General features: G+C 53.2%; 424 protein-coding genes, 8 tRNA genes, 2 other RNA genes, 6 pseudogenes, 1 CRISPR repeat array and 1 riboswitch (2 of these 442 only partly in view). Of the genes and pseudogenes, 220 read left to right on the plus strand and 220 right to left on the minus strand.

Annotated elements, in window-relative coordinates:
* Window positions 1–1,414: the 5' portion of a DNA primase gene (dnaG, locus tag RHH27_RS02905; RefSeq protein ID WP_302678804.1), read on the minus strand. 665 nt of this gene lie to the left of the window's left edge; the window shows 1,414 of its 2,079 coding nt (coding positions 1–1,414); it begins with the start codon at window positions 1,412–1,414; its stop codon lies off the left edge, out of view.
* A gap of 192 nt (window positions 1,415–1,606) precedes the next feature.
* Here dnaG and RHH27_RS02910 point away from each other — a divergent pair, with 192 nt between their 5' ends.
* The gene (locus tag RHH27_RS02910) at window positions 1,607–2,716 is read left to right on the plus strand and encodes an ATP-dependent 6-phosphofructokinase (RefSeq protein ID WP_302678805.1); all 1,110 of its coding nucleotides are present in this window, start codon (window positions 1,607–1,609) and stop codon (window positions 2,714–2,716) included.
* A gap of 11 nt (window positions 2,717–2,727) precedes the next feature.
* On the opposite strand, the gene miaB is transcribed toward RHH27_RS02910, so the two are convergent.
* The gene (miaB, locus tag RHH27_RS02915) at window positions 2,728–4,080 is read right to left on the minus strand and encodes a tRNA (N6-isopentenyl adenosine(37)-C2)-methylthiotransferase MiaB (RefSeq protein ID WP_206200996.1); all 1,353 of its coding nucleotides are present in this window, start codon (window positions 4,078–4,080) and stop codon (window positions 2,728–2,730) included.
* 15 nt (window positions 4,081–4,095) lie between these two features.
* Window positions 4,096–4,782: a nucleotide exchange factor GrpE gene (gene grpE / locus RHH27_RS02920; protein WP_302677309.1), complete on the minus strand. Its 687-nt coding sequence runs from the start codon at window positions 4,780–4,782 to the stop codon at window positions 4,096–4,098.
* 326 nt (window positions 4,783–5,108) lie between these two features.
* Between grpE and RHH27_RS02925 the strand changes: the two genes are divergently transcribed.
* The 8 genes from RHH27_RS02925 (at window position 5,109) to cobJ (ending at window position 12,306) form a co-directional block, all read left to right on the plus strand.
* Complete coding sequence (locus RHH27_RS02925; RefSeq protein ID WP_302678806.1) at window positions 5,109–5,555, plus strand: hypothetical protein; 447 nt, start codon at window positions 5,109–5,111, stop codon at window positions 5,553–5,555.
* 147 nt (window positions 5,556–5,702) lie between these two features.
* Window positions 5,703–6,398, plus strand: a complete 696-nt coding sequence (locus RHH27_RS02930; RefSeq protein WP_149820418.1) for an aldehyde oxygenase (deformylating) — start codon at window positions 5,703–5,705, stop codon at window positions 6,396–6,398.
* Window positions 6,399–6,442: 44 nt separating this feature from the next.
* Window positions 6,443–7,471 (plus strand): long-chain acyl-[acyl-carrier-protein] reductase, encoded by a 1,029-nt coding sequence (locus tag RHH27_RS02935; RefSeq protein WP_302677311.1) that lies wholly within the window; start codon window positions 6,443–6,445, stop codon window positions 7,469–7,471.
* Between the two features lie 23 nt (window positions 7,472–7,494).
* Window positions 7,495–8,469 carry an acetyl-CoA carboxylase carboxyltransferase subunit alpha gene (locus RHH27_RS02940; RefSeq protein ID WP_206201000.1) on the plus strand — a complete coding sequence of 325 codons (975 nt, stop codon included), beginning with the start codon at window positions 7,495–7,497 and terminating at the stop codon, window positions 8,467–8,469.
* Window positions 8,466–9,173 (plus strand): SDR family oxidoreductase, encoded by a 708-nt coding sequence (locus RHH27_RS02945; RefSeq protein WP_302678807.1) that lies wholly within the window; start codon window positions 8,466–8,468, stop codon window positions 9,171–9,173. The genes RHH27_RS02940 and RHH27_RS02945 overlap by 4 nt, the downstream gene beginning before the upstream one ends.
* Before the next feature lie 47 nt (window positions 9,174–9,220).
* Window positions 9,221–9,895 (plus strand): GTP cyclohydrolase I FolE, encoded by a 675-nt coding sequence (folE, locus tag RHH27_RS02950; protein ID WP_225901689.1) that lies wholly within the window; start codon window positions 9,221–9,223, stop codon window positions 9,893–9,895.
* Window positions 9,896–9,984: 89 nt separating this feature from the next.
* On the plus strand, window positions 9,985–10,473 hold the full coding sequence (locus tag RHH27_RS02955) for a TM2 domain-containing protein (RefSeq protein ID WP_225901636.1): 489 nt from the start codon (window positions 9,985–9,987) through the stop codon (window positions 10,471–10,473).
* A 3-nt stretch (window positions 10,474–10,476) separates the two neighbouring features.
* Entirely contained in the window at window positions 10,477–12,306 is a 1,830-nt protein-coding gene (cobJ, locus tag RHH27_RS02960; RefSeq protein ID WP_302678808.1) for a precorrin-3B C(17)-methyltransferase, read from the plus strand.
* On the opposite strand, the gene RHH27_RS02965 is transcribed toward cobJ, so the two are convergent.
* Both RHH27_RS02965 and RHH27_RS02970 read right to left on the minus strand, forming a co-directional pair.
* Window positions 12,303–12,662 (minus strand): phage holin family protein, encoded by a 360-nt coding sequence (locus RHH27_RS02965; RefSeq protein ID WP_302678809.1) that lies wholly within the window; start codon window positions 12,660–12,662, stop codon window positions 12,303–12,305. The genes cobJ and RHH27_RS02965 overlap by 4 nt on opposite strands.
* A 17-nt stretch (window positions 12,663–12,679) precedes the next feature.
* Window positions 12,680–12,892 carry a hypothetical protein gene (locus RHH27_RS02970; protein ID WP_206201005.1) on the minus strand — a complete coding sequence of 71 codons (213 nt, stop codon included), beginning with the start codon at window positions 12,890–12,892 and terminating at the stop codon, window positions 12,680–12,682.
* Between the two features lie 140 nt (window positions 12,893–13,032).
* Between RHH27_RS02970 and RHH27_RS02975 the strand changes: the two genes are divergently transcribed.
* Both RHH27_RS02975 and RHH27_RS02980 read left to right on the plus strand, forming a co-directional pair.
* Complete coding sequence (locus tag RHH27_RS02975; protein WP_302678810.1) at window positions 13,033–14,280, plus strand: site-2 protease family protein; 1,248 nt, start codon at window positions 13,033–13,035, stop codon at window positions 14,278–14,280.
* A gap of 11 nt (window positions 14,281–14,291) precedes the next feature.
* Window positions 14,292–14,975: a type I restriction endonuclease subunit R gene (locus RHH27_RS02980; protein WP_302678811.1), complete on the plus strand. Its 684-nt coding sequence runs from the start codon at window positions 14,292–14,294 to the stop codon at window positions 14,973–14,975.
* On the opposite strand, the gene RHH27_RS02985 is transcribed toward RHH27_RS02980, so the two are convergent.
* The 3 genes from RHH27_RS02985 to RHH27_RS02995 form a co-directional block, all read right to left on the minus strand.
* Window positions 14,976–15,048, minus strand: a tRNA-Trp gene (locus RHH27_RS02985).
* An 8-nt stretch (window positions 15,049–15,056) separates the two neighbouring features.
* A complete protein-coding gene (gene rplS, locus RHH27_RS02990) occupies window positions 15,057–15,419 on the minus strand; it encodes a 50S ribosomal protein L19 (protein WP_302677316.1) in 363 nt (120 codons plus the stop codon).
* A 65-nt stretch (window positions 15,420–15,484) separates the two neighbouring features.
* Window positions 15,485–16,081 carry a nucleoside triphosphate pyrophosphatase gene (locus RHH27_RS02995; RefSeq protein ID WP_302677317.1) on the minus strand — a complete coding sequence of 199 codons (597 nt, stop codon included), beginning with the start codon at window positions 16,079–16,081 and terminating at the stop codon, window positions 15,485–15,487.
* Window positions 16,082–16,194: 113 nt separating this feature from the next.
* Here RHH27_RS02995 and RHH27_RS03000 point away from each other — a divergent pair, with 113 nt between their 5' ends.
* From RHH27_RS03000 to RHH27_RS03020, 5 genes are all read left to right on the plus strand, one after another.
* Window positions 16,195–18,057, plus strand: coding sequence for a long-chain fatty acid--CoA ligase (locus tag RHH27_RS03000; RefSeq protein ID WP_310742755.1), 1,863 nt, complete (start codon window positions 16,195–16,197; stop codon window positions 18,055–18,057).
* 5 nt (window positions 18,058–18,062) lie between these two features.
* Window positions 18,063–18,509, plus strand: coding sequence for a YlqD family protein (locus RHH27_RS03005; RefSeq protein ID WP_206201010.1), 447 nt, complete (start codon window positions 18,063–18,065; stop codon window positions 18,507–18,509).
* A gap of 65 nt (window positions 18,510–18,574) precedes the next feature.
* Window positions 18,575–19,849: a dihydrolipoamide acetyltransferase family protein gene (locus tag RHH27_RS03010; RefSeq protein ID WP_206201011.1), complete on the plus strand. Its 1,275-nt coding sequence runs from the start codon at window positions 18,575–18,577 to the stop codon at window positions 19,847–19,849.
* 3 nt (window positions 19,850–19,852) lie between these two features.
* Window positions 19,853–20,500 (plus strand): energy-coupling factor ABC transporter ATP-binding protein, encoded by a 648-nt coding sequence (locus RHH27_RS03015; RefSeq protein ID WP_302677321.1) that lies wholly within the window; start codon window positions 19,853–19,855, stop codon window positions 20,498–20,500.
* Window positions 20,501–20,503: 3 nt separating this feature from the next.
* Window positions 20,504–21,673 carry a glycoside hydrolase family 10 protein gene (locus tag RHH27_RS03020; RefSeq protein WP_302678813.1) on the plus strand — a complete coding sequence of 390 codons (1,170 nt, stop codon included), beginning with the start codon at window positions 20,504–20,506 and terminating at the stop codon, window positions 21,671–21,673.
* On the opposite strand, the gene ilvB is transcribed toward RHH27_RS03020, so the two are convergent.
* The 3 genes from ilvB to efp all read right to left on the minus strand — a co-directional run bounded on the left by ilvB (window position 21,670) and on the right by efp (window position 24,703).
* Complete coding sequence (ilvB, locus tag RHH27_RS03025; protein WP_302677323.1) at window positions 21,670–23,478, minus strand: biosynthetic-type acetolactate synthase large subunit; 1,809 nt, start codon at window positions 23,476–23,478, stop codon at window positions 21,670–21,672. The two genes, RHH27_RS03020 and ilvB, sit on opposite strands and share 4 nt — an antisense overlap.
* A 176-nt stretch (window positions 23,479–23,654) precedes the next feature.
* Window positions 23,655–24,134, minus strand: a complete 480-nt coding sequence (gene accB, locus RHH27_RS03030; RefSeq protein ID WP_206201594.1) for an acetyl-CoA carboxylase biotin carboxyl carrier protein — start codon at window positions 24,132–24,134, stop codon at window positions 23,655–23,657.
* Window positions 24,135–24,145: 11 nt separating this feature from the next.
* Window positions 24,146–24,703 (minus strand): elongation factor P, encoded by a 558-nt coding sequence (gene efp / locus RHH27_RS03035; RefSeq protein ID WP_149820380.1) that lies wholly within the window; start codon window positions 24,701–24,703, stop codon window positions 24,146–24,148.
* A 183-nt stretch (window positions 24,704–24,886) separates the two neighbouring features.
* On the opposite strand from efp, the gene RHH27_RS03040 reads away from it, so the two are divergent.
* From RHH27_RS03040 to RHH27_RS03050, 3 genes are read left to right on the plus strand one after another with little or no spacing between them, the layout of a single operon-like run.
* Complete coding sequence (locus RHH27_RS03040) at window positions 24,887–25,129, plus strand: NifU family protein (protein ID WP_206201015.1); 243 nt, start codon at window positions 24,887–24,889, stop codon at window positions 25,127–25,129.
* A 29-nt stretch (window positions 25,130–25,158) separates the two neighbouring features.
* A complete protein-coding gene (locus RHH27_RS03045) occupies window positions 25,159–25,641 on the plus strand; it encodes a CRR6 family NdhI maturation factor (RefSeq protein WP_206201016.1) in 483 nt (160 codons plus the stop codon).
* Window positions 25,642–25,656: 15 nt separating this feature from the next.
* Window positions 25,657–26,931, plus strand: a complete 1,275-nt coding sequence (locus RHH27_RS03050) for an FGGY-family carbohydrate kinase (protein WP_302678814.1) — start codon at window positions 25,657–25,659, stop codon at window positions 26,929–26,931.
* On the opposite strand, the gene RHH27_RS03055 is transcribed toward RHH27_RS03050, so the two are convergent.
* From RHH27_RS03055 to RHH27_RS03075, 5 genes are all read right to left on the minus strand, one after another.
* The gene (locus RHH27_RS03055) at window positions 26,924–28,312 is read right to left on the minus strand and encodes a GTP-binding protein (RefSeq protein WP_302678815.1); all 1,389 of its coding nucleotides are present in this window, start codon (window positions 28,310–28,312) and stop codon (window positions 26,924–26,926) included. The two genes, RHH27_RS03050 and RHH27_RS03055, sit on opposite strands and share 8 nt — an antisense overlap.
* A gap of 51 nt (window positions 28,313–28,363) precedes the next feature.
* A tRNA-Arg gene (locus tag RHH27_RS03060) sits at window positions 28,364–28,437 on the minus strand.
* A gap of 38 nt (window positions 28,438–28,475) precedes the next feature.
* On the minus strand, window positions 28,476–29,060 hold the full coding sequence (locus RHH27_RS03065; protein ID WP_302678816.1) for a peroxiredoxin family protein: 585 nt from the start codon (window positions 29,058–29,060) through the stop codon (window positions 28,476–28,478).
* A gap of 29 nt (window positions 29,061–29,089) precedes the next feature.
* Window positions 29,090–30,274 carry an NAD(P)H-quinone oxidoreductase subunit H gene (locus RHH27_RS03070; protein WP_149820368.1) on the minus strand — a complete coding sequence of 395 codons (1,185 nt, stop codon included), beginning with the start codon at window positions 30,272–30,274 and terminating at the stop codon, window positions 29,090–29,092.
* Window positions 30,275–30,467: 193 nt separating this feature from the next.
* Window positions 30,468–31,757: a glucose-1-phosphate adenylyltransferase gene (locus RHH27_RS03075; protein ID WP_302676858.1), complete on the minus strand. Its 1,290-nt coding sequence runs from the start codon at window positions 31,755–31,757 to the stop codon at window positions 30,468–30,470.
* A gap of 143 nt (window positions 31,758–31,900) precedes the next feature.
* Between RHH27_RS03075 and RHH27_RS03080 the strand changes: the two genes are divergently transcribed.
* The 5 genes from RHH27_RS03080 (at window position 31,901) to RHH27_RS03100 (ending at window position 37,867) form a co-directional block, all read left to right on the plus strand.
* A complete protein-coding gene (locus RHH27_RS03080) occupies window positions 31,901–32,107 on the plus strand; it encodes a translation initiation factor IF-2 (RefSeq protein ID WP_206201021.1) in 207 nt (68 codons plus the stop codon).
* Window positions 32,108–32,128: 21 nt separating this feature from the next.
* On the plus strand, window positions 32,129–32,620 hold the full coding sequence (psbV, locus tag RHH27_RS03085) for a photosystem II cytochrome c-550 (RefSeq protein WP_302676857.1): 492 nt from the start codon (window positions 32,129–32,131) through the stop codon (window positions 32,618–32,620).
* Between the two features lie 29 nt (window positions 32,621–32,649).
* The gene (psbV2, locus tag RHH27_RS03090; protein WP_206201023.1) at window positions 32,650–33,177 is read left to right on the plus strand and encodes a photosystem II cytochrome PsbV2; all 528 of its coding nucleotides are present in this window, start codon (window positions 32,650–32,652) and stop codon (window positions 33,175–33,177) included.
* A gap of 99 nt (window positions 33,178–33,276) precedes the next feature.
* Window positions 33,277–33,615: a cytochrome c6 PetJ gene (petJ, locus tag RHH27_RS03095; RefSeq protein ID WP_302678817.1), complete on the plus strand. Its 339-nt coding sequence runs from the start codon at window positions 33,277–33,279 to the stop codon at window positions 33,613–33,615.
* 199 nt (window positions 33,616–33,814) lie between these two features.
* The gene (locus RHH27_RS03100) at window positions 33,815–37,867 is read left to right on the plus strand and encodes a GAF domain-containing protein (RefSeq protein ID WP_302678818.1); all 4,053 of its coding nucleotides are present in this window, start codon (window positions 33,815–33,817) and stop codon (window positions 37,865–37,867) included.
* Here the strand turns inward: RHH27_RS03100 and RHH27_RS03105 are convergent.
* From RHH27_RS03105 to rpsF, 3 genes are read right to left on the minus strand one after another with little or no spacing between them, the layout of a single operon-like run.
* Window positions 37,864–38,733: an S-methyl-5'-thioadenosine phosphorylase gene (locus tag RHH27_RS03105; RefSeq protein WP_302678819.1), complete on the minus strand. Its 870-nt coding sequence runs from the start codon at window positions 38,731–38,733 to the stop codon at window positions 37,864–37,866. The genes RHH27_RS03100 and RHH27_RS03105 overlap by 4 nt on opposite strands.
* Before the next feature lie 60 nt (window positions 38,734–38,793).
* Entirely contained in the window at window positions 38,794–40,413 is a 1,620-nt protein-coding gene (locus RHH27_RS03110) for an ABC transporter substrate-binding protein (RefSeq protein ID WP_302678820.1), read from the minus strand.
* A gap of 40 nt (window positions 40,414–40,453) precedes the next feature.
* The gene (gene rpsF / locus RHH27_RS03115) at window positions 40,454–40,798 is read right to left on the minus strand and encodes a 30S ribosomal protein S6 (protein ID WP_206201028.1); all 345 of its coding nucleotides are present in this window, start codon (window positions 40,796–40,798) and stop codon (window positions 40,454–40,456) included.
* Between the two features lie 115 nt (window positions 40,799–40,913).
* Here rpsF and RHH27_RS03120 point away from each other — a divergent pair, with 115 nt between their 5' ends.
* A complete protein-coding gene (locus RHH27_RS03120) occupies window positions 40,914–41,723 on the plus strand; it encodes a fumarylacetoacetate hydrolase family protein (protein WP_206201029.1) in 810 nt (269 codons plus the stop codon).
* A 102-nt stretch (window positions 41,724–41,825) separates the two neighbouring features.
* Here the strand turns inward: RHH27_RS03120 and RHH27_RS03125 are convergent.
* Window positions 41,826–42,631, minus strand: a pseudogene (locus tag RHH27_RS03125) (IS630 family transposase).
* Between the two features lie 148 nt (window positions 42,632–42,779).
* Here RHH27_RS03125 and phoU point away from each other — a divergent pair.
* A complete protein-coding gene (gene phoU, locus RHH27_RS03130) occupies window positions 42,780–43,418 on the plus strand; it encodes a phosphate signaling complex protein PhoU (RefSeq protein WP_206201030.1) in 639 nt (212 codons plus the stop codon).
* Between the two features lie 132 nt (window positions 43,419–43,550).
* On the plus strand, window positions 43,551–45,428 hold the full coding sequence (locus tag RHH27_RS03135) for a caspase family protein (RefSeq protein ID WP_206201031.1): 1,878 nt from the start codon (window positions 43,551–43,553) through the stop codon (window positions 45,426–45,428).
* Here RHH27_RS03135 and RHH27_RS03140 read toward each other — a convergent pair.
* Together RHH27_RS03140 and yqeK are read right to left on the minus strand one after the other, a co-directional pair.
* Window positions 45,425–46,270, minus strand: a complete 846-nt coding sequence (locus RHH27_RS03140) for an ABC transporter permease (RefSeq protein ID WP_302678821.1) — start codon at window positions 46,268–46,270, stop codon at window positions 45,425–45,427. The genes RHH27_RS03135 and RHH27_RS03140 overlap by 4 nt on opposite strands.
* 45 nt (window positions 46,271–46,315) lie before the next feature.
* Window positions 46,316–46,966 (minus strand): bis(5'-nucleosyl)-tetraphosphatase (symmetrical) YqeK, encoded by a 651-nt coding sequence (gene yqeK, locus RHH27_RS03145; RefSeq protein ID WP_149820967.1) that lies wholly within the window; start codon window positions 46,964–46,966, stop codon window positions 46,316–46,318.
* Window positions 46,967–47,334: 368 nt separating this feature from the next.
* Here yqeK and RHH27_RS03150 point away from each other — a divergent pair, with 368 nt between their 5' ends.
* Window positions 47,335–48,906 carry a serine/threonine-protein kinase gene (locus RHH27_RS03150; RefSeq protein ID WP_302678822.1) on the plus strand — a complete coding sequence of 524 codons (1,572 nt, stop codon included), beginning with the start codon at window positions 47,335–47,337 and terminating at the stop codon, window positions 48,904–48,906.
* Between the two features lie 37 nt (window positions 48,907–48,943).
* Here the strand turns inward: RHH27_RS03150 and nrdJ are convergent, their stop codons facing one another.
* Window positions 48,944–53,308 (minus strand): ribonucleoside-triphosphate reductase, adenosylcobalamin-dependent, encoded by a 4,365-nt coding sequence (nrdJ, locus tag RHH27_RS03155; protein WP_302678823.1) that lies wholly within the window; start codon window positions 53,306–53,308, stop codon window positions 48,944–48,946.
* A gap of 156 nt (window positions 53,309–53,464) precedes the next feature.
* Here nrdJ and RHH27_RS03160 point away from each other — a divergent pair, with 156 nt between their 5' ends.
* Window positions 53,465–54,703 (plus strand): aspartate aminotransferase family protein, encoded by a 1,239-nt coding sequence (locus RHH27_RS03160; RefSeq protein ID WP_206201034.1) that lies wholly within the window; start codon window positions 53,465–53,467, stop codon window positions 54,701–54,703.
* On the opposite strand, the gene RHH27_RS03165 is transcribed toward RHH27_RS03160, so the two are convergent.
* Entirely contained in the window at window positions 54,700–57,681 is a 2,982-nt protein-coding gene (locus RHH27_RS03165) for an FHA domain-containing protein (RefSeq protein ID WP_302678824.1), read from the minus strand. The two genes, RHH27_RS03160 and RHH27_RS03165, sit on opposite strands and share 4 nt — an antisense overlap.
* 232 nt (window positions 57,682–57,913) lie before the next feature.
* On the opposite strand from RHH27_RS03165, the gene RHH27_RS03170 reads away from it, so the two are divergent.
* The 4 genes from RHH27_RS03170 (at window position 57,914) to RHH27_RS03185 (ending at window position 60,611) form a co-directional block, all read left to right on the plus strand.
* The gene (locus RHH27_RS03170) at window positions 57,914–58,666 is read left to right on the plus strand and encodes a response regulator transcription factor (protein WP_206201036.1); all 753 of its coding nucleotides are present in this window, start codon (window positions 57,914–57,916) and stop codon (window positions 58,664–58,666) included.
* 35 nt (window positions 58,667–58,701) lie between these two features.
* The gene (gene bioF / locus RHH27_RS03175) at window positions 58,702–59,877 is read left to right on the plus strand and encodes an 8-amino-7-oxononanoate synthase (protein ID WP_206201037.1); all 1,176 of its coding nucleotides are present in this window, start codon (window positions 58,702–58,704) and stop codon (window positions 59,875–59,877) included.
* A gap of 81 nt (window positions 59,878–59,958) precedes the next feature.
* Window positions 59,959–60,165 carry a glycogen debranching protein gene (locus RHH27_RS03180; protein WP_206201038.1) on the plus strand — a complete coding sequence of 69 codons (207 nt, stop codon included), beginning with the start codon at window positions 59,959–59,961 and terminating at the stop codon, window positions 60,163–60,165.
* A 131-nt stretch (window positions 60,166–60,296) separates the two neighbouring features.
* Complete coding sequence (locus RHH27_RS03185) at window positions 60,297–60,611, plus strand: DUF5132 domain-containing protein (protein WP_190278082.1); 315 nt, start codon at window positions 60,297–60,299, stop codon at window positions 60,609–60,611.
* 56 nt (window positions 60,612–60,667) lie between these two features.
* Here the strand turns inward: RHH27_RS03185 and RHH27_RS03190 are convergent, their stop codons facing one another.
* On the minus strand, window positions 60,668–61,558 hold the full coding sequence (locus tag RHH27_RS03190; RefSeq protein WP_302678825.1) for a universal stress protein: 891 nt from the start codon (window positions 61,556–61,558) through the stop codon (window positions 60,668–60,670).
* A 560-nt stretch (window positions 61,559–62,118) separates the two neighbouring features.
* On the opposite strand from RHH27_RS03190, the gene RHH27_RS03195 reads away from it, so the two are divergent.
* Both RHH27_RS03195 and RHH27_RS03200 read left to right on the plus strand, forming a co-directional pair.
* Window positions 62,119–62,406 (plus strand): Mo-dependent nitrogenase C-terminal domain-containing protein, encoded by a 288-nt coding sequence (locus tag RHH27_RS03195; protein WP_149820949.1) that lies wholly within the window; start codon window positions 62,119–62,121, stop codon window positions 62,404–62,406.
* A gap of 18 nt (window positions 62,407–62,424) precedes the next feature.
* On the plus strand, window positions 62,425–63,138 hold the full coding sequence (locus RHH27_RS03200; protein ID WP_302676842.1) for a ComF family protein: 714 nt from the start codon (window positions 62,425–62,427) through the stop codon (window positions 63,136–63,138).
* Here RHH27_RS03200 and cobS read toward each other — a convergent pair.
* The 6 genes from cobS to RHH27_RS03230 all read right to left on the minus strand — a co-directional run bounded on the left by cobS (window position 63,069) and on the right by RHH27_RS03230 (window position 72,324).
* Window positions 63,069–63,800 (minus strand): adenosylcobinamide-GDP ribazoletransferase, encoded by a 732-nt coding sequence (cobS, locus tag RHH27_RS03205; protein WP_302678826.1) that lies wholly within the window; start codon window positions 63,798–63,800, stop codon window positions 63,069–63,071. The genes RHH27_RS03200 and cobS overlap by 70 nt on opposite strands.
* Window positions 63,797–65,428: a pitrilysin family protein gene (locus RHH27_RS03210; protein WP_302678827.1), complete on the minus strand. Its 1,632-nt coding sequence runs from the start codon at window positions 65,426–65,428 to the stop codon at window positions 63,797–63,799. Before RHH27_RS03210 ends, cobS begins: the two co-directional genes overlap by 4 nt.
* Window positions 65,317–68,154 (minus strand): DNA polymerase I, encoded by a 2,838-nt coding sequence (gene polA, locus RHH27_RS03215; protein WP_302678828.1) that lies wholly within the window; start codon window positions 68,152–68,154, stop codon window positions 65,317–65,319. The genes RHH27_RS03210 and polA overlap by 112 nt, the downstream gene beginning before the upstream one ends.
* Before the next feature lie 81 nt (window positions 68,155–68,235).
* Entirely contained in the window at window positions 68,236–71,316 is a 3,081-nt protein-coding gene (locus RHH27_RS03220; protein WP_206201045.1) for an FHA domain-containing protein, read from the minus strand.
* A 100-nt stretch (window positions 71,317–71,416) separates the two neighbouring features.
* Entirely contained in the window at window positions 71,417–71,656 is a 240-nt protein-coding gene (locus RHH27_RS03225; RefSeq protein WP_206201046.1) for a hypothetical protein, read from the minus strand.
* On the minus strand, window positions 71,653–72,324 hold the full coding sequence (locus RHH27_RS03230) for a PHP domain-containing protein (RefSeq protein WP_225901640.1): 672 nt from the start codon (window positions 72,322–72,324) through the stop codon (window positions 71,653–71,655). Before RHH27_RS03230 ends, RHH27_RS03225 begins: the two co-directional genes overlap by 4 nt.
* A gap of 120 nt (window positions 72,325–72,444) precedes the next feature.
* Here RHH27_RS03230 and ffs point away from each other — a divergent pair.
* The 4 genes from ffs (at window position 72,445) to nadA (ending at window position 75,816) form a co-directional block, all read left to right on the plus strand.
* Window positions 72,445–72,541: signal recognition particle sRNA small type (ffs, locus tag RHH27_RS03235), an RNA gene on the plus strand.
* 23 nt (window positions 72,542–72,564) lie between these two features.
* Window positions 72,565–73,209, plus strand: coding sequence for a bifunctional phosphoribosyl-AMP cyclohydrolase/phosphoribosyl-ATP diphosphatase HisIE (hisIE, locus tag RHH27_RS03240; protein ID WP_149820934.1), 645 nt, complete (start codon window positions 72,565–72,567; stop codon window positions 73,207–73,209).
* A 78-nt stretch (window positions 73,210–73,287) separates the two neighbouring features.
* On the plus strand, window positions 73,288–74,784 hold the full coding sequence (gene crtD, locus RHH27_RS03245) for a C-3',4' desaturase CrtD (protein WP_302678829.1): 1,497 nt from the start codon (window positions 73,288–73,290) through the stop codon (window positions 74,782–74,784).
* A gap of 72 nt (window positions 74,785–74,856) precedes the next feature.
* A complete protein-coding gene (gene nadA / locus RHH27_RS03250; RefSeq protein WP_206201049.1) occupies window positions 74,857–75,816 on the plus strand; it encodes a quinolinate synthase NadA in 960 nt (319 codons plus the stop codon).
* Between the two features lie 19 nt (window positions 75,817–75,835).
* Here nadA and RHH27_RS03255 read toward each other — a convergent pair whose 3' ends face one another.
* The 6 genes from RHH27_RS03255 to RHH27_RS03280 all read right to left on the minus strand — a co-directional run bounded on the left by RHH27_RS03255 (window position 75,836) and on the right by RHH27_RS03280 (window position 82,601).
* Window positions 75,836–76,723, minus strand: coding sequence for a hypothetical protein (locus RHH27_RS03255; protein WP_302676834.1), 888 nt, complete (start codon window positions 76,721–76,723; stop codon window positions 75,836–75,838).
* A gap of 10 nt (window positions 76,724–76,733) precedes the next feature.
* A complete protein-coding gene (locus RHH27_RS03260) occupies window positions 76,734–77,234 on the minus strand; it encodes a hypothetical protein (protein WP_302678830.1) in 501 nt (166 codons plus the stop codon).
* Between the two features lie 53 nt (window positions 77,235–77,287).
* Window positions 77,288–77,992, minus strand: coding sequence for a lipoate--protein ligase family protein (locus tag RHH27_RS03265; protein WP_225901641.1), 705 nt, complete (start codon window positions 77,990–77,992; stop codon window positions 77,288–77,290).
* Window positions 77,989–80,646: a bifunctional acetaldehyde-CoA/alcohol dehydrogenase gene (gene adhE, locus RHH27_RS03270; RefSeq protein ID WP_302678831.1), complete on the minus strand. Its 2,658-nt coding sequence runs from the start codon at window positions 80,644–80,646 to the stop codon at window positions 77,989–77,991. The genes RHH27_RS03265 and adhE overlap by 4 nt, the downstream gene beginning before the upstream one ends.
* A 39-nt stretch (window positions 80,647–80,685) precedes the next feature.
* Window positions 80,686–81,450 carry a pyruvate formate-lyase-activating protein gene (pflA, locus tag RHH27_RS03275; RefSeq protein WP_302678832.1) on the minus strand — a complete coding sequence of 255 codons (765 nt, stop codon included), beginning with the start codon at window positions 81,448–81,450 and terminating at the stop codon, window positions 80,686–80,688.
* 485 nt (window positions 81,451–81,935) lie between these two features.
* Window positions 81,936–82,601, minus strand: a complete 666-nt coding sequence (locus RHH27_RS03280; RefSeq protein ID WP_302678833.1) for a 1-acyl-sn-glycerol-3-phosphate acyltransferase — start codon at window positions 82,599–82,601, stop codon at window positions 81,936–81,938.
* A 73-nt stretch (window positions 82,602–82,674) separates the two neighbouring features.
* Between RHH27_RS03280 and RHH27_RS03285 the strand changes: the two genes are divergently transcribed.
* Window positions 82,675–84,618 carry an ABC transporter ATP-binding protein/permease gene (locus RHH27_RS03285; protein ID WP_206201056.1) on the plus strand — a complete coding sequence of 648 codons (1,944 nt, stop codon included), beginning with the start codon at window positions 82,675–82,677 and terminating at the stop codon, window positions 84,616–84,618.
* Here RHH27_RS03285 and RHH27_RS03290 read toward each other — a convergent pair.
* Window positions 84,615–86,000, minus strand: a complete 1,386-nt coding sequence (locus RHH27_RS03290) for an NAD-dependent succinate-semialdehyde dehydrogenase (RefSeq protein WP_302678834.1) — start codon at window positions 85,998–86,000, stop codon at window positions 84,615–84,617. The genes RHH27_RS03285 and RHH27_RS03290 overlap by 4 nt on opposite strands.
* Before the next feature lie 162 nt (window positions 86,001–86,162).
* Here RHH27_RS03290 and RHH27_RS03295 point away from each other — a divergent pair, with 162 nt between their 5' ends.
* Window positions 86,163–86,612, plus strand: coding sequence for a fasciclin domain-containing protein (locus RHH27_RS03295; RefSeq protein ID WP_302678835.1), 450 nt, complete (start codon window positions 86,163–86,165; stop codon window positions 86,610–86,612).
* A 4-nt stretch (window positions 86,613–86,616) separates the two neighbouring features.
* On the opposite strand, the gene RHH27_RS03300 is transcribed toward RHH27_RS03295, so the two are convergent.
* Window positions 86,617–86,856 carry a hypothetical protein gene (locus RHH27_RS03300; protein WP_302678836.1) on the minus strand — a complete coding sequence of 80 codons (240 nt, stop codon included), beginning with the start codon at window positions 86,854–86,856 and terminating at the stop codon, window positions 86,617–86,619.
* Between the two features lie 143 nt (window positions 86,857–86,999).
* Between RHH27_RS03300 and queF the strand changes: the two genes are divergently transcribed.
* The 5 genes from queF to hisG all read left to right on the plus strand — a co-directional run bounded on the left by queF (window position 87,000) and on the right by hisG (window position 90,471).
* Window positions 87,000–87,398 carry a preQ(1) synthase gene (gene queF, locus RHH27_RS03305; protein ID WP_149820908.1) on the plus strand — a complete coding sequence of 133 codons (399 nt, stop codon included), beginning with the start codon at window positions 87,000–87,002 and terminating at the stop codon, window positions 87,396–87,398.
* 19 nt (window positions 87,399–87,417) lie between these two features.
* Window positions 87,418–87,489: transfer RNA gene (locus tag RHH27_RS03310), tRNA-Gly, on the plus strand.
* Between the two features lie 168 nt (window positions 87,490–87,657).
* Window positions 87,658–88,599 (plus strand): DnaJ domain-containing protein, encoded by a 942-nt coding sequence (locus RHH27_RS03315; protein WP_302678837.1) that lies wholly within the window; start codon window positions 87,658–87,660, stop codon window positions 88,597–88,599.
* 6 nt (window positions 88,600–88,605) lie between these two features.
* Window positions 88,606–89,832: an ATP phosphoribosyltransferase regulatory subunit gene (locus RHH27_RS03320; protein ID WP_206201061.1), complete on the plus strand. Its 1,227-nt coding sequence runs from the start codon at window positions 88,606–88,608 to the stop codon at window positions 89,830–89,832.
* 3 nt (window positions 89,833–89,835) lie between these two features.
* Window positions 89,836–90,471 carry an ATP phosphoribosyltransferase gene (gene hisG, locus RHH27_RS03325; RefSeq protein WP_206201062.1) on the plus strand — a complete coding sequence of 212 codons (636 nt, stop codon included), beginning with the start codon at window positions 89,836–89,838 and terminating at the stop codon, window positions 90,469–90,471.
* Window positions 90,472–90,473: 2 nt separating this feature from the next.
* Here the strand turns inward: hisG and btpA are convergent, their stop codons facing one another.
* Entirely contained in the window at window positions 90,474–91,364 is an 891-nt protein-coding gene (gene btpA / locus RHH27_RS03330; RefSeq protein WP_149820900.1) for a photosystem I biogenesis protein BtpA, read from the minus strand.
* A 69-nt stretch (window positions 91,365–91,433) separates the two neighbouring features.
* Here btpA and folK point away from each other — a divergent pair, with 69 nt between their 5' ends.
* Window positions 91,434–92,015 (plus strand): 2-amino-4-hydroxy-6-hydroxymethyldihydropteridine diphosphokinase, encoded by a 582-nt coding sequence (gene folK, locus RHH27_RS03335; protein ID WP_206201063.1) that lies wholly within the window; start codon window positions 91,434–91,436, stop codon window positions 92,013–92,015.
* Here the strand turns inward: folK and tadA are convergent.
* On the minus strand, window positions 91,936–92,430 hold the full coding sequence (gene tadA / locus RHH27_RS03340) for a tRNA adenosine(34) deaminase TadA (RefSeq protein WP_302678838.1): 495 nt from the start codon (window positions 92,428–92,430) through the stop codon (window positions 91,936–91,938). The genes folK and tadA overlap by 80 nt on opposite strands.
* Window positions 92,431–92,509: 79 nt before the next feature.
* Between tadA and RHH27_RS03345 the strand changes: the two genes are divergently transcribed.
* Both RHH27_RS03345 and RHH27_RS03350 read left to right on the plus strand, forming a co-directional pair.
* A complete protein-coding gene (locus tag RHH27_RS03345) occupies window positions 92,510–92,650 on the plus strand; it encodes a photosystem II reaction center protein K (RefSeq protein ID WP_011056031.1) in 141 nt (46 codons plus the stop codon).
* An 85-nt stretch (window positions 92,651–92,735) separates the two neighbouring features.
* Window positions 92,736–93,488: a YebC/PmpR family DNA-binding transcriptional regulator gene (locus RHH27_RS03350; RefSeq protein ID WP_302678839.1), complete on the plus strand. Its 753-nt coding sequence runs from the start codon at window positions 92,736–92,738 to the stop codon at window positions 93,486–93,488.
* Between the two features lie 290 nt (window positions 93,489–93,778).
* Here RHH27_RS03350 and recJ read toward each other — a convergent pair whose 3' ends face one another.
* Window positions 93,779–96,031, minus strand: coding sequence for a single-stranded-DNA-specific exonuclease RecJ (gene recJ / locus RHH27_RS03355; RefSeq protein ID WP_302678840.1), 2,253 nt, complete (start codon window positions 96,029–96,031; stop codon window positions 93,779–93,781).
* A 158-nt stretch (window positions 96,032–96,189) separates the two neighbouring features.
* On the opposite strand from recJ, the gene RHH27_RS03360 reads away from it, so the two are divergent.
* The 6 genes from RHH27_RS03360 to RHH27_RS03385 are packed head-to-tail and all read left to right on the plus strand — an operon-like array spanning window position 96,190 to window position 101,976.
* On the plus strand, window positions 96,190–96,639 hold the full coding sequence (locus tag RHH27_RS03360) for a hypothetical protein (protein ID WP_206201067.1): 450 nt from the start codon (window positions 96,190–96,192) through the stop codon (window positions 96,637–96,639).
* 12 nt (window positions 96,640–96,651) lie between these two features.
* Window positions 96,652–97,641: an o-succinylbenzoate synthase gene (locus RHH27_RS03365; protein WP_302678841.1), complete on the plus strand. Its 990-nt coding sequence runs from the start codon at window positions 96,652–96,654 to the stop codon at window positions 97,639–97,641.
* 23 nt (window positions 97,642–97,664) lie between these two features.
* On the plus strand, window positions 97,665–98,978 hold the full coding sequence (locus tag RHH27_RS03370) for a nicotinate phosphoribosyltransferase (RefSeq protein ID WP_302678842.1): 1,314 nt from the start codon (window positions 97,665–97,667) through the stop codon (window positions 98,976–98,978).
* Complete coding sequence (locus RHH27_RS03375) at window positions 98,975–99,535, plus strand: nicotinate-nucleotide adenylyltransferase (RefSeq protein ID WP_206201070.1); 561 nt, start codon at window positions 98,975–98,977, stop codon at window positions 99,533–99,535. The genes RHH27_RS03370 and RHH27_RS03375 overlap by 4 nt, the downstream gene beginning before the upstream one ends.
* Complete coding sequence (locus RHH27_RS03380) at window positions 99,532–100,242, plus strand: NrtR DNA-binding winged helix domain-containing protein (protein WP_206201071.1); 711 nt, start codon at window positions 99,532–99,534, stop codon at window positions 100,240–100,242. The genes RHH27_RS03375 and RHH27_RS03380 overlap by 4 nt, the downstream gene beginning before the upstream one ends.
* 18 nt (window positions 100,243–100,260) lie before the next feature.
* On the plus strand, window positions 100,261–101,976 hold the full coding sequence (locus RHH27_RS03385) for an NAD+ synthase (protein WP_302678843.1): 1,716 nt from the start codon (window positions 100,261–100,263) through the stop codon (window positions 101,974–101,976).
* A gap of 1 nt (window position 101,977) precedes the next feature.
* On the opposite strand, the gene RHH27_RS03390 is transcribed toward RHH27_RS03385, so the two are convergent.
* From RHH27_RS03390 to murC, 3 genes are read right to left on the minus strand one after another with little or no spacing between them, the layout of a single operon-like run.
* On the minus strand, window positions 101,978–103,054 hold the full coding sequence (locus tag RHH27_RS03390) for a TPR domain-containing glycosyltransferase (RefSeq protein WP_302678844.1): 1,077 nt from the start codon (window positions 103,052–103,054) through the stop codon (window positions 101,978–101,980).
* Between the two features lie 5 nt (window positions 103,055–103,059).
* On the minus strand, window positions 103,060–103,965 hold the full coding sequence (gene murB / locus RHH27_RS03395) for a UDP-N-acetylmuramate dehydrogenase (protein WP_302678845.1): 906 nt from the start codon (window positions 103,963–103,965) through the stop codon (window positions 103,060–103,062).
* On the minus strand, window positions 103,962–105,386 hold the full coding sequence (gene murC / locus RHH27_RS03400) for a UDP-N-acetylmuramate--L-alanine ligase (RefSeq protein WP_206201596.1): 1,425 nt from the start codon (window positions 105,384–105,386) through the stop codon (window positions 103,962–103,964). Before murC ends, murB begins: the two co-directional genes overlap by 4 nt.
* 343 nt (window positions 105,387–105,729) lie before the next feature.
* Between murC and RHH27_RS03405 the strand changes: the two genes are divergently transcribed.
* The 5 genes from RHH27_RS03405 (at window position 105,730) to fba (ending at window position 110,653) form a co-directional block, all read left to right on the plus strand.
* Window positions 105,730–106,980: a Ycf66 family protein gene (locus RHH27_RS03405; protein ID WP_302678846.1), complete on the plus strand. Its 1,251-nt coding sequence runs from the start codon at window positions 105,730–105,732 to the stop codon at window positions 106,978–106,980.
* 554 nt (window positions 106,981–107,534) lie between these two features.
* On the plus strand, window positions 107,535–107,738 hold the full coding sequence (locus tag RHH27_RS03410) for a DUF2811 domain-containing protein (RefSeq protein ID WP_011056228.1): 204 nt from the start codon (window positions 107,535–107,537) through the stop codon (window positions 107,736–107,738).
* A gap of 24 nt (window positions 107,739–107,762) precedes the next feature.
* Window positions 107,763–109,166 (plus strand): protoporphyrinogen oxidase, encoded by a 1,404-nt coding sequence (gene hemG, locus RHH27_RS03415; protein WP_302676816.1) that lies wholly within the window; start codon window positions 107,763–107,765, stop codon window positions 109,164–109,166.
* A 2-nt stretch (window positions 109,167–109,168) separates the two neighbouring features.
* The gene (locus RHH27_RS03420; RefSeq protein WP_206201077.1) at window positions 109,169–109,414 is read left to right on the plus strand and encodes a type II toxin-antitoxin system HicB family antitoxin; all 246 of its coding nucleotides are present in this window, start codon (window positions 109,169–109,171) and stop codon (window positions 109,412–109,414) included.
* A gap of 159 nt (window positions 109,415–109,573) precedes the next feature.
* Window positions 109,574–110,653 (plus strand): class II fructose-bisphosphate aldolase, encoded by a 1,080-nt coding sequence (fba, locus tag RHH27_RS03425; RefSeq protein WP_181495590.1) that lies wholly within the window; start codon window positions 109,574–109,576, stop codon window positions 110,651–110,653.
* A 113-nt stretch (window positions 110,654–110,766) separates the two neighbouring features.
* Here the strand turns inward: fba and RHH27_RS03430 are convergent.
* Window positions 110,767–110,840 (minus strand) — tRNA-Arg (locus tag RHH27_RS03430).
* A 113-nt stretch (window positions 110,841–110,953) separates the two neighbouring features.
* Here RHH27_RS03430 and RHH27_RS03435 point away from each other — a divergent pair.
* The 5 genes from RHH27_RS03435 (at window position 110,954) to RHH27_RS03455 (ending at window position 116,493) form a co-directional block, all read left to right on the plus strand.
* Window positions 110,954–112,621, plus strand: a complete 1,668-nt coding sequence (locus RHH27_RS03435) for a hypothetical protein (RefSeq protein WP_302676815.1) — start codon at window positions 110,954–110,956, stop codon at window positions 112,619–112,621.
* A 24-nt stretch (window positions 112,622–112,645) separates the two neighbouring features.
* Window positions 112,646–112,727, plus strand: a tRNA-Leu gene (locus RHH27_RS03440).
* Between the two features lie 205 nt (window positions 112,728–112,932).
* Window positions 112,933–114,063, plus strand: coding sequence for a site-specific integrase (locus tag RHH27_RS03445; protein WP_310745007.1), 1,131 nt, complete (start codon window positions 112,933–112,935; stop codon window positions 114,061–114,063).
* A gap of 68 nt (window positions 114,064–114,131) precedes the next feature.
* On the plus strand, window positions 114,132–114,542 hold the full coding sequence (locus RHH27_RS03450) for a hypothetical protein (RefSeq protein ID WP_310742756.1): 411 nt from the start codon (window positions 114,132–114,134) through the stop codon (window positions 114,540–114,542).
* Window positions 114,535–116,493: a VapE domain-containing protein gene (locus tag RHH27_RS03455; RefSeq protein WP_310742757.1), complete on the plus strand. Its 1,959-nt coding sequence runs from the start codon at window positions 114,535–114,537 to the stop codon at window positions 116,491–116,493. Before RHH27_RS03450 ends, RHH27_RS03455 begins: the two co-directional genes overlap by 8 nt.
* Window positions 116,494–117,422: 929 nt before the next feature.
* Here RHH27_RS03455 and RHH27_RS03460 read toward each other — a convergent pair.
* Complete coding sequence (locus RHH27_RS03460) at window positions 117,423–118,865, minus strand: TldD/PmbA family protein (protein WP_302678850.1); 1,443 nt, start codon at window positions 118,863–118,865, stop codon at window positions 117,423–117,425.
* A 45-nt stretch (window positions 118,866–118,910) separates the two neighbouring features.
* On the opposite strand from RHH27_RS03460, the gene RHH27_RS03465 reads away from it, so the two are divergent.
* Window positions 118,911–119,546, plus strand: coding sequence for a TMEM165/GDT1 family protein (locus tag RHH27_RS03465; RefSeq protein WP_302678851.1), 636 nt, complete (start codon window positions 118,911–118,913; stop codon window positions 119,544–119,546).
* Between the two features lie 29 nt (window positions 119,547–119,575).
* Here the strand turns inward: RHH27_RS03465 and RHH27_RS03470 are convergent, their stop codons facing one another.
* The 6 genes from RHH27_RS03470 to RHH27_RS03495 form a co-directional block, all read right to left on the minus strand.
* On the minus strand, window positions 119,576–121,174 hold the full coding sequence (locus RHH27_RS03470; protein ID WP_302678852.1) for a hypothetical protein: 1,599 nt from the start codon (window positions 121,172–121,174) through the stop codon (window positions 119,576–119,578).
* Window positions 121,175–121,283: 109 nt separating this feature from the next.
* Window positions 121,284–121,904 (minus strand): hypothetical protein, encoded by a 621-nt coding sequence (locus RHH27_RS03475; protein ID WP_302678853.1) that lies wholly within the window; start codon window positions 121,902–121,904, stop codon window positions 121,284–121,286.
* 19 nt (window positions 121,905–121,923) lie between these two features.
* The gene (locus RHH27_RS03480) at window positions 121,924–122,973 is read right to left on the minus strand and encodes a SpoIID/LytB domain-containing protein (protein WP_302678854.1); all 1,050 of its coding nucleotides are present in this window, start codon (window positions 122,971–122,973) and stop codon (window positions 121,924–121,926) included.
* Window positions 122,974–123,047: 74 nt separating this feature from the next.
* Complete coding sequence (locus tag RHH27_RS03485; RefSeq protein ID WP_225901691.1) at window positions 123,048–124,037, minus strand: glycosyltransferase family 4 protein; 990 nt, start codon at window positions 124,035–124,037, stop codon at window positions 123,048–123,050.
* A gap of 91 nt (window positions 124,038–124,128) precedes the next feature.
* Window positions 124,129–125,076 carry a F0F1 ATP synthase subunit gamma gene (locus RHH27_RS03490; RefSeq protein WP_149820854.1) on the minus strand — a complete coding sequence of 316 codons (948 nt, stop codon included), beginning with the start codon at window positions 125,074–125,076 and terminating at the stop codon, window positions 124,129–124,131.
* Window positions 125,077–125,138: 62 nt separating this feature from the next.
* Window positions 125,139–126,104 (minus strand): hypothetical protein, encoded by a 966-nt coding sequence (locus RHH27_RS03495; RefSeq protein ID WP_302678855.1) that lies wholly within the window; start codon window positions 126,102–126,104, stop codon window positions 125,139–125,141.
* A 157-nt stretch (window positions 126,105–126,261) separates the two neighbouring features.
* On the opposite strand from RHH27_RS03495, the pseudogene RHH27_RS03500 reads away from it, so the two are divergent.
* Window positions 126,262–127,459 (plus strand): annotated as a pseudogene (locus tag RHH27_RS03500) (APC family permease).
* Here the strand turns inward: RHH27_RS03500 and RHH27_RS03505 are convergent.
* Window positions 127,429–128,013 (minus strand): GerMN domain-containing protein, encoded by a 585-nt coding sequence (locus RHH27_RS03505; RefSeq protein WP_206201085.1) that lies wholly within the window; start codon window positions 128,011–128,013, stop codon window positions 127,429–127,431. The pseudogene RHH27_RS03500 and the gene RHH27_RS03505 overlap by 31 nt on opposite strands.
* A 143-nt stretch (window positions 128,014–128,156) precedes the next feature.
* On the opposite strand from RHH27_RS03505, the gene RHH27_RS03510 reads away from it, so the two are divergent.
* Window positions 128,157–128,402, plus strand: coding sequence for a DUF6439 family protein (locus RHH27_RS03510; protein WP_149820848.1), 246 nt, complete (start codon window positions 128,157–128,159; stop codon window positions 128,400–128,402).
* Here RHH27_RS03510 and RHH27_RS03515 read toward each other — a convergent pair.
* Entirely contained in the window at window positions 128,399–128,890 is a 492-nt protein-coding gene (locus RHH27_RS03515; protein WP_206201086.1) for a metal-binding protein, read from the minus strand. The genes RHH27_RS03510 and RHH27_RS03515 overlap by 4 nt on opposite strands.
* Before the next feature lie 274 nt (window positions 128,891–129,164).
* On the opposite strand from RHH27_RS03515, the gene RHH27_RS03520 reads away from it, so the two are divergent.
* On the plus strand, window positions 129,165–130,967 hold the full coding sequence (locus RHH27_RS03520) for an N-acetylmuramoyl-L-alanine amidase (RefSeq protein ID WP_302678856.1): 1,803 nt from the start codon (window positions 129,165–129,167) through the stop codon (window positions 130,965–130,967).
* On the opposite strand, the gene ssrA is transcribed toward RHH27_RS03520, so the two are convergent.
* The 3 genes from ssrA to RHH27_RS03535 all read right to left on the minus strand — a co-directional run bounded on the left by ssrA (window position 130,965) and on the right by RHH27_RS03535 (window position 134,009).
* Window positions 130,965–131,350: a transfer-messenger RNA gene (gene ssrA / locus RHH27_RS03525) on the minus strand. The genes RHH27_RS03520 and ssrA overlap by 3 nt on opposite strands.
* Before the next feature lie 54 nt (window positions 131,351–131,404).
* A complete protein-coding gene (locus tag RHH27_RS03530; RefSeq protein ID WP_302678857.1) occupies window positions 131,405–133,108 on the minus strand; it encodes a helicase HerA domain-containing protein in 1,704 nt (567 codons plus the stop codon).
* Window positions 133,109–133,199: 91 nt separating this feature from the next.
* Window positions 133,200–134,009, minus strand: a complete 810-nt coding sequence (locus RHH27_RS03535) for a TPM domain-containing protein (RefSeq protein WP_302678858.1) — start codon at window positions 134,007–134,009, stop codon at window positions 133,200–133,202.
* A 201-nt stretch (window positions 134,010–134,210) separates the two neighbouring features.
* Between RHH27_RS03535 and RHH27_RS03540 the strand changes: the two genes are divergently transcribed.
* Window positions 134,211–134,423, plus strand: coding sequence for a DUF2949 domain-containing protein (locus RHH27_RS03540; RefSeq protein WP_302678859.1), 213 nt, complete (start codon window positions 134,211–134,213; stop codon window positions 134,421–134,423).
* Between the two features lie 8 nt (window positions 134,424–134,431).
* On the opposite strand, the gene RHH27_RS03545 is transcribed toward RHH27_RS03540, so the two are convergent.
* The 3 genes from RHH27_RS03545 to mrdA all read right to left on the minus strand — a co-directional run bounded on the left by RHH27_RS03545 (window position 134,432) and on the right by mrdA (window position 139,366).
* Entirely contained in the window at window positions 134,432–136,540 is a 2,109-nt protein-coding gene (locus tag RHH27_RS03545; protein WP_302678860.1) for a M3 family metallopeptidase, read from the minus strand.
* A 10-nt stretch (window positions 136,541–136,550) separates the two neighbouring features.
* Complete coding sequence (locus RHH27_RS03550) at window positions 136,551–137,510, minus strand: M23 family metallopeptidase (RefSeq protein WP_302678861.1); 960 nt, start codon at window positions 137,508–137,510, stop codon at window positions 136,551–136,553.
* Window positions 137,511–137,587: 77 nt separating this feature from the next.
* Complete coding sequence (mrdA, locus tag RHH27_RS03555) at window positions 137,588–139,366, minus strand: penicillin-binding protein 2 (RefSeq protein ID WP_302678862.1); 1,779 nt, start codon at window positions 139,364–139,366, stop codon at window positions 137,588–137,590.
* A gap of 123 nt (window positions 139,367–139,489) precedes the next feature.
* On the opposite strand from mrdA, the gene RHH27_RS03560 reads away from it, so the two are divergent.
* Both RHH27_RS03560 and hisF read left to right on the plus strand, forming a co-directional pair.
* Entirely contained in the window at window positions 139,490–140,149 is a 660-nt protein-coding gene (locus RHH27_RS03560) for a hypothetical protein (RefSeq protein WP_302678863.1), read from the plus strand.
* A 15-nt stretch (window positions 140,150–140,164) separates the two neighbouring features.
* Window positions 140,165–140,959, plus strand: coding sequence for an imidazole glycerol phosphate synthase subunit HisF (hisF, locus tag RHH27_RS03565; protein ID WP_149820833.1), 795 nt, complete (start codon window positions 140,165–140,167; stop codon window positions 140,957–140,959).
* A 38-nt stretch (window positions 140,960–140,997) separates the two neighbouring features.
* On the opposite strand, the gene RHH27_RS03570 is transcribed toward hisF, so the two are convergent.
* The 14 genes from RHH27_RS03570 to RHH27_RS03635 form a co-directional block, all read right to left on the minus strand.
* The gene (locus RHH27_RS03570) at window positions 140,998–143,436 is read right to left on the minus strand and encodes a phosphoketolase (protein ID WP_302678864.1); all 2,439 of its coding nucleotides are present in this window, start codon (window positions 143,434–143,436) and stop codon (window positions 140,998–141,000) included.
* Window positions 143,437–143,675: 239 nt separating this feature from the next.
* On the minus strand, window positions 143,676–144,473 hold the full coding sequence (locus tag RHH27_RS03575) for a TatD family hydrolase (RefSeq protein ID WP_302678865.1): 798 nt from the start codon (window positions 144,471–144,473) through the stop codon (window positions 143,676–143,678).
* Window positions 144,474–144,478: 5 nt separating this feature from the next.
* Window positions 144,479–144,775, minus strand: coding sequence for a 30S ribosomal protein S20 (gene rpsT / locus RHH27_RS03580; protein WP_149820827.1), 297 nt, complete (start codon window positions 144,773–144,775; stop codon window positions 144,479–144,481).
* A gap of 42 nt (window positions 144,776–144,817) precedes the next feature.
* Window positions 144,818–145,579, minus strand: a complete 762-nt coding sequence (gene larB / locus RHH27_RS03585) for a nickel pincer cofactor biosynthesis protein LarB (protein WP_302678866.1) — start codon at window positions 145,577–145,579, stop codon at window positions 144,818–144,820.
* Window positions 145,580–147,046, minus strand: a complete 1,467-nt coding sequence (locus RHH27_RS03590) for a site-2 protease family protein (RefSeq protein ID WP_206201098.1) — start codon at window positions 147,044–147,046, stop codon at window positions 145,580–145,582.
* A gap of 25 nt (window positions 147,047–147,071) precedes the next feature.
* Window positions 147,072–149,000, minus strand: coding sequence for a molecular chaperone HtpG (gene htpG / locus RHH27_RS03595; protein ID WP_302678867.1), 1,929 nt, complete (start codon window positions 148,998–149,000; stop codon window positions 147,072–147,074).
* 37 nt (window positions 149,001–149,037) lie between these two features.
* Window positions 149,038–150,237, minus strand: coding sequence for a radical SAM family heme chaperone HemW (hemW, locus tag RHH27_RS03600; RefSeq protein WP_302678868.1), 1,200 nt, complete (start codon window positions 150,235–150,237; stop codon window positions 149,038–149,040).
* A 7-nt stretch (window positions 150,238–150,244) separates the two neighbouring features.
* A complete protein-coding gene (locus tag RHH27_RS03605) occupies window positions 150,245–151,051 on the minus strand; it encodes a hypothetical protein (protein WP_302678869.1) in 807 nt (268 codons plus the stop codon).
* Between the two features lie 101 nt (window positions 151,052–151,152).
* The gene (psbA, locus tag RHH27_RS03610) at window positions 151,153–152,235 is read right to left on the minus strand and encodes a photosystem II q(b) protein (protein ID WP_181495653.1); all 1,083 of its coding nucleotides are present in this window, start codon (window positions 152,233–152,235) and stop codon (window positions 151,153–151,155) included.
* A 225-nt stretch (window positions 152,236–152,460) separates the two neighbouring features.
* On the minus strand, window positions 152,461–154,002 hold the full coding sequence (locus RHH27_RS03615) for a Gldg family protein (protein ID WP_302678870.1): 1,542 nt from the start codon (window positions 154,000–154,002) through the stop codon (window positions 152,461–152,463).
* Between the two features lie 12 nt (window positions 154,003–154,014).
* Complete coding sequence (locus RHH27_RS03620) at window positions 154,015–154,818, minus strand: ABC transporter permease (protein ID WP_190278347.1); 804 nt, start codon at window positions 154,816–154,818, stop codon at window positions 154,015–154,017.
* A gap of 16 nt (window positions 154,819–154,834) precedes the next feature.
* Entirely contained in the window at window positions 154,835–155,806 is a 972-nt protein-coding gene (locus RHH27_RS03625; protein WP_302678871.1) for an ABC transporter ATP-binding protein, read from the minus strand.
* Between the two features lie 59 nt (window positions 155,807–155,865).
* Window positions 155,866–156,615 (minus strand): MBL fold metallo-hydrolase, encoded by a 750-nt coding sequence (locus RHH27_RS03630; protein ID WP_302678872.1) that lies wholly within the window; start codon window positions 156,613–156,615, stop codon window positions 155,866–155,868.
* A 52-nt stretch (window positions 156,616–156,667) separates the two neighbouring features.
* On the minus strand, window positions 156,668–157,270 hold the full coding sequence (locus RHH27_RS03635) for an aminodeoxychorismate/anthranilate synthase component II (RefSeq protein ID WP_302678873.1): 603 nt from the start codon (window positions 157,268–157,270) through the stop codon (window positions 156,668–156,670).
* Window positions 157,271–157,330: 60 nt separating this feature from the next.
* On the opposite strand from RHH27_RS03635, the gene RHH27_RS03640 reads away from it, so the two are divergent.
* Window positions 157,331–158,101 carry an HAD family hydrolase gene (locus RHH27_RS03640; protein WP_302678874.1) on the plus strand — a complete coding sequence of 257 codons (771 nt, stop codon included), beginning with the start codon at window positions 157,331–157,333 and terminating at the stop codon, window positions 158,099–158,101.
* An 81-nt stretch (window positions 158,102–158,182) separates the two neighbouring features.
* On the opposite strand, the gene RHH27_RS03645 is transcribed toward RHH27_RS03640, so the two are convergent.
* The 3 genes from RHH27_RS03645 to RHH27_RS03655 form a co-directional block, all read right to left on the minus strand.
* Window positions 158,183–158,647, minus strand: coding sequence for a hypothetical protein (locus RHH27_RS03645; protein ID WP_302678875.1), 465 nt, complete (start codon window positions 158,645–158,647; stop codon window positions 158,183–158,185).
* A gap of 198 nt (window positions 158,648–158,845) precedes the next feature.
* Window positions 158,846–159,520 carry a RibD family protein gene (locus RHH27_RS03650; RefSeq protein WP_302678876.1) on the minus strand — a complete coding sequence of 225 codons (675 nt, stop codon included), beginning with the start codon at window positions 159,518–159,520 and terminating at the stop codon, window positions 158,846–158,848.
* A complete protein-coding gene (locus RHH27_RS03655) occupies window positions 159,517–159,870 on the minus strand; it encodes a DUF1830 domain-containing protein (RefSeq protein WP_302678877.1) in 354 nt (117 codons plus the stop codon). The genes RHH27_RS03650 and RHH27_RS03655 overlap by 4 nt, the downstream gene beginning before the upstream one ends.
* 214 nt (window positions 159,871–160,084) lie before the next feature.
* Here RHH27_RS03655 and RHH27_RS03660 point away from each other — a divergent pair, with 214 nt between their 5' ends.
* From RHH27_RS03660 to RHH27_RS03685, 6 genes are all read left to right on the plus strand, one after another.
* Window positions 160,085–161,647, plus strand: a complete 1,563-nt coding sequence (locus RHH27_RS03660) for a photosystem II high light acclimation radical SAM protein (protein ID WP_302678878.1) — start codon at window positions 160,085–160,087, stop codon at window positions 161,645–161,647.
* An 87-nt stretch (window positions 161,648–161,734) separates the two neighbouring features.
* Window positions 161,735–162,748, plus strand: a complete 1,014-nt coding sequence (locus RHH27_RS03665; RefSeq protein WP_206201109.1) for a type I glyceraldehyde-3-phosphate dehydrogenase — start codon at window positions 161,735–161,737, stop codon at window positions 162,746–162,748.
* Between the two features lie 34 nt (window positions 162,749–162,782).
* Window positions 162,783–163,937 (plus strand): alanine--glyoxylate aminotransferase family protein, encoded by a 1,155-nt coding sequence (locus tag RHH27_RS03670; protein WP_302678879.1) that lies wholly within the window; start codon window positions 162,783–162,785, stop codon window positions 163,935–163,937.
* A 3-nt stretch (window positions 163,938–163,940) separates the two neighbouring features.
* Window positions 163,941–164,405: an MEKHLA domain-containing protein gene (locus RHH27_RS03675; protein ID WP_206201600.1), complete on the plus strand. Its 465-nt coding sequence runs from the start codon at window positions 163,941–163,943 to the stop codon at window positions 164,403–164,405.
* Between the two features lie 45 nt (window positions 164,406–164,450).
* Window positions 164,451–165,461, plus strand: a complete 1,011-nt coding sequence (locus RHH27_RS03680; RefSeq protein ID WP_206201111.1) for a DUF389 domain-containing protein — start codon at window positions 164,451–164,453, stop codon at window positions 165,459–165,461.
* Window positions 165,462–165,552: 91 nt separating this feature from the next.
* Window positions 165,553–166,464, plus strand: coding sequence for a branched-chain amino acid transaminase (locus RHH27_RS03685; protein ID WP_206201112.1), 912 nt, complete (start codon window positions 165,553–165,555; stop codon window positions 166,462–166,464).
* A gap of 14 nt (window positions 166,465–166,478) precedes the next feature.
* Here the strand turns inward: RHH27_RS03685 and RHH27_RS03690 are convergent, their stop codons facing one another.
* From RHH27_RS03690 to RHH27_RS03700, 3 genes are all read right to left on the minus strand, one after another.
* The gene (locus tag RHH27_RS03690; protein WP_255521495.1) at window positions 166,479–166,883 is read right to left on the minus strand and encodes an ATP-binding protein; all 405 of its coding nucleotides are present in this window, start codon (window positions 166,881–166,883) and stop codon (window positions 166,479–166,481) included.
* A 163-nt stretch (window positions 166,884–167,046) separates the two neighbouring features.
* Window positions 167,047–169,665: an AAA-like domain-containing protein gene (locus tag RHH27_RS03695; RefSeq protein ID WP_302678880.1), complete on the minus strand. Its 2,619-nt coding sequence runs from the start codon at window positions 169,663–169,665 to the stop codon at window positions 167,047–167,049.
* Between the two features lie 188 nt (window positions 169,666–169,853).
* Complete coding sequence (locus tag RHH27_RS03700) at window positions 169,854–170,237, minus strand: DUF4359 domain-containing protein (RefSeq protein ID WP_302676776.1); 384 nt, start codon at window positions 170,235–170,237, stop codon at window positions 169,854–169,856.
* 46 nt (window positions 170,238–170,283) lie between these two features.
* Here RHH27_RS03700 and RHH27_RS03705 point away from each other — a divergent pair.
* The 9 genes from RHH27_RS03705 (at window position 170,284) to bcp (ending at window position 177,821) form a co-directional block, all read left to right on the plus strand.
* Window positions 170,284–170,356 (plus strand) — tRNA-His (locus RHH27_RS03705).
* Window positions 170,357–170,370: 14 nt separating this feature from the next.
* Window positions 170,371–171,993: an ABC transporter substrate-binding protein gene (locus RHH27_RS03710; protein WP_399373209.1), complete on the plus strand. Its 1,623-nt coding sequence runs from the start codon at window positions 170,371–170,373 to the stop codon at window positions 171,991–171,993.
* Window positions 171,990–172,784, plus strand: coding sequence for a TlyA family RNA methyltransferase (locus RHH27_RS03715; protein WP_302678882.1), 795 nt, complete (start codon window positions 171,990–171,992; stop codon window positions 172,782–172,784). The genes RHH27_RS03710 and RHH27_RS03715 overlap by 4 nt, the downstream gene beginning before the upstream one ends.
* A gap of 206 nt (window positions 172,785–172,990) precedes the next feature.
* The gene (locus RHH27_RS03720) at window positions 172,991–173,143 is read left to right on the plus strand and encodes a hypothetical protein (RefSeq protein WP_302678883.1); all 153 of its coding nucleotides are present in this window, start codon (window positions 172,991–172,993) and stop codon (window positions 173,141–173,143) included.
* A 21-nt stretch (window positions 173,144–173,164) separates the two neighbouring features.
* Window positions 173,165–173,566: an ABC transporter permease subunit gene (locus tag RHH27_RS03725; RefSeq protein ID WP_302678884.1), complete on the plus strand. Its 402-nt coding sequence runs from the start codon at window positions 173,165–173,167 to the stop codon at window positions 173,564–173,566.
* Window positions 173,567–173,660: 94 nt separating this feature from the next.
* Complete coding sequence (locus RHH27_RS03730) at window positions 173,661–174,254, plus strand: peroxiredoxin (protein WP_206201119.1); 594 nt, start codon at window positions 173,661–173,663, stop codon at window positions 174,252–174,254.
* 130 nt (window positions 174,255–174,384) lie between these two features.
* Complete coding sequence (locus RHH27_RS03735) at window positions 174,385–175,683, plus strand: hypothetical protein (RefSeq protein ID WP_302678885.1); 1,299 nt, start codon at window positions 174,385–174,387, stop codon at window positions 175,681–175,683.
* A gap of 3 nt (window positions 175,684–175,686) precedes the next feature.
* Window positions 175,687–176,811, plus strand: a complete 1,125-nt coding sequence (locus tag RHH27_RS03740; RefSeq protein WP_302678886.1) for a hypothetical protein — start codon at window positions 175,687–175,689, stop codon at window positions 176,809–176,811.
* 80 nt (window positions 176,812–176,891) lie between these two features.
* Window positions 176,892–177,821 carry a thioredoxin-dependent thiol peroxidase gene (bcp, locus tag RHH27_RS03745; RefSeq protein ID WP_310742758.1) on the plus strand — a complete coding sequence of 310 codons (930 nt, stop codon included), beginning with the start codon at window positions 176,892–176,894 and terminating at the stop codon, window positions 177,819–177,821.
* Between the two features lie 162 nt (window positions 177,822–177,983).
* On the opposite strand, the gene RHH27_RS03750 is transcribed toward bcp, so the two are convergent.
* The 11 genes from RHH27_RS03750 to RHH27_RS03800 all read right to left on the minus strand — a co-directional run bounded on the left by RHH27_RS03750 (window position 177,984) and on the right by RHH27_RS03800 (window position 188,519).
* Window positions 177,984–178,754: a precorrin-2 C(20)-methyltransferase gene (locus RHH27_RS03750; protein WP_206201601.1), complete on the minus strand. Its 771-nt coding sequence runs from the start codon at window positions 178,752–178,754 to the stop codon at window positions 177,984–177,986.
* A complete protein-coding gene (gene feoB, locus RHH27_RS03755) occupies window positions 178,745–180,535 on the minus strand; it encodes a ferrous iron transport protein B (RefSeq protein WP_302678887.1) in 1,791 nt (596 codons plus the stop codon). The genes RHH27_RS03750 and feoB overlap by 10 nt, the downstream gene beginning before the upstream one ends.
* Window positions 180,532–183,411 carry a GAF domain-containing protein gene (locus tag RHH27_RS03760; protein WP_302678888.1) on the minus strand — a complete coding sequence of 960 codons (2,880 nt, stop codon included), beginning with the start codon at window positions 183,409–183,411 and terminating at the stop codon, window positions 180,532–180,534. The genes feoB and RHH27_RS03760 overlap by 4 nt, the downstream gene beginning before the upstream one ends.
* A gap of 30 nt (window positions 183,412–183,441) precedes the next feature.
* A complete protein-coding gene (locus RHH27_RS03765) occupies window positions 183,442–183,822 on the minus strand; it encodes a DUF1818 family protein (RefSeq protein WP_302678889.1) in 381 nt (126 codons plus the stop codon).
* Between the two features lie 11 nt (window positions 183,823–183,833).
* Window positions 183,834–184,637: an MlaE family lipid ABC transporter permease subunit gene (locus tag RHH27_RS03770; RefSeq protein ID WP_206201127.1), complete on the minus strand. Its 804-nt coding sequence runs from the start codon at window positions 184,635–184,637 to the stop codon at window positions 183,834–183,836.
* A 9-nt stretch (window positions 184,638–184,646) separates the two neighbouring features.
* Complete coding sequence (locus RHH27_RS03775; protein WP_206201128.1) at window positions 184,647–185,198, minus strand: DUF3172 domain-containing protein; 552 nt, start codon at window positions 185,196–185,198, stop codon at window positions 184,647–184,649.
* A gap of 39 nt (window positions 185,199–185,237) precedes the next feature.
* Window positions 185,238–185,510 (minus strand): RNA-binding protein, encoded by a 273-nt coding sequence (locus RHH27_RS03780; RefSeq protein ID WP_149820749.1) that lies wholly within the window; start codon window positions 185,508–185,510, stop codon window positions 185,238–185,240.
* A gap of 515 nt (window positions 185,511–186,025) precedes the next feature.
* A complete protein-coding gene (locus RHH27_RS03785; protein ID WP_302678890.1) occupies window positions 186,026–186,223 on the minus strand; it encodes a hypothetical protein in 198 nt (65 codons plus the stop codon).
* Entirely contained in the window at window positions 186,223–186,498 is a 276-nt protein-coding gene (locus RHH27_RS03790) for a helix-turn-helix domain-containing protein (protein WP_302678891.1), read from the minus strand. Before RHH27_RS03790 ends, RHH27_RS03785 begins: the two co-directional genes overlap by 1 nt.
* 226 nt (window positions 186,499–186,724) lie before the next feature.
* Window positions 186,725–188,098, minus strand: coding sequence for a D-alanyl-D-alanine carboxypeptidase/D-alanyl-D-alanine-endopeptidase (gene dacB, locus RHH27_RS03795; RefSeq protein WP_302678892.1), 1,374 nt, complete (start codon window positions 188,096–188,098; stop codon window positions 186,725–186,727).
* A complete protein-coding gene (locus RHH27_RS03800; protein WP_399373362.1) occupies window positions 188,064–188,519 on the minus strand; it encodes a GNAT family N-acetyltransferase in 456 nt (151 codons plus the stop codon). The genes dacB and RHH27_RS03800 overlap by 35 nt, the downstream gene beginning before the upstream one ends.
* 299 nt (window positions 188,520–188,818) lie before the next feature.
* Here RHH27_RS03800 and RHH27_RS03805 point away from each other — a divergent pair, with 299 nt between their 5' ends.
* The 3 genes from RHH27_RS03805 to RHH27_RS03815 are packed head-to-tail and all read left to right on the plus strand — an operon-like array spanning window position 188,819 to window position 192,364.
* Window positions 188,819–190,546 carry a succinate dehydrogenase/fumarate reductase flavoprotein subunit gene (locus RHH27_RS03805; RefSeq protein WP_310453379.1) on the plus strand — a complete coding sequence of 576 codons (1,728 nt, stop codon included), beginning with the start codon at window positions 188,819–188,821 and terminating at the stop codon, window positions 190,544–190,546.
* 4 nt (window positions 190,547–190,550) lie between these two features.
* Window positions 190,551–191,600, plus strand: a complete 1,050-nt coding sequence (locus RHH27_RS03810) for a TrkA family potassium uptake protein (RefSeq protein WP_302676762.1) — start codon at window positions 190,551–190,553, stop codon at window positions 191,598–191,600.
* Window positions 191,597–192,364 carry a TrkA family potassium uptake protein gene (locus RHH27_RS03815; RefSeq protein ID WP_302676761.1) on the plus strand — a complete coding sequence of 256 codons (768 nt, stop codon included), beginning with the start codon at window positions 191,597–191,599 and terminating at the stop codon, window positions 192,362–192,364. The genes RHH27_RS03810 and RHH27_RS03815 overlap by 4 nt, the downstream gene beginning before the upstream one ends.
* On the opposite strand, the gene RHH27_RS03820 is transcribed toward RHH27_RS03815, so the two are convergent.
* The 5 genes from RHH27_RS03820 to psbH form a co-directional block, all read right to left on the minus strand.
* Entirely contained in the window at window positions 192,361–193,179 is an 819-nt protein-coding gene (locus RHH27_RS03820) for a carbohydrate ABC transporter permease (RefSeq protein WP_302678894.1), read from the minus strand. The genes RHH27_RS03815 and RHH27_RS03820 overlap by 4 nt on opposite strands.
* 120 nt (window positions 193,180–193,299) lie before the next feature.
* Complete coding sequence (locus RHH27_RS03825; RefSeq protein WP_206201135.1) at window positions 193,300–194,517, minus strand: ABC transporter permease; 1,218 nt, start codon at window positions 194,515–194,517, stop codon at window positions 193,300–193,302.
* Between the two features lie 73 nt (window positions 194,518–194,590).
* Window positions 194,591–195,208, minus strand: a complete 618-nt coding sequence (gene pth / locus RHH27_RS03830; RefSeq protein ID WP_206201136.1) for an aminoacyl-tRNA hydrolase — start codon at window positions 195,206–195,208, stop codon at window positions 194,591–194,593.
* A gap of 5 nt (window positions 195,209–195,213) precedes the next feature.
* Entirely contained in the window at window positions 195,214–195,447 is a 234-nt protein-coding gene (locus tag RHH27_RS03835) for a TatA/E family twin arginine-targeting protein translocase (protein ID WP_206201137.1), read from the minus strand.
* 3 nt (window positions 195,448–195,450) lie between these two features.
* Window positions 195,451–195,651 carry a photosystem II reaction center phosphoprotein PsbH gene (gene psbH, locus RHH27_RS03840; RefSeq protein ID WP_149820192.1) on the minus strand — a complete coding sequence of 67 codons (201 nt, stop codon included), beginning with the start codon at window positions 195,649–195,651 and terminating at the stop codon, window positions 195,451–195,453.
* Between the two features lie 86 nt (window positions 195,652–195,737).
* Here psbH and psbN point away from each other — a divergent pair, with 86 nt between their 5' ends.
* Window positions 195,738–195,869: a photosystem II reaction center protein PsbN gene (psbN, locus tag RHH27_RS03845; RefSeq protein ID WP_206201138.1), complete on the plus strand. Its 132-nt coding sequence runs from the start codon at window positions 195,738–195,740 to the stop codon at window positions 195,867–195,869.
* Between the two features lie 2 nt (window positions 195,870–195,871).
* Here the strand turns inward: psbN and RHH27_RS03850 are convergent, their stop codons facing one another.
* A complete protein-coding gene (locus tag RHH27_RS03850) occupies window positions 195,872–196,450 on the minus strand; it encodes a photosystem I assembly protein Ycf4 (protein WP_302678895.1) in 579 nt (192 codons plus the stop codon).
* Window positions 196,451–196,691: 241 nt separating this feature from the next.
* Between RHH27_RS03850 and clpB the strand changes: the two genes are divergently transcribed.
* Window positions 196,692–199,307 carry an ATP-dependent chaperone ClpB gene (gene clpB / locus RHH27_RS03855; RefSeq protein WP_302678896.1) on the plus strand — a complete coding sequence of 872 codons (2,616 nt, stop codon included), beginning with the start codon at window positions 196,692–196,694 and terminating at the stop codon, window positions 199,305–199,307.
* A gap of 72 nt (window positions 199,308–199,379) precedes the next feature.
* Here clpB and RHH27_RS03860 read toward each other — a convergent pair whose 3' ends face one another.
* The 4 genes from RHH27_RS03860 to RHH27_RS03875 are packed head-to-tail and all read right to left on the minus strand — an operon-like array spanning window position 199,380 to window position 200,928.
* A complete protein-coding gene (locus RHH27_RS03860; RefSeq protein WP_302678897.1) occupies window positions 199,380–199,850 on the minus strand; it encodes a hypothetical protein in 471 nt (156 codons plus the stop codon).
* A gap of 11 nt (window positions 199,851–199,861) precedes the next feature.
* The gene (locus tag RHH27_RS03865; RefSeq protein ID WP_302678898.1) at window positions 199,862–200,308 is read right to left on the minus strand and encodes a hypothetical protein; all 447 of its coding nucleotides are present in this window, start codon (window positions 200,306–200,308) and stop codon (window positions 199,862–199,864) included.
* A gap of 11 nt (window positions 200,309–200,319) precedes the next feature.
* Complete coding sequence (locus RHH27_RS03870) at window positions 200,320–200,712, minus strand: hypothetical protein (RefSeq protein ID WP_302678899.1); 393 nt, start codon at window positions 200,710–200,712, stop codon at window positions 200,320–200,322.
* Window positions 200,713–200,742: 30 nt separating this feature from the next.
* Window positions 200,743–200,928 (minus strand): hypothetical protein, encoded by a 186-nt coding sequence (locus tag RHH27_RS03875; RefSeq protein WP_302678900.1) that lies wholly within the window; start codon window positions 200,926–200,928, stop codon window positions 200,743–200,745.
* Window positions 200,929–201,243: 315 nt separating this feature from the next.
* On the opposite strand from RHH27_RS03875, the gene RHH27_RS03880 reads away from it, so the two are divergent.
* The 21 genes from RHH27_RS03880 (at window position 201,244) to RHH27_RS03980 (ending at window position 223,568) form a co-directional block, all read left to right on the plus strand.
* The gene (locus RHH27_RS03880) at window positions 201,244–202,494 is read left to right on the plus strand and encodes an MFS transporter (RefSeq protein WP_206201146.1); all 1,251 of its coding nucleotides are present in this window, start codon (window positions 201,244–201,246) and stop codon (window positions 202,492–202,494) included.
* Window positions 202,495–202,503: 9 nt separating this feature from the next.
* The gene (locus tag RHH27_RS03885; RefSeq protein ID WP_302678901.1) at window positions 202,504–203,253 is read left to right on the plus strand and encodes a creatininase family protein; all 750 of its coding nucleotides are present in this window, start codon (window positions 202,504–202,506) and stop codon (window positions 203,251–203,253) included.
* On the plus strand, window positions 203,254–204,138 hold the full coding sequence (locus tag RHH27_RS03890) for an alpha/beta fold hydrolase (protein ID WP_302678902.1): 885 nt from the start codon (window positions 203,254–203,256) through the stop codon (window positions 204,136–204,138). It begins immediately after the preceding gene.
* A gap of 38 nt (window positions 204,139–204,176) precedes the next feature.
* Window positions 204,177–204,250: transfer RNA gene (locus RHH27_RS03895), tRNA-Pro, on the plus strand.
* 88 nt (window positions 204,251–204,338) lie between these two features.
* Window positions 204,339–205,316, plus strand: a complete 978-nt coding sequence (locus tag RHH27_RS03900) for an ATP-grasp domain-containing protein (protein ID WP_302678903.1) — start codon at window positions 204,339–204,341, stop codon at window positions 205,314–205,316.
* Between the two features lie 22 nt (window positions 205,317–205,338).
* Complete coding sequence (locus tag RHH27_RS03905) at window positions 205,339–205,989, plus strand: HAD family hydrolase (protein WP_302678904.1); 651 nt, start codon at window positions 205,339–205,341, stop codon at window positions 205,987–205,989.
* Between the two features lie 16 nt (window positions 205,990–206,005).
* A complete protein-coding gene (locus tag RHH27_RS03910; RefSeq protein WP_302678905.1) occupies window positions 206,006–206,755 on the plus strand; it encodes a bifunctional 2-polyprenyl-6-hydroxyphenol methylase/3-demethylubiquinol 3-O-methyltransferase UbiG in 750 nt (249 codons plus the stop codon).
* Window positions 206,756–206,761: 6 nt separating this feature from the next.
* Window positions 206,762–207,187 (plus strand): FdtA/QdtA family cupin domain-containing protein, encoded by a 426-nt coding sequence (locus RHH27_RS03915; RefSeq protein WP_302678906.1) that lies wholly within the window; start codon window positions 206,762–206,764, stop codon window positions 207,185–207,187.
* A complete protein-coding gene (locus RHH27_RS03920; protein ID WP_149820169.1) occupies window positions 207,184–208,293 on the plus strand; it encodes a DegT/DnrJ/EryC1/StrS aminotransferase family protein in 1,110 nt (369 codons plus the stop codon). Before RHH27_RS03915 ends, RHH27_RS03920 begins: the two co-directional genes overlap by 4 nt.
* On the plus strand, window positions 208,290–209,345 hold the full coding sequence (locus RHH27_RS03925; RefSeq protein WP_302678907.1) for a glycosyltransferase: 1,056 nt from the start codon (window positions 208,290–208,292) through the stop codon (window positions 209,343–209,345). Before RHH27_RS03920 ends, RHH27_RS03925 begins: the two co-directional genes overlap by 4 nt.
* 167 nt (window positions 209,346–209,512) lie before the next feature.
* The gene (locus tag RHH27_RS03930; protein ID WP_302678908.1) at window positions 209,513–210,478 is read left to right on the plus strand and encodes a glycosyltransferase family 2 protein; all 966 of its coding nucleotides are present in this window, start codon (window positions 209,513–209,515) and stop codon (window positions 210,476–210,478) included.
* Window positions 210,479–210,494: 16 nt separating this feature from the next.
* On the plus strand, window positions 210,495–211,598 hold the full coding sequence (locus RHH27_RS03935; RefSeq protein WP_302678909.1) for a glycosyltransferase: 1,104 nt from the start codon (window positions 210,495–210,497) through the stop codon (window positions 211,596–211,598).
* The gene (locus tag RHH27_RS03940; protein WP_302678910.1) at window positions 211,588–212,790 is read left to right on the plus strand and encodes a glycosyltransferase; all 1,203 of its coding nucleotides are present in this window, start codon (window positions 211,588–211,590) and stop codon (window positions 212,788–212,790) included. The genes RHH27_RS03935 and RHH27_RS03940 overlap by 11 nt, the downstream gene beginning before the upstream one ends.
* Window positions 212,790–213,782 (plus strand): glycosyltransferase family 2 protein, encoded by a 993-nt coding sequence (locus tag RHH27_RS03945; protein ID WP_302678911.1) that lies wholly within the window; start codon window positions 212,790–212,792, stop codon window positions 213,780–213,782. Before RHH27_RS03940 ends, RHH27_RS03945 begins: the two co-directional genes overlap by 1 nt.
* Window positions 213,766–214,617 (plus strand): bifunctional 2-polyprenyl-6-hydroxyphenol methylase/3-demethylubiquinol 3-O-methyltransferase UbiG, encoded by an 852-nt coding sequence (locus tag RHH27_RS03950; protein ID WP_302678912.1) that lies wholly within the window; start codon window positions 213,766–213,768, stop codon window positions 214,615–214,617. Before RHH27_RS03945 ends, RHH27_RS03950 begins: the two co-directional genes overlap by 17 nt.
* A 3-nt stretch (window positions 214,618–214,620) precedes the next feature.
* On the plus strand, window positions 214,621–216,579 hold the full coding sequence (gene asnB / locus RHH27_RS03955; protein WP_302678913.1) for an asparagine synthase (glutamine-hydrolyzing): 1,959 nt from the start codon (window positions 214,621–214,623) through the stop codon (window positions 216,577–216,579).
* Between the two features lie 71 nt (window positions 216,580–216,650).
* Window positions 216,651–217,655, plus strand: coding sequence for an EpsG family protein (locus RHH27_RS03960; RefSeq protein WP_302678914.1), 1,005 nt, complete (start codon window positions 216,651–216,653; stop codon window positions 217,653–217,655).
* 1 nt (window position 217,656) lies between these two features.
* On the plus strand, window positions 217,657–218,811 hold the full coding sequence (locus RHH27_RS03965) for a glycosyltransferase family 4 protein (protein ID WP_302678915.1): 1,155 nt from the start codon (window positions 217,657–217,659) through the stop codon (window positions 218,809–218,811).
* Window positions 218,812–218,880: 69 nt separating this feature from the next.
* Window positions 218,881–220,158 carry a Vi polysaccharide biosynthesis UDP-N-acetylglucosamine C-6 dehydrogenase TviB gene (gene tviB / locus RHH27_RS03970; RefSeq protein WP_206201605.1) on the plus strand — a complete coding sequence of 426 codons (1,278 nt, stop codon included), beginning with the start codon at window positions 218,881–218,883 and terminating at the stop codon, window positions 220,156–220,158.
* A gap of 27 nt (window positions 220,159–220,185) precedes the next feature.
* Window positions 220,186–221,202 carry an NAD-dependent epimerase gene (locus RHH27_RS03975; RefSeq protein ID WP_302676740.1) on the plus strand — a complete coding sequence of 339 codons (1,017 nt, stop codon included), beginning with the start codon at window positions 220,186–220,188 and terminating at the stop codon, window positions 221,200–221,202.
* A gap of 17 nt (window positions 221,203–221,219) precedes the next feature.
* Window positions 221,220–223,568, plus strand: a complete 2,349-nt coding sequence (locus RHH27_RS03980; RefSeq protein ID WP_302678916.1) for a tyrosine-protein kinase domain-containing protein — start codon at window positions 221,220–221,222, stop codon at window positions 223,566–223,568.
* A gap of 10 nt (window positions 223,569–223,578) precedes the next feature.
* On the opposite strand, the gene RHH27_RS03985 is transcribed toward RHH27_RS03980, so the two are convergent.
* From RHH27_RS03985 to egtC, 6 genes are all read right to left on the minus strand, one after another.
* A complete protein-coding gene (locus tag RHH27_RS03985) occupies window positions 223,579–224,022 on the minus strand; it encodes a hypothetical protein (protein ID WP_302676738.1) in 444 nt (147 codons plus the stop codon).
* Window positions 224,003–225,637, minus strand: coding sequence for a 2-isopropylmalate synthase (locus tag RHH27_RS03990; RefSeq protein ID WP_206201168.1), 1,635 nt, complete (start codon window positions 225,635–225,637; stop codon window positions 224,003–224,005). Before RHH27_RS03990 ends, RHH27_RS03985 begins: the two co-directional genes overlap by 20 nt.
* Before the next feature lie 74 nt (window positions 225,638–225,711).
* Window positions 225,712–226,743 (minus strand): sirohydrochlorin chelatase, encoded by a 1,032-nt coding sequence (locus RHH27_RS03995; RefSeq protein ID WP_302678917.1) that lies wholly within the window; start codon window positions 226,741–226,743, stop codon window positions 225,712–225,714.
* Between the two features lie 32 nt (window positions 226,744–226,775).
* Window positions 226,776–226,917, minus strand: a riboswitch (cobalamin riboswitch).
* Window positions 226,918–226,952: 35 nt separating this feature from the next.
* Window positions 226,953–228,479 (minus strand): peptide ligase PGM1-related protein, encoded by a 1,527-nt coding sequence (locus tag RHH27_RS04000; RefSeq protein WP_302678918.1) that lies wholly within the window; start codon window positions 228,477–228,479, stop codon window positions 226,953–226,955.
* Window positions 228,480–228,729: 250 nt separating this feature from the next.
* Window positions 228,730–229,863, minus strand: coding sequence for an SUMF1/EgtB/PvdO family nonheme iron enzyme (locus RHH27_RS04005; protein WP_206201171.1), 1,134 nt, complete (start codon window positions 229,861–229,863; stop codon window positions 228,730–228,732).
* The gene (gene egtC / locus RHH27_RS04010; protein WP_302678919.1) at window positions 229,838–230,620 is read right to left on the minus strand and encodes an ergothioneine biosynthesis protein EgtC; all 783 of its coding nucleotides are present in this window, start codon (window positions 230,618–230,620) and stop codon (window positions 229,838–229,840) included. Before egtC ends, RHH27_RS04005 begins: the two co-directional genes overlap by 26 nt.
* A 140-nt stretch (window positions 230,621–230,760) precedes the next feature.
* Here egtC and RHH27_RS04015 point away from each other — a divergent pair, with 140 nt between their 5' ends.
* A complete protein-coding gene (locus RHH27_RS04015; RefSeq protein ID WP_206201173.1) occupies window positions 230,761–231,471 on the plus strand; it encodes a DUF2232 domain-containing protein in 711 nt (236 codons plus the stop codon).
* Here RHH27_RS04015 and fni read toward each other — a convergent pair.
* The 9 genes from fni to RHH27_RS04060 all read right to left on the minus strand — a co-directional run bounded on the left by fni (window position 231,468) and on the right by RHH27_RS04060 (window position 238,964).
* A complete protein-coding gene (gene fni, locus RHH27_RS04020; protein WP_206201174.1) occupies window positions 231,468–232,496 on the minus strand; it encodes a type 2 isopentenyl-diphosphate Delta-isomerase in 1,029 nt (342 codons plus the stop codon). The genes RHH27_RS04015 and fni overlap by 4 nt on opposite strands.
* Before the next feature lie 69 nt (window positions 232,497–232,565).
* A complete protein-coding gene (locus RHH27_RS04025; protein WP_302679147.1) occupies window positions 232,566–233,702 on the minus strand; it encodes a geranylgeranyl reductase family protein in 1,137 nt (378 codons plus the stop codon).
* 56 nt (window positions 233,703–233,758) lie between these two features.
* Entirely contained in the window at window positions 233,759–234,649 is an 891-nt protein-coding gene (locus tag RHH27_RS04030) for a cation diffusion facilitator family transporter (RefSeq protein WP_302678920.1), read from the minus strand.
* A gap of 23 nt (window positions 234,650–234,672) precedes the next feature.
* On the minus strand, window positions 234,673–235,974 hold the full coding sequence (ctpC, locus tag RHH27_RS04035) for a carboxyl-terminal processing protease CtpC (RefSeq protein WP_206201176.1): 1,302 nt from the start codon (window positions 235,972–235,974) through the stop codon (window positions 234,673–234,675).
* A 117-nt stretch (window positions 235,975–236,091) separates the two neighbouring features.
* Complete coding sequence (locus tag RHH27_RS04040) at window positions 236,092–236,382, minus strand: hypothetical protein (protein ID WP_310453305.1); 291 nt, start codon at window positions 236,380–236,382, stop codon at window positions 236,092–236,094.
* Window positions 236,383–236,498: 116 nt separating this feature from the next.
* On the minus strand, window positions 236,499–237,386 hold the full coding sequence (gene argB, locus RHH27_RS04045) for an acetylglutamate kinase (RefSeq protein ID WP_310742760.1): 888 nt from the start codon (window positions 237,384–237,386) through the stop codon (window positions 236,499–236,501).
* 19 nt (window positions 237,387–237,405) lie between these two features.
* Window positions 237,406–237,876 (minus strand): SRPBCC family protein, encoded by a 471-nt coding sequence (locus tag RHH27_RS04050; protein WP_225901696.1) that lies wholly within the window; start codon window positions 237,874–237,876, stop codon window positions 237,406–237,408.
* Window positions 237,877–238,055: 179 nt separating this feature from the next.
* On the minus strand, window positions 238,056–238,301 hold the full coding sequence (locus tag RHH27_RS04055; protein WP_302678923.1) for a chlororespiratory reduction protein 7: 246 nt from the start codon (window positions 238,299–238,301) through the stop codon (window positions 238,056–238,058).
* Between the two features lie 63 nt (window positions 238,302–238,364).
* Window positions 238,365–238,964: a CAP domain-containing protein gene (locus tag RHH27_RS04060; protein WP_206201181.1), complete on the minus strand. Its 600-nt coding sequence runs from the start codon at window positions 238,962–238,964 to the stop codon at window positions 238,365–238,367.
* 184 nt (window positions 238,965–239,148) lie between these two features.
* Between RHH27_RS04060 and groL (RHH27_RS04065) the strand changes: the two genes are divergently transcribed.
* Complete coding sequence (gene groL / locus RHH27_RS04065; protein WP_302678924.1) at window positions 239,149–240,780, plus strand: chaperonin GroEL; 1,632 nt, start codon at window positions 239,149–239,151, stop codon at window positions 240,778–240,780.
* 67 nt (window positions 240,781–240,847) lie between these two features.
* On the opposite strand, the gene bchD is transcribed toward groL (RHH27_RS04065), so the two are convergent.
* On the minus strand, window positions 240,848–242,860 hold the full coding sequence (bchD, locus tag RHH27_RS04070) for a magnesium chelatase ATPase subunit D (RefSeq protein WP_302678925.1): 2,013 nt from the start codon (window positions 242,858–242,860) through the stop codon (window positions 240,848–240,850).
* Between the two features lie 110 nt (window positions 242,861–242,970).
* Between bchD and RHH27_RS04075 the strand changes: the two genes are divergently transcribed.
* Both RHH27_RS04075 and petM read left to right on the plus strand, forming a co-directional pair.
* Complete coding sequence (locus RHH27_RS04075) at window positions 242,971–243,333, plus strand: hypothetical protein (protein WP_302676726.1); 363 nt, start codon at window positions 242,971–242,973, stop codon at window positions 243,331–243,333.
* A gap of 51 nt (window positions 243,334–243,384) precedes the next feature.
* Window positions 243,385–243,486 carry a cytochrome b6-f complex subunit PetM gene (gene petM / locus RHH27_RS04080; protein WP_011057256.1) on the plus strand — a complete coding sequence of 34 codons (102 nt, stop codon included), beginning with the start codon at window positions 243,385–243,387 and terminating at the stop codon, window positions 243,484–243,486.
* Between the two features lie 13 nt (window positions 243,487–243,499).
* On the opposite strand, the gene RHH27_RS04085 is transcribed toward petM, so the two are convergent.
* The 4 genes from RHH27_RS04085 to RHH27_RS04100 are packed head-to-tail and all read right to left on the minus strand — an operon-like array spanning window position 243,500 to window position 246,321.
* Window positions 243,500–244,429, minus strand: coding sequence for an AEC family transporter (locus tag RHH27_RS04085; RefSeq protein WP_302678926.1), 930 nt, complete (start codon window positions 244,427–244,429; stop codon window positions 243,500–243,502).
* Complete coding sequence (gene cbiM / locus RHH27_RS04090; RefSeq protein WP_302678927.1) at window positions 244,392–245,123, minus strand: cobalt transporter CbiM; 732 nt, start codon at window positions 245,121–245,123, stop codon at window positions 244,392–244,394. Before cbiM ends, RHH27_RS04085 begins: the two co-directional genes overlap by 38 nt.
* Window positions 245,081–245,563: a carboxypeptidase regulatory-like domain-containing protein gene (locus tag RHH27_RS04095; protein ID WP_206201186.1), complete on the minus strand. Its 483-nt coding sequence runs from the start codon at window positions 245,561–245,563 to the stop codon at window positions 245,081–245,083. Before RHH27_RS04095 ends, cbiM begins: the two co-directional genes overlap by 43 nt.
* Complete coding sequence (locus RHH27_RS04100) at window positions 245,560–246,321, minus strand: DUF4382 domain-containing protein (protein WP_302678928.1); 762 nt, start codon at window positions 246,319–246,321, stop codon at window positions 245,560–245,562. The genes RHH27_RS04095 and RHH27_RS04100 overlap by 4 nt, the downstream gene beginning before the upstream one ends.
* Window positions 246,322–246,499: 178 nt before the next feature.
* Here RHH27_RS04100 and RHH27_RS04105 point away from each other — a divergent pair, with 178 nt between their 5' ends.
* The 7 genes from RHH27_RS04105 to RHH27_RS04135 all read left to right on the plus strand — a co-directional run bounded on the left by RHH27_RS04105 (window position 246,500) and on the right by RHH27_RS04135 (window position 251,028).
* Window positions 246,500–247,084 carry a thylakoid membrane photosystem I accumulation factor gene (locus RHH27_RS04105; RefSeq protein WP_225901648.1) on the plus strand — a complete coding sequence of 195 codons (585 nt, stop codon included), beginning with the start codon at window positions 246,500–246,502 and terminating at the stop codon, window positions 247,082–247,084.
* Window positions 247,085–247,110: 26 nt separating this feature from the next.
* Window positions 247,111–247,296, plus strand: a complete 186-nt coding sequence (locus RHH27_RS04110; protein ID WP_149820101.1) for a hypothetical protein — start codon at window positions 247,111–247,113, stop codon at window positions 247,294–247,296.
* 10 nt (window positions 247,297–247,306) lie between these two features.
* Complete coding sequence (locus RHH27_RS04115) at window positions 247,307–248,050, plus strand: dienelactone hydrolase family protein (RefSeq protein ID WP_302678929.1); 744 nt, start codon at window positions 247,307–247,309, stop codon at window positions 248,048–248,050.
* Window positions 248,051–248,223: 173 nt separating this feature from the next.
* Complete coding sequence (locus RHH27_RS04120) at window positions 248,224–248,898, plus strand: hypothetical protein (RefSeq protein ID WP_302678930.1); 675 nt, start codon at window positions 248,224–248,226, stop codon at window positions 248,896–248,898.
* Between the two features lie 11 nt (window positions 248,899–248,909).
* The gene (locus RHH27_RS04125) at window positions 248,910–249,278 is read left to right on the plus strand and encodes an Npun_F0494 family protein (protein ID WP_302678931.1); all 369 of its coding nucleotides are present in this window, start codon (window positions 248,910–248,912) and stop codon (window positions 249,276–249,278) included.
* 86 nt (window positions 249,279–249,364) lie between these two features.
* Window positions 249,365–250,507, plus strand: coding sequence for a magnesium-protoporphyrin IX monomethyl ester (oxidative) cyclase (gene acsF / locus RHH27_RS04130; protein ID WP_149820092.1), 1,143 nt, complete (start codon window positions 249,365–249,367; stop codon window positions 250,505–250,507).
* Between the two features lie 272 nt (window positions 250,508–250,779).
* A complete protein-coding gene (locus RHH27_RS04135) occupies window positions 250,780–251,028 on the plus strand; it encodes a hypothetical protein (protein ID WP_190278043.1) in 249 nt (82 codons plus the stop codon).
* Here RHH27_RS04135 and RHH27_RS04140 read toward each other — a convergent pair.
* Window positions 250,970–251,959 carry a carbohydrate kinase gene (locus RHH27_RS04140; RefSeq protein WP_302678932.1) on the minus strand — a complete coding sequence of 330 codons (990 nt, stop codon included), beginning with the start codon at window positions 251,957–251,959 and terminating at the stop codon, window positions 250,970–250,972. The genes RHH27_RS04135 and RHH27_RS04140 overlap by 59 nt on opposite strands.
* Window positions 251,960–252,073: 114 nt before the next feature.
* Between RHH27_RS04140 and ndhC the strand changes: the two genes are divergently transcribed.
* The 4 genes from ndhC to RHH27_RS04160 are packed head-to-tail and all read left to right on the plus strand — an operon-like array spanning window position 252,074 to window position 254,422.
* A complete protein-coding gene (ndhC, locus tag RHH27_RS04145; protein ID WP_149820086.1) occupies window positions 252,074–252,436 on the plus strand; it encodes a photosynthetic/respiratory NAD(P)H-quinone oxidoreductase subunit C in 363 nt (120 codons plus the stop codon).
* A 34-nt stretch (window positions 252,437–252,470) separates the two neighbouring features.
* Window positions 252,471–252,977, plus strand: coding sequence for an NAD(P)H-quinone oxidoreductase subunit J (locus RHH27_RS04150; RefSeq protein WP_302678933.1), 507 nt, complete (start codon window positions 252,471–252,473; stop codon window positions 252,975–252,977).
* 6 nt (window positions 252,978–252,983) lie between these two features.
* Complete coding sequence (dprA, locus tag RHH27_RS04155; protein WP_302678934.1) at window positions 252,984–254,108, plus strand: DNA-processing protein DprA; 1,125 nt, start codon at window positions 252,984–252,986, stop codon at window positions 254,106–254,108.
* A gap of 29 nt (window positions 254,109–254,137) precedes the next feature.
* Window positions 254,138–254,422: a DUF3288 family protein gene (locus RHH27_RS04160; protein ID WP_206201194.1), complete on the plus strand. Its 285-nt coding sequence runs from the start codon at window positions 254,138–254,140 to the stop codon at window positions 254,420–254,422.
* On the opposite strand, the gene RHH27_RS04165 is transcribed toward RHH27_RS04160, so the two are convergent.
* A complete protein-coding gene (locus RHH27_RS04165) occupies window positions 254,419–254,985 on the minus strand; it encodes a J domain-containing protein (RefSeq protein WP_302678935.1) in 567 nt (188 codons plus the stop codon). The two genes, RHH27_RS04160 and RHH27_RS04165, sit on opposite strands and share 4 nt — an antisense overlap.
* A gap of 108 nt (window positions 254,986–255,093) precedes the next feature.
* Here RHH27_RS04165 and RHH27_RS04170 point away from each other — a divergent pair, with 108 nt between their 5' ends.
* Entirely contained in the window at window positions 255,094–255,867 is a 774-nt protein-coding gene (locus tag RHH27_RS04170; protein ID WP_302678936.1) for a WecB/TagA/CpsF family glycosyltransferase, read from the plus strand.
* Here the strand turns inward: RHH27_RS04170 and RHH27_RS04175 are convergent.
* Window positions 255,835–257,082 carry a YcjF family protein gene (locus RHH27_RS04175; RefSeq protein ID WP_302678937.1) on the minus strand — a complete coding sequence of 416 codons (1,248 nt, stop codon included), beginning with the start codon at window positions 257,080–257,082 and terminating at the stop codon, window positions 255,835–255,837. The two genes, RHH27_RS04170 and RHH27_RS04175, sit on opposite strands and share 33 nt — an antisense overlap.
* A gap of 360 nt (window positions 257,083–257,442) precedes the next feature.
* Between RHH27_RS04175 and hisA the strand changes: the two genes are divergently transcribed.
* Together hisA and RHH27_RS04185 are read left to right on the plus strand one after the other, a co-directional pair.
* A complete protein-coding gene (gene hisA / locus RHH27_RS04180) occupies window positions 257,443–258,216 on the plus strand; it encodes a 1-(5-phosphoribosyl)-5-[(5-phosphoribosylamino)methylideneamino]imidazole-4-carboxamide isomerase (protein ID WP_206201198.1) in 774 nt (257 codons plus the stop codon).
* A 38-nt stretch (window positions 258,217–258,254) separates the two neighbouring features.
* Window positions 258,255–260,066, plus strand: coding sequence for an ABC transporter ATP-binding protein (locus RHH27_RS04185; RefSeq protein WP_302678938.1), 1,812 nt, complete (start codon window positions 258,255–258,257; stop codon window positions 260,064–260,066).
* On the opposite strand, the gene ppk1 is transcribed toward RHH27_RS04185, so the two are convergent.
* Entirely contained in the window at window positions 260,063–262,261 is a 2,199-nt protein-coding gene (gene ppk1 / locus RHH27_RS04190; RefSeq protein ID WP_302679148.1) for a polyphosphate kinase 1, read from the minus strand. The genes RHH27_RS04185 and ppk1 overlap by 4 nt on opposite strands.
* A 132-nt stretch (window positions 262,262–262,393) precedes the next feature.
* Between ppk1 and lysS the strand changes: the two genes are divergently transcribed.
* From lysS to RHH27_RS04205, 3 genes are all read left to right on the plus strand, one after another.
* Window positions 262,394–263,914, plus strand: a complete 1,521-nt coding sequence (gene lysS / locus RHH27_RS04195; RefSeq protein ID WP_302678939.1) for a lysine--tRNA ligase — start codon at window positions 262,394–262,396, stop codon at window positions 263,912–263,914.
* A 76-nt stretch (window positions 263,915–263,990) separates the two neighbouring features.
* Complete coding sequence (clpS, locus tag RHH27_RS04200; protein WP_024123996.1) at window positions 263,991–264,272, plus strand: ATP-dependent Clp protease adapter ClpS; 282 nt, start codon at window positions 263,991–263,993, stop codon at window positions 264,270–264,272.
* 28 nt (window positions 264,273–264,300) lie between these two features.
* Window positions 264,301–265,107, plus strand: a complete 807-nt coding sequence (locus RHH27_RS04205; protein WP_302678940.1) for a CPBP family intramembrane glutamic endopeptidase — start codon at window positions 264,301–264,303, stop codon at window positions 265,105–265,107.
* Here RHH27_RS04205 and RHH27_RS04210 read toward each other — a convergent pair.
* The 5 genes from RHH27_RS04210 to RHH27_RS04230 all read right to left on the minus strand — a co-directional run bounded on the left by RHH27_RS04210 (window position 265,079) and on the right by RHH27_RS04230 (window position 268,885).
* Entirely contained in the window at window positions 265,079–266,407 is a 1,329-nt protein-coding gene (locus RHH27_RS04210; RefSeq protein WP_302678941.1) for a 16S rRNA (cytosine(967)-C(5))-methyltransferase, read from the minus strand. The genes RHH27_RS04205 and RHH27_RS04210 overlap by 29 nt on opposite strands.
* Entirely contained in the window at window positions 266,398–266,856 is a 459-nt protein-coding gene (locus RHH27_RS04215) for a DUF3531 family protein (RefSeq protein WP_149820062.1), read from the minus strand. The genes RHH27_RS04210 and RHH27_RS04215 overlap by 10 nt, the downstream gene beginning before the upstream one ends.
* Complete coding sequence (locus tag RHH27_RS04220) at window positions 266,853–267,413, minus strand: glutathione S-transferase family protein (protein WP_302678942.1); 561 nt, start codon at window positions 267,411–267,413, stop codon at window positions 266,853–266,855. Before RHH27_RS04220 ends, RHH27_RS04215 begins: the two co-directional genes overlap by 4 nt.
* Window positions 267,414–267,507: 94 nt before the next feature.
* Entirely contained in the window at window positions 267,508–268,143 is a 636-nt protein-coding gene (gene bioD, locus RHH27_RS04225) for a dethiobiotin synthase (RefSeq protein WP_310801534.1), read from the minus strand.
* 100 nt (window positions 268,144–268,243) lie between these two features.
* Window positions 268,244–268,885: an L-threonylcarbamoyladenylate synthase gene (locus RHH27_RS04230; protein ID WP_302678944.1), complete on the minus strand. Its 642-nt coding sequence runs from the start codon at window positions 268,883–268,885 to the stop codon at window positions 268,244–268,246.
* A gap of 183 nt (window positions 268,886–269,068) precedes the next feature.
* Here RHH27_RS04230 and RHH27_RS04235 point away from each other — a divergent pair, with 183 nt between their 5' ends.
* The 6 genes from RHH27_RS04235 to RHH27_RS04260 are packed head-to-tail and all read left to right on the plus strand — an operon-like array spanning window position 269,069 to window position 274,708.
* Entirely contained in the window at window positions 269,069–270,052 is a 984-nt protein-coding gene (locus tag RHH27_RS04235; protein ID WP_302677819.1) for an alpha-ketoacid dehydrogenase subunit beta, read from the plus strand.
* Between the two features lie 2 nt (window positions 270,053–270,054).
* A complete protein-coding gene (gene secD / locus RHH27_RS04240) occupies window positions 270,055–271,485 on the plus strand; it encodes a protein translocase subunit SecD (RefSeq protein WP_206201206.1) in 1,431 nt (476 codons plus the stop codon).
* A complete protein-coding gene (gene secF / locus RHH27_RS04245) occupies window positions 271,482–272,435 on the plus strand; it encodes a protein translocase subunit SecF (RefSeq protein WP_206201207.1) in 954 nt (317 codons plus the stop codon). Before secD ends, secF begins: the two co-directional genes overlap by 4 nt.
* A gap of 6 nt (window positions 272,436–272,441) precedes the next feature.
* The gene (locus tag RHH27_RS04250) at window positions 272,442–273,128 is read left to right on the plus strand and encodes a phosphate ABC transporter permease (RefSeq protein WP_149820050.1); all 687 of its coding nucleotides are present in this window, start codon (window positions 272,442–272,444) and stop codon (window positions 273,126–273,128) included.
* Window positions 273,129–273,173: 45 nt separating this feature from the next.
* Window positions 273,174–273,896: a DUF3120 domain-containing protein gene (locus RHH27_RS04255; RefSeq protein ID WP_225901652.1), complete on the plus strand. Its 723-nt coding sequence runs from the start codon at window positions 273,174–273,176 to the stop codon at window positions 273,894–273,896.
* Between the two features lie 44 nt (window positions 273,897–273,940).
* Window positions 273,941–274,708, plus strand: coding sequence for an E3 ubiquitin ligase family protein (locus tag RHH27_RS04260; RefSeq protein ID WP_302678945.1), 768 nt, complete (start codon window positions 273,941–273,943; stop codon window positions 274,706–274,708).
* A gap of 7 nt (window positions 274,709–274,715) precedes the next feature.
* Here RHH27_RS04260 and RHH27_RS04265 read toward each other — a convergent pair whose 3' ends face one another.
* The 14 genes from RHH27_RS04265 to RHH27_RS04330 all read right to left on the minus strand — a co-directional run bounded on the left by RHH27_RS04265 (window position 274,716) and on the right by RHH27_RS04330 (window position 286,401).
* On the minus strand, window positions 274,716–275,042 hold the full coding sequence (locus tag RHH27_RS04265) for a hypothetical protein (RefSeq protein ID WP_149820046.1): 327 nt from the start codon (window positions 275,040–275,042) through the stop codon (window positions 274,716–274,718).
* A gap of 144 nt (window positions 275,043–275,186) precedes the next feature.
* Window positions 275,187–275,282: a photosystem I reaction center subunit XII gene (psaM, locus tag RHH27_RS04270; protein ID WP_011056052.1), complete on the minus strand. Its 96-nt coding sequence runs from the start codon at window positions 275,280–275,282 to the stop codon at window positions 275,187–275,189.
* A 105-nt stretch (window positions 275,283–275,387) separates the two neighbouring features.
* On the minus strand, window positions 275,388–275,978 hold the full coding sequence (locus tag RHH27_RS04275) for a PepSY domain-containing protein (RefSeq protein ID WP_206201210.1): 591 nt from the start codon (window positions 275,976–275,978) through the stop codon (window positions 275,388–275,390).
* The gene (locus RHH27_RS04280) at window positions 275,975–277,132 is read right to left on the minus strand and encodes a HAMP domain-containing sensor histidine kinase (RefSeq protein ID WP_206201211.1); all 1,158 of its coding nucleotides are present in this window, start codon (window positions 277,130–277,132) and stop codon (window positions 275,975–275,977) included. The genes RHH27_RS04275 and RHH27_RS04280 overlap by 4 nt, the downstream gene beginning before the upstream one ends.
* Window positions 277,133–277,582, minus strand: coding sequence for a hypothetical protein (locus RHH27_RS04285; protein WP_206201212.1), 450 nt, complete (start codon window positions 277,580–277,582; stop codon window positions 277,133–277,135). It abuts the gene before it with no gap.
* A 209-nt stretch (window positions 277,583–277,791) separates the two neighbouring features.
* Window positions 277,792–278,007 (minus strand): hypothetical protein, encoded by a 216-nt coding sequence (locus tag RHH27_RS04290; protein WP_206201213.1) that lies wholly within the window; start codon window positions 278,005–278,007, stop codon window positions 277,792–277,794.
* A gap of 684 nt (window positions 278,008–278,691) precedes the next feature.
* Window positions 278,692–279,306 (minus strand): glycosyltransferase family 2 protein, encoded by a 615-nt coding sequence (locus RHH27_RS04295; RefSeq protein ID WP_310742772.1) that lies wholly within the window; start codon window positions 279,304–279,306, stop codon window positions 278,692–278,694.
* Window positions 279,307–279,472: 166 nt separating this feature from the next.
* The gene (locus RHH27_RS04300) at window positions 279,473–280,357 is read right to left on the minus strand and encodes a PD-(D/E)XK nuclease family protein (protein ID WP_302676696.1); all 885 of its coding nucleotides are present in this window, start codon (window positions 280,355–280,357) and stop codon (window positions 279,473–279,475) included.
* 187 nt (window positions 280,358–280,544) lie between these two features.
* Window positions 280,545–281,186 carry an L-threonylcarbamoyladenylate synthase gene (locus tag RHH27_RS04305; RefSeq protein ID WP_206201215.1) on the minus strand — a complete coding sequence of 214 codons (642 nt, stop codon included), beginning with the start codon at window positions 281,184–281,186 and terminating at the stop codon, window positions 280,545–280,547.
* A 181-nt stretch (window positions 281,187–281,367) separates the two neighbouring features.
* Window positions 281,368–283,725: a GH116 family glycosyl hydrolase gene (locus RHH27_RS04310; RefSeq protein WP_302678946.1), complete on the minus strand. Its 2,358-nt coding sequence runs from the start codon at window positions 283,723–283,725 to the stop codon at window positions 281,368–281,370.
* 37 nt (window positions 283,726–283,762) lie between these two features.
* A complete protein-coding gene (locus tag RHH27_RS04315; RefSeq protein WP_206201216.1) occupies window positions 283,763–284,155 on the minus strand; it encodes a Fur family transcriptional regulator in 393 nt (130 codons plus the stop codon).
* A 174-nt stretch (window positions 284,156–284,329) separates the two neighbouring features.
* Window positions 284,330–284,512 carry a hypothetical protein gene (locus RHH27_RS04320; RefSeq protein WP_302678947.1) on the minus strand — a complete coding sequence of 61 codons (183 nt, stop codon included), beginning with the start codon at window positions 284,510–284,512 and terminating at the stop codon, window positions 284,330–284,332.
* Between the two features lie 3 nt (window positions 284,513–284,515).
* The gene (locus RHH27_RS04325) at window positions 284,516–285,799 is read right to left on the minus strand and encodes a folylpolyglutamate synthase/dihydrofolate synthase family protein (protein ID WP_315862899.1); all 1,284 of its coding nucleotides are present in this window, start codon (window positions 285,797–285,799) and stop codon (window positions 284,516–284,518) included.
* Window positions 285,769–286,401 (minus strand): MORN repeat-containing protein, encoded by a 633-nt coding sequence (locus RHH27_RS04330; RefSeq protein ID WP_206201218.1) that lies wholly within the window; start codon window positions 286,399–286,401, stop codon window positions 285,769–285,771. Before RHH27_RS04330 ends, RHH27_RS04325 begins: the two co-directional genes overlap by 31 nt.
* 415 nt (window positions 286,402–286,816) lie before the next feature.
* Between RHH27_RS04330 and RHH27_RS04335 the strand changes: the two genes are divergently transcribed.
* From RHH27_RS04335 to purU, 5 genes are all read left to right on the plus strand, one after another.
* On the plus strand, window positions 286,817–287,641 hold the full coding sequence (locus tag RHH27_RS04335) for a carbohydrate ABC transporter permease (protein WP_315862916.1): 825 nt from the start codon (window positions 286,817–286,819) through the stop codon (window positions 287,639–287,641).
* A gap of 187 nt (window positions 287,642–287,828) precedes the next feature.
* A complete protein-coding gene (gene groES, locus RHH27_RS04340) occupies window positions 287,829–288,140 on the plus strand; it encodes a co-chaperone GroES (protein ID WP_149820030.1) in 312 nt (103 codons plus the stop codon).
* A gap of 69 nt (window positions 288,141–288,209) precedes the next feature.
* Complete coding sequence (gene groL, locus RHH27_RS04345) at window positions 288,210–289,847, plus strand: chaperonin GroEL (protein ID WP_206201221.1); 1,638 nt, start codon at window positions 288,210–288,212, stop codon at window positions 289,845–289,847.
* A 174-nt stretch (window positions 289,848–290,021) separates the two neighbouring features.
* Window positions 290,022–292,883 carry an excinuclease ABC subunit UvrA gene (uvrA, locus tag RHH27_RS04350; RefSeq protein WP_302678950.1) on the plus strand — a complete coding sequence of 954 codons (2,862 nt, stop codon included), beginning with the start codon at window positions 290,022–290,024 and terminating at the stop codon, window positions 292,881–292,883.
* Window positions 292,884–292,926: 43 nt separating this feature from the next.
* Entirely contained in the window at window positions 292,927–293,802 is an 876-nt protein-coding gene (purU, locus tag RHH27_RS04355; protein ID WP_206201223.1) for a formyltetrahydrofolate deformylase, read from the plus strand.
* A gap of 7 nt (window positions 293,803–293,809) precedes the next feature.
* Here purU and RHH27_RS04360 read toward each other — a convergent pair whose 3' ends face one another.
* Both RHH27_RS04360 and RHH27_RS04365 read right to left on the minus strand, forming a co-directional pair.
* Window positions 293,810–294,028, minus strand: a complete 219-nt coding sequence (locus RHH27_RS04360; RefSeq protein ID WP_302678951.1) for a type ISP restriction/modification enzyme — start codon at window positions 294,026–294,028, stop codon at window positions 293,810–293,812.
* Window positions 294,029–294,060: 32 nt separating this feature from the next.
* Window positions 294,061–294,607: pseudogene (locus RHH27_RS04365) on the minus strand (transposase).
* 121 nt (window positions 294,608–294,728) lie between these two features.
* On the opposite strand from RHH27_RS04365, the pseudogene RHH27_RS04370 reads away from it, so the two are divergent.
* Window positions 294,729–294,917, plus strand: a pseudogene (locus tag RHH27_RS04370) (hypothetical protein); the annotation flags it as partial.
* Between the two features lie 13 nt (window positions 294,918–294,930).
* Here the strand turns inward: RHH27_RS04370 and yidD are convergent.
* Together yidD and cobM are read right to left on the minus strand one after the other, a co-directional pair.
* On the minus strand, window positions 294,931–295,191 hold the full coding sequence (gene yidD, locus RHH27_RS04375) for a membrane protein insertion efficiency factor YidD (protein WP_206201226.1): 261 nt from the start codon (window positions 295,189–295,191) through the stop codon (window positions 294,931–294,933).
* A gap of 36 nt (window positions 295,192–295,227) precedes the next feature.
* A complete protein-coding gene (gene cobM / locus RHH27_RS04380; protein WP_206201227.1) occupies window positions 295,228–296,013 on the minus strand; it encodes a precorrin-4 C(11)-methyltransferase in 786 nt (261 codons plus the stop codon).
* A 98-nt stretch (window positions 296,014–296,111) separates the two neighbouring features.
* Here cobM and RHH27_RS04385 point away from each other — a divergent pair, with 98 nt between their 5' ends.
* Window positions 296,112–296,711, plus strand: a complete 600-nt coding sequence (locus RHH27_RS04385; protein WP_302678953.1) for a DJ-1/PfpI family protein — start codon at window positions 296,112–296,114, stop codon at window positions 296,709–296,711.
* A gap of 12 nt (window positions 296,712–296,723) precedes the next feature.
* Complete coding sequence (locus RHH27_RS04390; RefSeq protein WP_302678954.1) at window positions 296,724–297,302, plus strand: hypothetical protein; 579 nt, start codon at window positions 296,724–296,726, stop codon at window positions 297,300–297,302.
* A 33-nt stretch (window positions 297,303–297,335) separates the two neighbouring features.
* Here the strand turns inward: RHH27_RS04390 and RHH27_RS04395 are convergent, their stop codons facing one another.
* A complete protein-coding gene (locus RHH27_RS04395) occupies window positions 297,336–298,955 on the minus strand; it encodes a hypothetical protein (RefSeq protein ID WP_302678955.1) in 1,620 nt (539 codons plus the stop codon).
* A 418-nt stretch (window positions 298,956–299,373) separates the two neighbouring features.
* Here RHH27_RS04395 and RHH27_RS04400 point away from each other — a divergent pair, with 418 nt between their 5' ends.
* Window positions 299,374–301,188, plus strand: coding sequence for an ABC transporter ATP-binding protein (locus RHH27_RS04400; RefSeq protein ID WP_302678956.1), 1,815 nt, complete (start codon window positions 299,374–299,376; stop codon window positions 301,186–301,188).
* On the opposite strand, the gene RHH27_RS04405 is transcribed toward RHH27_RS04400, so the two are convergent.
* Window positions 301,172–302,329, minus strand: a complete 1,158-nt coding sequence (locus RHH27_RS04405) for an MFS transporter (protein WP_302678957.1) — start codon at window positions 302,327–302,329, stop codon at window positions 301,172–301,174. The genes RHH27_RS04400 and RHH27_RS04405 overlap by 17 nt on opposite strands.
* A gap of 74 nt (window positions 302,330–302,403) precedes the next feature.
* Between RHH27_RS04405 and RHH27_RS04410 the strand changes: the two genes are divergently transcribed.
* The 4 genes from RHH27_RS04410 to RHH27_RS04425 all read left to right on the plus strand — a co-directional run bounded on the left by RHH27_RS04410 (window position 302,404) and on the right by RHH27_RS04425 (window position 306,400).
* Window positions 302,404–303,387: an AEC family transporter gene (locus tag RHH27_RS04410; protein WP_302678958.1), complete on the plus strand. Its 984-nt coding sequence runs from the start codon at window positions 302,404–302,406 to the stop codon at window positions 303,385–303,387.
* Between the two features lie 83 nt (window positions 303,388–303,470).
* On the plus strand, window positions 303,471–304,835 hold the full coding sequence (locus tag RHH27_RS04415; protein WP_302678959.1) for a type IV pilus twitching motility protein PilT: 1,365 nt from the start codon (window positions 303,471–303,473) through the stop codon (window positions 304,833–304,835).
* 4 nt (window positions 304,836–304,839) lie between these two features.
* Window positions 304,840–305,568: a circadian clock KaiB family protein gene (locus RHH27_RS04420; RefSeq protein ID WP_302678960.1), complete on the plus strand. Its 729-nt coding sequence runs from the start codon at window positions 304,840–304,842 to the stop codon at window positions 305,566–305,568.
* A 4-nt stretch (window positions 305,569–305,572) separates the two neighbouring features.
* Entirely contained in the window at window positions 305,573–306,400 is an 828-nt protein-coding gene (locus RHH27_RS04425) for an FAD-binding domain-containing protein (RefSeq protein WP_206201236.1), read from the plus strand.
* Between the two features lie 2 nt (window positions 306,401–306,402).
* Here the strand turns inward: RHH27_RS04425 and RHH27_RS04430 are convergent, their stop codons facing one another.
* The 5 genes from RHH27_RS04430 to RHH27_RS04450 all read right to left on the minus strand — a co-directional run bounded on the left by RHH27_RS04430 (window position 306,403) and on the right by RHH27_RS04450 (window position 310,233).
* A complete protein-coding gene (locus tag RHH27_RS04430) occupies window positions 306,403–306,840 on the minus strand; it encodes an ATP-binding protein (RefSeq protein WP_149817272.1) in 438 nt (145 codons plus the stop codon).
* Between the two features lie 234 nt (window positions 306,841–307,074).
* Complete coding sequence (locus RHH27_RS04435) at window positions 307,075–308,019, minus strand: branched-chain amino acid ABC transporter permease (RefSeq protein ID WP_206201237.1); 945 nt, start codon at window positions 308,017–308,019, stop codon at window positions 307,075–307,077.
* Between the two features lie 8 nt (window positions 308,020–308,027).
* Window positions 308,028–308,324 carry a hypothetical protein gene (locus RHH27_RS04440; protein WP_302678961.1) on the minus strand — a complete coding sequence of 99 codons (297 nt, stop codon included), beginning with the start codon at window positions 308,322–308,324 and terminating at the stop codon, window positions 308,028–308,030.
* A gap of 14 nt (window positions 308,325–308,338) precedes the next feature.
* Window positions 308,339–309,580 (minus strand): hypothetical protein, encoded by a 1,242-nt coding sequence (locus RHH27_RS04445; protein WP_206201239.1) that lies wholly within the window; start codon window positions 309,578–309,580, stop codon window positions 308,339–308,341.
* A gap of 44 nt (window positions 309,581–309,624) precedes the next feature.
* Window positions 309,625–310,233, minus strand: coding sequence for a hypothetical protein (locus RHH27_RS04450; protein ID WP_206201240.1), 609 nt, complete (start codon window positions 310,231–310,233; stop codon window positions 309,625–309,627).
* Between the two features lie 173 nt (window positions 310,234–310,406).
* Between RHH27_RS04450 and RHH27_RS04455 the strand changes: the two genes are divergently transcribed.
* The 5 genes from RHH27_RS04455 (at window position 310,407) to RHH27_RS04475 (ending at window position 317,736) form a co-directional block, all read left to right on the plus strand.
* Window positions 310,407–311,417 (plus strand): isochorismatase, encoded by a 1,011-nt coding sequence (locus RHH27_RS04455; RefSeq protein WP_302678962.1) that lies wholly within the window; start codon window positions 310,407–310,409, stop codon window positions 311,415–311,417.
* A 77-nt stretch (window positions 311,418–311,494) separates the two neighbouring features.
* The gene (gene fbp / locus RHH27_RS04460) at window positions 311,495–312,541 is read left to right on the plus strand and encodes a class 1 fructose-bisphosphatase (RefSeq protein ID WP_302678963.1); all 1,047 of its coding nucleotides are present in this window, start codon (window positions 311,495–311,497) and stop codon (window positions 312,539–312,541) included.
* A gap of 3 nt (window positions 312,542–312,544) precedes the next feature.
* On the plus strand, window positions 312,545–314,074 hold the full coding sequence (gene zwf / locus RHH27_RS04465) for a glucose-6-phosphate dehydrogenase (RefSeq protein WP_302678964.1): 1,530 nt from the start codon (window positions 312,545–312,547) through the stop codon (window positions 314,072–314,074).
* Between the two features lie 66 nt (window positions 314,075–314,140).
* A complete protein-coding gene (gene opcA, locus RHH27_RS04470; RefSeq protein WP_206201244.1) occupies window positions 314,141–315,475 on the plus strand; it encodes a glucose-6-phosphate dehydrogenase assembly protein OpcA in 1,335 nt (444 codons plus the stop codon).
* Window positions 315,476–315,486: 11 nt separating this feature from the next.
* Entirely contained in the window at window positions 315,487–317,736 is a 2,250-nt protein-coding gene (locus tag RHH27_RS04475; protein WP_302678965.1) for a cation:proton antiporter, read from the plus strand.
* Here RHH27_RS04475 and RHH27_RS04480 read toward each other — a convergent pair.
* The 4 genes from RHH27_RS04480 to RHH27_RS04495 all read right to left on the minus strand — a co-directional run bounded on the left by RHH27_RS04480 (window position 317,700) and on the right by RHH27_RS04495 (window position 321,709).
* Entirely contained in the window at window positions 317,700–318,719 is a 1,020-nt protein-coding gene (locus tag RHH27_RS04480; RefSeq protein ID WP_302678966.1) for an EcsC family protein, read from the minus strand. The two genes, RHH27_RS04475 and RHH27_RS04480, sit on opposite strands and share 37 nt — an antisense overlap.
* A 50-nt stretch (window positions 318,720–318,769) precedes the next feature.
* Window positions 318,770–319,342: a Uma2 family endonuclease gene (locus RHH27_RS04485; RefSeq protein WP_206201247.1), complete on the minus strand. Its 573-nt coding sequence runs from the start codon at window positions 319,340–319,342 to the stop codon at window positions 318,770–318,772.
* 134 nt (window positions 319,343–319,476) lie between these two features.
* Window positions 319,477–321,390 (minus strand): tRNA uridine-5-carboxymethylaminomethyl(34) synthesis enzyme MnmG, encoded by a 1,914-nt coding sequence (mnmG, locus tag RHH27_RS04490; RefSeq protein ID WP_302678967.1) that lies wholly within the window; start codon window positions 321,388–321,390, stop codon window positions 319,477–319,479.
* A 28-nt stretch (window positions 321,391–321,418) separates the two neighbouring features.
* A complete protein-coding gene (locus RHH27_RS04495) occupies window positions 321,419–321,709 on the minus strand; it encodes a YggT family protein (protein WP_149817300.1) in 291 nt (96 codons plus the stop codon).
* Window positions 321,710–322,001: 292 nt separating this feature from the next.
* Here RHH27_RS04495 and RHH27_RS04500 point away from each other — a divergent pair, with 292 nt between their 5' ends.
* Complete coding sequence (locus RHH27_RS04500) at window positions 322,002–322,952, plus strand: hypothetical protein (protein ID WP_206201249.1); 951 nt, start codon at window positions 322,002–322,004, stop codon at window positions 322,950–322,952.
* 69 nt (window positions 322,953–323,021) lie between these two features.
* On the opposite strand, the gene RHH27_RS04505 is transcribed toward RHH27_RS04500, so the two are convergent.
* The 5 genes from RHH27_RS04505 to RHH27_RS04525 form a co-directional block, all read right to left on the minus strand.
* Window positions 323,022–323,438, minus strand: coding sequence for a BsaWI family type II restriction enzyme (locus RHH27_RS04505; protein ID WP_302678968.1), 417 nt, complete (start codon window positions 323,436–323,438; stop codon window positions 323,022–323,024).
* Window positions 323,439–323,465: 27 nt separating this feature from the next.
* Window positions 323,466–323,846 (minus strand): hypothetical protein, encoded by a 381-nt coding sequence (locus RHH27_RS04510; protein WP_302678969.1) that lies wholly within the window; start codon window positions 323,844–323,846, stop codon window positions 323,466–323,468.
* Between the two features lie 7 nt (window positions 323,847–323,853).
* On the minus strand, window positions 323,854–324,831 hold the full coding sequence (gene dcm, locus RHH27_RS04515; protein ID WP_302678970.1) for a DNA (cytosine-5-)-methyltransferase: 978 nt from the start codon (window positions 324,829–324,831) through the stop codon (window positions 323,854–323,856).
* Between the two features lie 41 nt (window positions 324,832–324,872).
* The gene (gene ruvA / locus RHH27_RS04520) at window positions 324,873–325,505 is read right to left on the minus strand and encodes a Holliday junction branch migration protein RuvA (RefSeq protein ID WP_206201252.1); all 633 of its coding nucleotides are present in this window, start codon (window positions 325,503–325,505) and stop codon (window positions 324,873–324,875) included.
* A gap of 41 nt (window positions 325,506–325,546) precedes the next feature.
* Window positions 325,547–325,618, minus strand: a tRNA-Thr gene (locus RHH27_RS04525).
* 142 nt (window positions 325,619–325,760) lie between these two features.
* Here RHH27_RS04525 and RHH27_RS04530 point away from each other — a divergent pair.
* The 3 genes from RHH27_RS04530 to RHH27_RS04540 are packed head-to-tail and all read left to right on the plus strand — an operon-like array spanning window position 325,761 to window position 328,942.
* Entirely contained in the window at window positions 325,761–327,104 is a 1,344-nt protein-coding gene (locus RHH27_RS04530) for an adenylosuccinate synthase (protein WP_149817309.1), read from the plus strand.
* Window positions 327,105–327,118: 14 nt separating this feature from the next.
* Complete coding sequence (rplY, locus tag RHH27_RS04535; protein WP_302678971.1) at window positions 327,119–327,424, plus strand: 50S ribosomal protein L25; 306 nt, start codon at window positions 327,119–327,121, stop codon at window positions 327,422–327,424.
* A 51-nt stretch (window positions 327,425–327,475) separates the two neighbouring features.
* Window positions 327,476–328,942: a TldD/PmbA family protein gene (locus RHH27_RS04540; protein WP_302678972.1), complete on the plus strand. Its 1,467-nt coding sequence runs from the start codon at window positions 327,476–327,478 to the stop codon at window positions 328,940–328,942.
* 234 nt (window positions 328,943–329,176) lie between these two features.
* On the opposite strand, the gene ftsH4 is transcribed toward RHH27_RS04540, so the two are convergent.
* On the minus strand, window positions 329,177–331,036 hold the full coding sequence (gene ftsH4 / locus RHH27_RS04545; protein ID WP_302678973.1) for an ATP-dependent zinc metalloprotease FtsH4: 1,860 nt from the start codon (window positions 331,034–331,036) through the stop codon (window positions 329,177–329,179).
* A 188-nt stretch (window positions 331,037–331,224) separates the two neighbouring features.
* On the opposite strand from ftsH4, the gene prfB reads away from it, so the two are divergent.
* Window positions 331,225–332,338 (plus strand): peptide chain release factor 2 gene (prfB, locus tag RHH27_RS04550; protein ID WP_302678974.1). Its coding sequence is split into 2 segments (ribosomal slippage): window positions 331,225–331,299 and window positions 331,301–332,338, totalling 1,113 coding nucleotides; the frame shifts between segments, so codons are not numbered across the junction.
* 55 nt (window positions 332,339–332,393) lie between these two features.
* Here prfB and atpC read toward each other — a convergent pair.
* From atpC to RHH27_RS04565, 3 genes are all read right to left on the minus strand, one after another.
* Window positions 332,394–332,810, minus strand: a complete 417-nt coding sequence (gene atpC, locus RHH27_RS04555) for an ATP synthase F1 subunit epsilon (protein WP_302676665.1) — start codon at window positions 332,808–332,810, stop codon at window positions 332,394–332,396.
* A gap of 67 nt (window positions 332,811–332,877) precedes the next feature.
* Complete coding sequence (atpD, locus tag RHH27_RS04560) at window positions 332,878–334,326, minus strand: F0F1 ATP synthase subunit beta (protein ID WP_302678975.1); 1,449 nt, start codon at window positions 334,324–334,326, stop codon at window positions 332,878–332,880.
* A 228-nt stretch (window positions 334,327–334,554) separates the two neighbouring features.
* Entirely contained in the window at window positions 334,555–334,749 is a 195-nt protein-coding gene (locus tag RHH27_RS04565; RefSeq protein WP_149817325.1) for a DUF2862 domain-containing protein, read from the minus strand.
* Window positions 334,750–334,821: 72 nt separating this feature from the next.
* Here RHH27_RS04565 and RHH27_RS04570 point away from each other — a divergent pair, with 72 nt between their 5' ends.
* The 6 genes from RHH27_RS04570 to RHH27_RS04595 all read left to right on the plus strand — a co-directional run bounded on the left by RHH27_RS04570 (window position 334,822) and on the right by RHH27_RS04595 (window position 342,056).
* On the plus strand, window positions 334,822–335,853 hold the full coding sequence (locus tag RHH27_RS04570; RefSeq protein WP_302678976.1) for a D-alanine--D-alanine ligase family protein: 1,032 nt from the start codon (window positions 334,822–334,824) through the stop codon (window positions 335,851–335,853).
* A 107-nt stretch (window positions 335,854–335,960) separates the two neighbouring features.
* Window positions 335,961–336,494, plus strand: coding sequence for a 4Fe-4S binding protein (locus tag RHH27_RS04575; protein WP_302678977.1), 534 nt, complete (start codon window positions 335,961–335,963; stop codon window positions 336,492–336,494).
* Between the two features lie 48 nt (window positions 336,495–336,542).
* The gene (locus tag RHH27_RS04580) at window positions 336,543–337,037 is read left to right on the plus strand and encodes an isoprenylcysteine carboxylmethyltransferase family protein (protein WP_206201260.1); all 495 of its coding nucleotides are present in this window, start codon (window positions 336,543–336,545) and stop codon (window positions 337,035–337,037) included.
* Between the two features lie 84 nt (window positions 337,038–337,121).
* Window positions 337,122–339,845 carry a CBS domain-containing protein gene (locus RHH27_RS04585; RefSeq protein WP_302678978.1) on the plus strand — a complete coding sequence of 908 codons (2,724 nt, stop codon included), beginning with the start codon at window positions 337,122–337,124 and terminating at the stop codon, window positions 339,843–339,845.
* On the plus strand, window positions 339,842–340,777 hold the full coding sequence (locus RHH27_RS04590) for a DNA polymerase III subunit delta' (RefSeq protein ID WP_206201262.1): 936 nt from the start codon (window positions 339,842–339,844) through the stop codon (window positions 340,775–340,777). The genes RHH27_RS04585 and RHH27_RS04590 overlap by 4 nt, the downstream gene beginning before the upstream one ends.
* Window positions 340,778–340,814: 37 nt before the next feature.
* Window positions 340,815–342,056 (plus strand): efflux RND transporter periplasmic adaptor subunit, encoded by a 1,242-nt coding sequence (locus RHH27_RS04595; RefSeq protein WP_302678979.1) that lies wholly within the window; start codon window positions 340,815–340,817, stop codon window positions 342,054–342,056.
* Window positions 342,057–342,064: 8 nt separating this feature from the next.
* On the opposite strand, the gene RHH27_RS04600 is transcribed toward RHH27_RS04595, so the two are convergent.
* On the minus strand, window positions 342,065–343,573 hold the full coding sequence (locus RHH27_RS04600; protein ID WP_302678980.1) for a pyruvate kinase: 1,509 nt from the start codon (window positions 343,571–343,573) through the stop codon (window positions 342,065–342,067).
* 376 nt (window positions 343,574–343,949) lie between these two features.
* Between RHH27_RS04600 and RHH27_RS04605 the strand changes: the two genes are divergently transcribed.
* The 6 genes from RHH27_RS04605 to RHH27_RS04630 all read left to right on the plus strand — a co-directional run bounded on the left by RHH27_RS04605 (window position 343,950) and on the right by RHH27_RS04630 (window position 349,243).
* Complete coding sequence (locus tag RHH27_RS04605; protein ID WP_206201264.1) at window positions 343,950–344,282, plus strand: hypothetical protein; 333 nt, start codon at window positions 343,950–343,952, stop codon at window positions 344,280–344,282.
* Between the two features lie 89 nt (window positions 344,283–344,371).
* Entirely contained in the window at window positions 344,372–344,650 is a 279-nt protein-coding gene (locus RHH27_RS04610) for a hypothetical protein (RefSeq protein WP_302678981.1), read from the plus strand.
* Between the two features lie 98 nt (window positions 344,651–344,748).
* Window positions 344,749–345,819, plus strand: coding sequence for a Fe(3+) ABC transporter substrate-binding protein (locus tag RHH27_RS04615; RefSeq protein ID WP_302678982.1), 1,071 nt, complete (start codon window positions 344,749–344,751; stop codon window positions 345,817–345,819).
* 38 nt (window positions 345,820–345,857) lie between these two features.
* Complete coding sequence (cbiB, locus tag RHH27_RS04620) at window positions 345,858–346,865, plus strand: adenosylcobinamide-phosphate synthase CbiB (protein ID WP_206201266.1); 1,008 nt, start codon at window positions 345,858–345,860, stop codon at window positions 346,863–346,865.
* A gap of 66 nt (window positions 346,866–346,931) precedes the next feature.
* Window positions 346,932–347,945 carry a PAS domain-containing protein gene (locus RHH27_RS04625; RefSeq protein WP_302678983.1) on the plus strand — a complete coding sequence of 338 codons (1,014 nt, stop codon included), beginning with the start codon at window positions 346,932–346,934 and terminating at the stop codon, window positions 347,943–347,945.
* Between the two features lie 113 nt (window positions 347,946–348,058).
* Complete coding sequence (locus RHH27_RS04630) at window positions 348,059–349,243, plus strand: hypothetical protein (protein WP_206201267.1); 1,185 nt, start codon at window positions 348,059–348,061, stop codon at window positions 349,241–349,243.
* A gap of 13 nt (window positions 349,244–349,256) precedes the next feature.
* On the opposite strand, the gene RHH27_RS04635 is transcribed toward RHH27_RS04630, so the two are convergent.
* On the minus strand, window positions 349,257–349,994 hold the full coding sequence (locus tag RHH27_RS04635) for a 7-carboxy-7-deazaguanine synthase QueE (protein ID WP_315862918.1): 738 nt from the start codon (window positions 349,992–349,994) through the stop codon (window positions 349,257–349,259).
* A 156-nt stretch (window positions 349,995–350,150) separates the two neighbouring features.
* Here RHH27_RS04635 and RHH27_RS04640 point away from each other — a divergent pair, with 156 nt between their 5' ends.
* The 3 genes from RHH27_RS04640 (at window position 350,151) to coaE (ending at window position 352,341) form a co-directional block, all read left to right on the plus strand.
* Window positions 350,151–351,074 (plus strand): DUF928 domain-containing protein, encoded by a 924-nt coding sequence (locus RHH27_RS04640; protein ID WP_302678985.1) that lies wholly within the window; start codon window positions 350,151–350,153, stop codon window positions 351,072–351,074.
* Between the two features lie 99 nt (window positions 351,075–351,173).
* Window positions 351,174–351,737: an FxLYD domain-containing protein gene (locus RHH27_RS04645; protein ID WP_206201270.1), complete on the plus strand. Its 564-nt coding sequence runs from the start codon at window positions 351,174–351,176 to the stop codon at window positions 351,735–351,737.
* The gene (gene coaE / locus RHH27_RS04650) at window positions 351,730–352,341 is read left to right on the plus strand and encodes a dephospho-CoA kinase (RefSeq protein WP_206201271.1); all 612 of its coding nucleotides are present in this window, start codon (window positions 351,730–351,732) and stop codon (window positions 352,339–352,341) included. Before RHH27_RS04645 ends, coaE begins: the two co-directional genes overlap by 8 nt.
* Here coaE and RHH27_RS04655 read toward each other — a convergent pair.
* Window positions 352,312–354,504, minus strand: a complete 2,193-nt coding sequence (locus RHH27_RS04655; RefSeq protein WP_302678986.1) for an ATP-binding protein — start codon at window positions 354,502–354,504, stop codon at window positions 352,312–352,314. The genes coaE and RHH27_RS04655 overlap by 30 nt on opposite strands.
* 158 nt (window positions 354,505–354,662) lie before the next feature.
* Between RHH27_RS04655 and cobN the strand changes: the two genes are divergently transcribed.
* Window positions 354,663–358,340 carry a cobaltochelatase subunit CobN gene (cobN, locus tag RHH27_RS04660; RefSeq protein ID WP_302678987.1) on the plus strand — a complete coding sequence of 1,226 codons (3,678 nt, stop codon included), beginning with the start codon at window positions 354,663–354,665 and terminating at the stop codon, window positions 358,338–358,340.
* A gap of 10 nt (window positions 358,341–358,350) precedes the next feature.
* Here the strand turns inward: cobN and RHH27_RS04665 are convergent, their stop codons facing one another.
* Window positions 358,351–358,893: a biotin transporter BioY gene (locus tag RHH27_RS04665; RefSeq protein ID WP_302679150.1), complete on the minus strand. Its 543-nt coding sequence runs from the start codon at window positions 358,891–358,893 to the stop codon at window positions 358,351–358,353.
* 74 nt (window positions 358,894–358,967) lie between these two features.
* Window positions 358,968–359,342: an FHA domain-containing protein gene (locus RHH27_RS04670; protein ID WP_206201274.1), complete on the minus strand. Its 375-nt coding sequence runs from the start codon at window positions 359,340–359,342 to the stop codon at window positions 358,968–358,970.
* 297 nt (window positions 359,343–359,639) lie between these two features.
* On the opposite strand from RHH27_RS04670, the gene RHH27_RS04675 reads away from it, so the two are divergent.
* From RHH27_RS04675 to RHH27_RS04720, 10 genes are all read left to right on the plus strand, one after another.
* On the plus strand, window positions 359,640–360,974 hold the full coding sequence (locus RHH27_RS04675; protein WP_302678988.1) for an HlyD family secretion protein: 1,335 nt from the start codon (window positions 359,640–359,642) through the stop codon (window positions 360,972–360,974).
* 163 nt (window positions 360,975–361,137) lie between these two features.
* Window positions 361,138–362,973: an NAD(P)H-quinone oxidoreductase subunit F gene (locus RHH27_RS04680; RefSeq protein WP_302678989.1), complete on the plus strand. Its 1,836-nt coding sequence runs from the start codon at window positions 361,138–361,140 to the stop codon at window positions 362,971–362,973.
* Window positions 362,974–363,000: 27 nt separating this feature from the next.
* Window positions 363,001–364,476 (plus strand): NADH-quinone oxidoreductase subunit M, encoded by a 1,476-nt coding sequence (locus RHH27_RS04685; RefSeq protein WP_206201277.1) that lies wholly within the window; start codon window positions 363,001–363,003, stop codon window positions 364,474–364,476.
* 15 nt (window positions 364,477–364,491) lie between these two features.
* Window positions 364,492–365,805, plus strand: a complete 1,314-nt coding sequence (locus RHH27_RS04690; protein WP_206201278.1) for a CO2 hydration protein — start codon at window positions 364,492–364,494, stop codon at window positions 365,803–365,805.
* Window positions 365,806–365,901: 96 nt separating this feature from the next.
* Complete coding sequence (gene grxC / locus RHH27_RS04695) at window positions 365,902–366,165, plus strand: glutaredoxin 3 (protein ID WP_250682073.1); 264 nt, start codon at window positions 365,902–365,904, stop codon at window positions 366,163–366,165.
* A 5-nt stretch (window positions 366,166–366,170) separates the two neighbouring features.
* On the plus strand, window positions 366,171–367,127 hold the full coding sequence (gshB, locus tag RHH27_RS04700; protein ID WP_206201280.1) for a glutathione synthase: 957 nt from the start codon (window positions 366,171–366,173) through the stop codon (window positions 367,125–367,127).
* A 67-nt stretch (window positions 367,128–367,194) separates the two neighbouring features.
* Window positions 367,195–368,196 carry a DNA methyltransferase gene (locus RHH27_RS04705; protein WP_310454353.1) on the plus strand — a complete coding sequence of 334 codons (1,002 nt, stop codon included), beginning with the start codon at window positions 367,195–367,197 and terminating at the stop codon, window positions 368,194–368,196.
* 17 nt (window positions 368,197–368,213) lie between these two features.
* A complete protein-coding gene (locus RHH27_RS04710) occupies window positions 368,214–368,879 on the plus strand; it encodes a hypothetical protein (protein WP_310453269.1) in 666 nt (221 codons plus the stop codon).
* Between the two features lie 145 nt (window positions 368,880–369,024).
* A complete protein-coding gene (leuC, locus tag RHH27_RS04715) occupies window positions 369,025–370,428 on the plus strand; it encodes a 3-isopropylmalate dehydratase large subunit (RefSeq protein WP_310437865.1) in 1,404 nt (467 codons plus the stop codon).
* A 139-nt stretch (window positions 370,429–370,567) separates the two neighbouring features.
* On the plus strand, window positions 370,568–370,969 hold the full coding sequence (locus tag RHH27_RS04720; RefSeq protein WP_206201284.1) for a hypothetical protein: 402 nt from the start codon (window positions 370,568–370,570) through the stop codon (window positions 370,967–370,969).
* A gap of 5 nt (window positions 370,970–370,974) precedes the next feature.
* Here the strand turns inward: RHH27_RS04720 and RHH27_RS04725 are convergent, their stop codons facing one another.
* From RHH27_RS04725 to RHH27_RS04740, 4 genes are read right to left on the minus strand one after another with little or no spacing between them, the layout of a single operon-like run.
* On the minus strand, window positions 370,975–371,676 hold the full coding sequence (locus RHH27_RS04725) for an MgtC/SapB family protein (RefSeq protein WP_310437864.1): 702 nt from the start codon (window positions 371,674–371,676) through the stop codon (window positions 370,975–370,977).
* 3 nt (window positions 371,677–371,679) lie between these two features.
* On the minus strand, window positions 371,680–373,056 hold the full coding sequence (gene mgtE / locus RHH27_RS04730) for a magnesium transporter (protein ID WP_302676640.1): 1,377 nt from the start codon (window positions 373,054–373,056) through the stop codon (window positions 371,680–371,682).
* A 13-nt stretch (window positions 373,057–373,069) separates the two neighbouring features.
* Window positions 373,070–373,318 (minus strand): hypothetical protein, encoded by a 249-nt coding sequence (locus RHH27_RS04735; protein WP_302676639.1) that lies wholly within the window; start codon window positions 373,316–373,318, stop codon window positions 373,070–373,072.
* Window positions 373,319–373,362: 44 nt separating this feature from the next.
* Window positions 373,363–373,518, minus strand: coding sequence for a hypothetical protein (locus RHH27_RS04740; protein ID WP_206201287.1), 156 nt, complete (start codon window positions 373,516–373,518; stop codon window positions 373,363–373,365).
* A 712-nt stretch (window positions 373,519–374,230) separates the two neighbouring features.
* On the opposite strand from RHH27_RS04740, the gene RHH27_RS04745 reads away from it, so the two are divergent.
* Entirely contained in the window at window positions 374,231–377,953 is a 3,723-nt protein-coding gene (locus RHH27_RS04745; RefSeq protein ID WP_302678991.1) for an EAL domain-containing protein, read from the plus strand.
* On the opposite strand, the gene RHH27_RS04750 is transcribed toward RHH27_RS04745, so the two are convergent.
* The 5 genes from RHH27_RS04750 to RHH27_RS04770 all read right to left on the minus strand — a co-directional run bounded on the left by RHH27_RS04750 (window position 377,950) and on the right by RHH27_RS04770 (window position 381,854).
* Entirely contained in the window at window positions 377,950–378,399 is a 450-nt protein-coding gene (locus tag RHH27_RS04750; protein ID WP_206201289.1) for a hypothetical protein, read from the minus strand. The two genes, RHH27_RS04745 and RHH27_RS04750, sit on opposite strands and share 4 nt — an antisense overlap.
* 9 nt (window positions 378,400–378,408) lie before the next feature.
* The gene (locus RHH27_RS04755) at window positions 378,409–379,578 is read right to left on the minus strand and encodes a cysteine desulfurase family protein (protein ID WP_302678992.1); all 1,170 of its coding nucleotides are present in this window, start codon (window positions 379,576–379,578) and stop codon (window positions 378,409–378,411) included.
* A gap of 54 nt (window positions 379,579–379,632) precedes the next feature.
* Window positions 379,633–379,863 carry a hypothetical protein gene (locus RHH27_RS04760; protein ID WP_149817400.1) on the minus strand — a complete coding sequence of 77 codons (231 nt, stop codon included), beginning with the start codon at window positions 379,861–379,863 and terminating at the stop codon, window positions 379,633–379,635.
* Between the two features lie 135 nt (window positions 379,864–379,998).
* Complete coding sequence (locus RHH27_RS04765; protein WP_310742763.1) at window positions 379,999–381,204, minus strand: ribonuclease Z; 1,206 nt, start codon at window positions 381,202–381,204, stop codon at window positions 379,999–380,001.
* Window positions 381,205–381,206: 2 nt separating this feature from the next.
* The gene (locus RHH27_RS04770) at window positions 381,207–381,854 is read right to left on the minus strand and encodes a DUF3386 domain-containing protein (RefSeq protein WP_302678993.1); all 648 of its coding nucleotides are present in this window, start codon (window positions 381,852–381,854) and stop codon (window positions 381,207–381,209) included.
* A 163-nt stretch (window positions 381,855–382,017) separates the two neighbouring features.
* Here RHH27_RS04770 and RHH27_RS04775 point away from each other — a divergent pair, with 163 nt between their 5' ends.
* Complete coding sequence (locus RHH27_RS04775; protein WP_206201293.1) at window positions 382,018–382,551, plus strand: P-loop NTPase family protein; 534 nt, start codon at window positions 382,018–382,020, stop codon at window positions 382,549–382,551.
* Window positions 382,552–382,563: 12 nt separating this feature from the next.
* On the opposite strand, the gene RHH27_RS04780 is transcribed toward RHH27_RS04775, so the two are convergent.
* The 6 genes from RHH27_RS04780 to RHH27_RS04805 form a co-directional block, all read right to left on the minus strand.
* The gene (locus RHH27_RS04780) at window positions 382,564–383,430 is read right to left on the minus strand and encodes an alpha/beta fold hydrolase (protein WP_206201294.1); all 867 of its coding nucleotides are present in this window, start codon (window positions 383,428–383,430) and stop codon (window positions 382,564–382,566) included.
* Between the two features lie 173 nt (window positions 383,431–383,603).
* Window positions 383,604–383,801, minus strand: coding sequence for a hypothetical protein (locus RHH27_RS04785; protein ID WP_206201295.1), 198 nt, complete (start codon window positions 383,799–383,801; stop codon window positions 383,604–383,606).
* Between the two features lie 120 nt (window positions 383,802–383,921).
* Window positions 383,922–384,734 (minus strand): carbon-nitrogen hydrolase family protein, encoded by an 813-nt coding sequence (locus tag RHH27_RS04790; RefSeq protein WP_302676632.1) that lies wholly within the window; start codon window positions 384,732–384,734, stop codon window positions 383,922–383,924.
* A 60-nt stretch (window positions 384,735–384,794) separates the two neighbouring features.
* Complete coding sequence (locus RHH27_RS04795; protein WP_206201297.1) at window positions 384,795–384,992, minus strand: hypothetical protein; 198 nt, start codon at window positions 384,990–384,992, stop codon at window positions 384,795–384,797.
* 444 nt (window positions 384,993–385,436) lie between these two features.
* A complete protein-coding gene (queA, locus tag RHH27_RS04800) occupies window positions 385,437–386,501 on the minus strand; it encodes a tRNA preQ1(34) S-adenosylmethionine ribosyltransferase-isomerase QueA (protein ID WP_206201298.1) in 1,065 nt (354 codons plus the stop codon).
* Window positions 386,501–388,372, minus strand: coding sequence for a PP2C family serine/threonine-protein phosphatase (locus RHH27_RS04805; protein ID WP_302678994.1), 1,872 nt, complete (start codon window positions 388,370–388,372; stop codon window positions 386,501–386,503). The genes queA and RHH27_RS04805 overlap by 1 nt, the downstream gene beginning before the upstream one ends.
* A gap of 443 nt (window positions 388,373–388,815) precedes the next feature.
* Here RHH27_RS04805 and RHH27_RS04810 point away from each other — a divergent pair, with 443 nt between their 5' ends.
* The gene (locus RHH27_RS04810) at window positions 388,816–391,134 is read left to right on the plus strand and encodes a diguanylate cyclase domain-containing protein (protein ID WP_302678995.1); all 2,319 of its coding nucleotides are present in this window, start codon (window positions 388,816–388,818) and stop codon (window positions 391,132–391,134) included.
* Here RHH27_RS04810 and RHH27_RS04815 read toward each other — a convergent pair.
* Window positions 391,129–392,391 (minus strand): PAS domain-containing sensor histidine kinase, encoded by a 1,263-nt coding sequence (locus RHH27_RS04815; RefSeq protein ID WP_206201301.1) that lies wholly within the window; start codon window positions 392,389–392,391, stop codon window positions 391,129–391,131. The two genes, RHH27_RS04810 and RHH27_RS04815, sit on opposite strands and share 6 nt — an antisense overlap.
* A 57-nt stretch (window positions 392,392–392,448) precedes the next feature.
* On the opposite strand from RHH27_RS04815, the gene RHH27_RS04820 reads away from it, so the two are divergent.
* The 4 genes from RHH27_RS04820 to RHH27_RS04835 are packed head-to-tail and all read left to right on the plus strand — an operon-like array spanning window position 392,449 to window position 397,650.
* Entirely contained in the window at window positions 392,449–394,179 is a 1,731-nt protein-coding gene (locus tag RHH27_RS04820; protein ID WP_302678996.1) for an ABC transporter ATP-binding protein, read from the plus strand.
* On the plus strand, window positions 394,180–395,040 hold the full coding sequence (locus tag RHH27_RS04825) for a 3'(2'),5'-bisphosphate nucleotidase CysQ (RefSeq protein ID WP_302678997.1): 861 nt from the start codon (window positions 394,180–394,182) through the stop codon (window positions 395,038–395,040). It abuts the gene before it with no gap.
* 28 nt (window positions 395,041–395,068) lie between these two features.
* Window positions 395,069–396,454 (plus strand): signal recognition particle-docking protein FtsY, encoded by a 1,386-nt coding sequence (ftsY, locus tag RHH27_RS04830; RefSeq protein ID WP_206201304.1) that lies wholly within the window; start codon window positions 395,069–395,071, stop codon window positions 396,452–396,454.
* Window positions 396,451–397,650, plus strand: a complete 1,200-nt coding sequence (locus RHH27_RS04835; RefSeq protein ID WP_206201305.1) for an LL-diaminopimelate aminotransferase — start codon at window positions 396,451–396,453, stop codon at window positions 397,648–397,650. Before ftsY ends, RHH27_RS04835 begins: the two co-directional genes overlap by 4 nt.
* Here the strand turns inward: RHH27_RS04835 and RHH27_RS04840 are convergent.
* Genes RHH27_RS04840 through RHH27_RS04855 form a run of 4 tightly spaced genes read right to left on the minus strand, consistent with a single transcriptional unit; the run spans window position 397,637 to window position 401,383 of the window.
* Complete coding sequence (locus RHH27_RS04840) at window positions 397,637–397,798, minus strand: hypothetical protein (RefSeq protein ID WP_190278145.1); 162 nt, start codon at window positions 397,796–397,798, stop codon at window positions 397,637–397,639. The genes RHH27_RS04835 and RHH27_RS04840 overlap by 14 nt on opposite strands.
* 11 nt (window positions 397,799–397,809) lie before the next feature.
* The gene (gene fabG / locus RHH27_RS04845) at window positions 397,810–398,514 is read right to left on the minus strand and encodes a 3-oxoacyl-ACP reductase FabG (RefSeq protein ID WP_302676625.1); all 705 of its coding nucleotides are present in this window, start codon (window positions 398,512–398,514) and stop codon (window positions 397,810–397,812) included.
* On the minus strand, window positions 398,511–399,233 hold the full coding sequence (locus tag RHH27_RS04850) for a M15 family metallopeptidase (RefSeq protein WP_302678998.1): 723 nt from the start codon (window positions 399,231–399,233) through the stop codon (window positions 398,511–398,513). Before RHH27_RS04850 ends, fabG begins: the two co-directional genes overlap by 4 nt.
* 41 nt (window positions 399,234–399,274) lie before the next feature.
* Window positions 399,275–401,383: a transglycosylase SLT domain-containing protein gene (locus tag RHH27_RS04855; protein WP_302678999.1), complete on the minus strand. Its 2,109-nt coding sequence runs from the start codon at window positions 401,381–401,383 to the stop codon at window positions 399,275–399,277.
* A gap of 232 nt (window positions 401,384–401,615) precedes the next feature.
* On the opposite strand from RHH27_RS04855, the gene RHH27_RS04860 reads away from it, so the two are divergent.
* From RHH27_RS04860 to mreD, 5 genes are all read left to right on the plus strand, one after another.
* On the plus strand, window positions 401,616–401,930 hold the full coding sequence (locus tag RHH27_RS04860) for a hypothetical protein (protein ID WP_302676622.1): 315 nt from the start codon (window positions 401,616–401,618) through the stop codon (window positions 401,928–401,930).
* On the plus strand, window positions 401,927–402,286 hold the full coding sequence (locus tag RHH27_RS04865) for a YtxH domain-containing protein (RefSeq protein ID WP_206201310.1): 360 nt from the start codon (window positions 401,927–401,929) through the stop codon (window positions 402,284–402,286). The genes RHH27_RS04860 and RHH27_RS04865 overlap by 4 nt, the downstream gene beginning before the upstream one ends.
* 188 nt (window positions 402,287–402,474) lie before the next feature.
* Window positions 402,475–403,515, plus strand: a complete 1,041-nt coding sequence (locus RHH27_RS04870; protein WP_302679000.1) for a rod shape-determining protein — start codon at window positions 402,475–402,477, stop codon at window positions 403,513–403,515.
* A 12-nt stretch (window positions 403,516–403,527) separates the two neighbouring features.
* Window positions 403,528–404,292, plus strand: a complete 765-nt coding sequence (mreC, locus tag RHH27_RS04875) for a rod shape-determining protein MreC (RefSeq protein ID WP_302676619.1) — start codon at window positions 403,528–403,530, stop codon at window positions 404,290–404,292.
* A complete protein-coding gene (gene mreD / locus RHH27_RS04880) occupies window positions 404,258–404,785 on the plus strand; it encodes a rod shape-determining protein MreD (RefSeq protein WP_302676618.1) in 528 nt (175 codons plus the stop codon). The genes mreC and mreD overlap by 35 nt, the downstream gene beginning before the upstream one ends.
* A 45-nt stretch (window positions 404,786–404,830) precedes the next feature.
* Here the strand turns inward: mreD and RHH27_RS13370 are convergent.
* Both RHH27_RS13370 and RHH27_RS04885 read right to left on the minus strand, forming a co-directional pair.
* A pseudogene (locus RHH27_RS13370) lies at window positions 404,831–405,001 on the minus strand (hypothetical protein); the annotation flags it as partial.
* Window positions 405,002–405,248: 247 nt separating this feature from the next.
* Window positions 405,249–405,927, minus strand: a pseudogene (locus RHH27_RS04885) (IS630 transposase-related protein).
* Window positions 405,928–406,476: 549 nt separating this feature from the next.
* On the opposite strand from RHH27_RS04885, the gene RHH27_RS04890 reads away from it, so the two are divergent.
* Window positions 406,477–406,830 (plus strand): hypothetical protein, encoded by a 354-nt coding sequence (locus RHH27_RS04890; protein ID WP_206201314.1) that lies wholly within the window; start codon window positions 406,477–406,479, stop codon window positions 406,828–406,830.
* On the opposite strand, the gene RHH27_RS04895 is transcribed toward RHH27_RS04890, so the two are convergent.
* From RHH27_RS04895 to RHH27_RS04915, 5 genes are all read right to left on the minus strand, one after another.
* A complete protein-coding gene (locus tag RHH27_RS04895; RefSeq protein ID WP_149817855.1) occupies window positions 406,827–407,099 on the minus strand; it encodes a DUF3143 domain-containing protein in 273 nt (90 codons plus the stop codon). The two genes, RHH27_RS04890 and RHH27_RS04895, sit on opposite strands and share 4 nt — an antisense overlap.
* Window positions 407,096–407,569, minus strand: a complete 474-nt coding sequence (locus RHH27_RS04900) for a J domain-containing protein (RefSeq protein ID WP_206201315.1) — start codon at window positions 407,567–407,569, stop codon at window positions 407,096–407,098. The genes RHH27_RS04895 and RHH27_RS04900 overlap by 4 nt, the downstream gene beginning before the upstream one ends.
* Before the next feature lie 8 nt (window positions 407,570–407,577).
* Window positions 407,578–408,798 carry a type II secretion system F family protein gene (locus RHH27_RS04905; protein ID WP_206201316.1) on the minus strand — a complete coding sequence of 407 codons (1,221 nt, stop codon included), beginning with the start codon at window positions 408,796–408,798 and terminating at the stop codon, window positions 407,578–407,580.
* A gap of 36 nt (window positions 408,799–408,834) precedes the next feature.
* Complete coding sequence (locus RHH27_RS04910) at window positions 408,835–409,932, minus strand: type IV pilus twitching motility protein PilT (protein WP_206201317.1); 1,098 nt, start codon at window positions 409,930–409,932, stop codon at window positions 408,835–408,837.
* A 67-nt stretch (window positions 409,933–409,999) separates the two neighbouring features.
* The gene (locus RHH27_RS04915; RefSeq protein ID WP_302679001.1) at window positions 410,000–412,024 is read right to left on the minus strand and encodes a GspE/PulE family protein; all 2,025 of its coding nucleotides are present in this window, start codon (window positions 412,022–412,024) and stop codon (window positions 410,000–410,002) included.
* 261 nt (window positions 412,025–412,285) lie between these two features.
* Here RHH27_RS04915 and RHH27_RS04920 point away from each other — a divergent pair, with 261 nt between their 5' ends.
* From RHH27_RS04920 to RHH27_RS04930, 3 genes are read left to right on the plus strand one after another with little or no spacing between them, the layout of a single operon-like run.
* Entirely contained in the window at window positions 412,286–412,498 is a 213-nt protein-coding gene (locus tag RHH27_RS04920; protein WP_206201319.1) for a hypothetical protein, read from the plus strand.
* Window positions 412,499–412,696 (plus strand): lipopolysaccharide assembly protein LapA domain-containing protein, encoded by a 198-nt coding sequence (locus RHH27_RS04925; protein ID WP_206201320.1) that lies wholly within the window; start codon window positions 412,499–412,501, stop codon window positions 412,694–412,696.
* Window positions 412,693–414,219 (plus strand): right-handed parallel beta-helix repeat-containing protein, encoded by a 1,527-nt coding sequence (locus RHH27_RS04930; RefSeq protein ID WP_310745010.1) that lies wholly within the window; start codon window positions 412,693–412,695, stop codon window positions 414,217–414,219. Before RHH27_RS04925 ends, RHH27_RS04930 begins: the two co-directional genes overlap by 4 nt.
* Here RHH27_RS04930 and RHH27_RS04935 read toward each other — a convergent pair.
* Window positions 414,216–415,178: an SPOR domain-containing protein gene (locus tag RHH27_RS04935; RefSeq protein ID WP_302679003.1), complete on the minus strand. Its 963-nt coding sequence runs from the start codon at window positions 415,176–415,178 to the stop codon at window positions 414,216–414,218. The genes RHH27_RS04930 and RHH27_RS04935 overlap by 4 nt on opposite strands.
* Before the next feature lie 90 nt (window positions 415,179–415,268).
* Here RHH27_RS04935 and RHH27_RS04940 point away from each other — a divergent pair, with 90 nt between their 5' ends.
* Complete coding sequence (locus RHH27_RS04940; protein WP_302679004.1) at window positions 415,269–416,225, plus strand: glycosyltransferase family 2 protein; 957 nt, start codon at window positions 415,269–415,271, stop codon at window positions 416,223–416,225.
* On the opposite strand, the gene leuD is transcribed toward RHH27_RS04940, so the two are convergent.
* Both leuD and RHH27_RS04950 read right to left on the minus strand, forming a co-directional pair.
* Complete coding sequence (leuD, locus tag RHH27_RS04945; RefSeq protein WP_302679005.1) at window positions 416,218–416,808, minus strand: 3-isopropylmalate dehydratase small subunit; 591 nt, start codon at window positions 416,806–416,808, stop codon at window positions 416,218–416,220. The two genes, RHH27_RS04940 and leuD, sit on opposite strands and share 8 nt — an antisense overlap.
* A gap of 9 nt (window positions 416,809–416,817) precedes the next feature.
* Window positions 416,818–417,870 carry an adenosine deaminase gene (locus RHH27_RS04950; RefSeq protein WP_149817839.1) on the minus strand — a complete coding sequence of 351 codons (1,053 nt, stop codon included), beginning with the start codon at window positions 417,868–417,870 and terminating at the stop codon, window positions 416,818–416,820.
* Window positions 417,871–418,081: 211 nt separating this feature from the next.
* On the opposite strand from RHH27_RS04950, the gene RHH27_RS04955 reads away from it, so the two are divergent.
* The 10 genes from RHH27_RS04955 (at window position 418,082) to cas5 (ending at window position 432,879) form a co-directional block, all read left to right on the plus strand.
* A complete protein-coding gene (locus RHH27_RS04955; protein ID WP_302679006.1) occupies window positions 418,082–419,836 on the plus strand; it encodes an RDD family protein in 1,755 nt (584 codons plus the stop codon).
* Between the two features lie 12 nt (window positions 419,837–419,848).
* Complete coding sequence (locus RHH27_RS04960) at window positions 419,849–420,460, plus strand: hypothetical protein (protein WP_302679007.1); 612 nt, start codon at window positions 419,849–419,851, stop codon at window positions 420,458–420,460.
* 20 nt (window positions 420,461–420,480) lie between these two features.
* Entirely contained in the window at window positions 420,481–421,053 is a 573-nt protein-coding gene (locus RHH27_RS04965; protein WP_149817833.1) for a Uma2 family endonuclease, read from the plus strand.
* A 46-nt stretch (window positions 421,054–421,099) separates the two neighbouring features.
* Entirely contained in the window at window positions 421,100–422,758 is a 1,659-nt protein-coding gene (locus tag RHH27_RS04970; RefSeq protein ID WP_302676608.1) for a type I-MYXAN CRISPR-associated endonuclease Cas4/Cas1, read from the plus strand.
* Window positions 422,759–422,761: 3 nt separating this feature from the next.
* Entirely contained in the window at window positions 422,762–423,055 is a 294-nt protein-coding gene (gene cas2 / locus RHH27_RS04975; RefSeq protein WP_149817829.1) for a CRISPR-associated endonuclease Cas2, read from the plus strand.
* A gap of 252 nt (window positions 423,056–423,307) precedes the next feature.
* Window positions 423,308–426,552: a CRISPR direct-repeat array (repeat unit 36 nt; unit sequence GTGCCTCTACCTTTGATGCCGTAAGGCGTTGAGCAC).
* Between the two features lie 290 nt (window positions 426,553–426,842).
* Window positions 426,843–427,511 (plus strand): type I-MYXAN CRISPR-associated protein Cas6/Cmx6, encoded by a 669-nt coding sequence (gene cas6 / locus RHH27_RS04980; RefSeq protein ID WP_302679008.1) that lies wholly within the window; start codon window positions 426,843–426,845, stop codon window positions 427,509–427,511.
* A gap of 88 nt (window positions 427,512–427,599) precedes the next feature.
* Entirely contained in the window at window positions 427,600–429,780 is a 2,181-nt protein-coding gene (gene cas3 / locus RHH27_RS04985) for a CRISPR-associated helicase Cas3' (RefSeq protein WP_302679009.1), read from the plus strand.
* Window positions 429,781–429,794: 14 nt separating this feature from the next.
* Window positions 429,795–431,312, plus strand: coding sequence for a type I-MYXAN CRISPR-associated Cas8a1/Cmx1 (gene cas8a1, locus RHH27_RS04990; protein WP_206201330.1), 1,518 nt, complete (start codon window positions 429,795–429,797; stop codon window positions 431,310–431,312).
* Window positions 431,313–431,341: 29 nt separating this feature from the next.
* Complete coding sequence (cas7i, locus tag RHH27_RS04995; RefSeq protein ID WP_206201331.1) at window positions 431,342–432,214, plus strand: type I-B CRISPR-associated protein Cas7/Cst2/DevR; 873 nt, start codon at window positions 431,342–431,344, stop codon at window positions 432,212–432,214.
* Entirely contained in the window at window positions 432,214–432,879 is a 666-nt protein-coding gene (cas5, locus tag RHH27_RS05000) for a CRISPR-associated protein Cas5 (RefSeq protein ID WP_302676603.1), read from the plus strand. Before cas7i ends, cas5 begins: the two co-directional genes overlap by 1 nt.
* A 52-nt stretch (window positions 432,880–432,931) precedes the next feature.
* Here cas5 and RHH27_RS05005 read toward each other — a convergent pair whose 3' ends face one another.
* Complete coding sequence (locus RHH27_RS05005) at window positions 432,932–433,546, minus strand: histidine phosphatase family protein (protein WP_206201333.1); 615 nt, start codon at window positions 433,544–433,546, stop codon at window positions 432,932–432,934.
* A gap of 123 nt (window positions 433,547–433,669) precedes the next feature.
* Here RHH27_RS05005 and thrC point away from each other — a divergent pair, with 123 nt between their 5' ends.
* A complete protein-coding gene (gene thrC, locus RHH27_RS05010) occupies window positions 433,670–434,758 on the plus strand; it encodes a threonine synthase (RefSeq protein WP_302679010.1) in 1,089 nt (362 codons plus the stop codon).
* Here the strand turns inward: thrC and RHH27_RS05015 are convergent.
* The 6 genes from RHH27_RS05015 to rsfS form a co-directional block, all read right to left on the minus strand.
* Window positions 434,755–435,369: a hypothetical protein gene (locus RHH27_RS05015; RefSeq protein ID WP_302679011.1), complete on the minus strand. Its 615-nt coding sequence runs from the start codon at window positions 435,367–435,369 to the stop codon at window positions 434,755–434,757. The genes thrC and RHH27_RS05015 overlap by 4 nt on opposite strands.
* Window positions 435,370–435,480: 111 nt before the next feature.
* The gene (locus RHH27_RS05020) at window positions 435,481–436,875 is read right to left on the minus strand and encodes an ATP-binding protein (protein WP_206201336.1); all 1,395 of its coding nucleotides are present in this window, start codon (window positions 436,873–436,875) and stop codon (window positions 435,481–435,483) included.
* 4 nt (window positions 436,876–436,879) lie between these two features.
* Window positions 436,880–437,554 carry a two-component system response regulator RppA gene (gene rppA / locus RHH27_RS05025; protein WP_302679012.1) on the minus strand — a complete coding sequence of 225 codons (675 nt, stop codon included), beginning with the start codon at window positions 437,552–437,554 and terminating at the stop codon, window positions 436,880–436,882.
* Window positions 437,555–437,584: 30 nt separating this feature from the next.
* A complete protein-coding gene (locus RHH27_RS05030) occupies window positions 437,585–440,410 on the minus strand; it encodes a cation-translocating P-type ATPase (RefSeq protein ID WP_302679013.1) in 2,826 nt (941 codons plus the stop codon).
* Window positions 440,411–440,455: 45 nt separating this feature from the next.
* A complete protein-coding gene (locus tag RHH27_RS05035; protein WP_302679014.1) occupies window positions 440,456–442,336 on the minus strand; it encodes a GTPase family protein in 1,881 nt (626 codons plus the stop codon).
* Between the two features lie 3 nt (window positions 442,337–442,339).
* Window positions 442,340–442,723: a ribosome silencing factor gene (gene rsfS, locus RHH27_RS05040; RefSeq protein ID WP_225901661.1), complete on the minus strand. Its 384-nt coding sequence runs from the start codon at window positions 442,721–442,723 to the stop codon at window positions 442,340–442,342.
* 86 nt (window positions 442,724–442,809) lie between these two features.
* On the opposite strand from rsfS, the gene RHH27_RS05045 reads away from it, so the two are divergent.
* Complete coding sequence (locus tag RHH27_RS05045) at window positions 442,810–444,096, plus strand: AMP-binding protein (protein WP_302679015.1); 1,287 nt, start codon at window positions 442,810–442,812, stop codon at window positions 444,094–444,096.
* On the opposite strand, the gene RHH27_RS05050 is transcribed toward RHH27_RS05045, so the two are convergent.
* From RHH27_RS05050 to msrB, 9 genes are all read right to left on the minus strand, one after another.
* The gene (locus RHH27_RS05050) at window positions 444,076–444,462 is read right to left on the minus strand and encodes a HEAT repeat domain-containing protein (RefSeq protein ID WP_302679016.1); all 387 of its coding nucleotides are present in this window, start codon (window positions 444,460–444,462) and stop codon (window positions 444,076–444,078) included. The genes RHH27_RS05045 and RHH27_RS05050 overlap by 21 nt on opposite strands.
* Window positions 444,399–453,485 carry a hypothetical protein gene (locus RHH27_RS05055; RefSeq protein ID WP_310745011.1) on the minus strand — a complete coding sequence of 3,029 codons (9,087 nt, stop codon included), beginning with the start codon at window positions 453,483–453,485 and terminating at the stop codon, window positions 444,399–444,401. Before RHH27_RS05055 ends, RHH27_RS05050 begins: the two co-directional genes overlap by 64 nt.
* Before the next feature lie 272 nt (window positions 453,486–453,757).
* Complete coding sequence (locus tag RHH27_RS05060) at window positions 453,758–455,503, minus strand: ribonuclease J (RefSeq protein WP_206201342.1); 1,746 nt, start codon at window positions 455,501–455,503, stop codon at window positions 453,758–453,760.
* A 59-nt stretch (window positions 455,504–455,562) separates the two neighbouring features.
* Entirely contained in the window at window positions 455,563–456,453 is an 891-nt protein-coding gene (gene dapA, locus RHH27_RS05065; RefSeq protein WP_302679018.1) for a 4-hydroxy-tetrahydrodipicolinate synthase, read from the minus strand.
* Window positions 456,450–456,890 carry a hypothetical protein gene (locus RHH27_RS05070; RefSeq protein WP_302679019.1) on the minus strand — a complete coding sequence of 147 codons (441 nt, stop codon included), beginning with the start codon at window positions 456,888–456,890 and terminating at the stop codon, window positions 456,450–456,452. The genes dapA and RHH27_RS05070 overlap by 4 nt, the downstream gene beginning before the upstream one ends.
* A gap of 6 nt (window positions 456,891–456,896) precedes the next feature.
* Complete coding sequence (proC, locus tag RHH27_RS05075; RefSeq protein ID WP_206201345.1) at window positions 456,897–457,718, minus strand: pyrroline-5-carboxylate reductase; 822 nt, start codon at window positions 457,716–457,718, stop codon at window positions 456,897–456,899.
* Window positions 457,693–458,262 (minus strand): cell division protein SepF, encoded by a 570-nt coding sequence (locus RHH27_RS05080; RefSeq protein WP_206201346.1) that lies wholly within the window; start codon window positions 458,260–458,262, stop codon window positions 457,693–457,695. The genes proC and RHH27_RS05080 overlap by 26 nt, the downstream gene beginning before the upstream one ends.
* A 288-nt stretch (window positions 458,263–458,550) precedes the next feature.
* Window positions 458,551–460,731 (minus strand): GAF domain-containing protein, encoded by a 2,181-nt coding sequence (locus tag RHH27_RS05085; RefSeq protein ID WP_302679021.1) that lies wholly within the window; start codon window positions 460,729–460,731, stop codon window positions 458,551–458,553.
* On the minus strand, window positions 460,731–461,135 hold the full coding sequence (gene msrB, locus RHH27_RS05090; RefSeq protein ID WP_206201348.1) for a peptide-methionine (R)-S-oxide reductase MsrB: 405 nt from the start codon (window positions 461,133–461,135) through the stop codon (window positions 460,731–460,733). The genes RHH27_RS05085 and msrB overlap by 1 nt, the downstream gene beginning before the upstream one ends.
* A 128-nt stretch (window positions 461,136–461,263) precedes the next feature.
* Between msrB and RHH27_RS05095 the strand changes: the two genes are divergently transcribed.
* On the plus strand, window positions 461,264–461,373 hold the 5' end (the start) of the coding sequence (locus RHH27_RS05095) for an isochorismate synthase MenF (RefSeq protein WP_302679022.1). 1,267 nt of this gene lie beyond the right edge of the window; only the first 110 of its 1,377 coding nucleotides appear in the window; its start codon is at window positions 461,264–461,266; its stop codon lies off the right edge, out of view.

A 461,373-nucleotide genomic window follows, 5' to 3' on the forward strand; every position in this document is an offset into this window, starting at 1 on the left:
CTTGACGGAGGTTATAGTCCGCCGGACGTTGCCATTTTTGCGATCGCCCCTGCCAACGTTGACCCCGCACCTGTTGCCGCAGGGATTCTTCTAAACGGAGAACGAAGCGACTATCATGGCCTCCCAATAGCTCAGCACAGTGGTGAATGTAGTGGCTGCGCAGTGTGGCATTGGGCAGTTTTCCCAACAGTTGGCTCAGGGCTTGGCTCGCCTGCTGAAATTGATCACTTTGCTTGAGATCGTACTGCTGCACAATGGTTTGAATTTGCCAATCCAGCCACAGGGGCGCTTGATCCAAGAGAGCTTGGTAGTGCTCCCGCTGTGCTTCACCCGCACTGAAAAAGTCAGCCGCATCTTTGCCCGCTGGTAATGTGAGAATTCGCAGTTGCAGATCACCCCGATAGGCCAAATCGGCAGCCTCACCAATGGCGCGATCGGCCGCCCGTTCTCCCGCTGGGTCGGCATCAAAGTTGAGAATAATTTGCTTCGACTCGGTGTAGCGCAGCAGTAATTTAATTTGAGCTTGGCTGAGGGCCGTTCCTAGACTGGCCACCGCTTGGGAAAACCCCGCTTGGTGCAGCGCCATCACGTCAAAGTAACCCTCGACAACAATTGCTTGATCTTGGCGGGCGATCGCCTGCCGCGCCTTATCCAGCCCAAAGAGCAACTGCCCCTTGTTAAAAATCGGGGTTTCTGGAGAGTTGAGATACTTTGGCTCTTCGTTGCTGAGGGTGCGACCGCCAAACCCCACCACCCGTCCTTGGGCATCCATAATCGGGATCATCAGGCGATCGCGAAAGCGGTCATAGTAGCCGTCCCCTGTCCGCCGAGGGATAATCAAACCGGCCTGTTCTACCAGCTGAGGGGGATACCCTTTTTGCTCCACAAGGTAGGTGTAGAGCACTTGCCAACCCGCAGGGGCATAGCCCAAGCGAAATTGCTGAATCGTCTCCTCTCGCAGATGGCGTTGCCGCTGCAAATAGTCTTGGGCGGCTTGGCCAATGGGTTGCCGCAGGGCATGTTCATAGAAACTAGTGGCGATCGCCAGAATCTCGTAGAGTTGCTCTTGAAGGGAGAGCCGCGCTTGTAGGGCCTGTTTTTGCTCACTATCGAGGGTGCGCACTGGAATCTGATGGCGTTGGGCAAGGTCGAGTACCACCTCGGCAAAGGAGCGTTTTTGCAGTTCCATCAGGAACTTAATGGCATTGCCGCCCGCCCCACAGCCAAAACAGTAATAAAAGCCCTTCAGGGGACTCACCGTAAAACTGGGGGTTTTTTCCTCATGAAAAGGACAACAACCCACGTATTCTTGCCCACGCTTGCGTAGGACAACGTGCTCGGCCACCACATCGACAATGTTAACCGCTTGGCGCACCGCCTCAATCGTATCGGGGTGTAGGCGAGGAATTTCCATAGATCACTAGTCTAAGCGATCCCCCTAATCAGAGATTCCCCGCTGCAAAATTCAACGATTCCTAAGGATGTTGCAAGCTCTTAACTCAAGCAGTCAAGGGCGATTGACCTTCGCTAGGATGTTGACGGTGTCGTTGTTAGGCGCAGAGGCAGGCTTTGAGGCCATAACCGTTCACATAGGGAGCAAGGATTCATGAGTACCAGCCGCAAACGACTTGGTGTGTTTACGAGTGGCGGAGATTGCCCGGGTCTAAATACGGCCATCCGTGCTATTGTTGCCCATGCTACCTTAAGTTACGGTTGGGAGGTGCTTGGCATTCTCCACGCCACTCAGGGGTTAATTGAGCGGAAGGCGATCCCCCTCAATGCCGAGGGTCTCGGGGGAATGGATGTACTGCTCAACATGGGGGGAACCATTCTCGGAGCAATTAATAAGGGCGATACCCTTGGCCATGCCGATGAAGTCATTGCTGGGTACTATGAATTGGGCTTGGATGCTCTTATTGCCATTTGTGGCGATGGCAGCTTGAAGATTTTGCATCAACTGGCGCAAAAGGGAAACTGGAATTTCCTTGCCATTCCGAAAACCATTGATAATGACGTTGCTCTTACGGATCGCGCCATTGGCTTTGATACCGCCGTCAACATTGTGGTGGAAGCCCTGAGTCGGATTACCTCCACCGCCGCTAGCCATGATCGCGTCTTTGTGGTGGAAGTGATGGGGCGCACTGCCGGTCACTTGGCTCTGTATTCGGGGATTGCTGGGGGTGCCGATATGATCCTCATCCCAGAAATTCCTTACTCCATTGAAGGCATTTGCCAGCATCTGCAAAAGTTGCGCGATCGCTGGGGACGTAAGTTTGCCCTCATCGTCGTTGCCGAGGGTGTCAAAGAACTGGAGCAGGACGCCCACCAGCGCCGCCATTGCAGTATTGGTCAGTACATTGCCGATAAAATTGCCCAGCACAGTCCCATCCCCATTGAGCTGCGGGTTTCAGTCCTAGGTCACATTCAACGGGGCGGTGCCCCCATGGCCATAGATCGGCTGTTGGCAGCGGGCATGGGCCATACCGCTGTGGATTTAGCCGCTCAAGGGACATTTGATCGCATGGTAGCTTGGCAGGCAGGACAGGTGGTCACTGTTCCCATTGCCAATGTGGTGGCTCAATGCCCACGCCATGTAGATCCCAATAGCTTTTTAATTCGCACGGCTCAAGGGCTGGGCATTTATGTCGGGGATCAGCCGATGCTGCCCTATGTTGATCCCACTCTTTGCCGCGATGAAGTGATTTGTGCGATCTAGACCCCACGGAATCAGCCAACCAAGGAATGAGCTGTAAGAGGCACGCCACTGAGGCTAAAGGCTCGCGCCTCGGTAATGCGAACCCGCACCAGTTGTCCCCGTAGGGTCTCAATCTCACCGGGTAAGTAGGTCAGGCGGTTGCCATCCGTGCGGCCATAGACTTGTTGCGGATCCTTGGGATTGACCCCCTCCACCAGCACTACCTCTTCCCGTCCAAGATAGCGTTGGGAGCGATCGCTGGCGATCGTGGCCACTAAATGATTCAGCCGTTGCAGACGATCTTCTTTAATCTCTTCCGGTACTTGATTGTCCCAGGTGGCCGCTGGCGTATTCGGGCGCGGTGAATAGGCTGCCGTATTCAGTTGGTCAAAGCCCACCTCCGCCACCAGATCTAGGGTGCGTTGGAATTGGGCTTCTGTTTCGCCGGGAAAGCCGACAATGGCATCGGCACTAATGGCGGCATCTGGCATATAGCGGCGAATCGTTTCAATGATTTGTAGATAACGCTCGCGAGTATAGCCCCGTGCCATTGCCCTAAGAATCTCATTATCTCCCGACTGAAAGGGAATGTGGAAATGCTTACACACCTTGGGCAGTTCGGCACAGGCTCGAATCAAGCGTTCTGTAAAATAACGGGGATGGCTGGTGGCAAAGCGAATCCGCTCAATACCGGCCACATCGTGGATGTAATAGAGCAGATCCGTAAACGTGTGCTGTCGTCGCCCCTCTGGGGTAATTCCCGGCAAATCGCGACCGTAGGCATCAATGTTTTGCCCAAGGAGCGTCACTTCCTTGTAGCCTTGAGCCGCCAGTTCCTCAATTTCGGCGCGGATTGCCTCGGGGCGGCGGGATTGCTCTTGCCCCCGTACCCCCGGCACCACACAGTAGGTGCAGCGTTCATTACAGCCATAGATCACATTGACCCAAGCAGTGACCGTACTATCGCGGCGGGGTTTGGTAATGTCCTCAACAATGTGCAGTGGCTCCGTTGCCACCACTTGGCTGCCATTCCACACCTGCTCCAGCAGCTCGCCAAGGCGATTGGCATACTGCGGCCCCATCACCAGATCCACTTCAGGCACTCGCCGCAGCAATTGTTCCCCCTCCTGTTGAGCCACACAACCGGCCACAATCAGCGTTAGGTTGGGGTCTTGATGCTTGCGCTTGGCTTGCCGCCCTAGGTAAGAATAGAGTTTCTGCTCGGCGTTGTCGCGAATCGTGCAGGTGTTGTAGAGCAAGACATCGGCCTCATCCGGCTCGGCCACCGGTTCTAAGCCCATTGCTTCTAAGACCCCGGCCATGCGCTCGGAGTCGGCCTTGTTCATTTGGCAGCCAAAGGTGGTGATGTAGTAGCGGCGTGGCATTCCCTTGAAGTGCCCCTATACGTCCGTCACATCATTGGTGGGATTCGTGTCACTGGCACTACCCTCTTCAGGAGGAGCGGCCACTTTGACCATGGCATGGCGCAACACGCGATCGCCCAGCATATACCCCCGCTTGAGTTCTTCAATCACCGTGCCTTCAGGGTGCTCATTCGTTGCTTCCCGCAGCACAGCCTCATGGAGATTGGGATCAAAGGGCTTGCCTCTGGCCTGCATCGCCGAAACACCAATGCGCTTGAGGCACTCCACCAGTTGCTTGTAAACCCCCTGATAGCTGCGGTGAATTTTTTCTTCCGCCTCTGTTTCGGTTTGAATGTGGGTGCGGGCTAGCTCAAAGCTATCCACCACCGGCAGTAAATCAGCAATGACGCTGCACTTAATCTGTAGCTCTAGTTCCTCTTTTTCTCGCTGGGTGCGTTTGCGGAAGTTTTCAAAGTCAGCGGCAAGGCGCATATATTGGCTATTGCGCTCCTCCACCACCTGCGAAAGACTAGCCTTGGCAGCTTCAAGGGCAGCAATTTTCTCTAGCAAGTCCGCTGCATCCGCAGGAGTATCCGTAGAGGTCGCCTCAGATGCTTGACCCTCTTCGCTCGTGGTGGCCTCTGCATGATTCTCAACGACATCGGGGGTAATTTCGCCTTCTTGGGCTTCAGCAGCGGGGTTGGTTAGGGTTTCATCACTCATAGGTTGACTCAGGTTATGCCCTCTAGACTGTGGATTGCGCACCGCAGTGCGTTTAACTCGTGCAATCGTTTTAGCCTATCACTTTACCCATTGTATCAATAGGGGCGAGGCATCCGTCTATTACGGACTTCTCTACTACGGCTCTTTTCCCAAGGCTGGCACGCAGCCAAAAACCAGAGGGGCACTATGGAAGAGGATTGCCTCCCCTTTATGGATCCCCTATTTTAGGACAAGGTTCATATTGGGTTTGGAACTGAAAGATTCAGTTGCTCGTCACTTAAGGGCATGACTGCCAAAGCAAAGTTTAGGAGTGGGAGTTTGCGTTGATGTCCTTTCACCCCATGACATTCAGCCTGATTCTAGCGTGCGCGTTGACAGGTATCAGTCCAGTGCTGGCACAGACAGAGCCACCACCACGGGAAAACTTTAATCCCTTTGGGGTAGATAATCCAGTCCTCCAGCGGGCACGGAATTGGGCACGACAGGCAGCAGAGCGGGCGAATGGCGGGTTGAGTCGCTACCGCGCTGAAGCATCCATGTTTGGGCCTGCGAGTCAATCCCCCTACGTGGACAATGGTGATGGTACGTTTACCTTTCGCTTTCTAGGGGGGGCACCTGCGGAACCACCAACTATTGAAAGTATTGTCACGGTCAACCCCGACCCCAGCAATCCGATGATTCGCATTGACTACAATGGCCCTATTCAGTCGGTCGCTCCTCCCCCTCAGCCGTTGCCAGAAGTGCCACCCCCAAGCAATATGGGCAGTTTCTAGTGCTATCGGTGCATAGAGATTCGCCTATTCAGGAACTCGAAAATCTCTGGCACGCTGCCCCTCGTCAGGGGATCGCTGCTGCGCTATGATAACGGAAGCCCTGCTACCTCATAACTTCTAATAAATTTGTGTTTAGGAGAGTTTGCAATGACAACGGCTACCGCTACCCCTGAGTTGGACTACCATAGCGATCGCTACAAGGATGCCTACAGCCGCATCAACGCCATTGTCATTGAAGGTGAACAGGAAGCTCACGACAATTACATTGACCTAGCCAAGCTGCTGCCCGAGCACCAAGAAGAACTCACCCGCCTTGCCAAGATGGAAGCCCGCCACAGAAAGGGGTTTGAGGCCTGTGGTCGCAACCTGAGCGTGACCCCAGATATGGAATTTGCCAAGGCCTTCTTTGAAAAACTGCACGGTAACTTTCAAGCGGCACTCGCAGAGGGGAAAATTGCGACTTGCTTACTGATTCAAGCTTTAATCATCGAGTGCTTCGCGATCGCCGCCTACAACATCTACATCCCGATGGCAGATCCCTTTGCCCGCAAAATTACTGAGGGTGTGGTCAAAGATGAGTACAGCCACCTCAACTTTGGCGAAATCTGGTTAAAGGAAAACTTTGAGAGCGTCAAAGCCGAAGTTGAAGAAGCCAATCGCGCCAACCTGCCCTTGGTCTGGAAAATGCTCAACCAAGTGGAAGCAGATGCCAAAGTGCTTGGCATGGAAAAAGACGCCCTTGTGGAAGACTTCATGATTCAGTACAGTGGTGCCCTAGAAAATATCGGCTTTACCACCCGCGAAATTATGAAGATGTCGGTTTATGGCCTAACTGCGGCATAAGGGTGGCTTAACATATCGTTACATTTTAGTCACCGCACGCTTGTATGTTTGGATTAATTGGTCATCTGACGAATCTGGAGCACGCCCAAGCCGTTGCCCACCAGTTAGGCTATCCCGAATACGCCGATCAAGGCTTGGAATTTTGGTGTATGGCACCGCCGCAGATCGTCGATGAGATTACGGTGACAAGCGTCACGGGCAAAACTATCTATGGCAAATACGTCGAGTCCTGCTTCTTACCGGAAATGCTGGCCAACCAGCGGGTGAAGGCGGCGACTCGCAAAATCATTAACGCCATGGCCCATGCCCAAAAGCATGATATTGACATTACGGCGCTGGGGGGCTTCTCCTCGATCATCTTTGAGAACTTTGATCTGGAGAAAATGTCCCACGTTCGCAATATCGAGCTAGACTTTCGCCGCTTTACCACGGGGAATACCCACACCGCCTATATCATCTGCCAACAAATTGAGCAGGCGGCGCCCCAAGTGGGGATTGATTTGCGTCAGGCAACTGTGGCTGTCTGTGGGGCTACTGGGGATATTGGCAGTGCTGTCTGCCGTTGGTTGAATACCTGCTTGGATGTGCAGGATCTCTTACTGGTGGCACGAAATCGCGATCGCCTGCTAGATCTACAGGCGGAATTGGGACGGGGGAAAATTCTAGACTTAATGGATGCCCTGCCCCTTGCCGATATTGTGGTTTGGGTGGCCAGTATGCCCAAGGGCGTCGAGCTGAGCGTTGAGCAGTTAAAACGCCCCTCGCTGATGATTGATGGCGGCTACCCGAAAAATATGGGCACTAAAATTCAGCACCCGCAGATCCATGTTCTCAATGGTGGCATTGTCGAGCACGCCCTCGATATTGACTGGAAAATTATGGAAATTGTGAATATGGATGTGCCCTCACGGCAGATGTTTGCCTGTTTTGCGGAAGCCATGCTTTTGGAGTTTGAGGGCTGGCACACCAATTTCTCTTGGGGGCGCAATCAAATCACGGTGGAAAAGATGCAGCAAATTGGTGAGGTCTCCCGTAAACACGGATTTCAGCCCCTACTGTTGAACCCTCAGTAAAACCAAAAGGAACCCAATCGCCTATGGCAAACGAACGTCGCACGCTTCTGTTGGAGTTTGAAAAGCCCCTTGTGGAGCTAGAAGCCCAAATTCAGCAGGTGCGGGATAAGTCCTCGGAGTTTGGCGTTGATGTCTCGGAGCAAATCCGTGAATTGGAAGAGCGCGCCAAGCAACTGCGCTATGAAATTTTCAGTAAGCTGACGCCGGGGCAAACCCTGCAGGTGGCTCGTCATCCGCGCCGTCCCAGCACGCTGGATTACATCCAAGCCATTAGCGAAGAGTGGATTGAACTCCATGGCGATCGCCGAGGCAGCGATGATCCGGCCATTGTCGGTGGTATTGGTCGCCTCAATGGTCAACCCGTCGTGATGCTGGGGCAGCAAAAGGGTCGCGACACCAAGGATAATGTGGCTCGCAATTTTGGTATGGCCTCACCGGGGGGCTATCGCAAAGCCCTGCGTCTGATGGAGCACGCGAACCGTTTTCAGATGCCCATCCTCACCTTTATTGATACACCAGCGGCTTGGGCTGGGGTAGAGGCGGAGAAGTTTGGCCAAGGGGAAGCGATTGCCTACAATCTGCGGGAGATGTTTCGCTTTGAGGTGCCGATCATCTGTACCGTGATTGGTGAAGGTGGCTCAGGGGGAGCCTTGGCCATTGGTGTCGGCGATCGCCTGCTGATGTTTGAGCACGCCGTCTATAGTGTGGCGCCCCCAGAAGCCTGTGCCGCAATTCTCTGGCGCGATGCCCAAAAAGCGCCCCAAGCGGCGGAAGCCCTGAAAATTACGGCTCGCGACCTGCTGAAGCTGGGGATTATTGATGAAATTGTGCCCGAGCCTGTCGGCGCTGCCCATAGCAACCCCGTAGAAGCGGCGGAAAATCTCAAGGCGGCTCTCCTGCGAAATTTGGCGGCAGTGCAAGCCCTCAGCAGTAGTGAACGGCGGGAGTTGCGCTATCAGAAGTTTCGGCGCATGGGCGTCTTTAGTGAAGCGATATGACCCAACAAGTCTTAATCACGGGCGCCAGTAGTGGCATTGGGGCCGCCACGGCCATTGCCTTTGCCCAAGCGGGGTTTAATGTCGTGCTGTTGGGGCGATCGCCCGCCAAACTTGCTGCCGTTCATGCCCAAGTGGTGGCCTGTGGGGTTGAAGCCCATACCTTTAGCGTGGACTTTAGCGATCCTGAACCCCTGCGATCGCGCCTTGATGAGATTCTCGCTCGTGTTGGCGATGTCCATGTACTGGTGAATAATGCGGGGATGGCTAGGACTGCGCCCCTGATTGATCAACTCTTGGCGGACTGGCAGCAAATTCTTAACGTCAACCTCACCAGTGCCCTCATTTGCTCGCAAGCGGTACTGCCGCAACTGCGATCCCGCCAGTGCGGTACGATAGTAAATGTTGTTTCAATTGCTGGACGCCAAGTTTTTCCCGACTGGGGCGCCTACTGTGTCTCGAAGTTTGCCCTCATGGCCTTGACCAAAACGATGGCGGCTGAAGAACGCGCCCACGGTATCCGCGTGATTGCCATCTGTCCCGGCGCCGTTGATACCCCCATTTGGGAAGACGTAGCAGGAAACTTTGACCGCACGGGGATGTTAACCCCTGAACACGTTGCTAACACGATTTTGTACACGACTCAATTGCCGCAAACGGCTTTTGTGGAAGAGCTAGTGGTGATGCCCCTTGGCGGAACCCTCTAGGCTCCCTTTGTCCTTCACTTGTCACTCTTTCTATGACAACGTTCAATATGCCCGATTCGATCATCAACGGTAAAGCGACCACTCCGGCAATTCTGCCCGATCGCAACACCCACCAAGGCAAAGAAGCGATTCCCCACCCACCCCCCCCTGAGGTTGCCAAAGAAGAAATGATGGCCGCAGTGCGCACAATTCTACTCAATGTGGGTGAGGATCCCGATCGCGAGGGGTTACTGAAAACCCCCAAGCGGGTTGCTGAAGCGATGCAATTTCTCACCAGTGGCTATAGTCAATCCCTTGAAACCCTTGTCAACGGCGCGATTTTTGATGAAGGCCACGATGAAATGGTCTTAGTGCGCGACATTAACTTCTTTAGCCTCTGTGAGCATCACATGTTGCCTTTCATTGGCAAAGCCCATGTGGCCTATATCCCCAATCAGCGGGTGATCGGCCTCAGCAAATTGGCACGAATTGTCGAAATGTATGCGCGGCGGCTGCAAGTGCAGGAGCGCCTGACCCGTCAAGTGGCCGAAGCCATTGAAACCGTTCTCGATCCGAAGGGGGTGGCTGTGGTCATGGAAGCCAGCCATATGTGCATGGTGATGCGCGGTGTCCAAAAACCCGGCTCTTGGACGGTGACCAGTTCGATGCTGGGGGTTTTCCGTGAAGATCAAAAGACCCGTGAGGAGTTTCTGAATCTGATTCGTCATCAGCCGAATTTCTAGGACGTATCCTTGGGGGGCGATCGCTAGCCCCCGCAGTGGTTTTCAGAAACTTAGGTTAGGATGAGAAATAGCAGAATCCTCCTGAGATCATGGGGCAAACACTCTCCTTTTCCAGTCATCGCCAACGCTGGCAAACGCAGCCAAAATTCCTCAAGGTGGGGGTTGCCTATCTGCTGTGGTGCTTGAGCTTTGGGGGTTTCTGTGGCCTGCAACGCTTCTATGTCGGCCAGCCGATGATTGGCTTTTTGTACCTGATCACCTTTGGCTTTTGTGGCATTGGCCAATTCATTGATCTCTTTTTAATTCCGGGGATGGTAGATCACCGCAATACCTACCTGCGGGGGCGCTATCTGACCGCATGGGAACAAGCCGACCTCAACCCCACGACGCCCATGCACCGCTTACTGCAAGTGGCTAAGGAACACGGTGGCGTCCTTTCTGCCGCCCAAGCCGCACTTTATACCCATTTTGATGCCCAAACCGTTGAGGAACTGCTCTTTGAAGCCCAACGCCTCGGCTACGCCACAGTATTTAACGATCCAGAAACGGGCGCAGTGCGCTATCGCTTTGATGTCTAGTTCATGCCACGGTTAGACCAGTTTCAACCCATTGGGGCGATCGCCACCACTGCCCAAGGGCTGGCTCAACTGCAACGCCTTGTTGACACGGGGATTCCCCTGAACATCTGGGTACCCAGCCATTTAGCATCCACTCACCCTAGGGTACAAACCTACGATCGCCCCCTTGCAGCCCATTTGCAGGAACACTGGTGCCACTATCGCGCTTGGGTCTTTGCCCTAGCCTGCGGTGCGGTGGTGCGGTTAATCGCGCCCCTGTTGACCCACAAAAGACAGGATCCGGCGGTCTGCGTTCTGTCTGAGGATGGTCAATGGATCGTGAGTTTGCTAGGTAGTCATGGGGCTGGGGGCGATCGCCTGTGTCAAATGCTCAGCGCCGCCATTGGTGCAACACCCATTCTCACGGGAGCAAGTCATGCCCAAGGCTACTTTGCTGTGGATACCTGGGGAACGGCCTTGGGGTGGCAACGAGGCAGCGGCGACTGGAACGCGATCGCCCGCCAACAAGCTCAAGGAAAACCGCTGCAAGTGTATCAAACCTGCGGTAGCTCTTTGTGGCGCACGGCTCTTAGTTCAGATCACCCCCTTGAGTTTGTCAGCACCCCACCCCTAGAAAATGCGGTTTGGATTACCGAAAAAGCGTTGCCCTCCTCTTTGACCTCAGGTGTGGCTTGGCATCCACGGGTACTGTGGCTCGGCATTGGCTGTGAACGGGGAACATCCGCAGCCCTGATCCAGCAGGCCATTGATCATACCCTTGCCCAAGCCGGGTTAAGCCCGCTGGCGATCGCCGGCCTTGCCAGTATTGATCGCAAAGCCGATGAAGTGGGGTTATGTCAGGTGGCTGCGGCGCACCATTGGCCAAGCCGCTGGTTTTCCGCTCAAGAATTGGCGCCTGTTAGCGTACCCACCCCCTCAACCATTGTCGCCGCAGAAATGGGAACGCCCAGTGTGGCTGAAGCCGCAGCAGTATTAGCCAGTGAGGGGGGGCGTTTAATTGTTCCTAAGCAGATTTACCGTCAAGGGGGTGAACCCGGTGCGGTGACGATCGCCATTGCCCAGTCTGAACGGGAATTCATTCCCCGCCAAGGTGCCTTGAGCCTGATTGGCACTGGTCCGGGAGCCTTGGATCAACTCACCCTCGCAGCCCGTTCTGCCCTTTTGGCCGCCGATATTCTCGTGGGCTATGGGCTTTACCTAGAATTGCTGGCCCCCCTGCGGCGACCAGGACAGATGGTTGCTGCCTATGCCATTACCCAAGAGCGACAACGCGCCAAAGATGCCATCGATCTAGCCCAGTGGGGACTCAATGTCGCCGTGGTCTCTTCTGGGGACTGTGGCATCTATGGCATGGCGGGTCTGGTGCTAGAGCTATTGGCAGAAGCGGGTATCAGCGATTTACCCGTAGAGGTGTTGCCGGGGGTGAGTGCCGTGAATGCTGCCGCTGCCCGCCTAGGGGCACCCCTGATGCATGACTTTTGTACCATTAGCCTCAGCGATCGCCTGACCCCTTGGCCAGTGATTGAGAAGCGCTTACGGGCGGCGGCTGAAGCCGATTTTGTGACCGCCCTTTATAATCCGCGTTCGCGCGATCGCCAGCAGCAATTGGTGGACGCCAAAGCCATTTTCTTAAAATATCGTTCACCGCAAACACCCGTGGCGATCGTCCGTGCCGCCTATCGCCCTGAGGAGCAGATCACCCTCACCACCCTTGGCGCCTTGAAACCGGAAACGGTGGATATGTTCAGCTTGGTGCTGATCGGCAATGCCAGTACCCGCCGCTTCCATGATTGGCTGATTACCCCTCGTGGCTATCTAGGAAAGGCATCCTAGAGCAAGCCGGCCTGACCCAGCAGACTAAGGCAAGCCCAGTTGACAATACTGAGGGCGATCGAGCCAAAAAAGGCGCTCCAAAAGCCATTGCGTAGTCTAAAGCCATCGACAAGGGCTGCTGCAAGGGCAAAAATGGCGGCATTGATAATCAGCGCAACCAAACCAAACGTCAGAAAAATAAAGGGGAATGCAAAGAATTTCAGGATAGCCCCCAACGTGGCATTCAAAAAGCCGAAGACAATCGCCGACCACAGCGCGGTTGTGAATTTATCAATTTCCACACCCAAAAATGAGAGGCGCGACACAATAAACAAACTAATACTGGTCACAATCCAAGTAATGAGTAAACCCCACATACGCAGCTCCTCACCAGTTAAACAACAATCAAAAAGAAGGGCAGTACGGGTATCCCAAAAGTCACGCTAAGCCAGTAGCTGATCAGACTGAGGAGAAGGCTCAGGAGCAGTGAGAGACACAATGACCACAGCAAATGGGAGCCAAACTCCTGCAACCCTTGCCAAAAGGAATCAAAGGACACGTCTAGGACATGGCCATTGGCAGACACCAGTACAGGGGCTTGAGACATCGCACCATCCTCCAGCAGCGTTGCCTTTATTTTAGGCCAGAGATGGGAAGGTCACGTTTTGAGACGCAAATTTTTGTAAATCATGTGTATTCAGAATCTGGGGCGATAATGGAGATAGAGCGCGATGCACTGAGGTGGGCATGGGACAAGGTTGGCAAGTGGGGCGTGTCTTTGGCATTCCCCTCTACATTGATCGGTCGTGGTTTCTGGTGATTCTGCTGTTTACCTTTCTCAATGGCAGTGACTGGCAAGCCACCTACCCGCAGTGGGGAGCACTGGCATGGGGAATGGGATTTGTCGTTTCCCTGCTGTTGTTTGCCTCAGTCTTGCTCCATGAATTGGGACACAGCTTGGTGGCACGTTCCCAAGGGATTACGGTGCGCTCGATTACCCTCTTTCTCTTTGGCGGCATGGCGGCCATTGAACGGGAATCCAATACCCCCGGTCAAGCTTTTCAGGTGGCGATCGCGGGGCCTTTGGTGAGTTTTGCCCTTTTTGCCCTGTTGCAAGGGGCAGCCGTGGTACTGCCGGGGGATCATCCCCTCCATGAACTGTTGCTCTATCTGGCCAATATCAACTTTGTCTTGGGGGTTTTTAACCTTCTGCCGGGACTTCCCCTCGATGGGGGTCAAGTGCTCAAGGCAGCCGTTTGGAAATTGACAGGCAATCGCTTTCAGGGGATGCGTTGGGCGGCGCGATCGGGACAACTGTTGGGCTGGTTGGCCATTAGTTTTGGGCTGTTTGTGACCCTCCTTGGCAGTGGTAATGGCCTGTGGTTGGGACTGTTGGGTTGGTTTGCCCTGCAAAATGCGATACTCTACCACCGTCTCAGCCAGCTCCAAGAAACGCTGCTCACTCTAACGGCTGCCGAGGCCATGACACGGGATTTTCGCGTCATTGAGGGCACGCTCTCTCTGCGGGAGTTTGCCGATTGCTATCTCCTCCTAGCTGATCGCCAGCCCACAGCCTACTTTGTCGCCACCGATGGTCGCTACCGCGGTTATTTGGATCCCCAAGCCTTGAACCATGTGGAGCGCAGCCGCTGGGAAGTGACGCCAGTCGAAGAGTTAGCCGTCCCCCTGCGGGCGATCGCCACCGTCAAAGAATCAGACTCTCTCGCCAAGACGGTTTGCACCCTAGAGGAGCAGCAACAGCGCTTTGTTACGGTTTTAACCCCTGCCGATGCCGTGGCGGGCGTCATTGATCGCGGCGATGTCCTACTGGCTCTAGCCAAACGGTTGCACTGGCAACTGGGGAAACAGGACATTCAACGCCTCAAGCAAGAAAGGCACTATCCCCCTGAACTGCAATTATTGGAACTGGCAAAAACAGCGCTGCAATTTCAGGGGAGCGATCGCGGCACACCACTCGTTTCTCAAGTTCGCTAAGAATTTTAACAATGGCTACTGCAACGGCGATCGCTCGAGCAATCATCAACTTTCGGGATTTAGAGACCAAATTAGGTCTCGTTAAATCCACCAACCCTAACTTTTTTCCTGAGTGGCAATCGGAAACAGCACAGCTCAGCGATAGGGAAATAGAGGCATTAAGCCGCTTATCCCAACGGTATTTACTCTACTTAGAAGAAAGTGAAGTGAGCGAGGGAACGCTAAACATTATCTTGCTATCCCCCTTACTAGACGCATTAGGCCTGTGTGACCCCCCCTATCGCATTCGCGGTGAAACATGGGTAGAAATCCAAACGGAAGTTGATAGTGAGGAGGGCAAAGTCAGCCTAGAGGGACGGATAGATGCGCTGACGATTCGGGACAACTTCTGGCTAGTCGTGATTGAAGGTAAACGAAGTGGCTTTAGTGTCTTACGGGCTGTGCCCCAAGCCCTTGCCTATATGTCTGCCTGTCCCGACCGCAATCTCCCTATTTTTGGCTTGGTGACGAATGGCTATGACTATCTTTTTGTGAAACTCATTGGCAATGAATTTGCGCTATCTCATAACTTTACTTTGCTTTCCGATAGCGATCGCAATCTCATCCGCGTCGCCCAGATACTCAAGCATTTAGTCCAGTACATCCCTGTTGCAAAGGACTTTAAGACACCAAAACCTTCAGATCAGATTAACTAACGCGCCCTGGAGGACTCGAACCCCCGACATCCGGTTTTGGAGACCGACGTTCTACCAACTGAACTAAGGACGCAAGGCTGTTTACAGAGGGCGATCGAACCGTGCTTTGATACGCGAGGCCTTACCCACGAGGTTGCGCAGGTAGTAGAGTTTGGCACGGCGGACTTTACCCCGCTGGATTACTTTTATACTATCAATTCGTGGCGAATGTAGCAAAAAGACGCGCTCAACGCCCACTCCTTGGAAGACACGGCGCACGGTAATGGTGCGGTTAATGCCCGTGTTGCGCATAGCAATCACATCCCCTTCGTAGGGTTGGACGCGCTCTTTACCGCCTTCTTGAATTTTGACACCAACCCGAACGCGATCGCCCACATGAATCACGGGCAAGTCAGTCTTCATTTGCTCCGCTTCAATCGAGCGAATAATGTCTTGGGCGTTCATGACAGTTCCTTAACTCGCAATCTCTTAGCATACCCTAAGCATTTAGACTTGTCTAGGCCAGTTTTTCATTTCTTGCTTTGCACATCGCCAAGGGTGTATCCCAAGCTCAGCAGCATCTGCCGCAGTAGGGGCAAGCTCAAGCCAATGACATTACTAGGAGTCCCGACAATTTTCTCGACAAAGGCACCACCTTGGCCATCGAGGGCAAAACAACCAGCACAGGCAAGGGGTTCACCAGAAGCGACGTAGGCAGCGATTTCGGCATCGCTAATATCGGCAAAAACAACTTGGGTGGACTCGACCTCAACACAGGTGCGCCCCTGTGCCAAGTCAATCAAGGCATGGCCTGTCAGCAATTCTCCCGTTTGACTGCGCATTTGTTGCCAGCGGGCGATCGCCACCTCTGGCGAGGCTGGTTTACCATAAATTTCTCCCCCTAGAACCAGCACAGAATCACAGCCCAAAATGAGGGCGGGGGGTGGGTAGGTTTGAGCCACTGTTTCTGCCTTACACCGTGCCAGTAATCGCACCAGTTCCGTGGGAGTAGTTGCCTGAATCACGGATTCATCAAAGTGACTGGGTTGAATAATGGGATCAATGCCAACCTGTCGCAGCAGTTGGCGGCGCGCCGGCGAGGCAGAGGCAAGAACAAAGGGCACCATAGGACTGCTTGCTCAGTAACCGATTCTTATGATCTCACATTGAAATTGTTAAACCTGCATGAGGTGTCCCATTGAGGGTTTATTATCTAGGTGTTGCGTCTGGAGCCAAACCAATGACCAGTGCGGCCTACACCTACACTCCCCCCGGCGGCCTCCCCCAAGATGCCTCGTTACCCGATCACTTTTTGGCCTACAAAACCCTCCAGTCGCTGCCGGAAATTTGGCCTCTCCTAGCGCAACGCCATGGGGAGGTGGTTGCTGTTGATGCGCCCTACGAAGAGCCGGCCACTCGCATTACCTACAGTGAACTCTATCAACGCATTCAACGCTTTGCTGCTGGCCTACAAGCGCTGGGTGTCGCTGCCGGCGATCGCGTGGCCTTATTTGCTGACAATAGTCCCCGCTGGCTGATTGCCGATCAAGGCAGTATGATGGCCGGTGCCATTAATGTGGTGCGCAGTGGTACCGCAGAGGCCCAAGAACTTCTCTACATTCTCCGTGATAGTGGGGCAACCCTGCTGCTGATTGAAAACTTGGCCACCTTGCGCAAACTTCAAGAGGGTTTAGCAGAGACAGGGGTGGAAACTGTTGTGCTCTTAAGTGCAGAATCCCCAGAACTTGAGCATTTTCCCCTGCGGCTCTTGAATTTTGGTCAAGTCTTTACGGAAGGACAATATGGCACAGTGCGGGCAGTCGCCATTACCCCCGATGACTTGGCAACGCTGATGTACACCTCCGGTACCACAGGTCAACCCAAGGGCGTGATGGTCACCCATGGGGGGCTACTGAGTCAAATTGTCAATCTCTGGGCAATTGTGCAACCGCAGGTGGGCGATCGCATTCTCAGTATCTTGCCCATTTGGCATGCCTACGAACGGGTGGCCGAATACTTTCTCTTTGCCTGTGGTTGTAGCCAAACCTATACTAACCTCCGTCACTTCAAGAATGACTTAAAACGGTGTAAGCCCCACTACCTGATTGCCGTACCTCGTATCTGGGAAGGCTTTTATGAAGGGGTGCAAAAGCAACTGCGCGATGCCCCGGCCACAAAGCGGCGTCTTGCCCAGTTTTTCCTCAAGCCTCTCTACGAACTGGGGGAGAAGCGTGTCTATCGCAAAATTCGTGAAGCCACGGGCGGTGAAATTAAACAGGTGATTAGTGGTGGCGGTGCCCTTGCCCCCCATTTGGACACATTCTATGAAGTCATCAACCTAGAAGTGCTAGTGGGCTATGGCCTCACAGAAACGGCTGTGGTACTGACCGCTCGCCGCTCTTGGGCAAATCTACGCGGCTCCGCCGGCCGTCCCATTCCCGATACCGCGATTAAGATTGTGGATCCCGAAACTAAAGCCCCCGTTGAGTTTGGCCAAAAAGGACTGGTGATGGCCAAAGGGCCACAAGTGATGCGCGGCTACTACAACAAACCGGAGGCCACTGCCAAGGTGCTGGATGCTGAGGGCTGGCTTGACACGGGTGACTTGGGCTACCTCACCCCCAATGGCGATTTGGTGCTGACGGGGCGGCAGAAGGACACGATTGTTCTCAGCAACGGCGAAAATATTGAACCGCAGCCCATTGAGGATGCCTGTGTCCGCAGCGCCTACATTGACCAGATTATGCTGGTGGGTCAAGATCAAAAAGCCTTGGGTGCCTTGATTGTGCCTAATTTGGAAGCGCTGGAGCAGTGGGTGGCTGCCAAGGGGTACCGGCTAGAGTTGCCGAACCGACCGGCACCAGCGGGCACGGGTGAACTGGTGACGCTGGAGAGCAAAGTGATTATTGATCTCTACCGCCAAGAACTGCTGCGGGAAGTGCAAAATCGCCCCGGCTATCGCCCAGATGATCGCATTGCCACATTTCGCTTTGTCCTCGAACCCTTTACGATAGAGAATGGTCTTTTGACCCAAACCCTAAAAATTCGCCGTCATGTCGTGAGCGATCGCTACCGCGATATGATTAACGCCATGTTTGAGTAATCTCCATGACAGACCCTATGGATACTAAACTGCTCCTGCGGCGCCAGATTATGGTGAAAGCAATCGTCACTCCCGAGTGGAAAGACGATGCCCAAAGGCAGCTTCAGACACAACTAAATCAAGTGGATAGCCAAATTCAGCAGTTAGATTTTCAATTGCAGCAGGTGATTGAGGAACTGCGCAAAAGCACTGAAGCGTCAGACGTAATCAATGCCCGCATTCAAGAGGTTCAAGGGCAAGCCAACAATCAAAAGGCGCAACTGTTGCAGCAAAAAAATCTGATTCTGCAGCAACTCGATCAGGTACAGCGCCTCCAAATGGGTCAGGAAGTCGATCAAGGGCAGGTGGATAACTTCTTCTATGTCACTAAAGGAGACAACTTGATCCAAAAAATGCAGGTGGAGATTCTCCTGCGCAATGGCGTCATCGAAGAAATTCGCGGCACGCTCTAACTTTTACCTTTCATTTTTAGTGAATTTGACTCCCTCTCGATTGCCAACCAAGGATAGCAGCCTCTATGATTCGTGAACTGTTCATGCCCGCCCTCAGCTCCACCATGACCGAAGGCAAAATTGTCTCTTGGGTGAAATCTCCCGGCGATAAGGTGGCCAAAGGGGAAACCGTGCTGATTGTAGAATCCGACAAGGCCGATATGGATGTGGAGTCCTTCTACGACGGCTATTTGGCAGTGATTACCGTGCCTGCGGGGGAAGTGGCACCCGTCGGTTCCACCATTGGCCTTGTGGCAGAAACAGAAGCAGAAATTGCGGAAGCAGAGGCAAAGGCCAAGTCCCTTGGTAGCGGCACGAGTGCTGCGACTCCGACGACGACAACCGCGGCGGCCACCACGAATGGCTCCGCAACGGCTCCTGTGGCAGTGGCTTCTCCCCCCAGTGCTGTCGCTGCAACTACTGGGCGAGTGATTGCTTCCCCCCGTGCCCGCAAATTGGCCAAGGAACACAAAATTGATTTGCAGACGCTCAAGGGAACGGGCCCCAATGGTCGGATTACCGCCGCTGATGTGGAAGCCTTGATTGGTGCGCCTGCAACTCCCGTTACACCAGTAGCGACACCCCCTGTCCCCACAGCCCCCCCTGCGACTGCCCCGGTCGTCGCCAAAGAGGATCTGGTGCCCCTGACAACGCTACAAAATGCCGTTGTGCGGAATATGGTGGCCAGCCTTGGCATTCCCGACTTCCATGTGGCCTACACGATTACAACGGATGCGTTGGATCGGCTGTACCAGCAAATCAAGTCAAAAGGGGTGACAATGACGGCGCTCCTTGCCAAGGCGATCGCCCTGACGCTGCAAAAACACCCGATCATGAATGCCTATTACACAGAGCAAGGGATTCAATACCGCCGCGACATTAACATTGCTGTGGCTGTGGCGATGCCGGGGGGTGGGCTGATTACACCGGTGTTGAAGAACGCTGATCAAATTGACATCTACAGCCTCTCGCGCACTTGGAAAGACTTGGTGGAGCGGGCGCGCGCCAAGCAACTGCAACCTGAGGAGTACAGCACAGGTACCTTTAGTCTCTCCAATTTAGGCATGTTCGGGGTTGACTTCTTCGACGCCATTCTCACCCCCGGTCAAGGAGCCATTATGGCGGTGGGGGCGTCGCGTCCAACGGTGGTTGCCACCGAGGATGGCCTGCTGGGGGTGAAACGGCAGATGAAGGTGAATATCACCTGTGATCACCGTGTGATCTATGGTGCCGATGCTGCCGCTTTCCTGCAGGATTTGGCGAAACTGATTGAAACCAATCCCCAAGCCCTGACGCTCTAAACTGTGACTGCCCTGCTGGAAATCAGGGATCTCCATTTTGGCTATGGGGCAACCCCCTCACTACTCCAAGGGATTGATCTCACGGTGCAGGGGAGCGATCGCCTAGGCATCATGGGGGACAATGGTTCTGGCAAAACCACACTTCTGCTGCTCTGTGCGGCTGTTCTTGCGCCACAGCGGGGAACGATCACCTGCTTGGGACAGTCAGTGGTGGCTGGACAGTTTCAACCGGCGGTGGGGGTCGTGCTGCAACATCCAGCGGATCAGTTAATTGGGGCTACCGTGGCCGAGGATGTCGCCTTTGGCCCTGAAAACTTGGGCTGTCCGACCGCAGAAGTGCAGCAGCGAGTTGACCAAGCCTTGGTCAAGACAGGAACCAGTCACTTGGCCAATCGCATGCCCCATCAACTGTCGGGCGGCGAACAACGCATGGTGGCGATCGCGGGCATTTTAGCCATGCAGCCCCAGTTGATTCTCTATGATGAACCCACGGCCTTTTTGGATCAGCGAAGTTGTGGCACGTTGATCGAGTTTTTGCAGGCGGATACCACCCCCGGTCTCATCGTCAGTCATGACCCTGCATTTTTACGCAGAGTCTGTACTCAGATTTTTCTCCTAGAGTCAGGACATCTCCGTCCACTGGCGTTGTAACCTATGCTGCATCGTCGCGTTTGGCTGTTATTTTTTCTCTTCTGTTGGAGTTTGTGTTGGACGATTTGGCCAGTACAGGCAAAAAACTCAACGCTGATTCGCGGCGTCTGGCTGACAACCAATGATTTACCGATCCTGCGCGATCGCCCGCGGTTGGAGGCAACCCTCAATGATTTACAGCGGTTGAACTTCAACACTCTCTATCCCGTTGTTTGGAACTCTGGCTATGTCAGTTTCCCCAGTGCCACGGCCAAGAATCTGGGCATCCAACCCTTTGTCCTGCGGGGAATCCAAGACTACGACATTCTCGGAGAACTCACCCAGCAGGCGCACTGCCGTAATCTCTTGGTCATTCCTTGGTTTGAATTTGGCTTCATGGTGCCAGAAACCTCAGAACTCGCCCTTGGCCATCCAGACTGGCTTACCCAAGGGGTCAATGGTCAAACCACTCGCTTAACGGCGGCCGGGGAAGTGGCGTGGCTCAATCCCTTTCATCCGCAGGTACAAGCCTTTCTCACTAGTATTGTCCTTGAGGTGCTGCGGCAGTATCCAGTGGATGGTGTACAGTTTGATGACCACCTCAGCCTGCCCGTGGAGTTTGGCTATGATGACTACACCCGTGCCCTCTATCAGCAGGAAACCCAAAACCCCGTTCCCGAGAATCCCCGTGATCCCGACTGGATGCGCTGGCGTGCCGACAAACTCACCGCCTTTGTGCAAACGTTGCGGCAGCAGGTCAAACAAGAATTTCCCAATGCCATTTTTTCCGTCTCACCGACCACATTGCCCACCGCCTACCAGACATTTCTCCAAGATTGGCCGCAGTGGGTCGCCCTCGGACTCCTCGATGAAGTGATTGTACAAGTCTATCGCTACAATCTTGCCAGCTTTGTACAGCAGTTGACTCAGCCGGAGATGCTCCACGCCCAAGCCAAAATTCCCACCGCCGTTGGTGTCCTTACAGGGCTACGTACCAACCCTGTGCCCATCGAACTGGTGGATGCTAAGGTAGAAGCCGCGCTGCGATCAGGGTTAGGGGTGTCCTTTTTCTCCTTTGAGACGTTATGGGGGCGTGGTCCTGAACCGCGCGATCGCCGCCAAAATACACTTCGCTTCCATTTTCGCCAGCCCCTGCCAAGGCGATTGTTTGCTCAAGCCTGTCCAACTCCCTAGAGCTTACTGCCGCACTCTGGACAAAAGCGATGGGTCGAAATTGTCTTTGCCCCACAGTTGGCGCAGTAGATCAATTCGGCAGCCTTTTCCAGCACCTTCCGTTCCGGCAGCCCCAGCATTTGGGAGTTGGCCTTGCCGGGGGCCACCATCGGGTAGCAATTTTCATCGCGGGTGACATGGGCATCCAGTAGCACGGGGCCATCGTAGGCCAAAACCTCTTGGACAATTGCATCCAAATCGTGGCGATCGCTCACCCGCAACCCCTTAACCCCGTAGGCCTCCGCCAATTTCACAAAATCGGGCATCCCCTTGGCCATATTGGAATGGGAATAACGCTCCTCGTAAAAGGCTTGCTGCCACTGGCGCACCATTCCCTGCCAAAAATTGTTAATAATCACCGTCTTGACAGCAATACCGTACTGAGCCAATGTGGCCAACTCTTGGGAATTCATTTGAAAACTGGCATCGCCACTAATACAGATCACCTGTTGATCGGGTAGTGCCACCTTCACCCCCATTGCTGCGGGCATGCCAAAGCCCATCGTGCCCAAGCCAGCACTGGAGATCCAACGCCGAGGGCCATTTTTCAGGAATTGCGCTGCCCACATCTGGTGCTGACCCACATCAGTCGTGTAGTAGGCATCAGGCGCATGGCGGCCAAAGGCAACAATCACCTCTTGGGGTGAGAGTTCACCACTGGGCTGCGGCACGACAAGGGGATAGTCCTCTTTCCAGACCTTGATGCGCTCGAGCCACGCTTGGGTGACGGGTTCAATGGCTTCACCACTGTCTTCAATGTGCTTGAGGAGTTGCTGCAGCACCGGTTTAACGCTGCCAACAATCGGCACATCCGGCACGCGGTTTTTGCCCACCTCGGCAGGATCAATGTCAATGTGAATCACCTTAGCGCGGGAGGCAAATTCATCCAGCTTACCGGTGACGCGATCGTCAAACCGCGCCCCCACGGCAATTAATAGATCACACTCACTGACGGCAAAGTTGGCATAGGCGGTGCCATGCATCCCCAACATACCCACGGAGAGGGGATGGGACTCAGGAAACGCCCCCTTGCCCATCAGGGTTGTTGTCACCGGAATCTGGAATAGCTCGGCTAACCTGAGCACCTCCTCGTGAGCACCCGCTGTAATTGCACCGCCGCCCACATAGAGCAAGGGTCGCTTGGCCTCACGAATCAGTTGAACCGCTTGGGCAATTTGGCGGACATTGCCGCGAATCGTGGGACGATAGCCCCTTAGCTTGACTTGCCCCGGCTCGATCGGTTCATACTCACAGACTTCTAGGCCGACATCCTTGGGAATATCCACAAGCACAGGCCCTGGCCGACCGGTGGTGGCAATGTAAATGGCTTCAGCAACAATCCGTGCCATGTCCTTGGCTTCGCGCACGACGTAGGAGTGCTTGACAATCGGCAGCGTAATGCCAAAGATATCCGTTTCCTGAAAGGCATCGGTACCAATGGCGGAGCGAGGCACCTGACCGGTAATTACCAGCAGCGGAATGGAATCCATGTGGGCTGTGGCAATGCCTGTCACTAAGTTCGTCGCCCCCGGCCCTGAAGTACCAAAACACACCCCCACTTGACCTGTGGCACGAGCGTAGCCGTCAGCGGCATGGGCTGCCCCCTGTTCGTGGCGTACCAGAATGTGCTGAATGATTCCCTTTGACTCAGCACGGTACAGTTCATCATAAATCGGTAAGATTGCGCCACCAGGATAGCCAAAAATATGCTTAACGCCGTGACGGCATAGGGTATCAATAAGAATGTATGCTCCAGTTGCTTGCACAGGCCAACCTCGTCAGGCAGTGGTGGTAGATGTTTCTAAATTCTAATTTTTCAATTAGGGTCTCGGCAAGAGCGCAAAGGCTTGAAAGCATTGAATTCTTGGCCTTAAACTCCTCAATGCTTAACATATCTTTGCAATTAGTAGCTGCCTCTCCTTGCTGAAAGAACGCTGTTGATTTAGTTAGGTAAAATGCGCATTAAGGTTTGGCCATACTCAATTGGTTCAGCATTTTGCACCAAAATTTCCACCACTTGGCCATTAACTTCGGCTTCAATTTCATTCATCAGCTTCATGGCTTCAATGATGCAAACCACTTGGCCTTTTTTGACTGTATCGCCCACTTCGACAAAAGGGGGTTCATCGGGAGCAGGGGCACGATAAAAGGTACCTACCATTGGCGCCACAATATCCACGGTTTTACGGTTGGCGGGAGGTGGCGTTGGTTCCGGATCGGGGGTAACAGCTGGAGGGGGCACAGGGGTGGGCGTGACGGTTGATGCAGGAGCTGGAGCCACAACCACGGGGGCGCTGCCACTGATCTGCTCACGCTTGCGGAGTTGAAGTTCCAGTTCGCCACTCTTAAGGTTGAGTTCGGTGACGCTGGTTTGGTCAAACATTAGTAGCAGTTCGCGTACTTGGTTGAGGTCAAGCTCCACACCCATTACTCCTATTCGCGGCCAAGATACGTATCTGAGCGAGTATCAATGCGAATCCGCTCGCCGACAGAGATAAATAACGGTACCATGACTTGGGCACCGGTTTCGACAATGGCGGGTTTCGATCCACCAGTGGCAGTATCCCCTTTAACCCCCGGATCGGTTTGCACCACTTCTAAAACAACGGAGTTGGGTAGCTCCACCTCAAGGACTTGCTCACCCCATTTGACAATATTGACTTCCATGCCTTCTTTGAGATACTTGGCGCGATCGCCCATTTGTGCGGGCGTGAGGCGAGCCTCTTCATAGCTTTCCATGTCCATAAAGACATAGTCTTCGCCATCTTTGTAGGTATGCTGCATGGTGCGTTTTTCAAGGGTGGCTTGGGGAACGGTCTCGCCGGCGCGGAAGGTGCGCTCAATCACGTTGCCCGTTTGCACATTCTTCAATTTTGTGCGCACAAAGGCTGAGCCTTTACCGGGTTTGACGTGCAAAAATTCGACGACTCGCCAGACGGCACCATCCAGCTCAATACTTACACCGGGGCGAAAATCATTACTGGAAATCATGTCCTACCGTGCAGTTCACCAAGCTATTATTGTATCCTTGAGCGTTGCCCTTCCTAAACATTGTTCAGCAGATTTCCCTAGAGTCAGATCCATTGCCATCCCTTGCAATTCCCAAAGGGCGATCGCCCATGGGGATGATAAACTGAAGCTGTTAATCTCATTCATGATCCAAGGACACTAACAATGGCTGCAACCCTTGAACTCAGTCAAGAAAACGTCGAAAAAGTCCTTGATGAGCTCCGTCCTTACCTGATGGCCGATGGCGGTAATGTGGAATTGGTGGAAATCGAAGGGCCGGTGGTACGGCTGCGCTTACAGGGTGCCTGTGGTGCTTGTCCCAGTTCGACGATGACACTGCGCATGGGTATTGAGCGCAAGTTAAAAGAAGCGATTCCAGAGATTGCTGAAGTCCAACAGGTTCTTTAATCTCGCTGGCTGCTGGGGAGAGATAGAACGTGGCGATCGCGATCCAGTTAACGCCAGATCAGATTGATCGTCTCGATTTATCTCCCCTGCAACAAGTCCTTGCTCCTCTGATTGCAGAGCGGCGGCTTTTAGAGCATCACCAAGCGCTGCGTTTTCTTATTGATTATCCTCGGCCAGCGGATGAACCTGATCTAGAGCTTTCGGAATTGCCAGCTGTGCGCCTTTGGTTCATTCGTGCTGATGTCTGCTACCCATGGTTGCCCTATTTACTCGATTGGTCAGCAGGTGAGTTGGTGCGCTATGGGGCAATGCTGGTGCCCCACGAATTTCATCCGCAGCAGGGCATTATCTTTAACCCCCAAGCCCTTGATATCTTTGTGATGGCCAAGGTCTTTACCCTTTGGCAATGGCTTCAGGGACAGGGCTATCCTGCTGCTGAAAAAATTAAAGGCATGGCAGCGATGTTTGGCTATGAGCTAGATACGGCTCTTTTTGACCTCCTTGAGTTTTGAAGGCTCCCTAGCGCTATGGCGGTCATCGCACTGGGGATTGATTTTGGTACCTCGGGAGCGCGGGCGATCGCCATCGATCCTGAAGGCAAGATTCTCGCCACTGCCCGTCGTCCGTTGCACCAGCCCGATCGCCCCCAAGAATGGGCGGCAACTCTGCGGGCGTTGATTTTAGATATTCCAAGCGCTATCCGTCAGCAAATTCAGCGGATTGCTATTGATGCCACCTCTAGCACCGTTTTCCTCTGTGATGCTCAGGGGCAGCCCTGCTCACCCGTTCTCCTCTACAACGACGATCGCGCCCAAGATCAGGTTCAAACGCTGCGGCAGATTTTAACCACGGATCACCTAGTCCTGAGTGCCACCAGTAGTCTCGTTAAGCTGTTGTGGCTCCAGACCCATTACCCCACGGTCAACGCTGTTTTGGTACACCAAGCGGATTGGCTGGCCTTTTTGCTCCATGGTCAACTGGGCATTTCCGACTGGCACAATGCCCTGAAGTTGGGCTATGACCCGGCAAAGGAAGCTTACCCCGACTGGTTCAGCCACCCCACGCTTGCGTCCTTGCAGCCCCTGCTCCCTAAGGTCATTCCCCCCGGTACAGTTCTGGGAAAGGTCACAGCCACCGATTTAGGCTTGTCTTTAGAGTGTGAGGTGTGTGCCGGTACCACCGATAGCATTGCCGCCTTTTTAGCGAGTGGTGCCTCGGAGGTGGGTGAGGCGGTGACATCTTTGGGGTCAACCCTTGTGCTCAAGCTCTTGAGTGCCTCTAGGGTAGAGGATTTGGCAGCAGGTATCTACAGTCATCGCTTGGGCGATCGCAGCTCGCGCGCCGTAGGCGATCGCTGGCTAGTCGGGGGTGCCTCCAACTGTGGCGCCGCAATTTTAGCCCAGTTTTTTACCCCAGCGGAACTAGAGCGCCTCAGCGCCCAAATAGATGTCAATCAACCCACGGGGTTGGACTACTATCCTCTGCTCAAGCGGGGTGAGCGCTTTCCCATCAACGATCCGCATCTTGAACCGCGCCTAGAACCCCGACCCGACGACCCTCGCCTCTTTTTGCAGGGACTTCTCGAAAGTCTCAGCCGCATTGAAGCCCAAGGCTATCAACAATTACAACGTCTGGGTGCCTCGCCCTTGAAACGGGTCTGGACGGCGGGGGGCGGTGCCCGTAATCCCGCATGGTTAGCCCTCCGCCAGCAATACCTAGGGGTTCCCGTGGCCGTTTCACCTCAAACAGAGGCCGCCTATGGCGCCGCCCGTCTGGCTCAAGCAGGCCTGAATTTTAACTAGGGTAGAGTTGGGCCTGAATTTCTGACTTCAGCCGATTGAGGATATGGCGCTGATCCAACTGGCTGAGGATTTGTTGCACTACGGTTTTCGGCCCAGCAGTTCCCCAGCCTGCGCCGTTGGCAAAGTAGGTTTTGGCTACTTGTCCCATCGTATAGGAGGCAAAGCCAGCAATCCCCGCTTGGGTCATGGCGACTGAGAGGTAAGGGCCAAAGGCAATGCCGCCACTCATGGGCGTAGCTAATCCCAACAGTCCCTTGAGGGAACTGAGTCCTAAGTTGACAGCAAATTCCCCTAAACTGATGCTGCCCATGGCGAGGGCGATTGTTTGTAATAGCTCCCTGGCGCCTGCTTCTGTGAGTTCAATGCCGTAGAGGCGCGAGAGTAGTTGAATCGTGGTCAAGTCAATGACGGCACTGCTGACCATATCGAGCACGGTGACGGGGTTGAGGGCGATCGCCAGCGCCTTGGCGACAGCTCCTTTCCAAATCAGTTGGTTGGCCTCCTGATCCCGCAGTTCCAGCTTGTAGCGGGCTAATTCTTCACTGACTTTATTGGCAAAAAGCATTGAGTTCAGGGCAATCAGAGCCTTCCCTTCGCGATTGAGCACCTCCAAGATCTTTTGCTTCAGGGGTTCCACTTGGGGAGCACCGACGGTCATTTTCACCTGTACTCGTCCTTGGCGATCGCGATTCACTTGGGGGACAAGGGGCGCTGCCGCTACCATGACAATCTCTTCGGGGGAGAGGAGTTCTTTGACGCGCTCATCGCGGATTTTGTTATAGATGGCCTCGCGATCCGCCTCTGGATACTGATCCACTTTGTTAAACACTAGAATCATCGGCTTGCCTGCCTGCCGCAACTCACTGAGGGCTTGGTACTCAAGACGGGTCAAATCCCCGGCAATGACAAAGAGAATCAAATCCGCTTGGGCTGCTACCTCCCGTGCCAGTTGCTCCCGTGCGGCGCCATTGACTTCGTCTAACCCCGGTGTATCAATGAGGCGGATGGGATTGCCACGCTGAGCTTCCGAAATTTGCCACAGGGCACTGGCTTCTTCTTGAGTGACGCCATGAATCGGCCCAGTCGCAAAGTAGGGTTCCCCTAGCAGCGCATTTAGTAGGGAGGACTTTCCCCGCCCCACCATACCAAAGACGGCAATTTGCACGACACCATAGTGGAGCTTGTCGAGCATTGCTTCGAGGTCAGCGATCGCGCGGGCGAGGGAGGCTTTTTCGCTGCCAGTCGCTTTGCACTCGAACAGGAGTTTTTCAAGGGCACTTTTGGCCGCTTCATAGCTGCGGGCGCTTTGATAATCATCAAGGTCATCAATCGTGCCTTGAAGTTCCTTCAGCAGAGAATTCGCTGGCGATCGCTCTATCACAGATGCAACACTGACGTTACAAAGATTCGCTTTTTATTCTAAGGGCAAGAACGGGACTGGTGCGATTTGAACGCACGACCTAGCGCTTAGGAGGCGCTCGCTCTATCCGACTGAGCTACAGCCCCAAAGAGATACCTTCTATCCTAGCGAGTTTTGATCGCCCCTAAGCTGCTGTCGCCACTGTTGCCCTCAGGGCATCAATTTCCTGAAACAAGCGCTCTAGGGGTGCATTGGGTTCTAAAAACGAGAAGAGATGCTTGTAGCGCAGCTTACCTTCCTGATCAATGAGAAACTGTGCGGGCAGTGGTGCCCCCAAGGCTTGACCCGTGCGGTATTTGCGAAAGACTTGGCAACTGGGGTCATAGAGCAGGGGCATCTTCAAGGCCATATCGTCCTTGACCTTTTGACTTTGCTGGGCATCGGTACTGGTGATCACAAGAACGGCTACTCCCTTGCCTTGGAATGTTTCATAGTGTTCATTCAAGGCCTTGAGATAGGGGTAGCACAGCGGACAGTATTGATGCTCCGTAAAGATACGAGTAAACACCAGTAGGAGCGGCTGCTCTTGCCACACCGTTGAGAAGCGCACGGGCACGGTTAGCCCTACGCCGGGTAGCTCCCAATCAGGAACCACTGCACCCCGCTGTAGTTGATTTTGGGGTGGCAGTGGCCACGCGTTCTGCCAAAACCGCTCATTAAAGAGGCCACTGAAGTTGGTGGAGGTAAAAAACGGTAATTGAACAGCCATGGCGCCCTCGCTGGTGGCTCAACATTTTCCTAGCGATCGACAGATCCCATAATCACATCGATACTGCCAAGGATAGCAACAATATCCGCCACTTTCATCCCCTTGAGCAACTGGGGCAGGACTTGCAGGTTATTGAAATCCGGTGGACGAATCTTCCAGCGCCAAGGGAAAACATTATCATCGCCAATCAGGTAAATCCCTAGCTCCCCTTTCCCCGATTCAACCCGCACATAGTGTTCGCCTTTGGGAATTTTGAAGGTGGGAGCCAGCTTCTTGCCGATGTATTGGTAGTCAAAGCCATTCCACTCCGACTTGGCACCCTCGAGCATCCGCTTGGCTTCGAGGTTTTCGTAGGGACCACCGGGCAAACCATCCAAGGCTTGGCGAATGATTTTCACCGATTCGCGCATTTCTTGAATACGGACAATGTAGCGGGCAAGGCAATCACCTTCTGTGGCCACAGGTACATCCCAGTCAAAGTCGTCATAGCACTCGTAGTGATCCACCTTGCGCAGATCCCACTTCACCCCAGAGGCACGGAGCATCGGCCCCGATAGCCCCCAGTTGATGGCATCCTCACGGCTAATTTTGCCCACCCCCTGTAAGCGACGCACAAAGATGGGGTTGTTGGTGATCAGGCGCTCGTACTCATCCACTTTGGGCAGGAAGTAATCGCAAAAGTCGCGGCACTTGGTTACCCAGCCATAGGTGAGGTCGGCGGCCACTCCCCCCATGCGGAAGTAGTTGTTGTTGATGAAGCGCATGCCTGTGGCAGCTTCAAAGAGATCGTAGATGTATTCCCGCTCACGGAAGATGTAGAAAAAGGGTGTCTGGGCACCGACATCCGCCAAGAAGGGGCCTAACCACAGCAGGTGATTGGCAATGCGGTTCAACTCCAGCATGATTACGCGGATATAGCTGGCGCGTTTGGGCACAGGAATACCAGCCAACTTTTCGGGAGCGTTGACGGTAACCGCTTCGTTAAACATCCCGGCGGCGTAGTCCCAACGACTCACGTAGGGGATGAACATAATGTTGGTGCGGTTTTCAGCAATTTTCTCCATGCCGCGATGGAGGTAGCCAATCACCGGCTCGCAGTCAATCACATCTTCGCCATCAAGGGTCACCATTAACCGCAAGACCCCGTGCATTGAGGGATGGTGCGGCCCCATGTTGATGACCATGGGTTCTGTGCGAGTCTCTATCGTGGGCATAGATGGCAGTTCCGCTAGAGGGTTGGACGCTTACTTTACAGCCCTTTTCTAAAATGTGGCATACATGAAGGGAGTGCAATTTCCTCCCATAGTGGCTTTCGCGGTTTTAAGCCTGTTCCATCTGTGAAAAGGGCTGTTCTTTTGATATGCTACACAGGTTTTCCCCGCTTGCCAATTCAAATTTGCTTATGGCTTAGATAACGGTGCCATCGGGGATCATGGCATTTTTGATAATCACCACCACCCCGCTGCGGATATAAAATCCTTGATCTTCACGGTTGGATTCTTCAACATGGTCTTTGTTGATGATTTTGACATCGTGGCCAATGGAGGCATTTTTATCGACAATTGCCCCGCGAATGACACTGTTGGCACCAATGCCGATGGGAATTTTATGTTGCAACAGGAGCTGGCTGCGCTGCGCCGAGTCTTGGTAGTAGTCGGCGCCCATCAGCAGGGAATGATCAATGACACAACCGGATTCTACGCGCGATCTCACCCCCAAAACGGAATGGTGAACTTGGCATTCCTTAAGAATGCAGCCCTCGCTAATGATTGACTCGGTGATCGTGCAACTGAGAATCTTACTGGGGGGTAAATAGCGGGGACGGGTGTAGATGGGGGCGTTTTCGTCGTAGAAGCTAAAGGGTGGTTGGGGTTGTTGGGTGAGGGCAAGGTTAGCCTCGTAGAAGGATCCAATCGTGCCAATATCTTCCCAGTAGCCATTAAAGACGTAGGTTTGGACAAGATGAGAACGGGTCGCAGCGGGAATGATTTCCTTGCCAAAGTCCGTGGCATCGGCCATCTGTTGCAGCAGATCAATCAGCACTTGCCGCTTAAAGACATAAATCCCCATTGAGGCAATGTAGGGTTTGCGATGGGCTTCCTCGGCACTAAGGCCATAGCGGGTTGTGTCCACGCGCATATCCCGTAGGGCATCACCGCTGGGTTTTTCGCGGAATTCAATAACTCGCCCTGTGCCATCTACCTTAATCAAGCCAAAGCCAGAGGCGGCTTTTTCATCGACGGGCAAGACGGAGAGGGTAATATCGGCGCCCGTTTCGCGATGGCGCTGCACAAAAAGGCGATAGTCCATGCGGTAGAGGTGATCTCCTGAAAGAATCAGGTATTCATCCACGTCCCAATCGGCTAACAGCCACAGGTATTGACGCACCGCATCGGCAGTGCCCTGAAACCAGTTGGGATTTTCTGGGGTTTGTTGCGCTGCTAACACTTCGACAAAGCCGCCCGTCAAGCCGGGGAAGGTATAGGTACGAGCAATATGACGGTTGAGGGAGGCCGAGTTGAATTGGGTAAGGACGTAAATGTTATTGATTTCGGAGTTGATGCAATTGCTCACAGGAATATCAATGAGGCGATATTTTCCAGCAAGGGGAACCGCAGGCTTGGCTCGACGCTTGGTCAAGGGATAGAGACGTGTGCCGGCACCGCCCCCAAGGATAATCGCCAAGACTCGTTTCATTGAAAACTCCATCTGAACGGCCACATCAACAGTGTACGCTGTGGTGGCACTTCTCTTTGCGAAGGGGACGCTTTTTGGTAAAGAAGCCGCGCAATGGCATGATAATGATACTTGGTCGTTGATCCCAAGCGGAGAGTAGCAGCATGGGATTTGTGGATATTGCGATCGCTGATTTGGCAGCGGACTACGGCGTCTCGGTCGAAACCGTCTGTGGGTTGTGCGATCGCTTGGGTATTCGCTATACCAGTCCGCAAACGCGCCTGCCCCTTGAAGATGCCAAAGCAATCATTTTGGCTTTGACGGACTCTGCTACACCGACCGATCAACGGGACACATCACCGCACTCGTAAGACCTGCTTATTGGGAGAACTATGTTAAGAAAATCCATTTGGCTTGCGGTCGCCCTTTGCCTCTGCCTCTGGCAACTGACCCTAGGTACAGCACTGGCCGCTGAACTGACCCCTGACGTCCTGACCGTTCCCCTCAACAGTGAAGGAAAAACCATTACCCTGACGGAAAAGCAATACTTTGAGGGTAAGCGTCTCTTCCAGTATGCTTGCGCCTCCTGCCATGTGGGGGGGATCACCAAAACCAACCCCAATTTGGATTTGCGCACTGAAACCCTGGCTTTGGCCACACCGCCACGGGATAACATCGAAAGCTTGGTGGACTATATGAAAAACCCCACCACCTACGATGGTGAGCAAGAAATTGCTGAGGTGCACCCCAGTCTGCGCAGTGCCGACATTTTTCCCAAAATGCGGAATTTGAACGAAAAAGATCTGGTGGCGATCGCCGGTCACATCCTCGTCGAACCCAAGATTCTTGGGGATAAATGGGGAGGCGGTAAAATTTACTACTAGTCACAACTCAAGAAGGATCTTCCCAACTCATGCACCAACCTCACTCTCGGCTTCGGCCTGTTGTCTGGCTCTGCAGTGGCCTACTGTTCTTGCTGCTGGGCTGGGCGATCGCCCCGGCAACGGCGCTGGCGGCCTCTGGGGTAGATAACTATGTGATCCAATACCTGAAGGTCACAGATACGGTGGAACTGCCCCTCAATGACGGCGGTGAGACCAAAACCTTTACAGCCGTGGACTTGACCCGTGGGAAACGGCTCTTTGAGGAAAACTGCAAAAACTGCCACGTTGGCGGCAGTACACTCCCCAATCCGTTGGTCTCCCTCTCCCTGAAGGATCTCAAGGGAGCCACCCCCCCACGGGATACAATTACCAGTCTGGTGGCCTTCCAGCGATCGCCGAGATCGTACGATGGCAGCGAAGAGAGTTATTCCTGCCGCCGCGTGAGTGAGGACTGGTTGACCACGGAACAGCTTGAGACCTTAGCTGCCTTTATTTTGCGAGCGGCAGCCGTGGCGCCCGGTTGGGGCGTAGAAAGCTTTCCGGACAGTGTCCCCTAGGTTGGGAACTTTGCTACACTGACCTTTGGTGAACCTTGCACCCCTTGATTTTTGGGGCTTTATCCATACCCTGACGCATTCCATGAAAGGAGAACTCCGTTGAAAAAGCTATTCATTCGTGTTTGCGCGATCGCGATCGCGCTGTTTGTCAGCCTCACCCCTGCGGCCTTTGCAGCAGATTTAGCCAATGGTGCCAAAGTCTTTAGCGGCAACTGTGCAGCCTGTCACATGGGGGGTGGCAATGTGGTGATGGCCAACAAAACCCTGAAAAAAGAAGCCCTTGAGCAATTTGGCATGTACTCCGAGGATGCCATTATCTACCAAGTGCAGCACGGCAAAAATGCCATGCCCGCTTTTGCTGGTCGTCTCACCGATGAACAAATTCAAGATGTGGCTGCCTACGTGCTCGATCAAGCCGCCAAGGGTTGGGCAGGCTAAGATTGCCACCGTCTGAAAAAACGATTGATGAAGGGTGTAGGCGTAGGTGCTACATCCTTTTTTTATTCTGTGACTGCCCTCCAAGTCCTGCAAAGATAGATGTTGTGTTCTGCATCCCCTAGGGAATCCTCTCTAGAACCAGTGCAATTCATATAATGATGAAAGACTTGCTCCTACAAAAAGGCGGTACACTTGGGCTATGCCTGCTGCCCCATTGCCAGCAAATGAACCGGAACGGCAACGTGCCCTTGAGCAGTATCGAGTCTTAGATACGCCTCCGGAACCGATCTTTGATGAAATTACGAATTTAGCGGCAGCCATTTGCGAAACCCCCATTGCTTTGATTAGTCTCATCGATCGCCAGCGGCAGTGGTTTAAGTCCAAGGTGGGGCTAGATGCCTGTGAAACCCCTAGGGATATTGCGTTTTGTGCCCATGTGATCCTTCAGCCAGAACTGGTGGTGGTACCGGATGCTCGGCTGGATCCCCGCTTTGCCGATAATCCCGTTGTTACAGGGCCGCCCTATATCCGCTTCTATGCGGGGATGCCCTTGATGACGCCCGATGGCTATGGCATTGGTACCCTCTGCGTAGTGGACTATAAGCCGCGTGAGCTAAACCCCGTTCAACAGCAAACCCTGCGCACCCTTGCTCGCCAAGTCATTAGTGAACTGGAAATCCGCCATCACTTAGAGGTTACCCAGCAACAACTGGCCTACATTCAGCAGATGAGCAGCCTCCAAGAGGCGGTCTTCAATAGTAGTAATCACGCCATCATTGCCACCCGTACCGATGGCATTATCACGCTGCTGAATCGAGCTGCTGAGGAATGGCTAGGATATTCTGCCTCAGAACTGGTGGGTAAAGCAACGCCAGAACGTTTCCATGATCCTCAAGAGGTGGAGCGCTATGCCCAGATCCTCAGTGCGCAATTGGGAGAACCCATTCCTGCGGGGTTTGAGACTCTCGTGGCTCGGGCGCGGCGGGGCTTGGCCGATGAGCAGGAGTGGACATTTGTACGGCGGGATGGCTCTCACTTCCCTGTGTCTCTGTCAGTCACCCCGATTCATGATAGCCAAGAGCAACTGATTGGCTTTTTGGAGTTAGCGGTTGATATTACCGACAAGAAGCAAATTGAGGCAGAGCTGCGACTGCGGGAGCGAGCGATCATTGCCAGTACTAATGGCATTGTGATTACCGACTACCGCCAACCCGATAATCCAATTATCTATGTGAACCCCGCCTTTGAGCGGATGACAGGATACCGAGCAGCGGAGGTGATTGGCAAAAATTGCCGCTTTTTGCAGGGGCGCGATCGCCATCAACCGGGGGCTGAAGCCATTCGTAATGCCATTAAAAAAGGCCAATCCTGCCGGGTGGTGCTGCGCAACTACCGCAAAAACGGCCAACCCTTCTGGAATGAACTGGCCATCTCGCCGATTTATAACGAGTTTGGCGAAATTACCCACTACATTGGCATTCAAAGTGATGTCACCGAACGGCAGCGGGCACAACTGTTTTTACAGCAGCAGGTGAAGCGCACGCTCCTGCTCAATCGCATTACTGAGGAAATTCGCCAGCAAATTGAACGGGAACACATCTGTCGTACAGCAGTGCAGCAGGTGGGAGCAACCCTCAATGTCAGTCGTTGCCTCTTATTTGTCTATCAGGAGAATGCCCCTTCGCCGATGGAATTGGTGGCAGAGTATTGTGCGCCGGGGGTGTCCTCCGTCAAGGAATGCCCTCTCGATTTGAGCCAGATGCGGGGAGCGTTTTTGGAATCGGTTTTTGCCTCTGATGAGGTGTTTAGCTGCGAGGATGTGGCAACAGACAGTCGTCTAACCTCACTTCATGAGTACTGCGAAGTCCTGAGTGTGAAATCTGCGGTGATTGTGCGCACGGCCTATCGCAATCAAGCGAATGGTTTACTCATTTTGCACCAGTGCGATCGCCAGCGGCGGTGGACGGCGGCCATTAAAAGTTTGCTCAAGAGTGTGGCGGCACAGGTGGGGATTGGCCTTGCCCAAGTACAACTCCTTGAACAGGAAACCCGCCAACGTCAGCAACTGCAACAGCAAATGCAGCGGGCGTTGCTTCTGAATCAAATTACTGAACAGGTTCGCCAGAGCCTCGATACGGAAACGGTGTTTGAAACAACCGTCACCCAAATTGGGCAGGCCTTTGGGGTCAGTCGCTGTTTAATTCACCGCTACGAGCCGGGGCCACCGCCGCGTATTCCCGATGTGGCTGAATACCTGCAACCGGGCTACCCCTCAATGAGGGGGGTCAGTGTGCCCGTGGAAAACAACCCCCACGCCTTGGAGGTTCTCAGGAGTGATGCCGCTGTTGTTTCCCACGATGTGACTCAAGACCCCCTACTGGGCAATGCCATTGAGCTGTGTCATCAACTTCAAATCAAGTCAATGCTGGCTATTCGCACCTCCTATAAAGGCGTACCCAATGGCGTTATTGGCCTGCATCAGTGCGATCGCCAGCGGCAGTGGACTCCCGATGAGATTGAACTTCTGGAAGCAGTGGCCGCGCAAGTGGGGATTGCGATCGCCCAAGCGGAACTCCTGCGCCATGAACAGCAGCAGCGCCAATTATTGGCTCAGCAAAACCACGAACTCGAACAAGCCCGCCTGCAAGCAGAACTGGCCAACCGAGCCAAGAGTGAGTTTTTGGCCACCATGAGCCATGAGATCCGCACCCCCATGAATGCGGTTTTGGGCTTTACGAATTTGCTCTTGGATACGCCCCTCAATGAGCAGCAGCGGGATTTTTTGCAAACTCTACACCAAGCCGGCGAGGCACTCCTGACAATTATTAACGACATTCTTGACTTCTCGAAAATTGAATCGGGCAAACTGGTGCTAGAGCAGCAGCCCTTTGATGTGCGTGAGTGCGTGGAGGATGTCCTGAGCCTATTGGCCAGCAAAGCCGAGGAGAAGGAGTTAGAGTTACTTTACACCTGTACCCCCGAAACCCCTGCCCAAGTTAAAGGGGACGTGACCCGGCTGCGGCAAATTCTCGTTAACTTAGTAGGCAATGGGATTAAGTTTACCCACCAAGGTCAAGTGCTCGTCCATGTGAGCGCGGTCAAGCACGAGGGCAAGGATTTTCTCCAATTTCAAGTTCAGGATACGGGCATTGGCATTCCCAGCGATCGCTTGGATCGGCTCTTCAAGCCCTTTAGTCAAGTGGATGCCTCGACGACGCGCGAGTATGGCGGTACCGGCCTAGGCCTTGTGATCAGCAAACGCCTCTGTGAGTTGATGGGCGGCAATATGTCCGTTGAAAGTGTCGAGGGGCAGGGCACCACATTTACATTTACGATCCTCGCTGAAGGACAAAAACCCTATGTGCCGCCGACAATCCATGCTGCTTTGGCAGACAAGCGGGTTCTTGTAGTGGACGACAATGCCGCCAGCCGCGATAATCTCTGTACATTGCTGCAAAACTGGGGAATGGTTCCCGTCGGATATGGAGATCCGCAACTGGTGCTAGAAGCACCGCCCCAGTGGGATGTGGCAGTCATTGATTTGAATATGCCGCAAATGTCGGGGCTGCAGTTGGCAGAACGCTTGCAATCACAGGCCTCTTGCAACCAACAACCCATTGTCCTGCTCACTCCCCTGAGTTGGCTGGAAACCACCAGTCGCAAAGAGCTGATTACAACGCATATTCCCAAACCGATTCGCCCCCTCACCCTCCGGCAAACGCTGATTAGAGTACTCAGCAGTGAGTCAGCGACCCAACCAGCACTGACAAGAACCGGTATTGATCTGAACTTGGGTAGCCGTTTTCCCCTACGCATCTTGCTTGCCGAGGATAATGCGGTGAACCAGAAGGTGGCGTTGCATATTCTCAAGCGGATGGGGTACCGCGCTGATGTGGCGGCCAATGGCCTCGAGGTGCTTGAAGCACTGCAACAGCGCCCCTACGATGTGGTGCTCATGGATGTGCAAATGCCAAAGATGGATGGCCTCGAGACCACCGAACGCATCTGTGCCCAATGGCCTCCCAGCCAGCGTCCTTGGATTATTGCCATGACGGCAAATGCCCTAGCTGGCGATCGCGAACGCTGCTTTGCGGCGGGGATGGATGACTACATCAGTAAACCGATTAAAATTGAAGCCCTTGCCGCGGCCCTCAACCGCTGTCGCTGCCTCAGTCCCAAGACCACCTATCCGCAACTGTGTGAGCAGATCAGCTTTGAGGGTGATCAGAATACAGCAGAGTCTATGACCTAGAGATACTTAGCCAAGAGCAGATGCAGTTTCTCCTTGGTGGCTGCGGGTACCTTGTCAAGGGGAGTGAGAATGGCATTCTTTAAGGCACGGTGGGCTTTAGAGGCTGGTGGATTGGCATGGAGGCGTTTGACGGTTTCACAGATAATCGCTTGGGCATTTTTGACATTGCGCTGTAAGTTGTCAATAATCATCTCCACTGTGACTGAGTCATGCTCGGGGTGCCAGCAGTCGTAATCGGTAACGAGCGCCAGCGTTGCATAGGCAATCTCCGCTTCACGAGCTAATTTGGCCTCTGGTAGGTTGGTCATACCAATCACCGTTCCGCCCCAAGAGCGGTAGAGATTCGACTCCGCAAGTGTCGAGAAGGCAGGCCCTTCCATACACACATAGGTACCTTGGCGGTGCAGGGTGACATCGGGCAGGTTGAGATCGGCGATCGCATCAGCAAGAACAGCAGCAAGGGCAGGACACACCGGATCGGCAAAGCCAATGTGCGCCACAATACCCTCACCAAAGAAGGTGGAAATGCGGTTACGGGTACGGTCAATAAACTGATCGGGCACCACTATATCAAGGGGTTTCACCTGTTCCTGTAGGGAACCCACCGCAGACGCAGAAAGCAGGTACTCGACCCCAAGGGATTTGAAGCCATAGATGTTGGCACGAAAGGGAATCTCCGTCGGCAGTAGATGGTGATCGCGGCCATGACGTGCCAAAAAGACGACTGGAACCCCAGCAATCTTGCCGCAAATAAAGGCATCGGAAGGATCACCAAAGGGCGTAGTCAGACGTACCTCTTCGACATCGGTGAGGGCCTCCATCTTGTAGAGACCACTACCGCCAATAATGCCAATTTTTGCAGTCATGGAGATTCCTAAAACACCAATCGGCAATAGCTTAGCACTAGTTGCCCCAATTTTGATGGTTTAGAGGCTACCGAGGGGGTTGAACTGGTAGTTGGAGCCTTTAGGGCCATTGGGTCCCGGTGCTGCTTGCACCAGAGGAACTCGATCAAAGGTACCACTGGCGGTTTGCCCCTGAATTTGTACCCCTTGGCGGAGCAGTTGTTGGGTGCTGGCGCGATCGCCCCCTTGAACCATCGCTTGGGCAAGGGCTTGAGTTGCATCGTAGGCGGTTGTGGTGCGCCAACTAATTTGCCCCCGCCACGCTTGTGCGGCCTGCTGCGCAAAGGGATCATTGGGGTTAGTACTCCAAGGCACTGCTAGAATCATGCCATTGATGGCACTATCCCCCTTGATCAGTAAATCAGGGCTGTAGAGTTGATCACTACCAAACAACTGCAGGGGGGTAGTTTGGGTTTGATTGGCAATAGCAAGAGCAACGGCATCATTCACCCGGGCGCGACTCATGGCCAAAATGACCACATTGGCTCCCGCTTGCTGTGCTGTGGTCATTGCTGTATTGGCATTAAAGCCGGGGGCGGCCACATCCATCTGTTGCACCACTTGCGCACCAAACCGAGGCAGAGCAGCGACTAATTTAGTTTTCAGTTCATCACTGTAGGGACTATCGCTGTTGTAGAGAACAGCCACTTTGGCATTAGGGACTTTTTTCGCAGCGGCTTGGGCGAGGGTATTGGCGGCATTGTCAAGGTAGGTATTGAGGAGTTGTTGCCCCTTTTCACTCAAAGATAGGGTTTGCACTTGAACCGTGCCGTTGTCTTGGGGGATGACATTCGTGGTCAGGGGAGAAAGGGCCGCAATCCCCGCTTGCTCATAAACCTGTAGAGCGGCACGACTATTGGCGTCGGTGCCATGACCTAGTACCCCTTGGATTGAACTGTTGATCAAATCTTCGGCCAAACTGGTCACACCATTGGGGCTGTTTTCATTGACAATGGCGACTTCAAGGGCACGACTGGAGCCACTGGCATTAAAGCGCTCTTGGTACTGAGCGACCCCCCGCAGAATTTCCTTGGCAGTATCGGGGCTAGTACCAATGGGAACAACGGTGGCCATCGTCATCGGGTTGCCGGCTTGGCGAGCACGGGCATTGTTAAGATAAATGCGCGCCTCTGGATCATTGGGATCGAGGGTGACGAGTTCTTGATACTTGGCGATCGCCTGTGCCCAATCTCCCTGATCAAAGGCAAGGGCGGCTTCTTGCTTCAGGGCTGCTCGCTGCGGATTGGGTTCACTGATCAGGATGCGCTCCCCTTGGCTAATATAGGCTGTGTTGCGGGCAGTGGTTTTGCTCACCAAGTGGTTGCCACTGGTTGTCCCTCCTATCGGCAGTGGCGTAGTGCCGTTGCGGTTGGCAATAAAGATTCGATAGCCAAGGAAACCAATACCACCCGCGAGTAATAGAACCACCCCAAGGGCAGCAGCAACTAGCGGTAGTTTCCACTTTCCAGCCCCAGCAGCACTATTACCACTGGCAGGATTCATGGCCTCACGGGGTAGTCCACAGATGTCACAGTCGGGGCCAAAGTTTTCATAGGGGGGGTGGGCACCGCTGGCATTGGGGTAGGATTTACCGTTTTTAGGTACGCCATCGCACTTCCAAGAACCGGGAGATGGTGCCATGATGCCCCCCTTTCAAGTGAATTTGGATCAGTGTACTGTCCTAAGCACGGGCAAGAACAGGATTGTCGTCTTCGGCATCTTCGGTGTCGGCCTCTTCTTCAAGGACAATCGTCATGAAGCGGAGGATGTTTTCATTGAGGCGCATAGCGCGTTCTAGGGGGGCGATCGCCGTCCCAGCAGCGGTATAGGTCATCAGAATGTAGTAGCCCTCCCGCAGTTTCTTGATCGGGTAGGCAAACCGACGCTTGCCCCGATTTTGCACCTTAAGCTTTGTCGCACCCTGTTCTTCTAAAAAAGTGCGAAATTGGCTAATGGTTTGTTCCAGTTGTTCTTCGCCCACATCAGGACGAACAATATAGAGCGTTTCGTAGTTCCGTGTAATCATTGAGGTCAACTCCCTTTGGACAAATGGCCTTTTGACGGATGCAAAAAGCAAGGCTTTATAATTTTAGCACCGCAGTTTGCCATTCTTGGCAAGGAAAAAAGGGGACTAATTCACTATGGTGGAACGGTTTGTGCGGGTACAGACCACGGGGGGACAGATTCATTACGGCACACTGCAACTCAACCGCGAAGTGATGATTTGGGATGCGGCACCGTGGCTCCACGGCCAACCCACGAACCAAGTCCTCAGTCCCGATAGCTATCAACTCTTGGCTCCCTGCTCCCCCTCAAAAATTGTTGCTGTCGGACGCAACTATGTGAAGCACGCTGCCGAAATGGGCGATAGCGTGCCCCCTGAGCCATTAATTTTTCTAAAACCACCGACAACGGTTCAAGCCCCCGGCTGTCCCATTTGGTATCCGCCCCAAGTAAAGCGGGTGGACTATGAGGGGGAATTGGCGGTGGTCATTGGTCGTCGTACCCGTGCCTGCCCTGAAAATGAAGCTCTTGAGCATATTTGGGGTTACACGATCGCCAACGATGTCACGGCTCGGGATCTGCAGCAGCGGGAGCAGCAATGGACGCGGGCCAAGGGGTTTGACACCTTTTGCCCCCTAGGACCTTGGATTGTGCGAGAGGTTCCTAGCGATGCGCGGTTGCAAACCTTTATTAATGAGGCCGCGCAACCCGTCCAATCAGCAACGATTGATCAAATGGTTTTCTCACCCGCCAAGTTGGTGAGTTTCATTAGCTATGTGATGACACTGCTGCCGGGGGATGTGGTATTGACGGGGACACCCGCAGGAATTGGTGCATTACAGGTGGGCGATCGCGTGCGCGTCGAAATTGAAGGCATTGGCAGCCTCCTGTCGGTAGTCACAACACCGGAGACCCCTTGGACACCCCCCTTAGGTCGCGCCTATTAGGAATATCCCTCTTTAATGACTTTAGGCGGATGAAAAGACACATTGTCGGCTCCATTGATGCACCAGTGGACAGATATAGCTATTCCAATCAAGAATGAGACATCATCCAGCACAATACTTGCGAATCACTTCATCAATCGAACTGTTTGACCCTGCATACATCCGCGCTCGCTTCAACGCACTGAAGTCGTGCTCAATCACATTCAAATCAGGAGAGTATTTCGGTAAAAATAACACCTCGTGACCCGCCGCTTTCACCACTGCCTGAATCACCCCTTTCGGATGAATCGGTGCATTATCCATCATCAACAACGACGGTCTCTTTAATGCCGGCAAACAGTACTGACTCAGCCAGCTCATAAACCCTACCGCATTCAAGTATCCGCAAAACAGCATTGGGGCGATGAAGTCTTTCTGGTGTCTATACCGTCCTGCGACTAAACTCTCTCTTTTCTGACGCTTCCCCGCTCGCTCTCCATCAATTCGTTCGCCTCGCGCTGACCACCCATACTCACACTCCACCCCAGAGTCAAACCCCGTCTCATCGATATAGACTACCGTTTCCTCCCCATGGCTCTCTACCCATGTGTCGAGCTGTTGTTGATACGCTTGCCGCTCTGCCTCACACCCTTCTTGGTAGCGTATCTGTTTTTCTTTCGAGTGATGCCCATCCGGTTGAGGGCGTAACTAATGGTGGAAACTTGGACGCCAAATCGCTGGGCACGGTCGATTAAACGGTCATCGGGATGGGCAGCAACATCGGCTGCTAAGGCCGCCCAATCCAGTTTCCAAGGACGACGGGGGACAACCGTGGGCGCTAAGTTCTCTCGCTTCAGCCAGCGATGGATGGTGGCGCGGCTCACCTGAAAAATTTGAGTCGCTTCACTGATTTTGCCACCTTGCTGGATGTAGGAGACAACCCGCTCTCGTTAGTCCAAGCTATAGCTCATATTCTTGAGTAACATTCATGACGCTTTGAGTATAGCCTATCCCTCTTGAAAATATCTCACTCTCTTTCGAAATAGCTATAATGTTACAAAGAGCTGGTCTGAGGCCGTGGCCACCCATTTTGAACGGCAATTACAACGTCTGCGCAGTGACTTGCTGCGACTGGGAACACTGGTGGAAAGTGCCTGTCAGTTGGCCTATGGTGTCTTGATTGAGCGACATCTCCTCAGTGTCGAGCAGTTGATCCAAAGGGAGCGGGACATTGACCGCAGCGCCCAAGAACTCAATCGTGAGGCGATCGCCCTGCTGACATTGCAAGCTCCTGTGGCCGAGGATCTCCGATTTTTGGTCATGCTCTCGCACCTCTGCCGCGATCTAGAGCGGATCGGCGATTATGCCCTTGAAATTGGCCGTGCGGGTCAAACGCTGCTGCGCTATCCACCCCCACCCTACCTTGAGGACATCCGCTTGATGTTCCAGCGATCGCAACTGTTACTATCGGAAGCCCTATCCGCCATTGCCAATTTGGATCCTGAGGTGGGGCTAGCCCTTGCCAATTGCGATGATGCCGTCGATGCCGACTATCAACGTCTTTATGAGCGACTCTGCACCCCTTTGGATCCGCAAGAACCAGTGGAATTGCGCTTAATCCTCCTGCTGCTGATTCGCAACCTAGAGCGCATTGGTGATCATGCGGTAACCATTGGCCAGCGCGTCTGCTTCATTGTGCGGGGGGAAGACCCCTAGGAAAAATTGACGTTTTATGCTCGCTGTGCGCTGAATTGCGTCCACAACCTTTGAGAATAGAACTAGTCCTAATTCATAAGTGTTGTCGTGCCTGTGCTCGAATCTGAGGATGGGCCTGTTGGGAGGTAAGGCATGAGGTTAAGCCGTCGTTCTTTTTTGTACGGTGCTGCGGCACTGACACTGATGCCGTGGGTTTGGCAAACGGCAGGCGGCTCCTTGGCAGACTCTCTTCGTCCGTGGCGAGCACTCCTGATTGGCATTAACCACTATCCCCAGTTAGTGGGTGTGCCCCCTTTAGGCGGTTGTCTAACGGATGTTGAGCTAGTGAAAAACCTATTGCTAGATGGCTGGGGGCTAGCGGACAGTGACATTACGCTACTGACGGAACAGGCGGCAACCCTCGATGCGGTTCAAGAAACCCTAGGGGTGCTGGAGCACGCGGGTCAGCCCCTGTTAGTTTACTTTAGTGGCTACGGCACGCTTTGGCAGCAACAACCAGCACTGGTTTTCGCCGATGCCACAGCAGCAGGTGAGGGCATCTTACCGCTTGCTGAATTACTGCGTACCAAAGGGGTACAGGTATGGCTCGACACCCGCTTTAGCCCGCCACCCATTGAGGGGGAGATGTTGCGCTGGCGATTTGTGCCGTTGCAGCCTGTAGAGAGCCGTGGCGCAGGCCGAGTTCCCAAGGATCATCTGCTTTGGGCCGATTTGGGGGTAGAAACGCACCTGAATGGCGTTCCTATGGGACTCTTTACTGCTAGTTTGAGCCATTATCTAGCGGCTTTGGGGGGCGATCGCCCTTTGGCGACGAGCCTGATGTACACCGCCGATGAACTGCGCTGGCAAACCGGGGCAGAAATTCATCTCGTCAGCGATAGCTTGCCGGGGAATGTCCCCCTATCCCACGGCTTTGACGGTGTGGTGCAAAGTACCGGTCACGATCGCGCCCTTCAGGTTTGGTGTGGCGGCCTCAGTCCTTGGCTATTAGCCCATTGTCATCCCCACAGTCGTTGGAGCACTGCTGACGGTGCCACGGTCGTTGACATGGTTAGTTTTAATGGCATCATGGCTCAGGGGGTAAGTGGTCAGCCCCTGCAAGTGGGCGATCGCCTCTATGAGCAACAACGGCGCCTAGGGAAAAATCTGCAGGTACAAGTGGCACTAGACCCCAAGCTGAGCAAAATTGAGCGCGTAGATGCCATCAATGCCCTGACCAACGAAGAGAACGTTGCTGTGCTCAACGGCAGTGAGTCGCTGCCAGATGTGGTTCTCACTAGAAGTGCCACAGGGGGTAGCTATGGATTGGAATGGCCGGTGGGAACATTGCTTCAACACAGTTGTAGTGGTACCAATGAAGCTGCTAAAGCCGGCATCCGCCGCTTGAACCCCCTGCTGAATGCCCTGCTGGCTCAAAAATGGCTGACACTGACCTTGAACCCCACCTCTAGTCAGGTGGCCGTGTGTACAACCCTTGAGCAACTATCGCCAATGGCAAAACTCTTAAGCCGCCAATCCCCACCCCGCAGCCCCAATCCCCTGCCAGATGTCCTGAGCACCAAGCTGCCAGCCACGAACTTAGACACGCCCCTCACCTTGGCCAAGGGGGATACTTGCCGCTGGAGCCTCTACAACTATGGCGATCGCCCCCTCAACATTGTCGCCTTTGCATGGGATAGCAGTCAGGGCATTCTCCTCCTGCCGCTGCAAACACAGTCGTGGCAGTTGGCGGTTGCGCCGGGCTTGAATATTCCCCTTTATACGTGGACGCTGAATCGCCCTTGCCAATGGCTGAAGGTTTTTATCATCAGCAGCCACCGCCCCCTGACTCGTTTTAGTCAACTGAGTAGCCACCCTAGCCATTCAGAGCCATTGCTAATTTCTGGTGAGGATAGTCTTGCCTTGGTTCTCGGTCTGCTAGGGGATCTCAGCAGTGAACCGGAAGGGAATGAGTTTTGCTTGGATGTGCGGGAGTGGTGTACCCAAGGCTTCACGCTGCGGGTGGTCTAGGCCAAGCGCCGCCGCAACAGGGGTTGAATGAGTAGGCTCATCCCCACGGCAACCGCCAAAAGAATCAGCAGCGCTGCTCCCAAGCTTAGGGATCCCCAAGGCGCCACCATGACCACATCACTAAACTGCCAGTCAGGATGTAAATAGACATAGCGAATCGGTTCAATCGCCAAACTGAGGGGGTTGAGGCTGGCAATCCACTGCAACCAGCGCGGCATAAACGACAGGGGCACCAAGGCAGTACTGGCAAAGAGTAACGGCAGGTTGATCACAAAAATCACCGCCAACAGTTCAATGTGACCGGGCAAGGCAAAGGTGAGTCCCAGACTCAAGGCTGTCACACCAAAAACCAAGATTAGTACGGTGGCCAAGACAACTCCAATGCCCGCTAAATTCGGTAGCCCCGTTCCTAGCAGCACCCCTAGGCTGGCGATCGCCACCACCTGAATCAAACTCAGGGTTGTGATGAACAAAGCCGAGGCCAACACAATTGAAAACCGCGAAGCCAATGGCGCCACCAACAGCCGATTCAAAAAGCCAAACTCACGGTCAAACATCACCGGCAGCCCCGCATTGAGGGCACCACTAAAGGCGGTAAACACAATAATGCCGGCGCAGAGAAACTGGCCATAGTTGGAACTCTCGCCAAACAACCCCTGCGGCACATTCTGGAAGAGAGCCCCAAAGAGGATCAGCCAAATCAAGGGTTGTACCACCCCCGCCACCAGTGTTGAAGGGCGCCGTTGCAGTTGGATAAATAGGCGACGGGTCAAAGCGAGCGTTTCCTGAATGAATTCACCTGAGAAAATACCGGGAACAGCCCTTGCTGAAGCGGTGGTCATAACGCAACTCCGAGATCAAACCTGTTTTCTAGGGTAGCAAGGCCTCTAAACCTTGGCGGCGCCTTTCTTTTCGCTCTTTTTCGGTTTTGCTGGTGCCACCTGCATTGCCCAGTTGCGGGTGAGGATCATGCGGGGGTGAATTAAGCGGTGCTGGTCAACCAACCACAACAGCGTGCGATCGCACACCCGCCACACTGCCTCCTGTAAATTTTGGTGAGCCACCTTGCGCAATTCCTCTAGCTCCACTGTCTGGCCTCGCCCCGGCTCCAAGCTATCCGCGAGAAACACAACACAACTCAAGGCATCCATTCCCGGTTGACCCAAGGTATGGTTGGCGACGGCTGCTAAGACCTGTTCATCGGTAATGCCAAATTGCTGTCGCGCCACAAGGGCACTCACATCCGCGTGAAGCAGGTGGGGATCCGCCTCATCCACCTCCGTAATTGGCAGCCCCGCCTCCCGTGCCATGCTCAATAGCCGCTCCGGCGGAAAGTACTTTGCCAAATCGTGTAATAACCCCGCCCACGCCGCCCGATCCACATCCAAGCCATGGTGGAGAGCCAGCTCCGCCGCCATTGTTTCTACCCGCAGGATATGTTGGAGTCGGGGTGCCGGCACATTCTCCGTCAACCACGCCAAAACCTGCTGGCGATCGCACAGCGAATCTTTAGCATCAGTTGTCACAAGCGGGGTCATAGCCAAAGCCACAGCAGGGATGATGAAGTGCTACCCTTGTATCATAACTAAGGTTCTTTTCACAAGAACGGAGGATCGTCAAAGCCCCCAAAACACCCTAAGAGAGGCTGAAATCTGCCTTACGGATTTCAAGTTCATATAAATCTGTAGAAGGAAGTGTAAAGTTTTTGAAAAAACTTCCGTAGTTTTACGGATGGGGTCAGGCAAAGCAAAAAGAGTATTGTAAAGATGAGTTACTCATTCTAAAGCGCAAGATAATTCTATGAGTATGGGATCGACCTAAATGCAATGGTTCCTGCAAGCGCTAACTGCAAAATAGGTCACCTTTTCCTCCCTGCTAACTGTGCTGTTCGTCCCCTTGGCTGCCTATGAGTTACTGCCTAAACCCAAACTGTGTCAAGCCAGAAAACCCCGATGATTTAGAGGTTTGCCAATCCTGTGGCAGCAAATTGTTGCTCAACGATCAATACAAAGCCATTAAAGTGCTGGGGCGAGGGGGGTTTGGCACGACCTTCTTGGCGATTGATACAAAGTTGCCCGGCAATCCCAGTTGTGTGATTAAACAATTACGGCCAGCCGCCACCGCCCCCCATATCTTGGCTATGGCGCGGGAACTCTTTTTGCGGGAAGCGACCACCCTCGGCAAAGTTGGCAATCACCCCCAACTGCCGCGTCTGCTTGGCTACTTTGAAAATGAAAATGAGTTCTATCTCATCCAAGAATATGTGGGTGGCCTCACCCTGCAACAGGAGGTCAAACGCTTTGGCCCCAAAAGCGAAGAAGAGGTGAAGCAGGTTTTGCAGGAAGTGCTGCCCATCCTTGATTACCTACACAAAAATGGTGTGATCCACCGTGACATTAAGCCTGCCAACTTGATCCGCCGTGATATTGACAACAAGCTAGTGCTCATTGACTTTGGTGCAGTCAAAGACAAAGTCACCCAGGCGATGGTGGAAAATGCCCCAGAGCTATCCACATTTACCAGCTTTGCCGTGGGAACGCCCATGTATGCGCCGCCGGAGCAAATGGCCATGCGTCCCATCTATGCCAGCGATATTTACGCTCTGGGTGTCACCTGTGTTTATCTCCTCACTGGTAAATCACCCAAAGAGATTGAGCGAGATCCGCACACGGGGGAATGGCATTGGAAGCGGTACGTCAAAAATATCTCCCCTGAGTTTGCCGCTCTCCTCGACAAAATGCTGGAGGATAGCGTTAAAAACCGTTACCAAAGCGCGATCGATGTCCTAGCCGATCTCCAGCTCCTTGATTGCCAAGAAACACCTGCGCTGGCTGCCCCTACCGTTACAGCAGAGGATGATGACCTCAGTAATGCCCTTGCAGCCCCTCCCAGCCAAGGCCGACCCCGTGGATCAGCTCAGTCCTCTAGTTATGCCTCTTCTGTGCGTCAAAATGCTGCAGCAGCTCGGTTGCGCCAATCGCGGATGACAGGATCTCCATGGGGTGGGCCGCCAGTTGTGGGGGTAGGCTCGGGTCAGCATCTGCGCCCCAAAGTCACCGTACGGATGACGGCTGCCCAAGTGCTAACGGCCTATAAGCGGGGAGAACGGGATTTTGTGGATGTCGATCTCTCCAATGTGGTATTGCGCAATGCCGATCTCTCCGGTGCCAATTTTGCCAATGCCAATTTTACCAATGCTGATTTGAAGGGTTGTATCCTCACCAATGTGGTCTTGCGGGAAGCCAATCTTCAGGGGGCCAACCTGAGTGATGCCAATCTCTGCGGTGCCTATCTGGTGCAAGCCAACTTTGAGCGGGCAAATTTGAAGGGAGCAAAATTGCAGGATGCCTCGATCTCAGGAGCCAACTTTACCAGTGCCGATATTTCTGGGGCAGACTTCAGTATGGTCTCTGGAATGGTTCAAGGCCAACTCGATCGCGCCAAAAAGAATTGGTTTACAAAGTTGCCTAAATACTAAACCCGAACTCAATCAGGGGGGCATCCCCCCAGCTGTCCTAGGATGTGAGACACTTGTCGGAGTCACAGCCGGCAGGCCCTGCTTCCATCACGGGCTGGGTATAGCGGGAAAGGGCTGCATGGAAATCATGGATCCGCTTGCGCCGAGCAACCGCAGCGACTTCTTGCTCGTACCGTTCTTTGCTAATGGGTTCAAAGGGCAGACGCGGGAATGTTTCATGGGCATCAAAGCGTGCCAAGAGCGCCGCAGAGATATACCCTTGATCCTGCTGAATCGCCGTGTAAATTGCCGTGGCAAGGGGTTCGACTTCAGGTTCCCGTAGCTCAATGGTGGCACTGGTGTTGTGGGTGGTGTAGTGCTGCTGCACCTGCATATAGAAGTCAAACTGCGCCAAGGCCGAAAACTGGCTAATATCAATCGTGTCTGCCCCCGGCAGATCTGCCCAAGAGACGGCAACGGGAATTTCCACTAGCCACTCGGTACACCGTGGATCAAAGGGATCATCAAGAAGTTTCCCTGTCTCATCCTTATCGGACTGGGAGGGAATGATATTGTAGCCAAAGTCATAGCAGGCCATGGCCACGGGGTCGCCCTTGCGGAAGGTAATCCGTCGAATAAAGCGTTGGGCTTTGGGGGGATGCCAGCCGGGAGAGGCACCCGTCAACAGGGATTTGGTACCGGAGGGTTGGACGGTGGTACAGCGATTGGGGCGCTTGAGGCCGTGGCGATCGCAATACTCCCAGACGGTCTCATGGACAATTTGCCGCCAGTGTTGTAGGAAGGCTGCCTCTTGGGCTTTGAATTCGCGCCCTTGGGGGGTATCCGGTCGTCCTGCGGCCCACCATTCCAGCCAAGGCACACCAAAGGCATGAACACAGAAGTCAAATAGCCCCGTAAAACTGACGCCAACAATGGGATCAATCGCGCGGGAGTATTGATAGCGATCGACAACAAAGCGATGGTTCAACAGCGCTGCCACTGAGACCGCACCAGCCTTGAAGGCTTTTTCCTGTGTGATCGTATCCGCTGGATCAATTTGATTCAGGTGGATTTCCGCAAGGTTGCAGTGGAAATCAGCACCAATAATTTCACCGCAATTGTGAGCAACAAAGCCATTGGCATCAAAGCAATTCGGGCCGGGCACGGTACAGTCATACACTGGCTCAATGCCATCGGGAGTAATTGACTCAACGACAACTGTAAAGCGTTCGGGAGGTAAGGAGTCATTATGGGCGATCGCCCCCAATTCCAGAACCCGAGCCAGCGTTGTGAGATTATCCCCTTGGATAACTAGGGATGATTCTGCAACCACCGAAACGATTCCCAAACGCAGTAGCATGCGCTGAATAAGTGAGGCTAGTTGTCGATCCCCCAGTGTGACATGCAGCCGTGGTATTGATGTTAACTGAGTCGTAACGAAAATCTCTCGGAGGAACCCGCAGTAGAATGCATAGCTGCCTTCTTCGATCGTGATTAGGCGAAAGTTCTTTTCTAAGCTATGGGGGAGTACAGCTATCCAGTCGTTTTGGCGGTGTTCAATCCCTGTGAAACAGCCTGCTGCTTGGGTTTGCACAGCAGCGCTTCCTATGGCAACTTGATAAAGGGCTTGAGCGGCGTAACGGCCTTCTTCCCAAGTTCCCTTACCACCCCAAGGGGTTAGATCACGGTGATTGTGCAAAAGAAGGCGATCGCCCGCGTGCAATTGACCTGCTTCTACCCATTCCGTGTATTGTCTTTTCGGGGTTTGGGCGGTCACTTTCAGCAAACGATGGTTCGCGGTGAGCCGTAGGGTATAGCCTTCACGGGTGGTAAGTTTGAGAACTGGCTGGATACCACTCAGGAAAAAGCCAGCGGCGGTGGTACTAAACAATTCGCCATTGACATAGGTGCCGTGCTGTTGGCCGATCAAATCTTTGACTTGGCGCGGCCCTACTTCTGTGAGTACCCACGTATCGCTTGTAACACAGGGATTGAGGCCATAACGACCCAAGCGGTGAGCCAGCTCCCGCTGATCGATAGTGGGCAACAGTTGCCGCAAAAACGCCTCCCCCTGTTGATTTTCATAGGCACGGAGGAAGGCCTGCTTGAGATCCGCTGTAGTCAAAAGATCGGCATTGGCGCGGGCGATCGCCTCCCCGGCCCATTGAATGGCACCTTCTCCTGAATAGAACTGACTGCGCACGGCATTGATACATTCTTCGAGGCTGGGCTTGGTGTGAAAGACACGGGTGTGGTTGGCCATCCGCAGCGCATCCCGCTTCGGATCAATTCGCCAATTGCCTTGCTCATCCTGTTGCCAGAGATTTTGTTTAGCTTGGGCAAAAGCCTCATCCTCACTTGCCCCCTGACGCATACCAGCGCTGTTGTGCATCAGATAACCATCACAGTAAAAACAGTGGGCATCTTCGACCTCAATATCATAGGTCTGAACATAGTCATAGCTGCCTAGTTCCTTTACTGTTACGGGAATATCAAGACTAACTTCAGCTTCAGCAATATACCTCTTGTAATTGGTATCCACGCTTCGGGAACCTTCAAAACCCATTTCCTGCATTTGGCTATAGGTATAGGTTTCCCGCATCATAGTTGCAGGAATTGTAAAGCCATCGGCTTCCTGTCCTTGATGAATTTGGCCTTTCAAGGAATACGGTGCAATGAGACTGTTGTAGCGAGCCTTAAAAGCCGGTAGTTTAAGGTGATATTTGAGTTGCCAATGCTCTTTTTGGGGGAGTGTGACACCGATTCGAGTAGCAATTCCCAAACTAGATAAAAGAGCGCTAACTTGACGAGCAAATTTAGGATATACAGTCGTTAATAGGTAAGGTGGCCGCCCACAGGCAGAACCGTCACTATCCACTAGACCTGCTAAGTAAGCGCAACGCACCTCAACCGTTCCCTGCAAGATAAAGCTAGGGACTTCTAACGGTTGTTTAGGTTGCTTAATATAGCGGTGAAAGTATTCTGCAAGATGAATAGAGGTTACTCGCGATCGCAAGGTATTCTCACCTTCAACACACTCTTGTCTGGCTTGTACACCGAAGAGAGTAAGAGCACAGTTGATTTTAGTATGAATCTGCTGAGCAAGCTTGGAATCTAAACTGTTGTAAACCCAACAAATGCTACCAAAGGGTTTGTTGTACTTGTTGCGTCCCAAGCTAACATAACCATCCCCGTGGGTAAAGCCAATTAACCAAGCAACATCAGCCGTCAGTTCTGGAATAGTGATTGCTTGAGAAGTATGACTACCGCGTGGTCGAGAATCAGTCAAGTCTGATGGCAAATGAGTAACTGTGCCGGGTAAAACTTGAGTATTGTGAAGCAGGCGATCGCCCGGGTTTAAGGCATTGACAAATTTCCAGTGAATTCCCCCTGAAACATCCGCAAGAGTTGCAATCCGATGGTTTAGGGTAGCTCGCAGCAAAGGACCATTGGTTATTACTTCATAAGCCTCTTGGTAGCCTTGGTCAAATTTCTGGGTTACTTGCCGAAACCCTAAGGGCGTTTGCACCCAGTCCCCCACTTGGATGTCTTTGATCGGGATCAGTCCCTTGCTTGTGTGTACCAAAGCATCCTCAGGCAAACAACGCCTCACATTGCCAGCAACAACCACAACGGCTGCCTCATCAATCAGCAGACAACACTCCACAGAGGTCAACTGGCGACCCACCGCCGCATTCAACAGTGCCGCGCAGCGATGGTAGAGGTCTGGCAGCTTTACTGGATTGGCAACTCCCCCAAACCCCTTGAGCCGCTCACCGGTGGGACGCACATCACTAATGTCAATCGTCACCTGAACTAAACCACCGAGTTGAGGGTTGCTGGCGAGTTCAAGCAGCGTTTGGTAGGACTTCACCCACCCTTGGCGGCTATCCCCCACTTTGATGTGACAGGTCTGCCCCGTGAGTATTACAGTTGTTTGCTCTTGACGCGCTTCCTTGGGGGTTTGACCAATTTGACCAATGACAGTCACCTCAAGGCGATTGCAAATCGGCGGCAACTGGGAGATGTATTTCTGCTCTAGGATCGCCCCTGTGCCACAGCCCTGCATGGCCAGATCCATCATCAGGCCAAAGGAATCCCAATCCACGACATTGGTGCTGGTGCAGTTGTAGGCACCGGAAAAGTTCTCGGGCTGGCGCACCCAATCCGTTCCTCCGACCCACAGCCAGCGCCCAGAGGGCAACGCCTTTAGCGCCTGCTGCATTTCCCGGAGAAGGGCAACTTCTGCTGCAGTGAGGTGCCCCACTTCCTGTAGTCCTTGCAGGGTGCGATCGCACACCTGTTGCCAACTCTCCCGCTCACCCGCTTCATTTTGGCGGCTGTAGGTGCGGTAAAACACGGGATAGGCGGTGGGAGCCGTAGCGGGGAAGCTAGTTTGAGGACGGGGAGGATTTTGCACCATAGGGGCAGGACTCAATGGCGGAATACTAGGTGTAGTGTACCGAAGCAATCCTTGGGGGTCAATAAGCACTAATTCTAGAGCGACCCGTAACTCCCCTGCCACAGCGAGAGGGAGATGCTAAGATAGCAGGAAGTTTTTGCTTTGAGTCCAGAGTCAATGGTTGCTGCTCCCCCAACGTCCTTCAGTACCGATGCCTTTGACCAAGTGGTGATGACCACCTATGGTCGTTTTCCCATTGCGCTGCTGCGCGGTGAAGGCTGCCGCGTTTGGGATGATCAAGGCCGCAGCTATCTGGACTTTGTGGCGGGGATTGCCACCTGTACCTTGGGTCATGCCCATCCGGCCTTGGTGGAGACGGTCAGTCGGCAAATGCAAACCCTGCACCATGTTTCCAATCTCTATTACATTCCTCAACAGGGGGCGCTAGCGCAGTGGCTTGTGGATCACTCCTGTGGCGATCGCGTGTTTTTCTGCAATTCCGGTGCCGAAGCCAACGAAGCGGCCATTAAACTGGCGCGCAAATATGCCCATACGGTTCGCCACATTGCCAACCCGATCATCATTACGGCGCAGGCTAGCTTCCACGGACGCACCCTCGCCACGATTACTGCTACGGGTCAACCAAAATACCAACAACACTTTGACCCCCTGGTGCCCGGCTTCGCCTATGTTCCCTACAACGATTTTGCGGCATTGCAGACTCTTGTTGAGCAACTAGATCAGTCCCAGCCCCAAGTGGCCGCTATTCTGTTGGAACCGTTACAGGGAGAAGGGGGAGTCCGTCCTGGCGATCGCCCCTACTTTGAGCAGGTACGCCAACTCTGTACCGAAAAAGGCATTCTCCTGATTTTTGATGAAGTGCAAGCGGGCATGGGGCGCACGGGTTCCCTGTGGGGCTATGAAACCCTCGGTGTTGAACCCGATATTTTCACCTTGGCCAAAGGCCTAGCGGGGGGAGTTCCCATTGGTGCCATGATTGCCAAGGAGTTTTGTGCTGTCTTTCAGCCGGGGGATCATGCCAGTACCTTTGGCGGTAACCCCTTGGCCACGGCAGCAGCGCTCACGGTTTGTGAAACCCTTGAAAAAGAGAATCTCCTCGAAAATGTGCGCGATCGCGGGCAGCAACTGCGGACAGGACTACGCGAACTAGCAGCAACCTATCCCCAGCTCATTGCTGAGGTGCGCGGCTGGGGACTGATCAACGGTCTGGAACTGCAACCCGACACCCCCCTCACCGCTGCTGAAGTCGTCAAAGCTGCCCTTGCTGAGGGGCTATTGCTGGTGCCCGCGGGGCCGCAGGTGGTGCGCTTTGTCCCTCCTCTCATTGTCAGTGCTGCCGAGATTGATATGGCCTTAGGGGCAGTGAGCCGAGCCTTTGCCCACTTAGCAGCCTAAAGCACATCCTTGCGTTTTTGAAAAACCCCCACTAGTCCCAGCATGAGGGCAATAATGCCCCCTAAGCGCAGGTTATTGACGGTGACATTGGCGTTGAACGTGTGCCCCTGAAGACTCCAAAAGCGATCAATAAGAGCTTCACCGCTGGCGATCGCCCGCCCCCGCTGCTCTTTCCAGAGGGCAAATTGGTCTTGCCAGCGCTCCATGGCCGCCTGATAGTCTTTGACCCGTTGATTGTATTCCTCGACGCGATCGCGATAGGCCTGATCAAACTCTAAGACCGAATTGGGCAGTGGCGGTGGATCACCCGGTTCCGGAGGTTGTGGGGGTTCGGGTTCATCTACAGCGGGGTGGTACTCCTTGCGCACGCCGGGAAAGCGGCAACGTTGAAAGAGGTTATCATCAAAACACGGACATTGCTCTAGGGCTTCAGGACTGAGTTTCTCCCGTTCAGATTTGGATTGCTGCCAGCAGGCATCCCGCGCCACATCCTGACCAAAGCCGAACAGGGACACCACATTGGCATAACTCCAGCGGGTCAGGGTGACATCGCTGATCAAATTGCCCACGCCCCCTAGATCCTTCAGAGGAATAATTGCTCCAGCAAAGGTAATCTGGGGTACCAAAAAGAGAATCGTTAACAAGGGAGCCACGGTTTGCGTCGGCGAGAGGGCAGAGACCAATAACCCCATCACCATGCCACCAAAGGTGGCCAGAAACAGCGTTAGATACAAGCCAGCGATCGCCCCAATACCGAGGCTCAGATCGATCGCCAAAAACTTCACCGCCAAAAAAACCGCTGCTTGGTACAGTGCCAGCACCACTGCTGGGCCAAGCTTGGAGAAAATATAGGGCCACAGCCCCAACCCCACCATCCGCTCCCGGCGATAGATCTCCAGTTCCTTAACAATTTCCCGCATTGTCGCTAGGCTGCCCACCATCACCGCAATCAGCACAGTAACAAAGGCCATCGTAAATGCCTGCCCCGCATCCCCCTGATCCGGATCGAGAATCGTTGGCTTCCAGAGGACAAAATCCAAGGCTCCCAAAATCGGCGCGAGGGAGAGCATGAGAATGAGTGCCGCCCGATCCTGTCGCAAAATGGCCAAGTTTCGCTGGGTGAGAATCCACCACTGCCGCCACGGTGCCACTTGGGGAATCGTTGCTTTTTGGCGTTGGGGTTGGACTTGTCGGGTTGCCCCCGTATCCACGTTGAGGGGACGCTGCCGCTCCACCACATAGGTTTGATACAGATGAGACTGGCGATAGCGCTGCTGCCATACGGCTGGATTAGGTTCGCTCTCAATCTTGAGGTAAATTTCATCAAAATCTTGGACATCAAAATAGTTGAGGGCTTGATCCGGTGGCCCAAAATAGGCAAGGTGGCCGCCCCGTGCTAAAAACACCACCAAATCGCAGAGCATCACATTTTTAGTGGCATGGGTAATCAGTAAAATTGTTCGCCCCTGATCTGCCAACTGCCGCAACAGCCGCATCATCTGGGTTTCCGTGCCCGGATCCAAGCCAGAAGTGGCCTCATCCAAGAAAAATAAACTGGGGCGGGTGAGCAATTCCACACCAATCGACACTCGTTTGCGCTGACCGCCACTCAGTTGTTTCACCAGTACATTGCGGCGAGATGTTAACTCCAATTCCGCAAGGACGCGGTTCACCTGTTCCTGTCGCTCTTGATCGCTAAAATCAGCAGGTAAGCGCAGTCGTGCCGCATAGTCCAAGGCCTGAGCCACCGTTAGCTCACTGTGGATAATGTCATCCTGAGGCACATAGCCAATCTGGGTGCGATAGGTGCCAAAGTAGCGGTACAGATCATAGCCGTTGACGAGTACCGTACCCGCCGTAGCAGGACGAAAGCCGTTGAGGGCATCGAGGAGCGTTGATTTACCGGCACCACTGCCGCCAACAATCGCGACAAACTCGCGGGGCAAAATTGAAAGGGAAATATCTTGCAGCAGCTTTGCCCCCTTGGCGGTGGTTTTGCTGAGGTGGATGGCATCGAGGCGCAGATTGCCACTGTCGTTGTGGGGAACAATGGTTTCATCGGGGGTAAACAGCGAGCTATAGGGGCCAATGCGCACCAAGGCCCCCGTGGGTAAAGGCATAGGTTTGCGGGGTTCAAGGCGCTGGTTATTGATGAAGGTGCCGTTGGCAGAGTCGAGATCGACAATGTACCACTGTCCTTCCTGAAGGTAGAGGCGGGCATGAAATCGCGAGACGACCGGATGATCCAGCACCATATCGTTACTGGGGTCACGGCCAATCCGAATCTGCTGGCGATCGCGCAGTTGGAGGGGGCGCGTTTGCTCCACAACCTCCGTGGCGGGCATCAACAAGTAGGTCAGCCGCAGGAATTCCCCCACATGGATCACATCCCCCGGTGCCAAGGCATGTTCGCTAATCGTTTTTCCGCGCCAGTGGAGACCATTTTTGCTGCCCAAGTCAATAATTTTGTAATGCTCTCCCGATCGCACCAGTTTGGCATGGTGAAAGGACACAAAGGGATGGTCAATGGTGATGTCCGCCTTCGGATCCCGACCGAGAACCAGTTCCTCCTTCAGCAGCGGAAACTCCTGCAACCACTGGGGCGTCGCCACCTGCAAGATCGGCGTACTGGCAGCCCCCATCACCACCGTGCCCGGCAGTTCCGTTGTTGCTATGCCATCTGGATCAAAAATGGCTTCAAACTCACCGATTTGTAGGCGATCGCCCGCCTTCAGCGCCACAGGGGTGCGTGGCCGCAGCTTCGTACCATTCAAAAAAGTGCCGCTGGCGCTCCCGAGATCCGCCACTTGATAACCCGTCTCCGTGGGAATAATCAAGGCATGGTGGCGGGAAATCCCCTCACCGACGAGAATCACTTGGCTTTGGGGGTCGGTACCGATAAGCAGGCGATCGCGCCCCAGTTGAATTTGCTGTCGTGAACCATCAGCCGCTAAAAGGTTGAGAATGGGCACTGCCATACCGCTTGTTTAGAAACCCCACTTCATTTTGTCACTAGAGCCAGAGTAAGAATTTTCTATTACAGGAACAAGAAAAAACCCTAAAGTATTAGTCGTTACGAAATCATTGGGATTAAATTTGCTAAATTAGCATCCAATTCATCCAGACATTGCCACTCTGTTGCACCTTCTCCCAGACATGTAGAAGAAATCTCTTTTTCCTGTACTCCGCCGTTGTTGTGGGGATGTATTGATGTTGATGCACGTTGAAATTATTGAAAGTAACCCCCACCTGCGTTCCCTCCTTGGCTGGCACCTACAGCAAGTGGGGCACATCGTTCATCTTGCCAGTGGTTGTCAACAGGGGCAGGAAGTATTTCAACTGCGACATCCCGATTTGGTTGTTCTCGATCTGGACTTGAATGAGGGCAATGGTTTGGAATTATGCCGCTGGCTTCACTACCAAAACACTGTTTTGATTTTAGTTCTTTCTGGCCATGAGGATGAAGCGGATGTGGTGACGGCGCTGCGGGCGGGTGCCGATGATTACTTGGCCAAACCCTTTGGGATGCAGGAATTTCTTGCCCGAGTCGAGGCCTTGGCACGGCGAGCACGCCCCTGTTTACCCAGTGTCCTGAACTTGGGTGAGTTACAAGTCGATTTAGTGCAGCGGCGAGTGGTGGTACGCAATGTGCCAGTGGATTTGACACCGCAGGAATTTAGCCTACTCTATGTTCTGACGCAAATGGGGGGCACACCTTTGAGTCGTCAGGAATTGCTGCGGCGAGCTTGGCCAGAGAGCATTGACAACCCTCGCACCGTGGATACGCATATCTTATCTTTGCGTAAGAAAATCGAAGTGGATCCGCAGCAGCCGCGCCTAATTCAAACCGTGCGCAATGTCGGTTATCGACTGCACCTTGAGCCATTGAATGGGCGCTACCAGCAGAATGGCAATAAACCCCATTCCCGTCCCCCGCGATCGCCCCGCCACGTATTGGTTTAGACTTTGTCCAGTCTTCCTAAAATATTCTCTCTCAAATGAGCGATCCCTTTGCGTGGCTAGAACCTGCCCTAGATGCCCTGCACCGTGCCCATTGGTATCGCCAACCCCTTCTCAGTAGCGCACCGGGGGCAGTGGTGAGTGTTGGCGAGCCGCCCCGCCCATTGATTAACTTTTGCAGCAATGACTACTTGGGTCTGGCCAACCATCCGCAGGTGAAAGCAGCCGCCATTAAGGCGATTGACGAATGGGGTACTGGGGCGACCGGGTCTCGCCTTCTGAGTGGTCAACGTTGTCTTCATGAACAACTAGAGCGGGCGATCGCCCAGTGGAAAGGCACAGAGGCTGCCTTAGTCTTTAGTTCGGGTACTGCCGCCAATCTCGGTACCATTGCTGCCCTTGTGGATCAACGGGACTTGGTGCTTGGGGATGCCTACAACCATGCTTGTCTCAAAAAAGGTGCCCGTCTCAGTCATGCGACGTTCTATGAATACCCCCACAACGCTGTCGCTGCCCTTGTCCAACTCCTAGAAACCCATCGCTGCCAATACCGCCGTTGTCTGATCCTCACGGATGGTGTCTTCAGTATGGATGGGGATGTCGCCCCCCTAGAGGAGATATTGGCGCTAGCCGAGACCTACACAGCCATGGTGCTAGTGGACGATGCCCACGGCACAGGGGTCTTGGGAACCAACGGTGCCGGTACCTTAGTCGCCTTGGGGCAATCGAGTCCGACCGTCATTCAAATGGGTACCCTCAGCAAAGCCCTTGGCAGTTTAGGGGGATACATTGCTGGCTCCCAAGCTCTGATCTCCTATCTGCAACACCGTGCCAGCACATGGATCTATAGCACTGGACTTTCACCAGCGGACACTGCTGCTGCCCTTGCTGCCCTTGAGCAACTACAAACAGAGCCTTCCCTACGCCAAGCCCTTGAGGAGCGCATTCAACAACTCGAAGAAGGACTGCAAGAATTGGGTTGCCCCGTTTTGCCCCGTCCGCTACCGACCCCCATCTTTTGCTTGCCTGCTCCCGATCCAGCCACTGTTCTCCAATGGGGTCAGAAATTACAAGAGGCTGGATGTTGGGTGGCGGCGGTACGGCCACCGACCGTGCCCTTTAGTCGGCTGCGCATCACCCTAAGAGCCGATCACACCCCTGAGCACATTGCGCAATTGCTGGCAGCATTGGCTGAGTTGTTAAAGTGCTGTTAAGAAGGGCTGACGGTCTCGGTGTATTTCGCCTAGGCTGGAGATAGTTCTGTGAAATCGGCAAACTGCGCCAAGGAGTGAGCGATGAGGATTTGGGTAAGCGAGCAAATTGATCCCTCTGGCCTGCTTTATGCCTGTATTGCCTGTCGTGATGAAGCTCAGGCGAGGGAGTGTGTGCAGTCTTTTGAGAAAAACTTAACAACAGAACAAAAAGCCGCCGGTTGGCAAGTGCGTCTGCGTACGGTGGCCTCTTGGGATGAGGTTCCCAGTACTGCCCTCAAGCTCTGCTAATCTTTTGGCTCAGCCCTGCATAAGAATCTCAGTGGAGCGATTAAGCCAGTGGGGACGTTGCCCTCCCTGCACCTTTGCTATCATGGGTGCGATGTGCTCATCATTGCTTTTCCTTTGGAGGATGCCGCAGAATGGAGTTTGAAGCCCTGTTACTTGGTTTAGAACCACTTACCGTGCTTGCCCTTGGGGTGGGTGCTGTTGCTGTTGCCCCCGTTGTGGGTGCCGTTGACTCAATGACCGGTCACAACTTGGCAGAGCAAGCTCGCAATGCGGCAAAATCAGGCTTGATGTGGGCGTTTGAAGCCTATGAAAAGGCACAGACGGCTGTCGCTGAAGCCAGTGAGTCTTTCCAAGACTTGGTTGCCGAAGCCCGCTCAGAAATGATGGAGCAAAAAGCAGCAAAGGCCGCCGCGCCTGAGGAACCCCGCCAAGTGACGATTAGCTAAGTTTTACTTTTAGTGCCTAATTGAAATGCCTTTGGGGTAGTTCTGCTGCCCCATCTTTATTTTAATGAGCGACCAGCGGGCGGGAAATAGATCACGGGAAAGACGCAACGACGAATGATCTCCCCGGCAAAGCTAGGGATTGATAATTCCCAAATTTTACCGACGGAACCAGAGGAAACGGCAATCCCATAGATGTCGCGATCGTGGGCTGCCAATTGTGCTTCGACCACCGGACTACCAAAGCGAATCTCGGTTTCAATGCTCAGGCCATAGCCAGTGAATTCTTGCTTTAGCTCGGCAAGAATTTTTTCAGCCTTCGGACGTTGCTCGCCAACTCCCAGTTCCCCTTTGCCGGCATCGCTGATAATCCAGCAGAAGGTCAGTGCAGCAATGCTCGTTTGATCGCGCTTTTGCACGCCTTCCCGCAGTTTTTGAACAAGGTGTTGGGCAGAGGGGCTGTGGTCGTAGGGCACTAGTAGGTGGCGAAAGAGATTTTGACAGCGGAGATTCAGTTCTGCGGTTGTCATCACCCACAACAGTTGCGGGCGCATAATCATCACTGGCACTTTAATCCGTTGCAGCACCTCAATGGTTGTACTGCCGAAGAGCTTCTCGTCCAAGAGATTGCGAATGGGACGGCTGGCCAGCACCAAGTCAATTTGATGTTTTTCAACGGTGTCCAGAATGGCATCGGCGGGGCGGCGGTTTTCGATGATCACTTCTGCTTTAAGATCCGCTGGAACTTTTGCGGCGTCGATTTTGAGTAATTCGCGTGCCTGTTGCAGCTTTTTTTCCCGCAGCCGAGGCTTATCGCCATCCTCGTCAATGGGGCGGGCATGGAAGAAGATCAACCTGCGAGCACCCGCTGTTTGCAGTGCCTCAAGGTAGTGGGTCAGTTTGGGGAGACCATCATGGAGATCGGTTGGAATCAATATGTTCTTGAACATGCCAGTGCTCCCCAATGCCAAACTCTAATTGCAGATTACCTTAGAAGGGGGAGGCGCGCTACTCAGTTCTTTTCTCTTTTTAAGGAATAAAATAATTACCCCCTCGCAAGCCGCAGGGGTCTCTGCTAGCAAATGGCAAGGGCACTGCCAAAGTCTTGGGGGCAGTTGCGCGACCCTATACAGACAACTGATAGAGAAGAAAACGGTTGCTTAGGGGCAACTTTTCGGAAAACCCCATCGTCAACTTCAACAGGAGTCACTAAAATAGGGATGGGTACAGAGTCATCATTAAATTCAATAATGTATCCATTACTACTAAATCCCTGTGAAACAAGGAGATTGTCTATCGTGATGCGATTTTCATTGAGATTTTTCTGGGATTTCGCCCCTCGCTAAGAGCTGTTAAATCAGAATCGCAACGACTTTTTTCCCATCGAATGCAGCGACACATTTCCCCTTCTCAAGAAAGGGTTTTAAGTAACTGAAATTGCCTTCTTAAACAGTTGAGGAAGGGGAGCTTTCGCTGCCAACTTCAATGATTGAGTTGAGGTGTTGAGTTGATGACAATTTTGACGTTGGGGCAACGCATGCTCCGCACAATTTTGTGGCCTGTCCGGCAGTGGCTAGAGCATCTAGAAGTGCACGATCGCCAGCTAGCGCATCGTCTATGCCGCTTGATCCCCGCCCAGTGTCCCTTTGAACGCGATATTGTGGTTGCAAAATGGCATATTCACATTCCGCCTTTGTGCCACCTCAATCCCCTTTACGAGGAGCTCATGCTGTTGCGCTACCGTGCCCTCTGCTATTTGGCGGATGAGTGCCATGAAGATATTAGTGCCTACTGTTAGCACCTAGGGGGTGTGCTGGTGTGGCGATCGCTAGCCTCCTTCCTATTTCAGCAGCCCTGTCCCTGTTGTGGTCGAGCCAGTCCCCAAACGATCTGTAGGGATTGTGAACGGCGGCTGAGGTCATGGGAAGTGCGCCAACGCCAACGCTACTGGCGGGGCAGTCTCCCCCTTTTTCCCTGGGGGTATTATCAGCAAGACCTCAAGCGGGCGATCGCCACCATGAAATACAACAATCACCCCGAACTAGGTACCCTCTTTGGCCAATGGTTAGCCCTGAGTTGGTTGGAAGCGAAGATCGCCCAACGCCTCCCGTTGCAGATTGTGCCTATTCCCCTCCATCGCCATAAATTGCAGAGCCGCGGCTTTAATCAAGCAGCGCTCATTGCTGAGGGGTTTTGCCGTGCCCTTGAGCTACCCCTTGCCCCAGTGGGACTAATCCGCCAAAGAGCAACCCAGTCCATGTTTCAGCTTTCACTCACAGAACGCCAAGCCAATCTTGAGAATGCCTTTCGCCTAGGGCAGGGGCTGCAGCGACGGCGCTGGCTCCTTTTGTGCGATGACATTTATACCACGGGGACAACGGCACGAACTGCAGCCGCAGTATTACGGGGGGCTGGCTACAAGGTCTTGGGGATCATCACCGTGGCCGTGGCGCTGCCGGATCAACTGGTCGATTCCACCGTGAAGGCAACCAACATCAAGGCTTCTGTCCACTCAACAACCGCACCATAGGTATCCCCCGTGTGACCGCCCAACTGCCACTGAAACCATGCCGGGATCAAGGGGATGAGGAGCAAACCAAAAAGCAATTGTCCGAAGGGAAGCGGTAGCAGGAAGCTGAGTAATAGCACCAGTAAACCACTCGGCCAAAAATCGCGGGGAAAGGCACAACTGGCTTTATGGATCTGACCCGTGCCTTGGGGTTTCAAATAGGGATAGCGGGCGATCGCCCACACCTGAGCAAGGCGCCCGATCACCAATACCCACACCAAGACCTGACCCCTCTCTAAACTGCTCAAGGCCGCTACTTTTAAGAGCAAAATGACGAGTCCTGCCATGACGCCAAAGGCACCCGTGCGGCTGTCCGCCATCACCTCAAGGCGCCGTTGTTGATCCCTGACGGCTAAACCATCGGCCGTGTCCATGGCACCATCCAAGTGCAATCCCCCAGTTAATCCTAGCCAAAGTGCCACAACCAAGACACTGGCCACGAGGGGGGGAACGTGCAAAAATGCCAGCAACTGGTGGGTTCCCCAAAGGAGTACGGCCAGCAATAGCCCGACCCAAGGACACCACTTGGCAGCTCCCGCCAATTGCATGGGGCAGTTAGGGGGAATGGGCAAACAGGTATAGAAGGCGATCGCCCCCAACCATTCCATCCAAAGGGTCTTCATGAACGGGTTTGAATTTGCGCCACTGTCCGCTGCTGGGGTTGCAGGGATTGAGCCACCCGCTGAATGTCCGCAGGGGTAATGTCATTAATGGCCTCTAAACGGGCAAAGAGTTGCTGCCAGCCGCCGCCTTTTACAGCATACTCCGCCAAGAGTTTGGCCATCCCCTCATTCGACATTAGGTTTTGCAGCAGTTCCATCCGCAGTTGCGCTTTTACCCGATCCAGCTCTGCCGCCGTCACGGGTGTTGTTTGCAGTGCCTTGAGTTCTTGGGCAATACCTGCCGCAAGGGCAGCCGTCGTTTGACCCGGTGCTGGTGCCCCGTAGATGAGAAAGCGATTGGGGTATTTATTACCGGGAAACCCCACGTAGGCTTGCACGTTGAGGGCTAATTTTTGCTCTAGGACAAGGGAACGGTAGAGACGGGAGGTGCGACCGCCACTGAGGAGACGTGTCAAAATTTCATAGGTGAGGTACGCGGGATCCCTCAAAGGTGGACAGGGATAGGCTTCAATATAGAGGGGTTGACTGGCCAATTCGAGGGTAATCTGCCGAGGTTCCGTTTGCGGCGGTTCGGGGGGAATGGCTGTGGTTTTGCCCGTGCCCTTGGGATAGCGACTAAAATAAACCTTGGCCAATTCCTTCACCTTCTGGGGATCAACATCTCCGACAAGCACCATGGTCATTTTGTCAGGTGTGTAATACTGGCGAAAAAACCGTTCCACATCGGCGCGGCGCAGGTTTTGAATATCCTCACGGTAGCCAATGACGGGTCGGCGGTAGGGATGCTGACGAAAGCTGGTGGCCAAAAAGGCCTCAAAGAGTTGGCCAGTGGGGGAATTTTCAGTGCGTAGCCGCCGCTCCTCAAGGATGACTTCCTTTTCTTGATAGAAGTCGCGAAAGACGGGTTCCAAAAAGCGTTCCGACTCTAGGGACATCCACAGTTCCAATTTGTTGGCGGGAAAACTGTAGAAGTAACGGGTGGCATCGGCAGATGTGGTTGCATTGAGACCCACGCCCCCGGCCTGCTGGACAATTTGGCCATATTGATTGCGAATCACATAGCGATCGGCAGCCTGCTGCACAGCGGCAAATTCTGTAATCAATGCCTGACGTTGCCGCTCATCCGTCGTGGCTTGCAGTTGCTCAAAGAGGCGATCCAGTTGGGCAAGTTTTTCTTTTTCAGCGGCATAATCCGTCGTCCCAATGCGGCGGGTGCCCTTAAAGGCCAAGTGTTCCAGATAGTGCGCCACACCGGTCTGGCCTTCCGGTTCATCAACGCCCCCCACATCCACGTAGGTGAGAAATGACACTATCGGGGCTTGGTGTTGCTCCATGACAATGAAGTGCATCCCATTGTCAAGATAGAATTCACTGATTTGATCCATGGCACGGTCAATGTAGGGGCGAATCGTTTGGGCGTTGGCCGGCAAGGAGAGGGCGATCGCCCCCAAAACAAGGCAGAGGAGAATTTGCCAGAAATAAACTTGCCAGTGGCGTTGCTGCCGCATCAACAAACCTAGTTGGCCTCCAGCCAGTTGGCCGCCGCGTAAATGTCCACCGCAAGGGGCACACTCAGGGGTACTGCTGTACTCATGACCTCGGGAATCGTAGTTTGCAGTTGTTCCCACGCCTCAGGGGTCATCTCCAACACCAATTCATCGTGGACTTGGAGCAGCAGGCGGACTTCTTCAGGGGAAAGTAGGGGAGCCAGTTTCACCATCGCACACTTAATAATATCGGCACTGGAACCTTGAATCGGGGCATTGGCTGCCGCCCGCAATAGTCCCCGCTCGTAATTGCTCATTTTTAGTTTACTGGGATCGACATCGGCTAGCGCCTCTAAAGGCTTGCGCCGCAGGGCTTGCAGTTCAGAACTCTGAAATTCAAAATAGCGCCGCCGTCCCAAAATGGTTTCCACATAGCCTTGGCTGAGGGCAAGCCGTTCCATTTGCCGCAAATAGTCAAAGACGCGTGGATAGCGATCGTAAAACCGCTGAATAAACACCTTAGCATCGGCCACACTCACCCCGGCCTCACGGGCAAACCGCTGTGCTCCCATCCCGTAAATGACGCCAAAGTTAATAATTTTGCCCAAGCGTCGCTCGCTGGAACTAATGTCGGTTTTTTCTAAGAGAAACTGAGCTGTGAGATGATGGACATCCTCCCCTTTTTGGTAGGCCTCTAGCAGGGCCGGCTCTTGACTCAGATGAGCAAGGATGCGCAACTCAATTTGGGAATAGTCCGCTGCCACCAGCAACCAGCCCGGCTCGGGAATAAAGGCGCGGCGAATTTGCCGACTAAACTCGGTGCGAATGGGGATATTTTGCAGATTGGGATTAGAGGAGGAAAGGCGCCCCGTAGCGGTCACCGCTTGGTTGAATTCCGTATGTACACGGCCTGTGTCCGGACGCACCAAGGTTGGCAACACATCCACATAGGTGGATTTGAGCTTGGCGAGGGTGCGATGGTTCAAAATGAGTTCAATCACAGGATGATCTCCCCGCAGTTTTTCGAGGGTTGCGGCATCGGTGGAGTAGCCCAGTTTTGTTTTATGGGTCTTTTTCGTATCTAACCCCAAAATGCCAAAGAGCAGTTCACTCAGTTGCTTGGGGGAGGCCAAGTTAAAGGGTTGTCCCACGGCATCCCATGCTTGTTGTTGCAGTGCTGCCAGTTGCTGTTCGAGTTCTTGGGAGAGTTGCCGCAAATAGTCACTGTCAATGCGAATCCCCGTAGCTTCCATTTCCGCCAGAATGGGTTCGAGGGGCAATTCCACCTCTAGGAGGAGTTGGCGCAGGCGGGGGGGCAAGTCGGCCTCTAGTTTGTCCTTGAGAAGATAGGTGGTATAGACATCGAGGCCACAGTATTGCGCTACCACCGCAGGGGGGAGATCCGCAAGGGTTTGATCTTTGCCCACCAGACTACGGTAGGTTTGGGCTTGAAGGGGCAGATAGCGTTGACACAGATCCTTGAGGTTGTGACTGGCTTCGGGATTAATCACATAGCTCGCCAGCATCGTGTCAAATACGACACCCTGTAATTGAATCCCCTGAAACCGCAGCACCAAGCGGTCAAACTTGGCATTTTGCAAGACTTTGGGGTAGCGATCGCCCTCAAGAATCGGTCGCAAAGCGGCGAGGGTCTCTGGTAGGGGTAGGTTCTGCCCCTCTTTGTGCCCCAACGGTAGATAGGCCACCTGATCAGGCGCTGCGCCCCAACAGCAGCCCAAGCCCACCAAGGCAGCATCGCGGGGGTTCAAGGCCGTGGTTTCCGTGTCCCAAGCCACGGGATGGTTCGCATCGGTACAGGTTTCTAACTGGGCGATCAGCCATTGCAGTTGCTCTGGCCTCTCAATGAGTTGCACATTCAAGGGGTCAGGGGTATCCGTCGGCGCAAAAAACCATGTTGCATCCGCATCGCTCTCTACATCCGGCAGTGTCCCCCCCAAGCGGAGGTGCCAGTCCTGAAGTTGCATCCGCAGGGCACGAAATTCCAAGTGATCCAATAGCTGATCCAGCGTTAGCCACTCAAAGGGACTCAGATGCAGTTCCTCTAGGGGCAGTTCCAAGGGGACATCGAGGATAATTTGAGCTAGGGTGCGGGAATGGCGGGCATCGGCCTCCCCATTGATCAGCTTCGTTCTTAGGCTAGGGGGCGTAATCTCATTAATGTGGGCGTAGATTTCCTCTAGCGTGGGGTACTGATTGAGTAACTGCACCGCTGTTTTTGGGCCAATCCCCTTAATACCGGGAATGCGATCGCTGGCATCGCCACAGAGGGCTTTATAGTCCACAATTTGCTCGGGCCAAACCCCCATTTTTTCCTTGACCTTGAGGGCATCAAAGACCTCCAGACCCTGCTTGCGTTGGCCAAGGGTATTCCCCAGATACAAGACCTGTACTTGACCTTCGCGATCAATCAATTGAAAGAGGTCGCGATCGCCACTGACAATGGACACCCGCCATCCTTGGGGTCGCAAGCGATGGGCCACCGTACCAATCACATCATCGGCTTCATAGCCCGGCTGACTCAACAGGGGTAGACGCAGTGCCCGCAGCAACGCCTGCAAATTGGCAATATCGGTAATAAAGTCCTCGGGCGTTTCTGCCCGCCCCGCCTTGTAGTTTTCGTCGGCTGTGTGGCGAAATGTCGGCTCCCCCAAGTCAAAAGCAATGGCCACATGATCCGGCTGCTGCTGCTCCAGAATCTCCAGCAGCGTCTTAAGAAAGCCAAAACACACACTAGTGGGAATCCCCGTGGAGGTACGCAACCCCCCCTCTCGCCCCTTACTAAAGGCGTAGTAGGCACGAAAGGCCAAGGAATGACCATCAATGAGTAAGAGATTGGCAGAAGGCATGGGGACAGGAAACGGCGGGGGATAACTTTTCCATTATTCAAAAAATTGGTCTAAAACCCCACCCCTGAAAATGGCAGCGTATCAACGGCTAAAGTCACGGCGTTTTTGGCAGAAGGGCAAAGCCACTAGCATTGCCAAGATGAGAATGCTTTGATCGCGCCAATGGCGTTGCACATCTACGGTAAACATGTAGCCTTGATCTCGTTGGAAGCGGCTGATAATGCCTTGGGCTTCATTGATGGCACGACTGCGTTGGCGGTTCCACTCAGAATATTTTAGTTCCCACTCATCCATGGCTGCCTGATAGGCTTGCAGCCGTTGCAGATAGTCTTGGAGCGCTGCTGGATCATTGGGGGGATCGCCCGGAGACTCTGGCCGCGGCGGTGCGGGTTCATCCACTTCGGGGACATACTTGGCGCGGATACCGGGGAAGTTACAGGTCTTAAAGAGACCGGGACCATAGCACAGACAAAAATCCCGCTGCATCTCCTCGGTCATTTTTTCCCGTTCCTCCTCTGGTTCGCGCCAACAAGGGTCATTGGCAATGTCATCCCCGATGCCTGTGAGCTTGACCATCGCCTCAAAGGGCCACTTAATGACCGTCAGATGGTTAATAATCTGCCCCGGTAACCCGAAGGAAGAAACGGGCTGAATCCCGCCACTAAAGATAATTTGGGGCACTAAAAACATCAGCACCAGCAGCGGCACAATGTTCTGGCTAGGGGCAAAGGCAGAGACTAAAAGACCCATCGCCATACCGCCAAAAATGGCAAGGGCAAGGGTGACGTACATGGCAAAAGTAACCCCCCAATCTCCCGGTAAATCCACCGCCAGCTTTGTCACCGCAAGGTAAGTGGCCGCTTGATAAAGAGCTAGCCCAAGGGCGATCGCCCCCTTGGAGCCAATGTAGGGCAACAGCCGCAGGCCAATCATCCGCTCCCGCCGATAAACCTCCACCTCCTTAACCAATTCCCGCATCGTTGTCATTGCGCCAATCATGACGGCAATCAGACTGGTGACAAAAATCATCGTCAGGGCTTGACCCGCATTCCCCGTTTCCGGATTAAAGAGATCCCGCTGCCAAGAAACAAAACTCAAACTCCCCAAGAGGGGGGCTATTAAGAGGGTCAGCAGCAGGTTACTGCGATCTTGGCCAAGAATTGTGAGATTGCGGCGGGTGAGAATGAGAAATTGTTGCCAAGGGGAGATTTTCGACTTGGGTTCACTGCTGCGACGGGATTTGCCCTTGGTGCGCCGTTGACTTTCATCGGGCATGTGAGCTAGCACCTGCTGTCGCCCGACCACATATTCCTGATAGAGGCGCGATCGCCGGTAGGCTTCCTCTAGTTCTGCCGAAGTGGGGGCATTGGGGTTTTTCTCTTTGTCTAGGGCACGATAGATGCCAGAAAAATCCTCGAGCTTAATGCCACTAAAGCGATCGCCAAAGGTAGCTCGGAAATAGGGCAGCAGTTGATCAGGAGGACCAAAGTAGGCCAGCCGGCCGCCCTCCGCTAGATAGATCACCAGATCACACTCCCGAATATTTTGGGTGGCGTGGGTAATGATCAGAATCGTTCGCCCCTGATCCGCCAACTGCCGCAGCAAAAACATCAGGTCGGCTTCCGTGCCCGGATCTAAGCCAGAGGTGGCCTCATCGAGGAAGAAGAGACTGGGTTGCGTGAGCAATTCGGCACCAATACACACCCGCCGCTGCTGACCGCCACTGAGGCGGGAAATGGGCACATCGCGACGATGGTTCAGTCCCAATTCTGTTAACACCTCGGTCACCCGCTGTTGGCGTTCCGCTGGGGTTGTATCGGGGGGCATGCGTAGTTTTGCCGCGTATTCCAAGGCTTGGGCGATCGTCAGTTCCTCGTGGATGATATTCTTCTGCGGTACATAGCCCAATTGCGCTTGAAAGGCCTGATAGTTGCGGTAGAAATTTGTGCCATTGACCAGTACCGTGCCCGTTGTTGCTGGCCGCAGTCCATTGAGGGCATCGAGGAGCGTTGACTTGCCGCTACCACTAGGCCCCAAGATGGCCACAAACTCCTTGGGCATGATCGATAGCGAAATATCGTGGAGAATTTGCGTTCCCTTGCCCACCACCTTACTGAGGTTGATGGCATCTAGGCGCATGTGACCCGATTCGGCATATTGGGTCAGGGTTTCATCAACATTGAGGACAAGGCGATCGCTACCAATGCGAATACTGTCCCCCACCCGCAGCAGTGTGGGTTCTTCTACCTCGCGGCCATTGACAAACGTGCCATTACTCGACCCCAGATCCGTGAGCAGGAAATCGCCATTGCGGCGCTCAATTTTGGCGTGGTGACGGGACACCGTTGGATGCTCAATCACCAGATCATTGCTTGGATCGCGGCCAATCGTGAACGTGTTGTATCCCACCAGCGAAATCGTCTTCACGGGGACAGTGGATGTCGCATCGGCCTCAGGAATCGCCAGTACTGTTGCTGTGCTCAACTCCGTCGCGGGGCTAAAGACAACGGCATGACGCTCTGTGTCAATGCGATCGGGCAACTCCTGCCCCACATAGGTCAGCGTCACAAATTCCATCAGGGCATAACTCTCCCCGATTCCCAAATGCACATTCATTGCCGGCTGCGGGTCACTGAGATCTACCACCTGCAAATGCTGATCCGCAAAGCGTAATTTCAAGTGGCAGGGCAAAAGTTCAGGGGTATCCACCACCACATCGCAGGCGGGATGGGTGCCTAAAAGCGTCGTTTGCTCCTGTAGCCCCCAGCGTTGCTGCCATGTTTTGGTGCGCACTTCAATCACAGGGACTTCAGTCTCTTTGCTGACCTCAGTGGTACGGGGTTGATAGTCGTGGTAGTGCCAGATGAGGCGAAAGCGCACAGCAGAGTTGCCCAGCGTTATCAAGTCGCCATCTTCAAGGGGAATGGGGGTATTGGGCACAACCGGTTGGCCATTGAGATGGGTGCCCGCTTTACTGCCGAGATCTACGAGGTGAACTTTCCCTTCTTGCCACTCCAAGAAAGCGTGGTAGCGGGAGACGGAAAGATCATTGAGGACAATGTCATTATCGGGGGCACGGCCAATTTTGAGGCCGCTGGCGGGTAGCTGAACCCCCTGCTCACTGACGGATTTGACAAGTTCTAACCATGCTGTTTGAGTCATGACCTTGGGGCAAAGGGGCTTGATGCCGGTCAGTTTACTGGATTCTGGCCGATCTGACAAAAGACGCCCGCCAAAGCTCAACCGGCGCAGAAACCTATCATTATTGCGAGGAGGGCAAAGAAGGCATCGGCAAATAACTCGCCACCTGTGACCATAGAAACTGTGCTTGCTCCCACAGGCGATCGGGACCAATACCAAAAAAGAGTTGCAACAGGAAAACAATCAGGGCAATTTTAATCGCCGTACCGAGAGTGACCTTGAGGACAGTGATCAGCCAGCGGAGCACGAACCAACTGATGGCGATCGCCCCTAAGGTGATCAGGATTTCAGTCACGGTCATCGCCGCACCAAGATATCTTGGCCATGGGTATCCGTGCCGCAGGTCTCCAGCAACTGGTGTTCAACGGCCAAAGCATGCACAAGGGCGGTTGTTTCAGGGGTGGGTTCCCACACATCGGGATTGCTGTAACAGTAGTAGGTTTCCACCCCATCAATCCCCCGCGCCACAGCTGCAGGAATCAATTGTTCAGCAGGCAAACGATAGCGCGCCGGGTGTGCCAAAATCGCCAAGCCTCCTGCTTCATGGAGTGCGGCAATCACCCGTTCTGCCTGTGCCAAGTCCCCTTGGGGGGCAGTGCCCATTGTATAGAGATGCAGGATCGGCGCATAGGGGTCAAAGCCATAGCCCAGAATATGCACCTCAGTACCCAAGAGTTGAGCCGTAATTTCAATGCCCGTGTAAACTTGGGGGCGATCCGTTCCTGGATAGGCTTCTACGTAGGTTCGAGCCTGAAAATAGCCCTCTAGGGCATGGTGATCGGTAATGGCAAATCCCTTGAGGCCATGGATCATTGCCTGTTGCGCCACTTGCTGCGGTGTCAGTTGCCCATCGGAGCAGATGGTATGGAGATGAAAGTTATAGCGATAGGGACAACTGGTTGCCGTCAACATCCGAAAGAGACCACGGAGAGTCTCAGCCTGCGTCACCATCAGTGCAGCAAGGGTCATAGGCATTACCAAATCTTACGCTGTTACCTCTTTAATATAAACTTTCTTTAAGAAACGAGAGATAAAGATTCCTAATAGGGCGATTTATGTACCTCGATGGGGTGTGCTAGGATACAAGTTGGCTCGGAATCATGCGATCGCAACGCCTCAACCTTGTCAGGTCCGGAAGGAAGCAGCAATACGGGATGCTTGCGGTAGGCGTGATCTCCGGGTCACCCTCTTGAGACCTGCGAACGATTCATGCCTGTCACTACCCTTAGCCTCCCCCTCGATGAGATTCGCTACGATGAACGGGGTTTAGTGCCAGCAATTGTCCAAGACTATTTGGACGGCACCGTGTTGATGCTGGCGTGGATGAATCGGGAATCGCTACAGAAAACCCTTGAAACCGGTCGTACGTGGTTTTGGAGTCGTTCGCGCCAAGAACTGTGGCCCAAGGGCGAAACCTCTGGCCATGTCCAGTGGGTCAAAAGTATCCGCTACGACTGCGATAGTGATGCCCTGTTGTTAACAGTAGAGCAAGTGGGCCAAGTCGCTTGCCACACGGGGCAGCGCAGTTGTTTCCACCGCCATGGGGAGGCCGGACAACGGGTAGAAGACCCACCAGCAGATACCCTTTCGCAAGTGTATAACGTGGTCTGTCAACGGCGCGACTTTCCGCAGCTACAGTCCTACACTTCCAGCCTGTTCACAGCCGGTGATAATAAAATTCTCAAGAAGCTGGGCGAAGAAACCGTAGAAGTGGTGATGGCCTGCAAAGACGATGACCCCGAGGCGATCGCCAGTGAGGTAGCGGACTTGTTTTACCACACGCTAGTTGCCCTTGCCTATCATGGGGTGTCCCTGCGGCAGGTCTATGAGCAGCTTCAGTTGCGGCGGCGCTAGTTGCTTGCCGTTTTCCTTGTCAGCACTGGCTCAACGTCGTTAAAGTGCTAGATACAGGTAATTTACATAACTATACAAATGGCAAAGCAGGTGGTCGTCATTGGCGGCGGCATTGGGGGTCTGACCACAGCGGCATTGTTGGCACGACGGGGCTATCGGGTTCAGCTGTTTGAGCAGGCAGCCCAACTGGGGGGCTGTGCCTCCACATTTCAGCGGCGGGGTTTTACCTTCGATGTTGGCGCCACCCAAGTGGCTGGCCTTGAGCCGGGGGGGATTCACGCGGCGATTTTTGCTGAATTGGAGATGCCTCTGCCAGCAGCAACCCCCTGCGATCCTGCCTGTGCGGTGTATCTGCCGCAGGAAATGACGCCCATCAATGTTTGGCGCGATCGCGATCGCTGGCAACTGGAACGTCAACGCCACTTTCCCCACAGTGAGCGGTTTTGGCAAGGCCTTGAACACCTCTTTGCCATTAGTTGGCGATTTCAGCAGCGGCAGCCCATTTTACCCCCGCGCAATGGCTTTGATCTGTGGCAATTGGTGCAAGCCCTGCGTCCGGAGACGCTTCTCACGTTGCCCTTTAGCCTGATGACGGTGACCGATTGGATGCGTCTTTGCGGTGTCGGGGGCGATCGCCGGCTGCGGCAATTTCTGGATCTTCAACTCAAGCTCTACTCCCAAGTAGATGCCAGTGAAACCGCACTCCTCTATGCCGCCACCGCCCTCTGTCTGTCCCAAGACCCCCACGGCCTCTACCATCTCCACGGCAGCATGCAGGTGCTCAGTGATTTACTCGCCAATGCCTTGCAGCGCGATGGCGGTCAAATTTACACCCGGCATTTGGTGCGTCACATTGAAGTCGAGCGGGGGCGTGCCGTCGCTGTCCAAGTGGAGAACCTGAAAACAAAAACCTTGCACCGCGTTGCAGCGGATCACATTGTGGCCAATGTCCCTGCCCAAAACCTGCCCCAACTCCTTGGCGATGCCATTCCCACTGGCTATGCCCGCCGCCTCAAAACACTGCCGCCGGCCGCCGGTGCCTTTGTGATTTACCTTGGCGTTAAAGAGGCCGCCATTCCCGAAAGTTGTCCACTCCACTTGCAGTTTCTCTACGATGCGGAAGGGCCGATTGGCGAAAATAACTCCCTGTTTGTCTCTGTGAGTCAGCCGCAGGATGGGCGTGCCCCCAGAGGCTATCGTACCCTGATTGCCTCCAGCTTTACTGAACCGAATTTTTGGCGTCAGCCCGACTTAGACTATGCCGCCACCAAGGCGCAATACACCCAAACAGCTCTTGAACACCTCGGGGAATTCTTTGATCTGCGGCCTGAGCACATTGTTCACTGTGAAGCGGCGACCCCCCGCACCTTCTGGCGCTATACCGCGCGGCTAGATGGCATTGTCGGGGGCATTAGTCAACGCCTGAGCACCTTTGGCCCCTTTGGCTTGGCCACCCGCACCCCGATTCCTCACCTGTGGTTAGTGGGAGATTCCGTGCATCCGGGGGAAGGTACGGCCGGTGTCAGCTATGGTGCCCGTGCCCTTGTGCAGCAACTGCTCGCCAATGATGCCTAAGGGATTCCTATTTTGGTGAAAATCACTATAATAGAGAGACTCGTTACCAATTGCGAAAGGAACCCACTGCCTGTGTTTGCGACTCTCGCTGCCCCCCAACCGTCCCTGCCGTTGGATTTAATTGCGGCCATCCAAGACCTGAAGCGGGAACTGAATGCAGTGATTCTAGCCCACTACTACCAAGACCCCGCCATTCAAGATGTGGCCGATTACATTGGTGATTCCCTTGGGCTGTCGCGGCAGGCCGCCAGTACCAATGCCGATGTCATTGTTTTTGCTGGGGTGCATTTCATGGCCGAAACCGCCAAGATTCTCAACCCCGATAAGCTGGTGTTGCTGCCGGATTTGGCGGCGGGCTGTTCTTTGGCAGACAGTTGTCCTGCGGACGCCTTTGCTGCTTTTAAGGCGCAGTATCCTGACCATTGGGTGATTTCCTACATTAACTGCACTGCTGAAATCAAAGCCCTGAGTGACATTATTTGCACCAGTTCTAATGCAGTGAAAATTGTGCAGCAGTTGCCTGCGGATCAGCCCCTGATTTTTGCCCCCGATCGCAACCTTGGCCGCTATGTCATGGCACAAACCGGACGGCAGATGGTGCTGTGGGACGGCAGTTGCATTGTCCATGAAACCTTCTCCGAGCGACGCATCCTCGAACTCAAGGCCGCCTACCCCACGGCCCAGGTGATTGCCCACCCCGAATGCGAAGAAGCCGTACTCCGCCATGCCGATTTTATTGGTTCGACAACGGCTTTGCTCAACTATAGCCAACGCCAAGATCACGATACCTTTATCGTTGTCACCGAGCCGGGGATTCTCCACCAGATGCAGCGGCGCAACCCAGAGAAAACCTTTATCCCTGCGCCCCCTCAGGATCAGACCTGCAATTGTAATGAGTGTCCCTTTATGCGCCTGAATACCCTCGAAAAGCTCTATTTGTGTATGCGCGATCGCCAGCCCCAGATTGAACTACCAGAAGACATCCGCCTTGCGGCGCTCAAACCCATCCAACGCATGCTGGAAATGTCCTAAACCAAGGGTGTCAGCTCCCTTAAATCTCAGCAACTGCTCGCTCAATCAGGCGACGAGCTAGGGTCTGAACGCCCGTATGGTAGTAGTAGTTGGTGCTCATGTCCAAAAAGGCTCCCAAGTAGTCGAGGTTATCCTTCGAGAGTTCAATAAAGCTTTGCAGACTATTGATCACCTTTTGCGGCGTTAACTCGTGGCTGCTGACAAATTGATGCATCCACCCCTGCACGGCATTAAAACTTTCGACAATAAAGCCCAATTGACCGCTGGGATTGCCCCCCGGCACGACACTGCCAATTGCTTTGAAGGTGGGGTTTTCCTGTAGATCATTGGGTTGCAAGCTTTGCAGTGTGCCCAAGCATTTGAGCAGAAAGTCAGGCCCTAGGGGAATCAGGCCATCAAAGCAGATGAGGGCGGCCATCCGCATCAGGGATTCACCACTGTAGTCGGCAAGGGCACGCAGGAAGTCGCCGAGGCTGTCACCGGGAATGCCATTGATTTGACAAAAGGCCAGAATTTCCACAATCAGCTTAATGCTGAGATCAATGGACTGCGCCCGCTCTGGCTTGGGTGTCATTTTATCCAAGAAGCCGAGGAAGGAAATTTTCTCGCCCACTTTGTTGGCAAGGGCAGCCGCTCCTAGGAGAGCATCGGTGTTGTCCACGGTTTGATAGAGCCACAGTGCCCGCTGATAGCCTTGGGATTTGTCATTAAAGAGCCGCACGGCGCGATCGCCAATTTGGCGGATCAAGGCAGGATCCGTTTCTCCAGTCACATGGCGGATCGTGTTATCAAAACCAACGATATTTTGCCACTGGCCGGGAATGATGAAATCCAAGGACTTGAGGGCCATAACGGTGATGCCCCCAGTGGGGAGTTGATCAACAATTTTATAGATAGCTGCGCTCACGGTGGTCTCCTTAGGGGGCAAGTTGGGCTAAACCAGCAAGATCAAATTTTTCAATCCATTCGCGGCGATCGCTGGCGGTAAAACTGGGATCACGGGAGAGTACCTTCACCTGATAGCGGTTGGCCACCAGAATGGCCGTTTGTGTGGTTCCCACCTCTACTGCTGGATAGCCAGCAATCTGCATCGTACTGTTTTGAAACTTGGCGGCAGCCTCAGGGGTGCTAATCGTATCGGAAATGGCCAGCATCGCTAGTTCTTTGCCCTCTTTTTTCAGCTTAGCCTCGGCAAAGCCCTTTTTCTCTTGGACATAGATGCGCTCAAAGCCATTCCCCTCGGGCGGAAAGAAGCGATTAAATTCACTGCCTTGGGTGGCTTCACGACTCACTGCCGGTGGTGCATTGCGCTGAGTGCTTTCCTGTTGCACCTGCTCATAGGGAGAGGGCGGGGTAGGGGCGCAACCGGTAATGAGAAGCGTCAGGGCTAAAATAAGCGCAGTCAGCCAGCGTGCCATGTGAATCCCCAAGACAACAAGCCAATCATAGCCTAGAGGGGGAAGCCACAGCCCTAGTTTGATACTTTGTTAATTTCTGCATTAATCTCTTGCCACTCGCGATCGCTCAAGGGTTCCGGGGTCAGTTTCACTTGCCACTGCGCCTCAAAGGCGTCCAAGAGAGCCGTTTGCACCACCTCTAAAGGGGGAAGGGACTGCCGATGGGGAACACTGCCAAATACCTGCTGCCATAGATCGAGGTCAGGGGTCAGGACAATTGAACCATGCTGCAGGACGCGATCGCCCCGCCAAGCTTGGGCACTACCAATGACTTTCTCGCCCGTAGGTAAAACCAAATCGGCCACGGTGGCTTGGGCAAAGCAATTGATCGGCGCTTGAGAGGAATAGGGGTCTTGTCCCAACTGCAGAGGCCACCCTAGGCGCTCAAACCCCACCCTCAGGAATTGACACAGATCGGTATAAACCTGTCGCCGCCGTTGCCCCAACCCCCACACCACTAGACTGTAGGTGAGATCCCCTTGGTGCAAAACAGCCCGCCCCCCCGTGGGTCGCTGCACCAGTTCGATGGCTTGCCCCTGCCAGGGCAGATGTTGCCAGTGCTCTGGAATTTGCCGCTGACTGTAACCAAGGGAGATGGCGGGCGGTGACCAAGTGTAAAACCGCAGACAGGGGCGATCGCTAGACTGCCACAACCACCGATCCACCGCCATTTGCACTTTTCCCGGCGCCCCAAAGGGGGGAATATAACGCCACTTCATTCAGAAGCTGCTTCTGCCGGATGGTAGGCTGCCGCATCCCGCCGACACCCCATATAGGCAAGGATATACAACTCCTTCAGGTCTTGAATCAGCGGATAGCGAGGATTTGCCCCCGTGCACTGATCGTCGAAGGCCAGTTCGGCCATGCTTTGCACCTGTTCATAGAAGGCTTGATCCTCACTGTTGAGGGCTTCCTTAATGGTGGCTGGAATCTCTAACTGCGCCTTCAGGTCTTCAATAGCGGCAATCAGGCGCGCCACTTTTTCCTCTGGAGTGCTACCACCCAATTCAAGAAAGTCGGCAATTTGGGCATAGCGTTCCTTGGCCTGGGGATACTTGTACTGCGGGAAGATTGCCTGTTTCAGGGGGGCATCCGTGGCGTTATAGCGGATGACATGGCAAATCATCAGCGCATTGGCAAGGCCGTGGGGCACGTGGAAGGTGGAGCCAAGTTTGTGGGCCATCGAGTGGCAGACCCCCAAGAAAGCATTGGCAAAGGCCATGCCGGCGATCGTGGCGGCATAGTGAACTTTCTCGCGAGCTTCTGGGTCAGCCGCCCCCAAGCGATAGGCACGGGGTAAGTACGTAAACAGCAGTTTGATTGCCTCTAATGCCAGTCCCTCAGTAAACTCCGTCGAGAGCACCGATACATAGGACTCCAAGGCATGGGTTAGGGCATCAATGCCGCCATAGGCCGTGAGTTTCTTGGGCATGTGCAGCACCAAGTCGGGATCCACAATCGCCATGGTGGGCGTGAGGGCATAGTCCGCCAAGGGGTATTTAATCCCCACGCGATCGTCGGTAACCACTGCAAAGGGCGTCACTTCGGAACCCGTCCCCGAGGTCGTGGGAATTGCCACCATCATGGCTTTTTGACCCAAGGGGGGCAGTTGATACACCCGCTTGCGAATATCCATGAAGCGCATGGCCAAGCCGTCAAACTCCACCTCTGGATGCTCATACAACAGCCACATCACCTTGGCCGCATCCATGGGTGAGCCACCCCCCACGGCAATAATCACATCGGGCTGATAGTCTCGCAGCAGTTCTAGGCCGCGATTCACCGTACTCAGGGTCGGGTCTGGCTCCACTTCATGGAAGATGTCGTGCTTGATGCCCAGTTCTTCGAGGGTGTGCACAATCGGGTCAGTGATCCCCAAGTCAAAGAGGGGTTTATCGGTAACCAAGAAGGCGCGTTTTTTCCCTTCTAGCTCTCGCAAGGCAATGGGTAGGCAGCCGGGTTTGAAGTAAATTTTCGGCGGCACGCGGAACCAGAGCATATTTTCGCGGCGATCGCTCACCGTTTTGATATTCAACAGGTGATGGGGACCGACATTTTCCGACGTGACATTACCGCCCCACGTCCCACACCCCAAGGTCAGCGAGGGATCCAACTTGAAGTTGTACAAATCCCCGATCGCCCCTTGGGAAGAAGGGGTGTTAATCAAAACCCGTGCCGTCTGCATGCGGTATTTGAAGTAGGCAATGTCATCTTGGTTGCGGGGATCGGTGTAGAGCACAGAGGTGTGCCCCATGCCGCCAAAATTCACCAACTGTGCGGCAATTTCCACCCCTTTATGGAACTGGGGTGCCCGATACAAGGCCAAGACGGGACAGAGTTTCTCATAGGAAAATGGCTCCTGCGACCCCACTTCACTCACTTCACCAATGAGTACCCGCGTTTCTGGCGGCACTTGGATATTGGCCATTGCAGCAATAGTGGCTGCTGATTGACCGACAATCGCAGGATTGAGGCGACCATCCTTCAGGAGCAGTTGTGCCACCCGCTGCCGTTCCTCAGGGGAGAGAATGTAGCCCCCCCGCCGTTGAAACTCGGCTTTGACCGCGTCATAGATCTCATCAACGACAATCACCGCCTGCTCCGAGGCACAGATCATGCCATTGTCAAAGGATTTACTGAGGAGAATCGAACTCACCGCTGTGGGAATATCGGCTGTGGCATCAATGAGCACCGGGGTATTGCCCGCCCCGACCCCGATCGCCGGATGACCAGAGGAATAGGCGGCCTTCACCATGCCTGGCCCACCCGTGGCCAAAATCAGCTTGATCTGCGGGTGCTGCATCAGGACTTGGGAGAGTTCAATGGTTGGCTCATCAATCCAGCCAATAATATCGCGGGGTGCGCCAGCGGCGACTGCTGCATCCAACACCACCTTGGCTGCGGCCACCGTACAGACCTTTGCTCGGGGATGGGGCGAAAAGATAATGCCATTGCGAGTTTTCAGGGCAATCAAGGCCTTAAAGATGGTCGTCGAAGTTGGGTTCGTCACCGGCACCACACCGGCAATGATCCCCACGGGTTCAGCAATTTTTTGGATGCCAAAAATGGGATCATCCTCAATTACGCCGCAGGTTTTCTCATGTTTGTACTTGTTGTAGATATATTCCGAGGCAAAGTGATTTTTAATGACTTTATCTTCGACAACCCCCATGCCCGTTTCGGCAACGGCTTGTTTGGCAAGGGGAATCCGCGCTTGGTTGGCCGCCATGGCCGCTTGGTGGAAAATGTGATCCACCTGCTCTTGGGTAAACTGAGCATACTGGGTTTGTGCCCTTTGGACGCGCTCAATGAGTGCTTCGAGATCGGCAATGGTTTGAACGGGTTGAGAATGAGTTAAGGCTTGGGCAGTCATGGGCGACTCCTGAGGAAAGAAATTTCTTAAATGGGCAAGTTATTGAACGTTGAGATCATATTCACGGAAAAGGGCGATCGCCCGTTGGACATCTTTGGGACTCGCTGCCGGCGTATCAAACAGTTCATAGGGCAACCCTAATTGCTGCCATTTGTATTCCCCCATTTTGTGAAAGGGCAACACCTCCACTTTCTCCACGTTACGCAGACCCGCCACAAATTGCGCCAATCCCCGAATATTTTCGGGATCATCCGTCAGCCCCGGTACCAAGACAAAGCGGATCAACGTCGGTTTGTGGATCTCATCTAGGTACTTGGCCAACTCCAAGGTGGGGGTAATCGTGACACTGGTGACCCGCCGATAGGTCTCCGGCAGAAAGGATTTAATGTCCAGCAGAACCAGATCCGTTGCCGCCACAACCGGTTTAGCCGCCTCCAAGACCACATAGCCCGACGTATCTAGGGCGGTGTGCAATCCTAATTCGTGGCAGCGCTCAAAAATTTCACGCACAAACTCCGGCTGCATCAGTGGTTCGCCGCCACTAACCGTTACGCCCCCTTGGCGCAGATAGGATTGGTAATGCTGAATATCGGCAATCAGTTCATCCACGGTTACGAGCTTGCCCTGATGGGGTTCGCGGCAGTCGGGATTGTGGCAGTACAGACAGCGCAGTGGACACCCTTGGGTAAAAATCACATAGCGAATGCCGGGGCCATCTACCGTGCCACAGGTCTCAACGGAGTGAATGTAACCTGTCACCTTTTGTTTTTCGGGTTGTTTTTCAGGGAGTATGGAAACCATCATTGAAACCTCGGTGACAACAGATTGCTTGAGATAGCGTTTATGGATTTAAAGAGAACTTTCTAAAAAATTTGCTAAAATTTTAATCGCTTAAGAAAGTATCCCAGTTAACAAAAACTCTGTTTTCAATTCCTCTCTACGTCTTGCCTACGGCCTAGGGGGTACATCTGTTATGTAGCCATTTTGAACGTGCTCCATTCTTGGGAAAAGAGCAGTACAGTGCTGCGCTTGGTAAAACTATAATTTCAGCATAAAAGCAGAAACACAATTTGCCCGCTGTCTTAATTAACTTTTAGGATTGGTGGTTGTTTCGCAACGTTGCCTAACTTAATAAAGAGTCTTTAAGTACACCCCTATTGGTGGGCGATCGCTTGCTCAAAGCTTGGAAAATATCAAGATTGAGGCTTTTGAGGACTTGTTCAATCTTGTCTTTATTCTACAAAATTCTCTTGATCTAGGCCAATTGTGTGATTAGTGACAAAGTAGCTCTACTCGCCCTGCGATCCCGCACATTTGCGGGCCTCAAGCACGGCTGCATGTAAGGCTGCTTCCAGTTGCTGGGTCAATTCCTGTGCCTGTTGTTTGAGGTTGCCCTCGCGCTCAGCGGGCGTCCACAGGGGCGCTCCAATCCAAAGGGCTACCCGCGCACGAAACTGCGGCTGTGGATCGTAGGCAATGCCAACGGGAAAAATCGGCAGGGGGCGATCGGCCTGCAAGACAAGACGGGCAAGACCGGGCTTCAGGGGACGTACTACCTGATCCGGCACAATCCCACCCTCGGGAAAGATCACTAGGGGCTGACCTGCATTGAGAATCTCCAGCACATGGCGCAAACTACTGGGCTGAGGACGGTTGAGGTTCACAGCAAAGGCACCCAGACGACGGATAAACCAGCCCTGCACCCCGCCAAACTCGATCGCATTGGTCATAAAGCGTAGCGGATAAGGCCACACCAAGGGCAAAATCACCGGATCCCAACGGCTACAGTGCTTGGGGGCAAGCAAGAAATGACCCTCCTTGGGCAACTGCTCGCGACCGACAATCGTAATCCGCGAAAAGTAAAGGGGCAAAAATAGGCGATGAATTGGCCATAACCCCCAATAGAGCCACGGTGAGATATGAGATGTGGTGGGTGCCGTTTTTTTATGGCGCATCCGTTCTCCTCTGTAGCTGCCCCCACTACAATAGTAGGCCTGTAGCCCCTTGCCACTGTCGAGGAACAAGCCAATGTCGCAGCCGACCCATCGCTTTAATCTCCGTGTTTGGGGGCAGTTTCTGCGGATTGCCCAACCCTATTTCTTTCCCCGCGATCGCTGGGGCAGCAGTGTGATCTTTATCCTGCTGCTTTTTCTGGTCATTGCCCTCATGTTTGGTGTTCTCTTTGGCCTGACAGCAGCTATCACCTTTGGCCTCAATGCCCTTGCCCCCGAACTGATGGGACAAATTGCCGGCGGTCTCATGGAGATGATTCAATCCCTGTGGGCACAGCCCCTTAGCCGTAGTATTCTGCTGGGGACGGTGATTCTCCCCTTGGGCGTCTTTGCGCTGCTGCGGCAACCCCTGCTGCCTCGGTGGCAAGCGTGGGCACTCTTGGGGTTACTGCTGATGCTTTCCCTCTCCGTGAGTGGCCTCAACGTGATCATTAGCTTTGTCGGGCGCTTCTTCCAGACGGCACTGGCGGAGAAAAATGCTGAAACCTACTGGCGATTCCTCTTGGTGTATGCTGGCGTTTTTGTGGTGGGGACGCCGATTGTCGTCATTTATCGCTACGTGCGCGAATATCTAGGGTTGCGCTGGCGGGATTGGCTCACCCGTCATTTTTTGGATCGCTATTTCCAGAATCGAGCCTACTACACCATCGAAAACCAAGGCGAGATTGATAACCCTGATCAACGGATCACCGAGGATATCCGCTCCTTTACCCAAACCTCACTCCAGTTTCTACTGATCATTCTGGGCGAAATTATTGACCTCATTGCCTTTAGTGGCATTCTCTGGAGTATCTCCCAAACCCTAACGCTGACCTTGGTTGGCTATGCCATTGTCGGTACGATTGTGACCGTTTTGATTGGACAACGCCTGATTTGGCTGAACTTTAACCAACTGCGGCGCGAAGCCGATTTTCGTTATGGCTTGGTTCATGTGCGCGATAATGCCGAGTCCATTGCCTTTTATCGCGGTGAAGGCCAAGAGTCGGTGCAGGTGCGTCAGCGCTTTCTCGAGGTGCTGCGGAACTTTAACCTCTTGATTGGTTGGCAGCGCAATCTGGAGTTTTTCACCACGGCCTACAACTACTTTGTGGTGATTGTGCCAGCAGCTGTGGTTGCTCCCCGCTACTTTGCTGGTGAGATTGACTTTGGTGCTATTAGCCAAGCCAGCTTTGCTTTCTCGCAGGTGCTGGGGGCACTCTCAATCATTGTGAACCAGTTTACGAACCTCACGGGCTTTATTGCGGGTATTGAGCGTTTGGCAGAGTTTGATGAGGTTTTGACAACGCCCCCAGTGCCCCCCCAATCCCAAATTCAATTGGTGGAGAAGTCCTACATTGCCCTAGAACACGTGGCTGTGGATACACCGAACTTGGCACGGCGGCTGGTGGAAGATGTCACATTTGCCCTTGAGGCGGGGGAAAGTGTGGTGATTATGGGGCCGAGTGGGGTGGGTAAAAGTTCGCTCCTGCGGGCGATCGCTGGACTCTGGCAAAGTGGCAGTGGCCGTATTATTCGTCCCCCCGTAGATGAGGTGCTCTTTTTGCCCCAACGCCCCTATATGGTGCTGGGTACGTTGCGCACCCAACTGCTCTACCCCAGTGGCGATCGCCAAACCCCAGACGATGTGCTTTTGCACGCCCTTAACGAAGTCAACTTGGCACATTTGCCGGATCGCGTCGGTGGTCTGGATGTGGAATTAGCGTGGGATGATGTGCTGTCGCTTGGGGAACAACAACGACTGGCGATCGCCCGCCTGCTGCTGAATCACCGCCCCTACGCCATTTTGGATGAAGCCACCAGCGCCCTAGACTTAGCCAACGAAAAACGGGTCTATGAGCACATTCAGCGCACCACCCGCAACTACATTAGTGTTGGCCACCGTGAGAGCCTGATGCAGTACCACAAGTACGTTTTAGAACTCAAGGGCGATCGCGAATGGAAATTTTATGCCCTCAGTTAGGTATCGCCGTAGCGGCACACTGTTTTAATATTGACAAACTCCAACAGTCCTGCCCGTCCCAGTTCACGGCCATAGCCAGAGGTCTTGATCCCGCCAAAGGGCAAACGTGGATCCGACTTGACCATCGCGTTAATGAAGACAGCACCCGCTTCGAGATCCCGCACGAGGATCTTCGCTTCATCGCTCTCCTGTGTCCAAGCACTGGCGCCTAAACCAAAGGGTGTGGCATTGGCCAGTTCGATTGCCGCAGTTAGGGACGGTACCCGAAAGAGCATCGCCACAGGTCCAAATAGCTCCTGATGAAACACGGGGTTATCTGGAGTGACCTCTGCCAACATCGTCGGCGCAAAGAAATACCCCTGCTGACAATGGCTCGGCAGATCAAGGTTGCGGCGGTAAAAGACCTTGGCACCATGGGCAAGGGCAAGTTCAACCTGGGCGTGGAGTTCATCACGGATGGCGGCAGTAGCAAGAGGCCCCAGTTGTGTGGTGGGTTCCAAGGGATCGCCAATTACCCACGTCTCGAAGGCAGCTTTCATGCCTTCGGCAAAGGTGTCATAGACAGCCTCATGGACAATAAAGCGTTTAGCCGCAATGCAGGATTGGCCATTGTTAATCATGCGGGCTTGGACAGCGGTGGCGATCGCCTGAGGGATATTGGCACTGGGCATGACAATAAAGGGATCACTTCCCCCCAGTTCCAGAACGGTTTTCTTGAGGTGCTGACCTGCTGCTTGGGCTAAACTTTTGCCCGCTGCTTCGCTGCCCGTGAGAGTCGCTGCCTTAATACGCGGATCCGCCACCAGATCAGCAATGGCACTGCCGGGAATCAGCAGGGTTTGAAAGACCCCCGCAGGAAAGCCCGCTTCCCTCAAGAGCTGGGCGATCGCCAGCGCGCACTGAGGCACATTAGAAGCATGCTTGAGCAGAACCACATTCCCCGCCATCAAGGCCGGTGCCGCAAAGCGAAACACCTGCCAAAAGGGAAAATTCCACGGCATCACGGCCAAAATAATGCCAAGGGGCTGGTAATGAATCGCGCTGTAGCTTGCCTCTGTGGGAATTAATTCAGGCCGCAGGAAAGCTGTCCCCTGCTCGGCATAGTAACGACACACCCACGCACATTTGTCAATTTCAGCCCGCGCCTCTGTCATTGGTTTACCCATCTCAAGGGTCATGAGGCGAGCAAGCGCATCCCGCTGCTGTTGCAGGAGATTTGCTGTGTTTTCTAGCCACTGGGCACGCTGCTCAAAGGCTGTCAGACGATAGGTCTCAAAGGTCGTCGCCCCTTGGGCAATCGCCCTCTCCACTTCCTCAGCTCCTAAGGGGGAAAAAGTTTTTAAGACCTCAGCGGTTGTGGGATTAACCGACGCGATTGCCATGATTAAATTTCCCTATCTGGCTGACGCCAGCGATCGCTAGCGCCTAGGACGTGGGTTCAGTATGCTAATTCTAGCGTTTGTTACAGTCCCCATCCTCTTGATGAATGGGGCGATCGCAAACCATTGTTGTGCATTTTCATCGCAGTTGTGGGGCACGCTTTTATGGCAACCATTGTTGATATTGCAGTGAATACTCGCGGCTTTTCCACACTAGTGACTGCTGTCAAGGTGGCCAATCTGGTGGAAGCCCTGCAATCGCCGGGGCCTTTTACGGTGTTTGCCCCCAATGATGATGCCTTTGCCAAGTTGCCCGATGGCACCATTACCTCCCTTGTGCAAAATCCTCCCCAGTTAGCGCGGATTCTCAAATACCATGTGGTTGCCGGTGCCTACAAAGCCGCCGACCTGAAAAAGATGGAAATTGTCACTTCCCTCGAAGGTTCCACTATTCCGATTCATGGCGATCATCCCTTGGAAGTCAAAAACGCCACTGTCCTTGCCGCTGATATTGAAGCGGAGAACGGTATTATCCATGTCATTGACACCGTGATCTTGATGGGTCTGAATCCAGCCCACTCCTTTCAGGACACCAACATCCCCTACAAAGTCTAGGGCGTTAGCGAATTTCCCGCACCAAAAGCCCTTGGCGGATTTTCTCCTCCACAAACTGGCGGTAAAGCTCTAGCTCTTCATAGGTGACTTTGCCATCGGCGCGAATTTGTCGCTTGATTTGCGCCATTTCGTCGGCAGTCAATACGCCGTCGGCGATCGCTCGCTCTAGCAGTTGTTTGAGTTGGGCTAGTTCTGCTTTATCGGCCTCTGAGAGAGGGGTTCCATTTGGCTGATAACGTTCCATGGCACTCTCGCCTCAACAACCTCTCTACCCTATTCTCACCCTGCAACGTTGGTGTCGAGGGGCTAGGAACTTAAATCTTGATAAACTTTACTTATGGTCTAAAGAGAATCTCTGAGTCGTTCTCAAGCTGTTGGAACCAAACAATGCAAGTATCAGAAATGAAGTACGGCGAACGCGCCATTCAAGAAGGGCAACTGATTACATTTCCCAATCCACGTCCCGGTCGGCAATACACCATTGAGATTACCCTGCCGGAGTTTACCTGTAAGTGTCCATTTTCTGGCTATCCTGACTTTGCCACGCTTTACGTTAGCTATATTCCCCATGAAAAGGTGGTGGAACTAAAAGCGATTAAGCTTTACATCAACAGCTATCGCGATCGCTACATTTCCCACGAAGAAGCGGTGAATCAAGTCCTCGATGATCTCGTGGCCGCCTGCGACCCCCTCTACATGAAAATCAAAGGGGACTTTGCCCCCCGTGGCAATGTGCATACCGTTATTACAGTCGAACACCATCGCCAGCCGGACAGTTCGTGCTAAAATTATAGACTGCAAGACTGCGGACGTAATTCAGTGGTAGAATGTCAGCTTCCCAAGCTGAACGTCGTGGGTTCGAGTCCCATCGTCCGCTTTCCCTAAAAACCACCAAAATGCGGTACTCTGGGGCATTTCAGAGATTCAAAGCTGCCCTTTCGCGCTAGCGTGGCGGAGCCATGAAGGTACCCAATTGTTTGGCCACCAACCCCCTCTATCAGCAGGTATAATCTAATGATGTTCTGCCCCTGCGGTTTCACTGATTATGCCCTTCGAGATCAATCACGGTCTGGGTCGCTTTAACTCCAAACGGGATCTCCATGCTGCCCTAGGGATTCCATTGTCGGCAGCACCCGGGGAAATTCGCAAGCGGTATCTCAAAATTGCCAAGACACTGCACCCCGACAGCCGTGATGATGAATCGGGCAAAAAAATGGCCAGTGATTTGCTCTCCAAGTTTGTGAATCCTGCCTATGAGGTGCTTTCCCAAGAAAAAGAGCGGGAAGAATATCAAGTCATTTTGCGCTTGCTTGAAAAGCAACTGCTAACAGCCAATATTGTGCCAACGCCCACCTTTGATTTGGCACAGGAAGTCTTTAACGCTGCCAATGTTGAAGAAGCCTATCAAAAGGCGCTCAATACCCTTGCCCAAGATCAGTACAAAGACTTAAACAATGCCCTGAAAATTAGCGAACAAATTAGTGAACTCAATTTGATTTATCTGTGGCGATCGGCAGGCGGCAAGGCAACCACAGCCACGGTTTCTACGCCTGCACCCCCACCCAAATCAGATGAAACCCAAGTGCGTGCCACACCAGCAGCCGCCACAGGGACGACACCGCCGACAGAGGCTCCCAAAACAGAGCAATTTACAGAGCAATACTTCCGACGGGCAGAGGAACTCTTTAATAAAGGCATTTATCTGGAAGCCATCAAAGAATTGAAGGATGCCCTGAAAATTGACCCCCGCAGTGCCCGCTGCAATGCTCTCCTAGGCAAGGTGTATCTGCAACAAGGCTCCCTCAGTATGGCCAAAATTCACTTTAATCAAGCCCTGAAGCTCAATCCTCAAGAGGTGACGGCCATACAGGGACTCGAAGCAATTAGCAAGAGGGAGCGCAAAGCCCAGCAACAGCAAAAAAATACTGAGCCGCCAAAACCGGAGAAAAAGAAATCCTCCTTCTTTGGTCTTTTTGGGAAAAAATAATTCACTATGGTGTATCAACCTGCCTGTGGTGCCCGCGATATTTTGCCCCTTGATGTGGCACGGCAACGGTGGCTAGAGCAGCGCTTGGAGCGCGTCTTTCAAAGCTGGGGGTATCAAGAAATTATTACGCCGACGATCGAGACCTTGGCCACATTGACGGCAGGGGGAACCGTTCATCCAGAAACAGTCATTCAAGTCCAAGGAAGCGGTGATGAACCCTTGGGATTGCGGCCAGAATTAACGGCTTCGATCGCTCGCGCTGCTGTGACTCGTATGGCAGGCAGGCAACTGCCCCAACGGCTCTATTACAAAACCAATGTCTTTCGGCGGACAACCGTGGCAGAGTTGGGCAACCAGCAGGAATTTTTCCAAGCGGGAGTGGAGCTACTGGGGGCAACAGGTTTAGCGGCGGATGCAGAAATTCTCTGGCTGGTGCAGGAGTGCCTTGGGGCACTAGCGGTTGAGGAGGCCTATCTCTTGGTGGGGGATGCCCACCTGACGCAACAGTTGCTCAGTCCCTTTCCAGCGGAGCTGCAAAAAACGGTGCGCCAGTGCTTGGCTAATTTAGACCGCGTGAGTTTGCAGGCTCTCCCTACCCCTTGGCGCGATCGCGCCCTTGCCCTCTTTGATCTGCGGGGCACTCCAAGGGAAGTGGGGGAACGCTTAGCGCAGTGGTCTGACGTGGCAGGGGTGGCCGATCGCTTTGGGGAATTGCAACAGTTGTTGGGCTTGGTGGCTGAGTCTTTGGCGATTACCCTTGATCTCAGCCTTGTGCAGTCCTTTGATTACTACACGGGGATTATCTTTGAGGTCTTAATTCCCACGGAAACGGAACTGCGGTTGGTGGCTCAAGGGGGGCGCTATGATCAACTGCTCAGTATTTACCATCCGGACGGTGCCACGGTGCCGGGGATTGGTTTTGTCTTTAATGTCGAGGCGCTCCTGCAGGCGATCGCCATTCCCCCAGCCGCCCTCTTAGCTCCCCGTAGTCAATGGCTGGTGGTTCCCCGCACAAGCAACGCCCTCGCTGCTGCCCTCCACCATGCCCAAACCCTACGCTTGGATGGCTCGACGCGGGTGGAGTTGGCACTTCTAGATCTGACGCCAGAACAAATCCGCGCCTATGCCCGCGATCGCCAGATTCCCTATATTGCTTGGATTGAGAGTGATGCGCCACCGCAGATCGAAGCCCTCAGTGATGGGGCAACCTATTTGCAGATTCAGAGTGTTTAGGCCATGCTAACGATCGCCCTACCCAAAGGTGCCCTACTCAAAGATAGTATTGCCTACTTCCAACGGGTGGGCTTAAATTTTGAAGCGCTCCTCGAGCCGGGAAATCGCCAACTTCAGGTGCTTTCTCAGGATGGCCGTGCCCGCGCCCTTTTGGTACGTGCCCAAGATGTCCCGGTTTATGTGCAGTATGGTCAAGCGCAGTTGGGCATTGTGGGCTACGATGTGCTGCGGGAAAAAAATCCCCACGTGGCCAAGCTAGCGGATCTCGGTTTTGGTCAGTGTCGGCTATCGGTGGCCGTCAAAGCCTCTAGCCCCTACCGCAGTGCCCGCGATTTGCCCCCCCATTGCCGCGTCGCCTCAAAGTTTGTCCGCTGTGCCGATGCCTTTTTCCAGCAGTTGGATTTGCCCGTGGATATAGTGCCGCTCTATGGTTCAGTGGAACTGGGGCCGATTACGGGGATGGCAGAGGCGATTGTAGATTTGGTCTCGACGGGGCGCACCCTCAAGGAAAATGGCCTTGTGGAGTTAGAGCAAATTTTTAGCAGCACAGCCTACTTGATTGCCCATCCCCGCAGCTATCGCCTCAACCTCAATGGTCTTGGACACTACGTTCCGCAGTTAACAGGAGCGATCGCCTGATCTCATTTTTGGCCGTGCACAACCATGGCTGGCAGGGGTTCATTGATCGACCCCCGGCAGTTGCCATTGGCGCGATTGAGTTCCTGAATCTTGTGGTGGGCTCGCTGCCATGCTTCGACAAAACGGCTGACACGAATGGGGTCAATGGGTTGTTCAATCTGGCCATTGCGCTTCAGAGAACTGGCAACAATGACGCCGTTGACGTAGGGCACTAATTGCTCCACATTGTCCCAAGAGGCACCACTGCCAATAAAGAGGGGTTGTCCCTTGGCGGCACTGGCGGCCACGGATAGATCTTCCTCAGTAGGCGGATGTCCCGTTGCCCAACCGGAGAGAATCACCCCATCGGCGAGTCCCCGTTCAAAGGTGTCCCGTACCGCAGTGGCGAGGTTCGGACTGTGGAGCGGCTGGGCGTGCTTTACCATCACATCGGCAAAAATTTTGATGTCTTGCCCCAGTTCGCGGCGGTAGCGCAGGAGTTGATGGGCTTGGCCTTCAATAATGCCTTGATCTGTCGCCATTACCCCAGTGAGCACATTAACGCGGATAAATTGTGCCCCGGTACAGGCAGCGATCGCCAGACCACTGAAGGCATCATTGCGCAGCACATTCAGGCCAATGGGCAAGGCCACCAGATTCTTTAACCGCTGCACCACCAAGGTCATGGCACTGACGACGGCGGCATCCACCCGATCTTTGGTGAAGGGAGCATCAAAGAAATTCTCAACAATAATGGCATTGGCGCCCCCTGAAGCGAGGGCTGTGGCTTCCTGTTCTGCGCGGTCAATAACGGCCTTCAGGCTCCCCCCCCAACGGGCAGAGGTGGGTAAGGGCAGGAGGTGGACAACACCAATGACGGGGGTTGCAGTGTGAAAGAGAGTCTGGAGATCCACAACAATTTCGGCAATAGGTGAACAGTGCAGGTATAACAGGAGGAGTGGCAGGCACTCTACACAGGCACAATGGCAGAATGCACTGACTTAAGTATATCCCCGTCTGACCCCCCCCTCGTGGCGATCGCCCTCGGAAGCAACCTTGGTGAGCCATTGCTACAACTGCGCTCAGCCGTCCAAGTGCTTGCCCAAACGCCGGGGATTCATGTCTTAGCCTGCTCGCCGTGGTATCGCACGACCCCGATAGGCCCCCCGCAACCGGACTACTGGAATGGCTGTCTGATTGCCCGAACGCAACTTTCCCCTTGGGCACTTCTGCAAACGCTGCAAAGGATTGAGACGCAGTTTGGTCGCCAACGGCAAGAGCATTGGGGATCCCGCACGCTTGATCTGGATCTGCTGCTCTATGGCGATCGCGTCATGACCACTGCCGAACTCACCCTGCCCCATCCCCGCTTGGCCGAGCGACCCTTTGTCCTTGTGCCCCTTGCAGCGATCGCCCCCCACTGGCGACACCCCCTACTGGGTGACACCATCCAAACCCTACGGGAGCGAGTGGGGGATGCGGGCATTATTGCCGTTCTCTCTGACGGTGCTGGCGAAACCACGTTTGCAACTGCTGCCGACAGGCCGCCGCCTGAACCCCGCTAATCACCTGAATCCGGTGGAACACCGCTGGGCTTTGCGGAAGTTGCAGCACTGAATCAATGGCCCCAGCTTTTGGATCGGTCGTCCCGTAGATGAGGGTGTGAATGCGGGCTTGAACAATGGCAGCGGCACACATCGGGCAGGGTTCTAGGGTCACATAGAGGCGGCAGCCCGTTAAATACCACGTACCTAGACGTTGACCCGCGCGGCGGAGGGCAATGATTTCCGCATGGGCAGTGGGGTCATGATCTCGCTGGCGGCGATTTTCCCCCGTGGCAATGAGTTCATTCTCGGCACTGACAATCACCGCGCCTACGGGCACTTCATCGGCAGCTCCTGCCTGTGCTGCGAGGGCGATCGCCTGTTGCATCCAAAAGTCATGCAGGTCTGTTTCGGATAAAGGGAGAATGTCTGGCATGGCGATCCCGTTGCCGCAGTGGCTATGGTACTATTTTTTCAGTTCTCTTGCGATCGCTGAATTCTTTTAGGAAAACACCATGATTGATGCTTTAGTTTTGGTTGCTAAACTCCCGGAAGCCTACGCCATTTTTGATCCCCTCGTGGATGTGCTGCCGGTAATTCCTGTGCTCTTTTTGGCCTTGGCCTTTGTTTGGCAAGCCGCTGTCGGTTTCCGTTAAAGATAGCTTCGATCAAAATAACCCTGTTGACTTGCCCCGTTGATTTCAGCGGGGTTCTTCTTGACTTTTGGCATGTGTTTCCCCTATGGCAGGTCACAGTAAGTGGGCAAACATTAAACGGCAAAAGGCGCGGGTGGATGCCCAAAAGGGCAAGACCTTTGCGCGGCTATCGCGAGCGATTATTATCGCGGCGCGGCATGGGGGAGGGGATCCAGCGGGCAACTTTCAACTGCGCAGTGCGATTGAGAAGGCAAAAGCCGCGGGGATTCCCAGTGAAAATATTGAGCGGGCGATCGCCAAAGGGACGGGTACGCTTGAGAGTGATGCCCCCCTAGAGGAAATTCGCTACGAAGGCTATGGGCCGGGGGGTGTGGCGTTTTTGATTGAGGCCCTCACGGATAATCGCAATCGCACGGCAGCGGATCTGCGGGCAGCCTTCAATAAGCAAGGGGGCAACCTCGGCGAAACCGGCTGTGTGGGCTGGATGTTTGAGCAGTGGGGCATTGTTACTGTTACCGCCCCTACAGATGAGGAAGCCTTCCTTGAGGCACTCCTAGCGGCTGATGTGGAAACCTATGAAATGCTAGGGGATGTAGCTGAGGTGCGCTGTCCCGTGCCTGCCCTAGAAACCGTCAGCGAAACCCTGAAAGAACACGGCTACACTGTCCTCGACACCGAAAGCCGCTGGGTCTCAATGAATACGGTAGAAATCACCGATGAAGATACCGCGCGGCGCGTCCTCAAGTTGATGGATGCCCTCGAAAATCTCGATGATATTCAAAGTGTGGCCACCAACGCCACGATGAGCGATGCCCTCATGGAGGCGATGTACGTCTAGGCATCCGTGGTTTTACGGGATTTTGGCAAAGATTTCTGCGCTGCTGAGACGCAAAAAATTGAGTGGAAACACGGTGGGCAGCCAAAGGCAGCCGTGGGAGCATAAAAGTACGGTTGCAGGCATTGCACCGAGGCACGTTGTGTGTAACCAGACTGAGGCTCTCCTTAGAGCGATCGCTCTTCTTCTCTCAATCAACGTTGATTGCCTGTGTGTTCCCGCCTTTGTGTGTTTCCCCTGTCGGCTCGTGTGTGTTCCTCAGGTTCCCTGCTGAAAAAAGTTGTAGCCAGTTTTTAGTGTGTTTCCTGAAGCGCTGGGAGGGGGGCGGCGGCGAAATAGCGACGACGGAAATTTTCCTCGGCGATCGCTGCTGTGAAGGTCTCTAAGGCCACTGCCGTATGGCGGGAAGATTTCACTTCAGGTGGCCACTCACACCAAAACTCTTCTCCGCTCTGCATAACTTGAACCCCCAGTGTCTCCAGCACATTGAGGGCATAGTTCAAGGTGGCCATTTCAATGCCAAGGTGTTCCCGCAACTCCTCGCGTTGTAAAGATGTTCCCTGCTGACTGGCCTGTTGGCATAACGTCAAAAATGCCTGCCAGACTTTTAGGGCGTCCTGCTCTGGAGGGAGAGAGTAGGCCAGAATTAAAGGTTGCTGTTCCCTTTTCGCTCGCTGAATCCACTGGCGCCAGCTTTCCCGTGATGTCGGGCAAGTTTCGACGCGCAGACTCTTGCCGCTTGCCTCGTGGGGGCGATCGCGATAATCCATGAGGGACTGAAAAGAGGCCGATTGGATGACATTGGTTGCACTGGGTCGCAGCTCTTTAATGATGGCTGATAGGGACTTTTGCCACTGCTCTAGCTCAATCACCAGATCACAGCGTTCTTTGGGACAATCCGCCACTTGATGATCCCACCACTTGGCAGGAAAGGAGGACTTCCCTTGGGGATCGCGAAGCAGCATTGAGACGTATTTTCTGATGTTCTGATTCCCCCTGTTCTGGTTATCTTTGAGGTCAGTAAGTTTCACATTGCGCACCAGCAAGCGGGGGAGAGGATGGTGAGTAGAATCAAAGGGAGCCAGCACTTCTAGTTCCTTGAGCAATCGCTCATTGAGTTGATCCAAGCTCACTTCCAAGTCAATCCTCAAGGGTTTTGGTGTCGCGATCGCCGTGCCCTCTTTTTGTGCCAAGAATTGGTTGAGGGCGGCTTCCAAAAGGGGAATATGCGCCACCTTCAGCCGAAAGCCCACTGCATAGGGATGTCCGCCAAATCCCTCAAATAAGTGCCGTTGACTGTGGAGTGCTTCATAAAGATCCACAAAGCCATCGGAGCGCGCTGAACCTGCGGCCATGCCCGTTTCTGGATTCGTCTGAAGCAAAATTGCCGGGCGGCCATAGGTTTTCACGATCTCATTTGCCACCAGCCCCAAAAGACTCAAGGGCCAACTGTCATCGGTGAGGAGAATTACCCGCGATGCTGAGAGATCCAACTGAGCCGCTTTGGCATGAGCCATCTGAGCAATCTCTTTTTGGCGTCGCTGCCGTTCTGCATTCACTTTTTCAATGTGCTGTGCCAACTGCCGCGCTTGGCGCCAATCTTGGGTGGTCAACAGCGTAATCAAAGGCCGCACATCTCCCTTTACACGACTGACAGCATTGAGGCGGGGTGCGACGGTAAAACTAATCTGCCGTTGCCGAGCCGTGTCTTTGGACGCGCCCTGCAAAAGGACAGCAATCCCCGGGCGGAGGGTCTGACGCTTGCCGAGTTGTTCCAAGCCGCGCTGGGCAAGGTAGCGGCACTCATCCCTCAATTCAACCAAGTCGGCAATCAGGCCAATGGCCACCAAATCAAGGAGGTTTTCGAGGGCATACCCCTGGGTTTTCTCTGGCCACGTTGCATAAACGGCTTCCAAAAATTTGTAGGCGACGCCGACCCCGGATAAATGGCGCAGCGGATGCTCCAAAGGCAACTGCCGCGGATTGATCAGCGCCACAGCCCCCAAGGAAGCGGGTTCAAGGGTGTGGTGATCGGTAACAATCACCTCCATCCCCAACTGACGGGCAAGGGCAATTTCAGCACCGTTGGTACAGCCCGTATCACAGGTAATGATCAGGGAGACCCCCTTTTTTTGAAGCTCCTCAAGGCCATGGCGCGAGAGACCATGGGAGTCGTGCTGGCGATTGGGAATATAAAAGTCCACCAATTGCGCCCCCAAAAGGGGTTTTAGCCCTTCCCAGAGAACGGCGGTGGCCGTGACCCCATCGGTGTCAAAGTCTCCCCAAATGGCAATGTTTTCTTGATTGTTTAGGGCTTTCTGCAAACGGGCTAGGGCAGCTTGCATTTCTGGAAACTCAAAGGGAGAGGCAGGTTGGTAGTGTCGCCAATTTAAAAAAGCGGGCACTTGCCGATGAAGATCGCGATAGCCCCGCTGCCAAAGCAACTGGGCAGTGATTGCCCCCGCATCGGGGTGGAGGCTCTTGACTTGCTCGATAAACTCTAAGGGGGCAGGGTGAGCAGAACAGGATTGCCAAGGACGCTGCATGGAAGTTCAGTTTCTAGGGAAGGGCAGCAAAGATATTCTTTGACTATTCCTTTAATCATAGCGATCGCCCCCTGCGGCCAGAGAGACTTCCAAAAATTGCTGCTGATCTCTAGCACTGAAAATTGGGGAAGGCTACAATCAGGACAGCCATTGGGGATATGAGAAACGTGAATCATACGTTTTTAGTTGATGGGGGGCGGTGGCTGCTCAAGGGAATGTGGTTAGAGGCAAATCAGGAGCCGATTCCGGTGACGGGGAGGATTCTCGTCTCCTACGGCCAAGATGACTGGTTTTCAATGGCCGCCAAGATCACCTTTCCCGATCAAGTTAAGCCAGAATTAGTGTTGCAGTCGCGGGGGAAGTTGGAAGTGGATGAGCAGGTGTTTACCTATGTGCTCCAACATAGTCTCTTGGGTCGGCTGGAGGGAGAGGGATGGATTACGCCCCATGCGATCGTGCAGCAGTTTATTTTGCTGGGGGATGCCAACCGCTGTACAGGCTTCGAGCACTACTGGCAACTGGATGCCAATCATTACACACTGCTGAGTGGGATTCACAACAGCCATAAGCTCAAACATTTGCTCGAGGCAACGCTTGAACGGGTTTAGCGGCCTGCACGGATGCGCTGGCAATGGCGGGTGTATGAGGAACTCCTTCGAGAACCCTTGGCAACGGCGCAGGGGGTCTGGCGATCGCGCTTAGGGATTTATCTACGCCTTGAAGATGAACAAGGTCAAGTGGGCTACGGTGAAATTGCCCCCCTTCCCGGCTGGGGCAGCGAAACCCTCAGTGCCGCTATTGCCCTGTGTCAGCAACTGCCCACCCACCTCACCCCAGAGATCATTGCCGCAATTCCTGAGGACTTACCCGCCGCCCAGTTTGGTTTTGCCACCGCATGGCAAAGTGTCGGGCAATTGCCCTATAGGATTCACCCTTGGCCAATCTGCGCCCTTTTAGGCAGTGGTCGGGCCGCCCTTGAGCAGTGGCAGCAGCCTTGGCAGCGGGGGCAAACCACCTTCAAGTGGAAAGTTGGTGTCCTGTCCCCAAAGGAGGAGCAAGGAATCCTCACGACCTTACTGGCAGCCCTGCCTCAGGGGGCTAAATTACGCCTTGATGCCAATGGGGGTTGGGATTTGGCCACTGCAGAGCGGTGGTTTGCTTGGCTCGATCGCCATGGGAACGGCAAAATTGAGTATGTGGAGCAACCGCTACCCCCTGACCAATGGCAAGCCCTATTGAGGCTGTCTCAGACGGTGACAACCGCGATCGCCCTCGATGAGAGCGTAGTGAGTGCAAGAGAATTGCAGCGTTGGTTAGAGCGCGGCTGGCCGGGACGCTTTGTGATTAAGCCAGCGCTGTTTGGCTCTCCAGAACGCTTGAGTGTCCTGTTGCGTCAAGGTTTAGAACCGCAACGGCTGGTCTTTTCCTCTGCCCTCGAAGGGGCGATCGCCCGCACGGCAATTTTTCAGTGCTTTGAAACGTGGCAACCCTGTCGTGCCCTTGGCTTTGGCGTCGAACGCTGGCGATCGGCTCGCCTACTGAACACTCTTGCGGATTACACAGCGATATGGGATTGCCTTGACAGTTATGGTAAAAATTACTATAAATAAAACATCCTTCACCTCTCAAAGCCATGACAGGTTTCACCTTGGCCGCCAGTGATTACAGTTTGCTGACGGACCTCTACCAACTGACAATGGTGGCCACCTACGCAGGTGAGGATTTGGCTTGGACACCCGCTAGCTTTGAACTCAGTGTGCGGCGACTACCCCGAGGATATACGTATTTGGTGGCCATGGGGTTGGCTCAGGTACTGGAATACCTACAACAAGTGCAATTCACCCCGCAGCAAATTGATTACTTGAAAAGTCTAGCGGTTTTTGAGCGGGCACCTGCAGCATTTTGGGACTTGTTGAGCCACAGTGAGTTTCGTGGGGATGTCTGGGCGGTTCCGGAAGGGACAGTGGTGTTTGCCCAAGAACCCCTGCTGCGGATTGAAGCCCCCCTCTGGCAAGCCCAGTGGCTAGAAACTTGTCTGCTCAATATCGTGAACTACCAAACCCTTGTGGCTACCCGCGCTTCACGGCTGCGACAGTTGGTGGGAGAAGAGGTAGATCTGCTGGAATTCGGCACGCGGCGCGCCTATAGTCCCCAAGCTTCCCTATGGGCAGCACGCTCAGCCCTCGCCGCCGGATTTACGGCCACTTCGAATGTCTTAGCAGCACAGCAGTTGGGGGTTTCCCCCACAGGCACGATGGCGCATTCTCTGGTGATGGCGATCGCCACCCTTGCTGGTACAGAACAGGATGCCTTTACGGTTTTCCTGCGCTACTATCCCGAAGGCGCACTGTTGGTCGATACCTACGACACCCTCGCTGCCGTTGCTACCCTTGCCGATCGCCAAGCGGCCGGGGAAATTGTTGTCAAGGCTGTTCGCATTGATTCAGGGGATCTCCTTAGCCTCTCCCAGAAAATTCGCCAGCTCCTGCCCCAAGCGAAAATTATTGCCAGTGGGGATCTCGATGAGGGGGAAATTCGCCGCCTGCGAGCAGCCGGTGCCTGTATTGATGCCTATGGCATTGGCACGAAGCTGGTAACGGGGGATCCTGTCAACGGGGTCTATAAACTCGTGGAAATCAATGGTCAGGGAGTTATGAAGACCTCCAGTGGCAAAATGACGTTGCCAGGACGCAAGCAAATTTATCGCCGTCCCAGTGGGGATTGCCTTGCCCTTGCCAGCGAGGAAAATGTTTGGGGCAGACCGCTCCTCGAACTGGTCATGCAGGCAGGGCGCCCCCTCTCTCCCCCGGAGTCCTTGGCGACAATTCGCGATCGCCACCGCGCCAGTTTGGCAGAATTGCCAGAGACGCTCCTCGATGTCACCCAGCCCGTGGTCTATTCCCCTGCCTTGGAAGCCCTGATTCAACAGTTGCGACAGCATCCATGACGATTGCCCTTTTTGGTACCAGCGCTGATCCACCCACCGCCGCCCACGGGGATATTCTCCAGTGGTTGAGCGATCGCTATGACCGCGTCCTAGTGTGGGCAGCCGATAATCCCTTCAAAGGGCAGCAAACCCCCCTACCCTATCGCCAAGCCATGCTCAATCTCTTGGTGCGCAGCCTCAACCGTGCCAATGTGGAGCATCACCCCGAACTCAGCCACCCCTACACCATCCATTCCGTGGAGCAGGTAAAGCAGCAGTGGCCGAATGAACCCCTTACCCTAGTGGTGGGCAGTGATGTTCTGCCTAAACTGCCGCAGTGGTATCAGGCGGAGAAACTGCTTGCACAGGTGCAACTGTTGGTCTTGCAGCGTCCCGGTGTTGTCATTGACCCCAAGGACTGGCAAGCCGTGCAGCCACTATGTCCCCAAGTGGAACTGGCTGACTATCGTGGGCCGGCGGTCTCCTCGACGACCTATCGGCAACAGCGGGATGAACAACAACTCCTGCCGGCGATCGCCCAGTACATTCAGCAGCAAGGACTCTACTCCCAGCCATGAGCGCCTCCCCTTTACCCCTTGCGGAATTTGTTGTTGGCGTGGACAACGTTATTTTCTCTGTGGATACGGATCAAAATCGCCTTCTTGTGCTACTGGTTCAGCGACAACAGGTGCCCTTTGCCGGGTATTGGAGCCTCCCCGGTACCCTCGTGCGGCAGGGGGAATCCCTTGAAGCCGCTGCCTATCGCACCCTAGCGGAAAAAATTCGCGTCCGTAACCTCTATCTGGAGCAACTGTACACCTTTGGCGAACCGGCGCGAGATCCCCGCGAGGGCACCTATGGCAAGCGCTATCTTTCTGTGAGTTACTTTGCCTTGGTGCGCTTTGCTGATGCGGAACTGATTGCCGCCGGCGAATGTCCCGTGCAGTGGTTTGCCCTAAGTACCTGTCCAGAACTGGCCTTTGACCATAGCAAAATCTTGGCCTATGGTCACCGCCGCCTCTGCAATAAGCTGGAGTACAGCCCCGTTGCCTTTGATGTGCTGCCAGAGTACTTCACCCTCAATGATCTCTATCAGTTTTACAGCACCGTTTTGGGAGCCAACTTCTCCGACTACTCCAATTTCCGCTCACGGCTTTTGAAACTCGGCATTTTGCAGGATACGCACCAAAAAGTGATCCGCGGCGCGGGCCGACCGGCAACCCTCTACCGTTTCGATCGCGAGGCCTTTGCGCCGCTGAAGGATAAACCCCTAGTTTTTGTCTAAACTTTTTGAGGAGTTCCTATGGCCGTGCATCTGTGGATTGCGCAGCTCAACCCCACCGTCGGCAGTCTCAAAGCCAATGCCCAAGCAATTCTCACCGCAGTCCAAGAGATCCGCAGCCAGCACCCTCTGGATCTGCTGATCACCTCTGAACTCGCCCTCTGTGGCTACCCCCCCAAGGATCTGCTCCTCAACCGCTACTTTGTTGAAGCGATTCAAGCAGAACTGCACCGCCTTGCCGCTGCCTTACCGGCTGATGTGGCGGTTTTAGTGGGCACAGTGCTAGCCAATCCCGCCGCTGGCGTCAAGGGCGAAAAGCCCCTCTACAATGGCGCAGCCCTGCTGAAGGGGGGACAGGTGCAGCAGGCCTTTGCGAAGCAGTTATTGCCCACCTATGATGTCTTTGATGAATCTCGCTATTTTGCCCCCGGCGGTACGGAGAATCTCTTTACGCTGACGACGGCCAGCGATCAACTCAAAATTGGCGTCACCATCTGTGAAGACCTCTGGAACAATGAGCAGTTTTGGGGAGAGCGGTACTACCAGCGCAATCCCGTTGCTGAATTGGTGGCCCAGGGAGCAGATCTGATTGTGAATCTTTCGGCATCGCCCTACTGTGTTGGCAAACCGAAGTTACGGCAGGCGTTGATTGAACATACGGCTCGCCAATATGGCTGTCCCTTAATCTACGCCAATCAGGTGGGAGGCAATGATGATTTGATTTTTGATGGCAGCAGCTTAGCGGTGAATCGTCAGGGTGAGATCGTTAGCCAAGCCAAGGGGTTTCGTGAGGACTACCTAGCCGTGCGCTGGGAAAAGGGAGACCTCGAACCAACGGCGATCGCCCCTGCAGCCACGGGCGAACCTGAGGAAATTTGGCAAGCCTTGGTTTTAGGGGTGCGCGACTATGTCCGCAAATGTGGCTTTCAACAAGTGGTCATTGGCCTCAGTGGGGGGATTGATTCCGCCTTGGTGGCAGCGATCGCGACGGCAGCCTTGGGCAACCAACAGGTGCTGGGGGTGTTGATGCCCTCTCCCTACAGTTCCGATCACTCGATAACCGATGCGAAGGAATTGGCCGCAAATCTGGGCATTGCCACGCAGATCTTACCGATTGCGCCCCTGATGCAGACCTACAGTGAGGTGCTGGCGCCTCTATTTGCTGGTACCCCCAGTGGAGTTGCCGAGGAAAATATCCAAGCCCGTATTCGCGGTACGCTGCTGATGGCGATCGCCAACAAGTTTGGCCACTTGCTTATTTCCACGGGTAATAAATCTGAACTAGCGGTGGGCTACTGCACCCTCTACGGCGATATGAATGGTGGCCTTGCAGCCATTGCCGATGTGCCCAAAACCCGTGTCTATGAACTCTGCCATTGGCTGAATCAGCAGGCCGCCCAAGGGCATCCGATTCCCGATCTGGCGATCGCTGGTGCCGTTGTCATTCCCCCCCCCATTCTCACCAAAGCCCCCAGTGCCGAACTCAAACCCGGCCAAACGGATCAGGATAGCCTACCGCCCTACGACATTCTCGATGGCATTTTGGTACGAATGATCGATCGCCACCAGTCAGATCAGGAAATTGCCGCTGCCGGATATGATCTAGACTTAGTGCAGCGGGTGCGCCGCATGGTTCAACGGGCAGAATTCAAACGTCAGCAGGCGGCACCGGGGTTGAAAGTGACCGATCGCGCCTTTGGTTCCGGTTGGCGGATGCCGATTGCCGCCCAGTGGTAAGCTACAGCAGTCCCATGGCTTGCAGTTCTTGGCTGAGGCGTTGCGCTTCTTGGGGATTTTGAGCCTGCAGTAAATGAATGGCTTGCCGCAGTTTGTCAAGGGCCGGTCTGAGTTGTCCTAAACGCAGCAGCAGGGCTCCCTGATTTTGATAGGCTAAGGCACAGGTGGGATCCACGGCTTGCAGGCGATCGTAGGTGGCAAGGGCATCGCCCCAGCGTTTCAATTGCTTTTGAGCCTCCGCCAGCCGCAGATAGGTTGCCAGATGCATCACCTCAGGGGTGGGGGTTCTGAGGGCGGTTTCATAGGCTTGGATTGCTGCCGGCCACTCACCGCGTTCGGCGTAGAGATTGCCCCGTTGATAGTGGAGTTCGTAGGCAACGGCGGGGGGGACGCTTTTGACCTTTAGCCCCTGCTCCAGACAGTGCTGAGCCTGCTGCCAAGCTCCTTTAGCCAGATACACCCCTGCCAATTTACTCCACAGGTAGGCATCCTCAGGGTGCTGCTCAAGGTGGCGGCGCATGATCCGCTCCGCCCGTTCCTGCTTTTGTTGTCGCTGGGAACCAAGGTAGCCACTGTGCACAAGGGCCACACGGTTAACTTGACCAATTTGCCAATGGGGTTCCCGCTGCTGCAGGGCAAGAACGCTGTCATCAATCGTTTCGTGGTACGGACGCTGAAAAAAGAGGTCGGGATGGTGACGAAAGAGGCGCGACACATAAGTATAGGGGGGCACAACGCCCAATTCCTGCCGCAGCAATATCACCACCAGCCAATTCGGTTGTCGGCAGATCTCAGGCAGTACGGCGGCAAATGACGGTGTCAGCGTTTCATCCGCATCGAGAACCAGTACCCACTCGGTAGTGACATATTGCAGGGCAATGTTGCGAGCGGCAGCAAAATCCTCTTGCCAAGGAACTTCATAGACCCGTGCTCCCCACTGGCGGGCGATCGCCACCGTTTCATCCTGAGACCCCGTATCCACAATCACCGCCTCATCCACCACACCAACCACACTGGCAAGGCATTGGGGTAAGCGTGCCGCCTCATCCCGTACAATCATACAGAGGGTAATGGCCATAGCAACTAGGCAAAGTCACCAATCAGCTTCACTTCCGGCTGCAACCACACGGACCAGCGATCCGCAACAGCAGCTTGTACATGGCGAATCAAGCGATAGACATCCATCGCTGTTGCGCCGCCACAGTTGAGGATAAAGTTGGCGTGTTTTTCAGAAACTTGGGCGCGGCCAATCTGGTAGCCCTTCAAGCCCGTTTGCTCAATTAACCAACCCGCTGTTCGCTCTTGGGGATTGCGGAAGACACTGCCACAGCTGGGGAAATCGTAGGGCTGCGTCCGCAGGCGATCGCTCAGGTGTTTTTGGGTGTCTGCTTTCACCTGGGCTGGGTCATGTCCCGGTTCCAGCTGCCATGTGGCCTGCAGCACCAATCGCTGGCTGTTTTGAAGACAAGAGGTACGGTAGCCATAGCCCAACTCCCGTGCCGCCACCACCGCCAATGTGCCATCGGGTTCCAAAATCACCGCTGACACGAGTCGCTCCGCTGTACAGCCACCATGGGCACCGGCATTCATGACCACCGCCCCCCCCACCGTACCGGGAATGCCAACAATCCACTCCAGACCGCGCCAGCCCAGTTTTGCAGCATAGTGAGCCAACTTGGGCAAGGGATACCCCGCACCCACCGTCAGTTGTCCAGTTTCTAGATCACTGTTGAGATAGCGCAGATGCTTGGTGGCGATCACGAGACCCGCCACACCGCGATCGCTCACCAGCAGATTAGAGCCTGCCCCCAAAACCGTAATTGGCAGTTCCTGTTCCTGCGCCCAGATGTAGGCTGCCTGCAATTCAGCAACGGTACGCGGTTCCACAAACCATTCGGCACAGCCCCCCACATTCAGGGTCGTAAACTCGGCAAGGGAGATGTGGCGTTGCAGAGGGCACTGGGTTTGGGGCAAGCAGGACAAGGTCATAGGGCGATCGCCTCAGTGAGGGAAGAGACACTTAATTGTTCTTGATCCGCCATTACAGACGGAATCAGTTGATTGAGATTGCCAGCCCCAAGAAAGATCACCAGATCCCCCGGTTGCAGCAGATGCGCCAAGCGAGTTTGTACCGCTTCAAGGGTGGGGCAATAATCCACTGCAGCATGATACTGACGGGCACAGGCGGCCACATCAGCACCACTAATTGTGCCGGGATTGGGTTCACCCGCACTATAGATATCCGTCAAGATCACGTGATCCGCTGCGGTGAAGCACTGGCCAAAGGCCTCGAGAAAGGTTTGGGTGCGGCTATAGCGATGGGGTTGAAACACGGCCACGACCCGTTGCCAAGGAGCTTGCGTCCCCACTTGCAGGCGGGCTGCCTCTAGGGTTGCACTAATTTCGCTGGGGTGGTGGGCATAGTCATCAATAAAGCGAATCCCATTCACCTGTCCCCGTTCTTCAAAGCGGCGGCGGGCACCGCGAAACTCCAATAAAGCAGCAGCAATGGTGGCAAAGTCAATGCCAAGATAACGTCCCACTGCAATCACCGCCAGAGCATTTTGGAGATTGTGGGCACCTAAGACACTCAGTTGTAGAATGCCAAGGGAGGTGCCTCGCTCCCAAACCCGTGCCGTGGTGCCCTCAGAGGTGTATTGAATATGATCCACACAGTAGTCCACCGCCCCTTGTCGCTGCAGGCTATAGGTCAACAGGCGCGGATGATGCAGGCGATCGTGGATATTCGGACAATCGGCACAGCCAATCACAATGTCTGCCTGATCAGCAAACTGCTGAAACGTGGCCACCACCTCTTCCAAGGAATTATAGTGATCGGGGTGGTCAAGCTCGATATTCGTAATGACGCCAATATGGGGATGGAATTTGCGCAGGGAGCCATCGGACTCATCCGCTTCAGCAACAAGGTAAGGACTTTGACCCACGCGGGCGTTGCCCTGCCACGCCGCCACTTCACCCCCGACAATAATCGTTGGATCCAGCCCGGCCTGCAACAGCAAATAGGCAATCATGCTGCTGGTGGTTGTCTTACCGTGGGTGCCGGCAACGGCAATACTTTGGCTACGGTGCATCAGTGCCGCGAGCACATCGGAACGGTGAAAAATGGGACAGCCTAACCGTTGAGCCGCTTGATATTCAGGGTTATCGCTACGAATGGCGGTGGAGCAGATGACTTGAGGCAGCGGGGCAAAGGGATACGTTTCAAGGTTGGCCGCACTCTGACCAATAAAGATCTGCACGCCTAACTCAGCCAGTTGCTCGGTCAAGCGGTTGGGACGCAAATCGGATCCAGACACCCTAAAGCCCTGCTTGGCGAGAATGTAGGCAAGGGCTGACATACCAATACCACCAATGCCAATGAAGTGGAATGGACGCTCACTAAACTCCATCACTGGCTGATTTGCCACAAACAACTCCTTCGCTCCACCAAAAAGAAATACGTTGAATCAATAATTAATATCAATAGATTAGTATCAATAGGCATAAATTCTTAGGCTCATCATAGCAGGTCACCCTCAATCCTCATGGGCTAATACTGGCAGATCCAAGGCAAATATGTCACCCTGAGCCAAAAATTTTTTGCAAACAGTTTATTCAGCCCGTGGCACCCTCTTCCTTGGGGATCAGCAGTTCGACAAAGAATAAACTTTAGCAGAGACAAATTCAGTGCGGTGTAAGGTAGAAGGTTGATACCGCCTTGTCGGTGTGCCGTTATCTTTCTGAGGACTGGGAATGCTGACGAACTTGCTGGCTTGGAGTATGGCGATCGCCAGTTTAGGCTTGTATCTGTTGGGGTTCTTCCTACCGGAACTGTACCGTAGGTTTGATCTGGTGGCCAGTGGCGCGGGATTATTCTTTGCCCTGACTCTGTGGATCTATGGCGATCGCATTGGCGGTGGATTGCTCCTAGGAACAGCAGCCGCAGTGGCCTTAATTCTCTGGTTGGGTTGGCAGACCCTCAGCTATCGCTGGCAACTCACCTACCCGGGCGATCGCACCGACACCCAAAAAGCTCAAGCCCTCTGGCAAAAAGTCCAGTCTCTGCTGCCCGAAGGTACCTTTGCAAAAATCGGTGAGCAACTGCAAGGCTTCATCAGTAGCTTGCGCGATCGCCTCCAGAAACAGCCGGATCGCCCCCAGCTTCCTGTGGATACCCCACCACCGCCGATGGATACTGGCGACATTAAAGAAGATCTGTGGACAGGGGAAACCAGCACCCCCAGTACCGTTGCCGAACAACCCACCCCAGCCACTGAGGAAGCAGCCACCGTCCCAGAAGAATCTGCTGAACCAGCGCCAGTCGCAGAAACAACAGCCAGCCCCACCGCAGACACTCCCACAGACGCACCGGCTGATCTGCCGTCCGAAGGGGTTGCCGAAATGACTCCCCCAGAAACGCCTAGTGTTGAAACGCTGCAGCCGCCCACTGCCAGTACCCCAGAGGAGTCAGAACCAGCAACGGTTACTGCTTCAGAAGAACCAGCCCCTCCCGAGACAACAGTTGACGCTCCAGAACCCACAGTGACGGCCGAAGCACCAGAAGAGCACGCATCTCCTGAAACGGCAATTGAGACTCCAGAATCCACGGTGACTCCTGAGGCAGTGGCAGAACCAGCCCCTCCTGAAACGGCAGCAGTGACGCCTCCTGAGACAGTCGTTGATGCCCCAGAACCCACGGCCACTCCTGAGCCAGTGGCAGAACAGGCAGTTCCTGAAACAGTGGTTGAGACTCCAGAACCGACGGCGACCTCTGAAGGAGTGGTTGAACCGCCTCTAGTCTCTGAATCTGCTCCCGATGCTGAACCGACAGAAACGCCGCCTCCATCGCCAGAATCGCGCACCGCTGCCGCCGATCTCCTAGGGGATATTCCCGAAAGTAGTGATATTGACGATGAGGCAACGTCAGAGGGGACAACCATCGAAAATCCAGAACATACTCCCCCTGAAGATGATGACTGGCCGCCCCCTGAAGCCCGTCTATGACCTCTCAGGCCATCGGGTACAGAGCAGGACTTATCGCTCCGCGAATCCCGCAAAAGTTAATAAAGTCATGAATCCCTGACTTTTGCTGCTTTTATTTTCTCTGAAGCGAACCTTAATAGAACCTTAATTTTCCCCTAACTTTCCCCAAAAATTCCCCAATTTTCCCAAGGTTTTCCACAGATTGGGGCAAAGTTTTCCACAGGCCTTGACGGTGTGATCGGATTTCAAGGCATTTCTGGGGATAACTGCTGCTGGAGCCTTGGGGAAAACGCAAGGAGCGTCAAAAGTCCGGAAACGCTGATTCTGTCGTGGATTGCGATCGCCAAGATCGGTGAAAACAAGGATTGACAGACCCTAGGACAACCCAGACAATGGAGTTCCACGGATAGAGATTCACTTGCTCTGAAACCTTGTGAATGTAGGGCTAAATCCCGCTCTGAGTCAGGGGTCTGGGGATTTGGTCAGAACTTTTATGGGAGTTTTCCACAGGTTTACCCAGGGCGAGCTGATGGCGCCTGCAATTTTGTCTTGGTTTTATTGAGGTAACTCACGGTATGAACGCTCAAGCCACGATTAGTATTCTTGCCGAGATTCCAGAGGAGCTACACGAGACCCTGAAATACTACCTCGAGCGGCATCCCGATTGGGATCAGGATCGCGTCTTTGTGGCCGCACTGTCCCTCTTTTTGCTGCAAAATGGAGAATGCGATCGCCGCACAGCACGGGTCTATCTCGACTCGTTGTTCAAGCGATCCTAAACACGTTGGAGGGTAGCAAAACGGGTGAGTGAGGTAGATGTCGCAATTGTAGGTGGTGGCCTCAGTGGCCTGAGTCTGGCTTGGCGGTTGCAGCAAAGCGCCCCCCAGTACAGTGTGGTTGTCCTAGAGGCCAGCGATCGCCTTGGGGGGAATATTACGACACAAGCAGCGGAGGGCTTTGTCTGGGAACTGGGTCCCAATAGCTTTGCACCGACCCCTGCCCTGTTACAACTCATTGCTGAGCTGGGCTTGCAGTCGGAACTCATTCGGGGCGATCGCCACCTACCGCGCTACATCTACTGGCGGGGACACCTCTACCCCCTAGAACCCACCCGTCCCCTTGCCTTGGCTACTTCAAATCTGCTCAGCCCTTGGGGAAAAGTGCGGGCAGCCCTTGGTGCCTTGGGGTTTGTGCCCCCCTATCTGGGCAGTGGCGATGAATCAGTTCATTCATTTTTCCGTCGCCATTTGGGGCAAGAGGTGGCTGAACGGCTGGTGGCGCCCTTTGTCTCTGGGGTTTATGCGGGTGATCCACAACAACTGAGTGCCGCTGCTGCTTTTCGTCGTATTGCCCAACTGGAAAAACTGGGTGGCAGTCTCATTGCCGGTGCCCTGCGCCTACGGCGTCAACAAGCCCCTAAACCGAAGCCGCCTACGGGTGTGCAGATGCGACCGGGGGAACTTGGCTCCTTTAAGGAAGGCTTGGCTGTGCTACCTCGGGCGATCGCCCAACAATTGAAGGCACCGATTCACCTGCAAACCCCGGTTCAGGAAATTACCCCAGAATCCAAGGGTGGCTACCTGCTGCGCAGTGGTGAGCAAACGTGGCACGCCCGCAGTGTGGTCTTGGCAACGCCCGCCTATCAAACTGCAGAGTTGGTAGCGCCTTTTCAGCCAGCGATCGCCCGTGTTTTGGCTACCATCCCCTATCCCACCGTGGCCTGTGTGGTCTTGGCCTACCCCGCTGGACTCGGGCGCAGTGTCCGCCCCGGCTTTGGGGTACTCATTCCTCGCGGTCAGGGCATCCGCACCCTTGGCACTATTTGGTCGTCCTGTCTCTTTCCCCAACGCACTCCCGCCGGTTGGCAAGTCTTTACGAGTTTTATTGGCGGTGCCACGGATCCTGATTTGGCAAGCCTCAGCGAAGAAACCATTGTCCAGCAGGTGCAGCAGGATTTGAGCCGCCTCCTTGATTTACCCGCAGCCAAGGCACGCTTACTCGGTATGAAAGTTTGGCGACGGGCGATTCCCCAATATATTGTCGGCTACCCTGAGCAGTGGCAGCAGGTGACCCATGCCCTCAGTCAAACCCCCGGCCTTTTCCTGTGTAGTAACTATGCTGAGGGTGTCGCCTTGGGCGATCGTGTTGAACATGGCAATCGAACCGCTGCTGCTGTTGCTGCCTACCTTTCAGGAGGCCAGCCCTAGGGATGTCGCTGTCGGACTATATGAATGCGGCTCTTGAGCGGGCTATCTATCACTTCAATGCAGAGGATGGCCTGATTTACGGTGAAATTCCAGACCTTGAGGGGGTCAAGGCCCATGGCAAGACAGTGCTTGAATGCCGCGAGCATCTCTCCGAACTCTTAGAGGATTGGATCTACTTCCATGTCTCGCGGGGCATTGCCGTACCCATGATTAACGGCATTGAAGTTCCCGTACGGGAGATTTTTTGAACCTCACCCTCTTTGGGTACGGCTGATCTATAGAAAAGGACTGTATTCTCAATAGGCCAGCGATCGCTCCCCTGTAACATAAACGAGCAAACATAGCCTAAGATTATCGGTAAGGTTAACGAAGCGATACATCCGCTCTACTAAGGAGGACATAACCCTATGGCACTCGTACCCATGCGCTTGCTGCTCGATCACGCAGCCGAAAATGGTTACGGCATTCCCGCCTTCAACGTCAACAACATGGAGCAAATCCAAGCCATCATGCAGGCGGCCCATGAAACCGACAGTCCCGTGATTTTGCAAGCATCGCGGGGTGCCCGTAAATATGCTGGGGAAAACTTCCTGCGTCACCTGATTTTGGCTGCGGTGGAAACCTACCCCCACATCCCCATTGTGATGCACCAAGACCATGGTAACGAGCCTGCCACCTGCTACTCCGCCATTCGCAACGGCTTTACCAGTGTGATGATGGATGGCTCCCTTGAAGCGGATGCCAAAACTCCCGCCAGCTATGAGTACAACGTGGCCGTCACCAGCGAAGTGGTAAAAGTCGCGCACTCCATTGGTGTTTCCGTGGAAGGGGAACTCGGCTGCCTTGGTTCCTTGGAAACCGGTAAAGGGGAAGCCGAAGATGGTCATGGGTTTGAAGGTGCCCTCGATCACTCAATGCTGCTCACTGACCCCGATCAAGCTGTGGACTTCGTGGAGCGTACCCAAGTGGATGCCCTTGCAGTGGCCATTGGTACCAGCCACGGTGCCTATAAATTTAGCCGCAAACCCACGGGTGAAATCCTCGCCATCAGCCGCGTGGAAGAAATCCACCGTCGTTTGCCCAACACCCACTTGGTGATGCACGGTTCTAGCTCAGTGCCCCAAGAATTAATTGACATCATCAACCAGTACGGTGGCACAATTCCTGAAACCTACGGCGTGCCTGTGGAAGAGATCCAAAAAGGCATCAAAAGCGGTGTCCGCAAAGTGAACATTGACACCGACAACCGCTTGGCCATTACCGCTGCGGTGCGTGAAGCTCTCGCCTTGGCACCCAAGGAATTTGACCCCCGTCACTTCCTCAAGCCCTCCATTAAATACATGCAAAAAGTGTGTGCTGAACGCTATCAGCAATTTGGTACCGCCGGCAATGCCAGCAAAATTAAGCAACTCAGCCTTGATGACTATGCTGCCAAATATGCCAAAGGTGAACTGAAACAAGTGACTCAGAAAACCGTGGTGGTCTAGGCACTCTGCGATCGCTGAGCAACGATAAGTAACGTGATAGAGGGTGGCTACGGTCACCCTTTTTGATTTGAATAAAAAATAATAGCTCTATAGTTTTATTCAGCTTTACTCAACGGGCTTGGAGGGACTCGAACCCCCGACCTGCTGATCCGTAGTCAGCCGCTCTAATCCACTAAGCTACAAGCCCAAGTCAGGAACACTATCCTAGCATGAATTCCCAGAGAGATCAAAGGGGCGACAGGAAATTTGCGCGCGGGTGTGTCATAGTCGGGAGCGGAGACCCTTGACTCAAACGGATAGATGCTGAAGAAACTCCACCGCTGGTTCTTGACCACTCCCCATCTGCCGCGATCGCTTGTGGCTTTTGGTCTGAGTCTGGCTGCCCTTGCCCTCTTGGATAGCAGTGCTAATCTTGTCCTCGCTCATCTAAAAGCAACTGCCCCAAGGTTCTTTGCTGGCTTGGTTGCTGGTACCTTTGATACTGGCTTTGCCCCAGAGGTGTGGCTCTCGGTCATCGGCCTCACCCTCGGTACGTTAATCATTGTGATTTCCATTGCGGCGCAAAATATCCCCAAAATTACTGAACTGTACATGCAGGACTGGACGAGCCTGATCTATGTCTGGTGTCTGGTTTTGGGGGGTGCCCATATCTTCTACATCAAGGTTTTGCAGGACTTGGGACGGCATCCTGTCGGCAGCATCCTGTTGAATTTATACGGCCTCTTGCCCTTGGCAATTTTGACGGCCCTCCCCTACATCTTCTACATTCTCAAGTCCATCCAGCCAGAAAGTGTGGCTCAGCAAATTTACCGCCGCCAGTATCACTACATGAGTCAACTGGGCATTGTTCTCAAGGATGGGGTGTCCTATCAACCGCAGTTTTTGCGCCGTAGTCAGGCTCACCTGATCGCGGGATTGAACCAATTGGATGATTTGCTGGCCTATGTGGCGTTTCGGGGAGCGCAGGCCGAGATTATTGGTGCAGTCAGTGAACTGCTTCAGCACTACATCAGTTGCAAGCCCGACTACCCAGCCTATTTCTTTCGCCTCAGCGGTGCGGTGATGGGGGATATTGCCTTCAAGACGATGTTTGACCAATTTAGCCAGATTGAAGAGAACCATACCTTCTATGAGCAAAAGTGTTTTCGGCTCCTCGGCAATGCCTATGTGCGCTTTTTGGAGGAGGAGCAGTTTCCTCTCGCGTCGCTGTGTGGCTCTGAGATGTGCGCGATCGCCCACCGCATTCTCAGTATGGGGGATGACATTTTGCTGGACCTAATCATTATTCGCTTTAATACAATGATGCGCTTTGCCATTAAACACGGCAGTCGTTACAACGAGGCACGCAATCTCTATAACTTGGCCTTTCACTATCGGCGGTTTATTGAGAGTCTGGTGCATTACCAGCGCCCCCAGCTCACCCAAAAGTGTGTGAATTATCTACGTGCCTACGGGAATGAAGTCTATGAGTTAGCACAGAATAGTCCTGCACTGTATTTCATTGTTGATGTCTTTGCCGCTGAGCTAAAGAAGGTCTTAATCTTGGTGAACGAGCAGCAGTGGGAGGAGCGACTGCAACTGGAACTCTTGGAGGAAATGCTTCGCCTAGATAATCCACCGGAACTGCGTCAACCCCAAAATGGCGATCGCCCCTATGGCAAAAGTACAGGGGTTCGCCTCCTACAAATGGGACTTGCCCTCTTTTACTTGGCACGGCAGCAACCTCAGTTTGCGCAGCGGATTGTTGAGGATATGGTGGAGGATGCAGCGGTTCTCGGCTTGGCGGGGTTTAAGCGTCTCTTTCAGCAAAATTGCGATCGCCTGCGCCAGGCTCAGCCCAAGTTTTGGGAGGACACCGATCGCGGCAATGCCAATTTGTACTACTCAGAACACACCGAGCAACTGCCTGCCCTACAGACCCTTGTGGATCGCGCTTGTCACGCTCTGGAGATGACTCAGTCGTCCTAAAGCATGGTATAGTAATAAGTCTGAGGGCGAGTGGCGAAATGGTAGACGCACTACACTCAAAATGTAGCGGGAATACCCCATGTCAGTTCGAGTCTGACCTCGCCCATTTCTGAAAACCTAGTCTGGTAGCGGGTTTCCAAAGCCCCTAACTCTGAAAAGGTTGGCCAAGGCGAGCGCATTTGGCGGTTCTGGATAGGTGCTTGGGTATTGTCAGGGTATCCAGCGATTATCCGACGCCGGAAACGATTAGGGAAAGACATGACAGAGAAGTGGTCTATTCCTTGTTTTTGCAGTGAATGGCCTTCTTGTCTATGAAACTTACGCTGGAAAACTTTAAGGGGTGCTACCGGTGTCGGTTCACTATCGCTGGCAAGCGCCATGCTGTCTATTTTGGCACTAGGGACTACGCTACGGCAGTTCGATTGCATCGAAAGCTCCAAAATGACGTGCTGAACGGCACCCTGAATCCCGATCTAAAGAGTTATTCCCTGCGCCACAGTCTTCTGGTTAAGAGTTCCCCTGCTCAGCCCAAGATAACCTTGCAAGGGCTTTGGGATAGGTGGGTAGAAACCCTAAACCTAGAGCCGGCGGTACGACACAACCACTACCACTGGACAAGAGCAGCTATCCCCGGAAAAGCACTGTGGTACGAAACGGCTTGGTATCTCAGAAAATCTGCTGAATGGTCTGCTAGCACTGCTCGCTCCCGTCTCTCGATGATTCGGCGTTGCGTGGATTGGGGCATAGCGACTGGCTTAATTTCCGGGGAGAATCCTTGGGGTTCCGTTAAGCTGCGATGCAAAAGAAGGCAATCGCGGATCAAGCCGTTCAGTAGAGCAGAAGTACAGGCAATTGTTAAGGCGTTTAGCGAGGATACTTTTTGCTCAAAAACCGCCAATACTAAGCACTCCTACTATCTCCCTTTCGTGAAATTCCTATTTACCTATGGCACTCGACTGGGAGAAGCTGTTGCTCTCACTTGGGATAAAGTTCTTTGGGAGAACCGGTTAATTGTTATTGAGCAAACCGCCAGCCGCAATCTGAGTCAATCCCCAACCTCGTCAAGACTCGTTCTCAAGGAGACGAAAACCGGAGAAATCCGTTTTCTGTATCTGACTGCCACCATGGAAGCAATCCTGAGGGAGCTAAAGGAGACAAGCGATAGTCCCTATGTGTTTCCCGGCAGGCGGGGCGGATTGCTTGACGTCAATTCCTTTAGGAAGGCGTGGCGTAGGGTTTTAGAGGGGCTGGGGATTCCCTACCGATACCCCTATCAATGTCGCCATACTGTTCTATCCCATGTGGCCAAAGAGCATGGATTACCTGCTGCGGCTGAATTAGCAGGCCACAAAAGTCTTGAGATGGTGACCCGACATTATGCGAAGTTTGTGGGCTGCCAAGCTGATATTATCCCGAATCTTCTAGAGGAAGACTCTAGATAGCTGCACTAAAAAAGAGCGGCACTTTAACCAAAGTGTCGCCAATCTAACTTTGTAAAGGGGTGGAAATAATGCAAGCAAAAATCATACTGGACTTTGATCACAATTTAGCTGAGTTATGGTTCAACGGTGAACCGATTCTTGCCGGTCACTGCGAATTGTTCCTCCCAGTACCCTACTTTTCGGATGGGTACTGGCAGCTTTCTCCTTATGTAGCGCGAGTCTCAGAGCTTTTCTATTTCACTGGGGGGATTAGGCCGTTTTCGCAGGTAGATTTTGTTCTTTGCGATCCTGATTATTCTTTCCCAATTGAAGAAGCTAAACGAGTCTGGGCTAACAAGCCAACACCCAACCCAAGACTCATGGCTCTAGTAGCTGAACTCTTGAAACGCACTGATCGAGACGTTCTGTGTTTCTTGCAGTCCCGTTACTCTGCGGAAGAAATTTATAAAGCCATGAAAAGGAGAGATTCTGATGCATAGAAAATTTATTCCATCTTCCAAGACGAATCCTTGTCCTGTGTGCGGTCGAACCAAAGATGGGGATTGCCGCATTACCCCTAACAGGCAGCTTGTTCTGTGCCATTCATACTCTGATTCCTTGCGGTTATGGGAAGAAGTTAATGGCTGGAAGTTTATCGGGCTGTCCGATAATCCACTATGGGGCAAGTTCATCAGGGCAAAAGAAGATTGGCAAAAGCCTTGTCGTCCAGCGGGAAAGCGGTATTGGGACTATTATGACAGCCGAAATCAAAAGATTATTCGCGTGCACCGCCAAGACTTCGGGGATGACCGCCCTAAGCGAATCTGGCAAGAGTCCTTAATAAAGGGACAATCCCCCGCAGAAACGTTAACGTTTGCGCTGCCCTACCGCTATACAGAGTGCATATCCGCCCAATCCCAAGGGCGCCCCGTATTTTGGGTGGAAGGTGAAGCTTGCGCTGACAGCTTATGGGATATAGGCATTGCTGCAACGACGACTATTGGCGGCTCTGGCCAATACAGGTCCCACCAGTACCGCAATCTGTTTGACGACAAAGCGCTAGTTATATGTCCGGATTGGGATGAAACGGGCTTCAAGTACGCAGAAGCTGTCGCCCAAGATTATCCTGAAGCACGCTGGCTGTACCTTGATATTGCCTTCGAGAGAGGCCTCTCTATTCCCAAGAATGGTGGTTTTGATATCGCTGACTGGATTGATGCTCTTGCTGCAAAGGGACTGGAAAAGGATGAAATAAAACAATTGATTCTCAGGTCGACAGAGAGCCGACGGAAGGGGTTTGCGCCTACCAATACCCCTGCGGATGACAAGCCCAGGGAATTACTGGACTATGAACTGCTAAAAAATCGGTTTGGAGACCGACTGCGCTACAATCTGCTGACCAAGGAAGTGGAACTGGATGGTCAGCCGATCGAGGTCAGCGAAGCAAAGCTCCTGTTTGCCATTGACCATGCAATCAGGCTGAAGTCCACCAAGGATGACATCGCCAGTATTTCTACAAAGCTAGCCAAGGAGCACGCTTACTCTCCAGTACGGGATTACTTAGAGAGGGTTTGGCTATCCTATCGGTCAAACCCCCATCCCCTAGAATCCTTGCATCGGCGAATTGAGACATATCTAGGTTGCGACAACAGCGTGCTGCGTTTACTTGTCATTAAAACTTTGGTGGGAGCAGTGGCGCGCGCCTACGAGCCTGGAGTTAAGGTGGACACCATCCTAATCTTGTGCGGTCCTCAGGGATACCGTAAATCTTCCTTTTGGCGCGCTTTGGCCAGTGCGGCATGGTTTGATGACTCGCTGGACCTGGAATCTTTGGGCGATAAGGATTCGCGGTTACAGTTACACGCTTCTTGGATAGTCGAATTTCAGGAGGCGGAACAGATGTTCGCCACTAAGCAACAGCGAGGAACGCTCAAAGCTTTGCTTTCGACTTGCCGAGACCGGATTCGTCGCCCCTACGGCCGGGTCTTTGAAACCCTAGAGCGTCACTTCGTAGTGGTTGGGACAACCAATCATCTTCAATTCCTCGATGACCCGACTGGAAATCGCCGTTTTTGGATAGTTCCGGTGCGCGCCCCCATCCCCCTGGAGAGGGTAGAAGCCGAGAGAGACCAAATTTGGGCCGATGCGGTCGCTCTTTACAAATCCGGTTTTGCTTGGTGGTTGTCTTCGTCAGAACAGCAAGCTGTTTCGGACTTGACCAGCCGCCACGAAAATGAAGACCCGTGGCAGGAGCCGATTGCCAACTTCCTCGCGGCGCGCTCAGAAACAACCATGGCAGAAATTTTTTTCAGAGGTGCTGGGCGTAGAGATGTCACAGCGAGAACAGTACAAACAACGACGAATTGCCGCAATCCTGCATCAGCTTGGCTGGGAGCGGCGGCATGGGATGCGCGGCAAGAAATGGGTGAAGACGGAACCGCAACAACTTAACAGCCATGGTAGTTCTGAGCAAACGGATAAACACCGCTCTCCCTTTATTCAAAATTTTGATCAATACGGGTCATTAGGGTCATATGAGTCATATAGTACTCAAAAGCCAGACAGATCAAGCACTTCTGGCGATGACCCCTCTGATGACCCCTATAACGGCAAGGTGGGTGACGGGTCATTGGGAGATGACCCCAACGCCCATCATGACCCCCCAAAAAAAGAGGAATTTTGCCAAGGGGTCATAATAGAAACCTCGATTTCTCAAGCCTTGCGCCGACTGGACGACCCTAATGACCCATTTGACCCCTCGCAAGTACTCTTTACTCAAAACTATCTGGGGACTGGATCTGACTGGGACCTGTATTGCGATGGGTATGAATGATGTGATGGCTTTCGCGAGTCTCATTTTCTCGCTTAAGAATAAATATCAAGACTTTTGCCAAGGAGAGAGATGGTGCTAGCGGTTTTTCCTTTCTGCTTGCTAGAGGGATTTGGTGCCGCGAAGCCCCTGCCCTATCCTTCGTCCTAAAGAACTGACGAGGGGGGGATTTGGCTCGATCTAACACGTCTTAACTCCGCCCCACCTATAGGGTCAGCATGGGCACTCAAGGGGAGTCTGAGCCGTGATCCAGTAGCCTGCACTGCCGAGGATTTTATGCGCTATTACCGATACTGAGTTTCTCGGCTGGGAGAGGGTGCTTACCTTCTTACTGGGTCAGTACCGTCTCATGTGCTTGCTGATCGTTTTTTTGGTTTGCCTAACCCATAGGGGGGCACAGTTTTTTTTTGGGATGAGTGAGTATGGTACGTTTTGGGTATAGTAGAGGGAATATGCACTGCTCTGTCAAAAACTGAATTGCGAGGGGATAACCACTCAAAATGTAGCGGGAATACCCCATGTCAGTTCGAGTCTGACCTCGCCCATTGATTCAACCCCCGCCAAAGACTTGGATATTGGCAAAGGCACACACCGGTGAAGCGTGACCGACACGAATGGCTTGATTGGGTTCGCCTTTACCACAAAACGGTGTACCAAAAATACCGAAGGTGGAGGCATCTCCCACCGCAATGAGGCTATGCCAAAATTCAGGGGTGGTACCGCGATAGTTGGGATTGCGCAGGGTGCGGGTCAGGCGGCCATTTTCAATGCGCTTGGCATATTCACAGCCAAACTGAAATTTGAGACGGTAGTCATCGATTGACCAAGAACGATTGGACTCCATGTACACCCCCGACTCAATGTTGCCAATGATCTCGGCAAAGGACTGTGTCCCTGGCTCAATATTCAGGTTCGCCATCCGGTCAATGGGGGGACGATTCCAAGAACAGGCACGGGCATTGGCAACACCAAGGACACCCGCTCGCTGCTGACTTTCAAGGCTGCCCAGACCGCGCAGGAGGCGTCCTTCCTTGATGAGATAGATGCGTTCAGCCGCCACCCCCAAATCATCAAAGGCATAGCTGGCCAGTTCACCGGCAACGGTCGGATCAAACGTGACGTTCAAGAGGGGGGAGCCGTACTGCCGCTGCCCAAAGTCCTCAAGGCGAATAAAGCTGCTGCCGGCATAGTTGCGCTCATCCCCCAAAATGCGGTCTAGCTCTAGGGGATGACCAATGCTCTCGTGGATTTGCAGCATCATTTGATCGGGGGCGAGTACCAGTGTTGTCGTTGTTTCTGGGCACTCTTGGGCACTGAGGAGTTCAACGGCCTGCTCGCCAATGTGGCGGGCGCGATCGCTCAATTGATCAGCCGTCAGCCACTCTAGCCCCCCTTGATAGCACCGCGCTAACCAACCATGATCGGTTCGCTGCTGCACTACCCCTGCCCCCTGAGCCGTGGCGCTCATATCGGTGAGCACTTGATAAAATTGCTGTTCAATTTGACTGCCATCACTGGTCAACCACTGAGTGGTGGTCTCTACAGTTTGCACAAAGGCACGGGTTTGCACAATGTCGTCACTGACTTTGAGGCAATGGCAAATGTCCTTGAGGAGGTGATTCAACTCAGCGGCTGAAAGTTGGTCAAAAGGTTGCTGCTGGGGCGATCGATAGTGTCCCTTGCCCTTGCCCCGTGCCGCTGGCGTAAAGTTAAAGACTCGCCAATGGGCAGCGGTTTTCGCCTGTTGATAGGCCTGCTGAATCGCCCGATGGATAGCACTGGGTTGCAAATTTGGGGTTGCTGTATAGGCAAATTGACCATCGACGAGCACCTCAACCATGACACCCCGCTGGCGCGATCGCTGGTTCATTTCAGGATGTCCATCCCGAGCACTGCGAGTCGTGACAATCTCCTCAACGTAACGCAGCCCAAGCCAATCAAGGGGTAAATCCACCTGATTCAAAAGGGCGGTGAAATTCTTCGGTGTCGTCATGGCAGCGTGCTAATTTAAGGCATGGTAAAGTTTGAATTCTTTTCCATGCTAACGGCTTTTACTGCGGGGCTGGCTCTCATCACGATTTCTGAGCTGGGAGACAAGACCTTCTTTATTGCCATGATTTTGGCGACCCGTCACAGCAAGCGGTGGGTCTTCCTTGGAGTATGGGCGGCTTTAATTGTGATGACACTGCTTTCAGTGGCCGTGGGCAAGGTCTTTCAACTTTTACCGCAAGAGTTGACCTTCTATGCGGCGATTTTGCTCTTCACCATTTTTGGTCTCAAGATGCTAATTCAAGGCTGGCGAATGGGGGATAGCCCCTGTGAGGATGAGTGTGAAGCGGCAGTGGAAACCGTTGAAAAGGCGGAAGCCAATCTCAGCCGTTGGGGCAGTAACCCTGCTTGGGTGACTTTTGTGGAGGCCTTTAGTCTCACCTTCATTGCTGAATGGGGCGATCGCACCCAAATTGCAACGATTACCCTTGCTGCCGCGAGCCATGCCTTGGGCGTTGCCCTTGGTGCCATTGTTGGCCACGGGATTTGTGCCGCGATCGCGGTTCTAGGCGGCGGCCTGATGGCTGGACGCATCTCCGAACGGACATTGACCTTGGGCGGTGGTGCCCTATTTTTAATCTTCGCGATTGTTACCGCCTTGCAAGGGATGCCAAGGGCTTCTTGAGCCGCTTCTGAATCTAGAACTCCAATTGGTTATAGGAGGCGGCCAGAGGTGGCAAACTCCTGCACCGCAGCGCGCATAAAGTCTTCAAGGGAGCGTACCCCGGCTTGATCCTCGAACACCTTCGGCAGATTGTTTTGGATTTTTTCGCGGATAAATTGGCGATACTCAGCACTTTGACCCAGTTCAATGGCTTTTTGAATATAGGCAGAAACATCTGGTGCAATTAATTCCGGTAGCTCTAGGAGTGTGAGAATACCAGCGGTATGCCGCCCCCGCATAAAGCGTCCTGGTGTGGTCACCATAGGGACTTGGGCATAGTAGAGGGCTTCAAGGGTAGAATTCCCCCCTGACCATTCAAGGCTGTCTAGGAAAACATCGAGACAATGCAGCATTGAGGTAAAACCATAGAAGTTTAAGGGTCGGCAGAAGAAGCAGTACGCCCTATAGTCAAGGTTTTTGGCAGCAAAAGCTCGTTCTAGACGTCCTTCAAACCGCTGGCGGCTGTTTTTGGTCATAAGGTGGCTTATAAAGACAAATTGGCAATTCCCCACTGCTGCGGCAATTTCGGGATAGATGTCGTCAAACTGGGGGAGATACTTGAAGACACTTTGCAGGCAACCGTAGATAACGGCATCGCTTTTGAGGCCGAATTCCTCCCGCGTAATGGGCGATCGCGGGTCGGGGGGTAGCGGACTAAAGGCAATCCCCAAATTTTTTAGCCTGATCAGCTTTTCTGTGTAATGCGTTTCGCCATCGGGCGGTTCCATCAACTCACTACTGAGGAAATAATCAATTGTGGGTAAGCCAGAGGTGTCGGGATGCCCCCAAGACATACATTGAATCGGCGCTAATTTCAGAGCGGCAATCTTGATCAGTTCCAGATCCATGCCCAGTTCGGGGAAAATCACTAGATGTAATTGATCGGCACGAATCTGCTCAAACCATTCTGCGGGTGATTTGGTGCCCATGACAAAGCGATGGCAGTAGGTTTTTGCTTGCTCCGTACAGCGATCGCCATCATCTCGCACGTAGTAGCCATAAAGCTGAAATTGTGCTTTATCAAGATGTTTAAGCCAGCCGTGGAGCAGCAACTTCCAAACCGTATGCCCACGAAAGTGCCCTGAAACAAACCCAATCCGTAGAGGTTCATTGGCCTTCACTGGTGGCATTGGGGGGCGTTCTTTGGCGGCTGGAATCACACTGGTCATGATTTCGTAGATCATCTGCCCATACTGTTGTTGGACATCGCGGGTTTCTTTCCCTTGATAGGGCAGTAAAAATGTATTCACATTCCCCAGCCACTTCGAGAGATATTGTTTCTTATCTAAAGAGAAACTCTGAAACGTTTGATAGAACTCGGCAACGGATTCTCTGATTTTTTGACGGCAATCCTGTAGCTCTTCTACATCTTTATAAACGTAAATCAAGTACCTCGTACACTTGAGAAAGTCAATGCCAATTTGCCAGTCAGGTCTCAGTTCAATCGCTTTTTCGTAGGCTGCTAGTGCCTGTTGTAAATCACTATCAACACCACTGATCATGCCCAACAGGTACCAACATCTTGCCATGGTAGGATCCATTGCTAAGGCATGGTTGAGGGCTGAGATCACTGCTTGATACTCATTCATCCTCCACTTATCAATCGCCAGTTTTTCCCACCCCTTGGCAAAGGCAAGGTGGCCTTTTTGTTGAGTCGTTCTTGCAATGAACTCTTCGATACACCCCATAACCTGAAACTTAGCAATCCCGACGGTATAAGCGCATGTATTTGAGGATAATCTCCCGTGCCTTCGGGCGTAAATCCCGCTTCAGTTGCGGATTTTCATCCACGCGATTCACCGCTTGCCAGACTTGACACCAACTGACATCAAAGAGGGTTTGTGCTTCCACAAGGCCGCGTACCATGGCGATCGCATAGCTTTCGGGGTCACGTTCCTGTGCCATATTGAGAAAAGACATCCCCCGCTGTGGTTGAAAGTAGTTGTCCATTGCTGTGAGATACCCTAGGGCCATTAAGTCATCGGCGGTAAGGCTTTCCAGCGGGATATTTTCAGGGGTCGTACCCTGTCTTAGGGCAAGATAGGCGCGGTAGGCTTGACCATTGGCTTTGCCGTTGAAATCCCAGCCGAGGGCATTGATCAGGGCAGCTTTGTGATCTGTGGGAACCTGCGGCGAAGAGAGCCACTCCGACATTTTCAGATCAAGGCGGCCACTGCGCTTGGCTCGCATCACCATGGGGACATCGGTATAGGCTTCGTAGAAGGGGGTGGAGGTCAAGGGCGAATCTGCTCGCCCACTGTATTGAAGGCAGACCACCGTTGTCAAAGCAAGGGCAGTCGCTAAAAGAGGAGATTTCATGGACTTGGCCTCCAAAGAGTTATTGGGTTTGCAGTTGCGATAGACCCGCCCCCGGATAGTAGGTGCCTAAAATTTGCAGGTAGTTGTAGCCGCGCTTGCCCAGTTCATAGGCACCTGTTTGGCTCATGCCACGCCCGCCAAAGACATCGCGCACAATGTCGTCGGTTGCTGCATACATCGAAACCATCACTCGTCCACTTTTGGTGAGGACAATGCCCCGTGTGGCTTGGACTGCCGCTTGAGTGGTGTTCCACTCGGTTTCAATCCCACGATACACCTGCCAACGCTCGTCGTTCCCCAGATCAAAAAAGCGGCTGGCGGGTTGAAACATTTGGGCAAGGGCATAGGAACGGGCAGCGATCGCTTGGGCTTTGAGGGTTTCCATTGGCCAGTCGGGATAGACCTCTGAACCCACCACACTCACGAGGTATTGTTCCAAGTCCACTTGATTGACGGCTGTAACCGTGTTTCCCTGAGCAATGAGGCGCACCACACCGCGATACCATTTATCGCCAACAAACGCAAGTTGATTGCTGGGGCGAATCCAGAGGGAGGGGGCAAGGGGTTGGCCATTCCAGAGCAAAAAGCCATCGCGGGCTGTGACCACGACCCCTTGGGAAGGGGTAAGCTGCGTCATCACCTGCTGTTGATCATTCGTAACAGCCGTGGCGACAGCGGTGCCAACGGTCAGTTGACTTTGATCGCGGGCGATCGCCACCCGCACTTGAGGGGCAGGGCCTTGGCTCGGAGGCACGGGTTGCAGGGCAGGAGGGGGCACTGTGGGCAAGATTGCCTTGGCGTGGGTAGAGGCAGCCGCTGGTGGTTGGGGGACTTTGTTGGGGACAGTTGCTAATAGGGGATCGCGGCCATCCAAAATCGGCCGAGGCAGAGGTCGTTCAAGTTGAATTGGGTCAGGTAAAGGAATTGGCTCTGAAAGAGCAATCGGTGTCGGGGATAGGCTCCGCAAAAACCAGAACCCTAGGCTCGCACTGGCGATCGTGGCCATCATAAAGGAAATGAGCAAGGGTGAGTGTCCTCGCTTTGTCCCTTGGAACAGAACCCAGCCCATTCAGGTGTCATCTCCACTAGCACCTTGCCTATTGTATAGGGGAGTACGGAATTTGCCATGCAACATTTGCTGGTTTAGGGCAGAGAGGAAGCTGCTACCCGTTGTAGCCATTGCTCCACCCTATCCCCATAAACAGCTAAGCTATACTCCTGTTCCGCCTGCTGCCGACAGGCCGCCCGATCAATTTGATCAATCTTGCCAATGGCAGCAATTAAGGCCTCGACAGAATCCGGGGTAATGAGAAACCCGGTTTGACCATCACGGACAATTTCACTCGGCCCACCGCGATCGTAGGCAATGACGGGAACGCCACAGGCAAGGCTTTCGATGACAACGTTGCCAAAGGCTTCGACCCAGCGGGAGGTCAGCAACAAAGCGCGACAGCGCCGCAGCTGTGCTTGCATTTCCCGTGTTGGCAAAAAGCCCAGATATTCAATGGGGGCGTTGGGGTAATCTGCTTGAATGCGCTGCCAATAGTCTATATCTTGCAGTTGCCCCATGATTTTCAAAGGGGTACGGGTGACATTGACGGCAGCGACAGCATCTTCGAGACCCTTTTCAGGAGCAATGCGCCCCAGCCAGCACAGGGCATCCTCTGGCTCTGCACAAAAGTCATAGAGGGAAAGATCCAGACCACTGCCCAAACACACGCAGCGATCGCCAAAAGGGAAGGTGGCGGCTTGGGTACGGGTATAGACACTAATGGTTTCCGGATAGTCATCAATGACACGGGCGATCGCCTGATCCATGACATCGGAAACTGAGGCCATGCTCACCAGATGCCCCACAGGACGGCTGAGAAAAGGCGTCAGGTAAAAGGGCAGCCAGTCGTAGGCAAAGTTGACAATGACATCAAATTCCTGTTGAAGCTGCCGCACCCGTGCCCACATATTGGCTAACACACTATTGGGGGGCAGTGTAATCGGTTGATCGCGGGTTTGATGCTGCGCTGGCACTTGAAGGGCACCCGCTACTGGTTCAATGGTTGCCGCCACTGGCAAGTGGGAACCCTCGGGGGCAAGGATGTGAATGGTATGCTGGCGATCGCCCAAGGCCTGAGCCATATTGAGGATCGTCAATTCAACACCGCCCCCTTTTCCTGTACCCAGAGGGCCAACCGAAGTGGAAACAAAAAGCAGCTTCAGAGGTCAACTCCTAGCGCAGAGCCTCAGCACCCGCCACCACTTCGAGAATCTCTTGGGTAATGGCAGCTTGACGCGCTTTGTTGTAGGAGAGGGTGAGGGTTCCAATCAGCGCTTGAGCATTATCGCTCGCGTTATTCATTGCCGTCATCCGCGCTGCCAATTCCGAGGCGGCGGCTTCTTGCAGTGCCCGTAGTAACTGGTTATTCAAGTACAGGGGCAGCAGGGCATCGAGAATTTGCACGGGATCCTGCTCAAAAATCATATCGGAGGGCAAAGCGGGCAAGGTTGAGGTGACTTTCTCGCGGTTAACTTCCAGATGTGAACCCCGCGTCGTCAGCCGAAAAATCTCATCATCGGGCGCCTCTAGCCCTTGGGGATCGAGGGGGAGCAGGGTTTGGACAACGGGCTTTGAACTAATGAGGGAGACAAACTTGGTGTAGATGAGTTCCACCCGATCCACCGTTTCCGAAAGAAAGAGGGAGAGCAGTTCACTGGCAATTTGACCCGCTTCACTGGCAGAGGGGATTTGCTCTAGGCCAGAGTACACGGCATCAATGGGATAATTACGGCGCTGGAAGTATTGGGCTGCCTTGCGACCAACAATCACCAGAATATACTTGACGCCCTCGGCTTCGAGTTCTTGGGTACGCTCCTTGGCACGGCGAATAACGTTGGTATTGTAACCGCCGCACAACCCGCGATCGCCCGTCACCACCAGCAGCGCCACCGTCTTCACAGGACGCTTGGCCAATAGCGGTAAATTGGCATCCTCAAAGCGTAGTCGGGTTTGCAAGCCATAGAGCACCTGAGCTAAGCGATCGGCAAAGGGACGGCTCGCCATAACCTGCTCTTGGGCACGGCGAACTTTTGCTGCCGCCACGAGGCGCATAGCTTCGGTAATTTTGCGGGTATCTTTAATCGTTTTGATGCGATCGCGAATAGCTTTGAGATTGGGCACGGTAATCTAAACTCCTAAGCAAAGCGTCCCTGCCCTAAGATTTTAGCCCAGAGGGGGATCGCCTAAGCAGTCTTTTCACTTGACCCACCCCTACCAACCAGCGTTGTAATCACAGGAACTGCCAAAGCGGCGACAGGGGGAATGATGCGGCCAATGGGTTGTGGCAGATTTAAGCTGACGCTCAAAGCAGAAACCACCGTTGCTGCAATGCCACTGATCCAAAGCACGGTGTCACGCCGCCACCGTTGTCGCTTCAGGCGGTGATTTTCCTGGGCAGCAAGGGTGAGTTCAGTGGAAACAACGGTTGAGGATTGGTTGCGCAGCACCTCTAAATCGTGCTGCAGACCGTGCAATTCATTTTGCGCCTGGGCAAGTTCCTCTTGCAGGCGATCGCGCTCCCTTTCCACTTGGGTGAGTTGCCGCGTTATCTCCGCCAGTTGTTGGGCAAGGCCGGCGTCTGGGGGATTACCGAGAAGGGCGGTATCCTCCAAAGAAGCGGGGGGTGAAGCAGCCAATACCGCCTGAAGTTGCTGTTCGAGAGCTGTTTTTTCTGTTTGCAGCGAGGCAAGTTGATCTTGAAGTTCTTGAATTTGTGAGACTTGGGATTGCAGGGTTGCCAATTGACTTTGCAGTTCCTGAATCTGGGAGGCTTGCAGTTGCAGTGTCACCAGTTGCTGCTGAAGTTCGTCTTGCTGAATGAGCGCCTGTGCCAGTTCCTGTTCAAGATTTTGCCGCAGGCCGCTCAAGGTGGCATTTTCTTCTTGGAGGCGGGCAAGGTCTTGGCTCAGTTGATCTCGCTGCTGTTGAACGTTTTCCAGTTCTGCGGTGAGCTGCCTAATTTGCTCCTGTAGGGCTTGGTTTTGGGCGATCGCCCGCTGTTCTGCGGTCAGGGTGAGCGACTCCAATTCAGCCGTCAGAGAGTTGAGATCAATATCCTGTGCAGGAGGCTCGTCCAACTCACCCAAATCAGTAATGATGTTTTCTAGGAGATCGTCGGGTTGGTTGCTAGGAGGTTCTGGACTGGCCATGATCCTAATACCTGCGCGCGTGCTAAGAATTGCTCCAATTATAGCGATCGCCGTCCCTATCCTCTAGGCTAGAAGGCGTTCTGCAGTTCTCGAACGAAACTCCATGCTCAAACGCGAACTAGGACTGTGGGGCGCCATTTTAACGGGTCTAGGTTCCATGATTGGTACGGGGCTGTTTGTCAGTTTAGGCATCGCCACCGACCTTGCTGGTTCTTGGGTGTTGATAGCCTTGATCCTTGCCGCGGCGATCGCGCTGTGTAATGGCCTCAGTAGTGCCCAATTGGCGGCCTCCCATCCTGTGAGTGGGGGCACCTACGAGTATGGGTATCGCTATCTTTCTCCCCCTTTCGGCTTTACAGCGGGGTGGATGTTTTTACTGGCCAAATCGGCTTCTGCAGCCACTGCTGCCCTTGGCTGTATGGCTTATCTCTTCCAATGGCTCGGCCTAGAGGACAATAGCGGGCGCTGGCAAATCATGGCTGCTCTGGGGCTACTGGCGGTCTTGATTCTGTGTGGTGCTTTTGGGCATCCGGCGATCGGCGCAAGTGAATCTGGGGATTCTCCTAGTCACGTTCACCAGTTTGTTGCTCTTTGTTGGCATTGGCCACGTCCAACAACGGGGAGGGCTACTTTGGTCGGCAGCATCGCAACCACTCTCGCTCAAGAATCTTCTCCAAGCAACGGCACTGCTTTTTGTCGCCTATGCTGGCTATGCCCGTATTGCTGTGCTGGCGGAGGAGGTCAAGACTCCTCGGCGAACCATTCCACGAGCCATTGCCCTAGCCATTGGTATTGTTGTCCTGCTCTACTTCAGTGTTGCCTTGATTGTTCTGGGGAGTCATGGCTCTGGGAAGTTGACCACGGCTGCCTCTTTAGAGATTGTCGCCAGTGAATTGGGTGTCTCTTGGCTGCCGCCTCTGATTACGCTGGGGGCGATCGCGGCCATGGTCGGGATTCTGCTCAATCTGTTGCTCGGCCTCTCCCGTGTGGTGTTGGCAATGGCGCGGCGGCGAGATTTACCGGCAATTTTGGCTCAGATTCCAGCCCAAGGAAAACAACCTGTTGCTGCCGTTCTTGCGGTGAGTGGGGGGATTGCCCTCTTGATCCTGATTGGCAATGTAAAAACTACGTGGTCTTTTAGTGCCTTTAGCGTGCTGATTTACTACGCCATTACCAACCTTGCCACACTGCAACTGAAGGAGCCACAATTTCCCCGCTGGCTTGCGGTTGCAGGTTTAATCGGTTGTCTAGGGCTGGCTTTTTGGGTCGAAGTCCAAGTGTGGCTGTCGGGGTGTGGTCTCATTCTTCTTGGACTTGCTTGGCACTACTGGGTGCGGAGGGCAAAGGCCGTTTGAAAGTCTTGCCGGGTCATCGGTTGCGTCACCTCTAGCCCCTCACCCCCTAGGACGCGCAGGGGTTCACCCCCAATGGAAATCCAAACTGGCGCATTGGGATCATTCACTGTTGCTGTGTACAGTACCTGTCCTAGACGTGCTTGCATCGAAGCACTTCCCCCCCCTTTGGTAAAGTCTGGAGAGAGATCCACATGGATGCCATCGGCTTTGACTTCTACACGATTGACACGGGTATTTTCCGGAATGCTGGTGGTGACATCTTGATTGGCAGGACCCGCCAAAAGTCGCTCCAGACGAGATTGAATAAAGAGTTCTGGCCGCGTTGCCGGGGTATTGATCCGTACCGTAGAGGGCACTAAAACGAGGCTATCCCCTTCATTCTTGACCCAAAAGATTTGAGTTTCCTGCTGCTGGGCAACTTCCGCCGGATTAGGAACCGGATCTCCCTGCCGGGGGGGACTCAAGGTTAGCCATGCTGCTGTACCAGCCGAGGCAAGGCCAATAACCGCCAGCACAATCAAGGCGGGGCGGGAGCGGGTGACTTTTGCTACCATCACGATCTCTCCTTGGCGGGATGCACCTGCCTCTACCTTAGACGCTATGATTCAAGGGTAAAGTTCCAGTGCCTGTGGCCTTAGGGGCAGTTGCCCGCTGCTTAAACTAGAGGATAGTTCTCCCCTTAGATCAAGTTTAAGTCATGGTGCAAACGACCCCCCGTGCAGAAGAACTAGCCACTGCCCTCCTTGATGCGGTTAGGATTGCTCCCCAAGATTGGCATCGCCTCAAGGGAAATCGCCGTGCCCGCGCCCTCGAACAGGCGGCTGCTGCTCTGGTCTATCTCCTCAAGGAAAATGATGCTGAGGCACTGGCGCATCTCCAACAGGCAGTGGGTTGGCTCGATCGCTCCATTAGTGCGCCGCCTTGCCCTACGCACCACCATTAGCGGTGCCAGCGTCGCCACCGAGAAACCACCAGATCGCTTGTGACATGAAGCAGTGCCGATAGCTCTAGGCCAAGGGCGATCGCAACTCCCCAGCGCCAGTCAATTCCCTGCCAACGATGTAGCCATTCCTGCACAAGGGAAAGGTGGCCTGTGAATGCGGCGACTCCGGCCACCAGACCCAATCCTAACCCCAACCAAAAGCTGAGATAGAGCAACCGAATCAGCGTGCCCACCACTGGGCCATGGGTCCAAAAGGAGCGATGGTGAAAGGCTTTTTGGTAGGGTAGCCATATTGCCCGCAGCCAGCCCCAACGGTAGTAGGGTAAAGAGGGGGTATCGAGGTCTGGACTGAGGAGAAAGCCGCCAATACCAAAGCTACTGCTGGCAATTGCCCCCCAGATCCAGTCACGGGTGAGGGCACTGGCGGTGAAGCCCACAAGGGGCATGCCGATCCAAGTCAGGCGATCGTGGGTACGGCCACTGGGCATTGAGGATTCCGCAGATATTTCCTAGGGCAAAGCTACGGCAAAACGGGCTAGATCATGCAATCGGCGAACTTATTGAGTGCGGTGGGCGTCTAAGTGAGCTTGAAGCAACTCGGCTGAAATTTGAATCTGATGAAGGGCGATCGCGCAAAACTAAATCGCAGGGTGTGCCAGTTCACATACCTGTCCCCGATCAAGTATGCTGAGCACGTTTGAGCGAGCGGCTTGGCTAGCCAACTTGGCAGGGTATTGTGCATCGCTGGTGGAGGAAGCGTGAATGGATCAACCGTGGCGTTCTTGGCAATTTCGAGCTGTAGTGAGTTTGCTATGGGCACCTGCCGCTGCACTGGTCATGGCTCAGCCTGCTTCAGCCAGCCGTCTACAATTGTGGCGACTTAACCCTGCCACCAATCAACTGGAAATTCGCACGGAGCGTGCTGTTCAGCCCCGTGCTGAGTTGGTCTATAACCCGACCCGCCTTGTCATTGACTTGCCGGGTGTCGTTCTCGGTAGCCCCCAGATCAGTCAAAACTACAGTGGTGCCATTCGCCAAGTGCGGGTTGCTCAGTTTGACCCCCAAACGACGCGGATTGTGGTGGAATATGCGGACGGTTTTACAATTGACCCGCAGCAGGTGCGCTTTCGGGGAGTCACGGCTAATAACTGGTTGGTGCAACTGCCCACCCCCCAGCAGCAAACAGTTTCGCTACCGCCGCCACCCCCACCGTCTCCTCCTTCTGCTCCTCCCGTAACGCCCACAGGGCCGCTGCAAGTGCGAAGTTGGCGGGCAGATGCCACAGGTTTTCTAGTGCTAGCCGATCGCCCCTTACCCGAAGGCAGTTACACCCTGCGCCGCCCCCGTCGGGATCGCATTGAAATTCTCCTCAGCAATAGTGAATTGATTCGCAACTTTAGTCCGCGGCGCTTGGAACTGCGCCGCTTTGGTCGGGATCGCGTCCGGGCAGAGGTACGGACTCAGAGCAATCGCCAAGTCCAAATTACCCTCGACATTGACCCTCAAGATGCCGATTGGCAAGTGATGCCCCGTCATGATGGCTTTGTGATTGTGCCTTCAACCACGGCCATTACACCCCCACCTCCGCCACCGTCCCAACGCCCTAGTGTGATTCCTGCGGCCAGTGCTCAAACTCCTGTCACAACGATTCAGCGCGTTGACTTGGGGGGACGAGAGTTGCTGATTCAAGGCGATCGCACCGTTTTCTATAACGTGGGCTGGGAAGGCAATCGCTATCGCATTCGCCTACGGCAAGCACAGTTGGACAGTAATCTGCGCGAACCCCGCCTAGTTACCGGTAGTCCCTTAAGCAACATTGAATTTCGTCAAGAGGATAACCAAACCGTCTCGATTCTGCTCACCCCAGCGCCCAACTTTCGCATCCTTGGCCCTCGTCCCCTGTCAGCTGAAGCGTTTGTGGTGCAAATTCAGGGAGCAAATGACCCTCCGAGCAGTACGCCCACCCCAATTGATATTCCCCCCACAGCAACCCCTCAGCCCCCCAATCAGCCCGTCCCCCGCGGCCGGTTTGTGGTGGTCATTGATCCCGGACATGGCGGACGCGATCCCGGTGCCATTGGTATTGGCGGCATTCGTGAAAAGGATATTGTTCTCGATATCAGCCTGCAAGTTTCCCAATTTTTGCAGCAGCAGGGGGTACAGGTGATTCTGACCCGCACCACAGACATTGACTTAGACTTGGCTCCTCGGGTCGCCATTGCGGAACGGGCACGGGCAAATGCCTTTGTGAGTATTCACGCCAATGCTATTAGTCTGGCTCGCCCCGATGTCAATGGTTTAGAAACCTACTTTGCCCCCGGACGCTCAAATCGTTTGGCATCTGCCATTCACAATAGTATTCTCAATTCCTTGAACATTCGCGATCGCGGGGTGAGGGCGGCACGATTCTATGTGATTCGCAATACGTCAATGGATTCTGCCCTTGTCGAGACAGGGTTTGTCACGGGCGCAGAGGATGCCGCAAACTTCAAGAATCCTGCGTGGCGGACGCAGATGGCACGGGCGATCGCCCAAGGCATTTTGAACTTTTTGCATGGAAGATGATGGAGCTGACGGGAGTCGAACCCGTGTCCGCCCTAGCTATTCATCGACTGCTCCTTCACAGGTTTAGCCTTTCTGACCCTCAGGCGGGAACTGTTCCTTATCCCGAACAGTAGGATGCTCTGGTAGAGTCTTTGCTAAACAGCCCACCAGAGAGAACTGCCTAGCGCATCCGTTGGGGTTAACCCGCTGCCCTTAACGGAGTCGGACAACGAGTGCTCGAACCTGTTTAGAGGTCTTAGGCTACCGCAGCAGCTTTACGAGCGAAAGGAACGATGTTGTTCGCAGTTACTTTTGGTTTGGACTCTGGATTAACGAGAGATAGCCCACTCTCGACCTGCATCACAGCCCAACTTTCACTAGGACGTCGAAGCCGTTTCAGCCCCTTGAATAGAGCTACTCCTAAGCTAGCGCATTTTTTTGGAGTTGACAACGGCTAATTATTCAAGCGATCGCCGGCTAATGGTTCGCGGTTTAGGACGGGGTGCCGGTGCTGCACTGGCAAGTACACGCTCTAGCTGTTGATTCTTGTCAAAGTAGGTTTGCCATAGCGCTGGGGCATCCAATGTCTCACCCCCATGAGTTGTTAAGCGTTGCCGCACCCGACAGAGGACAGGCGTATTCACACAGGCACCCGCAATAATCACTTGCCCCTTACTCAGGGCAGGCAGTTCTTTGAGCAAATCTCGGCCAGCGGCCTCCACCCCATGCTTGAGGCTCTCTTGATCGACAGGGTTGACAATCCGCAGCATAAACTGGCTCATACACTGGGAGAGCACATCGCTATCCAGTTTGCCAGGACGCTGAGTAATCAGTCCTACCCCAAGGCCAAATTTACGACCCTCACTGAGAATCGTGCGCAGTACCTGCTTACATTGGGAAGGTTCATGGGCAGGGGCAAAGCGGTGCGCCTCCTCAATTAAGATGAACACCGGGTAGGGGAGGTACTGCTCATCCCCCTCAAAGACGCGGTCTTTTTGGGTATTCATGCGGGCATGGTTGGTTTGGCGCAAAATTGCCGTGGCAATCACCTGCTGCTCCTCAAGGGGAATCTCATTCATTTGCAGGATGGTGACTTGGCCGGGGGCAAACAACTCGCAGGGGGGCAAATGCTTGTAGGCATGGAAATAGTCAGAGCGCTGCATTTTTTCTAGCTTCCAAGCCAAGGCATCAGCCGAGGAGCCCTGCTTGACATTGCCCTCTTCATCCTCAACGCGATCCACAGCATAGACCGCTGCAATCAAGTCTTCGGTACTCCAACGGCCATCTTTGAAACGACCGCGTACTTCGTCATAGGCTTTTTTGAGAATGGCCTGCTGGCGATCGCTCATCGGGGGGAGCAGCGTCAGAATATCGTGAAACTCTAGGGAAGAAACACGAATTTTGACCTCTTGGGGCGTAATAATTTTCACCTGAGGTTGATAGCCATCCGCCCCTTGAAAAGCGGGGTGTCCCCTCAGCTGCGCCAGCGTGTGGTATTCACCATGGGGGTCGAGGATCAGCACTGCGGCGCGATTTTTCGGTAAAAGCAATTCCTCCACCAAAACCCCTGCGGTATAGGATTTCCCGGAACCTGTCCCGGCAAGGATGGCCACATGCGTACTCACCAGTTCCTTGACATCGAGGGCAATGGGCACAGCACCCTCCTGCCGCAACAACAGTGAACCGATATGGGCAGCCCCCACCTCCTCTGGCTTTTTCTTGTTGAGAACCCGCCGCAGCAGTTCATCTTCCGCTAAATAGACCTTGGCACCCGGCAGGGGAAGCCGCCGCAAATTATTAAAGCCAAAGACCTCATGAAATTCCCCCATCACTTCTACGGTCATTTCGTAGAGTTCCGCCGGTTCACAGGTAAAACCAATCAGGGCAGCCACCGCACCGGGATTCAGTTCGTGATCAGCAAACATCCGATCCGGTAGATGCTCAATCAGACGGCAGCCAGTAATCTTGCCCAAGACTTGGTGAACCGCAGCAGCATGGGAGTTTGAGGCCACACTTGGGGAATGGCTCAACTCATAATAGACAAATTCACCAATGCGCACTGGCTGGGCATCGGCAGTAATAAAAACATACTCGCTACCGCTATCACCGGGGCCTTTGACAATGCCGACAATGTGGCGAGAAGAAGGGTGGCTACTGTTCATCGCACAGGACGGGTAACCCAAAGAAAGTAAAGAGAGCTAATGTCGTTAACCTCAATCCTACGCGATTTTCCAATTGAGAGCCTGACGGCGCCTACTCTTCTAGAACGGGCGGCGGCTCACTGGGGGCAGGAATTAAAAAGGCAACAATGGCACCCAAGGCAAAACCAGCCACATTGCGCAAGACCGGTAGCCATTCTTGGGTGCGCACCACCACTGGCCCTAAACCAAAGGCAAAGAAAAGCATGCCCCACAGCGGTGAAAAAAGAAGAATCCACGTCCAAGCCACTTTTTGATCCGCACGGCGGGGACGCGCCACAAAGCCCAAAATGATGCCGCCAAAGATGGAGGTGGCAAGGGTGAGCAGCCATTGCTCTTGAGGTAATCCTGGGACAGCGCGGCAGCCCCCTTGGGCAAGGCAGGTTTCAATGGCTTGGAGAGATTGCAGGATGGCCTGATCTTCGCCGTTGTCTCGGACAAAGTATTGATTGCCAAAGCGGGTTTGCAATTCAACCCAAAAGGTGCGCTGGAGGACGCGGTAGGCGGTGTCGCCAACATTGAAGTTCAAAAGATTGCCACCGCGGGTATCGGCCACCAGCAGAATACTGCGATCGTCTAAGTCCCAAAAATCCCGCACTGCGAGGCCGGGGGTGCGATCGTACTGGGTGAGAACCCGCAATTTCCAGCCGGTCTGGGCTTCAAACTCTGCCAGTTCGCTGTCAAGCCGTTCCTTTTGAACGGGTGTCAGAATCTGCGCTAAGTCAACGACATTGGTTGGCTCCGCGGGCAACAACTCTGGATTGTTGAAGCTGTGGGCAGGGGCGATCGCCCCCAACCAGCAGAGGCTAACCAGCACCATCCCTAAACCAACTTGGTAAAACAAGCGCCGCAATTGCTGAAGCATCGTAATAAAAATTTACAAATAGGGCATCTTTTTTAATTATCTTAAGGGTATGCTGCGAAACATTGCAATCAGCGCTGCCGTCTTCTCAGACAATATGCAGCTTTTGTTAAACTCGCCCTATCCTGAGAATCCCATTACTATACTGCAAGTCTAAATACCTAAACCTTATATCGCTGTTTCATCAGCCACGCCTCACCTACGATGTCCTACTCTTCTCAGCTACTGCACTATCTCGAACAGGAACTGGCACTGCCACCAGAGAGCATTGCTATGGCGGTGCGGCAATGGCAACAGCAACGGGGATCGTTGCCGATTATTCTTTGGCAGTATGGATTGATTACCTTAGAGCAGTTGGATCGGATTTTTGAGTGGCTGGATCAAACGCGGGGCGATCGCCTGCCTAAGGCTCCGTAAGTGGCAAACTAAGTTTTTGACAACAATCCTCGGTGCCGTAGTAGAGGTTCAGTAATGGGTTCACGGCCGCGGAAGGCTTTGAAGATCTCCATCGGGGGTTGGCTGCCGCCAAGGGCAAGCACGGTTTCGCGATAGCGTCGTCCCATTTCAGCAATGGCTTGCTCGTTGTCTAGGCCTGCTTCCTCAAAGGCGGCAAAGGCATCGGCACTGAGAACTTCTGCCCACAGATAGCTGTAGTAACCCGCAGCATACCCCCCAGCAAAAATGTGGCTAAAGCTACAGAGAAAGGCATCTTCTGGCAGGGGGGGCAAGATTGTTGTTGTCTGCGCTAGGCGATCACGCACTTGTTGGGGGGTTTCTCCTTGCCCCGGTTGATAGCGATGGTGCAGTTCTAAATCTAACAAACTAAAGTGCAACTGCCGCAATAGAGCACTGCCTGCGCGATAGGTGCGGGCGGCAACCAGTTTTTCATAGTAGTGTTCTGGCAGCGGTTCCCCCGTTTCATAGTGGCGTGCCATGCCAAAGAGTGTCGGCCGATGGTAGCACCAATTTTCCATAAATTGACTGGGAAGTTCGACGGCATCCCACTCCACATTGTTGATGCCCGCTGCCCCCGCTTCATCCACCTGCGTCAGCATGTGGTGCAAACCATGCCCAAACTCATGGAAGAGGGTTTCCACTTCGCTAAAGGTCATCAGGCTGGGCTTACCATCCACTGGGGGGGTTTGATTGCACACCAAGTAGGCCACGGGTAAGCGGGTGTGCCATTCCCCCTGAATGCGATATTTGGCACGGCCAAGGCAATCGTCCATCCATGCCCCACCGCGTTTTTCGGCAGGACGGCTGTAGGGGTCAAGATAAAAGTGGGCGATCGTCAGATGATTTTCATCGAGGATGGCAAAAAAGCGCACATCAGGATGCCAAACGGGTACTTGACCATCCGCAGGCACCACCGTCACCCCAAACAGTCGCTTCACTAGCCCAAATAAGCCCTCCAGCACTTGGGGCAAAGGAAAATAGGGACGCAGTTCCTCATCATTGAAGTCAAAGAGCGCCTCCCGCTGCCGTTCAGCCCAATAGGGAATATCCCAGTGCTGCAAATCGTTCGCTTCGGGTGCCCCTTGGGCAGCAGCAAAGGCTTTCAGTTCTTCCAGTTCTTGCGCCGCCGCACGATAGCTGACTTGCCGCAGTTCCTCGAGGAGCTTTTCCACACTGGCCACACTATCGGCCATTTTGCTGGCAAGGCTGAGTTCAGCATAGGTGTTGAATCCCAAAAGCTGTGCCTCTTCGACCCGCAGGGCAAGGATGCGCTCAAGAATGGGACGGTTATCCCACTCCCCACTGCTGGCACGGGAAATGTAGGCGCGATAGACCTGCTCCCGCAAATCCCGCCGTTGGCTGTGCTGCATAAAGGGGCCAAAGCTGGGGAAGTCGAGGGTAATGTGCCATGGCCCTGTTTCGGGGGTGGCGGTCTCAATGCCATCTTGGCGAGCGGTTTGGGCAGCCAGTGCCAGCAAGCTGGGGGGAAGTCCAGCCACTTCATCGGGTTGGGTGAGCTTGAGGCGAAAGGCCTTGGTGGCATCCAAAAGATTGTTGGAAAACTGGGTAGATAGCTCCGCCAATTCCAGTTGAATGGTGTTGAAGCGCTCTTTGGCGGCTCCTGTCAAACTGACGCCACTGTGTTCGGCGTTGCGAATGGCGGCCTCAACAATGCGTTTGCGCGCAGGGGGATAGCTCTGAAAGTCTGGACTGGCAGCCAGTGCCTTAAAGCCTTCATAGAGGGGGCGCGATTGACCCAAACGGGTGTAAAACTCCACTACTTGGGGTTGAACGGCTTCGTAGGCTTGACGCAATTCGGGACTATTTTTGACGCCGGTGAGATGACTGACAATGCCCCATGTCCAACCGAGGCGATCGCTCAAACGTTCGAGGGGTTCCACTAGCCCTTCCCACGTGGGCGTGAAGGATTGCTCGAGGGTCTCTAATTCTTGGGTGAGTTCCTGCAAGAGTTGGCGCACGGCTGGCTCAACATGGCTCACCTCAATCTGATCAAAGGGGGGAAAACCATCGCCCCGCAAGAGGGGATTATCGGTGTGAGGGGAAGTCGCAATAACCATCGGTATCCTACTAACTGCGATTCGATTGCTGACGCGCTTGGGCGATCGCCTGCTTTAACTGTGCTAAGGCCAATTCTAACCGCGCTTCGGGGGCAACAGGAATCAACCCCTGAGCCGTCATCTCATGGATCTCAAAATGCAGGTGCGGACCAGTGGAGTTGCCCGTACTACCCACGAGGCCAATGACATCCCCCTGCTTCACCCATTGACCGGGATTGACAAAGCGCTGTGAGAGGTGGGCATAGAGGGTTTGGTGCTGCTCTGGCGGGTGTTGCAAAATGACGGTGAGGCCATAGCCCCCTAGCCAGTTGGACTCAACCACGCGACCATCAAAAACCGCCAACACGGGTGTGCCTTCAGGGGCGCCCAAATCCGTTCCCGAATGGAAGCGGCGATCGCCAAAAATGGGATGGATGCGCCAGCCAAAAGTTGAGGTAATGGGCACCGGAAACGGCAAGGGAAAGAGCATTTGGCCATTGTTGACCTTTAGCCAACGCAAGGGATTCGGTCCCGGAAAGGGCTGGCGTACATAGGTCGGCGCAGCCGCTTGGGCAGATGGCACAAAATTTCTTGGGTTTGCAGCCACCAAGGGGCGATGAGAAGCTGGAGCAGAAGGTGATGTAGTCGTGGGGGTCACTAGGGGTTGTGGAGCACCTTGGGCTTGGCAAATGTTGGGGGGAACGCCCTCGCTAACGATCGCTTGACAGCCTGTGGAGCGCTCTTGGATCACCACGGGGATGGAGCGGGCGGGCTTAAGGTTTTCGAGGGGTTCACTGCCAGGGGGCGGATCTACAGGTTCTGTGGAAAAAACAAGAGGCTCACTGTCCACCGGTTGAACAGGATTGACAAGGATCGGTGCAGCCGCTTCTGGTTCAGCAGGAATCGTTTCAGCAACACTCTGGCGAGTCCCCAAGGCGGTTGTCAAGAGACCTATTGTCAGCCCAAGGGCAATAACCCGCTGCTCCATCATGATTCATCCCATCACACGCATTCCTTCAAATTCTAGGCGCAACCTTGGGGAATGACAATCTGCTTGGCCGCAAGGGGCTAGCGATTGCGAATTTTCATATAGGTCTGAATCACTTTGAGCACCATCGGACCTGCCACAGACCCACCCCCACCACCAGAGTTTTCGGCAAAGGCAACGACCACAATTTCCGGTTTGTCTGCAGGGGCATAGGCACCAAACCAAGTGTGGTTAGGGCGAGGTGGGTCTTCCCCGGTACCACTTTTGCCGGCGATCGCCACCTCAGGAACATTTAGGGCAGCCCCTGTACCACTGGTCACCACCTGCCGTAGGCCTTGACGCAGCACTTGAATGGTAGAGGGCTTTAGGTTCAAGGATTGCCGCCAGCGATGGGGATTGTCGGAAGCAATTAGGTGCGGCCGCACTTTATAGCCCCCATTGGCAGGCACTGCAAACATGACCGCGGCTTGAAGCGGACTCACCTGCAAAGCCCCTTGACCAATGGCGGTAATCAAGGAATCGCCGTCATACCACCCCTCGCCAAAGGTTTCTTGCTTCCACTGGGGGGTTGGCACAAATCCGGGAGCTTCACCGGGTAAGTCAATGCCGGTTTTAGACCCCATTCCAAAGCGATGCGCCCAATGAATCAGGGTTTCAGGTCCAATGCGGCGCGCCACTTGACCAAAAAAGGTGTTACTACTCCATGCCATGGCACCGGCAAAGCCCAGAGGGCCAAAGCCCGCCCGGTTCCAATCGTGGAAGGCAAAGCCCCCTGTGTAGAGGGCAGGATAGGTCATCAGTACGGTATCGGGGCTAAACTTCCCTGACTCCAAGCCGGCCACCGTTGTCACGATTTTGAAGGTACTCGCGGGAGGAAACCCCTGAAGGGCACGGTTGACAAAGGGAAACTGCCGCCGTTGCAGCTCCTCCCACTGGGCTTGGGTCATGCGGCGGGCAAACCAATTGGGATCAAAGGCAGGGTAACTGGCCAGAGCCAGAATCGCTCCATCACGGGGATCCATGGCCACGATCGCCCCCGGCCGACTCCCTAGGGCTGCTTCCGCCGCTTTTTGCAAGTCCAAATCCACTGACAGCGTGATGTCATTTCCCGGTCGGGCTACCTTTTGACCCAAAATGCGGATCACTTTGCCTTGACCATCCACCTCCACCTGCTGACCACCCCATGTCCCCCGCAGTACGTTTTCGTAGGTGGCTTCGACACCCATTTTGCCCATGACATCGCCAAGGCGGTAGCCCTGATCTCGACGAGCCGCTAGTTCCTCCTCATTCAGTTCGCCGATGTAGCCAATGATGTGAGCCGCCGTTTCGCCATGGGGGTAAAAGCGCAGGGCTTCGCGGTCAATTTCCACCCCTGTCAAGAAATTGCGGTGTTCTTCAAGGGCAATGATTTGGGCTTGGCTAATCCCTTGGGCAATGCGAATCAACGAAGGAGAATTCACCCCTGCTTGCTTGACTCGCGCTTCGATCTCACTGGCAGGGATATTGAGCACCCGCGAGAGAATGTTCACCGTCTGCGGCCATTCGGGCTTTTTCGCCGCAAGGGGCCAGAGAAATACCGAGTAGGAGAACTTATTTCCCGCGAGGATCCGCCCTTTGCGATCCAAAATCTTCCCCCGCTCCGGCGGTTTGGGAATCAGGCGAATACGGTTTTCATCGGCCATCTGGCGGTTGCGATCGCCCTCGACAATTTGCAGGTAGGCCAAGCGACTCCCAATGCCCCCCAGCAAAAATACGGTCATGATCGAGAGCAATACCAAGACCCGCCCCTGTTTGCCAACCACACGATCGTAGGCTTGGTAGGTGAGGGGACGAGGGGGGCGCGTTTTTAGCATTGCCATAAGTTGCGAGGAGTTGATGAGTGATCTATGCTAATTGCCACTGTATTGCCACTCTATCAGATGCGCTAAGACCAGAGGCCAAGAATTCCGATACCCTAGAAGAAGTCTCTGTACTGCCGCTTCATGAAGCGATCGCGCTCCCGTCCCCAAGTCCAAGCCCCCAGTCAAAATCTGGACTCGTTCCTCGATGTCCTCACCAATACCGTGGGGGTGATGATCTTTGTCTGCCTCTTTGCTAGCTTGACGGCAGCGGTGTCTCCTGCTCTTGTGCGCACGCCCATTGCCCGCGAAACCCGCAAGCAGGTGTATTTCTTTGAGTGTCGTGAAAATCGCGCCCTGCCCCTTGAGGAGGATCAAGCCAGTGAGGCCATCGATCGCCACCTGCGGCGCATTACAGAAAATCCCTTTGCAGATCCCCGCCAAATTCAGCAACAACTAGAGTCCTTTCACCACCGTACCCGCTACTACGATGTGCGCCTGAGTCTGGTGCACAGCCAAGGGCAACCAATTTTGCAAACCCTTTTTGAACCCCGCGATCGCACCGCTGGGGAATCCTTTAGCACGCTGGAAAAACCCGCGTCCAACTTTCGGCGTACCATTGATCGCCTCTCCCCCAGCCGCTATTCCCTTGTCTTTTTTGTGCGTCCCGATAGCTTTGATTGTTTCCGGGCAGCTCGTGCGGTGGCTTGGCGCAGTGGCTTTGATGTCGGTTGGGAACCGATGGCGGAGGGTCGCGCCATTATCTTTGTCAGTGGCGGGGGTCGCCGTGTCACTGTGCAGTAGTCCCAAGGAGGCTAAATGCTTGCCAAACGAATTTTGCCCTGTTTGGATGTGAAGGCGGGTCGCGTCGTCAAGGGCGTGAACTTTGTCAACCTGCGCGATGCCGGCGATCCGGTCGAACTCGCCCAAGCCTACAATGCAGCGGGTGCGGATGAACTGGTGTTTCTCGATATTACGGCCACCCATGAAGAGCGGAACATTATTATTGATGTCGTCTATCGCACCGCAGATCAGGTGTTCATTCCCCTGACGGTGGGGGGTGGGATTCAGTCTCTGACCATGATCAAAGACCTGTTGCGCGCCGGAGCAGATAAAGTCAGCCTGAATTCAGCGGCAGTGCGGCAACCCGATCTCGTGAATCAGGCCAGCGATCGCTTTGGTGCCCAATGTATTGTTGTCGCCATTGATGCGCGGCGCGAACCCCATTGGGATCCTAAAAACCCCCGTTGGCAAGTCTATGTGCGCGGCGGACGGGAAGCTACGGGGCTAGATGCGATTGAATGGGCGGTGGAAATGGCTAAACGGGGTGCGGGCGAACTGCTGGTGACCAGTATGGATGCCGATGGGACACAGGCGGGCTACGACCTCGAATTGACGCGGGCGATCGCTGAGCGGGTGGAGATTCCTGTGATTGCCTCTGGGGGGGCGGGTACCTGTGAGCATATTCGCGCGGCTCTTGTGGAAGGGAAAGCAGAGGCGGCACTGTTGGCTTCGCTCCTACACTATGGCCAACTGACGATCGCCCAGATCAAGGACTATCTCCATCAGCACCAAGTGCCCGTGCGCCAAGAAGAACCCCTCCCTTGCCGATAAGCGAAGAGAGGGGCAGAGCATCAACCTAGAGGATCAAGCTAAAATGGCCAAGTCCAGTGGCTAAACTCCGGCTTGTCCACACCGTACTCGTAGGCGTAGTTGCGGGCTTCAATTTGCATGTTGCGGAATTTTTCCTTGGCATGGGCACCCGCCACTTGAAGACCGGGGAGGCGATCAATGGCATCAATGGCAAGACTAAAGCGATCAATCTCATTATTGATGGCCAACTCAAGGGGGGTGTTGATGTTGCCCTTTTCTTTGTAGCCGCGCACGTGCAAATTACGGTGATTGTGACGGCGGTACGTGAGACGGTGGATCAACCACGGATAACCATGGAAGTTAAAGATAATCGGGCGATCGAGGGTAAAGAGACTATCAAAGTCGCGATCGCTCAGGCCGTGGGGGTGTTCGGTTTCCGGTTGCAGCTTAAAGAGATCCACCACATTGATATAGCGAATCTTCAGCTCTGGAAACTCCTGCCGCAGGAGGGCGATCGCCGCCAACGCCTCTTGGGTGGGAATGTCCCCGGCACTGGCCATCACCAGATCGGGTTCACAGCCTTGATCATTGCTGGCCCAATCCCAAATGCCTAGCCCCTTCGTGCAGTGAATAATCGCCTGATCCATCGTCAGGTACTGCAAGTGCAACTGCTTGTCGGAGACAATCACATTCACATAGTTTTTGCTCCGCAGGCAGTGATCCGCCACCGACAGCAGTGAGTTGACATCAGGCGGTAAGTAAATGCGCGTAACCTTTGCACTCTTGTTGCAGACAATATCCAAAAATCCCGGATCCTGGTGGGTGAAGCCATTGTGATCCTGCCGCCACACCGTGGACGTAATCAGCAAGTTCAACGAGGCCACATCCGCCCGCCACGAGAGTTCATTGCAGATGCTCAACCATTTGGCATGTTGGTTAAACATCGAGTCAATGACATGGACAAAGGACTCGTAGGTGGAGAAGAAGCCATGGCGACCCGTCAGCAGATAGCCCTCCAGCATCCCCTCCATGGTGTGCTCGCTGAGCATTTCAATGACGCGACCATTAGGGGACAATTCACCGCCATCGGCGTCCTCCTCAAAGTATTCCGCAATCCAGAATTTCTTGCTGACCTCGTAAATGGCATTGAGCTTATTCGAGGTATTTTCATCGGGACCAAAGACACGGAAATTGGTCATGTTATTGCGCATCACATCCCGCAGGAAGACTCCAAGGGGACGGGTATTTTCCACCTCAATTTGGGCGGGTTTCTCAAACGTAATGCCGTACTGCCGAAAGTCGGGCATTTTCAAATCCTTGCGCAATAGCCCACCATTGGCGTGGGGATTCATGCCCATACGGTAGTTGCCGGTTGGCGCCAAGGCTTTGAGTTCAGGACGAAATGTGCCATTCTCATCAAAGAGTTCTTCGGGACGGTAGCTGCGCAGCCAATTTTCAAGGAGCTTAAGGTTTTCAGGGTTAGTGTGGACATCGGCCATGGGCACTTGGTGTGCTCGCCAGAAGCCTTCCACTTTGTGGCCATTCACTTCCGCGGGGCCTGTCCACCCTTTGGGGGTACGCAGCACAATCATCGGCCAACGGGGTAAGGTGGTAACGCCCTCTTGCCGAGCCGCCCGTTGAATCTCCTTAATTTTAGTCACGCAGTAATCGAGGGTGGCGGCCATTGCTTGGTGCATTGAGGGGCGATCGGAACCTTCCACAAAGCAGGGTTCATACCCTAAACCGCGGAAGAAGTTTTCCAAATCTTGATGGGGAATGCGTGCCAGAATCGTCGGATTGTTAATCTTGTAGCCATTCAAGTTGAGAATCGGCAAGACTGCCCCATCGCGCGCCGGGTTGAGGAATTTATTGATGTGCCATGAGGTGGCCAAAGGCCCCGTTTCTGCTTCCCCATCGCCAACCACTGCCGCCACAATTAAATCAGGATTGTCAAAGGCAGCACCACAGGCATGGGAGAGGACATAGCCCAATTCTCCCCCTTCGTGTATCGAGCCGGGCGTTTCTGGGGTGCAGTGGCTGCCAATGCCACCGGGGAAGGAGAACTGCTTGAAAAATTTTTTGAGGCCGTGGGCATCCTCACTAATGTTGTGGTAAATCTCGGTGTAACTGCCTTCAAGGTAAACAGGTGCCAAAACCCCCGGTGCCCCATGACCGGGACCCGCTAGGAAAATCACCTCCTGTTGGTACTTTTTAATAATGCGATTGAGGTGAAGGTAGCAAAAGGACAGACCCGGACTCGATCCCCAGTGACCAAGGAGGCGTTTTTTGATGTGTTCAGGCTTGAGGGGTTCCTTGAGTAGGGGGTTATCGAGCAAATAGATCATGCCCACGGCCAGATAGTTACAGGCACGGAAGAAGGCATCCATGGCCTCAACTTCACTATCACTCAAGGGCTGTCCTTGAATCGTGGCGCGAGCAGAACCAAAAGCATGAATATCAGCGGTGAGTTCGGTGGGACGGGGAGGAGAGCTAACCATACAGTATCCTCGTCAAGTCAGCATGAGTATCAAGAAAATCAACCGAGATCATATAGATCAAAGTGCTAACGGCGTTGATCAAGAATCCACGAATTGCCTACTTACTAATCGGGACACATCCTAAACTATCGTCTTTAGCCTACAGCCCCATCCTAGGATGCTGAAACGGCTAGGCTCGCAAATGCGCTAGATTTTTTAACGTTGATTCAATTCAGTAAACTTCCCAATGCCTGAGCAATTTATGCGGCAACTTCTGGGGGCAGGGGGAGGCGAAAGAGCTGACAGGCGTTGAGGGTGGTTTGCTGTTCTAATTCCAAGAGGTCACATTGTCGCAGACGGGCGACGGCTTCAGCCACAAAGCGCACATAGCTGGGTTCATTGCGTTTTTCGCCGCGTTTGGGCACAGGGGCAAGGAAGGGGCAATCCGTTTCCACCAGTAGGCGATCGCTGGGAACCATTTGTGCCGAGGCATGGATTTGTTTGGCGTTCTTAAACGTGACGGTGCCGCTAAAGCTGATAAAAAGACCCAGATCGAGAAACCACTCCGTTTCTTCGGGGGTACCGCCCCAGCAGTGCATCACTCCTTGCACCGGCCCGCGATCGCGCACAAACTGTTGAAGTAGATCCCGCGCGGCAGCGGCTGCCTCCCGACAGTGGATAATCACTGGCAGATTCAAGCTGTGGGCAACCTCCAACTGTGCCCAAAAGGCCGCTTCCTGTTCTTCGCGATTCGTGGCTTTGTAAAAATCTAAACCTGTTTCGCCAATGGCCACCACCTTGGGTTCACTGGCGGCAAGGCGGGCAATTTTTTCCTTGAGATCCGGCTGCCACTGCTCTGTATCTAGGGGATGGAGACCCACTGCCATAAAGAGTTCGGGAAACTGCGCGGCAAGGCTCTGAATGGTGGGAAATTCACTGGGTTCAACGCAGGAGTGAACCAGCCGCACCACTCCCGCCGATCGCCAGCGTTCAGCCACTGAGTCCAGATCGGATGCGTACTCTGGAAAGTTGAGATGGACGTGGGTATCCACCAACATGGGGATTAGGCAGCCGGTTGCAGCGTTTTGTTGAGGATACGGGTCAGCCGCGCTTTACGACGGGCACCGGTGTTGCGATGGAGCACACCGCGCTTAACCGCTTTGTCAATTTTGCTAAAGGCCAAGTTGAGTCGCTGCTGGACTTCCGCCAGTTTTTCCGGAGTGGGATCGGCAGCATACTGACTAATAGCCGTCAAGTAGTTTTTAATCAGCGTCCGCACTGCCGAGCGATAGGCTTTGTTGCGAAGACGGTTGCGCTCAGCAATTTGGGCACGTTTAGCGGCAGATTTGATGTTAGCCACAGGTCACCTGATGATCAATCACACGTTAAGAACAAATAACCATTATAACCGTTGACTGAGCGATCGCAAGATCTTGGCCGCCAGCATTGCCGCCCCAAAGCCATTGTCAATATTGACGACACCAATGCCGGGGGCACAGGAGTTGAGCATTGTCAGTAGCGCTGCCAAACCGCCAAAATTCGCGCCATAGCCAATACTGGTGGGTACAGCAATCACGGGTACCGAGACTAGCCCCGCCACCACACTGGGCAGTGCCCCCTCCATGCCCGCAACCACAATGAGCACGGCCATCTCCTCTAGGCGATCGCGCACACTCAACAGCCGATGAATTCCCGCCACCCCCACATCCCAAAATCGCTCAACCCCAAATCCTGACAGTTGCAACGTCACTGCTGCCTCTTCGGCCACGGGTAGATCCGCTGTGCCGGCACAGACCAAGCCCACCGGCAGGGGAAACTGCGGCGGCAAAATGGGGGCTGTACTGCAAATCCGTGCCTTTTCAAAATAGTGCAGTCCACCAACGCGCGATCGCAGCGCCTCAAACACCTCGGAGGAAATGCGCGTGGCCATCACACAGGGATAGTGGGGACGCATCCGCTGCAAAATCTCGACAATCTGCTGCGGGGTTTTGCCGGGTCCCCAAATCACCTCTGGAAAGCCGGTGCGCTGCTGCCTTTGGTGATCAATGCGTGCAAAATCGCCAATGGGTTCGTAGGACAGGTGTTGCAGTTGGCGATAGGCGGTCTCTACGCTCAGTTGTCCTTGGGCAACTGCCGTCAAAATTTGCCGCAGTGAGTCGGGCATTTAGCCTCCAATTCCCAAGCGACCCGCTAGCCCCGGCGCCATCGGGATCAAGGTAGCGGCCATCAGGAACAACAGCAGCAGACCAAGACCAGCACGGGTATCATCGGGTTCGGTGATCTCATCGAGACTGGGCTGATCCATATCCCGCTGCAACAGCAGAATCACCAACGCCCAATACAAGGCCAAGGGGTTGACGATCGCCACCAAGCCCAAGACCACAAGGGTAATAATCGTCAGTCGTTTGGCGGTTTTGGTACCGTAAATGGCTTGAATAATCCGCCCCCCATCCAGTTGTCCTGCGGGCATCAAGTTCAAGGCCGTCATGATCAAGCCCAGCCAGCCCAAAATCACAAAGGGATGCACCACCACCACTTCACTTTGCAACTGCTGCCCCAAAAAGAGCTTGGCGATCGTCCCCACCAAAATCGAGCCTTGGAAAAAGAGGGTCGGCACCTCTAACCCCTGACTCGTGGGCGAGAGAACAAGGCCAATGGCCAACAGCAGCAGCGAAACACTACCAGCCGCGATCGCCCCTGCTGCACCAATGTCAAAGAGTTGACTGCGATTGGCAAGGAAGGATTCAATGCGGGTCATGGCTCCAAAAGTCCCCAACTGCCACGCGGGTAAAAAGATGGGCGGCCCCAAGCGTGCCCGATAGCGTTTGGCCATTAGCCAGTGACCCCCTTCCCGTATAGCGGCAATGCCAAAGAGACCCAAGGCAAAGGGGAGCGATCGCTGGAAGAGGCCAGTGGTTGGATTTCCCAGTAAGCTAAACCCCTGCAGGATGGCACTGGTCTCGAGACAGGTTCCAAGGGTGGCCACCGCCAAGAAAACCGCTGCCAGCTTCTGAAGATTGCCCGAGCGAATTGGTTCGGTCGTCATTGGTAAAATCACGACCATCGGCTTGCCCTCCCCATTGGCCACCATAAAAAGGCGATAGCGATCGGGCAAGGCGGCCTGTAGGCGTTCAGTGAGTTGCTGATGCACCACTTTGGCCTCTCCCCGCAGATTCCCCGGGCAGATCACGCCCCCTTTGTAGGGAATGTAGTCGGTGGCGAAGTAGGTATCCACGCTAAAGATACTTTGAATGGCTTGTAGGTCTTCGGCGGGAAGGCTGGGTCGTGCAGTAGGCTGGGCTGGGGTCGTCTGCTCTGTGGTGGCTTGCTCTAGTTCCGAACGGCCAGAGGGAGCAGAGGGTAGGGGCAATTCGGCGGTGGCCGCCAGCGATCGCAACCAACGGCCAAGGGCAACATAGGCCACAATCGAGAACACCAGCCCAAAGAGCACGGCAGCAAAGTTAATCACAATCCCAAAGCTGAGGCTGCCAAAAACCACTAGCCAAGGGAGCATCAGGACAAGGGTTTGCAGCCAAGCCACAATCCCCAGCTTGCCGTAGGGCAGGTTGCGGTACAGTCCCCACGCCAGTAGGGCGATCGCCCCCGCCAATAGGCCTACCGTAATAATCATGCGTTACCTCCCGCGTTTGCAAACGTTAGCGCGTGGCCATAGTGGTCAGTTGGGTCAGAACTTGACTGGCACGCTCTGTAAATTGCTGCATACCATTGGCATCAAAGCCCCGCTGTGACAATAGAGCCAAATCGTAGATATACTGACACAGCTTTTCGACCAATGCACCCGTTTCTGAGGTACCGCTGGTTTGAATAATCGTGCCTTGGTTGAGGCTGAGGAGATTTTGCACCAAGGGATGGGCGGTATTGACAACCAAGATATGCTCCTCTGGCAACTGCGCATTGGGTTGCTGCTGCATCATCGCCATCATCTCCTGCATCCGCCGACTGGTTTCGGGCAACAGGATCATTGCCGGGGGGGCATCGGCCTTGAGGGCCTCGGTGCGAATGGTCAGTTTCGGCTTTTTCAGCACAGATTCAAAGAGCGCCTTGATCTGCTCACTGCGGGTTTTGTTGGTAGCTGGGTCAATGATTTCGCTCTCTTTGCTCTTGTCAATCAGGGTTTCATCCAGTTCAGCGTCCACCCGCAGAAACTTGACATCGCGGTAATTTTGCTCCAGCCACGGCACAAAGTGGGTATCAATGAAACTGTCCATAAACAGGACTTCAATCCCTTGGCTTTTAAGCAGTTGCACGTAGGTGGCTTGGTTCACCTCATCGGTGCAGTAATAGACGCGCTTGCCTTGGCGCTCTTGGTTGCGCTCGAGGTACTCCTTGAGGGTGGTGTAGGTTTTGCCATCCACTTGGATGCCCCCCTCACTGGCCCAGACATCCTCGCTCTCTTTGGAGATGAGTTCGGCCGTGGTGCGGTAGATGAGAATATCTTCCACCTGCTTTTTGAACTTCTCATCGTTGATGGAACCGAATTTGACAAAGGTGCCCAAGTCTTGCCACGAGCGTACGTAGGCCGCCGGGTCTTCGCGGTATAGCTCCTTCAGGCGATCGCCCACCTTTTTGGCAATGTAGTCGGCAATTTTGCGCACCGTGCGATCGTTTTGCAGGAAACTGCGGGACACATTCAGGGGAATGTCGCTGCTGTCAATGACCCCCCGCAAAGGCAGCAAAAAGCGCGGGATCACCTCTTCGCAGTTATCGCTGACAAAGACTTGGTTGCAGTAGAGCTTAATTTGCCCTTTGGTGACATCAATATCGGGGCGCAGTTTGGGAAAGTAGAGAATGCCATTGACCACAAAGGGATAGTCGGTATTGAGGTGAACCCAAAGCAGCGGGTCTTCTTGAAAGGGATAGAGATAGCGGTAAAACTCGAGATAGTCTTCTTTGCTGAGGCTATTGGGAGAACTCTTCCAAGGGGCAATTTGTTTATTAATTTGCTCACCCTCTAGCTTAATTGGCACCGGCAAAAAGTCACAGTATTTGCGCACCAATTCACGAATGCGGCCGGGTTCTAGGTACTCCAACTCACCCTCTTGCAGGGTTAGGGTGACGGTTGTCCCAACACTGGTGCGCTGACCATCGGAGAGGGTAAATTCAGTGGAACCATCACAGGTCCAATGCACGGGGACAGCACCTTCGCGGTAGGAGAGGGTATCAATTTCCACCCGTTCTGAGACCATGAAGGCGGAGTAAAAGCCAAGGCCAAAGTGACCAATGATTGCGTCTTCCCCTTCCCCTTTGTACTTTTGAACGAATTCTTCGGCACTGGAAAAGGCCACTTGGGTAATGTATTTTTTGACTTCCTCGGCGGTCATGCCAATGCCGTTGTCGGCGATCGCCAGCTTTTTGTTTTCTTTGTCAATCGTGATCGTCACTTCCGGGTGATCCACATCGCCGCTATATTCCCCAGAACGTGCCACCATCCGCAGTTTTTGGATTGCATCTACCGCATTGGAGACCAGTTCCCGCAGGAAAATCTCATGATCGGAGTAGAGCCACTTTTTAATGATTGGAAAAATGTTCTCAGTATGGATTGAAATGGTTCCCTGTTCCAACATGATGCTTCCCGTGAGTGTATTCTTGGTCAGACAACCTCTAGTGTATCGGTAGGGGTTGCCCTTGCTGTTGGTGGAAAACCGATCTCTCCATCGCCTCCCAAAGAGTGACAATGACGGTATTGGCCATCAGAAATCCTTCTGGCTGGGTCAAGTGCAGGCGATCGCCCGTCAAAGAAAGTGTCTCTGGAGACATGTTTGCCGCTGCTGCTTGTAGGGCTTCAACCCACGACATCGGAAATTCATCCGCCAGAGCAGTTAAAGAGAGGCCATCCCTGAGGCGCAAGCCCAGCATCAGGGTTTCCAACCAGCGATCCCACTGGGCATCTGGACTGACTTGATTGAGGCTCTCGGGTAAACTTTGCAGCCATTGATAGTATTCACGGCGGGTACGCGGACGGCTGAGGCGACGATGCCCGAGATAACTGGTGGCGCCCATGCCAAAGCCATAGTAGGGTTGATTGCGCCAATACACTTGATTGTGACGACAGGCAAACCCCGGTCGGGCATAATTGGAAATTTCGTAGTGATCGTAGCCCGCTGCGGTTAAGATTTCGTGGCCAAGGCGATAGGCAGCGGCGGCCTGTTCTTGGGTGGGTAGGGGGGCTGCTTCGGGTTGATAGCGTTTGCTGAAGACGGTTTTTGGCTCAATGATCAGGTCGTAGATGGATAGATGGGTAGGGTTGAGGGCGATCGCTTGCTCTAGGGAGCGTTGCCAACGCTGCAGGGATTGATTCGGTAGCCCCAAAATGAGATCCATGCTCCAATTTTCCACCCCAACCTCGTGAATCAGAGCCACTGCACGCTCAACATCGGTCACATCGTGACTACGGCCACACACTTGCAATAGCTCATTGTCAAAGGCCTGTACACCCAAGCTGACGCGATTCACCCCTACCCTGAGATAGGCCTGCAATTGTTTTAAGTCAAATGTCCCCGGATCCATTTCCATGGAAATTTCTGCCCCTTGGGCAATGCCTATTTGGCGATCGAGGGCTTCCAGCAGTTGGCCAATGTATTGAGGCGGGACTAGAGACGGTGTTCCCCCCCCAAAAAAAATCGTTTGGAGTGGTGGCGGCTCAGCAGGGGTGTGGGCAATTTCTTGACAGAGTGCAGCCACATACTCTTGGATAAGTGACTCTGCCAGCGTCGGAGAATCTCCCACTACCGTAATCGGAAAGTCACAGTAGAAGCAGCGGCGCCGACAAAAGGGCAGATGAATGTATGCGGCTCTAGTCATTGTTTTCTTAACTGGTTTGTGATGAAATCTGGTCAGGCAGCCGACCTTTGGCAACCAATAACTCCCATGCCCGCAAAACAGCGACCAAATCAGAGGCAAGGCGGTATTCATTGGCTTCAGCAAAGCGCACCGTTGCGGTGGGGGTCGAGACGAGATGAATAGGCACCGGTCGCTCTAGGGGTGTGGGTACAAAGTCAAAGCCATTGAAGCGCTCAAACCGGCGATCGCTCAACCATTGATTAAATTGACTGACTTGAGCAGGTGTCACTGTGCGTAGGGTGCGGCTGAGGGTTTCCCCGCGAGCATTGGTGGTTTGCTGCACAATCCGACCATCGTTATAAAGCAGTGTCGTTGTTGTTGAGGGTGAACGATTTCCAGAGGCATCACTTTGCCGAATCACGCGAAAACTCACGCCCTCAGGAAGGGGGGGCGGCAACTCCTCTGGACTCAGGCGTTGCGGTCGCTGAATGAGGGTGCCGATCATCCGACTGCCAGCGGCATCCCAAAGAATCAGGGAACCACTTTGATTGCTGCGATAGACCCACTGCTGGGGGTAAGGCGCCTTGGGATTTGTCAGGGTAATTTCCCAACCGGGGGTTAAACGCTCAGCACAATCCACCCGCAATCCCCCCAAGCCCAAACAGCCATCAGACCAAACTTTGGGCTGAACTTGAACCACGCTAATTTGCGCTGGTTCCTCACCAAACTGCTCGGCAGCGATCGCGATCGCCCGCGTAATGATCTCTGGAGCTGGTGTTGCTGCTTGCACCACAAGAGGCACTGCCACTGCCAAGAGGGATGTCCAACCATTCATTAACAAAGTCTCTACCCTTTGACCATCATCATAAAAAAAGACCGCCCCCGATGAAGAGGCGGTTCCTTATAACTAAACGCTAGTTAGCGTTGCTCTAGGAATTAGCCGTTGATGCTAGGAGCAATCATGGCCACAGGAGCAGACTCAGCGCTGGCCAAGTCTAGGGGGAAGTTGTGAGCATTACGCTCGTGCATCACTTCCATACCCAAGTTGGCACGGTTGATGATGTCAGCCCAGGTGTTGATCACGTTGCCTTGAGCATCGACAACGGAGTGGTTGAAGTTGAAACCGTTGAGGTTGAAGGCCATCGTGCTGATACCCAGAGCGGTGAACCAGATACCGATCACCGGCCAAGCGGCGAGGAAGAAGTGCAGCGCACGGCTGTTGTTGAAGCTGGCGTATTGGAAGATCAAGCGACCAAAGTAACCGTGGGCAGCCACAATGTTGTAGGTTTCTTCCTCTTGACCGAATTTGTAACCGTAGTTTTGAGACTCGGTTTCGGTGGTTTCACGGATCAAGCTGGAGGTCACCAGAGAACCGTGCATGGCGGAGAACAGAGCACCACCAAAGACACCAGCCACACCCAGTTGGTGGAAGGGGTGCATCAGGATGTTGTGCTCCGCTTGGAACACCAGCATGAAATTGAAGGTACCAGAGATACCGAGGGGCATCCCGTCAGAGAAGCTGCCTTGACCAATGGGGTAGATCAAGAACACAGCGGTAGCGGCAGCCACAGGAGCGGAGTAGGCCACACAGATCCAAGGCCGCATACCGAGGCGGTAGCTGAGTTCCCACTCACGACCCATATAGCAGAAGACACCGATCAAGAAGTGGAAGATGATCAGTTGGTAAGGGCCACCGTTGTAGAGCCACTCATCAAGGGAAGCAGCTTCCCAGATGGGGTAGAAGTGCAAGCCAATGGCGTTGCTGGAGGGGACAACCGCACCCGTGATGATGTTGTTGCCATAGATCAAGGAACCAGCGACAGGCTCACGAATGCCATCGATGTCCACAGGGGGAGCAGCGATGAAAGCAATCACGAAGCAGATGGTAGCAGCGAGCAGAGTGGGGATCATCAACACACCGAACCAGCCCACATAGAGGCGGTTGTTGGTACTGGTAACCCAGCTACAAAATTGCTCCCACAGGTTCAGTTGCTCGCGACGTTGTAAAACAGTCGTCATAGTGATAAGTCCTGTTGAACAAGATGAATGAATGTTACAAACCGTTTACACTCCCAAATCGAGTCCCTGAGAGGCCTCAGGCGCACCCGCTGGCGTTGTGCAACGGAATGTAACCTTATATTAACCAATCTCTCAGGAAAATGTAAAGGGTTGTGTCTGAATTTTATATTTTGTTAATGATTTCTCAGGGATCAGGGGTGGTCACGCGCGATCGCCAGTGAAGAGTTAGCGGCGCCGCCACCAGACAAAAACGGCTGAGCCAAACCCGACAAGGGGCAACAGAAAGACACTGATAATCTCTAGCCAACGACTGGTGGTGACATTGAGTTGCAGGCGGCGATTGGTGGTTTCGCGCGGCCGAATCGAGAGTGCCTTTTGGTCGCGATCGCCCAACCAGAGCACGGAATTGACAAAGAGATCACTATTAATCCCTTGGTAGGCAATCACGCCATCGGTGGCGAATTCCGAATCCCCAAAGACCACCAAGCGGGCTTCCTTCGGTGGGTTATCACTCAACTGACGGGTAATCGCTACACCAATCGGCAGCGGCCCTTTGGTATCGACACCTTCAGTGAATTCAAGGTTGCCCGACTGCCAGTCGGTTTCCGCCCAAGTTTGCGGGCCCGAGAGGGCAATTTCCACAATGTCATCATCCTTCACAGGATCAATGCGAATGGCTTGCGCGCGGGGAAAGACACTCGGACCTTGGGCAAAGCGTTGAGTAATCGGGTGATTGCCATAGGTGGTGACAATAATCGTATCGGGACCGAGTCCCACCTGTTGACCCACACCAGAGCCGTCAATCACCCAGCGATTATCGAGGGTGAGTCCCCAGTTTTTCAGTAAATCATCCAGACCGGCGTTGACATCGACATCGAGCATTAGCAAAAGGCTACCACCCCGATTCAGGTACGCCTTGAGCAGATCCTGCTCCAGACGCAAAAAGGGTTGCCGCGGTCCAGCGACCACAATGACATTCGCATCCTCAGGAATTTTGCCCTTCTCCAGCAAATTCAGGGGCAGGAGTTCCACATCTCGCTGTTCGAGGAGTTTAGCCACTTCACTGAGACTGGCGGAGCCACCTGTGAGGGGAAGTTCATTGTGCCCCGTAGTGAAATAGGCACGGATCGTGCGATCGCTCGTCACCCGAATCAGGGCAGGGGTGAGGTTACTTTCGGAAAGGTCTTCATCAATGCGCTGCGTTTTCTCGCCCGCCACAACAATCACTTGCCCCACTTGAGTCACGTTGTACTTTTTAGCAAGGGCGGGTTGCTCTTGGGGGTCAATGAACTCAAATGAAAACTGGTTGCTGGCCTGACGGCGGTACTGTTCCAACAACAGGCGATCGCGACTGGCAGCATTGGCATCAAACACCAATACCCGCACCGGCTGATCCAAAGTTTGCAGAACATCACGGGTTTCTGCCGCTAGGGTAAAGGCACGGTTTTCGGTGAGATCGATTTCAACACTGTAGCGATCGGCCAAAAAATTGACGATGCCCAATAGAGCAATCACCGCAATCACAGTCAGGAGGGCATTCGTACTGGTTTGGGTAGAACGCCGCCCCCAAAACCCTGTGGAGACGCGACTTTGCTGGATCAGCCACAGCAGTAGGGCAATCCCCCCCAAAGCTAAAAGGCTCAAGGGTAACCAATTCCAGCGATTGGTGACGATGCCAGCACTCAAGCCAGCAATGATCAAAAGTGGCGCCGCCCACAGCAATACCGTGGTCAATCGTTCGGGTGAGCCTAGGGCAAAGCGTTTCATGACCGGTACCCCCTAATTGCGCTGGTAACGAAAGGCATCAATGGACTGTGCCGTGAGGAAGATGCCGAGGAAAATATAACTACCAAAGACAACAAGACTACTGCTGCGGAAAATTCCCCGTGTCAGGTTGGTAAAGTGCTCTAGGGGTGAGACGTAGGTGAGGATATCACTGAGATTCCCGCCGGTATTTTTAGCCAAGACATCCAGCACCCAGAGAATCAGCAACACCGCAAATCCCAAAATGGCCGCCAAGATCGTGCTATCCGTCAACGATGAGAGAAACATCCCCAAGGAGAGAATGGCTGCTGCTAAAAGAATCAATCCGCCATTGCCCGCCAGAATTAGCCAAGGGGAGAGGGGGGGCGTACTCTGCTGGAGCGCCACAAACTGATAGACAATCACGGGCAGCAACAGCGTGGTATAAAACGTGAGCACTGCCAAGAGTTTACCCGTTGCCACACACCAGTTCGTAATCGGTGAGGTGGCCAAAAGTTCGAGGGTGCCGCGTTTGCGTTCTTCGGTGTACAGTCCCATCGAGAGCATGGGCAAAATGACTTGGGAAATGGAGCCGAGGAGTCCAAGGAAACTTTCGAGGATGAGCTTGGGAACGTCAATGGCTTGGCTCGGCGCCCCAAACTGTTGTTGCAGCAAATCCTGCTGAGCCACTTGGCTAATAATTGTCGTCATCACAACGAGGAAAAACAGGCCGCTGAGCAGCCAGAACACCCCGGCAATCACATAGTAGAAGGGGGCACTAAAGTAACTCTGGAGTTCGCGGCGATAGATGGCAAGAATGTTGGCAAGGAGGACACGCAGCCCGTGGAGGGAAACGCTAAGCACGGGCTTCTTCGGTGGTATCGCTGGGTTCTGCGGTGGGTTCATCGGTCGTTAGCTTCAAGAACACCTCCTCTAGGTTGGCACGGGAGCGGCGCATTTCAAAGAGTTGCACCCCATTTTGGACAAGGAGACTGGCGAGATCGGCACCGATTTCTGAAGGACTGCTGACCTGAAGTTGCTGTCGCCCTTGGGGAGTGCTATTGCCCCATGTGATCTGTTGCAGAGCAGGCAACTGTTGGAGGAGGGATTCAATAGCGGCGCGATCGCCCACGAGTTCGAGGTCATAGGTGTAGCTACTGCTGAGGCGTTGCAGCAGTTCATCCAGTTGGCCAATGCCCGCCACTTCGCCTTTATTGATAATCACGGCGCGATCGCAGGTCATGCTCACTTCCGCCAAAATATGGGTAGAAAGGATCACTGTATGCTGCCCCGCCAAGTTTTTAATCAGGTTGCGCACCTCAATAATTTGCCGCGGATCGAGACCCACCGTGGGTTCATCCAGAATGATGGCTGGCGGATCATGAACGATCGCTTGGGCAATGCCGACCCGCTGCCGATAACCCTTCGAGAGTTTGCGAATAATGGTGCGTTGCCGATCCCAGAGGCCGCAGCTTTTGAGGGCATATTCCACCCGCTGGGGGCGATCGCCCGCACTGACGCCCTTGATGCGAGCCACAAAGTGCAAATAGCCCGCCACCGTCATTTCCGTATAGAGGGGGGGATTTTCTGGCAGATAGCCAATGCGCTGCCGCACCGCCATCGGATTCGTGTGGACTTCATAGCCTGCAATAGATGCTGTGCCACTCGTTGCCGGTAGATACCCCGCCAAAATCCGCATTGTGGTGGTTTTGCCTGCGCCATTGGGGCCAAGGAGACCGAGAATCTCACCACTGGCCGCTGAAAAGCTGACATCCCGCAGCGCGACGGTTGTACCGTAAACCTTGGTCAGGTGTTCGACCTGAATCATGGCGTTTCCTCAACTCGTTCTACGGGAAACATTGACACACAATATAGCCGTTTTCCTCATCAAATACTGAGGACTTGGATAGTGGTATTTTGGGGCAGATTGGCTGCCGATAGACTGAGGGAGGCACCCCCACTGCGGCGAACCGGGGTTCCCTCCATAACTTTCAAAAAGTCCTCTAGCCCCGTCAGATCACAATTATTGGGGTCAGCCGCTGCCGTGCGATAGTGGGAAGGAATGACCAAACGGGGTTGCAAAACTTCAATGGCTGCCTTGGCCTCCTCAGCCCTATAGGCTTTGTCACTTCCTCCCACTGGCACAATCATCACATCAGGCCGTCCCATGAGAATGCGTTGTTCAATCGTGATCGGCATGGCAATGCCGCCCATATGCAAAAGATTGATGCCCCCCTGCTGCCAGCGCCAAACCACGTTGACGCCAAAGCGCAAGCCACCGACGCGATCATGACTGGTGCGGATGCCCTGAATACTCAAACCATTGACTTTATAGGAACCGGGTTGAAAAAGCAGTTTAGGCCGACCGGGTAAGCCTTCGATGTAACCCTCGTCCAAGAGGCGACTGCTAATCATGACAATATCCGCAGTGACACGGGGAGGCCGCAATCCTTTGGTGCAACCAATGGGACGGAAGGGATTCACCAGTACCCGCTGACCACTGCCGGTGAAGAGAAAGCAGGTGTGGCCAAACCATTGCAGAGAGAGACCCCCCCCTTGGGCATGGGCTGCCCAGTGTCCACTCAGGCTGGCGATCGCCCCAATTTGTGCCCAACGCAAGAACTGCCGCCGTTCCATTTTCTCTCCCCACACTCCTATTTTCAGCTCAGTGTACCGAAAAGTGGCTGGCTCACAATGATGGACTGGACAGCCGTCGCAAAAAGTTCCGTAGCAGGTCTTTGCCGCAGGTGGTGAGAATGCTCTCCGGATGGAATTGCACCCCTTCCAGCGTCGGATAGTGGCGGTGGCGCACCCCCATAATCAGGCCATCCTCTGTCCAAGCCGTAATTTCCAATAGATCAGGGCAACTGTCACGATCAATAACAAGGCTGTGGTAGCGGGTTGCGGTAAAGGGTTGGGGCAAGTCTTGGAACACCCCCACACCACTGTGGTAAATTTCTGACGTTTTGCCGTGCATGAGGGTTGGTGCAAGCGTCACCGTGCCGCCAAAAACTTCACCAATTGCTTGATGTCCCAAGCAAACCCCCAAGATGGGTAGTGTGCCAGCATAGGTGCGGATCAGGGCTTCAGAAATCCCCGCATCGGCAGGGCGACCCGGACCAGGAGAAATCACAATACCTGCAGGGGCGAGGGCAGCGATCTCATCGAGGGTGATCTTGTCGTTGCGAAAGACGCGCAGATCCGCAGCAACTGGGAACTCCTGCGCTAGCTCTCCTAGGTACTGCACAAGGTTGTAGGTGAAGCTGTCGTAGTTATCAATAACGATAAGCAAGGGGGCAACGTCCTCTATCTTTTTTATTCTTTATGATCCTACTACCCAGAGGTTTTCTGAATGGTACGGCTCTCCTGTCGCGGACACGCTTTTGAACCTGTGGCAGCGGTGGTGTTTGATAAGGATGGCACCCTCGCAGATGTTGCTGAGTACTTGAAAGAGCTGGCGATCGCCCGCGCTGCGGCAGTTGCTGATCATTTCCCCAATCTCAAGCAATTGTTGCTCCAAGCCTTTGGCGTAAGGGGGGAGCACTTGGATGCAGGGGGATTGCAAGCTGTAGGAACACGGCAGGAGAATCTGATTGCCGCAGCAGCCCTTGTTGCTAGCCAAGGGGTTTCATGGATTGCTGCCCTAGAGCTGGTGAGCACCGCCTTTGAAGCAGCAGAGCTAAAATTTACAACCAAAGCAGCGTTAACCCCTCCCCTGCCGAGGGTGATTGAATTGGTACAACAGTTGCATGGAATGAACTGTGCCTTGGCGATTATTTCTGGCGATCGCAGGTCGGAAATCGAGGCTTTTTTAGACACCTATCACCTGAAGCCCTTTTTCCAATGCTGGCAGGGGGGAGATGAGCCACCCACGAAGCCCGATCCGCAGGTACTCCTGAGGGTGTGCGATCGCCTTGGGGTGCGACCCAATCAAACCGTGGTTATTGGCGATGCCGATAGTGATGGCCTCATGGCGCAGCGGGGGGGGGCAGCGGGCAGCATTGGTGTTACGTGGGGTTGGCCTTCACCTCCCAAGCTCAATTGCTTTGACTGCCTTGCCACCTCCCCTCTAGAGATTCAAATAGCACTTGACCCCCGTACAGAAAGAAATTCTTGTGGGTAGTTGCACTACGGAAAAGCCTACCCGACAGAAATCTCTACTGTGCTGCGGGGAGGAAAATAGCCTAGGGGGTCTTAAGATACTCTATGGCCAATATTGTTGGCCGTCTTTGTCCTTGCAGGGAGCATTGGTAATGCGCCCCTTATCATCATATTGACAAGGACGGTCTTTAGGTCGACCCGTATGATTGGGTTTTTTATTCCTCTGAGCAGTTGATGAAGGCTCTGAAGACGTTGGTGAATCTAGAGATACACAGCTTTGTAACGTTGGATTCCAGACTTTTGGTGGATGACACAGAATTTCCTGAGTTCTATTCGGAGAATACTCCTCTATTGGTGGTGGTTCAGTAGGTAATCGCTTGGGACTCGGCTGTTTAATTGTAATATTCTGGGGACGAGCAGGTACTGTCCAAGTAGGTGTAGAAATGGGTGTTCCTGTAGATGGGGAATTGCTTAGATTGTTTGCAGAAGGAGTTGCTGATTCAGCATAAGCAGTGCCCACCGTACAAACAATTGCCAGCGCACTAGCAAAAAGTAAGCTACCACGCATATTCTGTCTCCTTTGAAGAGTAACAATAGTCTCAATTTTTGCTTGCTTGCCGCTGAGCACAGCGGTAGGCTTAGTGACGTTTGTGAGTCTCCATCGGTTCCCAGCGGAGAAGAAAATTAGCCTCTCAGAATCATTACTTAGAGCAAATCCTAAAACCTATCGATAATCCTCTTAATTAATAAGTATTACTGAGCGTTACTAACTGTGAAGGGAGTAGTGCAGATAAACCTCATTGCCCACGGGCAAGACATTCAGGAGCGTCAACCTCCCTGAGAAGGCAATCTCCTCTGGATAGAGGCTAGGCGCTACCGACCCTAGGAGGAGGGGGCAGAGGGTCAACCACAATTCGTCAATGGCAGCCATCTGCAACAGGGAGGCGAAAAGCTGTCCTCCTCCCAACACGGCCAAGGTTTGTACACCAGCCCCTTGAATGTGCCTAAACGCCTGTGGCCAGTCAATCTCCGCCACCCCAGCAGACCAACAGTGATCAAAGGCAGTGGATCCTTGCCAGCGGCTGGCGCCTTTCTCGGTGGTCAGCAAAGCGCGCGAAATGGGCTGGCGAAAGAAGGGAAGATTGAAGTCTAATTCACCACGGGCAGAGCAGACAATTTGCAGCGGTTGGGGCGATCGCCCTTGGTGCTCCCGCTCAGCAATCAGATGGGGAGACTGAAGGCGCATCGCTGTCCCCCCCAAACGCAATGTTGTCGCCCCAAAGAGTACCGCATCCACCTGTGCCACCTGCTGCTCAAGGTGCTGAAAGTCATAGGCCGAGGCAATGCGCTGACCCAAAGCATCGGCACGAGCAAGGCGGCCATCTAAACTACTGGCCAAAACTGCAATGGTGTAGGGGCGATAACTATTGGGTTGACTCAATGGAGCATCACTTTTTCCGTTGCTGCAGCGGACTCATCATACCACTGTAGCCAAGGCTGGGGGTTGCCATCATGGACAAAAACATGATCTGCCCTTTCTTGCACTTGCAGCTTACAACAGGGAATCGTATCGGCAAGAAGGGCACTAGCCATGGTGCCGCTGTGAACCTCCAGTTGTCCCGCTGGCGGTGATTCAAAGAAAAGCCGTTGTCCTGGAAAAACGACTCGCTCAAAATACCAATTGGGAATATTAGTAATGCGCACCACCTGAATTCTGCTAGTGGCGTTGACATAACAGCAGAGGATGCGATCGCAACTATCGCTAGGGACGGGATCAAAGATTTGCGGCATAGGAAGTAATGGTTTCTTATAGGGACGTGTCTTTACCCTTGTTAGCCTAACATTGCCAATTCGATCCAGTTGTAAACTCAACTACAGGATGGACAGTTCATCCTTTCCTTGAGTTCCCGTGATCCCCTGTTGGAAAGGCGCAAATGTGTTAAAACCTAAACAGCGATAGAGATTTATTAAGAATTTAGCGTTTCCATAGATCTTGGGCTAGCCTATGTCCCCGCGTGTCCTTTACATCCGTCTCCCCTGCAATCCCATTTTTCCCATTGGCGTGGTTTATCTGGCTGACTACATCCACAAGCAACTGCCAAGCATCGAGCAGCGGATTTTTGATCTGGGGACGGTACCGCCCTTGGATTTTCGTCGTGCCCTTGCCCAAGTGATTGATGACTTTGAACCCACGCATCTGGTTTTTTCTTGGCGGGATATTCAAATCTATGCCCCTGTGGGGGGACGGGGCGGCAATCCACTGCAACATGCCTTTGAGGTCTATTACGCCCGCAATCCCTTGGTGAAGCTACGGGGGGCGATCGGGGGTCTGCGGGTGATGAGTGCCTACTATGGTGAACTCTGGCGAAACCTCAATTTAATCCGTTTGGGACTCCACCATGCCAAGCGTCACCATCCGCAAGTCACGACCATTGTCGGTGGCGGTGCCGTCAGTGTTTTTTATGAACAATTGGGGTCTCAATTGCCCAAAGGCACCATTGTTTCCGTTGGTGAAGGGGAAACGCTGCTGCACAAAGTCCTAACGAACCAGCCAATTGCCGGGGAGCGTTGCTACATTGCGGGTGTGGAAAAGCCCCGCGATCGCCTGATCCACGAATGGCCAACCCCCATCGAAAAAACCGCCTGCAACTACGACTATATTGAGACGATCTGGCCCGAATTTGAATACTACCTTCAGGGGGGTGACTTTTATATTGGCGTGCAAACCAAGCGCGGCTGTCCCCACAACTGCTGCTACTGCGTCTATACCGTGGTTGAAGGCAAACAGGTGCGCATCAACCCTGCTGAAGAAGTCGTCGCCGAAATGCGCCAGCTCTACAATCGCGGTGTGCGCAACTTTTGGTTTACCGATGCCCAGTTTATCCCCGCTCGCAAATTTATCCCCGACGCGATCGCCCTGCTGCGGGAAATCCTGAAAGCAGGCATGAATGATATTCACTGGGCAGCCTACATTCGTGCTGACAACCTCACCCCCGAACTGTGTGACCTGATGGTGCAAACGGGGATGAATTACTTTGAAATCGGCATTACCAGTGGCTCCCAAGAATTGGTGCGAAAAATGCGCATGGGCTATAACCTGCGCACCGTGCTGCAAAACTGCCGCGATTTGAAAGCCGCCGGCTTCAACGCCCTCGTCTCTGTGAACTACTCCTTCAATGTCATTGATGAGCGACCCGAAACCATCGCCCAGACCATTGCCTACCACCGTGAACTAGAAGGCATCTTTGGCGCTGACAAGGTGGAGCCAGCCATTTTCTTTATTGGTCTGCAACCCCACACCCATCTTGAGGCATATGCCCTTGAACACGGCATTTTGCGCCCCGGCTACAACCCTATGAGCCTGATGCCTTGGACGGCCAAGAAACTCCTCTGGAACCCAGAACCCATGGGATCCGTCTTTGGCGAAGTGTGCCTAGCGGCTTGGCGACTCAATCCCAATGACTTTGGCCGCACGGTCATGGATCTACTGGAGGAGCGATTTGGCCGTGCCCCTCTCGAGGCGGCATTGTCAGCACCCCTTGCGGAGACTCGTCTTGTGCATCGTTAAAAAAAACGCAATAAAATGACCATTCCCCCTTAGAATGTTTCCTAGATCATTTCTGGCAATGAGTTAGTAAACAGAGGAAGGGATCAGGTGGTTAGAGTCGCTATCAATGGTTTTGGGCGCATCGGTCGGAACTTCATGCGTTGCTGGTTACAGCGGAAAGCCAATAGCAAGCTAGAGATTGTAGGCATCAACGATACCTCCGATCCCCGCACCAATGCCCATTTGCTGAAGTATGACTCGATGCTAGGCATTTTCCAAGATGCCGAAATCAGTGCTGACGACGACTGCATCTATGCTGGTGGCCATGCGGTCAAATGTGTCTCTGATCGCAACCCCGAAAATCTGCCTTGGAGTTCGTGGGGAATTGATCTCGTTATTGAAGCCACCGGGGTTTTTACCAGCCGTGAAGGTGCCAGCAAGCACCTGAGTGCCGGTGCGAAAAAAGTCTTGATTACAGCACCCGGTAAAGGCAATATTCCGACATACGTGGTGGGAGTGAATCACCACACCTACAATCCCAGTGAAGATATCGTCAGCAATGCCAGTTGCACCACCAACTGCTTAGCCCCCATTGTCAAAGTGCTCCATGAAACCTTTGGCATTCAGCAGGGGATGATGACGACGACCCACAGCTACACGGGGGATCAACGCTTACTCGATGCCAGTCACCGCGATCTGCGGCGGGCACGGGCAGCAGCGATGAACATTGTGCCCACCTCTACGGGGGCTGCTAAGGCAGTCGGATTGGTGATTCCCGAGTTGCAAGGTAAGCTGAACGGGATTGCCCTGCGGGTACCCACCCCCAATGTCTCTGTGGTTGATTTTGTTGCTCAAGTGGAAAAACCCACCATTGCTGAGCAGGTGAACCAAGTGATCAAGGAAGCCTCGGAAACCACAATGAAGGGGATTATCCACTACAGTGAATTGGAGCTGGTGTCTTCGGACTATCGGGGTCACAACGCCTCCTCGATTTTGGATGCGTCCCTCACGATGGTGATGGGGGGCAATCTAGTGAAAGTGGTGGCTTGGTACGATAACGAGTGGGGCTATAGCCAGCGGGTTCTGGACTTGGCAGAGCACATGGCCGCTCACTGGGCTTAGTCGTTTCATTTTAAGGATTGGTTCGCAACTCACGATGCAAGATAAATCGATGTTAATGATTCCGGGGCCTACGCCGGTACCGGAGTCGGTTCTTCTGTCCCTCAGCAAACATCCCATTGGCCATCGCAGCGGTGACTTTAGCGAGATCATGGCGGCGGTGACGTCAGGGTTGAAATGGCTGCATCAAACCACGAATGATGTGCTGATTTTGGCGGCCAGTGGCACAGGGGCAATGGAGGCCGGGATCATTAACTTTCTCAGCGCGGGCGATCGCGTGCTCGTAGGCTGTAATGGTAAGTTTGGCGATCGCTGGGCAGAGGTGTGCGATGCCTATGGCCTGAAAACGGAGCGCATTACGGCACCTTGGGGACAACCCCTCAACCCCGATGACTTCAAAACCGCCCTCGAGGCAGACACGGCCAAAACCATCAAAGCGGTGATCATTACCCACAGTGAGACCTCAACGGGCGTGATCAACGACTTAGAGGCAATCAACCGCCACGTCAAAGCCCACGGCCAAGCCCTGATCATTGTGGATGCCGTGACCAGTCTGGGCGCTGTGAGTGTGCCCATTGACGAGTGGGGGTTAGATGTTGTCGGTTCCGGTTCCCAGAAGGGGTATATGATCCCGCCGGGCTTGGCGTTTGTCAGCGTCAGTGCCAAGGCTTGGGAAGCCTACAAGACAGCCACGTTGCCGAAGTTCTATCTTGACTTGGGGAAATACCGCAAGGACGCTGCCAAGAACACAACCCCCTTTACGCCACCGGTGAATCTCTTCTTTGCCCTGAAGACCGCACTGGAGATGATGCAAGCAGAGGGCTTAGAGAATATCTTTGCCCGCCACCACCGCTTGATGCAGGCCACCCGCGCCGCTATGAAGGCACTCAACTTGCCCCTTTATGCGGCGGATCACTGTGCCAGTCCCGCGATTACGGCGGTGGCACCCCAAGGAGTGGAGGCCGAAAAGATTCGCAGCCTAATGAAAAAACGCTTTGACATTGCCCTAGCGGGTGGTCAAGATCACCTCAAGGGGCAAATTTTCCGAGTGGGTCACTTGGGTTTTGTCAGCGATCGCGATATTTTGGCAGCCATCAGTGCGCTTGAAGCTGTGCTTGGCGAATTGGGGTATAGCAACTTTAGCCCCGGCGCTGGGGTAGCGGCTGCCAGTCGTGTATTGACCACGGCCTAAGTGATGGAGCCTTGGTTGCAGCCACCAGCAGTCCAGCAGGCACGACGTATTTGCGCCAGTTTTCAGCACTGGACGGGGCGATCGCTCCTAGCTGCTCCGGCTGGGGATGACTTGAGCCTAGCACAGCAGTTGTTTCACTGGTCACAGCCCGTTCTCTCCCATGGGTGTGAGGCCGATCCCATCCTCAACTATGGCAACCAAGCCGCTCTCACCCTGTGGGAACTCTCTTGGCCGGAATTGGTGCAGCTTCCTTCGCGGCTGACGGCAGAACCCATGGCTCAAACTGAACGAGCAACCCTCCTTGCCCAAGCAGCCCGCCAAGGCTATGCCAACAACTACAGTGGTGTTCGTATTTCTCGTTCTGGGCGGCGGTTTCGCATTGAAAATGCTTGGATTTGGACTGTTTTGGATGAAGCGGGCAATCCAGTTGGCCAAGCAGCAACGTTTAATCAATGGCAGTTCCTGTAGCATTGATCTAACCTCTTGCGTATAAGTGACTGTACAAGGTTGTCCATGAAAGAACTCCTTGCCCATTGGTTGCATCAGGTTCAAGCCTTCCGCTATCACCGCCGTACGCCAGAAAGCCTCAATCAATTGATTCGGATACTGTATGCTGAATCCCATTTGAATGTTCCCTATGTGGTCTTGATTGTTACTTCCTGCGCGATCGCCACATTTGGTTTGCTCGCCAACAGTGCCGCTGTGATTATTGGGGCGATGGTGATTGCACCGCTGATGCTGCCGATTCGCGGATTGGCCTTAGCCGCTCTCATTGGCGACTTCAAGATGTTTCGTGAGGCAGCGATTGCCTTGATTGTCGGCACCCTCATGGCCATTGGCATGTCTTGGACAATTGGTGTCATGGTGGGTCTTGAGGTCTATGGCAGTGAGATCATGGCTCGCTCCCAACCCAATCTGCTGGACTTGGGTATTGCGGTGGCTGCAGGTGCCGTGAGTGCCTATGCGGTGGCGGAACCCCGTGTTTCAAACACCTTGGCGGGGACAGCGATCGCCGTTGCGCTCATGCCGCCCGTTTGCACCGTTGGCCTTGGGATAGCGCAGTTGAATACGAGTCTGAGTGTGGGGGCAACGCTGCTATATTTCACAAACCTGCTAGGAATTACGCTGGCCTGCATGGTAGTTTTTGTCATTGTTGGCTATATCCCTTTGCATCAAGGGCGCCGTCCCCTCACCATTGCCGCTGCCCTCACCGCTCTGTTGGTGATTCCCCTCGCCATTAGCTTCAGTCGGCTCATTGAACAAGCACGGTTGCAACAGCAAGTACGAGAGGCACTGACTCGAGGAACGCTGACATTTCAACGCCTCGATCTGTTAGGTATGGAAACGAATTGGGTCAGTAACCCACCCGTGATTCGGGTGAATGTGCGTGCCCGCGAGCCGGTCACCCCAAAACAGGTGGCACTCATGGAAGAGTTTATCCAACAGCGGATGAATCGCCCTTTTCGTTTAGTCCTACAGGTGTCTAGCATTGAAGAGATCACCTCAGAGGAGCCGTTGCCCTAGTTTTTTGAGCGTTAAGCCAAAATGTTAGACTATTGAGACTGCAGCTGATCTTTGGTTGCATCTGTCCTTTGTCAACGCTTCCCATTGACGCATGAGTGACTTTCTCCCCTACGCCTATCTCAACGGTCAGTTTGTGCCCTTTGCAGAGGCCAAAATTTCCGTGGCCACCCATGCCCTTCACTACGGAACAGCGGCACTAGGAGGCTTGCGCGGTCTCCCTAATCCGGCCAACGCTAGGGAAATTCTCCTCTTTCGTCTGGAGGATCACTGTCGTCGCCTGAGTCGCAGTGCCCACTATCTCGGCTATGAATTGCCCACCAGCGAGATTAAGTCGAAAATTGTTGCATGGGTGCAAAAAAACCAACCTAGCGTGCCCTTCTATATTCGCCCTTTGGTCTATACCTCTGGGCTGGGCATTGCACCACGGCTCCATGACATTGAGAAGGATTTTCTTATTTACGGCATGCCCCTTGGCGATTACCTGTCAGCTGCAGGCGTTACCTGTCGCATTAGTTCATGGCAGCGGCAGTGCGATCGCTCGTTTCCCCTACGGGGCAAGTTGACCACTTCCTATATTGTCTCGGCACTGGCAAAAACAGAGGCTGTTTCCTCCGGCTTTGATGAGGCGATTCTCCTCAATGACCAAGGGAAAGTCTGCGAAGCGTCGGGAATGAATCTCTTCTTGGTGCGGGATGGGCAATTGATTACGCCGAGCGTGGATCAAGACATTCTTGAGGGCATTACCCGCCGCAGTGTCATTGAGCTAGCGCAGGCGGCTGGTGTCAAGGTGATTGAGCGGCCTGTGGATCGTACGGAACTTTTGATTGCCGATGAGGTCTTTTTAACGGGTACGGCTGCGCGAATTGTGCCCGTCAGTCGCATTGAGACCTACACGCTGCCCAGCGATCGCCCCCTGACACGCCAACTGCAAAAACAACTACAGGCGATCGTTGAAGGACGGGAGCCACAGTATCGCCACTGGGTTGATGTTATTCCCCTCTAGCGGCTGTGATCCGTTCAGGTGAGGTACTTACATAGACTTAATTCGGTTCCTTTGGGGTTCCAATAGACCTCATCAAAGATGGCATAGATCAAAAACAATCCCCGACCACATTCACAGTCGGCGGCTGGCAACAACTCATCAGCGGTCTCAGAAACATTACTCGGCGGTGAGAAACCGTCCCCCTGATCCGTAATCACCCACCAGCATTGATCGGGGAAGAAGGTATAACGCACAAAAACCAGCTTTTCGGGATTGAGTTGATTGCCGTGGCGAGCCGCATTGACGAGGGCTTCTTGGAGGCCTAGCCTAATTTCATCTTTGTACTGGGGGGGAAGATCACTGAGTAGAATGTCTAGGATGGGTTGGAGAAAAAGCGTTGAGGGAAATGCTAGGGTTTGCCATTGAGGCGCAACGTACATCAACGTCATAGACGGCACAACCCGCGAAGCATAACTGGGCAGCGGGATACAGATCCGAGACCGGTGAGAGTCATTGGCGGATAACCGAACCCCTCCTTCTTTAGCTTAGCAAGGGAGTTGTTGCTCACACAACCGCTACCTGTCCTGCCCATGGTTTGGTCAACTAATGCAGGCGATCGCCAAAATAGCGGCGGTAAAGATCACAGCGCACCTTAGCTAAATTTCCCTCTAGGGTAATCAGTCCCAAACTGTGGAGCTTAAAGCCAACAGTGCTGTCCACGACACTGCCACTCTCCACTTGCAAAATGTTCCTAAAAGCAGGCACTAGGTCTGCCTGCTGCTGGAGATGCCACCACTGTCGCCGCAGGTGATCCCGATATAACCCCGTTTCTGAGGCCGCATTGGTCATTAGCTCCTGCCATGTCAGATCTTGGCGGGCGAGGTGATAGAGGCTCAGACGAATCAGATAGGGATGACCTCCCACCAAGTGCTGCAGGTCTTGAAGCTGCTCCTCTGACAGACTCAAGCCGTGGAGGCGACACAACTCAGCAATTTGTTCTTGGTTGAATTCCGGCAGATCAATGGCTAAGCCAACGTTAAAGGGGGACTGATTAATGTCTAGGGGAATATAGACCTCCGTACCATGAACCACAATTAGACGGAGATTACGCCAAATATCGCGGTTTTTGCCCTCTTCATGCCATGCCCGCAACAGGCCAAAGAAGTCACTGGCCACTTTCGGATATTCAAACACCCGATCCACTTCGTCTAGACCGAGGACAAGCGGGCGACTCTCAAATTGCGTCCCCGGTTTTTGGCAATTGGGTAAGAGATACTCCTCAAAATAGGTAGTGCAGTTGTATTTACTGCCAAAAATGTCATCCCAATACTCATTGAGGCGGTTTTCTAGCCCTAATCGCCGCCCGACACTGGCACAAAGCCAGCGCAGGAGTTTTTCTAAATCACTGAAGACTTGGGCATCTGCCAGTTGGAAACTGAGGGGAACAGTGCCATAGCCCTCTTGGGTGGCGCGGTACAGCAGCCGTGCCATGAGTGAGGTTTTGCCCATTTGGCGGGGGGCTTTGATGCGAATCAGGGAGCCGGGTTGCAAGAGGGTTTCGCGACAGCGTTGCTCGATGGGGGGGCGCTCAATATAAAATGCCGAGGCCACTTCCACCTGCCCTTCTGGGAGTTCTGGCTCAGCCACGGGAACAGGCGCACCATCACCCACCAATGTGCCAATTTGCGCAGATTCAGCAATGGTTTCTTGGACGGCATCGCTACTGGTGGCTACAGGGGCAGTGGTCGCATTCACCAAGTCGAGAATCTCTTGCAGCAGGGTGTCGGTGTCCGCTGGCGATCGCCAGAAGCGCTGTTGTAGGCGATGCAGGTAGCCCCGCAACTCATAGTTCAAAGGCATATCAAGGGGAAAATTGACCCGCACAGGCAAGATAAAGGGACGGCGATCGCCCCGTTGGGCTTGCAACTGTTTGACCGTGCGGACTTCCTCAAGCACCATCTCACTTTGTGCCGCCGTTTGCGAGAGCAACAGAACAAAGAAATCACACCGCTTTAGCTCCTGATCAATCCGCTGTGCCCATGCCTCCCCAAGGCGGATACTTTGGCTGGCCATAAAGGGTTGGTGACCCGCTTTTTGCAACACCTCTTGGAGGGCACTGGCCAACTGCAAATCGGTGCCGTCACTGGAGTGACTGATAAAAACATGGCGACCTTGGTTGGAAAGGGCGGCGGTGGCTGCCGCTGGAGAGGACACTGGTTTCGGTTCGGTGGCTTGCGGCGGCAGCGTGGCAACAGCGGGTAGTGGACGGGGCGGCACTGTAGAAGCACCCCCACCTGCCTTTGGCGATCGCGCAGCGCGCCCTTCGGGCGATCGCCAGAGGTCTTGAACAGGAGTTTTGAGAAATTTGCCAAGGCGAAACCAAAAGGATTTGGGCACCTCCACCTGTTGCAGGCTGGCAAGGGCATCGGTAGCCGTGGTAAAGCGCTCGTAGGGAGAAGGGTGAATTAGTTTATTGACAAACTGCACTAGGCGATCGCTGACTGGTTCAGCAGCTTGCCAACACCAACAGCCGTAGGGGTCTTGGGTGAGTTGCAGAGGACTCAACCCCGTCAATGCCTGTACCGCCACCATCCCCAAGGCATAGAGATCGCTGGCCGGACGCGGACGCCCTTGGGCTTGCTCTGGGGCCATATACCCTGGTGTGCCAATGGCAATTGTCTGTGGATTGGTCTCTCCCACCAAGGTACCGCCACCAATGGAGACCCCCATCTCCTTCACTGCCCCAAAATCAATGAGCACTAAGCGGTGATCCGATTGGCGACGAATCAGATTATCGGGTTTAATATCGCGGTGGATAACACCACATTGATGCACAAAGGCCAAAACCCGCAGGGCATCTTGGAGCAACGCCATCACCCGTGCCTCTGACCACGCACAGCCCGGCAACAATTCGTGCCGTAGGACTTGACCCTCAATGAAGTCTTGGACAAGGTAAAATTCGTTGTCTTCCTCAAAGTAGGCAAGGAGGCGGGGGATTTGCTCGTGACTGCCCAGCCGCTCTAGAATTTGTGCCTCCCGCTGAAAGAGCGATCGCGCCAAAGGGAGAAAGGCCGCATCCGTACGGGCGGGGCGCAGGTACTTAACCACACACTTGGCACGAATGGGACGGTGAATATCCTCAGCGAGAAACGTTTGGCCAAAGTTCCCAGCCCCTAAAACTCGAATCAATTTGTAGCGCCCGCCAAGGGTTTTCCCAATCATGGTAATTACGTTTTACTGGTTTCTGTGGTTGTTGATATATTTTGGCATAGTCTTTCCCGCCCCCTGCCGAAGGCTCACTAGCTGGCGAACGCCACTGGTTCTAAAAGCAACCCTGCTGCCAAGCAGAGGTCTGGGGAAATGGGTATTTGCATTTTGCACCTGCTGCTGAAATCAGGGAGAGAGGAAGCTTACAGTCTGAGGGGAATGATTTGACCAAAGAGGCCGAGGCTCCAGACGGTGTCAATGGGCAACTCTGTCACAAAGAGGGTGGCAACGCCAAGGTTATAGGATTGGGTGTTGTAGGCGATGTAGCGTTCGATGTCTTCTGCTGGGCGGGATTCCAGTTGATCGCAGACTTCCAAAGCCACCATGGCGATCGCGCTATCGCGATTGATGATCTCTGGACACACTTGAGTCAAAAGGAAGGTATTGATTTCCGCTGCGGCGCGGCGTTGATAGTCGGCAGGGGTGGGATTCGTCAGAACCGCCGCAATGATCCCCAAGAGCAAGAAGGCGCCACCGCCCCACCAAAGAGGGCGTGCCATGACTTGGGAAAGGAGAGGCACTTTCATAAGAGAGTTCTCTATGCTATGCTAGAGGACTAGCTCAGGAAGCATGGCGAGCGTAGCCAAGCGGTTAAGGCAGTGGATTGTGGTTCCACCATTCGTGGGTTCGAGTCCCATCGCTCGCCCTTTATTCTAGTGGATGATGTACCGAGCGGGTGTATCCGTGACACGACGGCTACTGTGGGGATGTCTGGTACTGTTGTTGAGCCTGCTGCTGGTTGCCTGTGGCGGTGATGAGCCTCGCCCAGGGGATGACAGTATTGTCATTGGTACCACGGCTCGCCTGCGCACCCTAGACCCCGCTGATGCCTACGAAAATTTGGCGGGACTGCTGCTGTTGAATTTGGGCGATCGCCTCTATACCTACGAAGGCAAAGACCTCATTCCCCAACTGGCCACAGCGCTACCTGAAGTGAGCGAGGATGGCCTGACTTACCGCATTCCCCTGCGGCGGGGGGTTCGCTTCCACGATGGCACACCGTTTAATGCAGCCGCCATGGCCTTTTCCCTTGAGCGATTTATGAATAGTGGTGGCCAACCCGCCTCCCTCTTGGCCGGGCGCGTTAAAGAAATTCAGGCGATCGCGGAGGACTTACTGGAAATTCGCCTCAAGGAACCCTTTGTGGCTTTTCCCCATTTACTGGCCTTTAGTGGCTTGTGTGCCGTTTCGCCGACAGCCTATGGTGCAGCGGGCGATCGCTTTTTGCCGACGCAATTTGTGGGCACAGGCCCTTACCGTTTAGCGGCCTACGGTACCGATGGGGTACGCCTTGAACCCTTTGCCGATTATTGGGGAACCAAGCCCCAAAATACGGGGATTCGCCTGCAAATCTTTTCCAGTAGCGCTAATCTCTACAATGCCTTTCGCACGGGGGCAGTGGATGTGGCGATCGGTGCGCTCGATCCCAATCAAATTCGCGCCCTCAAGACTCAAGCGGCAACAAAGCACTGGCAGGTCATTACCGGGGCAGGTAACGCTGTCACTGTCCTAAGCATTAATTTGCGCCAACCCCCTTGGGATCAATTGGCAGCGCGGCAGGTTTTGGCGGCCAGTGTCAATCGTCAACGCCTCGCGGAACGGGTCTTTTTGGGGGAAGCAAAACCCCTGTACTCGCTGGTGCCGAGTTTATTTCCTGAGAGTGAGCCGATTTTTCGCGATCGCTATGGAGATGGAGACGCCGCTCAAATAGCTCACTGGCTAGCCAAGACCTCTATTTCAGCGCAGCAACCCCTCGTCATCAATCTCTGGTACCGTGCCAATGTTCCCAGTAATGTGCTGGCGGCAACGGTTCTTAAAGCTTCACTAGAGCGGGATTTGGGCGATCGCGTGCAGGTGCAATTGGACAGCGCTGACTCGGCTACGATCTACCGCAATTTAGACAGTGGGGCTTACCCCTTGGTCTTGCTCGATTGGTATGGTGATTTTTACGATGCTGACAATTACCTTGAACCTTTCCTGAGTTGCGAGCATGGTTCTGTGGAAACAGGCTGTGAAAGTGGTGCCAGTGCGGCGTGGGGGTCGTTTTTCTATAGCCCTGAGGCCAATGATCTCATTGTTGCCAGTCGCCGTGAGGCTAATCCCCAACGCCGTGGGGTACTATTGCGTCAGCTTCAGGAACTCAATGCCGAGGCCGTGGCCTTTTTGCCCCTGTGGCAGAGTGAAACCACCCTCTTTGCCCAACCCCAGTTGCGCGGGTTAATCCTTGATGTCAACCAGCTCTTTGCCTTTGCCCCCCTGCAGAAAGCACCAAAAGATCAATGAGTCCCCGAAAGCAACGCTTGGATAGTCTTCTGGTGGAGCGGCACCTGTGTGAGAGCCGCCAACAGGCACAACGTTGGATTCGCGCTGGGGAAGTGCAGGTAAACCATGTCCCCATTGATAAGCCGGGCACGCTGGTGGCAGTGGATGCCACGATTCAAGTGAAGGCAAAAGCCGCCTATGTTTCGCGGGGGGGTGAAAAACTTGCCCATGCCCTAGGGGTCTTTCCTGTGGTGGTGCGCGATCGCGTGTGTTTAGATGGCGGTATTTCCACGGGCGGCTTTACGGATTGTCTGTTGCAAGCGGGCGCCAAACGGGTCTATGGCATTGATGTCGGCTATGGCCAAGTGGATTGGAAACTGCGCCAAGACCCGCGCGTTATCCTCAGGGAACGCACCAACCTGCGCTATTTAACCCCCACTGATCTCTACACTGACGATGCGCCCCGCCCCGATCTCGGCGTGGTGGATGTCTCTTTTATTTCCCTGACTAAAGTTTTACCCGCCCTATGGGAATTACTGCTGCCGCCGCGAGACTTGATTGCGCTAATTAAGCCACAGTTTGAGGTGGGGCGCGATCGCCTCGGCAAACATGGTGTGGTGCGCGATGCCAAGGCGCGTCAAGAAGCCGTGGATCAGGTGATTGCCGCCGCCGAAGCGTTGGGGTGGCAGTGCCACGGTGTGACTCCTTCGCCGATTTTAGGGCCTGCGGGCAATCAGGAATTTTTGGCCTACTTTTCTGAGGGTGGTGGGGTCAATGGTTCACCAATAAATGGGGTGGTACCATCATCCTGAGAAAAATTGCGGTTTTCTAAGCATGCAGCAGGTGGCACCGTTTATTCCTCCTTGGGCAAAATGGCTCAATGGCATCTTTTTGGTGTGCCTATTTGATCTCAGTCTTTAGTTTGCTCTTGGCCGTGATTTTGGGGGCGATCGCCACCTAGGCGAGGTTGTATCCTGTCCCGCCATTGCGCTAGCTGAGTACAGTTTACATTGAATTTGTGCGCGGTACCCCAACCTTGGTGCAACTGCTGGTGTGGGGCTTTGGCATTGGTGGGCTCTTGAGTCAATGGGGTTTTGATCCTCGGCAAATTGCCTTTGATGTCATGAGCGTGCTGCAAAGCAACCGCTTGGTGCCGCCGCTTTTTAACTAGATTTTCTACGGCATTCTTGGCTTGGGCTTTAACTATGGTGCCTATTTGAGTAAGGTCTTTCGCAGTGGCCTAGAGGGGGTTCCCAAAGGACAAACGGGAGCCAGCCTCAGCCTTGGCCTCTCGGGTCGGCAAACTCTATGGCGGATTATCCTGCCCCAAGCCATTTTGATTATCCTGCCTGCCTTTACCAATAACTTCATTACGCTGATGCAGGACTGCGCCCTCCTGGTGGTGATTGGCGTGCCCGAACTGCAAAATATGACGAGCAATATGACGAGCACCTTTGCCAATCCCATGACCGATCCGCAGCGGAAGCTCTTTATCTATGTCTTGGGTGCGATGTTCTACTTTGCCCTCTGTTTTCCTCTGTCACGGCTCTCCCGCTTCCTTGAGCAACGGTGGCAGCGATCGGCTATTTCATAATCAAAACCGTTATGAGTATGATATAGTAGGCATAGCTGTTAAAAAATGTAAACAGCCCTGTTAATTGGTCGTTGCTAAAAGTACGAGGTTTGCTATGTCTCACTGTCTGCGCGTGGGTCAACCTGCCCCTGATTTTGAAGCAGTTGCTGTCTATGATCAAGAGTTCAAAACCGTCAAGCTCTCGGACTATCGCGGTAAATACGTTGTTTTGTTCTTCTATCCTTTGGATTTCACGTTTGTTTGCCCCACAGAAATTGTCGCTTTTAGCGATCGCTACGATGAATTCGCCAAACTAAACACCGAAATCCTTGGCGTGTCTGTGGATAGCCAGTTCTCCCACTTGGCGTGGACGCAAATGGATCGCAAAGCTGGTGGTGTGGGCGATCTCAAATATCCCCTCGTGTCTGACCTGAAAAAAGAAATCAGCACCGCCTACAACGTGCTGACCGAGGAAGGGGTGGCACTGCGGGGTCTCTTCATCATTGACAAAGAAGGGATCATCCAACACGCAACGATCAATAACTTGGCCTTTGGCCGCAACGTTGATGAGACCCTGCGGGTGCTACAAGCGATTCAATACGTCCAAGCTCACCCCGACGAAGTCTGCCCTGCGGGCTGGCAACCCGGCGACAAAACGATGAACCCTGACCCTGTCAAATCCAAAGTGTATTTTGAAGCGGTGGGCTAATCGCCCCTCTGTCTCAGACTGATCCGTGCTGTGAACCTGCCCTTGGGGTGGGTTCTTTTTTGTCTCGCCAAGACCCGTAGGAAAACGTTAGGGTGGAACAGGAGGCCTTTTGCCGAAAAGGGAGGCAAACATGACGGTCGATCGCCGCCTAATGCAAGCTGTAGAAACACTGGGGTACCGAGTGACCGCAGGGGATGTGGCGGGTACGGTGGGATTACCACTGCAAACGGCTGAAAAAGGATTAATGGCCTTAGCTGCCGATGTTGGCGGCACGCTACAAGTGGCCGAAAGTGGCGATATTGCCTACGTCTTCCCAAGAAATTTTCGCAGTATCCTGCAAGCAAAATACTGGCAACTGCGACTGCGGGCGGTGGCGCAGCGGGTTTGGGGTGTTGTTTTCTATCTGATTCGCATTTCCTTTGGCATTTTTCTCATTGTTTCGATAGTTCTGATTTTTCTGGCGATCGCCATCATTTTGATTGCCCTTTCTAGTCAAGGGCGAGATGGTGAGGATCGCGGCCAAGGCGGCTCTTGGGGGGGCGGTGGCATCAATGTTTGGGTCTTTCCCGACTTTTGGTATTTCTTTGGCGATCCTTCTCCCCAGCGATCGCGCCCCCGGTCACAGGACAATGACGAGGAAATGAACTTCTTTGAGGGGGTCTATTCTTTCCTCTTTGGCGATGGCAATCCCAATGCCGACCTCGAAGAACGCCGCTGGCAACTCATTGGCCAAGTGATCCGCAACAATGGCGGGGCAGTCACGGCAGAGCAAATTGCCCCCTATCTCGATTTAGAAACAGATCCGGGGGATGATGAGTGGTATATGCTGCCGGTGCTCACCCACTTTAACGGTCGCCCCGAAGTCACAGAGACAGGGCAGATTATCTATCGCTTTCCTGAGTTACAAACGACGGCTCAAACTCGCAAAGGTCAACGGCAGACGCTTCCCCCCATCTTGGAAGAACAGCTCTGGCGCTTTAGTCGGGCACCCGCTTGGCAAATTATGGTGGCCATTGGCTTGGGCTGTGTCAATCTGATCGGGGCGCTGATGCTGTGGTACCTCTTGGGAGATGGGGCGATCGCCCAAGAACTGGGGGGGCTGGTGGCCTTTGTGGCCTCCATCTTTTGGATTTTGCTGGGCTATGGTATTGGCTTTTTGGGTATTCCCTTGGGGCGGTACTACTGGTTACTGTGGCAAAATCAACGCATTCGCGATCGCAATGCCCGCCGCTACCACTACGCCAATATTCTGGCCAATCCCACACCGCAGTTGCGTGCCAAAGTACGGGCAGCTCAAGCCTATGCCCAGCAGCGGCAAATCCGTGAACAGGATGTCATCTATCGCTCCGATCAAGATTTAGTGGAGCAGGAACTCGCCCAATCGGAAGCCATCGATCGCGAATGGTTACGCCGACTGGAATCGGAGTAGATCATGACCCGCTCCTCCCTGCGCCCAGCGGCTGCCACAGGAGATCTCGAGGCCATTCAAGCCCTCCTAGAAGCGGCACTTGCCCCTAAAGAAATCGCAGTGACCGTAAACCAGCGGCGCGAATGTCTCTTGTTGCGCCTGCAGTGTCCAACGAGTGTCCCGACTGCAATTGTGCTCACACTACTCGCTCGCGAACTGATCCACTGGCCAAGCTATGCCCACAGCAGCATCCTGATCACGGTTTGCCAAGACAGCCATGAACTCTGGGAAGCGGTGCTTGATCTCACCAGTCGCCATGAGTTACAACGCCTTGCCAAGGGGGAGCATCTACGTCAGACTCTCTCCCTCCCTTCTCCTCCTCGCAAGGAAGAGTTTGGCATTCCTGTCCAACCCCTCAGCACTAAAGATTGGCAAGTGATCGCGGCGGGGTTGGGTCTATCACTCCTTCTTCTTACGTCAGAGCAGGTGACGTTTTTGCTCAGTCCGCTGATTACCCTTGTCCACGAAATGGGTCATGCAGTAATGGCGTGGCTCTTTGGCTATCCAGCGGTTCCCGCCTTTGATTTTCGCTACGGTGGTGGCGTCACTCTCCATGGCGATCGCGCGGGCGGCATCGTCCTGCTCATTTATACGGGATTGCTGGCCTTGGCCTATTTCTACCGTCACAATCGGCTGACCCTTATTTGCCTTGGGGTCTTTACGCTGCTTTATACCCTTGTGGCCTTTAGTCCAGTCCATGAAATGCTCTTTGTAGCGATGGGGCATGGCTTTGAACTCATTTTTGCCGTCATTTTTCTCTACCGTGCCCTCAGTGGTTGGGGCTGCCGCTATCCCATTGAACGTCCCCTCTACGGTATGGTGGGGTTTTTCATTGTGTTTTTTAATATGCGCTTTGCTTGGCAGTTGCAGTTTAATCCTGTGTTTCGAGAGATGTACCTGATGGGCAAAGGGGGCATTGATCACGATTTTGTTCGCTTGGCTCGCGATTTTCTGCACACTGATTTAGCAACGGTGGTTGGCCTCTACGGCTTTTTTGTGGTTCTGACACCGGCGATCGCCTTCCTGCTCTATCGTTATCGCCAGCTCATGCTGTACCTGTTCATTCGCCTCTTTATCTCTGAGGGCTAAAGGCTACACCCCTTGGCCACCACAGCAGGAGCCAAACTGGGGGAAGATAGATATGGCCAACCATTGGAAATTGCTCAGAAATGTCCCTGACCGTTGGGGCGATCGCCCCTTCCTTTGAACTGGCGGATGCTACGGGTGAGCGGGTGCGTTTGGCTGACTTTCAAGGTCAGTGGGTGATTCTCTACTTTTATCCCCGTGACAATACCCCCAGCTGCACCAAAGAATCCTGTGCTTACCGCGATGTCAGTGCCACCTTGGGCGATCGCAACGTCGTTATCCTAGGCATTAGCCCCGATAGTGTCGCCTCCCACGCCAAATTTCAGCAAAAGCTTAACTTGCCCTTTCGTCTGCTGGCCGATGTGGACACCAGCGTTGCCCAAGCCTACGGTAGCTATGGCCCGAAAAAGTTCATGGGCAAGGAATATCTCGGTGTTTATCGGGATACATTTCTCATCGATCCCACGGGCAAAATTGCGGCTATTTATCGGCGGGTGAAGCCCGATGCCCATGTGGCGCAAGTGCTGGCGGATCTGGGATCTGGAGCAGCTACAAGCGTGAATTGGTTTTGGCGAGTTGTCCGTTTTTTCCTAAAGCGATTTTGGCGGCATCCCTTTGTGGCGGTGTCGGTGATTGCCTTGACAGCGGGCGATCGCCTGATTTTGATCCAACGCCGCGATACGGGTCAATGGTCGCTGCCGGGGGGCATGATGGATTGGGGAGAAACGATTCTCGATACCGGCGCTCGCGAACTCGCGGAAGAAACAGGATTGCGCCTCAAGAGCTTTGAAGGCTTAGTGGGGGTTTACTCTGACCCAAAGCGAGATCCCCGTGTTCATGCCGTGTGTATCGCGATCGCTGCCCGCGTTGTCGGTGAGCCGCAGGTTTTGGATGTCAAGGAAGTGCGTGCAGTACAAGCCTTTCCCCTCAGTGACCTCCCCTTAGCCGATCTCGCCCACGACCATGCCCAACAGTTACAGGACTATTTGAGTGGACATCTAGGATTGACATGAACACCAAAGCTAGATTGTTAAGTCTTATTTAACGATATCGCACTTTCGTTTAGTGGAACAAACGGCTACTAATGCAAATGAAGGTACAGAGACACGCTAAGAGAATTCACACCACTTGATCTATCGTGAGGAGACGCCCACCCCCGTAGCACCGATAAAGAATCATTGGGTACTGTTGTACATAGGATTGACTTCAGCACTCGCGAAATTCTGCAAGATGGGGCGCCGCTGCCAAACAATGAGCAGCGAAAAGTAGGGCAGGGTTAACTCTGGATAGTTCGTCAGGGGGGTGTAGATTTGCTGTTGAGGGGTTGTTGCCCAGCTCACCACTGCCGCCTGTTCCAAGAGGTGGTGTTCCTTGAGCCAATGCCAGACGTGGCCATAGACCGATCGCACCTTCATTAAAACCACCACCTCCGCCCATGCCCACACCCGCTCGAGGTCATCCCCGTGGTACATTGCTGGCAAAATCGCTAGGCGATCGCTCCCCAAGGTCAGGGGCACCCCTAAGCTAGCCGCTGCGGCCAAAGGCGAGCAAATTCCCGGAATCACTTCAATCGCAATATGGGGGTCAAGGCTCTGGACGGCTGCCGCCAGATAGGAAAACGTACTGTAGAAACTGACATCCCCCTCAGAGACAAAGACCACATCAATGCCTTGAGCGAGATAGGCATAGACTTGCTCTGCCGCCTTTTGCCATGCTTGTTCTAAGACATCTTCTGCAAGAACATAGGGGAATTCGAGGGGCAGATACATTTGCTGGGGGTCTTTGTAGGGGGAAATGATCTCCTCGGCAATGCCGCGCCGTCCCTGTAGTCCCGCCGGAAAGGCAATCACCCTTGCGTGCTGTAGGCGTCGCCAACCCTTGAGGGTAATGAGTTCAGGATCCCCCGGCCCTACGCCAATGCCGCAAAGGGTGGCCATTAGCCCCATCCCCACCAGTGCCCCAGTTGATAGACACTGCCACTCACCACCCACGCCATCACCAAGGCATAGAGGGTCGCAAAAATCGTAAACTGCCCGCGTTTCGATTCACTCCAGAGGGTGGCAAGGGTGCTCAAGCAGGGGGTGTACAGGAGAGTAAAAAGCATAAAGCTGTAGGCCTGTAGGGGCGTTAAATCTTGGGCGATCGCCTGCTGTAACGAGGTACCCGAAAGGTGATAGATCACCGCCAACGCACCAATCACAATCTCCTTGGCCACAAAGCCGACAATCAGGGCGATCGTCAGGGCAGGTGTAATGCCCACCGGTGCCAAAAGCGGCTGTAGCGCTATCCCCAGTTGACCCGCCCACGTTTCTGGACTTGAGGGCGTTGCATTCAGGGGTAAATGGGTCAATGCCCACACCACCAAGACACCTATCATAATGAAGCCCGTGGCTCGCGAGAGAAAATGCTGCACCTCGCCCCAGGCCCGCAGAATCACCTGTCGCCCCGTCGGCCAGCGATAGGGGGGCAACTCCAGCAAAAAGGGATCCGTATTCGGGAAATAGCCCTGAAAACAGAGGGCAGTGAGCAAGGCCGCCAGAATACTCCAGCCATAGAGAGACAGCAGGACGACTGCCCCCCACTGCGGGGGAAACAAACAGGCAATGAGAAAGACAAACACCTGTAGCCGCGCTGAGCAGAGGGAAAAGGGAATGATCAGCATCGTCAGTAGCCGCAGCCCCGGCGAGCGAATAATGCGGGTGGCCATCAGGGCGGGGACATTGCAGCCAAAGCCCATCAAGCTGAGGACGAAACTGCGTCCATCTAAACCCAAGCGTGCCATCAGGCCATCCATCAGGTAGGCGGCACGGGCAAGGTAGCCACTATCCTCAACGATCGCCATCACAATAAAGAAGATGGTGACTAAGGGCACAAACGCTGCCACCGTGGTCATACCGCCATAGATGCCCTCAATGAGCAAACTGCTGAGCAAGGGGGGCAGCCCCGCGAGGAATGGCGCCAGCACCTGTCCCTGAAAGGTCTCAAACGCATCACTGAGCCAGCCTTGAACCCCCAGCCCTAGCACCCATACCACTTGAAAGACAAGGTATAGCCCCGCAAAAAAGAGGGGCAGTCCCCACAAAGGGTGTAGCAACCAGTGATCCAACTGTTCTGTTAGTCTGCGAACGGTGCGACTGGGGAAAGTAACGGTGCCCGCCAATAGGGGCGCGATCGCCCCCGGTTCAATTTCTGGCAACGTTGGCTTGAAGAGCGGGGCTTGGGGAACGGGTGCCTCTTTGAGGGCATGGCAAATTGTTTCATAGGCCTCCCAATAGCCGCCACCATATTTGGCACTGAGGGCCACCACCGGCACCCCAAGGCGATCGCTCAATTTCTCGGTATCAATCTGAATCCCCAGTTGCCGCGCTTCATCGGCCATATTCAGGAGCACCACCATTGGTAGTCCCCAAGCCTTCACCTGCAGGGCTAAGCGCAATTGATGCTGAATCTGACTGGCATTGAGAATCACCAACACCAGCCGCACCGGCACCCGTTGGAAAAACTCACGCACAAGGGTTTCATCGGCAGCCGTCCCCGCCAGATCGTAGATGCCCGGCAAATCCACCAGTTTAACCATTTCCCCATTGAGGGAGATCTCTGCTTCTATTAGATCCACCGTAATCCCCGGCCAGTTGCCTACATGGGCACGGGCAGCGGCAATGCGATTGAAAAATGTGGATTTACCCGTGTTCGGGAGGCCAAGAAGGGCGATCGTGCTTGGGGTCATTGGCGCGGCTGTGAGGATTGCAATTCAAAGGTACCCGTGTCGCCACTATTCAGGGGAATGAGCAGACGACTCAGGAAACGGCCATCCTCCAATTTATACATATCGAGGTTATAGCCTAGGCGTTGACACAGGTTAAAGCAGACTTTGAGGTGTCGTCCGGGGGGCTGATCAAGGCTGGAGGGAGCAAGCCAGTCGAGATGTTCGAGTTGGTGCAGTTTAATGAGTAACTGTGGCTCTATTTCCCCATTGTCGGTGATTGACAGTTCCAGCCAAGACTGCATTTTGCCCCCCTGACCCATGCCTTCAATTTGTTGGCACCAGATGTCAATGCGGCCTTGGGAGGGCGATCGCTGGCAGGCAAAAAGCAACAACTCATAAAGGATTAACTCCAGCTTGCTAATGTCACCATTGAGGGTGAGGACAGGTTGATTGTGAACTTGAATCCACAGTTGTTTGCGCTGCTTCCAATTTTCGATGCGATCCATCACTCGCTTGAGGAGCACCGCTAGGCCTGCTGTGTCAGTCGTTTTGTCCAGTTGCCATACCTCATGGCTCAAGAGGGGATGGAGGGATTCCAACTGGGTTTGCAGGAGCGTGCCCAACCGCCGCAGCAGGGGAGCCGCCTCAGGGTGTTGCTGAACCGATTGCATCAGCTGATGGCAGAGACTCGCAAGTTGACCATAGACCTGTTCAAGGCGACGGTGCTTGTACCAGTTGAGGGTTTCAAGGGTTTGCCAACCTTGGGTGAGCATTTGAATGAGGGAAGTACTGCGGTGTGCCCAAGCCAAATGGTTGACAAGGGTAATGAAGGCCTCTAGGTGCAAGGTTGACCACTGGCGATCGCGACGATCAGCGACAATGAGAACCCCTGAAGGTTCGTATTCGGGATCAGTGCGTAGGGCGATCGCCAAAATTTGACCAATGTCTGGCCCTGAGAGCCATTCCCGCGTACGCGGATCTAGTTCTGCTGCTGTGGTTTGAATCAACCAAGTGTAGGGATTACTGGTGACATCGGCTTGGGAGGCCATCAGGGCACTGTGGATCAGCGGATCCTCATAGATGGCAATTTCCGCGTCGTTGCGAATCGCAAATTTGGGATGGCTAGGGGGCGGCGCGACAATCGAGCCAACCGTCTGACCGGGTCGCCAAGTCACTAAGGCCACAAGGGGTACCTGCATTAAGTTCATGAGCTGCTGCAAGCCCGTCAGTTCAATGCGCTCCAAGTTTTGGGTGCGTTGCAGTGCCGTTAACCCCGCCAGCATCGCCGATCGCACTTGCTCCTGCTGCGTATTGGTGTTTTGCAGTTGCCACTGATGGCTAATGAGGCCAAGGGTACGCGCCACCTCCTGTACAAGGGTTTGCTGACTTTTGCCCCAAGCCGTTGGTTCAGTGCGCCCCACTAACAGCAGTGCTTCCAAAGAATGGCCGGGGGTGGTGGTTGCTGCCACAAGGGACTGGATATGCAGCTTGTCGAGAACCTCTTTCCAAGAGTAGAGGCGCAGTTCATGGCTACAGTCCTCAAGGGCAATGGCTGTGGTTGCCGTTTCCAGAAGTTGCCAATCCATTTTTTGTAAGGGCGGGAAGGGCGGATGGCGATCGCGCCCCCGGGGCGCCGGATACTGAAACAGGACATCAAAGACTTGGGTCAGGGAGTTGTAGCTTAACAAAAAGACCCACTGTGCCCCTAAATCTGCCGCTAACCTTTCGCCCGCATGGTGGAGCACTTGCTTCCAGTCCTGTTCATCACAGATGGCTTGCGCCAACTCACTCACCAAGCTTTGGGCCTGCTGGGTCTGTGCCAAGAGGTGTTCAAGGCGTTCAGTGGGGGCTGCCAAGGCCAATAGCTCTGCGGTGACTTGGAGGAGTTTCTTTTCATTGTCATTCCAAGGGTAAGGCTCACTGCGCTCGAATGTGAGAAAGCCCACGACATCCGTGCCCACCAGAATCGGGGTTGCCACTAGGGCACGGCAATTCAGCATTTGCATTAACCGTAAGGGTGCAGTGGCACTAACCACACTTTGACTATCGCTGACACTCACGGTTTGGCCGCTGGCAAGGGCAGTATAACAACCTGCTAACTCCTGCTGTGTAATCGCTAAGGGTTGCCGCTGGCTCTCGCGGCTCTGGGGTTTACCAACGGTGTAACTGCGCCGCCGATAGAGGGGTTGCTCCAAATCTCGCCAAAAGAGGCTGGTACGTTGAGGTTGACAGAATTGGTGCACTGCCAGCAACAGGGCTTCAATGCGTTGACCCAAGCTAGGGGCACGGCTGGCCTCTTGGAGGAGATGGCGCACTGGATCATTACTCGTCATTGTGGGCGCGGCCGCTTGCTTGGTTTCAGGGGCTGGTTTTGCCGCGGTCAAGCGTTCCAATTCCGCCCCAAGAGCACTCACCAGTAAGCTCATGTGGGCCAAATCATCGCCCCGCAGGGTATCGCCCCAAGTGGTAGAACCGATCATGAGAATGCCGAGGGGTTGACGATGGCGGACAATGGGATAGATGGCCGTGCCTTGAATGCCCAAACGGGTGGCGGCTTCTCGTAACTCGCCTAGGCGGGGTTCCTCCTTGAGACTGGGCAAACTAATCGGCTTGCGGTTGATCAACACCTGATCGAGAAGACTACCGGCGGCAAGGGTCAATTTCTGCTTTAGAAAAGGATGATCGCCAACGGGCGTGGTTCCCCCTTGGCCAATGAGTTGTTTGGCGGCTTCATTGTATAGTCCCAACCAAGCAAAGGACATGCCGAGGATTTCTTGGACAAAGCTCACCAAGGGAGCAATGAGTCCACCAATTTGCTCTTGCTGTTGCAGTTGCTTAATGGTGTTAACCAGTGCCGCCAAAGCGGGGCTGACCTTCGAGGATTTGACAGAGGTCATAGGGGCGATCGCAACCGAGAAGGATGTCTTCTATTCTAAACTTTGCCTCTCCGCAATCCTGTGCTGCAACTCACAGCAGGCAAGGAGAAAGTCTGGGGGCACAGGGGCAGGCCATGTCCCCTCAACCCGGCGATCGCCCAACACAATCAGATGCAGGCTATAGGCATGGGGATAGCCCTCCAATTCCAAATGCACAGCATCGTTGCCGCCACTGAGGGTAATCATTTCCTCTGCCATCAATTCGGGGGCGATCGCCAAAAGCTGCCCGTGGAGTTGGCGAAATAAATCCACAAATGCCTTGAATTCTGCGGCAGTAAGTTCCGTGGCCCAATCCTCGGCGCCCACCAGAGCGGCATAGAATTGATCATTGCGCCAGCCCACCCGCCAGCCTTCCCCCACCCGCAGTTCCACAGACTAGCCCTCTAAAACGTGGGTACGAGGCTACTGCTGCCGCCAAAGAGGGCCCAAGACAGGAAAAAGTTGAGAATAAAGATCGCCAATAGCGAGATCACCACAGCCGCCGTAGTGGATTGACCGACCCCCTTGGCGCCCCCTGTAGTTGTAATGCCCCAATTGCAGCCAATGATGGCCACCACACCGCCAAAAATGCCTGACTTGATAATTGAACTCCACAGATCCCAAGTTTGCAGAAAGTTCTGAATGGACTCAATATAGACCCCACGGGGAATGCCGTAGAGATAATCGGCAATCACTAGCCCACCCCACAGCCCTGTTACCAATGCCAAGATATTGAGAATCGGCAACATCAGCACACAGGCAATAAACCGTGGCACCACCAGATAATCCACCGGATCCGTGCCCAGCATATAGAGGGCGTCAATTTGCTCAGTGACTTTCATGGTGCCAATTTCAGCCGCAAAGGCAGAGCCAACTCGCCCGGCGAGTACTACCGCTGTCAGCACCGGCCCCAGTTCCCGCGCTAGGGCGATCGCCAGCACCCCACCCACCGCAGAGGTGGCACCAAAGGTAATAAATTCACGGGCGACCTGAATCGTAAACACCATGCCCACAAAGGCCGCTGTAATTAGGGCAACACTGAGGGAGGCAGGCCCCACCAAGGCCATTTGCTCGATCGAGTTGCGCAGCGGAATCCGCCCCCGCAGCAAATGATAGGTGACTTGACCCGCCAAGAGAAAGGCTGTGCCCAAGCGTTGTATGCCCTGACTTGCACGCCAGCGCAGCCGTGGCCACTTCCTCGCCTTCATTGTTGCGCCCTAGAAATTACCGGTTTCACCCGCAGCACCATTACCCAAGCCTGAGAGTTTGAGGAAGAGGTTTTTATCTGTTGTGCTCTGATAAACACAGCTGATTTCAGGATTGGCTTCAAGGTTGCCCACATAGCCAAAGGTATTCAGCCGCTGCCGACAACTGCGCAATTGCTCACCGGTAATGAGTTGTCGCTGTTCTAGCAGGGCAACGTTATTGGCACGCAGCACACAGCCCGGTTGCATCACCGGTTGGGAAACAAAGACCGAAAAGGGGTTAAAAGTGACAAAAATCCGCGTATCCACCGCGATCGCGCTCGCACCAAATTGCACGCAAATATCAGGATTGGGCGCCGCCTGATCAATAAACTGCGTTGAGGCCACGTTGTCAGGATTGAGGGTGGTGGTTTTGCTAAAGGTGACACCCACACCAACGCCAATAATAAAGACCCCTCCCAACACCGCCAGAGTGCGGGTATTCACTGGTGACTTCGATTCTGGCTGGGGAGGCCGACGAGTTTGGGGACGCGGACGCGGTGGGGATGGCGAACGTCGAGGCATAGCAGGAAGAGTGAACAGCACTTCCCTACCAGTATGCCCTTAGAAGGCAGGGTTTGACTGCCCCCCTGCTTGTTTTGGCTTCGCCTTGTTGACCTTGAGCACCCGTCCTAGCCATGTTGCACCGTCGAGATCATCAATGGCAGCGGCCTCCTGAGTTTCATCCACCAGTTCGACAAAAGCAAAGCCACGCCGTTTGCCTGTTTCTCGATCCACCGGCAACACAATCCGGCGAATAGCACCATATTTTTCAAAAACTTCGCGAAGATCGTTTTCTGTCGCCTCATAGGAGAGGTTGCCGATGTACAGTGTCATAACCCGAACTCAGAAGCAATTTGACAATCATCATAGCCTCTCGCTTTCCCTTACCCATGCGATCCAGACTACAGAACCCAACACCTTGCAAAGAAAATTAACGTTTTCTATCAGCCCCAAAATATACCAAGGTTAAAAAGAAATTAATTCCTCCCTTAATGTCACCTACAGCCCTTTGCACAGGGTTTGAGCCGCGTCCGACAGATTCAGCAAATTGCCGCCAAGCCCATTCTCTCGTGGAATCCACCGGAGTCTCTCTAGGAGAGGATTTGAGTATTTTCAGTGGTCTTGTAGAAAATAATTTCACCCCCCTCGCAAGGGATCCCTCGGAACAGGGGGTTGCAATCCGCTCTGGGAGAGGCTATATTCAAGGTACTCTTGCTTCTCTTCGGGGAAGTGGATTAAATGAGAATGAACCAGCCCGTCAAAGAACGAATCACTGCCGCCATCAGTTGTAACAATACAGCTTGCAGGTTTTGACGCACGGCTTCTAGGGTCTCGAAGGACTGCCATGCTCATGCTGCTCGCAGATGTTGCCACAACCGCTCCATGGGATTGACCTTGGGGGCAAACACAGGCACAACATTGCGCACAATGCGATGCACCGTCGGGTAGGCGACCTCAAGCTGATGCTCCTGTCGCAGCAACTGCACAATAGCCTTGTAACTGTCAAACCCGCTGGGGTCTTGTAGGCGTTTCTGCAACTGTGGCATCACTGTTGGGGGGATGATGCGGGCGGCTCCGGGGGCGTCTTGACTGCCAATAACCGCTGAAGTCCTCCTTGGCGATAGGCGTTCAGCCAGCGAGTAATGCTGGACTCGTTGCAATGGAGCAATTGGGCAATTTGTGGGCAGCTGTGGACAAGTCCTTGCTTCAGCCAGTAGAGCATCTGCAAGCGTTCCTGCTGTCGGGCATTGGTTTCATGTTGTAGGCGCCGCTGCAGTTCTTCAGAGCTTTCTGTAATTGTGAGGACGAGCGGGCGAGCCATGAAGGTCTCCTACTGGGATGACTTCAGTTTTAGGATAGACAATTGCCTCGTTTAAGACCTATTTATTAAGCTCAATGTTACAAAGAGATGGTATTAGCAGAATCAATAAATACAACCCTTTTTTAGAATATGAGACACGTGACGGGTATGCGATCCTCTCCCGCTCTCGCAGTTTTGAACCTGTCTCGGGCTGTAGTTCGAGCTACTGAATGGATGTGGGGTTTTTCTATGGGCGGTGAGGACAGTTCTGCGATTGCGCCAGCAAAACAACTATGCGATCCAAACCAGCACGGAGTTGAGCCGTGGCCTCCCCCCCTTGATTGACCACAAGACTAAAGACGAAAGGGCGATCCTGCACGGGTTCTACATAGCCCGCTAGGGCAACCACCCCCCGCAATGTGCCGGTTTTCGCCCAGACACGATCCTGAGCCGCTGTATCACGAAAGCGCTGTCGCAGGGTGCCGGATCGTCCGGCAAGGGGGAGCGATCGCCGCCACAGCGAGGCATCCTTTGTTTGCGTTATATGTTGCAGCAGCGTGACTAAACCATTGGGCGTCAGCCAATTTTGCCGCGAGAGTCCCGAACCATCTACTAAAACCGCTGCTTGGACACCGATGCGCTCTAGATAGCGTTGGCGATAGCCGGGTTGTGCTGCCTCCAGAGCCGCAAGGAGCATTTCTGCATAGAAATTGTCACTCTCTTGGAGAACCGGCAAAATTAACGCTTCTAGGGGGGGTGAGGCATGGCGCACCAACACATTGGGTAACGGCTCTGCTGTTTCCACAAGGCGAATTTGCTGCACTTGAATACCGGCTTGGGCAAAGGCCCGCTGCACCTGTTGTTGAAGATAGGGGATCGACTCACTGAGAGGAATGCGCAGTTTTGCCGGTTCACTGCCAATGTGGAGTTGACCCCGCACAATGATCTGCTGGCCGCGCACCTCACTTTCCAGAAATTCTGGCTCAGAGGGGGTCACGGTGCGGGTCTCATTGACCACTCGAAAATGAGTCTGCGGCTGCCGTAGTGCTAAGGGTTGCCCCAACTGTTGTGGTATGACCTCTAGGTTCAGGGCATTTTGATTGAGACTAAAGCGCGTCACTACCGCTGCATAGCCCATCGTCAGGTCTTCGATCGCCCATGTGGGTTCCATCCTCACAGGAGTTACACCGCCGATTTCCAAGATTGGAATCTGGCGAATGCCCTGTTGGCTAAGGCGGAGTGCCATTTGTTGCAGGTCTTGGCTGCTGAAACTGGGGTCAAAACTGCCCTGAAGACGCAGGGTTGTCCTGTCGGGCGATCGCGCGCTGAGGGTGGTCTCAAAGAAATGATTAGCTCCCCAATAGTCTAAGGCGGCAGCCACTGTCGTTAGCTTGACATTCGAGGCCAGCAGAAAGAGCTTTTCCCCTTGGTAGTCGTAGAGAAGATCCCCCGTGGTTAAATCCCGCACCACCATGCCCCATTGACCCCGTTGCCATTGGGGATTTTGAATTTCCTGTTGCAGGGCACGAGCCAAGTCTTGGCGGCAGAGACCGAAGGCAGCAGGTGAAACCAGCAGGACAATCAAACTAGCAGGGGGCAGAAGCCATCGAAGCCATGCCATGGGGCACTAGATCCTTGACATAGACGCGATCGCAACGCTGCGTTTCCACACCCGTCGCCGGCTGATAGCCCGCCTTTTCGTACAAATGGACGGCTGTAGTCATGATTGAGGCCGTTTCAATCCAGATTTTGCGGTAGCCGGCCGCTGCAATGGCTACCTCCAGATGGTGCAGGAGAAATGTCCCTAGGCCTTGGCCGCGTACGCGGGGATGGAGATACATTTTGCGAATTTCGACAGCCGCTTCGCCCCGCTGAATGGGATAGAAGGCGATCGTGCCCACAACTTCCGAGGCTCGCTCCACCACCCAAAATTGTCCGCCCCGGCGGTGGTAGTAATCTTCAACGTGAACCACATCGGCATCGGCGCCTTCGGGTTGCCAAGAAAGGCCAAACTCACTGAGGACATTAGCAATGAGGTGCATGACCGCTGCGCGATCGCGATCGCACCAATGGCGCACCCCACAATCCCCATAGTGAAGAAAAAATGCACTCAAGGACAGCTGCCTCCCATAAAATTACAGTCCTTTTCACAGAGAGAGAACACGCACAAAAGCATCGAAACCGCTGTGCCCCCAAAAGAACTGTACTGCCACTCTAACGATTCAGCGTGAGGCTCGCAAGATCATTTTGCTACTGTTTTTATCTTTGTTTCATCTTTGCTGCCGCCGCTGCTCTCTTAAGCGCCAACTTAGTATAGGAAAAGATGCTGGACAAACGGACGATGCAAGACTTTGGCGTTGTGATTGTCGGTGGTGGCTTAGCAGGCTGTCGTGCTGCTTTGGAAATTTGCCGCCTGGCCCCAGAGACCCCGATTGCCCTTGTGTCCAAAACCCATCCCATTCGTTCCCATTCCGTTGCTGCCCAAGGGGGCATTGCCGCTACGCTGAAAAATGTCGACAGCGAAGACTCTTGGGAAAGCCATGCCTTTGATACCGTCAAGGGGTCAGACTTTCTTGCGGATCAGGATGCCGTCGCCATTCTTGCCCAAGAAGCGCCCGATGTGGTGATTGACCTTGAGCATTTGGGGGTGCTCTTCTCTCGCCTGCCCGATGGCCGCATTGCCCAACGTCCCTTTGGTGGTCACACGCACCAGCGCACTTGCTATGCAGCCGACAAAACTGGTCATGCCATTCTCCACGAACTCTACTGCAATCTCCTGAAATACAACGTCACCTTTTTTAGTGAGTGGTATGTGCTGCGGCTGATTGTCGAGGATCAGCAGGCCAAGGGGGTCGTTGCCTACCACATTGAAACGGGTCAACTGGACATTCTGCGGGCACCTGCCATTCTTTTTGCCACAGGGGGCTATGGTCGCGTCTTTAATACCACCTCTAATGATTTTGCCTCCACGGGGGATGGCTTAGCGATGACGGCACGGGCAGGCTTGCCCCTTGAGGATATGGAGTTTGTCCAATTTCACCCCACGGGGTTGTATCCAGCGGGGGTTTTGATTTCTGAGGCGGTGCGCGGTGAAGGGGCTTATTTGGTCAATGCCGAGGGAGAACGCTTTATGGCACGCTATGCCCCCAGTCGCATGGAACTGGCTCCCCGTGATATTACCTCGCGGGCGATCGCCATCGAAATTCGCGAAGGGCGCGGCAGCCACAGTGATGGCTCAGCCGGCGGGCCTTTTGTTTATCTCGATGTCCGCCACTTGGGTCGCGAAACAATCATGAGTCGCATTCCCTTCTGTTGGGAGGAAGCCCATCGCTTGGCGGGGGTAGATGCCGTGGTGGAGCCGATTCCTGTACGTCCGACGGTGCACTATTCAATGGGGGGGATTCCGGTCAATGTCAATGGTCAGGTGCGTGCCAATGCCACGGAACTGGTGACCGGGTTTTATGCCGCTGGTGAATGTGCCTGTGTCTCGGTGCATGGTGCCAATCGCTTGGGGAGTAATTCCCTCCTAGAATGTGTGGTCTATGGCCGCCGTACCGGTGGGGCGATCGCCAAAGATTTACCGAGCTTGCCCCAACCCCAATTTGACCCCCAGCCGTATCTACAGGCAGCGGAGCAACAGATTCAGCACCTCTTTAGTCAAGCGGGGGATTTACGCATTGCCCAACTACGGCAGCAGGTTCAAGATTGTATGACCCAATACTGTGGCGTATTTCGCACCGCGGCTCTGATGCAGAGGGGTTTGGAAGAATTGCAGCGGCTGAAAGCAGCCTATGCGCGGATTCGTCTCGACGATCGCCAGCGCTACTGGAACACAGAGCTGTTAGAGGCGTTTGAGTTAGCAAATATCCTCGTGGTTGCGGAAGTGATTTTGAGCAGCGCCCTTGCTCGCCAAGAGAGTCGTGGTGCCCACTTCCGTGAAGACTATCCGCAGCGGGATGATGTCAACTTCCTACGCCACACCCTAGCCACCTACCACAGCGACGGCATGAGGATTGACTATCTGCCCGTCACCATCACCATGTTTCCCCCCCAAGAGCGCAAGTATTAAAGCCATGCGACGGTTACCTGCGACCCCTGCCCTCAACCGTTTTATTATTGGCATCACCCTCTTTGTTCTGATCATGTTGGTGGCGGTGGTGGGCTACACCAGTTTTGGCTGGAACTGGCTCGATGCCCTCTACATGTACGTGATCACCGTCTTTGGCATTGGCTACAGTGAAGTGCGACCCCTGATTACGCCGGCGCAACGCTTCTTTAACATGCTGATCATTGTGGCCGGCAGTGCAGCAACGGTTTATACCATCGGTGCGGTGGTGCAACTGTTTACCGAAGGGGAGATCAAACGCCTACTGGATATTCAGCGGGCGAGCCGCGACATCAACAAACTCAACCGCCATGTCATTGTCTGTGGCTTTGGCCGCATTGGTCAGGTAATGGCTCAGGAATTATCGGCATTAAAAACCCCCTTTGTGATTTTGGATGTCAATGAACAGCGCATTGATCTAGCGATACAGTTGGGCTATTTGGCCTATTTGGGGAGTGCGGCGGAGGAAGAAACGCTGCGCGTGGTGGGGATCGAGCGGGCGATCGCCCTAGCGACGGTGCTGCCCAATGACACGATCAATGTCTTTATTACCCTGACAGCGCGCTCCCTGAATCCGAGCCTGCTGATTGTGGCGCGGGCGAATTTGGCAAGCACAGAAGCAAAGCTACGTATGGCAGGAGCGGATCACGTAGTCTTGCCGACAAAAATTGGTGCCATTCAAATGACTAACCTGATTCGGCGGCCACGCATTGACTTTCTTGAGCAAACGGGCGATCGCGAGACCCTCAACGACCTCTTGAGCCACATTGATGCTCACCTTGAGGAACTGGAGATTACTGCCGATTACCCCTACGTGGGTACGCGCTTGACAGGACTTGAGGTACGCGGCCAAGGGGCATTTATTATTGTTGGCCTGCGCAAAAGTGATGGCCAATTATTCCCGACCCGCGCCAATCCCCTTGTGGAAGTGGGCGATACATTGATTCTATTGGGGCATGCTCAAGATACCCCCAAGCTCATTCGCAAATATACTGCCCGCTCCCGCCACTCCCAATGACAACCCCCGCTCATCTCGCTGACCTTAAGGATCACGTCATCATTTGCGGCTATGGTCCCCTTGGTCGCACCTTAGCGATGAACTTGGCTGCTGCCCAAATCCCCTTTGTCGTGATTGACAACCAGCGGCAGCGACTACGGCTTGCCCAGCAGTCAGGGCACCTTTTCTATCGCGGTGACGATCTCATGGATGAAAATGAGCTGTTGGCGGTGGGGGTGGATCGCGCTCGCACTGTAGTGGCGGTTTTGGCCGATGATGCCAGTAATGTCTTTATCACCCTGATTGCCCGTCGCCTCAATCCCAACTTACAAATTTTGGCCTATGGTGAATTGCCAGCCACAGAGTCCAAACTGCGTTTTGCCGGTGCCGATCATGTGGTCTTGCCCTCGAGTATCAGTGCCCAACGCATGGTGCAGCTCATTACTCGCCCGACAGTCTTGGATTTTCTTGAGGAAAAGGATGAGCGCAGTCACTTGATTGAGCTACTCAGCCAGCTCGATCTTCAGATTGAGGAGTTTACGCTGCCCTTGGAGTCCTCGCTGGTGGGGCTAGCGATCGCCGATGTGGAAGCGAAAGGCCGAGGCCGCTTTATTATTGTTGCTCTCCGCCATCAGAACGGTGCCTTGGTGACCCATCCCCCCTTAACCTTGCCCCTAGGGCCGGGGGATACCCTGATTGCCCTTGGCCGAGCAGCGGAAATTAAAACCTTCTTTCGCCAATATGCCCACCGCCAGCCAATTCGCTATCGCGGCCTAGGAAGCTAGCCCTTCAGGCCAGCAGTAGTTTGGGAGGGCATGATATATCGTTGCAAGAAAATAAACACAATGAACACGGGCACAATTGAAATCACCGAGCCAGCGGCAATGAGTCGCCAATCCAAAGAAAACGTCCCCGCCAAGGTGACCACGCCAATGGGCAGGGTATAAAGTTCTGGCTGATCCAAGACCAACAGGGGCCAGAGAAAATCACTCCAAGCACCAATAAACACAAAAATGCCAAGGGTAACAAGGGCAGGGCGAATGGCCGGCAGCATCACAAACCACCACAGCCCCAATTCTGAGCAGCCATCGAGGCGAGCCGCTTCCTCTAGTTCCTTGGGCACCGCCATAAAGGCCTGTCGCAACAGAAAAATGCCAAAGGCAGAGGCCAAACTCGGCAGAATCATTCCCAGATAGGTATTCCGCAGCCCCAACTGCACCGCCAAAATAAACAGGGGAATCATGATGATTTGAAAGGGAATCATGATCGTGGCCAAAATGGCCGTAAAGATCACCTCACGTCCGCGAAAGGACAGCCGTGCCAAGGGATAGGCGGCTAAGGCCGAGGTCAGGAGATTGCAGGCCACCGTTAAGACTGCCACCAGTGTACTGTTGAACAGGTACTGGCCAAAGGGATTCGTTTGCCAAACCGTGACAAAATTCGCCCAGGTTGGTTCGGCCGGCAGCCAGCGGGGCGGAAAGGCAAAAATATCTTCATTGGCAGACTTGAAGGCGGTACTGGTGAGCCACACCAAAGGCAGCAGCATGACGATCGCGATCGCCACCAACAGCAGGTAGGTCAAGCCTCGCCGCAAGGTCATCGCCGTGTCCAAAGATTGGTAAACATCATCAACAGGCCACCAATGACAATGGCGATCGCAAGGCCGCCAGCAATCCAGTCTAGAGTTGTCGTTTCCATCGGTAATTTCCCAAGGGTACTTTTAGACACTGCGCAAGGCAACAATCGGATCCAGCCGCGCCGCCCGTTGAGCGGGAACCACCCCAAAGAAGAGGCCAATACTGCCCGAAACGCCCACAGCAAGAGCCACAGCAACGGGAGCAACCCCAGCCTCCAAGGGGGTCAACATCACCACTAGCATCACACCACCTACGCCCACTCCCGTGCCAATGAGGCCACCGAGAGCCGAGAGGATCATCGCCTCAATCATAAACTGTGCCAGTATATCCCGCTGTGTGGCACCAATGGCCTTGCGCAGGCCAATTTCTTGGGTGCGTTCGGTTACCGAGACCAGCATAATGTTCATAATGCCAATCCCCCCCACCAGCAGGGAAATGCCGGCGATCGCCGCCAACATCAAGGTCAAGGCATTGCTGATATTGCCAATGATTTGCAGAGCTTCCTTTTGGGTTTGAATTGTAAAATCGTCCTCATCAACAATTTGATGGCGCAGCCGCAGGAGGTTGGTAATCTGAAACTTAGCCGCATCAATGCTCTGTTCATCACGGGCAGATACCGAGATAAAGGTTAGGGAAATCCCATAGGGGGAGCGCTGCCCCACAATACGGGAAGACATCGTCGTAATGGGAATATAGGCGGCCTCATCCTGATTGTTGCCAAGGAAAGCACCCTTTTCGGCCATGACGCCAATCACTTCAAAGGAAAGATTCTTGATCCGTACCTGCTGACCCACAGGATTTTCGTTAATAAAGAGCTTCCTCGCCAAATCCGAGCCTAAAATGACGACGCGGCGATGCCGTTCCACATCCTTATCGGAGATAAAGCGCCCCTGCGCCACTGTAAAACTGCGCACTGAAGGAAAGGTGGGGGTGGTCCCCACAATCAGCACATTCGTGTTGCGTCCTCGATAGGTAACCCGTTGTTGCACTTGAATTTGGGGTGCCACTTCCTTAACGGTGGGCACTTGGGTGGCGATCGCCTTAGCATCCTCAAGGACAAGGGTTTGCGGCACATTAAACGTGCGGTTGCGGGCTTGGGGCGTCCCCGGCACAATAAAAAGCGTATTCGGACCAAGGGATTCAAACTGACTGGCGGCATAGCGCTGTGCCCCCTGACCCACGCCGACCATGGCAATCACCGCTGCGTTGCCAATAATTATCCCCAGCATCGTCAGGCCGCTACGCAGTCGATTGGCCTTGAGGGTGGCGATCGCCATGCGCACACTTTCAGCAATGTCCATGATTCTGCGCCGAAAACACCTGTTTTTAATCTAACTTGAGATCTTCTTTTTCCTCAGACTTCTAGTGGGAGGGTCAGGATTGCGGTAGGGGAATGCTTTTGCCGTTGAAGTGGTTCATCGCTGCCTCCACCCCAGACTGAATACTTAACTCAATGGCATCCACGGCAAGGTCAAGCACAGCAGGTAAAATGGCGAGTTCAGCAGCCGAAAAATGTCCCAAAACAAAGGGCACAGCATTGCGCGGCCCGGTTTGTTGCTGCAGGCGATCGCCAAAGGCAATGCCCACCTTGAGGCGGGGAAACTGCTGCGAATGACAGTGTTGAATAATTGACTTAATGCCGTTGTGTCCGCCCGTCGAGCCACTCAAGCGCAAGCGCAGCCGCCCCAAGGGCAAATCGGCATCATCATAGACGACAAGGGTTCGCTCAAGGGGCAGCTTATAAAAATTCAGCAGGGCATGGAGAGACTGCCCCGAACTATTCATATAGGTAGTGGGTTTGAGGAGGCGTACCTTTTGACCATGAATCGGAACCTCGGCCACCTCTCCCAAGAAGCGCCGCTGCGGGGTCAACTGCACCTTATACCGATCGGCAAGGGCGTCAAGGACACGAAAGCCAATATTGTGGCGCGTCGTCGCATACTCTGCCCCCGGATTCCCAAGGCCGACAATCACACAGGGTTGGAGAACCATGCCACCTAAGCAGAGGGCTCCCGCGATGATTCCGATTCTGCCTTGGCCTGCTGTTCCTGTTCGAGGGCAGCGGTCTGCCGTTTCATTTCATCTTGGAATTCACGGGAGGCTTCCTCAAAGGCACGCTTGGTTTTGCCAAGGCTGCGACCAATTTCCGGCAGCTTTTTAGGGCCAAAGATTAAAAGCGCCACCACCAGAATCACAATCAGTTCCGGCAGACCGATACCAAAAACGTTCATGGGTTATCCTAGTGCTTTCCAACTCACGTTAACACCATCGAGGATGAGTGTCGAGTTGTAGATTTGCAAAATAATCAGCAAAAAGACAAGGAACAGCCCCATAAAGACCGCCATCAAGGGAGTGGTACCCCAGCCGGGGGCGACTTTACCGTATTCAGAGTTCAAGGGGCGCAGGAGATCCCCTAGCCAAGTCCGTCGTGCCATAAATCCCTTTTTTGAACGAGATGAACAGAGTTTTAATGTTTCGTAATATTATAGAAGCACATCTTGCTCCCATTGAGAACGCTTCTATGGAACCTGCAACAGTTCTTAGCATTGCTCTCGCTGCCATCTGCATTGGCGTGACCGGCTACTCTATCTACCTCTCCTTTGGCCCTCCTTCCAAGGAGTTAGCGGATCCTTTTGACGATCACGAAGACTAAAGCTAGAGTCCCTCAACGGGGACACCCAAAAAGCTGGCGATTGTGGCGCCTTGGGTTTCGAGTTCTGCCAACGGCAAGGGCGCACCTACGCGCGTTAGGGGGACTTCGCCGCGACCTTTGATTTTAAGGTAGAGGGCGCGTTTCGGGTTTAGCCCTTCTTTAATCACAATTCTCACGGATTGGACATCGCTGATGGGGCAGCTGACCTCAATGCGGCGATTCTTCCCCGGAAAACCCCAGCGGAAAATGCGGACAAAGCCCGTTTCTTTGTTGAACTCGTTAAAGCCACCGCCAATATCCCAAGCGATCGCCAGCCACAGATACGTTGCCAACAACAGCGCCGCCACCCCATAAAAGCCAATGGCAATACCTTGGGGAATAAAGACTAAATCAATTGGGTTCCCAATGGGCAGTAGGTTGCGGTGCAAATAGCTAGAAAGACCGGCCAAAAAGAAACCCAAGCCACCAATGGAGACCGCTGTTGCCCAAAAGTAGTTACTAGGGCGACGGGATCCCAGTACCGGATAGTACAGAACCGCCTCTTGACGCGGTGAGCGCTCAGTCATAGGGGAGTTTGTCATAGCTTGTGTTGCCAACTTGCAGTGCCTTACATTCTATAGAGAAACGGTCTCTCTTCCCAAAGAGGCTTTCCCCAACCCCGCCTCTAGACGCTACGCTGGAACTAATTTGCACTAATTCTTTCGAACTTATTCTGGGGAGTTTATTCTACCCTTAAAGTAGGGAAGTCCGAAAAAGCGTTTTTCTTGCAATTCATACAATATAAATAGTTAAAAACTGGAAAAAGGGGTCAAAGGGTCAGCTATGCAACCATCCAATCCAAATCAATTTACCGAAAAAGCATGGGCTGCGATCGCCCGCACACCAGATCTAGCCAAGCAGGCACAGCACCAGAATCTCGAAAGTGAACACCTGATGAAATCGCTGCTCGAGCAAGAGGGTCTAGCGACACAAATTTTCCAAAAAGCTGGCTGTTCGGTGCAGCGCATTCGCGATCTCACCGATGAATTCATTAACCGTCAGCCGAAAATCAGTAATCCCAGTGGCGTCTATCTAGGACAGAGCCTTGACAAGCTCCTCGATCGCGCCGAAGAGGCACGCAAACAGTTTGGCGATGAGTTTATCTCGATTGAGCACTTGGTATTGGCCTTTGCCCAAGACGATCGCTTTGGCAAAAAACTTCTTCAGGAGGTCGGCCTGAGCGAAAAAGCCCTACGGGAAGCGATTCAGCAAATTCGCGGCTCCCAAAAAGTGACGGATCAAAATCCAGAGGGCAAATATGCGGCGCTGGAAAAATATGGCCGTGATCTGACGCTCTTGGCTCGTCAAGGGAAACTGGATCCCGTCATTGGCCGTGATGATGAAATTCGCCGTGTGATTCAGATTCTTTCCCGCCGTACCAAAAATAACCCAGTGCTCATTGGTGAACCCGGCGTTGGTAAAACCGCCATTGCTGAAGGCTTGGCACAGCGGATTGTGGCGGGGGATGTGCCTGATTCCCTGCGCGATCGCCAGTTGATTGCTCTCGACATGGGTGCCTTGATTGCCGGTGCCAAGTATCGCGGTGAATTTGAAGAGCGCCTCAAAGCAGTTCTCAAGGAGGTCACCGACTCCAACGGCCAAATCATCCTCTTTATTGATGAAATCCACACTGTCGTTGGTGCCGGGGCAACCCAAGGGGCGATGGATGCCGGCAACCTGCTCAAACCGATGTTGGCGCGGGGGGAACTGCGCTGTATTGGTGCCACCACCCTTGATGAGTACCGCAAGTACATTGAAAAGGATGCAGCCTTAGAGCGGCGCTTCCAGCAGGTCTATGTGGATCAGCCCAGCGTTGAGGACACGATCTCGATTTTGCGGGGTCTCAAGGAACGCTATGAGATCCACCATGGCGTGAAAATTTCCGATACCGCCTTGGTGGCAGCAGCTACGCTCTCAACCCGCTACATTAGCGATCGCTTCTTGCCCGATAAAGCCATTGACTTGGTAGATGAAGCCGCCGCGAAACTGAAAATGGAGATTACCTCCAAGCCGGAGGAACTGGATGAGATTGACCGCAAAATCCTGCAGCTGGAAATGGAGCGGCTCTCCTTGCAAAAAGAAACCTCGGCAGCTTCGCGCGATCGCCTTGAGAAACTGGAAAAAGAGCTAGCGGATCTCAAGGAGGAGCAAAGCCGCCTCAATGCCCAGTGGCAAGCAGAAAAAGAGGTCATTGACCGTCTCCAAGCCATCAAAGAAGAAATCGAAAAAGTCAACATCGAGATCCAGCAAGCGGAGCGCAACTACGACCTCAACCGTGCCGCTGAACTGAAGTACGGCAAACTCACAGAACTCCACAAACAACTGGCGGCAGCCGAAGCCAAACTGCGGGAGATTCAAGTGGGGGGTCGCTCTCTGCTGCGGGATGAAGTGACCGAGGCCGACATTGCTGAAATCATCTCCAAGTGGACGGGCATCCCTGTCAGCAAACTGGTGGAGTCGGAAGCCCAAAAACTGCTGCACCTCGAAGAAGAGCTGCACAAGCGGGTTGTCGGTCAAGATGAGGCCGTCACCGCAGTAGCGGAGGCCATTCAGCGCTCCCGTGCCGGACTAGCGGATCCCAACCGTCCCATTGCCAGCTTCATCTTCCTTGGGCCAACGGGTGTCGGTAAAACGGAATTGGCCAAAGCCTTGGCGGCCTTCATGTTCGACACCGAAGAGGCGATGGTGCGGATTGACATGTCGGAGTACATGGAGAAACACGCCGTATCGCGGTTAATTGGGGCGCCCCCCGGTTATGTGGGCTATGACGAAGGCGGTCAACTCACAGAAGCCATTCGCCGCCGTCCCTATGCCGTGGTTCTCTTCGATGAGATTGAAAAAGCCCATCCCGATGTCTTCAACGTGTTCCTGCAAATTCTCGATGATGGCCGCGTCACCGACTCCCAAGGGCGGACGGTGGACTTCAAGAACACCATCATCATCATGACCAGCAACATTGGTTCTCAGTACATCCTTGATGTGGCCGGCGATGACAGCCGCTACGGGGAAATGTACAACCGCGTTATGGAGGCGATGCGTGGCCACTTCCGCCCTGAATTCCTCAACCGCGTGGATGAATTTATCATCTTCCACAGCCTGCGCAAGGATCAATTGCGGCAAATTGTTCAATTGCAGGTGCAGCGGTTGCAGCAACGCTTGAGCGATCGCCACATTACCTTGTCCCTCACAGAGAAGGCGATCGACTTCTTGGCCGAAGTGGGTTACGACCCCGTCTATGGTGCCCGCCCGCTGAAACGTGCCATCCAGAAACAACTGGAAACCCCGATTGCCAAAGCTATCCTGCGGGGCGAGTTCTTCGATGGCGACACGATTCTGGTGGATGTGGGCGAGAACGAACGCCTCAGCTTCCAGCGTCAAGCGGAACTGGTAACCGTTTAGGTGCAATTGAAACTGATTCAAGAGAGTTGGGTTGGGGCTTTCCCCTCAGCCCTCTTTTTTTGGGCAATCGTTTTAGTAGCCTTGGTCAAACAGGGTAATCTTGGCCAATAGTCCCGCCACCATCAAAAAGAGCGCCACTAGTAGTGCCCAAAGGCGATTTTCCGTTGAACCTTGGCGCTTTCCTAGGTCCACTAACTGCTCACGATTGGTTTGCACTTCCAAGCGCACTGCCTCGATTTTGGCTTCTATAGTGTTGAATTTCTCGTCAATCGTGTTAAACTTCTCGTCAAATTTTGCTTCCAGCGTGTTCAGCTTCTCTTCAAACTTGGCTTCTAGTGTGTTGAACTTTTCTTCAAATCTGACTTCTATAGCATTCAATTTCTCATCTACTATCTGGAACTTTTGATCAATCGTATTGAATTTCTCACGGATTTCCGCGTGACCGACTTTCACCTCAAGGGTAAGTTCCGCCAGTTGCGACTGCATGGCTTTCATGGTCTCGAGGACTTCTGTCAGTTGCGATTGGGTGACGGGTTCACTCATGCTGCTCATCCTTAGACTTGGTCAAACAGGGTAATCTTGGCCAATAGTCCCGCCACCATCAAAAAGAGCGCCACCAGTAGTGCCCAAAGGCGGTTTTCCGTTGAACCTTGACGCTTCCCTAAGTCCACTAACTGCTCGCGATTGGTTTGCACTTCCAAGCGAACCGCCTCAATTTTGGCTTCTATAGTGTTGAATTTCTCGTCAATTGTGTTAAACTTCTCGTCAAATTTTGCTTCTAGCGTGTTCAGTTTCTCTTCAAACTTGGCTTCCAGCGTGTTCAGTTTCTCTTCAAACTTGGCCTCCAGAGTCTGGAATTTTTGATCAATCGTGTTAAATTTCTCACGGATTTCCGCGTGACCGACTTTCACCTCAAGGGTGAGTTCTGCGAGTTGCGACTGCATGGCCTTCATCGTCTCGAGAACTTCTGCGAATTGAGACTGGGTGACGGGTTCACTCATGCTGCTCATCCTTAGACTTGGTCAAACAGGGTAATCTTGGCCAATAGTCCCGCCACCATCAAAAAGAGCGCCACTAGTAGTGCCCAAAGGCGGTTTTCCGTTGAACCTTGACGCTTCCCCAAGTCCACTAACTGCTCACGATTGGTTTGTACTTCCAAACGCACTGCCTCGATTTTGGCTTCTATGGTGTTGAATTTCTCATCAAATTTTGCTTCCAGCGTGTTCAGTTTCTCTTCAAACTTGGCCTCCAGAGTCTGGAATTTTTGATCAATCGTATTAAATTTCTCACGGATTTCGGCTTGACCGACTTTCACCTCAAGGGTGAGTTCTGCGAGTTGCGACTGCATGGCCTTCATGGTCTCGAAGACTTCTGCGAGTTGAGATTGGGTGATGGGTTCACTCATGGGTGGAGTTCAAGGGGACTTAAGTTTATTCTAGAGTGACCCAGCAATTTCCGTTTTTAACGTCTCCATAAATGCCGAATAATTTTGGTGGTTGGCTGGGAAGCCGAGTTCTAGCCAAGTCTGGGGTAATGTGTCTGCAATAAACTGACGTGCTTCAGTACCATCGTTAGGCTGGCGATCGCCCCCTTGGTATTTCCCAATTGCTCCTCCAGGCAAGCCAGATTGGGACGATGATTTAGTTCTGCTTCTAAAACGATAATTTCTTATTGGCAGAAAATTAAATGGTTATTAACTCTCAGATGGTAGGGTGTTATATGCTACACAGGCAAGGGTAATTTTTGGTATTTTTACTTCCTCCTATCTGGTGATTTTTGCGACCTGTACTCCTCAGAATGCCCAAAATGAACCTCAAAGGATACAGAGACAGGGCAAACGCCGGCAAGGGTCTGACGGTATATTGGATTCAGACTGCCAGCCCCAATCTTTGGTAACGGTGAGGAAACTTGTGTTCATGGTCAGTGAGCAACAGCAATGGTAAGTTCTGGTCCCAAGCCCCGTCCAGAAGGGTTTGCTGCTCTGATGCGGAACAAGAATTTCCTCAAGTTATGGGGCGGTCAAATCATCTCCCAACTGGCGGACAAAATTTTTCTCGTCCTCCTAATTACACTGGCGGTTTCCTACGACGCCAGCTATGAACTGCCCGGCTCTAAGGCCTCAGCCGTAATGATTGCCAATACCCTACCAGCGGTCTTCTTTGGCTCAACGGCAGGCACCTTTGTGGATCGCTACCCCAAGCGGGAGCTAATGAGCATTACCAATATTCTGCGCGGGCTACTGGTTTTTGCTCTGATCTTTATTCCGAAGCGGTTTACGCTGCTGCTCCTGATTGCCTTTTCTGAGTCCATTCTTACGCAATTCTTTGCCCCGGCAGAACAGGCGGCGATTCCCCTGCTAGTGAAGGAGGAAAATCTGCTCTCGGCGAATGCCCTCTTTATCACAACAATGATGGGGTCACTCGTAGTGGGGTTTGCCATCGGTGAGCCATTGCTGAGTGGTGCTGTGGCCATAGGGGGTGTCTATGCCCGTGAAGTCGTTGTCGGTGTGCTGTACGTTATGGCGGGATTGGTTTTAGCCTCGATTCGCTACCGAGAAGCAGTTCATGAGCGCGATCGCCACCTCAATGTATGGCAGGACTTGCAGGAGGGGTTTCACTACGTGCGCAAAAATCGCCTCTTGGGGAATGCCATGCTCCAGTTAACGATCCTCTATTGTGTCTTTGCCGCCTTGACGGTGTTGGCCGTCAGTTTAGCCCAAGAAATTGGCCTGCGTCCTAATCAGTTTGGCTTTCTCTTGGCCGCCGCAGGGCTGGGGTTAATTTTAGGGGCGGGGGTTTTGGGCCAATGGGGGGAAAAATTGCATCATCGACCCCTGCCTTTGATTGGCTTTTTGGTGATGGCAGCTGTCCTACTGGTCTTTGCTTTTGTGCATCATCTGTGGGTGGGTCTGGGCTTAAGTATTTTGCTGGGAATGGGGGCATCTTTAATTGGTATTCCCATGCAGACCCTCATTCAAGTTCGGACGCCGGCGACGATGCGGGGTAAGGTCTTTGGCTTCCAAAATAACATTGTCAATATTGCCCTCAGTGTGCCCTTAGCGATCGCCGGGATTCTTTCGGACTTCCTTGGCCTCACAGTGGTCATGGTGGGGATGGGGGGCGTGGTGGCGATCGCGGGCATTTGGGCATGGCGGAATACACGAGCCGTTCTTGAGGATGCGATTTAGGAGACAGGAATGCCCCTACTACACTTGAGTACTTGGCCAGAGGTCGAAGCCTATCTCAACACTTCCAAGGGGATGATTATTCCCATTGGCTCCACGGAGCAGCACGGCCCGATGGGTCTCATTGGCACCGATGCCCTCTGTGCCGAGGCGATCGCCAAAGGGGTAGGGGAAGCAACTCATGCCCTTGTTGCCCCGACAATTTCCGTGGGCATGGCCTTACACCATACGGCTTTCCCCGGCACGATTAGTTTGCGCCCTAGTACGTTGATTCTTGTCATTCGCGACTATTTGGTGAGCTTGGTACGGGCAGGCTTTCAACGCTTCTTTTTCATTAATGGTCATGGCGGCAATATCGCGACAGTGAAGGCGGCCTTTGCGGAAACCTATGCAGTCTTAGCCGATTTGCACATTCCCGAGGCGGATCAAGTGCGCTGTGAGTTGGCCAACTGGTTTATGTGTTCCTCAGTGATGCAGCTGGCGCGGGAATTGTATGGCGATCGCGAGGGTTCCCATGCCACCCCCAGTGAAGTGGCGGTGACCCAATTTCTCTATCCAGAGGCCATTAAACGCGTTCCCCTCAATCCCGAAGTCAACACCAGTCATGCCATCTACGGTGCCGCAGATTTTCGCCGCCGTTATCCCGATGGTCGTATGGGGGCAGATTCCAGCTTGGCCACCCCTGAGCATGGACAGCAATTCTATGAGCGGGCTGTTCAGGAGTTGAGCGATCGCTACCGTCAATTTCTGCAAGCCGACTAAATGACTTTCTCTCTCCCAGCTCAAACGTGGCATTGGCACGGTTACCCGATTCTCTATCGGCATCAAGGGACTCAGGGCATCCCCCTACTCCTGATTCACGGCTTTGGTGCCTCTAGCTTGCATTGGCGCAAAAACATCCCTGCCCTCGCAGCTCACCATCAAGTCTATGCCATTGATTTACTGGGCTTTGGTGGCTCCGCCAAACCCGCTCCCTCGGTCATCCCCTATACATTTGAGACGTGGGCAACCTTGGTTCTAGACTTTTGCCGCGAGGTCATTGGTCAGCCCACGGTTTTAATCGGCAACTCCATTGGCTGCGTCGTTGCTTTACAGGCCGCTGTTTTCCAGCCTGCATGGGTCAGTCAACTGATCCTGCTGAACTGCTCTTTGCGTCAGCTCCACGATCGCAAGCGATCGCAACTGCCTTGGTACCGCCGCTGGGGAACCAGCCTACTCCAGCAACTTTTAGGCAATCGCACCCTTGGCACCTACTTTTTCCGCCAAATTGCCCAACCCCGTACTGTGCGCCGTATTCTGCACCAAGCCTATGCCAACACTGCCGCCGTCACCGATGAACTGGTAGAGATATTACTCACCCCTGCCCAAGATAGGGGTGCTGCCGAGGTCTTCTTAGCCTTTGTCCGCTATTCCCAAGGTCCCTTACCCGAAGACTTGCTACCGCAGATTATCTGCCCCACCTATTTTCTGTGGGGTGCCGCCGACCCTTGGGAACCCATTGATGAAGGGCAGAAGCTAGCTCAATTTCCCTGTGTGCAGGAGTTTGTTGCCTTACCAGAGGTGGGCCATTGCCCTCAAGATGAAGCACCTGAGCAGGTGAATGCCCAGATTCTGGAGTGGTTGCGCAAAATTTCCATCACTGACTAGGATGTTCTCTGAACTCGTGTTATACTGGTAAAGCTTAACGGGGCGTAGCGCAGCTTGGTAGCGCACCACTTTGGGGTAGTGGGGGTCGTGGGTTCAAATCCCGCCGCTCCGATTATTCAGTAAGAAAAATCCAGCTTGGCGATGTTAGTGTATGATAACCGTGTGCTAGTGGTCTGCTTTGATTCTATCTCGGGAATTAAATGGTGACTCAAGGAACTATTACTATAGCTGTTGGCTCCAGTGGCTCAGCGACTGGATATACGGTCGTCCAATCTCTGAAACAAACTTGGGGTCAAAGAGGATGCAAGATTATCGCTTGTGATATAAATCCGAGGTACTTAGTTGCAGCCGCATCAATTTCTGATTCCTACATACAGCTACCTTCAGCTTTTGAGGATAAGTTTGCAATTCAAACAGTTGAACTGCTCAAATCTAATAATGTTAATTATTTTTATCCAATTCATGATCAGGAAATATGTGCGACTGCTTCTGCAAAAAAGCTTTTTGAAGAGTTTGGGATAACTATACTTTGTGCATCACCACAAGCTGTAAAATCATGTACTGACAAGTTGGAATCAAGTAAAATACTATCTTCAGTTAATCTAAATAGTCCCACAACTTATTTACTATCAGAAAATACGAGTTTTTTTGGAAAATCAATCGTCAAAGAAAGGTATGGAAATGGTAGCCAATTCATAGAAATTATTAATGATAAAGATCAGCTAGAGTATGTGATCAAAAAAATACTTCCAAGTCATCGTCAGTATATTATTCAAGAGTGGATAGATGAGCCAGAAATTACTATTGATGCCTTTATTATCCCAGACCAGTGTTTTGTAAAAACACTTTGTCGAAAACGTGTTGAAATTAAGAGTGGCATAACTACGAAGGGATATATTTTCTATGATGAAAATTATTCAAAAATTGCTCTAAGTATTGCAGAAGCTTTTCAGTTATTTGGTTCCTTTTGTTTTCAAGTTAGGGGTCATGATAACTATGTTATAGATGTCAACCCAAGAATTGGAGGAGCTACAGCGATGTCTATTGCTCTTGGTTTAGACTTTCCATCTGCTCATGTTGCCTATTTTTTAGGTGAAGACCCAGCCTATTATTTTACTGACATAAAAAAACCTTGCTTTGTAACACGTTCTTATCGTGAACATATTTCGTATCTCTGAGATAAAATACAATAAGTAAGTTATGAATGTTTCAAAAATAATTGCAATTGACTTAGATGGAACAATAATCGATTGTTATCCTCGCCAAGCTGCTGTCACAGAATATATTTTTAATGAACTAGGAATAAATAATATTGACTTTCAGGTTATTTGGGAGCATAAAAGATCTGGTCTTTCTACAGTTGAAGTCTTAAAGTCTTACTTCCCTGAAGTCAATCCAAAAATTATTAAATCTTTTACTCTTAGATGGCTAGAATTAATAGAAGAACCTTATTGGATAACTTTTGATCAACTTTTCCCATGGTCTCAATCTATCCTAGAAACTCTAAACTCAATAGGCTTTAGTTTAGTACTCTTGACTGCACGGCAGCGACCTGAAAATGTCTTTAATTTTCTAACAAATCATGGAATTCATAATTTATTTTCCCAAGTACATATCGTTTCACCTCAAAAAGCAACTGAGCAAAAAGCAGACTTATTGCTTCAAGTAAACCCACTATGTCACTGTGGAGATACTGAGACAGATGCCTTAGCTGCTGAGAAAGCAAATGTAAGATTTATAGGGGTTTCTTGTGGACAAAGATCAAAATATTTCTTAGAACGCTATACTAGCGTAGTAATCCTAGATAATATCAGTGAATTGCCAAAATTTATAATTGACTTTAGTCGTTAACTTGAGGAGATTAATGATGAGTCACGAAGAAATCAACCAACCACCTATTACAGAAATTGATCGCCTTGACAATGTCGCATCTGATAGCTGGTACACTCTTCCGACTGCTATAGCAACGATTGAGTACTCTTACCAAGTTTTTCGGAGGTATTTTCCTCAACCTTTGAATCGTATTTTGGAGATAGGCCCTGCGGAAGGAATAATGACGCAGTTACTAATTAATGATGGAGTAAAACCTGATATATTAGAGGGCTCTACGATTTTTGCTGAAAATTTGCGTCAGCAGTTTCCTGACTTACAGATATACAACTCACTCATTGAAAACTTTCAGCCTGCCTGCTTTTATGATGTGATTATCTTGGGGCACGTCTTGGAACATGTCGATGATCCAGTTCTAATCTTAAGTACGATCCGAAACTGGCTAGTTCCCAAGACAGGTGTTATTCTGGCTGCTGTTCCCAATGCTCGCTCAATTCATCGTCAGGCAGCAGTTGTGATGGGATTGATTCCACACGAGGAAACTATGAGTGAAAAGGACATTCATCATGGCCATCGTCGGATTTATACACCAGAAACCTTTCGGCGTGATTTTACTCTTGCTGGGTTGAGTATCGAATTTTTTGGTGGCTACTGGCTCAAGCCTCTCTCTGATCGACAACTAGAAGAAAGTTGGACGCCAGAGATGTTACGTGCCTTTATGAAGCTAGGTGAGAGGTATCCCGATATTGCCGCTGAATTGGTAATTGTTGCTAAAAAAGAGCAGTAGCTGATTATGCTTGGCCACATAGATAACTGTCGGATTATTCAACTCCCCAAAATTACGGATCCAAGGGGTAATCTGACCTTTATTGAGGGAGAGCGTCATATTCCCTTCAAAATCGAGCGGGTGTACTACCTCTATGATGTTCCCGGCGGTGCCGATCGCGGTGCCCATGCCCACAAGGCGCTGCATCAATTTGTGGTGGCCATGTCTGGTAGTTTTGATGTTGTCCTCGATGATGGCGATCGCAAGCAGCGTTATCACCTCAACCGCTCCTACTTTGGCCTGTATATTTGCCCAATGATGTGGCGATACCTCGATAACTTCTCCTCGGGTGCCGTGTGTATGGTTTTAGCCTCTGCCCCCTATGATGAAAGCGATTACATCCGCAACTACGACGAATTCCTAGCCCTTGCTCAGAAGCGCTCAATGCCATGACAACGATTCCCTTTCTTGACTTGAGGGCGGCCTACCGCGAACTCAAAGCGGAAATTGATGCTGCCGTTGCCCGTGTGCTTGACTCCGGCTGGTACATCCTTGGTGCAGAGGTAGAAGCCTTTGAAGCTGAATGGGCTGCTTACTGCGGTGCCAATTATGCCATTGGTGTTGGTAATGGTTTAGATGCTCTTGTGCTTGCTTTGCGGGCAATGGGGGTGACCCATGGAGACGAAGTCATTGTTCCCAGCAACACCTATATCGCCACTTGGCTAGCCGTCAGTCAGTGCGGAGCTATTCCTGTGCCAGTGGAGCCTGATCTCCATACCTACAATATTGATCCCCTCAAGATTGAAGCGGCGATCACTGCCAACACCAAAGTGATTCTACCCGTCCATCTCTATGGTCAACCGGCTGATCTTGACCCAATCCTAGAGATTGCTCGCCATTATCAGCTCTGGGTACTCGAAGACGCTGCTCAGGCTCATGGTGCACGCTACAAAGGGAAGCGAATTGGTGCCCACGGGGATGCTGTCGCATGGAGCTTTTACCCCGGCAAGAACTTGGGTGCCCTTGGGGATGCGGGGGCTATAACGACCAATAACCCCGAGTTGAGCGATCGCATTCGTATGTTGCGGAACTATGGCTCACGGGTTAAGTATGTAAATGAAGTGCAAGGGGTCAACAGTCGCCTCGATCCTCTACAGGCCGCGATCCTACGGGTGAAATTGCAGTACCTCGATGAATGGAACCAGCGCCGCCAAAAACTAGCCCAACTCTACCTCACAGAACTGCAAGGGACTTCCGTAATACTCCCCTTTGTTCCCCCTTGGGCAGAGCCAGTGTGGCATCTCTTTGTGATTCGCACTCCCCAGCGCCAGACTCTTCAGGAAAACCTGCACGCCGCAGGCATTGGTACCCTAATTCACTACCCCATTCCCCCTCACCGTCAGGCCGCCTATGCCAATCTCGATGTCAGCCAAAAATCCTTCGCGATCGCGGAACGATTTGCCCAAGAAGTGCTAAGCTTACCGATAAGTCCTCACCACTCGATTGAGCAACTCCAAACTATTAGCCAGTTCATAGCTAGCCTTGAGTCCCCCCTATGAGTAGCCAAGATAAGCCACTGGTCACTTTCGCCGTATTTGCTTATAACCAAGAGCAATTTATTCGCGAAGCGATTGAAGGCGCCTTTAGTCAGACCTATGAGCCATTAGAAATTATTCTTTCCGATGACTGCTCTAGCGATCGCACCTTTGAAATTATGCAGGAAATGGCAGCCAACTATCGTGGCAAACATCAAGTCAGAGCGCGGCGAAACCCCCATAACACTGGCACATTAGATCACTTATTGATAGTAGCAAAAGAAGCCAAAGGTCAACTATTAGTTGTTGCTGCTGGCGATGATGTTTCTTTACCTCACCGCACAGAAACTTTAGTTAATCACTGGATTAAAAACCTATGCCATGCCTTATGCTCTGGCTACAATGAAATTGATGATGAAGGTAACTTGATTGCTGAAAATAAAAGAATTCAATATATAGAACACATACAATCTTATTATCGAAATTGCTTAAAGCCTAAGAGATTTGAAAATCAAAAGGTTAGAACAATACGTGGAGCTTCAGCAGCTTATGATATACGAATAATTCAAAAATTACCACTAAGTAACCAGAATATCCTATATGAAGATTTATTTATGTCACATATTATTAATCTTGAAGGAGGAAGTATTGAATGGATACAAATACCATTAATTAACTATAGAGCTAGCTCATTATCTATTTGTAACTTCAGAGGGACGAAGGAAATAAATTATAAATATAAATTTGTAAGTTATAGAGAACTCATCTATATGGAGAAAAAAATTATGTTTTCTAATCAAGCTCTTCTAAAAATCTACGATTACCTATTTGATTTCATTAATTACTATGGGTATCCAGATTCTAGTCAATTTATAGAGAATGTCAAAGCGGATCCACATTTTCGCTTAATGTCTTTTCAAGTCAGATATGGAACACTCAATTTTTTTCAAAGAATCGGACAACTATTTAAGATTTCCCGATTCATTGAATTCAAGTTCTCTATAGCTAGGTTATTTGGTATCTACCCTTTATGTTTTCTTAAAAGCCTAGCTTCATTGATCCACAAATTTAGTTAAAAACCTAAAGCTAGGCTTTAGCTTATACATCCTTATGCCAGCTCTTTGTAACATAGAGATATGACTCTAACAATTTCAAAATCAATCAGAACAATTTTGGGCAATGATCATCCCATAGTAAGATTCTTGAGATTCATTAAGAGCATCTATAAAACTCTAGATTAATTATGACAATGCGTATCTCAATTGCAATGGCCACCTATAATGGCGAGAAGTATCTTCAGGAGCAGCTAGATAGTTTCTTGAGTCAGACTCGCTTACCTGATGAACTAGTTATTTCAGATGATTGCTCAACAGATAGTACAATGCAAATTCTACACGATTTTGCTAAGAATGCACCATTTGAAGTAAAAATATATCAAAATGAGCACAATCTAGGTTATGCACGTAACTTTGAAAATGCGCTAAAACTAACTTCTGGGGATATTATATTTCTCAGTGATCAGGATGATATATGGTTTTCTGAAAAGATAGAATTCATTATCAACTTTGCTCAGCAAAATACTGAATATCTACTCTACATGAATGATGCTGAAATCTGTTTGGCAGATGGAAATTCTACAAAATTAACTCAGCTAGGGCAAATACTATCACTAGGTTTTTCAGAAAAAGAATTTCCAACTGGTTGCTGTATGGCTATTAGAAGGCATTTAAAATATCTTGCCTTGCCAATACCGAAATTTCACGCCCATGATACTTGGCTGAATAGATTATCTAATATATTAGAAGTTAAAAAAGTAATCCCCTCTGTTTTACAACTTTACAGACGGCATGGAGAAAATACCTCTAATTGGATAGCCAGTCGGATAAAAAAACAGACACCTTTTGACTTAATTATTCATAAACTGAAATATAATGGCGACCCAAGCTTAGAGCTTGATCAACTCAATAGTGAGCTAGATGCCTTAGCTGCAATCATAGACTCCCCATTAATTACTGACTCCATGAGGGAGAAAATTAATCGAGAAATACCTAGAGTTAAAGTCAAGAAGTTAATAAGAAGGAAAAGGTTGAAAATTCAAGCAATGCCCCATATTTATAGGATAAGATATGTTATAAAATTACTAGCATCAGGACATTACAAGTATTATTCAGGTTGGCAAAGTGCTATAAAAGATTTGTTTTTTTTTTAAAATTAATTAGTTAAACATGGTTAAGAAGGTATCAATACTTTTACCCGATTTACGATGTGGTGGAGTAGAGAATGTCCGTCTCCGGCTAGCTAGACAATTTATAAGACGAGGTTATCAAGTTGAGTTCCTACTTCTTGTAAAACAAGGTGAGCTACTTCAGGAAGTTCAGTCTCTATGTGTAGTTCAATCCTTAAATAAACATAAAATATCTGAATCTGTCTTTAAGCTTGTTGAGTACTTAAAAGCTAAAAATCCATCTGTTCTCTTAAGCGCTATGTGGCCATTAACAGTAATTGCTCCCTTTTCTAAAAAATTAGCTCAGTCTAATGTAAGAGTGGTGATTTCTGAACACGTTACTCTAACCAATCAGTACAAAGATAAGGGCATAGTAACCAACTCACAGCTTCGTCTTTCAACAATGATTGGCTACCGTTTAGCAGATGCTTGTATTGCAGTGTCACAAGGTGTAGCTCAAGATATGTCTCAAATTGCAAAGATTCCACTTAATAAAATTAATGTTATCAACAATCCCGGACGCTTACTGATTGAGCCTAGTAAAGATGAGCTAAATGTAGTTGATCAGATGTGGGGAGTTCCTAAAAAATACAGAGTCCTAAGCGTAGGCAATCTAAAACAACAAAAAAATCACGCACTCCTCTTGAAAGCATTTGCCCAATTACCCTTTACAGATAGTCGCTTAATGCTAGTTGGCAAAGGTCATTTGGAAGAGAGTCTAAGAGCGTTAGCACATCAACTAGGCATTAGCGATCGCGTCATTTTTGCGGGTTTTCATCCGAATCCCGCTGTATTTTATAAAACGGCTGATCTATTTGTTCTCTCCTCTAACTATGAGGGATTTGTTAATGTCATCGTAGAAGCACTATCCTGTGGGCTACCTGTTGTCTCTACCGATTGTCCGAGTAGTCCGCGTGAGATTCTAGCTGATGGCAAATATGGTACACTGGTTCCTGTCGGCGATGTCAATGCCTTAGCCAAAGCCATGACTGAAGCCCTAATGAGTTCACCAGAGCCTGAATTCCTAAAGCAACGAGCGGCTGACTTCTCGGTTGAAAAGATTGCCCAGCAGTATCTTAATGTAATGTTTCCCCATGAGCAGTAATGTACTCTACATTACCTATGATGGTTTGCTAGAGCCACTTGGCCAATCCCAAGTATTGCGCTACCTTGAAAAGCTAAGCGATAGTTACACTATCTACCTCATTAGTTTTGAGAAGGCTAAAGATTGGCAGAATGTTCTTGAGCGCCAGAGAATTCAGAAGAAAGTTCACTCCCATCAAATTCATTGGATTCCTTTAAAGTACCATAAATCTCCCTCTGCTCTGGCGACAACCTATGACTTGTTTCAAGGAATTACAGTAGCTTTATTTATTGCTGTTACAAGAAGGATTAAAATTGTCCATGCTCGCAGCTATGTTCCTTCTGTAATTGCCTTAGTCCTCAAAAAGTTACTACGCACTAAATTTATTTTTGACATGCGTGGCTTTTGGGCAGATGAGCGAGTTGATGGGGGTATTTGGCCTGCAAACAGTCAACTTTATCACTTGGCAAAATGGTTTGAAAAGCAATTTTTGCTCAATGCAGATCATACCGTTTCTCTCACTGAGGCAGCAATTGATATAATTCAGAACTTTAAATACATAAAAGGACGAAGTATTTCAATTAGCTGTATTAGAACCTGTACTGATTTAGAGCTTTTTAATACTAAAGAGAGAATTAAAAACAATAAAGAAGGTTATTTAACAATTGGCTACATTGGCTCTGTTACGGGTTGGTATTTATTTGAGGAAACAATCAAATTTTTTGAAATTATAAATATAATTAAACCCCATAGTCGTTTCTATATCCTTAATAAAGGTGAACATGATTTTATTAGACAAAAATTAGCTTTTTCAAACATAAATACAGAAAACCTGATTCTTGAAGAATCATCCCCACAAGAAATTTCTAGAAAAATGAGTGTCATTAACTTTTGTGTATTTTTCATCAAGCCAGTATTCTCTAAAATAGCATCTTGTCCAACTAAACTCGGCGAACTTTTAGCAAGTGGCATCCCATGTGTAACCAATGATGGAGTTGGGGATATGACTCAGATCATTGAGCAAGAAAAAGTTGGGGTTATCTTAAGAAGTTTTGATGAATCCGCTATGCGTAAAGCCGCTGAAGAGATTTTAGAATTACTACAAGACGAACACTTGAGCCAACGATGTCGTGCAGCAGCCATTAAGTATTTCTCTCTTGAAGAAGGCGTAAAATCTTATCAAAATATCTGGCAACAATTAGGAGGCCAATAATGAATCTACCTAAAGTTAGTATAATAATACCTACTTATAATCAGGAAAGATTTATTTTGGATGCTGTCACATCTGCTTTGTCTCAAACATATTCAAACTTAGAGGTTATTGTTGGAGATGATTGTTCAACCGATAATTCTAGTAAACTCATTCAATCAATAAATGATTCTCGACTAACTTATGTTAGAAACAAGACTAACTTAGGGCGTGTTCAAAACTATAGAAATCTTCTTTATCAATACGCAACTGGTGATTATATATTAAATCTAGATGGTGACGATTATTTGATATATAATAACTTTATTTCTGATGCCATTCGACTCTTTGATAATGATGTTGTTGTCGTAGCTGCAAATATATTTAAAGAATATGAGAATAAAAATAAGAGGGTGGGATATTCATTTCCAAATGTTGACTATCTTACTGGAATAGATTTGCTAATGAAACTACCAGACAAAAAATTCTTTTTCAAACATTTATCAACAATTTATTGCAAAAAAATAGCAACAGAGATAAATTTCTACTCTTTTAATAGTCTGAGTTCTGATTGGGAATCGCTATATCGTCTTGCTGTTCATGGTAAAGTAAAGTTTCTCAATAAAAATGTTGCGGTCTGGCGCATTCATTCTAATAATCAATCTAAAATTCCAAACATAGACAGTTTTGTAGATAATTTACAAATTTGGAATAATATTTTTGATTACGCCACAGTCTATAATTTTCCTAAAAATTTATCTCATGAACTAGCCTGTAAATGTCAGTTCTATTTTATAAATATGTATATTTTTGAAAATATTGTGCAAAATGATCAACTAAAATCTAGGCAAGTTCTACCAGACTACTTGATTGAAAAAGTAAAGAATAAATATAATTTTCCTATAACGAAAATCATACTTCAGTTTCCAATCCTTGGTTTACAGTTTATCGCACTTTCCTTCATTTCTTATTTTTTATACTGGGTGAGGAGCATAGCCAATGTCTTTCAATTATGATCCTAAAGTGGTGGAGAGTTTTGGTAGTGAATGGACTAGCTTTAATCACCTTGAAGTTAGTGAATCTGAATTAGAAAAATTATTTCTTGATTACTTTAGAATTTTCCCGTGGGACATTTTACCTCCAAATGCAGTTGGTTTCGATATGGGTTGTGGTACAGGTCGTTGGGCAAAGTTTGTCGCACCAAGAGTAGGCATACTAAACTGTATTGAACCATCTGATGCTATTGAAGTTGCTCAATCAATGCTAAGAGACTTCCACAATATAAACTTTTTTAAAACGACAATTGATAACATCGATTTACAGGCTAACAGCCAAGATTTTGGTTATTGTCTTGGAGTTCTACATCATATACCTAATACACTTGAAGGTATTAAATCTTGTGTAGCCTTACTAAAGCCAAAAGCCCCATTTCTTGTGTATATTTACTACAAACTGGATAATCGACCTTTTTGGTACCTGTGTTTGTGGTATATGACTATTCTTCCCCGATTGTTTATTTCTAGGCTACCTAATAAAGTAAAAATTTTTCTAACCAACCTGATTGCTATAGCCATCTATTTTCCTTTGGCTCGACTATCATATCTTCTTGAAAAAGCTGGCTTCAATGTAAATAGCTTACCACTTAGTTATTATCGAGATAAAACATTCTATACAATGTGTGTTGACTCTAGAGATCGCTTTGGCACACCCCTAGAAAAACGATTCTCAAAATTAGAGATTCAACACATGCTTGAGGAAGCTGGATTAGAAAATATTCAATTTTCAGATAGTCCTCCATTCTGGACGGCATTAGGCTATAAGAAGGTGGAGATACCGAAATTTTATGAATAGACTATGTGTGGCCTAGTTGGTTTTCTCAACGCTGCCTTTTTAGGTGACTGGGCAGCAACTATCCGCAAGATGAATGGCACCCTTTCCCATCGCGGCCCTGATGATGAGGGAGTCTGGATAGATGAGGCGGCAGGTATCGCCCTAGGCCACCGTCGTCTAGCAATTCTTGATCTTTCCCCCGCAGGACATCAGCCGATGGCTTCTGCGTGTGGCCGTTATGTCCTCGTCTTTAATGGTGAAATTTACAACCACCTTGAACTGCGTCAGGAGTTAACAGCGCTTGGTGCAGCCCCCCCTTGGCGCGGACATTCCGATACCGAGACGCTACTGGCGGCTTTTAGCCATTGGGGCGTGACCACAGCCCTAGAAAAGCTAGTTGGCATGTTTGCCCTTGCCCTCTGGGATCGCAAGACTCGTACATTAACCCTAGCTAGAGATCGCATTGGTGAAAAGCCCCTCTACTACGGTTGGGTCAATGGAGCCTTGGTTTTTGCCTCAGAACTCAAAGCGATTCGGGCTTACCCAGCCTTTGCTAACTTGATTAATCGCGATGCCTTAGCGCTGTATTTCCGCTACAGTTGGATTCCTGCTCCCTACAGCATCTATGAACATATCTGGAAGTTACCAGCAGGTACCTATCTCCAGTGGCCTGCTGAAGCCCTCAGCCCCAATACTCAAGGCACACCCCAAGCCTATTGGTTATTGGAAAGCGTTATTGCTAAAGGGCTTGCCCAGCCTTTTCAAGGAACAGAGGACGAAGCAGCAACTGAATTAGAGCGTCTTTTGTGTCAAAGTCTCAAAGGGCAGCTCTTAGCAGATGTTCCCCTAGGCGCATTTTTGTCCGGGGGCGTCGATTCCTCAACAGTTGTGGCTTTGATGCAAAGCCTTTCTTCCCAGTCCGTTAAAACATTTAGCATTGGCTTCTATGAAGATGCCTATAACGAAGCCCAATATGCTAAAGCAGTTGCCCAACACTTGGGTACCGATCACACTGAATATTACCTTACAGGTCAAGAGGCGCGGGATGTCATTCCCAAACTTACCCACCTTTACGACGAACCCTTTGCTGATTCCTCTCAAATCCCTACCCATCTTGTGTCAATGATTGCGCGCCAAGAGGTGACAGTTGCCTTGTCCGGTGATGGGGGGGATGAACTATTTGGCGGATACGTGCGGTACCTTTTGACCCCTGCGATTTTGGGAAAAATAGAACGCTTGCCGAAACCAGTGCGCCGCACCCTTGCATCTTTGCTGAAAAAACTATCCCCTAGACAATGGGATCAGCTTTTTGGGGGACTTAGTATCTTTCTGCCTCAGAATTTAAGATATACAACCATAGGGGATAAAATCGCTAAGCTGGCTAAGCTCTGTGAAATGACCTCTGACAAAGAAGTCTATCTTTCTTTTCTATCACTGATTGATTTACCTTCCCAGTTCGTCCTTAATAGTCAAGAACCATTATTAATCCAAGAAAAGCTTGACCAACTGAGCCATCAACTGCCTTTTGAATCCTATATGATGGCACTTGATCTTTTGACATATCTTCCCGATGATATCCTTGTCAAGGTCGATCGCGCCGCCATGGGAGTGAGTCTTGAGACCCGTATTCCTTTTCTAGATCATCGAATTGTTGAGTTTGCTTGGACACTCCCCCTTGAGATGAAAATCAGACAGCAACAGGGCAAGCAGGTACTCCGTAAACTTTTGTATCGCTATGTCCCGCCGCCCTTGATTGAACGCCCTAAAATGGGATTTGGCATTCCCCTAGCTCAGTGGTTACGTTCTGAACTGCGAGATTGGGGAGCAACTTTATTGAACCCAACCCGTCTTCAGCAGGAGGGCTACCTACACCCTGACCTTGTTTGGCAATACTGGCAGGAGCATCAAACAGGAAAACGCAACTGGGCAGGACAACTATGGGAAGTATTAATGTTTCAGTCATGGTTAGAGCGCTGTTTCTGAATATCTAGCCCTAGCATATGTTTCCCTATTTCTTTGTTTTCTTACTCACGCTAACACCATCGGTTATAGAAATGCCGAAGTGGTATTGGGTATTTCTTTTTAGTATTTATGTCGCTTTTATTGGTCTGAGATTTGAAGTTGGTGGAGACTGGTTGACGTATATAGATATATTAGAAGCTTCTAGATATCAGCCATGGGTAGGCTTTGAAGCCCTACTTGGTGACCCTGCCTATCACTGGATTAATAAGATTGCTGCTGCCCTTAATCAGGAAATTTATTTTGTAAACTTATGTGTTGCAGTGATTTACACAAGCTGTTTATTTGCTTTTTGTCAAAAACTGAAAAATCCTTACTTGGGTTTAACAGTTGCTTTCCCATACTTAACGACTGTTGTAGCAATGGGCTATACTCGCCAAGCAGGAGCGATCGCTTTAGAGCTACTAGCGTTAATGGCATTAGAATCCAATAAAAAAATAAATTCAATTCTGTTTTTTATTTTGGCATTACTGTTTCATAAGACAGCAATATTTCTGATATTAGTGCCGATATTAATGTTTTTATTTGACGCACTAAAAACAGGAAAAATAATTAATATTCTACTTGTGTCAGCATTATTATTGATAGCTCTATCTGGTGCAATTGCAATTACTAGCATCAGCGATAAATTTTTAGTTAGCTATATCGGAGCAGGAATGTCATCTTCAGGTGCTTTAATTCGACTATCCATGAATCTCTTACCTGCAACTATTTTTTTAATCGAATACTATACAGGGCATAATTTCTTTAGAACTTCTTCAAAAGTTTATCTTGCTTTATCTTGGCTAGTTATTTTTTCTTTTGCACTCTTGCTAACAGGTTCTTCAACTGCTGCCGATCGCCTTGCGCTGTACCTAATACCTATTCAGATCTATGTTCTAGGAAATTTGCCCTACCTCTTTCTCACTCAAAGCCGAGAAATATTTTATCGATGGATGCTTCTAGTACTTGGTTACAGTTTTTTAGTATTATGGGTATGGCTGCAATTTGCTGATCATGCTTTCGCGTGGTTACCCTATCGCATGTATCCTTTTATTTAAGATGGCAATCAAAGATCACTATGGAATACCCAAGCTAGATGGGTTGTCATTGATATTGCTTTGCAACAATGCTCAGATGTTAATTAATTTCAGAAGAGATTTGATTTTAGAGTTAATTCATACAGGTGCTGAGGTTCATTGTTTAGCTCCAGATTATACAGAAGCAGAAATTTCAAAACTAAGTGAAATAGGTGCCATATGTCATCATTTTTACCTTGTTCGTAATGGCATGAATCCTTGTCAAGAAATTAAATCTCTCTTCTCTATTATTAAAACAATAAAAAAAATTAATGCTGATAGTCTCTTGGCTATTAGCTCGAAGCCAATTATTTGGGGATTACTAGCCTCGAGATTTGTTGGTATAAAATTCCGCTCTGCATTATTCACGGGCTTAGGTTATGCATTTACTCCTGACCATCAATTAAAATCAAAAAAATTGAAGATCATTCTCATTTTTTTATACAGGATATGCTTACCTATTGCGGATAAAATTATCTTTCAAAATAAAGATGACTGTCATGAAATTACTCAAGCATGTGGCCTAAATCCTTGTAAAACTTTAATCATTAAAGGGACAGGCGTTAATCTTCAAGAATGGTCGTATTGCGAGCCTTTTTCTCGTCCATTAACATTTACTTTAGTTGCAAGATTACTCATTGAAAAAGGAGTATTAGAGTTTTTAGAGGCATCTAAATACTTAAAAGCTCTGTATCCTCAAGTTCGATTTTGGTTAATTGGTGGACTAGATAGCAATCCGGGGAGCTTATCTGAAGCACAAATTAAGGAATTTACAGAGCTTGGTATAGTTGAGTGGTTTGGCTTTGTTAATATCAAAGAGTATCTACCCAGTACTAGTGTGTTTGTCTTACCTTCCTACCGTGAGGGTGTTCCCCGCAGTACGCAAGAAGCAATGGCTATGGGTCGACCAGTGATTACTACGGACGTGCCAGGCTGCCGTGAAACGGTTATTGACGGCTATAATGGTTACCTTATTCCGCCTCGGGATGTGAATGCCTTGATAACTGCAATGCGGAAATTTATTGAACAACCTAGTTTGATTCCTTCAATGGGGTATCATAGCTATCAAATGGCTTTGGACTTATTTGATGTCAAAAAGATTAATGCTCAATACCTCAAATTGCTCAGTTCATGTTAGTTTTATTAGGATATTGCAACTCTTTTCAAAAAAGTGAAAGATGCCGAAATTAGCGAAGGTGAGTGCATGATGCTTAATTTTTCTGATACTTTTAAGATTGCTGTGATTGGCTTAGGTTATGTTGGTCTTCCTTTGGCCGTTGAATTTGGCAAGAAGTACTATACTATTGGTTATGATGTTAATAGCCAACGTATCGCTGAACTTAAGCAGGGATATGACAGAACAGGAGAAGTCAGTGACACTGATTTGCAAGCGTGTTCCTTGCTAATGTACACAACCTATCTCGAAGATTTAAGAAAATGTAATATTTTTATTATTTCTGTTCCCACTCCAATAGATTATTACAAAGTTCCAGATCTTGAACCTTTAAGAAAAGCTTCCAAGAGTGTTGGTCAGATTTTATCACCTCAGTCTATAGTTATCTACGAATCTACTGTTTATCCGGGTGTAACAGAAGAAGTTTGTGTTCCCATCCTTGAGCAGGAATCCAAACTAAAATTTAATCAAGATTTTTTTGTTGGTTATAGCCCTGAACGAATAAATCCGGGGGATCATAATCATCGTTTAACCACAATTAAAAAAGTTACCTCTGGTTCAACACCTGAAGTTGCTGATTTAGTTGATCGCCTATATGCATCAATTATTCCAGCGGGAACACACAAGGCAAGCTCGATTAGAGTGGCCGAAGCGGCAAAAGTAATTGAAAATATTCAACGAGACATTAATATTGCTTTTGTGAATGAGCTATCTATTATTTTTCACCTATTGGGCATTGATACAGAAGAAGTGTTAGCTGCTGCAAGCACAAAATGGAATTTCTTGCCCTTTCGTCCGGGATTGGTCGGTGGCCACTGTATTGGTGTTGATCCCTACTATCTAACTTACAAAGCAGCAGCTTGCAATTATCACCCTGAACTGATTCTGGCTGGTCGCCGTATCAACGATAACATGGGCTTTTATGTAGCAGCGCAATTTCTGAAGTTACTCGTCAAAAAGGGAATTGACTTACCTAATGCTCGTGTACTTGTTATGGGACTAACCTTTAAGGAAAATTGCCCCGATTTACGCAACACACGTGTCGTTGACATTATCAAAGAACTGCAAAGTTATGGCCTAGGGGTTGATATTTACGATCCTTGGGTAGATCCCCAACAGGCCAAGAGAGAATATGGAATTTCCCTTATTGAAGAGTTATCTCATCAGTGGGACGGAATCATTATTGCTGTTGCCCACCAGCAGTTTCATGAAATGGGTAGTACTGGCATTCGTGCTCTCTTGAAAACACCGGGAGTTCTTTATGATGTGAAGTGGGTATTATCGAAGGAAGATGTGGACGGCCGCCTTTAGCTACTTTTTGTCATTTGAGGAATCAAGATGGATATTTTGGTGACGGGTGTTGCTGGGTTTATTGGCAATGCAGTAGCACTGGAACTACTTAAGCGGGGCGATCGCGTGATTGGTCTCGATAATCTGAACAACTACTACGATGTCAACCTTAAGAAAGCTCGCCTTGAGCGACTCAGCCCTTTCACGGCAGGTGATCAATTTGTATTCAGAAAAATTGACCTCGTAGATTGTACAGGGGTGAACCAACTCTTTAGAGACTTTACCCCCCAACGGGTCATCCACTTAGCAGCGCAAGCGGGTGTACGCTACTCGATTGAGAATCCCTTGGCCTATATTGACAGTAATATTGTAGGTTTTATCCACATTTTGGAAGCCTGTCGCTACCATCAGGTAGAGCATCTCGTCTATGCCAGCACCTCAAGCGTCTATGGTGCCAATAAAAAACTGCCTTTTTCGGTTCACGATAATGTTGATCACCCCTTGAGTCTCTATGCGGCCACCAAGAAAGCCAATGAACTGATGGCACATACCTACAGCCACCTCTATGACCTGCCCACTACTGGACTGCGCTTTTTTACCGTCTATGGCCCATGGGGGCGCCCCGACATGGCACTCTTTAAGTTTACGAAAGCCATTTTGAATAATGAACCGTTGCCTGTCTTTAACTATGGTAAGCATCGCCGCGACTTTACTTACATTGATGACATTGTCGAGGGGATTCTACGGGTGCTGGATCGACCTGCCACACCCAACCCTTCATGGAGTGGCGAAAATCCTGATCCGGCCACTAGTCTCGCACCTTGGCGTGTTTACAACATTGGTGCCCACCGCCCCGTCGAACTCCTACGGTATATTGAACTCTTAGAAACCTATCTTGGGAAGAAAGCGCAGTTAAATCTTCTGCCTCTGCAACCGGGCGATGTCCCCGATACCTACGCGGATGTGCTCGAACTTAGGGCAGACACAGGCTACGAACCCACAACTCCTGTTGAGATAGGCGTACAGCGATTTGTCCACTGGTATCGTGAGTACTATGGTATCTAACGAGTTGAGTTTGCCCTATGTCAAGTGAAAATAACCATCTGTCTTTGCCCTCTGAAGCCGCTCGGCCAAGTTTGTGGCAGCCGCAGCCAATTGATAAGGTGACCATTGATCAAGTACTTCGCGGGCTGAAGCGGCGCTCAGCAGTTGGCATATTGGCAGGTGCACTAGTCTCAATTGGCTTTTTGGGATACTCTTACCTCTTTTTGAGAAGCTATCGACACTCTGTGTTGGTGCAGGTTGAACCTATCCAATCCTCAGGCGCTCGGCCAGGAACATCTTTAGAGTCACTCCGTCAGCTTGCTCCAATATCCCTGCCCCTTTTGTCAGCTGAAACAAAAGGTGATGTGGCAACTTTGGTTCAGGTACTCAATAGCGACATTGTTTTGCGTCCAATTTATGAGAAATTTTTAGTAGCAAATCCTGATCTAGATCCAAAACAATATTCGTATCAATCTTTTATTGGATCCTTGAAAATTCAGCCAGCGAAACTAACCTCAGGTAATAGACTACTAGATCAGTCAAGTCAAAAGATTATAGAAATCCAATTTTCTGCAAGAGAAAAAGAAAAGATAGAATCACTCCTAGGAATCCTTGTTGAAGAATTAAAAAGATTTAGTGAAAAGGAAAAGCAGGATCAAATAGCGGATAATCTGCGCTATGTTAACCAAGAAATTCAGAAGACCCTGAGTCAAATTGATGATCTGGAGGATCAACTTAACCAATTTCGCTTTCAGAATCGGGTAGTACGACCTGACCTAGTTGCTTCCCAGTTTAACTCTGCGGCCTCTGGCAGCAGCGATCTTGAAACTTATCTTAGCCTTTTGGATAATTTGATCTCTGCAAGAAATGAAAATAGAGTAAAACTGGAGTCGGCTCAGGCAACGTTTAACTCCCTCGAAGCACAGTTAAGGTTGTCTCCTACTGAAGCACTTGCTGCCGCCAATCTAGCTGCTTCTCAAAGCTATCAGGAGTTGCTCTTAAAATTAACAGAAACGGAAACCAAGCTAGCTGGGGAGCAGGCCAAGGTAAATGAAAACTCACCGACGGTGCAAGTGCTACAGGAAGAAAAGCGACTACTGCTAGAGCAGGCCAGGCAGCAAGCGCGACAGATTACGATTAGAAATCAAGATCAAGTTCGTCAACCCGAAACGCTGATTGGTTATCAAAGTGCCGTTTCTGAATCTCTAATCGAGAAGTACATAGAGACCAGAATTGAGCTTGAAGCGCTGCGGAGGGCGGATGCTGAATTAAGCAACCAAATTCAGGCCACCGAGGCAGAGATATCGCGAGTAATACGCCTTGCCAATCCTTACCGCAAGATTGAGCAACGTTTTGCAGCAGCACAGGAATCTCTGAGGTTATTACTGCAAACTCGACAGTCCCTCCAACTGCAGATTGCGCAACGAGACTTCACATGGCGAGTCCTCTCAGATATTGACAACAAGGAAGAATATCAGGTAACCCAGCGTTTATTACGGGCACTGGTGATAGCTTTGATGCTGGGGGGAGTGTCGGGGCTATTTCTAGCTCTAGTGCTCGATTGGTTGGATGATCGTTTCCTAGAAGTGGAGCAAATTCGCCAACAAACTCCCTTGCCGATTCTTGGCGAGATTCCTTTGACGAAGACATTTGATCAATTGGCCTTTAGTCGCCTAGAAACACCGTTGACGCTCTGGGGATTGCAGCACCGTTTGCCGAGTGCCACACCTGCTTTTAGGGAAAGTTTTTACTTCCTGTTGACGCAGCTAGAGTCGTTGGGATTGCCGCGCTCTTTGGCAATAACGGGTACAGCGGGCAAAGAAGGACAAACGACCCTTGCGATTTACCTTGCGGTTGCAGCAGCGGCGATGGGAAAACGGGTCTTACTGGTGGATGCCAATTTGCATCAGCCCAGCATGCATCAAGGACTTGGCATTCCCAATGTCGCAGGCCTAGGGGAGTTGTTGCAAGGGGAAATGCCTTTTCCCCACTGGTTCAGTCTTTTGGCAAATCGTGCGGAAAGACTCTGGGTACTGACGGCGGGTCAGGTTCAGCAAGAGCCGATGATACTGCTGAGTTCTGCGCGGTGGTTTGATTTCTTGGAGGGCGCTAAGGATACCTTTGACTGCGTGATTCTGGATGTGCCGCCGATCTTGGCTGCTGCCGAGGCGCATCGGGTTCTGGCAGCGGTGGAGCGGGCGCTCTTGGTTGTGCGGTTAAAGAAAACGCGACGCGAAGCTTTTGCTCAGGCACTGCAGGCTTGTGATCTGAGCTTACAGCAAAAGCTGCTTGGGATTGTCGTCAATGGTGTAGCTGTCAACCACCGAGATTTCAGAGGTTATCAGAACAGTGCTGCTGAGTCAGCGGTGGCACCCCTCGCTGTCTAAGTCTAAGGTCTCACATCTCCCTTTCGGGGGACAAAATAGCCATTAAAACAGGCCCAAAGAGTAGGGCATGGGCAGCTAAGGTGAGGCCGGTCCAAAGAAGGGGAAGCCAGCGCCAAACTCCTGCTTCTAGGGGCGGAAACAGGGCATAGGCTAGCCAGATGAGGGTTGGCGGTAAAATGATGAGCAAAATAGCTAACACAAGGCCAACAACGGTGACCTGAGAAGAGGGGCGGTGGAGCGATCGCCAGCCTGTACCCGTCCACTGCCAGCGAAAAGCGATCGCCCCATCTTCAAGGCGAGCCGTTTGGCGCTCAGGATTAAGGGTAAAAATGTGGCGGCAAAAGTTACAGGCATGGGTTTCCATGAGCACCATTGGGGCAATTTGGCCATGGCGGCAAATGGGGCAGGGGTAGATGCCGTGGTGCTCAAGGGGCTTAGGGAGTGGTTCCACCATGAACCTCAGCGGTCTGGGGGTGGAGGCGTTGCTGCTGGAGCCCGCGATAGAGACGATTGAGGGCATTCATATAGGCATGAGCCGAAGCAACAATAATATCTGTATTGGCGGCATGGCCCGAGTAAATGCGATCCCCGTGTTGCAGGCGAATGGTCACCTCGCCGATGGCATCAATTCCCGCGGTCACTGACTGCACGGAATACTCAATGAGGCGATTGGGAATTTGCACCACGCGGTTAATGGCACGATAGACGGCATCCACAGGGCCTGTGCCAATAGCGGCATCTGTCAGCTCCTCACCACTGGGCAGACGGATGGTTACGGTGGCGGTGGGGCGGGCGCGATCGCCACAGGAGACCTGCACAAATTCCAGCTGGTAGCCTTGAACATCAATGGCTTGGGTTTCATCTTTAACAATAGCTTCTAGATCCCAGTCAGTGATTTCTTTTTTCTTGTCGGCCAGTTCCTTAAAGCGCAAAAACGCCTTATTGAGTTCCGTTTCACTGAGTTCAAAGCCCAGCTCGCGCAGGCGGGTGGCAAAGGCATTGCGACCAGAGAGTTTGCCCAAAACAATTTGATTGTCGGCTAGGCCAATGAGCTGGGCGTCCATGATTTCATAGGTTTGCTTGTGCTTGAGGACGCCATCTTGGTGAATGCCTGATTGGTGGGCAAAGGCGTTGGCACCGACGATCGCTTTATTGGGCTGAATCAGCATGCCCGTTAGATTGGAGACCAAGCGGGAGGTTTTGTAAATTTCGCGGGTGTTGATATTGGTCAGGGGTGCTTCCGATTCGGGGGGACGGCCTAGGAAGGGATTGAAGTACTGCCGCCGCACATAGAGAGCCATCACCAATTCCTCAAGGGCAGCATTGCCGGCGCGCTCCCCAATGCCGTTAACCGTACACTCCAGTTGCCGTGCCCCATTTTTGACTGCTTCGAGGAAGTTGGCAACGGCCAAGCCCAAGTCGTTGTGACCATGGACTGAAATGACGGCACGATCAATATTCGGCACGTTTTCCTTGATGCCTTTGATCAGGGCGCCAAACTCGGCGGGGGTGGTGTAACCCACCGTGTCGGGAATGTTAATTGTTGTGGCACCGGCGTCAATCACCCGTTCCAAAACTTGATAGAGAAACTCAGGATCCGAACGCCCGGCATCCTCAGGGGAAAACTCAACATCATCCACAAAGGACTTGGCATAGGCCACCATTTCGGGGGCAATTTCCAGTACCTCAGCGCGGGTTTTCTTCAGTTTGTACTCTAGGTGGATATCCGAGGTGGCAATAAAGGTGTGAATCCGCGGATAGTAGGCGGGTTTGAGGGCTTTTGCGGCTGCTTCAATATCTTGGCGGGTGGCACGAGCCAAGCCACAGATCACCGGCCCCGTTTCGGTGCCCACGGTTTCAGCAATCCGCTGCACCGCCTCAAAGTCACCGGGACTGGCAAAGGGAAAGCCTGCTTCAATAATATCCACCCCCAGTCGCGCCAGTTGACGGGCGATCGCCAGTTTTTCATCCACATTCAGCGAGGCACCCGGCGACTGTTCACCGTCCCGCAGGGTGGTATCAAAAATTAACACCCGGTCAACCGTCTGGGGAGGATATTTAATACGCATAGACAAGCCCTATCTAAGCTTGAGAAAGAGTAGCAGTCATCATTTACTCTAACATTTTCACTGGGGAGCGATGCCTAGGGAACTTGCCAAATGCGTTGGTGGTAACTGGGCAAGTGATCCAAGTCCACGGTTGATCCATGGTGATGGTGGTGAGGGTGATGCCCCCCGTGATCATGGCTGTGGGAGGGGTGCTCATGATCCTGATGATGGTGGTGATGATGGCTATGGCCTGCCACCAAGCGGAATTTGCAGGCTTCACAGTTCATGGCCACCTGCCCCGTATGGGTTTCAATTTCCCGCTGCCGCGTGAGATAAAATAGTTGCGGGTGCAGGCCAATTTCCGGTAGGTTCACGTATTCAACACTGGGATAGGCGGCTTGGGCTTCTGCGGTAAGGGTATAGATTTTCTTGACTAGTGCCCCTGTAAACATGAAGTGGGGCAGGACAATGACGCGGCGGGGCTGGTAAAGATTCGCCCGCCCAAATCCTTCGGGTAGGCGGGGATGGGTAATGCCAATAAAGCAGACCTCAACGGTTTTGTAGCCACTGCCTTCCCAGAGCATGCGGGCTAGCTTAAAGACATCGCCATTGGCATCGGGATCACTGGAGCCGCGTCCCACCACTAGGAGAACGGTTTCTTCGCGGCCAATGCCTTGGGGATTAAATTCTGGTGAGTCCAAGCGTTCAAGGCGCGATCGCCACAGGGTTAAAATTTCGGGGGCAATGCCATAGTGGCGGCCATAGTGATAGCGCAATTGCGGAAACGCCCGCCGTGCCCGATCCAACTCATTGGTAACGTCAAACTTATTGTGGCGAGCAGCAAAGAGTAAAACTGGCAGCACTGACAAGTCTGTATGGCCTGCGGCAGCACACTGGCTGAGCACCTCAAAAATCGAGGGTTCCGTTAACTCCAGAAAACAGGGAAAAACAGGCCGGCAGGGATCCAGTTGATAATAGGCTTGGGCAAAGTCCAAAAATGCTTGGCGACCTTCCGGATCGCGCGTCCCATGACCGACGAGTAAAAGCGGTCGAGATTGGGGGAGAGGGGGTAAATCAAGACTAAAAACGAGGGGATTGAGAATGGAATCGTTGAGCGTAACAACCACGTTGAAACTCCATGCCCGTGCGACGCAGGCAAACAGAGTGAACCACAGCAAGTAGGCATTCTGGCTGAGGGGGGTTCCCCATCACAGCTGCGGCACAGCACCAGACTTGCACTGGATTTTCCCTACAGGCTGCTCTTCACAGTGAACGTTGCCAATTGTAGCGAGATTCTCAGACCCCTGTCTATGCAGGGGGTGGGCACATGAGAGACCTATAGCGCCGCAGCATCGAGAACGCCAATGGTCTGGTCGTAGATGGCTTGGGCTTCTTCGGGGGTGTTACCAATGCTGACGAGTCCCAGCTTACCAAATTCCGAGAGTGCCCCCATGAGGTGAAAGACAGTGCCCGTTTCGGTGCTGGAGTCAAAGTGGAGATGGTAGCGGGCAATCATATCCAAGAGATCATTGGGCAGGAGGCCGCGATAGTGGGGTTGGCAGAGGTTATCGGAGGCAATGTAATACTTGGGACGGCGGTGCTTGCTGTAAAACAGTCCAGAGGCTAGCTCATAGTGGCCATCGGTGAGGAATTTTAAGGTCATAAAGGGGTGCGTAGTACCACCCTTGCGCAAGTTAATTTCAATGGCGTAAAGCTCCCACCCTGCTGTTGTCTGGGTTGCAACAACGTCCACACCAAAACAGCCGATCACCCCCTGCTGTGCCAAGTACGTCCCTACCTTTTGCCCCAATTCTTGGAGTTGTTGGCGATAGTCGGCATGGGCGGGAAATTCACAGCCAATGAAAATTTGACCTGTGGGGGCATTGAGTAACTGTTCATGGGTGGAGACGATTTCAACACTGCCTTTGGGGGTAATACAGCCTTGGACACTGGGCGATCGCTTGACTGTCCCTTCCACAAAGGCTTCGACAATGCCACCCAGATCCATAAATCGCTGCCGATAGGAGAGCCAAGTTTCATTAGGCGCCTGAAAGACCATCTCCTCTAGGCTATTTTCAATCCGTTGTAGATGATCGGGGGTGTGTGGGCTGCCAAGGGGGCGCAGTGGGCGCAGATCAAGAAGAGCATTGCCTTCTCCGGAAAAAGCCTCATTGAGTTTCACCACCACCCGTTGCAGTTCAGGAGATTTCTCTTGGAGGTGAGCGATCGCGCGCACCAGTTCCGGTACCCCCTGCAAAAAACCGCTGCCCATCGGATGGGGAATGCCTGCGGCCGCAAAAAGTTCCCGACTGCCCGCCTTGGTTCCCCAGTAGAGGAGGTCGGGATCCGTCGAGTAGAGAGGAATGCCTAAGCGTACCGCCAGTTCCCGCTCCAGAGGGGTGGAGTTAAAACACACCATGTAGGCTTGGTTGGGACGCAGGGCTTGACGAATACGCTCCAAAAGGCGAGGCCGCTCTAAAATTTTCGCAGTCAAGGGTTTATCGGAGCGATCGTAGGTGGCCAGCAGCAGCAGGCGATCGCGGGCATGGGAACTGGGTACGCCGGGGAGTAAATCCAGATAATAGTCAACAATGCTGGGGTGCAGTGGCTGGGACGTCACGTAGATCATGCGGGTACGCGGATTCCGCAACTGGATCAGCGTATAGAGTTGCCGCTCCTCGTAGTGGGTATAGCCGGTGATCTTGGCCAGCTCCGGTTGGGGAAAGCTCAGGGAAGGCACCACCACAATATCGCGCTCAATGCCGCCGGGACCCTTGGGTAGTTCAGGAATAAACGTTTCTGTCCCGTCCCAGCACTCCAAGAGTCGCGTTTGCAGTTGGCGGAATTCCTCAGCAATTGACATCAAAACGCCCCTATGCCCTTGTCCCTAGTTTAGGGAGTTTGAGTCGCACTCATCGCTTGGGGGTCATCTTGTTCAAACTTTCTTTACTGAGGAACGGTGCTTCGTTTGCTCAGCTTCAATGTTTCTCATAAGATGCCTCGCAAGAGGATAGTTGATAGTCTGATTCTGGCGAAGCCTAAGGAGAGTGCCCGTGAAAAGGATCACAGGATCACGGGGAACTTGGGCACAAAATTAACCCACTTCACCCAGTCTAGGCCTCAGACTCAATCGGGAGTGCTTCTAGTTGAACATAGCGGGCGCCGGCAAACACCTCACGGGTGGTGCGGCTATACCAATTGCGAAATGAGGGTCGCTTGAGAATGGGGCGCGTCCAGTGACTACCGCCTTTTAGAACAAAATGCTTGCCATCAAAGTAGGGCGCAGAATACCCCCGGTAGGGATAGCTCTGGAACTCCGGATAGGGGGCAAAGGGACTTTGCGTCCACTCCCAAACGTAGCCCTGATTCAAGAGTCCCTGCTGAGCAGCAATCTCCCATTCCCGTTCACTGGGGAGACGTTTGCCTTGGAAATGGCCATAGGCTTCAGCCTCATAGAAACTGAGTCCCCACATAGGTAAGTCCAAATCCTCAGGAACGGGGTAAAAGGGTGCTGTGATCCCCTCTGCTTCGCGCCATTCCCAACCACTGCTGGACCACCATTCCCGCCGCTGATAACCACCCGCTTCCACAAAGGTGAGAAATTCCCGCCAGGTCAGCGGTGCCGCATCAATCGTAAAAGGAAGTAGTTCGACACTCTGGACTGGCTGCTCGTTATCAAGGGCTAAGAGGTCTTCACTGCCAATGACATAACTGCCAGCGGCAATCCGTTGCCAAGACTGAGGCGAGGATAGGAGAGGGGGCAAGGTGGTGAAAATCCCCTGCATCGCCAGCACCATTTGCATTGTTTCACTGTGTTGGGCTTCATGCTGCAAAATCCACCACCAGAGACGGACTTCCCGTTGCCACTGCTCGTCGCTAAGACTGTAGAGGCGATCGCCCGTCTTTTGGCGAATCTCTGCTAAGTAGTCAAGTAGCTGGCCACGCGGCGGTAGATGCTGTCGTTCGGCCTTGGGGCGGCCATCGGCGGCATACCAATAGCGATCGCGATCGCTCACCCCTGAGGATTCCGGCAAGAGCCAAAAAGCTTCTGTGTAGCCAATGTGTCCCAAATGCCACCCCACGGGACTATAGAGGGGATGGGGCTGCGCACAAAGGACGGCCTCGCTCAACTCAGCCACAAGTTGGCGTGTAAATTGCCGCTGGTTCTGAAAGGCTTGCCAAAGGGCTTCGCGATCCCAAGGATTAAACGGGGTTGAGGTCTCAGAAGGTATAAATCTCTGGTTCACTCTGCAAACTCATCAACAGCAGTTTATTTTCGGGTAAAGGATACCACTCCGTTTGCTGATCTACCGGCTCTGAGGTGAGTTGAATTTTCTCGGCATCCTGACTCCAGTACAGGGTGGGGGGTGGTGTGCCCCGCCCACAGCGGGTGGCGAGAATATAGACGCCATCAGTCAGAATCATGGCGGCACTGACACTGGTACGCGCTGCCTGCGCTAGGGAAAAAACAATTTGCAGTGTTTGCCGCAGTACCATCAACGGTGACAGTTGCGGATTCAACACCAATTCATTGCAAAACAGGGCAAAGAGGTGCTCAGAGTCTGTAGAGCCTTCAACAATGTTGTAACAAATATCCGACAGGCGATCGCGCATAGGGCGGTAGAGGGTTTGGCGAAAGTTCTCGATAAAGCCATTGTGCACCCCCAGCCAGCGTCCCCAGCGAAAGGGCTGCGTATTCGTCATCTGCACGGGTTGACCCGGTGTGGCACTGCGGACATTGGCCAAAAAACAGGCAGATTGAATGTAGCGGCTTAAATGCTCAGTAAAGTTAATATCATGCCACATGGGCAGCGTTTGCCGATAAAGAAAGGGGGGCACATCTTGGCGGGCAGCATACCAGCCCACCCCAAAGCCATCGGCATTTAAGCGTCCCGCCGTCATTTCGCGGGGTTGATAACTTTGCACCAACAGGGAATGGGGAGCATCCACCAAGGCATGGGCAAGGGACGTTTTGCGCCCCATATAGGCATAAAGACGGCACATAAATTAACATGTAAGCTTGATAGGAATACCTTACCCCCGATTCTAACTTTCAGCAAAGGATTTTTCAGGGCGCTATATCCAGTTTGAGAGCTGGCAGTAAAGCTTGCTAGAGTGTAGAGAAAAAAGGTTATCTGCAATCAATGAACCCAACGGATTCCCTAGAGGATGATTTTCCCGACGTCGAAGCCATTGTGCCCCCTGAGCAGTCCCAAGCCTTGGGGCGATCGCAAATTCAGCGCACCTTGGTGATCACAGAAACAGCCTTCCTTGCCAGTACCGCTGCCCTGCTGTGGGTGATTAACTTTTATTTGCCCATTGGTCCAGTCTTGCGCCTATTTTTTCCAATTCCCATTGCCTTGGTGTATTTACGCTGGAACCGCCGAGCGGCTTGGATGGCGGCGATTGTCAGTGCCTTGCTCCTTTCTGTGTTGATGGGGCCACCCCGCAGTCTGCAATTTCTCTTGCCCCACGGCATGATGGGGGTGATTTTTGGCGGCTGTTGGGCAAAAAAAGAGAGCTGGGGACGCTCGATTCTCAGTGGCGCTGTGATTGGCACCGCAGGATTTTTCTTTCAGATTAGTCTTGTGTCCATTCTGCTCGGGGAAAACCTCTGGATTTACTTCAATCAGCAGGTCACGAATTTCATTGATTGGGTGCTGGTCAACCTCAACCTGCTGCTGGAGCCAACGGTGACCCTGATCCAAGTCGTGGCACTGCTACTTGTCTTTTTCCAGTCCACGGTGTATGCCTTAGTGGTGCATATTTTGGCATGGACACTGTTGGAGCGATTGGGCAATCCGATTCCGGATCCGCCCCCGTGGCTGCGCACGATCCTTGAAGACCCCCGCTAGATCCTTTCGAGACAGCGACGCTGATAGAGGGCTTGGGGAGTGGCACTGCCGGTACAAAACAGCACGGTTTTCAATTCCTCAAGGATAAAATCAATGCGTTGCGCAAGTGTCTCCTCTGATTGATGGGCGGCCTGCAAAAAGGGGCGCGCTAAACCGGCAAGACCAGCACCGAGGGCAAGGGCCTTGGCCACATCAATGCCATTTTGAAGTCCGCCGGAGGCAATTAGGGGCGTATCTGGTAGGGCAGGATGAATTTGCTCCAGACACTGCGCCGTAGGCATGCCCCATTCGGCAAAGGCCTCTCCGAGGTACTGCTGACGCCCATCCTGAGCACGCGCTGCTTCCACCTTAGCCCAAGAGGTTCCCCCTGCCCCCGCCACGTCAATAGCGGCTACTCCCACCTCCACGAGTTGCTTGGCCACGTCGGCACTGATACCATTGCCCACTTCCTTCACAATCACCGGCACCGGCAGGGCACGGCAGAGAACACCAATTTTCGTCAACAGTCCCTTGAAGTTGCGATCGCCCCCCGTTTGGACGGCCTCTTGTAGGGGATTGAGGTGCAAAATCAAGGCATTCGCCTCTAGGAGATCAATAATCTTTTGGCATTCATTGACGCCACAGCCATAGTTCAACTGCACCGCGCCAAGATTGGCTAAGAGGGGGATAGTGGGTGCCTCTTGACGAATGGCAAACGTGGTCGCCACCTCTGGATGCTCCAGCAGCACTCGCTGGGAACCGACCCCCATGGCAATTCCCTTTTGTTGCGCCACCCGTGCCAAGCGGCGATTGATGTCTCCCGCTTCAGGCGTTCCACCAGTCATGGAGGAAATCAGCAGGGGGGCAGCGAGTCGCCAGCCCAAAAACTCGACGCTCAGATCAATCTCGGCAAAGTCCAGTTCGGGCAGGGCACAATGGCGAAAGCGATACTTCTCGAAACCGGTGGTGACTTCTTGATGACTGACATCACCTTGAATACAAAGCTCGAGGTGCTCGGCCTTGCGCTGCTCAATGGGACTGCTCACCACTCGTGTTCCTAAAGTTAGGCTGCACCAACATTATAGAAGGCAGCTCAGGGAGCATCCCTATCGGCATTAACGGAAAACCGTCGGCACTCTCAACCCCGCTGCCAACAATTTCAGGCCATTGGCTGCTGCATCGCGGTAACGCAACTGACCGCAGAGAATTTGCCCCATCCGTTGCAGGGCGCTAGGACGTTTGATGGCCACTTCATAGGCCATGTGGGGCATCCGATAAAAAAGAGTCGCTAGACGTTTTGCCCAGACCATATCCGCTCCCCACGCCTGTTGGACTTGACGGGAATAGTCTGCGAGAGCCTCTGGATCACCATTGAGGGCGCGATCAATGGCTTGGGCGGCCAACATGCCAGTCAACAGCGAGGGACGAATGCCTTCGGCAGTAAACGGATCAACGATACAGGCCGCTTCCCCGGCAAGGAGGGCATTTTGGGTGTGCAGGCGCTGGTGCCGCTGCCAACAGTAGAGGGGGTGGCCATAGACCTTGACTTGACTGAAATCAACGCCAAAGGTTTCAGCATATGCTGCCCCGATCGCCCTCAGATTTTGCTTGCGTTTTAGGGAAAACGTGCCCACACCAATCGAGTAGCCCTCCCGTTTAGGAAAGTTCCAAATGTAGCCATTGTGAACGCGACCAAAGTCAAAGTGGGCTGTCCTCAGGGAATGATTGGGCATGGCTGCTTCAACCTCAATGGCTGCTCCTATACGCTGCTGACGATGTTGGAAGCCCAACCACTTGGCCATTGAACCTTTGGCACCATCACAGCCAATCAAATACTGCGCTGTGAAATCCCCCTTGGGCGTATGCACCTGCCAGCGATCGCCCCCCCACGTTAGACCTGTAACGGGAGTTTGAGCCGCTACCTGCGCCCCCTGTTGCTGCGCCTGTTGAATCAGAAAATGATCAAACACATCGCGGCGCACCATCCATACTGCGTGCTCTGGGGGCAGTTCCAGCACTTGCGCTTCCCCACCCTGCCACGTACAGACCATTTGCGTCAGCTTCAGTGAGATAGCAGGAGTAAAGTCAAAGTCAAACCAAGCTTGCACTTGGGGCGACACACCTCCCCCACAGGGCTTGTAGCGGGGCAGAGCTTCCTTTTCCAGAACCAACACCCGCCGGCCTCGCCTAGCCAAGTGATAGGCAGCCGCACCGCCCGCAGGGCCTGAACCAACAACAATGCAGTCGTACACCACAGGGTCACTCCTCAGTTGCTTTGCGCAGATGCTCAAAAAATAGCAAAAATCACTTAAGAGAAGCTGATCTGACTGGATTCGTAGTCGGGGGGTTCGACGTGGATGACAATGCGAGCCGGCCCATAGCGGTCTTGCAGCAGGGCTTCAATTTGCTCAGTAATGTCATGGGCCGTGGGAATATCTTCCGCCTCGACAATTAAGTGCATCTCAATAAACACTTGCCGCCCCACCATTCCCCGCGAGCTAATGTCGTGGCAATTAACCACACCGGGCACGGTCATCACTAGCTCATGGATAGCTTCGGGGGCGATCGCCATCTCATCCACCAGCCAAGGAATGTTGCTTTTGAGGACTTCCCACGCACTCCAAAACACAAGAGCCGCGACGGGAAATGCCAACACCACATCCAACCAGGCCCAGTTGAAGGTCCACACCCCAATCAGCCCCAAAAGAACAATAATCGTTGTCCAGACATCGCTCAGGGTATGCTTGGCATCAGCAATGAGCACGGAATTATTCAGCTTGCGCCCCATGTGGTGTTCATAGAGAGTAAGGCCGATATTCATGCCAAGGACAAGGATCACAATCCACAGTTCTGCCCCTGTGATCGTCACGGCACTGCTTTTATGCAGCAGGCGCTCAACCGCACTTTGTAAAATCTCAAAGCACACCATGCCCAGAAAGGCGGCAATCCCCAATGCACCGAGGGCTTCAAACTTTTGGTGACCGTAGGGATGGTCGCGATCGGGATGGGGGTTAGCCCACTGCATGGCCACTAAGCCCAGTATGCTACTCCCGGCATCGGTCAAGCTATGCAGGGCATCGGCCTGTAAACTCAATGAGCGACTGAGAACACCAACAATGGCTTTAATGGCCGTCAGGGCAACATTGACCCCTAGCGCCAAGAACAATACCCGCTGGGCTTGTCGGCGGTGGTCGGCCACGGTGCTCACCTAACTGAGTGAACTTAAGGATTGGCTGTCTGGGGAGGACGCGCTGATTGGGTATTGCGTCGCTCTGCTAGGATGCGTTCATTGAGAACGGCTAGCGCCCGTGTAAATTGAGGATCACGATCGGTGGCAATGTCATCGCGCGTCAGTTGTTCCCGCTGCTGCTCCGTGAGTGTGACTTCAATATCGGGTTCAATGCCTTTCTTGTTAATATCACGACCACTGGGGGTAAAGTATTTGGCGATCGTCACTGCAATGCCTGCCCCGTCGCCCACGGGCTGGACGGACTGCACCAAGCCTTTCCCAAAGGTGCGCGTTCCCACCAACACGGCACGGCCATTATCCTGTAGGGCACCTGCGAGGATTTCGCTGGCACTGGCCGAGCCGCCATCAATGAGCACCACAAGGGGCTTATTGGTCAAGAAGCCGCGACCGGCGCGTAAGCGTTCTGCTTCCCCTTGGCGATTGACCGTAGAGACAATATCGCCCTGCGGTAGAAACATGCGGGCAATTTCAGCACTAGCAAAGAGTAGGCCACCCGGATTGGAGCGTAAATCCAAAACATAGCCTTCAACGCCTTGCTTTTCTAACTCCCGAATGGCAGCGCGCATTTCTGCTGCTGCATTGGAGCTAAAGGTGACAAGGCGAATATAGCCGACAGGGCCTTGGGGAGTTTGGCGCAAACTGTGGCGAACGGGATGAATTTCAATGCGGGCACGGGTGATCTCATAGTTCAAGATTTGATCGCCCCGCTGGATCGTCAGGCGCACTTTTGTATTCACCGGGCCACGGATCATGCTGACAGCTTGGTTGAGATCCATGCCCTTGGTGGATTTGCCATCAATTTTCAGGATCACATCCTTGGCCATTAAACCCATCTCAGCGGCGGGACTCCCTTCAATGGGGGAAACCACGGTGATTTCTTTGGTCTTTTCGTCCTGGGTAATGGTGATACCTACCCCTGTGAGTTCACCAGAGGTTTCAATTTGCATGGAGCGAAACTGCTCCGGATCCATAAAGCGGGTGTAGGGATCATTGAGCTTCTCGAGCATTTCCCGTGCCGCTTTGTAAGCATCCTCGGGTTTGGTGTAGTTCCGAGAGAGAAACTCCCGCCGCACGGCACGCCAGTCATTGCCATTGAAGGTGGCATCAACGTATTCACGGTCAATGACCTGCCATACTTCATCCACCAGTTCCTTAGGACTTTGGCGGAAACCCGCTAGGCTACGGGACCAGTGCAGACCCGCACCCGTGACAGCAACCAATGCCGTCATGACCACTGTCGTACTGACAACGAGCGTGCGGTGTGTGATTCCCATATGATTCGTCCTAAATTTTCGATCCTTTAGCCTACGCCCAATCTAGCACAAAGACTTGCCTTGGCCGTTGGCGATCGCCAGCTAAGTTTTCCGACGCGCAGCAGGGTCAAAAAGTGCCTAGACCCCCAGTTGTTGGCGAATGCAGTAGTTCACACTTTCATCGAGAACCCGCTGTGCCCGCTGTTGGCCAGGAGATTGCGGTTGACTGCCATTGGGATCAAGGGTTTGAAAATCAGTGTAGCTCAATCGCTCTTGAATGTAGTTGATGGAGCACTGACAAATGTTATTCATCACTGAACGGGGCACAATGGGCGCTGATCGCCGGCCACGCTCGATGCAGGTATTCATAAAACTATTCACCGCCACTGGGGGGTAGGGTTGGGGAATGGCGCGTGCTGGCAGTTTCAAGCTAGTGGCTAAGCTGCTACTAATTAAGATTAAAGAGAAGAATTTCATAGGTAATAGACCCTGACGCTAAGACATCCTCGTCATACCCTAGGACGCCCTTCTTCATGCAAAAAGTTTCAATCAGTGAAGGCGCGATCGTAGGCTGCATTGGAACCCACGAGCATTGAGCCAATCCCCGAATCGGTAAAAATTTCTAGCAACAGGGCGTGGGGCACCCGGCCATCAATAATGTGCGCTGCTTTCACCCCTTGAGCGAGCGATCGCACGCAACAGGTGACTTTAGGAATCATCCCGCCAGAGACAACCCCCTCTTTAATGAGTTGCCGCGCTTCGGCAATATCAAGGCGATAAATGAGAGTACTCGGATCACGATAATCCCGTAAAATGCCTGCGGTATCCGTCAGTAAAATCAGCTTCTCAGCCCCCAAAGCCGCCGCAATCTCGCCAGCAACAGTATCAGCATTGATATTGTAGGCTTGCCCAGTATCATCGGCAGCCACACTGGAGATGACGGGAATATACCCCTTCTCCACTAGTGCCGTAATCACGCGGGTATCCACGCCTTGGACTTCACCCACAAAGCCGATGCTCTCTTCTCCTTGGGCGCGGGCACGAATCAGGTTGCCATCTTTGCCGCACAGCCCCACCGCTTTACCGCCCGCCTGATTAATCAGGGTGACAATTTCCTTGTTGACCCGACCCACCAAGACCATCTCCACCACATCCATTGTCGCGGCATCGGTGACGCGCAGCCCATTTTTGAATTGGGGTTCGATGTTGAGCTTAGTTAACCACGCATTGATTTCAGGGCCACCGCCATGAACCACCACCGGCCGAATCCCCACATAGGAAAGAAAGACAATATCGCGAATCACCGAGTCTTTGAGCTGCTCTTCCTTCATGGCGGCACCGCCGTATTTGACCACAAAGGTGCGCCCGGCAAAGGCTTGGAGATAGGGCAGGGCTTCACTGAGAACACGAACGCGATCGCTATCGCTGAGCATAGAGTTTTCTTTTGTCCGTCTAAAAACCTAAGCAGGGATCAATGGGGGGCTGAGCAGAGGGGGGATCTTCCTCAGCCGCAACTGCTAAGCGGGCAGCCAACCCTGCCGCAGAATCGCGAATCAGTGACCAAATCAGCGGCGCCAGCCACCCCCGCAACATCACTGAGCAGGAAATCTGACTCCCCCAGACCGTTGATTCTAAACGATAGGTTACCCGTTCCTCTACCCCCGGCAAGACCAAAATGCGAATACTCAACAGTTTTCCCGGTGATACCCGTTCGACAAAAATCTGAATCGGCCACGGAATCCAACGCGTCATGGCTTGGAAAATAAACCCCGGCTTGGGTACGAGTCCGTAGGGCACATTGGTGCGCAAAATCAAGGGATGCCACGACACATCGGCCAAATTCACCACTTTGCGCCAGATCAAATCCACCGATGCCGAGCTAAGGGCTTGGTAGGTGCCCGCCAACGGCCAACTGTAGGTCATTTGCGGTTTTTTCTTTTGTTGACGACGGCGATCGGCCACAGTCTCGTTACCCTACTATTCCTGACAATTTGGACACCACGAAAGAATAAATAATCGTCTGAACCCTTGATTGATCCAAGAGCCTTATCTATATTAGAACGGAATTTTCCGAGCAGGAGTTTCGTAACTCTGTGTAACGATTATTTTTCTAAACGCACGGCATACCACTGAAGGTAGCCACCATTGGGTAATTGCAGTTCACAACCCGTTGTCATGAGGTAGTGGGCACGACTTTCCACATCGGGCAAAGCAAGTAGATCCGGCGTTAGGGAAACATCGGTTCCTGTTAAATACTCCACCAGCTTGGCCTGTAGCTCCATCGGCGTGAGAAAGGTCTCATCGCTGACAGTAGATTCAAGGACAACATACATCTCTTCAGTGAACATAGCGAATGCGGTTAAGTTGACATTGATTACATTGGAAATGATCCGCGCAGCAACGCTCTGCCTTTACTGGGCTGGCAGTGCAAACATCTGTACAGCATAGACTTCTCCGTGAGCTGAATTCAAAGCAATGCCAAAGCCAAAGCGGGTAAATTCAGGCCGCAGGATATTTTGGCGGTGCCCCTCACTATACATCCAGCCTTTTTGGAACCGCTCAATCAGCTTATAGTTGAGCACCAATCCGGGGGTGCCCTTCTGCTCCATGATATTTTCACCGACGCCACCACGTCCCCCCAAGGCGATAAAGCGATCCATTGGGGATTGCCCATCGGGATTGGTATGGCTAAAGTATTGGCGTTTGAGCATATCTTCGGCGTGGCGTTGTGCGGCCTCTGTGAGTAATTCATCGGCAACAAGGGGCGGCAGTCCATTGAGCTGGCGATCGCGATTCACCAATTGCAGGGCAAAGGCTCGTATTTCCGCAAGGGAGCGTTTTGGCTGAGCAGCAATGACATCCACCTGTGGAGCACCAATTTGCCAATCTTGCCCCCCTTGGCCATTGTTCAAGTAAAAATACTCCTTGGCCGCTGCAAGGGCAATGCCGAGCATTAAGGTGACGTACAAGAAGACCTGTAGGCGTTGTTGATTGAGGTGGCGGCCAGCCATGGCTGCGAAGCTTGTTAATCTATTGTCAGTCTATTGTCAGTGTACGCGAGCAAGTGCGGAATCCCCTACATTTTCTGCCATTGCCCTCAGCTGGTTTTCCACAGTACTGTAAACAATGGCTTGAAGCCTGCTAAGTTTGCAGTTCCTCAATCATGACCTCCAAGTTACTAAAGGATAGCCACCCATGGCAAAATTAGTCGCATTTCATGAAGAGTCCCGGCGATCGCTCGAACGCGGAATTAATGCCCTTGCCGATGCCGTGAAAATTACCCTTGGCCCCAAAGGGCGCAACGTGGTGCTTGAGAAAAAGTATGGCGCACCGCAAATTGTTAACGATGGCGTGACGATCGCCAAGGAAATCGAACTGGAAGATGCCTACGAAAATACCGGTGCCCAACTGATGCGGGAAGTGGCCGCCAAAACCAATGATGTGGTCGGGGATGGCACAACCACTGCCACCCTCCTTGCCCAAGCCCTGATCCGCGAAGGCCTGAAAAACGTTGCTGCCGGCGCCAACCCCATTGCCCTCAAACGCGGCATGGAAAAAGCGATCAAAACCATTGTCGAGGGCATTGCCGAAGTGGCCAAACCCGTTGAAGGGGACATGATTGCCCAAGTGGCCACCGTCTCTGCCGGTAATGACCCCGAAGTGGGAGCCATGATTGGTGAAGCCATGGCCAAAGTCGGCAAAGATGGCGTGATCACCATTGAAGAATCAAAATCCCTGAATACAGAAATGGAAATTGTTGAGGGGATGCAGTTTGATCGCGGCTACATCTCCCCCTACTTTGTCACCGATCCAGAGCGGATGATTGTCCAACTCAAGGATGCTTATCTGCTGTTGACGGACAAAAAAATTACCAGCATCCAAGACCTGATTCCCACTCTAGAAAAAGTGGCTCGCAGTGGTCGTCCCTTGGTGATCATTGCTGAAGATGTAGAAGGGGAAGCCCTCGCCACATTGGTGGTGAATAAACTGCGGGGTGTCCTCAATGTGGTTGCTGTGAAAGCTCCAGCCTTTGGCGAACGGCGTAAAGCAATGCTCCAAGACATTGCCATTCTCACGGGCGGTCAAGTTATTTCCGAGGAAGTGGGACTGACCCTCACCGATGTGGAACTAACGATGTTGGGGGAAGCATCCTCCGTCACCGTGACCAAAGACACCACCACCCTTGTGTCCGAGAAGGGCAATAAAGCGGATATTCAAAAGCGGGTCGAACAGCTCAAGAAGCAGTTGGCCGAGACCGACTCCGAATACGACAAAGAAAAGCTGCAAGAGCGCATTGCCAAGCTCGTGGGCGGCGTGGCGGTGATCAAAGTGGGGGCTGCCACCGAAACGGAATTGAAGGATCGCAAACTCCGCTTCGAAGATGCTCTCAATGCTACGCAAGCGGCAGTAGCTGAAGGGATTGTGCCCGGCGGTGGTGTGACGTTGTTGCACTTGGCCAGTCGCATTGATGCCCTGCTCCCGCATCTGAGTGCTGAGGAGCAGACCGGTGCCCGCATTGTTGCTACTGCCTTGGCTGCGCCTGTGGCTCAAATTGCTGATAATGCTGGTGTCGAAGGAGCCGTAGTCGTCGAGAATGTCCGTGCCGGTGACCTTAACTATGGCTTTAACGCGGCAACCGGTACCTATGAAGATTTGGTTAGTGCGGGTATTATTGACCCCGCCAAAGTCGTACGCTCTGCCCTGCAAAATGCCGGTTCGATCGCCGGCATGGTTCTCACCACCGAAGCCCTTGTGGTCGAAAAACCGGAACCGAAACCGGCAGCTCCTGCGGATGGCGGTATGGGGGGCATGGGCGGCATGATGTAGGCTTACTGCCCCAATAGTTTGCTAGGTTCTCTCCTCTCTAACTGGGGGGAGGGTTTTTTATTGGTGGCTAAAATTGCAGGGCATTCTGCGTCACTTGGGCGATCGCCTGATCGGTGGCCTTGGGCAGATGGTAATACTTACCCCCTGCTTGCTGGGCCAATTCCTTGCCCATCCCCGTGGAAACAAACTTATTCTCGGTATCAATCACCAAGAGCTTCAGACCCAAGGCTTGAATTTTAGCGGCAATTTCCAGTACTTCCGCTTTGACATCGGGCTTGGTCTCCGGCGGAATAGTTTCGCCAAGGGAACGGCTCAGGGGGATATTGCCCCGACCATCGGTAATGGCCACAATCATCACTTGACCAATCTCACCGCTTTGCTTGGCATTCAAACCCACTCGCACCGCTTGGGTCAGGCCGTGGGCAAGGGGAGAGCCACCCCCACAGGGCAGGGTTTCAAGGCGTCGCCGTGCCGCTTCAATGGATCGGGTGGGGGGTAGGAGCACCTCTGCCTGCTCGCCACGAAAGGGAATCAGCGCCACCATATCGCGGTTTTGATAAGCTTGGGTCAATAGGCGTAAAACAGCGCCCTTGGCAGAATTCATGCGGTTCAGTGCCATGGAGCCAGAGGCATCCACGACAAAAATAATCAAGGCACCCGCTTTGCGTACCAAACGTTTAATTCGCAGATCACTGTTTTCAACAATGACGCGGCGTTGGGGTTGGCGTAGGCGACGGGATTTTTGGTAGGGAGCGGCGCTGCGCAGGGTGGCATCCACAGCAATTCGACCCCCTCGGCCACGGGGCAAAATGGGGCGGATATAGCGACCGCGATCTTGGGAGTAAATCAGGCTGCGACTCCCCGATTTCCCTTGGCGTTGGGTCAGTTGGGCAAAGTAGAGCACCGACTCATCCAAGACCGTGCCATCGGCCTCAAAGACAAATTCCTCAGGAATGGGTGGCGTTTCCTGCTGTTCTTCGGGTGGCGTCTCTGGCTCATCGGGTTCTTCTTCGGGGTTAGACTGCTGATTCTCCGGCGGGGGCGGTGGTGGAGGTGGGGGCGGTGGTTGCTCCGGCGGCGGTTCCAGTTGCGTGGCTCGCGGCACAATCACTAGTTCAACAGCGCGGCGTAGATCTTCGGCATTCACTTCACTGCGGCCATTCAGGGCAGCATGGGCTTTGGCCACCCGCACCGCAAAGAGTTCTGCTCGATGGCCTTGAACACCGCCCCGTAGGGCTTCGGTGACCAGATAGGCAATTTGCTGCCGTTGAATTTTTACCTCCTTGAGCCATTCTCGCGCCAGAATAATTTGGGTGCGCAGATCCTCTAGCTCAGCATCGTACTGCTGCAAAAAGGCTTGGGGCGAATCAGCAAATTGGGTGGCATGATCCACCGCTGCAACCCGCTCATCTAAGCCCAGAACCGTATCCGCCGATAGGGCGATCGCAAACCGGTCCAGCAGATGGGGCGGCACTTCTCCCTCATCGGGATTAAAGGTGGCAATCAACAGGGGACGACAGGGGTGATCCAGACTAATCCCCTCCCGTTCAATTGGGTTGCGCCCAGCACTCAGCACGGCCATCAGCACATTGGCCAATTGTTCATCCAAGAGATTGATTTCATCCACATAGAGCACGCCGCGGTGGGCTGCCGCCAAGAGGCCGGGCTGAAAGACCGCTTCACCCCGCTGCACCGATTGACTCACATCCACAGCTCCCAAGAGGCGATCTTCGGTGACCCCTAGGGGAATTTGCACAAAGGGGGCTGGAATCACTTTGGTGGTCAAAGCGACATCGGGATGACTTTGGCGCCAAGCCTGCAAGCGGCTATCCCAGTCTTGGGGACGTTCGGGATCGGGGTTGGCAATGATCGGTACTGGGATCTCCCCTTGATCAATGACTTCAATGGGGGGCAATAGGGCATGAATACCCCGCGCAAGAACAGATTTGGCAGTCCCCCGCCGCCCGGCAATGATCACCCCCCCCAAACCGGGATCAACGGCGGCCAACAGCAGGGCAAGTTTAATGGCTTCTTGACCAACAATGGCGGTAATCGGAAAGGGGGCGATCGCGAGCGTCATTGCATCCCTGTTGAAGGTAAACAGCAGTCGTCATCATCTATCTTACCGAGGGTGAAACCCTTTCCCGCCTCTTTGGCTAGACTGGAGTGAGAAATTGCGGCGAGATGACCATGAGGTTTGTTGGCTCCACCCTAGCGGCTGTTGCCCTATTGACGATGACACCACTGGCGGCACTGGCACGCCCCCTTTCCTGTCGCTCCTATGAAAGTACCTTTGTGGCCACGGAGACTCGTAGCTATTGGGTGAATATCTGTGGGGGCGATCGCCCCGCCTACTATATGGCACGACACAAGCAGGATCCGCGCCTATCAATTCGGCTGCCCCTGCGGGATTGGAGTCCTCAAGGGTACTATTTTGAAGCCGTCAATGGTGAGTACACGTATCTATTGACCAAAACACCCCGCGGGATCTTCTTGACCGTGAATCGTGGTACCCATGAGCTACTGCGGGAACCTGTTTTGGAGCCGTGGTAAGCAAAGGAGCCAAATTGGTTACAATGAGTTCTTGTTAGCTGAGGCCGCCCTATGGCAGAAGAGATTTTCAATACTGCGGTAATTACGTTTACCTTGGTTCTGGTTGGTTTAGGCGCAGGCTACCTGCTGTTGCGCTTGACTCCCGACGATTAGCCACCAAATGCCCCTACCCGGCAAAGAGCACCAGCCACAGGGGCAATAGAAGAATTAAGGCAAAGAGGCTGGTTAAAATCACACTGGCAGCGAAAGCCCGGTCCAAGTGATATACATCCGCCAGAATTAGGGTCATAAAGGCGGGGGGCATGCCAGCTTGGAGTACCATCCCTAGACGGGGCCGGCCGCTGATGCCTACGAGGGTTAATCCGAGACCCAACAGGAGCGGTACCAGTAGCATCTTAATCGTCAGACAGGGAATGATGCGTTCCCAGCGGAGCTTGAGGGGAGCCTCACCGAGGCAGATGCCCATATAGATCAATCCAGCAATCACCATTAACCACCCCAAGGTTAAAAGTCCCTGTTGGGCGATCGCGGGTAGGGGATGTTGTCGTAGCAGCAGTCCGATGCCGACACACCAAAGGGTTGGATTCCGGCCAATGTGCCACAGCAGTTTTGCGATGGAAATGGCGCGATCGCCAAAACTTGCTGCCACGCCAATGCCAGCACTATAGGAAATGAGGAGCGTCCCCATCAGATCAAAAAACAACGCCCAACTGAAGTGCTCTTGCCCCAGCAGTCGCCAAGTAATTGGAAAGCCAATAAAACCCGTGTTGCCCACCATGGTCGCCAAGAGAAAACTGCCCTGCTCCTGCCGCGTGTGAGCGGGATATCGCTGTAACCACAGCCACGCCAAGCTGACGCCGATCCCCATTCCTAGCCACGCCAATAGCGGAGCCAACGTGCTGTGACCCGTAATCGGGGTGGTAACAATAAAACTAAATGCCGTTAGGGGCGTCCCCACCCAGAACAACCCTTGCGCCAGCCAAGCCCCCGTCGTTGATGGCAAAAAACGGCTACTGCCATAGCCAATGCCCATGCACAGAAAGATTAATCCGTAGAGTTCAGTGAGGGTCGGCAGTAGGGTAAGGAGAATTTTCACGGGAAAAGCATACGCCTTGGGACAGGAATTCTGGCTTGACTTTGGCCAAAAAGACCAGCAGTGAAGCCGTGACCACTCCCTCCAACATAGCAAGGGGCAAATGGGCAATCCCAATCGCAGCGATCGCTAGCCATTCCCGCTGTTGATCCAAGGGTGCTGGCAGGCTCAGGAGAATCACTGCGCCAAATAAGAGAACAGCCAACAGCACAGCCCCCGCCCCAAGGATAAACCCGAGGAGCGATCGCCCCCTTGGCGGACAGCGATGCCACAGCCCCCGAAAAACAGCAGCGGCAAGGAGCGCTGGAATCCCCATGATCAGCGCATTGAGACCCAAGGTCGTCAGACCGCCATGACCAAACATCACCGCCTGTAGAAATAATCCCGCCACCACGGCTATCATTGCCCCTTCCCCCAAAAGAATCCCCAGACTGCCAAGGAACATGAGGTGCACACTGGCGGGAGGCAGCGGGATATAAACCGCAGAGGCGGTAAAAAAGGCAGCGGTTAATAGAGCTAATCGCGGCACGATCGCCAGCGGATCCACCGTTGCCCGCTGCAAACGGCGGCAAGACCACCACAGGAGACCACCGCTACCGGCATAACCCAGTCCACACCACAGGGGCGGCACTAAACCATCGGGGATGTGCATGACTACGACTCCACTGGCAGCCGCCGCCGCGACCAAGCAAAGCAAGCTGTGCCAATGGCACCCCAGAGCACTGCCAAGACCATGACCGTGATTTGTGCGGGAGTGTATTGACTCAGGGAAACCGTCCTTGGCGGTTCTGGGACGGCGGTAAGAGCAACCTCAGCCGTTGCTTGGGCATCGGTTGCTATCGGAATCGTGAGTAGGCCGCCATGTCCCCCTTGACGTACCTGCACCTGCCACTGACCGCGGCGATCGGGCACAAATTGAAACTCCCCTTGGGTATTGGTGGTTCCTGTTATTGCTGCTTCTTGGGGGCGATCGGGGGCAAAGACCTGTACCCTAGCATTTGCCATCGGTTCGCCACTGTCATAGCGCGCTGTAATGTGAATCACCTGTTGCGGTTTGTAGCGCAACTCAACCCCATGGGCAAGGGCTTGGGGAACTATCAGTCCTAAGGTAGCCACACTCGCTAAAACTGTTTTCATGAGGAAACCTCCCGACAGTGACCTTCGCCGACATGCCCCAGACCGCTAAGGGCTTTGCGCAGTGTTTCAAAATCTTTGGGGCTGAGTTTTTGCTGTAATCCTGTCCAGTCAACCGTGACTCCCTCAGGAGTGCCTAGGGCAGCAAAGGGGTCAAAGCCTACCGCGTCGCGATTGATCTCCGCCGTTGCTGGTTCAGCGCCATCACCAAAAAGATGATCAAAGTGGAGCGTAATCTCTAGCTCAGCGGAACTGTTCGCTGTGACTATTCCCTTGCGTTCATCGCCAATGTAGTCGCCACAAACAAAGGCCAAGGGCTGATCCAACGTAATGTCAAAGGGGAGAGTGACATTGCCCCGCTGCGCTGTTCCCACCAGTTGTAAACTGGGTGCGAGGGTCTGCCACTGCAGGGCATTGAAGTGACCCACCGCCGCCGCAGCACTGCCTACAAGGGGACGCTGATCACTCACCAAATCCACCGTCATAGGATCGCTAAACACAACCGTCACTTCACTGTCGGGGCAATCGCCCGCCTCAGGATCAAAAGGGGGATGGGTTTGGTAGGCAGTCACCGTACCCAACGTCAAATAGACATGGTCAAACTCGAGCTTCCAGCCATCTTTGCTTGTCCATCCCGTTTGCAAGCGCTCTTCACCATTGGCATAGAGCTGGAGAGTGCCCTTTTGCAAGGCGGGCGCACAACTGGCCAGTAGCACTGTACTGAAAATCGTGACTATCCCTAAACGTTGGTACAGATTCATTCCTTTGATCACGCCTGATCACGCCGAAAAAAGCCCCAGAAAGAGCACCCCTGTAGCTATTGGCAAAAGCAATAAAGACACTCTTCCTACCTTAGAAGGGGTGGCATTGGTTCTACAATGCACGGGAGGGGGATGGCGTGGCGGTATAGTGTCTTTACAGAGCGTGATGGAGCGAAAAATGAAACGGGTTTGGGGCTGGTTAGGACTTGTCCTCCTGCTGTGGGGACTGTGGACAGCGCCGAGTTGGGCGGGGTTACAAGACGATCGCTACGATGGGAATATCTTTGCTCTTTACGCTGGCAATGGCTCCTTAGTGCCACCAAAGGTCACCCTAGAGAAATCGCGTCAGAGCGATCGCGCCACATTGCTGCTGTTTTATGTGAACGATAGCCGCGACTGCAAGCAGTTTGCCTCAACCATCTCCCAATTGCAGGGGTACTATGGTCGCGTCACCGATTTCATCGCTATTGATGTCGATGCCTTACCCTTTGGGGCGCAGTTCTCCGCCAATGAAGCGGGCTACTACTACAAAGGCCGGGTGCCGCAAACCCTGATTTTCGATCGCCAAGGCCAATTGCGGCAGGAATTTATCGGTGTGGTGCCCTTTGAAACCCTCGATGACACGTTTCGGGAAGTGTTTGATTTGCTGCCGCGATCGCAATCTCTGGAACTGCGGCCGCGCCCTGTGAATGAAATCAATGTGGAACTGGTGCCCCCGCCACCTGTCAAAGGGAAGAAGCTGGCCAACGAAACGGTAGAGTAATAGTGAGCTTTGCAGCGAGGTACAAGATGGAGTTACCCACCCTACAGGAACGTCTAGCAGTTGTTTTGGCGAAACGGGAGAGCCTCAAAAAGCTCTTGGAACTCCCCGGTCATGGCACCCTCACCATTGACATTGAATCCGCCCTCGCCGAACTCGATGAATTGATTAGCGACTTCAAGCGCACGTTTCCAGACCTCGACATTCCTGCCTAGGAGGTTCACGATGGTGGAGATTACCAGTCGTTGGGTCAAGGTGGTCAATGGCGATCTGCTGATTGATGCCTACTTAGCCGAGCCTGTTGCCCCCGGCCGCTATCCGGCAGTGATTGTCTTTCAGGAAATTTTTGGCGTCAATGCCCATATCCGCGATGTGACCGAACGTATTGCCCGCGAAGGCTATGTGGCGATCGCCCCCGCCCTTTACCAACGCTTTGCCCCCGGCTTTGAAACGGGCTACACCGCCGCTGATATTGATTTGGGGCGGCAGTACAAAAACCAAACCAAAGCCGAGGAACTCCTTAGTGACACCCAAGCGACCATTGCCTATCTGCGCGGCCTTGAAAATGTGGATGGGGATGCCATTGGTACGATTGGCTTTTGCTTTGGCGGTCATGTGGCCTATCTGGTGGCTCAGTTACCGGACATTAAAGCCACGGCCTCATTCTATGGCGCCGGGATGACAACCATGACCCCCGGCGGTGGCCTACCCACCATTGAAATCACACCGAAAATTCGCGGCACGCTCTATGCCTTCTTTGGCGATCGCGACCAAAGTATTCCCATGGAACAGGTGAAGCAAATTGAAACGGCGCTGCGCCACCACGGCATTCGCCACCACATCTTCATCTATCCAGCGGATCATGGCTTCTTCTGCGATCAACGGGATAGCTACGATGCAGCAGCAGCACGGGATGCGTGGGAACAAGTCAAAGAACTCTTCAACACCGTCCTACGGCAGCAACAGTGACCCTATCTTTACAGAACCTTTACATTTGACGCAGTTGCAGCGGAATGGGTTCAATACAAAGGGCTATAGTAAAAGTAGATTGCGTGTTCCCCATCGCCTAAACAATGCCAAAGGCAGTTGCTAAGCTTTAATATTCTTTTAAGTCATGTTCTTTATCCCCGCTGTTGCTGTCTATGACTACTCCTACCCACAAAGTTCTGCTGAAGCAGGGATCCCTTGTTCTCAAGCAGTGCAAAAAAGCCCTTCTTGAACGAGATATGGCTGTCCTTCAGCAGCAGGCACGCATTTTACAAGTTGCAGCAGTGGCATCCCGGCAAACGCTGATTGAGGCAGAAGCACGGCTCTTGGAGCAGGCAGCCCAGCAAAATCAACCCCGGCGAGCAGCGGAAATTCTGATGAAAATCAAAGAATGCTTGGTTGCCCTAGCGGGGGATCAACGTGACTTTGACAGCCTGCCAGGCGTGGCAGCAGAGACTGAGGCACCTGCGAAAAAGCCCCCCTTTATCCAGCGTCCCCATGATGACAGCTACACGAAACGCTTGGGGAACTATCTGGTTGAAGCAGAATTGGTGACACCCGCACAAATTGAAGTTGCCTTAGCCGATCAGCGAGCCACAGGGGCAAGACTCGGCGATATTTTGGTAGCACGGGGATGGCTGCGCAAGGGCACGATTGAGTTCATCATGGAGCGCGTGGTCTTACCCGATCGCCGTCGTCAGGAGGCAGAAACTCCCTCTTCGCCATCAACCTCTCCCGCAACTCAATCGCCCCGCACACCCCCCGCCCCTGGTACGTCAGTGAATGACCGGGCAACCTTCATTGATACCAGCCACTTAAATTCTCTGTAGGTTTGGCGGCAGTGGCGATCGCGTATTCTCCGAAGGTTTTGGAACGGGGCGATCGCGCCCTGCGCTGTAGTCCCTTTTTGCCCCTCTTGTTTCAGACAATGCAGCAGCGGAGTGTGGCACTCCTAGAAATTGTGGGCGAAGCGGGTCTTCAATCGGGATTCACGCGATCGCCCTTGCCTGTGCTCCTAGCAGAAGCAGAGTTGGACTGGTTGATCCGCGTCGGTTTACTGCGCCGCGAAGTGGATGGCCAAGGTCTCACCGATCGCTATCGCCTCACTCCCTTGGGGCAACAGTTGATTCAACGTTATCGCCAACCCACATGGGCGGCCTCTTGGGGCGATCGCTGGCGCAATCAACTCAGCCGCTGGTGGGGAATGTAACGGTTCTGTAATGACCTGTAATGCATTGGGGATTTTCGCTACCATGCTTTATGAGTGCCGTTAGCAAGAGCGAGACGCAGCTTTTTATGGTTAATACCGTCGCCAAACCAGAGTTTGAAGAACTGCGGCCGGGCATTAAAGCCCCCGCCAAGGAAACCATCCTCACGCCCCGCTTCTATACCACTGACTTTGAAGCGATGGCCAATATGGACATTACTGAAAACAAAGCAGAACTTCAGGCCATCCTTGAGGAATTCCGCTGCGACTACAACCGCCACCACTTTGTGCGGGATGCAGAATTTGAACAGTCTTGGGATCACATTGATGGCGAAACCCGCCAGTTATTTATTGAATTTTTGGAGCGCTCCTGCACAGCGGAATTTTCTGGCTTTCTCCTCTACAAAGAACTCAGCCGCAAGCTCAAGGATCGCAACCCCCTATTGGCAGAATGCTTTGCCCTGATGTCTCGCGATGAAGCCCGCCACGCTGGCTTCTTGAATAAAGCGATGGCCGACTTTAACCTATCGCTGGATCTTGGCTTTTTGACGCAGCACCGCAGTTACACCTACTTTGAACCGGAATTCATCTTCTACGCCACCTACCTCTCCGAGAAAATTGGTTACTGGCGCTACATTACGATCTATCGCCATCTGGAGAAGCACCCCGAACATCGCATCTACCCCATCTTCCGCTTCTTTGAGAACTGGTGCCAAGACGAAAACCGCCACGGTGACTTCTTTGACGCCGTGATGCGTGCCCAGCCGCAAATGCTCGATCGGCCGCGCACCTTCTGGCAAAAGATTAAGGAAATTCCCCTGTCCCTCTCTGGTAAGAAATGGGCACGCTACTTCATGGTCTGCTGGCTGCCACCAAAACTGTGGTGCCGCTTCTTCCTGCTCTCGGTCTTTGCCACAATGTACCTCAACGATTTGCAACGGGCGAAGTTCTATGCTGCGATTGGCTTGGATGCCCGCGAGTATGATCGTGAGGTGATTGCCAAAACCAATGAAACCGCAGGCCGTGTTTTTCCGGTGATTCTCGATGTCGATCATCCAGAATTTTATCAGCGGTTAGAGCGGTGTGTCGAAAACAATGCCAAGCTGACAGAAATTAGCAAGCAAAATGGCGGTTTTCTGAAGAAACTTCCCCTCTATCTCTCGAATGTGTGGCAAATGATCAAGTTGTTCTTGATCCCCGCCAAGGCACCCACGACGGCGGCGGTGCGTTAATTTCCTCTGCGGCTTAAAAATATACTGATCTCCATGGGTTGCGTCTGCGGGCGTAACCTTTTTTTCACTTTTCCTACAATTGATGTCCGTATTATTACGGAGTGTTGCGGGAGTATGAAAAGAATCTAAAAGCACTTTTGACCACTGGGGATCGCTAAAACCTGCTTCCTAGGCCTCTTTGACCCTGTGATCACTGCAAAAGTCGCTGAGGACAATTTCATAGGATGGAAGGTAGAGAGCCTAAAGATTTTACTTCGGAGTTGATCCCCGCGATGGACAGCCCAATTCTCACTCCCACAACTTGCCGCTTTTGCCGCTTCTATTATTCCGAAGGGCGGCGTGGTGGTACCTGTGAAAAACTGAATGTGCCGGTGCGGGGGTTTTGGCGGGCCTGTCCCTTGGCGGCAGCCATCCCTAGCCGTGAACATCAGCCAGCGATCGCGACAAGCCCATCAACCACTGCTAGGGCGGTGAGTGCGTCCGTATTTTTCTTTGAGGATGATCCCGAAGCCATTGAGTGACCTCAGCAAGGGTGGGTTGACCAGCGATCGCCCCCCGTTTTGTCGTCACGAGCGCCCCCACCACCGTGGCAAATTCTAAACAAGCAGCCTGCCATTGGGGGTCACGGTAGATTTCCGGGCTGCCCTGTAATAACTGGGCAATCCAACCCGCAACAAAGCCATCGCCGGCACCAGTGGTATCCACAACGGGCATGGCGGGTGGTTGTAATTCCCCTTGATTTCCGTGCCAGCAGTAGTGAATAGTTTGATCTCCGTCAGTAATGACCACAGCATGGTCAGGTGCCGTCCCCCAAAGGGCACGATAGACAACTTGGGGATCACTGTCAGAGAAAAATAATTCCGCCTCTTCCTTGGCCAGTTTCAGGAAATGCGCCTGTGCTAAAAAAGGACGAATGCGTTCAGGAGCAGCACTCGCATCCCGCCAAAAGATCGGTCGCCAGTTGGCATCAATGAGAATAAAGGCACCGTTTTGCCGCAGTTGCTGGACTAGATGTTCAATGGTGGTGGCGGTGGGTTCACTGGCTAGTCCGAGCGTGCCGGTGACGAAAAATTGTGCCCCAGCTAGGAACGATGGCGAGACTTGCTGGCCAGAGAACTGCATATCGGCAAAGACAGAAGTTCCCGCTGGCGCAAATCCCACAAACTGGCGATCGCCCCCCACCAATTGAACGCGCACTTGCCGCGTCGGCACCCCAGCGACCCGCTCGACCGCTTCGATATTGACGCCCAAAGCGGCTAATTCGGCACAGGCTTGCTCCCCTAAGGCATCGTCCCCCACAGCCCCCAAAAAGGCCGCACTCACCCCCAACTTCACCAAACCACAGGCCACATTGGCCGGGGCACCCCCCAGAAAACACTGCGGGGGATCAGGGGGCACTTCTAAACAGTCAAAGAGGACTTCGCCAGCACAGAGGACAGTGGGTTGGGACATCGCTAATGATTCGCTATAGGGCAATTTAGTTTTTTCTATTGATCCCTAGCCTAGCGATCGCTAGGGGAGTGTGTCAAAATGGTAGCAATTCCAAGATCGAGGGACACTGCAACCGTGTTTGTTCTCAGTGGTTACGAGTATTTTCTTGGCTTTTTGATTATCTGTGGTCTGGTACCCGTACTAGCTTTAGCTGCCTCTGCGCTATTGCGTCCCAAATCCGGGCGGATGATCCGCTTGACGACCTACGAATCGGGGATGGAACCCATTGGTGGCGCGTGGATTCAGTTCAATGTGCGCTACTACATGTTTGCCCTCGTCTTTGTCATTTTTGATGTGGAAACGGTCTTTTTATATCCTTGGGCGGTGGCCTTCCATCAGTTGGGCTTACTGGCCTTTATTGAAGCCTTGATTTTCATTGCCATTCTGGTCGTGGCTCTAGTTTATGCGTGGCGCAAACGTGCCCTCGAATGGTCTTGAGTGAGTTGATTGCCTTTAGGTTGGAGCAGCGAACATGAGTGACACCCCCGAAGCCCCCATTGTTGAAGCTGGCCCTGTATACCGCCTTCTCCAGTCTCAAAACCTGAGTGTGGAATCCCTCGGTACCGATGCCTCTGGCGTAGAAATCATCAAAGTGGATCGCGATCGCCTGCTGGCGGTGTGCCAAGCCCTCTATGCCGACGGCTTTAACTATTTGCAGTGCCAAGCCGCCTATGATTCGGGTCCCGGCCAAGACTTGGTGAGCACATACCACCTGATCAAGCTCAGTGATAATGCCGATCGCCCCCCAGAGGTGCGGATTAAAGTCTTTGTCCCTCGGGATGATGCCCGTGTGCCTTCCGTCTATTGGATTTGGAAAACCGCCGACTGGCAAGAGCGGGAATCCTACGATATGTTTGGCATTGTCTATGAGGGGCACCCAAATTTGAAGCGCATCCTTATGCCCGAGGATTGGGTGGGCTGGCCGCTGCGCAAAGACTACATCACCCCTGACTTCTACGAGTTGCAGGAAGCCTACTAAGCGCCCTTGGTTCCCGCTGATGCTGCCTATTGGTACAGTTGGTCACAGGTACCCGGCCTTGGCTCGGTGTTACTCAAACGCCTCTGGCAGCACTTTGGCGATTTGAAAACTGCTTGGGAAGCCTCCGTAGAAACCTTAGGAAAAGTAGAGGGGATTGGTGCCAAACTCCAAGGGGCGATCGCCCACTATCGTCAGCAGTGCCAACCCCTAGCTCTCTACGAGCACCACTGCCAGCAAAATCCCCACCATTGGGTGCTGAGTGACCCTCGCTATCCACCACTGCTGCGCGAAATTCCCGATCCGCCGCCCTTGCTCTACTATGGCGGGACTCGCATTTTAGAAATTCTCAGTCAACCCACACCAACTGTTGCCATTGTCGGCACCCGTGATCCTTCAGAATATGCGCAGCGTTGGGCGCACAAGCTGGGGTATGCCCTTGCCCAAGCTGGGTTTATTGTTGTTTCCGGCATGGCCGCAGGCATTGATGGCGCGGCGCATCGTGGCTCTTTAGAAGCTGGAGGTGCCACACTGGCCGTCTTAGCCACGGGTGTGGATATGATCTACCCACCAGAAAATCGTTCGCTTTATTACCAGATTCGTGAACGCGGGGGATTCTTGAGCGAGTATCCTAGGGGCGTGGGTGCCGATCGCCCCCAATTTCCCCGTCGCAACCGCATCATTGCTGGTCTGTGCCGTGCGGTGATTATTGCAGAGGCTCCCTACAAATCCGGTGCCCTGATCACTGCTCGCTATGCTGCCGAGTATGGTCGTGATGTCTATGTGCTGCCGGGGCATCTCGATAACCACCGTGCCAAGGGTGCCCTGAGTCTGGTGAATCAAGGGGCACAGATTATCTTGGGAGAAGAAGCTCTCCTCGAACAATTGGGGCATACACCCCCCCTCGATCCAACACCCTTCTCAGCCCCACCCCCAACGCTATCGCCCCCCCAGCAACAGATTCTCGAGGCGATTCAACAACTGAGCCAAGGCAGCAATAGTGTTGCCTTTGATGACATTGTGCAGCGCGTACCCTTGGAAACAGGGGTGGTGATGGCAGAACTAATGCACTTGGAGCTAACGGGTTGGGTCGAGCAGCAGCCGGGGAATCGCTATCGCAAAACTAGCCGTTAAAGTTTCATCAATAAATCTTGGAGGGTAAAATGACAAACTCCCAGAACCTACAACATCCCCGCGAAGCCCAAGATCGCTTAGTCCTCGAGCGCTTGGGACAAGAGGGCATCAGTGATTACAACTTGGCGGAATTGGGGCGATTGCTGATTCGCTATGATGGCTTCCCCGGTGCCGAAACCAATAAGAAGTTAATGGCAGAGCTGCTAGAAAAATGGCAACTCACGGAGGAAGAACTGTTTGAGCGTACCCGTGCCATTCACGCTCGCGGCGGTGTTTACAAGCTGGGCAGCAATAAACGGGAGGATTGGACTTAGATTTCTTTGCCGTAGAGGCGCTCAAGGGTACGAAAGTCCTTTTCCGCTTCTTGCCAAAGGAGTCGGTTATCCGGATCGGCTTTCAGCGCCCGATGTAGGTATTCCCGTGCCGCTTGGGGCTGGCGATCGCGAATGAGTTGCCTCGCCCAGCACTGATAGGTGACGGCTTGCCACTGGCGCACTTCGGCATCTTGAGGCAGCCGACTGGCCAACCCTTCCACAAGGGATATGGCACGTTGATAGCAGCGATATTTGAGAAATTCCTGAAGTTGGCGATAGCTAGCGTGCTTCAGTTCAATCTCAAAGGCAGAGAGAGGCGGCGGTGGCTGCGGTGGGCGAGATTGGGGTTCTGATTTAACAGGGGTAGGCCGAAAGGTGGGCAGTCCTCGTACTAATTTTTCATAGGCCTGTTGGAGGAGAATAAACTTCTCATGGGCAGTGCGATCGCCGGGGTTGACATCGGGATGATAGCGTCGTGCTAGCCGTCGGTAGGCGGATTTCACTTGAGCTAAGGACGCCCCTTGTGGCAACTCCAGAATGCGATAGCACTCTTCTAAATTCATTCCGCAGGGCACAACATGACATCTGCTTTGCATTGTCGGATGTTCACTTCGGTTCTGCAACCAATGTCCTACGCTGGAATCAAGTGAAACATGCGGAGTAGCCCCAGCGTGGAGTCGGCGCACATTTTAGGGACACGGATTGATGTCACCACCTACAACCAAGCCTGTGATCTAATCGCTGAGTGGATTGCTCAAGGCAAGGGGGGCTATGTGGTTGCCGCGAATGTTCATGTGGTGATGACGGGGGTGTGGCGATCGCCCTTTCAACGGGTGGTGAATGGTGCCCAACTGGTGACCTCTGACGGCATGCCCTTGGTGTGGGGCTTACGGCTCTTGGACTTTCCGCAAGCAGAGCGGGTCTATGGACCGGATTTGATGCTGGCGTTGTGCGATCGCGCCCAAGAGGAAGGCTGGCGTATTTTCCTCTATGGCAGTGCACCCCTCGTGTTAGAGCGGCTGCAACGAAATCTGCGAGAGCGCTTTCCCAAAATGCAGTTTGTGGGTGCCTACGCGCCTCCCTTTCGTCCCTTGACCCCTGAGGAGGAGGCCAGCGATCGCCAGCGCATTCTTGATAGCGGTGCTGATCTGGTTTTTGTCAGCCTTGGCTGTCCCAAGCAGGAGGAGTGGATGGCTCGCCAAAGCCCTTTTCTGCCGATTGTCTTGGTGGGTGTGGGAGCGGCCTTTAATTTTCACAGTGGCGTTGTGGCGCAAGCGCCTCGCTGGATGATGGCGATCGGTCTGGAGTGGCTCTTTCGACTCCTGCAAGAACCCCGCCGCCTCTGGCAACGCTATCTGCTGAACAATCCCGCATTTGTTGTGCTTTTTGCCGCTCAACTCCTGCGTTACTGGCTAGGCCGACGGCAAGGCAAGAGACTGTCCTAGGGTTTGCAAGGGAGAGCGTCCCACCTGTTGCTGTGCCCACTGAAGGCTTTGCTGCAATCGAGTCACCAAGGGCAGAGATTTTGCTTGGGGAGCAGTCTCAAAGTAATGGATCAAACTCAAGCCACTCAAGCGCAACACATAGGCTGCCGTTGCCCCCTGTAAACAGCTCCCTGCCAAATAGGTGAGGGAATTGCCCTTGAGCCACTGTCCTAGGGATTGGGTGCCCAGTTCCACAGCCCCCAACTGCACCATTAGCCGCAATAGCTCCTTGGCAAGGGGTTCAGCATCCGCCAAGCGAAAGGAGCGTTGGTAGATTTGACCGAGATCCCACGTGAGGCGCACCAATAGCCCCCCGGCCATGACGAGATCCAGAAGCGGAAGAGGATTCACTGCCGTTGCCGCCGCTGCCAGCCATTGGTAGCGTTCAATGATCGGGGTGGCTCGTTCTTGGCGATACTGGTTGAGGGCGGATTGCGCCTGTTGATGGAGTTGTTGGGCACGGCGATAGGTGCCGGCTAAGACCAGATTCGCTCGCTGTTGGGTGAGACAGTGCAGCACTGCGGAGGTGAGTTCTTGGGGATTGTGGGGTGTAAAGGGAATGAGTTGATCTTGTCCAATCTGGAGTTGTTGCAGTTGCTGCTGTAAATGCACTGCCACGCGATCGCAAAGCGCGCCCTTCGGGCGATCGCGCTCCTGCACCATTTCTGGATACCACACCACAAGAACGTGATAATGGCTTGCTTGCAATACCCGCAGCATCTCAAACTCACTGGCGGTAAGGGCACCCGTTACGGTCAAAAGCACTAAGTCTGCCTGGGGCACCGTTGCCAATGTTTGCTGCTGAAACGTACAGCTATCGAGGGGTAGGGTAGCGACGGCATTGTACACCCGATTGAGAGCATAGGCCGATTGCCCGAGAACACACACCTCAACCGTTGGGCTATCTAACCGCTGTTGGAGTTGGCTGTGGGCTGATTGTAGGGAGGCTTGGCGCTCTATGGGAAGTTCCTGCAAAAGGTTCCGCGTGTCTGCCAGTTGCTTTTCCAGTAATTGAGGATGCAGAGAAGGTTGAGGGGGAGCCGGGTTTGGCGCAGCGGGCGATCGCCGCCAGTACCAATAGCCCAACCCTAGACCAAGAATCAGCAGCCATCCCCACGGATGGTCATTCACCCAGCCACTCAACAACAAGAGAATAATGGCGGCAGCAACAGCCATGTCCTTGTACCCCAAGCAAATCCTTTTTTTGTTAGCTTACCGTGACTGGTGAGCAGCACTCAAATTCCCAAGGCTCGAGGAAATGCAGCCTGAATTTTCTGTCCACCTATGAAGGTTTCCCCACCTGCTGCACGAGGATCTGGGGGACATGTTCAAACGGAATCCCATTAAATCTGTTGCATAATCACGCGATCGCCACAGGAATTTAGACAGGGCGCGGCCTTCAATGGGTGGCTCTTGTCAATTCAGGAACGAAGGGGACTATGTTAGCAATCCTCCGATGCGCTTCACCCCTTGTGACTGCTAGGATGGGAGTTACGCTCAAATTTTCAATTTTTCAATTAAGGATTTCTGACGCCAATGGATGTTATCCCCGCCATTGATTTACTTGACGGCAAATGTGTGCGCCTAGTGCAAGGGGACTATGGTAAGGTCAAGGTTTTTCATGATGATCCTCTAAAAGTTGCCCTCTACTGGCAGCGGTTGGGTGCTCCCCGCTTGCATGTCGTTGACCTAGATGCAGCCAAAACGGGCGAACCGCGAAATTATGATCTGATTGCCAAGATCGTCGCCTCCCTTGAAATTCCTGTGCAGGTGGGGGGTGGCTTGCGATCGCGCCAAGCAGTGGCTGATCTCTTTCTCCAAGGTGTCAATCGTGCCATTTTGGGTACCGTGGCTCTTGAGGATCCAGAGCTAGTGGCCAGTTTGGCCGCAGAATACCCCGGACGCATTTGGGTAGGGCTGGATGCTCGCGATGGCTATGTGGCAACGCGGGGTTGGCTAGACACCTCAACGATCTTGGCCACCGATCTTGCCCAAAAAATGGCAACAATGGGGGTAGCAGGGTTGGTTTACACCGATATTCAGCGGGATGGCACTCTCCAAGGGCCGAATATTCCAGCACTGCGGCAGTTATTGGCGGCAACCGATCGCCCGGTCATTGCATCGGGTGGCGTGGGTTCCCTCACAGATATTCTCAGTCTCTTTGCCCTCAGTCCCCAAGGGTTATCGGGGGTGATCGTCGGTAAGGCACTTTATACCAAAGCAGTGGATTTGCGGGAAGCGGTTCGGGCTGTCGGTCAAGGTCGCTGGCAAGATATTCCGCCAGATTTGGGAAGCACGACTTGGGCATAAGTAGCCTAAGATCAAGGCGTTGTTACCCCTAAAACGGAATGTTAAAGCACCCTGCACTGCGCTCCCTTGGCAAAATTTGGCGACTACTGGATCGGGGCGATCGCTGGCAACTGGCAGGCATTGGTGTCTTGATGCTCATTGGCAGTATTTGGGAAGCCTTGGGGGTGGGTTTGGTGCTGCCCTTTATTGCTGTCGTCGAAAAACCGGAACGCTTAAACGCCCTCCTATTTTGGCGAGAGGTTCCTCTAACCCCTGCAGAGCAATCCCAGTGGCTATTGATCCTCAGTGCTGCTCTAGGGCTTTTATATGTGGGCAAGAACCTGTTTATTGCCTTGAGCACCTATCTTCAGTTGGAGTTTCTGAACAGTAAGTACCGCAAGTTCTCAAGTTTATTATTGCAATCCTATCTCTACAAACCCTACACATTTCACCTACAAAACAATACTGCTAAACTAATCCAGAATGTAAATACTGAAATAAATAATGTTTTTAATTTGTATCTCCTGCCTTTATTAGTTATTTTTTCTGAATCTCTAATTGTTTTTGCCATATTTTCAGTCATTATTTGGAGTAACCCTCTCATCTCAATCTTGGTTATTATCCTAATCTCAACTCTATCCTTGCTTTTCTTTCAAGCCTTTCGCCATAAGCTCAAGGAAGTGGGTCAACGTCGCATTGATTATGCTCAAAAATCGATCCAAAGTATTAGTGAGAGTTTGGGCGGCATCAAAGAAGCGAAAGTCCTAGGTCGCGAGCAGCAATTCCTGAAGACCTATGCTGAAAACATGACTGAAGACCGCAAAGCAAACTTAGTTTTGCAGTTTATTCAGCAGTTACCCCGTGCTTATTTTGAAACGTTAGCTGTTCTCACAATTATTCTTATTGTTATCCTCAACTTGCTTCAGCGGGGCAACGTGGCACAAGTTCTGCCGCTAATTTCTCTATTTGCAGCTGCAGCGTTTCGTCTGTTGCCATCGGCAACTCGCTTAACCAACAACCTTAACTCCGTTATTTACTATTCTGCTTCTGTTGATTTGTTGTATGACGATCTTTTAGAAGCCAGAATGTTGCAGGCTCCCTCTACCGCTGCTGCAGCAGCAGAGCCAATTTTTCAGGATCGCCTCGAACTAATTGATCTGCACTACACCTATCCCAATGCCCCTCGGCCAGCCCTCTGTGGGGTTTCTCTGACTATCAAACAGGGGGAAATGGTTGGCTTCGTTGGAGCCTCAGGGGCAGGGAAAACCACGATTGTCGATCTAATTTTGGGACTCCTAGAACCTTCTCAAGGGGATATTCGTGTGGATGGTGAGAGTATTTACCACAACCTTGCCCAATGGCAACGGCAGATTGGCTATATTCCCCAAACCATTTATCTTTCCGATGACACGCTGCGCCACAACATTGCCTTTGGCTTACCGGCAGAGGCCATTGATGAAACGGCTTTGTGGGCGGCGGTAGAAGCGGCTCAGTTATCCACGTTTGTCCGTACTCTGCCTGAGGGACTAGATACCGTTGTGGGTGAACGGGGGGTGCGCCTTTCGGGAGGACAGCGCCAGCGAATTGGCATTGCCCGCGCCCTTTACCACAACCCCTCAGTGCTCATTATGGATGAAGCAACAGCGGCTCTTGACAATCAAACGGAAGCGGGAGTGATGGATGCGATTCAAGCCCTTAGTGGTGCAAAAACCATTATTATGATTGCCCACCGCCTCAGCACTGTCATGGCGTGCGATCGCCTGTACCTAATGGCCAATGGCCAAGTGGCGGCTGTCGGGAGCTACCAAGAACTCCTGCAAAACAGTCCAGACTTTCGAGCCATGGCGCAAGGGTATGCAGGCGCTAGCTAGCGGCTCGCTTCTACTTCCTTGAGGGTACGTGCCATTAAAACACGGTGGGTACCGCGTTCGGGTTCGCCGGAGGCTGGCTGTCGTTGCTGGTAGGTGCCATCGGGTTGCAGCTCCCACGCTTGGCGATTGTCTGCCAACATAATTTCCAGCAGCTCTTTGAGTTCCAGTTGAATGGTTGGATCTTGAATGGGGGTAATGGCTTCAACGCGGCGGTCTAAGTTGCGCGATCGCCAGTCGGCACTGCCAATGTAGTACTCTGGCTCGCCATTGTTGCCAAAGTAGAAAATCCGTGAGTGCTCCAAAAAGCGGCCAATGATACTAATCACCCGAATGCGATCGCTCACCCCCGGTACCCCCGGCCGCAGACAGCACATGCCACGAATAATTAGATCAATTTCTACCCCTGCTTGGGACGCCTCATAGAGGGCACGAATCACCTGCGTATCTGTGATCGCATTCATCTTGGCAATAATTCGGCCGGGGTGACCATTGCGGGCGTGTTCAATCTCACGGTAAATCAATTGCAGCGTGCGATCGCGCATTGTAACCGGGGCAACGAGAAGCTGGCGATAATCCCGTTGGCGGGAATAGCCCGTGAGCACATTAAAGAGTTCCGAGAGATCCGCTCCTAACTCGTCACGGCAGGAAAACAGCCCTAGGTCCTCATAGAGGCCAGCAGTTTTGGGATTGTAATTGCCCGTGCCAATGTGGACATAGCGACGAATTTGCCCCGCCTCTTGGCGCACAACCAAAACCGTTTTTGTGTGGGTCTTGAGACCCGGTACGCCATAGACCACGTGGACGCCCACTTTTTCCAGCTTCCGTGCCCAGAGGATATTGTTCTCCTCGTCAAAGCGCGCCTTCAGTTCCACCAAGACCGCCACCTGTTTGCCATTCTCTGCGGCTTTAATCAGGGCACTGACAATCGGCGAGTCCCCTGAGGTGCGATAGAGGGTCATTTTAATCGCCAGCACCTGGGGATCGTGGGCCGCCAAGGTGATAAAGCGCTGCACCGTTGCCGCAAAGGAATGGTAGGGGTGGTGCACCAGAATATCTCCCTCCCGAATCAGGCTAAATAGTTCATTGGCCACGGCTTCCCAGTAGTCGGTGCCCAAAGTTGTAATCTCACTGGTGGTGTCAAACATTGACTCCCGCTCTTCCACCCGCTGAAAACGGGGAGGCACTTGGGGGTGCCATTCCGAATCCTTCAAGTGGGGCAGGGGCAAGCTCATAAAGGCAAACAAATCATTGAGGCACAACAGACCATCCAGTTCATAGACATCAATCTCCTCAAGATCCATCTCTTCCATCAGGGTTTGCCTCAGAAGCGGTGGAATGCCCCGCTGCACCTCTAGACGCACCACAGAGCCGAAGCGCCGTTTACGAATTTCCTGCTCAATGGCAATCAGTAAATCATCCGCCTTGTCCGTTTCTAGTTCGAGGTCAGCACTACGGGTAATGCGAAAGGCAAAGTAGGCCTGAATCTCCATCCCCGGAAAGAGGGCACTGAGGTTGTGGGCAATCATTTCTTCGAGGGGAACGCCTAGCCAATGGGCACCTTGAGGCGAGTGCAAATGTTGGGGCAGGGCAACAAAGCGCGGAAACCGATTCGGTACCTTCACCCGTGCCAGTCGCTCTTGGCCAGATTCGGGATCACGGATCAGAACCGCAAGGTTGAGGCTGAGGCTAGAGATATAGGGAAAGGGGTGCGCCGGATCGACTGCTAAGGGGGTGAGCACCGGAAAAACTTGCGCTTGGAAGTAGTCGTTGAGGTAGGCCTGCTGCTCAGGGGTCAACTCATTAAAGCGGGTGAGAAAAATGGCTTCCTTGGCCAAGAGAGCACGCAATTCTTGGTCGAAATAGCGGTGTTGCTCAGTAACGATTGGTAGCAGATATTGCCGCACTGCTTGTAATTGCTCCGCTGGGGGCATGCCATCGGCTCCCCCTTGAACAATGCCACTTTCCACTTGCTGCTTCAAACCCGCCACCCGCACCATGAAAAATTCATCTAAGTTGGAACTGAAAATGGCCATAAATTTCAGCCGCTCTAGGAGCGGTGTGCGGGGGTCATAGGCCTCGTGGAGTACCCGCTTATTAAATTCCAGCCAACTCAGGGAGCGGTTGAAGTAGTACTGCGGATCATGCAGATCAATGGGTTCGGGAGTTTTACGGCGAGGGGACTTCGCAGGGGTCATAGCCGTTTGTTCTACGTTGTCGGTTGCACTAGCATCCACTGTACTCGATTCCCCTTTAGCAGCGTTGGTACCGATTCCAGAGCGTACAATGAGAAGGTTAAGGTTTGCTAATCGTGGAGAGTTTCTACCAATATGGCCGACGTGGGGGCAACGGGAGCCGAAATTCGGGCAACACGGATTGAGAAAGCCAAAACACTGCAAGCACAGGGCATGAACCCCTATGCCTATCGTTGGGAGCGCACCCATACTGCAGCAGTTCTGCAAGAAAAATATGCTCACTTGGCCGCTGGCGAAGCGGTGGGCGATCGCGTCAGTGTCGCCGGTCGGATTATGGCGCGGCGCGTCTTTGGCAAGCTGGCCTTTTTTACACTTCAGGACGACAGCGGCACAATTCAGCTTTACCTCGATAAGCAAACCATTAGCCAAGGCATGGGGGAAGCCGCCTTTGCCGATTTGAAACACCTGACGGATGTCGGCGATATCCTTGGCGCTGTGGGCACCCTCAAGCGCACAGAAAAGGGTGAACTCTCGGTTGTGGTGGAATCCTACACCATGCTCACGAAGTCATTGCTGCCTCTGCCGGACAAGTGGCACGGCCTCACGGATGTGGAAAAACGCTATCGTCAGCGCTATGTGGATCTCATTGTCAACCCCCACGTACGCGATACGTTCCGCAAGCGAGCACTGATCACCGCCGCCATTCGCCGCTACCTCAATGAACAAGGCTTTATTGAAATTGAAACGCCGGTGCTACAGGCGGAAGCCGGGGGAGCCGAGGCTCGTCCTTTCATTACCTATCACAACACGCTGGAGATGCAGCTTTATTTGCGCATTGCCACAGAACTGCACCTGAAGCGCCTGATTGTCGGTGGTTTTGAGAAGGTCTATGAACTGGGGCGCATCTTTCGCAATGAGGGCATCTCAACCAAGCACAACCCTGAATTTACGTCCATTGAGGTCTATCAGGCCTACGCCGACTACAACGATATGATGACGCTGACGGAGGCAATCATCACCACAGCAGCGATGGAGGTGTTGGGCACGCTCAAGATGACTTATCAAGGGGAAACGATTGATCTGACGCCCCCATGGCGACGGGTGACCATGCACGATGCAGTGTTGCAAGCCACTGGGATTGATTTTCGCCAATTGTGCGATCTAGCAGCGGCGAAGAAAGCAGCCCAAAAAGCAGGGGTAAAAGACTTAGACGCCTGTGACACGATTGGCCGAGTGCTTAACGAAGTGTTTGAGCAGACTGTTGAATCGACATTGATTCAACCCACCTTTGTTCTTGACTATCCTGTGGAGATTTCCCCCTTGGCCAAGCCCCACCGCAGCCAACCGGGACTGGTGGAGCGATTTGAATTATTTATCGTTGGTCGCGAACACGCCAATAGTTTTTCGGAGTTAACGGATCCATTGGATCAACGGCAACGCTTGGAGGAACAGGCACGGCGCAAAGCGGCTGGGGATTTGGAAGCCCACAGTGTTGATGAAGATTTCCTCACAGCTCTAGAGCATGGAATGCCACCCACAGGAGGCCTAGGGATTGGTATTGACCGCTTGGTGATGTTGCTGACGGATTCCCCCAGTATTCGCGATGTGATTGCTTTCCCACTGTTGCGTCCGGAATCGGCAAGTGGTCAAGTTTGATCCGTTTGCTAAAATCTTAATCATATTTGCTGAATTCCTGATACTGAATGTCCACTGAATGGAGGCATGGCCAACAATGTCAGTGCAAACCATTGAAAAACCAGCAACCGTTCGCAAGTTGGCGCCCCGCTATCGTGTGCTCCTTCACAATGACAATGTCAATTCCATGGAGTATGTGGTGGAGGTATTGCTGAAGACGGTGCCGAGCCTCACCCAACCCCAAGCCGTGGATATCATGATGGAGGCGCACCTGACGGGGGTGGCCTTGGTGATCACCTGTGCCCTTGAGCATGCTGAATTTTATTGTGAAGGCCTGAAAATGGCAGGGCTGACGAGTACCATTGAACCGACTGAATAGGCCAATTTTCGCTCAATTTTGGCGGCAAATGATCCGCCGTCCCTTCTGGATTCGCATCGTTAGTTTTGCCCTAACGCTGGTGCTGCTGTGGCTGCCCATCGGTTTGAGCATCTATTTTCTCTGGGGAGAGGGCGGTGCTGCCAGCTTTGTCAATATGGGGCTGTTGTACCTCATCTTTATTCTCTTGCTGCGAGTCTGGGGACGGCGGGTACACCAACAGCGATCGCCCCTAGTGTTTTATGGCCTTAAGGGGGGGTGGAACTTTGGGCGGGATACCCTGCTGGGCTGGCTGGCGGGGGTGTTTTTGGTTGCCCTGCTATTTCTCATCGAAGGACTCTTGGGCTGGATAACGTGGCAGGGGCTACCGGATCGCTTTGGGCTACTGCTGTTGGATGGCGTCCTCACCGGTGTTGCTGTGGGCTTTGCTGAGGAATTGCTGTTTCGCGGCTGGCTGTTGCAGGAGCTAGAGCTAGAGTACCAACCATGGTTTGCCTTGGTGCTCAATGGCCTGATCTTTGCCGCGTTGCACTATCTGCATCCCTTGGAGGTCATTTTGGCCACATGGCCGCAGTTTTTCGGCTTGGCACTGTTGGGCTGGATTCTTGGTTTGAGTAAATGGATCTTTGGCGGACGATTGGGCTTTCCCATGGGACTCCACGGTGGCTTGGTCTGGGCTTATTTTGGTGTCAACGTGGGCAAATTGGTGAGCTATACGGGGGTAGCGCCAGAGTGGCTAACCGGCATCAATGGCAACCCGATCGCTGGCCTGATGGGGGTAGGTCTTTTAATTTTGGTGGCCTTGGGGCTTAGCTACCGCGTCGCAACCGCACCATAAAAAAGCCATCCATATCGTGCCGTTGCGGCCACACGGTGATCCAGCCTTCGGGGGTAGCTTTGAGGGGAAAGGTTGGGGGTGGCGGCTCAATGTGCCACTGGGGATGGTGAGCTAAAAAGTGTTGAATCTGGGCTTCATTTTCGGCAGGTTCTAGGCTACAGGTGGCATAGACAAGCAAACCTTGGGGTTTCACCCACTGGCAAACATTGGCTAAGAGTTGAGCTTGCAGGGGCACTAGTTCAGCCAAGCGTGTTCTCAGGGGTTGCCAGCGGCTATCGGCATGGCGGTGGAGGGTACCTGTACCGGAGCAGGGCACATCTAAAAGAACGCGATCGCCCATCGCTGCAAAATCCCCTGCTGTTGAACTATCAAGGGTGTGAATTTCAATACTCTTCAGGCCGAGGCGATCGCGATTTTGCGCCAACTTCCGCAGGCGACTGGGGGTGCGATCGCAGGCAATGACGCGGCCTTGGTCAGCCATCAACTCAGCAATATGCGTGGTTTTACCCCCCGGGGCTGCACAGGCATCAATCACGACTTCACCGGGCTGCGGAGCCAGCAAATGACTGACCCACTGCGCTGCCCGATCCTGAACTGACCAGTGGCCTGCGGCATAACTAGGGAGTGACTGCATGGGTTGGCCACAGTGGGGCAGGACGAGTCCTTGGGGCAAGTCGGGAATCGGTTTGACGCCACAGCCTGCCGCCGCAAAGTCAGCCATCAGTTGGTTAGTCGTTGTCCGCAATGGATTGAGGCGCAGATCAAGGCGGGGGGGATGATTAAACCACTGACAGAGGGCAATACACTCCTGTTGTCCTAAACGCTCCAACCAAGATGCAATCAGCTCATCGGGAAAGCTATAGCGACATCCCAGTTGGGAGACCAAGGGCAGGGGAGCAATGAGAGCCTCAAGGGGATCGGTGGTGGAGCGGCTGTAACGGCGCAAGACCCCATTCACCAGTTTGGCAAAGCCGCCTAAACCCATCTCTTTGACCAGTTCAACACTGGTGTCCACGGCAGCATGGGGGGGAACGCGATCCAGATAGCGCAATTGGTAGAGGCCAAGGCGCAACACTAACTGTACCTTCAAGGGCGGCAGTTGCTGACAAAACCCCTGAACAAGGGTATCTAGGGTGCGCTGTTGGCGGATAGTCCCATAGACCAGTTCAGTGATCAGGGCGCGATCGCCTTCCTTGAGAGACCGCTGCTGCAACACCTGATGAAGTGCCACATCGGCATAGGCTCCCTTGGCCACCCGTTCTAGGGCATCGAGGGCAAGACGCCGCGCACTTAGTTCCACGCCGATTGTTCAATCATTTCCCGCTGTTCACTGGTGGCGATCGGCCATTCGGGGTTGTCACCGCCAATGACAAGCGTTTTTAAGGGTACATAGTCCTCACTGAATTGATTGAGGGCATTAATCAGGACATCCAAGGCTAAAGCGTCACTGGTGCCCAAGTCAAACCAGCAGCGTGCCCAGCGATCGTTGTATTCAAACTCGCCCATATTGTGCATCACGGCCATCATCGAACTGTCGGCTTGGGCGCGATCGTACTCTAGGTAACTGAGGTCTAACCCCGTTTCCTGGACTTGGAGATTCTCAGCATTGAATCCCCCCAGCTTCCCGAGGAAAAACCACGAGTTAAACACTTCCTCAAGGTACTGCTGCTCAACGGATGAAGGCGGTGCGGCAAATTCCACCCAAATCCATAAATCAAAGGGATCGACCTCACGAAAGATCACATTCATACCCCAGCCCCCAGTAAGCCTTTCTGGAATGCAGGCCGTTGTTGCAAGCGAGCCACGTAGTCCGCCACTGCAGGATAGGGACTCAAATCCACCTGAAAGAGCATCTGTAGATAGGCCAGCACTGACCCGAGGGCGACATCGGCAACGGAAAAGTCATTGCCGAGAATGTAGGATTGCCCCATGAGGGCGGTCTCAATGCCTTTGAGTAGTCGCGGCAGCTGGCGATCGCGCGTTTCAGGCGGAAACATTGCCTGTGTCAAGGTGGAATTGGCAAACAGCACCCACTGATAAACTTGGGCAGCGGCAGCCGCATCCTTGGGTAATTTACCGTGAACTTGGGCAAGATAAAGCAAAATCGCCCCCGATTCCCAGAGCACGACATCCCCATCAACAATCACAGGCACTTTACCCATGGGGTTGAGTTTGAGAAAGTCGGGCTGATGTTGCTCCCCGGCTTGTAGATCCATCAGCACAAATTCATAGGGAATTCCCAATTCTTCTAAATACCAGCGAACAATACTGGCGCGGGATTTAGCACCACCATAGAGCTTTAGCATAGGTCAGTTGCAGCGATCGACGTGTCAATGAAATCTAAATCATTTTTATTATGCGCTTTGATTAGCCTCAAAATAATTTCCCGGCTCGCCGTCCTCAACGCCAAAGCAGATGCAGCGGCCATTCAGCCACTATTTCCGCCAACTGTTCATTGGAGTGTTGACCACAGGGCAGTACCCCCAGCACGGGCACTTGGGTAAAACGGCTGAGAAATTCTGGTGGTGTCCACTGCACAATATCCGTGTCGCTACAGGGGGTGACACAGTTGAGAATCAGACCGCGAATGTCCAGCTTGTACTGCCGTGCAAGGGCAATATTGGCCACAATTTGGGCGATCGCCCCCAAGCGCACCGTTGCCACCAAGACAATGGGCAACTTCCAAGCGGCTGCCAAGTCCGCCACCGTCCACTCCCAAGTCATGGGCGACCCTAGACCGCCAATCCCTTCCACTAAAAGGTAATCAAATCGCTGCTGAAGCTGCTGGTAGGTGTGCCACACAGGGGCTAAATCAATCGTGCGCTGTTCCAACTCAGCGGCAATGGGAGGCGCAAGGGGTGCTGCAAAACTGAGGGGACACACTTCACTGGCGGTTTGTTGCAGAGGCAGAGTTTGGCAGTAGTAGTCACCGTCTCCGATTTCGACCGCAGTACCGCTCTGCATTGGTTTGAGAATGCCCCAGCGTTCTTGGGGACGATAGCGATGGGCGTAAGACCACAGTGCCCGCGTGATCATCGTTTTGCCCACACCGGTATCCACACCCGTAATCAGTAGGGACTGGCAATGCTGAGAAATAGTGACGCCCCCCTAACGCGAAAATGCTCAATCATTATATCTATTTCATTAAATGTGACGGCAAAATAATGTTGGGCAATATTGGTCGCAAGTCATCCACAGACACAGGGCCAAAGTTCATAATGGTTGGGTATTCAAGGGTGAAGTCCACGAGGGTTCCCCGCCGTCCATAGGCACAGCGCCCCCCATCCACAATCAGCGGCACTTGCTCGCCATAGTATTTTTGGGCGTCCTCAAAGCTGACAATGAGTTCCGTCCCCACTTTCACCGTTGCTGCCACCAAAAAGAAGGGCAAGGCACCCACGAGATCGTAGATAAAGCGATCGGGACAAGCGAGATAGACACAATCAAAACCCTGCGTAATTTGTGGGTCTAGGTGGGGCTTGCCCTTGACAATCATAGTGACGGGGTAGGGAAAGTGAGCCAGCAGGGTTTTTGCCTCTTGGGAGAGGTCTGCCACTTCAGCCGCGCGATCGCCCCGGGTGAGAATGGCTAAGGGCTGTTCCGTACTAAAGTGCTTGAGACGACGCAGCTTCGCGATCGCCCTTGGACTCGTGCCGTTGACGACAAAGCTATAGACCGTGGCCATGGGCAGAATAATGACATGATCCTGCTGCAAGTGGGTTTGAATGGTTTGAAAGCTGCGAGTATCAGCGGGGAGCGATCGCGCCAAGGTGGTCATGTTTGGTACTCCGAAAATCATTAGGCAGTAAATGCGCCCTTGATCTCTAGTCTATGCTCAATAGGTTTTAGGGGGAGTTGAGAATAGATTGCGTTTAATGATGAGTCTGATAAGCATGATCGCAAGCGGTGCAGTTTCAACTACCCTAGGAAATAGTCCTTAATGAGTGTATGCCGCGCAACCATGGCCGAGACCTTAATGTTTAATGCCCTTCGTGCTGCCATTGATGAAGAAATGGAGCGTGACCCCACAGTGTTTGTGCTGGGGGAAGATGTGGGACATTATGGCGGCTCCTACAAAGTCACCAAAGACCTCTACAAAAAGTATGGTGAACTGCGTCTATTGGATACCCCCATTGCTGAAAATAGCTTTACCGGCATGGCGATCGGGGCAGCAATGACCGGCTTGCGTCCCATTGTCGAGGGCATGAACATGGGCTTTTTGCTCTTGGCCTTCAATCAAATCGCCAACAATGCTGGCATGCTGCGCTACACCTCTGGCGGCAACTTTAAAATTCCGATTGTGATTCGCGGTCCCGGCGGTGTTGGCCGGCAATTGGGGGCAGAGCACTCGCAGCGTCTTGAAGCCTACTTTCAAGCAGTCCCCGGATTAAAAATTGTTGCCTGCTCAACCCCCTACAACGCCAAGGGCTTGCTCAAATCGGCGATTCGTGATCCCAACCCAGTGCTGTTCTTTGAGCATGTACTCCTGTACAACCTCAAGGAGGATATTCCAGAAGAGGAATATCTGCTGCCCCTCAATAAAGCTGAGATTGTCCGCAGTGGCGAAGATGTTACCATTTTGACCTACTCGCGGATGCGCCACCATGTGCTGCAAGCGGTGAAAACCCTTGAAAAAGAGGGCTACGACCCCGAAGTGATTGACCTAATTTCCCTAAAGCCTTTGGACTTTGAGACAATTGGTGCCTCGGTTCGTAAAACGCATCGGGTGGTGATTGTCGAAGAGTGCATGAAAACCGGTGGCATTGGGGCTGAGCTTTCGGCCTCGATTATGGAACGCTACTTTGACGAACTGGATGCCCCTGTGGTCCGCCTTTCCTCCCAAGATATTCCCACCCCCTACAACGGCACGCTAGAGAATCTCACAATTGTGCAACCGCCCCAAATTGTAGCGGCCGTGCAGCAGCTGGTGCAGGGACAGGTCTAACCATGGGTAAATATCGCGGCTGGTTAATTGTCATTTTGGTCTTGCTGATGGCCGCCACGTGGGTGATTGTGCGCACACCGGCGCGGCTGGGCTTAGATCTGCGGGGGGGTGCCCAACTGACGCTGCAGGTGCAAACAACGGACAAGGTACCCCAAATTACGCCCCAAGTGCTGGCGGCAGTGCAAGGGGTGGTGCAACGGCGGATTGATGGCTTGGGTGTTGCCGAAGCTGTGGTGCAAACTGCTGGGGATGACAAGCTCTTGGTGCAATTGCCGGGGGTCACCGATCCTCAGCAGGCGGAACGGATTCTCAAGGGGACGGCACAACTGCTCTTTGCCGCCCAGAAGCCGGGCACAGAGACCCAATTGCAAATTGAGCGGCAACTTCAGTCGCAACTGCTCTTGGAACAGGCGCAACTCTTGGCGGAGCAGGCTCAAAATGCCAATCATCCTGATGCCCTGAAGGAGATTGAGGCAAAGCTGGCCAAAAACCGTGAATCCCTTGAAAAAAGCCAGCAGGCGATCGCCCGCCTCTTCACGCCCTCGGATTTGACAGGCGCAATGCTCAGGGAAGCCTTTGCCAGTCCCGTCGCCCCGGGATCCCCGAACTGGAGTGTGATTGTCCGTTTTGACAGCCAAGGGGCTGAACTTTTTGCCCAACTGACCAAGGAGATTGCTGGCACGGGGCGCAGCCTGGGGATTTTTCTTGACGATCGCCTGATTAGTGCGCCAACGGTGGCGGTGGAATATGCAGAAACAGGGATTGTTGGCGGCAGTGCAGAGATTTCCGGTGGCTTCACTGCCCAAACTGCCAATGATTTAGCCATTCAGTTACAAGGGGGGGCGCTGCCCGTTCCCCTCGAGGTGGTGGAAAACCGCACGGTGGGGGCTTCGCTGGGTCAAGATAGCATTCGCGATAGCCTCTATGCCGGTTTGGCGGGCTTGGTGCTGGTGCTGATCTTTATGGTGGCCTACTACCGCCTGCCGGGATTGATTGCCGATATTGCCCTGATTCTCTACGCCATCTTTACCTACGCGGCGTTTCTGCTGTTTGGGGTGACGCTGACACTGCCGGGGATTGCGGGCTTTATTCTCAGTATTGGTATGGCGGTGGATGCCAATGTGCTGATTTTTGAGCGCACCCGCGAGGAATTACGGGCAGGCAAAACCCTCTACCGTTCCGTTGAATCGGGGTTCGATCGCGCCTTTGCCAGTATTCTCGATAGCAATGTCACCACCTTGATTGCCTGTGCTGCCCTCTTTGCCTTGGGGACAGGGTTTGTGCGCGGTTTTGCCGTGACCCTTGCCATCGGGATCGGCATTAGTATGTTTACGGCGCTGACCTGTAGTCGCACGTTCTTGTTTTACGCCATTAGCATTCCCAGTCTGCGTCAGCCCAATTGGTTCTGTCCAAAACTGGAGAGCTTTCGATGAGCTTTAGTGTCAATCGCCAGCGATCGCTCTGGTGGGGGTTATCCTTAGTAGTCATTCTCAGTGGCCTTGTGGCAATGGCCATCTCTTGGGTGTCCCTAGGGAGTCCCCTGCGCTTGGGCTTGGATTTTATCGGTGGCACACGGCTGCAATTTGAACTGGCCTGTAGCGCTACGCAGACCTGTTCTCAGCCGATTGATATTGATGCGGTGCGTCAAGTGCTTAATCAGCAAGGCCTAGGCAACAGCAGTCTGCAAATTATTGATCAGTACGGGGTGAGTATTCGGACGGTACCCCTCGATGTGGATCAGCGCACTCGCCTCAGTGCTGCCCTCACGCAGAAAATTGGTGACTTTGACCCCCAGAAAACGCAGATTGAGACCGTTGGCCCTACCCTTGGCGAAGAAATCCTGCGATCGGGGTTGCTGGCGCTCTTGGTGTCGTTTATTGGCATTACGATCTATCTCACGCTGCGTTTTCAGTTTGACTATGCCTGTTTTGCCCTTGTCGCCCTTGTCCACGATGTGTTGGTGACCACGGGGGTGTTTGCCATTTTGGGACTCGTGGCAGGGGTGGAAATTGATAGCCTCTTTATTGTGGCGCTGCTCACGATCATTGGTTTTTCTGTGAACGATACGGTGGTGATCTACGATCGCGTGCGGGAAACCCTGAAGCTCAACCCTGACCTCGGCATTAAAGAGGTGGTGGATCAGGCGGTTGTGCAAACCCTTGGCCGCTCGATTAATACCACCCTAACGACCCTACTGCCCCTGATTACGATCTTCATCTTTGGCGGTGACACGCTGCGCTACTTTGCCCTAGCGCTGATCATTGGTTTCACGACGGGGGCTTATTCCAGTATTTTTATTGCCAGTACCCTCCTTGCTTGGTGGCGCGATCGCCAGCCGCCTCGTCCCGCCACGAATACACTGGAGACAACGCCTACGCCCTAACTGGTTGTGCTCATTCCCCTCACCCAAGAAAAAGTCCGTCAATTGGTGCCACTGGTGGCCACGGGTTCCCAGTATCGCTATGTTTGGGGCAAACTTCAGGACTTTCTACGACGCTTAACCTTCTCTGTGGTGGCGGTGGCCATTGTTGCTTTTGGTTTGAATTTTTTAGGGGATAGCACCCAACTGGTTTTGGGTCTGATTGCAGGTCTCTATTGGCTCTGGGCACCGGCAGTGTTGGCCTCATTTCGCAATCGTCGCCATCGGCGGTTTCCCTATGGGGGTTTTTGGCGCGGGCGCGTCTTGGATGTCTATGTCACCGAAGAATTGGTGGGCAAAGAGGAGACGGTGAACGACAAGGGGCAACTGGTGATTATCGAGAACCGTGAACGCTGCTTGAATCTGGAGATTGGTGATAAAACCGGCTTTGAAACCAGAGTGCAGGCCAAGTTACTGCGTCAACATCGAGGGATTCGCCCCGGCGATGCAGCGGAAATGCTGGTTCTCTCCCGTCGTCCTGATCTGGCAGAGATTGAACTGATTTCTGAAGTTTTCCTGCCCCGCCATCGCCTCTGGATTGGCACCTACCCCATTTTGCAGCGGGATGCCTTTATTGATCTATCAGAAACACTGCGGCGCAAAGCGCGTTCAAAAGCCCCTCGGCGATCGCCCCGACCACGACGTTCCAGCCTGTGATACCTTAAAGGAAAGAAATAAAAGTTAACAATTCCTGATATTCCCTTGACTGCTCTTACCTCCCCCTCGGTTTTTCCTGCGCTGCGCCTTGGCTCACGGCTGGCTTGGTTCCTTTTTGGCTTTGCTGCCTTCTTGGTGTCGGTTCCCGTGTTTATTGAAGCGCCCCTCGTGCGGACACAGCCTTGGCTGAGTTTGGCTCTGACGCCGCTGCTTCTAGGTCTTAGTTTCTATCTCCAACGCCAACCCCACTGCCGCTATTGGGGGGAGATGCTCTATGGATTTAGCTGGTGCTGGGGGGCAGGGTCGCTCTACTGGGGATGGTTGCGCTGGGAACCCCTGTGGCACTTGCCCATTGAGGCGCTCCCCATTCCGCTCATGCTCTGGCACCTACGGCAGCGGCAGCAACTGGTGGGGGTGTTCTTTTTTTTGGGTTCTTTTCTGGGCACCGCCATCACCGATGCCTACTTTTACCTGATTGATGTGATCCCCCATTGGCGAGCCATCATGTACCTTGAAGGGGATGTGATTTCCGTTCAGGAGATGCTGGCACAGGCGATCGCCCAAGCCCAGACCTTTAGTGGCCAAGTGTGGGGGGTTCTCTTGAGCCTGAGTTTGCTCCTCATTGGTTTGCTGCCCCTCTTTGAATCCCAGATTCGTCGTGGCTATCCCGCTGTTTTGCCTGTGTGGGGATTTATGGGCGCTGTCTTGAGTACGCTCGTTGTTGATGGTCTCTTTGGCCTCACCATTGGTTTATTATCCTTGAGTTAAGACAGTTCTCTCTAAAACCATCAGAGAGGGATTGAGCGCCAGTCATGGGGGTTATTGCTCACCTTTGCTTAACGGGGTCGGCCTTTCTCTTTGCCCTTGAGGGCTATTATCGGCTGAAGTTAAAGGCAATGAAGGTGGCCAACCCTAGCTCTATTCGTGAGTTACAGCAATGCCAGCAACAGGTGGCTCAGGAAATCGGTAGCGGCAGTTGGCGCGAGTACGTGCAGGTGGTTGGCCAAGTCACCACGTCTCAACCCTTGCTCTCGGAAGTGAAGCGTATTCCCTGTGTTTATTACAAAACAATCATCAGCCGCGAGTATGAAAAAGAGGGGAGCGATCGCCACAATCGTCGAGAACGCCAGTCGGAAATTATTGGCCGCCATGAGCAGTCAACCCTATTTTTTCTGCGAGATCATCAGGAGGAAATTGAGGTAAACCCCCTCGGTGCTGAGATTGAAGCAATGCAGGTCTTAGACGAACTGCGGCCTGCGGATAAACCCCATTCCTTTGCCTTTTCCTTGGGGTTCTTGTCATTGAATTGGCGCTTTGGTAGCACGACGACGCTGGGTTATCGCTATCAGGAGTGGGTGCTGCCCTTGGGGCAACCTGTTTCAGTGGTGGGCATGGCCTCGGATCAGGGGGGGGTACTCCGCCTGCAAAAGCCACAAAAGCGGGGACAAAAATTCATCATTTCCCTGAGTGTTGAGGATCAACTTAGCCAGCAGTACAAGCGGCAAAAACGGAAAATGACTTATGCGTCCCTCAGTGCTGCCCTCTGTGGTGTCTGTGGTTTAGTCTTGGCCTTGTTGTAGGCTGGGCTTAGTCCGGTTCTTGCTTGGGGTTTTTAGGTTGTACCCAGATGATCCGCCGCTGATTAGCAGCAATTAAATTGGCCTCCTCTTGGGCAATGCGCTGCCGTGCTTGGGGTTGGCGATCGCGCTCCTGTTCCAGTTGCAATTCCTTAACTCGTGCCTCCAGCTGCGCCACTTCTGCTTCGAGGGCATGGAGCTTTTGCAGTTGACTGAGTTGATAGGGCACCAGCTTGGCGATCGCCCCTAGGGCAAAGGCGAGCAGGATCAGATTCACTGCAATTTTGGCACCCGCTTCCCAAGCGATCGCAGGAATTTTTCGAGGAGAGTGAACCATGACTAAACCATGAACGGCGAGTTGTCTATCAGTATAAAAAGAAAAAAGCGACCCCTTTGTCTTACCGACAACATCGGGAACCGCCTGATAAATTTTAGTTTGGAGAAATGACGTTATGCAGCCAGTTAGCGATGACAGGTGCAACTACTTGTACAACTCAGTGGACAGCCGAAATGCCAACACCGCAGGTAGCAGCGCAATCACAAGGGCAACGTAAACTTGGGTATCGGTCAGCGCCATGAACAACTCCTTTGTGGAATAACAGTCGCGATCAAGTGCTGTATTTATTACTCCATAGGCGCTTACCTTTGGCAACGCTTGCTCATAGTTTGTAACATTTTGCAGCTAGGTCTCCGGGGTCACCCTAGGACGCCAGTGGGGCAGCCGTCGCAGGAGAGTCAGCATCGAGAGTCCCGTGGCCAGAAGTGTCAGCAAACTCAGACCCACCAAAAGAACATAGAAGGGACGCCCCACCTCGCCCCAATAGGTTCCCTGATGTAGGCTCAGGAAAATCGCCGCCTGTTCTTTGGAGAGGCCAAACCAGTTGCGGCCAAGGCGATAGGCCATTCCCGTCGTGGCACTCACAAGCAAGGGCAATGCTGCAATGGCAGCCAAAAGATGATGCAGCCGCCGTGCTGACCACTGCGCCGGGAGCGATCGCCCCCACAGGAGAGCCAAACCCGTGGCAATGATTCCCAGCAAGCCCAGACCAATGACCAACACATAGAGCGGCACGCCCCATTCCCCCAGATAGCGGCCTTCATGAAGGGTCATCATTGCTCGCCCAAAGTCTTTAGATAGCCCAAACCAACTGCGCCCAAGACGATGGGCGATTCCCGTTGTGGCGGAGATCAATAGGGGTAGGGCAAAGATCACCACAAGGAATTGATGCCCCTGACTGCTGATCTTGGCAAGACGCTGTTTCAGAGCACTCATCGTTCCACCTTCATTGGTAAGGGAATCGTCAGTGTAAAAGCCGTACCGCGATCGCCCTCGTAGGGACTCGTGACCCGCAGACTGAGGCCATAGGGACGCAGCAAATCTTGAGCGATCGCCAACCCCAGACCACTGCCCTCAATCCCACTGTCGGCTTGAATCCCGCGGTAGCCCCGTTCAAAGAGCCGTGACTGCACCTCCAAAGGAATCCCACAGCCGGTATCCCAAACGGTTAATTCTAAGACTGCGGGCGTGAGGGTCAAGCGCAAACCAATGGTGCCGCCTTTGGGGGTGTACTTAAAGGCATTATCCAGCAGATTGCCCACAACCTCCTGAAGCACCCGTTCCTCTAGCCAGATGGGCGGCAGTTGGGGCGGTCTCTCCACGACAAAGGTTTTGCCCTCCATTTCCGCACGGGCTTGGGCGGCGGTGATCAGCGGTGAGAGGGTTTCAGCTAGATCGAGGGGTTTACCCGCAAGGGGTAGGGGCTGGCTGCCCGTGAGGGCGGGAATCTCGTTGCGCTGTTGGCGATAGTCCTCCAACAATGCCATGAGCCGCTCTGTTTCCTTGGCAATGCCTTCGGCGAGAGGGCGCCCTTGGTGATCAGGTTCCAACCGTTTGAGCAGAAGCTTGACAAAGGTGCGAATGGCGGCCACGGGATTGCGCAGTTGATGGAGCAGGTCATCAAAGCGCTGTTGCTGTTGATCCAGTGGGTTGGCAGGGGAGTGGCTGAGCCATTGTTGCCGTTGATCCAAGACGCAGGCGATCGCCAGTGTTTGCGCCACCTGTTGCAATTGTGCCTGCTCTGCCGCCAGCCAAGGACGGTGTTGCCGCTGCGCCACCAGTACCCCCAAGACCCAATTTTGGTACATCAGGGGCAGGATCAGTTGATTGGCCAAGGACGAAACGACCTGTTGAGGGCGATAGCTTAACGGGGTCTCTGCTGCTTGGGTTGGCGGTGGCAGTGTTGGGGGAATTGGTAAGCTCAGGGCTGCTGCTGCCTCTGGATAGACAGCAACGGGAGACCACGAGGGGGAGTCGTTGAGCGTTTCACTCAGATAGACCGCCAGCGAAGAGGCACCCAAGCTATTGACAACAAGTTCTAATTGGGCACGACAGAGGGCAGCAAATTCTTCACTGGCTGGCCAGAGCATCTAGGTAGTCCCCCCGGAGTGACTCAACGCTTGCGGGAGCAGCGCTTGAAAGTCACCACTCCCCCTTGTATATTCTTCCAGCAATTGCTTTTCAAGGGGAAGGAGGTTGGGGTCGGGGTCAGCGTCCTGTTCTTTGAGGGTTTCTTCAATGAGTCCCATCTGCTCCTCTGCTTCAGCAAGGGCACTGAACAGTTCTTCATTGATGGGGGCATTGCCATTTTGACTCACGAGCAACTGGTAGCGATCGCGCAGATCGTTGAGTTCCCGCTGCATCGCCTCTTTTTCAGCCGTGAGCTGCTCTGTCATTTGTTTGTAATATTTGAACGCCATCAGAAAAGGAACAAGCTTCTCCCGCAGCGTCATGTGGTCAATATCAAGTTTGGTATAGCGTTCTGCCAGTTGGCTATAGGCTTGGCACAGACGTAGGTAACGTTGGCTGAGATTATCCATAGGTTATCTAAAGAAGTGGCTGTTGACGCGCTATCCCCTATCATAAACGGGCAGCCCATTGGTCACCATTGTCGCAGCTTCACAAATTGAAACAATGTAAAATAGGTTACAAAATTTCGAGTCTCAACTTACTAGTGATATAATTTCTTAGTTGTTTCACATAAGAGTACTACGCAGAAGTGTTGAATTCTGCAACAAAACTTGACATTCTAAGTGACCAGTAGCTCTGGCGGCCAATCAAGGCTCCAATGCCCTATCGAGCAGCGACGACTGAGTTCCAGTTGCAAATATTGCAACTCGTCCAATAGCTTCTTCCCAAAGTATTCAGGATCACTCAGATGCTTTAGATTTGTCGCTATACGAAACACCGCTTGATTCTCGTCAAAAAATTGAACCACGCGATATTTCTCATGATTGAGCTTCATTCTCATGTTATTCTTGATACGTACAATCAATGAACACTTCCTCTCACTCAAAAGAGTTTACTGGTCAGGGTAATGATGGTTCAATCGATAGGAAACAGCGTCAGACTTGAAGCACAATTTCTCTTTTGAGCTTGAGACATCAGTTGAGTGTAAATCCCCTCAAATAAGCGGGTTGTCTGACTTTTATTGGCTTTGGAAAAAGTGGACATGTCAACCGTAATCCCATGAATGATTCAAGCGATAAAATAAGGCGCTCATGCTAGTTAACCCTTAGTCGAGAATGTCGGTCAACCAGATTTTGAAAAATAATTGAGAGTGCAGGACGGGGTAGTCACAAGGGCTGAGCCGATTGAGAATGGACTTGATAAGAGTTGCAAAAGATGACCTAGTAAGTTGATTATTTTTTCTTATTTTCAGGGAAGAATACGACATTTCTTCTTTTTTTCTTGCCTCTCAAACTATCTTTCAACACTTCTGCATCAGGTGCTGAGATCGCGGGATTCATTTTGCGAAAAATCGGCGATTATTCCTGATCTTCTCGCGTATGATGTATGCCAAATTCAACTTCTCACCTATAATGTATATCAAACTCAATGGGAACAAAGTAATTAGAATAGCTCGTTCAAAACCTGTGCTTAACGAGCTGTAATTTCTTAGTTCTTGAATTTTGAACCCCTCAGAGGATTAGCAAAAGAGCTCCCAAATTTTTGAGGCGAAGTTTTTATTCGTGGTAAGTGTCTGAACACCACTACTCGTGCAGTCTGAATGAATGCGCTTATACAATACTACCCCGTTGTTTCCCCTAATTTCAGCCCGTGCGAGCAACGCATAGATTAAACGCATGTCCGCTGCTGTTTTGGTTGATACAAGAATGTTAAATACATCTACTGAGAATAAAAGATGCCTCGGATGTATGCCGTAAATAGGGTTGGCCTTACCCAAGAAAGCCGGTTCCAGATAGTATTTCAATCTTCGACTGAGTATTGATCCTGTATAGCTGAAATTTCGTCTATTGGCAGGATGTGGCATTGGATTGCTACTGCTATCGATGGTTTGTAATGTGCCAAAGGCGATACATTGAGTGCGAGCAGAGATAGGCAAAAGAATCTCTATCCATCTTGGATCCCACTTATCATCTGCCGCTGCCCCCATAAAATATTCTCCCCTTGCCTCATCCAGCACATACTTGAAATTCGCTGCCGCGCCCAAATTCTGGGCTTGTCGCACGTAGCGAATCCGTTTATCCTTAGCGGCATATTCCCGACAGATGGCTTCCGTTTCATCGGTTGAAGCATTGATTGTAGGTACCTAGAGAGCAACAGCCACTCAACTGACCTGAACTACAAAAACTGATAAAGATGTGCTGCAGCCAAGTCATGCTGTAGGGCTCGTAAATACAGGTGCGGGATTCCAATGCTCCAAGCCTGGCCTAGTGGTGGGGCATTTTCACCCGCATTATCGTTTATTACAAGCCCTCCACTGAGTCGGCATAACTATAGAGTTCAATCCCTAGCGCCTCAGCCACAGGTCGTGCACGCGGATCAACCATTGGCGAAATCACAATTTTGCGGTCAATTTGGCGCTGGTGATGCCGCGCATAGAAATTCACCTTACGGTCAAAAATATACATCCCTGCCTTATCAATAGAAGATTTGATTTCACAGGCAATGGTTAAGCCATTTTTGATAATCAAGTCTAGCTCCACCTGATCAGGGCGGCCAAAGACTTCACCCTCATGGTCGTAGAGGGTTAAGTTCAAAACCTCAACCCCAAAGGATTCCGTCAAAATGCCAGCGAGGGCGTTGCGAAAGCTGGTTTCTGAAGCAATTCCCCAGCGAGCACCAAGGGCACCAATTGTACTGTCAAACCGCTTGTCAAGACGCCGAATCTCTGCAAGTTGCTCATGCCACTTGCGATCCTGTTCTTCCCAACGCTTGGCCTGTTCCTGCCAGCGGCGATCCTGTTCTTCCCAACGCCGAACCTGTTCTTGCCACTTGCGGTCTTGCTCTTCCCAACGCTTGGCCTGCTCTTGCCAGCGGCGATCCTGTTCTTCCCAACGTCGAACCTGTTCTTGCCACTTGCGGTCTTGCTCTTCCCAACGCTTGGCCTGTTCTTGCCAGCGGCGATCCTGTTCTTGCCACTTGCGGTTCTGTTCTTCCCAACGCTTGGCCTGTTCCTCGCGATCGCGCTGTAGTTCCGTGAGGATACGGTCAAACTTGATATCTGCCTCACGGCGAGGCAAAGAAACGTCCAAGACCGTGCGCAGGATGAAATCTCTCAAGCTGGGGTCTTGAGCCACAAGCTGCGGTAGCTCACGCTGAATGAGCGCAATAATTTCTTCTCGCTCCATTAAAACTGGCTATTATGAGATGACCTGTAACCCCATTCTAAAGATTTCCGCTTCAAAAGGATGACTACACCCTCCCTGCTATCTTTAAGTCTATTTCGGCTGATCTTTCATCATAGCTCCCGCTTCAGGTTCTGGTCGGTCGTACATAGTGGGGAGTCAAAGGGGCTACTTCTCAAATGAACTATATCTACTTCATTAAATGGGAGGGCAAAATAATATGGGGCAAGATGGGTCGTAAGTCATCCACCGATACAGGACCAAAGTTCATGATTGTTGGGTATGCCAGCGTAAAGTCCACGAGTGTGCCCCGCCGCCCATAGCGACAGCGGCCGCCATCCACAATCAGCGGTACCTGCTCGCCGTAGTATTTTTGGGCATCCTCAAAGTTGACAATCAGTTCCGTTCCCACCTTGACCGTTGCTGCCACTAAAAAGAAGGGCAAAGCCCCCACTAGATCGTAAATGAACTGGTCGGGACAGGCCAGATAAACACAGTTAAACCCCTGCATAATTTGTGGATCGAGGTGGGGTTTACCCTTGACAATCATGGTCACAGGATAGGGAAAGTGATCCACCATGGTTTTAGCATCTCGAGAGAGTTCTGCCACTTCAGCAGCGCGATCGCTCCGCGTGAGAATAGCCAGAGGTTGCTCTGTACTAAAGTGTTTGAGACGGCGTAGGTTCGCTATTGCCCTTGGGCTGGTGCCATTCACCACAAAGCTATAGACGGTAGCCATGGGCAAAATAATCACTTCTTCTTGCTGTAAATAGCGCTCAATAGTGGCAAAGCTAGTGGGATGGGCAGCTAGCGATCGCGCTAAGGGGGTCATGGTGCGTACTCCAGAACCAGTGAAAAGCTATTGTTTCTTGATCTTGAGCCTACACCCTATGACCTTTAGAGGGAATTGAGGAAAGATAAGATGTGATGATGAGACGGATAAGGCGATCGCAGGGAGTGCAGTTTCAATTACCCTAGAAAACTGAAACAATGTAAAATAGGTTACAAAACTTTTAGGTGGCTCGTGATCCCCGGCTGACGAGAGCCAGTGCCCAGATGGCCATCGGTCGCAGGTACATACAGGCACGGAACGTCCCATTGGCCGTAATCGCCTCCGGTGTACGAAATTGCAAACCATTGTCGTAGATTTGCCGTACCACCACCTCGGCTAAGCGCCATGCTTCGCGGGTCATACCCCGCAGCCACAAAAAGGCGGCCAAGCCAAAGTTAATCCCTGTCCAGACTTCAAGGGGATGGGTAGCGTAGGGGTTTTCGGGTTGACCATTGGGCAATAAACCGTTGGCGGCACCCAACTGGCCATTGTGAAATTCGAGAAAACAGATGTCGTAGATTTTTCGCAGGGTGCGATCGCAACAGTCTGGGGGCACAATATCCGCCAAACCCAAGAGTTGGGCATAGAACTGACCGCAGAGCTGATCCGCCATGATCACATCGGAACCACTGCCGGTATCGAGACGATAGTACTCGCCATTCCACAGCAGTTGATGGTAGCGGGGGCGAGCTTGCTTGAGCCACTGGCGGTAGGTCTCCACCTGCGGTTGTTGGAGAATCGTGCCGAGGGCGATCGCTGCCTCGAGGGCTGCCAACCACAAGCCACCACAGTAGGCACTGACCCCCTGTAGCTTCCAGTCATCGTAGGTTTGATCCGGGGCACCGCCATTTTCTGGCAGGCCATCGCCATCGCGATCAAATTGTTTCAAATAGGCCAAGGCCGCCACCACTGCCGGCCAGCATTCGCGCGCAAACTCGAGATCCGTCTGCCCAGTAAACAAAAAGTCGCGATAGACCAAAAGGACAAAGTCAGAAGCTAAATCCTTCCAAAGATTGCAGTCCTGATAAGCAGTGTAGTTCGTCCTTTCCCAAGGATGCTCATTGGGCGCACCGAGATCGTGGGGTACAGCATTGGCCAGTTTGCGAGGGGCTTTGTAGGCGGTTTCGGGGTCACCGCGATAGAAGTAGCCAATGATTCTCCGGGTGGGATCAGCGGTGGGAATCGCCCGCGCAAAGGCACGCATTACGGATTTTTCCAGTTCTGGCCACAGTTGCAGCAGGGCAAAGGAGCCATAGAGCCGCACATCCAGACTTTCATACCAGCGGTAGTCAAGGCATTCTAGAACGGCGAACTGCCCCACGGGGTCGCGATCGCTGGCGGTACTCCAAAGCGTTCCACCACTACTGAGGACGTACAGCTCATTGCACAGAGCCATCTTGAACCAGTCGGGCCAATCGGGGTGGGTGAGAATTGGCGCTTGCCAAGTGCGAATCTGCTGTTGCCATTCCTTGTAATGCTCTAGGCCACGGGCGGCAAGGGTGATAGCATTGGTGCCACTGCGATCGCAAAAATCCGTGTAGCGACGGTAATAGATCACGCCCTTACCAAACTCAGTCACAGGAAAGTCCCACGCCAAGACCACGGGAATTTGTTTTGTTTGCCTAGGTGCCAAGGCAAAGCGCACCGCAAAGGCGGCGGCCACCTGTTCTCCCGCTGCCGCTGGGGTTGGATCATTGACAATTGGTAGGGAACCATCCCCCGAAAATGATTGCCACAGTTGTGCCCCATCCCCCTCTGGCTGCCAGCGACTACAGCCAAAAAACTCACCAAGGCCTGTGGGAACCAATGCTGCCCATTCACCATCGCCTTCTTGGGGTGGGTTCGGGTGGGGCGTACGGCGCAGTCGCCAACCTTGGTAGGACTCCGTTTGAATCAGTTCATTAAAATTGCCGTCACTTTGACCCCAAGGGGGCATGTAGGTATAGACGGGGCTGCCATCATCGCGGATTTCAATGGCAGAGGAAGGGGTGGTATTGCGAAACCAACCGACGGTATTTTGCCACGAGAACATCAAGCTGAGGGTGAGGGGCTGATCCGTGGGATTGCTAAACGTCCACAGAAACACTGCCACGGGGTAACTGGTTTCTTGGTAGTTGTGGGGCAGAATCGGTGAAAACTGTTCGCAGGTGATCTCAGCCTTAAAGACCCCCTCATAGACAAACCAACTGCGGGGATAGCGGGCAGCGTAGATACCTTTGCCAGCCGGATACCATTGCCAAGTGCTGAGGCGGCCATCGCTAGGGGGAGTCCCTAGGGCATAGGCCTGTGTCTGCTCTCCCTGCTCAAAAAGACTAAATTGACAGGCCGCTAGGGTGCCAAAAATGTGCTCTCCGCCGTCAATATGCCAGAAATTAAAATCCCCAGCAGAAGAACGGCCAATGCAACCTGCGCCAAACCCCCCCAGCGGCATGCCATGCCAAGGGCCATCGTCTAAATTGCTGGCATAGCGAACGCGGTAGGGATTTTCCCAGCCTTGGGCGATCGCCCGTGTCCAGGTACAGTTGGCAAATTCAATCACACCCTTTCTGAAGACCTGTCTGATCCAGAATACCCTTTTAGCGCTGCACCGTCACTTGGCACTTGGCACAAAGACCGAAAAACTCAAGGGTATGGTAGAAAATCTCAAAATGGTAGGACTGTTGTAGCTCAGCTTCTAAGTGCTGGACTGGGCAGCAGTTAATCTGAATCGATGCCCCACAGTGCAAACAGGTGAGGTAGTGTTGATCCTGCTGCACGAGGCTATAGACCAATTCGCCACTGGGCAACGCCCGTGCTTGCACCTCACCATTGATGCGCAGACTATCGAGGGTGCGATAAACCGTTGCCAGTCCTAGGGGAGTTTGCCGCTGCCGTAGTTCCAAAAATAGTTCCTGTGCCGAGAGCGCTCGGCCACTGGCTCTAAGGGCATCGAGAATAATGACTTGGCTACGGGTGCGTCGCGGCGGCATAGCAATAGGACAACATTACCTTGATTTTACCGTTCCGCTCCGGTGGCAGATGGCAAAAAATAGCAATCATCCCATCCCACGCATTTTCACCAAGGTCAACATCCCGCAGATCGCAGTGATAGGTAGTAATGGCGACTCCCCGTTCTTGAGCAAGGCGCTGGGCTTTCGCCAGTCCTAGGCATTCACAGCCGTGACGGCATATCCCTGCTGAGCAAGATAGACGGCATTACGCCCTTCCCCTTCGACGAGGGAGAGAATTTGCCCTTGGGGCACAAAGTCATGGGCATGGGCTTTGAGGAAATCGTTTGGCTCTGTGCCGTAGAAATAAGTGTCTCCTTGAAAGGGAGTGTCCCACATCAATTATGAGTTCTTTCCCAAAACGCCAGCAATTAAGTAAAGGGAGCCACAGACCACACAGCGATCGCCTGCCCTATCGAGTGCCTCAGTCACCTCCTTAAAAAGACGGCATTCCCCTAACTCAGGGCAACAGGTGTAGGCAAGTGCCTTCAAGTCCTCTAAGTCAGCGCTAGCGTGATCCAGTACGGGTACCAACCACAGGCGATCGCCCCCTCGCAGGAGATGTTTGAGAATCCCCTCATGATCCTTATTGGCGAGCATCCCCACCACCCATGTCACCTCTGTCCAGCCCAGTTGATCCACGTATTGCCGTAGGTAGGCGGCGGCAGGAGCATTGTGGGCACCATCAATGAGCAGTTTGCGCCCTTGCCACTGTAACCATTGCAGTCGTCCCGGCCAGCGGGTTTGTGCCATTCCCTGTTGAATCGCTTCTCGGGAAATCTGCCAGCCTTGAGATTGTAACTGTTGTAGCGTGGCGATCGCGATCGCTGAATTGACCAACTGCATTTCTCCAGCCAAGGGCAAAGGGTACTCCATCCCCCTCCAAATCGCCCATCCCGGCCGCTTTGCACACCACTGGGCTGGTTCTGGCCAGATCGCTGGGCACCCCAAAGCTTCCAAACGCTGCGCAATCACCGCCTCTGCCTCGGGGGGAACAGGGCCAATGACGGCTGGCACGCCCGGCTTGAGAATACCTGCTTTTTCGCCAGCGATCGCCCCCAAGGTATTGCCCAACCGCTGCCAATGATCCCAACCGATGGAGGTAATCACACTCACCAAAGGGGGCTGACATACATTGGTGGCATCCAAGCGCCCCCCCAAGCCCACCTCTATCACCGCCACATCCACCCGCTGCTGGGCAAAATACAACCATGCCGCCGCCGTGATCACTTCAAACTGACTGGGGGGATAAGCCACCTGTGGCAGTACCGCTTCAATGTGTTGAATCAAGGTCAAAAAGACCTCAGGGGCAATGGGTTCACCATCGACACAAATGCGCTCACACCAACTCAACAGATGGGGTGAAGTATAACGTCCCGTGCGATAGCCCGCCGCCCGCAAAACACTATCCAAATAGGCACACACCGACCCTTTGCCATTTGTCCCCGCAACGTGGATCAAGGGCACCTGTAACTGGGGAGACCCCAAAGCACTCAGCAGCGCTTGGATGGGTTCAAGGCCAAGGCGCACCCCAAAGCGGGCGTAGGGACTTAGCGCCGCCGTCAGCGGATCACTCACAGCCTGATTGAAGCAGATTAGCGGGGTTCGCGGCGACCATTGCGCCATGTGGCCACAATGCGGGAGCCATCCGGTAGCGTAAAGACCCCCTGTCCTTCAAATAAGCCATTGCGAAACTGTCCGGCATAGCTTGTGCCATCTCCGAAGGAGAGCGTTCCAGTTCCATGATACTTGCCCGCTAGAAACTGCCCCTCATAGCGGGTACCGTCGGGAAAGGTGAGCACCCCCTCCCCATGGTATTGACCATTGAGAAACGTGCCCTCGTAGCGTTGACCATTGGCCAGTTGGAGAGTGCCCTTGCCATTGAAGATGCCATCCACAAACCCCCCTTCGTAGCGTCCCCCATCGGCATAGGTGAGCACCCCCTGACCGTGGTAGCGGCCATTGCGAAATTCCCCTTCATAGCGGTTGCCATTGGCCATTGTGAGGATACCTTGGCCATTAAAGCGACCATTGAGCAATTCCCCTTTGTAGGTGCTGCCGTCGGGAAGTGTCATGGTAACATCCCCGGTGACACGCCGCCCTTCATAGACGGCAATTTGGGCAGTTACAGGAGCTAAGTGCAGGGTTGCACATCCTAAACCAACAAGGCAAGAACTCATCACCCAGCGGTAAATAACAGCAGGATTTGGGTTGTACAGATGAGTCATTACTGGACACTCCACAAGGGTGGACAATTGCAACTTCTCTAACTGGCACAGCTTGTCTCCTATGCAAACTTGGGGAGGAAACTCAAAGCTTTGTCTTGGAATCGGTCTCTGTGCCTGCAGCACTTTGAATAAGCAAGTCCTCAGGAGGGTGGTCAAACACTCTCTTGCGAGACGCAAAGGGTGGTATAGTGCTCCCTTGATAGCGTCTTGAGCAAAATCTTGATTGCAAGGATGTCCTCAAGCGCCCTCCCAACCCCCTGAGTGGGGCAGATAAATCTCTATGAAAGGGGGAAGGAGAATGTACCTCACTGGCAGTTAAAGCAGGGATGAGGGAGAATTGGACATGCAGCTCTCAAGAGGCTGGCTTTCCGAAGGGCGCAGGGTTTTGTTTGGGGAGCGGAAGGTTGTGGATGGGCTGAAACGGCTCTTGGGCAGGGGTCACTCCTTGGGGTTGACCCTAGTATTGACATTGGGGGCGTTGCTGGTTCTCAGCCCCCTACTGGTGGTGCTCTGTACGTCGGGCTGGCCACCGGGAACCCTACCTACCCAATTGTTGCCACCCCAAGGCTGGACATGGCAGAGCTATCAGGCAGCATGGCAGGAGGGACACTTTATCTTGGCCTTTGCCAACTCAACGTTTGTGGCTTTAGCGGTAACGGCGCTCCAGTTGGTGACCTCAGCCCTAGCGGGTTACGCCCTTGCGCGACTTTCGTTTCCGGGGCAACAGACGATTTTGCTGCTGATGCTGGCAACCCTAGTGATCCCATTTCAACTTTTGGTGATCCCAATTTTCCTCATCCTCAAGGCGGGTCATCTGATCAATACCTATGGCGCCTTGATCTTGCCGACGGCGGCCAATGGCTTTGGCGTCTTTTTGATGCGGCAGTTTTTTCTCACATTGCCCGTTGCCCTTGAGGAGGCAGCCCTCTTGGATGGGGCAAATCGCTGGCAAGTCCTCTGGCATATTCTCTTGCCCCTGAGCCGACCGGCCTTGGTCACACTCTTTATCTTTACCTTTATTGGGGAGTGGAATGACCTCTTTAAGCCCTTGGTCTTTACCACTAAGCCAGAACTGATCACAGTGCAGCTTTCCTTGGCCAGTTTTCAGGAGCAGTTCACCAATGATTGGCCGTTGATGATGGCGGCGGCGGTGATTGCCACTGTGCCGGTGATGATTTTGTTTATTTTGGGTCAGCGGCAACTGATTCGCGGCATTGCCACGACGGGACTAAAGAGCTAAAGTTCCGTTCGGAAAACCGTACTGCAACAGGAGTTGCGATCGCCAACCGTCTCTCGCTACATTAGCACTCGAAGGGTGAGAGTGCTAAACAACTGCAAGTGATGCTCTTGCCCCCCAAAAACTGCGCGATGAGCCGTGCAGTGAGTGCTATCAATCCATACTCTTACAATTGGGAGAACAGTACGCTATGGCAGCCGTATCTCTAAGCGTTTCAACTGTGAAGCCGTTGGGCGATCGCATTTTTGTCAAAGTCAGCGAAAGTGAAGAACGTACCGCAGGGGGCATCCTCCTGCCCGACAATGCCCGTGAAAAACCCCAAGTGGGCGAAGTGACCGCCGTCGGTCCTGGCAAACTCACTGAAGACGGCAAGCGTCAGCCCATGGATGTGAAAGTGGGGGACAAAGTGCTGTACTCCAAATATGCCGGTACTGAAGTGAAACTGGCGGGCGAAGACTACGTTCTCCTCTCGGAAAAAGACATCTTGGCCATTGTTGGCTAAGTCGCTGACACTCCTTACATTTCTGTGCGATTTTTCATCACTGTTGAACGATTGAGGTAGGAAACACCTATGGCGAAGCGCATTATCTACAACGAAAATGCTCGTCGTGCCCTCGAAAAAGGGATGGACATCTTGGCTGAATCCGTGGCCGTGACCCTTGGTCCTAAAGGACGGAACGTAGTTCTGGAGAAAAAATTTGGCGCCCCCCAAATTGTCAACGACGGGGTGACGATCGCCAAGGAAATTGAACTGGAAGATCACATTGAAAATACCGGTGTGGCGCTGATCCGCCAAGCCGCCTCGAAAACCAATGATGCTGCCGGTGACGGTACGACTACGGCAACGGTTCTTGCCCATGCCATGGTGAAAGAGGGGCTGCGCAACGTAGCTGCCGGTGCTAACCCCATTGCCCTGAAACGCGGGATTGACAAAGCCACCCACTTCCTTGTGGAAAAAATTGCTGAACATGCCCGTCCGGTGGAAGATTCCAAAGCCATTGCCCAAGTGGCAGCGATCTCTGCCGGTAACGATGAAGAAGTGGGTCGGATGATTGCCGATGCCATGGACAAGGTGGGCAAAGAAGGCGTGATCTCCCTCGAAGAAGGCAAATCCATGACCACCGAACTCGAGGTCACTGAGGGGATGCGCTTTGACAAGGGCTACATCTCCCCCTACTTTGCCACCGACACCGAGCGCATGGAAGCGGTGCTTGATGAACCCTTCGTGCTGATCACCGACAAGAAAATTACCTTAGTGCAAGATCTGGTGCCGATCCTCGAACAAGTGGCTCGCGCCGGTAAACCGCTGGTGATCATTGCTGAAGACATCGAGAAAGAAGCCTTGGCGACCCTCGTGGTCAACCGTCTGCGCGGTGTCTTGAATGTGGCTGCGGTGAAAGCTCCCGGCTTTGGCGATCGCCGTAAAGCAATGCTCGAAGATATTGCCGTCCTCACAGCGGGTCAAGTGATCACCGAAGATGCCGGTCTGAAGCTGGAAAATACCAAGCTGGATATGCTCGGTAAAGCTCGCCGCATCACCATCACCAAAGATCACACCACGATTGTGGCCGAAGGCAATGAAAAAGCCGTCAAAGCTCGCTGCGAGCAAATCCGTCGCCAAATCGAAGAAACCGACTCCAGCTATGACAAAGAAAAACTGCAGGAGCGGTTGGCCAAACTGGCCGGTGGTGTGGCAGTGATTAAAGTCGGTGCTGCCACTGAAACCGAAATGAAAGATCGCAAACTCCGTCTGGAAGATGCGATTAACGCCACCAAAGCCGCTGTTGAAGAGGGGATCGTTCCCGGTGGCGGTACCACCTTGGTGCACTTGGCGCCTGAGTTGAGCAACTGGGCGGCTGAGCACCTGACGGGTGAAGAACTGATTGGTGCCAACATTGTTGAGCGTGCCCTTAGCGCTCCCCTGCGTCGCATCGCTGAAAACGCGGGTCAAAACGGTGCCATCATTGTCGAACGGGTCAAAGAAAAACCCTTCGATGTGGGTTATGATGCCGCCAAAGATGAATATGTCAACATGTTCGATGCTGGTATCGTTGACCCTGCCAAAGTCACCCGCTCGGCTCTGCAAAATGCGGCCTCTATTGCCGGTATGGTGCTGACCACCGAGTGCATCATCGTTGACAAACCCGAACCCAAGGACAACAATCCTGCGGGTGCCAGTGCCGGCATGGGCGGTGACTTCGACTACTAAGCCCAACCCGTCGGTGAATCCCTGAAACTCACTGGGTTCAGCGCAAGTAACCTAAGTCACACTCACAGCGGGGAAACCACACCCCGCTTTTTTATTGGATGGTGCCAAACGGGTCTGGCCGCGTTGCTATAATAACCCTCAATGTAACGTTTTTTAACATTCGCAGTTTGCAGCATGGGCGATCCAGTGCCTACGGGTGAAATTCGGGTTCGGGGTGCACGGCAGCATAATCTGAAAAACATTGACCTCGATCTGCCCCGCGATCGCCTGATTGTGATGACAGGGGTTTCTGGTTCCGGTAAGTCCTCTCTGGCCTTTGACACGATTTTTGCTGAAGGGCAACGCCGCTATGTGGAGTCGCTGAGTGCCTATGCACGGCAATTCCTCGGTCAGTTGGATAAGCCGGATGTGGATGCCATTGAGGGGCTGAGTCCAGCGATTTCCATTGATCAAAAGTCCACTTCCCACAATCCTCGCTCGACGGTGGGCACGGTGACGGAAATCTATGATTACCTGCGGCTGCTCTATGGCCGTGCGGGTGAACCCCATTGCCCCCATTGCGATCGCTCGATTCGCCCCCAAACCATTGATGAAATGGTGGATCAGGTGATGCAGTTGCCCCCTCAGACGCGCTTTCAAGTTCTAGCTCCTATTGTCAAGGGGAAAAAGGGCACGCATAAAAAACTGCTGTCGAGTCTTGCTAGTGAAGGTTTTGTGCGGGTTCGCATTAATGGCGAGGTGCGCGACCTCAGTGATGCCATTGAACTGGATAAAAACCATGCCCACACGATTGAAATTGTTGTCGATCGCCTTGTGCTCAAACCTGGCATTGAAGAACGCTTAGCGGACTCGCTGCGAACGGCGTTGCACCATGCCAATGGTACGGCAATGGTCAGTGTGGTACCCCGCGAGGGTGAGGCTGAGGGTCAAACGCTCCTATTTTCCGAAAATTTTGCCTGTCCGGAGCATGGGGCCGTGATGGATGAGCTATCGCCGCGGCTGTTTTCGTTTAACTCCCCCTACGGTGCCTGTCCAGAGTGTCATGGCTTGGGCTATTTGCGCAAATTTAGTCCGGAGTTGATTGTCCCCAATCCTGAACTACCGGTCTATCTGGCGATCGCCCCCTGGGCCGAGAAAGAACACGACTACTACCTTGCTCTCCTCTGTGGCATTGCTGAGGCCTTTGGCTTTGACATCAATACACCGTGGTACCGCCTCACGGAGTTGCAACGGGAAATTATCCTCTACGGCACCGATACCCCAATTCTCATCCCCGCCGATTCCCGCTATCGCAAACGGGACTATTACCGCCAATTCCAAGGGGTGATCCCAATTCTAGAGCGGCAGTACCGCGAGACCACCTCCGAAGCCTACAAGCAAAAATTGGAAGAGTACCAAGTCAATCAAACCTGCCCCGCCTGTGGTGGTCAACGCCTAAAACCCGCCGCCCTAGCAGTGCGCTTGGGGCAATATCGCCTCACGGATCTCACCAGTGTCTCGATTCGTGAGTGTTTAGCACGGCTGCGATCGCTCCAACTGAGTGCCCGCCAACAGCAGATTGCGGAGCTGGCTCTGCGGGAAGTGACCGCGCGATTACAGTTTCTCGTGGATGTGGGGCTAGATTACCTGACGCTGGATCGCAGTGCGGCCACCCTCTCTGGTGGTGAAGCCCAACGCATTCGCTTGGCCACTCAAATTGGCTCTGGCCTGACGGGAGTGCTCTATGTCCTCGATGAACCCAGTATTGGCTTGCATCAGCGGGATAATGATCGCCTCCTGCAAACACTGTTTCGCCTGCGGGACTTGGGGAATACGCTGATTGTGGTTGAACACGATGAGGACACGATCCGCGCTGCCGATCACATTGTTGATATTGGCCCAGGGGCGGGGATCTACGGCGGCCAGATTGTGGCTCAAGGCAGCCTAGAGGCGATTCTCAATCATCCCGACTCCCTGACGGGGGCTTATCTGTCGGGGCGCAAGCGCATTGAAACCCCCAGCGATCGCCGGCCGGGGAATGGTCAATCCCTGATTCTCAAACAGGTATCTCGCAATAATCTCAAGAACATCACCGTAGAAATTCCCCTCGGTAAGCTGGTGTGTCTGACGGGGGTATCGGGGTCGGGGAAATCCACCCTCATGCACGAAGTCCTCTATCCTGCCCTGCAGCACCATCTCGGTCACAGTGTGCCGCTCCCCAAGGGAGTTGGCGAGATTGAAGGCTTAAATGCCATTGACAAGGTGATTGTCATTGACCAGTCTCCCATTGGTCGTACCCCCCGCTCGAACCCTGCCACCTACATTGGGGTGTTTGATGTTATCCGTGAGGTCTTTAGCCAAACCGTGGAGGCCAAGGCACGGGGCTATAAACCAGGGCAATTTTCCTTCAATATCAAGGGCGGACGCTGTGAAGCCTGCGCTGGCCAAGGGGTGAATGTGATTGAGATGAACTTTTTGCCCGATGTCTATGTGCAGTGTGAAGTGTGCAAGGGGGCACGCTACAATCGCGATACCCTGCAAGTGAAGTACAAAGGCTGCTCGATCGCCGACGTTTTGGATATGACCGCCGAGACGGCACTGGCCTTTTTTGAAAATATCCCCAAGGCAGTGAGCAAGCTGCAAACCCTCGTGGATGTGGGCTTGGGCTATCTCAAACTAGGGCAAACGGCACCGACCCTCTCTGGGGGCGAAGCCCAACGCCTCAAATTGGCTTCTGAACTGTCGCGGCGTGCCACGGGCAAAACGCTCTACCTCATTGATGAACCCACCACGGGGCTGTCTTTTTACGATGTGCATAAACTCCTCGATGTATTGCAGCGTCTTGTGGACAAGGGCAACTCGATTTTGGTGATTGAGCACAATCTGGATGTGATTCGCTGTGCCGATTGGATTATTGACCTTGGACCAGAGGGGGGCGATCGCGGCGGAGAGGTGGTTGCCGTCGGCACCCCTGAAGCGGTGGCACTGGTGCCCCAATCCTACACAGGGCAGTACCTCGCCAAGGTGTTAAATCGCGCCGCCAGTCCTCAGCAGTAGTAGAATACAGGTTGCTCTGCCTTGCTTTATTCCCTTTATTCCTATGTCCATGCCCACCATGACCCTCTGCATTTCCTGTCCTGATCAGCGGGGGTTAGTGGCCAAATTGGCGCAGTTTGTCTATCGCTACAACGGTAACATTGTTCATGCTGATCACCACACGGATGCTGTCGCGGGCATTTTTCTCTCCCGCCTCGAGTGGGAACTAGAGGGCTTTGAAATCCCCCGCGATCAGATTGCTGCCACATTTATCAACTATGCACAGCGGGAAAAAGTCTTTGCCAGTTGGCAAGGGGTGCGCTGGCAGTTGCGGGCGTCGGATATTCCCTATCGCTTGGCCATTTGGGTGAGCCGCCAAGATCATTGCCTGTGGGATTTGCTGCTGCGGCAGCGAGCGGGGGATCTCTTTGCGGAAATTCCCCTGATTATCAGTAACCATGAGCATTTACGTCCCATTGCCGAACAGTTTGGCATTGACTTTCACTATATCCCCGTGACACCAGAGACCAAGCCCCTTGCCGAAGCCAAGCAGCTGCAACTGCTCAAGGACTACAACATCGATCTGGTGGTGCTGGCCAAGTATATGCAGGTACTCAGTCCAGAATTTATTGAGGCCTTTCCCCAAGTGATCAACATTCACCATTCATTTTTGCCTGCCTTTGCGGGGGCGAATCCCTACCACCGTGCCTATGAGCGGGGGGTAAAAATCATTGGTGCCACGGCCCACTATGCTACAGCGGATTTGGATGAAGGACCGATTATTGAGCAGGCAGTTGTGCACATTAGCCATCGCGATACGGTGGCAGATCTGATTCGCAAGGGCAAGGATTTAGAACGGGTGGTCTTGGCACGGGCAGTACGGCTGCATTTGCAGAACCGCATTCTCGTGTATGGCAATCGCACGGCAGTCTTTGCCTAGGCGCTAATCAGGGGGCAGTTGCCTTTTTGCTGAGGAGCTTGAACTTTGAAAGCTGTTGGACAATCTGGAGCGTTTCGACGCTCACTCGCACCACGCGCTTCAGTAAGTCAATAATGTAGCGGGGATCTGCTGACCAGTCGTTGGGGTCATTGCGAATTTGGCTGTCTTTATCCACAGTGACTTGATAGCGATCCATCACCCACTCGATGGCAGGCTTGCCATTCACCACATATAGCTATTCCAATAAGGAATGAGATATCATCCAGCACAATACTTGCGAATCACTTCATCAATCGAACTGTTTGACCCTGCATACATCCGCGCTCGCTTCAGCGCACTGAAGTCGTGCTCAATCACATTCAAATCAGGAGAGTATTTCGGTAAAAATAACACCTCGTGACCCGCCGCTTTCACCACTGCCTGAATCGCCCCTTTTGGATGAATCGGTGCATTATCCATCATCAACAACGACGGTCTCTTTAACGCCGGCAAACAGTACTGACTCAGCCAGCTCACAAACCCTAACGCATTCAAGTATCCGCAAAACAGCATTGGGGCGATGAAGTCTTTCTGGTGTCTATACCGTCCTGCGACTCAACTCTCTCTTTTCTGACGCTTCCCCGCTCGCTCTCCATCAATCGGGATGGGCAGCAACATCGGCTGCTAAAGACGCCCAATCCAGTTTCCAAGGACGACGGGGGACAACCGTGGGGGCTGAGTCCTCTCGCTTCAGCCAGCGATGGATAGTGGCGCGGCTCACCTGGAAGATTTGAGTTGCTTCACTGATTTTGCCACCTTGCTGGATGTAGGAGACAACCCGCTCTCGTCAGTTCAAGCCATAGCTCATATTCTTGAGTAACATTCATGACGCTTTGAGTATAGCCTATCCCTCTTGAAAATATCTCATTCTTTTTCGAAATAGCTATAAATCTTCAATTGACAAGGCAGGGATGTATATCTTTGATCGCAAGGTGAATTTTTATGCACGTCACCCCCAACGCCAAATTGACCGTAAAATCGTGATTTCGCCAATGGTAGAGGATCGGGCACGACCAGTTGCCGCAGCATTGGGAATAGAAATTTATCGCTATGCCGATGCCGTAGAGGGTCGATAGGCTCTCCCGGACACTAACAAGGGGAAGAGGGGGGCACAGAGTCATCGTGGGGATCGGGTACAGGGTCATAGCCGCCGGCGGCAAAGGGATGGCAGCGCAAAATACGACGAATAGCTAAATAGGTTCCCTTGACTGCTCCAAATCGGGCGATCGCCTCAATCGCATAGACAGAACAAGTGGGCCTATAGCGACAGGTGGGCAAAAATAAGGGCGAAATCCAATGCTGATAAGCGCGAATCAAAAAGATCAGTGCTTTGCTTAGCCAGTTGTCCACAGCCTTTGCCTACAAGGTATCCCAATTATACGCAGGTTAATGGGGGCGAAATAGATGGTGATGTTCTGGACTATAGAGGCAGGAGCGCAATGAGCCATGGCCTTGATGTTGTACTGCCAGTGCTGGACTGATCAGGTAAAGGGTGGTGCGCGTCAAGCGCTGCTGCTGACTAAACGCCGCCATTTCAGCCAAGGGAACCAGCCACAACTGCTCATCGGGCCATCCCAAGCGGTAGCCCACAGCAACTGGGGTTTCGGGTGGATAGTGCTGAAGCAAATCTCGCTGGGCACGGTGGACACAATTCGCACTCAGGTAGAGGCAAAGGCTGGCTTTGTGGGCGGCTAGACTGGCCAATTCTTCTGTTGGTGGGACGCGTGTACGGCCACTGGCACGGGTGAGGATAATTGTCTGTACCAATTCGGGTAGGGTGAGTTCGGCATTGAGGCGGGCGGCGGCCAATTGATAGGCACTGATGCCGGGGACAACTTCAACGGTAATGCCTGCTTCGGTGAGGCGGGCAATCTGCTCGTGAATGGCACTGTAGAGGCTCGGATCTCCCGATTGCAACCGTACCACTTTTTTACCCGCTTGGACTGCTTCAACCATCAGCGGAATCATTTCTTCAAGAGTCATTGCGGCTGTGGGAATACAGGTGGCACTCGGCGGTGCAAACTGCAAAATCCCCGTCGGCACAAGAGAATCGGCATAGAAAATCACATCGGCCTCTTGGATCAGCCGTTGTCCCTTGAGGGTGAGTAATTCTGGATCACCGGGGCCAGCACCCACAAAGTAAACCCCAGCCGAGGTCTGTCTTTTTAGCACTACACTGCACCTGATTATTCCCCTTACTAAGATTAACTTTTGCCGGTAACACAAGTTATGTCAGGATCAAGACAGGTCAGTTTAAGAGGCAGCGAATCATGAGCGGCAAACGGATTCTCATGCTTGTGGGTGACTATGTGGAAGATTACGAAGTGATGGTGCCGTTCCAAGCCCTCCAAATGGTGGGTCATACCGTGCATGCTGTCTGCCCTGATAAAGTCGCTGGGGACATTGTTCGCACGGCAGTTCACGATTTTGAGGGGGATCAAACCTATAGTGAAAAGCGGGGACATAACTTTACCCTCAATGCCACTTTTGCAGAGATTGACCCCGTTACCTACGATGCACTAGTGGTGCCGGGGGGTCGTGCCCCAGAGTATTTGCGCCTCAATCCACGGGTCCTGGAAATCACCAAGCACTTTGGCGAGACCCAAAAACCGATTGCAGCCATTTGTCACGGCCTCCAACTGTTGGCGGCAGCAGGCGTTCTTGCGGGCAAAACCTGTACGGCCTATCCGGCCTGTGGCCCTGAGGTCGTGAGTGCTGGGGGTAACTTTACCAGTGTGGCAGTGGATGCAGTCGTAGTGGATGGCAATCTGGTCACGGCGCCCGCTTGGCCTGCCCATCCCCAGTGGTTGGCGGCATTTTTAGAGATTTTGGGAACAACGATTAGCCACCAACCCTTGGCAGCAGTGTAGGATCACCGTGGCATGGCGATCGCCCTCAGCCAAATTGCCCAATATCTCCAACGGCACCAACTGAACTATCGGTTGAATGCGGCCAACCACCAAATTATTACGGGCGTCAACGGTGATCACCTTGAGCGATTTATCGTCGTCATTGAGCTAGATGAGGGAGGCGAGTTTTTTAAGCTCTATGCCCCCAATCTTTTGCCGGGGATTAAAACCCACCAGTTTCGTGATGCCATTTTGCAAACGCTACTGTGCATTTCGTGGCAGACAAAAATGTTGCAGTGGGAGTACGACCCCAATGAGGGTGAAGTGCGTGCCATGATTGAATTCCCCATTGAGGACAGCACCCTCACCGAACGGCAATTTTTTCGCTGCTTGGGGGCACTCGTGGAAATCGTTGACAATACAGTGCCGCGACTGCGAGAGTTGGTTGAACACGAGCCTCCGCCGCTCGACGCGGATCTGGCCATGGGCGAACGCCTATTGCTGACGATTCAGGAAGAAGCACCGGGGCTATTGGATCTCATTGCCCAAGCTCTTGAAGCCCGTCGCCAACGGGGTCGGGTCAGTTTGAATTTAGAGAATTTAGACACCTAAGTCAGACATCTAGAGTTCTGTTTAGATTCAGATTCAAGACGAGGGGGGTGCAGGGGGCGTTTGCCGCGCGTAGAAGCGGCCATTCTTCATTTCAATCAACCCTTGACACTTTTCACAACTAAAGCGCCACAGCTTACCGACCGGAACTTTCAGCGGGTGATGACAATGGGGACACTCGCCACTCCATACCTCCTCATCCCCAAGCATCCACATACTGCCCACGACCATCGGCAGACCGATGATGGTTCCTAATCCCGTGGCACAAAAGCCCAGACCCATGACTATGCCGGCAAGACCTGCCACCTTTGATTGATGATCGCGGGGGACTTTTTCAATGGTGGGAATGGTGTAAATCTCGGATTCAGAGGGGGGCTGGGGGGGTTCTGTGGCGGTTTCAGGGGGTGGTGGGGGTTCTTGTGTCTTATCTGCCTGAACCTGTGGCCCAGGCTCGGCCTCTAACCAAGGATCCCGTAGGGGAGGATAGTTGGCGGCTTCTTGGTGTTGGGGAAGGGCAGAAGATTCTGAAGGAACTGGGGGTGCAGTGGGCAACATGTCTGAGACTGCCCAAGGATCCTCAACAACAGAGGCAGCGTCTGGGGCGATCGCCCCCTCAGGCGAGGATTCAGCTTCAGCCGTCATCTCAGGGGTTATCGCGGTGGGTGGGCTAACCTCAGCTTCTAGGGCGGCAATATCCTCAGTCGTCGGTTCAGGGAAGTCGTATGCTTCAAGGGTCGGTTGCTCTAGGGTAGCTTCAGAGAGTTCGGGTGCTGGTTCAGGGATCTCAGCAATACTGTCTTGGGCTTCTGGTGTTGCAATGCTCTCTTCTATGGACTCAGAAGCTTCTGGAGGTGGTTCAGCAGCGACTTCGAGGACTGGCAATTCCCATTCCCCTGAGAACCCCCCAACGGTACTGGCTTCAATGTGTTCTTCTTGCAGCGAGGGCGACTCAGATGGAGATTCTTCACGGTCAGTATTGGGTTCTGGTGAGGGTGGGTTGGGGTCAAAGGCGGCAGCTAAATCTGCCAAACTAATGTCCTCATCAGGATCGATTTCTGGAATCTCATCTAGGAAACGCTCTTGCGGCTCACTGATGGGTTCTGCCCCTGTTCCATTCTCAGTGACTTGCTCTAGGGGAGGAGCTACATCCCCATATTCAGGTGTGCTCTCTACTGGAATCGGGTGTTCCTTCTCTTCGGGCGATCGCGCCACAGCATCCTGACTTTCAGATGTGGCAGGTACCTCGGAGGTCATAAAAGCAGACATTAAATCCAGCAGCGTGGGTTCAGGGGAGGGTGGCTCAGTCGCTGCCGTTTCGGTGCCCCATGGATCCTCGACCACGTCTCGATGGGGTTGGGTGGGTGGCAGGACTTGGAGCTGAAAATGACTTTCCCAGAGAGGGACGCCCAACACCCGTGACTCAATGAAAACCCGTTGAATCTCTGGCAAGTGCAATTTTTCTAAGGCAGTGCGGATCAAGGTTACGGCTGCCCCCTGATTGAGTATTTTTTCTGAATGCAGCGTGATCATTAACTCCTCGGCCTGACGTACCACAGTGGCCTTTACCCGCTTTGGCAGGAGGACAGCATTCAGCAGCGTACCAATGGCACGGGGGTCGCCCTGCCGCGCAATATCCAGCAAACGGGAATCACTCATAAACCGATCAATAGAATGGAACGGGGTGCCGCTAGTTCTAGCCTACTGCGATTTCAAAAGAGTGATAGGAAGCGGGTGGCGATCGCTTGACTATCCTACGTATCAACGACCAAGCTAACCTACACCCTAAGTTTAGAGCGGTTGAGAAGCTTGGAAAAAATCCCTTCGGCATCAAGGACATCCATACCATTTTCTGAAGCGGCGGCTACAGGATCCTTGATTTGTGCGTTACCCTTTCGGCGTAACTTACCTTTTCGGGGATTTCAGTGGGGCTATGCGGGGGATTAATAGCCCGAACTACCTTTAGTGTAGCTAAGGGATGGCCAGATGACAACTCCCTAAAGCGTGTAAATTGTTACAAACAATTACAAGCACCCACTAGACTGGGAAAAAGGATGTTCACAAATTTCAGCAGGGCATGACAGCGGCAACACGCTCCACGGATTGGCAACTTTTGCAACGACTGATTCCTTACCTCAAGCCCTATCGCTGGGGACTGGTGGGAAGTGGCTTGCTCTTGATTCCCTTGGCGGCAGCAGCAGCATTACAACCGATCATCATTGGTCAGGCGATCGCCTTCCTCAAAGGCGAAGAGAGTACCTATAGCTTTTTGAAACCTTTGACCCTGACCCAAGGGATTGATCTACTGAGCATTGCACTGCTGATTACCGTGGTGCTGCGCTTTGGGGTGCAGGCGGTGCAGGGGTACTGGATTCAAAAAATTGGCCAAAACATTACTGCCGATATTCGCCATGACTTATTTGACCACGTGCTCCGGTTATCGTCGCGCTTTTTTGACCGCACCCCCGTCGGTAAGCTCATTACCCGCTTGACCAGTGATGTGGATGCTCTGGGGGATGTGTTTGCCACTGGCGCCGTGGGGGTTCTCAGCGATGTCTTCTCAATGCTGGTGGTCATCCTGACAATGTTTTTCATTGACCGCCTCCTAGCAACACTGCTGCTGGCCTTGGTACTGCCGATCACTGCCCTGATTATCTATTTTCAACATCGCTACCGCGTGGCCAACTACAAATCCCGCGAGGAGCTGTCGCTACTGAATGCCGATCTTCAGGAAAACATCGTTGGCATTACCGTGGTGCAACTGTTTCGCCGTGAGGCCTTTAATAGCCAACTGTTTCGGCGGCGCAATCAACGCTACATCAAAGAGGTGGATCGGACGATTTTCTACGATTCGGCAGTATCAGCAACGTTGGAGTGGATTGCCTTTGTGGCGATCGCGGGGGTTCTCTGGCTGGGCGGTGCCTTGGTGGAGCAGCGCACGATTGACTTTGGCACTTTGGCCACGTTTATTCTCTTTTCCCAGCGCGTTTTTGATCCGCTGCGGCAGTTGGCGGAGAAATTTACCACGGTGCAAGCGGGCTTAACCGCCATTGAGCGCATCCATGATCTGCTCTCAGAACCGATTGAAATTCAGGATCCCGATCGCACCTTTTTGCGTTTGCCCAAGCCAGAAAATACAGCCGCTGCCGTTGAGTTTCGCGATGTCTGGCTGGCCTACAAAGACGATGACTACGTCCTCAAGCAACTTTCCTTTCAGATCCATGCTGGCGAAAAGGTGGCGATTGTTGGTCCTACGGGTGCAGGTAAAAGTTCAATTATTCGCTTGCTTTGTCGCCTCTATGATCCAACGCGCGGTGAAGTCCTTGTTAGTGGTCGCAATGTCCGCGACTTTACCCAAGCAGAACTGCGGCAGCACATTGGCGTGATTTTGCAGGATAGCTTTCTCTTTTCAGGGGATGTGAAAAGCAACATTGCCCTCGGTGACAACTACACCCTTGCCGAAATTCAGCGGGTGGCCGCCGAAATGAACATTGCCGACTTCATTGAGCAGTTGCCCCAAGGCTATGACACTCCCCTGCGGCAGCGGGGCACGAATCTATCAGCGGGGCAGCGACAACTTTTAGCCTTTGCGCGGGTAGCGATTCGCAATCCAGAAATCCTTGTCCTTGATGAGGCAACCGCCAATTTGGATGTGGGTACAGAGGTAATGATTCAGGAGGCCTTGAACCGCCTGTTGGTGAATCGAACCGCCATTATGATTGCCCACCGCCTAGCCACGATTCGCCATGTGGATCGCATTTTTGTGCTCAAACGGGGACAACTGGTGGAGCAGGGCACCCACAGTGAACTCTTGGCCCGCAATGGGGTGTATGCCCATCTCTACCGGTTACAGGCGCTTGCCGAAGAAGCAGCCCCTACCCAGGACGCCTGATCCTAATCCACAACAGCAGTGGCAGCCCTAGCAGTTGTAGCACTACCGACACCAATACCAACAGCCCCAAGGAGCGATCGTAGAGCACTCCCATGAGGAAACTGCCGAGAAACCACGCTAAGCCATAGCCAGTGCTAAAGATGCCATAGGCTGACCCCCGCCGCTCTGGGGGGACGAGGTTGGCGACGATCGCCCGCACAATGGATTCTTGGGCACCCATGCCAATACCCCACAGCACCATGCCCCAAATCACCGCAGAACTGAGGAAGACCAAGGGAGCAAAGCCTACCGACAGCACAACCGCAAGGATCAAGGCCATGATGCCAATGCGATCCAGTAAGTACCCAAAGAGCAGCGCAGCCACGGCATCAACCCCCATCGCCAAGGCGTAGAGCAGCGGGATTTGGCTCGTTTGCAGACTGTCTCCCTGCTGTAAATGAAAAGCAATCAAGGGGAAATCCACATAACCGGCGCCCAGAAAGGCCACGGCCAATAGATAAATCCAAAACAGTGTTGGTAGTCTTTTGGTATTCAGATCCTGCACCACCGTTTCAAAGTCCCGTGGCTCTGGGTACCGCCGCTGCGTCACCAATAAAACGACTAGCCCCATCAGGGCAGGGATGGCGAGGACGGCAAAACTCCATTGATAGTGCTGGGTGCGGGCAAAGACGCCGGCCACCATCAGCGGCCCAACAACGGCACCAATTTGATCCATCGCCTCATGGAGACCAAAGCCAAAGCCGCGACCCACTTGGCGAGCACCGTAGGAGAGCAACACATCGCGGGGGGGTGTACGAATCGCTTTACCGGTGCGCTCAGCAATCATGAATCCCGCTAGGACTTCCCAACGATGGGTCAAGGCCATGAGGGGCACAGCTAAGGTATTGATGGCATAACCAAGGGTGGTAATGCGCCAATAGGCACGGGTACGATCGCTGAGATAGCCAATCCCAAGGCGTAGACCATAGCCGATGAATTCCCCCAAACCCGCTACGAGGCCGACAACGGTACCACTGGCACCCAATACTCCTAAATAGACCCCCGTAAGACTGCGGGCGCCTTCATAGGTGGCGTCGGCACAGAGGGAAACCACCCCTAGGAGCACGACAAACCTGAGGGCGGAGCCTTTTTGGCAAACCATGACTCAACTCCTGTATTTAGGAATTTAGGAATGTCCACAGTATATTGAGTGGAGAATCGTTAAGGGCGATCGCGATGGTGGGTGCACTCAGCGCAGCTAGTCCCTTAGTCATTTGGACAAGTCTGGGGTTCATCTGTGGCCGTTGGTTGCCAGCAGTGATTCCCCAATGGTTGGGGCGCAGCCTCTATTGGGTCGGGGTACCCATTCAAATTTTTGCTTTGGTGCGGCAAACCAACTTCGCGGGGTTAATTTGGTTGGCACCGCTGCTGGCCTTTGTGGCGCTCATTGTCGGCTATACCCTTGCCCAAGGCCTTTACTATTGGCAGCAACGCTACTTTCAGCCCCAATGGCTCCACTATACTCCTCCCTTCCTGACAAGTACAGTTCCCGAAGGAGAAAGTCGCCGCTTTCAGGGGAGCTATCTGATTGCCAGCATTCTCGGCAATACGGGCTTTGTCGGTTTGGGGGTCACGATTCCTCTCCTGAGTGCCACGGCATTGCCCTGGGCGGCCTTCTATGCCATTACCCAAAATGCCCTCGGCACCTATGGATTGGGTTCATTTCTCGGTCAGTACTACGGTAAGGGCAATGATCAACCTTGGTGGCGCGCCTTGGCGGTGATTCCAACCGTGCCGACCCTTTGGGCCTCCATGGCCGGCTTTGCGACCCATGATCTTTCCTTTCCCGAGGCGATTGAAAAGTTGTGTGAGATGGATATTCACTTGGTGATTCCCTTTGCCTTTGTCCTCACTGGAATTCGTTTGAGTCGGCTCCCCGGCTGGCAAAGTTTTCGTATGGGGTTGCTGCCTATGTTAGTGAAGACGTTGTTGCTGCCATTGACGATGATGGCGATCGCCTATGGTTTGGGCTTGCGGGGCGATACGTTGCTGGCGATCGCGATTATGACTGGTACGCCCACCGCCTTTGCCGCGCTAATTTTGGCAGAGGAATACGAACTCAATACCGAACTGCCACCGGCGGTGATTGCTCTGAGTACCCTGAGCTTTGTGGCGGTGTTACCGCTGTGGGTGTTCCTGTGCCGCCAAGTTTTAACATAACGCTAACGACTGCTCTCCTTTTCCAAGAACAGTGGCACACTGAAAATACCTGATCCATTGCTAGCCCTCTCACGAGTTTCCCTATGACGAATCCCCAAAGTCCTCCTCCTCCACCGCCACGTGTTCCCAATTCACCCCCGATGCCACCCCCCCGGCCGCCAATGGGGGCGGGTGTTCCGCCGCTGCCTCCCCAACCGGGAATGGCGCCTCCCCGTCCTGCTGCCCCCCCACCGCCTCCCCAAGGGATGCCCCCACAGCCCGGCATGCCGCCTCGACCCATGCCACCACAACCGGGGATGCCGCCACGACCAATGCCGCCGCAGCCGGGAATGCCCCAACAGGCAGTACCGACCCAACCGATGCCCACACCAGCCGCGCGGATCTCTGGCCCGACAATGGAACAACTGGTGCGGGAGGCTTTTGAGCACGGCTATTCCGATATTCATGTTGGGGTTGGCGAAGCGCCGCGCTTTCGCGATCGCGGACGTTTAGAAATTACCAACTATCCCGTTACTGATGAGGAAACCTTTAACTACTGGCTGAATGAACTGCTGACCCCCCAACAAATTGAGCAGTTTCGCACCCACCTTGAATACGATGGTGCCTATCAGTACGAAGGGCTATGCCGTGTGCGGATCAACATCTTTGTCGCCCTCAAAGGCCCCGCCATGGTGCTGCGCTTGATTCCGGTGAAGATTCTGACCCTAGAGCAATTGAATTTGCCGCCGGTCTTCAAGGATCTCTGCCACTACCACAAGGGTCTGATTCTGGTGACAGGGCCAACGGGTTCTGGGAAATCCACCACCCTTGCGGCAATGGTGGACTATATCAATACCGAAATGCCGAAGCACATTATCTCCATTGAAGACCCGATTGAGTTTGTGCACCAAAGTCGCCGTGCCCTGATCCGCCAGCGGGAGGTGGGTATCCATACACTGAAGTTTGACAATGCTCTGAAGGCGTCGTTGCGGGAAGACCCCGATATTATTCTGATTGGGGAGATGCGCGATCGCGAGACAGTGAATACAGCCCTAAAAGCAGCGCAAACGGGTCACTTGGTCTTTGGTACGTTGCACACCAACAGTGCCGTGAAAACGATTGAGCGGATCCTCAACCTCTACAACCCCGATGAACAAGGACCGATGCGGATGCAGGTGGCGGAGTCGCTGGTGGCAGTCATTGCCCAAGCCCTTGTGCGTACGACGGATGGTAAGCGGGCAGCGATTCACGAGATCATGATCAACACCGATGCCATCAAGGACTACATTTTGCGGGGTGAAGTGGAGGAAATTGAGGCGATTATTCCGCAGTGTCGGTATGACGGCATGTGCACGATGAACCAATGCCTCTACGAACTCTATGAGGCGGGGCGCATTGATGAGGAAACCGCCATCGAAAACTCCCCCAAACCCAACGAAATGGCGCAAATTCTACGGGGTCGTGTCTAGGGCAATGGTTGGCCTCAAGCCTGTCTTATACAAGGGGTTGGCCCTCTTTACACCGGGGGAGGATGTGGTCTTTTGCCGTGACCCATCAAAACAGGGGCATTGGCATCAGTCGCTTTGTCAAGCCCTGCAACAACTGTTGGATTTGGAGGAGCCGCCCCTTTTTCTATCCCCCTGCTACACAGCGGCGGTAGATTACTGGTTTGATGAGGAGCAGCAATGCCTGCGAGTGGCGGCGGAGGTCTATCCCTTGGCATGGCCCCATCGTCCCCTATTGAATGCCCTCTTTGCCCCTGCTCATCAGCCCACATTGCCGTGGCAGTTGGTACAGGATCCGCAGCATCCCTGCGATGTCCAAGCCCTAGAGGCCTACCGCAGCAGCTTTCCCCAACTGTGGGAGCAGCACCAACTGATCTATGATTTGCAGGAAGCCACCCCCCTGAGCAGTTTTGCACCGCGTCCTTCGGAACCCGATCGCTATGTCTTTCGCCTCTATGTGCGTGGAGAAACCCATGCCACGGAAGTTGCCCTGAAGAATCTCCATGACTTGCTGAGTCGCTTCCTCAAGGTGCCCTATACGCTCAAAGTGGTGGATGTCACCAAGCAACCCGATCTGGCGGAGGAGGATCAAGTGCAGGCCACGCCAACCTTAGTGCGGGTCTATCCCCAGCCGGTGCGCCGCCTTGTGGGACACTTGGATAATCGCGATCGCCTGCAACGTTTATTAAGCCCTTAGACCGATGACAAATTCTGCTAAAGACCTGCTCGCGGCTGCTGCTGTGGAGCGAATGGCGGGAACTCGTGATGCCTATGTGCCCTATCTGCGCCAAGTCTTTGCCGATGTGGTGGGGGAGGATGACGCGGTCAGTGAAACCCGTGGTGGCTTAGCAGCAGCCCAAGAGCGTTTGGCCAAGATACAGCCTCTACGGTATGGCAAGAGTCGCAACTTTTTGGCGGGGGCAGTAACGGGGCTTTCGGCCTATTTGCGCCACGGGGTGATCAGTTTGGCGGCGGTGCGCGATCGCCTGCGGGAAGTGGTGTCTCACCCCTATCAAGCGGAAGCCTTACTGCAACAACTGGCGTGGCGAGACTATTGGCAGCGCCTCTATATCCGTTGGGGCGATCGCCTGTGGCAGGACATCGAACCCTATAAAACGGGTTGGCAAGCAACCGATTATCAAACCGACTTACCTCCTGCACTCATCGCAGCGGAAACGGGACTGGCCTGTATGGATGCCTTTAGTGCCGACCTACAACGAATGGGCTACTTGCATAACCATGCGCGGTTATGGTTGGCAGCCTATGTGGTGCATTGGTGTCGGGTGCGCTGGCAGGCGGGAGCCGCTTGGTTTTTGCAGCATCTCCTCGATGGCGATCCGGCCAGTAATAACCTCTCGTGGCAGTGGGTGGCCAGTACCTTTAGCCACAAGCCCTACTTTTTTAACCGTCAAAACCTCGAGCGCTATAGCGATGGCAAATACTGTCGCCAGTGTGCGATGGGCGATCGCTGTCCCTTTGATGCCACCTACGAGGAATTGGCAGCCCGCCTTTTCCCCCACAAGGAATAGGGTTATTGGGGAGTCGGCTTCACGGTTTTGCGCAGAATCAAACAGTTACCCGTATTGCCCACGCGCTGATAGTCCAATTCATCCATGATGGTTGCCAAGAGGCGTAGGCCGCGTCCCCCTTCGGCATCGAGGGCAATTTGGCTGGGGAGTGTTGCCAGTTTGGCCATCAAATCAAAGGGATCCCCTTGATCCCAAATGCGCAATTCAATCACAGTGTCTGCAAGGGAGAGATCAATGCGAATGGGGGTATCGCTGGCGCGATCGCGATGGGCATGGCGCACAGCATTGGTAAACCCCTCGGCAAGGGCGAGTTCCAATTTCAACCACTCTTCGATGGGCAGCGTCGTGGGGCGATATTGATTGAACCATGCCAAGAGAGCCTCCAGTTGGGTCAGGTCACTGGTCAGGGTTAGGGAAACCGTGGTGAAGGGAGGCGTCATAGGCTGAGTTGTCCTTGCTGGGGTGGAATCAGTTGCAGAGCTTTAGGATCGGATACCAAGAGGTCAAAAACAGCTCCGCAGCTCGCCCTGCCCACTGAATGTAAAGGATGCAAATGGAGCCATGACGAATAGACGTTTCGCCGCTGGAGGGCTGCTGAGATGGGCTGCAGGAGAAAGAGGGTTCAATGGGGCAACGCAGATGGGACATGAAGCAGCCAAATGCAGGAGGACTGATTACATTTTCCTCGTTTTGTTGCCCAATAGGGTGCACCAGAGCGATCGCCAGTTGGGAGGCTGGCACAACCCCTGGGGAAAGAACCGTGTGCCGAGGATAATCAGCAACCCATAGAGCATCAGACGGCCATCGCGGAAAAAAGTGGCCACTGCCACTGGCAAATAGGGTTGATCGGCGAGTCCCCGCAGGAGTTCAGGCAGAGCTGTAAAGAGCATACCGCCAGCGATCGCCCCCACAAACGTGCGATTGCCCCCCACCAGCACTGCTGTCAGTGCCAACACCCCCATATCAAACGTGCCCTGACGCGGATTCCAAGTATTCAAAAGATGGGCCGCCAAAACTCCCGCCACCCCCGCTAGAATTGCCCCCAAGACAAAACCCAAAACCTTGTAGCGAGTGGTATCAATGCCAAGGGTCTGTGCCACCAATTCATCGGCACGAATGGCCTGCATCGCCTTGCCCGCACGGGTCTGTTCCAAGCGACCGATGGCGATCGCCACCATGACCAGCAAGGGCAGCGTCAGCCACAAATAGCCCAAGGGTGTACTAAAGGGTTGGGGAATGCCAAAGATGCCGATCGCCCCCCCGGTCACCTCCAGATTGAGTGCCAACACCCGCAGCACCTCAGAGAAAGCAATCGTGGCAATGGCAAAATAAATGCCCCGTAACCGCAGCACCGGCACCCCCAAGCCCCAGCCCACCACACCACAGACCACAGCCGCCAACACCATTTCCCCCAGCACCAAGGGCACGGGATAGGGGTTCAGGTCAGGAAAAAGACGGGTTGAGACCAAGGCAGCAATATAGCCACCCATGGCATAAAACGCTGGACTCGCAAGGGAGAGTTGGCCACTCATCAGGGGCAAATAGAGCGACAAGGCCAGCATCGCCCCCAAGGTCATTGAAACCAGTAGGAAGTCGTACGTGCCGAGCCAACCCGCCATAATTACTGCTAAACATCCATTGCACAGGCCGGCACGCTGGCCGCAGCAAGCTGCTGCAACTCCGCAATAATGGCTGCTTCGAGGGCGTTATCCCCAAGGCGAATCGTCAGACGCGACAGCCGCAGGGAGGCCGTAATCCGACCGCTAGGGAAATCGAGCCACACCAACTGTTGAAATTGGCGACAGCGACCACCATGGCGCTGGGCAAGGGTAGTGAGTTCCTCGTTGGTGGGCGATCGCCCCAGATCCACATCAACCACCCATGTACCGCCACATTCCCGCCGTTTAGAGAGTTGAATTGGCATTCTCAGAACTTAACTTATAGGCGTTGAGCATAAAATTCACACCAGGGATCACCCTTTTCCCGCGCCTTCACCTCTGCCCCTTGAAACACACCGCCCCGTTGAAAGAGACGATTGTAAAACGCCTCATCTAAGACAGGCTTCTGTTGAATGCGCCCGTTATAGACGATGTTCATCATTGCCGGTACCGCCCCTTGGGCAAAATAACAGGCCGGTTGCAGGGTATGGGGATAGGAAGCCAAGAAGTAGTTGGTTTCGTAGTTGCCATCAATGGCCACCCGACAGGATTCATTCCCGACCACCTCTAGGGCTTGCCAACGCCCCCATCCCAAACTACTGGCAACGGCATACCCCCCGTGAATCCAATCGGTATCGGTTTTTAACATCGGGCCAACGACCGTTTCCCACTCCAAAGACTCCATGATATTGCCAAAGGTGTAAAAGACACAAACATGGCCTGATTCACGGATCAAGGCCTGCCCCACCTCTAAAAGCTGCGGATCTACCTTTTGCAGCTCATCCAAGAAACGGTACTGAATGCGGTTGTAGTAGTTGGCAGGCATGCGCGTCAGCAGCACATTAAAGGCACGAATTTGACCATTCACATCCCCTTCCAGGGGCAGTCCCCAGAGGGCTTCGTTCACCGCATCGTAGTCCACACTGGTTTCTGGCTGCGGCAGGGGCGCCGGTTGATCAATGAGCTTGCCCATTTGCGGACTCGGTGTTAGGGAGCGGCGCACCGGTGCTTTGGTCACATGGATCATGCAGTGATCCTGCCGCGTCACCACCATACAACTGGTTTCTTCAGCCACATAGGTACCCAACGCCGCAAAGGTGGCATCTAGGGCTGCGGCCACATAACCCACCGCCAAGTGATCAATGGGTTTCGTGCGGCTCACCTGCTCACCGTATTTTCCAAGCCAGCCCTCTGCATAGTGGGAGTGGGTTAATTCCACCTCACCCCCTTCTTCTGTCACCTCAAAGTTGAGGCGGCCAAAGCCCAAAAAGCTAAAAATCTGGGCGGCGGTGGCAAGGCGTTCCGCTGGCGTTTGCACTCCCAACGTATTAAAGGCATTGGCGAGCAAGCTATAGAAAATCTCTTGGGCTGAGGTCTGTAGGATACTGACGCCATCAATCCAGTCGGGGTCTTCAATGGTTTGCTGGAGAAATAGGTTGTAGTGGTGGCAGTGGAAAATCACTGGTTCGTCAAAAAAAGCCACCAGCTTGCGGGGGCGATCGATACGGAGATGCTCAAACATAGGGCCAATCTTTTGTTAAATGGTGAAGGGTGAGTCAAATCAACCTAGGGAAGGGCAACCGGCAGGCGTTCCACACCCAAGATATCGGCCACGCCCTTGTAGAGAATGCGCACTTCCCGTTCATCCAACTGGCCTTTTTCCAATCGCTCGCGGTGCAAGCCCGTTTTCAACGACAGCCGCAGCGCCACAAAGTTGGGATCCGGCGCATAGCGACGGGCATAGCTAAGCAGCAGTTGAGCGACGGAGGTGGTGTTGTCTTGGACAGGCGGCAACAGGGGCTTGCCATCCGCCAAGATCGCCTTGATCCGCTCAAAGACCAGCTTCAGGTTCGTGCTACCCTTGGTGAGAAAGAGGACAAAGTAGGGAGTTTTGCTAAAGGCTTTGATGACCAATCGCACCTCTGCCGAACCCGCTAGCAGATAGTCTGCCTCTGAGGCCGGATCCACCACTTGGCACACGCGATTGTTGGCTCGCAGCAGATCGCTGGCATAGGCACCCAAAGAACTCAAGGACTCATTTTCAAGGCTATTGCCACTGTAGTTAATTTCGGCAATGGTTGCTCCATCCGTCGTGCGGCCAATTAACACAGCTAACACGCCCGGGACTCCGGCAATATGTTGCTCTAAAACACTCTTGAGTGTACGCACCAGCATTGCGAATTTCCCAATCAAGATTAAGCTTTGACTAACTCTACTTTATAGAGGTAATCAATTGTTGCGCATCCGTAGAATTTCTGATATTCTAGACTTTTATTAAAAATTAACAATTGTATCCAAAAATACTTTTTACACTATTTTGCAGCGGGTCTGCAGCGGATCCCTTGCCTATGGCGCCGATCAAAGAACTGCCTATCCCCGATTTTTTTGATGCCACTAAGGTTGCTCAAGTGTGGCGCGTTCCCTACCAAGAGCGAGCAGTGCAGGCGCGGCAATGGGCACAGCAGTATCAAATTCCCCCTGCCGCTGAGGATCGGCAGCGTACGATCCTTTTGCTCATTGATGTGCAAAACACCTTTTGCCTACCCGACTTTGAGCTATTTGTCCAAGGGGCGGTTGCGGATAATCAACGCCTCTGCCGCTTTATCTACACCCACCTTGCCCACATTAGCGAGATTATTGTTACCCTCGATACCCATACCGCCAGTCAAATTTTTCATCCCCTCTTTTGGCGAGATGCTACCGGGGAACCGCCGCCACCTCTAACCACGATTACCGTTGACGATGTTGAGCGGGGGCGATGGCAACCCAATCCCCATCTGCTAACCTCCCTCGGCATGACTGATCAAGAGAGTTTGCAGGCCTATGCCTGGCACTACGTTGCCCAGTTAGCCGCCAAAGGCAAATTTCCGTTGACGATTTGGCCTTACCACTCGATGCTGGGGGGGATTGGCCATGCCCTTGTGTCTGCTGTGGAGGAGGCCTGTTTCTTTCATACTGTGGCGCGACAGCAGCAAACCCGCATCGAACTCAAGGGGAGCCACCCCCTGACGGAGAATTATTCGGTGTTGCGTCCAGAGGTGAGCCATGACCTCCAAGGGCGTCCTTTAGTGGCGGTGAATAGCGCTTTGATTGAGCATCTGCTGGCGGGCGATCGCCTGATCATTGCGGGTCAAGCCAAAAGTCACTGTGTTGCTTGGACGGTCGCCGACCTGCTTAGTGAAATTCAGCAGCGCGATCCCCAACTAGCGCAACGCGTCTATCTCCTTGAGGATTGTATGTCCCCTGTGGTGGTGCCGGGGGTCGTGGACTTCAGCGAAACTGCCAATGCAACCTTTGCCCAGTTTGCTGCTGCCGGCATGCACCGCATCAGTACTAGCAGTGCTTCCCTGAATCTTTAGTTGATCTAAAGACTTACCACTTCTGAAAAGAGACAGTTTAGGATCGGGGCTAGATGCATCCTCACTAGGGAGGGGCTATGACTGATTTTGCAGCTCACGAACAAGCCCTCGATCGCGATTGTTTGACCCTATCTCGCCACGTTCTCCAGCAACTCCAAAGCTTTGACCCCGCTGCCCAAGACCTGAGTGCCCTGATGAATCGCATTGCCCTTGCTGGCAAACTGATTGCTCGCCGTTTGAGTCGAGCGGGTCTCATGGAGGGGGTGTTGGGCTTTACAGGGGCAGTGAACATCCAAGGGGAAGACGTCAAAAAAATGGATGTCTATGCCAATGAAGTCTTTATTGCGGCCTTCAAGCAAAGTGGCTTGGTGTGTCGCCTTGCTTCTGAGGAAATGGAAAAGCCCTACTACATTCCCGAAAACTGCCCCATTGGCCGCTACACGCTGCTTTACGATCCCCTCGATGGTTCCTCCAATGTGGACATTAACCTGAACGTAGGCTCCATTTTTGCGATTCGCCAGCAGGAGGGCACTGATCTAGACGGCACCGCTGCTGATCTTCTACAAGATGGCCACAAGCAAATTGCCGCGGGCTATATTCTCTATGGCCCTAGTACGATGCTGGTCTATTCCCTGGGCAGGGGCACCCATGTTTTTGTCCTTGACCCTAGCCTCGGCGAGTTTATTCTGGCGATCGAGAACCTGCAAATTCCCGCTAGTGGCTCCATCTACAGTGTCAACGAAGGCAACTTCTGGGCATGGGAAGAATCCATTCGTAACTATGTCCGCCATGTCCATCGCCAGCCCGGCTACAGTGCCCGCTACAGTGGTGCCCTTGTCGGCGATATTCACCGCATCCTTATGCAGGGGGGGGTCTTTCTCTATCCGGGCACCCAGAAAAATCCCGCGGGGAAGTTGCGTCTACTCTACGAAGCGGCACCGATCGCCTTCCTCGTGGAACAGGCCGGTGGCAAAGCCAGTACCGGCACCCAACCCCTCCTCGATGTCGTGCCTGATCATCTGCACATGCGCACACCACTCATTATTGGCAGCCCTGAGAACGTTGCCCTTGTGGAATCCTTTATTCAGCCTACCCCTGCCAACGCAACTGTGACACAGGTGTAACCCATGGTAACCCTATTTGAAAATCCCCTGCGGGTCGGATTACGCCAAGAGCGCACCCCAGAACCACTGATTCTAGTGATCTTTGGTGCCAGTGGAGATCTCACCCAGCGCAAGCTCATTCCCTCCATTTATCAACTGAAACTGGAACGCCGTCTACCCCCAGAACTCACCATTGTCGGGGTGGCGCGTCGTAACTGGAGTGATGACTATTTTCGCGAGCACCTGCGCCAAGGGGTTGAGGAATTTGGCGGCGGCATTCAGGCGGAACCCCTGTGGCAGGAATTTGCCCAAGGCCTGTTTTACTGCTCTGGCAATATGGATGATCCCGCCGCCTACACCAAGCTGAAAACCCTGCTGGCTGAGCTGGATGAAAAGCGCCAAACTCGCGGCAATCGCGTCTTTTACCTTGCGGTCGCACCGAACTTTTTCGTTGAAGCGATTCAACAACTAGGGGCAGCCGGTCTATTGAGTGATCCCCAAAAGCATCGCCTCGTCATTGAAAAGCCCTTTGGCCGCGATCTCACCTCTGCCCAAGCCCTCAATGAAGTGGTGCAGTCGGTGTGCAAAGAGGAGCAGGTTTACCGTATTGACCACTACCTCGGCAAAGAAACCGTTCAAAACCTGATGGTGTTTCGCTTTGCTAATGCTATTTTTGAACCCCTCTGGAACCGCCAGTACGTAGATCATGTGCAGATTACCGTTGCCGAAACCGTGGGGGTTGAAGACCGCGCGGGCTACTATGAAACTTCGGGTGCTCTGCGGGACATGGTGCAAAACCACATCCTTCAGTTATTGGCCTTGACCGCCATGGAACCCCCCAATGCCCTCGATGCCGATAGTCTGCGCAACGAAAAGGTGAAGGTGCTCCAAGCCACCCGTTTAGCAGATTTGGATAATCTCGATGCCTGTGCTGTCCGCGGCCAATACCGAGCCGGCTGGATGAAGGGCAAACCTGTGGTGGGTTACCGCGAAGAACCGGGGGTGAGTCCCACCTCCACCACGCCCACCTATGTGGCACTCAAACTGGTGATTGATAACTGGCGCTGGCAGGGGGTGCCCTTTTATTTGCGCACGGGTAAACGCTTGGCAAAAAAAGTGACGGAAATCTCGATTCAGTTTCGCGATGTGCCCCTGCTGATTTTCCAGTCGGCCGCCCGCCAAACCAACCCCAATATTCTAACAATGCGTATCCAGCCGAATGAGGGGATTGCCCTGCGCTTTGAGGCAAAGATGCCCGGTGCAGATCTGCGCACGCGCACGGTGGAAATGGACTTTAGCTACGGCTCCTCCTTTGGAATGGCAACGGCGGATGCCTATGCGCGGCTCTTGCTGGACTGCATGCTCGGGGATCAAACCCTGTTTACCCGGGCGGATGAGGTGGAAGCGGCTTGGCGGGTGGTGATGCCGGTGCTCAGTGCTTGGGATGCCCCTACGGATCCAGACACGATTCCCACCTATGAAGCGGGGACATGGGATCCCGATGCCGCAGAAGCGATGATTAATGCCGATGGTCGGCGGTGGCGGCGACTGTGATCTTTATCCATCATGGGAAGAGATGGGAATCAAGGCCGAACTTCATTCACAGATAGGTACCTAGGTATGGCAACTGAATCAACTCCCCTCGTAGCGCTCCAAGATCCCGTGGATGTCTCATTAGATGATATTGAGCAAAGTTTGCGGCAAATTTGGCTCAGCCATGGCGGGGATGGTACGGCGCCAGCAGCAGTGCGGGCAACCACCTTTACCCTAGTTGTCTATGAGGCGGATGATACCCAACAATTGCTAGCGGCCTTGGGCTACTACACAGGCCCCATTGATGGTATTCTTGGCCCCCGCATGCAGTCGGCGATTCGTGCTGCTGAAAAGAATCACAACTTGCCCTTGACGGGTCGAGTCACGCCCCAACTGCGGCAGGCCTTGCAGGCAGAATATGCTCAGGGAACCCCTCGGAGCGATCGCTATGCCGTGGATATGCGCGGTAGTGGCATTGCTGACGCGATCGCCAGCCAAAATCCCTGTCGGGTGATTGCCCTGTGTCCTACCCTTGGCGAAGATACGGGAATTACTGCTCAGGTGGCGGCCTACTGCCCGATCAACAAAAAGATGCGCAGTTCCCTCGTTTGCTGTGAATACATTACCCTCAAGGGCACCCATAGCGCCTTCCAGCGGGTGGAACCCCTGTTGCAGTCTTTAATCATTCGCGAACTCCCCCGCTTTTTGTGGTGGAAGGGGGACTTGTTCAATAACTTTGAGTTGTTTCAAACCCTTGCGCCCCAATTTAGCCGCGTGATTGTGGATTCCAGTGAATTTCTCGATCCGCTGCGGGGCTTGCGGGCAATTGCCCCCCTCCTTGAACAACCGCTTCCCCTAACAGATCTAAACTGGCGCCGTCTGGGGGCATGGCAAGAACTGGCCGCCGAAGCCTTTGATCCCCCCGAACGCCGTTTGGCCATTCAGGAAATTGATCAGGTGGTCATTGACTACGAAAAGGGCAATCCCGCCCAAGCTTTAATGTACCTTGGCTGGTTAGCTTCCCGGCTTCAGTGGCAGCCGCGCCAGATCCGCCACGAGTGCGGTGACTATGATGTCTATCACGTGGAACTGGTGGCCTCCGATCAACGGTTGATTAAGGCAGAATTAGCAGGCATTCCCACGGGTGATGCTGGCCTCGTGCTGGGGGATTTAATTGACCTCAAACTCACCTCCTCCAATCTCCAAGCCGATTGCTGTACAATCATTTGCTCAGAAACCCGTGGCTGTATGCGCATGGAGGCCGGGGGCAGTGCTCAAATGTGCCGTACTTATCATGTGTCTCCCCTGAGTGATCTCACGGCTGAGGTGCTCTTGAGTCAGGAACTTCAGCGCTGGGGACAAGACTTCCTCTACAGTGAGAGTTTTGCCGTTGTGGCTCAGATGCTAGCCTTGATGCCCTAGCATGAGATCCCATGACCGAAGATTTTCGCCTTGTCATTGACCTCAGTGTGGTACTGGGGGCAGCGGCAGTAGGAGGTGTGTTGGCGGCTTTGCTGCGACAACCGATCCTGCTGGGCTACCTTTTGGCCGGTATGTTGGTCGGGCCAACGGGCTTGGGACTCCTCAAGGAAGTACCTCAAGTGGAAGGTTTGGCACAACTGGGGGTGGCCTTTTTGCTCTTTGCCCTAGGGGTGAGCTTCTCCCTCAGTGAAATTCGCAAAGTTCAAGGGGTTAGCTTGGGGGGCAGTGCCCTGCAAATTTTCCTGACCATTGCAGTTACAACGCTCATTTCCGTTGGGGTTGGCTGGGTAAGTTCCCCCAATCAGGGGATTTTCCTCGGTGCTGTCCTCTCCCTCTCTTCAACAGCAGTGGTGCTGCGCAGCCTCATGGATCGCAATGAGCTGGAGTCGATCCAAGGGCAAATTATGCTGGGCATCTTGGTGGTGCAGGATCTGGCGGTGGGCTTGATGATTGCCGTCTTACCCGCCCTGAACAAACCCCCAGAGGAGTTGGGACTTGCCCTCGGCCAAGCAGTCTTGACCATTGCTTTGATTGCCGTGGGGGCGATCGCCGCTGGGATGTGGTTGCTGCCCCCTCTGCTACGGCTACTGGCCAAAACAGAAAGTCGTGAGCTTTTCCTTTTAGGCGTCGTTGCCCTCTGTTTGGGAATTGCCCTGCTGACCCAGTATTTGGGGCTTTCGATTGAGATTGGTGCCTTTATTGCCGGTCTGATGATCTCCGAGGTGGAGTATGCCGATCAAACTCTCGATTACGTGGAATCGATCCGCAATGTCTTTACCACGCTCTTCTTCGCTTCCATTGGTATGCTCATTGATCCAGTGTTTCTCTGGCAGCACTTGGATCGCATTATTGAACTGGTCAGCCTAGTGATTCTGGGTAAATTCCTGATCACCACCCCCATAGTCAAGCTCTTTGGCTATTCGTGGAAAACGTCATTACTGGCGGGGATTGGGCTGGCTCAGATTGGGGAATTTTCCTTTGTGCTGCTGACGGCAGGGCGGGGCTTGGGATTGGTGTCCCAACAAGTTTATCTGCTCACCCTCGGCACGACAGCAGTGACGTTGCTGGTGACGCCCTTTTTGTTAAAGCTGGTGCCTGTGCTGTTGGAACTGCCCCTACTGCGCCGCATCCTCAAGGAAGATGAAATCCTCGACATGGATTTAACGGGGTTGCCGCAGCGGAACCATGTGATTGTCTGTGGCTATGGTCGCGTCGGCAAGAGTGTGGTGAAACTCCTCCAAAAACAAAATTATCCCGTGTTGGTCATTGAGCAAAGTGAAACGGTGATTAACGAAGTGCGCGATGCCCAACTGCCCTACATTTACGGCAATGCCGCTAGTACCACCATTCTGGCCAAAGCAGGCGTCGATCAAGCCCTTGGTATGGCGATCGCCCTCTCGGATAGTATGAGTACCCGCCTCTGTCTCAAGCGTGCCCTAGAGTTTGCCCCGGAACTGGATGTCATTGTGCGCGCCAATAGCGATCGCGACATTGAGTTGCTTTATCAACTGGGGGCACGGGAGGTGGTGCAGCCCGAGTTTGAAGCCAGTCTGGAGTTGGCCGCTCATCTATTCTTTACGCTAGGCATGGGTGAACGCCACATTCAGCAGCAGGTACAACAGGTGCGCGACAGCCACTACGCCAATTTGCGCGGCGATACTCCCCCTGAGGGAACCGCCCGTCTCCTGCGGCAAGCAGCTCAGGATATGAATAGTCGCTGGCTGACCGTCCCTGAGGATTCCCCCATTCGGGGCATGAGTCTTGCGGAAATTCAACTGCGCCAGTTGACGGGGGTGACTCTGTTGGCCATTGTCCGTGCCAATGGTACTGAGGTGGATTATCCCAGTGGTGAAACCTGTCTTGAGGGGGGCGATCGCCTCCTGATTGTTGGTCAGCCAGCAGAGTTTGCAGCTTGTGAAGCCCTGATCAATGGCCGTGTCAGTGTGCCCCAAGGGGAAACCTTGTTTCTTTGGATCATGTTGCCCAAAGAGATTGGCGAACAACATCGCACCATTGCCGATCTGCATCTGCCTGAGACCATCACCATCCGTGCCCTGCGGCGAGAGGGAACGCTGCTCTTGGAACCCAAGGAGGACTGTCCCCTAATGGCGGGCGATCGCCTCCTCCTCACTGGCTCTATGGCTGCCCTACAGCGCATTGGCGATCAACTGCAAGCACGATCCACTCCGCTGCCACCGTGAGCACGCAGTAGCCAACGCAACTGATAAACATATCGTGCGGTCGTTGCCACTTCTCGGGCAAATTGTTCGCTTTCCAGAACCCCCAAAGCAGTGCCAATCACGGGGATCAACTCGCCACTCAATTCTTCCCTCAACATCACTAATGCGCGACTCAACACCGCCTCCACCGTGTTGTCGGTAAAAACTTCAAAGGCACTGTCTTCCAAGAGGCCGGCGATCGCCCCCCGTTCACTGTCCTCAGAAGGATGCAGCAAACTCAACAATAGATGCTGACGTTCCTTGGCAGTGCCGGCAAAACTGATCCCCAATGTGCCCCAGATGATGTGCTGTTCAACTGTGGTCTCACTGCCAAAGCCATAGCACAAGCCCACCGCTTGAATGGTTTTGAGACCCAATAGCAGAGTCAACCCCACATCCACCAGTTCGCCCAGAAAGTCAAAGGGAGCAGTGATCAGGGCTTCCAAGGCAGCGTTGGTCAAGGCCGCACCGGCAACCCTAGCTTGCAGGCGATCGCACACCTCTAGGGGTTGATCCTTGAGATCCTGCCAATGATCGACTGGCATCCGAGTGTTCCCCAATCGCTGTTTCAGGTGTTGCCAAGCCTGATCACTATTGGCTAGTAGGCGATCGCCCGCCTTACGCAGAATCGCTAGATGTTCAGGGGACAACATCCGACTGATATGACGCTCGACTGTGGCATTGACCGATTGCACCGCCTGTTGCAGAGGGTTCGTTTCCTCCCGCAGCCACGCACTGATTTTTTTAATTTGTTGCCGCTCATAATCCGTAAGAGCAAGATTGCGGGTCATCGTGGCCACACCCGGCGATAACAAACCGTAAGATGAGAACCTTGCTCCTGCCGCAGCAATTGCCAAGCCGCCACAAACCAGCGCCATAATTCCCCCATAGAGTAACCGCGATAGCGACAAACCACTCCACGAATCAGGGCACTGACCTAGGGCGCGCCAAGCCTCGACACTCATGCTGGGGAAGGGCAGTACGAACGGCAGAGCCGTCCTATAATAGAGAATCCCTAATCCCAAATCAAGGTGAAATCCATTACAAAGTTAGGCAACAGGGGCTCTCCTGAAAGACAAGGGGGATGTTCCAAAACCTGCACAGCTTGCCCAGATCGATAACAGTAAACCTGTCGCATTTCGGGATCAACTAACCAACCCAGTTGGGCACCATTGTCCACATACTCCTGCATCTTGACTTGGAGAGCAGCCAAATCATCGGTTGGCGACTTGAGTTCCAACACAAAATCAGGACAGATGGGGGCAAAGCGGCGCCGTTGCTCAGGGGTGAGGCGTTGCCAGCGACTTTTTTCAATCCAAGCAGCATCAGGGGAGCGAATGGCGCCATTGGGTAAACGAAAACCAGCGGAGGAGTCAAAGGCTACACCCAGCTTTGTTTGTTGGTTCCAGTGCCATAACTGGGCACTGAGACTGAGGTTTTGACGGCTACTTTCACTGCCGGCAGGCGCCATGGCAATCAATTCTCCCTGAGCGCTACGCTCTAGCCGTAGCTCAGGGTTACTACGGCAAAGTTGCTCGAAGGCTTCATCAGTTAATTCAATCGTGGGACGCAGGTTCAGAGCAATCATGGGTTTGTTTTGCAAAAAAGGGAGCTTTTGGCCAAGGGAGATGCTTGCTCGCTTCCCCAACTGGGTTGCCAGAAGTATACAGGGGAGCTTGATGTCTGACATAGGACAACTCTAGTTCAGCCGGCCACACGGTTCTAGCTCCCCACCGCCGTTAGGGATTGCCGCTGCTGTTGCACTTGGAGATAGACCAAAAGGGCATTAATATCTGCCGGGTTGACCCCACCAATACGGCTGGCTTGACCAATGGTGAGGGGGCGGATGGTACTGAGTTTTTCCCGTGCTTCCATTGAAAGGGTGGGGATGGCAAAGTAATCCAAATCCGCAGGGAGCGGACGCTGGTCTTGACGGGCAATCTGCTCAATTTCCCGTTGCTGCCGTTCAATGTAGCCGGCGTATTTAATGGCAATTTCAACCGCCTCTTTCTCTTGGGGAGTCAGATCGGGATTGCCAAGGCCATGGCGATCCAGTAGGTCGTAATGTACCCCCGATCGCCGCAGCAACTCATCAAGGGCAATGGCACTCTTAATCGCTTGACCCGTCGCGGCCACAATCGCTTCGCCCACGGGTTCATGGGCTTTAATGCGCGTCATTTGCAGGCGTTGGGTCTCCGCCGCAAGGCGCTGTTGCTTTGCTTGAAACACTTGCCACTGGGCTTCACTCACCAAGCCAATCTCGTGCCCCAAGGGGGTGAGCCGCTGGTCAGCATTGTCCGATCGCAACACCAAGCGATATTCCGAGCGGCTGGTGAGCATGCGGTAGGGTTCCCGCAGTTCCTTCGTGCACAGATCATCAATCAGGGTGCCGATGTAGCTCTCTTGGCGTGGGAAGGTGATCATCGGTTTCCCCTGAACAAAGCGAGCCGCATTGATCCCGGCCACAATCCCTTGGGCGGCGGCCTCCTCATAGCCGGTGGTACCGTTGATTTGTCCGGCACAAAACAGCCCCTGAATCTTTTTCGTCATCAGGGTGGGAAAGCACTGGGTTGCCGGCAAGTAGTCGTATTCCACTGCATAGGCCGGACGCAGCATGATGCAGTTTTCTAGCCCCGGCAGGGTGCGCAACAGTTGCAATTGCAGCGATTCCGGTAGCCCCGTGGAAAAGCCTTGGATATAGAGTTCTGGTGTATCGCGGCCTTCGGGTTCAATGAAAATTTGATGGCTTTCTTTGTCAGCAAAGCGGACAATTTTATCCTCAATACTGGGGCAGTAGCGGGGGCCTTTGGCATCCACCCAACCGCCATAGACGGGCGTCAGGTGCAAATTTTCGCGAATGAGTTGGTGGGTAGCAGCGGTGGTGCGCGTCAAGTAGCAGTTCATTTGGGGTCTTTCCACCCATGCGGTGGGGTCAAAGCTAAACCAGCGTACCTGCTCATCTGGGGGTTGCGGTTCCATCTTGCTGTAGTCCACCGATCGCCGATCTACCCGTGCGGGTGTTCCTGTTTTCAGGCGATCCACCTCAAAACCGAGCCGTGCTAAGGTTTGGGAGAGTCCCTCAGCGGCAAATTCGCCAGCCCGACCAGCGGCCATGGATTTATTTCCCACCCAAATGCGGCCACCGAGGAAGGTTCCCGTTGTCAGGATCACTGCTTGACAGCGAAAGGCGACGCCAAAGTAGGTTTCAACCCCAATCACCGTGTCATTGGCATCAAGGACTAAATCCGTGACCATGCCTTCGCGCACGAGCAAGTTGGGCTGATTTTCCACCACCTGCTTCATGACGGCGCTGTATTCGCGCTTATCGGTTTGCGCCCGCAATGCCCAGACCGCTGGCCCCCGTGAGGCATTCAGGAGCCGCTTTTGCAGATAAGTGCGATCGGTCACACGCCCAATTTCGCCCCCAAGGGCATCCACTTCATGCACCAGTTGCGATTTTGCGGGGCCACCCACGGCAGGATTACAGGGCTGCCAAGCAATTTTATCGAGGTTGAGGGTCAGCAAGAGGGTACGACAACCCAACCGTGCCGTTGCCAAGGCCGCTTCACAGCCGGCGTGACCGGCACCAACAACAATGACATCAAATTCATCCTGAAACGCAGGCAGCGTTGACATGGCGATTGCACCCTAGGCTAGCGATGGTTTAGAAGAACGTGGCGCTACTGGAGAACCCCGATAAGAGTTGGACAATAAATTGCAAGAGGAAGAAGGCAATAATCGGCGAAAAGTCAAGGCCACCGATGGGGGGAATCAGGCCACGAAAGATATTCAGGTAGGGATCCGTTAACTGACTGAGAATCGAAAAGGGCGGATTGTACCAGTTGATATTGGGAAACCACGACAGCAGAACCCGAATCAGCAGCACAATTAAGTAGATCTGCAAAAAGTTCGCAATCCCCATCAATAGAATGGGCAATACAGGTGCCTCGGTCATTGGTCTTCCCCTTGCAAATTCAAGTGCATCCCTTATTGTACCAATGCTGGCAAGAAGCTAGCCCCAGCGGTCATTCTCCCTCGCTAGACTAGGAAATAGAAGTTTCTGCATGCATTCCCATAAAGTTATCGCTGTGCCCCTGCATAGGGGAGCGATCGCCAAAGGATAAAGAGATAGAGGCCTGTCCGACAGCGGCTTTGACTGTTTTGGGCGGGTTCCATCCTTGGGAAAAGGGCTGTATTCTGGATGGCGGCGTTTTCATTGACATTCAACTGAAGTTCAGGGGTTCAATATGTTACAGATGTCGGCCACGGGTCATATATTGGTGGGCACCTATGCCCTGATTGGATTTACCATCTCTGGCCTATCGTTTTTGCGGGCTTGGGTACAGCGGCAGTACAAGGGTTCTGTGCAACGTTTGAAGGAAGAGTGCGATCGCCTGCACCGGATTGTCAGCGAACAAGCCCAGCGCATCGAAGGGCTAAAGGAACTAGTCAGCCGTAGCGAGCAGGAGCGCGATCGCCAGCGCCAAGAAATTGAGCAATTGCGCTCAGAGGTGGAACGGTTGCAAAACCGCTGTCAAGAGCTAGAAGACCAACAACAGCAACTACACACTCAAGTTAGTGACTATCGCCAACAGGTGGTGGAATTGACGCATGCCCTCAACACTAGCCAAGCGGAAAACGAAGCCCTACGGGACAATTGCGATCGCTATCGCCAAGAGCTAGAAGACCAACAACAGCAACTACACACTCAAGTTAGTGACTATCGCCAACAGGTGGCGGAATTGACGCATGCCCTCAACACTAGCCAAGCGGAAAACAAAGCCCTACGGGACAATTGCGATCGCTATCGCCAAGAGCTAGAAACCGCCTACCAGCGCAGTAGCAGCCTCGAAGAAGAATACGCCAGTCAAACGGCGACATTGACCGCTTCTCTGACCACGATTGAAGCCACCTGTCGCGAAAAAGAGGCAGAACTAGCGGCTTGTCATGCCACAGTCAGCGAGCGCGATCGTGAAATTGACGGGCTACGCCATGAGATTACAGATCTTAACCAAGAAGTTGAGCAGCTTCAGCAAACTGTTGAACACCTGCAAACACAGAAGCAAGGAGCAAATATCTACGCCCAATGGCTGACATGGCTCAGCAGCACCGTGGCGATCGCAACTCTAGTACTCAACCTTGGGCCTTGGAGTCCGCTGTGGACAGCCATCTATTCTCACCTGCCGATGTTTTCCTAGAGATTCAAATTGTTCGCTATAGTTTGCTGATACTAGGGGGCATAAAACTGCCCCTTTTTTATTTGCGGGTTAAAACAAACTAAGCTGAACATAGGGATTTGACAGCTTTTCTATAGCAAATGGAATTAAGTTAGAAAGAGGATAAATAAACGCATCTTCTGTAAAATCTATTATTTCCTTAGCGATAAAAGACCGATCAAAGAATTTCAACATTCCGCGTTGCTGAGGGTTATTAATTTCGTTATAAAAGTTTGTTGTTGCAAAGCAAATAATCGGAACTACTGACGATCGATAGGAGATATTATATTTTTCGCATAATTCAGGGCTATGTAGAGCAACTTCCATTAGGAGTTTCCACTTATAAGTTTGAGCCGCCCTTTCCCTTAAGGATGTTTTAAGAGACAAAATGATATAGCTTTCAGGTGTATGTTTTTGCTTAATATTATTATTTGCATAAATCACAATATCCATATCTGGTTTTTGCACTTCATTTTGGATATTGATATTAATTGACTACCTGAAATTTGGAACACTTGATAGCTGAGATGTTATGAACATCCATTCAGGTATGTTTTTGCAACACTTGTTAACAAGAAAGATGTAAATTAAGGCGTTTGAAAAAGCATTGCCAGCAATGCTCTTTATTGCTTGATTTTTATTCTCTATTTTCCCCTGTTGAACCTTTTGATCTAAAAGTATTTCCACATCAATCTGAGAAGCTCGTATGATGTCGTGTAACTGGTTAAGCACTAATAGCCATGCTTCCTTAATGTTTTTCTGACTAGCAACCCATTGATTAATTCTCTTAACAATAGGCTTCATGTAATACTTATTGCCTGAACATATCTTTCTTAAAACTTTCTTTTCCTGCTTGCTTAAAACCTTGAATGACATATCTGAACTAAAAGAGCGTAAGCTGCCTAGTTTGTTTTAATAATTTTCCCTGCTTTAGGGATTTTAATATCTCATCAGCAATAACTTTCACCAGCGGCACCACAACTGAATTGCCAAACTGCTGGTATGCCCTTGTATCACTCACCACAATTTTGAAAGAGTCGGGAAACCCCATTAAGCGGGCACATTCCCTTGGCGTCAGGCGGTGGGGATTCTTGTTTTCTTGGGGAATGAGGATTTCCGAGCCATCTTTGTAATACCTTGCGCTTAATGTTCGGGTTACTCCCTCTAAATCAACTAGCCCATAGCCAAATCCATTACCACGGGCACGATGCTTTTCAGCATAGTTTTGCAAATACTGCCACAGATGATTGCTCAACGTATATTTAGCATCTACTGACGGTTCCAGAATATCCCTAACTCTATGTTGCTGAATTGGTACCTGAGGAAATGTAAATTCAAGGGGTTCTCTAAAACCCACAATAAAAATTCTTTCTCGATGCTGGGGCACAAAATGAACAGCATTGATGACTTGGTAATAGATGTAGTATCCCAAATCATTTAGAATTTCTTGAATCCTTTGAAAGGTTCTACCGCGATCGTGGCTTTGAAGATTTTTAACATTTTCTAGCAAAAAAGCCCTAGGACGTTTATCGTTGATGATCCTCGCAATTTCAAAAAATAGATTGCCTTGAGTCGGGTGCTGAAAACCATGATTCATTCCTAGGGCATTGTGCTTGCTGACACCCGCAATGCTAAAGGGCTGACAGGGAAAACCCGCTAATAATATGTCATGGTCAGGAATCCTCTCCGAGGGGATTTGAGTAATGTCTCCTGCTGGCACTTCGCCAAAGTTTGCTTCGTAGGTTATTTGGGCAAACTTATTCCACTCTGAGCTAAAAACACAGCAACCACCTGCTTGGCTAAAACCGAGCCGCATGCCACCGATGCCAGCAAATAGATCAATGAAGGTTGGCTGCCCCATAGCAGTCTAGGGTTAGGTGTCGTCTCTATTTATCCTAAGGCCTAGGTATTGGCACTTAGCCATGTGATGGCTTCCCGTAGCCATGCCTCTGGATCGCTATTCTTGGCGAGGGTGCTCGTTTGGCCGATGGCAGTAAGGGCAGCTTCAATCTCGCGATCGCTATAACCCAAGGCTAAAAGAGTCAACTCCAGTTCTTCACGCATCGCTTCCGTGGGCAGGCCAGCGGGAGCCGTTGTTAACCCCGTTTCCTGTCGCCAAGCACTCAGGGCGGCTTTCAGTTCCAAGGCAATGCGCTCAGCGGTTTTATTGCCGACTCCGGGCGCGCGGCTGAGACGACGGGTATTGCCACTGACGATCGCTTGGACTAGCTCTGGCAAAGGTAGGGTATCCAGCAACGATAGCGCCATCTGTGGCCCAACCCCATTGACACGGATCAAACGCAAAAAGAGATCCCGCTCCGCTGCCGAGGCAAAGCCATAGAGGAGCATCTGATCCTCACGGACACTGAGATGGGTAAAAATCTGCACCACCTCAGCACTCGGCGGGTATTGCCGCAACAAATGGGACGGGACCAGTAAGCGATAGCCGACCCCATTCACCTCTAGGATGAGGGCAGAGCGATGGCCCCCCTCCGATTGATGGGCAACAACAGTTCCTCTGAGGTAGGCAAACACAGTCTGTTCCTGCTCGCAGACGATTGGAAATGGGTGAGCCAAGCCGATGATGAGATTCGAACTCACGACCGCTCGATTACGAATCGAGTGCTCTACCACTGAGCTACATCGGCATTCAAAGCATTATTTATGCTAGCACGATCGCCCCTAGGACAGGCAAGGCAATGGCAAAATTTTTGCGATCGCGCGCTTGTGTGCATTTGCCCCAAGGGTTACAATAGACGATTGTGTTAATTAACGAGTTAAGAAAATCACTTGGCAAACGTCGTCGTTGTTGGTGCCCAGTGGGGCGATGAAGGCAAGGGTAAAATCACCGATCTCCTGAGCAAGTCTGCCGATGTGGTAGTCCGCTATCAGGGCGGTGTCAATGCAGGTCACACGATTGTCGTCAAAGACCAGACCCTAAAATTGCACCTGATTCCGTCAGGGATTCTCTACCCCGATACCCAGTGCATCATTGGGGCGGGAACGGTGGTGGATCCTAAGGTGCTCCTTGAGGAACTCGAACAACTGGAACAGTTGGGGGTGAGCACTGAGAATCTGCTGATTGCAGAAACAGCCCATGTGACGATGCCCTACCATCGCCAGTTGGATATTGCTGCTGAGGAACGGCGTGGCTCACGGCGCATTGGTACCACAGGACGCGGCATTGGCCCCACCTATGCCGATAAATCGGAGCGCACGGGGATTCGCATGCTGGATCTGCTGGATGCTGATCAGTTGGCCGCCAAGCTGGAGTGGGCGATCGCCCAAAAGAATTTGATCCTCGAAAAGCTCTACGGACTGGCGCCCCTTGAACCGCAGCCGATCATTGAAGAGTACTGTGCCTACGGTGAGCGCCTGCGATCGCACATTGTCGATGGTTCCCTCGTGCTGGATGATGCCATCCGCCGGCGGCGCAACATTCTCTTTGAAGGTGCCCAAGGTACTCTTTTAGACCTTGACCATGGCACCTATCCCTACGTCACCTCCTCAAACCCTGTGGCCGGGGGTGCTTGTGTCGGGGCGGGGATTGGTCCAACGATGATTGACCGCGTCATTGGTGTGGCCAAAGCCTATACCACGCGGGTCGGCGAAGGGCCTTTTCCAACGGAATTACTGGATGAGGTGGGAGAACTCTTGGGCGATCGCGGTGCTGAATTTGGTACCACAACTGGACGGCGCCGCCGCTGTGGCTGGTTTGATGCCGTGATTGGCCGTTATGCGGTGCGCATCAATGGCCTCGATTGCTTAGCAATTACGAAGCTCGATGTCCTCGATGAGCTGCCAGAGATCAAAGTCTGTGTTGCCTATGATATTGACGGTGAGCGCTGCGAACACTTCCCCAGCAATGCCCTCAAATTTGCCCGCTGTCGTCCCATCTATGAAACCCTGCCGGGGTGGCAGCAATCCACCCGTCATTGCCGCTCCCTTGATGATCTGCCCAAGGCGGCATTGAACTATCTCAAGTTTTTGGCTGAAATTATGTCTGTGCCCATCGCCATTGTCTCGTTGGGGGCAGAGCGCAGCCAAACCATCATTGTTGAGGATCCGATCCATGGTCCGAAACGGGCACTCCTCAAGGATGATGGCACCCAAGTCCATCCCGTTTTATCTTAATTGGAGTTGCAGCAATGTCTCGTTCCTTAGCTATTGAGGGGCACCTACGCCCTGCCGATGCTAAACCCAATGCCCTACGCCGTGAGGGCAAAACCCCTGCCGTCCTCTACGGCCCGACGCTTGAGTCTTCGATTTCCTTGGTGGTGGATACCCATGCCGCCGAATTTTTGGTGCGGGATGCCCGTCTCCAGAAAACCCCGATCCAGCTTTCGATCCCCGATTTGCCGTGGCAGGGAACGGTGGTGCTCCAAGAGGTGCAAGCCCACCCCGCCAAGGATACCCTTTACCACCTCTCCTTTTTAGCCAAAGCTGAAAACTAGGCTGCAAGGGGGAATTTGCTATAGTGGGGATATGTTAAGTGATTGTTAACAATGCCAGCCACGCTCCTTCGTTCTGCAGATCTTGCCCACCTTAGCTATTCCCCCGAAGGCGATCGCTTTGATGGCTCTTGGGAATCTCCCCTCGCTACGCTCCTTGGCCTTGGGCGGGCGGCTGGCGCTGATTTTGTCGAGATTTTCCTTGAGCGCAACCATTACCTTAGTACTCTTGTCGAGGACGATCGCCTGACGAGTGTCTCCCCTCGCTTGAGTTTAGGGGCGGGTATTCGCGTTTTTCGCGGTACTAGTGATTGCTACGTGAGCACCAATGACCTCAGCTTTAAGGGGTTGCAGGCAGCTTTAGAGAAGGCTCTGGGCTTAATGGGGTTGCTCTTACCCAGTCCGCAAGCTTACGTGCCTGAAATCCACCTTGAATTGCTGCGGGACTATGCCCAAGGCCGCAAGGAAGGCTGGCTAGCCGCCTGTAGTTCTATTGCTGAAGTGGCCGATATTCTCTTGGCGGGCAGCGATCGCCTACGCCAGAAAACCCAGCATCTGCAATCCCGCCGCCTCAGTTATTTTCGCGATTGGCAAGAGGTCATGGTGGCCGCCAGTGATGGCACCTTTGGTCGCGATATTCGCCTCACCCAATCAGCAGTGGCCTCTGTTCTCTGTGCGGATGGCGAGCACCGCGCCTCCATTGGTGAGCGCAATGGCGATACCAGTAATCCAGACTTTTTGCGCCAGTGGGACTACACCACCTTGGCCGATACCGTTGCCGAAGCGGCGGGCAAAATGCTCTATGCTGACTATGTGGAATCGGGCACTTACCCGGTGATCATGGCCAACCAATTTGGCGGGGTGATCTTCCATGAAGCCTGTGGTCACCTCTTGGAAACCACTCAAATTGAACGCGGTACGACCCCCTTTGCCGATAAAAAAGGCGAAAAAATTGCCCATGAAAACTTGACCGCTTGGGATGAGGGAATTACCAGCGGTGCCTTTGGCAGTATTGATATGGACGATGAGGGGATGCCGGCGCAGCGCACGTTGCTGATTGAAAATGGCATCCTTAAGAATTTCCTGAGCGATCGCGCGGGTTCGATGCGCACAGGGCACCCTCGCACGGGCAGTGGCCGCCGCCAAAGTTATACCTATGCTGCCGCTTCGCGGATGCGCAATACCTACATTGCCCCCGGTGAATACCGTGTTGAGGACTTAATTGCCTCCATTGATCGCGGCATTTACTGCAAACGCATGGGGGGTGGCAGTGTCGGTGCCACGGGGCAATTTAACTTTGCCGTTGAGGAAGCCTACTGGATTGAACATGGCCAAATCAAACAGCCCCTCAAGGGAGCCACACTGATTGGCGAAGCCAAGGAAATCATGCAGCGAATTTCAATGTCAGCCAATGATCTTGCCCTTGCCCCCGGTTTCTGTGGCTCGATTAGCGGTAGTATCTACGTCACCGTTGGTCAACCCCACATTAAAGTCGATGCCATTACCGTCGGTGGCCGCTAAACTGATTACCTGCGGTTATGGGTTTGAGTAGAAATGCCTAAAGATTTTATATGTGAATTTTTGTGACTCTGGCTACATTATCATGGAAGAAGAAGGGGAGCTAAGGCAGTGCAGCTTTTTGATCGCCCTCACCGCTTTGTGTGCGCCTTGACTTCTCTTCTGAGACAAAAACATTGGACTGAATGACCAGTAATCCGCTGGTCTTTTTTTTTGGCGGTTTTGCAGCTCCCTTGGTTAGGCAGCGGTTGGGGTTTTTACTTGGCTCAGTAGTTCGTGGAGTTCTTCGCCCTCAATCACTTCTTTTTCCAAGAGTTTTTGGGCGATCGCTTCGAGAAGGTCACGGTTCTCCTTAAGAATACTGAGCGCCTGCTGGTGAGCTGACTCGATAATTTCTTTGACTTCGCGATCGATGGCTTGAGCGGTTTCCTCACTGACTGCCCGTAGCATCATGCCATTGTTCGTCAAAAAGCTCGCCTGTTGTTGCTCAAAGGCAAGAGGACCAAGGACTTTGCTCATGCCGTAGCTGCGCACCATCCGCTCTGCCAAATCTGTGGCCCGTTGTAGATCATTAGCGGCTCCAGTTGTGATCGTGCCAAAGACAATTTCCTCTGCCGATCGCCCCCCTAGCAACGTGGCAATTTGGGCGCGCAATTCTTGCTCATCAAGGAGGAAGCGATCCTCCGTCGGCAACTGCAATGTGTAACCAAGAGCTGCCATGCCACGGGGCACAATCGAGATTTTCTCTACCCGACCACTGCCTGGCAGCGCACAGCCGACAAGGGCATGACCGACTTCGTGGTAGGCAACAATTTTCTTCTCCTTGTCGTTGAGGACACGGCTTTTTTTCTCAAGGCCAGCCACGATGCGTTCAATGGCTTCAGCAAAGTCCTGCTGCGTCACCACTTCCCGTTGATTGCGCGCCGCCAGTAGGGCTGCTTCATTGACTAGGTTGGCCAAGTCTGCGCCAGCAAACCCCGGTGTACGGGCAGCGATTGCGTGTAGATCCACTTCAGGGGCCAGTTTCACCTTTTTGGCATGAATTTTCAAAATTGCCTCCCGACCACTCAAATCGGGGCGATCGACCAAGACTTGGCGGTCAAAGCGTCCAGGGCGCAGCAATGCCGGATCAAGGGTTTCGGGGCGGTTGGTTGCCGCAAGGACAATGACCGTTGCCCCCGTGGCATCAAAGCCATCCATTTCCGTGAGCAGTTGGTTGAGGGTTTGCTCCCGCTCATCGTTACCGCCATAAAAACCGGCACTGGAACGGGACTTACCAATGGCATCTAACTCATCAATAAAGACAATACAGGGGGCTTGCTTTTTCGCCTGCTCAAAGAGATCCCGTACGCGGGCAGACCCGACACCCACAAATAGCTCGACAAACTCCGAACCCGAAATGGAGAAGAAGGGGACATTGGCTTCGCCAGCAACAGCTTTGGCCAGCAGGGTTTTCCCTGTTCCCGGTGGCCCCACCAGCAGCACCCCCTTGGGAATGCGGGCACCAATTTGAATATAGCGTTGGGGATTTTTCAGAAAATCAACAATTTCGACCAGCTCCGCCTTAGCTTCCTCAACCCCAGCCACATCATCAAAGCGAATCCCCGTGTTGGCACCCTCGACATAGACCTTAGCGCGGCTTTTGCTGATGGAGAGAACCCCCTGAGGACCACCGCCCGCTTGGCGACTGGCAAAGAATTGAAAGATGAGCACAAACACAATCGGCGGAATGACCCAACCAAGGACATTCAACAACCAACTGTTGCGCGGTGGGGGGGCAGCGGCAAACTCAACACCTTTTTCCTGTAGGAGTTTCGGTAGCTCCAGATCAAAGATTGGCGTTGTCGCTAGTACTTGGGGCGGTTTATCTCCCTCTGGCTTTAATTGGTAGAGAATTTCATTTTGGCTGACATAGGCACGCGCCACTTTCCCCTCTTGCACCTGATGGATAAACATACTGTAGGGAACCTGAGGTGGACGGGGGGCAAAAAGTCGGGGGAAAAGTAGGTTCAATAGGAGAAATCCCAACCCCACGAAAAGAAGCAGATTACCAATCCAGCGATTACGGGGTACTTCGGGCGGGTTCTTGATGGCCATAGGTTAGATTCCCCAGAGTTCACCTACCGATCATGGTGACACTTGGAAGGGACTCAGGGCAAGGGCAAGAAGCTTAACATTCGGTCACTCAACCCCGCAGCTAGCCTAGAAATGCCCGACACTACAGTGAGGAAGCGGGCAAGCCTTTGATAAAATATCAACAGAATTCCTCTCTTTTGCATCGTAGAATGATTGATTTAAGTACCCTCAAACGCGATTTTTCTTTGTTGCGCGATCGCCTGGGTCATACCCAGGACTATCTTTGACCCAGCAGCATTAAGCGCTAAGGTTCACGACCTTGAGCACACCGCCGCTCAGCCAGACTTCTGGAATGATCAAGCGATCGCCCAAGTCACACTCCAACAGTTGACCGAAGCCAAAGACGCCCTCAACCAACTTCAGCAGTGGCAAAAAACGATTGAACACGTGGAAACGGCACTGGAACTGCTGGAGCTAGAACCGGATGAAGGGCTGGTGACAGAGGCGACTACGCTGCTCAAGGATTTAGACGCCCAGTTGAGTCGATGGGAACTGGAACAACTCCTCAGTGGCCCCTACGACAAAAACAACGCCATTCTCACGATCAATGCTGGTGCTGGCGGGACTGATGCTCAGGATTGGGCAGAAATGTTGCTGCGAATGTACACCCGCTGGGCGGAGCGCCATGGTTACCAAACCCATCTGGCCGAGTTATCGGAGGGGGAGGAGGCGGGCATTAAGTCAGCCACCCTAGAAATTCGGGGGCGCTATGCCTACGGTTATCTGCGCTCTGAAAAGGGCACCCATCGGCTGGTGCGCATTTCTCCCTTTAATGCCAATGGTAAACGGCAAACCAGCTTTGCCGGCGTGGATGTGATGCCCGAACTGGATCAATCCGTTACGGTAGAGATTCCCGAAAGCGACTTAGAAATTACCACCTCTCGCAGTGGCGGCAAGGGAGGACAAAACGTCAACAAGGTGGAAACAGCCGTGCGCATTGTCCATAAGCCAACGGGCTTGGCCGTCCGCTGTACGCAGGAGCGATCGCAACTACAAAACAAGGAAAAAGCCCTTGCCATTCTCAAGGCCAAGCTATTAGTCATTGCCCAAGAACAAAAGGCCAAGGAAATTGCTGATATTCGCGGTGATGCTGTTGAAGCGGCTTGGGGCAACCAAATTCGCAACTATGTCTTCCATCCCTATCAACTGGTCAAAGACCTGCGCACGGAGGTGGAAACGACAGCCATTCAAGAGGTCATGGATGGTGACCTCGATCCCTTTATCCAAGCCTACCTGCGGCAGCAAACGGAGGAAGCCAGTTAAACAAAAAACTCCCCCTAGGGGGAGCAATTGCAGTTCAGCAAATCAGGGAAAGAACCTAAATCTCGACCACGCCCCCTGCGGCCTGCAAGCGAGCACGGGCACGACGAAAGGCTTGGGTAGCTTGAATTTTGGCCTGTTTAGATTCCCCCTGTTCGGCTTTAACGAGGGCGGCCTGTGCTTCAGCAAATTCGGCCTTGGCTTTTTCGAGGTCAATTGTGTCCCCGCGCTCAGCACCGTTGACAAGAATGGTCACTTCGTTGTTTTCAACTTCGGCAAAGCCCCCCATGAGGGCGATCGCCACCCATTCGCGGTCTTGGCGCACCCGCATCACGCCCGTTTCCAAGGCGGTTAAGAGAGGGGCATGATTTGAGAGAATACCCAATTGCCCCGTTGTGCTGGGCAAAATCACTTCCTCAGCGGGGGCATCCCAAACGGTTTTATCGGGTGCAATTACCCGGACGGTCATCACCATAACGCTTCCCTTGCCACTCAATGATCAAAGGGCGGGTTGCCCCACCCTGTATGGACACCTGTGAAACCTAGGCTTTGAGTTTTTCAGCCTTAGCTTTGGCTTCTTCGATATTGCCCACCATGTAGAAGGCTTGTTCGGGCAGATCATCCAGCTCACCGCTGAGGATCATCTGGAAGCCTTTGATGGTTTCTTCGAGGGTGACGTATTTACCGGGGGCACCGGTGAACACTTCCGCCACAAAGAAGGGCTGAGACAGGAAGCGCTCAATTTTGCGTGCCCGCGCCACGGTTAGGCGGTCTTCCTCAGAGAGTTCATCGAGACCCAAAATGGCAATAATGTCCTGCAGCTCTTTGTAGCGCTGAAGGGTCGCTTGCACCGCCCGTGCTGTTTGATAGTGCTCCTGACCCACAATGTCCGGCTGCAACATGTTGGAGGTGGAGCCAAGGGGATCCACAGCGGGGTAAATCCCTTTTGCAGCTAGACCACGGGAGAGCACCGTTGTCCCATCCAAGTGGGCAAAGGTCGTGGCCGGAGCAGGGTCAGTCAGGTCGTCCGCAGGCACATAGACCGCTTGAATCGAAGTAATCGAACCTTCCGTGGTCGAGGTAATCCGCTCTTGTAGGGCACCCACATCGGTACCGAGGGTGGGCTGATATCCCACCGCAGAGGGCATCCGACCGAGTAGCGCCGACACCTCAGAACCGGCTTGCACAAAGCGGAAGATGTTATCAATAAACAGCAGCACATCCTGCTTGTTGACATCGCGGAAGTATTCGGCCATCGTCAGCCCCGACAGACCCACACGCATCCGTGCGCCGGGGGGTTCGTTCATTTGACCGTACACAAGGGCGATTTTAGATTTGCTGGGATCGTTTTTGTCGATCACGCCCGATTCAATCATTTCGTTGTAGAGGTCATTGCCTTCGCGGGTACGTTCGCCCACGCCAGCAAACACCGACACTCCACCGTGTTGGGTGGCAATGTTGTTGATCAGTTCCATCATGATCACGGTCTTGCCGACGCCCGCACCGCCAAAGAGGCCAATTTTACCGCCACGGCGATAGGGGGTGAGCAGGTCAATCACCTTGATGCCCGTTTCAAACACCGAGGGCTTGGTTTCCAGTTGCGTAAAGCTGGGAGCAGGACGGTGAATGGGCAGGGTTTCAGCGGCACTGACAGCGCCTTTTTCGTCCACGGGTTCACCCAGCACGTTGAAGATGCGACCAAGGGTGGCTGTCCCTACGGGCACGCTGATGGGGGCACCGGTATCTACGGCTTCCATTCCCCGCACTAAGCCATCGGTGCTGCTCATGGCAACGGCACGGACGCGGTTATCGCCAAGGAGTTGTTGCACTTCACAGGTTACAGCCACGTCTAAGCCGGCCTCGTTTTTGCCTTGAATCCGCAGGGCGTTGTAAATGGCGGGCATTTTGCCGCTGGGAAATTCAATGTCAACGACAGGGCCAATGACCTGAGTAATAAAGCCTACATTGGTTCGTTCTGCTGATATGACCATGGACGTTTGCCTACTGTCTAGGTAAATTCATTTGCGTTTTTTCAGAGGGCGATCGCTCCCCAAGGGGCACAACGATCGAGACTGAAAGTGGAATGCAGCGTTTGGTGCAAGCGCACCACAATACAACGTACCACTAATGCAGCCTTTTTCTATCGGATTCAGTGGGATCCAAATCTGAGGTCTTATTGACCCCGCTCAGTTGCTGTGAAAAAGGCGGCAGGGCAGGAATTAGCCGACGACTTCAATTTCGTCCTCAAAAAACCAAGTGCTGGAGCGATCGTCGAAGGTGACAATGACGCCAACCCCACTGCCATCGGTCATCTTAAAACCAGTAATTTGACCCACTTGGCCGAGTTTTTGAATGATGTCTTGGGCGACGCGATCGCGAATTCGACAGACGCGCACTTTTTGCCCCACGTCCATAGCAACTCCCAAACTTTGTATAATCCTTGAAAATCGTACCAAGAAACCGTCACATTCACACGGGTTTGTCCTATGGGTCGTCTGCGGGTCGGGCTATTGTTTGGCGGTCGCTCACGGGAGCATGAAGTTTCGGTGGTCTCGGCGGCAGCGATCGCCCAAGCCTTTACCGAGGGCGACAATCGCGATCGCTATGAAGTGATTCCGATCTACATCCAAAAAGACGGTCGCTGGCGCTCCACAGACCGCGTTGGCATCCCCGAGGGCGCAGCACCAGAGGACTCCCTGTGGCAGTTTCCTGCGGTTGCCGAAACCATTGACGTTTGGTTCCCGATTCTCCACGGCCCCAATGGTGAAGATGGTACGATGCAAGGCCTGCTGCAATTGATGCAACGCCCCTACGTGGGTTCGGGGGTGGCTGCCTCGGCCATTGGTATGGACAAAATCTTGATGAAAACGGTCTTTGGGGCTGTGGGCTTACCCCAAGTGCGCTACGTAGCCCTGCAGCGCAGTGACCTGTGGTCGGATCCCTGTCGTTACAACCATTTGTGCGATCGCATTGAAACTGAATTGGGCTATCCCTGCTTTGTCAAACCTGCCAACCTGGGCTCCTCCGTGGGCATCTCCAAGGCCAAAAATCGCCAACAACTGACAACTGCCCTTGAGGCCGCTGCCGAACTGGATCGCCGCATCATTGTGGAAGCGGGTGTGGTTGCCCGTGAGCTAGAGTGCGCGGTGCTCGGCAATGATAAACCCCAAGCTTCGGTGGTGGGGGAGATTACCTACAGCAGCGAGTTCTATGACTACGAAACCAAATACACCGATGGCCGCGCTCAACTCCATATTCCTGCGGAGATTCCCCCAGCGGTGAGTGAGCAGATCCGCACGATGTCCCTACAGGCCTTTCAAGCCCTTGATGCCGCTGGCCTTGCCCGCTTTGATTTTTTCTATGTACCCAGCACTGGCGAAATCCTGATTAATGAAGTGAATACCCTACCGGGGTTTACCGCCCTGAGTATGTACCCCCAACTGTGGGCGGCAAGTGGTGTACCCTTTCCAGAATTAGTCCATCGCTTGGTGCAATTGGCCCTAGAGCGGCACGGCTAGCTATTCCCCTGAGCAACGTAAAGAGTCATAAAGACACTGCATCTAGGCCTTGATTTTTTCTATTAAATAACTCTATAGTCATATAAGACTATAAGACTAGGCAGGTTATGAAGCGATCGTTGAGGGGCAAGCCCAGTCAGTGGGCAATGATTTGGCTATTTTTTCTAATTGCGATCGGTGGCCTCTGGTATCCGTGGCTGGGGTACCTCATGCTGGCCATGATGCTGGGTATTCCTGCGCTGGCCTATTTTCGTAGCCGCTATTGGTGTGGCAACCTCTGCCCGCGTGGCGCGTTCCTAGACATTGTGCTTTATCACTTTAGTCCCCACCGTCCCTATCCCAAACTCTTCAAAAAACAAAGTTTTCGCTGGGCGGTGTTTAGCTTCATCATGACGGTTTTTGCCCTTCGCATGACATTGGCATGGGGCAACTGGGTGGCGGTAGGTGGCCTCTTTGTCAATATGTGCGTCGTCACCTCCATTGTTGCGATTCTCTTGGGGGTAATCTTTAATCAGCGGGCATGGTGCGCGATTTGCCCGATGGGCACACTCCAAGAATCCTTGGGTAAACTGGGAAGTGGCCAGACGAAGGCGAAAAAGGCCAGTGCGAAAGCCACAAAATTGTTGCCCCCTGTGGAATGAGCGCGCGATCGCTAGAATTGAAGATATCCACCAACAGCGGCAACCAAGGTGAATAAACTGCAAGAGTGGGGCTTCAGCAAAGACTGGTGGCGCAATCAACGGGGAGAATTTTGGGTCATTGGCCAAACGGTACTCAGTATCGGCTTTATTCTCTTGCCAGTGGTCCGAGTGGTTAGCCTGCCCTTGGTGGTGCGCCTAGGATTGACCCTTGGCTTGGGTCTGATTGGCCTTGGTCTAGGCATGGCTGGCTTGTTTCACCTAGGGAACAACTTGACGCCCCTACCCCATCCCAAGGAGGACAGTCAGTTAGTGACCACGGGGGTTTATGGTTGGGTGCGCCATCCGATCTATAGCAGTGTGATCTTTTTGGCCTTGGCCTATGGTGTATGGCAAATGAGTCTTTCCCACGGGCTGGGGGCGATCGCCCTCTTTATCTTCTTTGACCACAAGGCCGCTCAGGAGGAACAGTGGCTGTTGGCCAAGTTTAAGGACTATGCCACGTATCGGCAAAGGGTGAAGAAACTGATTCCCTTCCTGTACTAAAATACTTAACACTAATTTTTGTACTCATTTATTGCCTAGGCCACTAAGCTACGCTATGATTGCAATCCCCTTGCGGAATCTTTGATGGATGTTGTCCTTTGTCATCAAATTGCTGATTTTGACACCCTTGGGGCAGCCGTCGGTGTCACACGCCTTTATCCGGGAACCAAAATTGTCTTAACGGGGGGAACCCATCCCAAGGTGGGGGAGTTTTTGGCCTACCATCGCGATGAATATCCCCTCATTGAAGCAAGAGCCGTTGACCCCCGTCAATTGCGCCAGATTTGGGTGGTGGATACGCAGTGGCGTCGCCAATTGGGGCAAGCCGCAGGATGGCTGGATCAACCCCAAGTCCAAATTGGCCTGTACGATCACCATTTGGAGATGACGGGGGATATTGTCTCCCAGCAGCAATGGTTAGAACCCGTTGGAGCCACCAGTACTATCATTTGCGAGCAGTTGCAGACCGCAGAGATTCGCCTCACACCCACAGAAGCAACGGTTCTTGCCCTAGGGATTCACGCCGATACGGGTTCCTTGACCTTTGAGCAAACCACGGTGCGGGATGTGCAGGCCTTGGCATGGCTGTTGAGCCAAGGCGCCAATCAGCGGGCGATCGCCACCTATTCCGAGGCTGGCTTGAGTGCAGACCTGCAACCTTATCTACGCCAAGCATGGGCAAATCTCCAGCAAGTAGTTTATCAGGGCTATCGGCTGGGCTGGGTGCTGCTGCACACGGCGGAGTATCTCCCCGGCCTCTCGCGGTTAATCACCCAATTGGCGGATCTCAGTGAATGCGATGCCATTCTTCTGGGGCATAGCTATCGCCAACATCATCTCGCCATTATTGCCCGCAGCCAAATTCCCAATGTCAATGTTGCCCATTTGCTGGCTCCCCTTGGCGGGGGTGGCCATGCCCAAGCCGCCGCAGTGACGATGACCACAGACCAGCCAGAGGCGGTGCTCAAAGAGATATTTACAGCGCTTCAAGCACAGATTCCCCATCCGCCAACAGCGGCAGAACTCATGTCCTCACCCGTACGAACAGTACGTCCAGAAACCCCCATTGCCGATGCCCACCGCGTCTTGCTGCGCTATGGCCACTCTGGTCTGTCGGTGGTGAGTGCTGCAGGGGAACTTCAGGGGATTATTTCACGGCGAGATTTGGATGTAGCGCTGCACCACGGCTTTGCCCATGCCCCGGTCAAAGGATACATGAAAGCACCGGTGCGCACGGTTTCCCCGACAACGCCACTGCCAGAGATTCAAGCCCTAATGGTGCAGTACGATATTGGGCGATTACCAGTGGTGAATAAGCAAGGTGATCTTGTGGGAATTGTCACCCGTACCGATGTGCTGCGCCACCTCTATGCCCTCAGCCGCGAAACGGAAACGGTCTGCCCCTTGCCAACCCTAAATCTTTACGAGGCACTGCAACAACGGCTGCCGGAGCAACTGTGGACACTACTACAACGGGCGGCAGCGATCGCCAAGGAACGCGGCTGGCAACTATACCTTGTGGGTGGCGCAGTGCGGGATCTGCTGCTGGCCATTGCCCAAGGGAATCACCATTTACCGACACGGGAGTTTGATTTGGTGGTGGATGGGGTGCAACAGGAGGAAGCTGCTGGCGTGCATTTGGCACAAGCGCTCCATGACCTCTACCCAGAGACCGATTTACAGATCTACGGTCAGTTTCAAACCGCTGCACTTCACTGGCCGAAGGCCTTGCCCTTAGCCGGGTTTGCTGTGGATATTGCCACCGCCCGCAGTGAGTTTTATCCCTATCCAGCCGCGCATCCGGAAGTGGCTGCCAGTTCGATTCGCCAAGATCTCTACCGCCGCGATTTTACCATCAATGCCCTAGCCATGCGCCTAACACCACCGCGCCATGGGGAAGTCCTTGATTTTTTTGGCGGACGGGAGGATTTGCAGCGGCGACTGATTCGGGTGCTCCACCCCAATAGCTTTATTGAAGACCCGACGCGGATTTTTCGAGCCGTGCGCTTTGCTGTGCGCCTTGGCTTTGACCTAGAGCCGCAAACCCGCCAGTACATTGAATATGCCCTCACCAGCGGTGTCTTTGCCACCCGCGATCGCCCCACCTCAAAACGGCCTTCCCTCCAAAGTCGGCTGCGCAATGAACTGCGCCACATCCTTGAACTGCCCCTTGCGCCAACGGAACACTTTGGCGGTGAGCGTGCCTTGACGTTACTCGCGGAATTGGGTGCCCTTGAGTGTTTAGATCGCCAAGTCACCTTTGATCAGGCGGCCAAGGTGCGCTTGAAATTGGTTTGGGAGTGGTGGCCAGAAGTGCCTGAGCGGCAAGAGTGGCAAACCTTTCCCCTGTGGGAGCTAGAACTCTTGGCCTTGATTGTGACTGTCCCCACGGCGGGGGCGATCGCCCGTCAACTGCAACTGGGGGAGCACATCTGTGAGTGGCTGGACACTTTTCCTCAATGCCAACAGGAGTGGCAGAGATTGCGGCAGAGCCAGCAACAGCGCAGTCGCTACTGTGAATTTTTAGAGCGTCACCCCTTACCCGTCATTGTGCTTTTGGCCGCAGTACAGCAGGCAAAAGGTAGCGCAGCCGATTTAGGGGATGTCGCCCTATTGCGGGAGTATCTCTGGCATTGGCGATTGCAAAAGCCGCCCCTAAATGGCCATGATCTGCAACAGTTGGGCTATCCTCGCGGACCGCAGTTACGGCAAATTCTCCTTGCCCTGCGATCGGCAATGCTTGATGGCCTTGTCAGCGATCGCCCCAGTGCCATTGCCTATGTTGCAGCCCATTTCCCCAAACCATGAATTGGTTTCGCTCTGTCATTGGTCAGCCAACCGCTGTGCAACTCCTGACCCATGCCCTCGATCGCCAGCGACTCGCCCCCGCCTATCTCTTTATTGGACCTGAAGGGGTAGGCCGTGCCCTCACTGCCCGCTGTTTTCTGCAAGCAATTCTCAACGAGGCCAGTGATCTCAGCAACCACCCGGATGTCCTCTGGATTGAACCCACCTACAGTGTCCAAGGGACGCTCTACACCCGTCGCCAACTCCTCGCCGCTGAGAAGGAGATTCCCCGCAGTGCCCCCCAGATTCGTCTAGAGCAAATTCGCCAACTTAGCCGTCACCTCAGCCAACCGCCGATGCGTGCGTCGCGATCGCTAGTGGTCTTGACCCAAGCTGAAACCATGAACGAAGCCGCCGCCAATGCCCTGCTAAAAACCCTCGAAGAACCGGGGCGTGCCACGTTGATTCTCATTGCTCCCAGTCCGTCAGCACTCTTGAATACGATAGTTTCCCGTTGTCAGAAAATTCCCTTCTATCCCCTCAACCGTTCCGATCTCGAACAGGTTCTGCGACAGGTCGCCCCCCCTGAATTTTGGCAGGAGGTTAGCCCTGCCCTCTTTGACCTAGGAGCTGGCTCCCCAGGAGCAGTTCTGCAAGCGTGGCAAACATGGCGAGAGATTCCTGAGCCGTTCCGCCACCTCGGCAAACAACTGACTACACCCCTCCCTTTACAAACTGCTTTGGAATTGGCACGAGATATTAGCCAATCCCTTGATGTGGAACGACAGCTCTGGCTCCTCGGTCTAATGCAGCAGCAAATTTGGCAAGGGGGATCGTTCCCGCAGAAGGTGTCTATGCTTCAGCAATTGGAGCGTGCCCGTCAGTATTTGCAGCAGTACGTTCAGCCTCGCCTTGTCTGGGAGGTGTTACTGATGCAGTTGGGGACGGTGTGATAGGCTATCGGCAGCAGTTGGGAAGATAAATAGACAGATGATGGCGAAACAACAATGGCTGGGGGCGATCGCGATCGCGGTGCTCTTGGGGGGATGCCAGTCGGCAATAAATCGCTTAGAATCACCGGCAGTCGCGCGTCCGGAGAGTGAAGGGGTTACTGCTGATGTGGCGGTGGCACGCTTGGAACGGCTGGAAACAGGCTCAACCCTGACAGGTACCACTCACCCCTACCGTGAAGTGATGGTGCGATCGCAGGTGGAGGGACAAGTTCTTCACCTGAGTGTAGATGTGGGCGATCGCGTGCAAGCGGGGCAACTGTTGGCGGAGGTGGATCCCGTTGTCCTCAAAAATGCCGTCTTTGCAGCAGAGGCAGAACTGGCTGCCCGTCGCAACGAGGTGATCCAAGCCAAAGCCGCCGTCAATCGCGCTCGTACAGCCGTCGAAGAAGCCCGTCTTACCCTCCAACAGGCGGAAAGTGACGCCCGCCGCCTTGAAACCCTGCTGCGGGATGGTGCCGTCTCAGCACAAGCAGCGGAACAGGCACGCACAACGGCGCAAACAGCACGGCAGGTACTGCGGTCTCGTGAAGCAGAGGTGGTGACCGCCCAACAGGGGGTGGCCGTTGCCCAAGGTCGGGTGCAAGCCCAAATCGCCTTTGTCCAACAGGCACGGGCACGGTTGAATCAAGCCCTCCTGCGATCGCCCCTCAATGGCGTGGTGCTAGAGCGACTGACAGAAGTGGGCAACCTACTGCAACCGGGGGGAGAAGTTCTTCGCCTTGGCGATATTCGTCAACTCAAAGTTGTTGTGGAAGTCTCGGAACGGGAATTAGCGAGATTAGCTCCCGGCCAAGGGGCAACAGTGACGTTTGATGCCGTGCCCAACCGCACCTATGAAGGACGGATTACGCGAATTTCACCTGCCGCCGCCGCTGCCCGTCTGATTCCTGTGGAAGTTGTGATTGACAATGCCGATGAACGCCTGGGCAGTGGTTTACTGGCACGGGTGGCCTTCCAAGGAGCGAATGCGCCGCGTTTGATGATTCCGCAATCCGCCCTCAGTGGTTTTGAGGAGGGGCAACTATCCTCACGGCAAGGCAGCGTTTTTGTGGTGGTTGGCGATCGCGTGCAGGAGCGGCAGGTCACCCTGGGTCAACGGCGGGAGGGCAAAGTGGAAATCCTCAGTGGTTTGAATGCTGGCGATCGCTATGTCGTCCGTTCGGGTCGGCCCCTGCGGGACGGGGATAAAATTCGCCCCAGCATCCTCTCTGAAGGCTAACTAGAGGTTTATTGGCGCACAATTGTCTCGTAGGGGTGCCACGAGTGCAGTGCCCGCAGTTGCGGTGTTTTCTTCTGCTGGTGGGCTTCCATGCGGGCAAGGACATCATCGAGGATATCTACTGCCAGTCCCACATAGGGGCCTTTGTTGAGCATGACACACTCCGCTCGCTCCGCCATCGCCGCATCCGTGATTTCTGCACGGGAGGGCACGCCTTTTTTCACCAAGTTTTCAAGGACTTGGGTGGCCCAAACCACGGGCACATGGGCGGCTTCACAGAGCCAGAGGATTTCCTCCTGCATTTCTGCCAAGCGTTGGTAGCCAATTTCAACCGCGAGATCACCTCGGGCAATCATGACGCCAAAGGGTTGCCGACCCGCCGCTTGGATGATCAGTTCTGGCAGTGCTCGAATTGCTTTCGGGGTCTCAATTTTGGCAATGATGCCCATCTGGTCGGCGCGATCGCCACAACAATGCTCCAGTTCCCGTTGCAGTAGGGCAATATCCTCGGCGGACTGGACGTAGGAGTAGCCAATGATGTCGGCATGGCGGCAAGCAAAGGCCAGATGCTCGCGATCGCTTTCGGTCAGAGGACACAGGCGCAAATCACTGTCGGGGAAGTTCAAGCCTTTGGCCACTTTCAACCGCTGTCCTTCTTTGCAGTGGGTGATAGTCAGTTCCACCCCTTGCTCATCTTTGCTGACAATGCGACCGCCAATGTGGCCATCATCAATCCAAACCCGCTGCCCCACCGCCAATTGCGGCAAAATTTCTGGCAAGGAGCAGGTGAATTGCGGTATTTCTCCACCATCAGGGCAAATTTCCGTTGTCAGCCGCAGGCGATCGCCGCCGTGGACGCGCACCGTTTCCGGAAAAATGTCGGCAATGCGGGGTTTTGGCCCCCCCAAGTCCATGAGAATTTTGCAGGGTTGACCCGTAATGTGGCTTGCCGCTTGCAGGTGCTCAATCATCGCTTCCCAAGTGGCAGGGTCATCGTGGGCACAGTTGATGCGGGCACAGTTCATGCCCTTGCGCAGCAGGGTAATGCTCCATTGGGGGTCAGTCGCCGCCTCAGGGGGCAGGGTCACCATGATGCGCCCATGGCGTTTGCCGCGAATGGATCCAAAGAGTTCTTCCGTCTGGCGGCGCAGTTGGCGATCGCCCGCAAAAAAGGCATCTAAGGGTGGGCGGGGGGGCAGTGACTCATGGGTATGGCACAGGGCGCCCAAAGTATTGATCACCGCATCCAAATTGGGGAGCACCCGCGACTCGATCCGTCCTAAGGACGATAACCCCCAAGGCATCAAGGCCATTTGAATTGCCCGTAGATCCCGCCAGCGCAAGGCCAAATAGTAGGCAAGATTGCGGGCACTAGGTATAAATTCGGATCGCTTAATTTTTGATTGCCACTGTTGAAAACGGGCTTCCCCCTCTTTAGTAATTTCCTGCCGCAGTTCTAACAAGCTATGGAGCAAGGCAACCGGTGAAACCGGTACAGTCGGTGCCTCCAGCAACATAACCGCCTCCTAGATGGTTTTAAGGGAATTCATGATTCGGTTGGACTCATGGCAAAGCCAGATTTCATGGGGATTTGCGGGAAATTTAGTGATTCTTGAAAACCATGAATTGATGGCTTAACAATACCCCTCACTGCAAAACATAAATAAACACTTCTTTACATCACTCGGCTGCAACGAACGGTGGTGTAGGAACCGTTGTGCTTTCTGACACAACTCTATCTATCTTTCAGTATATCTGCTGACCTCTTTCGGGAATCTTAATTTTCTCCCAAGCAAAAGGATTAAGAGTTACTACAAGGGTTCCAAACCGATTTCCCAGTTCTGTTATGTTCTCAATAGAGATGTTCATTGTCTTGCCCTGACCAGTGCCCCTATGGATCGTCATCCTTCGTTGCAATTACTCAAATACTCCTATCAGTCCGCAGTGGCTTGGTGCCAAGAACATGGGTGGACAGATCTCTTTATTGAGCAGTACCAGTATTGGGCGTTTCCCCCTGGCGGCGTGATGCCCTTACCTTTGCCCACCGATGGCTTGCAATTCATTGACCTGCCGGCTGCCCCATCCCCGCAGCAACGCCGCCTACAGATGTTGGCACTGGCGATCGCCCTAGTCACCACGGGCTTGAGTGGCTGGCTGCAGTCTTTGCTCCCCCTCGTCATTGGCTTTAGCTGCTGTGCCCTTTTGATTGCCGCCCAAGAACCCTAGGGGGGATTCCTGATACACTGGAAAGCTGGCCTGCACGTTAGCGCATCCCCTTGATTGGCTTAGATTCAACCATAGAACAGCCACCTGTCTTGGCGAGTGGGACTCAATTCTACAGTCCCGGCTATTCATTCAGCTATGAGGTCATGGGTGCCTGTTGTCGCCTTTTTGACCGCGAGCAGTTACCGTGGCCCTGTTGCCGCATTGCTTGGCGCAGCAAAGAACCCAGTTGGCGGCGCATTGGGCGGCGGCTTGTTCTCGACAGTGCCACAAAACGGCATCCCAGCTATTGGGTGCGCCACCTCGAAACGGGCGCCATGATGGTGATTACGCTCTATTGGGTGGAGTTATCCCCTAGCGATCGCCAGTGATGGTACAGCAAAGACTTAACTTATTGCAACTAAATTGCAAAAACAAAGCCATCGTCCTAGAATATTTCTCAGATTGCATTTAGGAGAAATTCTCAACTATGCAGAAAGTCGGTCGCCGTGTACTCTTGGGCATGGGCGCTGGGGCAACGGCCTATGTCGCCCACCACCTCTGGAACCAAAAAGCAGAATCGAGCAATGCTCAACAGCGGCAGGCAGGGGGTGTGATCAATGTCTATTCAGCACGGCACTACGATACCGACAAAGCCCTCTACAACGGTTTCACCGAGCAAACTGGCATTCGGGTCAATCTCATTGAAGCTGAGGCCGATGCCCTAATTGAACGGATTCGCAGTGAGGGCAGTCGGAGTCCTGCCGATGTGTTGATTACGGTGGATGCTGGTCGTTTGTGGCGAGCCCAGCAGGCCGGTCTTTTGCAGCCGATTCAGTCAAGGGTACTCAACAGCGTGGTGCCAGCCAACCTGCGGGAACCCCAAGGTCACTGGTTTGGCCTCTCGCGGCGCGTACGCGTTCTAATCTACAACAAATCCAGCGTCAATCCCAATCAACTGTCCACCTACGAAGACTTAGCTAATCCTAGGTGGCGGCGGCAGATTCTCACACGCAGCTCCAGCCATGTCTATAACCAATCCTTGGTAGGCTCACTGCTGGCGATTCATGGTTCTCAAAGAACAGAAGAGTGGGTGCGGGGATTGGTTGCCAACTTTGCCCGACCCCCAGAGGGAAATGACACCGCCCAAATTCGCGCTTGTGCAGCGGGTGTTGGAGGTATTGCAATTACAAATCATTACTACCTCGCTCGATTAATGGCCTCAGATAAAGCAGAAGACCGCGCAGTTGCTGAGAAGGTTGGTTTGTTCTTCCCGAATCAGCGCGATCGCGGTGCCCACGTGAATATCTGCGGTGGTGGCGTGGTGGCGGGTGCCCCCAATCGGCAAGGGGCCATTCGTTTTCTCGAATACTTAGTGAGTCCCAAGGCGCAGGAGATGTTTGCCATGGCCAACTTTGAATATCCCGTGCGCTCCGGGGTACCCTTGCATCCGGTTGTGCGGCGCTTTGGCAACTTCCGTGGCCAAAATGTCAATGCTGCAGTGTTTGGCCGCAACAATGCCGACGCTCTGCGGATTATGGACCGGGCGGGGTGGCGCTAAGGTTCTAAAATGAGCGATCGCCCCCGTTGATCGTTCCTGTGTCTTGCGCCTTCATTGCCTACACGATTCTTCTGGCTGCTGCCCTCCTTGACTTTGGCCTTGGGGATCCGTGGGGCTGGCCGCATCCCGTGCGCTGGATGGGAGCCTATATTCAATCCCTTAGCAACGGGTTCAACTATGGCCAAGGCTGGCCAGTTTGGGGACAGCGGTTGGGGGGGGCGCTGCTGACACTGAGCTTAATCCTAGGTTCTGCCCTCATCAGTTGGGGGGTGGTGGCACTGGGAATGACGATTTCGCCCCTCCTCGGTTGGGGGATTGCAGTCGTGGGCACCGCCAGTGGCTTTGCGGGTCGTAGTCTGCGGGATGCAGCGGCAGAGGTATTGGCACCTTTGGCGGCTAGCAATCTTGAGGGGGCACGCCAGTCCTTGGCTAAGTATGTGGGTCGCGAGACTGCCCACTTAGAGGCGCCTGAGATTCTGCGGGCGGTTCTGGAAACGGTGAGTGAGAATACGACCGATGGCATGATGGCACCGCTGTTTTATGGGGCGATCGCCACCCTTATCGTTCCGCAACTAACCCCCTTGCCCCTCGTCATGGCCTACAAAGCTGCCAGTACCTTGGACTCAATGATTGGCTATCGCGAGCCACCCTACACCCACTGGGGATGGTTTGCTGCCAAAACCGATGATGTGCTCACGTGGTTGCCCTGTCGGTGGCTCGTCTTTCTAGTTGCCCTTTGCTCTAGGCAGTGGCAGCGGGTATGGCAGTGGTGTTGCCAGGATGCGCCCAAGGATCCCAGTCCCAATTCCGGTTGGAGTGAGTGTGCCTATGCAGCCGCTTTTGGCGTACGGCTGGGGGGTACGAATATCTATCGCGGCACGGTGAAAGTGAAACCCTTTTTAGGAGAACCGCTGCACCCCATTGATCAAGGCACGATTATTGCAGCTCTGCGGCTCAGCCGTTCCCTCTACCTGATCACCCTTACAGCCACAGGCGGCATCGTTTTGGTGTGGCATTTGGTGTGGCATAAAGTGTTTTCCATTTAGCAGTTCATCTTGGCCAGAATCGTTTAGAGTAGATGGATTAAGAAATAAAATTTAGAAACATTGGCCGTGGTTCAGCCCTCTCCTCTGCAAGGCCAGACACTGGCCGCTTCCTCCCTCTCCATGGCCGATCGCCTGTTGGAGATTTTTTTTAACTACAGTGCCCAAGGGCTACTACTGATTGGTGTTTCTGCCACCCGCCCACCCCAATATCAAGTCATTAGCGCCAACAGCATTGGCCAGCAGCTTTTGGGGAATCACCTCTCCGTAGCTTCACTGCTTCAGGATGGAGCACTGCTAACCTTTTTCGACCCCCTGACGGAGATTCCCCAGGCCATCCATAAGGTGCTGGGTCTTTTGGGGGAAATGACGGAGGCCGATCGCGCTTACCTCTTTGAACGTGACCCCGGTACCCAAGGGAGCTTTTCCAATACCTACGAATGGTGCGCCCCCGGCATTGAACCTCAGCAGGAACAGCTTCAGGGGATTGTGACTCAAGACTATCCCCGTTTTTTCGAAGAAATTCAGAGCCAGGATCATGTCATCTGGCCTTGCATCCAAAACCTGCCCAAGGATTCCCCTGATCGCCAAGGTCTAGACGTCCAGCAAATTCAGTCCCTCCTTGTGGTTGCCCTCAATCGCGGTGAGGAGTTGATCGGCTTTTTGGGATTAGACTTTGTACGTCAGGCTCATTCCCACCTAGAGACCCTCCTACCACTGCTGCAAGTGATGGGTCAAGTATTTACCAATGTGCTAGAGCGCCAAGAGATCGAGCGATCGCTCCGCCTTGCCGAGAGCCAGTACCGCAGTATTTTTGAAAATGCCACAGAGGGGATCTTGCAATCTAGTCCCAATGGTCATTACCTCAAAGTCAACCCCGCCTTGGCTCGCATCTACGCTTATGACTCCCCAGCGGATCTACAGGCTCACATCACTGACATTGCTGGTCAGCTCTATGTCAATCCGCGTCGCCGCGAAGAGTTTATCCAAGCCCTCACCGCCACTGGTACTGTTACCGACTTTGAATCGCAGGTCTATCGTATAGGTGTGAGAGCAGCATCCCTTGTGGAGTTTTCCACATAAGGTTAGGATGATGAATCGATTGGCCACTCCGCTTCCCTACATTGCCGCGCCTTAACCCCCACCTGCGATGCGAGGATTAGGGAGTGCAGGCTAAACATGTTCAAGGTCTGCTTATGCGTTTCTATTGGCTGAGTGCGGCAAGTTGTCTGAGTCTGATGTTTTTGGCAGTGGGCTGTCAAGCGGCAACGGTTCCCTCAGCACCAGTAGAAGCATCTGCAACGGTTACAACGTCCCCTGTGGCTGTATCTCCCCTGTACACCGTGCTGGATGAGTTTGGCCAGCCCCAGTTTCAAGTGGATGGGCGGAACCTGTTTCGCGATCGCCCCCTGCCCGCCCACCGCATTAGCACCGCCCCGATGAAGCTGCTGCAAGTGTTGCGTAGCACTCGCCAGTATTTTCAAGACTTTAGGGAAACAGACCCCATTACCCAGCGGGAGGGCATTCTGGCGATTCAGGGGGTGACGCTGCCCCAAGTCCTCGACACCCTAGACTTTATGATTGCGACGCTCACGGAGGATATTAGTCGCAAGCGCCCAATTCGTTTGCAAGACCCCGCATTTATTAATCGGCACTTTCGCGTCATTCAATGGCTGCCCCACAACCCCCGCAATCCGCATCAAACTAAGGAATTGCGCCTCACCAACTATGCGGTATTTACCCATCGCGGATCACGCACCCGCACAGAGACGTACAATACGGCGCTTTATGCTCTGCCGCCCCGTGTTCCCGATCAACCCGAGGACTTATTTTATAAGCAACTGACAAAGCAACAGGTACTGGAAGGGATTTTTGAACCGGGTGGCTCCCTCTATGGACGGGTGAAGCCTTTGGCCTACTTGACGAGGAGAGGGCTTGAGGATGCCCTGATGCAGGGGACGATTCTGGTGCAATTTACCGATGGCACTGAAGCCTTTTTCAATGTGGATCGCAATAATGATATTCCCTTCGTCAAGGGGGTTGATCCCTACGAGCAGCGACGCTACTGGTATTTTCGTGAAGTCCCTTTCCTTAAGGGCTATGGCAGCACCATTGAAAACAAAATCAATACCCAACCTGAGGTGACCTTTGCGGGGGATGTCTGGAATATCGGTCTTGGGCGAGTCATTGTGGTTGAAGATACCCAAGGCGGTCAGCCTAAACTGCGCCTCGGCGTGATTGCCGATACGGGGGGAGCCTTTATGCCCAATCTCTATCAGTTGGACTTTCTAGCGGGAATTTTTCCAGACCGTGCTACCTACCAAGCGGCTGCCCGTCGCATCCCCAATTATGTCCGTGCGTACATTTTGATTAAAAAGTAATTAAAAAATACCCCTAGCGCTGGCCGAGATATTTATGGGTTTGGGGGACGACGCGCACTTGGGTCAGCTGTGCCTTCAATTGCGCTTGCCACCTGAGGAGTTGTTCCGGGGTGGGTGGGGGGGTACAGCGACCGGTACCTACGGGCGTTACAGGTTGGAGAAAGACCGGGATATGGGGATTGACGCTGGCCACAAGGGTAGCGAGGCGGTCTAAATCAGCAGGATCCGTTGTTTGGGAAATAATCACTTTGCAAAAGACCTCGACAGGGGCGCGATCGCACAGGCGCAAAAAGGCTTCATGGGCTGACCAATGGCACTCACCACTGACGCTGGGGAGCTTAATGTCCATGCCGACACTATCGAGATAGGGAAGAATTTGCTCCAGTGCTTCTGGATGGTGTCCGCCAGTTTCAAGGTAGAGGGGCAGGGAGCTATGGGCTTTGAGGAGGGGCAAAAATAGTGCCAGTGTTGCAGCATGGAGCAGCGGTTCGCCGCCGGTGAGACTAATACTGTCGTGGATGGGGGGAGTATTGAGCTGCTGTACGGCTTCGAGAATATGGGCGGCAGTGACGGGATTGGGTACGGTTTGAAAGTAGCGATCGCCCGCTTGTGCTTCAATTAGGGCATGGGCGGGAACAAACCATGTGTGGGCACTGTCACAATAGGTGCAGCGGAGATCACAACCCGCCAAGCGAATAAAAATTTGCCGACACCCCACATTAGCGCCTTCCCCTTGAATCGCTGAGAACATCTCCACCAAGGGAAGCGTGATCGGCGCAAGGGAGGAATGATTGCTCGTTTGCTGCTCTTTTACGGAAATCACAGGGGATGTGCAAGCCTGATCACAATCGGGTTTTCTTCCCGATAGTACCTTAAAGATAGTTAGCATGTTCAGTAGGTAAGTGCTATGTCTACCCACCGTTTTGGCCTTTCGTGGCTGCTTGTCGGTACCTTGGCAATGGGGATGGGTGCCCTGCCAGTTATTTTGCCATCGTTACCTGCTGTTGGCCAAACTTCCCCTAGCGAAGCCAGTGAGTTCGATCGCTACATGCAGCGGGGGTATCAACTCACCGCCAAACGCGACTATCCATCCGCCTTGGTGAATTTCCGCCGTGCCCTCAGTCTGCGCCCCGGTAACCGCTATGCCCTCACAGCGATTAGTAATGTCGAGGCCTATATTGCTCGCGATCGCTACGCTGCCCAATCGAGTAATCGTCTCACCTTTGTACCCTCAAATCGCGGCATGCCAGGGCAACGGATCGCAGGCGCCACCCGCTTTGGGGGATGTACCCAAGGCTCTCTGACAAAAATTGTCGCTCTTGTGCCCGATAACAACTTGGGGATGACCGCTGCGGCCAATCCCAGTCTCTTTTTCTTTGTTCCCCAAAGCACGGCCAAATCGGCGGAACTGATGCTGCTCTCAGAAGCTGGCGATCTGCTCCTCACCCAACAAGTGCCCCTGAATGGTAAAGCCGGCATTTTACCTGTGACAGTGGATGCCAGTAAGGCGAAGCTACAACCGGGGCAAAAATACCAGTGGATCTTCTCCCTCACCTGTAAGTCCAATGAACCCGATGCCAATCCCTTTGTGACGGGCTGGATTGAGCGGGCTGAGCTGGACAGCAACCTTGCCCAGGTAATTACCACCATGCCTCCGGCTGATCGCCTGCCCCTTTTGGCCACCAGTCAACTCTGGAACGATACCTTGGCAACCCTTGTGGAGTTGCAGCAAAGCAATCCCAATGACGCTGCCATCAAACAGCAGTGGCAAGATGTGCTCAAGAGTGCCGGTATTGATCCCCAAATTGTTAATATGCCGCTGTTGCGATAGCTGCCCCTGTGCCGATATTGAGGGCGGTTGGCTGACCCCAAACCCCACATCAAGTTGCAGTAGGATGGAGAGTAGGCTGCATTGACAGGAGCGTGCGCCATGCTAAAGATAACTCGATCGCCATTTCCCCTTTGGCTAACCAGTATTGTGCTTCTTGGAGCGATCGCCCCCCTCCCTGCCTTGGCACAGCGGGCTGCGGGCGACATTGTGATTATTGGCAACTCTCCCTATGAGTGGGGACGCAATCAACGCTACTGGAATCATTTGCTCAACCTTTCTGGCGCAACGGCAGCCGCTTCTACGCCAACACCATCAGAGACGCCCCAAGAAGTCGATCCCAAAGTGCTGGAACAACAGCTCCTACGCAATATCCGTGTGGGGCAGCCGCAGCTTCAACCTGTACTGAAGTTACCAGGCTCTTCAGTGGTGACCGGTACCGTGACGAACAATAACCGCCAACCGGTAACGATTCAATCCGTTAACTATGAGGTCGTGGGGCCTAATGGCCAAATTCTACAAACGGGTGCAGCGACGCCAGAACCGGCAACTGTCGGTCCCGGTCAGACAGTGACCTATCAACAAATGCTCCCCACTGTGCCAGCGGATATTGGGGCACGGGTGCGCTTAATGCAGCCAGCGGTGCGGCTCCAAGGGGGTGTCTAGACCGCTTCGCCTCGGTATCACGGGGGGAATTGCCTGCGGTAAATCGGTGGTGGCTGCCTATTTGCAGCAGCAGTATGGTGTGCCTATTGTCGATGCCGACCAGTTAGCGCGGCAGGCGGTTGCCGTCGGAACGCCCATTTATCAAGCGATTCTCGATCGCTATGGTGTTGAGATTTGCCGTGATGATGGCAGCCTCGATCGCTCCCGTTTAGGGGAAATTGTCTTTGCCCAACCCCAAGAGCGCCACTGGCTAGAAGCGCAAATTCACCCTTGGGTTATTGCCCAGATGCAGCAAGCCATTCAAGCATGTGATCAGCCCCTGCTGACCCTCGTGATTCCCCTATTGTTCGAAGCCCACCTCGAAGGGTTAGTGGATCAGATTTGGGTCGTTGCCACCACACCTGCACAGCAGTTAGCTCGCCTTCAGCAGCGGGATGGTCTCTCTGAAAGTGCCGCCGCCCTGCGCCTAGCCAGTCAACTTCCCCTAGAAGAGAAAATTCGACGAGCAGACACCGTTCTTTGGAATACAAGTGGTCTTCAAGAACTCTACCGTCAAGTGGATCAAGCCTTTTCCCTACTGGGCAGGGATCGCAAGGGAAGTTAGCCCCATCGTTACCTGTTGCAGAAAACTTTCTGGATGAATGGGCAGAGAAATGTGGCGATCAGCCCCCCGATAAGGGCGCTCTGATCCCAAAATAAAAATCTTCAGTTGCTCAGGGGTACAGCGTTGTCGCAATTGATCTACAAGCTCCTGCAAATCCCCAGAGCTAAAGGGTTCTGCCAAAAGAACGGCAATGGGCGTCAGGGCTAGCAACCGTTCCACTTCACCATCGACGAGCCAAATCACTTGGTAACCCGCTGTGGTTAAAATCGAGCAGATGAGGGTGGCTGTGGCTTCCTCTTCACTGACAAGCACAATTCGCCCCTCCGGTTCGACCAGTACATCCGTTGTGGCGAGGGGCGGCACATCCAATTTGACTTTGGTCGGCTCCAAGAGAGTGTCCGTAGAGGTTGCAGGTAAGCCAACGGTGAAGGTGCTGCCTTTGCCTTCAGTGGACTCAACTTCAATCCAGCCATTGTGCAGATCCACCCATTGCTTGGTGAGGGCTAAGCCGAGACCAGCGCCGGTATAGGCACGGCCAAAGGAGCTATCCAACTGCTGAAACTTCTGAAAGAGCAAGGGTTGCAGGTGCGCAGGGATGCCGATGCCATTGTCCTGCACTTGGAAAATCAGTTCATCCTCTTTCCACCATGCCCGCAGAATCACTTCCCCCATCGCAGGCGTGAACTTAATGGCATTACTGAGCAGGTTAATGAGAATTTGCTGGATGCGGCGGTAGTCTCCCCAAAAGCGATCGCGACTTGGCGGGATCATCAGTTGATGCTGCAAGTGAATTTGATGGCGCTGGGCTTGGGATTTGACCACTTCGAGGCAGTCGGTACAGAGTTGCCGAATCGAAAAGGCACTGTAATGCAGCCGCGATCGCCCCAATTCCGCTTGGGAGAGATCAAGAATGCTGTTAATTAACTCCAGCAGGTGCGTGCCACTCTCATGGATAATTTCCAAATACTCCCGCTGTTTTTCCGTTAGCGGACCGAGGGGCCAGCGCAAGAGGGTGGCCGAAACCCCAATCACACAGGTGAGGGGCGTGCGCAACTCATGACTCATGGTGGCCAAAAAGTCATTCTTAATCCGATGAGCGGCTTCCATGGCACTCAGGGCTTCCCGCAGGGCTTGGGTGCGTTCATTCACGCGCTGTTCAAGGGTAGCCTTTTGCTGTTGCAGCTCGCTGTAGAGTTGCGCTTGGTAAATGGCAATACTCAGGTGTTGACTCAAATGGGTCAAAAACTCAACTTCCTGGGGTTGCCATTGGCGGGGGCGATCGCACTGGTGGGCAATGAGCACTCCCCAAAGTTTTTCTTGAACAATGATTGGCACAATTAGCCAAGCCTTGATCTGCCAGCGGGCGGCAAAGGCCTGTAGGCAGGGAACCTCTTGATAAAATTCGTCAATGTCACTGACTGTGATGGTTTGGCCACGACTGAGACGCTGATAGCTACTGCTGGGTAGGGCAGACCACTGCCAGCAGTCATCCCAGAGCCCAAGAACCGACGGAATTCCGCCATGGCGGCAAGATTCGTAGGCAATTTGCCCCTGCAATTGACCAGTAGAATTGTAAAACTGTCCCACCAGTAGCCGATCGGCACCTAAAAATTCGCGAATCCGATCCACTGCCATCTTCAACAGTTCTGGTAGCTCCAGACTTTGGCGAATTTGGGTGGTGACCTGATGCAGCAGGCGCTCTTTGGCCTGTCGTTCGCTCAAGGCAGCAGTGACAAGGGGGGCACAATTTTGACACTGCTGAGCCATGTCTTCGCTGAGCACATTCATCAGCGAAAGGGCCAAGTCGGCGGGCAACGTTTGGTCTTTGGCGGTCAAGGGAATCAACTGCTGCAAAACTGAGCGGATCAGGGAACGCTGGCCTAGGGGTGTCTGGCTGCGAATTTTGCGCAGAAAGCGAGCGATCGCCACCGGCTCAGTGAGGATTTTTACCCGATAGGCACTCATCTGCGGTACGGTTTCTGCCTGCAACAGCAGCGCAAAGGTCTCTGCCACGACGACGAGAAAAGGGGCATCGGCAGACGCTATCACCTCTTCACGGGTAAGGACAGTTGCGCCGCGATGGCTAGCTTCTGCGAGCAGGACTGTGGCGATTCGCTCGTAGAAAAATGCTGGTAAAATTCGATCAAAGACGGGCTGGCGCATAGTTTTTGAAGTTCAATCCTTGATCGGTTCATCACAGAAAGTGGCATTGCCATGCGGGTTGCGATCGCTAGAGGCTTTTCCCATTAATTTCTGTTGTAGCGGCTCAAGGGGGACAGGGGGGAAAACCCACCAGTTTCTTTAATGATTGTTGTCAACGCATGCATCGAATTCTTACATTAAATGATCTGACTGTTGCCACAGATAACAGCGATGTTGCATTTCTACAGCAAAGCAGTGCTCCCGTTATTATTTTAACGGCAGCGGATACGGATATTGCCCTGCTGGCTCAAGCCTACAAGCAGCTACCCGAGAACTTTCCCCCTCTACGCTTGGCGAATTTACTGCATTTACAAGCAGCAGCAGCCATTGATGACTATGGCGATCGCGTCCTAGCCAAGGCCGACGTGGTCGTGATTCGCCTCTTGGGGGGACGGGGCTATTGGAGCTATGGCCTAGAGGTGGCGCAGCAAATGGTCAGCGATCGCGGTGGGCAGTTGATCTTATTGCCGGGGGACGATCGCCCCGACTTAGAACTCATGAGCCTCTCCAGTTGGCCGCTGGCCCAAGTTGATCGCCTCTGGCAATACTTCCGCGAGGGCGGACAGGAAAATATTCAGCGTGCCCTAGAGTTCATTGGCCACTACGGTTGCGGTTGGGGCCAGCCCCCCCCACCCCCCCAAAGGATTCCCCGCTGGGGCAGCTATCCGATTGCGGGGCAGATAGCCAGCGACTGGCCGCAGGTGGGGATTCTCTTTTACCGTGCCCATTACTTAGCGGGCAATACGGCGGTGATGGATGCCCTCGCTCAGGCCTTGCTGCAGCGGCAATTGGCACCTGTCCCCCTGTTTGTCTCCTCGCTGCAAGATCTAGACATTCAACGGGAACTGCTGGCGGCATGGCGGGGCAAGGTGGAATTGATTCTCAATACGACGGGGTTCGCGATCGCCAAGCCCAAGGAGGTCAACTTTTGGCAGCAATTGGATGTCCCCGTGCTACAGGTCATTCTCAGCAGCAACACCCACGAGACTTGGCAACACCATCCCCAAGGACTGACGCCCCGCGACCTTGCCATGCACGTCGTCCTGCCGGAGGTGGATGGCCGCATCATTACCCGTGCGGTGTCCTTTAAGGCGGTGTCGCAAATTCAAACAGATGTGGAAACCACCGTGACCACCTATGCCCCGGCGGGCGATCGCCTGCACTGGGTCAGTGATCTGGCAGCCAACTGGCTGAAACTGCGCTACAAAGCCCCCCATGAGCGCCGCATTGCCCTGATTTTAGCCAACTATCCCTGCCGCGATGGTCGTCTTGCCAATGGCGTCGGTCTCGACACCCCCAACAGTACGGTAGCACTCCTGAAGGCATTGCAGCAGGCTGGCTATGATCTGGGTACTGACCCGTTGCCCAAGGATGGCGATGCCCTGATCCACCACCTCAGCCGCTACCGCACCAACGACCCCGAAGGCAATCACTGGCGGCAGCCCCGCTACACCCTTCCCCTTGAGGCCTACCAGCACTATTTTCAGAACCTACCAAGGGCAGTACAGGCGGCCATTAACGAACGCTGGCCGTCGCCCACCACAGACCTCCCCATTGCTGGTGACTGTTGGGGCAACATTTTTGTCGGTGTCCAACCCAGTCGGGGCTACGATCGCGACCCCAGTTTGAATTACCATGCCCCCGATTTGGAACCCACCCCAGCGTATCTCGCCTTTTACTTTTGGCTGCGCCATGTTTTTGGGGTGGATGCGATTGTCCATGTCGGCAAGCACGGCAATCTAGAATGGCTCCCTGGCAAAGGCATTGCCCTCAGTGACACCTGTTTTCCCGAAATTGCCCTTGGCCCTGTCCCCCACTTTTACCCCTTCATTGTCAACGATCCCGGTGAAGGTGCCCAAGCCAAACGCCGTGCTCAAGCAGTGATTTTGGATCATCTGACCCCCCCCCTCACCCGTGCTGAGCTGTACGGTGGTCTAGAGACCCTCAGCCACTACATTGAGGAATACTACGCCGCTGAGCAGTTCGATCGCCCCCGTTTGAGTGTGCTGCGGCAGCAGATTGAAGCCCTCGTCAAAGAACTCGATCTCGATCAAGAAATTGGTGCCCCCAATCCTGAGGAAACCTGGACGGCGTGGCTAGCGCGCACCGATGGCTACCTCTGTGATCTGCGGGATGCCCAGATTCGCGATGGCCTGCATATTCTTGGCCAATGCCCCCAGGGACGGCAGTTGCGAGATCTGATGGTGGCGATCGCCCGCAGTCCCAGTGGCCAGCACATGGGTCTCACTCGTGCCTTAGCAAAGGATCAAGGGGTTGATTTAGATCCTCTGACCGCTAACCCAACCGATCCAAGTCCTGTACCTGGATACCGTTCCGTTGGTGAGTGGCAGCATGCCCTCGAGGAAACCGCGGCAAAACTGGTGGAGGACTTACTGAAGGGCACCCCTGATCTCCCCTGTGGCCGTGCAACTCAGCAGGTACTGGATTGGATTCGTACGGTGCTCTACCCTGCCCTGCAACAGACCCGCCAAGAAATTGACCACTTTCTCCATGGCCTCAATGGCGGCTATGTTCCCAGTGGCGCTGCCGGTGCCCCCAGTCGTGGTCGTCCGGATGTCCTACCCACCGGACGGAATTTCTATGCAGTGGATTTGCGAGCGGTACCGACGGAAGCTGCTTGGGCGTTGGCGGAGCGATCGGCGGCAGCCCTCATCGAACGCTATTGTCAAGAGCAGGGAGAATTTCCCCGTACCCTAGGTCTTTCGGTATGGGGCACCGCAACCATGCGCACCGGGGGCGACGATATTGCCCAAGCCCTTGCCCTGTTGGGGGTTCGTCCTGTCTGGGAGGGCGCCTCGCGGCGGGTGGTGGATTTGGAGGTGATTCCCCTGTCGCTGTTGGGACGACCGCGTGTGGATGTCATGCTGCGGATTTCTGGCTTTTTCCGCGATGCCTTTCCCAACCTGATTGCTCTTTTTGATGAAGCGGTGCAGCGGGTGAGCCAGTTGGATGAACCCGCGGATCAAAATCCCTTGGCAGCCCAAGTGGCCAAAGAAACGGCCTATTGGCAACAGCAGGGTCTCTCCCTGAATCAAGCTCAGGAACGGGCACGCTTTCGCATCTTTGGTTCCAAGCCCGGTGCCTATGGGGCGGGACTCCAAGGACTGATCGAAGCCCAAAACTGGCAGGGGGATGACGATCTTGCCCGCGCCTATATTCACTGGAGTAGCTATGCCTACACCGGCGAAGCCCACAGCCACAATGCAGCGGAAGCCCTAGAGCAGCGGCTGAGTCAATTGCAAGTGGTGCTGCAAAACCAAGACAACCGCGAGCATGATCTATTGGACTCCGATGATTATTACCAGTTTCAGGGGGGCTTGACCGTTGCCGTGCGATCGCGATCGGGGCAGCAGCCCACGGTTTACTTTGGCGATCACTCACGGCCAGAGCAGCCAAAAATTCGCACCCTCCAAGAGGAACTGCTGCGAGTCTATCGCTCCCGCGTCATTAATCCCAAATGGCTAGCCGGCATCAAGCGCCATGGCTACAAAGGTGCCTTTGAAATGGCCGCCACAGTGGATTATCTCTTTGGCTATGCCGCTACGGCTCGCTGTGTGCCCGATTATGTGTTTACAGGCATTACTCAGACCTATTTGCTTGATAGCGAAATGCAAGCCTTTGTGGCGCAGCATAATCCTTGGGCACTGCGGGACATGGCGGAGCGACTCCTCGAAGCTGCCCAGCGTCAACTGTGGCAAGCACCGGATCCGCAGATCCTAGACCGCCTGCGAGCGATCGCCCTAGAGGCCGAAGGTTTAATTGAAGGCAAATTTTAATGGTTTAGCTTTAATACAGCAAAATCAAGCGCAATACCCGCGCTACCGCTGCCACCAAGCAGACAATCACCAACTGCCCTGGCAAGGCAAAAAGCGAATACTGCTCTAGTAGCTCCACCAAGGGTTGACTCAACTGCCCTGCAAGAGCCAGACCACTGAGGTAGAGGGCACCGCAGACATGAATGAGCAACAGTCCCCCTAGGCCACTCAAAGCAAGCCATTCTAAACTCACTCGCTTTTGGGGGCGAAAAGCCAGCCAACCACAGACCCAAGCCCCCGGCACAAAACCCAAGAGGTAACCGAATGTCGGTTCACGCCAGTAGTCCAGACCTCCCCCTTGGGAAAACACCTGAAACCCGCTGAGACCCAGAATCAGATAAGCCACCTGAGAGAGGGCGGCGGCTTGCCGTCCCCCCATGCAGCCCACTAGAAGAACCGCCGCAACTTGATAGGAGACGGGTAACCCATACACGGGAACGGCGGCCCATGAACTGGGCAAAACAAATTGCCCTTCCTCATTGAGGAGGTTGGGGAGGGCGATCGCCGCCTCCATGAAGGTTCCAGCCACTGTCAGCAGGAGGCCTAAAATGGCCCACAAAAATTCATCGAGGGGTGACAGGTTGGTTCTCAAGAGCACTGCAACACATTAGGCGGGACAGACGGGGTCGGACTTGTATAGTGAAACGCGAGATCCGTATCCCCCATCATAATAAGGTCTCCATGGTATAAGACTCGCTCCTCCGACAGGGGTGTACCGTTAATTAATGTGCCATTGCGACTATTGTTGTCACGGATCAGGTACACCAGGGCATTGCCCCGAGGGCGTAGTTCAATGGTTGCCTGATGTCGGGAAATATAGGGGTCGTGAATAATAATGTCACAGTCGCTGGCGCGGCCAATTTTCCAGAACGCCTTTCCTGCGAGGTGATACTTGCCGACCACCGTACCTTGGGAGCGCACAATTAGCCATGCTTGTTTGTCAACGTCTGGAAGGTGGGTCATAGGGGTCTGCCACGGATACTTTTATCATACGTACTCTATCCATACTTTTGGGGCGGGCTAAGGCTCTGAAAACCTGTGGTAATCCAAGATTGGATGTCTGTCAGCTTCAGTAGTTGTACGGATAACAAAAGGTTAGTGAGTATGTTTAGATGAAGCTAGTAAAAAAATATTCAAGACTCTTTAAGGTTCAATTGTGAGGGAAACATGAGGCGTTTTTAGCACAAAGCTTTTACCTGTCAATTATGCAAAATAGCTGGGCGATTTTATTCACTTTAATTGACTTGTTGTGAGTTTTCTATGAAAAAGCCAGCTTCAGATTCTGCATCTAGTTTAAGCCAAGTCTCCCCTTTGACGGAGATTAAAAATCAGGTTGTACCGACTCAGCAACTGAAGCTACGGCGATCGCTCCTTGCCAATTTGTTAGTGTTCGCAGCCGGGTGTGGCATCCTTGCCTTTGCAGGCTTGTTTCTCTACCGCCATTTAACAACCGTGCGCAGTCGTGATGCGGTCATTAATGGCGTCATTGTCAATGTGCGGGCTCCGGAGGAAGGAACCCTCCAGCAACTGAGGGCAAAGGTGGGGCAATTTATCAAGCCAGCGGAGGAGACGCCCCTAGCCGTGCTAGAAAATGCCTACCTTAGCCAAGGCAACCTCAAGGAAGTTGAAAAATGGCTGGAACGGCGGCAGGGTGAACTAGAAGCCGCTCAGGCAAAACTGGCTCAGTTGCAAGGACTCCTCGCCTCTGTCCAAGGGGATGAACGCCATCAACAGCTGCTTGAGGTAAAACAAACCAATCGCCAAGTGGCGGCTGCCCAAGCGGAACTAGGGGCTGCTAAAGCGAATCTGGCCGATGCCAAGGCACGCTATCGATTGGCAAAAATTAACTACGGCCGCTTTAGTCGATTGGCACAGCAGGGAGCGGTACCCCAAGCCCAAGCGGATGCTGCCCTAGCGGAATTGCAGCAAAGCCAAGCGCAAGTGGCTGCGCGCCAACGCGAAGTGGAGGCTGCCGCTGATAGGGTAGAGGCGCTCAAGGCCGATGCCCGTGCCGCTGAATTGGGACTGACCCTGCGCAATACCCGCAGCAACTATGACCCCCGCCTGCGGCTTCAGGAGCTAAAAATTCAGATTAGCGAACAGCAGGCGATCGTCCAAGGGCTGAAACGGGAAATTGCGGCTCAACAGCGACAGGTTGCCCAAGCCTGGCAGGAGGTTGCTCAGCGCAAGGTGGTGAAGGTAACGGCTCCCATTGCCGGCTATGTCTGGCGGGTGGATGCCCGTCCGGGGATGTTTCTCGGCAAAGGGGATCAAATTTTGCAGTTATTGGATTGTCAACGGCGCTGGATTGATGTGTTTGTAGAGGAACAGTCCCTGCGGCTAATCCACCCCGGTACCAAGGCCAAAATTGAACTCTATGGCAGCAAAGGCAAGGTGGTTTGGGGCACAGTCACCAACATTCGCTCTGGCTTGGGTCGCCTCAACCCCGGCGACGATCAGGTGATCCCGATTCCCGAAAACTATCCGCGTCAAAGCCAAGTGCGCGTTGAATTAGACGCTGATCAAGACTGGGGTGAAGGCAATTTCTGTTATGTGGGCTACACCGCACGGGTGACCTTTCAAATTTCCCCCTAAGCGTTTATAGCTATCCTAAACAATGCTCAATCCTTCATAGTTGCCTTTTATCTGGGCGATAAGAGATATTGATGCAACTTTGCACTTAGCCCTGGAAGGTCTGGTGCCATTCATAGATAAGATTAAATCTAATTAGTCTTGTCCATAGGCATAAGCGGGGTTTATGTTGCAACCATTTGCGGACACAGTATGGCTCATTCCCTTTTACTCGCTGGCGGGAATGGTGCTGTCCTTGATTTGGTCACCGGGGATCACCCGGAAAACGGGACCTCGTCCAGCGGGCTATTTGAATCTCTTGCTCACGTTGTTCTCCTTTGTTCATGCACTGTTGGCCACGGTGGCGATCGCCAACCAACCGCCGCAGTCTTTGCACTGGACGTGGCTGGATGTGGCGGGTCTGCACTTTGACATTCCGGTGGAAATTTCCATCTTGACCACCACCGCCCTGATGCTGATTACGGGTTTGAACCTCATGGCTCAGATCTTTGCCATCGGCTACATGGAGATGGATTGGGGCTGGGCGCGCTTTTTTGCCCTATTGGCTCTGTTTGAGGGGGGGATGGGGGCGCTGGTGCTGCTGGATTCTCTGTTTTTTAACTATGTCATGCTCGAAATTCTGACCCTAGCGACCTATTTGCTCATTGGCTTCTGGTTTAACCAACCGCTGGTGGTGACCGGTGCCCGCGATGCCTTCCTCACCAAGCGGGTGGGAGACTTGGTGCTGCTGATGGGGGTGTTGGCGATTTATCCCCTTGCTGGCTCTTGGAACTACGACGATTTAGCGGCTTGGGCAGCTACGGCTCAGGTGGATCCCACCCTCATTACCCTAATTTGTTTGGCGCTGATTGCTGGGCCAATGGGGAAATGTGCCCAATTTCCATTGCATCTGTGGTTGGATGAGGCCATGGAAGGCCCTGTGCCTGCCTCTATTCTGCGGAATGCCATTGTTGTGGGCACGGGGGCATGGGTGCTGGTGAAGCTGACGCCGGTGCTGAGCCTTTCCTCTGTCGCTCTAACAGGTTTGCTGGTCATTGGTAGCGTCACTGCCTTGGGAGGAACCCTGATTGCCATTGCCCAAGTGGACATTAAACGCGCCCTCTCCTATTTGGTGAGTGCCTACATGGGCTGGGTGTTTATTGCCGTTGGTCTCAAGGAGCCGGGCTTAGCCTTTGTCTTTATCCTCACCTACGGCGTGGCCATGGCACTGCTGATGATGAGCATTGGCAGCATTATTTGGAATAGCATTACCCAAGATCTGCGCCTATTGGGCGGGCTGTGGTCGCGGCGCCCCATTTCCGGTATTTCGTTTCTCGTTGGTTCTGCAGGGTTGCTGGCGGTTCCCCCCTTGGCCAGCTTTTTCCCACAGGCAGAATTGCTGGATACGGCCTTTGCCCAACTGCCTTGGGTGGGGGTGGTGCTTCTATTGATGAATGCGTTTGCTGCCTTTAGTCTTGGTCGCACGTTCTGCCTGATTTGGGGCGGTGAGGTCAAACCAATGACGGCGCGATCGCCCGAGGTCTTTTGGCCGATGATTTTGCCGATGACCGTTGATCTGGGTCTGGTGCTGCACTTGCCCATTCTCATGGGGCGCTTTGATTGGGTGATTTGGACAGATCCTTCCTTAACCACAGCAGCTGCCCTGACGGTAACCGCTATCTTGGGCTGGGGTGCAGCCGCATGGGTCTATCTCGGCCAAGCCATTCCCAAGCCGGTGCAGTTTCCCCTACCGTCGGTACAGGATCTGCTGGCCTACGATTTCTATACGCCGAAGCTCTACAAAGCCACCGTGGTGGGAGCAGTGGATATGATTTCCCGCATGACTGCTTGGTTTGATCGCACGTTTGTGGATGGCACTGGCAATGCCTTTGGCGGGGCAACCCTGTTGGGGGGCGATCGCCTGAAGTACAGTACAACGGGTCAATCCCAAGCCTATATCCTCACCATTTTGATGGGGGTCGCCCTTCTGGTGATTGCCATTTGTTGGCCACTGCTGGCTTAGTGCTCCATTCCTTGAGGTTCTTGCCCTATGCTGACGCTGTTAATTGTTTTGCCTGTCATCGGTGCGCTGCTGATGCCGCTGCTGCCAGAACGAGCCTTGCGTTCGGTTGCTTTGGTGAGCGCTGGTGTCACCTTTGCCCTGTCCCTCTGGATGCTGACGCAGTTTGATGTCCAGCAGACCGCACTACAATTTACGGAATTTGTGCCGTGGCTGTCGCCCTTGGGATTGAACTATTCCCTTGGTGTGGATGGGTTGTCCCTCCCGCTGATTGTCTTGGGAACGTTCTTAACCCTTGTGGTTGTGTTCACGGGTGAAAAAAGTGGCCATCGGCTCTTCTATGCCCTTGTTCTTTTGGCCAATGCGGGAATTACCGGGGCGTTCGCAGCACAAAATCTGCTGCTGTTCATTCTCTTTTACGAAGTTGAGTTGGTGCCCTTTTACCTGTTGATTTTGATCTGGGGCGGGCAGCGTCGCGAGCAGGCAGCGATCAAGTTTCTGATCTATACGGCAGTCTCAGGAATTCTCGTGCTAGCTGCCTTTTTGGGGATGGGCTGGCTCACCCACGCTCCTAGCTTTGACTATCAAGATATTCAGGTTGCTGGCTTGGCACCGACGACCCAAGGGATTCTGCTGCTGCTGTTGATCCTAGGTTTTGGCATCAAAATGCCCTTGGTGCCCCTTCACAGTTGGTTGCCCGATGCCTATGTGGAAGCCTCAATGCCAACCGCCATTCTCCTTGGGGGGATCCTAGCTAAGCTGGGTGCCTATGGCCTAGTGCGGTTTGCCTTAGGCTGTTTTCCAGAGGCTTGGGGGCAGTTTTCTGGCCTGCTGGCCCTTGTGGCGGCTCTTGGCATTAGCTATGGAGCACTGGCTGCGATCGCCCAAAAGGACATTAAACGCATGGTGGCCTATAGCTCCATTGGTCACATGAGCTACGTATTGTTGGCGGCAGCAGCCCATACCCACCTCAGCATCGTCGGCGCCATTGCCCAAATGATTAGCCATGGCCTGATTTTGGCATTGCTGTTCTATTTGGTTGGCGTCATTGAAACGAAAGTTGGCACCCGCGAACTCAATGTGCTCAATGGCTTGCTCAATCCTCTGCGGGGGTTACCGACCACCAGTGCTCTCCTCATTTTGGGGGGGATGGCCAGTGCCGGTATTCCAGGATTAGTGGGGTTTGTGGCGGAATTTTTAATCTTCCAAGGCAGCTATGGTACCTTCCCGATGCCAACTCTAATTGCGGTGGTGGGCACCGGCCTCACGGCTGTTTATTTTGTAATTTTGATTAACCGCACCTGCTTTGGTCGTCTTGACAATGCCACTGCCTACTACCCACGGGTGGTTTGGTCAGAGAAGTTCCCCGCTATGGTACTGACACTGCTGATTCTGGTTCTGGGCATCCAACCAACATGGCTGGTGCGTTGGAGTGAAACCACCAGTGCGCAGCTGGTTGCCGCCATCCCCACTGCCACCGAAACCGTTGCCAGTTTACCCCTATAGCTCAGAGAGGAAACCATGGTTGAAACAATTGAGCGTCCCAGTTCGGCAAAACTGCCCCCACTGGATCACCCCCTCGCCGACATTATTTACCGCCTTGAGGCGGGGGGTGCCCTCATTCCCGACACGCCAGTGAACCTGATGAAGATCATCGGTATGTACAAGGCCTACGCCATTCCGATGGACTTTTACTGGCGGAATTTGCTGTACCTCGGTGAGCGGGTATTTATCCATCCTTTTCCCTTCTTCAAGTATTTTCCAACCAAGGACTACTTTGAGTTGGCCAATCACTATGCTGGGGATACAGCGGATCTGCGGATTTGGCGTGGCCCTGCCCATGCCCACCCCGAATTGATGGAATTTATTGCAAAGGGGGAAACAGGGAAAATGCCGCGTCTGCTCCACCACCTTTGGCACGACCGCATCAACATGGAGTTTTCCGAAAGCTTGGCGCGCTCAATGATGTGGCATCGCATGGGTGGGCAGCTGGATATCTACCTTGACACTGAAGAGTACAAAGCCGCCGCCGATAGGGCAATCCGCGCCTACTTCAAAGGCAACCCGCTGATGCTCGGGCTGTACAAGCTCTTTCCCGACCTCTTCTTGGAGCAGGCTCGCCAAGCCACCTACATGAACGTGCTGGGGCTATTTTGGGAAGTGATGGCACCCGTCTTCTTCGAGATGAGCGATCGCTATGACGAGGGCAGCATTACCAGCGTCAAGGATGCCATGAACTTCTTGGTCAATGGAATTTTTGCCATTGCCGGTCGCCCGATTTACCACCACGTCTATATTGATGGCGAGGTGCATGTCCTTGTGCCCAAGGAAAAGGGCTTTATGTGGCTCTATGAAGCAGCCTTCCCCTATGTGGAAGCGGTCTTTTACCGCACGGCGCCCTTCCGGGGAACGAAGTCCTACAATGCCCAAGCCAATCAGGTGCCCACTGATCAGGTGGACTTCCACTATGGCATTCTCTTTGCCGATAAATTCCCGGTGGGGACGGCGGGGATTCCCCCCACACTGCTGCATCAGGACATGTATCACTTCCTACCCCAGTACCTGAAGGATTACTTCCACCAGCACTGTCGCGGCGAGGATGATATTTTGGTGCAGTTGGGAATTGCCTTCCAGCATGCGATGTACACGGTGACCTCCGCTGTTTTGCAAGCAACCCGTGCCGCCTTCTACTACCCCTTAGATGATCCCAATCCGGAGCATCTCATGGCCAACCGGCGTTTCTTTGTGGCTCAGATGGATCGCTTTTTGCGACCGCAGTACGGCATTGCTGAAGCCTGCAAAATTCGCAATGTCCAAGATCCCAATTATTTGTAGGGAGTTGTAGGACAGGACATTAGGGAGAGGGGGTGTGTCTCTTCTCCCTTTTTGCTAGGCTGGAATCAAAGTGAATTTTTGTAACGAGGTAAAGCCGTGGCCAACGTGGAAATTTATACGTGGTCTCGTTGTCCTTTTTGTATTCGGGCAAAGCAGCTGTTAACCCGCAAAGGAGTAAAATTTACCGAGTACGTCATTGATGGCGATGAAGCGGCTCGTGCTGCAATGGCTCAACGTGCCCATGGCCGGCGATCGCTCCCGCAAATTTTTATTAACAACGAACACATTGGCGGCTGCGATGATCTTTATGCCCTAGAGGCACAAGGGAAATTGGACGCTCTGTTGCAAGCGGCAGCTTAATGACGGTGGATATTGCCTTTATTATTGACCCGATCGCCCGCCTTGACCCCGGCCACGATACCAGTGTGGCCTTGATGGAAGCAGCGCAAGCGGCAGGCGCACAGGTGTGGGTAACGGAAATTTCCCAACTGCTGATCCGCGAAGGTCAGGTATGGGCAGCACTCACCCCGATCCAGTTATCGCCCGTGCAACTAGTGGCCAGCCAGTGGCAGATTCCCCAACCTTGGTTTCAGACGGGGGCAGTGGAATGGCGACCCCTCAACACCTTTCGAGCGGTGTGGATGCGCAAGGATCCCCCCGTGAATACCGCCTACCTCTATGCCACGTACTGTCTTGATTTAATCGATCCCCAGACCACCCTTGTCCTCAACTCGCCCGCAGGGTTGCGCCATGCCAATGAAAAGATGTATGCCCTGCAATTTACGAGTGTGACTCCCAAGACCATTGTCACAGGAGATAAGCAGCGCATTCGGGAATTTGTGCAGCAGCAGGGCATGGCCGTTCTCAAGCCCTTGGGGGGCAAAGCCGGAGAAGGCATTCTCTTTTTGCAGGCGGGCGATCGCAACCTCAATTCCATGATTGAAATGAGTACTCAGTGGGGACAGCTACCGGTGATGGTGCAGGAGTACCTACCCGCGGCCAAGGAAGGCGATAAACGAATCATTCTCCTCAATGGGGAACCCATTGGTGCTGTGAATCGGATTCCCACAGGGGATGAATTTCGGGGCAATATGGCCACCGGCGGACGCGTGGCAGCAGTGGAAATTACCGAGCGCGATCGCCAGATTTGTCAAACTTTAGCCCCTGCCCTACGGCGCGATGGCCTGTACTTTGTGGGGATTGATGTCATTGGTGGCTATTTGACAGAAGTGAATGTCACTAGCCCCACGGGCGTTCGTGAGATTGATCGCCTCAATGGGACTTGCCTTGGTCAACAGGTGATGGCTTGGCTATTAGGCTAACATTGAGTTATGCTTAGCCACTCAGGGGATGTGATTCAAACCAGTAATCAAGTTTTGATAAAGCGATATGGTTCACAGCAAAGAACGCGCCCCCAGAAATAGAACAATTACGTTGACCGAGCAAGAACAAGCGAAGTATCGACAGCGACTCCTACGGTTGAGTCATCCTGTGAGCTTATCAGAAATCATTAACCGCACCATCCATCAAGATATCTTTGAGGTCATCAAGTTTCTCCCAAGTCAATTTGTTGATTTGCTGTTTATTGATCCACCTTACAACCTGAACAAAGTATTTAACTCAATTAGCTTCAAGAAAAAAAGTTTAGAGGATTACATCAACTGGCTAGAGTCTTGCTTGTCGAGTCTTGAAAAAATTCTAAAACCAACTGCATCTATTTACATTTGCTCTGATTGGGAATCCTCAACTGCTGTATTTGAAGTCATTAAAGACCGTTTTCAAATCCGCAACCGAATTACATGGGAGCGCGAGAAAGGACGAGGAGCAAGCAAGAATTGGAAAAATGCCTCCGAGGATATATGGTTCTGCACTGTTTCTAATGAGTACACCTTTAATGTTGAGGCTGTTAAGCTCAAGCGTAAAGTCATCGCTCCCTATAGAGTCAATGGACATCCCAAAGATTGGGAAGCCACGGAAGAAGGAAATTACCGCCTAACGCATCCTTCTAACCTGTGGACAGACTTAACTGTGCCCTTTTGGTCAATGCCAGAAAATACAGATCATCCCACCCAAAAGCCCGAGAAACTACTGGCTAAGGTCATTTTAGCTAGCTCCAATCCAGATGACATTATTTTTGATCCATTCCTCGGCTCCGGAACAAGCTCTGTCGTTGCCAAGAAGCTCGGTAGGCGTTTTTTGGGGGTTGAACTGGATGAGACTTATGCTTGCCTAGCGGAGAAGCGCCTTGAAATGGCTGAAGTAGATGCTTCGATTCAGGGCTATGCTGATGGCGTGTTTTGGGAAAGAAACACATTAAGTGAGCAAGGACGTTTTACGCAAAAGCAGTATCAGTGCGAAAAACTATTTCACCAACCAGAGCTTTTTCCCTAGGAGAAACATAAGAATCAATGGAAAAAAGACATATTTTCTATGGTGATCAGATTGATCAGATCGAAGAAAACATCAAAGAACTCTTAAACTCACAGGAAGATTTCTTGTCTGCTGTGACAATCAATAGCCCAAGAGCTGTTGGCGATGCTGTTCAGCAAATTCTTGCCAATCATCTACAGGCGGTTCTTGGTGAAGAGATTTGTAAAAACTATTCAGCACATTTTGCCCGTAGAGCCATGGCTGATCTCGCTTTCAAGGATGATCAAGGATTTTACTATGTCATTGACGTGAAAACCCACAGATTGAGTACACAGTTTAATATGCCCAATTTAATTTCTGTAGAACGCCTCACTCGTTTCTATCAATCAGATGAAAATGTTTTTGCAATTTTGCTGATTGCCTATGAGGCTCAAAGAACTCGTATCGGTATTGAAAATGTTCAATTTCTGCCAATCGAGTTTTTGGGGTGGGACTGCTTAACAATTGGCGCTTTGGGTTGGGGGCAAATTCAGATTGCGAACTCTAATGTTTTAACGATTAACCGTGGCTACTCCCGTAAGCAGTGGATGCTTGAGTTGTGTGATGCATTAGCTGAATTCTATCCCCGTGAAATTAGCAAAATTGAAGGGCGGTTGAAATACTTTACAAAGGTTCGCGAGTTTTGGCTTAATCATAGCGATTAAAGCTTTTTTCATAAAGTTAAACATCATAAACCAAGCTGCAACATGGCTGTGATGCGACTGAAAACGGATAGTTGCCTTGTATAATCACTGTACTGAATCTCTTCCTTTTGCCTATAATTGATAGGCTGGATTTTTTCACGAGTCTATGAGTCGCGGCACACTCTTTGATAAGGTTTGGGAACAGCACACGGTGGCGACACTGCCCTCAGGGCAAACGCAGCTCTTTATTGGCCTGCACCTGATTCACGAAGTGACGAGTCCCCAAGCCTTTGCCATGCTGCGGGAGCGGGGATTGGCGGTGCTGTATCCGCAGCGAACCGTGGCGACGGTGGATCATATTGTGCCGACAGATACGCTGGCGCGTCCTCTCCAAGATGCCCTTGCCGAAGAGATGCTGCAAGCCCTTGAGGCGAATTGCCGTGCTCACAATATTCCTTTCTTTGGGATTGGCTCCGGTCGTCAGGGCATTGTCCATGTGATTGCTCCCGAGCAGGGGTTAACGCAACCGGGGATGACGATCGCCTGCGGGGATAGCCACACCTCTACCCACGGTGCCTTTGGGGCGATCGCCTTTGGGATTGGCACCAGTCAAGTGCGGGATGTGTTGGCGACTCAGACCCTCGCCCTCAATAAGCTCAAGGTTCGCAAAGTAGAAGTGAATGGCTCCCTTGGCTCTGGGGTCTATGCCAAGGATCTCATCCTCCACATTATTCGCCACCTTGGTGTTAAAGGCGGTGTTGGCTATGCCTATGAGTTTGCTGGCAGTACCTTTGCCCAGCTCTCAATGGAAGAGCGGATGACCGTCTGCAATATGGCCATTGAAGGGGGAGCCCGCTGCGGTTATGTCAACCCCGATGAAACCACCTTTGCCTATTTACGAGGCCGCCCCTTTGCTCCCCAGGGCAAGGCTTGGGATGAGGCGCTGGTGTGGTGGCGATCGCTCGTCAGTGATGCCGATGCTGAATACGATGATGTTGTCACATTTGCAGCTGCGGATATTGCACCGACGGTCACTTGGGGCATTACCCCCGGCCAAAGCGTTGCGGTGGATGAGACCTTGCCCACCCTAGAGAGTTTGCCCGAGGCAGAACGGGCGATCGCCGCTGAAGCCTATGCTTACATGGATCTGCAACCGGGGCAGCCCATTCAAGGCACCAAGATTGATGTCTGCTTTATTGGCAGTTGCACCAATGGTCGCATCAGTGATCTGCGGCAGGCTGCCAAAGTTGTCGAAGGGCGCAAAGTCAAACCCGGTGTCAAAGCCTTTGTGGTTCCCGGTTCAGAACGGGTGAAAGCGCAAGCCGAAGCGGAGGGTCTCGATGTCATTTTCCAAGCCGCAGGGTTTGAATGGCGCAATCCTGGTTGCTCGATGTGCCTCGCCATGAATCCCGACAAGCTGCAAGGGCGTCAGATCAGTGCCTCATCTTCCAATCGCAACTTCAAAGGACGCCAAGGATCAGCAGCGGGACGGACACTCCTCATGAGTCCAGCGATGGTGGCCGCCGCAGCTATTACGGGTGAAGTTACAGATGTGCGGGCATTTCTTTGATGTCCTGCTTAATAGATATCAAGTTCTTTATCAGCCCTGTCACATTCCCTAAAGTATGAAATTATCCTCCTAGACAATGACAATAGAGACAAGGGGAGGAGCGGTTTATGTTTCCAATCTTTCCAAAAGGAGGCTGTCTATGAAAATGTTACAGGGCTTGCTAGGCGCAGTGGTTCTGGGTATGGCCTCTATTTTGCCTGCTGCTGCTGAGACGCTAGTTTCTGATAGCGGGCTGACTGAAATTTACGGCTACCAGCTTAGCCCCTTGCCGGGAGATATCTTGCCCTACACCACCAAAGTCAATGGACGAGTTTATGAGGGCACCATTAACGTCACGGCAAGCGGCAATGGCTTCGTGCGCGGCTTTTTTAGCGATCGCGATCTTGGCGGTAATTTTGGCTGTAGTGGCGAAGTAACCATTCAATGGGTACGGGATAATCGCTATATTTCCGTGTGGCGAGTTGGCGGTACTTATACGCCGCGTCTGCAATGTCCGCAAGCGGGCACCACGGCTCGTCTGAATATGCGCCTCTATCCCTAGAGAAATCAACCATACTCCTGCTCTGTAATGCGCCAGCGCGCCGAAAGAACACTGGGTTCTAAACTCAAGCGGCTCACCAGCCCTTCTACAAAGTCATCATTGCGCTCTTGACTGAGGAGTTCTGCTTCAATATGGACGCGATCGGGGGTGTCTTCAATATCCTCGCTGAGGAGCGATCGCAACTTCAGCCGACTGCCCGCTAATGACTGCAACAGCAGTGCCCGCAAATGAGCCTCTGCCTCAGCACGGCAGACAATATCACAGCGATAGCACAACTCCACTTCGGTGCCCTTGAGGGGCTGCTGATTGATGCGATAGCCGAGGGGACGCAAGAGCAGATTGGCCACGAGCACTGCCACTGCTCCTAAGGTTGCCTGATAGAGTAATCCCGAACCACACAGTGCCCCCACCGCCGCTGCACACCAGAGAGTAGCGGCCGTATTCAAACCCCGTACTGAGAGGCCTTCCCGCAGGATCACGCCCCCGCCGAGAAACCCAATACCAGAGACAATTTGGGCGGCAATCCGCGTTGGACTCGCTTCCCCCGGCGTCAAAGCCGAGAGCATGACAAATAGTGCTGCCCCCGTTGCCACGAGGGTATTTGTGCGCAGACCGGCCATGCGTTGCCGCCATTGTCGCTCCAAGCCGAGGGCTGCCCCAAGACAAAAGGCTGCTACCAAACGGACAATAAAATCACTCGTTGACATCGGTTAAAACGACAGCCCTAGGAAGACACTCACCAGATAGAAGTAGAGCAACAGCCCTGTAAAGTCCTTGATGGTTGTGATAAAGGGATCCGCCGCTGGCCCGTGGTCAAAGCCCAACTTCAGCAACACCCAAGGAAGCAATGCCCCTAAGATCGCCGCGAAGGTAATTACAACAAAAAGTGAAATCCCTACAGCCAGTCCCAGTTGGGGAATGTCGTTGGGTAGCCCTTGCCAGAAGAAGGCAATCAAGCCGCCAGCAGTTCCCAAGATAAGACCCATGATCGCACCAATGCGAAACTCGCGAAAGAGATAACCGCCATAGCGACGAATATCAATGTGCTGCCAAGCAAGACCACGGGCAAAGACAGTGGTGGATTGGGTACCGACATTGCCTCCCATGTCCATGACCACAGGAATGAAAATGGCTACGGCAACGACGGCTTCCAGAACTTCCTCAAAGTACTGAATCACGCCGCCAACAATCATACCGCCAATGAGGGTAATGATCAGGCAGATAATCCGCAGTTGCACTGCATAGCGAATGGGACCGCGCACCAGTCGTTCACTCCAAGCTTGATCGCGGTTGAGCAAGTTGCCCACACCTGCTTGCGCCAAAATGGTGCTCGTTGCCTCCTCCTCAATCAGGTCAATCACATCATCAAAGGTGATATCGCCCACCAGTCGCCCCTCTTGATCCACCACAGGAATAGCAGGGACATCGTATTCCTTGAGGAGTTTGGCTGCGGATAGTTCCGGCGCGGTCACAGCGATCGCCAGTTCCTGTCCTTGCACCAAATCTTGAAGCGGCTGGTGGGGATTTGCTTTCATCAACTGGATCGGCTGCACAAAGCCACGATAAAAGCGCTGTTCATCAATGACAAAAATAATGCTCAGGTCATTAATATCCAAGGAACTCTCACGGATAGCGGCGATCGCCTGCTCCACGGTCAAGTCTTGCCGCAGCGCCAAGTAGCGCAGATTCATGCGCCGACCAATTGTGCCCTCAGGATAGCCCAACAGCAGGTTCACGGCGTCGCGGGATTCTGAGCTTAACTGGCTGAGCAACCGTTTGGTGACCTTGGCAGGTAATTCCTCAAAGAGACGCACCCGTTGATCGGCCTCAAGGGCTTCTAGAAAATGCAGAATCTCAGGATCCGTCATCCCTTCAATGAGGGTTGCCTGCTCATCGGGAGTCAGGGCTTCAAAGACTGCGATCGCCTTGTCTTTTTCGAGGAGGCGAAAGGCCAATACCCGCTTATGGGGGTCAATTTGGCGCAGGGCACGCACTAGCTCAGGAATCGTCAGTTGGTTGGCTGTCCGCTTGGCAGCACCGAGACCCTGCGGATAGGTCAGCAGATCATCGAGGGGATTGATTACCATCGCATTGCTCCTTCTATGGTTGACAATTTAGGGTGGGTGAGACAGGGGCATAGGCTTCGCTCAATTGATGCCAGAGATCAGCCAACTGGTTGTAGGCTTCGGATGTAGAAAGTTTCCCACTCGTATGGAGAGCAGCAATAAACCCTGCCCGTTGAGCAAATTTCTGCAGGTAGGCATCAAAGGTCAGCGCGTCTAGGGTGACGTGCCCACGGTAAAGGGTATAGGGGCACAGAAATGCCTGCTTTACATCGTTGGTTATCATGGTTCTAAGCTCCATTGAGAAACGACAATAGGATGTTTTAGGGTTTAACGAGACAACTCAAAGGGTGAGAACTCTCCCAAGTGGGCGATCGCTTGGCTCATGACCGTAATCATCAGGTGGCCAAGGGCAACACCCAGCACTTCCGAAAGGGTAATTCCCAGCATTTCGGCCATCATGCTGAACAAACAAACTTCAAACATAGAAACTCTCCGTTGCTAATGGTTTTGCCACGCAACAACTTGAGCGATGAAAAGTAGTCGTTCAATAAAAACGCTTGACTACGGGCGATCGCTCTCAACAACAAACAGATTTGAGCCAGCCAACCTTAGGCAGACTCAGGTAGATACGAGACTGAGACCTATTGACCAATTTGCTTCGTGATCCATCTCCATTTGCAGATCGACTGCCTTGGAACGCGCGGAGATGAACCAGAAGTTCAAGCCATTAGGCAGCAGACAAGTCTGAATTCACCTCGGCGATCCTTAGGGGAGAGAGGCTCCACCTATGGCAGGGATCTTCATTAGCGGAGATGGGGTCACCAGAAGCAGCATTACAGTGACTCCTACTAGACTCCATTAAGAAAATCTCCAAAAATAGACAAATGCCAGCAGCCTAGGAAATCTTCCAACTGCCAATAGGCATTTTAGGGGGTGAGCAAGTCTTTGTCAAGGATCATATGAACAGCTAGGGCATTGCAGTAGGGCATTTCTGGTCGTATCGCCCTTTTCACAGCGATCGAACACCCTCACCCCGGTAAAAGCCCCGATGGCAGAGCACCGCACTCCCGTTATGTCGCTGATATTTCAGGAAAGGGCTGTCATTCGCTAAAATTGTTAATCATTACTTAAAGTTTTATAGTGTAAAACGTCCAGAAGTATCTTAATGCGTGATAAAAATTGTGGATTCTAGCGAATGATTATAGATGAATTTGAGCACTTTACTGAATTATTGGTCAACTACACCGATGATCTCATTTGCCTGCACGAACCGGATGGCAACTATCTATATGTGACTCCCTCCAGCAAAACCCTTTTAGGCTATTCTCCTGGAGAACTGATTGGTAAGAGTCCCTACACATTATTTCATCCTGAGGATGCAGAGCGCATTCGCAGTGGTGCCCATGCCCTCGCCCTGCAAGGCAGTGTGAATGTGATAGAAACCTATCGCATCCGCAAAAAGCATGGCGGATATGTTTGGTTGGAAACCCTCACGCACCCCATTTGTGATGCAGGGGGAAATGTTTTATTTTTAGTCTCCACATCGCGGGATATTACCCGTCGCCGTCAACTCGAGCTAGAGCTACAAGCCAAGCAAGAACTACTGGAAGCCTTTTTTCAACAATCCCTTGAGGCCTGCTTCTTCATGATGTTGGATCAGCCCATTCGCTGGGATGACACGGTCAACAAAGAGGAAATCTTGGAGTATGTCCTTGATCATCAGCGGATTACGCGTGTCAACAGTGCCTTTGCCCAGCAGTATCAATTACCGCCGCAGGAGCTGATTGGCCTGACGCCGCGCATTTGCTTTAAGGATGATCTGGAACTCGCCAAACGGCTGTGGCGAGCACTCTTTGATCTGGGCTATTTTCACATTGAAATTGAACTGCACCGCCGCGATGGTAGCTCCTTTTGGGTTGAGGGGAATTATGTGTGTCTCTACAACCAAAATAAGGAAATCATTGGCCACTTTGGTGTGCAGCGGGACATTAGCGATCGCATGCGTCTGCAAGCAGAAATTGCCCAAAAAACGGCTGAACTAGAGTATTTCTTTGGCTCCTCCCTAGAGCTATTTATGATTGCCGATAGTGAGGGACGGCTGCGGCGGGTGAATCAACACTGGCATACCTGCCTGGGCTATGACCTGAATCGGTTGGCAGGGGCAAAGTTTGAGGAATTTCTCCACCCCGGCGATCGCCCCCGCCATCGGGAGATGCAGCAACGTCTCCTTGCTGGGGAGCAAATCAGTAACCACACAATTCGCCTGCGCACCCAAGGGGGAGACTATCGCTGGTACGAATGGCAAGGCCTGCTCAGTCAAGGGCGCATCTATGGTGCTGCACGGGATGTCACGGAACAGCGCCAATTTAGCGATCGCCTGCAAGCGGCCTACAACCAAGTGACTGATATTTTGGAGAGCATGTCGGATCACTTTTTTGAAGTGGATCGCGACTTCACAGTTATCTATGTCAACGGGAATTTTTGCCGTCTAGTGGGGAAATCTGCCTCAGAGATGCTGGGGCAAAACCTCTGGGATCTCTTTCCCGATGAGCGCAACTCAATTTTTGAAAGCCAAAGTCGGCGGGCAATGGCAGAGCAAACTCCCGTCCAATTTGAAGCCTTCTATGAGGGGCTGAACCAATGGTTTGCGGTACGGGCTTTTCCCACTGGCCGAGGCCTTGCCGTTTTCTTCCGGAATATTACGCTTCAGGTGGACTCCACTACTTCGTTACAGCGACGGCAAACCCAAGCGGAACTCCTGCATCGGCTAACCTTGAAAATTCGCCGTTCCCTTGATCTGGAAACAGTTCTTAAAACCGCCCTTGAGGAAGTGCGTCAACTGCTGGGGGTCGATCGCACGCTGCTTTTCCAGTTCTATGCCGATGGCCGGGGTGAGGTGGTGGCTGAATCGGTGGCGGCACCGCAGTTTTCTCTCATGCACCGCACCTTCTATGACCCCTGTTTCCACCGTGAGTCTGCCGAAGCCTATCTTCAGGGGCGGGTACTGGCGGTTGCTGATATTAACACCGCTGAAATAACCCAGTGTCATCGCGACTTTCTCAACCAATTGCAGGTGCGTGCCCTCTTAGTGGTACCGATTATTGAGGAGGAACGTCTCTGGGGATTACTCCTGTGCCACCACTGCTCTTCTCCTCGACCTTGGGCAAGTGACGAGGTCGAATTGATCCGCCAACTGGGCGAACAACTGGGCTTTGGCATCAACCGCGCCGAACTGGTGACTGGGCTGCATCAGGAAAAAGAACGCTATCGGCGGGTGCTGGAGGCTCAAACAGAACTGCTCTACCGCTGTACCCCTGAAGGACACCTCACCTTTGGCAATCCCGCCTTCTTTCGCTATCTTGCTGCTGCGGGCATCAATTGTGATCTGGGGGATGTGCTCCAGCATCCCTTTGATGCGGTGACCCAGCAACGCTTCCAACAGCATCTGCAAGCCCTCACCCCCACGCAGCCCCTCAGCACAATTGAGTGTGGGGTGACATTGCCCCAAGACCAGATTCTTTGGCTTGAATGGACAACCCGCGCTTTTTTTGATCACCAGGGCCGCTGTGTGGAGTATCAATGTGTGGGACGCGACATTACCCGCCGCAAGCAAATGGAGGAGCAGCTGATTCACGATGCCCTCCACGATGCCCTAACGGGACTGCCGAACCGTACGCTGCTCCAAGACCGATTGCAGCATTGCTGGCGGCAGTATCAACGCCATCGCGATCGCCCCTTTGCGGTTGTTTTTATTGATATTGATCGCTTTAAGCGGGTTAACGATAGCTTGGGACACCAAGCAGGAGATCAGGTGCTGATTACCCTTGCCCAGCGGATGCAAAGTGTGGTGCCGGAGGGGGATACCTTGGCTCACCTGAGTGGCGATGAGTTTGTGGTGCTGTGTGAAGATCTGGATCCTGAGCAAATGGTGGCTCAGGTAGAAGCACGGGTTGCCGATCTAGAGCGGGTGATTCAGGAGCCCTTGGTCATTGATGGCCATCTGTTAAGTCTCAGTGCCAGCATTGGCGTCACCTTTAGCGATCGCGCCGACACCTCGGCCACTACCCTGTTGCGGGATGCCGATATTGCCATGTACCAAGCGAAAAAACAGGGGCTGGGGCAGTATCGGATTTTTGACCCGCAAATGCACACCCAAGCCCAGAGTTGCTTTACGCTGGAGAGTCAACTGCATCAGGCGATCGCCAACAGTGAGCTACAGGTCTATTTTCAGCCCATTGTTCAACTGGAGACGGGGGCGATCGTGGGTCTTGAGGCCCTGAGCCGTTGGTTTGATCCTGAAAAGGGTGAAATTCCTGCCGCCGAATTTATTGGCCTTGCGGAGCAAGCCGGTCTCATTGTTAGCCTTGGCCGACAGGTCTTTGAACGGGCGATGCAGGAATTCAGCCAGTGGCGGCAACAGGACAGCCGTCGCCAGACCATGACCTTGGGCATTAATATCTCGCCTCAACAACTGGTGGATGCCAACTTTGTCAGTGATATTTTGGCAGCGCTGCGCCGTGCCCAATTGCCCCCCCATCTCCTTCATCTGGAGATTACGGAAACGACCATGATCCGCAACCTTGAAGCCACATTGCAGGTGGCCGAGGAACTGCAACAACTGGGGGTTGCCCTCAACATTGATGACTTTGGCACGGGCTATTCCTCCCTGAGTCGGTTGCATCAGTTGCCGATCCACGCCCTGAAAATTGATCGCTCCTTTGTCCAGAACTTAGAGAAAAGCCAAGCGGCACGGGAAATTATTGGTGCCGTGATTGCCCTCGGTAAAAGCCTGCGCTTAGATGTGGTGGCAGAGGGGGTGGAGACAGCAACCCAAGCCGCCCAATTAATCGACCTCGGTTGTCGCTATGGCCAAGGCTACCTCTTCTATCCACCATTGCCGATTAATCGCTTGTCCTAGGACTTGCTGCTGGTATCCTCATGGGGAAGAAAGGGCAGGCTTTCCCACCAACTTTGATAGTTTTTCGTCATTTCCTGCCACCAGTCGGCGGGCTGTTGCAGTGCCTGTTGCAGGCGATCGCGCTCCTGTTCGAGACGTTGAAGGTTCATCTCCAGTTGGTGATAGGTGGTTTCTAGGGTGGTGAGTTGAGCATTGAGGGCTTGGTGTTGCTGTTGCCAGTAATCGCTGCCTGCTCGCAATTGTTGATTTTCGGCGGCTATTGCCTGAAGTTGGTGCTGGAGTTGATTGCAGTGATCTTGCAGTCGCACGACTTCGGCTTCGAGGGCGGCTTTTTGCGAGGGGTGTTGTAGCGATCGCAGAATTGTCCACAGCAGAATCAGGGTGGCAACCACGCCATAGCTGGCCAGTGCCCAAGTCCCCTGTGCAGATAATGCCGCCCACACCATGGATACACCCTAGGAAAGAGATACCGCTAAGGGGGGGGCGATCGCCTCTGCAAGATATTGCCGCAGCACCATGGCCAGCCAATCGACATCGGCAGCGGTGGTCTCTCGCCCCAAGGTAATGCGTATTCCCGCTTTGGCGGTTTCAGGATCGTAGCCCATGGCCAAGAGGGTGGGACTGGGTTGGGTTTGACCACTTTGACAGGCGGATCCCGCACTAATGCCAATGCCCGCAAGGTTGAGTTGCCGTACAAAGGTTTTGCCATTCAAGGGCTGGCCGTGGCGATCGCGCACGATCAAACTCAAATGATGGGGCAACCGCTGCCATGGATGCCCTGTTCGTTCCACTTGCGGATGATCCTGCAACTGCTGCCACAGGCGATCGCGCAGTTGAGCAAGGCGCATCGGTTCTGTCGCTAGTTCAGTGGCGGCCCATTCCGCTGCCACCCCAAAACCCACCAAGGTTGGCACTGCTTGGGTTCCCGCCCTGAGATCCAGTTCTTGTCCCCCGCCACGCAAGAGCGGTTCTAGGGGTACCCCCGATCGCACATAGAGCGCCCCCGCTCCCTGAGGGCCATAAATTTTATGACTGGACAGCGAGAGTAAATCCACCCCTAGCCGTTGCACATCCAAGGGAACTCGTCCCGCCACCTGAACCGCATCCGTATGGAAGAGCACCCCCGCCTCTTGGCAAATGGCTGCGAGTTCAGCAATGGGTTGCAGCGTGCCCACCTCACTTTGGCCGTAGATGATCGAGACCAAGACCGTGTTCGGTTGCAGGGCCTGCTGTAGTTGGGCGGGTTCCACCTCTCCCCAGGGATTCACCGCTAAGCGGGTCACTTGCCAGCCTTGAGCTTCAAGGGCAGCCGCCGGTTTGGCCACCGCTGAATGCTCGACCGCCGAAATAATTAAATGCTGAGGTTGGCGATAGCGTTGGCAAATTCCCCACAGGGCAAGATTATCCGCTTCTGTGCCCCCAGAGGTAAAAATGATTTCATCCGCTTGGGCATGAATCAGTGCTGCCACCTGCATCCGTGCCTGTTCAAGGGCGATCGCTGCACGTTGCCCCCACTCGTGAATACTCGATGGATTACCCCACTGCTGTTCATAGGCCGCCACCATCGCTGCAATAGCCTCTGCTCGACAGGGGGTTGTTGCACCATAGTCGAAATACAGTTGCATGGGCAGGAGCAGCTCCCAAAAACCAATGGCGGAACTGTCATAAAACCCAGTCCCTTAAGCCAATTGTAACCGATTATTCCCTAGCTCCTTTTTGCTGCCAAACCGCTGAATCTGAGAGATGACTTGAATTTCCCCCGCAATAATCCCCGTAACCAGCTCCTGCATTGCTTGATATTCCGTGGCGCTCAGGGAACGCTGCCACAACAATTCATTGATCTGCCGCTCTTGAGCAGGGGTTACGATCCGAGTCGCCTGAATACGGCGGATTAGCTCCAGCAGCGTCATACACCAATCCCCTTGCAATTTGCGTGTATGGTCTCAACTATGCCAGTGCTTCACAAAGCTTAACTGTGATCAACAGCACACAAAGACGTTGATCTCAATCACAAGTTCCTATTTGAGACTGAAAATAATTGCTCTTTAGAACTCCACGTTGAGGGTGTCCCATGCCACCTGCGGATACAGGCGTTCGAGTTCCTCTAGGCAGGTAAACTTTTGCTGCCGCCGCCGCTCCAAAATCGCATTGGCTGTAGCAGCGTCAATTCCCAGTTTCTGCTGCATCTGCTGGCGCGTGGCACGGTTGATGGCGATCGCTGGCGCAATTTTCTGAGCAACAGCAACCGTTTTCTCCTCACCCCGATTGATCAGGATATCCCCTTTCTCTGGGGCAGTAGCCACGGCTGGATTGGCTTGAGGCGCGTCCCGGGGAATTTCGTAATGGAGAAAATCCTGCGCTAAGCGAGTATTGGGGAAAATGGCTTGTGCTTCCGCAAGCAGATCCTCCACCTGCACGGGATTGCCGGGGGCGTAGCGGGCACTAAAGTGGGTGAGGAAGAGCAATTTCACTTGGGCAAAGGTCGCCACCTGAGCCGCCATCGTGGATGTAGAATGCAGCCGTGCAAAAGCCAGATCCGCCTCCTGATGGGAAAATGTCGCCTCGTGGATGAGGACATCCGCCTGCTGGGCTAACTCAACCGCGCTTTCACAAAAGACTGTATCGGTGCAATAAACCATACTGCGCCCCCGCTGCGGTGGATCACAGAAGTCGCGGCCATCAAAGGTGCGGCCATCTGCGAGGGTGATCGTTTTGCCCTGCTTGAGTTGACCATACAGTGGCCCAAAGGGAATTCCCAAGGCTTGGGCTTTTTCCACATGAAAGCGACCGGGGCGATCGCTCTCAGTGACGCGGTAGCCAAAGGCAGGTACTCGATGATGCAGCAGCCGACAGGTCACCGTAAACTCGCCATCACTAAAGACTTCCCCCGGCTCGACGGTATGCACCTGCAACTTGTAGGGAAGCCGCATCACAGACCAGCGCAAACAACTGGCAATGTAGCGATCCAATGTCGGCGGGCCATAGACATCAATTTGACTCACGGTTCCCGCAAGGCCACAACTGGCAAGCAAGCCCATCAGGCCAAAGATGTGATCGCCGTGCATGTGGGTAATGAAAATGCGGCGGATCTGACTGGTTCGCAGGTCACTGCGCAGCAATTGGTGCTGGGTGGCCTCACCGCAGTCAAAGAGCCAAATTTCCTTGCGTTGGGGCAGCCGCAGAGCCACACTGGAAACATTGCGGGTGCGGGTGGGTACCCCAGAACTGGTGCCTAGAAATGTAATTTCCACGCTTAGTCGTCTAGGAGTTGCAGGTCATCAAAACGAATTTCCACGGTGCTGGTTTGGCCATTTTCATGGGTGCGCACCACCTGCCGGCTCATCAGGTAGTAATTGCCGACGGGCACATAGGTATCCTCAAACTCCATTTGCCGCAGCACTTCGTTGGTTTGCGGATTGCGGAAGACAGCCACATAGTTGGTGGAAATGTAGCCTGCACCGGTATCAAGGGCTTCACGGTGGGTAATGGCAAAGGCAACTCGCCCCATGACACGGCTGACATAGACAATTTGATTGTCCCGCACCTTGTAGTTCGACCCCATGGCGTCACCGCTAACGAGGATTTCCACTGCCCCACTGGCGTCGGTTTCCCCAGTTTGGAAGGTGTTTTTGCCGTGGGCCTCTTCAAAACGGTTGCGCTTGCGGTGGACAATCACATCCCGCAATTGGTTGTAGAGGGATTCGCGCACTTGTTCGTCTTCTATGCCACTCACTTCAACGGCGTAGTCGCGGCTCACTTTTACCTGCCCGTGGTACGTGCGATCGCCCTCAATGAGCGTGACCTTGGCCGTAAAGCCGGGAAAATTCTCATCCCATGTGTAACGATTTTCGTAGGCAGCGCGAAAGAGCGCCTCAGCATCAAGAGCCTGTGTCGCTGGCATGGGGGCATCCTCAGTAACAGTCACATTGTTTTAAGATAACTCAATTTTCTGACCCCTTGACGACCACGTATATCTAGTGTTCACTAGGGTTAAATCATTGCGCACTACACTAGATGTATAACCCCTAGGGGGTCGTTCTCCTTTTTAACTGGACAGGAACACGATGGTGGCACAACTCGCGGTTTCCGTTTCTGAGGCAGGCTTGCCCCTAACCTATGGTATTGAGGGAGTGGTGCAGGTGTTTACCTGTCGGCAGCGGCACTTTTTCACCACGGTCATGGCGCAAGCGTTGCGGGTAGCTGCTCAAGGCAGCAGCGTCATCATTGTTCAATTGCTCAAGGGGGGAATTCAAACGGGGATTGAACACCCGATTCAGTTGGGACAGCATCTCACGTGGTGGCGACCGGCGCTGCAACGCTGTTTAGGAGAAACGGACACCCTGACTCCTCAAGAAAAGGCGGCAGTACGTGAGCTATGGCAGCATCTGCAAACGACGGTGCAAAGGGGGGAGTATCGTCTGGTGGTCTTAGATGAGGTGAGTGTGGCCATTCAACTGGGGGTGCTGAGTGAAGCGGAGGTATTGAACTTTTTAGAGAATCGTCCGCGGACGCTGGATGTGATCTTGACGGGGCCTGAAATGCCGGAATCGCTGCTGGCGATCGCTGACCAAATTACACAGTTGCGGCGTTTAATTTAGGTTGGTTTAGGTCTAATTTAGGGCAGCAGAAACGGTCTCTAGCCACTCTAGCAAATACTCATTGACCAAATCAGGTTGCTCCTGCTGCACAAAGTGGCCACAGTAGTCCAAGTATTGAATTTTCAGTTCCTTGACGTAGGCTTCCGTGCCGTAGGTGAGTTCAATGCCCAAGGTGGGGTCTTGCCGCCCCCAGAGCATCAGCGTCGGTACCTCGAGAACCCCCCACTCCCGACTCCAGAGACTTTGCAACCCGGCGCGGTAGTAGTTGAGCATTCCCGATAGGGCACCCCGTTGGGCGGCCGCATCCTGATAGCGGGCAATGTCCGCCGCCCGAATTGCCTGTTGGTTCACCGCTGCCCAGCGAAAGATTTGGGCAACTGCTCCATAGCCCCCCCACTCCAAGAGCAGCTCCGGCAGCCAAGGCAGTTGAAACAGCAGCATATAGCTACTGCGCAACCATTGCTCCAAACTCAACTGGTGGAACATTGCTGGATGCGGACAGGCTAGGACACTCAAGGTTTGAATCCGCTGCGGCACCGCATAGGCCACGCCCCAAGCCACCATCCCTCCCCAATCATGCCCCACCAAATGACAGCGCCGATAGCCAAGGCCGTCAATGACACCGACAATGTCGAGAATTAACTCGTCAAGAACATAGCTAGCGGTATCTTGGGGTTTATCGCTGAGATTATAGCCGCGCAAATCTAGGGCAACGACTTTGTGCTTTTCCGCCAAGACAGGAATTTGATGTCGCCAAGAGTACCAAAACTCGGGAAAGCCATGGAGCAGCAGCACTAACTCCCCTTCTCCTTGGGTGACATAGTGGAGGCGAATCCCATTGGAGACAATAAACTTATGGATCCACGGGCCTTCAATCATATGCACCTTGGGGGCTGGCACTTTACCACTATAACCAAGGGAACGCCAAAGGATAGGGTTGCCCCAACCTCGAATATCAACCCCCCCAAGGAATGCACCGTGAGGGTAATCTGTGACCTCAGGAGTCAGAATGCTGCTCGTAGAAGGGCAAGGCTTACAATTCTTACCAATTTTTAATAGGCAAGGGTTTCGAGAGCCTGACGCAGGTAAGCGGTAACGCAAGCATCGAGATCCGTGGGCTGCTCAACGACAACACTGGCCTGCTTTTCACTGAGCCAACGCTGAAAACCCGAACTGTGGGCGATCGCCCGCTTCAGGGAGTTCCAAACCTCGGCGGAGGCTTGCGGATTGGGAACCGTAACGCTATCCATAGATACTCTCCTAGTGGGTTTGGAGTGAGGGCAAGGATTCACCTATGGTTCTACGATAGCGTAGGAAACTTCCCCCGGCTGTATGCCATGTTACGACTTATTGCAGAATTTGCCCAAAACCTAGAAAAAGACGCGATGTTGCAGGCAGGGCATTTGCTGGCGCACCTGTTCGAGGCGGCTGGGTTCAATGGCCGCAATGGCGAGGCCGGGGCGATCGCCGGCATCCGCCAAAATGGTTCCCCAAGGATCCACAATCATGGCATGGCCATGGGTTTGCCGCCGCGCATAGTGAATTCCCGTCTGAGCCGGTGCAATCACGTAGCAGGTATTTTCAATCGCCCGCGCTTGCAGGAGAACTTGCCAGTGATCCTTACCCGTGAAGGCGGTAAAGGCCGCCGGCACAAACAGCACCGTTGCCCCCGCTTGGGAGAGCGCGCGGTAAAGTTCTGGAAAGCGAACGTCGTAGCACACCGACAAGCCGATATTCCCCAGTTCCTTACTGGGATAGACAGAGGGCAACTGCCGTCCCGCTAGCACTGTGCCCGATTCGTGGTAGATATTGCCATCGGGCAAATCGACATCAAATAAATGCACCTTTTGGTAACGGCTCAATTCTTCTCCGTTAGGACCAATGAGGACTGCTGTGTTATAGACTTTGCCTGCAGTTGCTGGTACTGGGTAGCCACCCCCCACTAAGGTAATCTGAAATCGCTGCGCCATGCGTTTCAAAAAAGCCTCAGTCCGCTCAGCGATTGTTGCCGCTTGGGCGACCTTCTCGCGATCGTCACCGAGAAAAGAAAAGTTTTCTGGCAACCCAATGAGTTCTGCTCCCCGTCTCACCGCCAATTCAATCAATTCTTCTGCCTGCGCCAGATTTGCCTCAAGATTCGGTTGGCTGGTCATTTGTACTGCGGCAGCGAGATAGGATTTCATGCCCATTGAAAAAAAGACAGCAATCCCTCATTCTATCGTCACAATCTGCCTAGGGCAAGTCTAGCGAGAACGCAGGTTCCGGAAGATCGGATTGCGTTGGGTCGGGAGCTGATGCTCATGGGCAGTGCGGTATGCCCAAAAGACATAGCCGGCAATAAAGAGGTTCAACAGCACGACTAGCAGTAGCTTGGGACCACTAATGGGATGCAAGCGCGGCGTTTTTTGCCGTGTTTTTTGGGGTAGGAATTGAACGGCCATGGCTGCTCTCAGAACGCAACAGTTCCAGAGTCCACCATCATTAGTCGTTGTCCACTCTCAATTTGTCTTCTCTGGCCAATAATGGCGATGTTCCGGTTGCCCCTACTATAGATCGCTACCCCATTCGCCACCCAGCATCTGAAATGTTTTTTAATGCCTAGTCACAAAACTACACTATCGCTCAGACGCCCCCAACATGCCCCTAAAAAGCCATCCGCCCCCAAGGAAGGCCTTAGGAGCGGTCTGGTGGTTATCGTGGGTATCAACTGCTAGGAGAAGTGGCCTCCTAGGTGTGATTTCAAATCAACAGATGGAGAACAACTCTTCCCTAGAGCTGAGCTACTCCAAAACGACGACCCAAGCGTTTACTACTATCTGCCATGGGCATCACCTCCCTCTCCCTGAACGGTAGTTTGCAAAACAACTGGCTTTAAGATAGCACACTCAAACGGTATTGTGGCAAGCGCTGGGCAAAATGAGCATGGCATCGCCAAAGGAATAGAAGCGGTACTGGCGATCGATGGCCTGTTGGTACAACTGAAGCAACCGTTCGCGGCCAATAAAGGCACTGACGAGCATCATCAAACTAGAGCGGGGCAGATGAAAGTTGGTAATGAAGCCCTCGACTATCTTGGGCTGATACCCCGGATAGATATAGAGATCACTCTTGCCACAAAAGGGCTGAAGGGTGCCGGATTGGGCTGCCGTTTCTAGGGAGCGAATAACAGTGGTACCGACGGCAATAATCCGTCCTCCGTCAGCTTTGGCGGCCTGAATCCGCTCGACGGTAGCAGCTGGTACCTCAATCCATTCTTCGTGGAGATGGTGATGGCGAATATCGCTGGCCTCTACAGGACGAAAGGTGCCAATGCCCACGTGGAGCGTCAAAAAACAATGATCAATGCCGTGATAGGCCAACTTACTCAAGAGTTCGGGGGTAAAGTGCAAGCCAGCGGTTGGCGCAGCCACAGCACCGGGACGGCGAGCATAGACGGTTTGGTATTGTTCAGTATCTTCAATGGGGTTGTCAATGTAGGGAGGTAAGGGCACTTCCCCTAGGTGATCAAGATAGGACCACAGGCGATCGCCCGGCGGCAGGTCAAATTCAATCACCCGGCCTCGGGTCTCCTCATCAATGGCCTGTACCGTTGCTTGCAGTGTGCCGATTTGAATCACGGCTCCAGGGCGCAATTTTCGTCCCGGTTTGACAAGGGCTAGCCACTGGCGATCGCTCAATTCTTCGAGAAGAAACACCTCAACGGTACGGCCAGAGCCGCCCACTTTTTGACCCCTCAGCCGTGCCGGAATCACCCGTGTATCATTGAGTATTAGCAAATCCCCCGGTTGCAACAGTTGCGGTAGCTCATAGAAGTGGTGATCGGTAGCAGTCTCCTGTGCCACCACCATCAGGCGGGAATGATCGCGGGGAGAAACGGGCTGTTGGGCAATCCGTTCCGGCGGCAGGTGATAGTCGTAGGCGTCGAGGGAAAAATCGTCAGAACTCGGCATTATTGGGGTGGGGTCAACGGTGAGGGGGATGGCTCTACCACAGAGCGATTCATAGAAGTCATCACAGCCAGAAAGCCAAGGGCAGCGGTGGCAACGCCCACAGCCACCAGCAGTAGCAGCCACGCTTGGAAACGAGACCTTTGGGCTGGCGGCGGTTTGGGTTGGGGTTGAGGGGGTTCCACAATCTGGGAAACCGTCAGGTCGAGATCCGCTGGATCGGGTGGGGGGACGTAGCCCATTGTAATGTCTGTCACCTCTGGCAACTCCCCTTGACAAACAATATCGCTGTAGTCCAAGTCAATGACACCCGCTGCATTCTTCACCCGACAGTGAATGAGCACCACCGTCACATTGTCATGGCCATTGAGGCGATTGGCAAGATCAATGAGTTGTTCGGCCGCAGCAGTGAGGGCAAGCTGACCTTGGAGCACAGGCAGGAGGTACTGTGGCCAGTAGGTTTCGACACGATTAAAATCACTGAGGCCGTCGGAACACAGCAAAAGAATTCCCTCTTCATCCAGTAAAAAGCGTTCTACTGTGGGGTGCAGATGCTGGGAGGGTGCCATCCCCAACGCTTGCACCAAGGAACCACCATAGGGCAGCTCAAGGGCTTGATGGTAGGTACTCATCCCCAAGCGCACATCACGGCTGGCCACATCGTCATCGAGGGTGAGCTGGTAGCAGCCCCAGCGGTTGATCCAGTAGGCGCGGCTATCGCCAATGTGGGCAAGGTAAAGATGGGCGTGTTCAATCAGGGCACCGACAACTGTGGTTCCCATGCGCTGGCGTTCGTGGCGCTGCTCCGTATCATTGCGTTGATTGATTGCATCATTGGTGCGGCGAATAGCGGTTTGAATCGCCTGTTCAACTGTAGCAGGGGACATCTCCAGCAGCTTGAGGGGGGTTAGCGTCTCCTCAAGAATGTCAATGGCCAAACCGGAAGCGACATCGCCCCCTTCATGCCCCCCGACGCCATCACACACGAGGGCGAACACCTGTGATTGGCTCGTGAGATCCCGCTCTGGAAAACACTTGTCCTCATTGCGAGTCCGACTAGGCCCTTGGTCGGAGCGGCTAGCAATATCGTAGTGGTACTCATAGCCAAGGCTGTCGAGAGCCTGTTGAAACAGCGTCTCTAGGGTTGCGCGAATAGATTCAGGGGTGGTTTGCTGAGGATCCTGCATGTGTTGACACAGGATCGTGAAGGCCTGCTGAAAGTTTTCCCCTTGATCAGCAAAGCTGAAATGGGTTTGCCAGAATTTGCTAAGGTCAGCCAAGGTGGGATTATGGCCTGCTTGCAGTTGCAGCAGCCGCACAAGGGATCCCTCGGCTCGCAAAAGCTGGGGATTGAGCAGTGTGAGAGCCACATTTTCTGCCACCAAGGCTGGCCAAAGGGAGATGATTTGCCATAACCAGTTGAGGCGGCGCACTAAATTGGCTTTCTCCCAGATGGTGGTGAGGGGAGCGGCATGGGTGAGACCGGGGGCAATTTTGGCATCGGCAATGTCAATGCAACTGACGGGGGCATGCTCAAGGAGCAACAGTTCACCTTCAGGGAGGGAAAGGGCGCCAAATAATTCCGGGACATGGGGACGCTTGGGAAAGAGGCGCAGATAGGGACGGTAGAGCTGGGAGGTGTTGTCCACACTGGGCGCTGGCTCCCCCGGCAATAGGTCTAAGAGCAAGTGTTTGCCTTGCACTAGATAGCGATCGCCCAACAGTTCACCCACCCTGTAGGGATCCAAACCAGAACCGATCGCCCACAAGTAGCGTTTCAGGAGTGGCACCTGACAGTGGCAACACTCAACTTGGTGAATGGAATTTGCAGTGCCACACTCTGGGCAAATGAGATTAGGTGCAAGTGGATTCATCGCTTCAATCCTGAGGGGGCTGCCGCAGTCACAATCACCCGCAGCAGGTACGCACAACGTCTCTGATCCAGTAATTCGCTAGTCCATAGCAGCAGCGAATAGAATACATTCAATTCCCTATCCTAGCTTTTCTCCGGCAACAGCGGAATATCCCAGTGACAGCTCTTTGGCGATGGAGCGAACACACTCAAAACGGTGAAAGCCCCTACAGAAGAGACTCACATCCCATATTTTAGACAAGGGCTTATTCAGCCCTGTCAACATCCCTGATGTTGCCACGAACTATCAAGATAGAATTAGAATAATTAATCCGCGGTAAAAAGGATCACAATTAGTGATACAAGCTTTTGTAAGTCTTATTTTTATTTATCAGAACAATTAAAAACGGTAGACGCAACTTTAGACATCACTTTAACAGTATATCTTGGCGAAAGAGGGGCACTATGGAGCAATTGAATTCAGGCTTAAATTTGCAAGCCTTGGTACAGGCTCAGTTAGTGACGATCGCTCCAAGGGGCTCCTTCAATGAGATTCTCCAAGGATTACAAAGCAACCAAGGATTGGGTTTAGTCGTCGAAGAGCAGGGACAGTTTCGGGGCTTGATCACCCAACGGGAAGTGATCCGTGCCCTTGGTAAGGGTTACTCGCCACAGGCGATCACGGCTGCCCAGATCATGCTGCCATCGGATTATTGCCTGCGCCTCAGTGATCTGGATGATCCACTGGCGATTTTAGGGCGTTTTCGCTACTTGGGCGTGGATGCCCTTGCCGTGGTCAATGAATCGGGACGGGTTGAAGGACTGCTGACCCGCCAAGCCTTTCGGGAGAGCCTGCGCCCTGTGGATCTCCTGCGAATTAAACGGGTGGCGGAGGTGATGGTACCCGATGTGGCCACCATTGCAGCGGAAGCTTCGCTACAGGAGGCCGCTGTCCTGATGACCGAACGGGGGGTCACCAGTTTAGTGGTTCCTGAGGCATCCGCCTCGGGTGTGCTGCCGCGCGGCATTATTACGGAAAAGGATATTTTTGAGGCACTGCAGGGCCAAGGGGGAGTGCTCACAGGAACCGTTGGCAGTATTATGTCTCAGCCCGTGCTGACCGTGAAGCCCAATCAAAGTTTGTGGCAGGTGAATCATTTCCTCAAGGAGCACCAAGTGCGGCGGGTGGTGGTTGTGGACGATGATGGTCAAATGGTGGGGATTGTGACCCAAAGTAATCTTTTGGCGGCCATTGACATTACGGAAGCTCAAGGGGTGATTCAGGTGCTAACCCAAGAGCTCAATAAGGCCACGGCGGAACTGCGCTGGCAACTGTCACGGCAACAGGCGATTACGGTGGCGATTACGGAGAGCGAACAGCGCTATAACACTCTGATTAGTCATTTGCCCGTTGCGATCTATCGGCGCGATCGCGATCGCCTGTGGCGGTTTAGCTATGTTAGCGATCAGATTTATCACCTCACGGGTTACTTTCCCCAAGATTTACCGGATCTGCGCCAGATTATCCCAGCGCCGGATTTGGCCTTGGCGGAACGGGATATTGAACAGGCGATTCGGCAACAGCGTGCCTACAGTACCACCTATCGCATTCAACACCGCGATGGTTGTTTCCGCTGGTTGAGCGATCGCGGGCAGCTAGATCCCCAGAGTCACATGCTCCATGGGGTGCTGTTAGATGTGTCGGAGCAACAGCGCACAGAAGAGCGGCTAAAAACTGCCCTAGAGCGGGAAATGATTGTCAGCACAATCATTCAGGACATTCGCCAGTCGATTCGCTTAGAGGACATTTTGCAGCGGGCAGTCACCAGTATTCAACAACTGCTTCTGAGCGATCGCGTGCTGATTTACCGCTTTTTAGCCGATGGCAGTGGCGTTGTGGAAGTGGAAGCCACTACCTCGCCGCAGTATTCAATCCTAGGTCAAGTGATTCACGATCCCTGTTTTAGTAAAGAGACAGCGCAGCGGTTTCTAGAAGGACGCACTGTGACCATTAGCGATGTCAATCAAGCGCAATTACAGGATTGCTATCGTGAGCTCCTAAGTAGCTTGCAAGTTCAGGCGAATCTAGTAGTGCCCCTGCTGCAAGGGCATAACCTGTGGGGACTCCTAATTGCCCACCAGTGTCGTGGCCCTCGCCTCTGGCAGCGGGAGGAGTTGTTCCTACTGCAACGGATTGCTGAACCCCTAACGGTAGCCCTGCAGCAGGCGGAGATGTATGCCGCATTGGAAGCTGCCAATGCCAATCTGCAGCAGATGGTGTACATTGACAGTCTGACGGATATTGGCAATCGGCGCTGTTTTGATGAACTCTTTGCAAAGGAATGGCGGCGCTGTCAGCGGGAGCAACAACCGTTAAGTTTAGTGATGCTGGATATTGATTGCTTCAAAGCCTACAACGATCACTATGGCCATTTGCAGGGGGATCAAATCCTCAAACAGGTAGCAGAAATTTTAGAAAGCCATCTGCAGCGGGCAGGGGATTTGGCCACGCGCTTTGGTGGGGAAGAGTTTGCCCTGCTGCTGCCCAGTACCGACCAAAGGGGAGCTATCCATATTGTTGAGAAGATTCAGGCAGCGCTGGCGGAGGCTAATATCACCCATGCTAAAAGTACCGTTGGGCCAAAGCTAACGGCCAGCTTTGGGATTGCAACGACGCTGCCCACTCCAGAGCATGAGCCAGCCATGTTGTTGCATCTGGCGGATCAGTGTCTCTACGAGGCGAAGACCCTTGGGCGCGATCGTTGGGTCGCCAAGGAACTATAGCGAAGTCAGAGGCAGATAAATACGCAACCATGCGCCGCCATAGTCGGGATGATTCGCCGCCTGCATATAGCCGCCATGGCATTCAACAATTTGGCGAGCAATGGCTAATCCTAGGCCACTACCACTACCGACGGGGGGCATCCGCCCTTCACTATCCGTAGGAATCACAAAGCGATGCCGCCGTGCCTGTGCCCGATAAAAGCGTTCAAACACATAGGGTAAGTCCTTGGGGGGAAAGCCACTGCCCGTATCAATGACTTCGAGACACAGATAGCCCCCCTCGCGATCGCTCAGCAGCCGCGTCAGCACTTGACCACCCACAGGGCCGTATTTAATGGCGTTGTCGTAAAGATTGACCAGGAGCCGAAACAGTTGCGATTCATTGCCGCAGTAGGAAAATTGCTCTGGGCCTGTGTACTCGTGGTGAATGTTTTTAGCCGCAGCGAGGGGGGCGAGGGATTGCCACGCAGTATCAATGAGTTGGACAAGGTCAAGGGGATGCCGCTCAAGGCTATCGGCGGGAGTGTGACTCAGGCGGTTTAACTCTAGGAGTTCTTGAACAAGGAGGCTGAGGCGAATAATTTCCTCAAGGAGGCGATCGACCCAATCCCGTAAGGACTCCGGCACCCGTTGTTGTAGGGTTTCAGTCACCAAGCGCAGGGAGGTCAAGGGGGTTTTCAGTTCATGGGCGACATCCGCTGCCCAGCGATCGCGCTCATCCCGCAGCCGCACCACCTCTTCGCAGTCCTCAATAAATACACCCACATGCCCCTCGCCAAGGCAGAGTCCCCGTGCCCGCAGGGGTTTGCGCTTGGTTTGCCCCGTCGGTGTGAGGTAGGCATAGAGCCATTCCTGCTCCCGCATCGTTTCCTCTTGGCGCACCTCTTGGATGAGACAGTCCAATTCATAGGAGCGCACCAGTTCCAAAACAAGGCGGCCTTCGGGATGCACCAAACCAAGGAGCGATCGCGCCGCTTCGTTACAGCAGACCACGCAATTGGCCTCATCCACCTCCAAATAGGCAATGGGGGCATATTCAAGGAGCGTTTGACAGCGCAGCATTTTCTGACGGCAGCGTTCCTGTTCCTGAAGCTGTTGGCTGAGTAGGGTTCGCAAGCGTTGCCACGGTGAGGATTTGAAGGGGCGAGCCGCGTACTGCTCAAGGAGCGTCTCCAAAGCGTGTCGCACTTGCTGCCACTGCCAGAACCAGACCATTAGCCCCAACAGCAGGCCAACCCCAAAAAAGATCAACTCCATGCCTAAGTGTCAGAATCGCCTCTATTCTAGGATTATTCCGAGTTGGTTTGCCCTGTGATGTCATCACCCCTTTTGCGTGTGGAAGCACTTACCGTTGACTTTCGCCAAGCCGATCAAACCCTACGGGCAGTGGATGGCATTTCCTTTCGCTTGGAGCGGGGTCAGACCCTTGGCATTGTGGGTGAGTCGGGGTCAGGGAAGTCGGTGACCTGTTTGGCACTTTTGCAGTTACTCCTGCCGCCGGGACAGATCAGCCACGGCGAAGCGTGGTTTCAGCCAGAGCCAGAGGGGGAGGCCATTGACTTGCTGCGCTGCCCCCCCCGCCAAATGCAACAGATTCGGGGTCGCCAAATCAGTATGGTCTTCCAAGAACCGATGAGTTCTCTCAATCCGGTCTATTCCATTGGCTTTCAACTGGCAGAGGCCATTGATCCGCAGCAACGACTGCCCCAAGGGCAATGTCAACAGCGGGCGATCGCTCTCCTTGAGCAGGTGCATCTTCTCAAAGCGGCAGCCCCCCTGGAGGAGAAAAAGCGGTTTCTCCGTCGCTATCCGCACCAACTCTCTGGGGGACAGATTCAGCGGGTCATGATTGCCATGGCCATGGCCGCTTCGCCAGCGCTTTTAATTGCCGATGAACCCACCACTGCCCTCGATGTCACTGTCCAAGCGGCGATCCTACGGCTGTTGCGGGAGTTGCAGCAGCAGTACCCTCTCTCATTGATTTTTGTCAGCCATGATTTGAATCTGATTGCGGAATTGGCGGATCAGGTCGTTGTCATGTACCAAGGGCAAATTGTTGAATCGGGGACAGTTCAGCAGGTCTTTCGTCACCCCCAACATCCGTATACCAAGGGGCTACTGGCTTGTCGTCCCCGCTTGGATCAGCGTCTGGCGATTCTGCCAACAGTGGCGGATTTTCTAGCGGCCACGCCCCCGCGATTAGAAGTGATTTCCGCAGCGCAGCAGCAGGAACGCTTGGCGCATTTGGCGAGCCAACCCCCCTTGGTGCGGGTTGAACATCTCTGGGTCAAGTATCCCGTGGCGGGCAAGCAGCGCTTTGTCACTGCCGTCAGGGATGTCTCGTTTACGATTCGCGCCGGGGAGACCCTTGGCTTGGTGGGGGAATCGGGCTGTGGCAAAACAACACTGGGACGGACCCTCTTGCGCCTCCTAGAACCCGCACAGGGAAAAATTATCTTTGGCGATCGCGACATCAGCCATTTATCGCCTCGCCAATTGCGTCCCCTGCGGCAACGGATGCAACTCATTTTCCAAGACCCCTATAGTTCCCTAGATCCCCGCATGACCATTGGCGAGTTGGTGGCAGAACCCCTGCGGATTCACCGCCGTCATCAGTCGCGACGGCAACACCAAGAGCGGGTGGCCTATCTCCTTGAACGGGTGGGCATTGACCCCCAAGCCCAGAATCGCTATCCCCATGAATTTTCCGGGGGGCAGCGGCAGCGAATTTGTATTGCCCGTGCCTTGGCCTTGAATCCTGAGTTTGTCGTTTGTGATGAGTCAGTGTCGGCCTTGGATGTGTCGGTGCAGGCGCAAGTCCTGAATTTGCTCAAAGAACTCCAGCGGGAGTTTCAACTGACCTACCTCTTCATTTCCCACGATCTCAGTGTGGTGAAATTCATGAGCGATCGCCTCATGGTTATGTACAATGGCGAAATTGTGGAAATGGGTGACGCGGAAACCGTTTACCAACAGCCACAGCACGACTATACTCGCACGCTAATTGCCGCGATTCCCCGTGGTCTTTCCCTTGAGGCAGCCTAGATGTCCCCCGCCCTTGATCTTGAGAATACCCTTGCCACCCTGCGCCCGCTTCTTTGGCAAGCCCTTGAGCAACTGCGCCAGTTTTACCGTCAGGTGCAGGATCTAGCGGTGCAGGACAAAGGCGGTGATCCTGTCACCCTTGCCGATGAAACGGTTGATTGCTTTTTGCGCCACGCCCTCCAAGCTCATTTTCCGCCGACGCAGTTTGGTTATTTAACCGAAGAGACCTACACCCCAGGGCAGCCCTTGCCCCAGCCCTACCAGTGGATCATTGACCCCCTCGATGGCACCTACGACTTTTTGCAGCAAACGGGGGAGTATGCGATTCACGTTGCCCTTGTCCATGAACATCGCCCTTGTTTAGCCGCTGTCGTCTGGCCAGAGCAGGAGGTGATCTACACTGCCATTGCCGGCGCAGGTGCCTATCGAGAGACGCGCCAAGGTGCGACGCGACTGCGGGTACAACCCCCCACTGAGGGGCAGTCGTTGCGGGTGGTGATGAGTCGGAGCCACGGCGGAGAGCGCCTACAGGCCTTTTTAAGAACCCTAGGATGCGTACAGCAAATTCCGATGGGGAGTATGGGCTGTAAAACGGCGAGTATTTGCCAAGGGGATGCAGATCTGTACGTCAATCTCACAGGGCGCAGTGCTCCGAAGGACTGGGATTTAGCGGCACCGGATTTGATCATGCAGGAGGCGGGGGGAGCCTTTACCTATGCCAATGGTGAGTTGCCCCGCTACAATCGCGCCGATGTGCAGCATTGGCCGCCCCTAGTGGTGTGTCATCCAGCTTTGAGTCGCACGGTGGGCGATCGCCTGCAAGCCTTTTTACACGAAAATCAAGGCTATTCTGGGAAATAGGCAAGTTCAGTCGCACAGAGGATAGGCCATGGTTTTTAATTGGTTTCGACGCAAGTTTGGTGGCAGTGGTGAGGAGCCATCGCCCCCTGCAGAAACCCCAACGGCAGCGCCATCCGCAGAATCCCCGCAATCTACAACTGAATCCACTGCTTCCCCCGGCATCCTCAACTGGGCAAAAACGGCACTCCAGTCGATTCAAGCGCGACAGCAATCGGAGAGTGCCGCGACGATTGAAACCATTGAAACCGCTGAAGAAACTCAAGAAACACCGCCTGCCGATGATGCCCCCGTTCCCGTCTCTATCGAGTCTGAAGAGACCGCTGTTGCTGAACCTGCCCCTGTCCAGCCCGTTGTGGAAGCTGAGTCGGTAGAACCAGACTCCTCCCTTGTCCTTGATGAGGGCTTTTTGTGGTCGGCGGAGGTGCTTGCCGCCCAAGGCCGGCGCCCAGAGGAGGTGGATATTGAGGAAATTACTTGGTTGCAACGTCTGCGCCAAGGTCTGGGCAAAACCCGTCGTGGCCTAGTACATCAACTGCGGGCGATCGTCGGCCAAGGCCCCTTAAGTCGGGATGCCGTCGAAGAAATTGAGATGCTGCTGTTGCAGTCGGATGTGGGGGTCAAGGCCACGGATCAGATTATTGCGGCGCTGCAAACAAAAATTCGCCAAGAAACACTCCCTGCCGATCAGGCGATCGCCTACCTGAAGGAAATTCTGCGGGACATTCTCGATCGCCCCTTTGAAGCCGGCTACCGCCGCGACTTTGCTCCGAAAAAAGGCACGCTGAATATCTGGTTGATTGCCGGTGTCAACGGCGTTGGCAAAACCACCACCATTGGTAAACTGGCCCACATTGCCACCCAGTCAGGCTATCGCTGTCTGATTGCAGCGGCAGATACCTTTCGGGCAGCTGCCACGGAGCAGGTGAAAATTTGGGGACAGCGCTCCGATGTCGAGGTGATTGCCAACCCCGGCAAAAATACCGATCCTGCTGCTGTGGTCTTTGATGCCATTGGCGCTGCCCAAGCCCGAGGCACAGAATTGTTGCTAGTGGATACCGCTGGCCGCTTGCAAAACAAGGCCAACCTGATGGAGGAACTCAAGAAAATCCGTCGCATCATTGATAAAAAAGCGGGTGATGCTCAAATTGAATCGCTACTGGTTCTCGATGCCACCCTCGGCCAAAATGGCTTGCGCCAAGCACAGGTGTTTGCAGAAGCGGCGCAACTCACTGGCGTGATCTTAACCAAGCTGGACGGGACGGCCAAAGGGGGAGTGGCCTTGGCGGTAGTGCAGGAATTGGGACTACCGATTCGCTTCATTGGTGCGGGCGAGGGCATTAAGGATCTGCGCCCCTTTTCCAGTTTTGAATTTGTCGAGGCCTTGCTCTCCAGTGAGGTGGAGGTGGCAGCATGAAGCTGGCCGATCGCCTGCGGTATTTCCAAGGCAATGTCTTTGACGCCATGGATCGGGCTAAGGCGGCGGTGGCGGCCACGGGACAGCCAATTGTTGATCTCTCCTTGGGGTCTGCAGATCTACCGGTAGCGGATCATATTCTTGCAGCCATTGAAGCCTCGGTGCGTGATGCCAGTACCTACGGCTATCAACTCTTTGCCAGTACAGCGGCCTTTCGACAGGCAGTGGCCACTTGGTTTGAACGCCGCTTTGGCCTCAGGGTAGATCCCGAGCGGGAAGTGCTGACGCTGATTGGTTCACAGGAGGGGACGGCGCACTTGCCCCTTGCAGTGATGAATCCCCAAGAGTATGCGCTAGTGCTTGATCCGGGGTATCCCTCCCATGCGGGGGGGGTGTATCTTGCGGGGGGACAACTGTATCCCTTGCGCTTGCGGGCAGAAAATCACTTTTTGCCGGATTTAGAGGCCATTCCGTTGCCGGTGCGAGAGCAGGCCAAACTTCTCATTCTCAGCTATCCCCACAATCCCACCACGGCGGTTGCGCCCTTGGACTTTTTCAAGACAGCAGTTGAGTTTTGCGATCGCCACGGGATTTTACTGGTGCATGATTTTCCCTACATTGATCTCGTCTTTGATGCGGAGCGGGCACCCTCGATCTTTGAAGTGGATCGCGATCGCCAAGTGGGCATTGAATTCTATAGCCTGTCTAAGTCCTACAACATGGGTGGGTTTCGCATTGGCTTTGCCATTGGCCGTGCCGACATTATTGCTGCCCTGCGCCAAATTAAATCGGTGATTGATTTTAACCAATACGCTGGCATCCTGCGGGGTGCGATTGCCGCCCTCACGGGAGATCAAACCTGTGTCCAGCAAACGCGGCAGATCTTTCGCCAGCGGCGTGATACCTTTGTCCAAGCGCTTTGCGACCATGGCTGGCCGGTGCCCCTCCCGCCAGCGACAATGTACGTGTGGGCAAAACTCCCTGACCCTTGGCAGCGGGATTCCCTTGGATTTTGCCAAGCCCTTGTTAAGGCAACAGGGATTGCCGCCGCTCCAGGCTCTGGCTTTGGTCAAGGGGGAGAGGGGTATGTGCGCTTTGCCCTCGTGCGCGATCGCCCCTGTTTAGAAGTGGCGGCTGCCCAAATTGCCGAATTTAGCCAAACGGTCGTTCAGGTGTCGGGCGCTAATCGCCCATGATCCATGCCAAGAGTAGGATCAGGCCGCCCCAAAGGACAATTGCAGGAATATGAATGGAGCGCAACACCTCTAGGGGAGTTAAAACTAGCACCTCCGTAAAGAGATGGGTAACCGTACAAAGAAGAATGAGCAAAATGATAAAGAACATGGCAACTCGCTCTAGGCATTACCATAGATGGGAATCACGGCACCACTGATCGCAGCCGCTCCCTCGGAAATGAGATAGGCAATCAGGTCACCGATCGCCCGAGGACTCACCCAATTGACCGCTTGCGCTTCGCCCATCGCTGCCCGATTGGCAGGGGTATCGATAATGCTGGGAAGGATGACATTGGCGGTAATGTTTTTGCCTTTGGTTTCGGCAGCGATCGCCCGCGTGAAGGCCACGACTGCGGCTTTAGCAGCACAATAGGCAGCCAGTTCAGCCGCTGGTTCAACTGCACCCCGTGAGCCAATGGTGACAATGCGCCCATATTGCTGAGCCTGCATACGTTTGAGGGCGTGCTTACAAACCAAGAAGGTGGTCTCGACATTGAGGCGAAAACTCTGCTGCCAATCACTGAGGGCAAATTGTGCTGTTGCGCCCATACTAAAGCCCCCCACGAGGTGAACCACGGCATCCAATTGCGGCATGCGCTCCACGAGAGCGGCCACTTCACTTTCATTGTTCAAATCCGCTGCCACAAACCGCACGTTGGCCAACTCCGCTGCCGCCAATTGCTTTTCGAGGGCGTCTCGGGCAGCCGCATCAATGTAGGGCACCGTCAGCGTATAGCCTTGACTGAGAAGAACCGGCACTACCCCTTGACCGAGTCCGCCTGTGCCGCCTGTCACTAAAACCGCGCGATGGGCAAATCCCCTCATGGCTGATCCCTCGGTGTGAGTTGTCGTGCTCTGTAGAAGGTTTGCAAACTGTGGCGATCGCCAACGAATCGCCAGTGCCAAGGCTCATAACTCACCCCCTGCGGGTTATGACGGGGAAAGGACAGTTCAAAACTAAAACGCGCTGCATTTTTTTCCAGCCAGCGAAAGGCGGGGGTGTCCTCAAAAGTCTCCTTGAGATGGGTGTCTGGCCGGGCGCCATCGCCAATATCAATGGCATAGCCCGTATGGTGTTCGCTATAGCCGGGGGGCGCACTCACCAATGCCCGCTCACTTGCCCGTTGTGCCCGTTGCTCCTTGACCTCAAAAAAAAGATAGTCCTGATCCTGTTTGGAGCGAAATCCAGAGAGGGGCATCAACACCACCCCCTCCTGCTGCGCAGCGGCGACCATCGCCCGGAACCGTTCTGCTGCGGCTCGCCGTAATTTAATTTGGCCATCGGCACTCACCGGTTCAAGTTCTGAGAGGGGCGCCTCTTCATAGGGCAGATGTCCCAGCAGATTTTCTGTTGGCGTTAGCGTTGGCTCCGTTTCCGTAGCCGTTGGCGATTCCGTGGGACGATTGAGGAACCACACAGCTCCCACGCCCATTAGGCCCACAAGGACAAGGGTGCTGGCGATCGCCCACCCCCCTCGCCGAGGTTCTACTTTGCCCTGAGTGATTGGTTGTAGCCGCTCCGCAACAGGAATATCTTGATCCATGACGCAGTCCCGTGCCTTTTTATGAGAATAGACGATTTTTCCTAGGGCTGGGCATACAGTTGCCAGTAGTTCCAGTAGTTCTCCAAGACACTCTTGACATAGCCATAGGTCTCAGGAAAGGGAATCGATTCCACAAAGCGATCGCTATCAGTCATATCAAAACGCTGCAACCACTGATTGACATTTCCCGGCCCGGCATTGTAACTGGCCAAGGCTAAGAGCGTGTTTTGATTGTACTGATTGTGGGTGTAGTCAACGTACCATGTGCCCAAGCGGATATTGTCCTCTGGATCCACAAGGGAATAGCTCTCTAGGTTCAACTTTTCGGCAATCCAAGCAGCCGTCTCTGGCATCAACTGCATCAACCCCGTTGCCCCCACCACTGAGCGGATCTGCTTTTCAAAGCGAGATTCTTGGCGAATCAAGGCCATCACCAATAGAGGATTTAAGTTGCGAGCTAGGGACCACTTTTCCACTAATTCCCAGTAGGGCAGGGGGTAAAGGGCATACCAGAAGCGGACATCGCGGCGAATGGGCGCAAAGAACGTTGCCACCTCCGGTTCACTGGCTGAGCGCGTAAACAAGTTTTGCAGCATAAAGATGCCATCGAGGTATTCCCCAACGCCAAGGCGAATCAGGCCATCAGTGAGTTGTTCTGCCGCTGTCGGTGTCACCCGATTGTGGAATTCCCACTGCCAGCGCTGCCAAGCCTCCTGAAATTGCCGCAGCAGGTACAGTTCGCGTAGGGTGGCACTCCCCGTGGCCAAGGGAAGGAGGGGCTTGCGATCGCTCGCCACTGAGGGTCGCTGTTGTCGCAGGGTTGTAAAGGTGCCCACGGGTTTCTTGAGCAGACTGGCGGCTCGCCAAGCATAGTAGGTGTGGGGATAGCGCTCTATGACCAGTTGCCAAGTTTGGCGTTGCCCTTGGGGTTGTCCTGCTTCCCCTTGCCATTTTCCTTGCCAAAAGGCGGCTCGCGGTGCCAGCTCACTCTCAGGGTTCAATTTGAGAATTTCGCTAACCCACTGTTGTGCCTGAGACCACTGCCGTTTTTGGGCAGCCCCTTGGGCCAGTTGCCAGCGCAGTTCCGCTGCGGCGCTGCTTTGGGGATAGGTCTTGAAGAGTTGTTGTTGGCTTTGTTGTGCCCCCTTGGTGTTGCCTAGTTCCTGATGAGCTTGGTACTGTGCCAGAAGGGCATCGGCAGCGATCGCGGGTGCTTGATTTTGCCTCGCTAACTGAAGACACTTGGCCAGCAAAGGGAGACGCTCCGCCGGTGTTTTGACTAAACGGGCAAGGCGCAGTTGGGCAAGGGCTGCTTCGGAACTTTGGGGAAAGCGGTTGATCAGGGCTTGATAGGCGGCGATCGCCCCAGAGGTGTCCTCACTCAATTGACGTCCCCGGCCCACCCGATAGAGATTCAAAGGGGTTGGTGGTGCCTTGGCATAGGCCGCTGCTGCCCGAGCATACTGCATTTTCTCCCAATAGCCAAAGGCGATCGCTTCCCAATCGGCGGGCGTCAGTTGATCGGCGTAGCGCTGCCGCAAAATTTCAAGGTAGGTGCCGTATGCCTTAAGAAAGAGGCCGTGGCGTGCCACCAGCTTCAGGTAGGGCACTTGATCGGGATTTTTCTCTAACTGTTGCGCCACATAGTTGACGACGGCAGGATGCTGTGGAAAGCGTTCGATCGCCTTTTGCGGTTGATTGAGGCTCAGGAGTGCCACTGCCGCTTCAGGTTCACTGCCATACTCCCGTAGCAACTGTTCCCACGTTTCCTTCGCCTTGCGGTTATCTCCCCGTTGCCGATAGGCCTCCGCTCGCAGCAGGAGAATGGGTGCGGCCATGGGACGGTAAGTCTGCTCAAGATCTTGGAGCCACTGCAGGGCAGCTTGGGGTTGCTGTTGACTCAGGCTTTCTACGGCCAAAAGATAGCGGGCGCGATCGCGCTTGAGGGGATCCGCAGACTCTGCCCATTGCTTTAACTCTTGCGGACTTTGGGGCGGCGCTTCAACAGTCAGCGTGTAAAGGGGCGAAGGCGATCGCCAATGGTACCAACTGAACAGCCCACCGCCAACCATCAGTGCCGCCAACAACAGCGACACCAGCCAAGGCCGTATGCCTCGCCGCTGCTTTCGTTTTGGGAGTGATTTAACCATAATTTGCAATTCCAGCCAGCAACCCCGCTCTCCAATCTCCACAGTAAACTAGGGAGTACAACCCTATTCTTATTAAGTATGTGGCGGTCTTGGATGCAGCAGTGGCAACTGGGTGCTAGCGAGGGGCGATCGCGCTGAAGGAAATCGAATTAACGACCTCACCCGCACATCGCCCTCCACTATGGCAATCTATGAAAAGATAAACCAACAATCGTAAACTTCGATGCCCCCTATGCCACGAATGGTCTGGATTGTGATTGGCTGCAATTGCCTGATTGCGCTAATTGCCCTGTGGTTGGCATGGCAGTTGGTCAAGCTGCGCCAGATTCTGCGGGGGGTGTCCCGTGCGCTACTAGATGCGGAGCGGAGTACCCACGGGGTCTTAGGCGGTGCCCCTGAGGTGATTATCATTGGCCAGCGGGGGGTGTCGGGCTTGCGATCGCAATTGCCCAAATGGCGGCGGCAACAGCGCAATGTTCGTCTGTTTTTAACCTTGATAAGCTGGATAGGGCGACATGGTATCCGCCTGCAAAGGAGAAAGCGATGAGTCAGCAACAGGGTGGCGGTGGTGCTTTTTGGGGGGGACTGCTCCTAGGGAGCGCGATCGGGACAGTCGTGGGGCTGTTGATGGCTCCCCGCTCTGGCAAGGAAACCCGACAACTCCTGCGCAAATCCGCTGATGCCCTGCCCGAACTGCTCGAAGACATTACTGCGAGTTTTGAGCAACATCGCGATCGCCTCTCAGAAACCACCCAAGAACGCTGGCAAGCCACCTTAGAACGGCTCAAGGAAGCGATCGCCGTCGGTATCGAAGTCACGCAGCAGCAGCGGCAAACCCTGCGGCGCGAAGCCAATGGCATGGCCTTGAGTGACCCTGACGAAGAGGATGCTGTCAATCAATAGCCTGCGGTGGGTCATGAGTCAAGAAATCATGAGCCAAGATAATGAGGAGTTATCCCTTTATCAAACAATCTCGACCGAGGGAGAACCCACCGAGATTTTCCAAACAAAACGTAATACAATCTTGCCATCACGTTTTTTGGTAACAGCACTGTTACAACCAACAGGATTCAAAGAAGGGGTACACCATCGTGGGAGTATTTAGTCGGCTATCACGAGACATCGGCATTGACTTGGGCACAGCCAACACCCTGGTTTATGTGTCTGGGCGGGGGGTGGTTTTAGAGGAACCCTCTGTTGTTGCTATTGACCAAAATACCAAACAACCCCTTGCCGTTGGCGTTGAGGCAAAGCGAATGCTGGGGCGGACACCGGGCAATGTGGTGGCCGTGCGTCCCCTGCGGGATGGTGTGATTGCGGATTTTGAACGTGCGGAACTGATGCTCAAGCACTTTATGCGCCAAGTGCACGGCGGTAAGAATTTGTTTGCCCCCCGTGTGGTGATTGGGATTCCTAGTGGCGTGACCGGTGTCGAACGCCGTGCCATTGAGGATGCTGCGCGGGGTGCTGGGGCGCGGGAAGTGTATTTGATTGATGAACCCGTTGCCGCCGCCTTTGGTGCGGGTTTACCCGTGGAAGAACCGACGGGCAACATGATTGTGGACATTGGTGGTGGCACGACTGAAGTGGCGGTTCTCAGTTTGCAGGGCACCGTTTTGAGTGAATCCGTCCGCGTTGCTGGCGATGAAATTTCTGAGGCGATCGTCCAGTATTTGAAAAAAGTACACAACCTGATTATTGGTGAACGCACGGCTGAGGAGATCAAGATTCGCATTGGCTCTGCCTACCCCAATGACAGCTATGACTCCGAAGCCATGGAAGTGCGCGGACTGCACCAACTCTCTGGCCTACCACGCACAGTTACGGTCAAAGCAGAAGAAATTCGCGAAAGCATGGCCGAGCCCCTCTCGGCGATTATTGAAGCCATCAAGCGTACCCTTGAGCGGACGCCCCCAGAACTAGCCGCAGACATTGTGGATCGCGGGATTATGCTGGCTGGCGGCGGTGCTCTGCTACGGGGTCTCGATACTCTGATTAGCCATGAAACGGGCATTGTCGTTCATGTAGCAGCGGATCCCCTGCGGTGTGTGGTCATGGGTACCGGTCGGGTACTGGAAAACTTCAAAGACCTCGCTCGTGTCTTTTCCACACAATCGGCAGTGATTGGTTAAGGATCAGCAGCTATGGCTTTTCTGCTGCGCTGGTGGGGACGATATGCAGGTGGCTTAGTCCTTGTTGCTTTGGTACTCACAAGTGCTTGGATTTTGCGTGAGACCAATGGGGCAGCGATTCGTGAACTGTACCGCCTTCTTAGTTTGCCCTTTCAAGGCACAGTGGACGATCAGCAAGCCTTGATTCAAGCCCGTACGTGGCAACTGGAGCAGCAACTGGCCGCCGTCCAAGCGGAAAACCAGCGGTTGCGGCAAATGCTGAATGCACCGATGCTGGCCAATTTCAATGGCCGCGTTGTGCCGGTGATTGGTCGCAGTTCCGATCAGTGGTGGCGATCGCTCCTCTTGGGGGAAGGCAGTCGTCAGGGTCTCACCATCGGTTCAGTCGTGGTGGGCAACGGTGGCCTTGTCGGGCGCATTACCAGCATTACCCCCAATACCAGTCGGGTGATGTTGCTCACGGATCCCGCCAGTCGAGTGGGGGTTGTGGTGGGTCGGACGCGGCAGATGGGGATTCTGCGGGGACAACTCAACCAGCAGGTGATTGTCGAGTTTTTAGAGAAAGACCCGAAGGTACAGCCCAAGGATGTCCTCTATACCTCAGCCTTGAGTAGTCTCTATCCAGCGGGCATTCCCATTGGTGAGGTGCAATCGGTAGAACTGAGCGATCCCACCCGCCCCCATGCCACTGTTATTCTGGGCGCACCGATTGATCGCCTTGAGTGGGTCACCGTCATTCCCTATGCTGAACCGACAGACACGTTTACGCCGAACTAGCCTCAACTGGTTGATTATTATTAGCTCTGTGGGACTCTGTGCCCTGCTGAGCTTTATTCACTTACCCAACCTGCATCTATTGGTGCCCGACTGGTTTTTAATCTGGGTGGTGGTGTGGAGTGTCAAGCGATCGTGGTGGCAAGGGGTACTGGCGGGTATTGCCCTTGGCTGGATTCAAGATGGCTTGGTCAGTGCTCATCCTAGCCACGCAGTCAGCTTAGCTTTGGTGGGAGGGCTGACCGCCCTGATGCAAAAGCAGCGCTTTGTTTCTGAGGATTTTATTTCGGTTGCTTTGATTACCTTTGCAATGGCCATTCTTCAGCAAACGGTCATGGCAATGCAAATGAGCCTTGGCAGTGGCTTTCCCCTCGAGGAGATTTGGCAGCACCATCGGCAAGTCGCGCTTAGTTCAGCCATTATGAGTAGTCTTTGGGCACCCTTGCTCTATGCCCCCCTGAATCGCTGGTGGACGTGGTTGCGACAGCAGGAGTAGAGAGCGCAACAATAAACCCGCCTCATGCCCAACTTGCGGCAGCCACTACTCAATCGCTGCTTGCACTTCACCCATAAAGCCGAATGCCCATTCGATGCCCCTGTTTGAGCTTGCCCACCTTTTTGAAGTTCGCCTCAGATGCGCCAGACATTTCTGTTGCCCTTTCACCTCATCACCGTTGTACACGCTGAAGTCATCCGAGACGAGTACCCCTGCAAATCCCTCACTTAATAGGGTCTCTAACTCTGCTCGTAGACGGCTGCCCGCCGCGTGGAATCAGCAAAATCCCCAGTCTCCGAGTGCTTCTACCGTTGGCTTCACGCTTTCTGCTGCTCTGGCATTCGTCTGTTGCAGTATCCCCACTCGGACAGTCGGCGTTCTGAGCGTTTATGAAGGTCACTGAATGGTGGTTTTGATGAAATTCAACTGAAGTTGTATAGCTATTCCAATAAGGAATGAGATATCATCCAGCACAATACTTGCGAATCACCTCATCAATCGAACTGTTTGACCCTGCATACATCCGCGCTCGCTTCAGCGCACTAAAGTCGTGCTCAATCACATTCAAATCAGGAGAGTATTTCGGTAAAAATAACACCTCGTGACCCGCCGCTTTCACCACTGCCTGAATCGCCCCTTTTGGATGAATCGGTGTCTTTCTGGTATCTATACCGTCCTGCGACTCAACTCTCTCTTTTCTGACGCTTCCCCGCTCGCTCTCCATCAATTCGTTGGCCTCGCGCTGACCACCCATACTCACACTCCACTCGAGAGTCAAACCCCCTCTCATCGATAGACACCACCGTTTCCTCCCCATGGCTCTCTACCCATGTGTCAATACGCTTGTCGCTCTGCCTCACACCGTTCTTGGTAACGCATCTGTTTTTTTTGCGGGTGATGCTCATCTGGGCGAGGGCATAACTAATGGTGGAAACTTGGACGCCAAATCGCTGGGCACGGTCGATTAAACGATCATCGGAATGGGTAGCAACATCCGCTGCTAAGGCCGCCCAATCCAGCTTCCAAGGACGACGGGGGACAACCGTGGGCGCTAAGTCCTCTCGCTTCAGCCAGCGATGGATAGTGGCGCGGCTCACCTGAAAGATTTGAGTTGCTTCACTGATTTTGCCACCTTGCTTGATATAGGAGACAACCCGCTCTCGTCAGTCCAAGCTATAGCTCATATTCTTGAGTAACATTCATGACGCTTTGAGTATAGCCTATCCCTCTTGAAAATATCTCACTCCCTTTCGAAATAGCTATATTAGTCGCGCCCGATTTTCGGTGCTAGCTCAATATATCCAGCAACAATCTGAGATTGAGTGACTGCTCCCTCCGGTCGCCCGCCGCCTCACCACTACCTAACTGCTTTGCGGTATAGACGGAGCACTGCGGCGAATTTTGGTAGATTTATATTTCTTAATACTTATAATTTCTTAACGTAAATTTACAATATTCCCAAGTGCCGATAACGTCATGGTTTCCGTGATCTAAATCACATCTAAAAGCCCTTTTACGTGGAATTACGCATGATCCCCAAGTTGCGAAGTTCATAGAATAATAACGTACAGTAAATCAATCCTTAACGAGCAGCTATATCCCCTGTTGATCCCCCACAAAATTTGCCCATGGGTGGAAGTGGACAGCGGGAAATTAATAGATGCTGACATAAGTAATTGGGGGAACACAACATGACAAAATTATTGCCCGTTACTGCCTACACAATTCGCCGTCTGTTGCGGCAATACCAAGGGCAGCTCAAATCCGTGGTGGTGGAAGGGGCTTGCTTAGTCGCTGATCCCGAAGCAGACTTGAATGCGGTGCTCGAGAGCCTTTATTTAGATGAGGAAGAAGTCTGCACCCAAGTGGCTGAAATTGAGAAGCTGATGATGACCCATCAACTCCTGTTGAAAGCAGGGGCAAAAGAGCAAGCAGCAGCCATCGAAGATCAAATCCTCTGGATTTTTGGCCTGAAGCGGATCAAGAATCAAGCCACCCAAGAAGCAGCCCCTGCAATGCCGATTATGATGGCCGTGGGCATTTAAGGCCCCGCAAAAATGGCTTCCTCCACCTCGGCACGGGGGCAGGAGTACTTAAAAGAGCGCTGAATCACACTGCCCTCAAGGCGATCGTGATAGACCACCTGTAGCTCCTCAATATCCAAGCAAATCCGAGCTGACCACTGGGGATACTCTAACTCCCAACAGTGGATATCCGTTTCGTCCCGCACACAGCCCTTTTGCTGTAGCCATGCTTCAATTTGCGGCAGGGCATGGTTGTAGAGGGGGGTTTGGGGATTAGGCAGAGTGTTCATCCAAGTTCTGAGATGCGACTGACAATTTGCAAGATCCATTCTTGCCCCTGTTGGGACAAACCGACAATTACCGCCAGAACCAGACAGCCGACAAACGTGACCCCCAAGATAAACAGAGCAAATAGCTCCCCCGGCGAGAGGGGGCGATCGTCGGGTGGCACGGCAGTAGAGCGAACAGACCCCTGAGAGCGAGAAGAGGCACCTATCCCCATCGTGCCTGACTGTTTTGACTGTGCCCGCAGGCGTAATTGCAAGTCATACCACTGCCGCTGCTCTGGATTGGTCAGCACTGCATAGGCCTCATTGAGGCGATGAAACTCCTCACGAGCGATCGCCACCGGCAACGTCGTCGTATCAGGATGGTAGAGCTTACTCTTTTCTCGATAGGCACGGCGAATCTCCGCCAACGAGGCCGTGGGTGCCACCTCGAGAATGTCGTAGTGGGTTCGCGACGGGGACAGATGTGCCATGGCAAGGCTTACTTGACCAGATCGAAGATCTTGAACATGGGCAGGTACATCGCCACCAGAATTGACCCTACCATACCCCCTAGCACCGCAATCATCAAGGGTTCCATCACACTTGTTAGGGACTTCACCGCCTGTTCCACTTCATCTTCATAGAAGTCGGCCACCTTCATCAGCATCTTATCCAGTTCCCCTGTCTCTTCGCCCACGTTAATCATCTGGGTCGCCAGCACTGGAAAGACCCGTTCCTGTTGCAGGGCAAGGCTGAGCATTCCTCCCTTCTGCACTTCCTGTGCCGCTCGGTCAATGGCATTGGAGATCACTTGGTTCCCCGCTGTGGCACTGACAATTTCAAGGGAACGCAAAATCGGTACCCCTGAACGGGACAGCGAACCAAATGTGCGGCAGAACCGTGCCACCGCTGTTTTTTCCACCAAATCACCAAAGAGGGGTAGCTTCAACAGCAAGCCATCAATCATCAGCCGGCCAGCCGGAGTCTTGTAATAAAAGCGAATCCCCAATACCAAGCCCACCACACAGATAATCAACAATGCCATATACTGCGGCGTGCGCAGGAATTCACTAAGCGCCACCATCATGGCGGTAAAGGGCGGCAATTCCCCCCCCAACTGTTTGAAAATACCCTCAAACACAGGGATCAGGAAAATCACCATCCCCAAGAAGATGCCCACCGCCAGCAGGCCCACCACCACGGGATAGGTCAGGGCGGACTTGATTTGGTTATTGAGGCGGGCTTGATCCTCCAGTAACTTCGAGAGACGGTTGAGCACCTCATCGAGCACCCCCCCCGTTTCCCCCGCTTGGATCATAGCCACAAACAGGTTATCAAAGGCCTCAGGATGGGGACGCATGGCATCAGCAAGGCTGCTCCCCTGTTGAATGTCATTGTTGACGGCCATGAGGATTTTTTTTAATTTCGGGTTGGTGCATTGATCTGCCAAAACACCAATCCCACGCACCAAGGCCACACCTGCATTCACCAGTGCCGCAAACTGCCGCGCAAAGATCGCTCGATCTTTCACCGTAATTTTGGAGAGGAAAGTGAGGTCGAGGTCGGACTTGAGGGTGAGTTTTTTGGCCTCCTTGACCTCTAGAACCTGTACCCCTTGCAATTGCAAAGCCATGCGTGCTTCCCGTGGTGTCGAAGCTCGCTCGCGGACGGTCTTGTATTTGCCTTGGGCATCCCGGATCCGCACTTCATAGGTTGCCATGACTCAATACCCCTTCTTTTTATCAATAATTGCTAACTAGCGTGCTGCTGCCGCAGGTGTACCCGTACCAATCAGACGTTGCAACTCGTCCTGACGCGAGGACTTGGCCATTGCTGCTTCATAGGTGATGATGCCCGCACGATAATAATCGGCCAAGACTTTTTCAAGGGTCTGCATCCCCAGCTTGCCGCCCGTTTGAATTGCCGAATAAATCTGCGAGGTTTTGCCTTCGCGAATCAGGTTGGAGATAGCAGGGGTCACCACCATAATTTCTTGCGCCATAATCCGCCCAAATTCACCGGGCTTGGGATTTTTCTTAGGAACCAGCGTTTGGCTAAAGACCGCCACTAACGAGTTGGACAACTGGACGCGAATTTGCTGCTGCTGCTCTGGCGGGAACACATCCACCATACGGTCAACGGTTTGGGCAGCTGAACTGGTGTGCAAGGTACCAAAGACCAAGTGACCGGTTTCTGCCGCTGAGATGGCAAGCTGAATTGTTTCCAAGTCCCGCATCTCACCCACAAGGATAATATCGGGGTCTTCCCGCAGCGCTGCCCGCAGAGCATTGGCAAAGCTCTTGGTATCTTCCCCCACCTGCCGTTGGTGGATCAGGCTCTTGATGGGTTCATAGACAAACTCAATGGGGTCTTCAATCGTCAGGATATGCTCAGCGCGGGTTTTGTTGATCAAGTCAATCATCGCCGCCAAGGTTGTGGTTTTCCCTGATCCTGTCGGCCCAGTCACCAGAATCAAGCCCCGTGGCCGCTCACTCATTTCGCGGACAACATTGGGCAATCCCAACTGCTCAAACGTGGGAATTTTGGAACTGAGTGCTCGCAAGCAAGCAGCATAGGTTCCCCGGTCTTTATACACATTGACGCGGAACCGGGCGAGGCCACGTACACCATAGGAGCAGTCCAACTCCCAGTTTTGCTCTAGGTGCTTGCGTTGGGTATTGTTGAGCATGCTGAAAATCAGGCGCTGGCATTGCTCTGGGGTGAGGGGTTCGTAGTCGGTCGGGGTTAATTTGCCGCTAATGCGAATGTAGGGGGGTAAGCCAGCGGAGATATGCAAATCGGAGCCACCATTGGCCACCACTTGCTCCATTAGGTCTTCAATCATTAGCTCCATAGGGTGTTCCTCGTCTAAGCAGTTTGGTCAACAACACGAAAGTTCATCACTGACATTAATAATCTTGTTAATCCACAAAGCGGGGTGTCATGCAATAGGGGCATTCTAACCATTCGGGCTGCGCCTCGGCACCGCAGGTACGGCAGGTTAAAGAACTCTTACGTTTGGCCTTGAGTTCTGCCTCTAGTCCAGTGTCCGTAAAGGTGACGCGCTCCACTTCTTCGAGGGTGGTGAGTCCTTCCTTGACTAACCCCAAGCTATAGGCAAGCAGGGTTTTCATGCCCTCTTCGACGGCCGCCTCCTTGATTTGCTCGGTGGGGGCACCTTCGGTAATCAGCCGTTGCAGTCGCTCGGTGATCCGCATAATTTCGTAGACGCCGACCCGTCCTTTGTAGCCCAAACCACCACATTTACTGCAAATGGGTTGGCCAGTTGCCTTAGCCGCTTGAATTTGCTCGGGTGTCAGTTTATTGGCTTTGTAGAGGGTGAGGTTGACATCCTTGGAGGCAGACAAGCCAAAGCGCGCCAGTTCCTCACGGGTGGGTGTATAGGGAATCCGACACTCACTGCATACCCGCCGCATCAGCCGTTGGGCAACAACCCCAATGAGGGAGGCGGAAACCATAAAGGGTTCAATGCCCATTTCCGAGAGGCGGGCAATTGCACTGGGGGCATCGTTAGTGTGCAGGGTTGTCAAGACCAAGTGCCCCGTCAAAGCCGCTTCAATGGCGGTTTTTGCGGTTTCTTTGTCACGGGTTTCGCCCACCAGAATTACATCGGGGTCTTGGCGGAGAAAGGCTCGCAAAATTGAGGCAAAGTCCATGCCTTTTTCGCGAATAACCTGTACCTGCGTTAGGCCGGGGAGCGTGTATTCAATCGGGTCTTCCGCTGTACTGATGTTGACACCGGGACTATTACATTCAGCCAGCGCAGAGTAAAGCGTGGTGGTTTTCCCTGAACCAGTGGGACCTGTAACGAGGATGAGGCCAAAGGGGCGCTTGGTCATCTCCCGCACAATAGCAAGGCTCTCAGGGTCAGTAATCAGCTTGTCGAGACCGAGTTGGGTGGCGGAGTTATCGAGAATCCGCAGTACGACTTTTTCGCCCCAGCGGCTGGGGAGGGTATTCACTCGGAAGTCCACCCGTCGCCCTTGGAACATTTTGCGGATACGACCATCTTGGGGGGCACGCCGCTCAGCAATATCAAGGTCAGCCAAGATTTTGAAGCGGGAAACGACGGCTGGCACGATTTTCTTCGGCAGTGGATCAAAGGCTTGGTGAAGCACCCCATCTTTGCGGAAACGAATCCGCAGGTATTCCTCTTGAGGTTCGATGTGAATGTCGGAAACGCCTTCGGTGAGGGCTTTGGCCAAAATTTTGTTGACAAGGGCAATAATCGGCGCATCTTCTGCACCTTTCAGCGCCTCAGCAAGGTCAACCTCCTGCTCCCCTTCCAGCTCTTCGAGGCTGCCCATGGCTTCGATGTCTTCTTCGATGTTGATGTCACCGATCTCAGCCGGGGCATTTTTGCTAGCGGTGGTTTCAGCTACCTGTTTATTGAGAATCGGGTCAATGAGGCGTTGGTAATCCTCTAGGGTGATCACCATTCGCTTGAGGGTGAGGTTGTGGGCGCGGAGTAAGCGGGTGAGGTTGTCAATGGCTTGGAGGTTATCTGGATCCACCATCGCCACGAGCAGATAGGGGGGATCAGCGTCGAGGTGCTTGGCAATGGGGATGACTTGGTAGGTGCGGCAGGTGTCAATCGGTACAATCGTGTTGATCAGTTCCTCGATTTGCTCGGTGGGGAAACGATTGAGTTCGGGATCGAGGCAATCAACCCCGTAGATCACTTTGAGTTCAAAAAGCTGTTGCTTGTGGTACTGGCGTAACACATCGGGGGGCATGGTGGTGCCCGTAATCTCCTGCAACACGGTTACGAGGGACTTGCCCGTTTTGCGGGCGGTGTTCATGGCTTCCCGCACCTGATCGATACTGGCGTAACCGGAGGCAACAATGGCTCGTTCTGTGGGGCTAGCGGCTCTGCCGCGCACGGTAAGTGCTTTCCGAGAAGAAGATGACGATGTGTTGACCATAGGGCGCGTTAGGGTCTGGATGGCTTGCCTACTATAGTAGCAACAACCTTCCCAGAGATTTCATGGGTATTTTCACGGTTTATGTTTATTGACATTTTTGTTGACAATTCTTGCTATAGACGCTTTGTAACCGCGATCGCGCTCTTTTGCATAGGCTGAAAATTATTTACAATCCTGCGGCACATTAGAAACTATTAGTTATCTGTTCTCCCTGTTAGCGCGTCCTCTTGATTCCGCCATCATCCTGTGGAGGTTTGCCCTATGCGTGTCAAAGACTTGATTTTGCCTGTGCTGGTGGTTGGTTTGGTCTTTGTTGGTTTTGGCGATCGCTTTTTGCCGGCACCTTTGAGTACGGCCAGTGCCAGTACCCGCGAGCAACTGAATGACTTTCTTAAGGGCATGTTTACGGGGTTTTCTGTCTATAACCGCTACCATAAGACGGAGGAGATGATTCGCCAAGCGGAAGGGAAGTAAATGCGCCGCTTTTTGCTCTTTTTACTCTGGATGATCAGCAGCGGGGCGATCGCCCTCTTTTCGGTACAGAATGCAAAAGCGGTGTCGCTGCGATTTTTGTTTTGGCAATCCATTGAGATGCCCCTTGGCTTGCTCTTGATCTTTGTGGCTGCGATCGCCCTCTGGGTGCCCTATTTAGCCCGTCCACTGCGGCGATGAGGTGGCCACACACGCTGCTCATTCTACTTGTGATTGTTTTGTGCTTGATGGGGCAACCAAGAATTGCGGCCATTCCAGCCTCACCCCTCACCCTAGAAGTCAATCCAGCCGATCCACAAGCCAGTGATGCCGTAACCCCTTTCCGTACGATTGCTGCTGCTTTGGCGTGGGCACAGGCGCACGATCGCCCCACCGACATTTACATTCATGGCGGCATTTATCGGGAGGCATTGGGAACGATTCATCATCGGCAGATGCCCCTGCGACTGGTGGCTCAGGCGGGCGAACGCGTGATTGTGCGGGGCAGTCAACAATGGTCAGATTGGCAAGAAGTCTCCAGCACCCCTAGGTTCACCATTTACCGTCACCCTTGGACACTGGCTTGGGGCTTTTCGGGTAACCCGTGGACAAACTATGGCATTGAGTTACCCCTCGTAGCGCAGCGGGGCGAACTGGTGTGGTGGCGGGATACTCCCCTGCGGCAGCGACTTTCATTTAGGGAATTGCAGGGGGATGATTTCTACGTGGATGATACGGAGCAACAACTGTATGTGGCTCTGCCTGTGGGCATCTCACCCAGTGAATTGGAAGTAGCCGTTCACCGTGAGGCCTTACGCATCTTAGACAGTGGTTTTATCAGTTTGGTGGGCCTACGCTTTGAGCACTATGGCGGCACATTTAGCCAAGCGGTGCGCATTGAACGCAGCCATGACATTGAGGTTAAAGACTGTACTTTTTGGGGCAATAACTGGGGCGGCCTCGAAAGTCATCAGAGCGATCGCCTGCGGGTGGAACGAACACAGTTTCTGCAAAATGGCTGGCGGGGCATGGCGGGGGTTCATTTGCGGGACTTCACAGTGCAGCAGGTGCTCGTTCAAGGGAATAATTGGCGGGGGGCATGGGCAGGCTTTTACGATTGGGATGCGGGGGATAAGTACTTTCATTTGCGCCGCGCCGTCTTCGATCGCTACCGCGCGATTGAGAATCAAGCGGCCGGTCTGTGGCTTGATACTGATAATCAAAACGTTGAGATTCGGCGATCGCAATTTCTCGGCAATGCCGTTGTCGGTCTTTTCCTCGAGGCGAGCACAGGTCCAGTGACCATTGAAGATTCCTTAATTGCCTATAACTACAGCATTGCCCCGAACTATCTACAAACCCCCGGCATTTTTGGCTGGGCGGCTGCCCATGTTACCCTGCGCCACAACTGGATTTGGGAAAACCAAGGGGCACAAATTGGCGTCCGCGATCCTTCGCCTCGAACCATCACCCTACCCGAAACGGGTGAGGAAGTCACGATGACCTCTCAAGATTGGTACCTAGAGGGGAATTGGATTGGTAGCCGCCAAGAGCAACTCCTGACCACCCTCAAGGGGGAACCCTTCTTGCAAACGCTGAAATTGCAGGATAACCACTGGTGGAGTGAAGCGGCCTATCCCTTTCGCCTAGAGGGGGAAAATCTCACTTGGTCGCAGTGGCAGGAGCAATACGGCAATGCCAGCGATCGCTGGCTCATCCCCTAGAGGCGATCGCGTAACTGATTGACCATCGCTTGAGCCGAGGCCTCATCGACAAACATCCCCAGTTGAATCTTGGTTTGGTCGCCGTTGCCCACCAAAAAGGCATCGGGCACCACAGCTTGGACTTTTTCTAAGTCCGCAGGTTCCTTGTAGGGAGCCAGCACATAGTAGCGACCATTGGGCATTTTTTCCACAAAAAGCTGCGTCGTATGTTCAGGTTCAGCCGGGGTTGGGCTGGCCGTAGGGGTGGGTGAGGCACTGGTTGATGGACTCGCCGCAGGTTCCAATTGGGCAAGGGTGCTGCGATTGACATCGGGAAATTCCCGCGCAGTCATATCAGGGCCGACGGGGGGCGTGGGTGATGCTGCTGTTGGCGTTGCAGGTGATTCAGTGGCAACGGGGGCAGGTCGGCGGTTGAACCACCAGAGGGCTGCGCCACTAAAGCCGGCCAGAATGCCAACCACAATTAACCAGCGTTGCACCAGATGTTGACTATTGCTTTCACGCCGTTGGAACCAAGGCCGCTGTTGGTTTTTTCGGGCCTGCTTGAGCAGCTCGCGGGTAGAGGCAAAGGGGCGCTTTGTTCGGGTTGGCGTTTGCGGGGCAGGGGGATCGCTGGCATAGGACTGGGGCAAGAGTTCTGCTAAATCTATGGGATCAAACTCGAAAAATGGATCAGCCAGTTCTTCATTGGTGCGTTCATCGGTGGCTGCTGCTGTCTCAGGGGTGGGGGTCAAAGAATTGACAACGGGAGGAACGGTTTGGGAAGCTGTTTCTGCGGCAGCAGGGGTGACACTCGGTTCTGGGGAAGTTGCAGACTCGAGAACCGGCGGCGCTGCAAAGGGGGAATGGGCTTGTACCATGCGATGGCAGCGATATTGAGTGAGTTCTGCCTCTAAACTAAGGTTGAGGGAAGCCAAAGCCGCTTGCAAACGTTGGCGATCGACGGTGGCAGAGGTCATAGCAATCGCTCCGAAAACAGTGCCCTACAGTCCCTTCACTTAACGCACCACCCCGATGGATTATGCAGCACCCTGTGCAGGTTCCCAACAATGGCACAAGCACCCCTATTGAGCATTTGCATTCCGGCCTATAACCGTCCCCAAGGATTGGCACAAGCGGTTCGCTCAGTTGTCGCAGCCTTGCCCCCTGAGAGCCACGATCCGGTGGAAGTCATTATTATCGATGATTCTGCCACCCCCACAGCAGTAGAGGATTTACTGGCTGGATGGTCAGGCCGCTGGCACTACCAGCACAATGGGCAACGCTTAGGAATGGTGGCCAATTGGAATGCCAGTTTAGCGCAGGCCGCTGGGGAGTTTATCCTGCTGTTGCACGATGATGATTACCTGTTGCCCCAAGGGATCACAACGATTCTGGAAACCCTCATCCAATATGGTAGCCAGTTTGATGTCTTTCTCTTTGGCGTGCATTTGGTGGATTCGCATCAACGCTGTTTGCGACGGCAGATACCCCGGCAGCAAACATGGCTCTCCCCAGCTCAAGCCCTTAGGCAATTGCTGCGTCATTCCTCGTTTGTGCGATTTCCCGCCTTGATCTGGCGGCGATCGCTCCTCGACGAGGTGGGCTATTTTGATCCCGCCTACGGCGAAGCCACAGACCTCTACCAATGGCTACGCTTCTTTGCCCAGAAGGGGGTTTACACGGTTCCCCGCGCCACTGCTGCCTACACGATCCACGATCAAGCCCTGACAATGGGAATGTTTCAAGCCCAGACCTTGGCTACCCTAGGGAATATTTTTGCCGCCGCTGCGAATTTATCGATTCTCTCACCAGCGGAACTGCGGCAGTGCCAGTGTGACTTTTTTCACCAGTTTATCTTGGCGGGAACGTGGCGATTTTTGCGGCGACGGCAGTGGCAACGGGCAGAGGCAGTGTACCAGCTGTTTGATCTACCAGAGGTGATTGCATTGGGGCGATCGCGCCGCTGGCAAGGCTGGCGTTGGCTCTTTGGGGCTTGGCTTTGGCTACTGCGACGGGTTAACTAACTGCCCACCGCACATAGGGCAGCCGCGCTGCCACGTCGTGAATTTTGTCCTGATTGGCCAACAGTTGACCACAGGCATCCCATTGACCCGAAAGGAGCATTTGCCGCGTACTTTCCGCCATGGTTAAGGGAATCACTTGATCGCCTGCTGTCAAGGTCAGCGCCTGTAAGTCTAGGGTCAGTTCCGTAGTGGGCTGCTCTTCTAAGAGAGTTTGCAGTGCTTGTACCTGTTCTGGAGCTGCCGTCAGACAGGGAACCCCCATTGCCAAGCAGTTTCCGGCAAAGATCTCGGCAAAGCTTTCGCTGACAATTGCTTGAATTCCCCAACGGGCGATCGCTTGGGGGGCGTGTTCGCGACTAGAGCCACAGCCAAAATTGGCATTCACCACCAGAATCCGTGCCCCTTGGTACTGAGGCAGGTCAAAAGGGTGTTGCCCCGACTGGCGATCGTCAGCAAAAACGTGTTCCCCAAGGCCATCAAAAGTGACACAGCGGAGAAACCGTGCGGGAATAATGCGATCCGTATCGATATCGTTGCCCCGCAGAGGAAGGCCACGACCGGTAATGCGTTCAATCTTGCTCATAGGTCTATCTTACTGGATTGCGCAGCCTGCCAGTGCATTTTGGGGGGAATTGCCCTGAAGCAGGTTACTCAACAGTAGGGTCGGCGGTTGCGCATGGGGCCAAGCAAAGGCATGGCGAAAAGCGGCTTCCTGACAGGCTTGTAACTCCTTGAAGTTGAGGATGTCGTGGGTGAGCAAGTTTTCGTACTCAAAGGGCAGCCGCACGTTGTGCAGACCCGCGTTGTCAGTACAGATGGCCACGTCCACCCCCGCTTCAAAACAGCGTTCAAAGACGAGGCGTAATTGCGCGTAGCTCTCAAGGGTACCCGTTTGAAAATAGGTGGTGGGGCACACTTCGAGGCATTGACCGGCTGCTGCCACTTCCTTGAGCAGCTCTGGATAGCGCAGGGGAATTTGAATGCCATGACCAATGCGTTGCAGGTAGGGTAGCAATTCGGGATAGCAGCCATTCACCGTTTCGTAGAGGTGGCCAGTGGTTTTAAGACCGCGATCGCGGGCATAGGCATAGAGTTCAATAAATTCCGCCATGCGATCGCCATAGACGCTATCGCCCCCGGCCAAGTCAATGCCACAGACAAACTGCGGAAAACTCGCCGCCAGATCAACAATGGCACGGTTCACCGCATAGGGTAGCCGCGTGTGCATACAGAGAATTTGGCTCGTGACAATCGGGTATTCTGGTACTTGGCAAGCCAGACCCACCGTTTTAACAATGTCGGCCATCTGCTCAATGCGATCGCTCTGGGATCGCTGCGGATCCGTGCGCAGATAGGGGGTATAGCGCAGCTCTAGATAGGCCAAGTTTTCAAAAATATAGGCGCCGCGAATCAAGCGAAAGATGAAATAGGGCAAAGTTTGCGGCGTTTGCACACTCTCCACTAGGGTGTGGAGTTCGAGGTATTCTTCAAGGGATTGGCGGGGGCGCGTATAAAAGGTTTCAAATTCCTCATAGTCAGGAAAGCGATCTGCAAGGGCGCGATCGTTCCGCTGAAAATACCGCCAAAGAATACGCGGTACAACTGAGCCACCCAAATGCCGATGTAGTTCTGCGTACAGTGCCATACGTGCTCCTTGAACTGGCCAAAACGCAATCAATACCTAAGCTGGCCAGAGGGGTCAATGCCCGCACCTCAGCCATCGAAAACAGAACGAAAACAGTGATGAACGAAGGATTAAATTGTTCTAATGTTAACAAATTTTACAAAGGTGGCGCAGGAACCAATGGGCGCAAACGCTAGGATCATTTCGATCTCCAATTGGTTGGGTATCGCGAATGTGGCCTTTTCGGCGGCGAGGACGGCTTCCCCATTCTCTCTCTAGCGGCAATGTAGTCACGATTGCTTTGCAGCTGTACCGTCATCAGGGCAATCGCTACTTTCTTTTGAGCCTTTTTGCCCATGCGTGGTTTTTTCTGCTCACCATTGCCGCCGTGCTGATCGTGGCCGTAGCACTGATTGTTGGGGGGATTCTTGCTGGGGCGATGGATAATGTTGCCCCCTTTCTCTGGCTCACAGGCATTAGTGTCCTCGTGGCTTTGCCCTTTTATCTCTTTGGTTGGACACGGCTAATGGCCAGTGGTGCGCTGCTTTCTCGCCGTATTTACGCTGTCCTGACGGCCCTTGAGGAATCAGAATCGGCAGCCCGCAGCTTTATTTTTCCCAAGATGCTGAATTATTTGTTGGCCACTCTGATGGTCGGTGTCATTTTGCTCTTGGTGTATGGGGTCTTGGGGGCGATCGGCTACTTAATTTATTTGGTGGCATCCCCCTTAGTGCAATTCCTCGAGCAGAATATCCAAACGGAACCCGCAAGAAGTCTCTTCTTTTTAACTTTTCTGCTCAGTATCCTGTTGCTAGTGCTCCTTGCGCTGTTGGTGATTAGCTACTTTATGGCGCGGCTCTCCCTTGTTGATGTGGTCTTAGCCCTTGAACCCGACTGTACGCCCCTCAAATCCGTTCGGCGCAGTTGGCAACTGACGCAGGGACAGGCATGGCATACCCTAACGGTATTTTTTGTTGCTTCCCTTGCAACGATTCCCGCCAATCTCCTTGGCAGTATTATCAACAGCGTGGTGATTCTTCCCGTTGCTGGCCTCTTTGTAGGGGTTTTGCTCCTGCCCCTCTGGCAAGGGATCAAGGCAGTTCTGTATTGGGATCTGCGAGTCCGCAATGAAGGAGCAGCGTTTCAAGTCCGCCCTGAAGCAGTGAATCCCCTGCGCTGGTTGCGGCGGGTCACACTACGCACACCGGAAAGCATCGAGTTGGACTTTGCCCTAGCAGGAATTGGCAGCCGCGTTTTGGCTTGGCTGATTGATCAGGTGATTCTCTACACGGCACTTGTGCTTTTTTCGCTGGCGGCAGGGTACATCTACTTCTATGCCCTTTACCCGTGGCTGATTGAGGTGCTACCCGCTAGTGGCCAAAGTATTGAGGCTTGGAGTTTGGGCATTTACCTATTGGTGATGTTTGCCTTCTACAACGGCTATTACATCTTCTTTGAAACCTACTGGCAGGGACAAACCCCCGGCAAGCGCTATGCAGAAATTCGCGTTGTTCAAGATAATGGCCGCCCCATTGGTCTGCGGGAAGCGACCCTGCGCAGTCTGCTGCAACCCATTGATTTTGCTTTTTTTGGTATAGGGGCACTCCTAGTGGCGTTATCTCGATCAGAAAAACGTTTGGGAGATAGGGTGGCGGGTACCCTTGTGATTCAAGATGAACAGGCGACGCGGTTGGCACCTAAAGCTACAACCGGTCAGCAACCACAGGCGGCTTGGGTGCAGGAGTTGCGATCGCTCGCCCATTGGGAACAGATGACTCCCGAACACTATCTCCTAGTACGCAATTACCTCAACAACCGCGATCGCCTGAGTCCTGTCGGTCGCTATCAAGTGGCTCAGGAGCTGCGCCAGCAATTAGAACCCCTGTTGCTGCCCACCTATCCCGCCCACTGGCCTGCCCTCAGTGCCGAGGACTTCCTAGAAGGTCTATACATGGCCTATCGTCAACAATACCAGTCATCCCCCTAGTGTGAGGCCGTTATGCGTTTGCTGCTGACCCTTGGTTGTAGTCTGACCCTTTTGGGCGCTTTTCCCCTGCTCATAGGTCGGGCGAGTGAAGTGACGATTCAGGCTGCTGCCCCTGTCCCCCAACGCTATCAACTACTGGGGTTATCCTTTGAAACACCCCTACAATTTTCGCCACCCACTTCTTTTGGTGAAAATGGCGTTGCTGTGGTCTATCCCGCCAATGCCGTACCGGGGGAGCACGAGTTAATGGTGAGCCTGATTAGCCTACCCAAAACAAGTGAGGTACTGGGGGAACTTTCCGATCAGGAGTTGCGCAGTTGGCTACGGTTTACCCAAGTGGGGGGTCCTCTCTCAGCAGCCCCGGGGCACATTGAGCGGCGAATTTTGGGACGGCGAGTCCGTGGTGAACTGTTTTATTATCCAACCCCCCGACCGATTCACCAAGAGTTATATTTGATGCATCTCCAAGGGGGGCAGCGGCTGGTTATTCTCTTTGAAGCCGAAGATCGGGTGCCCTTACCCGTGGTGGAGCAGGTCTTTAACCACGTGGCAGCATCATTGCAGGAATTACCCCCGCGATCGCGAGAATGGAAACGTAGTTTTGAATGGTGGAAAAACCGTTAGATCTTTGAGGGGCAATAGCTATGCACCATGCTCCCCCCGTGTATCTACCCAAAACCCTTCAGTTCACTGAAGAGCAATTCGCAGAGATTATCAAAGCCAATCCTAATCTACGGTTTGAATTAACTGCTGCGGGAGAATTGGTTGTTATGCCCCCTACAGGCGGCGAAACGGGTCGCTACAATGCCGCCCTCACGGCTGACATTAGTCTTTGGAATCGCCAAACTCAACTAGGTGAGGTCTTTGACTCCTCAACGGGATTTCGCCTGCCCAATGGCGCCATTCGCTCACCCGATGTTGCATGGATTACCAAGGAACATTGGCAGCGCCTAACCCCAGAGGAACGCCAAGGCTTTGTGCCTCTTTGCCCCGATTTTGTGATTGAACTCGCATCTGCTAGTGATGACTTGTCCCATTTAAGGGCAAAAATGCAGGAATACATGGACAATGGTTGCCGCCTTGGCTGGTTGATTGTCCCCCAGCAACAAATGGCAGAAATTTATCGCCCCCAGCAAACACCAGAGAGCGTGTCTCTGCCAACAACGCTTTCAGGAGAGGAAATTCTTCCTGACTTTTGCCTTGCATTTTCTCCCTAAGGCCAATGGATAAACCAGTGGAATCTTCGCACTGGAGATATCAATCATGGAACAGACCGTTGCCTGCGCTGAAACGGAAACACTGCGCGTTAGCTCTCTGCGTGCTTTTGCCTACTGTCGGCGGCTATTTTATCTCGAAGAAGTTGAGGAGCTTTATACCCAAAATGAATCCGTCTTTGCGGGGCGGCGGCTCCACGCTGAGCTACAAAAACTAGAACGGGAAGACTGGCAGGAATTTAATCTGGAAAGTGTAGCCCTTGGCTTACGAGGGCGGGTTGATGCACTGCGTACCTTGGAGGGGCATTTGATTCCCTACGAGCACAAAATTGGCCGTTCTTATCGCGATCGCCAGCAGCAGCCCCAAGCTTGGCACAGCGACAGGGTACAAATTCTGGCCTATGCCTGTTTACTAGAAACCGTTCTCGGCGTCACTGTCCCCGAAGGCCGCATTCACTATCACCGCGATAACATCACTGTACGGGTTCCTGTAGATGAGGCAGGCCGCCAACTGGTGCGGGACACAATCGAGCAAGCGCGTCAACTGCGTGCTTCCCTAGAACGTCCCCCTGTCTGTAGCAATGAAAAACTCTGTCTCAACTGCTCCTTGGCACCTGTTTGCCTGCCTGAAGAAGCCCGCCTCGCCCGAGATCCTGAGCATTTACCCCTGCGGTTATTTCCGCGAGATGACGAGCGTGAGATTATCCATGTCACGGCTGGCAAATCGGTAATCAGGCGAGCTGGCGAGCAGCTACGGATTGCCATTGACGATGAACCTGAGCAAAAGCTGCCCATTCAGCAGGTGGGTCAAGTTGTTATCCACAAATTTGCCCAAATTACCACCCCAGCCATTCATCTCTGTGCCTATGAGGATGTCGGTGTTCACTTCATCAGCAGTGGTGGGCGCTATATCGGCAGCATTGACAACCGCAAGGGCAGTATTCAACGGCGTATTCGTCAATATCAAGCCCTGACGAACCCAGACCAATGTTTACGTCTTGCCCAGTTACTGGTGAATTGTCGCGGACAAAGTCAGCGTCGCCTGTTACTCCGAGGACAGCGGAATCGCCAAGATGCTCTGCCTGCATTGCAAGAGACCACTACGCAAATGGATCGGCTCATTAGCAGCATCTCCCACGCCAATTCCCGAGAGGCTCTACGCGGCATTGAAGGCAATCTCGCTGCCCTGTATTTTTCGGGATTGCCCTATCTTCTAGGGGATCAAGTCCCGAAGGAGCTGCGCTTCAACGGTCGCAATCGCCGCCCCCCGAAAGATCGTTTTAATGCGCTGCTCAGTTTTGGCTATGGCATGCTGCTCAAAGACGTAATGAATGCCATTCTTACGGTTGGTCTTGAACCCGCCTTTGGCTTCTATCATCAGCCGCGTACCCAAGCACCACCCCTTGCGTTGGACTTGATGGAAATTTTCCGCGTCCCCCTTGTGGATATGGTCGTTATTGGTTCGATTAACCGTATGCAGTGGAACCTTGACCAATGCTTTGAGGTACGCCGAGATCACGTATGGCTGAGTGACTATGGCCGCCGCAAGTTCATTGAACTCTATGAAGCCCGCAAAGGTGAAACGTGGAAGCACCCAGTAACCAACTACTCGCTCACTTATCGGCGACTCTTGGAGCTGGAAGTGCGTTTGCTTGAAAAGGAATGGTGTGGGGAAGCAGGTCTATTTGGCAAACTCATTTTGCGTTGACCTATGGGTGAATCCAAAAATTGGTACCTCATCTGCTACGACATCCGCGACCCCAAGCGCTGGCGACAGGCTTATAAGCAGTTAGAGGGCTATGGTGAACGATTACAGTTCTCGATTTTTCGCTGTCGTCTCACGCCACGGGAGCGGGAAAAGCTGCGCTGGCAACTGGAAAAAATCCTCACCAAGGAAGACAGTCTCCTAATCGTAGGGTTGTGCAGCCAATGCGTTGAGCGGGTATGCGCTTGCAACCGAGCGGGGACATGGCCAATGTCGGAGCAGAACTTCAAAATCTTTTAGCATGCAAGCACCTCTGGACTCAAATATTCTCCGAACGCACTGATATTCAAATACAGCCCCTTGACTAGGTTTGAGAGTTTTTGTTAGATTTAGAGGTGCTTGAAAATCTCTGAACCTATTCCCCAGAGCGGGATCGACAACTGAATACTGACCGAGGCTAAAAATTTTACAGTCACAAAAAAACGAAGTGCCTGAGGTGCTTGAAAAGTGACTGTGCTAAGCTAGTCCTAGAGGCATTTCTAGGGCGCCGCTGTGCCTCTACCTTTGATGCCGTAAGGCGTTGAGCACATTCGAGTTTGAGGTTTGTTAGGGTCGTTAATGCAGGTGCCTCTACCTTTGATGCCGTAAGGCGTTGAGCACTTATAAACAATTGGTGGATCGTATTGATTAACGTGCCTCTACCTTTGATGCCGTAAGGCGTTGAGCACTTTTTAGAGAGAATAAACGTTTGTACCACAATGTTGTGCCTCTACCTTTGATGCCGTAAGGCGTTGAGCACGATCGTGGGATTAAGCCTGTAGCTCCTGAATTGGGTGCCTCTACCTTTGATGCCGTAAGGCGTTGAGCACGTTGCGTCTATAGAAAAGCTTGCGCTAAACTAAAGTGTGCCTCTACCTTTGATGCCGTAAGGCGTTGAGCACATTCAATGCAAAGTTCTTTACATATGGTCATTGGGCGTGCCTCTACCTTTGATGCCGTAAGGCGTTGAGCACGTTCTGACCAAAGATAAGGCGCTAGCTCGCAAGGGTGCCTCTACCTTTGATGCCGTAAGGCGTTGAGCACGGCTGATTACCTTTATCGCTCTGGAGCGAAAGTCTTGTGCCTCTACCTTTGATGCCGTAAGGCGTTGAGCACTGGCTTAGATAATTTGAGCCACTTCTCAATGGTGTGTGCCTCTACCTTTGATGCCGTAAGGCGTTGAGCACTTGCGTCATCACAATAGAGTTCAATGGTTTTGTTTGTGCCTCTACCTTTGATGCCGTAAGGCGTTGAGCACACATAAGTCAAATTTTAGATTATGCCCCACAAATGTGCCTCTACCTTTGATGCCGTAAGGCGTTGAGCACTTTCTGAAAACTGGGTAAGAAAAGAAAGCGTCTGTGTGCCTCTACCTTTGATGCCGTAAGGCGTTGAGCACTAGTTTAGTCTATAAAAGCTATCAATTTCAGAAAGATGTGCCTCTACCTTTGATGCCGTAAGGCGTTGAGCACAGAGTAGTCAGCGATAATAAGGCGCTTACCCTCTGTGCCTCTACCTTTGATGCCGTAAGGCGTTGAGCACAAGGACGCGGATTGTCTACTTACTCCGTGGCGCCTGTGCCTCTACCTTTGATGCCGTAAGGCGTTGAGCACGCGCTAACCGCACGGTTTTGGCACTTTTGCCGCTAGTGCCTCTACCTTTGATGCCGTAAGGCGTTGAGCACGGAAAGATCTGACGAATATAACATGCCTCTTCTGAAGTGCCTCTACCTTTGATGCCGTAAGGCGTTGAGCACTGCAAGACGTTTATTTACTTGTTTAGGTTCAAGACGTGCCTCTACCTTTGATGCCGTAAGGCGTTGAGCACCGTGCCAAGCGCCTAATTTGTCCTGTAGGACTGTTGTGCCTCTACCTTTGATGCCGTAAGGCGTTGAGCACGTACCAGATGCTTTTGAGCAATACATACTCAAAATGTGCCTCTACCTTTGATGCCGTAAGGCGTTGAGCACTTGTTGCTGGGTATACCACTAACTTTAATAACCCTGTGCCTCTACCTTTGATGCCGTAAGGCGTTGAGCACTTGCGGGACGACCTTGCCTTTGACGTTCTTGTTGCGGGACGGTGCCTCTACCTTTGATGCCGTAAGGCGTTGAGCACACCTCTAGAAAGCTTGGGCGGGCTTGCGATCGCAACGTGCCTCTACCTTTGATGCCGTAAGGCGTTGAGCACGATCGGGCGGTGGTTCTAATGCGTCTGCTACTGAATTGTGCCTCTACCTTTGATGCCGTAAGGCGTTGAGCACAAGGGGCTTCTAGGGGCTTTTAGAAGGTCTAGAGTAAGTGCCTCTACCTTTGATGCCGTAAGGCGTTGAGCACTTCCCCAAGGTCGAAAAGTTGTTTTGAATGTTAAATAAGTGCCTCTACCTTTGATGCCGTAAGGCGTTGAGCACTTAATTTTTTCAATCAGCATCAGCACTTGGTGTGCCTCTACCTTTGATGCCGTAAGGCGTTGAGCACGAAGATAGACAATATTGCCGCTCTCATCACGCTTGTGCCTCTACCTTTGATGCCGTAAGGCGTTGAGCACTCTCCAAGCCAATAGGGCGGAATAATCTCCCAAAGTGCCTCTACCTTTGATGCCGTAAGGCGTTGAGCACTCTACAATAACAGTATTGAAGTCTGGAACAACTTTGTGCCTCTACCTTTGATGCCGTAAGGCGTTGAGCACGACTTTTGCTAAGATTAGGTAACCTAGACAATAAGTGTGCCTCTACCTTTGATGCCGTAAGGCGTTGAGCACATTGCCGTTGCAAATACCAGTGCATCTCCTAATAGTGCCTCTACCTTTGATGCCGTAAGGCGTTGAGCACGGGCAGTAGTCGGCGGGCAGTAGGGCAGTAGTCGGTGCCTCTACCTTTGATGCCGTAAGGCGTTGAGCACGGCGTCGCCGCAGTCTAATTGGCCGCAGTCTGCCGCGTGCCTCTACCTTTGATGCCGTAAGGCGTTGAGCACGCCAAGACGCCCAAGACTAAAGGCATTAGACTGCGGGTGCCTCTACCTTTGATGCCGTAAGGCGTTGAGCACGTCTAACACTCGAAAACCTTTAATTCCCCAAGTTTGTGCCTCTACCTTTGATGCCGTAAGGCGTTGAGCACGAGTTTAACTATGCAACAAGAAATTTCTTTTGCCGTGCCTCTACCTTTGATGCCGTAAGGCGTTGAGCACCAAACTAGTGACGCGCAAACTAGTAACGCGCAAACTAGGTGCCTCTACCTTTGATGCCGTAAGGCGTTGAGCACTTAATGAATTAAAAAGCATTCATATTGATATGGTTAGTGCCTCTACCTTTGATGCCGTAAGGCGTTGAGCACGGGCAGGCAGTAGCGAGTAGGACAGGCAGTAGGACGTGCCTCTACCTTTGATGCCGTAAGGCGTTGAGCACATGGCCAAGGACGGCGACCAAGGACGGCGACCAAGTGCCTCTACCTTTGATGCCGTAAGGCGTTGAGCACGCCTCTTTGCCGTGACCTCTTTGTTTTGGCCTCTTTGTGCCTCTACCTTTGATGCCGTAAGGCGTTGAGCACCCCTATAAGGCCTGTTGAATCAGTTTTAGGTATTATGTGCCTCTACCTTTGATGCCGTAAGGCGTTGAGCACCCACCTAGCTTGTAAAACAGTTTTACTTATTCTGAGTGCCTCTACCTTTGATGCCGTAAGGCGTTGAGCACTTTTCTAACTTGATTTCAGTTGGATGAACGCTGAAAGTGCCTCTACCTTTGATGCCGTAAGGCGTTGAGCACTTTTGCCAGAGGACGTTGTGGACAAGATTAATAGTGCCTCTACTCCTAGCGCTGTGGGCTAGCCCAGTGGTTGGTTAACTTTCTTGAATAAAAATAAAAATTTGTATCCAAAAGCTTTTTTGCTCCTTGTGGTTACCTACAGTAGAAGTTAAAATTTTTGTAAGTTGACAACTATAAGCCATCCATTAGCATGATTCTTGAAACTAGACAGTGGCTACCCTTGGCAGTGCTCCAGAGACCCATAGTTGAGGGAAAGCATTCAGATTAGGCGGGGATAATAAGATAGCGTTATGACTAGCCACAATCACTTTCTTGAAATCCATTACAGCTTGCGTGGAAGAACACTGCCAGCAGATCATGGCTATGCATTGTACTCTGCTATTAAAAAACAGTTGCAACAATTGGGGCGGCCAGATCTACCTTCAGATATACCAAGTGATCTTCGCCTTAGCAGTATTGCTGGGATTCCTAACGGTGAGGGAATGATTTATCTAAATCGTGCTTCACGCTTTCGCCTTCGCTGTCCTACAGATCAAGTGCAGACGTGGTATCGCTTTTTCCAGAACCAAGTGTTGGATATTCAGGGGCATCTGATTCGCCTTGTGCAACCTCGAATTACATTGCCAGAGCCTTCAGGAACCCTCGCAGCTCGCCTAGTCACTTTCAAATTAGAAGCAATTGATCACCTAGAAGTGCCCCGCTATTTTTTGGAATCTTGTCAAAAAGGCCTAACTCATTTAGGCATTCAGGGAAAGGTATTTATTCCTTCTGATCCGAATGGTGATTTAGCACGGCGCACGATTCAAGTGAAAGGCAAAAAAGTCGTAGGCTACCGCCTGATTGTCGAAAATTTAACTCCTGAAGATTCTCTAAAGTTGCAGTGGCATGGATTAGGAGGACGAAGACATTTTGGCTGCGGCTGGTTTTACCCGGTCAAGGAGGAACCGGATGCCGCCTAGTTCTACACCACCAAAACTGGAACCTGATATCTTATTAGCCAAATCTTCGGTTCCGGGAGCAGCAGATTGGCAAGGAGCTTACCATCTTGTGGGTCATACTGCCGCTGTTGTGAAATCAGTCACCAGCCTCGTGGATTGCTTGGGCGATCGCCTGATCGAGCAATTTGGGCTAACCTGTGAATTTAACACCCTGAAGGCAACGGCACGGCTGGCAGCCTATTTACACGACTGGGGTAAGGCCAATCACCAATTTCAAGGGGTGGTCAGGTACCCGCTCAGGGCTTCAAATCCATCCGTGCAGCCTCAACAGAACCCCTTGCAATACCCACAACTTATCCGTCATGAAGTGGGGTCTGTCTTGCTGGCGTGGGAGTTCCGAAACTGGCTTGGACGATGCCCCAACGCTGACTTGATGACAGCGATCGCCGCAGCAGGAGGACATCACCTCAAATTAGGCGGTCAGCAGGGGCGAAACACCGGTGCACTGGGGGAGATCCGCGAGGGCAGTGGCGACCCTTACCTGTACTGGTATGTCCATCATCCTTCCTTCCACAAGCTGCTTCGCTATGGGGTGAGAACCCTAGGGCTGCCTCAAATCAAAATCATTCCTCCTTTTGCGTTCTCATCGCGATGGGATATTAAAACAATCAAAGATAAGCGTGACGAAGTCTTGAATGCTTTCATCGAATGGGAACCAGATCTAGCGTTTCTTGCCGTTGTTAAAGCGCTACTGATTGCAGCAGATGCCATTGGTTCTGCCTCGGCGCAGGTTTCAACGAATATTCAGGAGTGGATTCGATCAGAGCTAGAGAATACCCTCACGGAAGCTGATTTACAAAAGGTCATTGATGCGCGTCGGGGGGAATATCCACTGCGCCCATTTCAGATTGATCTTAAAGACAAGTCGAAACGGGTAACATTGGCACGGGCAGGTTGCGGTACCGGCAAAACCTTGGGGGCTTATAATTGGGCGCTCCGCCACGGCATTGGACGCAAGTTATTTTTCTGCTATCCAACAACCGGCACCAGCACTGAGGGCTTTCTGGGCTATGTTCATAACCAAGTAGAGTCAGAGCTGTTGCACTCTCGGTCGGCTGTTGATTTGGAGTTGGCTTGCACAGGAGAAGAAGAAGACAATGGTGATGGAGCGGTTAATGAGGCCGCTCAGAAATTAGAAGCCTTCAAGGCTTGGGGGGCAAAGGTCAATGTTTGCACTGTGGATACCGTTTTGGGACTCCTGCAATGTCATCGCCGTCCCCTGTACTGCTTTCCAGCTCTTGCCAAGGCTGCTTTCGTCTTTGATGAAGTTCATTGCTATGACGATGCTCTCTTTGGTGCCTTACTGCGATTTCTCAAGGTTGTTAAAGCGCCGATTTTGCTGATGTCTGCCTCATTTCTACCGGCGCAGGTGGCGGCGATTCAGCAGGCAGTGGCAGAGGAAATTGCAATAATTCAAGGCCCTCAAACGCTAGAAGACCTGCCCCGCTATCGTTTCCATGAGCTAGCACAGCCAGATTGGGAGCGGGTTCAGCAAGAACTTGACCAAGGCGGTAGAGTTCTGTGGGTTTGCAATCAGGTCGATACAGCGATCGCCATCTACCAAGAGGCAAAAAAGAGGGGCTTGACGCCTCTCCTTTATCACAGTCGCTTTCGCTATGAAGATCGGGTGAAACACCATCGTGCCGTGGTGGAGGCTTTCCAGCAAGATCAAGCTGTTCTAGCAATTACGACCCAAGTGGCAGAAATGTCTTTGGATCTATCTGCAACCCTCCTTGTGACTCAAGTGGCGGATCCCGCAGGGCTAATTCAGCGATTGGGGCGACTAAATCGCCAATACTGTGGTCATTCCTGTGATGCTCTCTTTTACCCTGACGAAAACGTTGGTTTTCCCTATAAGCAAGGGGACTTAGAGGCAGGCTGGGCACTGGCACGCGCCTTCAAAAAACAAGATGTGAGTCAAAGGCAACTGTCAGACTGGCTCAAGCAAGTGAATATTAACACCAAGCCAAAGGAGCACTGCATCTGGCTAGACGGTCGCTGGCAAACCTACTCTGCTCCCTTGCGTGAAGCAGGCTATACCATTACTGCACTCCTCGAACAAGAGCTGGAAAAAATTGCCCCACTGAAGTCGAGTGAATTGCCGCGCTACACCCTTCCCCTCCCTACTAAGAACATCAAAGGTTGGCAGCGCCATAAGAGCGGTTATCTCATTGCCCCTAGAGAGCAGTGGCGCTATTGCCCAGAACTGGGTGCTGTTGAACCTAAGTAGGAGGTGAGTGAGCTTTGAGTCAGTTTACCCTGTCCCTTTTTGACCCTAATTTCCTCCTCCCCCATCGCGCAGGGGTTGCAGGATTGGCTCTAGCCTTATCTGAACTGGAGAACCAACGCAATGATGCTCCATTGGCGTGGAACATTACTGATGAAGCAGTTGAGTTGACATGGAAAGACAGTGATCAAAAGGTTGTGACATGGCTGCTAAAGCAAACCTATCAGATTAATCACCAAGGCTATCTAGAGGTTCCTGCCCTCAAGCTTGATGCACAGGGGCAATACACGTTTACCCAAGGGGTACTCACCACATTCCTCCAGCACAATACGCAGCGCAAACTCAGCAACACTTCTGTCACTCGCACGTTCTTAATTGAGCCGGATCAACCAGAGATCTCGATTGAGGTGAAGCCCCTAGAGAGCTGTTATTACACCAGCGACATCAAGGAGGCCTTTAACAATAAGGGAGCCTTCAAGAAAGAAATTCCCCTGAAGGGAAATCATCTGCCCGGACTGGTGGAATGTTTTGTCAATGGTCCCTATCAAGAATCGCCGCAGGGCTTTCTGGCGTTGCTTTTTTTGCCCCTTGCCTGTGGCTACTACCAACTTCCTCCCCAAACTGTTGGTGGCAAGCTCTCTGCCCGCTCAGCACTGGTGATTCCTGAAGTTCAAAATCTAAAGCACTGGGTTAAGCGCCGTCGGGCGATGTCCGGGTGCACCTATCGAGACTTTCGTAGCAGTGGCGCTGGTGAATCTGCTTTGCACTTTCTACTGCAAGAGAAGGCAATAGAAGAGAGTCAGCAGTTTGGCGGGCACTACTGCGAGGTTTACCAGTTGGGGAAGCAAGTCTGGGATGCCCAGCAAGCTTACCTGAAACAGGCGGTGTATCGCGTAGAGGTTACGGATGAAGTCCTCGAATTGTATGAAGTCGCTCGCCAAGTTTTTCCTGCGCACGTGCGACAAAAGGAGAATGGTGAAACTTGGTTAGCTCTTTCTAAAGCACTGCCTTGGATTTGTGACAATTTAATTGGAGGTCAGCCTTGGTATGCAGGTTTCTTTGAGTTTTACAAACGTAATAAGGCCTATGAACGTGAAGGGTTGGTAAAAATGACTGAATACTTGAATCCTGATGAGCGAGTGCTGTTTGAGGTGGTCCAAGGTGCCTTTAGCGTATACCTGTCTGGGCAATTCAAACAGGCTCAAAAGCAAGGTCGCAACTTAGACTATGGGCAAGTGACCGATAAGGTCATCTACCGATTCCAACGTCCGAGTACGCAACAGGAATTTGCTACTGCATTGGTGGATTTCCTAAGCCAGTTTCGCAGCAAGGCCGCTCGCGATAAAGGCCCGCAAATTGTTCACTGGATTCACCGTGAGGAAAACTGGCGGCGAGCAAGAGATCTGGTACTGCTGGCGATCGCTACCTACCGCAGTAAGAGAGGAGACTCTCTCAACGGTGTCGATATCCCCTTGGAATCAATGGCTGAAGGGGATGTCACAGAAGATGAAATGTTTTCCTTCGCCGATGAATAGTTTCTGTCTCTAATTCAGGAGAAATAACAATGACGAAACATCTTTTTGCAACAATTGTAACGACCACTGCTGTCGCAGCCAACAACCGCGGGGAAGGGGATGGCAGCACCCTCTCAACTTTGCAAAAAATCACCCGTGGCAATGATCAATACACTACTGTGAGTGCAGAAGCGATCCGTTGGGGATTGCGGGAGTATTTTCAAAACCATTACGAAAAAGAGACCAACCGTACATTTAACCCTGAAACCGATCGATATAGCTTCAAAGATGAAAAGTTCAGTGCTGAGAAATATATTGATGATGACTTGTTTGGCTACATGGACGCCAAAAAGGGGAAGGATAATGAAGATGCCACGACCAAACGGCGGGGTGCCCTAGAAATTAGTCGCGCTATGAGTCTGGATCCCTATTGGGGGGATATTGCCTTTGGCTCGAAAGGGGGGGAAAAGGGCAAAACCTCGATTCACAGTACAGAGGTGCACTGCACTGCCTATCAGTACACGATCGCCCTCACGCCAGAAAGTCTTAAGAAACCGGAACGGGCACTACTCGCCTTGGATGCTATTGGCGCTGTCCGTCATGTGGGCGGTAACCATGCCCGCTTTTTGTACGACTTTCGTCCAGAGTCCATTGTGCTTCGGATAACCGATGATCCGAGTCCTTGGATTATGGACGTGTTTAAGCGCATTGGCGAATCGGTGGGCTGCCCGCGGCTAGTGCGACTAGTGGAAGTGGGGGATGTGAAGGCTGATGAGCTAATCGTTGGCGGTGAGATTGCCGATACCCCCTATGGTCAGCAGTTAAAGGCGTTAGGGGTTCAGGTCTATCGCGGGGTCAAAGAAGCGATCGCCCACGCCAAAGAACAATTAAAGCAACAACTCAAGCTTGAGGTACCTGTCTAATGCAACTTTACATTGATTGTCCCTGTACCAGTTTTCCCCGCAGCTTTGCCCGTGACTTTAAGGAGACCTACCGCTATCCACCCCCCTCCACGATCTATGGCATGCTCCTTTCCCTGATCGGTGAAGAGAATTTGGATCAACATTGGGGTGTCAAACTGGCCATTGGTATCGTTGGTGCTGACCCGCCCATTTCGCGAATTTTACGCAAACAGCGGCATCACAAGTTCAGTAAGAATCGCCTCGGCACCTATTCCACGAGTAAATTCTCCAAGCCGAATCACCATGAACTGCTCACAGATGTGCAAGTGGTTGTCAAAGTTGATTCGAGTGAGGAAAATGCACCACTGAAGCTGGTTGATCGGCTGGCGATCGCCCTCACCACACCCCAGCAAATTTCCCGCTTTGGTGGCCTGAGTTTGGGGGAGTCGTGGGCACTGGTCAATGGTGTACGCCCCTATCGGGACAACGATGGCTCGATCCGCTGGCTCATTAAAGACAATCGAGGTCTCATTAGCCTGCCCATCTGGATTGATCGTCAGAGCAGCCAAGGAACCTTTCAACGCTTTCGCTTAGGCAACGAATTTGAAGACCATTGCTGGGTCAGGATTCCGCAGCTAACTGTGCCAACCCCAAGATCGCGACCCTCCGCCGCTCGCAGATCTTGATGCCAATCGAGCAAATTGCGGTTTGTTAACAACCTTAGCCTGAGCTGGCCGTCTAGGAGCACTGATTAAAGGCATTGATGCGCCACCAGCGGATATTTTCTGCCTCAAAGCGGCCATCTAAATCCACTCGTACTGAAAAGTCAAACCAAGCAGCGGGGGGAATTTCCATCCCCCACAGGCGATCGCTCCCCAACACAACACTAATCAGGCACTGCAAAAAGCCGCCATGACTAATACACCAAACACACTGCTCATCCCTGTGGCGTCGGAGTTGTTTCCAAGCCTGTTTTGCCCGCTGCCAGGCCATGGCCATTGACTCTGCCTCTGGTACGGGAATCAGGTAGTCACTCTCTTCAAGTTTTTCACAGAGATCGGGATGCTGCGCCTGCGCCTGCGCCCACGTGAGTCCTGTGAAAATGCCCTGATCAATTTCAATTAACTCCGCCAACTCTTGAACCTTTAGGTCAGGACGAGGATTCATGAGCATCGCCGTATCGTGGCAGCGTTGCAGCGGACTCGTGTAAATGGCATTCGGCGGTGGGAGTTTTTCCCGCAGGGCAAGGGCTTGCTGCCGTCCCCGTTCTGTGAGGGGCACATCTTGCCGTCCTAACATGACACCTGAGGCATTACCCACAGCCTCACCATGGCGGATCAAAATTAAGCGCATTGTGTAGCTCTCCCCTAGGGCGGCAATTGGCAAGTGCAACCCCTGATCGCTAAAATTATCGTACTGTGTGGCTGCGCTCTATCCTCAGCCTCAAATTTATTCATATTTCTTGACTGCGTACCTGTGCCTGTAACACTCTCTGCTCCCCCCATCCGTCCTGCTTGGCATGGCCTGATTCACGCCTACCGTGACTTTTTGCCCGTGAGCGATCGCACTCCAGTAGTTACGCTCTATGAAGGCAATACACCACTGATTCCCGTGCCTCAAATTGCTGCACGGATTGGCCGCAATGTCTCGGTTTATGTCAAGTACGATGGCCTCAACCCGACGGGGAGCTTCAAAGATCGCGGCATGACGATGGCCATTTCCAAGGCCAAGGAAGCGGGAGCCGAAGCCGTGATCTGTGCCAGCACAGGCAATACCTCAGCCGCTGCTGCCGCCTATGCCCGCCGAGCGGGACTGCGCGCCTATGTCTTGGTGCCCGAAGGCTATGTTGCCCAAGGGAAACTCGCCCAAGCCCTCCTGTATGGTGCCGAAGTCATTGCCATTGAGGGCAACTTTGATAAAGCCCTAGAGATTGTGCGCCTAATGGCGGAAACTTACCCCGTGACGCTGGTCAATTCCGTCAATCCCTATCGGCTAGAAGGACAGAAAACCGCTGCCTTTGAGGTGGTGGATAGCTTGGGCAATGCCCCCGATTGGCTGTGTATCCCTATGGGTAATGCAGGAAACATTACCGCCTATTGGATGGGCTTTTGCCAGTATCGTGAGCAAAATCGTTGCGATCGCCTGCCGCGCATGATGGGCTTTCAAGCAGCGGGATCTGCCCCCCTTGTCAAGGGTGAGATTGTCACCCATCCGGAAACGATTGCGACGGCCATTCGTATTGGTAATCCTGCCAACTGGCAACGGGCGATCGCTGTCAAAGAAGCCAGTCAAGGTGCCTTTAATGCCGTCACCGATGAGGAAATCCTCAATGCCTATTGCCTGCTGGCTTCTGAGGAAGGTATCTTCTGTGAACCTGCTAGTGCGGCTTCTGTGGCGGGTCTCTTGAAATTGGCCGATCAGGTGCCCAGTGGTGCCACGGTGGTTTGTGTACTGACGGGCAATGGTCTCAAGGATCCAGAAACAGCGCTCAAGCAACAGAGCGATCGCTTCCACCGCCACATTGAACCCACTGAGCAAACCGTAGCCAAGGTCATGGGCTTTTAGAAACCGCGTTCCGCTCGCATCAGGTGGCGACTGGCCTTCAAGAGTTGTACTGCGGCTCGATGGGTGGCTAAGCTGGCAACATTGGCGGTGGTGGGTGCAGCTGCTGTCAAGCTGGCAGGTTGAGCTAACTGCTGAGCACGGCTAAACAGATCGCGCACGGTGGGATTGCCCCCACGAAAGTAGGCCATTTCTGCTTCGGTGCGGGTCAACTCACGACTCACTTGAAAAGGCGCATCAAAGTAACTGCGGGAGAGATCGGCTTGACCCGTGCGAGCCTCACCAAGGTTGCGAGCAGCTTCATAAATACGGGTGGCTGCTTTGGCCGTTTCCTTGGCTTGGAAGTAGTTGCCGCTTTGCTGAAGTTGCTGGGCTGAGGCCAGTAGGCGATCGCCCAAGCTCAAGAGACTGGCATCTACCCCACTCATGGACTTTGCCCGCATCCCTTCATATTGCGCTTTGGCGAGGTCTCGAAACGCACTCCGCGCCTCCCGTTCCACAGAGCTAGATGAAGGAGAGCCGGGACGTGCCATTGCGGCGGGGGCGATCGTCAGCGGTAGGAGAATTGCTGCAACAGTGGTTGCCACAAGAGGTTGCCATCGTAGAGTCATCATCCTATCCTCCAATTCAACTTGAGTAAGCAGATCTGGCGCTTGGAACAGTGGTTTGTGCCAGATCCAGCTTGAGAATATCAAGTGAAAGTGACGTAAAAGTGACAGCCTATCCTAGGGAGCAAGGGGCAATCTGACGGTAAAGGTAGAACCTTGATTCTCTTGGCTGTGAACTGTGATGCTGCCCCGGTGAAGATGGACGATTTGGCGCACAATCGCTAGTCCTAGCCCTGAACCGCTAATGCCCTGTTGTCGCACCCGCTCATCCCGATAGAAATAATCAAAAATATGGGGCAGGGCCGCTTCACTAATTCCCATGCCTGTATCACTGACGTGAATCACTGCTGAGCTTCCCTGCGGTTCTAACCGAAGCGTAATCGTGCCTCCCTTGGGGGTATAGCGATCAGCATTGGTGAGCAGATTGAGAATCACTTGCTTGAGCATCTCGCGATCGCCCTGAATAAACATAGGAACCGATGGCACTTCGAGATAAAAGTGATGACTAGCTGTGCCTGTTTCCTGCCATTCTTGGACGACTTGCTCGATGAAGGGCACTAAATCAAAGGATGTGGCAAAGTCTGGGGGAGATACCCCCTCATAGCGAGCCAGAAAGAGCAAATCATTTACCAGTTGTCCCATGGCCTTCGCCAGCGTGGCCACTTTTTCTAGCCGAGGTAGGGACTGCTCAGGGGCTTGTCGAGCCAGCAGGAGTCCGACTTGGGCATGGCTGAGAATTGCTGCAATGGGTGCTCGCAGTTCGTGGGAAGCATTGGCCGTAAATCGAGCTAGGCGATCGCAGGCGGCCTCAAGACGCTGTCCCCGCAGATCCACTTCCTGATAGAGTTGGCGAAACCAATGAATTGCTAAACCACTACTGCCCAACCCCACCACCACCGCCAATAGGAGCACAACGGTATTGATCTGCCGCAGCGCCTCTAAATGTTGTTGGCGATCGGCCAAAAGGCGATCTTCTTCGCTCATGAAGGCGTTAATAGCAACACGGGAACGATCCATTGCCTGTTTTGCTTGCTCCAATTGCCGATAAAAGTAGAGTCGTTGCTCCGTCTCTGCTAGAGAAAGGTTGGGGGCGTCCTCCAGTTGCTGTGCTAACAAGTGAAAAGTTTCTTCTACTAAGGATTTGAAGTGCCGAAAGTGCTCTAACTGGTGTGGGTTATCGCTGATCAGTACCTCTAAATTCTCAAGGGTTAAGGGCAATTGGGCGGCAGCAGTGTAGTACGGTTCGAGAAAGCCCACCTGTCGCGTGAGATGATAGCCGCGCACCCCTGTTTCAGCATCAATGAGGTGATTTAATAGCTCCCGTCCCTCAAGCTGCACCCGTTGCGTATGGCGCACCCATCCTTCGTAGTCCGCAATGCTAGCACTGAGCCAAATCAACACCCCCACAGTACTCAAGAGACAGCACACAGGTAGGGCAATGATGACAATGCCCCGTTGGGTGGGGGGCAGTCGCTGCCATCCTTGAACCTTTAGGCATAATCCCTTCAGCATCGTTCTAGGAACTGGCTTGTAGGCGGTAGCCCATACCGTAGATGGTCTCTAGCCAATCGGCACACCCCAGCTCCCCTAGGCGCAGGCGCAAGCGGCGAATTTGGGTACTGACGGCGTTACTTTCTGGTTGATTGTCCCACTCCCAAAGGTTCAGTTCCAGTTGTTCGCGACTAATGACTTGCCCCGGGTGACGCAGAAAAAACTCCAAAAACTGGTATTCCCTTGTGGAGAGCACGATCGTGCGATCGCCCCGTTGGAGTGTCATTGAGGGCAAATCTAAGACTAAATCTTGCAGATACAATTGATCGCCTAGCCATTGGGGCGATCGCCGGCCAAGGGCACGCACCCGCGCCAACAGTTCCATCACATCCACGGGCTTGATCAAATAATCATCGGCACCCGCATCTAGCCCCATCACTTTGTCAGCAGTGGTATCTTTGGCGGTGAGCAACAGTATGGGTGTGCTCTTCCCCTGTTGACGGTACTGGCTACACAGTTCGAGGCCACCGACTTTCGGTAGCATCCAGTCCAAAATCAGCAAGTCATAGGTTTTTTCCTGCATCAGCCATTGGGCTGTTTCTCCCTCCTGAACTCCATCCACCAGATGCCCCACGTGGGAGAGGGCAGTGCTCAGCGGCTCTAGTTGCTCTGGATCATCTTCTACGAGGAGAATGCGCATCCAACCAAACCCTGAGTCAACCTAGAGACACTACTCTAATAATTTTAGTTCTTGGCCTTTGTTGAATAGCCGCAACACCAGTTTCTCTAGCTCCACCCACACAAAGACAAGGGTGCTAAAGCCGATGCACACGGCTAGCTCAGTTCCCGAGAGCAGATAGGTACCAAAGAACCGTCGCAAAGGGGAGGCGTAGATCAGCAGGAGTTGCAGAATCGTTGTCAAAATGACTGATCCCCAAACAAAGAGGTTGGAGGTGGGGCTCATTTCAAGCGTCAGCCGTGTACTGGAACGGGCGGCAAGGGCATGACCCATTTGAGCGAGACAGAGGGTGGTAAAAACCATGGTTGTCCAACGTCTTGGATCGAGTCCTCCTTCCAGATGTTCAGCGGTGTAGCTGTAGGCCCATACCATCAGGGAGATGCCGACGATCGCCAAGATCAAACCGACACGAATCATATAGGAACCCAAGCCACGGCTAAAAATACTTTCATTGGGTTTAACCGGAGGACGCTTCATGACATCGGGATCCCCCGGCTCAACAGCAAGGGCAAGGGCAGGCAGGCCATCCGTCACCAAGTTCATCCAGAGGATTTGCAAGGGCGTTAGAGGCACACCTCCTAGTCCCAGTAGGGGTGAGCAGGCAATCGTGATCACCTCACCAATGTTGGAGCCGAGAATGTATTTAATAAAGCGACGAATATTGCTGTAGATCACTCGCCCTTCCTCGGTAGCGGCGACAATGGTGGCAAAGTTATCATCCAAGAGCACCATATCGCTGGCTTCCTTGGTGACATCCGTCCCCGTAATCCCCATGGCTACGCCAATGTCGGCCTGTTTGAGGGCAGGGGCATCATTCACACCATCCCCAGTCATGGCCACAATTTCACCGTGACGTTGCAAGGATTTCACAATCCGCAGTTTATGTTCTGGAGACACCCGCGCATAGACATTGACGGTCAGGGTTGCTGCATCCAGTTCTGCGGGACTCATTTTTTCGAGGTCTCGACCGGTTAGCGCCTGATCGCCCCACTGACAGATACCAATTTGACTGGCGATCGCCTGTGCCGTCAGTTGATGATCCCCCGTAATCATAATCGGGCGAATCCCAGCAGTGCGACAGGTGGCGACGGCCGCCAGCACCTCCGGACGCGGTGGATCAAGAATGCCCACTAGCCCCAACCAGATCAAATCCTGCTCACTGGTATCTACACTCTCCGCTGGTGGCAGCGCTGACCAGTAGCGATGGGCAATGCCCAAGACCCGCAGCCCTTGAGCGGCAAAGCGATCGTTTTCGGCGAGAATCTCTTGGCGATCGGCCAGTGTTAGGGGTTGAATGTCGTGCCCCACCTGCCGCCATTGACAGCGTTCCAAAGTCAGTTCCGGTGACCCTTTGGTAATCATCCAGTAGGGTTCCTTGGCGGCAATCGCAGGAACGGACTCACTGCGGTAGAACGTACTCATCCGCTTGCGATCGGCATCAAAGGGAAACTCCGCGACCCGCTCCGCCGTTTCCTGCAATGCTTTCAGATCAATGCCCCCCTTAGCGGCCAAGGGCAGGAGAGAGCCTTCGGTCGGGTCGCCGAGAATCACCCATTCGGCTGCGTGTTGTTTGAGCAAGGCATCATTACACAGTGCCCCTGCCAGTAGCAGTAGGTGCCGTTCGTACAATGCTGAGGCGTCATCGGTATTGGCGTCGTAAAAGTCGCCCTTGGGTTCATAGCCATTGCCGCTCACCTTGGCGCGATAGGAGGTAGTAGCCACTGCCTGCACCACCATTTTGTTTTGGGTGAGGGTACCCGTTTTATCCGAGCAGATCGTTGTCACACTCCCCAGTGTCTCCACGGCCGGCAGCCGCCGAATCAGGGCATGGCGTTTCACCATCCGTTGTGTTCCCAATGCAAGGGTGACGGTAATCACGGCGGGCAAGCCTTCGGGAACCACGGCCACCGCCATACTGAGGGAGACTTCAATGAGATGCGGCAGCAGTGAGGGATCGTAGAGACTCCCAGCAATCACGACAATGCTCACCAGCACCAACGCAATGGCGACTAGGCGATTGCCCAGCTCGGTCATCCGTTTTTGCAGGGGTGTGGGTTCCTGCTCCACCCCTTGCAGGGCAGCGGCAATTTTCCCTAGTTCAGTGTCCATGCCGATCGCGGTGACGATGGCGGCTCCTCGCCCTTGGTTAACCTCTGTGCCCGCAAAGACTAGATTGGCGCGATCGCCCAGTTCCGTATCAAGGGGCAAGATTTGCGCAGCATTTTTACTGGCGGCTTCTGCTTCACCGGTGAGTGCTGCCTCGCGGATTTGCAGGTTGACCGCTTCAAGGAGGCGACCATCGGCAGCTACTTTGACCCCCGCTTCCAAAAAGAAAATGTCCCCAACCACCAGTTCAGGGGAATCAATTTCCATGACCTTGCCCTCGCGCAGGACACGCACCTTGGGCGCCGCCATACTTTTCAGCGCAGCGAGTGCCTCTTCAGCACGGGCTTCTTGGACATAGCCTAGAATGGCATTGAGAATCACCACCACCAGAATTGCAGTTGCGTCCTTGGGGAAGGGGATGGTGTTTTCTTCGAGGGATTCGAGAATCTCCAATGTGCCAGAGATGAAGGCCACCACGAGCAGCATGATCAGCATGACATTGCGAAACTGATCAATGAAAATCTGCCAGCGCGGGCGGCGGCCATTGTCAACGAGTTCATTGCGGCCATATTGGGCTTGTCGCCGTTGCACTTCTGCAGAACTCAGTCCCTGTTGGCGATCGCTCCCCAGGCGGCTAATGACTTCATCAGCACTCAGAGCATGCCAAACTGATTCACGATCCATGGGGGAGGAGGCATTGGAGGAGGTCATGGCGGGTGAGGAGATGAACAGTTTTTATCCTTTCTTTATCTTCGTCTATTTTTCTGGAACCATACCAAAGCGCTGCCAATAGTCCTCATAGCGCGCCATCAGCGTCAGAGGTGGCTCAGGCTGTGTCCAAAACTCTACGAGGGTGTGTCCCGTTGCCCAAGTGTCTTGATTGAGGGGGCTACGACGTTGTAGCAGCAAGGGAGCCAAGGTTTTCAGATCAAAGGGGCGCGTTGGTACCTCGATGCGATCGCTGGCATTTTGCAACAGCGTGTAGAGTTCATAGGCCAGTTGCAATTTACAAAGAATCACCGGCAGGTGTTCTAGGGGCAGTTGTTCGGCGAGGAGCCATGCAGCGGCGGGAGACCCCGTGAGCATGGTCGAAAGAAACTGGAGCACTGGTCGCTTGAGCAAATCGGTAATGCCCTGACTGGTGGTGATGCGGTGGCAATAGGTGTCAATGAGGCGAGAAGCAGCGTGAAGCCGTGTCTGGCGATCGCTAAGCCAGCGAGCTATGCGGATCTGCTTGGCGGGGGCAATTAAATTCACAAGGGTATCACTGAGGGCATCGAGTCCCCAAGCCATGCGTTCTTCAGTGCCGTTGACAATCGGCAAAATATGGGGCGTATAGGTGCCCAACTGTTCTTGGCGATAGGCCACCGCCTCGCGAATACTCACTTCCTTGGGACGGGTACCCCGTTGCCAGTCGTAGGGGGGATGCCATTCCCGCAGGGGGCGTAGCCGATCCACTTGGGTGACCGCCACCACAATCGGCAAGTCCCTCACCTCTTGGCGAATCAATTGCAGGGCGGTGATGTCCGGGGCAAGGGCAGGATCCAGCGCTGGGGTCAGCAGCAGCACTACATCCATGCGCGGCAGTAATTCCCGCAGGCGAGCTTGAATATCGGCACCGCGAATATCTTCGTAGCCGGGGGTATCCCACAGGGTCAAATCCTGCTGCCAACGGTATTGCCGGATCTCGTTTGTGTTGGGCAAGGGGGAAACACGGGTGGTGGGGGCAGCAAATAAACTATTGATCAGGCTACTTTTGCCTGCGCCGGTGCGACCCACGAGAAAGACGTTCACAGGCTCAGTTTCGGCACGGGCAAGGGGTAGACTCTGCTCTAAAATGTCCTGTAATGTGCCTGTATCTGTGCGCGGGGTGGGGGTGGGTAATTCCAGTTGGGTGAGGCTGCCACTGTAGAGGGCGATCGCCCGCAGTCCCAAGGCCTTGAGCACCTGTTCCCGCAGGGTGAGCCCCAAGTTAGCAATCAGGGCTTGATTGGCCTTTTGCTGCTGCTCTTGGGTAAAGGTTTTGGTAATCGCCACACTTGGATTGAGGAGCCACTGCGCCCAATTCCAAGCCGTAAAGCCCCAACGCGCAACGGGTGCCACCTGCTGTGAAAGTTCATAGGCGCGCACTGCCTGCCCCAGAGTTACCCGCGACAAAATTGGGTTGAGGGTTTCCAGCCAGCGATCGACATCATCAATCGTGTCCCGCAAGAGGCGGTAGGCTTGGGGCACATAGATTTGCAGCAGGGGACGCTGAGCATTGGGATAATAGACCTTGGCAATCTCACTGACGAGGGTTTGTGCCCGCTGCCAAAAGAGTGGCCAATTTTCCCAAGGGGGTGGGTCTTGACGACTCTGCTCAAGGGTGTGTTGGAGAATCTTCAGGGCGCGTTGAGCCGTTTCTGAATCACTGCTTCTTCTTGGCAAATCAAAGGGACGGGGGTCAATCTCTGTCGGCTGACCCTTGAGCCAATGGGCAACCCCCCACCGCCACAGCAGCAGAATCAGCACGACTACTGCCCAGACCCAACTCAGTCCCCAAGCATGAATTTGTATTGAGGCCGCGGTGAGGATAAAGCTGGCGATCGCCACCAGTGGCAAGATCAAAAGAATCCACTGCCACCAAGAGGGCTGCATCGGCTAGGTGGTCACTAGTGACTCAAAGGGAATGCGTTGGGCGTGGCCCCAAAAGGCCTCAAGGTTGTAGTATTGACGTTCCTTGGGCAACTGCACATGGACAATCACATCACCGTAGTCCATCAGCACCCATGAACATTCCGCTTGGCCTTCAATATGTTGGGGCTGGCGTTGGCAATGTTCAAGAGCCGCCTCCTCAATCCCTTGATAAATGGCGCGCACTTGGGTTTTTGAGAGTCCCGTAATGATCACAAAGTAATCGGTGAGGTAGGACACACCACTCACATCCAAAAGGCAGATATCCACTCCCTTGCGATCGTCGGCGGCATAGGCTGCGGTCCATGCTAGTTTAAGGCTAGGGTCAGCAATTGCGGCTACCCGTTGCATCTGTTGAATAGTCAGGCTGCTGTCTCCTAAACGCACTCCTTTATCCTTTGATTTTACCTATTGGTTTAGGGAGGGGTAGGACAAATTTGTTACAAAACCTTACGAGTATTGCCCCCCACTGGCTGTGGTATCCCCACAACGGACAATGGCACATTGCTACCGCCAGACTCCTCGAGCAATTAGCCAACTATCAAGAGCAACTCCAAGAGCAACAACCCACTCTCCTCGTTCTCGCAGAACCCGATCCCCTCTCGTTTCTCAGTGGTTTTCTCGCAGCGCTCTCCACAGGGATGCCCCTATTACTGGCCAATCCCCACTGGCAATCCCAAGAGTGGCAGCAGGTGGCAGCGATCCTACCCCAGAATTTCATGGCTTGGGGAACGGTGCCCCCCCTCGACCCCCAAGGTTCTGGAGAACCATTGCCCCAGGGCTGGATTCTGATTCCCACTGGCGGCACTCAAGGGCGGTTGCGCTGGGCAATTCACACGATCGCGACCCTCAAGGCAGCTGTTGCCGGGCTACAAACCCACTTGCAACAAGGGGCGATTCACTGTCTGAGTATTTTGCCCTTGTACCATGTCAGTGGTCTCATGCCCGTGGTGCGATCGCTCTGGAGTGGTGGAGAACTCTATCTCGGTACCCATCTACGGGATCTACGGCAAACGGCACCTCCTGCCAATGTTGATCTGTGGCTGTCTCTGGTACCTCGGCAACTGCAACAGGTGCTTGCAGACCCTCTGCCATGGCTAGCGGATTTAAGGGGCATTTTCGTGGGCGGTGGCCCCACTTGGTCGCAACTATTAGAGGAAGCAGCAACCCAGCGCTTGCCTCTATGTCTCAGTTATGGCATGACAGAAACTGCTGGCATGATCTGTGCCCAACGGCAGGGGGAATTTTTGGCGGGCGATCGCTCCTGTGGTCAGGTCTTACCCCATGCCCAGATTGCTTTAACCCCTACGGGCGAGATTCAGATTCAGGCCGCCTCCCTTGCCCTCGGCTACTACCCCCAGGTATTTCGGGAGAAAATTTTCCAAACAGACGATCGCGGCGAATGGCGGGGCGATCGCCTCTACATTTTGGGACGCAGCAGCCGCAAAATCATCAGTGGTGGCGAGAATATCTACCCCGAAGAGTTAGAGACCTTACTCCTTAACAGTGGCCTTGTCCAAGACATCCATATCTATGGCGCACCCGACCCCCTCTGGGGCGAACAAGTCATTGCCCTCTATGTGGGAGACTCCTCCCCTGAGGAACTCAGCCAATGGCTCAAACAGCAGTGCAGCGCCTACAAATGCCCCAAGAAATGGATTTCTGTGCCCCAAATTCTCCGCACGCCCCAAGGAAAAGTGCGACTATCCTCGATTGAGACCTAGCCACTCTAAGAATGGCAAGAAATCTTCTAGGGTTGCGAAGAATGAGGCAGGATTATTGGGGTTCTCCTTTACTGCTCTGCGAACATCCCAATTCTCATCCATAGCAAGGGTTCTCAAAACAGAAGCAGGAGTATTGGGGTTCCCCGCTACTGCTCTGCGGACATCGCTATCCTCATCCTCAGCAAGGGCTTCCAAAACAGAAGCAGGAGTATTGGGGTTGCTCGCTACTGCTCTGCGAACATCCCTATCCCCATCCTTCGCAAGGGTTTCGAGGGCAGAGGCAGGAGTATTAGGGTTCCCCGCTACTGCTCTGAAGCAGGAGTATTCGGGTTCCGCGCTACTGCTGCGCGAACATCCAAATACCAATCCTTCGCAAGGGTTTCCAAAACAGAAGCAGGAGTATTCGGGTTGCTCGCTACTGCTCTGCGAACATCCCTATCCCCATCCTTCGCAAGGGTTTCCAAAACAGAAGCAGGAGTATTCGGGTTCCCCGCTACTGCTCTGCGGACATCGCTATCCTCATCCTCAGCAAGGATTTCCAAAACAGAAGCAGGAGTATTGGGGTTCCCCGCTACTGCTGCGCGAACATCCGTACAAAAGTGGCTAGCTAGCTCTGCTAGTTGGATGGTATCGGTGTCGTTGCTCTTAGCCTCCTCAATCAACGAAACAATTTCAGGTCTTTCTGCTACTGCTCTGCGGACATCGCTATCCTCATCCTCAGCAAGGTTTTCCAAAACAGAAGCAGGAGTATTCGGGTTCCGTGCTACTGCTGCGCGGACATCACTATCCTCATCCTTCGCAAGGGTTTCGAGGGCAGAAGCAGGAGTATTGGGGTTCCCCGCTACTGCTGCGCGAACATCCGTCCAAAAGTGGCTAGCTAGCTCTGCTAGTCGGATGGTAGCGGTGTCGTTCCTCTTAGCCTCTTCAATCAACCAAACAATTTCAGGTCTTTCTGCTACTGCTCTGCGAACATACCAAACCTCATCCTTCGCAAGGGTTTCGAGGAGTGAGGCAGGAGTATTGGGGTGCCCCGCTACTGCTGCGCGAACATACCAAACCTCATCCTTCGCAAGGGTTTCGAGGGCAGAAGCAGGAGTATTCGGGTTCCCCGCTACTGCTGCGCGGACATCACTATCCTCATCCTTCGCAAGGGTTTCGAGGAGTGAGGCAGGAGTATTGGGGTTCCTCGCTACCGCTTGGCGGACATAACTCTCCTTATTCTTCGCAAGGGTTTCGAGGGCAGAGGCGGGAGTCTTCGGGTTCCGTGCTACTGCTGTGCGAACATCCTGAGCCTCATATTCATCCTTAGCAAGGATTTCGAGGGCATAGGTAGGAGTCTTCGGGTTGCCCGCTACTGCTGCGCGAACATCCTGAGCTTCATCCTCAGCAAGGATTTCGAGAGCATAGGTAGGAGTCTTCGGGTTGCCCGCTACTGCTGCGCGAATATCTGTACAAAAGTGGCTAGCTAGTTCGGCTAGTCGGTCTGTAGAAGTGTTGCCACTGTTAGCTTCCGTGATTAAAGCAGCAATTTCAGGTCTTCTTGCTACTGCTCTGCGGACATCACTTTCCTTATCCTTCGCAAGGGTTTCGAGGAGTGAGACAGGAGTCTTCGGGTTGCCCGCTACTGCCACGCGGATAACCCATTTGTTCTCCTTCGCAAAGGTTTCCAAAACAGAAGCAGGAGTATTGGGGTTCCGCGCTACTGCCACGCGGACAGTCCAATCGTTCTCCTTCGCAAAGGTTTCCAAAACAGAAGCAGGAGTATTAGGGTTCCGCGCTACTGCTGCGCGAACATCCGTACAAAAGTGGCCAGCTAGTTCGGCTAGTCGGTCTGTAGAAGTGTTGCCACTGTTAGCTTCCGTGATTAAAGCAGCAATTTCAGGTCTTCTTGCTACTGCTCTGCGGACATCACTTTCCTTATCCTTCGCAAGGGTTTCCAAAACAGAAGCAGGAGTATTGGGGTTCCGCGCTACTGCTGCGCGAACATCCAAATACCAATCCTTCGCAAGGGCTTCCAAAACAGAAGCAGGAGTATTAGGGTTCCCCGCTACTGCTCTGCGAACATCGCTATCCTCATCCTCAGCAAGGGTTTCGAGGAGTGAGACGGGGGTATTCGGGTTCCGCGCTACTGCTGCGCGAACATCCAAATACCAATCCTTCGCAAGGGCTTCCAAAACAGAAGCAGGAGTATTAGGGTTCCCCGCTACTGCTCTGCGAACATCGCTATCCTCATCCTCAGCAAGGATTTCCAAAACAGAAGCAGGAGTATTGGGGTTGCCCGCTACTTCTGCAAGGGTTTCGAGGGCAGAAGCACGAGTATTGGGGTTTTCCGCTACTTCTGGAAGGGTTTCGAGGGCAGAAGCACGAGTATTGGGGTTCTGTGCTACCGCTTCACGAACACTACTCTCCTCATCCTCAGCAAGGGTTTCGAGGGCAGAAGCAGGAGTATTGGGGTTCCACGCTACTGCTTCACGGACATACTTATTCTTATCCTTCGCAAGGGTTTCGAGGAGTGAGACAGGAGTCTTCGGGTTCCCCGCTACTGCTCTGCGAACATATGTACAAAAGTGGCTAGCTAGCTTTGCTAGTCGGATGGTAGCGGTGTCGTTGCTCTCAGCCTCCTCAATCAACGAAACAATTTCAAGTATTTCTGCTATTGCTATGCGGATTTCTGCTGATATTATGCGGCCAATCCAATCGTTCTCCTTCGTAAAGGTTTTGAGGAAGTGGACAAAATATTTGTTCATCTTCGCAAGGGTTTTGAGGAGTGAGACAGGGGTATTGGGGTTCCGCGCTACCACTCTGCGAACATATCTATCCTCATCCTCAGCAAGGGTTTCGAGGGCAGAAGCAGGAGTATTGGGGTTCTGTGCTACCGCTTCACGAACACTACTCCCCTTATCCTTCGCAAGAGTTTCCAAAACAGAAGCAGGAGTATTGGGGTTCTGTGCTACCGCTTCACGAACACTACTCCCCTTATCCTTCGCAAGGGTTTCCAAAACAGAAGCAGGAGTATTGGGGTTCCCCGCTACTGCTCTGCGAACATCGCTATCCTCATCCTCAGCAAGGATTTCCAAAACAGGAGCAGGAGTATTGGGGTTCCCCGCTACTGCTCTGCGAACATCCCTATCCTCATCCTTCGCAAGGGTTTCCAAAACAGGAGCAGGAGTATTGGGGTTCCCCGCTACTGCTTCACGACAATACGAATCCTTCGCAAGGGTTTCCAAAACAGAAGCAGGAGTATTGGGGTTCCCCGCTACTGCTCTGCGAACATCCCTATCCTCATCCTTCGCAAGGGTTTCGAGGGCAGAAGCAGGAGTATTGGGGTTCCCCGCTACTGCTGCGCGAACATCCGTCCAAAAGTGGCTAGCTAGCTCTGCTAGTCGGATGGTAGCGGTGTCGTTCCTCTTAGCCTCTTCAATCAACGAAACAATTTCAGGTCTTTCTGCTACTGCTCTGCGGACAGTCCAATCGTTCTCCTTCGCAAGGGTTTCCAAAACAGAAGCAGGAGTATTGGGGTTCCCCGCTACTGCTGCGCGAACATCCGTCCAAAAGTGGCTAGCTAGCTCTGCTAGTCGGATGGTAGCGGTGTCGTTCCTCTTAGCCTCTTCAATCAACCAAACAATTTCAGGTCTTTCTGCTACTGCTTCACGAACACTCAAATACCAATCCTTCGCAAGGGTTTCGAGGAGTGAGACAGGAGTATTGGGGTTCCCCGCTACTGCTGCGCGAACATCCCTATCCTCATCCTTCGCAAGGGTTTCGAGGGCATAGGTAGGCGTCTTCGGGTTCCCCGCTACTGCTCTGCGAACATCCCTATCCTCATCCTTCGCAAGGGTTTCCAAAACAGAAGCAGGAGTATTGGGGTTCCCCGCTACTGCTTGGCGGACATCCGTACAAAAGTGGCTAGCTAGTTCGGCTAGTCGGTCTGTAGAAGTGTTGCCACTGTTAGCTTCCGTAATTAAAGCAGCAATTTCAGGTCTTCTTGCTACTGCTTCACGACAATACCAATCCTTCGCAAGGGTTTCCAAAACAGAAGCAGGAGTATTGGGGTTCCGTGCTACTGCTCTGCGAACATCGCTATCCTCATCCTCAGCAAGGGTTTCGAGGGCAGAAGCAGGAGTATTGGGGTTCCGTGCTACTGCTCTGCGAACATCGCTATCCTCATCCTCAGCAAGGGTTTCGAGGGCAGAGGCGGGAGTATTGGGGTTCCGTGCTACTGCTCTGCGAACATCGCTATCCTCATCCTCAGCAAGGGTTTCGAGGGCAGAGGCGGGAGTATTGGGGTTCCCCGCTACTGCTTGGTGGACATCACTCTCCTCATCCTCAGCAAGGGTTTCCAAAACAGAAGCAGGAGTATTGGGGTTCCCCGCTACTGCTTGGCGGACATCGCTATCCTCAGCCTTCGCAAGGGTTTCGAGGAGTGAGACAGGAGTCTTCGGGTTCCCCGCTACTGCTTCACGACAATACGAATCCTTCGCAAGGGTTTCGAGGAGTGAGACAGGAGTCTTCGGGTTCCCCGCTACTGCTTCACGAACATCCGTACAAAAGTGGCTAGCTAGTTCAGCTAGTCGGTCTGTAGAAGTGTTGCCACTGTTAGCTTCCGTGATTAAAGCAGCAATTTCAGGTCTTCTTGCTACTGCTTCACGACAATACCAATCCTTCGCAAGGGTTTCCAAAACAGAAGCAGGAGTATTGGGGTTCCCCGCTACTGCTGCGCGAACAGCCCAATACTCATCCTTCGCAAGGGTTTCCAAAACAGGAGCAGGAGTATTGGGGTTCCCCGCTACCGCTTGGCGAACATCCAAATACAAATCCTTCGCAAGGGTTTCCAAAACAGGAGCAGGAGTATTGGGGTTCCCCGCTACTGCTGCGCGAACATCCGTATAAATATAAAACGTATAAAAGTGGCTAGCTAGCTCTGCTAATCGGGTGGTAGCAGTGTCGTTGCTCTTAGCCTCCTCAATCAACAGTCTTTTTGCTACTGCTATTGCTATGCAGCCAATCAAATCGTTCTCCTTCGCAAGGGTTTCGAGGAGTGAGACAGGGGTATTCGGGTTCCACGCTACTGCTTCACGAACATTACTCTCCTTATCCTTCGCAAGGGTTTCGAGGAGTGAGACAGGGGTATTCGGGTTCCCCGCTACTGCTTGGCGGACATCACTCTCCTTATCCTCAGCAAGGGTTTCGAGGAGTGAGACAGGAGTCTTCGGGTTCCCCGCTACTGCTTCACGACAATACGAATCCTTCGCAAGGGTTTCGAGGAGTGAGACAGGGGTACTCGGGTTCCCCGCTACTGCTTCACGACAATACCAATCCTTCGCAAGGGTTTCCAAAACAGAAGCAGGAGTATTGGGGTTCCCCGCTACTGCTGCGCGAACAGCCCAATACTCATCCTTCGCAAGGGTTTCCAAAACAGGAGCAGGAGTATTGGGGTTCCCCGCTACTGCTCTGCGAACATCACTCTCCTTATCCTCAGCAAGGGTTTCCAAAACAGGAGCAGGAGTATTGGGCTTCCACGCTACTGCTCTGCGAACATCACTCTCCTTATCCTCAGCAAGGGTTTCCAAAACAGAAGCAGGAGTATTGGGGTTCCCCGCTACTGCCGCGCGGACATACCAATCCTCAGCAAGGGTTTCCAAAACAGAAGCAGGAGTATTGGGGTTCGCCGCTACCACTTGGCGGACATCCAAATACAAATCCTTCGCAAGGGTTTCCAAAACAGAAGCAGGAGTATTGGGCTTCCACGCTACTGATGCGCGAACATCACTCTCCTTATCCTTCGCAAGGGTTTCGAGGGCAGAGGCAGGCGTCTTCGGGTTGACCGCTACTGCTGCGCGAACATCCTGAGCCTCGTCCTCAGCAAGGATTTCGAGGGCATAGGTAGGCGTCTTCGGGTTGCCCGCTACTGCCGCGCGAACATCCTGAGCTTCATCCTCAGCAAGGATTTCGAGGGCATAGGTAGGCGTCTTCGGGTTCCCCGCTACTGCTGCGCGAACATCCGTACAAAAGTGGCTAGCTAGCTCTGCTAGTCGGATGGTAGCGGTGTCGTTGCTCTCAGCCTCCTCAATCAACGAAACAATTTCAGGTCTTTCTGCTACTGCTCTGCGGACATCGCTATCCTCATCCTCAGCAAGGGTTTCCAAAACAGAAGCAGGAGTATTGGAGTTCCGCACTACTGCTTGGCGAACATCCGTATAAAAGTGGCTAGCTAGCTCTGCTAGTCGGATGGTAGCGGTGTCGTTGCTCTTGGCCTCCTCAATCAACGAAACAATTTCAGGTCTTTCTGCTATTGCTCTGCGGACATCGCTATCCTCATCCTCAGCAAGGGTTTCCAAAACAGAAGCAGGAGTATTCGGGTTCCCCGCTACCGCTTGGCGGACATCCCTATTCTCACCCTTCGCAAGGGTTTCGAGGGCAGAGGCGGGAGTATTGGGGTTCCCCGCTACTGCTGCGCGAACATCCGTACAAAAGTGGCTAGCTAGCTCTGCTAGTCGGATGGTAGCGGTGTCGTTGCTCTTAGCCTCCTCAATCAACGAAACAATTTCAGGTCTTTCTGCTACTGCTCTGCGAACAGCGCTATCCTCATCCTTCGCAAGGATTTCCAAAACAGAAGCAGGAGTATTGGGGTTCCCCGCTACTGCTCTGCGGACATCGCTATCCTCAGCCTTCGCAAGGGTTTCGAGGAGTGAGACAGGGGTATTCGGGTTCCCCGCTACTGCTGCGCGAACATCCTGAGCCTCATCCTCAGCAAGGGTTTCCAAAACAGGAGCAGGAGTATTGGGGTTCCCCGCTACTGCTCTGCGGACATCGCTATCCTCAGCCTTCGCAAGGGTTTCGAGGAGTGAGACAGGGGTATTCGGGTTCCCCGCTACTGCTGCGCGAACATCCTGAGCCTCATCCTCAGCAAGGATTTCCAAAACAGAAGCAGGAGTATTGGGGTTCCCCGCTACTGCTTCACGAACATCCAAATACAAATCCTTCGCAAGGGTTTCCAAAACAGAAGCAGGAGTATTGGGGTTCCCCGCTACCGCTTGGCGAACATCACTCTCCTTATCCTTCGCAAGGGTTTCGAGGAGTGAGACAGGGGTATTCGGGTTCCCCGCTACTGATGCGCGAACATCCTGAGCCTCATATTCATCCTTCGCAAGGATTTCGAGGGCATAGGTAGGCGTCTTCGGGTTCCCCGCTACTGCCGCGCGAACATCCTGAGCTTCATCCTCAGCAAGGATTTCGAGGGCATAAGTAGGCGTCTTCGGGTTCCCCGCTACTGATGCGCGAACATCCGTATAAAAGTGGCTAGCTAGCTCTGCTAGTCGGATGGTAGCGGTGTCGTTGCTCTTAGCCTCCTCAATCAACGAAACAATTTCAGGTCTTTCTGCTACTGCTCTGCGGACATCGCTATCCTCATCCTCAGCAAGGATTTCCAAAACAGAAGCAGGAGTATTCGGGTTCCGTGCTACTGCTGCGCAAACACCCGTATAAAAGTGGCTAGCTAGCTCTGCTAGTCGGATGGTAGAGGTGTCGTTGCTCTTAGCCTCCTCAATCAACGAAACAATTTCAGGTCTTTCTGCTACTGCTCTGCGGACATCGCTATCCTCATCCTTCGCAAGGGTTTCCAAAACAGAAGCAGGAGTATTGGGGTTCCCCGCTACCGCTTGGCGAACATCGCTATCCTCATCCTCAGCAAGGGTTTCCAAAACAGAAGCAGGAGTATTCGGGTTCCCCGCTACCGCTTGGCGGACATCGCTATCCTCATCCTCAGCAAGGGTTTCCAAAACAGAAGCAGGAGTATTGGGGTTCCCCGCTACTGCTCCGCAGACAATCAAATCGTTCTCCTTCGCAAGGGTTTCGAGGAGTGAGACAGGGGTATTCGGGTTCCGTGCTACTGCTGCGCGGACATACCAATGCTTCGCAAGGGTTTCCAAAACAGAAGCAGGAGTATTGGGGTTCCTCGCTACTGCTCTGCGAACATCGCTATCCTCATCCTCAGCAAGGGTTTCCAAAACAGAAGCAGGAGTATTCGGGTTCCCCGCTACCGCTTGGCGAACATCGCTATCCTCATCCTCAGCAAGGGTTTCCAAAACAGAAGCAGGAGTATTCGGGTTCCCCGCTACCGCTTGGCGGACATCGCTATCCTCATCCTCAGCAAGGGTTTCCAAAACAGAAGCAGGAGTATTGGGGTTCCTCGCTACTGCTCCGCAGACAATCAAATCGTTCTCCTTCGCAAGGGTTTCGAGGAGTGAGACAGGGGTATTCGGGTTCCGTGCTACTGCTGCGCGGACATACCAATGCTTCGCAAGGGTTTCCAAAACAGAAGCAGGAGTATTGGGGTTCCCCGCTACTGCTCCGCAGACAATCAAATCGTTCTCCTTCGCAAGGGTTTCGAGGAGTGAGACAGGGGTATTCGGGTTCCGTGCTACTGCTGCGCGGACATACCAATGCTTCGCAAGGGTTTCCAAAACAGAAGCAGGAGTATTGGGGTTCCCCGCTACTGCTCCGCAGACAATCAAATCGTTCTCCTTCGCAAGGGTTTCGAGGAGTGAGACAGGGGTATTCGGGTTCCCCGCTACTGCTGCGCGGACATACCAATGCTTCGCAAGGGTTTCCAAAACAGAAGCAGGAGTATTGGGGTTCCCCGCTACTGCTCTGCGAACATCGCTATCCTCATCCTTCGCAAGGGTTTCCAAAACAGAAGCAGGAGTATTGGGGTTCCACACTACTGCTCTGCGGACATCCCTATCCTTATCCTTCGCAAGGGTTTCCAAAACAGAAGCAGGAGTATTCGGGTTCCCCGCTACCGCTTGGCGGACATCACTCTCCTTATCCTTCGCAAGGGTTTCGAGGAGTTCAGGAAGAATCGTTGTTGCCTTAGCCGCCTGCTGTCTTACTTTTGCGCTTTGACGCTGAACTGCAACTGTCAATGCCCAAGTCGGCGGCTCTGTAAGCTTTAATATTCGTATTAAGGTTTCATCACTAATGCTCTGTCGTTCACTGTCTTGGAGCACAAGGAGTTTCATCCCAGGATTGCGAGCTACTGCCGCCGGAAATTCCTCAGCTAGTTTATAGAGGGTCGCTGGAGGGGTCTGGGGATTCATCGCCACTTTACGGCGGACATTGGCCGCTGGATGTTGTGCTAAAGTTGTCAGGAGAGTATGGGATGCACTGAGGTTCTGGGCAAGAGCTTCTGCTAACGGTTTATTGCTTTGAGCTTCCGATAGCCAAGCCTCTAGGACTTCAGCAGGGGTATTGCCATTGGCAGCAACCGCAAGGCGCACTTTTTCATGGGGGTCATTGGCCAACATCCGCAAAATGTTTGGTGAAGTAGTAGCAGACTGCGCTACCTGCCGACGCACACAAGGGTCAGGATGCTGAGCTGCAGTAGTCATCGAATTAAGATCAAAATAATCAATATCCATTGCGCGCCACAATTTTTATTTGCGACATTGGTACTAGTCAGTTATTGTAATTCTAGCTTTAGTTGTTAACTATGGTCGAGTTGCTTCCTAATCAGTTGAACGTGTTGAGGGGCTATTGCTCGGCAAGAAATCAACTGAAAGCCCCCGAGCGTTTCAACGCTAGCTAGCGCAGCGGCAACAAAAATAAACGGGCAGGGATGCCCTACAAAATAGGCACCTTCTCCTGCCCAAGGGGCTTGATGCTAGCCAACCACAGAAGCGGTGCTGCGACGCCGCCGAATTCCTGTCGTCACAGTGGGGGTGACTTCGATGGGTTGCAGAAGCAATAGGACTGAGGCATTGCCCTGAAGTTCACGGCGCACCAGTCGCACCAGTTCCCGTTCAATGTGGGCTTTGACCCCTGCCCAATCGATATCGCCGTTGCGGGCATATTCACTCCAGCGATCGCTCAAAGCAGTTTCGACCGTGGCATGTACCCAAGCCTGCCAAGCCTGTGGCTCAATCGCCGTGACCACACCCCGCAGGTGGACTTCAGGAGTAGCTTTCAGACTGCCATCAGTACCCACCGCCACCGCCACGGTGATAATGCCTTCCTCAGCCAGTTGTTGTCGCTCTTGCAGCACATGGGCTTTGACAATGCCACCGCGATCCAGTAACTCAATACCAGCAGGTACCTTATCGACGACCCGAATCGAGTCACGGGTGAGTTCCACCACATCGCCGTTGTCAATAATCACCATATTCTCCGGGGGAATGCCCATGCTCTGAGCCGTTTGGGCATGTTTCACCAGCATGCGGTGCTCGCCATGTACGGGTAAAAAGAACTTGGGCTTCGTCAAGGCCAGCATTAGCTTTTGATCCTCTTGGCAGGCATGGCCAGAGACGTGAATGCCCTGTTCGCGACCGTAGATGACTTTGGCGCCTTGCATCATCAGGCGATCGATCATGTTGACCACGGCAATCGTGTTCCCCGGAATGGGGTGAGCCGAGAGAATCACAGTATCGCCGGGGCGAATTTTAATTTTGTTGTGTTCCCCTTTGGAAATCCGCGTCAGGGCAGACAGAGGTTCCCCTTGGGAGCCAGTGGTCAGGTACATCACCTGATGATCGGGGTACTTGTGCATCATGTGCAGTGGCACAAAGAGATCGTCTGGGCAGTGAATGTAGCCCAACTGCCGCGCATGGGCAATGACATTGAGCATCGATCGCCCCAAGACCGAAACCACGCGGCCATGCTTTTGCGCCAATTCCAAGGCCATACTGAGGCGATGTACCGAAGAGGCAAAGGTGGTAAAAATAATCCGCCCCTCTGCTTGGCTAAAGGCACGATCCAAGTTGGGAAACACCGATCGCTCCGAGGGGGTGTGGCCGGGCACTTCCGAGTTGGTGGAGTCACTAATGAGACAGAGAACCCCCTTCTCCCCATGCTCCGCTAGCCGCTGAATGTCAAAGCACTCGCCATCAACGGGGGTAAAGTCAAATTTGAAATCCCCGGTGTGGATAATCACGCCAATGGGGGTATGAATCGCCACGGAGAAGCTATCGGCAATGGAATGGGTATTGCGGATATACTCCACAAGGAAGTTTTTGCCCAAACGCACCATCTCCCGCGGCTGTACCGTGCGCAGTTCGGTGCGATCGCCAACCCCTGCCTCTTCGAGTTTCCCTTGCAGCAACGCCATGGCAAGGCGAGGGCCATAGATGACGGGAATATCAAACTGCTTGAGATGAAAGGGGATGCCACCAATGTGATCTTCATGACCATGGGTCACAATCATTCCCTTGATTTTTTCGCGGTTTTGCCGCAGGTACGTCATATCGGGTAAGACGATATTGACCCCATGCATGCCATCAGTGGGAAAAGCTAACCCTGCGTCCAGCAAAATAATTTCATCTTGGAATTCAAAAACACAGGTGTTCTTGCCAATTTCGTGCAGCCCACCGAGGGGAATAATTTTCAGGGCAGCAGTTGCAGCGGATTGACTCATAGGTCTCCTTACGATGAAACAACAAAAAAGGTGCAGCTTGGGAAATGCCCAGCGTTGTCTTAAGACTTCAGTAGGCCAAGAGCATCTAAAACAGGCTTCAATTGGTCAATCACAGCGTCACTCGCAGACGTGAGGGGCAGTCGGGGAGCACCCACCGCCCAACCTTGCAGGCTGAGGGCAGCTTTGATCGGAATCGGATTCGTCGTCACAAATAAAACCTTGAACAGGGGCAATAGTTGACAATGAATAGCAGTCGCTGTTGCTGTGTCGCCTTGGATAAAAGCTTGGATCATCTCTTGAATCCGTCGACCAACAAGGTGACTGGCCACACTGACGACACCATAACCACCCACGGCCAGCAATGGCAACGTTAGGGAATCATCCCCAGAGTAAATGCGAAAATGTGGCGGCAGCTGGGCACGAAGGGTGCTGGCTTGGTCAAGGTTGCCACTGGCCTCTTTGATGGCAATAATGTTGGGATATTCGGCAAGGCGGATGACGGTTTCAGGGAGTAGATTTTGCCCTGTACGGCCGGGGATGTTGTAGAGCATGAGGGGAAAGTCCGGCACTGCCTTGGCGATCGCCTGAAAATGGGCATAGAGTCCTTCTTGGGGGGGTTTGTTGTAGTAGGGTACCACCAAGAGGGCACCATCGAGGCCGAGTTCTGCGGCCTTTGCCGTGGCATGAATGGCTTCACGAGTGGAGTTGGAACCCGTACCTGCAATCACCTTGGCTTTGCCTGCCACAGCCTGCTGCACTGTTTGAAAGAGTTGAAATTCCTCTTCCCAAGTGAGGGTGGGGGATTCGCCGGTAGTGCCGCAAACAACAATACCATCGGAACCGTTGGCCACAAGGTGCTGTGCCAGTTCTGCCGCCACATCGTAGGCGATCGCGCCATCCTCTGTAAATGGCGTAATCATGGCGGTAATCACACGTCCAAAGTCAGTCACAGTCCACCCTCAGCCAAGTCCCGTTGTAGTTGCCCAATGGTAACCGCGCGGCTGTACACGCGCCGGCGATCGCCCAAGGTTTCTAAAATAATGGCTCCGCGTCGCCAGCTTTGGGGCGATCGGTAAATCGCCAAATTATTGTCGGTCTCTACACTTCCATAGCCGTTATTCCTCAGCCATGCCTCCAGTTGTGGCATTTGTGGCAGTGACACCGCCAGAACTTTCGTGTGATGCCAATAGGCCGCGATCGCTCCCACGACGACCCCCACGGCTAGTCCCCAACGGTAGGGCAGGGGAGACAACAGACTCCAGTGGCAAATTTGGCTCAAACTCAAGGCAGTGATGGCAGTGACACAGGCAAAGTAGTCAATGAACACCACCTTCACATCTAAGCCTTCAATGGCGGGGGGGTCAGCGGTTGTGGCAGAGTTGGGCATAGGCACTTAGTTGAGGGCTTGGGCACGCTCGTAGGCCGCTTTTACCGTTTGCATGAGGGTTCCACGCACACCAGCAGCTTCCAGTACTTCGAGACCCGCAATGGTTGTCCCCGCAGGACTGGTGACCGCATCCTTGAGTTGCGCCGGATGCAGCCCGCGCTCATTAAGTAATTGTACTGTGCCTGCTATTGTGCCATAAACGAGTTCCTGTGTCAGCGATCGCGATAGCCCCACTGCCACCCCCGCATCGCATAGTGCCTCCACCATCAGGGCAACGAAGGCAGGCCCTGAGCCAGAAAGTGCGGTGACTGCGTCCATTTGCCCTTCACTGACAGCCACCACCTGCCCCAGTACCCCTAACAAATTCTTAATCTTGCGAATCTCCAGTTCACTGGCGGCACTATCGCTAACAAGGGCAATCACGCCGGCGCCCACTTGGGCTGGTGTATTCGGCATCGCCCGAAAGATCAACCGCTGGGGAAACAGTCGCCGCAGCCGCCCACTGTTGATCCCTGCCATAATGGAAAGGGCAACGCCAGTGCCCTGAGCTACCGGCGTATCCGCCAGTTCTGACTCAATATCGGCAAAGACCTGTGGCTTGACCGCCAGTAGGAGCGTTTCAGCTGTAGCGACTTCTAGGTTCGTTGTCACCCTGACCCCATAGGTGTGGGCTAGATACTGCTGCCGCTGAGGCGATCGCGCCGATACCCAGACCTGCTCTGGCAAGAGACCATCTGCCAGCAACCGCGAAAGCATTGCCTCCGCCATGCGGCCACAGCCAATGATCCCAAGAGCCGGCACCCTAGGCACTACGCTGTTGTTGGGCATTCATCCCCCAAGCGGGTGGGGGGGCAACAGGTGTGGTAGCTGGGCGAACGCCACCCACTTGCGTACTCACTTGCACACAGCTCGGTGTAAACAGGAAAATGCTTTCACCAATACGCTCTTGGTGACCATCAATCGTGAACGTGGCACCGGCAACAAAATCCACTGAGCGTTGGGCTTGCTCCGGCTCCATCAAGGTCAGATTTAGCACCACAGACTTCCGCTCTTTAAGAGCCTTGATCACCTCAGGCATTTCACTAAAACTGCGGGGCTGCATCACCAAAACTTCCGCCACTGCCCCCCACCAACGACCGGCATTGGGCATCCCAATCACATTCGAAGGAGCTGATCCCGTCGGCACTGAACCAGTGGCAACTGAGGGAGACGGACTAGTGTCAAAGTCATGACTCAGGGTTGGCCGCGATGCGGGCAGCGGTTCCACCTCCGGTTCCGTGGTTAGCGTTCGTGCCGTTCCTTGAGGGTATTCCTCATCGTAGATGTCAGTCTCTGGGGTTAGGCCCATGAGGTCACGGAGTTTGCCCAACATAACGACTCACTATTGCTCCTAATAAATAAATGTATGAGTTGTAAGAGTTTTCTGACGTGCCGTAGCGGAGTCACCGCGACAGGTCAGAGGGATAAAAGCCAGATGATATGTTTCATGTCTTAACAATCCTAGTTTCGTGGCTAAAAGGGAACCTATGCACAAACGCCCACGAGAGTTGAGTTAAAACAGAAAGGTTCAACTGGCCATTTTACAGGAAACCGGGAGAAAACGATGAAGTTGGCCTTAAGTCTCTCGCTTTTCCTTGGGTTTGTCAAGGGTAACAATGCTCTAAATTGGGTTGGCTAAGGGAATCCGAAACCAAAACGTCGCTCCCTGCGCATCGCCCTCTTTGACGCCGATTTCACCCCCATGAGCGATAATAATTTCTCGGCAGAGATACAGACCTAAACCAATGCCCGTGCGATGGTGGTTTGCACCGCCACGATAATAGAGATCAAAAAGGTGCGATCGCTGGTCAGGGCGGATGCCGACGCCATTATCCTTGACGGTGCAGTAAAGGCTATCTCCCTGTTCCTCTGCCGTCAGGGTGATGGTGATCCCGGGACGATTGTGTTTGAGGGCGTTGGTGATCAAATTCTCATAGACTCGCCGCAGTTGCATAGGATCAACAGGCACAAGGGGCAACGTGGGGGGGATATCAAGTTTCACGGTGGCTTTATTTTTCTGGAGCAGCGGTTGTAGCTCCGCCAAGATCTCCTTGACAAGCGTGGCTAAGGATGTGGGGGCGATCGCCAAAGAGAGGGAAGGTTGCTGATCCACGTCAATATGCAGCAGTGTTTCAATCAGATGTAGTTGCCGCTGCTGGCTATGCTGAATACAGGTCAAGGTGCTGCGGGGCACAGGAATCGTGTCGCTGGTGTTGTTCTGCAAGAGATGGTTAATGACCATCAGGGTACCTAGGACAGGGGTGCGTAAATCATGGGACACGGCGTGCAAAAAGACATCCTTGAGGTGGTTGAGTTCCTCTAGTTCACGCATTTTTTGCTGCAACTGCTCGGTGCGTTCTGCCACTTGGTGTTCCAAATTGGCATTTAAGGCCGCCAGTTGTTGATAAAGTTCTGCTTGTTGCAGGGCGATCGCCACCTGAGTCGCCAACTGCTCCAAAAAAGCGCGCTCGTAGGGCTGCCACTGTCGCGGGCGGTCACATTGGTGGACTCCCAGTAAAAAGCACAGGCTCTGGGGCTGATGTTGGATCGGAATCAGCAGACAAGACTGGATATGGTGCGCTGCATACACCTGTCGCAGATGGGGATCAAGCATTTCCCGCTCGCAGGAGAGTGTGGCTGGTGTGGTCAGCAGCCGTGAACGGTAATGCACGTTTTGCAGGAGAGCCTCAAGATTCGTGTGCCACTGGGGCGCCATCGCCGCCGCCACCACTTGAATCTCCTCTGTCCTCGGATCAAAAGAGACAATAAACACACGATCGCTGAGGAGATAGCGGCGCACTTCCACCACCGTGGTATTGAGAATCTCTGGCAATTCCAGCGTTTGGCGAATGCGCAGGGCAATTTCCGCCAGCAGTTGTTGCCGTTGGGCAGCCAATTGTACGTTCTGTTCAGCGGTTTTGCGTTGGGTAATATCCCGTATTCCCACCACCCTCGCCCAGCGCCCCCGATAGAGAATGGATTTTCCCTGAACCTCAACAATCAGTGCTTCACCACTTTTGGTGCGAGCAAGGGCTTCAAAGGGAACATCAATGGGCTGCTGAATTCGCTCTAAAATCAGCGATCGCGCCTCTGGATGGGTCAGCAACAACACCGACTGCCCCACTAGTTCTGAAGCCGTATAGCCAAACAGCCGTTCAGTTGCGGCGTTGACATCAAGAATTGTCCCCTGCTCATGGATGATTACTGCCTCAGAGGTGGCTTGAAAGAAGGTGGCTAAGCGGGCTTCACTTTCCTCTAGTGCTCTGAGGGCACGGTGGCGATCGCGACTTTCCACCACCAAAGACACCAGATCCGCGAGGGAAGCGGCAAACTGCTCTTCGGCAATAGTCCACTGGCGGGGTGAACCAATGTGTTCGTGGCAGAGGATGCCAATCATGCTCCCTTCAACCCAAATCGGCACATCCAACAGCGAGGTAATGCCAAGAGGTTCTAAATAGGTCTTGCGAAACTCCCGCGTGCGGGGATCGTGCCAAGCGTCATGGGCCGTAATGGTGCGCTCCTGTTCAAGGGCAGCAAAATAGTCGGGGTAATGACTAGCGGTGAGGGTCATCCCCACCGTAAAGGCCTGGGGCGACTGCTGAAACAACTGCACACATTGAATTTGCTGGCGATCGCCCGAATAAAACCACAGACTCACCCGTGCCACATTGAGACTGCGGGCACTCGTCCAGAGAATGTCCTGCAAAATCTCCTCAAAGTTTGCTCCGTGGAACGGCTGCCGCCGCGCCAGTTCTACCAAAATGCGGTTGAGACTTTGCAGTTGTTCAATCACGGGGGTCATCAAGAGGCGGCAGAGTCAGGGATAAATTCCAGTGCCGCTGAGTTAATGCAGTAGCGCAGTCCCGTGGGTGGCGGGCCATCCTCAAAGACATGGCCGAGGTGGGCATCACAGACATTACAGAGAACTTCTGTGCGCACCATGCCATGGGACAGATCCCGCTCCATGCGGATATTTTTGGGGTCAAGGGGTTGCCAAAAACTCGGCCAGCCACTGCCAGAGTCATACTTGGTCTCAGAGCGAAAGAGCGGCGTGCCACAGCAGACACAGCGATAGAGTCCGGGCTTTTTGTTATTCCAGTAGCAGCCCGTAAAGGCGCGCTCCGTTCCCTTCTTGCGGGTGACATAGTACTGCTCAGGGGTAAGTTGAGCTTGCCATTCCGCATCTGTTTTCACAACCTTAGCCATGTTTGCCTCAGAAATAGACCGTGATCCTACTCCTCAGCATACTCAGGCAGACAGGGAAGTTCCAGTCTTTTTGCCAAAGGTTCCCTGCCAAGGGGAAAATGTAAGGGCAATCTTGACCTTGTTTGGTTATGCCCGTTTCGCTGCCCCTTACTTTTGATTTGGCCTCTGAGTCCGAGTTTTATACTCAGGTCAGCGCTGGAATGCAGGCAGCACAGCAGGCCAATTGTCAGTTCCTCAG

Origin of the sequence: Thermosynechococcus sp. PP555, assembly GCF_031583225.1 — a bacterium.
GTDB lineage: Bacteria > Cyanobacteriota > Cyanobacteriia > Thermosynechococcales > Thermosynechococcaceae > Thermosynechococcus.

Coding starts and splice junctions, on each gene's coding strand:
- RHH27_RS04905 (WP_206201316.1), bottom strand. CDS start 408,798: ATGGCAACCTATGAAGTGCGGATCCGGGATGCCCAAGGCAAATACAAG.
- RHH27_RS04960 (WP_302679007.1), top strand. CDS start 419,849: ATGCGTTTGCTGCTGACCCTTGGTTGTAGTCTGACCCTTTTGGGCGCT.
- psbV (WP_302676857.1), top strand. CDS start 32,129: ATGTTAAGAAAATCCATTTGGCTTGCGGTCGCCCTTTGCCTCTGCCTC.
- RHH27_RS04710 (WP_310453269.1), top strand. CDS start 368,214: ATGGAAAAAAGACATATTTTCTATGGTGATCAGATTGATCAGATCGAA.
- uvrA (WP_302678950.1), top strand. CDS start 290,022: ATGGGCGATCCAGTGCCTACGGGTGAAATTCGGGTTCGGGGTGCACGG.
- RHH27_RS04540 (WP_302678972.1), top strand. CDS start 327,476: ATGCCAGCCACGCTCCTTCGTTCTGCAGATCTTGCCCACCTTAGCTAT.
- RHH27_RS04900 (WP_206201315.1), bottom strand. CDS start 407,569: ATGGCACATCTGTCCCCGTCGCGAACCCACTACGACATTCTCGAGGTG.
- RHH27_RS04640 (WP_302678985.1), top strand. CDS start 350,151: ATGTCTACCCACCGTTTTGGCCTTTCGTGGCTGCTTGTCGGTACCTTG.
- RHH27_RS04275 (WP_206201210.1), bottom strand. CDS start 275,978: ATGAGTGCTCTGAAACAGCGTCTTGCCAAGATCAGCAGTCAGGGGCAT.
- RHH27_RS03020 (WP_302678813.1), top strand. CDS start 20,504: ATGCTGCATCGTCGCGTTTGGCTGTTATTTTTTCTCTTCTGTTGGAGT.
- grpE (WP_302677309.1), bottom strand. CDS start 4,782: ATGAGTGATGAAACCCTAACCAACCCCGCTGCTGAAGCCCAAGAAGGC.
- cas5 (WP_302676603.1), top strand. CDS start 432,214: ATGCAACTTTACATTGATTGTCCCTGTACCAGTTTTCCCCGCAGCTTT.
- RHH27_RS04855 (WP_302678999.1), bottom strand. CDS start 401,383: ATGGTTAAATCACTCCCAAAACGAAAGCAGCGGCGAGGCATACGGCCT.
- RHH27_RS03775 (WP_206201128.1), bottom strand. CDS start 185,198: ATGCCTCGACGTTCGCCATCCCCACCGCGTCCGCGTCCCCAAACTCGT.
- RHH27_RS04635 (WP_315862918.1), bottom strand. CDS start 349,994: ATGTTCTCAGCGATTCAAGGGGAAGGCGCTAATGTGGGGTGTCGGCAA.
- RHH27_RS03370 (WP_302678842.1), top strand. CDS start 97,665: ATGACAGGTTTCACCTTGGCCGCCAGTGATTACAGTTTGCTGACGGAC.
- rplS (WP_302677316.1), bottom strand. CDS start 15,419: ATGAACGCCCAAGACATTATTCGCTCGATTGAAGCGGAGCAAATGAAG.
- cobS (WP_302678826.1), bottom strand. CDS start 63,800: ATGAAGACCCTTTGGATGGAATGGTTGGGGGCGATCGCCTTCTATACC.
- RHH27_RS04450 (WP_206201240.1), bottom strand. CDS start 310,233: ATGCTGGTGCGTACACTCAAGAGTGTTTTAGAGCAACATATTGCCGGA.
- RHH27_RS02945 (WP_302678807.1), top strand. CDS start 8,466: ATGACCCAACAAGTCTTAATCACGGGCGCCAGTAGTGGCATTGGGGCC.
- RHH27_RS03675 (WP_206201600.1), top strand. CDS start 163,941: ATGGAGCCTTGGTTGCAGCCACCAGCAGTCCAGCAGGCACGACGTATT.
- RHH27_RS03220 (WP_206201045.1), bottom strand. CDS start 71,316: ATGACTCAAACAGCATGGTTAGAACTTGTCAAATCCGTCAGTGAGCAG.
- RHH27_RS04675 (WP_302678988.1), top strand. CDS start 359,640: ATGAAAAAGCCAGCTTCAGATTCTGCATCTAGTTTAAGCCAAGTCTCC.
- RHH27_RS04475 (WP_302678965.1), top strand. CDS start 315,487: ATGACCGAAGATTTTCGCCTTGTCATTGACCTCAGTGTGGTACTGGGG.
- RHH27_RS03465 (WP_302678851.1), top strand. CDS start 118,911: ATGCTAACGGCTTTTACTGCGGGGCTGGCTCTCATCACGATTTCTGAG.
- RHH27_RS03790 (WP_302678891.1), bottom strand. CDS start 186,498: ATGGCTCGCCCGCTCGTCCTCACAATTACAGAAAGCTCTGAAGAACTG.
- RHH27_RS04075 (WP_302676726.1), top strand. CDS start 242,971: ATGAGGTTTGTTGGCTCCACCCTAGCGGCTGTTGCCCTATTGACGATG.
- RHH27_RS03910 (WP_302678905.1), top strand. CDS start 206,006: ATGAGTCACGAAGAAATCAACCAACCACCTATTACAGAAATTGATCGC.
- RHH27_RS03900 (WP_302678903.1), top strand. CDS start 204,339: ATGGTGACTCAAGGAACTATTACTATAGCTGTTGGCTCCAGTGGCTCA.
- RHH27_RS03975 (WP_302676740.1), top strand. CDS start 220,186: ATGGATATTTTGGTGACGGGTGTTGCTGGGTTTATTGGCAATGCAGTA.
- crtD (WP_302678829.1), top strand. CDS start 73,288: ATGGCAAAGCAGGTGGTCGTCATTGGCGGCGGCATTGGGGGTCTGACC.
- cas7i (WP_206201331.1), top strand. CDS start 431,342: ATGACGAAACATCTTTTTGCAACAATTGTAACGACCACTGCTGTCGCA.
- ftsH4 (WP_302678973.1), bottom strand. CDS start 331,036: ATGGCCATCAAGAACCCGCCCGAAGTACCCCGTAATCGCTGGATTGGT.
- RHH27_RS05020 (WP_206201336.1), bottom strand. CDS start 436,875: ATGCTGAAGGGATTATGCCTAAAGGTTCAAGGATGGCAGCGACTGCCC.
- RHH27_RS04890 (WP_206201314.1), top strand. CDS start 406,477: ATGACAAAATTATTGCCCGTTACTGCCTACACAATTCGCCGTCTGTTG.
- RHH27_RS04850 (WP_302678998.1), bottom strand. CDS start 399,233: ATGGATCAAGATATTCCTGTTGCGGAGCGGCTACAACCAATCACTCAG.
- RHH27_RS04400 (WP_302678956.1), top strand. CDS start 299,374: ATGACAGCGGCAACACGCTCCACGGATTGGCAACTTTTGCAACGACTG.
- RHH27_RS03615 (WP_302678870.1), bottom strand. CDS start 154,002: ATGAAACGCTTTGCCCTAGGCTCACCCGAACGATTGACCACGGTATTG.
- RHH27_RS03670 (WP_302678879.1), top strand. CDS start 162,783: ATGCAAGATAAATCGATGTTAATGATTCCGGGGCCTACGCCGGTACCG.
- RHH27_RS02910 (WP_302678805.1), top strand. CDS start 1,607: ATGAGTACCAGCCGCAAACGACTTGGTGTGTTTACGAGTGGCGGAGAT.
- RHH27_RS04595 (WP_302678979.1), top strand. CDS start 340,815: ATGATGGCGAAACAACAATGGCTGGGGGCGATCGCGATCGCGGTGCTC.
- clpS (WP_024123996.1), top strand. CDS start 263,991: ATGTCAGTGCAAACCATTGAAAAACCAGCAACCGTTCGCAAGTTGGCG.
- RHH27_RS03860 (WP_302678897.1), bottom strand. CDS start 199,850: ATGAGTGAACCCGTCACCCAATCGCAACTGACAGAAGTCCTCGAGACC.
- RHH27_RS05070 (WP_302679019.1), bottom strand. CDS start 456,890: ATGCCCAACTCTGCCACAACCGCTGACCCCCCCGCCATTGAAGGCTTA.
- RHH27_RS04235 (WP_302677819.1), top strand. CDS start 269,069: ATGGCCGAGACCTTAATGTTTAATGCCCTTCGTGCTGCCATTGATGAA.
- RHH27_RS04325 (WP_315862899.1), bottom strand. CDS start 285,799: ATGGCGCAATGGTCGCCGCGAACCCCGCTAATCTGCTTCAATCAGGCT.
- RHH27_RS04720 (WP_206201284.1), top strand. CDS start 370,568: ATGAAAATGTTACAGGGCTTGCTAGGCGCAGTGGTTCTGGGTATGGCC.
- RHH27_RS04725 (WP_310437864.1), bottom strand. CDS start 371,676: ATGTCAACGAGTGATTTTATTGTCCGTTTGGTAGCAGCCTTTTGTCTT.
- RHH27_RS03645 (WP_302678875.1), bottom strand. CDS start 158,647: ATGCGTGGTAGCTTACTTTTTGCTAGTGCGCTGGCAATTGTTTGTACG.
- queA (WP_206201298.1), bottom strand. CDS start 386,501: ATGCCGAGTTCTGACGATTTTTCCCTCGACGCCTACGACTATCACCTG.
- RHH27_RS03605 (WP_302678869.1), bottom strand. CDS start 151,051: ATGAATGGTTGGACATCCCTCTTGGCAGTGGCAGTGCCTCTTGTGGTG.
- RHH27_RS04575 (WP_302678977.1), top strand. CDS start 335,961: ATGAAGCGATCGTTGAGGGGCAAGCCCAGTCAGTGGGCAATGATTTGG.
- groES (WP_149820030.1), top strand. CDS start 287,829: ATGGCAGCCGTATCTCTAAGCGTTTCAACTGTGAAGCCGTTGGGCGAT.
- RHH27_RS04965 (WP_149817833.1), top strand. CDS start 420,481: ATGCACCATGCTCCCCCCGTGTATCTACCCAAAACCCTTCAGTTCACT.
- RHH27_RS04300 (WP_302676696.1), bottom strand. CDS start 280,357: ATGGAGCGAGAAGAAATTATTGCGCTCATTCAGCGTGAGCTACCGCAG.
- RHH27_RS03140 (WP_302678821.1), bottom strand. CDS start 46,270: ATGACCACCGCTTCAGCAAGGGCTGTTCCCGGTATTTTCTCAGGTGAA.
- RHH27_RS03010 (WP_206201011.1), top strand. CDS start 18,575: ATGATTCGTGAACTGTTCATGCCCGCCCTCAGCTCCACCATGACCGAA.
- larB (WP_302678866.1), bottom strand. CDS start 145,579: ATGCCCGACTCACTGCGGCAAATTTTGACGGCAGTTGCCCAAGGACAA.
- RHH27_RS02995 (WP_302677317.1), bottom strand. CDS start 16,081: ATGGTGCCCTTTGTTCTTGCCTCTGCCTCGCCGGCGCGCCGCCAACTG.
- RHH27_RS03345 (WP_011056031.1), top strand. CDS start 92,510: ATGATTGATGCTTTAGTTTTGGTTGCTAAACTCCCGGAAGCCTACGCC.
- RHH27_RS03300 (WP_302678836.1), bottom strand. CDS start 86,856: ATGGAACGTTATCAGCCAAATGGAACCCCTCTCTCAGAGGCCGATAAA.
- fba (WP_181495590.1), top strand. CDS start 109,574: ATGGCACTCGTACCCATGCGCTTGCTGCTCGATCACGCAGCCGAAAAT.
- RHH27_RS03815 (WP_302676761.1), top strand. CDS start 191,597: ATGACAACCCCCGCTCATCTCGCTGACCTTAAGGATCACGTCATCATT.
- RHH27_RS04480 (WP_302678966.1), bottom strand. CDS start 318,719: ATGAGTGTCGAGGCTTGGCGCGCCCTAGGTCAGTGCCCTGATTCGTGG.
- RHH27_RS03930 (WP_302678908.1), top strand. CDS start 209,513: ATGACAATGCGTATCTCAATTGCAATGGCCACCTATAATGGCGAGAAG.
- RHH27_RS05005 (WP_206201333.1), bottom strand. CDS start 433,546: ATGCGCTTAATTTTGATCCGCCATGGTGAGGCTGTGGGTAATGCCTCA.
- bcp (WP_310742758.1), top strand. CDS start 176,892: ATGTCCCTGACCGTTGGGGCGATCGCCCCTTCCTTTGAACTGGCGGAT.
- RHH27_RS04055 (WP_302678923.1), bottom strand. CDS start 238,301: ATGTTCACTGAAGAGATGTATGTTGTCCTTGAATCTACTGTCAGCGAT.
- RHH27_RS03375 (WP_206201070.1), top strand. CDS start 98,975: ATGACGATTGCCCTTTTTGGTACCAGCGCTGATCCACCCACCGCCGCC.
- RHH27_RS03225 (WP_206201046.1), bottom strand. CDS start 71,656: ATGACCGTGACTGAAATCCTGATCACCTTAGGGGCGATCGCCATCAGT.
- RHH27_RS03365 (WP_302678841.1), top strand. CDS start 96,652: ATGCGCTGGCAATGGCGGGTGTATGAGGAACTCCTTCGAGAACCCTTG.
- RHH27_RS03260 (WP_302678830.1), bottom strand. CDS start 77,234: ATGGCACGCTGGCTGACTGCGCTTATTTTAGCCCTGACGCTTCTCATT.
- secD (WP_206201206.1), top strand. CDS start 270,055: ATGGGTAAATATCGCGGCTGGTTAATTGTCATTTTGGTCTTGCTGATG.
- RHH27_RS03980 (WP_302678916.1), top strand. CDS start 221,220: ATGTCAAGTGAAAATAACCATCTGTCTTTGCCCTCTGAAGCCGCTCGG.
- purU (WP_206201223.1), top strand. CDS start 292,927: ATGTCCATGCCCACCATGACCCTCTGCATTTCCTGTCCTGATCAGCGG.
- acsF (WP_149820092.1), top strand. CDS start 249,365: ATGGTTAATACCGTCGCCAAACCAGAGTTTGAAGAACTGCGGCCGGGC.
- RHH27_RS04780 (WP_206201294.1), bottom strand. CDS start 383,430: ATGATTGAAGGCCCGTGGATCCATAAGTTTATTGTCTCCAATGGGATT.
- RHH27_RS03040 (WP_206201015.1), top strand. CDS start 24,887: ATGGCTGCAACCCTTGAACTCAGTCAAGAAAACGTCGAAAAAGTCCTT.
- RHH27_RS03100 (WP_302678818.1), top strand. CDS start 33,815: ATGCCTGCTGCCCCATTGCCAGCAAATGAACCGGAACGGCAACGTGCC.
- mrdA (WP_302678862.1), bottom strand. CDS start 139,366: ATGGCAATGCTAAAAACGCGCCCCCCTCGTCCCCTCACCTACCAAGCC.
- fabG (WP_302676625.1), bottom strand. CDS start 398,514: ATGAGGGGATTTGCCCATCGCGCGGTTTTAGTGACAGGCGGCACAGGC.
- RHH27_RS03360 (WP_206201067.1), top strand. CDS start 96,190: ATGAGAAACGTGAATCATACGTTTTTAGTTGATGGGGGGCGGTGGCTG.
- RHH27_RS03080 (WP_206201021.1), top strand. CDS start 31,901: ATGGGATTTGTGGATATTGCGATCGCTGATTTGGCAGCGGACTACGGC.
- RHH27_RS05060 (WP_206201342.1), bottom strand. CDS start 455,503: ATGAGTCAATCCGCTGCAACTGCTGCCCTGAAAATTATTCCCCTCGGT.
- mgtE (WP_302676640.1), bottom strand. CDS start 373,056: ATGGTAATCAATCCCCTCGATGATCTGCTGACCTATCCGCAGGGTCTC.
- RHH27_RS03750 (WP_206201601.1), bottom strand. CDS start 178,754: ATGGGGCTAATGGCCACCCTTTGCGGCATTGGCGTAGGGCCGGGGGAT.
- psbN (WP_206201138.1), top strand. CDS start 195,738: ATGGAACCTGCAACAGTTCTTAGCATTGCTCTCGCTGCCATCTGCATT.
- rppA (WP_302679012.1), bottom strand. CDS start 437,554: ATGCGCATTCTCCTCGTAGAAGATGATCCAGAGCAACTAGAGCCGCTG.
- RHH27_RS04820 (WP_302678996.1), top strand. CDS start 392,449: ATGTCATCACCCCTTTTGCGTGTGGAAGCACTTACCGTTGACTTTCGC.
- cas2 (WP_149817829.1), top strand. CDS start 422,762: ATGGGTGAATCCAAAAATTGGTACCTCATCTGCTACGACATCCGCGAC.
- RHH27_RS05030 (WP_302679013.1), bottom strand. CDS start 440,410: ATGACCTCCTCCAATGCCTCCTCCCCCATGGATCGTGAATCAGTTTGG.
- hisF (WP_149820833.1), top strand. CDS start 140,165: ATGCTTGCCAAACGAATTTTGCCCTGTTTGGATGTGAAGGCGGGTCGC.
- RHH27_RS03730 (WP_206201119.1), top strand. CDS start 173,661: ATGTCTCACTGTCTGCGCGTGGGTCAACCTGCCCCTGATTTTGAAGCA.
- RHH27_RS03690 (WP_255521495.1), bottom strand. CDS start 166,883: ATGTACGTTGCGCCTCAATGGCAAACCCTAGCATTTCCCTCAACGCTT.
- RHH27_RS04455 (WP_302678962.1), top strand. CDS start 310,407: ATGGCGCCGATCAAAGAACTGCCTATCCCCGATTTTTTTGATGCCACT.
- mreD (WP_302676618.1), top strand. CDS start 404,258: ATGCTGAACCGACAGACACGTTTACGCCGAACTAGCCTCAACTGGTTG.
- queF (WP_149820908.1), top strand. CDS start 87,000: ATGCAAGTATCAGAAATGAAGTACGGCGAACGCGCCATTCAAGAAGGG.
- recJ (WP_302678840.1), bottom strand. CDS start 96,031: ATGCAGCGTCCTTGGCAATCCTGTTCTGCTCACCCTGCCCCCTTAGAG.
- atpC (WP_302676665.1), bottom strand. CDS start 332,810: ATGGTGATGACCGTCCGGGTAATTGCACCCGATAAAACCGTTTGGGAT.
- RHH27_RS02955 (WP_225901636.1), top strand. CDS start 9,985: ATGGGGCAAACACTCTCCTTTTCCAGTCATCGCCAACGCTGGCAAACG.
- RHH27_RS03985 (WP_302676738.1), bottom strand. CDS start 224,022: ATGGTGGAACCACTCCCTAAGCCCCTTGAGCACCACGGCATCTACCCC.
- RHH27_RS03640 (WP_302678874.1), top strand. CDS start 157,331: ATGGTACGGCTCTCCTGTCGCGGACACGCTTTTGAACCTGTGGCAGCG.
- folK (WP_206201063.1), top strand. CDS start 91,434: ATGGCAGAATGCACTGACTTAAGTATATCCCCGTCTGACCCCCCCCTC.
- RHH27_RS03520 (WP_302678856.1), top strand. CDS start 129,165: ATGGATCAACCGTGGCGTTCTTGGCAATTTCGAGCTGTAGTGAGTTTG.
- RHH27_RS04510 (WP_302678969.1), bottom strand. CDS start 323,846: ATGTCATTCAAGGTTTTAAGCAAGCAGGAAAAGAAAGTTTTAAGAAAG.
- RHH27_RS04690 (WP_206201278.1), top strand. CDS start 364,492: ATGGTTGAAACAATTGAGCGTCCCAGTTCGGCAAAACTGCCCCCACTG.
- RHH27_RS04670 (WP_206201274.1), bottom strand. CDS start 359,342: ATGACCCACCTTCCAGACGTTGACAAACAAGCATGGCTAATTGTGCGC.
- RHH27_RS04215 (WP_149820062.1), bottom strand. CDS start 266,856: ATGAATGTGATCTTTCGTGAGGTCGATCCCTTTGATTTATGGATTTGG.
- RHH27_RS03880 (WP_206201146.1), top strand. CDS start 201,244: ATGGTAAGTTCTGGTCCCAAGCCCCGTCCAGAAGGGTTTGCTGCTCTG.
- RHH27_RS04160 (WP_206201194.1), top strand. CDS start 254,138: ATGACAAACTCCCAGAACCTACAACATCCCCGCGAAGCCCAAGATCGC.
- RHH27_RS03685 (WP_206201112.1), top strand. CDS start 165,553: ATGAGTGACTTTCTCCCCTACGCCTATCTCAACGGTCAGTTTGTGCCC.
- RHH27_RS04585 (WP_302678978.1), top strand. CDS start 337,122: ATGGATGTTGTCCTTTGTCATCAAATTGCTGATTTTGACACCCTTGGG.
- RHH27_RS04430 (WP_149817272.1), bottom strand. CDS start 306,840: ATGACGCCTCCCTTCACCACGGTTTCCCTAACCCTGACCAGTGACCTG.
- psbV2 (WP_206201023.1), top strand. CDS start 32,650: ATGCACCAACCTCACTCTCGGCTTCGGCCTGTTGTCTGGCTCTGCAGT.
- RHH27_RS03965 (WP_302678915.1), top strand. CDS start 217,657: ATGGCAATCAAAGATCACTATGGAATACCCAAGCTAGATGGGTTGTCA.
- RHH27_RS03870 (WP_302678899.1), bottom strand. CDS start 200,712: ATGAGTGAACCCATCACCCAATCTCAACTCGCAGAAGTCTTCGAGACC.
- RHH27_RS04810 (WP_302678995.1), top strand. CDS start 388,816: ATGGAGCAATTGAATTCAGGCTTAAATTTGCAAGCCTTGGTACAGGCT.
- asnB (WP_302678913.1), top strand. CDS start 214,621: ATGTGTGGCCTAGTTGGTTTTCTCAACGCTGCCTTTTTAGGTGACTGG.
- RHH27_RS03460 (WP_302678850.1), bottom strand. CDS start 118,865: ATGACGACACCGAAGAATTTCACCGCCCTTTTGAATCAGGTGGATTTA.
- RHH27_RS03410 (WP_011056228.1), top strand. CDS start 107,535: ATGAACGCTCAAGCCACGATTAGTATTCTTGCCGAGATTCCAGAGGAG.
- RHH27_RS04265 (WP_149820046.1), bottom strand. CDS start 275,042: ATGGTTCACTCTCCTCGAAAAATTCCTGCGATCGCTTGGGAAGCGGGT.
- RHH27_RS04770 (WP_302678993.1), bottom strand. CDS start 381,854: ATGCCAGCGACACAGGCTCTTGATGCTGAGGCGCTCTTTCGCGCTGCC.
- RHH27_RS03495 (WP_302678855.1), bottom strand. CDS start 126,104: ATGGCCAGTCCAGAACCTCCTAGCAACCAACCCGACGATCTCCTAGAA.
- RHH27_RS04050 (WP_225901696.1), bottom strand. CDS start 237,876: ATGACCTACAGTTGGCCGTTGGCGGGCACCTACCAAGCCCTTAGCTCG.
- RHH27_RS04395 (WP_302678955.1), bottom strand. CDS start 298,955: ATGAGTGATTCCCGTTTGCTGGATATTGCGCGGCAGGGCGACCCCCGT.
- RHH27_RS05055 (WP_310745011.1), bottom strand. CDS start 453,485: ATGACTACTGCAGCTCAGCATCCTGACCCTTGTGTGCGTCGGCAGGTA.
- RHH27_RS04655 (WP_302678986.1), bottom strand. CDS start 354,504: ATGCGCCAGCCCGTCTTTGATCGAATTTTACCAGCATTTTTCTACGAG.
- RHH27_RS03710 (WP_399373209.1), top strand. CDS start 170,371: ATGATGTACCGAGCGGGTGTATCCGTGACACGACGGCTACTGTGGGGA.
- RHH27_RS04150 (WP_302678933.1), top strand. CDS start 252,471: ATGAGTGACACCCCCGAAGCCCCCATTGTTGAAGCTGGCCCTGTATAC.
- RHH27_RS04910 (WP_206201317.1), bottom strand. CDS start 409,932: ATGGAGCTAATGATTGAAGACCTAATGGAGCAAGTGGTGGCCAATGGT.
- RHH27_RS03960 (WP_302678914.1), top strand. CDS start 216,651: ATGCCGAAGTGGTATTGGGTATTTCTTTTTAGTATTTATGTCGCTTTT.
- RHH27_RS04485 (WP_206201247.1), bottom strand. CDS start 319,342: ATGATTGCTCTGAACCTGCGTCCCACGATTGAATTAACTGATGAAGCC.
- RHH27_RS04705 (WP_310454353.1), top strand. CDS start 367,195: ATGGTTCACAGCAAAGAACGCGCCCCCAGAAATAGAACAATTACGTTG.
- ctpC (WP_206201176.1), bottom strand. CDS start 235,974: ATGGGAATCACACACCGCACGCTCGTTGTCAGTACGACAGTGGTCATG.
- RHH27_RS02975 (WP_302678810.1), top strand. CDS start 13,033: ATGGGACAAGGTTGGCAAGTGGGGCGTGTCTTTGGCATTCCCCTCTAC.
- RHH27_RS03535 (WP_302678858.1), bottom strand. CDS start 134,009: ATGCTTCAGCAATTGCGGCGCTTGTTTTACCAAGTTGGTTTAGGGATG.
- RHH27_RS03295 (WP_302678835.1), top strand. CDS start 86,163: ATGGCAACCATTGTTGATATTGCAGTGAATACTCGCGGCTTTTCCACA.
- RHH27_RS04305 (WP_206201215.1), bottom strand. CDS start 281,186: ATGACCCCCTTAGCGCGATCGCTAGCTGCCCATCCCACTAGCTTTGCC.
- RHH27_RS03320 (WP_206201061.1), top strand. CDS start 88,606: ATGGTGTATCAACCTGCCTGTGGTGCCCGCGATATTTTGCCCCTTGAT.
- RHH27_RS04760 (WP_149817400.1), bottom strand. CDS start 379,863: ATGACGCTGCTGGAGCTAATCCGCCGTATTCAGGCGACTCGGATCGTA.
- htpG (WP_302678867.1), bottom strand. CDS start 149,000: ATGTTGGAACAGGGAACCATTTCAATCCATACTGAGAACATTTTTCCA.
- RHH27_RS03700 (WP_302676776.1), bottom strand. CDS start 170,237: ATGAAAGTGCCTCTCCTTTCCCAAGTCATGGCACGCCCTCTTTGGTGG.
- tviB (WP_206201605.1), top strand. CDS start 218,881: ATGCTTAATTTTTCTGATACTTTTAAGATTGCTGTGATTGGCTTAGGT.
- RHH27_RS04895 (WP_149817855.1), bottom strand. CDS start 407,099: ATGAACACTCTGCCTAATCCCCAAACCCCCCTCTACAACCATGCCCTG.
- RHH27_RS03450 (WP_310742756.1), top strand. CDS start 114,132: ATGCAAGCAAAAATCATACTGGACTTTGATCACAATTTAGCTGAGTTA.
- lysS (WP_302678939.1), top strand. CDS start 262,394: ATGGCCGACGTGGGGGCAACGGGAGCCGAAATTCGGGCAACACGGATT.
- RHH27_RS04775 (WP_206201293.1), top strand. CDS start 382,018: ATGGTGGCACAACTCGCGGTTTCCGTTTCTGAGGCAGGCTTGCCCCTA.
- RHH27_RS04115 (WP_302678929.1), top strand. CDS start 247,307: ATGGTGGAGATTACCAGTCGTTGGGTCAAGGTGGTCAATGGCGATCTG.
- RHH27_RS04755 (WP_302678992.1), bottom strand. CDS start 379,578: ATGCAACTGTATTTCGACTATGGTGCAACAACCCCCTGTCGAGCAGAG.
- RHH27_RS02925 (WP_302678806.1), top strand. CDS start 5,109: ATGTCCTTTCACCCCATGACATTCAGCCTGATTCTAGCGTGCGCGTTG.
- RHH27_RS04935 (WP_302679003.1), bottom strand. CDS start 415,178: ATGACCTCTGCCACCGTCGATCGCCAACGTTTGCAAGCGGCTTTGGCT.
- RHH27_RS04790 (WP_302676632.1), bottom strand. CDS start 384,734: ATGAAATCCTATCTCGCTGCCGCAGTACAAATGACCAGCCAACCGAAT.
- RHH27_RS03835 (WP_206201137.1), bottom strand. CDS start 195,447: ATGAACGTTTTTGGTATCGGTCTGCCGGAACTGATTGTGATTCTGGTG.
- RHH27_RS04260 (WP_302678945.1), top strand. CDS start 273,941: ATGGGGGTTATTGCTCACCTTTGCTTAACGGGGTCGGCCTTTCTCTTT.
- RHH27_RS03920 (WP_149820169.1), top strand. CDS start 207,184: ATGACAACGATTCCCTTTCTTGACTTGAGGGCGGCCTACCGCGAACTC.
- RHH27_RS03110 (WP_302678820.1), bottom strand. CDS start 40,413: ATGGCACCATCTCCCGGTTCTTGGAAGTGCGATGGCGTACCTAAAAAC.
- RHH27_RS04230 (WP_302678944.1), bottom strand. CDS start 268,885: ATGACCACCTTGGCGCGATCGCTCCCCGCTGATACTCGCAGCTTTCAA.
- leuD (WP_302679005.1), bottom strand. CDS start 416,808: ATGAGCAAGATTGAACGCATTACCGGTCGTGGCCTTCCTCTGCGGGGC.
- RHH27_RS04140 (WP_302678932.1), bottom strand. CDS start 251,959: ATGTCCCAACCCACTGTCCTCTGTGCTGGCGAAGTCCTCTTTGACTGT.
- RHH27_RS03810 (WP_302676762.1), top strand. CDS start 190,551: ATGCGACGGTTACCTGCGACCCCTGCCCTCAACCGTTTTATTATTGGC.
- RHH27_RS03735 (WP_302678885.1), top strand. CDS start 174,385: ATGACGGTCGATCGCCGCCTAATGCAAGCTGTAGAAACACTGGGGTAC.
- msrB (WP_206201348.1), bottom strand. CDS start 461,135: ATGGCTAAGGTTGTGAAAACAGATGCGGAATGGCAAGCTCAACTTACC.
- RHH27_RS04815 (WP_206201301.1), bottom strand. CDS start 392,391: ATGGAGTTGATCTTTTTTGGGGTTGGCCTGCTGTTGGGGCTAATGGTC.
- RHH27_RS03570 (WP_302678864.1), bottom strand. CDS start 143,436: ATGGTTAGCTCTCCTCCCCGTCCCACCGAACTCACCGCTGATATTCAT.
- RHH27_RS04175 (WP_302678937.1), bottom strand. CDS start 257,082: ATGGCTGTTGCTGCCGCCATTATTCTCTTGTTGTTGAGTGGCTGGGTG.
- RHH27_RS03350 (WP_302678839.1), top strand. CDS start 92,736: ATGGCAGGTCACAGTAAGTGGGCAAACATTAAACGGCAAAAGGCGCGG.
- groL (WP_206201221.1), top strand. CDS start 288,210: ATGGCGAAGCGCATTATCTACAACGAAAATGCTCGTCGTGCCCTCGAA.
- RHH27_RS03315 (WP_302678837.1), top strand. CDS start 87,658: ATGCCCTTCGAGATCAATCACGGTCTGGGTCGCTTTAACTCCAAACGG.
- RHH27_RS03290 (WP_302678834.1), bottom strand. CDS start 86,000: ATGGCAATCGCGTCGGTTAATCCCACAACCGCTGAGGTCTTAAAAACT.
- hisA (WP_206201198.1), top strand. CDS start 257,443: ATGGATGTTATCCCCGCCATTGATTTACTTGACGGCAAATGTGTGCGC.
- RHH27_RS04405 (WP_302678957.1), bottom strand. CDS start 302,329: ATGGTTTGCCAAAAAGGCTCCGCCCTCAGGTTTGTCGTGCTCCTAGGG.
- RHH27_RS04835 (WP_206201305.1), top strand. CDS start 396,451: ATGAAGCTGGCCGATCGCCTGCGGTATTTCCAAGGCAATGTCTTTGAC.
- nrdJ (WP_302678823.1), bottom strand. CDS start 53,308: ATGGTGCAAAATCCTCCCCGTCCTCAAACTAGCTTCCCCGCTACGGCT.
- RHH27_RS04095 (WP_206201186.1), bottom strand. CDS start 245,563: ATGAAAACAGTTTTAGCGAGTGTGGCTACCTTAGGACTGATAGTTCCC.
- RHH27_RS03050 (WP_302678814.1), top strand. CDS start 25,657: ATGGCGGTCATCGCACTGGGGATTGATTTTGGTACCTCGGGAGCGCGG.
- psbH (WP_149820192.1), bottom strand. CDS start 195,651: ATGGCACGACGGACTTGGCTAGGGGATCTCCTGCGCCCCTTGAACTCT.
- atpD (WP_302678975.1), bottom strand. CDS start 334,326: ATGGTCATATCAGCAGAACGAACCAATGTAGGCTTTATTACTCAGGTC.
- leuC (WP_310437865.1), top strand. CDS start 369,025: ATGAGTCGCGGCACACTCTTTGATAAGGTTTGGGAACAGCACACGGTG.
- RHH27_RS04135 (WP_190278043.1), top strand. CDS start 250,780: ATGGACAGCCCAATTCTCACTCCCACAACTTGCCGCTTTTGCCGCTTC.
- RHH27_RS04605 (WP_206201264.1), top strand. CDS start 343,950: ATGGATCGTCATCCTTCGTTGCAATTACTCAAATACTCCTATCAGTCC.
- RHH27_RS04100 (WP_302678928.1), bottom strand. CDS start 246,321: ATGAATCTGTACCAACGTTTAGGGATAGTCACGATTTTCAGTACAGTG.
- RHH27_RS04220 (WP_302678942.1), bottom strand. CDS start 267,413: ATGCTAAAGCTCTATGGTGGTGCTAAATCCCGCGCCAGTATTGTTCGC.
- RHH27_RS04435 (WP_206201237.1), bottom strand. CDS start 308,019: ATGGCGGGTTGGCTCGGCACGTACGACTTCCTACTGGTTTCAATGACC.
- RHH27_RS03715 (WP_302678882.1), top strand. CDS start 171,990: ATGAGTCCCCGAAAGCAACGCTTGGATAGTCTTCTGGTGGAGCGGCAC.
- RHH27_RS03760 (WP_302678888.1), bottom strand. CDS start 183,411: ATGACCTCTGTCAAATCCTCGAAGGTCAGCCCCGCTTTGGCGGCACTG.
- egtC (WP_302678919.1), bottom strand. CDS start 230,620: ATGTGCCGTCTTTATGCCTATATGGGGCGCAAAACGTCCCTTGCCCAT.
- RHH27_RS02970 (WP_206201005.1), bottom strand. CDS start 12,892: ATGTCTCAAGCCCCTGTACTGGTGTCTGCCAATGGCCATGTCCTAGAC.
- RHH27_RS04445 (WP_206201239.1), bottom strand. CDS start 309,580: ATGTTTGAGCATCTCCGTATCGATCGCCCCCGCAAGCTGGTGGCTTTT.
- RHH27_RS03780 (WP_149820749.1), bottom strand. CDS start 185,510: ATGACACTGTACATCGGCAACCTCTCCTATGAGGCGACAGAAAACGAT.
- RHH27_RS03785 (WP_302678890.1), bottom strand. CDS start 186,223: ATGCCACAGTTGCAGAAACGCCTACAAGACCCCAGCGGGTTTGACAGT.
- RHH27_RS03800 (WP_399373362.1), bottom strand. CDS start 188,519: ATGCACCTCATTGCTAATGTCCTCAGTGAGTTTGGCCTTTCTTGGCAA.
- dcm (WP_302678970.1), bottom strand. CDS start 324,831: ATGGGGCAGCCAACCTTCATTGATCTATTTGCTGGCATCGGTGGCATG.
- folE (WP_225901689.1), top strand. CDS start 9,221: ATGCCCGATTCGATCATCAACGGTAAAGCGACCACTCCGGCAATTCTG.
- RHH27_RS03990 (WP_206201168.1), bottom strand. CDS start 225,637: ATGCGTATTAAATATCCTCCCCAGACGGTTGACCGGGTGTTAATTTTT.
- feoB (WP_302678887.1), bottom strand. CDS start 180,535: ATGACCCCAAGCACGATCGCCCTTCTTGGCCTCCCGAACACGGGTAAA.
- RHH27_RS03265 (WP_225901641.1), bottom strand. CDS start 77,992: ATGAAGTGGCGTTATATTCCCCCCTTTGGGGCGCCGGGAAAAGTGCAA.
- RHH27_RS02980 (WP_302678811.1), top strand. CDS start 14,292: ATGGCTACTGCAACGGCGATCGCTCGAGCAATCATCAACTTTCGGGAT.
- RHH27_RS03655 (WP_302678877.1), bottom strand. CDS start 159,870: ATGCCGCAAATCTTTGATCCCGTCCCTAGCGATAGTTGCGATCGCATC.
- RHH27_RS02935 (WP_302677311.1), top strand. CDS start 6,443: ATGTTTGGATTAATTGGTCATCTGACGAATCTGGAGCACGCCCAAGCC.
- petM (WP_011057256.1), top strand. CDS start 243,385: ATGGCAGAAGAGATTTTCAATACTGCGGTAATTACGTTTACCTTGGTT.
- RHH27_RS04915 (WP_302679001.1), bottom strand. CDS start 412,024: ATGGTCAACACATCGTCATCTTCTTCTCGGAAAGCACTTACCGTGCGC.
- psbA (WP_181495653.1), bottom strand. CDS start 152,235: ATGACGACTGTTTTACAACGTCGCGAGCAACTGAACCTGTGGGAGCAA.
- pflA (WP_302678832.1), bottom strand. CDS start 81,450: ATGATGGTTTCCATACTCCCTGAAAAACAACCCGAAAAACAAAAGGTG.
- zwf (WP_302678964.1), top strand. CDS start 312,545: ATGGTAACCCTATTTGAAAATCCCCTGCGGGTCGGATTACGCCAAGAG.
- RHH27_RS04925 (WP_206201320.1), top strand. CDS start 412,499: ATGCGCCGCTTTTTGCTCTTTTTACTCTGGATGATCAGCAGCGGGGCG.
- RHH27_RS03480 (WP_302678854.1), bottom strand. CDS start 122,973: ATGGGCTGGGTTCTGTTCCAAGGGACAAAGCGAGGACACTCACCCTTG.
- rpsF (WP_206201028.1), bottom strand. CDS start 40,798: ATGATTACACGGAACTACGAAACGCTCTATATTGTTCGTCCTGATGTG.
- RHH27_RS04970 (WP_302676608.1), top strand. CDS start 421,100: ATGGAACAGACCGTTGCCTGCGCTGAAACGGAAACACTGCGCGTTAGC.
- RHH27_RS03455 (WP_310742757.1), top strand. CDS start 114,535: ATGCATAGAAAATTTATTCCATCTTCCAAGACGAATCCTTGTCCTGTG.
- RHH27_RS03120 (WP_206201029.1), top strand. CDS start 40,914: ATGGTGGAACGGTTTGTGCGGGTACAGACCACGGGGGGACAGATTCAT.
- RHH27_RS03515 (WP_206201086.1), bottom strand. CDS start 128,890: ATGCCCAGTGGCCGTACCCACGATCGCCTGACTTGGATCGGCATGCCC.
- RHH27_RS03770 (WP_206201127.1), bottom strand. CDS start 184,637: ATGAAGGCGAGGAAGTGGCCACGGCTGCGCTGGCGTGCAAGTCAGGGC.
- RHH27_RS03285 (WP_206201056.1), top strand. CDS start 82,675: ATGTCGCAGCCGACCCATCGCTTTAATCTCCGTGTTTGGGGGCAGTTT.
- ftsY (WP_206201304.1), top strand. CDS start 395,069: ATGGTTTTTAATTGGTTTCGACGCAAGTTTGGTGGCAGTGGTGAGGAG.
- RHH27_RS04060 (WP_206201181.1), bottom strand. CDS start 238,964: ATGGCTGGCCGCCACCTCAATCAACAACGCCTACAGGTCTTCTTGTAC.
- RHH27_RS03575 (WP_302678865.1), bottom strand. CDS start 144,473: ATGTTGGTGGATACCCACGTCCATCTCAACTTTCCAGAGTACGCATCC.
- RHH27_RS04420 (WP_302678960.1), top strand. CDS start 304,840: ATGGTTGGCCTCAAGCCTGTCTTATACAAGGGGTTGGCCCTCTTTACA.
- RHH27_RS03740 (WP_302678886.1), top strand. CDS start 175,687: ATGACCCGCTCCTCCCTGCGCCCAGCGGCTGCCACAGGAGATCTCGAG.
- RHH27_RS03935 (WP_302678909.1), top strand. CDS start 210,495: ATGGTTAAGAAGGTATCAATACTTTTACCCGATTTACGATGTGGTGGA.
- RHH27_RS03065 (WP_302678816.1), bottom strand. CDS start 29,060: ATGGCTGTTCAATTACCGTTTTTTACCTCCACCAACTTCAGTGGCCTC.
- RHH27_RS04615 (WP_302678982.1), top strand. CDS start 344,749: ATGCAGAAAGTCGGTCGCCGTGTACTCTTGGGCATGGGCGCTGGGGCA.
- RHH27_RS05015 (WP_302679011.1), bottom strand. CDS start 435,369: ATGATGACTCTACGATGGCAACCTCTTGTGGCAACCACTGTTGCAGCA.
- RHH27_RS04795 (WP_206201297.1), bottom strand. CDS start 384,992: ATGGCCGTTCAATTCCTACCCCAAAAAACACGGCAAAAAACGCCGCGC.
- mreC (WP_302676619.1), top strand. CDS start 403,528: ATGGCTTTTCTGCTGCGCTGGTGGGGACGATATGCAGGTGGCTTAGTC.
- RHH27_RS04280 (WP_206201211.1), bottom strand. CDS start 277,132: ATGCTCTGGCCAGCCAGTGAAGAATTTGCTGCCCTCTGTCGTGCCCAA.
- RHH27_RS04120 (WP_302678930.1), top strand. CDS start 248,224: ATGACTACTCCTACCCACAAAGTTCTGCTGAAGCAGGGATCCCTTGTT.
- cas6 (WP_302679008.1), top strand. CDS start 426,843: ATGACTAGCCACAATCACTTTCTTGAAATCCATTACAGCTTGCGTGGA.
- RHH27_RS03820 (WP_302678894.1), bottom strand. CDS start 193,179: ATGACCTTGCGGCGAGGCTTGACCTACCTGCTGTTGGTGGCGATCGCG.
- RHH27_RS04735 (WP_302676639.1), bottom strand. CDS start 373,318: ATGATAACCAACGATGTAAAGCAGGCATTTCTGTGCCCCTATACCCTT.
- RHH27_RS04330 (WP_206201218.1), bottom strand. CDS start 286,401: ATGACTCATCTGTACAACCCAAATCCTGCTGTTATTTACCGCTGGGTG.
- RHH27_RS03905 (WP_302678904.1), top strand. CDS start 205,339: ATGAATGTTTCAAAAATAATTGCAATTGACTTAGATGGAACAATAATC.
- RHH27_RS04290 (WP_206201213.1), bottom strand. CDS start 278,007: ATGAAGCTCAATCATGAGAAATATCGCGTGGTTCAATTTTTTGACGAG.
- RHH27_RS03435 (WP_302676815.1), top strand. CDS start 110,954: ATGCTGAAGAAACTCCACCGCTGGTTCTTGACCACTCCCCATCTGCCG.
- dacB (WP_302678892.1), bottom strand. CDS start 188,098: ATGGCATGGCTTCGATGGCTTCTGCCCCCTGCTAGTTTGATTGTCCTG.
- rplY (WP_302678971.1), top strand. CDS start 327,119: ATGTCTCGTTCCTTAGCTATTGAGGGGCACCTACGCCCTGCCGATGCT.
- RHH27_RS03550 (WP_302678861.1), bottom strand. CDS start 137,510: ATGATGGAGCAGCGGGTTATTGCCCTTGGGCTGACAATAGGTCTCTTG.
- RHH27_RS03280 (WP_302678833.1), bottom strand. CDS start 82,601: ATGCGCCATAAAAAAACGGCACCCACCACATCTCATATCTCACCGTGG.
- RHH27_RS03945 (WP_302678911.1), top strand. CDS start 212,790: ATGAATCTACCTAAAGTTAGTATAATAATACCTACTTATAATCAGGAA.
- clpB (WP_302678896.1), top strand. CDS start 196,692: ATGCAACCATCCAATCCAAATCAATTTACCGAAAAAGCATGGGCTGCG.
- argB (WP_310742760.1), bottom strand. CDS start 237,386: ATGCTCAGCGATAGCGATCGCGTTCGTGTTCTCAGTGAAGCCCTGCCC.
- bioD (WP_310801534.1), bottom strand. CDS start 268,143: ATGATCACGCGGGCACTGTGGTCTTACGCCCATCGCTATCGTCCCCAA.
- RHH27_RS03190 (WP_302678825.1), bottom strand. CDS start 61,558: ATGTTCAAGAACATATTGATTCCAACCGATCTCCATGATGGTCTCCCC.
- RHH27_RS03390 (WP_302678844.1), bottom strand. CDS start 103,054: ATGGCCATTACCCTCTGTATGATTGTACGGGATGAGGCGGCACGCTTA.
- hisIE (WP_149820934.1), top strand. CDS start 72,565: ATGCCTGTCACTACCCTTAGCCTCCCCCTCGATGAGATTCGCTACGAT.
- RHH27_RS04865 (WP_206201310.1), top strand. CDS start 401,927: ATGAGTCAGCAACAGGGTGGCGGTGGTGCTTTTTGGGGGGGACTGCTC.
- RHH27_RS04600 (WP_302678980.1), bottom strand. CDS start 343,573: ATGTTGCTGGAGGCACCGACTGTACCGGTTTCACCGGTTGCCTTGCTC.
- RHH27_RS03660 (WP_302678878.1), top strand. CDS start 160,085: ATGTCCCCGCGTGTCCTTTACATCCGTCTCCCCTGCAATCCCATTTTT.
- RHH27_RS04320 (WP_302678947.1), bottom strand. CDS start 284,512: ATGTGGGACACTCCCTTTCAAGGAGACACTTATTTCTACGGCACAGAG.
- RHH27_RS03925 (WP_302678907.1), top strand. CDS start 208,290: ATGAGTAGCCAAGATAAGCCACTGGTCACTTTCGCCGTATTTGCTTAT.
- RHH27_RS03105 (WP_302678819.1), bottom strand. CDS start 38,733: ATGACTGCAAAAATTGGCATTATTGGCGGTAGTGGTCTCTACAAGATG.
- RHH27_RS05085 (WP_302679021.1), bottom strand. CDS start 460,731: ATGACCCCCGTGATTGAACAACTGCAAAGTCTCAACCGCATTTTGGTA.
- fbp (WP_302678963.1), top strand. CDS start 311,495: ATGACTGATTTTGCAGCTCACGAACAAGCCCTCGATCGCGATTGTTTG.
- RHH27_RS04015 (WP_206201173.1), top strand. CDS start 230,761: ATGAACCCAACGGATTCCCTAGAGGATGATTTTCCCGACGTCGAAGCC.
- RHH27_RS04920 (WP_206201319.1), top strand. CDS start 412,286: ATGCGTGTCAAAGACTTGATTTTGCCTGTGCTGGTGGTTGGTTTGGTC.
- RHH27_RS03625 (WP_302678871.1), bottom strand. CDS start 155,806: ATGATTCAGGTCGAACACCTGACCAAGGTTTACGGTACAACCGTCGCG.
- RHH27_RS03185 (WP_190278082.1), top strand. CDS start 60,297: ATGGAGTTTGAAGCCCTGTTACTTGGTTTAGAACCACTTACCGTGCTT.
- murB (WP_302678845.1), bottom strand. CDS start 103,965: ATGACCTTGTCCTGCTTGCCCCAAACCCAGTGCCCTCTGCAACGCCAC.
- RHH27_RS03170 (WP_206201036.1), top strand. CDS start 57,914: ATGTTGATGCACGTTGAAATTATTGAAAGTAACCCCCACCTGCGTTCC.
- RHH27_RS03385 (WP_302678843.1), top strand. CDS start 100,261: ATGGCCGTGCATCTGTGGATTGCGCAGCTCAACCCCACCGTCGGCAGT.
- RHH27_RS03180 (WP_206201038.1), top strand. CDS start 59,959: ATGAGGATTTGGGTAAGCGAGCAAATTGATCCCTCTGGCCTGCTTTAT.
- RHH27_RS05035 (WP_302679014.1), bottom strand. CDS start 442,336: ATGCAGCCCTCTTGGTGGCAGTGGATTCTTTTGATCTTGCCACTGGTG.
- RHH27_RS04745 (WP_302678991.1), top strand. CDS start 374,231: ATGATTATAGATGAATTTGAGCACTTTACTGAATTATTGGTCAACTAC.
- RHH27_RS03000 (WP_310742755.1), top strand. CDS start 16,195: ATGACCAGTGCGGCCTACACCTACACTCCCCCCGGCGGCCTCCCCCAA.
- RHH27_RS04440 (WP_302678961.1), bottom strand. CDS start 308,324: ATGCCAATTCAACTCTCTAAACGGCGGGAATGTGGCGGTACATGGGTG.
- RHH27_RS03560 (WP_302678863.1), top strand. CDS start 139,490: ATGAAGCGATCGCGCTCCCGTCCCCAAGTCCAAGCCCCCAGTCAAAAT.
- RHH27_RS04685 (WP_206201277.1), top strand. CDS start 363,001: ATGCTGACGCTGTTAATTGTTTTGCCTGTCATCGGTGCGCTGCTGATG.
- RHH27_RS04950 (WP_149817839.1), bottom strand. CDS start 417,870: ATGGCACTGTACGCAGAACTACATCGGCATTTGGGTGGCTCAGTTGTA.
- RHH27_RS03070 (WP_149820368.1), bottom strand. CDS start 30,274: ATGCCCACGATAGAGACTCGCACAGAACCCATGGTCATCAACATGGGG.
- RHH27_RS04105 (WP_225901648.1), top strand. CDS start 246,500: ATGAAACGGGTTTGGGGCTGGTTAGGACTTGTCCTCCTGCTGTGGGGA.
- RHH27_RS04930 (WP_310745010.1), top strand. CDS start 412,693: ATGAGGTGGCCACACACGCTGCTCATTCTACTTGTGATTGTTTTGTGC.
- RHH27_RS03825 (WP_206201135.1), bottom strand. CDS start 194,517: ATGGACATTGCTGAAAGTGTGCGCATGGCGATCGCCACCCTCAAGGCC.
- RHH27_RS03865 (WP_302678898.1), bottom strand. CDS start 200,308: ATGAGTGAACCCGTCACCCAGTCTCAATTCGCAGAAGTTCTCGAGACG.
- RHH27_RS03510 (WP_149820848.1), top strand. CDS start 128,157: ATGGTGCAAACGACCCCCCGTGCAGAAGAACTAGCCACTGCCCTCCTT.
- RHH27_RS03135 (WP_206201031.1), top strand. CDS start 43,551: ATGAGGTTAAGCCGTCGTTCTTTTTTGTACGGTGCTGCGGCACTGACA.
- RHH27_RS03470 (WP_302678852.1), bottom strand. CDS start 121,174: ATGAATGAGTATCAAGCAGTGATCTCAGCCCTCAACCATGCCTTAGCA.
- RHH27_RS03805 (WP_310453379.1), top strand. CDS start 188,819: ATGCAAGACTTTGGCGTTGTGATTGTCGGTGGTGGCTTAGCAGGCTGT.
- RHH27_RS03380 (WP_206201071.1), top strand. CDS start 99,532: ATGAGCGCCTCCCCTTTACCCCTTGCGGAATTTGTTGTTGGCGTGGAC.
- RHH27_RS04410 (WP_302678958.1), top strand. CDS start 302,404: ATGGTGGGTGCACTCAGCGCAGCTAGTCCCTTAGTCATTTGGACAAGT.
- murC (WP_206201596.1), bottom strand. CDS start 105,386: ATGGAGTTTAGTGAGCGTCCATTCCACTTCATTGGCATTGGTGGTATT.
- RHH27_RS04630 (WP_206201267.1), top strand. CDS start 348,059: ATGCGTTTCTATTGGCTGAGTGCGGCAAGTTGTCTGAGTCTGATGTTT.
- bchD (WP_302678925.1), bottom strand. CDS start 242,860: ATGACGCTCGCGATCGCCCCCTTTCCGATTACCGCCATTGTTGGTCAA.
- RHH27_RS04315 (WP_206201216.1), bottom strand. CDS start 284,155: ATGCCGCCGCGACGCACCCGTAGCCAAGTCATTATTCTCGATGCCCTT.
- RHH27_RS04740 (WP_206201287.1), bottom strand. CDS start 373,518: ATGTTTGAAGTTTGTTTGTTCAGCATGATGGCCGAAATGCTGGGAATT.
- rsfS (WP_225901661.1), bottom strand. CDS start 442,723: ATGCAACGGGTAGCCGCAATTGCTGACCCTAGCCTTAAACTAGCATGG.
- miaB (WP_206200996.1), bottom strand. CDS start 4,080: ATGCCACGCCGCTACTACATCACCACCTTTGGCTGCCAAATGAACAAG.
- polA (WP_302678828.1), bottom strand. CDS start 68,154: ATGCCTTCTGCCAATCTCTTACTCATTGATGGTCATTCCTTGGCCTTT.
- RHH27_RS04955 (WP_302679006.1), top strand. CDS start 418,082: ATGTGGCCTTTTCGGCGGCGAGGACGGCTTCCCCATTCTCTCTCTAGC.
- RHH27_RS04645 (WP_206201270.1), top strand. CDS start 351,174: ATGCTAAAGATAACTCGATCGCCATTTCCCCTTTGGCTAACCAGTATT.
- RHH27_RS02930 (WP_149820418.1), top strand. CDS start 5,703: ATGACAACGGCTACCGCTACCCCTGAGTTGGACTACCATAGCGATCGC.
- RHH27_RS04185 (WP_302678938.1), top strand. CDS start 258,255: ATGTTAAAGCACCCTGCACTGCGCTCCCTTGGCAAAATTTGGCGACTA.
- RHH27_RS03545 (WP_302678860.1), bottom strand. CDS start 136,540: ATGGTTATTGCGACTTCCCCTCACACCGATAATCCCCTCTTGCGGGGC.
- RHH27_RS04495 (WP_149817300.1), bottom strand. CDS start 321,709: ATGACCGAGGCACCTGTATTGCCCATTCTATTGATGGGGATTGCGAAC.
- bioF (WP_206201037.1), top strand. CDS start 58,702: ATGAGCGATCCCTTTGCGTGGCTAGAACCTGCCCTAGATGCCCTGCAC.
- RHH27_RS03630 (WP_302678872.1), bottom strand. CDS start 156,615: ATGGAACGGCGGCAGTTCTTGCGTTGGGCACAAATTGGGGCGATCGCC.
- RHH27_RS03005 (WP_206201010.1), top strand. CDS start 18,063: ATGACAGACCCTATGGATACTAAACTGCTCCTGCGGCGCCAGATTATG.
- RHH27_RS03230 (WP_225901640.1), bottom strand. CDS start 72,324: ATGACCCTTGCTGCACTGATGGTGACGCAGGCTGAGACTCTCCGTGGT.
- RHH27_RS03420 (WP_206201077.1), top strand. CDS start 109,169: ATGTCGCTGTCGGACTATATGAATGCGGCTCTTGAGCGGGCTATCTAT.
- RHH27_RS04805 (WP_302678994.1), bottom strand. CDS start 388,372: ATGAATCCACTTGCACCTAATCTCATTTGCCCAGAGTGTGGCACTGCA.
- tadA (WP_302678838.1), bottom strand. CDS start 92,430: ATGCCAGACATTCTCCCTTTATCCGAAACAGACCTGCATGACTTTTGG.
- hemW (WP_302678868.1), bottom strand. CDS start 150,237: ATGACTAGAGCCGCATACATTCATCTGCCCTTTTGTCGGCGCCGCTGC.
- RHH27_RS04415 (WP_302678959.1), top strand. CDS start 303,471: ATGACGAATCCCCAAAGTCCTCCTCCTCCACCGCCACGTGTTCCCAAT.
- RHH27_RS03485 (WP_225901691.1), bottom strand. CDS start 124,037: ATGGCTCAGGCCTTGGGCGATCGCCAGCATACCATTCACATCCTTGCC.
- RHH27_RS04860 (WP_302676622.1), top strand. CDS start 401,616: ATGCCACGAATGGTCTGGATTGTGATTGGCTGCAATTGCCTGATTGCG.
- RHH27_RS03405 (WP_302678846.1), top strand. CDS start 105,730: ATGCTGACGAACTTGCTGGCTTGGAGTATGGCGATCGCCAGTTTAGGC.
- yqeK (WP_149820967.1), bottom strand. CDS start 46,966: ATGACCCCGCTTGTGACAACTGATGCTAAAGATTCGCTGTGCGATCGC.
- proC (WP_206201345.1), bottom strand. CDS start 457,718: ATGCCCAACAACAGCGTAGTGCCTAGGGTGCCGGCTCTTGGGATCATT.
- mnmG (WP_302678967.1), bottom strand. CDS start 321,390: ATGTCAACGCTGCCTGCGTTTCAGGATGAATTTGATGTCATTGTTGTT.
- RHH27_RS03680 (WP_206201111.1), top strand. CDS start 164,451: ATGAAAGAACTCCTTGCCCATTGGTTGCATCAGGTTCAAGCCTTCCGC.
- RHH27_RS04285 (WP_206201212.1), bottom strand. CDS start 277,582: ATGGATAATCTCAGCCAACGTTACCTACGTCTGTGCCAAGCCTATAGC.
- RHH27_RS03915 (WP_302678906.1), top strand. CDS start 206,762: ATGCTTGGCCACATAGATAACTGTCGGATTATTCAACTCCCCAAAATT.
- RHH27_RS03590 (WP_206201098.1), bottom strand. CDS start 147,046: ATGATTATTACGGTAGGCCTATTGGCGGGGGCGATCGCCCTACTGGCG.
- hisG (WP_206201062.1), top strand. CDS start 89,836: ATGCTAACGATCGCCCTACCCAAAGGTGCCCTACTCAAAGATAGTATT.
- psaM (WP_011056052.1), bottom strand. CDS start 275,282: ATGGCGCTGACCGATACCCAAGTTTACGTTGCCCTTGTGATTGCGCTG.
- RHH27_RS04940 (WP_302679004.1), top strand. CDS start 415,269: ATGGCACAAGCACCCCTATTGAGCATTTGCATTCCGGCCTATAACCGT.
- RHH27_RS04425 (WP_206201236.1), top strand. CDS start 305,573: ATGACAAATTCTGCTAAAGACCTGCTCGCGGCTGCTGCTGTGGAGCGA.
- RHH27_RS02965 (WP_302678809.1), bottom strand. CDS start 12,662: ATGTGGGGTTTACTCATTACTTGGATTGTGACCAGTATTAGTTTGTTT.
- ppk1 (WP_302679148.1), bottom strand. CDS start 262,261: ATGACCCCTGCGAAGTCCCCTCGCCGTAAAACTCCCGAACCCATTGAT.
- RHH27_RS04665 (WP_302679150.1), bottom strand. CDS start 358,893: ATGGAGGCGGCGATCGCCCTCCCCAACCTCCTCAATGAGGAAGGGCAA.
- pth (WP_206201136.1), bottom strand. CDS start 195,208: ATGGTTCTCCAACCCTGTGTGATTGTCGGCCTTGGGAATCCGGGGGCA.
- RHH27_RS04750 (WP_206201289.1), bottom strand. CDS start 378,399: ATGGTGTGGGCGGCATTATCTGCACAGGGGACTTGGGCACTGGCCAGC.
- RHH27_RS03445 (WP_310745007.1), top strand. CDS start 112,933: ATGAAACTTACGCTGGAAAACTTTAAGGGGTGCTACCGGTGTCGGTTC.
- RHH27_RS03885 (WP_302678901.1), top strand. CDS start 202,504: ATGCCCCTACTACACTTGAGTACTTGGCCAGAGGTCGAAGCCTATCTC.
- RHH27_RS04500 (WP_206201249.1), top strand. CDS start 322,002: ATGTTACAGATGTCGGCCACGGGTCATATATTGGTGGGCACCTATGCC.
- RHH27_RS04785 (WP_206201295.1), bottom strand. CDS start 383,801: ATGGATAGCGTTACGGTTCCCAATCCGCAAGCCTCCGCCGAGGTTTGG.
- RHH27_RS04590 (WP_206201262.1), top strand. CDS start 339,842: ATGAATTGGTTTCGCTCTGTCATTGGTCAGCCAACCGCTGTGCAACTC.
- RHH27_RS03530 (WP_302678857.1), bottom strand. CDS start 133,108: ATGAACAGTAGCCACCCTTCTTCTCGCCACATTGTCGGCATTGTCAAA.
- RHH27_RS03195 (WP_149820949.1), top strand. CDS start 62,119: ATGACAATTTTGACGTTGGGGCAACGCATGCTCCGCACAATTTTGTGG.
- RHH27_RS04385 (WP_302678953.1), top strand. CDS start 296,112: ATGAGCGGCAAACGGATTCTCATGCTTGTGGGTGACTATGTGGAAGAT.
- RHH27_RS03940 (WP_302678910.1), top strand. CDS start 211,588: ATGAGCAGTAATGTACTCTACATTACCTATGATGGTTTGCTAGAGCCA.
- RHH27_RS04000 (WP_302678918.1), bottom strand. CDS start 228,479: ATGTCAATTGCTGAGGAATTCCGCCAACTGCAAACGCGACTCTTGGAG.
- cobN (WP_302678987.1), top strand. CDS start 354,663: ATGCATCGAATTCTTACATTAAATGATCTGACTGTTGCCACAGATAAC.
- secF (WP_206201207.1), top strand. CDS start 271,482: ATGAGCTTTAGTGTCAATCGCCAGCGATCGCTCTGGTGGGGGTTATCC.
- RHH27_RS03150 (WP_302678822.1), top strand. CDS start 47,335: ATGAGTTACTGCCTAAACCCAAACTGTGTCAAGCCAGAAAACCCCGAT.
- opcA (WP_206201244.1), top strand. CDS start 314,141: ATGGCAACTGAATCAACTCCCCTCGTAGCGCTCCAAGATCCCGTGGAT.
- RHH27_RS03950 (WP_302678912.1), top strand. CDS start 213,766: ATGTCTTTCAATTATGATCCTAAAGTGGTGGAGAGTTTTGGTAGTGAA.
- RHH27_RS05080 (WP_206201346.1), bottom strand. CDS start 458,262: ATGTTGGGCAAACTCCGTGACCTCATGGGCCTAACCCCAGAGACTGAC.
- RHH27_RS03160 (WP_206201034.1), top strand. CDS start 53,465: ATGGTTGCTGCTCCCCCAACGTCCTTCAGTACCGATGCCTTTGACCAA.
- RHH27_RS03695 (WP_302678880.1), bottom strand. CDS start 169,665: ATGATTGGGAAAACCCTTGGCGGGCGCTACAAATTGATTCGAGTTTTA.
- RHH27_RS03075 (WP_302676858.1), bottom strand. CDS start 31,757: ATGAAACGAGTCTTGGCGATTATCCTTGGGGGCGGTGCCGGCACACGT.
- RHH27_RS02940 (WP_206201000.1), top strand. CDS start 7,495: ATGGCAAACGAACGTCGCACGCTTCTGTTGGAGTTTGAAAAGCCCCTT.
- RHH27_RS03165 (WP_302678824.1), bottom strand. CDS start 57,681: ATGGCAGTGCCCATTCTCAACCTTTTAGCGGCTGATGGTTCACGACAG.
- RHH27_RS04165 (WP_302678935.1), bottom strand. CDS start 254,985: ATGAATTTAGAAGAGTGCTATCGCATTCTGGAGTTGCCACAAGGGGCG.
- groL (WP_302678924.1), top strand. CDS start 239,149: ATGGCAAAATTAGTCGCATTTCATGAAGAGTCCCGGCGATCGCTCGAA.
- cobJ (WP_302678808.1), top strand. CDS start 10,477: ATGCCACGGTTAGACCAGTTTCAACCCATTGGGGCGATCGCCACCACT.
- RHH27_RS03540 (WP_302678859.1), top strand. CDS start 134,211: ATGTCCTACTCTTCTCAGCTACTGCACTATCTCGAACAGGAACTGGCA.
- efp (WP_149820380.1), bottom strand. CDS start 24,703: ATGATTTCCAGTAATGATTTTCGCCCCGGTGTAAGTATTGAGCTGGAT.
- RHH27_RS04570 (WP_302678976.1), top strand. CDS start 334,822: ATGGGTCGTCTGCGGGTCGGGCTATTGTTTGGCGGTCGCTCACGGGAG.
- RHH27_RS03475 (WP_302678853.1), bottom strand. CDS start 121,904: ATGAAATCTCCTCTTTTAGCGACTGCCCTTGCTTTGACAACGGTGGTC.
- RHH27_RS03505 (WP_206201085.1), bottom strand. CDS start 128,013: ATGGTAGCAAAAGTCACCCGCTCCCGCCCCGCCTTGATTGTGCTGGCG.
- RHH27_RS04390 (WP_302678954.1), top strand. CDS start 296,724: ATGGCGATCGCCCTCAGCCAAATTGCCCAATATCTCCAACGGCACCAA.
- RHH27_RS04840 (WP_190278145.1), bottom strand. CDS start 397,798: ATGTTCTTTATCATTTTGCTCATTCTTCTTTGTACGGTTACCCATCTC.
- RHH27_RS03850 (WP_302678895.1), bottom strand. CDS start 196,450: ATGACAAACTCCCCTATGACTGAGCGCTCACCGCGTCAAGAGGCGGTT.
- RHH27_RS03890 (WP_302678902.1), top strand. CDS start 203,254: ATGACTTTCTCTCTCCCAGCTCAAACGTGGCATTGGCACGGTTACCCG.
- RHH27_RS04680 (WP_302678989.1), top strand. CDS start 361,138: ATGTTGCAACCATTTGCGGACACAGTATGGCTCATTCCCTTTTACTCG.
- adhE (WP_302678831.1), bottom strand. CDS start 80,646: ATGACTGCCCAAGCCTTAACTCATTCTCAACCCGTTCAAACCATTGCC.
- RHH27_RS04825 (WP_302678997.1), top strand. CDS start 394,180: ATGTCCCCCGCCCTTGATCTTGAGAATACCCTTGCCACCCTGCGCCCG.
- RHH27_RS04565 (WP_149817325.1), bottom strand. CDS start 334,749: ATGGACGTGGGGCAAAAAGTGCGCGTCTGTCGAATTCGCGATCGCGTC.
- RHH27_RS04205 (WP_302678940.1), top strand. CDS start 264,301: ATGATCCGCCGTCCCTTCTGGATTCGCATCGTTAGTTTTGCCCTAACG.
- RHH27_RS04110 (WP_149820101.1), top strand. CDS start 247,111: ATGGAGTTACCCACCCTACAGGAACGTCTAGCAGTTGTTTTGGCGAAA.